The organism is uncultured Aquimarina sp., from assembly GCF_947495315.1.
GTDB lineage: Bacteria > Bacteroidota > Bacteroidia > Flavobacteriales > Flavobacteriaceae > Aquimarina.
Window position 1 is genome coordinate 1 of the sequence record NZ_CANLYD010000004.1, and the last position, 417,393, is coordinate 417,393.

At 33.0% G+C, this 417,393-nt stretch carries 410 protein-coding genes, 1 tRNA gene, 3 pseudogenes and 2 riboswitches; of the genes and pseudogenes, 208 read left to right on the forward strand and 206 right to left on the reverse strand.

Features of this window, described 5'->3' with window-relative positions:
• The 4 genes from Q0910_RS08035 to Q0910_RS08050 all read right to left on the reverse strand — a co-directional run.
• Nucleotides 1-844 (reverse strand): hypothetical protein (locus Q0910_RS08035; protein ID WP_299214618.1); only part of this gene is annotated, 844 nt, incomplete at its 3' end.
• Between the two features lie 7 nt (nucleotides 845-851).
• Nucleotides 852-4,538 (reverse strand): hypothetical protein, encoded by a 3,687-nt coding sequence (locus Q0910_RS08040; RefSeq protein WP_299214621.1) that lies wholly within the window; start codon nucleotides 4,536-4,538, stop codon nucleotides 852-854.
• A gap of 371 nt (nucleotides 4,539-4,909) precedes the next feature.
• Nucleotides 4,910-6,004 carry an AraC family transcriptional regulator gene (locus Q0910_RS08045; RefSeq protein ID WP_299214623.1) on the reverse strand — a complete coding sequence of 365 codons (1,095 nt, stop codon included), beginning with the start codon at nucleotides 6,002-6,004 and terminating at the stop codon, nucleotides 4,910-4,912.
• Nucleotides 6,005-6,389: 385 nt separating this feature from the next.
• On the reverse strand, nucleotides 6,390-7,619 hold the full coding sequence (locus Q0910_RS08050; protein WP_299214625.1) for a site-specific integrase: 1,230 nt from the start codon (nucleotides 7,617-7,619) through the stop codon (nucleotides 6,390-6,392).
• 661 nt (nucleotides 7,620-8,280) lie between these two features.
• Here Q0910_RS08050 and Q0910_RS08055 point away from each other — a divergent pair.
• Nucleotides 8,281-10,044 (forward strand): M12 family metallopeptidase, encoded by a 1,764-nt coding sequence (locus tag Q0910_RS08055; protein WP_299214628.1) that lies wholly within the window; start codon nucleotides 8,281-8,283, stop codon nucleotides 10,042-10,044.
• A 276-nt stretch (nucleotides 10,045-10,320) separates the two neighbouring features.
• Here the strand turns inward: Q0910_RS08055 and Q0910_RS08060 are convergent, their stop codons facing one another.
• Complete coding sequence (locus Q0910_RS08060; protein WP_299214630.1) at nucleotides 10,321-10,503, reverse strand: helix-turn-helix domain-containing protein; 183 nt, start codon at nucleotides 10,501-10,503, stop codon at nucleotides 10,321-10,323.
• Between the two features lie 198 nt (nucleotides 10,504-10,701).
• Here Q0910_RS08060 and Q0910_RS08065 point away from each other — a divergent pair, with 198 nt between their 5' ends.
• Complete coding sequence (locus tag Q0910_RS08065) at nucleotides 10,702-11,163, forward strand: hypothetical protein (RefSeq protein ID WP_299214633.1); 462 nt, start codon at nucleotides 10,702-10,704, stop codon at nucleotides 11,161-11,163.
• Between the two features lie 50 nt (nucleotides 11,164-11,213).
• On the forward strand, nucleotides 11,214-11,402 hold the full coding sequence (locus Q0910_RS08070; RefSeq protein WP_299214636.1) for a hypothetical protein: 189 nt from the start codon (nucleotides 11,214-11,216) through the stop codon (nucleotides 11,400-11,402).
• 452 nt (nucleotides 11,403-11,854) lie between these two features.
• Here the strand turns inward: Q0910_RS08070 and Q0910_RS08075 are convergent, their stop codons facing one another.
• The 16 genes from Q0910_RS08075 to Q0910_RS08150 form a co-directional block, all read right to left on the reverse strand.
• Entirely contained in the window at nucleotides 11,855-12,550 is a 696-nt protein-coding gene (locus Q0910_RS08075) for a hypothetical protein (RefSeq protein ID WP_299214638.1), read from the reverse strand.
• A 23-nt stretch (nucleotides 12,551-12,573) separates the two neighbouring features.
• Nucleotides 12,574-12,969 (reverse strand): hypothetical protein, encoded by a 396-nt coding sequence (locus Q0910_RS08080; RefSeq protein ID WP_299214640.1) that lies wholly within the window; start codon nucleotides 12,967-12,969, stop codon nucleotides 12,574-12,576.
• A 33-nt stretch (nucleotides 12,970-13,002) separates the two neighbouring features.
• Nucleotides 13,003-13,383, reverse strand: coding sequence for a hypothetical protein (locus Q0910_RS08085; protein ID WP_299214643.1), 381 nt, complete (start codon nucleotides 13,381-13,383; stop codon nucleotides 13,003-13,005).
• A 300-nt stretch (nucleotides 13,384-13,683) separates the two neighbouring features.
• Nucleotides 13,684-14,208: a hypothetical protein gene (locus Q0910_RS08090; RefSeq protein WP_299214646.1), complete on the reverse strand. Its 525-nt coding sequence runs from the start codon at nucleotides 14,206-14,208 to the stop codon at nucleotides 13,684-13,686.
• A gap of 291 nt (nucleotides 14,209-14,499) precedes the next feature.
• Nucleotides 14,500-15,297, reverse strand: coding sequence for a hypothetical protein (locus tag Q0910_RS08095; protein ID WP_299214649.1), 798 nt, complete (start codon nucleotides 15,295-15,297; stop codon nucleotides 14,500-14,502).
• Between the two features lie 190 nt (nucleotides 15,298-15,487).
• Entirely contained in the window at nucleotides 15,488-15,745 is a 258-nt protein-coding gene (locus Q0910_RS08100; RefSeq protein WP_299214651.1) for a hypothetical protein, read from the reverse strand.
• A 35-nt stretch (nucleotides 15,746-15,780) separates the two neighbouring features.
• A complete protein-coding gene (locus Q0910_RS08105) occupies nucleotides 15,781-15,969 on the reverse strand; it encodes a hypothetical protein (RefSeq protein ID WP_299214654.1) in 189 nt (62 codons plus the stop codon).
• A gap of 17 nt (nucleotides 15,970-15,986) precedes the next feature.
• Nucleotides 15,987-16,634: a hypothetical protein gene (locus tag Q0910_RS08110; RefSeq protein WP_299214657.1), complete on the reverse strand. Its 648-nt coding sequence runs from the start codon at nucleotides 16,632-16,634 to the stop codon at nucleotides 15,987-15,989.
• A gap of 15 nt (nucleotides 16,635-16,649) precedes the next feature.
• Nucleotides 16,650-17,543, reverse strand: coding sequence for a retropepsin-like aspartic protease (locus Q0910_RS08115; RefSeq protein WP_299214660.1), 894 nt, complete (start codon nucleotides 17,541-17,543; stop codon nucleotides 16,650-16,652).
• A gap of 143 nt (nucleotides 17,544-17,686) precedes the next feature.
• Entirely contained in the window at nucleotides 17,687-18,154 is a 468-nt protein-coding gene (locus tag Q0910_RS08120; protein ID WP_299214663.1) for a hypothetical protein, read from the reverse strand.
• A gap of 19 nt (nucleotides 18,155-18,173) precedes the next feature.
• Entirely contained in the window at nucleotides 18,174-18,449 is a 276-nt protein-coding gene (locus Q0910_RS08125) for a hypothetical protein (protein WP_299214666.1), read from the reverse strand.
• A gap of 17 nt (nucleotides 18,450-18,466) precedes the next feature.
• Nucleotides 18,467-18,910: a hypothetical protein gene (locus Q0910_RS08130; protein WP_299214669.1), complete on the reverse strand. Its 444-nt coding sequence runs from the start codon at nucleotides 18,908-18,910 to the stop codon at nucleotides 18,467-18,469.
• Nucleotides 18,907-19,338 carry a hypothetical protein gene (locus Q0910_RS08135; protein ID WP_299214672.1) on the reverse strand — a complete coding sequence of 144 codons (432 nt, stop codon included), beginning with the start codon at nucleotides 19,336-19,338 and terminating at the stop codon, nucleotides 18,907-18,909. Before Q0910_RS08135 ends, Q0910_RS08130 begins: the two co-directional genes overlap by 4 nt.
• 649 nt (nucleotides 19,339-19,987) lie before the next feature.
• Nucleotides 19,988-20,821, reverse strand: coding sequence for a hypothetical protein (locus Q0910_RS08140; protein ID WP_299214675.1), 834 nt, complete (start codon nucleotides 20,819-20,821; stop codon nucleotides 19,988-19,990).
• Between the two features lie 544 nt (nucleotides 20,822-21,365).
• Nucleotides 21,366-22,055, reverse strand: coding sequence for a response regulator transcription factor (locus Q0910_RS08145; RefSeq protein ID WP_299214678.1), 690 nt, complete (start codon nucleotides 22,053-22,055; stop codon nucleotides 21,366-21,368).
• Nucleotides 22,055-23,068: a histidine kinase gene (locus tag Q0910_RS08150; protein ID WP_299214681.1), complete on the reverse strand. Its 1,014-nt coding sequence runs from the start codon at nucleotides 23,066-23,068 to the stop codon at nucleotides 22,055-22,057. Before Q0910_RS08150 ends, Q0910_RS08145 begins: the two co-directional genes overlap by 1 nt.
• A gap of 213 nt (nucleotides 23,069-23,281) precedes the next feature.
• On the opposite strand from Q0910_RS08150, the gene Q0910_RS08155 reads away from it, so the two are divergent.
• Nucleotides 23,282-25,645 (forward strand): TonB-dependent receptor, encoded by a 2,364-nt coding sequence (locus Q0910_RS08155; protein WP_299214684.1) that lies wholly within the window; start codon nucleotides 23,282-23,284, stop codon nucleotides 25,643-25,645.
• Nucleotides 25,646-26,645: 1,000 nt separating this feature from the next.
• Here the strand turns inward: Q0910_RS08155 and Q0910_RS08160 are convergent.
• From Q0910_RS08160 to Q0910_RS08170, 3 genes are all read right to left on the reverse strand, one after another.
• On the reverse strand, nucleotides 26,646-27,215 hold the full coding sequence (locus tag Q0910_RS08160; RefSeq protein WP_299214686.1) for a DUF427 domain-containing protein: 570 nt from the start codon (nucleotides 27,213-27,215) through the stop codon (nucleotides 26,646-26,648).
• A 47-nt stretch (nucleotides 27,216-27,262) separates the two neighbouring features.
• Complete coding sequence (locus Q0910_RS08165; protein WP_299214689.1) at nucleotides 27,263-27,451, reverse strand: hypothetical protein; 189 nt, start codon at nucleotides 27,449-27,451, stop codon at nucleotides 27,263-27,265.
• Between the two features lie 644 nt (nucleotides 27,452-28,095).
• A complete protein-coding gene (locus Q0910_RS08170; protein WP_299214692.1) occupies nucleotides 28,096-28,347 on the reverse strand; it encodes a hypothetical protein in 252 nt (83 codons plus the stop codon).
• Between the two features lie 400 nt (nucleotides 28,348-28,747).
• Here Q0910_RS08170 and Q0910_RS08175 point away from each other — a divergent pair, with 400 nt between their 5' ends.
• Complete coding sequence (locus Q0910_RS08175; RefSeq protein ID WP_299214695.1) at nucleotides 28,748-28,969, forward strand: hypothetical protein; 222 nt, start codon at nucleotides 28,748-28,750, stop codon at nucleotides 28,967-28,969.
• Nucleotides 28,970-29,109: 140 nt separating this feature from the next.
• On the forward strand, nucleotides 29,110-30,231 hold the full coding sequence (locus Q0910_RS08180; RefSeq protein WP_299214698.1) for a pentapeptide repeat-containing protein: 1,122 nt from the start codon (nucleotides 29,110-29,112) through the stop codon (nucleotides 30,229-30,231).
• Here Q0910_RS08180 and Q0910_RS08185 read toward each other — a convergent pair.
• On the reverse strand, nucleotides 30,212-30,676 hold the full coding sequence (locus tag Q0910_RS08185) for a hypothetical protein (RefSeq protein ID WP_299214701.1): 465 nt from the start codon (nucleotides 30,674-30,676) through the stop codon (nucleotides 30,212-30,214). The genes Q0910_RS08180 and Q0910_RS08185 overlap by 20 nt on opposite strands.
• Before the next feature lie 2 nt (nucleotides 30,677-30,678).
• Nucleotides 30,679-31,383 carry a methyltransferase domain-containing protein gene (locus Q0910_RS08190; RefSeq protein ID WP_299214704.1) on the reverse strand — a complete coding sequence of 235 codons (705 nt, stop codon included), beginning with the start codon at nucleotides 31,381-31,383 and terminating at the stop codon, nucleotides 30,679-30,681.
• Between the two features lie 70 nt (nucleotides 31,384-31,453).
• On the opposite strand from Q0910_RS08190, the gene Q0910_RS08195 reads away from it, so the two are divergent.
• Nucleotides 31,454-32,029 carry a nitroreductase gene (locus Q0910_RS08195; RefSeq protein ID WP_299214706.1) on the forward strand — a complete coding sequence of 192 codons (576 nt, stop codon included), beginning with the start codon at nucleotides 31,454-31,456 and terminating at the stop codon, nucleotides 32,027-32,029.
• A gap of 58 nt (nucleotides 32,030-32,087) precedes the next feature.
• Here Q0910_RS08195 and Q0910_RS08200 read toward each other — a convergent pair whose 3' ends face one another.
• From Q0910_RS08200 to Q0910_RS08215, 4 genes are read right to left on the reverse strand one after another with little or no spacing between them, the layout of a single operon-like run.
• Nucleotides 32,088-32,441 (reverse strand): hypothetical protein, encoded by a 354-nt coding sequence (locus tag Q0910_RS08200; protein WP_299214709.1) that lies wholly within the window; start codon nucleotides 32,439-32,441, stop codon nucleotides 32,088-32,090.
• Between the two features lie 53 nt (nucleotides 32,442-32,494).
• Nucleotides 32,495-33,268: a TIGR03915 family putative DNA repair protein gene (locus tag Q0910_RS08205; protein WP_299214711.1), complete on the reverse strand. Its 774-nt coding sequence runs from the start codon at nucleotides 33,266-33,268 to the stop codon at nucleotides 32,495-32,497.
• Nucleotides 33,269-33,279: 11 nt separating this feature from the next.
• A complete protein-coding gene (locus Q0910_RS08210) occupies nucleotides 33,280-34,539 on the reverse strand; it encodes a putative DNA modification/repair radical SAM protein (protein WP_299214715.1) in 1,260 nt (419 codons plus the stop codon).
• Entirely contained in the window at nucleotides 34,529-34,909 is a 381-nt protein-coding gene (locus Q0910_RS08215; RefSeq protein ID WP_299214718.1) for a DUF559 domain-containing protein, read from the reverse strand. The genes Q0910_RS08210 and Q0910_RS08215 overlap by 11 nt, the downstream gene beginning before the upstream one ends.
• A 167-nt stretch (nucleotides 34,910-35,076) precedes the next feature.
• On the opposite strand from Q0910_RS08215, the gene Q0910_RS08220 reads away from it, so the two are divergent.
• Nucleotides 35,077-35,844 (forward strand): XRE family transcriptional regulator, encoded by a 768-nt coding sequence (locus Q0910_RS08220; protein ID WP_299214721.1) that lies wholly within the window; start codon nucleotides 35,077-35,079, stop codon nucleotides 35,842-35,844.
• Here Q0910_RS08220 and Q0910_RS08225 read toward each other — a convergent pair.
• The 5 genes from Q0910_RS08225 to Q0910_RS08245 form a co-directional block, all read right to left on the reverse strand.
• Nucleotides 35,841-36,836 carry a phosphatase domain-containing protein gene (locus Q0910_RS08225; protein ID WP_299214724.1) on the reverse strand — a complete coding sequence of 332 codons (996 nt, stop codon included), beginning with the start codon at nucleotides 36,834-36,836 and terminating at the stop codon, nucleotides 35,841-35,843. The two genes, Q0910_RS08220 and Q0910_RS08225, sit on opposite strands and share 4 nt — an antisense overlap.
• A gap of 93 nt (nucleotides 36,837-36,929) precedes the next feature.
• Nucleotides 36,930-39,335, reverse strand: coding sequence for a sodium-translocating pyrophosphatase (locus Q0910_RS08230; RefSeq protein WP_299214727.1), 2,406 nt, complete (start codon nucleotides 39,333-39,335; stop codon nucleotides 36,930-36,932).
• A gap of 112 nt (nucleotides 39,336-39,447) precedes the next feature.
• Nucleotides 39,448-39,978, reverse strand: coding sequence for an inorganic diphosphatase (locus tag Q0910_RS08235; protein WP_299214730.1), 531 nt, complete (start codon nucleotides 39,976-39,978; stop codon nucleotides 39,448-39,450).
• Nucleotides 39,979-40,185: 207 nt separating this feature from the next.
• Nucleotides 40,186-42,684: a DUF5686 and carboxypeptidase-like regulatory domain-containing protein gene (locus Q0910_RS08240; protein ID WP_299214732.1), complete on the reverse strand. Its 2,499-nt coding sequence runs from the start codon at nucleotides 42,682-42,684 to the stop codon at nucleotides 40,186-40,188.
• A gap of 126 nt (nucleotides 42,685-42,810) precedes the next feature.
• Entirely contained in the window at nucleotides 42,811-43,788 is a 978-nt protein-coding gene (locus Q0910_RS08245; protein WP_299214735.1) for a pyruvate dehydrogenase complex E1 component subunit beta, read from the reverse strand.
• A gap of 164 nt (nucleotides 43,789-43,952) precedes the next feature.
• Between Q0910_RS08245 and Q0910_RS08250 the strand changes: the two genes are divergently transcribed.
• The 9 genes from Q0910_RS08250 (at nucleotide 43,953) to Q0910_RS08290 (ending at nucleotide 52,240) form a co-directional block, all read left to right on the forward strand.
• Nucleotides 43,953-44,699, forward strand: coding sequence for an electron transfer flavoprotein subunit beta/FixA family protein (locus Q0910_RS08250; protein ID WP_299214738.1), 747 nt, complete (start codon nucleotides 43,953-43,955; stop codon nucleotides 44,697-44,699).
• 53 nt (nucleotides 44,700-44,752) lie between these two features.
• Nucleotides 44,753-45,721 carry an electron transfer flavoprotein subunit alpha/FixB family protein gene (locus Q0910_RS08255; protein ID WP_299214741.1) on the forward strand — a complete coding sequence of 323 codons (969 nt, stop codon included), beginning with the start codon at nucleotides 44,753-44,755 and terminating at the stop codon, nucleotides 45,719-45,721.
• An 87-nt stretch (nucleotides 45,722-45,808) separates the two neighbouring features.
• Nucleotides 45,809-46,426, forward strand: a complete 618-nt coding sequence (locus Q0910_RS08260) for a bifunctional nuclease family protein (RefSeq protein ID WP_298541598.1) — start codon at nucleotides 45,809-45,811, stop codon at nucleotides 46,424-46,426.
• A 55-nt stretch (nucleotides 46,427-46,481) separates the two neighbouring features.
• Nucleotides 46,482-48,242, forward strand: a complete 1,761-nt coding sequence (locus Q0910_RS08265; RefSeq protein ID WP_299214745.1) for a nucleoside transporter C-terminal domain-containing protein — start codon at nucleotides 46,482-46,484, stop codon at nucleotides 48,240-48,242.
• Between the two features lie 158 nt (nucleotides 48,243-48,400).
• The gene (locus tag Q0910_RS08270; RefSeq protein WP_299214748.1) at nucleotides 48,401-49,225 is read left to right on the forward strand and encodes a thymidylate synthase; all 825 of its coding nucleotides are present in this window, start codon (nucleotides 48,401-48,403) and stop codon (nucleotides 49,223-49,225) included.
• Nucleotides 49,226-49,251: 26 nt separating this feature from the next.
• Complete coding sequence (locus tag Q0910_RS08275) at nucleotides 49,252-49,677, forward strand: energy transducer TonB (protein WP_299214751.1); 426 nt, start codon at nucleotides 49,252-49,254, stop codon at nucleotides 49,675-49,677.
• A 104-nt stretch (nucleotides 49,678-49,781) separates the two neighbouring features.
• Complete coding sequence (egtB, locus tag Q0910_RS08280; RefSeq protein ID WP_299215574.1) at nucleotides 49,782-50,948, forward strand: ergothioneine biosynthesis protein EgtB; 1,167 nt, start codon at nucleotides 49,782-49,784, stop codon at nucleotides 50,946-50,948.
• Between the two features lie 9 nt (nucleotides 50,949-50,957).
• Nucleotides 50,958-51,932, forward strand: coding sequence for an L-histidine N(alpha)-methyltransferase (locus tag Q0910_RS08285; RefSeq protein ID WP_299214754.1), 975 nt, complete (start codon nucleotides 50,958-50,960; stop codon nucleotides 51,930-51,932).
• Nucleotides 51,933-51,958: 26 nt separating this feature from the next.
• Complete coding sequence (locus Q0910_RS08290; protein WP_299214757.1) at nucleotides 51,959-52,240, forward strand: DUF427 domain-containing protein; 282 nt, start codon at nucleotides 51,959-51,961, stop codon at nucleotides 52,238-52,240.
• Between the two features lie 196 nt (nucleotides 52,241-52,436).
• Here the strand turns inward: Q0910_RS08290 and Q0910_RS08295 are convergent, their stop codons facing one another.
• From Q0910_RS08295 to Q0910_RS08305, 3 genes are all read right to left on the reverse strand, one after another.
• Nucleotides 52,437-52,733 carry an isoamylase early set domain-containing protein gene (locus Q0910_RS08295; protein WP_299214759.1) on the reverse strand — a complete coding sequence of 99 codons (297 nt, stop codon included), beginning with the start codon at nucleotides 52,731-52,733 and terminating at the stop codon, nucleotides 52,437-52,439.
• A gap of 220 nt (nucleotides 52,734-52,953) precedes the next feature.
• Nucleotides 52,954-55,848, reverse strand: coding sequence for a T9SS type A sorting domain-containing protein (locus Q0910_RS08300; protein WP_299214762.1), 2,895 nt, complete (start codon nucleotides 55,846-55,848; stop codon nucleotides 52,954-52,956).
• A 313-nt stretch (nucleotides 55,849-56,161) separates the two neighbouring features.
• Nucleotides 56,162-57,232, reverse strand: a complete 1,071-nt coding sequence (locus Q0910_RS08305; protein WP_299214765.1) for an aminotransferase class V-fold PLP-dependent enzyme — start codon at nucleotides 57,230-57,232, stop codon at nucleotides 56,162-56,164.
• 79 nt (nucleotides 57,233-57,311) lie between these two features.
• Between Q0910_RS08305 and Q0910_RS08310 the strand changes: the two genes are divergently transcribed.
• The 3 genes from Q0910_RS08310 to fabD all read left to right on the forward strand — a co-directional run bounded on the left by Q0910_RS08310 (nucleotide 57,312) and on the right by fabD (nucleotide 60,071).
• Nucleotides 57,312-58,256: a dihydrofolate reductase gene (locus tag Q0910_RS08310; protein ID WP_299214768.1), complete on the forward strand. Its 945-nt coding sequence runs from the start codon at nucleotides 57,312-57,314 to the stop codon at nucleotides 58,254-58,256.
• A gap of 8 nt (nucleotides 58,257-58,264) precedes the next feature.
• Nucleotides 58,265-59,116, forward strand: coding sequence for a fructosamine kinase family protein (locus Q0910_RS08315; RefSeq protein ID WP_299214771.1), 852 nt, complete (start codon nucleotides 58,265-58,267; stop codon nucleotides 59,114-59,116).
• Between the two features lie 73 nt (nucleotides 59,117-59,189).
• The gene (fabD, locus tag Q0910_RS08320; protein ID WP_299214774.1) at nucleotides 59,190-60,071 is read left to right on the forward strand and encodes an ACP S-malonyltransferase; all 882 of its coding nucleotides are present in this window, start codon (nucleotides 59,190-59,192) and stop codon (nucleotides 60,069-60,071) included.
• A gap of 131 nt (nucleotides 60,072-60,202) precedes the next feature.
• On the opposite strand, the gene Q0910_RS08325 is transcribed toward fabD, so the two are convergent.
• The 10 genes from Q0910_RS08325 to Q0910_RS08370 all read right to left on the reverse strand — a co-directional run bounded on the left by Q0910_RS08325 (nucleotide 60,203) and on the right by Q0910_RS08370 (nucleotide 73,357).
• Entirely contained in the window at nucleotides 60,203-60,718 is a 516-nt protein-coding gene (locus tag Q0910_RS08325; protein WP_299214778.1) for a hypothetical protein, read from the reverse strand.
• A 19-nt stretch (nucleotides 60,719-60,737) separates the two neighbouring features.
• The gene (locus Q0910_RS08330) at nucleotides 60,738-61,628 is read right to left on the reverse strand and encodes an alpha/beta hydrolase-fold protein (RefSeq protein ID WP_299214781.1); all 891 of its coding nucleotides are present in this window, start codon (nucleotides 61,626-61,628) and stop codon (nucleotides 60,738-60,740) included.
• A gap of 51 nt (nucleotides 61,629-61,679) precedes the next feature.
• The gene (locus Q0910_RS08335; RefSeq protein ID WP_299214784.1) at nucleotides 61,680-64,169 is read right to left on the reverse strand and encodes a TIM-barrel domain-containing protein; all 2,490 of its coding nucleotides are present in this window, start codon (nucleotides 64,167-64,169) and stop codon (nucleotides 61,680-61,682) included.
• A gap of 95 nt (nucleotides 64,170-64,264) precedes the next feature.
• A complete protein-coding gene (locus Q0910_RS08340) occupies nucleotides 64,265-64,774 on the reverse strand; it encodes a TlpA disulfide reductase family protein (RefSeq protein WP_299214787.1) in 510 nt (169 codons plus the stop codon).
• A gap of 45 nt (nucleotides 64,775-64,819) precedes the next feature.
• Complete coding sequence (locus Q0910_RS08345; protein WP_299214789.1) at nucleotides 64,820-66,094, reverse strand: amidohydrolase family protein; 1,275 nt, start codon at nucleotides 66,092-66,094, stop codon at nucleotides 64,820-64,822.
• Between the two features lie 133 nt (nucleotides 66,095-66,227).
• Complete coding sequence (locus Q0910_RS08350) at nucleotides 66,228-67,199, reverse strand: prolyl oligopeptidase family serine peptidase (RefSeq protein WP_299214791.1); 972 nt, start codon at nucleotides 67,197-67,199, stop codon at nucleotides 66,228-66,230.
• Nucleotides 67,200-67,264: 65 nt separating this feature from the next.
• Complete coding sequence (locus Q0910_RS08355; RefSeq protein ID WP_299214793.1) at nucleotides 67,265-68,908, reverse strand: DEAD/DEAH box helicase; 1,644 nt, start codon at nucleotides 68,906-68,908, stop codon at nucleotides 67,265-67,267.
• Nucleotides 68,909-68,982: 74 nt separating this feature from the next.
• The gene (locus Q0910_RS08360) at nucleotides 68,983-70,167 is read right to left on the reverse strand and encodes an SNF2 helicase associated domain-containing protein (RefSeq protein WP_299214795.1); all 1,185 of its coding nucleotides are present in this window, start codon (nucleotides 70,165-70,167) and stop codon (nucleotides 68,983-68,985) included.
• A 63-nt stretch (nucleotides 70,168-70,230) separates the two neighbouring features.
• Entirely contained in the window at nucleotides 70,231-71,400 is a 1,170-nt protein-coding gene (locus Q0910_RS08365) for a DegT/DnrJ/EryC1/StrS family aminotransferase (protein WP_299214797.1), read from the reverse strand.
• A gap of 145 nt (nucleotides 71,401-71,545) precedes the next feature.
• Complete coding sequence (locus Q0910_RS08370; protein ID WP_299214799.1) at nucleotides 71,546-73,357, reverse strand: hypothetical protein; 1,812 nt, start codon at nucleotides 73,355-73,357, stop codon at nucleotides 71,546-71,548.
• A gap of 207 nt (nucleotides 73,358-73,564) precedes the next feature.
• Between Q0910_RS08370 and Q0910_RS08375 the strand changes: the two genes are divergently transcribed.
• Nucleotides 73,565-74,812 (forward strand): glycosyltransferase N-terminal domain-containing protein, encoded by a 1,248-nt coding sequence (locus Q0910_RS08375; RefSeq protein ID WP_299214801.1) that lies wholly within the window; start codon nucleotides 73,565-73,567, stop codon nucleotides 74,810-74,812.
• Here the strand turns inward: Q0910_RS08375 and Q0910_RS08380 are convergent.
• A complete protein-coding gene (locus tag Q0910_RS08380) occupies nucleotides 74,809-75,465 on the reverse strand; it encodes a DUF2461 domain-containing protein (RefSeq protein WP_299214803.1) in 657 nt (218 codons plus the stop codon). The two genes, Q0910_RS08375 and Q0910_RS08380, sit on opposite strands and share 4 nt — an antisense overlap.
• A gap of 107 nt (nucleotides 75,466-75,572) precedes the next feature.
• On the opposite strand from Q0910_RS08380, the gene Q0910_RS08385 reads away from it, so the two are divergent.
• A complete protein-coding gene (locus Q0910_RS08385) occupies nucleotides 75,573-75,857 on the forward strand; it encodes a hypothetical protein (protein WP_299214805.1) in 285 nt (94 codons plus the stop codon).
• A gap of 85 nt (nucleotides 75,858-75,942) precedes the next feature.
• On the opposite strand, the gene Q0910_RS08390 is transcribed toward Q0910_RS08385, so the two are convergent.
• The 3 genes and pseudogenes from Q0910_RS08390 to Q0910_RS08400 all read right to left on the reverse strand — a co-directional run bounded on the left by Q0910_RS08390 (nucleotide 75,943) and on the right by Q0910_RS08400 (nucleotide 78,060).
• Nucleotides 75,943-76,557 (reverse strand): deoxynucleoside kinase, encoded by a 615-nt coding sequence (locus Q0910_RS08390; RefSeq protein ID WP_299214807.1) that lies wholly within the window; start codon nucleotides 76,555-76,557, stop codon nucleotides 75,943-75,945.
• A 6-nt stretch (nucleotides 76,558-76,563) separates the two neighbouring features.
• A complete protein-coding gene (locus Q0910_RS08395) occupies nucleotides 76,564-77,349 on the reverse strand; it encodes a hypothetical protein (RefSeq protein ID WP_299214809.1) in 786 nt (261 codons plus the stop codon).
• Between the two features lie 31 nt (nucleotides 77,350-77,380).
• Nucleotides 77,381-78,060, reverse strand: a pseudogene (locus Q0910_RS08400) (response regulator transcription factor).
• Nucleotides 78,061-78,108: 48 nt separating this feature from the next.
• Here Q0910_RS08400 and Q0910_RS08405 point away from each other — a divergent pair.
• From Q0910_RS08405 to Q0910_RS08430, 6 genes are all read left to right on the forward strand, one after another.
• Entirely contained in the window at nucleotides 78,109-78,252 is a 144-nt protein-coding gene (locus Q0910_RS08405) for a hypothetical protein (RefSeq protein ID WP_299214811.1), read from the forward strand.
• Between the two features lie 163 nt (nucleotides 78,253-78,415).
• Nucleotides 78,416-79,297, forward strand: coding sequence for a GLPGLI family protein (locus Q0910_RS08410; protein ID WP_299214813.1), 882 nt, complete (start codon nucleotides 78,416-78,418; stop codon nucleotides 79,295-79,297).
• 29 nt (nucleotides 79,298-79,326) lie between these two features.
• Nucleotides 79,327-82,065, forward strand: a complete 2,739-nt coding sequence (locus Q0910_RS08415) for a TonB-dependent receptor (RefSeq protein WP_299214815.1) — start codon at nucleotides 79,327-79,329, stop codon at nucleotides 82,063-82,065.
• Nucleotides 82,066-82,216: 151 nt separating this feature from the next.
• Nucleotides 82,217-82,756, forward strand: a complete 540-nt coding sequence (locus Q0910_RS08420; protein WP_299214817.1) for a hypothetical protein — start codon at nucleotides 82,217-82,219, stop codon at nucleotides 82,754-82,756.
• A 12-nt stretch (nucleotides 82,757-82,768) separates the two neighbouring features.
• Nucleotides 82,769-83,281: a DUF302 domain-containing protein gene (locus Q0910_RS08425; protein ID WP_299214820.1), complete on the forward strand. Its 513-nt coding sequence runs from the start codon at nucleotides 82,769-82,771 to the stop codon at nucleotides 83,279-83,281.
• Between the two features lie 77 nt (nucleotides 83,282-83,358).
• The gene (locus Q0910_RS08430; RefSeq protein WP_298541552.1) at nucleotides 83,359-83,781 is read left to right on the forward strand and encodes a DoxX family protein; all 423 of its coding nucleotides are present in this window, start codon (nucleotides 83,359-83,361) and stop codon (nucleotides 83,779-83,781) included.
• Nucleotides 83,782-83,799: 18 nt separating this feature from the next.
• Here the strand turns inward: Q0910_RS08430 and Q0910_RS08435 are convergent, their stop codons facing one another.
• Together Q0910_RS08435 and Q0910_RS08440 are read right to left on the reverse strand one after the other, a co-directional pair.
• Nucleotides 83,800-84,144, reverse strand: a complete 345-nt coding sequence (locus Q0910_RS08435) for a hypothetical protein (RefSeq protein ID WP_299214824.1) — start codon at nucleotides 84,142-84,144, stop codon at nucleotides 83,800-83,802.
• A gap of 143 nt (nucleotides 84,145-84,287) precedes the next feature.
• Nucleotides 84,288-84,626, reverse strand: a complete 339-nt coding sequence (locus Q0910_RS08440) for a hypothetical protein (RefSeq protein WP_299214827.1) — start codon at nucleotides 84,624-84,626, stop codon at nucleotides 84,288-84,290.
• Between the two features lie 345 nt (nucleotides 84,627-84,971).
• Between Q0910_RS08440 and Q0910_RS28640 the strand changes: the two genes are divergently transcribed.
• The gene (locus Q0910_RS28640; protein ID WP_366142649.1) at nucleotides 84,972-85,448 is read left to right on the forward strand and encodes a GtrA family protein; all 477 of its coding nucleotides are present in this window, start codon (nucleotides 84,972-84,974) and stop codon (nucleotides 85,446-85,448) included.
• A gap of 103 nt (nucleotides 85,449-85,551) precedes the next feature.
• Here the strand turns inward: Q0910_RS28640 and Q0910_RS08445 are convergent, their stop codons facing one another.
• The gene (locus Q0910_RS08445; protein WP_299214830.1) at nucleotides 85,552-85,914 is read right to left on the reverse strand and encodes a hypothetical protein; all 363 of its coding nucleotides are present in this window, start codon (nucleotides 85,912-85,914) and stop codon (nucleotides 85,552-85,554) included.
• A gap of 189 nt (nucleotides 85,915-86,103) precedes the next feature.
• On the reverse strand, nucleotides 86,104-87,360 hold the full coding sequence (gene metK / locus Q0910_RS08450) for a methionine adenosyltransferase (RefSeq protein ID WP_299214833.1): 1,257 nt from the start codon (nucleotides 87,358-87,360) through the stop codon (nucleotides 86,104-86,106).
• A 367-nt stretch (nucleotides 87,361-87,727) separates the two neighbouring features.
• Nucleotides 87,728-87,854: riboswitch (SAM riboswitch) on the forward strand.
• A 174-nt stretch (nucleotides 87,855-88,028) separates the two neighbouring features.
• Between metK and Q0910_RS08455 the strand changes: the two genes are divergently transcribed.
• The 5 genes from Q0910_RS08455 (at nucleotide 88,029) to Q0910_RS08470 (ending at nucleotide 94,616) form a co-directional block, all read left to right on the forward strand.
• The gene (locus tag Q0910_RS08455; protein ID WP_299214836.1) at nucleotides 88,029-89,318 is read left to right on the forward strand and encodes an O-acetylhomoserine aminocarboxypropyltransferase/cysteine synthase family protein; all 1,290 of its coding nucleotides are present in this window, start codon (nucleotides 88,029-88,031) and stop codon (nucleotides 89,316-89,318) included.
• A gap of 88 nt (nucleotides 89,319-89,406) precedes the next feature.
• Nucleotides 89,407-90,369 (forward strand): alpha/beta fold hydrolase, encoded by a 963-nt coding sequence (locus Q0910_RS28645; protein WP_366142650.1) that lies wholly within the window; start codon nucleotides 89,407-89,409, stop codon nucleotides 90,367-90,369.
• 12 nt (nucleotides 90,370-90,381) lie between these two features.
• Nucleotides 90,382-92,793, forward strand: a complete 2,412-nt coding sequence (thrA, locus tag Q0910_RS08460) for a bifunctional aspartate kinase/homoserine dehydrogenase I (protein WP_366142651.1) — start codon at nucleotides 90,382-90,384, stop codon at nucleotides 92,791-92,793.
• Between the two features lie 222 nt (nucleotides 92,794-93,015).
• Complete coding sequence (locus Q0910_RS08465; RefSeq protein ID WP_299214838.1) at nucleotides 93,016-93,441, forward strand: OsmC family protein; 426 nt, start codon at nucleotides 93,016-93,018, stop codon at nucleotides 93,439-93,441.
• Entirely contained in the window at nucleotides 93,438-94,616 is a 1,179-nt protein-coding gene (locus tag Q0910_RS08470) for an aminotransferase class I/II-fold pyridoxal phosphate-dependent enzyme (protein WP_299214841.1), read from the forward strand. Before Q0910_RS08465 ends, Q0910_RS08470 begins: the two co-directional genes overlap by 4 nt.
• A 54-nt stretch (nucleotides 94,617-94,670) precedes the next feature.
• Here the strand turns inward: Q0910_RS08470 and Q0910_RS08475 are convergent, their stop codons facing one another.
• Nucleotides 94,671-95,207: a hypothetical protein gene (locus Q0910_RS08475; RefSeq protein WP_299214844.1), complete on the reverse strand. Its 537-nt coding sequence runs from the start codon at nucleotides 95,205-95,207 to the stop codon at nucleotides 94,671-94,673.
• A gap of 247 nt (nucleotides 95,208-95,454) precedes the next feature.
• Between Q0910_RS08475 and porU the strand changes: the two genes are divergently transcribed.
• The 18 genes from porU (at nucleotide 95,455) to Q0910_RS08565 (ending at nucleotide 119,252) form a co-directional block, all read left to right on the forward strand.
• Nucleotides 95,455-98,649: a type IX secretion system sortase PorU gene (porU, locus tag Q0910_RS08480; protein WP_299214847.1), complete on the forward strand. Its 3,195-nt coding sequence runs from the start codon at nucleotides 95,455-95,457 to the stop codon at nucleotides 98,647-98,649.
• Between the two features lie 175 nt (nucleotides 98,650-98,824).
• Nucleotides 98,825-99,091, forward strand: a complete 267-nt coding sequence (locus Q0910_RS08485; RefSeq protein WP_118458690.1) for a DUF2061 domain-containing protein — start codon at nucleotides 98,825-98,827, stop codon at nucleotides 99,089-99,091.
• A gap of 54 nt (nucleotides 99,092-99,145) precedes the next feature.
• Nucleotides 99,146-99,772 (forward strand): phosphoadenosine phosphosulfate reductase family protein, encoded by a 627-nt coding sequence (locus Q0910_RS08490; protein ID WP_118458687.1) that lies wholly within the window; start codon nucleotides 99,146-99,148, stop codon nucleotides 99,770-99,772.
• A gap of 54 nt (nucleotides 99,773-99,826) precedes the next feature.
• Nucleotides 99,827-100,765 carry a sulfate adenylyltransferase subunit CysD gene (gene cysD / locus Q0910_RS08495; RefSeq protein WP_299214853.1) on the forward strand — a complete coding sequence of 313 codons (939 nt, stop codon included), beginning with the start codon at nucleotides 99,827-99,829 and terminating at the stop codon, nucleotides 100,763-100,765.
• 79 nt (nucleotides 100,766-100,844) lie between these two features.
• Entirely contained in the window at nucleotides 100,845-102,092 is a 1,248-nt protein-coding gene (locus Q0910_RS08500; RefSeq protein ID WP_299214856.1) for a GTP-binding protein, read from the forward strand.
• Nucleotides 102,093-102,201: 109 nt separating this feature from the next.
• A complete protein-coding gene (locus Q0910_RS08505) occupies nucleotides 102,202-104,292 on the forward strand; it encodes a HEPN domain-containing protein (RefSeq protein ID WP_299214859.1) in 2,091 nt (696 codons plus the stop codon).
• A gap of 53 nt (nucleotides 104,293-104,345) precedes the next feature.
• Nucleotides 104,346-105,113, forward strand: coding sequence for a uroporphyrinogen-III C-methyltransferase (gene cobA / locus Q0910_RS08510; protein ID WP_299214862.1), 768 nt, complete (start codon nucleotides 104,346-104,348; stop codon nucleotides 105,111-105,113).
• Nucleotides 105,114-105,134: 21 nt separating this feature from the next.
• Nucleotides 105,135-105,737, forward strand: coding sequence for a bifunctional precorrin-2 dehydrogenase/sirohydrochlorin ferrochelatase (locus Q0910_RS08515; RefSeq protein WP_299214866.1), 603 nt, complete (start codon nucleotides 105,135-105,137; stop codon nucleotides 105,735-105,737).
• On the forward strand, nucleotides 105,724-106,779 hold the full coding sequence (locus Q0910_RS08520; protein ID WP_299214869.1) for an NAD(P)/FAD-dependent oxidoreductase: 1,056 nt from the start codon (nucleotides 105,724-105,726) through the stop codon (nucleotides 106,777-106,779). Before Q0910_RS08515 ends, Q0910_RS08520 begins: the two co-directional genes overlap by 14 nt.
• 86 nt (nucleotides 106,780-106,865) lie before the next feature.
• Nucleotides 106,866-107,186 (forward strand): 2Fe-2S iron-sulfur cluster-binding protein, encoded by a 321-nt coding sequence (locus tag Q0910_RS08525; protein WP_298317764.1) that lies wholly within the window; start codon nucleotides 106,866-106,868, stop codon nucleotides 107,184-107,186.
• Between the two features lie 93 nt (nucleotides 107,187-107,279).
• Nucleotides 107,280-107,408: riboswitch (SAM riboswitch) on the forward strand.
• A gap of 189 nt (nucleotides 107,409-107,597) precedes the next feature.
• Nucleotides 107,598-108,599, forward strand: a complete 1,002-nt coding sequence (locus Q0910_RS08530) for a homocysteine S-methyltransferase family protein (RefSeq protein ID WP_299214872.1) — start codon at nucleotides 107,598-107,600, stop codon at nucleotides 108,597-108,599.
• A gap of 3 nt (nucleotides 108,600-108,602) precedes the next feature.
• Nucleotides 108,603-111,713, forward strand: coding sequence for a vitamin B12 dependent-methionine synthase activation domain-containing protein (locus Q0910_RS08535; protein ID WP_299214874.1), 3,111 nt, complete (start codon nucleotides 108,603-108,605; stop codon nucleotides 111,711-111,713).
• A 204-nt stretch (nucleotides 111,714-111,917) separates the two neighbouring features.
• The gene (gene metF, locus Q0910_RS08540; RefSeq protein WP_299214876.1) at nucleotides 111,918-112,871 is read left to right on the forward strand and encodes a methylenetetrahydrofolate reductase [NAD(P)H]; all 954 of its coding nucleotides are present in this window, start codon (nucleotides 111,918-111,920) and stop codon (nucleotides 112,869-112,871) included.
• Nucleotides 112,872-112,924: 53 nt separating this feature from the next.
• On the forward strand, nucleotides 112,925-114,649 hold the full coding sequence (locus tag Q0910_RS08545) for a RagB/SusD family nutrient uptake outer membrane protein (protein ID WP_299214878.1): 1,725 nt from the start codon (nucleotides 112,925-112,927) through the stop codon (nucleotides 114,647-114,649).
• Nucleotides 114,650-114,745: 96 nt separating this feature from the next.
• Nucleotides 114,746-115,864: an acyloxyacyl hydrolase gene (locus Q0910_RS08550; RefSeq protein ID WP_299214880.1), complete on the forward strand. Its 1,119-nt coding sequence runs from the start codon at nucleotides 114,746-114,748 to the stop codon at nucleotides 115,862-115,864.
• Nucleotides 115,861-116,610 carry a head GIN domain-containing protein gene (locus Q0910_RS08555; RefSeq protein ID WP_299214883.1) on the forward strand — a complete coding sequence of 250 codons (750 nt, stop codon included), beginning with the start codon at nucleotides 115,861-115,863 and terminating at the stop codon, nucleotides 116,608-116,610. Before Q0910_RS08550 ends, Q0910_RS08555 begins: the two co-directional genes overlap by 4 nt.
• Before the next feature lie 325 nt (nucleotides 116,611-116,935).
• On the forward strand, nucleotides 116,936-118,861 hold the full coding sequence (locus Q0910_RS08560) for a PAS domain-containing protein (protein ID WP_299214886.1): 1,926 nt from the start codon (nucleotides 116,936-116,938) through the stop codon (nucleotides 118,859-118,861).
• Entirely contained in the window at nucleotides 118,848-119,252 is a 405-nt protein-coding gene (locus tag Q0910_RS08565) for a response regulator (RefSeq protein WP_299214889.1), read from the forward strand. Before Q0910_RS08560 ends, Q0910_RS08565 begins: the two co-directional genes overlap by 14 nt.
• 19 nt (nucleotides 119,253-119,271) lie before the next feature.
• Here the strand turns inward: Q0910_RS08565 and gldA are convergent, their stop codons facing one another.
• A complete protein-coding gene (gene gldA, locus Q0910_RS08570) occupies nucleotides 119,272-120,165 on the reverse strand; it encodes a gliding motility-associated ABC transporter ATP-binding subunit GldA (RefSeq protein WP_299214892.1) in 894 nt (297 codons plus the stop codon).
• A gap of 72 nt (nucleotides 120,166-120,237) precedes the next feature.
• Nucleotides 120,238-120,699 (reverse strand): Lrp/AsnC family transcriptional regulator, encoded by a 462-nt coding sequence (locus Q0910_RS08575; protein ID WP_299214895.1) that lies wholly within the window; start codon nucleotides 120,697-120,699, stop codon nucleotides 120,238-120,240.
• Nucleotides 120,700-120,878: 179 nt separating this feature from the next.
• Here Q0910_RS08575 and Q0910_RS08580 point away from each other — a divergent pair, with 179 nt between their 5' ends.
• The 23 genes from Q0910_RS08580 (at nucleotide 120,879) to dnaG (ending at nucleotide 149,455) form a co-directional block, all read left to right on the forward strand.
• Entirely contained in the window at nucleotides 120,879-121,859 is a 981-nt protein-coding gene (locus Q0910_RS08580) for an NAD-dependent epimerase/dehydratase family protein (RefSeq protein WP_366142652.1), read from the forward strand.
• A gap of 50 nt (nucleotides 121,860-121,909) precedes the next feature.
• A complete protein-coding gene (gene kbl / locus Q0910_RS08585) occupies nucleotides 121,910-123,097 on the forward strand; it encodes a glycine C-acetyltransferase (protein WP_299214898.1) in 1,188 nt (395 codons plus the stop codon).
• Between the two features lie 348 nt (nucleotides 123,098-123,445).
• The gene (locus Q0910_RS08590; RefSeq protein ID WP_299214901.1) at nucleotides 123,446-124,276 is read left to right on the forward strand and encodes a prephenate dehydratase; all 831 of its coding nucleotides are present in this window, start codon (nucleotides 123,446-123,448) and stop codon (nucleotides 124,274-124,276) included.
• On the forward strand, nucleotides 124,273-125,469 hold the full coding sequence (locus tag Q0910_RS08595; RefSeq protein WP_299214904.1) for an aminotransferase class I/II-fold pyridoxal phosphate-dependent enzyme: 1,197 nt from the start codon (nucleotides 124,273-124,275) through the stop codon (nucleotides 125,467-125,469). The genes Q0910_RS08590 and Q0910_RS08595 overlap by 4 nt, the downstream gene beginning before the upstream one ends.
• A 12-nt stretch (nucleotides 125,470-125,481) precedes the next feature.
• Nucleotides 125,482-126,330 (forward strand): prephenate dehydrogenase, encoded by an 849-nt coding sequence (locus Q0910_RS08600; RefSeq protein ID WP_299214908.1) that lies wholly within the window; start codon nucleotides 125,482-125,484, stop codon nucleotides 126,328-126,330.
• Nucleotides 126,331-126,375: 45 nt separating this feature from the next.
• Nucleotides 126,376-127,458 carry a bifunctional 3-deoxy-7-phosphoheptulonate synthase/chorismate mutase type II gene (locus Q0910_RS08605; RefSeq protein ID WP_299214911.1) on the forward strand — a complete coding sequence of 361 codons (1,083 nt, stop codon included), beginning with the start codon at nucleotides 126,376-126,378 and terminating at the stop codon, nucleotides 127,456-127,458.
• A gap of 50 nt (nucleotides 127,459-127,508) precedes the next feature.
• Nucleotides 127,509-128,462, forward strand: a complete 954-nt coding sequence (gene rsgA, locus Q0910_RS08610) for a ribosome small subunit-dependent GTPase A (RefSeq protein ID WP_299214914.1) — start codon at nucleotides 127,509-127,511, stop codon at nucleotides 128,460-128,462.
• Between the two features lie 54 nt (nucleotides 128,463-128,516).
• Entirely contained in the window at nucleotides 128,517-128,969 is a 453-nt protein-coding gene (dtd, locus tag Q0910_RS08615; RefSeq protein WP_299214917.1) for a D-aminoacyl-tRNA deacylase, read from the forward strand.
• 25 nt (nucleotides 128,970-128,994) lie between these two features.
• Nucleotides 128,995-130,911, forward strand: coding sequence for a DUF3857 domain-containing protein (locus Q0910_RS08620; RefSeq protein ID WP_299214920.1), 1,917 nt, complete (start codon nucleotides 128,995-128,997; stop codon nucleotides 130,909-130,911).
• A gap of 17 nt (nucleotides 130,912-130,928) precedes the next feature.
• Entirely contained in the window at nucleotides 130,929-132,953 is a 2,025-nt protein-coding gene (locus Q0910_RS08625) for a transglutaminase domain-containing protein (RefSeq protein ID WP_299214922.1), read from the forward strand.
• A 1-nt stretch (nucleotide 132,954) separates the two neighbouring features.
• Nucleotides 132,955-133,281, forward strand: coding sequence for a nucleotide pyrophosphohydrolase (locus Q0910_RS08630; protein ID WP_299214925.1), 327 nt, complete (start codon nucleotides 132,955-132,957; stop codon nucleotides 133,279-133,281).
• Nucleotides 133,281-133,535: a hypothetical protein gene (locus tag Q0910_RS08635; protein WP_299214928.1), complete on the forward strand. Its 255-nt coding sequence runs from the start codon at nucleotides 133,281-133,283 to the stop codon at nucleotides 133,533-133,535. The genes Q0910_RS08630 and Q0910_RS08635 overlap by 1 nt, the downstream gene beginning before the upstream one ends.
• 1 nt (nucleotide 133,536) lies before the next feature.
• On the forward strand, nucleotides 133,537-134,757 hold the full coding sequence (locus Q0910_RS08640; protein ID WP_299214931.1) for a 3-phosphoshikimate 1-carboxyvinyltransferase: 1,221 nt from the start codon (nucleotides 133,537-133,539) through the stop codon (nucleotides 134,755-134,757).
• Nucleotides 134,758-134,836: 79 nt separating this feature from the next.
• On the forward strand, nucleotides 134,837-135,886 hold the full coding sequence (gene queA, locus Q0910_RS08645) for a tRNA preQ1(34) S-adenosylmethionine ribosyltransferase-isomerase QueA (protein WP_299214934.1): 1,050 nt from the start codon (nucleotides 134,837-134,839) through the stop codon (nucleotides 135,884-135,886).
• 367 nt (nucleotides 135,887-136,253) lie between these two features.
• A complete protein-coding gene (locus Q0910_RS08650) occupies nucleotides 136,254-137,225 on the forward strand; it encodes a chalcone isomerase family protein (protein WP_299214937.1) in 972 nt (323 codons plus the stop codon).
• A gap of 85 nt (nucleotides 137,226-137,310) precedes the next feature.
• On the forward strand, nucleotides 137,311-138,351 hold the full coding sequence (rlmN, locus tag Q0910_RS08655; protein ID WP_299214940.1) for a 23S rRNA (adenine(2503)-C(2))-methyltransferase RlmN: 1,041 nt from the start codon (nucleotides 137,311-137,313) through the stop codon (nucleotides 138,349-138,351).
• 99 nt (nucleotides 138,352-138,450) lie between these two features.
• Complete coding sequence (locus Q0910_RS08660) at nucleotides 138,451-139,428, forward strand: polyprenyl synthetase family protein (protein ID WP_299214943.1); 978 nt, start codon at nucleotides 138,451-138,453, stop codon at nucleotides 139,426-139,428.
• Between the two features lie 188 nt (nucleotides 139,429-139,616).
• Entirely contained in the window at nucleotides 139,617-141,200 is a 1,584-nt protein-coding gene (locus Q0910_RS08665; RefSeq protein WP_299214946.1) for a S41 family peptidase, read from the forward strand.
• 81 nt (nucleotides 141,201-141,281) lie between these two features.
• A complete protein-coding gene (locus tag Q0910_RS08670) occupies nucleotides 141,282-141,851 on the forward strand; it encodes an RNA polymerase sigma factor (protein WP_299214949.1) in 570 nt (189 codons plus the stop codon).
• The gene (locus Q0910_RS08675; RefSeq protein WP_299214952.1) at nucleotides 141,832-142,671 is read left to right on the forward strand and encodes a hypothetical protein; all 840 of its coding nucleotides are present in this window, start codon (nucleotides 141,832-141,834) and stop codon (nucleotides 142,669-142,671) included. The genes Q0910_RS08670 and Q0910_RS08675 overlap by 20 nt, the downstream gene beginning before the upstream one ends.
• A gap of 71 nt (nucleotides 142,672-142,742) precedes the next feature.
• Complete coding sequence (locus Q0910_RS08680) at nucleotides 142,743-143,813, forward strand: hypothetical protein (protein ID WP_299214955.1); 1,071 nt, start codon at nucleotides 142,743-142,745, stop codon at nucleotides 143,811-143,813.
• A gap of 525 nt (nucleotides 143,814-144,338) precedes the next feature.
• Complete coding sequence (locus Q0910_RS08685; RefSeq protein ID WP_299214958.1) at nucleotides 144,339-147,353, forward strand: T9SS type A sorting domain-containing protein; 3,015 nt, start codon at nucleotides 144,339-144,341, stop codon at nucleotides 147,351-147,353.
• A 140-nt stretch (nucleotides 147,354-147,493) separates the two neighbouring features.
• Entirely contained in the window at nucleotides 147,494-149,455 is a 1,962-nt protein-coding gene (gene dnaG, locus Q0910_RS08690) for a DNA primase (RefSeq protein WP_299214961.1), read from the forward strand.
• Here the strand turns inward: dnaG and Q0910_RS08695 are convergent.
• Together Q0910_RS08695 and nadE are read right to left on the reverse strand one after the other, a co-directional pair.
• Nucleotides 149,452-150,084 (reverse strand): response regulator transcription factor, encoded by a 633-nt coding sequence (locus tag Q0910_RS08695; protein WP_299214965.1) that lies wholly within the window; start codon nucleotides 150,082-150,084, stop codon nucleotides 149,452-149,454. The genes dnaG and Q0910_RS08695 overlap by 4 nt on opposite strands.
• A 152-nt stretch (nucleotides 150,085-150,236) precedes the next feature.
• Nucleotides 150,237-151,025 carry an NAD(+) synthase gene (nadE, locus tag Q0910_RS08700; protein ID WP_299214968.1) on the reverse strand — a complete coding sequence of 263 codons (789 nt, stop codon included), beginning with the start codon at nucleotides 151,023-151,025 and terminating at the stop codon, nucleotides 150,237-150,239.
• A gap of 115 nt (nucleotides 151,026-151,140) precedes the next feature.
• Here nadE and gldB point away from each other — a divergent pair, with 115 nt between their 5' ends.
• From gldB to Q0910_RS08715, 3 genes are read left to right on the forward strand one after another with little or no spacing between them, the layout of a single operon-like run.
• Nucleotides 151,141-152,160, forward strand: a complete 1,020-nt coding sequence (gene gldB, locus Q0910_RS08705) for a gliding motility lipoprotein GldB (protein ID WP_299214971.1) — start codon at nucleotides 151,141-151,143, stop codon at nucleotides 152,158-152,160.
• Complete coding sequence (gldC, locus tag Q0910_RS08710) at nucleotides 152,160-152,498, forward strand: gliding motility protein GldC (protein WP_298541490.1); 339 nt, start codon at nucleotides 152,160-152,162, stop codon at nucleotides 152,496-152,498. Before gldB ends, gldC begins: the two co-directional genes overlap by 1 nt.
• 60 nt (nucleotides 152,499-152,558) lie before the next feature.
• Nucleotides 152,559-152,924, forward strand: coding sequence for a GTPase (locus Q0910_RS08715; RefSeq protein WP_299214974.1), 366 nt, complete (start codon nucleotides 152,559-152,561; stop codon nucleotides 152,922-152,924).
• On the opposite strand, the gene yihA is transcribed toward Q0910_RS08715, so the two are convergent.
• Nucleotides 152,921-153,526 (reverse strand): ribosome biogenesis GTP-binding protein YihA/YsxC, encoded by a 606-nt coding sequence (gene yihA / locus Q0910_RS08720; RefSeq protein ID WP_299214977.1) that lies wholly within the window; start codon nucleotides 153,524-153,526, stop codon nucleotides 152,921-152,923. The two genes, Q0910_RS08715 and yihA, sit on opposite strands and share 4 nt — an antisense overlap.
• Before the next feature lie 13 nt (nucleotides 153,527-153,539).
• Nucleotides 153,540-154,304 carry an alpha/beta hydrolase gene (locus Q0910_RS08725; protein WP_299214980.1) on the reverse strand — a complete coding sequence of 255 codons (765 nt, stop codon included), beginning with the start codon at nucleotides 154,302-154,304 and terminating at the stop codon, nucleotides 153,540-153,542.
• 304 nt (nucleotides 154,305-154,608) lie between these two features.
• Between Q0910_RS08725 and mraZ the strand changes: the two genes are divergently transcribed.
• The 21 genes from mraZ to Q0910_RS08830 all read left to right on the forward strand — a co-directional run bounded on the left by mraZ (nucleotide 154,609) and on the right by Q0910_RS08830 (nucleotide 178,433).
• Nucleotides 154,609-155,079, forward strand: a complete 471-nt coding sequence (mraZ, locus tag Q0910_RS08730) for a division/cell wall cluster transcriptional repressor MraZ (RefSeq protein ID WP_299215578.1) — start codon at nucleotides 154,609-154,611, stop codon at nucleotides 155,077-155,079.
• Nucleotides 155,066-155,962 carry a 16S rRNA (cytosine(1402)-N(4))-methyltransferase RsmH gene (gene rsmH / locus Q0910_RS08735; protein ID WP_299214983.1) on the forward strand — a complete coding sequence of 299 codons (897 nt, stop codon included), beginning with the start codon at nucleotides 155,066-155,068 and terminating at the stop codon, nucleotides 155,960-155,962. The genes mraZ and rsmH overlap by 14 nt, the downstream gene beginning before the upstream one ends.
• On the forward strand, nucleotides 155,959-156,270 hold the full coding sequence (locus Q0910_RS08740) for an FtsL-like putative cell division protein (protein WP_298541483.1): 312 nt from the start codon (nucleotides 155,959-155,961) through the stop codon (nucleotides 156,268-156,270). The genes rsmH and Q0910_RS08740 overlap by 4 nt, the downstream gene beginning before the upstream one ends.
• A gap of 7 nt (nucleotides 156,271-156,277) precedes the next feature.
• Nucleotides 156,278-158,272: a penicillin-binding protein gene (locus Q0910_RS08745; RefSeq protein WP_299214988.1), complete on the forward strand. Its 1,995-nt coding sequence runs from the start codon at nucleotides 156,278-156,280 to the stop codon at nucleotides 158,270-158,272.
• Nucleotides 158,269-159,732, forward strand: a complete 1,464-nt coding sequence (locus tag Q0910_RS08750; RefSeq protein WP_299214991.1) for a UDP-N-acetylmuramoyl-L-alanyl-D-glutamate--2,6-diaminopimelate ligase — start codon at nucleotides 158,269-158,271, stop codon at nucleotides 159,730-159,732. The genes Q0910_RS08745 and Q0910_RS08750 overlap by 4 nt, the downstream gene beginning before the upstream one ends.
• Nucleotides 159,733-159,787: 55 nt before the next feature.
• Nucleotides 159,788-161,017, forward strand: a complete 1,230-nt coding sequence (gene mraY / locus Q0910_RS08755; protein ID WP_298317643.1) for a phospho-N-acetylmuramoyl-pentapeptide-transferase — start codon at nucleotides 159,788-159,790, stop codon at nucleotides 161,015-161,017.
• A 34-nt stretch (nucleotides 161,018-161,051) separates the two neighbouring features.
• Nucleotides 161,052-161,405, forward strand: coding sequence for a four helix bundle protein (locus Q0910_RS08760; RefSeq protein WP_299214994.1), 354 nt, complete (start codon nucleotides 161,052-161,054; stop codon nucleotides 161,403-161,405).
• Between the two features lie 14 nt (nucleotides 161,406-161,419).
• A complete protein-coding gene (gene murD, locus Q0910_RS08765; RefSeq protein ID WP_299215580.1) occupies nucleotides 161,420-162,757 on the forward strand; it encodes a UDP-N-acetylmuramoyl-L-alanine--D-glutamate ligase in 1,338 nt (445 codons plus the stop codon).
• 68 nt (nucleotides 162,758-162,825) lie between these two features.
• The gene (locus tag Q0910_RS08770; RefSeq protein WP_299214997.1) at nucleotides 162,826-164,058 is read left to right on the forward strand and encodes an FtsW/RodA/SpoVE family cell cycle protein; all 1,233 of its coding nucleotides are present in this window, start codon (nucleotides 162,826-162,828) and stop codon (nucleotides 164,056-164,058) included.
• Nucleotides 164,055-165,179, forward strand: coding sequence for an undecaprenyldiphospho-muramoylpentapeptide beta-N-acetylglucosaminyltransferase (gene murG, locus Q0910_RS08775; RefSeq protein ID WP_299215000.1), 1,125 nt, complete (start codon nucleotides 164,055-164,057; stop codon nucleotides 165,177-165,179). Before Q0910_RS08770 ends, murG begins: the two co-directional genes overlap by 4 nt.
• Nucleotides 165,172-166,521, forward strand: coding sequence for a UDP-N-acetylmuramate--L-alanine ligase (murC, locus tag Q0910_RS08780; protein ID WP_299215003.1), 1,350 nt, complete (start codon nucleotides 165,172-165,174; stop codon nucleotides 166,519-166,521). Before murG ends, murC begins: the two co-directional genes overlap by 8 nt.
• Entirely contained in the window at nucleotides 166,518-167,234 is a 717-nt protein-coding gene (locus tag Q0910_RS08785; protein WP_299215006.1) for a hypothetical protein, read from the forward strand. The genes murC and Q0910_RS08785 overlap by 4 nt, the downstream gene beginning before the upstream one ends.
• Before the next feature lie 7 nt (nucleotides 167,235-167,241).
• Nucleotides 167,242-168,591, forward strand: a complete 1,350-nt coding sequence (ftsA, locus tag Q0910_RS08790) for a cell division protein FtsA (protein ID WP_299215010.1) — start codon at nucleotides 167,242-167,244, stop codon at nucleotides 168,589-168,591.
• A gap of 79 nt (nucleotides 168,592-168,670) precedes the next feature.
• Nucleotides 168,671-170,668: a cell division protein FtsZ gene (ftsZ, locus tag Q0910_RS08795; protein ID WP_299215013.1), complete on the forward strand. Its 1,998-nt coding sequence runs from the start codon at nucleotides 168,671-168,673 to the stop codon at nucleotides 170,666-170,668.
• A gap of 128 nt (nucleotides 170,669-170,796) precedes the next feature.
• The gene (locus Q0910_RS08800; protein WP_299215015.1) at nucleotides 170,797-171,246 is read left to right on the forward strand and encodes a GatB/YqeY domain-containing protein; all 450 of its coding nucleotides are present in this window, start codon (nucleotides 170,797-170,799) and stop codon (nucleotides 171,244-171,246) included.
• A 58-nt stretch (nucleotides 171,247-171,304) separates the two neighbouring features.
• Nucleotides 171,305-171,378 (forward strand) — tRNA-Arg (locus Q0910_RS08805).
• 513 nt (nucleotides 171,379-171,891) lie between these two features.
• Complete coding sequence (locus tag Q0910_RS08810) at nucleotides 171,892-172,197, forward strand: hypothetical protein (protein WP_299215018.1); 306 nt, start codon at nucleotides 171,892-171,894, stop codon at nucleotides 172,195-172,197.
• Nucleotides 172,198-172,427: 230 nt separating this feature from the next.
• On the forward strand, nucleotides 172,428-173,123 hold the full coding sequence (locus Q0910_RS08815; protein WP_299215024.1) for an ATP-binding cassette domain-containing protein: 696 nt from the start codon (nucleotides 172,428-172,430) through the stop codon (nucleotides 173,121-173,123).
• A 24-nt stretch (nucleotides 173,124-173,147) separates the two neighbouring features.
• Entirely contained in the window at nucleotides 173,148-175,634 is a 2,487-nt protein-coding gene (locus Q0910_RS08820) for a TonB-dependent receptor (RefSeq protein WP_299215027.1), read from the forward strand.
• A gap of 4 nt (nucleotides 175,635-175,638) precedes the next feature.
• A complete protein-coding gene (locus tag Q0910_RS08825) occupies nucleotides 175,639-177,090 on the forward strand; it encodes a DUF3526 domain-containing protein (protein ID WP_299215031.1) in 1,452 nt (483 codons plus the stop codon).
• Nucleotides 177,087-178,433 (forward strand): DUF3526 domain-containing protein, encoded by a 1,347-nt coding sequence (locus Q0910_RS08830; RefSeq protein ID WP_299215034.1) that lies wholly within the window; start codon nucleotides 177,087-177,089, stop codon nucleotides 178,431-178,433. The genes Q0910_RS08825 and Q0910_RS08830 overlap by 4 nt, the downstream gene beginning before the upstream one ends.
• A gap of 399 nt (nucleotides 178,434-178,832) precedes the next feature.
• Here the strand turns inward: Q0910_RS08830 and Q0910_RS08835 are convergent, their stop codons facing one another.
• The 4 genes from Q0910_RS08835 to Q0910_RS08850 all read right to left on the reverse strand — a co-directional run bounded on the left by Q0910_RS08835 (nucleotide 178,833) and on the right by Q0910_RS08850 (nucleotide 182,020).
• Entirely contained in the window at nucleotides 178,833-179,612 is a 780-nt protein-coding gene (locus Q0910_RS08835; RefSeq protein ID WP_299215037.1) for a prohibitin family protein, read from the reverse strand.
• A 77-nt stretch (nucleotides 179,613-179,689) separates the two neighbouring features.
• On the reverse strand, nucleotides 179,690-180,133 hold the full coding sequence (locus Q0910_RS08840; protein WP_299215040.1) for a hypothetical protein: 444 nt from the start codon (nucleotides 180,131-180,133) through the stop codon (nucleotides 179,690-179,692).
• Nucleotides 180,134-180,644: 511 nt separating this feature from the next.
• On the reverse strand, nucleotides 180,645-180,956 hold the full coding sequence (locus Q0910_RS08845; protein WP_299215043.1) for a hypothetical protein: 312 nt from the start codon (nucleotides 180,954-180,956) through the stop codon (nucleotides 180,645-180,647).
• A gap of 98 nt (nucleotides 180,957-181,054) precedes the next feature.
• Entirely contained in the window at nucleotides 181,055-182,020 is a 966-nt protein-coding gene (locus Q0910_RS08850) for a sodium-dependent bicarbonate transport family permease (protein ID WP_299215046.1), read from the reverse strand.
• A 389-nt stretch (nucleotides 182,021-182,409) separates the two neighbouring features.
• Here Q0910_RS08850 and Q0910_RS28650 point away from each other — a divergent pair.
• The 6 genes and pseudogenes from Q0910_RS28650 to Q0910_RS08875 form a co-directional block, all read left to right on the forward strand.
• Nucleotides 182,410-182,529 (forward strand): annotated as a pseudogene (locus Q0910_RS28650) (LysR family transcriptional regulator); the annotation flags it as partial.
• Between the two features lie 536 nt (nucleotides 182,530-183,065).
• A complete protein-coding gene (locus tag Q0910_RS08855) occupies nucleotides 183,066-183,902 on the forward strand; it encodes an RsiV family protein (protein WP_299215049.1) in 837 nt (278 codons plus the stop codon).
• Nucleotides 183,903-183,913: 11 nt separating this feature from the next.
• Entirely contained in the window at nucleotides 183,914-184,231 is a 318-nt protein-coding gene (locus Q0910_RS08860; RefSeq protein ID WP_299215052.1) for a hypothetical protein, read from the forward strand.
• 42 nt (nucleotides 184,232-184,273) lie between these two features.
• Nucleotides 184,274-185,143 (forward strand): YitT family protein, encoded by an 870-nt coding sequence (locus Q0910_RS08865; RefSeq protein ID WP_299215055.1) that lies wholly within the window; start codon nucleotides 184,274-184,276, stop codon nucleotides 185,141-185,143.
• 31 nt (nucleotides 185,144-185,174) lie between these two features.
• Nucleotides 185,175-185,966, forward strand: a complete 792-nt coding sequence (locus Q0910_RS08870; protein WP_299215058.1) for a hypothetical protein — start codon at nucleotides 185,175-185,177, stop codon at nucleotides 185,964-185,966.
• Between the two features lie 171 nt (nucleotides 185,967-186,137).
• Nucleotides 186,138-186,896, forward strand: coding sequence for a carbonic anhydrase family protein (locus tag Q0910_RS08875; RefSeq protein ID WP_299215061.1), 759 nt, complete (start codon nucleotides 186,138-186,140; stop codon nucleotides 186,894-186,896).
• A 585-nt stretch (nucleotides 186,897-187,481) separates the two neighbouring features.
• On the opposite strand, the gene Q0910_RS08880 is transcribed toward Q0910_RS08875, so the two are convergent.
• Together Q0910_RS08880 and Q0910_RS08885 are read right to left on the reverse strand one after the other, a co-directional pair.
• The gene (locus Q0910_RS08880; protein ID WP_299215064.1) at nucleotides 187,482-187,913 is read right to left on the reverse strand and encodes a hypothetical protein; all 432 of its coding nucleotides are present in this window, start codon (nucleotides 187,911-187,913) and stop codon (nucleotides 187,482-187,484) included.
• A gap of 34 nt (nucleotides 187,914-187,947) precedes the next feature.
• Nucleotides 187,948-188,169, reverse strand: coding sequence for a hypothetical protein (locus Q0910_RS08885; RefSeq protein WP_299215067.1), 222 nt, complete (start codon nucleotides 188,167-188,169; stop codon nucleotides 187,948-187,950).
• A 301-nt stretch (nucleotides 188,170-188,470) separates the two neighbouring features.
• Here Q0910_RS08885 and Q0910_RS08890 point away from each other — a divergent pair, with 301 nt between their 5' ends.
• Both Q0910_RS08890 and Q0910_RS08895 read left to right on the forward strand, forming a co-directional pair.
• The gene (locus tag Q0910_RS08890) at nucleotides 188,471-188,815 is read left to right on the forward strand and encodes a hypothetical protein (protein WP_299215070.1); all 345 of its coding nucleotides are present in this window, start codon (nucleotides 188,471-188,473) and stop codon (nucleotides 188,813-188,815) included.
• Between the two features lie 232 nt (nucleotides 188,816-189,047).
• On the forward strand, nucleotides 189,048-189,743 hold the full coding sequence (locus tag Q0910_RS08895; RefSeq protein WP_299215073.1) for a hypothetical protein: 696 nt from the start codon (nucleotides 189,048-189,050) through the stop codon (nucleotides 189,741-189,743).
• A gap of 571 nt (nucleotides 189,744-190,314) precedes the next feature.
• Here Q0910_RS08895 and Q0910_RS08900 read toward each other — a convergent pair.
• The 11 genes from Q0910_RS08900 to Q0910_RS08950 all read right to left on the reverse strand — a co-directional run bounded on the left by Q0910_RS08900 (nucleotide 190,315) and on the right by Q0910_RS08950 (nucleotide 195,094).
• Nucleotides 190,315-190,506 (reverse strand): hypothetical protein, encoded by a 192-nt coding sequence (locus tag Q0910_RS08900; protein WP_299215076.1) that lies wholly within the window; start codon nucleotides 190,504-190,506, stop codon nucleotides 190,315-190,317.
• A gap of 75 nt (nucleotides 190,507-190,581) precedes the next feature.
• Nucleotides 190,582-190,995 carry an SMI1/KNR4 family protein gene (locus tag Q0910_RS08905; protein WP_299215078.1) on the reverse strand — a complete coding sequence of 138 codons (414 nt, stop codon included), beginning with the start codon at nucleotides 190,993-190,995 and terminating at the stop codon, nucleotides 190,582-190,584.
• A 31-nt stretch (nucleotides 190,996-191,026) separates the two neighbouring features.
• Nucleotides 191,027-191,335, reverse strand: a complete 309-nt coding sequence (locus Q0910_RS08910; protein ID WP_299215080.1) for a hypothetical protein — start codon at nucleotides 191,333-191,335, stop codon at nucleotides 191,027-191,029.
• 242 nt (nucleotides 191,336-191,577) lie between these two features.
• Nucleotides 191,578-191,712 (reverse strand): hypothetical protein, encoded by a 135-nt coding sequence (locus tag Q0910_RS08915; protein WP_299215082.1) that lies wholly within the window; start codon nucleotides 191,710-191,712, stop codon nucleotides 191,578-191,580.
• 9 nt (nucleotides 191,713-191,721) lie between these two features.
• Entirely contained in the window at nucleotides 191,722-192,279 is a 558-nt protein-coding gene (locus Q0910_RS08920) for a hypothetical protein (protein ID WP_299215084.1), read from the reverse strand.
• 481 nt (nucleotides 192,280-192,760) lie between these two features.
• Nucleotides 192,761-193,213, reverse strand: a complete 453-nt coding sequence (locus Q0910_RS08925; protein ID WP_299215087.1) for a hypothetical protein — start codon at nucleotides 193,211-193,213, stop codon at nucleotides 192,761-192,763.
• 132 nt (nucleotides 193,214-193,345) lie between these two features.
• Nucleotides 193,346-193,780, reverse strand: a complete 435-nt coding sequence (locus Q0910_RS08930; protein ID WP_299215090.1) for a hypothetical protein — start codon at nucleotides 193,778-193,780, stop codon at nucleotides 193,346-193,348.
• A 115-nt stretch (nucleotides 193,781-193,895) separates the two neighbouring features.
• Nucleotides 193,896-194,213, reverse strand: a complete 318-nt coding sequence (locus Q0910_RS08935; protein ID WP_299215092.1) for a hypothetical protein — start codon at nucleotides 194,211-194,213, stop codon at nucleotides 193,896-193,898.
• A complete protein-coding gene (locus tag Q0910_RS08940; protein WP_299215095.1) occupies nucleotides 194,206-194,430 on the reverse strand; it encodes a hypothetical protein in 225 nt (74 codons plus the stop codon). Before Q0910_RS08940 ends, Q0910_RS08935 begins: the two co-directional genes overlap by 8 nt.
• A gap of 50 nt (nucleotides 194,431-194,480) precedes the next feature.
• Complete coding sequence (locus tag Q0910_RS08945) at nucleotides 194,481-194,747, reverse strand: hypothetical protein (RefSeq protein WP_299215097.1); 267 nt, start codon at nucleotides 194,745-194,747, stop codon at nucleotides 194,481-194,483.
• A 122-nt stretch (nucleotides 194,748-194,869) separates the two neighbouring features.
• On the reverse strand, nucleotides 194,870-195,094 hold the full coding sequence (locus tag Q0910_RS08950; RefSeq protein WP_299215100.1) for a hypothetical protein: 225 nt from the start codon (nucleotides 195,092-195,094) through the stop codon (nucleotides 194,870-194,872).
• A gap of 349 nt (nucleotides 195,095-195,443) precedes the next feature.
• Between Q0910_RS08950 and Q0910_RS08955 the strand changes: the two genes are divergently transcribed.
• The 11 genes from Q0910_RS08955 (at nucleotide 195,444) to Q0910_RS09005 (ending at nucleotide 205,387) form a co-directional block, all read left to right on the forward strand.
• Nucleotides 195,444-196,460 carry a hypothetical protein gene (locus Q0910_RS08955; RefSeq protein ID WP_299215103.1) on the forward strand — a complete coding sequence of 339 codons (1,017 nt, stop codon included), beginning with the start codon at nucleotides 195,444-195,446 and terminating at the stop codon, nucleotides 196,458-196,460.
• A gap of 269 nt (nucleotides 196,461-196,729) precedes the next feature.
• Nucleotides 196,730-197,023 carry a type II toxin-antitoxin system HigB family toxin gene (locus Q0910_RS08960; RefSeq protein WP_299215105.1) on the forward strand — a complete coding sequence of 98 codons (294 nt, stop codon included), beginning with the start codon at nucleotides 196,730-196,732 and terminating at the stop codon, nucleotides 197,021-197,023.
• Nucleotides 197,024-197,089: 66 nt separating this feature from the next.
• Nucleotides 197,090-197,464, forward strand: a complete 375-nt coding sequence (locus Q0910_RS08965) for a transcriptional regulator (RefSeq protein ID WP_299215108.1) — start codon at nucleotides 197,090-197,092, stop codon at nucleotides 197,462-197,464.
• A gap of 388 nt (nucleotides 197,465-197,852) precedes the next feature.
• A complete protein-coding gene (locus Q0910_RS08970) occupies nucleotides 197,853-198,689 on the forward strand; it encodes a universal stress protein (RefSeq protein ID WP_299215111.1) in 837 nt (278 codons plus the stop codon).
• A 23-nt stretch (nucleotides 198,690-198,712) separates the two neighbouring features.
• Complete coding sequence (gene cls / locus Q0910_RS08975; protein ID WP_299215113.1) at nucleotides 198,713-200,134, forward strand: cardiolipin synthase; 1,422 nt, start codon at nucleotides 198,713-198,715, stop codon at nucleotides 200,132-200,134.
• A gap of 12 nt (nucleotides 200,135-200,146) precedes the next feature.
• Entirely contained in the window at nucleotides 200,147-200,926 is a 780-nt protein-coding gene (locus Q0910_RS08980) for a patatin-like phospholipase family protein (protein ID WP_299215118.1), read from the forward strand.
• A gap of 2 nt (nucleotides 200,927-200,928) precedes the next feature.
• Entirely contained in the window at nucleotides 200,929-201,561 is a 633-nt protein-coding gene (locus Q0910_RS08985; RefSeq protein WP_299215120.1) for a Crp/Fnr family transcriptional regulator, read from the forward strand.
• Nucleotides 201,562-201,906: 345 nt separating this feature from the next.
• A complete protein-coding gene (locus Q0910_RS08990) occupies nucleotides 201,907-202,704 on the forward strand; it encodes a sulfite exporter TauE/SafE family protein (RefSeq protein WP_299215123.1) in 798 nt (265 codons plus the stop codon).
• Between the two features lie 128 nt (nucleotides 202,705-202,832).
• On the forward strand, nucleotides 202,833-204,245 hold the full coding sequence (locus tag Q0910_RS08995) for a rhodanese-like domain-containing protein (RefSeq protein ID WP_299215125.1): 1,413 nt from the start codon (nucleotides 202,833-202,835) through the stop codon (nucleotides 204,243-204,245).
• A 6-nt stretch (nucleotides 204,246-204,251) separates the two neighbouring features.
• Nucleotides 204,252-204,692, forward strand: coding sequence for a rhodanese-like domain-containing protein (locus Q0910_RS09000; protein ID WP_299215128.1), 441 nt, complete (start codon nucleotides 204,252-204,254; stop codon nucleotides 204,690-204,692).
• A gap of 50 nt (nucleotides 204,693-204,742) precedes the next feature.
• Nucleotides 204,743-205,387 carry a Crp/Fnr family transcriptional regulator gene (locus Q0910_RS09005; RefSeq protein ID WP_299215131.1) on the forward strand — a complete coding sequence of 215 codons (645 nt, stop codon included), beginning with the start codon at nucleotides 204,743-204,745 and terminating at the stop codon, nucleotides 205,385-205,387.
• A gap of 542 nt (nucleotides 205,388-205,929) precedes the next feature.
• Here Q0910_RS09005 and Q0910_RS09010 read toward each other — a convergent pair.
• Entirely contained in the window at nucleotides 205,930-206,532 is a 603-nt protein-coding gene (locus Q0910_RS09010) for a class I SAM-dependent methyltransferase (RefSeq protein WP_299215134.1), read from the reverse strand.
• 309 nt (nucleotides 206,533-206,841) lie between these two features.
• Here Q0910_RS09010 and Q0910_RS09015 point away from each other — a divergent pair, with 309 nt between their 5' ends.
• Both Q0910_RS09015 and Q0910_RS09020 read left to right on the forward strand, forming a co-directional pair.
• A complete protein-coding gene (locus Q0910_RS09015; protein ID WP_299215136.1) occupies nucleotides 206,842-207,045 on the forward strand; it encodes a DUF2892 domain-containing protein in 204 nt (67 codons plus the stop codon).
• A gap of 331 nt (nucleotides 207,046-207,376) precedes the next feature.
• Nucleotides 207,377-208,447, forward strand: a complete 1,071-nt coding sequence (locus tag Q0910_RS09020; protein ID WP_299215139.1) for a hypothetical protein — start codon at nucleotides 207,377-207,379, stop codon at nucleotides 208,445-208,447.
• 139 nt (nucleotides 208,448-208,586) lie between these two features.
• Here Q0910_RS09020 and Q0910_RS09025 read toward each other — a convergent pair whose 3' ends face one another.
• Nucleotides 208,587-209,894: an IS110 family transposase gene (locus tag Q0910_RS09025; protein ID WP_299215142.1), complete on the reverse strand. Its 1,308-nt coding sequence runs from the start codon at nucleotides 209,892-209,894 to the stop codon at nucleotides 208,587-208,589.
• Nucleotides 209,895-210,321: 427 nt separating this feature from the next.
• Between Q0910_RS09025 and Q0910_RS09030 the strand changes: the two genes are divergently transcribed.
• Nucleotides 210,322-210,879: a YeeE/YedE thiosulfate transporter family protein gene (locus Q0910_RS09030; protein WP_299215144.1), complete on the forward strand. Its 558-nt coding sequence runs from the start codon at nucleotides 210,322-210,324 to the stop codon at nucleotides 210,877-210,879.
• Between the two features lie 3 nt (nucleotides 210,880-210,882).
• A complete protein-coding gene (locus tag Q0910_RS09035) occupies nucleotides 210,883-211,296 on the forward strand; it encodes a DUF6691 family protein (RefSeq protein WP_299215145.1) in 414 nt (137 codons plus the stop codon).
• Here Q0910_RS09035 and Q0910_RS09040 read toward each other — a convergent pair.
• The 14 genes from Q0910_RS09040 to Q0910_RS09105 form a co-directional block, all read right to left on the reverse strand.
• Nucleotides 211,285-212,289: a 2-hydroxyacid dehydrogenase gene (locus tag Q0910_RS09040; protein ID WP_299215147.1), complete on the reverse strand. Its 1,005-nt coding sequence runs from the start codon at nucleotides 212,287-212,289 to the stop codon at nucleotides 211,285-211,287. The two genes, Q0910_RS09035 and Q0910_RS09040, sit on opposite strands and share 12 nt — an antisense overlap.
• Nucleotides 212,270-212,941, reverse strand: a complete 672-nt coding sequence (locus tag Q0910_RS09045; RefSeq protein ID WP_299215150.1) for a hypothetical protein — start codon at nucleotides 212,939-212,941, stop codon at nucleotides 212,270-212,272. Before Q0910_RS09045 ends, Q0910_RS09040 begins: the two co-directional genes overlap by 20 nt.
• Nucleotides 212,934-213,362: a hypothetical protein gene (locus Q0910_RS09050; RefSeq protein ID WP_299215153.1), complete on the reverse strand. Its 429-nt coding sequence runs from the start codon at nucleotides 213,360-213,362 to the stop codon at nucleotides 212,934-212,936. The genes Q0910_RS09045 and Q0910_RS09050 overlap by 8 nt, the downstream gene beginning before the upstream one ends.
• Nucleotides 213,363-213,457: 95 nt before the next feature.
• Nucleotides 213,458-213,901, reverse strand: coding sequence for a hypothetical protein (locus Q0910_RS09055; protein WP_299215156.1), 444 nt, complete (start codon nucleotides 213,899-213,901; stop codon nucleotides 213,458-213,460).
• 163 nt (nucleotides 213,902-214,064) lie between these two features.
• On the reverse strand, nucleotides 214,065-214,508 hold the full coding sequence (locus Q0910_RS09060) for an Hsp20/alpha crystallin family protein (protein ID WP_299215159.1): 444 nt from the start codon (nucleotides 214,506-214,508) through the stop codon (nucleotides 214,065-214,067).
• A 94-nt stretch (nucleotides 214,509-214,602) separates the two neighbouring features.
• On the reverse strand, nucleotides 214,603-215,016 hold the full coding sequence (locus tag Q0910_RS09065; RefSeq protein ID WP_299215161.1) for a hypothetical protein: 414 nt from the start codon (nucleotides 215,014-215,016) through the stop codon (nucleotides 214,603-214,605).
• A gap of 111 nt (nucleotides 215,017-215,127) precedes the next feature.
• On the reverse strand, nucleotides 215,128-216,498 hold the full coding sequence (locus tag Q0910_RS09070; protein WP_299215164.1) for an MBL fold metallo-hydrolase: 1,371 nt from the start codon (nucleotides 216,496-216,498) through the stop codon (nucleotides 215,128-215,130).
• 12 nt (nucleotides 216,499-216,510) lie between these two features.
• Complete coding sequence (locus Q0910_RS09075; RefSeq protein ID WP_299215167.1) at nucleotides 216,511-217,353, reverse strand: restriction endonuclease; 843 nt, start codon at nucleotides 217,351-217,353, stop codon at nucleotides 216,511-216,513.
• A gap of 36 nt (nucleotides 217,354-217,389) precedes the next feature.
• Entirely contained in the window at nucleotides 217,390-217,812 is a 423-nt protein-coding gene (locus tag Q0910_RS09080) for a hypothetical protein (RefSeq protein WP_299215172.1), read from the reverse strand.
• 12 nt (nucleotides 217,813-217,824) lie between these two features.
• Nucleotides 217,825-218,676: a universal stress protein gene (locus Q0910_RS09085; RefSeq protein ID WP_299215174.1), complete on the reverse strand. Its 852-nt coding sequence runs from the start codon at nucleotides 218,674-218,676 to the stop codon at nucleotides 217,825-217,827.
• A 68-nt stretch (nucleotides 218,677-218,744) separates the two neighbouring features.
• Nucleotides 218,745-219,593, reverse strand: coding sequence for a universal stress protein (locus Q0910_RS09090; RefSeq protein WP_299215176.1), 849 nt, complete (start codon nucleotides 219,591-219,593; stop codon nucleotides 218,745-218,747).
• 128 nt (nucleotides 219,594-219,721) lie between these two features.
• Nucleotides 219,722-220,573, reverse strand: coding sequence for a universal stress protein (locus tag Q0910_RS09095; protein ID WP_299215178.1), 852 nt, complete (start codon nucleotides 220,571-220,573; stop codon nucleotides 219,722-219,724).
• Nucleotides 220,574-220,617: 44 nt separating this feature from the next.
• Nucleotides 220,618-221,535 carry a universal stress protein gene (locus Q0910_RS09100; RefSeq protein WP_299215180.1) on the reverse strand — a complete coding sequence of 306 codons (918 nt, stop codon included), beginning with the start codon at nucleotides 221,533-221,535 and terminating at the stop codon, nucleotides 220,618-220,620.
• Between the two features lie 12 nt (nucleotides 221,536-221,547).
• Nucleotides 221,548-222,393 (reverse strand): universal stress protein, encoded by an 846-nt coding sequence (locus Q0910_RS09105; protein WP_299215184.1) that lies wholly within the window; start codon nucleotides 222,391-222,393, stop codon nucleotides 221,548-221,550.
• Nucleotides 222,394-222,538: 145 nt separating this feature from the next.
• Here Q0910_RS09105 and Q0910_RS09110 point away from each other — a divergent pair, with 145 nt between their 5' ends.
• Nucleotides 222,539-222,766, forward strand: a complete 228-nt coding sequence (locus Q0910_RS09110) for a hypothetical protein (protein WP_299215187.1) — start codon at nucleotides 222,539-222,541, stop codon at nucleotides 222,764-222,766.
• A gap of 29 nt (nucleotides 222,767-222,795) precedes the next feature.
• Here the strand turns inward: Q0910_RS09110 and Q0910_RS09115 are convergent, their stop codons facing one another.
• On the reverse strand, nucleotides 222,796-223,707 hold the full coding sequence (locus tag Q0910_RS09115; protein WP_299215190.1) for a universal stress protein: 912 nt from the start codon (nucleotides 223,705-223,707) through the stop codon (nucleotides 222,796-222,798).
• Between the two features lie 116 nt (nucleotides 223,708-223,823).
• Between Q0910_RS09115 and Q0910_RS09120 the strand changes: the two genes are divergently transcribed.
• From Q0910_RS09120 to Q0910_RS09130, 3 genes are all read left to right on the forward strand, one after another.
• Nucleotides 223,824-226,226: a heavy metal translocating P-type ATPase metal-binding domain-containing protein gene (locus tag Q0910_RS09120; RefSeq protein WP_299215193.1), complete on the forward strand. Its 2,403-nt coding sequence runs from the start codon at nucleotides 223,824-223,826 to the stop codon at nucleotides 226,224-226,226.
• Nucleotides 226,223-226,828, forward strand: coding sequence for a pyridoxamine 5'-phosphate oxidase (gene pdxH / locus Q0910_RS09125; protein WP_299215196.1), 606 nt, complete (start codon nucleotides 226,223-226,225; stop codon nucleotides 226,826-226,828). Before Q0910_RS09120 ends, pdxH begins: the two co-directional genes overlap by 4 nt.
• Before the next feature lie 87 nt (nucleotides 226,829-226,915).
• Complete coding sequence (locus Q0910_RS09130; protein WP_299215198.1) at nucleotides 226,916-227,338, forward strand: doxx family protein; 423 nt, start codon at nucleotides 226,916-226,918, stop codon at nucleotides 227,336-227,338.
• A 69-nt stretch (nucleotides 227,339-227,407) separates the two neighbouring features.
• Here the strand turns inward: Q0910_RS09130 and Q0910_RS09135 are convergent, their stop codons facing one another.
• Nucleotides 227,408-227,632: a DUF2892 domain-containing protein gene (locus Q0910_RS09135; protein ID WP_299215202.1), complete on the reverse strand. Its 225-nt coding sequence runs from the start codon at nucleotides 227,630-227,632 to the stop codon at nucleotides 227,408-227,410.
• Nucleotides 227,633-227,801: 169 nt separating this feature from the next.
• Between Q0910_RS09135 and Q0910_RS09140 the strand changes: the two genes are divergently transcribed.
• The 4 genes from Q0910_RS09140 (at nucleotide 227,802) to Q0910_RS09155 (ending at nucleotide 233,896) form a co-directional block, all read left to right on the forward strand.
• The gene (locus Q0910_RS09140; RefSeq protein ID WP_299215205.1) at nucleotides 227,802-228,590 is read left to right on the forward strand and encodes a universal stress protein; all 789 of its coding nucleotides are present in this window, start codon (nucleotides 227,802-227,804) and stop codon (nucleotides 228,588-228,590) included.
• An 83-nt stretch (nucleotides 228,591-228,673) separates the two neighbouring features.
• Nucleotides 228,674-230,512 (forward strand): SLC13 family permease, encoded by a 1,839-nt coding sequence (locus Q0910_RS09145; RefSeq protein WP_299215208.1) that lies wholly within the window; start codon nucleotides 228,674-228,676, stop codon nucleotides 230,510-230,512.
• Between the two features lie 268 nt (nucleotides 230,513-230,780).
• A complete protein-coding gene (pckA, locus tag Q0910_RS09150) occupies nucleotides 230,781-232,406 on the forward strand; it encodes a phosphoenolpyruvate carboxykinase (ATP) (RefSeq protein ID WP_299215210.1) in 1,626 nt (541 codons plus the stop codon).
• Nucleotides 232,407-232,459: 53 nt separating this feature from the next.
• Entirely contained in the window at nucleotides 232,460-233,896 is a 1,437-nt protein-coding gene (locus Q0910_RS09155; protein WP_299215212.1) for a porin, read from the forward strand.
• Between the two features lie 41 nt (nucleotides 233,897-233,937).
• Here the strand turns inward: Q0910_RS09155 and nhaA are convergent, their stop codons facing one another.
• Entirely contained in the window at nucleotides 233,938-235,317 is a 1,380-nt protein-coding gene (nhaA, locus tag Q0910_RS09160; RefSeq protein ID WP_299215215.1) for a Na+/H+ antiporter NhaA, read from the reverse strand.
• A gap of 259 nt (nucleotides 235,318-235,576) precedes the next feature.
• On the opposite strand from nhaA, the gene Q0910_RS09165 reads away from it, so the two are divergent.
• The 7 genes from Q0910_RS09165 to dsrP all read left to right on the forward strand — a co-directional run bounded on the left by Q0910_RS09165 (nucleotide 235,577) and on the right by dsrP (nucleotide 243,502).
• Nucleotides 235,577-236,860 (forward strand): alginate export family protein, encoded by a 1,284-nt coding sequence (locus Q0910_RS09165; RefSeq protein ID WP_299215217.1) that lies wholly within the window; start codon nucleotides 235,577-235,579, stop codon nucleotides 236,858-236,860.
• A 112-nt stretch (nucleotides 236,861-236,972) separates the two neighbouring features.
• Nucleotides 236,973-237,218 (forward strand): hypothetical protein, encoded by a 246-nt coding sequence (locus Q0910_RS09170; protein WP_299215220.1) that lies wholly within the window; start codon nucleotides 236,973-236,975, stop codon nucleotides 237,216-237,218.
• 4 nt (nucleotides 237,219-237,222) lie between these two features.
• Nucleotides 237,223-239,550, forward strand: coding sequence for a molybdopterin-dependent oxidoreductase (locus tag Q0910_RS09175; RefSeq protein ID WP_299215222.1), 2,328 nt, complete (start codon nucleotides 237,223-237,225; stop codon nucleotides 239,548-239,550).
• Nucleotides 239,551-239,553: 3 nt separating this feature from the next.
• On the forward strand, nucleotides 239,554-240,255 hold the full coding sequence (locus tag Q0910_RS09180) for a cytochrome C (protein ID WP_299215224.1): 702 nt from the start codon (nucleotides 239,554-239,556) through the stop codon (nucleotides 240,253-240,255).
• On the forward strand, nucleotides 240,248-240,874 hold the full coding sequence (locus Q0910_RS09185; RefSeq protein ID WP_299215227.1) for a cytochrome c3 family protein: 627 nt from the start codon (nucleotides 240,248-240,250) through the stop codon (nucleotides 240,872-240,874). Before Q0910_RS09180 ends, Q0910_RS09185 begins: the two co-directional genes overlap by 8 nt.
• Nucleotides 240,875-240,914: 40 nt before the next feature.
• Nucleotides 240,915-242,108: a 4Fe-4S dicluster domain-containing protein gene (locus Q0910_RS09190; RefSeq protein WP_299215230.1), complete on the forward strand. Its 1,194-nt coding sequence runs from the start codon at nucleotides 240,915-240,917 to the stop codon at nucleotides 242,106-242,108.
• Between the two features lie 152 nt (nucleotides 242,109-242,260).
• Nucleotides 242,261-243,502: a sulfate reduction electron transfer complex DsrMKJOP subunit DsrP gene (gene dsrP, locus Q0910_RS09195; RefSeq protein WP_299215233.1), complete on the forward strand. Its 1,242-nt coding sequence runs from the start codon at nucleotides 242,261-242,263 to the stop codon at nucleotides 243,500-243,502.
• 1,331 nt (nucleotides 243,503-244,833) lie between these two features.
• Here the strand turns inward: dsrP and Q0910_RS09200 are convergent.
• The 17 genes from Q0910_RS09200 to Q0910_RS09280 all read right to left on the reverse strand — a co-directional run bounded on the left by Q0910_RS09200 (nucleotide 244,834) and on the right by Q0910_RS09280 (nucleotide 261,001).
• Complete coding sequence (locus tag Q0910_RS09200) at nucleotides 244,834-246,039, reverse strand: DoxX family protein (RefSeq protein WP_299215236.1); 1,206 nt, start codon at nucleotides 246,037-246,039, stop codon at nucleotides 244,834-244,836.
• A gap of 552 nt (nucleotides 246,040-246,591) precedes the next feature.
• Nucleotides 246,592-247,524 (reverse strand): hypothetical protein, encoded by a 933-nt coding sequence (locus Q0910_RS09205; protein WP_299215238.1) that lies wholly within the window; start codon nucleotides 247,522-247,524, stop codon nucleotides 246,592-246,594.
• Between the two features lie 1,131 nt (nucleotides 247,525-248,655).
• Entirely contained in the window at nucleotides 248,656-249,273 is a 618-nt protein-coding gene (locus tag Q0910_RS09210; protein WP_299215240.1) for a hypothetical protein, read from the reverse strand.
• Nucleotides 249,274-249,412: 139 nt separating this feature from the next.
• The gene (locus Q0910_RS09215; RefSeq protein WP_299215243.1) at nucleotides 249,413-249,760 is read right to left on the reverse strand and encodes a hypothetical protein; all 348 of its coding nucleotides are present in this window, start codon (nucleotides 249,758-249,760) and stop codon (nucleotides 249,413-249,415) included.
• 62 nt (nucleotides 249,761-249,822) lie between these two features.
• Nucleotides 249,823-250,485, reverse strand: coding sequence for a suppressor of fused domain protein (locus tag Q0910_RS09220; RefSeq protein WP_299215245.1), 663 nt, complete (start codon nucleotides 250,483-250,485; stop codon nucleotides 249,823-249,825).
• A gap of 4 nt (nucleotides 250,486-250,489) precedes the next feature.
• The gene (locus Q0910_RS09225; protein WP_299215247.1) at nucleotides 250,490-251,200 is read right to left on the reverse strand and encodes a hypothetical protein; all 711 of its coding nucleotides are present in this window, start codon (nucleotides 251,198-251,200) and stop codon (nucleotides 250,490-250,492) included.
• Nucleotides 251,201-251,419: 219 nt separating this feature from the next.
• Nucleotides 251,420-252,013 carry a hypothetical protein gene (locus Q0910_RS09230; protein WP_299215249.1) on the reverse strand — a complete coding sequence of 198 codons (594 nt, stop codon included), beginning with the start codon at nucleotides 252,011-252,013 and terminating at the stop codon, nucleotides 251,420-251,422.
• Between the two features lie 78 nt (nucleotides 252,014-252,091).
• Nucleotides 252,092-253,060: a hypothetical protein gene (locus Q0910_RS09235; RefSeq protein WP_299215251.1), complete on the reverse strand. Its 969-nt coding sequence runs from the start codon at nucleotides 253,058-253,060 to the stop codon at nucleotides 252,092-252,094.
• A 224-nt stretch (nucleotides 253,061-253,284) separates the two neighbouring features.
• Nucleotides 253,285-253,887, reverse strand: a complete 603-nt coding sequence (locus Q0910_RS09240; RefSeq protein WP_299215253.1) for a hypothetical protein — start codon at nucleotides 253,885-253,887, stop codon at nucleotides 253,285-253,287.
• Between the two features lie 60 nt (nucleotides 253,888-253,947).
• Nucleotides 253,948-254,709, reverse strand: coding sequence for a DUF1330 domain-containing protein (locus tag Q0910_RS09245; RefSeq protein ID WP_299215255.1), 762 nt, complete (start codon nucleotides 254,707-254,709; stop codon nucleotides 253,948-253,950).
• Between the two features lie 10 nt (nucleotides 254,710-254,719).
• Nucleotides 254,720-255,589 (reverse strand): SDR family oxidoreductase, encoded by an 870-nt coding sequence (locus tag Q0910_RS09250; RefSeq protein ID WP_299215256.1) that lies wholly within the window; start codon nucleotides 255,587-255,589, stop codon nucleotides 254,720-254,722.
• 63 nt (nucleotides 255,590-255,652) lie between these two features.
• Nucleotides 255,653-256,510 carry a helix-turn-helix domain-containing protein gene (locus Q0910_RS09255; protein WP_299215258.1) on the reverse strand — a complete coding sequence of 286 codons (858 nt, stop codon included), beginning with the start codon at nucleotides 256,508-256,510 and terminating at the stop codon, nucleotides 255,653-255,655.
• A gap of 266 nt (nucleotides 256,511-256,776) precedes the next feature.
• The gene (locus Q0910_RS09260; protein ID WP_299215260.1) at nucleotides 256,777-257,355 is read right to left on the reverse strand and encodes a hypothetical protein; all 579 of its coding nucleotides are present in this window, start codon (nucleotides 257,353-257,355) and stop codon (nucleotides 256,777-256,779) included.
• A 160-nt stretch (nucleotides 257,356-257,515) separates the two neighbouring features.
• Nucleotides 257,516-258,253: an SMI1/KNR4 family protein gene (locus tag Q0910_RS09265; RefSeq protein WP_299215262.1), complete on the reverse strand. Its 738-nt coding sequence runs from the start codon at nucleotides 258,251-258,253 to the stop codon at nucleotides 257,516-257,518.
• 383 nt (nucleotides 258,254-258,636) lie between these two features.
• Entirely contained in the window at nucleotides 258,637-259,245 is a 609-nt protein-coding gene (locus Q0910_RS09270) for a hypothetical protein (protein ID WP_299215264.1), read from the reverse strand.
• A gap of 220 nt (nucleotides 259,246-259,465) precedes the next feature.
• Entirely contained in the window at nucleotides 259,466-260,068 is a 603-nt protein-coding gene (locus tag Q0910_RS09275; RefSeq protein ID WP_299215266.1) for a hypothetical protein, read from the reverse strand.
• Between the two features lie 180 nt (nucleotides 260,069-260,248).
• Nucleotides 260,249-261,001 (reverse strand): DUF6794 domain-containing protein, encoded by a 753-nt coding sequence (locus tag Q0910_RS09280; protein ID WP_299215268.1) that lies wholly within the window; start codon nucleotides 260,999-261,001, stop codon nucleotides 260,249-260,251.
• A gap of 403 nt (nucleotides 261,002-261,404) precedes the next feature.
• On the opposite strand from Q0910_RS09280, the gene ccoS reads away from it, so the two are divergent.
• From ccoS to Q0910_RS09315, 7 genes are all read left to right on the forward strand, one after another.
• Nucleotides 261,405-261,599 (forward strand): cbb3-type cytochrome oxidase assembly protein CcoS, encoded by a 195-nt coding sequence (gene ccoS / locus Q0910_RS09285; protein ID WP_299215270.1) that lies wholly within the window; start codon nucleotides 261,405-261,407, stop codon nucleotides 261,597-261,599.
• 1 nt (nucleotide 261,600) lies between these two features.
• The gene (ccoN, locus tag Q0910_RS09290; RefSeq protein ID WP_299215272.1) at nucleotides 261,601-263,793 is read left to right on the forward strand and encodes a cytochrome-c oxidase, cbb3-type subunit I; all 2,193 of its coding nucleotides are present in this window, start codon (nucleotides 261,601-261,603) and stop codon (nucleotides 263,791-263,793) included.
• A 162-nt stretch (nucleotides 263,794-263,955) separates the two neighbouring features.
• Nucleotides 263,956-264,147, forward strand: a complete 192-nt coding sequence (locus Q0910_RS09295) for a CcoQ/FixQ family Cbb3-type cytochrome c oxidase assembly chaperone (RefSeq protein WP_299215274.1) — start codon at nucleotides 263,956-263,958, stop codon at nucleotides 264,145-264,147.
• A complete protein-coding gene (locus Q0910_RS09300) occupies nucleotides 264,144-265,100 on the forward strand; it encodes a cbb3-type cytochrome c oxidase N-terminal domain-containing protein (protein ID WP_299215276.1) in 957 nt (318 codons plus the stop codon). Before Q0910_RS09295 ends, Q0910_RS09300 begins: the two co-directional genes overlap by 4 nt.
• A gap of 158 nt (nucleotides 265,101-265,258) precedes the next feature.
• The gene (gene ccoG, locus Q0910_RS09305) at nucleotides 265,259-266,683 is read left to right on the forward strand and encodes a cytochrome c oxidase accessory protein CcoG (RefSeq protein WP_299215278.1); all 1,425 of its coding nucleotides are present in this window, start codon (nucleotides 265,259-265,261) and stop codon (nucleotides 266,681-266,683) included.
• Between the two features lie 218 nt (nucleotides 266,684-266,901).
• On the forward strand, nucleotides 266,902-267,348 hold the full coding sequence (locus Q0910_RS09310) for a FixH family protein (RefSeq protein ID WP_299215280.1): 447 nt from the start codon (nucleotides 266,902-266,904) through the stop codon (nucleotides 267,346-267,348).
• 6 nt (nucleotides 267,349-267,354) lie between these two features.
• Complete coding sequence (locus Q0910_RS09315; protein WP_299215282.1) at nucleotides 267,355-268,059, forward strand: sulfite exporter TauE/SafE family protein; 705 nt, start codon at nucleotides 267,355-267,357, stop codon at nucleotides 268,057-268,059.
• A 46-nt stretch (nucleotides 268,060-268,105) separates the two neighbouring features.
• Here the strand turns inward: Q0910_RS09315 and Q0910_RS09320 are convergent, their stop codons facing one another.
• Nucleotides 268,106-268,720 (reverse strand): DUF6799 domain-containing protein, encoded by a 615-nt coding sequence (locus Q0910_RS09320; protein ID WP_299215284.1) that lies wholly within the window; start codon nucleotides 268,718-268,720, stop codon nucleotides 268,106-268,108.
• A gap of 218 nt (nucleotides 268,721-268,938) precedes the next feature.
• Here Q0910_RS09320 and Q0910_RS09325 point away from each other — a divergent pair, with 218 nt between their 5' ends.
• The gene (locus Q0910_RS09325; RefSeq protein WP_299215286.1) at nucleotides 268,939-269,424 is read left to right on the forward strand and encodes a GyrI-like domain-containing protein; all 486 of its coding nucleotides are present in this window, start codon (nucleotides 268,939-268,941) and stop codon (nucleotides 269,422-269,424) included.
• Nucleotides 269,425-269,556: 132 nt separating this feature from the next.
• Here the strand turns inward: Q0910_RS09325 and Q0910_RS09330 are convergent, their stop codons facing one another.
• The 6 genes from Q0910_RS09330 to Q0910_RS09355 form a co-directional block, all read right to left on the reverse strand.
• Nucleotides 269,557-270,075 (reverse strand): DUF2202 domain-containing protein, encoded by a 519-nt coding sequence (locus Q0910_RS09330; protein ID WP_299215288.1) that lies wholly within the window; start codon nucleotides 270,073-270,075, stop codon nucleotides 269,557-269,559.
• A gap of 54 nt (nucleotides 270,076-270,129) precedes the next feature.
• Nucleotides 270,130-271,392: an FAD/NAD(P)-binding oxidoreductase gene (locus tag Q0910_RS09335; RefSeq protein WP_299215290.1), complete on the reverse strand. Its 1,263-nt coding sequence runs from the start codon at nucleotides 271,390-271,392 to the stop codon at nucleotides 270,130-270,132.
• A 95-nt stretch (nucleotides 271,393-271,487) separates the two neighbouring features.
• Entirely contained in the window at nucleotides 271,488-272,852 is a 1,365-nt protein-coding gene (gene hemN / locus Q0910_RS09340; protein ID WP_299215292.1) for an oxygen-independent coproporphyrinogen III oxidase, read from the reverse strand.
• A 21-nt stretch (nucleotides 272,853-272,873) separates the two neighbouring features.
• Nucleotides 272,874-273,713: a universal stress protein gene (locus Q0910_RS09345; protein WP_299215294.1), complete on the reverse strand. Its 840-nt coding sequence runs from the start codon at nucleotides 273,711-273,713 to the stop codon at nucleotides 272,874-272,876.
• A 77-nt stretch (nucleotides 273,714-273,790) separates the two neighbouring features.
• Nucleotides 273,791-274,846 (reverse strand): response regulator, encoded by a 1,056-nt coding sequence (locus tag Q0910_RS09350; protein ID WP_299215582.1) that lies wholly within the window; start codon nucleotides 274,844-274,846, stop codon nucleotides 273,791-273,793.
• Nucleotides 274,847-274,852: 6 nt separating this feature from the next.
• Nucleotides 274,853-276,358 carry a PAS domain-containing sensor histidine kinase gene (locus tag Q0910_RS09355; protein WP_299215296.1) on the reverse strand — a complete coding sequence of 502 codons (1,506 nt, stop codon included), beginning with the start codon at nucleotides 276,356-276,358 and terminating at the stop codon, nucleotides 274,853-274,855.
• A gap of 151 nt (nucleotides 276,359-276,509) precedes the next feature.
• Between Q0910_RS09355 and Q0910_RS09360 the strand changes: the two genes are divergently transcribed.
• The 10 genes from Q0910_RS09360 (at nucleotide 276,510) to deoD (ending at nucleotide 283,284) form a co-directional block, all read left to right on the forward strand.
• Nucleotides 276,510-277,601 (forward strand): site-2 protease family protein, encoded by a 1,092-nt coding sequence (locus Q0910_RS09360; RefSeq protein WP_299215298.1) that lies wholly within the window; start codon nucleotides 276,510-276,512, stop codon nucleotides 277,599-277,601.
• A 77-nt stretch (nucleotides 277,602-277,678) separates the two neighbouring features.
• Nucleotides 277,679-278,083, forward strand: a complete 405-nt coding sequence (locus Q0910_RS09365; RefSeq protein WP_299215300.1) for a hypothetical protein — start codon at nucleotides 277,679-277,681, stop codon at nucleotides 278,081-278,083.
• 21 nt (nucleotides 278,084-278,104) lie between these two features.
• Nucleotides 278,105-278,992 (forward strand): J domain-containing protein, encoded by an 888-nt coding sequence (locus tag Q0910_RS09370; protein ID WP_299215302.1) that lies wholly within the window; start codon nucleotides 278,105-278,107, stop codon nucleotides 278,990-278,992.
• 12 nt (nucleotides 278,993-279,004) lie between these two features.
• The gene (locus Q0910_RS09375) at nucleotides 279,005-279,301 is read left to right on the forward strand and encodes a chaperone modulator CbpM (protein ID WP_299215304.1); all 297 of its coding nucleotides are present in this window, start codon (nucleotides 279,005-279,007) and stop codon (nucleotides 279,299-279,301) included.
• Between the two features lie 277 nt (nucleotides 279,302-279,578).
• On the forward strand, nucleotides 279,579-279,863 hold the full coding sequence (locus Q0910_RS09380) for a hypothetical protein (protein ID WP_299215306.1): 285 nt from the start codon (nucleotides 279,579-279,581) through the stop codon (nucleotides 279,861-279,863).
• Nucleotides 279,864-280,000: 137 nt separating this feature from the next.
• The gene (locus Q0910_RS09385) at nucleotides 280,001-280,888 is read left to right on the forward strand and encodes an RsiV family protein (protein WP_299215308.1); all 888 of its coding nucleotides are present in this window, start codon (nucleotides 280,001-280,003) and stop codon (nucleotides 280,886-280,888) included.
• A gap of 2 nt (nucleotides 280,889-280,890) precedes the next feature.
• Complete coding sequence (locus tag Q0910_RS09390) at nucleotides 280,891-281,520, forward strand: DUF998 domain-containing protein (protein ID WP_299215310.1); 630 nt, start codon at nucleotides 280,891-280,893, stop codon at nucleotides 281,518-281,520.
• A 112-nt stretch (nucleotides 281,521-281,632) separates the two neighbouring features.
• Nucleotides 281,633-281,932, forward strand: coding sequence for a thioredoxin (gene trxA / locus Q0910_RS09395; RefSeq protein ID WP_299215312.1), 300 nt, complete (start codon nucleotides 281,633-281,635; stop codon nucleotides 281,930-281,932).
• A 2-nt stretch (nucleotides 281,933-281,934) separates the two neighbouring features.
• On the forward strand, nucleotides 281,935-282,579 hold the full coding sequence (gene deoC, locus Q0910_RS09400; RefSeq protein ID WP_299215314.1) for a deoxyribose-phosphate aldolase: 645 nt from the start codon (nucleotides 281,935-281,937) through the stop codon (nucleotides 282,577-282,579).
• A gap of 6 nt (nucleotides 282,580-282,585) precedes the next feature.
• Complete coding sequence (gene deoD, locus Q0910_RS09405; protein WP_299215316.1) at nucleotides 282,586-283,284, forward strand: purine-nucleoside phosphorylase; 699 nt, start codon at nucleotides 282,586-282,588, stop codon at nucleotides 283,282-283,284.
• A gap of 229 nt (nucleotides 283,285-283,513) precedes the next feature.
• Here the strand turns inward: deoD and Q0910_RS09410 are convergent, their stop codons facing one another.
• Nucleotides 283,514-284,350, reverse strand: a complete 837-nt coding sequence (locus Q0910_RS09410; protein ID WP_299215319.1) for a universal stress protein — start codon at nucleotides 284,348-284,350, stop codon at nucleotides 283,514-283,516.
• A gap of 139 nt (nucleotides 284,351-284,489) precedes the next feature.
• Between Q0910_RS09410 and Q0910_RS09415 the strand changes: the two genes are divergently transcribed.
• The gene (locus tag Q0910_RS09415) at nucleotides 284,490-284,939 is read left to right on the forward strand and encodes a DUF2267 domain-containing protein (protein ID WP_299215321.1); all 450 of its coding nucleotides are present in this window, start codon (nucleotides 284,490-284,492) and stop codon (nucleotides 284,937-284,939) included.
• A 26-nt stretch (nucleotides 284,940-284,965) separates the two neighbouring features.
• Nucleotides 284,966-285,958 carry a nitroreductase family protein gene (locus Q0910_RS09420; RefSeq protein ID WP_299215323.1) on the forward strand — a complete coding sequence of 331 codons (993 nt, stop codon included), beginning with the start codon at nucleotides 284,966-284,968 and terminating at the stop codon, nucleotides 285,956-285,958.
• Nucleotides 285,959-286,062: 104 nt separating this feature from the next.
• On the opposite strand, the gene Q0910_RS09425 is transcribed toward Q0910_RS09420, so the two are convergent.
• The 6 genes from Q0910_RS09425 to Q0910_RS09450 form a co-directional block, all read right to left on the reverse strand.
• Nucleotides 286,063-286,695 (reverse strand): hypothetical protein, encoded by a 633-nt coding sequence (locus tag Q0910_RS09425; protein ID WP_299215325.1) that lies wholly within the window; start codon nucleotides 286,693-286,695, stop codon nucleotides 286,063-286,065.
• Nucleotides 286,696-286,722: 27 nt separating this feature from the next.
• Nucleotides 286,723-287,238, reverse strand: a complete 516-nt coding sequence (locus tag Q0910_RS09430) for a hypothetical protein (RefSeq protein WP_299215327.1) — start codon at nucleotides 287,236-287,238, stop codon at nucleotides 286,723-286,725.
• A gap of 115 nt (nucleotides 287,239-287,353) precedes the next feature.
• Nucleotides 287,354-288,373 carry a hypothetical protein gene (locus tag Q0910_RS09435; RefSeq protein WP_299215329.1) on the reverse strand — a complete coding sequence of 340 codons (1,020 nt, stop codon included), beginning with the start codon at nucleotides 288,371-288,373 and terminating at the stop codon, nucleotides 287,354-287,356.
• Between the two features lie 3 nt (nucleotides 288,374-288,376).
• Nucleotides 288,377-289,546, reverse strand: a complete 1,170-nt coding sequence (locus Q0910_RS09440; RefSeq protein ID WP_299215331.1) for a M20 family metallopeptidase — start codon at nucleotides 289,544-289,546, stop codon at nucleotides 288,377-288,379.
• A complete protein-coding gene (locus Q0910_RS09445) occupies nucleotides 289,543-290,148 on the reverse strand; it encodes a flavin reductase (RefSeq protein ID WP_299215333.1) in 606 nt (201 codons plus the stop codon). Before Q0910_RS09445 ends, Q0910_RS09440 begins: the two co-directional genes overlap by 4 nt.
• A gap of 204 nt (nucleotides 290,149-290,352) precedes the next feature.
• On the reverse strand, nucleotides 290,353-290,991 hold the full coding sequence (locus Q0910_RS09450) for a response regulator transcription factor (protein ID WP_299215335.1): 639 nt from the start codon (nucleotides 290,989-290,991) through the stop codon (nucleotides 290,353-290,355).
• 320 nt (nucleotides 290,992-291,311) lie between these two features.
• Here Q0910_RS09450 and Q0910_RS09455 point away from each other — a divergent pair, with 320 nt between their 5' ends.
• Complete coding sequence (locus tag Q0910_RS09455; RefSeq protein WP_299215337.1) at nucleotides 291,312-291,581, forward strand: acylphosphatase; 270 nt, start codon at nucleotides 291,312-291,314, stop codon at nucleotides 291,579-291,581.
• 70 nt (nucleotides 291,582-291,651) lie between these two features.
• Here Q0910_RS09455 and Q0910_RS09460 read toward each other — a convergent pair whose 3' ends face one another.
• Nucleotides 291,652-292,152: a nicotinate-nucleotide adenylyltransferase gene (locus tag Q0910_RS09460; protein WP_299215339.1), complete on the reverse strand. Its 501-nt coding sequence runs from the start codon at nucleotides 292,150-292,152 to the stop codon at nucleotides 291,652-291,654.
• 209 nt (nucleotides 292,153-292,361) lie between these two features.
• Between Q0910_RS09460 and Q0910_RS09465 the strand changes: the two genes are divergently transcribed.
• A complete protein-coding gene (locus tag Q0910_RS09465; protein ID WP_299215341.1) occupies nucleotides 292,362-293,015 on the forward strand; it encodes a WG repeat-containing protein in 654 nt (217 codons plus the stop codon).
• A gap of 17 nt (nucleotides 293,016-293,032) precedes the next feature.
• Nucleotides 293,033-293,791: an SDR family NAD(P)-dependent oxidoreductase gene (locus Q0910_RS09470; protein ID WP_299215343.1), complete on the forward strand. Its 759-nt coding sequence runs from the start codon at nucleotides 293,033-293,035 to the stop codon at nucleotides 293,789-293,791.
• Nucleotides 293,792-293,927: 136 nt separating this feature from the next.
• Here the strand turns inward: Q0910_RS09470 and Q0910_RS09475 are convergent, their stop codons facing one another.
• From Q0910_RS09475 to Q0910_RS09510, 9 genes are all read right to left on the reverse strand, one after another.
• Nucleotides 293,928-294,296, reverse strand: a complete 369-nt coding sequence (locus Q0910_RS09475; RefSeq protein WP_299215345.1) for a spore germination protein GerW family protein — start codon at nucleotides 294,294-294,296, stop codon at nucleotides 293,928-293,930.
• An 11-nt stretch (nucleotides 294,297-294,307) separates the two neighbouring features.
• On the reverse strand, nucleotides 294,308-294,811 hold the full coding sequence (locus Q0910_RS09480; RefSeq protein ID WP_299215347.1) for a hypothetical protein: 504 nt from the start codon (nucleotides 294,809-294,811) through the stop codon (nucleotides 294,308-294,310).
• A 288-nt stretch (nucleotides 294,812-295,099) separates the two neighbouring features.
• Entirely contained in the window at nucleotides 295,100-297,745 is a 2,646-nt protein-coding gene (locus Q0910_RS09485; RefSeq protein WP_299215349.1) for a cation-transporting P-type ATPase, read from the reverse strand.
• A 97-nt stretch (nucleotides 297,746-297,842) separates the two neighbouring features.
• Entirely contained in the window at nucleotides 297,843-297,986 is a 144-nt protein-coding gene (locus Q0910_RS09490; RefSeq protein WP_299215351.1) for a hypothetical protein, read from the reverse strand.
• A 49-nt stretch (nucleotides 297,987-298,035) separates the two neighbouring features.
• Nucleotides 298,036-298,743 carry a transglutaminase family protein gene (locus Q0910_RS09495; RefSeq protein WP_299215353.1) on the reverse strand — a complete coding sequence of 236 codons (708 nt, stop codon included), beginning with the start codon at nucleotides 298,741-298,743 and terminating at the stop codon, nucleotides 298,036-298,038.
• The gene (locus Q0910_RS09500) at nucleotides 298,724-299,188 is read right to left on the reverse strand and encodes a DinB family protein (protein ID WP_299215355.1); all 465 of its coding nucleotides are present in this window, start codon (nucleotides 299,186-299,188) and stop codon (nucleotides 298,724-298,726) included. The genes Q0910_RS09495 and Q0910_RS09500 overlap by 20 nt, the downstream gene beginning before the upstream one ends.
• Nucleotides 299,189-299,202: 14 nt before the next feature.
• Nucleotides 299,203-300,138, reverse strand: a complete 936-nt coding sequence (locus Q0910_RS09505; protein ID WP_299215357.1) for a hypothetical protein — start codon at nucleotides 300,136-300,138, stop codon at nucleotides 299,203-299,205.
• A gap of 8 nt (nucleotides 300,139-300,146) precedes the next feature.
• Nucleotides 300,147-300,281, reverse strand: a complete 135-nt coding sequence (locus Q0910_RS28655) for a YoaP domain-containing protein (protein ID WP_366142655.1) — start codon at nucleotides 300,279-300,281, stop codon at nucleotides 300,147-300,149.
• A gap of 15 nt (nucleotides 300,282-300,296) precedes the next feature.
• The gene (locus Q0910_RS09510) at nucleotides 300,297-300,764 is read right to left on the reverse strand and encodes a hypothetical protein (protein ID WP_299215359.1); all 468 of its coding nucleotides are present in this window, start codon (nucleotides 300,762-300,764) and stop codon (nucleotides 300,297-300,299) included.
• A 397-nt stretch (nucleotides 300,765-301,161) separates the two neighbouring features.
• Here Q0910_RS09510 and Q0910_RS09515 point away from each other — a divergent pair, with 397 nt between their 5' ends.
• The 6 genes from Q0910_RS09515 (at nucleotide 301,162) to Q0910_RS09540 (ending at nucleotide 306,119) form a co-directional block, all read left to right on the forward strand.
• The gene (locus tag Q0910_RS09515) at nucleotides 301,162-301,827 is read left to right on the forward strand and encodes a peroxiredoxin (RefSeq protein WP_299215361.1); all 666 of its coding nucleotides are present in this window, start codon (nucleotides 301,162-301,164) and stop codon (nucleotides 301,825-301,827) included.
• A 137-nt stretch (nucleotides 301,828-301,964) separates the two neighbouring features.
• Nucleotides 301,965-303,185, forward strand: coding sequence for a sulfite oxidase (locus Q0910_RS09520; RefSeq protein ID WP_299215363.1), 1,221 nt, complete (start codon nucleotides 301,965-301,967; stop codon nucleotides 303,183-303,185).
• Entirely contained in the window at nucleotides 303,186-303,668 is a 483-nt protein-coding gene (locus Q0910_RS09525) for a monoheme cytochrome C (RefSeq protein WP_299215365.1), read from the forward strand.
• On the forward strand, nucleotides 303,652-304,623 hold the full coding sequence (locus Q0910_RS09530) for a sulfurtransferase (RefSeq protein ID WP_299215367.1): 972 nt from the start codon (nucleotides 303,652-303,654) through the stop codon (nucleotides 304,621-304,623). Before Q0910_RS09525 ends, Q0910_RS09530 begins: the two co-directional genes overlap by 17 nt.
• 2 nt (nucleotides 304,624-304,625) lie before the next feature.
• A complete protein-coding gene (locus Q0910_RS09535) occupies nucleotides 304,626-305,507 on the forward strand; it encodes a sterol desaturase family protein (protein WP_299215369.1) in 882 nt (293 codons plus the stop codon).
• Between the two features lie 114 nt (nucleotides 305,508-305,621).
• A complete protein-coding gene (locus Q0910_RS09540) occupies nucleotides 305,622-306,119 on the forward strand; it encodes a hypothetical protein (protein WP_299215371.1) in 498 nt (165 codons plus the stop codon).
• Nucleotides 306,120-306,130: 11 nt separating this feature from the next.
• Here the strand turns inward: Q0910_RS09540 and Q0910_RS09545 are convergent, their stop codons facing one another.
• The 5 genes from Q0910_RS09545 to Q0910_RS09565 form a co-directional block, all read right to left on the reverse strand.
• Entirely contained in the window at nucleotides 306,131-306,523 is a 393-nt protein-coding gene (locus Q0910_RS09545) for a DUF302 domain-containing protein (protein ID WP_299215373.1), read from the reverse strand.
• Nucleotides 306,524-307,133: 610 nt separating this feature from the next.
• A complete protein-coding gene (gene raiA / locus Q0910_RS09550) occupies nucleotides 307,134-307,436 on the reverse strand; it encodes a ribosome-associated translation inhibitor RaiA (RefSeq protein WP_299215375.1) in 303 nt (100 codons plus the stop codon).
• 12 nt (nucleotides 307,437-307,448) lie between these two features.
• Nucleotides 307,449-308,054: a hypothetical protein gene (locus Q0910_RS09555; protein WP_299215377.1), complete on the reverse strand. Its 606-nt coding sequence runs from the start codon at nucleotides 308,052-308,054 to the stop codon at nucleotides 307,449-307,451.
• Between the two features lie 19 nt (nucleotides 308,055-308,073).
• The gene (gene ppsA / locus Q0910_RS09560; protein WP_299215380.1) at nucleotides 308,074-310,455 is read right to left on the reverse strand and encodes a phosphoenolpyruvate synthase; all 2,382 of its coding nucleotides are present in this window, start codon (nucleotides 310,453-310,455) and stop codon (nucleotides 308,074-308,076) included.
• An 18-nt stretch (nucleotides 310,456-310,473) separates the two neighbouring features.
• Nucleotides 310,474-310,860 carry a hypothetical protein gene (locus Q0910_RS09565; protein WP_299215382.1) on the reverse strand — a complete coding sequence of 129 codons (387 nt, stop codon included), beginning with the start codon at nucleotides 310,858-310,860 and terminating at the stop codon, nucleotides 310,474-310,476.
• A gap of 115 nt (nucleotides 310,861-310,975) precedes the next feature.
• Between Q0910_RS09565 and Q0910_RS09570 the strand changes: the two genes are divergently transcribed.
• From Q0910_RS09570 to Q0910_RS09580, 3 genes are read left to right on the forward strand one after another with little or no spacing between them, the layout of a single operon-like run.
• Nucleotides 310,976-312,058 carry an HlyD family efflux transporter periplasmic adaptor subunit gene (locus Q0910_RS09570; RefSeq protein WP_299215384.1) on the forward strand — a complete coding sequence of 361 codons (1,083 nt, stop codon included), beginning with the start codon at nucleotides 310,976-310,978 and terminating at the stop codon, nucleotides 312,056-312,058.
• Nucleotides 312,058-313,320: an FtsX-like permease family protein gene (locus Q0910_RS09575; RefSeq protein WP_299215386.1), complete on the forward strand. Its 1,263-nt coding sequence runs from the start codon at nucleotides 312,058-312,060 to the stop codon at nucleotides 313,318-313,320. Before Q0910_RS09570 ends, Q0910_RS09575 begins: the two co-directional genes overlap by 1 nt.
• Before the next feature lie 10 nt (nucleotides 313,321-313,330).
• Nucleotides 313,331-314,005 (forward strand): ABC transporter ATP-binding protein, encoded by a 675-nt coding sequence (locus Q0910_RS09580; RefSeq protein WP_299215388.1) that lies wholly within the window; start codon nucleotides 313,331-313,333, stop codon nucleotides 314,003-314,005.
• A gap of 47 nt (nucleotides 314,006-314,052) precedes the next feature.
• Here the strand turns inward: Q0910_RS09580 and Q0910_RS09585 are convergent, their stop codons facing one another.
• On the reverse strand, nucleotides 314,053-314,889 hold the full coding sequence (locus Q0910_RS09585; RefSeq protein ID WP_299215390.1) for a universal stress protein: 837 nt from the start codon (nucleotides 314,887-314,889) through the stop codon (nucleotides 314,053-314,055).
• 151 nt (nucleotides 314,890-315,040) lie between these two features.
• Here Q0910_RS09585 and Q0910_RS09590 point away from each other — a divergent pair, with 151 nt between their 5' ends.
• The 4 genes from Q0910_RS09590 (at nucleotide 315,041) to Q0910_RS09605 (ending at nucleotide 317,544) form a co-directional block, all read left to right on the forward strand.
• On the forward strand, nucleotides 315,041-315,865 hold the full coding sequence (locus Q0910_RS09590; protein ID WP_299215392.1) for a DUF6544 family protein: 825 nt from the start codon (nucleotides 315,041-315,043) through the stop codon (nucleotides 315,863-315,865).
• A gap of 100 nt (nucleotides 315,866-315,965) precedes the next feature.
• On the forward strand, nucleotides 315,966-316,178 hold the full coding sequence (locus tag Q0910_RS09595) for a hypothetical protein (protein WP_299215394.1): 213 nt from the start codon (nucleotides 315,966-315,968) through the stop codon (nucleotides 316,176-316,178).
• Between the two features lie 8 nt (nucleotides 316,179-316,186).
• The gene (locus Q0910_RS09600; RefSeq protein WP_299215396.1) at nucleotides 316,187-316,552 is read left to right on the forward strand and encodes a hypothetical protein; all 366 of its coding nucleotides are present in this window, start codon (nucleotides 316,187-316,189) and stop codon (nucleotides 316,550-316,552) included.
• 209 nt (nucleotides 316,553-316,761) lie between these two features.
• Nucleotides 316,762-317,544, forward strand: a complete 783-nt coding sequence (locus Q0910_RS09605; protein ID WP_299215398.1) for a TIGR00730 family Rossman fold protein — start codon at nucleotides 316,762-316,764, stop codon at nucleotides 317,542-317,544.
• 64 nt (nucleotides 317,545-317,608) lie between these two features.
• Here Q0910_RS09605 and Q0910_RS09610 read toward each other — a convergent pair whose 3' ends face one another.
• From Q0910_RS09610 to Q0910_RS09635, 6 genes are all read right to left on the reverse strand, one after another.
• The gene (locus Q0910_RS09610) at nucleotides 317,609-317,782 is read right to left on the reverse strand and encodes a hypothetical protein (RefSeq protein WP_299215400.1); all 174 of its coding nucleotides are present in this window, start codon (nucleotides 317,780-317,782) and stop codon (nucleotides 317,609-317,611) included.
• An 85-nt stretch (nucleotides 317,783-317,867) separates the two neighbouring features.
• Complete coding sequence (locus Q0910_RS09615) at nucleotides 317,868-318,449, reverse strand: outer membrane beta-barrel protein (protein WP_299215402.1); 582 nt, start codon at nucleotides 318,447-318,449, stop codon at nucleotides 317,868-317,870.
• A 280-nt stretch (nucleotides 318,450-318,729) separates the two neighbouring features.
• Nucleotides 318,730-319,218, reverse strand: a complete 489-nt coding sequence (locus tag Q0910_RS09620; protein ID WP_299215404.1) for a hypothetical protein — start codon at nucleotides 319,216-319,218, stop codon at nucleotides 318,730-318,732.
• Nucleotides 319,219-319,234: 16 nt separating this feature from the next.
• Nucleotides 319,235-320,212, reverse strand: coding sequence for an MlaD family protein (locus Q0910_RS09625; protein ID WP_299215406.1), 978 nt, complete (start codon nucleotides 320,210-320,212; stop codon nucleotides 319,235-319,237).
• Nucleotides 320,213-320,234: 22 nt separating this feature from the next.
• Nucleotides 320,235-320,987: an ATP-binding cassette domain-containing protein gene (locus Q0910_RS09630; RefSeq protein ID WP_299215408.1), complete on the reverse strand. Its 753-nt coding sequence runs from the start codon at nucleotides 320,985-320,987 to the stop codon at nucleotides 320,235-320,237.
• A 4-nt stretch (nucleotides 320,988-320,991) separates the two neighbouring features.
• A complete protein-coding gene (locus Q0910_RS09635; RefSeq protein WP_299215410.1) occupies nucleotides 320,992-321,774 on the reverse strand; it encodes an ABC transporter permease in 783 nt (260 codons plus the stop codon).
• A gap of 251 nt (nucleotides 321,775-322,025) precedes the next feature.
• Here Q0910_RS09635 and Q0910_RS09640 point away from each other — a divergent pair, with 251 nt between their 5' ends.
• From Q0910_RS09640 to Q0910_RS09650, 3 genes are read left to right on the forward strand one after another with little or no spacing between them, the layout of a single operon-like run.
• Entirely contained in the window at nucleotides 322,026-322,298 is a 273-nt protein-coding gene (locus Q0910_RS09640) for a heavy metal-associated domain-containing protein (protein ID WP_299215412.1), read from the forward strand.
• A 22-nt stretch (nucleotides 322,299-322,320) separates the two neighbouring features.
• A complete protein-coding gene (locus Q0910_RS09645; protein ID WP_299215414.1) occupies nucleotides 322,321-322,506 on the forward strand; it encodes a hypothetical protein in 186 nt (61 codons plus the stop codon).
• 24 nt (nucleotides 322,507-322,530) lie between these two features.
• On the forward strand, nucleotides 322,531-323,286 hold the full coding sequence (locus tag Q0910_RS09650; RefSeq protein ID WP_299215416.1) for a Bro-N domain-containing protein: 756 nt from the start codon (nucleotides 322,531-322,533) through the stop codon (nucleotides 323,284-323,286).
• Here the strand turns inward: Q0910_RS09650 and Q0910_RS09655 are convergent.
• The gene (locus tag Q0910_RS09655) at nucleotides 323,281-324,009 is read right to left on the reverse strand and encodes a sulfite exporter TauE/SafE family protein (protein WP_299215418.1); all 729 of its coding nucleotides are present in this window, start codon (nucleotides 324,007-324,009) and stop codon (nucleotides 323,281-323,283) included. The genes Q0910_RS09650 and Q0910_RS09655 overlap by 6 nt on opposite strands.
• Before the next feature lie 434 nt (nucleotides 324,010-324,443).
• Between Q0910_RS09655 and Q0910_RS09660 the strand changes: the two genes are divergently transcribed.
• From Q0910_RS09660 to Q0910_RS09670, 3 genes are all read left to right on the forward strand, one after another.
• Nucleotides 324,444-327,224: a LuxR C-terminal-related transcriptional regulator gene (locus Q0910_RS09660; RefSeq protein ID WP_299215420.1), complete on the forward strand. Its 2,781-nt coding sequence runs from the start codon at nucleotides 324,444-324,446 to the stop codon at nucleotides 327,222-327,224.
• Nucleotides 327,225-327,385: 161 nt separating this feature from the next.
• A complete protein-coding gene (locus Q0910_RS09665; protein WP_299215422.1) occupies nucleotides 327,386-328,249 on the forward strand; it encodes a zinc-dependent peptidase in 864 nt (287 codons plus the stop codon).
• Between the two features lie 55 nt (nucleotides 328,250-328,304).
• Nucleotides 328,305-329,018, forward strand: a complete 714-nt coding sequence (locus Q0910_RS09670; RefSeq protein WP_299215424.1) for a Bax inhibitor-1 family protein — start codon at nucleotides 328,305-328,307, stop codon at nucleotides 329,016-329,018.
• 74 nt (nucleotides 329,019-329,092) lie between these two features.
• Here Q0910_RS09670 and Q0910_RS09675 read toward each other — a convergent pair whose 3' ends face one another.
• The 11 genes from Q0910_RS09675 to Q0910_RS09725 all read right to left on the reverse strand — a co-directional run bounded on the left by Q0910_RS09675 (nucleotide 329,093) and on the right by Q0910_RS09725 (nucleotide 338,421).
• Nucleotides 329,093-329,626: a hypothetical protein gene (locus Q0910_RS09675; protein WP_299215426.1), complete on the reverse strand. Its 534-nt coding sequence runs from the start codon at nucleotides 329,624-329,626 to the stop codon at nucleotides 329,093-329,095.
• Nucleotide 329,627: 1 nt separating this feature from the next.
• A complete protein-coding gene (locus Q0910_RS09680) occupies nucleotides 329,628-330,593 on the reverse strand; it encodes a YpdA family putative bacillithiol disulfide reductase (protein ID WP_299215428.1) in 966 nt (321 codons plus the stop codon).
• Nucleotides 330,593-331,252, reverse strand: a complete 660-nt coding sequence (gene rpe, locus Q0910_RS09685) for a ribulose-phosphate 3-epimerase (protein WP_299215430.1) — start codon at nucleotides 331,250-331,252, stop codon at nucleotides 330,593-330,595. The genes Q0910_RS09680 and rpe overlap by 1 nt, the downstream gene beginning before the upstream one ends.
• Nucleotides 331,253-331,303: 51 nt before the next feature.
• Nucleotides 331,304-331,708, reverse strand: a complete 405-nt coding sequence (locus Q0910_RS09690) for a BLUF domain-containing protein (RefSeq protein ID WP_299215431.1) — start codon at nucleotides 331,706-331,708, stop codon at nucleotides 331,304-331,306.
• An 86-nt stretch (nucleotides 331,709-331,794) separates the two neighbouring features.
• Complete coding sequence (locus Q0910_RS09695; RefSeq protein ID WP_299215432.1) at nucleotides 331,795-332,202, reverse strand: BLUF domain-containing protein; 408 nt, start codon at nucleotides 332,200-332,202, stop codon at nucleotides 331,795-331,797.
• A 150-nt stretch (nucleotides 332,203-332,352) separates the two neighbouring features.
• On the reverse strand, nucleotides 332,353-332,760 hold the full coding sequence (locus Q0910_RS09700; protein WP_299215434.1) for a BLUF domain-containing protein: 408 nt from the start codon (nucleotides 332,758-332,760) through the stop codon (nucleotides 332,353-332,355).
• A gap of 221 nt (nucleotides 332,761-332,981) precedes the next feature.
• Nucleotides 332,982-333,845: a sigma-70 family RNA polymerase sigma factor gene (locus Q0910_RS09705; protein WP_027395748.1), complete on the reverse strand. Its 864-nt coding sequence runs from the start codon at nucleotides 333,843-333,845 to the stop codon at nucleotides 332,982-332,984.
• Nucleotides 333,846-334,017: 172 nt separating this feature from the next.
• Complete coding sequence (locus Q0910_RS09710) at nucleotides 334,018-334,986, reverse strand: hypothetical protein (RefSeq protein ID WP_299215435.1); 969 nt, start codon at nucleotides 334,984-334,986, stop codon at nucleotides 334,018-334,020.
• Between the two features lie 201 nt (nucleotides 334,987-335,187).
• Nucleotides 335,188-336,597: a hypothetical protein gene (locus Q0910_RS09715; protein ID WP_299215437.1), complete on the reverse strand. Its 1,410-nt coding sequence runs from the start codon at nucleotides 336,595-336,597 to the stop codon at nucleotides 335,188-335,190.
• Nucleotides 336,590-337,150: an RNA polymerase sigma factor gene (locus Q0910_RS09720; RefSeq protein WP_299215439.1), complete on the reverse strand. Its 561-nt coding sequence runs from the start codon at nucleotides 337,148-337,150 to the stop codon at nucleotides 336,590-336,592. The genes Q0910_RS09715 and Q0910_RS09720 overlap by 8 nt, the downstream gene beginning before the upstream one ends.
• Before the next feature lie 233 nt (nucleotides 337,151-337,383).
• Nucleotides 337,384-338,421, reverse strand: coding sequence for a hypothetical protein (locus Q0910_RS09725; protein ID WP_299215441.1), 1,038 nt, complete (start codon nucleotides 338,419-338,421; stop codon nucleotides 337,384-337,386).
• 205 nt (nucleotides 338,422-338,626) lie between these two features.
• Between Q0910_RS09725 and Q0910_RS09730 the strand changes: the two genes are divergently transcribed.
• From Q0910_RS09730 to Q0910_RS09755, 6 genes are all read left to right on the forward strand, one after another.
• Entirely contained in the window at nucleotides 338,627-339,355 is a 729-nt protein-coding gene (locus tag Q0910_RS09730; RefSeq protein WP_299215443.1) for a hypothetical protein, read from the forward strand.
• Nucleotides 339,356-339,357: 2 nt separating this feature from the next.
• The gene (locus Q0910_RS09735; RefSeq protein WP_299215445.1) at nucleotides 339,358-339,744 is read left to right on the forward strand and encodes a hypothetical protein; all 387 of its coding nucleotides are present in this window, start codon (nucleotides 339,358-339,360) and stop codon (nucleotides 339,742-339,744) included.
• Between the two features lie 170 nt (nucleotides 339,745-339,914).
• Nucleotides 339,915-341,012: an acyl-CoA desaturase gene (locus Q0910_RS09740; RefSeq protein WP_299215447.1), complete on the forward strand. Its 1,098-nt coding sequence runs from the start codon at nucleotides 339,915-339,917 to the stop codon at nucleotides 341,010-341,012.
• Nucleotides 341,002-342,057 carry a fatty acid desaturase gene (locus Q0910_RS09745; protein WP_299215449.1) on the forward strand — a complete coding sequence of 352 codons (1,056 nt, stop codon included), beginning with the start codon at nucleotides 341,002-341,004 and terminating at the stop codon, nucleotides 342,055-342,057. Before Q0910_RS09740 ends, Q0910_RS09745 begins: the two co-directional genes overlap by 11 nt.
• 184 nt (nucleotides 342,058-342,241) lie before the next feature.
• Nucleotides 342,242-342,961, forward strand: a complete 720-nt coding sequence (locus Q0910_RS09750) for a hypothetical protein (RefSeq protein WP_299215451.1) — start codon at nucleotides 342,242-342,244, stop codon at nucleotides 342,959-342,961.
• A gap of 158 nt (nucleotides 342,962-343,119) precedes the next feature.
• Nucleotides 343,120-343,671: a hypothetical protein gene (locus Q0910_RS09755; RefSeq protein ID WP_299215453.1), complete on the forward strand. Its 552-nt coding sequence runs from the start codon at nucleotides 343,120-343,122 to the stop codon at nucleotides 343,669-343,671.
• Between the two features lie 79 nt (nucleotides 343,672-343,750).
• Here Q0910_RS09755 and Q0910_RS09760 read toward each other — a convergent pair whose 3' ends face one another.
• The 3 genes from Q0910_RS09760 to rpsO all read right to left on the reverse strand — a co-directional run bounded on the left by Q0910_RS09760 (nucleotide 343,751) and on the right by rpsO (nucleotide 349,147).
• Nucleotides 343,751-346,261 carry a chondroitinase-B domain-containing protein gene (locus Q0910_RS09760; protein WP_299215455.1) on the reverse strand — a complete coding sequence of 837 codons (2,511 nt, stop codon included), beginning with the start codon at nucleotides 346,259-346,261 and terminating at the stop codon, nucleotides 343,751-343,753.
• A gap of 158 nt (nucleotides 346,262-346,419) precedes the next feature.
• Nucleotides 346,420-348,624, reverse strand: coding sequence for a polyribonucleotide nucleotidyltransferase (locus Q0910_RS09765; protein ID WP_299215457.1), 2,205 nt, complete (start codon nucleotides 348,622-348,624; stop codon nucleotides 346,420-346,422).
• Between the two features lie 253 nt (nucleotides 348,625-348,877).
• Nucleotides 348,878-349,147 carry a 30S ribosomal protein S15 gene (rpsO, locus tag Q0910_RS09770; protein ID WP_299215459.1) on the reverse strand — a complete coding sequence of 90 codons (270 nt, stop codon included), beginning with the start codon at nucleotides 349,145-349,147 and terminating at the stop codon, nucleotides 348,878-348,880.
• Nucleotides 349,148-349,311: 164 nt separating this feature from the next.
• Here rpsO and Q0910_RS09775 point away from each other — a divergent pair, with 164 nt between their 5' ends.
• Nucleotides 349,312-350,142: a hypothetical protein gene (locus Q0910_RS09775; RefSeq protein WP_299215461.1), complete on the forward strand. Its 831-nt coding sequence runs from the start codon at nucleotides 349,312-349,314 to the stop codon at nucleotides 350,140-350,142.
• 143 nt (nucleotides 350,143-350,285) lie between these two features.
• Here Q0910_RS09775 and Q0910_RS09780 read toward each other — a convergent pair whose 3' ends face one another.
• The 4 genes from Q0910_RS09780 to Q0910_RS09795 all read right to left on the reverse strand — a co-directional run bounded on the left by Q0910_RS09780 (nucleotide 350,286) and on the right by Q0910_RS09795 (nucleotide 356,113).
• Entirely contained in the window at nucleotides 350,286-351,281 is a 996-nt protein-coding gene (locus tag Q0910_RS09780) for an endonuclease/exonuclease/phosphatase family protein (RefSeq protein ID WP_299215463.1), read from the reverse strand.
• A 184-nt stretch (nucleotides 351,282-351,465) separates the two neighbouring features.
• Nucleotides 351,466-352,326 carry an acetyl-CoA carboxylase, carboxyltransferase subunit beta gene (accD, locus tag Q0910_RS09785; RefSeq protein WP_299215465.1) on the reverse strand — a complete coding sequence of 287 codons (861 nt, stop codon included), beginning with the start codon at nucleotides 352,324-352,326 and terminating at the stop codon, nucleotides 351,466-351,468.
• Between the two features lie 67 nt (nucleotides 352,327-352,393).
• A complete protein-coding gene (fbaA, locus tag Q0910_RS09790; RefSeq protein ID WP_299215467.1) occupies nucleotides 352,394-353,461 on the reverse strand; it encodes a class II fructose-bisphosphate aldolase in 1,068 nt (355 codons plus the stop codon).
• An 87-nt stretch (nucleotides 353,462-353,548) separates the two neighbouring features.
• Complete coding sequence (locus tag Q0910_RS09795; protein ID WP_299215469.1) at nucleotides 353,549-356,113, reverse strand: BamA/TamA family outer membrane protein; 2,565 nt, start codon at nucleotides 356,111-356,113, stop codon at nucleotides 353,549-353,551.
• A gap of 37 nt (nucleotides 356,114-356,150) precedes the next feature.
• Here Q0910_RS09795 and Q0910_RS09800 point away from each other — a divergent pair, with 37 nt between their 5' ends.
• Nucleotides 356,151-356,882, forward strand: coding sequence for an RNA methyltransferase (locus Q0910_RS09800; protein ID WP_299215471.1), 732 nt, complete (start codon nucleotides 356,151-356,153; stop codon nucleotides 356,880-356,882).
• 3 nt (nucleotides 356,883-356,885) lie between these two features.
• On the opposite strand, the gene Q0910_RS09805 is transcribed toward Q0910_RS09800, so the two are convergent.
• The 3 genes from Q0910_RS09805 to Q0910_RS09815 all read right to left on the reverse strand — a co-directional run bounded on the left by Q0910_RS09805 (nucleotide 356,886) and on the right by Q0910_RS09815 (nucleotide 359,457).
• Nucleotides 356,886-357,608: a porin family protein gene (locus Q0910_RS09805; RefSeq protein WP_299215473.1), complete on the reverse strand. Its 723-nt coding sequence runs from the start codon at nucleotides 357,606-357,608 to the stop codon at nucleotides 356,886-356,888.
• Nucleotide 357,609: 1 nt separating this feature from the next.
• The gene (gene ubiE, locus Q0910_RS09810) at nucleotides 357,610-358,338 is read right to left on the reverse strand and encodes a bifunctional demethylmenaquinone methyltransferase/2-methoxy-6-polyprenyl-1,4-benzoquinol methylase UbiE (protein ID WP_299215475.1); all 729 of its coding nucleotides are present in this window, start codon (nucleotides 358,336-358,338) and stop codon (nucleotides 357,610-357,612) included.
• A gap of 321 nt (nucleotides 358,339-358,659) precedes the next feature.
• On the reverse strand, nucleotides 358,660-359,457 hold the full coding sequence (locus Q0910_RS09815) for an alpha/beta fold hydrolase (protein WP_299215477.1): 798 nt from the start codon (nucleotides 359,455-359,457) through the stop codon (nucleotides 358,660-358,662).
• A 287-nt stretch (nucleotides 359,458-359,744) separates the two neighbouring features.
• On the opposite strand from Q0910_RS09815, the gene trkA reads away from it, so the two are divergent.
• Both trkA and Q0910_RS09825 read left to right on the forward strand, forming a co-directional pair.
• A complete protein-coding gene (trkA, locus tag Q0910_RS09820) occupies nucleotides 359,745-361,094 on the forward strand; it encodes a Trk system potassium transporter TrkA (RefSeq protein WP_299215479.1) in 1,350 nt (449 codons plus the stop codon).
• A 1-nt stretch (nucleotide 361,095) separates the two neighbouring features.
• Nucleotides 361,096-362,592, forward strand: a complete 1,497-nt coding sequence (locus Q0910_RS09825) for a potassium transporter TrkG (RefSeq protein WP_118458296.1) — start codon at nucleotides 361,096-361,098, stop codon at nucleotides 362,590-362,592.
• 202 nt (nucleotides 362,593-362,794) lie between these two features.
• Here the strand turns inward: Q0910_RS09825 and Q0910_RS09830 are convergent, their stop codons facing one another.
• The 3 genes from Q0910_RS09830 to Q0910_RS09840 form a co-directional block, all read right to left on the reverse strand.
• Nucleotides 362,795-363,073 (reverse strand): hypothetical protein, encoded by a 279-nt coding sequence (locus Q0910_RS09830; protein ID WP_299215481.1) that lies wholly within the window; start codon nucleotides 363,071-363,073, stop codon nucleotides 362,795-362,797.
• A gap of 199 nt (nucleotides 363,074-363,272) precedes the next feature.
• Nucleotides 363,273-364,460: a pyridoxal phosphate-dependent aminotransferase gene (locus Q0910_RS09835; protein ID WP_299215584.1), complete on the reverse strand. Its 1,188-nt coding sequence runs from the start codon at nucleotides 364,458-364,460 to the stop codon at nucleotides 363,273-363,275.
• Nucleotides 364,461-364,503: 43 nt separating this feature from the next.
• Entirely contained in the window at nucleotides 364,504-365,604 is a 1,101-nt protein-coding gene (locus Q0910_RS09840) for an acyl-CoA desaturase (protein WP_299215483.1), read from the reverse strand.
• 137 nt (nucleotides 365,605-365,741) lie between these two features.
• Between Q0910_RS09840 and rsmG the strand changes: the two genes are divergently transcribed.
• Nucleotides 365,742-366,374 (forward strand): 16S rRNA (guanine(527)-N(7))-methyltransferase RsmG, encoded by a 633-nt coding sequence (gene rsmG, locus Q0910_RS09845; RefSeq protein ID WP_299215485.1) that lies wholly within the window; start codon nucleotides 365,742-365,744, stop codon nucleotides 366,372-366,374.
• Between the two features lie 44 nt (nucleotides 366,375-366,418).
• Here rsmG and Q0910_RS09850 read toward each other — a convergent pair whose 3' ends face one another.
• Nucleotides 366,419-367,243: an oxidoreductase gene (locus Q0910_RS09850; protein WP_299215487.1), complete on the reverse strand. Its 825-nt coding sequence runs from the start codon at nucleotides 367,241-367,243 to the stop codon at nucleotides 366,419-366,421.
• A 45-nt stretch (nucleotides 367,244-367,288) separates the two neighbouring features.
• Nucleotides 367,289-367,831 carry a TetR/AcrR family transcriptional regulator gene (locus Q0910_RS09855; RefSeq protein WP_299215489.1) on the reverse strand — a complete coding sequence of 181 codons (543 nt, stop codon included), beginning with the start codon at nucleotides 367,829-367,831 and terminating at the stop codon, nucleotides 367,289-367,291.
• 461 nt (nucleotides 367,832-368,292) lie between these two features.
• Here Q0910_RS09855 and Q0910_RS09860 point away from each other — a divergent pair, with 461 nt between their 5' ends.
• On the forward strand, nucleotides 368,293-368,748 hold the full coding sequence (locus tag Q0910_RS09860) for a hypothetical protein (RefSeq protein ID WP_299215491.1): 456 nt from the start codon (nucleotides 368,293-368,295) through the stop codon (nucleotides 368,746-368,748).
• A 125-nt stretch (nucleotides 368,749-368,873) separates the two neighbouring features.
• Here Q0910_RS09860 and Q0910_RS09865 read toward each other — a convergent pair whose 3' ends face one another.
• The 5 genes from Q0910_RS09865 to pruA form a co-directional block, all read right to left on the reverse strand.
• Nucleotides 368,874-369,773: a retroviral-like aspartic protease family protein gene (locus tag Q0910_RS09865; RefSeq protein WP_299215493.1), complete on the reverse strand. Its 900-nt coding sequence runs from the start codon at nucleotides 369,771-369,773 to the stop codon at nucleotides 368,874-368,876.
• 77 nt (nucleotides 369,774-369,850) lie between these two features.
• The gene (locus tag Q0910_RS09870) at nucleotides 369,851-371,116 is read right to left on the reverse strand and encodes an MFS transporter (protein WP_299215494.1); all 1,266 of its coding nucleotides are present in this window, start codon (nucleotides 371,114-371,116) and stop codon (nucleotides 369,851-369,853) included.
• A 738-nt stretch (nucleotides 371,117-371,854) separates the two neighbouring features.
• Nucleotides 371,855-372,322, reverse strand: coding sequence for a GNAT family N-acetyltransferase (locus Q0910_RS09875; RefSeq protein ID WP_299215496.1), 468 nt, complete (start codon nucleotides 372,320-372,322; stop codon nucleotides 371,855-371,857).
• A 62-nt stretch (nucleotides 372,323-372,384) separates the two neighbouring features.
• Nucleotides 372,385-372,816 (reverse strand): hypothetical protein, encoded by a 432-nt coding sequence (locus tag Q0910_RS09880; RefSeq protein ID WP_299215498.1) that lies wholly within the window; start codon nucleotides 372,814-372,816, stop codon nucleotides 372,385-372,387.
• Nucleotides 372,817-372,822: 6 nt separating this feature from the next.
• Complete coding sequence (gene pruA / locus Q0910_RS09885; RefSeq protein ID WP_299215500.1) at nucleotides 372,823-374,451, reverse strand: L-glutamate gamma-semialdehyde dehydrogenase; 1,629 nt, start codon at nucleotides 374,449-374,451, stop codon at nucleotides 372,823-372,825.
• 160 nt (nucleotides 374,452-374,611) lie between these two features.
• Between pruA and Q0910_RS09890 the strand changes: the two genes are divergently transcribed.
• The gene (locus Q0910_RS09890; protein WP_299215502.1) at nucleotides 374,612-375,328 is read left to right on the forward strand and encodes an NRDE family protein; all 717 of its coding nucleotides are present in this window, start codon (nucleotides 374,612-374,614) and stop codon (nucleotides 375,326-375,328) included.
• 59 nt (nucleotides 375,329-375,387) lie between these two features.
• Complete coding sequence (locus tag Q0910_RS09895) at nucleotides 375,388-376,398, forward strand: DUF6695 family protein (RefSeq protein WP_299215585.1); 1,011 nt, start codon at nucleotides 375,388-375,390, stop codon at nucleotides 376,396-376,398.
• Here the strand turns inward: Q0910_RS09895 and apaG are convergent.
• Nucleotides 376,373-376,759 carry a Co2+/Mg2+ efflux protein ApaG gene (gene apaG, locus Q0910_RS09900; protein WP_118458269.1) on the reverse strand — a complete coding sequence of 129 codons (387 nt, stop codon included), beginning with the start codon at nucleotides 376,757-376,759 and terminating at the stop codon, nucleotides 376,373-376,375. The two genes, Q0910_RS09895 and apaG, sit on opposite strands and share 26 nt — an antisense overlap.
• A gap of 1 nt (nucleotide 376,760) precedes the next feature.
• Nucleotides 376,761-377,819, reverse strand: coding sequence for a DUF3667 domain-containing protein (locus tag Q0910_RS09905; RefSeq protein ID WP_299215504.1), 1,059 nt, complete (start codon nucleotides 377,817-377,819; stop codon nucleotides 376,761-376,763).
• A 384-nt stretch (nucleotides 377,820-378,203) separates the two neighbouring features.
• On the opposite strand from Q0910_RS09905, the gene Q0910_RS09910 reads away from it, so the two are divergent.
• A complete protein-coding gene (locus Q0910_RS09910; RefSeq protein ID WP_299215506.1) occupies nucleotides 378,204-381,710 on the forward strand; it encodes a starch-binding protein in 3,507 nt (1,168 codons plus the stop codon).
• 49 nt (nucleotides 381,711-381,759) lie between these two features.
• On the opposite strand, the gene Q0910_RS09915 is transcribed toward Q0910_RS09910, so the two are convergent.
• A complete protein-coding gene (locus Q0910_RS09915; RefSeq protein ID WP_299215508.1) occupies nucleotides 381,760-383,028 on the reverse strand; it encodes a DUF5103 domain-containing protein in 1,269 nt (422 codons plus the stop codon).
• Between the two features lie 190 nt (nucleotides 383,029-383,218).
• Between Q0910_RS09915 and Q0910_RS09920 the strand changes: the two genes are divergently transcribed.
• The 11 genes from Q0910_RS09920 to Q0910_RS09970 all read left to right on the forward strand — a co-directional run bounded on the left by Q0910_RS09920 (nucleotide 383,219) and on the right by Q0910_RS09970 (nucleotide 393,306).
• Nucleotides 383,219-384,571 (forward strand): Na(+)-translocating NADH-quinone reductase subunit A, encoded by a 1,353-nt coding sequence (locus tag Q0910_RS09920; RefSeq protein WP_299215510.1) that lies wholly within the window; start codon nucleotides 383,219-383,221, stop codon nucleotides 384,569-384,571.
• A 4-nt stretch (nucleotides 384,572-384,575) separates the two neighbouring features.
• Entirely contained in the window at nucleotides 384,576-385,820 is a 1,245-nt protein-coding gene (locus Q0910_RS09925) for an NADH:ubiquinone reductase (Na(+)-transporting) subunit B (RefSeq protein WP_299215512.1), read from the forward strand.
• Between the two features lie 2 nt (nucleotides 385,821-385,822).
• Nucleotides 385,823-386,581, forward strand: a complete 759-nt coding sequence (locus Q0910_RS09930; RefSeq protein ID WP_299215514.1) for a Na(+)-translocating NADH-quinone reductase subunit C — start codon at nucleotides 385,823-385,825, stop codon at nucleotides 386,579-386,581.
• A 3-nt stretch (nucleotides 386,582-386,584) separates the two neighbouring features.
• Nucleotides 386,585-387,283: an NADH:ubiquinone reductase (Na(+)-transporting) subunit D gene (locus Q0910_RS09935; RefSeq protein WP_299215516.1), complete on the forward strand. Its 699-nt coding sequence runs from the start codon at nucleotides 386,585-386,587 to the stop codon at nucleotides 387,281-387,283.
• A gap of 62 nt (nucleotides 387,284-387,345) precedes the next feature.
• The gene (gene nqrE / locus Q0910_RS09940; protein ID WP_299215518.1) at nucleotides 387,346-388,059 is read left to right on the forward strand and encodes an NADH:ubiquinone reductase (Na(+)-transporting) subunit E; all 714 of its coding nucleotides are present in this window, start codon (nucleotides 387,346-387,348) and stop codon (nucleotides 388,057-388,059) included.
• A 1-nt stretch (nucleotide 388,060) separates the two neighbouring features.
• The gene (gene nqrF, locus Q0910_RS09945) at nucleotides 388,061-389,368 is read left to right on the forward strand and encodes an NADH:ubiquinone reductase (Na(+)-transporting) subunit F (RefSeq protein WP_299215521.1); all 1,308 of its coding nucleotides are present in this window, start codon (nucleotides 388,061-388,063) and stop codon (nucleotides 389,366-389,368) included.
• Between the two features lie 286 nt (nucleotides 389,369-389,654).
• Entirely contained in the window at nucleotides 389,655-390,170 is a 516-nt protein-coding gene (locus tag Q0910_RS09950; protein ID WP_299215523.1) for a hypothetical protein, read from the forward strand.
• 18 nt (nucleotides 390,171-390,188) lie between these two features.
• Nucleotides 390,189-391,067 (forward strand): DUF4846 domain-containing protein, encoded by an 879-nt coding sequence (locus Q0910_RS09955; protein WP_299215524.1) that lies wholly within the window; start codon nucleotides 390,189-390,191, stop codon nucleotides 391,065-391,067.
• A 115-nt stretch (nucleotides 391,068-391,182) separates the two neighbouring features.
• Nucleotides 391,183-391,863, forward strand: a complete 681-nt coding sequence (locus tag Q0910_RS09960) for a carboxypeptidase-like regulatory domain-containing protein (RefSeq protein WP_299215526.1) — start codon at nucleotides 391,183-391,185, stop codon at nucleotides 391,861-391,863.
• A gap of 64 nt (nucleotides 391,864-391,927) precedes the next feature.
• Entirely contained in the window at nucleotides 391,928-392,305 is a 378-nt protein-coding gene (locus Q0910_RS09965) for a Na(+)-translocating NADH-quinone reductase subunit F (protein WP_299215528.1), read from the forward strand.
• 5 nt (nucleotides 392,306-392,310) lie between these two features.
• Nucleotides 392,311-393,306 carry an FAD:protein FMN transferase gene (locus Q0910_RS09970; RefSeq protein ID WP_299215530.1) on the forward strand — a complete coding sequence of 332 codons (996 nt, stop codon included), beginning with the start codon at nucleotides 392,311-392,313 and terminating at the stop codon, nucleotides 393,304-393,306.
• 23 nt (nucleotides 393,307-393,329) lie between these two features.
• On the opposite strand, the gene Q0910_RS09975 is transcribed toward Q0910_RS09970, so the two are convergent.
• The 4 genes from Q0910_RS09975 to Q0910_RS09990 are packed head-to-tail and all read right to left on the reverse strand — an operon-like array spanning nucleotide 393,330 to nucleotide 396,379.
• Nucleotides 393,330-394,085, reverse strand: coding sequence for a LytTR family DNA-binding domain-containing protein (locus Q0910_RS09975; RefSeq protein ID WP_299215532.1), 756 nt, complete (start codon nucleotides 394,083-394,085; stop codon nucleotides 393,330-393,332).
• Nucleotides 394,066-395,148 carry a histidine kinase gene (locus tag Q0910_RS09980; protein WP_299215534.1) on the reverse strand — a complete coding sequence of 361 codons (1,083 nt, stop codon included), beginning with the start codon at nucleotides 395,146-395,148 and terminating at the stop codon, nucleotides 394,066-394,068. The genes Q0910_RS09975 and Q0910_RS09980 overlap by 20 nt, the downstream gene beginning before the upstream one ends.
• 11 nt (nucleotides 395,149-395,159) lie before the next feature.
• Nucleotides 395,160-395,960 carry a hypothetical protein gene (locus Q0910_RS09985; protein WP_299215536.1) on the reverse strand — a complete coding sequence of 267 codons (801 nt, stop codon included), beginning with the start codon at nucleotides 395,958-395,960 and terminating at the stop codon, nucleotides 395,160-395,162.
• Nucleotides 395,960-396,379 carry an ABA4-like family protein gene (locus Q0910_RS09990; RefSeq protein WP_299215538.1) on the reverse strand — a complete coding sequence of 140 codons (420 nt, stop codon included), beginning with the start codon at nucleotides 396,377-396,379 and terminating at the stop codon, nucleotides 395,960-395,962. Before Q0910_RS09990 ends, Q0910_RS09985 begins: the two co-directional genes overlap by 1 nt.
• A 511-nt stretch (nucleotides 396,380-396,890) precedes the next feature.
• Between Q0910_RS09990 and Q0910_RS09995 the strand changes: the two genes are divergently transcribed.
• A complete protein-coding gene (locus Q0910_RS09995; RefSeq protein ID WP_299215540.1) occupies nucleotides 396,891-397,496 on the forward strand; it encodes a sigma-70 family RNA polymerase sigma factor in 606 nt (201 codons plus the stop codon).
• Nucleotides 397,497-397,523: 27 nt separating this feature from the next.
• Here the strand turns inward: Q0910_RS09995 and Q0910_RS10000 are convergent, their stop codons facing one another.
• Genes Q0910_RS10000 through map form a run of 3 tightly spaced genes read right to left on the reverse strand, consistent with a single transcriptional unit; the run spans nucleotide 397,524 to nucleotide 399,585 of the window.
• Complete coding sequence (locus Q0910_RS10000) at nucleotides 397,524-398,291, reverse strand: class I SAM-dependent methyltransferase (RefSeq protein WP_299215542.1); 768 nt, start codon at nucleotides 398,289-398,291, stop codon at nucleotides 397,524-397,526.
• A gap of 50 nt (nucleotides 398,292-398,341) precedes the next feature.
• The gene (locus Q0910_RS10005; protein ID WP_299215544.1) at nucleotides 398,342-398,713 is read right to left on the reverse strand and encodes a GxxExxY protein; all 372 of its coding nucleotides are present in this window, start codon (nucleotides 398,711-398,713) and stop codon (nucleotides 398,342-398,344) included.
• 53 nt (nucleotides 398,714-398,766) lie between these two features.
• Entirely contained in the window at nucleotides 398,767-399,585 is an 819-nt protein-coding gene (gene map / locus Q0910_RS10010) for a type I methionyl aminopeptidase (RefSeq protein WP_299215546.1), read from the reverse strand.
• Nucleotides 399,586-399,892: 307 nt separating this feature from the next.
• Between map and Q0910_RS10015 the strand changes: the two genes are divergently transcribed.
• The gene (locus tag Q0910_RS10015; protein WP_299215548.1) at nucleotides 399,893-400,750 is read left to right on the forward strand and encodes a hypothetical protein; all 858 of its coding nucleotides are present in this window, start codon (nucleotides 399,893-399,895) and stop codon (nucleotides 400,748-400,750) included.
• Nucleotides 400,751-401,319: 569 nt separating this feature from the next.
• On the opposite strand, the gene Q0910_RS10020 is transcribed toward Q0910_RS10015, so the two are convergent.
• From Q0910_RS10020 to gpmI, 3 genes are all read right to left on the reverse strand, one after another.
• Nucleotides 401,320-402,417, reverse strand: a complete 1,098-nt coding sequence (locus Q0910_RS10020) for a FecR family protein (protein WP_299215550.1) — start codon at nucleotides 402,415-402,417, stop codon at nucleotides 401,320-401,322.
• A gap of 24 nt (nucleotides 402,418-402,441) precedes the next feature.
• Complete coding sequence (locus Q0910_RS10025) at nucleotides 402,442-403,008, reverse strand: RNA polymerase sigma factor (protein ID WP_299215552.1); 567 nt, start codon at nucleotides 403,006-403,008, stop codon at nucleotides 402,442-402,444.
• Nucleotides 403,009-403,184: 176 nt separating this feature from the next.
• Complete coding sequence (gene gpmI / locus Q0910_RS10030) at nucleotides 403,185-404,702, reverse strand: 2,3-bisphosphoglycerate-independent phosphoglycerate mutase (RefSeq protein ID WP_299215553.1); 1,518 nt, start codon at nucleotides 404,700-404,702, stop codon at nucleotides 403,185-403,187.
• A 501-nt stretch (nucleotides 404,703-405,203) separates the two neighbouring features.
• Between gpmI and Q0910_RS10035 the strand changes: the two genes are divergently transcribed.
• Entirely contained in the window at nucleotides 405,204-405,584 is a 381-nt protein-coding gene (locus tag Q0910_RS10035; RefSeq protein WP_299215555.1) for an ankyrin repeat domain-containing protein, read from the forward strand.
• 57 nt (nucleotides 405,585-405,641) lie between these two features.
• Here the strand turns inward: Q0910_RS10035 and Q0910_RS10040 are convergent, their stop codons facing one another.
• The 9 genes and pseudogenes from Q0910_RS10040 to Q0910_RS10080 form a co-directional block, all read right to left on the reverse strand.
• On the reverse strand, nucleotides 405,642-406,409 hold the full coding sequence (locus Q0910_RS10040; protein ID WP_299215558.1) for a M48 family metalloprotease: 768 nt from the start codon (nucleotides 406,407-406,409) through the stop codon (nucleotides 405,642-405,644).
• A 172-nt stretch (nucleotides 406,410-406,581) separates the two neighbouring features.
• Nucleotides 406,582-407,067, reverse strand: a complete 486-nt coding sequence (locus Q0910_RS10045; RefSeq protein ID WP_299215560.1) for a CAP domain-containing protein — start codon at nucleotides 407,065-407,067, stop codon at nucleotides 406,582-406,584.
• A gap of 51 nt (nucleotides 407,068-407,118) precedes the next feature.
• Entirely contained in the window at nucleotides 407,119-407,844 is a 726-nt protein-coding gene (locus tag Q0910_RS10050; RefSeq protein ID WP_299215562.1) for a M15 family metallopeptidase, read from the reverse strand.
• A gap of 171 nt (nucleotides 407,845-408,015) precedes the next feature.
• Nucleotides 408,016-408,564 carry a ClpP family protease gene (locus tag Q0910_RS10055; protein WP_299215564.1) on the reverse strand — a complete coding sequence of 183 codons (549 nt, stop codon included), beginning with the start codon at nucleotides 408,562-408,564 and terminating at the stop codon, nucleotides 408,016-408,018.
• Between the two features lie 214 nt (nucleotides 408,565-408,778).
• Nucleotides 408,779-410,314, reverse strand: coding sequence for a hypothetical protein (locus Q0910_RS10060; RefSeq protein ID WP_299215566.1), 1,536 nt, complete (start codon nucleotides 410,312-410,314; stop codon nucleotides 408,779-408,781).
• A gap of 158 nt (nucleotides 410,315-410,472) precedes the next feature.
• On the reverse strand, nucleotides 410,473-411,633 hold the full coding sequence (locus Q0910_RS10065) for a gliding motility-associated C-terminal domain-containing protein (RefSeq protein ID WP_299215568.1): 1,161 nt from the start codon (nucleotides 411,631-411,633) through the stop codon (nucleotides 410,473-410,475).
• A gap of 9 nt (nucleotides 411,634-411,642) precedes the next feature.
• Entirely contained in the window at nucleotides 411,643-415,446 is a 3,804-nt protein-coding gene (locus Q0910_RS10070; RefSeq protein WP_299215570.1) for a Calx-beta domain-containing protein, read from the reverse strand.
• Nucleotides 415,447-415,461: 15 nt separating this feature from the next.
• A complete protein-coding gene (locus tag Q0910_RS10075) occupies nucleotides 415,462-416,409 on the reverse strand; it encodes a hypothetical protein (RefSeq protein WP_299215572.1) in 948 nt (315 codons plus the stop codon).
• A gap of 66 nt (nucleotides 416,410-416,475) precedes the next feature.
• A pseudogene (locus tag Q0910_RS10080) lies at nucleotides 416,476-417,393 on the reverse strand (hypothetical protein); the annotation flags it as partial.

Here is a 417,393-nt window from a genome sequence, read left to right on the forward strand (position 1 = left end):
TGGATTGGCTAATCAATTGAGAAATCGGTTCTCCGTTCCCATCTATTTGTGTTAACACAGGATTCCAAAAGTATTGTTTGGTATTAGTATCTGTGCTATAATATAAATAGTTTCTAAATCGAGCTGTAGAGGTATTATTTCTCCATTTATAATCAGTTCCATTTAACACTTTGATACCATTGCTATCATAGACGCCACTGATGCCACTATTACCACCTGTATAGGTATGTGGATGCACTACGCCTACCAATAAGTACCATTGATTGATGTTAGGCATATCTCCTGACCAGAAATAAGGATTGTTATTAGCAGAACCACTAAGATTGTTTACATTTTGAGTACCGTGATAGGTTCTTCCATCCTGTGATCCGGTACGTTTTACCCAAACGGTATACCGATAGGTTACATTTTTATCTACCGGGATATAATCGGTATTCCAACCTCCATCAGCATTACTAGCTACATCATTTCCACATTTCCATAACAACGATTGTTCTCCAAATGGATTAGCTTCAAAAATTCTTTCATTTTCAGAAACTTCTCCATTTCTATTAAACAAAGCTGTTCCTCCAGCACCTACATTCCAATCATCGGTCCAATTCAGGATATTTGTACTTTGGCCTTGTCCACCTGCTCTCACTGCGATCGATTGCTTGGCTCTACCCAATCCATCAAAATAGTTCACAGATTCAACCTTATCGTTTTCCAATACCTGATCTTGCGCTCCTTCCTGAACTGCTTTCTGATAGGTAGTAGTTTTTACGTAGTTTTCTGTCTGTGTCTGTGCACTGATTGCTGTACTGATTAATACAGCAATGGCTAAAAATAAATTTTTAATTTTCATCACTGTATTAGTTGTCTTTATAATTATATTCATTCTCTGATAGAATATTTCCATCTTGATCTTTTACTTTTACGAATCGATTAAATCCATCATACTGATAATACATCGTATATCCTTTTGGGTCTGTGATACTGGTTACTCCAATCATGGGATCATAGGTGTAAGAAGTGATCAGTGCATTGGGCACTGCATCTCTAAGCTGATCTAGTTTTTCTCTCAGTGTACCTTCTGCACCAGCATAACCAATCGTATTATCATTATCCAGATTGGATTGAGATTTGATGGTTGCTACGTGCGATGCTATTTGACTATAACTTGCATTTTCTATTTTGGCTACAGGATACCTGTCATCATATCCCCAGATATAAATACTGGATGCTCCATTAGTTTGTGATATTTCTAGTGGATTTCCCTGGGTATCATACTGATGATATCGCATACGTGGTTCTAATGCTGCATTGCCTTTACTCGTGTGTATGTATTCCGGAGATACATGTTTTTCACTACCCCATAATTTATAATCTGTTCTTTGTTTAGCCAGTAGGATGTTTTCAGTACCTTGTTTGGTATACTGCTCTACTTGTAAAGGCATCCCAATACGATAGGTATCGATCATTACATCAATAGCTTTGTTGGCATTAAGAGGCAAGGTACCGAGCGCTGCTCTATCCTGAGGATAATACATTTTAGAGATCCCGATCTCCCCATTGTTTTTGGTGGTTTGCGTACGCGTCATTTGTTTATGGGTATCGTTATCATAGAAGTATTCTATTTTTTGCTCTATGATCTGATCCTCAAAAAACTGTTTTTCGGTTTTTGATTCTAATCGTGTCCATACGGGTGTTAAGCGGTACTTGTTAGCGAAATACTTGGTATATGGTCCTAATTCTCCTCCTCCAAAACAACCACCCACTACTGGGTCAGCAAGTGAGACGGAAATAGTATACGTACCATTTCCGTATATTTTTTTCTTACAGGCTTGATGGGCAACTGCCTCTGGGATCATAAAGACGCCATTGTGTGGCATGGTAGTGCTCAACGTTTGTTGTGAGTAGCTTTGTGAACTTTGCTGCACCATTTTTCTCTGATCGTTATAGTGGGTAGTGGTTCTCAGTCTTCCGTTTAGATGGTATCTGGGGAAATAAGGGCGGTTTGCCACTGCTACGCCATCATCTTGATTATAAAAACTATAGACAGTATGTCCTTGATATTGATCACCTTTGAATCGTATTTCGGAAACATTTGTATAAGCGATATTGTATTTTGCTTTTGGAGCTAAATTATTGCTATAAAACTTGTACAAATTCACATCAGGTACATTGACACCGTCACGCACAAGACCATTATGTATTTCTACATCGGAGAAAAACAGTTTTTGGTGCACCACCCCGGAAGAAGCATAGTTACCTTCTATAATACTAGGAGTAATTACTCCATTTTCAGGCAACGTATTATAATAATAATACTTAGTCAATACATCAGTAGCATTTTCTGAAGGTTTGTCTTCTGTTTTAACCAATCGTAAACCTCCTATCATATTGTTTCTGCTTATCTCCTGTTCTACTAGCAGGTCATACTGAACATTCAAAGCTGTATTAGCATTTCCATTGACTAGTAAAATGCGATAATCTCCTTCTTCTAATTGTAAAATAAAATCACTATCAGGAGTCGTACTGAAGTATACAATCTTTGGGTTGCTAGCAGGATTACTGCTCATAATATCACAATAGGTTAATGGGGCTTCTCCAGTATCACAAATAGTGTAGGTATCACCTGGCACAGAAAGGGAACATCCATTAGGTTGTAATCCAAGATCAGGGCAAGGACGTGTCTCACACTGCCCCGTTCCTATTCGAGATTTATATACACAAACAAATGTTACTCCATTATTAGCTAATGGATTGCCGGGATCATAATTGTTGAATGTGGCATCAAAAGCAATTGCTTTATTTGCATTTAAAGCATCAATGGTAAACTCCCCATTGGCAATATTCTGAAGATTGTTTAAATATGAAACATCATCAACATTAGGACAATCATCGAGATCATTGGTACTGGCTATGGGGTTGTCACTCCCTCCCTGAACCGCAGTGGTGTATCTTTGTAGATTCGTATTGGTTTGTTCTTCTAAAGGACCACTATGTCCGTTAAAAAAGAATTCAGTGCTTCCTCCGGTAGGATAGGTAATTTTTTGTAGCGTTCCGTTAATTGCAAATTCCGGTTTAGATGTGCGGTCAGACCCTGGGAAGTCATAATCTAATCGGCTCAATCCATATTGTTGATTAAAAAGAAACAAGTTCCCCACCACATTGGTGATATGTGCTCCTCCACCATTATAATATCCCCAAAGATCCATATAATGAGAACTTATGTGAGGAAGTTGTGTCGGGTTAAAATAGTCAAAACTATGCGTTTTCTCTTTAGGAGTTGTAGGTGATGTATTAACAGTTCCGTTATCACGAAACACCTCAATCTCACGAATTGCATCTAGTTTTAAACGTTTATCACCTGCTGGATATATCCCAGAACCGGATTCTGATACGAAATATGAATAATCAAATTCAAAGGATTTTATAGGCTGTCCTAAAATGTTATAGGAATTGACACTGGTAATCGCAGATTGCCCAAGCAAATCTTCTCGCTGTAGACTACTTCCAAAATCTACTGCCAACTTACCATTATGAAAAATAGCTGTTGGGTTAAATTGTTTGATCTTATAGATCGTTTGCTTATGTTGTTCTACAATTTCTTGTGTAAAAACTGAAGAATTCACGTTTTGATAAAATTGAACAATATGGTCTAAAGGCAACCGCTGATTCTCTGCATAGTAGGCTCCATTACCGTAGTAGTATACGATTGTATCTTCTTTATCAGCAGTTTCTATCTTGGTAACATACCAACTGGAGATGTATTCTGCGGTATATTCATTCTGTTGTGTGCTATAGGATGTATGGGTAAATTCTGCTTTGGCAAACTCATAGCGCGTTCCCTGGGTATCAGTAATGATCCAATTGGTGATCTGATCCCCTAACAGGGTATAATCAATTTTGACTTCTGGATTATCAATACAAAAAATTTGATATTTTCCATTTTCAGTTACATCATAGTTAATTCCAATGGTTCCCGATAGTCCGTTAATAGAAAAACTAAAGGTATCTGCCTGGATATCGATATTGTTCATACTATAATTAGTTAATAAAGCATCTGCAGCATTCATAGCCTCTACGGTAGAAAAAGTGCCCATATATGCATTATTGTAGGCAGCATCAAGACCTGCCCGAGTGCCAGGATCAGTAATTTTAGCATAAGTCCCATCTGCTTGATCAGGAAGTCCATGTACCTTACGAGAAACTACCCCGCCATAGTTCAGGTTCCATCCCAAACCAACCTTAGTAGCTAATTGATTTACCTTGATCCCAGAAGCATAGTAGGTCATGGATATGGGGAGTGAAATACTTTTTCCCGAAATCTCACAAATTGGAATCGAAATATTAGGAGTACCTGTATATTGATTCAATGGAACATTTCCATATTTAATAAAAGCTGCTGCTTCCGGAGAGTTAGGAATGGAGATATTCCTGGATAATTCTGCTGTATAGTCAAATGCAGTGTTCCCACCACTGTCATCACCAGATTGTGCATATCCCAAATTCGTGATTAAAAAGAGTGTGAGAAATAATGAAATATTTTTCATAAAATACGATTTAATAATTTTGCCTTACTTACTTTTTAGATTACAAACTAGCCCCTTTTTTGATGTGTTTCAAAATTGTTTACCAGTTGTAATTTGTCTTCTCTATGCATGTGTTTTGAGAAGTAGAATTGTTACCTCTGTTTTTTACTTTTTTTCTTATAATTTTATAAGATGCCTTAATATGAATTATTATTACTTGTTTATTGTAAAAGCATTTTTCACTAGAACAAACTTAAATCGAACAAATAGAATTAAAGTCCCAAATAGTGTTCTAAACAAGATTTAGGACAAACATCCATTACATTTAGGACTGTTTGGGTTCGAAATAAATCATTTATTTCGGGTTTTGAATTAAATCTAGAGTAGAATATTTAAAATTTTGAACGATATGCGGAAGGTGTGTTTTGGGTTTCTTTCTTAAAAGCAGTGTAAAAATTTGATTTGGAATTAAAACCAGATTCATATCCAATAGCTTCAATTGTATAGTTTTTGAATTCAGGATTACTAAGTATATTTTTTGCCCGCTCAACTCTAAGCCCATTTATAAAATCGGTGAAACTTTGATTAGCATTTTTATTAATAATTTTCGATAAATGACTTATACTTATATCAAACTTATTTGCTATTAACTCCAAACTTAAATTTGGATTAACATATAGTTTCTCACTAACAATGGTTTTTTCAATTTCAAGAAAAAGTTCATTTGAAACCTCTGATGTTATGCTAGAAGTAACATCATCAAAATTTTTACTTCTTATTTCAAAGCGCTGATTTATTATTCTTGTTTCGATTATGCCTTTGAAAACTATCCAATACACTAAAATTGAAATAATAATCCATAGTAGGTAGTATTTGGCTAGATCATTTTCCAACCTGGCTATATTCTCTTTGATAGCAAATAACCAAGAACAACAAGTAATAATTCCAATTACTAAAATATGCTTTAACCATTTTGTCCTAGCTTTTATTTTTCTAATATCAAAACTTTTTCTTTGCTTTTCATAATTAAATATTTGAAATAAAGCTATAGAAATCAATATAATAGAAAACACTAATGAAAAGTACTCTTCAATAGTAAAAAGTATATTTAAATAGTCTTTGAATATTGATATAAATTCAACTAATGACCTTAGGATTAAACTGATAATAAAAGGAACAAAAAGAAATGCTAAAACTTTAAATGATTGTTCAATTTTTAAGTATGTTACAACAAATACATAAAACATTGGCGTTATCAAAAACTCAAAGGGAATTTGAAAAAACAATTTCTCAACTAAATTAATATCTATGATTAAATATTGCAGATTATTAAAGGATAACGCTAAAGCAGTTCCGACAAGAAAATAATTAGATACTACTCTATAGTTTTTATTGAAAAAAACAATGAAACTAAATACAAAACCTTGAAAAATTCCCAGTAAAATAATAACATTAAAAATATTGAAGTTCAATTCTTGAGTTCCCACATATTTTATTTTAGTGCACAAAAGTATTAAAGTGCGATTAATAACTATAATATTTGCTATTTATTTATAGGGAATAAATAGCAATATATTGGTTTTAAAGGATAATAAAAACAATACTGTAATTGAAAATCTTTGAATTCTCTTACGTAATTTTTTTAAAAACGAAAGTAACAACATTAATAAGTGTCATTAATAGTCTAAATGTTACTACCAATTAGATAAATACTATATAACTAACTTAAAAAATGATAAATTTTTAGCTATTTAAAATATAGGACTATTGTGTAAAACTAATCCTAGATATTCGTTGAAACTGTTTAAAAGTCATGAAAATCTTACTGATCCCATTTTTGCAATTTAAGATCTGGGAATTAGAGTTGTATTGTTAAAAATTAATCACGCTATCTAATGCTTCATCCGTATCCTTATGAATAAAATTACCTTGATAACCAATGGTAGTTGTTAAGTGAGAATGTCTATATAGTTTTTGGAGCATCTGCGGGGATATTTTATCACCAGCAATATTACCAAATGAGTGCCTTGCAATGTGGGTAGTTACCTTTTTGTCAATTTCTGCAAGTCTGGCAATTTCTTTCAGATATTTATTAAACTTTTTGACAGCAGTTTTGACCTTGGCATTGATGTCTTTAGGGTCTTTTTGGTTTGCTTTTTTTAGTTCAGGAAAAATGTAATCGTGTTTGCTTTTTTTATCGTGACGATAATAATTGATTATTGACTTTACTTTATCCGATAATTTTAAAGAATCTACTTTATTGTTCTTGTTCATTCGATATATAATTCGATCATCCTGGATATCTGACCATCTAACATTCAGAACATCAGAAATTCTAATACCAGCCAAATAAAATGAAAAAAGGAATACATTTCGGGTATGCCAAATAGGGGAGTAGTGTTCCAATTCTAATGATTCAATATCAGAAATCTCCTTTTCATCTAATCCTACCTTTACAGTTTCAGGAAACTTGATCTGGATTTTGTTTTTTCCAAATGGGTAATCCTTTTGATCGGCTCTTCCTTCTGTAATGGCTCGATTAAATAGAGTTCTTATCACTACAAATGTATTCATTACTGATCGTTCTGCGGATATCTTTCCACGCTGATTAGTTTTGGTCAATATGTAGGTTTTAAAACGTTTTAAAAGCGCAGTATCGATTTCATGAAATTGGATGTCTGAACCTTTAAGAAATTCTCTAAATAGTTTTATTCTACTCCCATCTGGGTTTGCTCTATTGAATTTTCCTTGTGCATTAAGTTCGGTGATGTATTGTTCCGCTAGTTTAAAAAATGAGCTGTCTTTTCTTCCATCTTTAAGTCCATTAACAATATCTGCAGCAGTGAATGATTTTCGTTTGGTTTCAAATTCTAGGATAAGATCATTAGCTTCTGCAAGCTTTTGTATGATACGATGATTTAAACGTTGTGAATTAGGATGTGATTTTTTTACACGCATTTGATTGTCATCCCAATGTTTTTCTGCCAACCAATCAAAGAATAGATAACTAGCTTTTCTACTATGTGTAATTCTAAGAGATAGGAGGTGAGTTCCATCCTCTTTTTTCTTGCCTTTATATAACATTAATTTGGTAGTCGCCATACCGATATTTTGCTTTTAGAATGCAAATATAATCAATCTAGTTTCAACATAGTTTCAACATTTTGTGGTTTTTATTGGTTTTTTACGATTTTATAAATGTTTGGTAAGTATTTATTTTATTAGTGTTTATCGGATATTATAGTGTTTTTAGGTTTTTTTAAGCATGTAAAAACTTGGACTTAAAATCCAATGTCCATTAGGACGTACGGGTTCAAGTCCCGTCCCGAGTACTTAAAGCCTTCTTAATCTTTTGATTTTGAAGGCTTTTTTGTTTTTAGACGTTTCTTTACAATGCCAATATTTAGATTTTTTTTTGGTAAAACATACAAGCCGGGTGTTTGGGAAAAACTTCTCTGTTTGACAAAAAGAAAAAGACTAATATCCTTTCATAAAAGCCTTTTGAGACTTTAAAGTATAAAATTGCTAAAAAACTTGTGCAGAAGATTCGATAATGCTTTAGCATTACTAATCATACAACTTTAATAAATAAAGTATGCTTATAGCCTTTTTAAGGTGTTTAACAGCGTTTATTATTGGTGTGTATTAAAACTTTAAATAATGGGATTAAATTACTCTAAAAAGATAATTTTAACAAATATAAAGGGTAACATTTCGGTTAGTAAATACATTAATGTCTTAATGAAACAAAAATAAAGTAAAAATGAAACAAAAATTTTTAACGCTAATTATTATGTTAATTGTGCTATTTCTTAATTCCTGTAGCCCTAATGATATAGAAGATGAATTGCAAAATTTTCAGGAAAACAATACATCTGTGAGAATAAAAAAAGAAATTTTGATAAACGGACAGACAACTATTGTAGAAGAACGGAAAGATGGTTATTTATTTGAGGGAGATATAATTATTCCTAAAAATTCACAAGCTAAGAGTAGCGGTTTTAATCTTTCTTCTACTAGTTTGTGGCCAACAAATGTAATACCTTATGAAATAGAACCTGGTATTCAAAATCCTTCCAGAATTATAAAAGCCATTAATGAAATACAGAATAAAACTTTCTTAAGATTTGTAGAGCGTGATAACCAGGATGCATATTTGTATTTCAAATCAAACATTGAAAATTTTGCTGGAATTGGTTATATAGGACGACGCAATAATATTAATATTAACGATGGTGCTTCTTATGAAGTTGTAATACACGAAATAGGACACACATTAGGTTTGCTGCACGAACATACCAGATCAGATCGAGATGAATTTATAAATATAATTTATGAAAATATAGTTCCAGAATATTTTCCCATTTTCAAAAAAGTAAATGAAGATAGCCGAGTAACGAACTTTACTCCATTTGATTTCGAAAGCGTCATGATGTATAGTGCATATCAAGGTACCAAAAACTCTGAACCCACTATAACTAAAAAAGATGGTAGTCTGTTTAGTAAAAATATTAGAGGTTTATCTCCAAATGATGCTTTGGGATTAAACATCATGTATCCTAATGATGATAAATTAACTCTGGAGCATTGGGCTCATAGACAAGGAAGTATATTTTCAGATTCTCAAATATGGATGTCCGGAGATTTCAATGGTGATGGCAAAGACGACTTTGCAAAAATATTAGAAAGTAATCATATGGCCATTATCGATGTACACATATCCAACGGAACTGATTTTTCATTTAGTAGATGGGCCTTCCAGCAAGGAGGTTTATACGGAACTGAAAAATGGGTAGTAGGTGACTTTAATGGAGATGGTATGGATGATATTGCAAAAGCTTTCCCGGATAGAGGTAAAGCAAGTTTAGACGTTCATATTTCCAACGGAAATAAATTCTTTATACAACGCTGGGCAACACGTCAGGGAGGATTCTGGGATTCTCAAAAATGGTTTACTGGAGATTTCAATGGAGATGGGAAAGACGATATGGCAAAAGTTTTTAATAATAATGGACTAGCAGATATCGATGTGCATCTTTCAAATAATAATAGCTTTTCAATACAACGTTGGGCAACCGGACAAGGTGGATTCTGGGATTCTCAAAAATGGTTTACCGGAGATTTCAATGGAGATGGGAAAGACGATATGGCAAAAGCTTTTAATAATGATGGACTAGCAGATATCGATGTGCATCTTTCAAATAACAATAGCTTTTCAATACAACGTTGGGCAACTGAACAAGGGGGATTCTGGGATGCTCAAATATGGATGTCAGGCGATTTTAATGGTGATGGCAAAGATGATGCTGCCAAAGTTTTCAAAGATGATAATTATTTGGGATATATAGATGCACACTTTTCGAATGGAAGTAATTTTTCTATGGAACGCATGTCAACTAGACAAGGAGGTTTGTATGGCAAAGAAAAATGGGCTACAGGTGATTTTAATGGTGATGGAAAGGATGATTTTACTAAATCTTTTAATAATAATGGATTACCAAACATAGATGTACATCTAGTAAAATAAAGAAGTCTATAAAGGCGTAAGATACAGACCAATTATCTAAAGCTTTTGTATTCATATAAATATAAACTTCATCCATTCATACCTTTTTTTTAAATTCATTAAGCAGGTATTCTAGTTGGAATTTAAAGAAAAGGTATGAATGGAAAAAATATAAACATTTTATGCTAAGAAAATCTAAATCTTTACAAAGTTTATTGATATAAACTAATGGAACTTGTCCGTTGTTGATCGCAGGGCATTATTTTTGTTTGATTGGGCTTGTACAACTTGGGTAATTTAGTTGGAAACAGTTTCTATTATACCAAAAGCCCGATAAATCAATCGCACTTCCCAAGGATATAATAATTGTCGTCTCCCCGTATCCAATTCTTTGATTTCTTTCAATTTTCTGCGTAAAGTCTGTCGGCTGATGCCTAAAAATTCGCTTAATTCCTGTTTTGTAGTGAAGGTAAATCGCATATTTTATTGTCTATTAATGTCCTTTAATGTGTATTAGTGTTGTGAAGAGTTACATCGTGTAAAAAAGCACTCCATAACCTTCCGTATACTCTTAATTTACTGCTCTTTTTGTAAAAAACAACTTTTATTTTCCAAAGAATATTACGCCCTTTTTTCATCCGTTTTTTCCACTTTACTTTGACTGAAATTCAGTACAAAATGTTTAAATGGATCGCTGGCGGATTAGCCACTTTTTTTTCGATACGATATTTATCCCGTTTGCAAAAAGCGAGTACGAATATCACCTCTAGAATTCGGGTACGTATCCATAAGGTGAACCTAACGGGTATTGAATTAAAAGCTGTGGTACAATTGCAGAATCCCAATCCAGTAGCATTGCGGTTACAACATCCTTTTGTTAAGATTTTGCATAACAATAAATTACTCGGAAGTTCTACTGTGGAGAATACCGTGATTGAGATTCCTGAAAACAGCCAAAAGGATTTTGACTTGCATATTCAATCCGCAGGATGGCTAACACTCATTCAGATATTGGGAACCAGAGTTGCCAGTGATATCCGCAACGGAAATCCAATCGCCTTAGATATACAAACCCAGATCATCACCCGTGTTAACGGATTGCCATACGAACAAACCGAGAATATTATCCTACAACTCTGATGAAAGCACAACATAAAAGACATATAAGCAATTCCCGAAGCTTTGATCATTTGATCCCCAAAAGTGCTCAAAAGGATACAGTCATTATAGGTCCTGGAAAAGCCAAGTTGGAAGATACCCTACAACTGATGCAACTTGTAGTGCGGGAGACATTAAACGATAGCCAGAAGTTGGCAGTTAAATTAAGAGGCCATAATGTGACTAACACTTGTCATAACATCTGGATTATAGGTTTATAAATCCGAAATGACAAGGGAGAAGTCGATTTGTTTGTCTCGTAGTTTTAAAAGGGCTTAAAATTATTTTTTTAGGATTTTATAATTTTTGTGTTGCCACAACTTGAGCACCACCAATACTCTTTATTATTATCTTTTAGTTTAGAGTCCATTTTCTTTTTGCAGTTGGAACAAATACGTTGATCGATTTCATTTTCGAATGCCTGATAATAACATTTATAACAACCTCATTCAGTCAGTGATGTGTCTTCACTGTTAATACTCCAGGTGAAAGCATCTTCTTGGCATTTCGGGCAAATTTGTGTAGCCATTCTGTACTATTATTTAACTTTTTGTGTCAATCTATCCACTCAATTTCGTGACCTACTTCTCCTACTTCATTCCAAACCTCTTTAGGTAGATCGTATCTGATATTTAAAATTGCAATGATGTTCTTCCATCAGTTTATTGAACTTTTAAAAATTATCAAGCCATGATTCGATACCATACTCAAGAGAATCTATTGATTTTAGTTTGTTTAAGTTAATCTTTTGATCATATAATATTCCGGGACTTGGAATGTAACAGGTGGCATTTGTGCAATAACTCTTAAAAGCGTCTTGAGACATAGATGCTGTTAAAAAAACAAATTTTCCTTTTTCTAATTTATATAAGCCTTCTTTTTCTAATTCTTTTGTCTTCAAATACAACTCCTCATCTTCTGGATATTCATAGTGTTTTTCACTTCCGTCTTTCTTAGTTGATACAATTAAACCTCGTTCTAATGGCGATATGAAAAATTGAGTATTCACAAATAATAAAGTATCGTTCCTATAGTCCGATTCATATGGAACTAGTAAAACAGTTGAATCCCTTAAATTTCCTATAACTTTCATCGCTCTAGTACGATTCTCAGAACAATTAAATACCGCTCTATTTAGATATATATCATTATTGAGATACAGCGTATCGCTAGTGATTATTCTATTTAATGAATCATCATCTAACTTTATTAGTTTTTCTGTAGAATATAGTCCAAGATAACACCTATGAGTAATACAAGATGTAAAAACGAACAATATTAATAATGTCCCAAATTTAGTATTCATTGGTTTATCTAATTCCTTTTCTAATCCAGTTATCGACTGGCTATGTAATATTCTATAATTCATATTATCGTTTTATTGAACTTTGTTTATCCTTTGAGTATGGTGTTTTTGTAATCGATCCACTTTTTAATATCGTCCTTGGATTTTTCGATATTAAAAAAATTCGGTGTTGAACCATCCGCAGCTTTCAAGTCAAGTGTTTCCAAGATATTCCCAATGCAAGGTGTTGCTAATTCGCTTCCTCTGACATGCATTACAAAACCATTGATAACCTCAGAATCCCCCATATTAAACTCAATAGAAAAAAACTCGTTTTCCAAAATACCCCATGAAGGGTCAGAAAAATTCACCATTGGCTCTATCATCTTAATTTTCTTGATTACTTCGGATCGCTTTCCAATGAATTTTGATTTAAAATCATCAGGAATCTCATCTAATGTTTCATATTTCCCCCAATCTTGTGCAAACAAATCCCAACTCATTTTGTTATTTTTTTTATCGGTTCTTTGAACGTATTAATACTTAAAAAAATAAATTGTCTTTCTATATTCTTCATAATTTCTTAAATCGACTTGAGAGTATTTTGTTTTTTTTGATGAATAATATACGGTAATTTTATCTCCAACACTTTTCCAAAATACACCTCTACAATAGACATAAACTTCACCATAGTAAACTTTGTTGTTAACAATGTATTTGTATCTAAGGCGACAACTCACATTTCCTTTTTTCGGAATATATTCAATTATTTCTCCGGTAGTTTCTTTTCTATAATTGGCAACTAAATAGTCTTTATAAGCAAAAAACACACCAAATACCAAAAACAGTAGAATACCTATACGTAATAATATTTCTTTTGTTGTTAAATCAAGCAAACTTCGTTTTAATTTAAACATATATTAAAATTAACTTTTGATTAATCAAAATCAAAAAAAATAAGTAATCGTGTTATAGTTTATCGGTTTATTGAACTTTAGCGTAAATTAAATATCCCACAAATAAAAGTAGAATCAGAATTGCAAGTATTACTGATAATCTTTTATTGCTATTAATTATCCCAGCAATTAAATCAAGTAGCGTTTCAATCATCGTTTTATTGATCTTTAAGTATTTGGATACCTTTAAGCGCGAGTGATATCAGAAATGAGTATAGGGTTATCTATTTTTAGGCTCGAGTAAGGCTTGTTTACAAAACATCAATTATTACAAGCTGCTAGTATAAATTTGAGATTGCCATGTTCAAAAGATTCTAACATAGCTTTATGTTTTTTTCGTTTGCTCTTACCTAAAAATTGAAAATCTTTATTGGGAGTAGAATACAAGAGTTGTAAGTCTCTTTTAGATTTAGAAAAATTAAGATGCCATACCAATTTTTCTAATTTCACACGTACTTCAATAACCGAGTCCGAAGGAAAACCACTATACTTACCATAAATATAGGTTCCTTCATAATCGTTATTTATTTTTTCTATTGATTCTATAAAAAGCTCTTTGTAATCAATATCGATATTTCTAAAGGTATATCCTTCTTTATAATTCCCTCTTTTTTCACTCTGGAATACATTGCTTTCATCGTCCCAAATAAAATATATTGTTTTTTTGCATTCTACTTGCGATGCTAATTTTTTGATTTCTTTATGAGATTTGCAGCCTAGTAGACTAAGTAAAACTATTATTAACGCTGAACACAACTTAATACTTAATAAATTCTTTTTAAACATATTTTTACAACAGCTTAAATGTATGATCCCTTTTTTTAATGGCAACAAATATAGTCCTTCATTCGATAGATTGCTAAATTTTTAGAATAGATACTGATTTGCATTCATAGGATAATTATTTACAGTGCTTTTGTAGATAATGTTAAAATTAAGTAGCCTATTTTAGGCCTATTCAGGTTTGTTTACAACAATGGAATAGGTTTACTAGTACGCAATGTATAATTATTATGTTATTCTTAGACTATGACTTGGGACACTACTTTACATAAGATACATTGTTGGTAATAGTTTTTAAAACACATCGAATAGAATAGTTCCATTATCATCATAAATAAAATTCCAAGTTTTTTTCTCTTCACTTACTAAATCGTTATTAGAATTAAATACTTTCTTTTCATATTCAGAGTAATTGTTTTCTGTTAAAGAACGATAAAAAGTTTCTTCAAAAATATTAAGATTTTTCACTAGGTTTATACTATTGTCATAATTACTGAAAACCTCTAAGGTCTTTTTACTCAATTGATTTCTATTATATTCTAAACTTACAATACTATCTAAATTTCCATTTGAATTATAATAAAAAACAGATTCTCTAGGGTTGAATTGGTTTCGAGAGGTTGTTTTCATGATTTTTCCAATAGAATTATATTGATAATCAATTGTGTCTTGTGTTGTAGGGAAAGTTGTCTCAACAATTTTAGAAGTAATTTTCCCTTGTTGATTTAAAAATAGAGTTCTTTTAAATTTTGCAATTTGATAATTTAAAGAAGTTGTTTTTCTTTCTATTAAAATCCTATTACTATTTTGAGAAATTGAATCAAATATTTCTTTTGAAAATGTGTAGTCAAATCCACTTGTAGGACTTATGTAAAGTAGTCCACCAACCCTTTTTATTATTCTATTCTGTTCATCATAGATTATATTAACTAAATTATCCAATTGGGAGTTGTTTAAAACTCCTTGCGGATATTGCATATAGCGAAAATAATAATTATCAATAACGACTTCATTATTGATAGGGTTTAGGCTCTCATCATTAGAACAGTTTACAAGAGAAAATATGAATAAAACAAAAATTACTCTTTTCATTGATTCTGGGTTAAATTATTACTAAGGTTAAATGTAAAGTAGGCAAGGAAATTTTTACCCCCAAGCCTCTCACAGAACCAATACGTAATAGTCTCAAATCATATGGCTCTTCTTATAAAAATCTAAATTACATCATTAATTAGTATATACAATTTTCCAGTGGCAAAATCAATCGTTTTATTGAACTTTATTAGTTTTCATCGTCTTTAATAAGTTTAAAAAAATCTTCATTAAAAGGATTTCTTTCATTCTTAAATTGCGAATAATATTCATTTTCATATACCATTTTCGCACTAGTATCTGCATTTTTATTAAATACAGCAGAAAAAATAAAAATCGATAGAGTGTGATAGGTCTTTTTTTCTGCTAAGTAATCAATTAGCATATTACTACTATAACCGTTTTCTACTAATTTTTTAGCTTTTGATATTTCGTCCTTTATATCCATTCAAGAATCGTTTTATTGAACTTAATGTTTTCATATTACCCTAAATCACCTGGTATAAAATCTTGATCACTTTCATTAAGATAAGTAATCTTTGAAGAAAGACTTAAATCTACAGATAAACTATTACTTGGGCGAGCTTCAATCGGTCCTGATTTACCAAAGATTTTAATCATTAATTGGCGGTCTAATATTTTGACCCCTTTAACCTTTTTTAGTTGCTTCATAATGTTTAATCGTAAAATTAATGTTCTTCGTGTTCTGGATTAGGAAATCTCTTAAAGCCAATAGAGTCTAAATATTCTATTATACCTCTCTTTTCAGAAACTATATTCTCATCTATTACACTTTCATTCCTTTCAAAACTGAATAAACCCCAATTTATATTTTCATACCTTTTTGAAGTATCAATTTCAGCAACAGCTGCGCTCCAAGTTGTATGATTAGAAAATATCTTATTCCTTAATATCTCTTCTTTTGCTCCATACCAATAATTCAACTGTTTTAAAGCACTTAATCTAGGTTTATCAAGTTTCTCTCTTGACATACTATCGAATAGTTCTTTGCTTCTTCTTATCTGGAAAATTTTTCTTATTCCTTCTATCCATTTATCATTAGTAGGATAAGACTCTTCAATTATGTCAAGACCCAATAAAATATCTTCACTATCTTTTTTATTAATTAACTCTAAAACAAGTTTAGCTCTTTCTCGGTTTATAGTTTCAATAGAAGACTTTTTATTCAATATAGAATCTGGCTTTTGAATAATGAAAAAGAAAAAAATAGTCCCGCAGATAATTAAAGCACTTTTAATAAGATCATGATATAATCGTATTCTAGAGTTCTTTGTTTCGTTCTGTATATTTTCTATCTCCGCTTCTTCTTTATTCATCGTTTATTTAGATTTTTAATTTTCTTTGTACAAATACATAAGGTATTCTATTGATTTTATTATGTCTGGCATAGATTTTTCAACATCAATAGACTTATCAAATAGTAATATCAATTCTTTTCCTGCTCTTTTATCTTGAGGTTGGTCAATATCAAAAATAATAATTGCAGCTTCTTCATTTTCTGTTTCTATTTTAAGAGAACAACTAGATTCTTTCTGAATGAATTCAATATTCCTTATTTTTTTTAGGGGTAAAAAAAAACCTTTTTGAAAGGTCTTTTTTTTTGATGATTTTATAATCTGAACGCCTGATAAATAGTATGCACCTTTAATGCTTACTACTTCATTGAATTCTTGTAATACAAGCACATCTTCTTCATCAATACGATATTTTTCAAACCTATAATTAATCCAATCTATAGCCTTCTTTTCTTCAAATTTTCTTTGAGAAAGTGCTTTTCTTTTTTCTGTAGATTTATCAATAGTTAATATTCCATTTTCTATTGAGATTTTTCCTAACTTATTTATTGCAGACATACCTAGTAAAAGAGGAGCATTCTGTTCATGAACGACTGTTGCTATTACATTTTCAATCACTATATCTTCAAATTCTATTCTTCTTAATATTACTTTTGTTCCTTCATCTATTTGTCCGCTTGCTATTTGGTAGTTAACAGACTCTTTAATATCGTTTTCTGTGAGCAAGCCTTGTTTTAACAAAAAATTCGCCTCTGTTATTGAAATCGTTACGTTTGATGCCCCCGTATCAAAAATAAATTTCATAGGTATCCCATTAACCTCGCAAGGAACTTTAAATACTCCTTTTTCTTGATCAAGGTTTACTGTTATTTGGGAAAAACTTGTTGAGCAAGTAAGCAAAAATGATATGTATACTAAAATTTTTCTCATAAATCACCTTTCTATATTTTTCGTATAGTGTATTGCCCAAATCTTGATCCTTATCCCAAAATAGTTTTTTACATACCACACAGTTTCTTCTACCAACTTCATAATATCAGTTGTTGACAATTTGTTATCGTTTATTTGAACTTTTAGTTTTTAAGTTGTTTTATTTTCTTCCATTCTTTATCCATGAGTATTTTTCCATATATTACTACTTGAGGTGCATATTCGGCATATTTCTGATCACCATTTTTTGCTCTAGTTAATGTTTGTGCCATTAATTCTATAAGCTTACTAGAATCTTCATCTTCGGGATGAACAAGCATTGAAATTTCGTTCATAGAACGAAATAGAGTTTGTAGATTATTGTTGGAAACCTTGTTCAAAGGGTTATTTGATGTTTCAGAGATAATTTCAATTTCACCTAAGAATATTGCCACATTCTTTCTAAGATTATTTATCCACTCCTGCCTTTTATTAGCTATTTGTACCTTACGATCTAATTTAGAATTCCTGGTATTGACAAAGAGAACTATGAACCCAAGAAAAATTGTCCCAATTCCAATAAATAGATTCCCTAGATCTATCCAACTCTTATTAATTATTTCTTCACTCATCGTTTTGTTGAACTTCTTTTTATTTTTTGTCAGCTACTCTAATTTCAAGCTCTTCAATATCATTAGTTAATATTTTTTCAATGTTGCTTAAAGAAACTTGAAACCAATATTCTCTTTTATTTTGGTCATAATAACTAAAACAAAACTCACTTTCAGTAGCATCAAATCCTCCATTATAATTATCAGTCTGAAACATATCATAACTTTCTATCAATTCACATTGAAAAATCGTTAATTCTCTGTTGACTATTTCCTTACAGACTTCTTTGAATTCAGGATCTACCTTTAATTTCATTCTATAATTATGTTTTATCAATCGTTTTTTATCTTTTTAAGTTCTTTTTTTAAATCATTCAGTTCTTGATTTATTCGCTCAATATCTCTTTCTCTGAAAGTATCCTTAGTTTTTAGCTCAATAATTACTTTTTCTTGTTCATGTACTGTGTTTTTCAAATTATCAGGTTTCTCCTTTCCAAAAAATACACTTATACAAAATAGAACTACTCCTATTAATGCAGTAATTGCTTGCCAATTAAAGTATGGATTTGGTGATTTGTTTTTTCCTTTCCCACTAAGTCCTTGTCCACCCAAAAATATACTTAGCACAAAGCAGAGAAAAGCCGAACCAGCTGTCAAATAATACCAAGGTCCTATTTCTCTTTTCTCAATAATGAAAACCGCAAAAGCCCCAATTACTGTAATCATCGTCAAGGACGCAGAAATAATTTGAGTACTAATTGTTGAATTTTTGCTCATCCCCAAACTTTTAGTTTAGTACATTCTAATTCTTTCCATAATTCATCTATGGTTCCCATTATGACATGTCCACTTATTTCATTTTTTTTTGAATAATTCGACTGAATTTTTGATTTATTTATAATAGTTTTTATATCGGATTGAATATCATTTTCCAAATTGAAATATCCCTCTTTTCGTGATTTATCTATCAGCAAGTATCTGCTCTCTAAAATTGGTTTAATAATCATTTGATGAAAATTAGTTAGCAGAAAATATTTTGCATCAGGTCTAAGAATTTCGTCTCTATTTGCTAAATCAATATATCTTCTAATTGACCTTACTAAATAATATTCTTCACTGGTAAATCTTCTTCTTTCTCTTAAATCAAGTTCATACAGATAATCTGCATATAAAATCTCGTATATGTCGTAGTATTCTTTTCTCATTTTTGTTTTATTGTGCCTAACAATCGTTTTATTGAACTTTAAAATAATATAAAATCTAGAATAAGGTAAGAAGCAAATATTATTATCATAAACTGCTTATTCGATATTCCTAGTTTGAAATTTCTTATAATTTTATCAGATCGCATTGCAATCACGGAGATTACAATAATTGCTATTATCGTTTTAATCATCTTCAAGAATATTCATTGTTTTATTGAACTTTAATTATTAGAGAAGTACTCAAAAAGATCCTTGGAGTTTTTAATAACAACCAAGGCATCTTTTGTCAAACCTAAATACTTTTTAATTTTTCCTGGTAATTTCTCATTAATCGTAATCTTTTCTTCTTCTGTTAATTCTATGAAATCATAAATCCAATTTTCAAAATATCGCCTTCCATTAACTGTTAATGTCTGTGCACTATAATACTTAGTGTATCCTTCTGTATAAATCTAATTCAATGCAGTACGATAATCCTAATAATCAAATTCATCTCCAAACAATTCTTTAATTTCTGTTTGTAAGTAGCCATTATATGATTTGCTGGTTTGTCCCTTAGTATCAATGTAAACTTTAAACATTATGAGATGAACGTATAATTCTCTAGTATTAATTAATTTAAGGATTTGATTCATAGTTATTTTAAACTTTACATTGAATTCGTTTTAAGTTGTTTCTCCAATATATTATGACGAATTAATCGTATAATATCCCTTAAAGATTTAAAATATTTAGTTAATTCCTGATCGGTCAAAACGATTTTGTCATTTAGATGAAATTTGTTTCCAAATTGCGAAACTAGCTTCTCACTTACTCGATTACCGTTATGTATTATACAATTTCGTACAAGATACATTTCAACTAAATTTTCATCTAAGGTTATATCGAAACCTATCTTAGATAAATGTTTAAACCAATCTTGGATCGAACCATACATAATATCATTGACTTTTCTACCAATAATAGTTTGCAAAGTATTTCCTTCTAATAGACTTTCTATTAATTCATCGTCTTTGAATGTGCTTTTTTGCGATTTTAAAGCTTTAGGGAATCTTTCCAAATGATCTTGTATTGTAGAACCAATGAAATTCTCAAGAAGAAGTGAATAAGTTACTACCAATTGATTAAGAGCAATTTTATGAATCTCATTAAGCATTTCAGGTTTTTTAAATTTTAGGGCCTTTATTGAGATAATATTCGCTCCTCTAACTCCATTGATCGTAGGAAGTGTAGAAATTGTAGGAAATGTCTTATCTGTTGAATCTTCATAAAGACGACTTAATCTTTTTAATAAATCATTCAGTTTTTCATCATCTTTAAATACATCTAACCCAATTAAACTAGCATAATACAATTTTTGAGCTGATTCCAGATTTTCATTAAAATCGTTCCAATACTTATTATTATATTCCTCTATTAATAATTCGTATTTGTCTTTAGTTGTATTCCAATCTTTTATTTTTTTTTCAATATTTATCCTCATTTATTAATGTGTATCAACTTTCAATTTAAGGCTCTAGACCGAAGCTATCTTTTTATTTAATACTTTAAACAAATAACCCCATACCCGAAGAAATCTACAGACATGGGGTGGTTCATGATTTTTGTTGCTTCTAAATTAGGAAAATAAAATGAATAGACTATTTTTTCCCTCCATTTTTTATAATGTGCCTTTTGCAAATCAAATTTTGAGAAGAAGTGCTAAAGAGAGTATCTCTAGATAATATAATGGTTCATTTAAGTGTTATTTGGTAAACTTATACAATGAACCGCTTTAATAAACTCTTTGGACTTCGAGGTAGAATTTCTGAGATCCCGCCCCGAAGGCGGGATTAGTTCAACTATCTATTTTGATGCAACGCTACGCGATTTTTCAACATAGAAGTTTCACTAAAACCACCGTATTTTTGGAGTAAGTCAAAGAGATTTTTTTTGGTATAATAATCATCTTTTGATACATCATAGATTCCATTAAGCATATTGATACCAATTCATAAAACAATAGCCAATATCAATACAATCTCTTCTTACAAGAATTTTTTCATAAAATTACTCTTATAAGCCCTGCCTAAAGGAATTGTGTTCTGATGTATTAAATAAATTTGATTACCAGACACTCTCTCAATTTTTGTGGTGTTGATGATGTATGATTTATGTACTCTCATAAATTTTTTCGAAGGCAAAAGTTCCTCCCAGTAACGCAGTCTTTCGGATGATACGTGTTTTTTGTTTTGTAGGTGAAGTTCCGTGTAATCGGCATCAGATACTATGTGGGAAATATCATCAATAAGAATACGTACCAGGTCGTAACCTACTTTCACATACACTTCATTCATTTCTGTGGTCTCCGCACTCGGAATTAAATTTTGCTGTTTGGTCTCGACCTTCGAAATGGCTTTAATAAATCGCTGAAATGAAAATGGTTTCAATAAATAATCCACCACATCAAATTCATAACTTTCTAAAGCATACTCAGAGAAAGCTGTTGTAAGAATAACCTGAGGTGGATTGGATAGCGTTTTTAAGAAGTCAATACCGGATATCTTAGGTAAATGAATGTCTAAAAAAATGACATCTACTTTGGTCAATTTCATCATTTCCATAGCTTCCAGAGCATCAGTAAAAGTTCCTATGAGTGTTAGCGAACCTATATCTTCAATGTATTTTTTTAAAATACGTTGTGCAGGTAGTTGATCTTCTATGATGATGCATTTCATTATTCCTGAGACTTTTTTAGATCGATGGTTAATTCAACTTCATATGTTTCTTCATTAGCCTTAATCTGTAATGTATGTGCCTTTGGATATATAATAGCAAGCCGTTTTTTTACATTTTCCAAGCCAATTCCACTATCTAAATTATTTGTATTGGTTTGCGTTTTATAGGTGTTCGAACATTTAAAATAAAGCAATCCGTCCTCAGTAATCTTAATATCTACAAGAATAATTATACCACCCGTTTGACTAGAACTTCCGTGTTTCAAAGCGTTTTCAAGAAAAGCAATCAAAATAAGTGGAGCTATCCGAAAATTTGATTGGGCGATACTTTTCGAGAAAGTAACGGTGCCACGCCCTTCTATTTGCAAACGCCCAAGGTTGATAAAGTTTTCTAATTGTTCTACCTCTTTTGAGAGCGAAACGTATTTTGCCTTGCACTCATAAAGCATATATCGTAGCACACCCGATAACTCTAGGATAACCTCTGGTGTGCGTGGGGATTTTTCGATGGCATATGAATACAGGTTATTCATATTATTGAACAAGAAGTGAGGATTAATTTGCGACTTTAGGAATTGTAGTTCGCTTTCCTTTACATAGTCTTTTAATTCTTTGACCTCTTTTTGTTTGATAAGGGCATCCCAGCCAAATTTGAATCCTGCCAGGACCGATAAAGTTGGCAAAGTGCTCATAAGATTATACGCTACTCCCAGGAACCTGGTACCGCGCGTATCTGGGAAATAGATTTTTTCTAATATAACTTCTTCCACAAAAATTACCCATACCACCACCAATGCAACATATAATGTAAACTTCAAGTATGCTCCGGGATATAGAAATTTAGGAAGAAGTACGTAATTGACCACAAGGCCCGCAATTACAAAATTCAAAAAGAACACATATTGATAAGGTTTTATTTCAGGATTACGACGATCAAATGAATAAAAAGTAAATACCACGATATGCAATATCACCTGAAACCAAACCTCTTTATTTAAGAATATTTTTTTCACAATATCAAAAGCTGTATAACAAATATAGTTTTTGCTTTTCCAACTATAAGATTTAAAAGGTAATCCTCTTAATAATCACTATAAACGGCAGATCTATCGAGGTCAATGACAATAATGTCGTTTGTCGGATTAGAATAGTTGTTTACCCAAATGGATTTTTATAAATCTATTCTTCTTCTTTTCTTTGGATAATCAAATTATAATTAAAGTATAATGAACATACGGTTTCTTTTAATACTATTATTTTTTACAGTTGGAGTCTGGGCTCAAAATGAAGAAATACTAGTTTCTGGATCGTTGGTTGAAGCCGAAACTGGTCAACCTATCCCTTATGCTACCGTTGTTTTAATTGATACAAATTCTAAAGCTACAATTTCTGGAGCTATAACCGATGATAATGGTTTATTTGAGATAAAAACTACAAAAAAAGATTTTTATGTTGAAATAAGTTTTATAGGATTTAAAACCATTCAACTTCGAGATTTTAGCATAAACGACAATAAAGTTGACTTAGGTATAATTAAACTTTATCAAGACAGCCAAACATTGGATGAGGTTGTCGTTAGAGGAGAAGTTTCTAAAACAGAGTTCAAATTGGATAAACGTGTTTTTAACGTTGGAAAAGACCTAAGTACTGCAGGAGCTAGTGCATTAGAGGTACTTAACAATGTACCATCAGTTAATGTGAATATAGAAGGAGAGATAAGTTTGCGAGGAGCCGGAGGAGTCCAAATCTTGATTAATGGAAAACCCTCTGTATTAGCTGATGAATCAAGCAATGCCTTGGGAACCATTACAGCAGATATGATTCAAAGTATCGAGGTAATCACCAACCCTTCTGCCAAATATGAAGCCTCAGGTACTTCAGGGATTTTAAATATCATCTTAAAAAAAGAAGAGAAAAAAGGTTGGAACGGTTCTGTTTCACTCAATACTGGTATACCTGATAATCATAGTATAGGAGCTAGCCTTAACCGCAGAACTGAAAAATTTAATCTGTTTACTCAAATGGGAGCAGGCTATCGTTCACTGCCAAGAGATAATGAGGCGATCAACCGAAACCTAGAAAATGGTGAAGTAGTTTTTAGTGAGGGAGAGAACTTTAGAAATGAGACTTTTTTCAACATTACGTTGGGTACAGACTATCATTTAAATAAATACAACGTTTTTACGCTTTCAGGAAACTTCGCCTACGAAATTGAGGATCAGCCTTCTGAAACTAACTTTCGTTTTTTTGATGCAAGTAATACCTTGGTATCTCGATGGGTGCGAGACGAAACTACCGAAGCTACTAATCCCAAATGGCAGTATGAGTTTAATTGGAAAAAGGAATTTAAAAATAATAAAGACCATACGTTTCAACTAAGTGCTTTAGGGAGTTTCTTCGGAAAAGATCAGTCTTCCTTATTTACAGATACTACTTTAGAAGGAGAAAATGTAGATAATAATCAACGCACCGCTACTAATTTTCAGCAAGCAGATTTTACCTTCAAAGCAGATTATACCAATCCATTAACTAAAGAATATGCTATAGAGACCGGAGCGCAATATGTTATAAACGATGTAGGAAATGATTTTGAGGTTGAGGATCTTATTAATGGAGAATTTGTAATCAATGAAAACCTGACCAATGACTTTGAATGGAATCAAAAGGTATTGGGAGTTTATGGAACTATAGCTTATGAAAATGAGATCTGGGGAATTAAGGCAGGATTACGTGTAGAAAATACTGATTTAGAAACTTTATTAGCAAATACCAACGAAGGCAACTCTCGAAATTTCACCAATTTTTTCCCTAGTTTTCATACCTCTTATACGTTTAGCGAGAAGTTTTCATTGCAGGCTGGTTACTCAAAACGTATATTCAGGCCTAGGCTTTGGGATTTGAATCCTTTTTTCAACATTCGAAATAATTTCAATATCCGAACGGGAAATCCAGAATTACAACCGGAGTTTACTAATTCCTACGAATTAACGAGTATTTATAAAATTGGAAAGGCAAGTATGAGTTCCAGTTTGTACCATCGCTATACGACAGATGTGGTAGAACGAGTATCGACTTTTGTCGATAATGTGAATTTTACTACTCCTGAAAATATTGGTACGAATTCTTCTATAGGTTTTGAAACAAATGGAAAGTATAATCCTGTAAAATGGTTGACTTTTACCGGGGATTTCAATTTTAATTATTTTGACAGAAAGGGAACTTTCGAAGGCCAGGTTTTTGACTTTACAGGGAATCAATGGTCCACTCGCTTAGGTTCGAAAATTAGCTTGCCCGCAGATATCGACTTAGAATTGAATGGTAACTATCGCTCTGGATTTGAAACTGTCCAAGGGGAACAAAGTGGTTTTGCCTTTCTAGATATAGGGATGCGTAAAAAAATCTTAAAGGGTAAAATAGTAGCAAATCTAGGTGTCCGTGATGTTTTTGCTTCCAGAATTCAAGAACGTTTTGTGAATCAACCTACTTTTGAAACCTACAATTTTGGGCAACGTGGACGCTTTATTACTTTTGGACTAAGCTATGCTTTTGGCAAAGGAGAGGCAATGACGTATTCGGGGAGAAGAAGGTAAATGAAGTGATCTTAAAATTCGAAAGTCAATTAACAATTATCAATCTTATATGAACTTTATAATTTTACCAGTAGTTAATCCTGAGTTTAGTTTACTTTATATTGTTTAAAAAAATGATCAATAACAAAATTGATTACAAAACAATGAAATAGACTATCAAAAATCATGAAACCATGACAATATCCAAAGATTATAAAGGGGATAAATTGATAATGGATGGTGTATTCCTAATAAAGTAGATATTTAATCGAGCAGTAAAGAGCAGAACCTAAACTTATCATAAAAGATGGTGAAAATTTACGATTCAAAAGAAAACCTACATTTGTGATGGACTCTACAAGTAATAATTATACATTAAAATATCAATCAAAGGGAATGGACTCACTGATACTTTGGAGAAGCACCAGATCATAGCATACGAAAACCAGAAGAACTCCTAACTGAACATCAAGAAAAAATCACGCTGTAATTACTCGGACGGATACATTTTGAACCTCTCGAATTCGAGAGGTTCAAAAATGACAGTATCATATAAAAGTTAGTAGTCGGTATACAAATTTTTCTCACATCGAAAAAAAGAATAATAAAGAAACAATTAATATTGACTACAATTGCAAGTTGTTTCAAAATTTTCAGGTAAACTATCCCTGCAAAATGCTCGACATATATCGTGCATAGTATGCCCACCTATAATGAATTGTTGTTCTGGTTTGTTTAGTGTTTGAACACCTTTAATATTTAAAACTGATTTTAACATGATAATATATTTATATTTAGTTAATAAAACATAACTAATATAGATAAAAAGAGATGATTAACCTACAAAAACCACAAATATAAGAACCTGTCAAAGAATCATCATTTTTTCAAACTCTTTGCTTTTTTAGAACTAGATTCGAGAAATACGTTGAAGAATCCATATTGTCAAGCAAAAAACTGAAAGAAAACTCTTCATATTTAGGTTATCGTTTATTTGAGCTTTTATTTTTACCAATCTAACTTACCAATGTTCCGTTCCCATTTCCCCTTTAAAAGGGCCTACTAAGTCTGGAGTGATCCATCCTGCATAAAATTTACTAGCTTGTGCTTCGACCCGTTTTCCATCTATATAACATTCAAGATGCTGAGGATAGAATGCTATATGATCTTTTAATGCTGAAAATTCTGAAAAAGGATTCGGATAGGACCAAGCAATGGGTTGGTCGATCAAGGTTTTTAAAGTCCAATAAATTGCATTTCCTTTCCATTCACACATGGAGGTCTTACCAAGTATTTTTACCAATTTGTTTATTTCAATATCAGATTTTGGTATATAATATGTTGGTGGACTAGCAGTCTCTAAAACAGCTAAAGAATTGTGAGAATCTGCTATCTTTTTACCTTGATAATTCACTGTTATTTGTTTGTTGATTTTTTCGATAATTGGAGGGCATGGAAAATCCCAAACGGATCGCTGACCCTTTTTTGGTGTTATTGCAAATGGAGGTCTTTCTTTACCCGTATTGCTCCAGCTGTCACGAGCCTTCTCTAACCAATTTATCGTCGTTCTTGTTTTATCCTTTCGTTTCATAGATTTAGCCTAAATATTCATCAGTTTATTGAATTTTATTAGATGTTTTATAGTTTTTTAAAAACCCAATATTTGCCTAATGGGCCAGCAGGCTCTAACCCGCATCTTTCCGCCAATTCTAGGTCTTCTTCTGTCACTATTTCAATTATATCTGGACAATTGTTGTCATCATCTGATTTACAAGAACCAAGCAGGTAAACAAACGATACGGCAAGTAATATTTTATAATTTTTCATCAGTTTATTTAAACTTTTATATCTTTTCTTTTTATTGGAGTATGATTCTAATTAAGGTCTTCAGTTTATTAAATTTTCCTTGTTTTTTTAATAGAAATAACAAACATTATCCCAAAAACATGGTTGTTCAGCCACAAACTTTAAACTAAGGTCCTCATCATTCAATATTTTATTATCAAAATAAATAATTTAAAGTATTATTAATTATAATACTATATATTATGTTAGAAAAACTGTTAAATTTACAAAATGTTCAAGTTTTAAATAAACAAGAACAACGCTCCGTCAAAGCAGGCTCCAATGTTCTTTGTGTAAAATACCCAGGTACTTTTCTATGTGTTGCCGATGAGTAAAAGCTAGAACTTAAAAGGTTATCCAATAAGTATTTAAAACGATCCGTTTGAGTGCAGTCGAAATATTATTAATCATCAGAATGATAAAGTTCCAACAGCGCCCAAACGGGTCCGTTTATTGAACTTTTGTTAATTTGATTCCTCTTTTATTTAAACCTTCAATTAAAGAAGGTGTTTTTAGTATTGTAGCTTCAAAATCAATCTTTCCATTCTTATGTTTTATACATATATCATTCTCTACAATACAGGGAAATAATATCTCTCCAACTGTTTTCTGAACTATTCATCAGTTTATTTAACTCTATTTGTTGTAATCGGATTACTCATTAATCCAACAATTTTAATTACTTCGCATTCACCTGTTTTAGTCCCTTCCATGAAATAACCTTTTGTTCCAACTCTTATTCTCTCTTGATGATAAGATCTAAGTTCATTATTTACAATCCACATTCGGGCTATTGCTTCTCTTTTGGCAACTTCTAATCCTATTAAATTACTGGTCATATCTTCAAACTCCGACCATATCATAAAAATCCCTTTCATTTTATGGTCAGTATGTTCATACCAAAAATCAGAACGTATTCCTTGAAAAGGGAGTGATTTTCGTCCTCCTTCATCTTTAGAATAAAACCTATATTTTACTTTAAAGTCTTTAGGATAACCTAGCCTTTGTTCTGACTTGTCCTAAAATTGCCTGACATTAGTATCATAAATTTGACCTAGAGTAAATAACTATCTTCTGACCTCTATAAAAGTATTAAGTCAAAGCAACTTTGCAGTAGTAATACTTCATTTTACCATGAGGTAAAAAAGATTATCCTCTTAAAACGATAAAAATTGCCTTTTATCGGAAATCCACATTTTTATAAAGTTTTATATTCATTTTTAGGAAGTTAGAGTGTTAATTTCATTATGAATTTAGAAACAAATCTGAGATTAAAAAATGAAAGAGGAGTTAAGCATTTCGGATTTAAGACAGGTTATACGTAACCTAATTACTTTCATCGCGGTGGATGGAAAGGAATATGTAAATGATGATAAAAAGCGTGAATATGTGGCAAATTACGTACTTCTTTTGGCAAAAATTATTAATCAGATAGATCAAGAAGAGCAAACTTCTTTAATTCAAAATATTTCGGATGATATATCTAACTATATGGAGTAGGGGGATAGTTTTTGGACTATATTTTATTATGTTAGATTTGGAAAGCCTTTTTTTTCATTAAGAAAGGCTTTCTTTTTTATTTGGTATTAGTCACATAACTTTAATATATTGAACATCGAAATCCCGAAATCGAAGATAAAGTGACTGAGCAAGAACGAATTGAGCAGCTAGAGCAAGAAAAACAGCAACTCCAAGATCAATTAGATCAAATAAAAAAAAGAAAAGAAAAGAAAAAGAGTATTGGATTTTGGATACTTAAAAAATCTAGCGTACCCCTTCTTGGGATAAGACTGAAAGGTAGTATTAATAATGCTATTACAGAGTATAAAGAAACCAAATCTGTATCTGTGGATACGGTTTCTGACGTGTCCTCTAATATTATTTGGCGTATTACTAGAATTGGCCTTTTTGGGTTACTTGTAACACTCATTCCTTCTGTTATCCTAATATATCAGACAAAACTCGTTATCAATCAGAATAGACTAGTAGATAACCAAAATGAATTGATAGAAGCGGAAAGAAGATCTTCTTTGGTTTTTATTATGGATAACCTACTTTCTGATCTTAGCGAAGAACTTAAGTATAAAGGATCTAGCGAGCGTAATATTAGTCCGGTTTTAGAAGCTAGAATAGCAAGTTTATCCAGAGCGATGAAACCTTATAAGTATAAAGAAGACGGAGAGCTGATTGATAAAAAAATAAGCCCAGAAAAAGGACAGTTATTATTTAGTCTAATAAGAAGTAATCTGGCAGATCAGTCATATAGGGAGATCTTGGATGCTTCAGATTTTAGCTATACCTATTTTAAAGATATATTTTTGGGTAGAGGAGTGAATCTTAGATATGTTAATTTAAGTCATTCAAATTTGTCCGAAGTAAATTTACCCGCGGCTAATTTGGAAAGAAGTGAATTGACGGAAGCGAATATGGAAAAAATAAACCTTTCTGATGCTATCCTGAAAAGAGCTAATCTTACGAATGCTAACCTTAGTAATTCAGAGTTATTAAGTTCTGATCTAACTAATGCCAAGCTATACGGAGCGGATCTAACAGAAGCAGATTTAACTGAAGCTATTTTATGGGGTGCGAAGTTGGAGGATGCTAACCTAACGGATGCAGTATTGGATAATGCTATCGTACATCGACAAGATTGGATAACGTATGTAACAGATTCATTGGATCTAAAAGGAGCCAGATCGATTCAAGATAAGTATAGAGTTAAAAAGCAAGGAAAACAGCAGTTTATTCTTGTTGCAAGGTAGAAGATGAATCTATCTCCTGGTTTTTAAAGATGAGACTGTGAATTTTATCAACTAGCCAATTTCCAGCTGGAAAATACAAAGCAAAAAATAGAGCCATTCCTAAACTGAAATTTTGAGGACTAAATAGTTGATCAAGAATGTTATTTGGATAGACATAAGAAGTTTGTAGCCAGTATCCTAAAAATTCTAGTATCCCCATAGCTACTAAACCGTATGCATATTGATTAAAGAAGTTATATTCTTTTAGCATAATAGATATAGGAACCATATACAAAATATAACAAGTGATAACCTGCCACCAGTTGGCAAATTTTGCTATCTCCATTTCGGCTCCAAATTGATTCATTCCTAATCCCCATAAAAAATAGATAGTAATATAAGAGAAAAGCAAAGTTTTAGGAGTCTGTCCTAACTTTTTTAGATTTCGAAATAGGATGTCTTTCATAATTAAAGGTCAATTTTTGTTAAGGTTCTAAACCAGGGTTTTTTACTAATACTATAGTTTTTTACATTACTTTCATTTAGAATAAAATCCAATTCGCTACGCGTAAAAGCTCTTTGGATAGCTACTAATCCATCTTTTTTTGCGATACTGGAAATCGGCATGATATAACTAGAATATTTAAATAATCTATAGGCAATTTTACTTCTTCTTAATTCACTGAATATAACATGGCTAATTCCTTTTTGTTGTGCTTTTTTTAAAAAGATTGGTAAATCACCATCCTTAAAGTGATACATAAAATGACTACTGATAAGGATATCACATTTTGGGATAGAGAAATGTTTGTCTAAAATATCATCAGTTTTAAACTTTACAATACTATGATTTTTGCATTTAGAAGTTGCATAAGCAATACTTTGCGGGTTACCGTCTATTCCAAGAAACGAAGTTTTTACATTATTCCGGTTTAGTTTTTTGAATATGTAATGAATACTATCACCTCCACCACAGCCCAAGTCTATAATATGAAAAGTCTTTTTCTCTGGGTTTGCCAGGCAATACTCAAGTAAACTATTAGTTAATTGCCTGTGATTTCCAAAGATTGTATTGATGAACTTTAGACTAGATAGCGTCTGTAACAATACCTCACCAGATAAAGATAGGTTATCCAATTGTTCAGTTGAATGTGCGCGCGTATTAAAATTCAAAATCTATAGCAAGTATTTGTTTTCCTAAGTCTCAATATTAATAATAACTTTACATTTAAAAGAGAATTTTATGAATAAAGAGTTTTTAAATCAAATCATAAGAGAACGTCGAGCCATATTTCCTTCTCAATATAATGATAAACCTGTTTCAAAAGAGTTTATTAAGGTTTTATTAAAAAACGCGAATTGGGCACCAACGCATAGATTAACGGAACCATGGCGTTTTAAAATTGTGCAAGGAGAAGCAAAAGATCGTTTAGGAGTATTCTTATCCGATACGTACACTGATATTACTCCAGAGGAAAGCTTTTCGCCTTTTAAGCATAAAAAGATTATGAATAAGTGTGCGTCTGCTAGTGCGATTATAGTAATATGTATGCAACGTGACCCTAAAGAAAGGGTTCCTGAATGGGAAGAAGTTGCAGCTACAGCAATGGCAGTTCAGAACATGTGGCTTACTTGTGCAGCCAATGAGGTAGGTTGCTATTGGAGTAGTCCTGCATTGATAAAATATATGAATGAATTTTTCGAATTTGAAGAAGGAGAACGTTGTTTAGGCTTTTTGTATTTAGGAAATTATGATAAAAATGAAGTGGTAAATTCTAAACGAAATTCTATTGAAGAAAAGGTAGAATGGCATGATTAAAAACAAAAAAACCATCCGCGGCGGCGGATGGTTTTTACATATATACTTCTTCTGTATATTATTGCTTTTTTAATGCATCGGTAGCTTTGCTAGCTCCTTCTTTTACAGCATCAGCACCTTCTTTCACAGCGTCTGTTGCAGCTTCAACTGCATCACCAGCAGCTTCTTTTGCAGCATCAACAGCTCCGTCTACTGCTTCACCAGCGGCTGCTTTTACAGAATCAACTGCTTCACCAGCAGCTTCTTTTACTTCCTCAACAGCTTCTTTCGCTTCTTCTTTTACTTCTTCAGCTGCTTCTTTTACTTCTTCCACAGCGTCATTAGCAGCATCCTCAGCGTTCTTTGTATCTCTACAAGAGGTTACTGAAACTGCTAACGTTAGAGCAATTGCTCCTAAAAATAATCTTTTCATAATTGATAGATTTAGTTAATTGGGTTATTGAACGCCAAATTTAACATTTTATTTTATATTTCGTTTTTTTCTATCAAGTATTTCCAATAGCGCTTGGGAAGATGCTGTAGATGCAGTTTTGAGTTTTTTCTGGATTTAATATTAACGCTGTTAAAATAAGTTTGCCATAGCTTCTGAAAATCTAACTCGTTATCAGCGTAGTTTTCCTTTTGAACACTTGTGTTTAGTTTTGAAAAAAAATCTAAGGTTATTATGTCTACTTTATCAAGATCATAATATAATCCATAGGATCGCTTGATATCATAGATTAACCATTTTTGGTCTGCATATCGATCTTTGAAGTGATATATCAACAATGGTAAAACATTAAAGTCGGGCTCTATAGTTGAAACAAAAATATCATCTTTTGTTCGTTGGAATCGAACGAAAGCCTCCATCCTATGTTTTTCTCTTCCAACCATTTTAGCTACTTGACTGATTTTAAGGATATCTTTATTGCTGTAGTCAATAAGAGTAGCATTAGGTGTGTCGAAAATATTCTTAATATAGCATAGAAGCGTATTTTCTACTCCTTTAATTTCGCTTAGAAAAGCTTTGAAAAGAATTTTCTGTTGCGAGGATGGTATTTTAGTTTTTATACCCTTCCATACCCGATTAGATTTTGTTTCATCAGTAATAATTGTTTCAGAAATTGTAAATAGCTGATTATTGGATTCAGATTCTTTTCTAATAATGGGAGTACCTATTTTTTGCTCATATACAGTAAATACACAGGTTAAGAATCCATCAAAACTTCCGTCATATAATAAAATAGTTTGTGGATTCATGTCTGGATTTGCTAGAAAAGACTCAATTGATTAGTAAAATACTTAGTGTGTTTACTTTTGGAAGTTTTTAGAATGATATTCTTTAGCGTATATGGAGTTATATCTTTGTGGTAAAAGTCTTTAGAGTTACATATAATGAAATGTTGTGCTCTGTTTAATGCGATACCAATTGCTTTGAGATGTGTCCAATCTAATTTTCTGAATTTTCTTGCCTGTAGTATTTTTGAAACTGATTGCATCCCAATTCCAGGTATTCTAGCTAAAATGTTTTTGTCCGCTTTGTTAATGTCAACTGGGAAAAAATCCAAATTACGTAATGCCCAGCTTAACTTGGGGTCAATATCAAGTGCTAAGTTTTTATATTGGTCATTTAATAATTCGCTTACAGAAAATCCGTAAAATCTTAATAACCAATCAGTTTGATATAATCTGTTTTCTCGAAGAATAGGCACTTCGGTTTGTAAAGAAGGTAAACGATTATCAGTCGTAACCGGAACATAACCAGAGTAATATACCCTTCGCATATTAAATTTTTTGTAATAGTAGGTGGCAGAATACATAATGTCCTTATCGCTTTCTCCCGTAGCACCAATAATCATTTGAGTGCTTTGTCCTGCGGGAGCATACCTAGGTGTGCTTTTTATGATTTTTCGTTCTGCTTTATACTGAAGGATTTCGTTTTTTACCTTTTGCATTGGTTTTATAAAATCCTCGTGTTTTTTATCAGGTGCTAAAAGTTTAAGTCCCGATATAGTAGGTATTTCTATATTAACACTAAGACGATCCGCATACAATCCAGCTTCTCTCATGAGTTCATCACTGGTCCCTGGAATCGATTTTAAATGAATATATCCGTTAAAATTCTCTTCTAACCGAAGTTTTTTGGCAACTGCAACCAATCGTTCCATAGTATAATCAGAATTTTTAAAAATTCCTGAACTAAGAAACAATCCTTCTATGTAATTTCTACGATAAAAATTAATGGTGAGATCTACAACCTCTTGTATTTTAAAGGCTGCTCTTTTTATATCGTTACTTTTTCTTGTAACACAGTACGCACAGTCAAAAATACAATGATTGGTGAGCAAAATTTTTAATAGAGATACACAACGACCATCTTCGGTATAACTATGACATATGCCCATGCCTGTGTTATTACCTATGCCTTTATTGGTGTTTTCTCTTTTTCCTCCACTACTAGCACAGGATACATCATACTTGGCGGCATCCGCAAGAATCGAAAGCTTTTCACGCATTCTCTCAAACGACATACCTGCTTCTATTGGATAGCTTAATTTGATGTTTTAAAGCTCTGAAAATTTCTTCTATATCTACCAGAATTTGATAATCTGTAAAACGTAATACTGTTATCCCTAAGGAATGAATGTGTAGTTTTTTCGGAGTATCTTGACTATAAACTTCGGAGAATTCGTGTGCGTATCCATCAATCTCCAGAGCAATTTTTAATGAAGGACAGTAAAAATCAAAAGTGTAGTTGTGAATCTTATGGTTTCTTTTAAAGAGAAATCCTTTTTCGATTAACCGTTTGTAAAGTTCCTCTGTAGCAGGAATTGAATTGTTTAATGAATATCGAATAGTTTTTTCTGATTCTGGTCGGTGTAAAACAATTTGTGATGTCATATGGATTTAGTTAACTAGTAATTTTTCCAAATTTATGGAAATATTCCAACAAAATAAAAATGAAACTGTGTTAAAATTGGAAATATTCCAAAAAAGAGTATATTTGTTACATAATTATCCCAAATCAGAGTAACAGAAATGTATACTAATTTATAAATCAGAGTTGTATGGATAATTTAACTAACCAAACCATTCAACGCTTTAAATCGATCCGTGAGGAAAATCATTTTACACAATCTGATTTTGCCAGAGTTCTGAATATTAAGAATTCTACTGCGGATATAGAAAGAGGGAAAACGAAAATTTCGGGAAAAGTCGTTTCTAAATTACTTCAGGAATTTGGAGTAAATCCTCTTTGGTTGTTTGGCGAGAGTGAGCAAAAGAGAATCCAGTTGCATAATGGTGATGTAGCACCAAAAATAGTTACTGTAGATTCAGAAAATAATGAGAATATAGTTCTTGTTAATGTAAAAGCAGCAGCTGGTTATCCGCATAACGTTCAGGATGTGGATTGGTATCAGCAACTACCTGCTTTTGATATTCCTCTTCCGGAATATAGAAATGCTACGTATAGAGGTTTTCAGGTAGAAGGTGATAGCATGTTACCTGTTTTAGAGCCCAAAGAATGGGTTATAGGTAGAGCGGTAAATAATCTTTCTGAGTTAAGAAGTAATGCGCTTTATGTAGTTGTATTGCAGGATAGTGTAGTGGTGAAAAAAGTGAGGAAAAATGAGGATTCTTCTGTGTTGACATTAATTTCACTAAATACTGACTATTTGCCATATACCATTCAAACACATCAGGTTGTAGAGGTTTGGGAGGTGAATAGCAAGCTTAGTTTCAATATTGATGCGAATTCTGATGCAGCAAGTATTAAGCAGTTGCAAGATGCGATGTTAACGCTTACTTCGGAAGTTAGAAGTTTGAAAAATTAAGTAATAAACCCGTGTTTTCTAGCATGTTCTTCAGCTTCTTGTGATGAATGAACAAGAAGGATAGGAGTGGTGGTAAAAGAATTGATGATCTTTATGATTCTTTTTTCTTTTCTTTTATGATTCACACTTCTCAAGTAGATTGCTAAAATTCTATTTGGGTATTTTGTTGCTATTTCAGTATAGATATCCGCATCTTTTTCTCCACTATCTCCGATAAGAATAAATTTTAAATTGGGATATATTTTTATAAGATTTAAAATTTCAGATTGTTTATGAGGCGCTTTAGGTTTGGGTGTTTTATCAAAGGGTGTTCTAAAATCTCTTAGCAGAATAGGACCTTCAGGAAAATAGTGTTTTTTCAGAAAAGCTGTTAAGTAATCATATAAATTCCAAGGGCTATTACTAACATAAAATATAGGATTAACAGATATAGTGTTTTTACCTAGTTTTAACTTTTGATAGAATTGAACGGTTCCTTCCAAAGGCAATCTTCTGTCAAAATTTTTAAAAAAAGTATTCGCAATCACTCTCCATTTGAACAATGAAGCAACTCCAGTATGCAAAATAGTATCATCAATATCACTGATGACGCCATATGATGCATTTTTAGAAGGTGTTAACATTCTTCCTTCGAATATGTTATCCTGTATGATCCTTTTGTTATTGCTCTTGTAGGAAACAATATAGGGTATCCACCCATCTTTATCTATTAATTCAATAGAATCGGATAAAAGTTCATCAAAACTATAATATCCTTCGAGGTCTGTGGCTGTGGAGAATTTTTGACCGTTTGATAGTTTTAGCTCAACACGTGCTTTTCTTATTTCATCGCTTTCAAACTGTTTAAAGATATTATATAATGTTTTAAGAATCCCTGTATTACCATCAAAATTAATGTTCTCGTCTTCTAAAGCTCTGCCTGTAGCTCTTAATCTGGTTGTTGTACCATACCCTAGATAAGAATTAATTCGTAATGGTTTTTTTTTGAACATAGAATTTTCTTAAAGAAGTTTAAACGACTTCGAAGTATAAAGATAAAAAACCCCGCTAATTAGCGAGGTTCTTTAGTGGATAGCTTTTAAAAATTATTTTATAGAAGCTCTAATTTCTTCAATTTTAGTTTTCACTTCTTCTTCGGTGCCTTTTAGTTTTTTGGTTTCTACAAAAGTCTTACCATTTTCAGTTTTTGTGATAGTGACTTCGGCATTACCCATATCTCCATTCATATTCATTTTAACTTCAATTTGTTTTTCAACTGGGTCAGAAGATGATTTCGTCTCAATAACTTCAATTTCGTTAGTCGCTACTGCGGTTTCAGAAGTGTGACCACCAAGAATAGGAGCAATTACAAGCCCTATAAGACAAGTTAGTTTAATCAATATGTTCATAGATGGTCCTGAAGTATCTTTGAAAGGATCTCCAACTGTATCACCGGTCACGGCAGCTTTATGAGCATCAGAACCTTTGTAAGTCATCTCTCCATTAATTTCTACACCAGCTTCAAATGATTTTTTTGCGTTATCCCATGCACCACCAGCATTGTTTTGAAATATTGCCCATAAAACACCAGATACAGTAACTCCTGCCATATATCCTCCTAACATTTCGGCAATTGCTAAGGTGTCCATTCCGAATAATAATGGAACAAATGCTATTACTAAAGGAAATCCAATAGTTAGTAGTCCAGGTAACATCATTTCCTTTAAAGAAGCTTGTGTCGAAATTGCAACACACTTATCATATTCAGGTTTTCCTGTACCTTCCATAATTCCTGGGATGTCTCTAAACTGACGACGTACTTCCTGCACCATTTCCATTGCTGCTTTCCCAACGGCATTCATTGCTAAGGCAGAAAATACTACGGGTACCATTCCTCCAACAAATAACATTGCTAATACGGGAGCTTTAAAAATATTAATCCCATCTATTCCTGTAAAAGTTACATACGCGGCAAATAAAGCTAAAGATGTTAATGCAGCAGAAGCAATAGCAAAACCTTTTCCAGTTGCGGCGGTTGTGTTTCCAACTGAATCTAAGATATCAGTACGTTCTCGTACGATTGGTTCTTGTTCACTCATTTCTGCAATTCCTCCAGCATTATCGGATATAGGTCCGAATGCATCAATTGCTAATTGCATAGCTGTTGTGGCCATCATAGCAGAGGCTGATAAAGCCACTCCATAAAATCCTGCAAAGGCATAAGATGCCCAGATGGCTCCTGCAAATAATAATACAGAAGGGAATGTAGAAATCATACCAGTTGCCAAACCTGCTATAATATTGGTTCCCGCACCTGTGCTTGACTGTTGTACAATTTTAAGGATTGGAGATTTACCTAATCCCGTGTAGTACTCAGTTACTGATGAAATTACAGCTCCAACTATTAGTCCAACAAGTGTTGCATAAAATACACGCATTGCAGAAATCTCTATAAGTCCTTCTCCAAAGAACTCCATTTTCATTGTTTCAGGAAGCATCCACTTGCACAAACCGAAACAAGCTGCTGCTACCAATATAATTGATGTCCAGTTACCAACATTAAGTGCTCCCATTACTTGAGCTTCTTTAGCATCGTTACTTTTAATTTTTACCAACATAGTACCAATAACAGAAATAATAATTCCTGCACCGGCAATTGCCATTGGCAATAAGATTGGACCAATACCTCCAAAAAGATCAGAGATTGCACCTCCCATATCTTTGATCACATAGTTTCCTAGTACCATTGCAGCTAATACCGTGGCTACATAAGAACCAAATAAATCAGCACCCATACCTGCAACATCACCAACATTATCTCCAACGTTATCTGCAATTGTAGCAGGGTTACGTGGGTCGTCTTCAGGAATACCGGCTTCGACTTTACCTACTAAATCTGCTCCTACATCAGCTGCTTTAGTATAGATACCTCCACCTACACGAGCAAATAAAGCAATAGATTCAGCCCCCAAAGAAAACCCGGCTAAAGTCTCAAGAACAATAGTCATGTCCATTGTATTGGTCCATTCTCCACCCATAAAAAAGTGAAAAAAGAATATGAAGAAAGCGGTCAAGCCTAATACAGCTAAACCTGCAACACCAAGTCCCATTACAGTACCACCTCCAAAAGAAATTTTAAGTGCATTTGGTAAACTGGTACGAGCAGCTTGCGTTGTTCTTACATTAGTTTTTGTAGCTATTTTCATTCCTATGTTACCTGCAAAAGCAGAGAAAACTGCTCCGAATATAAAAGCAATTACAATTAACCAATGAGTAGTAGGTACTACAAAAGAAACAATTGTTAGTAATACACTAACTATCACCACAAATATCGCAAGTAATTTGTACTCTGCATTTAGAAAAGCTAAGGCTCCTTCGTAGATATGATCCGAAATTTCTTTCATTTTACCATCACCGGCATCTTGTTTCATTACCCAAGATTTTTTAACCAGCATATAAATAAGCCCTAATAGTGCCAAAACAATTGGCATATAAATCATATTTGATTCCATTAAATGTGTTTTTAGTTAATTAGTGGCTAAATGTAGTAAAATAAAGCTAAAAAGAAAAAGCGCAATATTTCTAAGAAAATATTGCGCTTTTATTTATTTTTTGTATAGACTTTTAGTGAATACTAAATAAACCTTCAGGTTTATTTGGTATATCCTCAAAACGTTTTACACAGTCATTGATGATTTTCTTAGCTTCATCTATATTACCCCATCCACCAACATCAACTTTCTTTTTCTCAAGATCTTTATAAACCTGGAAAAAATGTTCTATTTCTTTTATTAGATGTGGATTCATTTCTTTTAGATCTGCTAATCGACTAGCGATAGGATCAGCTACTGGTACACAGATAATTTTTTCGTCTGGACCTTTTTCATCCGCCATATGGAAAACACCTATTGGTTTTACTTCCATTACACATCCAGGAAAAGTAGGTTCTGTTACTAATACCAGAACATCTAGTGGGTCTCCATCCAATGCTAAAGTTTCTGGTATGAATCCATAATCTGCAGGATACATCATAGAAGAAAAAATCATGCGATCATATCGGATCTTTTTTATATCAAAATCGTATTCATACTTATTACGACTTCCTTTTGGTATTTCGATTAGTACATCGAAACTTTCACGGGTTGCTGCGCTCATATTCTTATTCTCATTTTTATGGGCGGCAAATATAAGTATTACAAGGGGTTGGTTAAAATTTATAACCAAAAATAATGGGTATATGTGCTAAATTTTAATGTTATGGTAACCTACAAGCTTTTCGTAAAATGTTTTTGATGATTTTCAGAACGAAATCACTAATAATTCGTACGGATAAATTAGTGCTGACGAATTTATTTCTGGTTTTTAGAAATAGAATCCAAAGGATCCTGTTACCCCAAAATCACGCGCATCAGGATTATCAAAGTAATTTCCTCTAAAGTGGAAGTCAATTCTGAAGATTTTAAAGATATTTCCAACCCCAACACTATATTCCCAATATATTTCATCATCAGGAGCTCCTACAGTTTGTAAAAAGCCAGAAGCATCCAGAGCAATGTTTTCATCAGATAGTTCTCCCCATACTCCACGAACACCAACAAGTTCACGTAGGTTTAATTTTCTAAGTAATGGTATTCTAGAAAAAATTCTACCATTGAAGTTATGTTCAATATGAACTGCAGCATAGGTGTCAGTCACAAATTCATAAAAGTTCAATAATGGGAATGTGTTCTGAATTGATAAATACGTTTGATTACCCGGTACTACGCTTAATAGTCCAAGCGGAACTTCTCCAAAAGTCTTTCCTACTTCTAAAGAGCTGTTTAGAACTCCAAATCCACCAATGTTCCAAGGTTGGCGATAGAAAAATTGAAGTTTTTGATATTCAAAATCACTTTCTAATATATGGTCTAAACCTAAAGAGTAATTAAGGAATAATTGAGCAAAGTCGCCATCATTAACGGTAACTCTATCTACACCATATCCAGTAGTTTTTCGTTTTGGGTAGTATGCTAGCGTAGTCGAAATTTCTGCCTGTTTTATTTCTGATCTTAGTTCACCTGTATCGGGATCAATAAAATCTAAACTAAACAAGTTACCATCTGCGGGTTTCAATGTTCTGAAAGAGCCTGTAACTCCAAGAGTAAAGTTCTTTCTAGGTTCTATTTGCATAGAAAAGGCAGATAGGTTAATAGAAGTCAATCTACTGTTATCTCCTGTTGCTACAATAGAGGAAGATGCTAAACTTCTACCTTCTACATCATTGGTATTGGTAAGACTGGCTCCAAGTTGTTCTACATCTCTTCGATTCCCTGCAGAAACGATTAATCTAGATTTTCGGTCTACAAGATACTTTCCAGAAATTCCATACTTAAATTTATTGTCCCTAAAGCCGTAGGCACCATATCCTTCTATTCTCCATCGATCATTTGCTGTGAAATATGTTCTACCTCCAGCTCTCAATCTAAAACCCTCTATAGTGTTATAACCAATAGTAGAAAATAATGGACCAAAATCCCAGCCATTAAATTCTACATAACCTGTAGCTAGTATGGTTCCAATATTATATAATCTTTTAAATGCTTTAACTGTTTTTAAGGTATCTAAAAGTTTATATACTTTTTGTTCGTCTTTGTTTAGGTCTTCCATTCTGGCATTTGTCCAAAATGAATCATCACGATTATAAATTTCTTGATTATAAGGGTCTACTTGGCTCTGATAGAATTTTCTGTCTTTCTTCTGATCAAATTTATAATTATCGTAAAGAGTTGTTCTTTTACCATATACTCCTCTGGATTTTTCTTTTTTATTGAAGGCGAAATCAGACTGAAAGTAATCTTTTGTAATTAAAAATATAGAATCGTTAAGAACATCAAATTCCTGTTCAATATATAGGTCTTTTACCCAGTTAATATTAGCACTCTTAGTAACTTCTAGATTAATTTCTTTGATTGCCCAGGTCGTATCGTTTACCCAAAAATCTCCTTTAAAGGTTAGTTCATTTTTTCTTCTTGGGTAATAGATAATGTTATAGCACCATTTATCACCAATGTAAGCACTATCAGAAAGGACATAGTTATACACGCTGATTCCGGTTCTGGATAATGGACTTGTAAAACTTTTGTCAAAGAACTTTAGATAATTATCATAGATATCGTAATCAGAGTATAGGTCTTTTACGAAAGCAATAAGCGTTTGGTTATCACTAAAACCTGCATTTTTGTTTCCATTCAGCACTTCTTTAAGTTCGTTAAGTTCATTATCACCATATACTTTGGATATAGCCTCATTCAGAAAAATGGGAAGGTATGTTTTTCCGGTTATTCTTGAAGTATCGATATCTTCAAAAATAAATTCCATACCATTAAAAATCCTACTATTTACCAATGCACTATCAATAGTATTAAGGTCAAATTCTAACTTTTCATACTTATCGTAGTTGTATTGCTTGAATTTCTTAACGCCATTTACTCTTCTATTATCCCAAATTTTACGAAGGATATCTATAGCAGGGTTATTTTTTTTAGAGGTTTTACCCTTGTATATAACAACTTCATCCAGAGAAGCTGCTTCTTCTTCCAGAGCAACCTCCATGTTGTAAGTAGTTCGTTTAGAAAGTTTTATTGTTTTTGTTTCAAAACCAATAAAAGAAACTTTAACACTATTATGATTTTGATCAGATTCCATATAGAACTTACCATTTTCATCTGTAATAGTTCCTATTGTAGAATTTACAAAAACAATGTTTGCGAAAGGGACAGCTTGTTTGTTACTGTCATATACATGACCACTTACTTTGGTCTGTCCGAAAATGAAAGAGCTGCTAAATGCAAAAAATAAAAACCCTAAAACCCAATATCTCATCTAATATTTTTATAAACTTATAATAATTGATGTAAAGCTCATTTGGTGTCACAATTTTCAGGCCACTTTTAAAAATGATAAGTTTTGGCGTTAAAAATAGTGAAACGCAAATTAACAGGGTTCATTTTATTTATACATTACTTTTTTGACAGCTTTAACAACATCTTTACTATTTGGTAACCATTCTTCAAATAAAACAGGAGAATATGGAGTAGGGGTATCTGCTGTGTTTATTTTTATAATAGGAGCATCCAAATAATCAAAAATATTAGATTGAACTTGGTATGTGATTTCCGAAGCAATATTAGCAAGAGGCCACGCTTCTTCAAGTATGACTAATCGATTTGTTTTTTTTACGGAAGCAAAAATTGCATCCAGATCAAGAGGACGAACTGTCCTTAGGTCAATAATTTCACAAGAAATATTTTCTTTAGCGAGCTCATCTGCTGCTTTATAGGCTTCTTTAATTATTTTTCCGAAGGAAACAATAGTTACATCATTACCTTCTCTTTTGGTCTCTGCTACACCAAGAGGAATCGTATATTCACCTTCTGGTACTTCACCTTTATCTCCATACATTTGCTCACTTTCCATAAAAATAACTGGATCGTTATCACGAATAGCAGATTTTAATAATCCTTTAGCATCTTTTGGATTAGATGGGATCACAACTTTCAAGCCTGGAGTATTAGCGAACCAATTCTCAAAAGCTTGGGAATGTGTAGCACCTAATTGACCAGCTGAAGCTGTAGGACCTCTAAAAACGATCGGAATGTTAAACTGACCTCCACTCATCTGACGCATTTTTGCAGCATTATTGATAATTTGATCAATACCAACTAATGAAAAGTTAAAAGTCATATATTCTACAATAGGACGATTGCCATTCATAGCACTTCCTATTGCGATTCCAGAAAAGCCTAATTCAGAAATAGGAGTATCAATAACCCTGTCTGATCCAAACTCATCGAGCATTCCTTTACTAGCCTTATAAGCTCCATTATACTCAGCCACTTCTTCACCCATTAAGTAAATAGACTCATCTCTGCGCATTTCTTCGCTCATTGCTTCGCAAATTGCTTCTCTGAATTGTATCGTTTTCATTTATAAAATAATTATTTTTGTGCTACACGAAAGGCAAAAGTAGCAATTAATACCCTTTACTGATCACTGAAAATTGAAAAATTTACTATGCATGCATAGTAAATTCGACATTTTATTCGTACTTTCGCTTTTATTATTAAATTCTCAAAAAATACCTATATAAAATGAAGATATTAGTTTGTATTAGCCATGTGCCAGACACTACTTCTAAAATTAATTTTACAGAAGGTGACACTAAGTTTGACACAAATGGAGTACAGTTTGTAATTAATCCTAATGATGAATTCGGATTGACCCGTGCTATGTGGTTTAAGGAAAAGCAAGGTGCATCTGTTGATGTAGTAAATGTTGGTGGAGCAGAAACAGAACCTACTCTAAGAAAAGCGCTAGCAATCGGAGCAGATAATGCGATTAGAGTAAATACAGAGGCTACTGATGGTTTTTATGTAGCCAAGCAATTAGCAAAAGTAGTGCAGGATGGAGGTTATGATCTTGTAATTGCAGGAAGAGAGTCAATTGATTATAACGGTGGTATGGTGCCTGGAATGTTAGCTGCCCTAACAGGAGCTAATTTTGTGAACACTTGTATTGGGTTAGAAGTAGAAGGAGACAAAGCTACTGCTATTCGCGAGATTGATGGCGGAAAAGAAACTTCTACAACAAAATTACCACTTGTTGTTGGTGGTCAAAAAGGTTTAGTAGAAGAAAGCGATCTTCGTATTCCTAATATGAGAGGGATTATGATGGCACGTAAAAAGCCACTTACTGTTGTAGATGCGGTTGAAACTGCTCAGGAAACAAAGGCTGTAAAGTTTGAAAAACCAGCTCCAAAAGGTGAGGTGACTTTAGTTTCTCCGGATAACGTAGGTCAGTTAGTAGAGTTATTACATAACGAAGCCAAAGCAATATAATAATATAAAGGAATACCTATTCGTTATAGGTTCAATATAAAAAAATAGTATATATGTCAGTTTTAGTATACACAGAGAGTGAAGGAGGAAAGTTTAAAAAAGCAGCCTTCGAAGTAGCATCTTATGCAAAAGAGGTTGCTAATATGCTTGGCACTACTGTTACCGCCGTTAGTGTTAATGCCGATGATAGTAGTGAGCTTGGGAATTATGGTGTGGATAAAGTATTAGAAATTAAGAATGATAAACTAGCTACTTTTAATGCAAAAGCATATGCCGATTCATTAAAACAAGCAGCAGATAAAGAAGGAGCTAAAGTAGTAGTAGTAAGTTCTAGTGCGGATAGTAAGTTTTTAACATCTATGTTAGCTGTAAATCTTAATGCAGGATATGCTTCTAATGTTGTTGCTTTGCCAGAAAGTGCTTCTCCTTTTACTGTAAAGAGAACAGCTTTTACTAATAAAGCATTTAACTTTACCGAAATCTCAACAGATGTTAAGATTATAGGATTGTCAAATAATGCTTTTGGACTTAAAGAAGCTTCAGGTGCTGCGGCTGCTGAAGGGTTTGATCCCTCATTATCTGATGAAGATTTTACAGTTAATGTAACTTCAGTAGATAAAGCTACGGATAAAGTCTCTATAGCAGATGCAGAAGTTGTGGTTTCTGGAGGAAGAGGTCTTAAAGGACCAGAAAACTGGGGAATGATAGAGGAACTTGCGGATGTTCTTGGAGCAGCTACAGCTTGCTCTAAACCAGTTAGTGATATGGGGTGGAGACCTCACGGAGAACATGTTGGTCAAACAGGAAAACCTGTGGCAACTAACTTGTATATCGCTGTAGGAATTTCAGGAGCTATTCAGCATCTCGCAGGGATTAATTCTAGTAAGGTGAAAGTAGTTATCAATAATGATCCGGAAGCGCCGTTCTTTAAGGCAGCAGATTATGGGATTGTTGGTGATGCCTTTGAGGTAGTACCTCAGTTAATCGAAAAATTAAAGGAATTTAAGGCGAATAACGCATAATTTTCATAAATTGTGCCCAATCAAGGGCTGTTTGAACTTAGGTAAAGTCCATTTGTTCAAACAGCCTTTTTTTTATTGAAAATTACTATGAGTTTAGTTCGTCTGAACATAAAAGGAATATCGTACAGTCAAACCCAAAATGGTGCTTATGCACTAATTTTAAGTGAGGTAGATGGAGAAAGAAAATTACCAATTGTTATTGGTGCATTCGAAGCGCAATCCATAGCAATTGCGTTAGAGAAGGAGATTAAACCTCCCCGTCCATTAACTCATGATTTATTTAAAAACTTCGCTGATCGATTTGATGTAGTTGTTAAGCAAGTAATTATACATAAACTGGTAGACGGCGTTTTTTATTCTAGTATCATTTGTGAGCGTGATAAGATCGAAGAGATTATTGATGCTAGAACCAGTGATGCTATTGCTTTAGCATTACGTTTTCAAGCGCCTATATTTACGTACAAGAATATTTTAGATCAAGCAGGAATTTATCTAAAAGTAAATCCTAAAAAGGATGATGAAGACGATCCCGAAAGCTTGTTGGTAGACGAATTAGTTTCTGACGATGTGGAAATGGTTGGTAAGGAAACCAGTTATCAGGATTTGTCTCTTGAGGAACTGAATCGTATGCTTGAGCAAGCAGTTGCTAATGAGGACTATGAATTAGCAGCAAGAATCAGAGATGAAATTTCAAAACGTGGTTAAATTTTGATCACTTTTACCACATATTCCGAAATATTATAATATTACTTCTATTTTTATGAAAAAAGGACTATTATTTTTCCTGTTATCATTATTTGCTTTTACTGTAATCTCGGCTCAATCTATTCAGGATTCAGTTAAAGTTGAAATTGATGAACCTCATTCAAGAACCTCTTTTTGGCAGGTTTCAGAGTATATATCCTATTTTAATTATCCAGATAGTATTTCAGGAAGTAAAGAGTTTATTAAAGGGAAAGATTTTTTTGAGTTAAAAAATGACGGGTCTTATAGCTCATTGGTAAGCAAAGCATTTACAAGTGGTTATTGGATTCAGAATAACAATTTGATTGTTTTAAAGCAAAAAGTTCCTAAAGTTGTTGATGTGTACTATGAAGTTATTGATGAATCTTCAAATACTATAGGGCTTAAAAAAGGAAATGAGGTAATTTCATTAATATCTAAATCACATCCTTCTTATGTTGAACTGGATAGCGTTCAAGATGAGATTATTCCAAGTCAGGGGTTTTCTTTTACCAGTCTATGGAGAGGGGTTTTAGGTATGATTGTATTGTTGCTAATAGCGTATCTTTTTAGTAGTAATAGAAAAGCTATTAATTGGAAAACCGCAGGAATAGGTCTTGGTGCTCAATTACTTTTAGCCTTTGGAGTTCTTAAAGTAGGTTTTGTACAAGCTGCTTTTGAGTTTGTTGGAAGCATTTTTGTTGCAATACTTAATTATACAGTTGCAGGAAGTGAGTTTTTGTTAGGAGGTATTATGGATATTAATTCGTATGGTTTCATATTTATTTTTCAAGTATTACCAACAATTATCTTCTTTTCGGCATTAACATCGTTGCTTTTTTATCTTGGAATAATCCAAAAAATCGTGAAACTACTTGCTTGGGTTCTTACTAAATTATTGAGAATTTCTGGAGCGGAAAGCTTAAGTGTCGCTGGAAATATTTTTTTAGGACAAACGGAAGCACCCTTAATGATAAAGGCATATTTAGAGCGAATGAATCGTTCTGAAATATTATTAGTTATGGTTGGAGGAATGGCTACAGTAGCCGGAGGTGTGTTAGCCGCTTATATAGGTTTTTTGGGAGGTGATGATGAGGCTTTAAAATTGGTTTTTGCTAAACATTTATTAGCGGCATCAGTTATGGCAGCGCCTGGTGCTGTAGTAATCTCCAAAATTTTGTATCCACAAACAGAGAAGTTTGATTCAAATATAGAAGTAACACAAGATAAAATTGGTTCTAATGTACTTGATGCCATTTCTAATGGAACTACTGAAGGACTAAAACTAGCTGCTAATGTAGGGGCTATGTTATTAGTTTTTGTAGCTTTAATCGCAATGCTTAATGGAATTTTAGGATGGGTTGGCGAAGTAACCACCTTAAGTTCTTTTATTGCTGAAAATACTCCCTATGATAAATTCTCTTTAGAATCCATTCTGGGAACTGTTTTTGCTCCTTTGATGTGGCTGATTGGTGTGGCTAAGGAAGATATGATGCTTATGGGGCAGTTATTAGGGATCAAATTAGCGGCAAGTGAGTTTGTAGGGTATATACAATTAGCGGATCTGAAAAATGCTGCAAATCCTCTACATCTTACCTACAATAAGTCCGTAATTATGGCGACATATATGTTGTGTGGTTTTGCAAATTTTGCATCTATAGGAATTCAAATTGGAGGGATTGGATCGCTTGCTCCAGGACAAAGAAAAACATTATCAGAGTTTGGAATGAAAGCACTAATCGGAGGAACCATCGCTTCATTATTGTCAGCTACGATCGCCGGAATGATTATTGGATAAAAATTATAGACTTTTTTTGTAGGAAACGCATTTATGAAATAGGTTTTACAACTATTTCATAATCTACATATTAATAGATATCTAGAAACCTATTTTTTGTATATTTGACGGGAATTAGTGTTTATTTAACAAACTCAAAAGAAAGTTATTAACGGAATATGAAGCAATATCTTGATCTGGTGCGTCACGTGCTGGAAAATGGCAATGAAAAAGGAGATCGAACTGGAACAGGCACTAAAAGTGTTTTTGGTTACCAAATGCGTTTTGATCTGAGTGAAGGCTTTCCAATGGTTACTACAAAGAAATTACATCTTAAATCAATTATTTATGAGTTGTTATGGTTTCTGAATGGGGATACCAATGTTAAGTACTTACAAGAGAATGGAGTTCGTATTTGGAATGAATGGGCAGATGAAAATGGAGATCTAGGACCTGTTTATGGGCACCAATGGCGTAATTGGAATGGTGATGAAATTGATCAGATTAAAGAAATCATAGATGCGTTAAAGAATAATCCTAACAGTAGAAGAATGTTGGTGTCAGCTTGGAATCCTAGCGTTTTACCAGATACCTCAAAATCTTTTTCTGAAAATGTAGCAAATGGTAAAGCAGCATTGCCTCCTTGTCACGCTTTTTTTCAGTTTTATGTTGCAGATGGAAAACTATCCTGTCAACTATATCAAAGAAGCGCTGATATATTTCTGGGAGTACCATTCAATATAGCATCTTATGCCTTGTTTACTATGATGATGGCACAAGTATGCGGATATGAAGCAGGAGAGTTTATACATACGTTTGGAGATGCTCATATATATAATAATCATATAGAACAATTAGAATTACAGTTATCCAGAACCCCAAGAAAATTACCAACGATAAGGATCAATCCTGAGGTGAAAAATATTTTTGGCTTCGTTTTTGATGACTTCATATTGGAAGACTATAATCCGCACCCTCATATAAAAGGTGCAGTTGCAGTTTAACCCCCAAAATTTAAACTGATTTTATGATGAAAAAACTACTACTTATTGTAACAATTTTATGCTCAACTTTTTTGTTTTCCCAGGATAATATTATTCTGTCTAAGGAGAATGCAAATGAAAAAGGAATAACACCAATGTGGCCTAAATGTGAAGATTCTAGACAAGGCCCACTTAAGTGTTTTGATAATAATTTGAGAAATCACATTATTAGAAATTTTAGATACCCCGAAATTGCCGAAAAGGATGGATTAGAGGGTACCGTTACTGTAGAGTTTATAATAAATAATAAAGGGAAGCCTGAGGTAATAGATGTAAAAGGTGCTCATAGATATCTTCAGAGAGAAGCCGTTAGAATTATACGAGCAATTCCTAAGATGAAACCTGGTAAATGGGGTAAAAAGCCTATCGCAGTTGCTTATGAAGTGCCAATTACTTTTATTAAACCAAAATAAATATTTGGGTATTTTTAACATTGGATTAACTCTGCTATAAAGTAGTGGCAAGATAAAAATGATTAAATTTGAGTGTATTCGTAAACCGAATGCACTCTTTTTTTATGGTAATAACTGATAATTTACTTTCTTCTTTGTTAGAGACTAGAGCTCATTCAGAAGAAATTTGTGCTTCACTTCAGACAGAAGATTACGTGGTTCAGCCCATAGTAGATGTTTCTCCTCCAAAATGGCACTTAGGTCATACTACTTGGTTTTTTGAAGAGTTTATCCTCTCTAAATATAAAGCTGGTTATACTCGGTTTCACGATAATTTTGCATATGTTTTCAATAGTTATTATGAAAGTATCGGTAAACGAGTGATAAGAACTAATAGAGGAAATCTTTCCAGGCCTACCGTTAGTGAAGTATACGAGTATAGAGATTACGTAACTAATAATTTACATTCTTTATTAGAAGAAGTGGATACTAAAGAAATTAGATCTCTTGTAGAGATAGGTATTCATCACGAGAAACAACATCAGGAATTATTACTCACAGATATTAAGTATATATTAGGAAACAATCCATTATTGCCAAAGTATAATGATACTTTTAACGAAAACCCTAAGGTGCAATCTTCTTCAGAGTATCACACTATGAGAGAAGGGGTATATGAGATTGGTTATAAAGGAAAGGACTTTTGTTATGATAATGAATTAGGAGTTCATAAAGTATTTCTAGAAGAATTTAGCATAGCCAACAGTCTTGTAACAAATAAAGAGTATTTAGAATTTATTGATGATGATGGGTATGAGAATAGTCTTTTATGGCACGCGGAAGCTTGGGATTGGATAAAGAATAATCATATAAAAACACCTTTGTACTGGCATGAAATTGATACAGGGTATCATCAATATACGTTAAGAGGATTGAAAACTCTAGATCTTAATGCTCCAGTAACACACATATCTTATTATGAAGCATTTGCTTTTTCTCAATGGAAAGGAGAACGTATTCCGACAGAATTTGAATGGGAAGCAGCGCAACAATTTTTTGATTGGGGATCAAGATGGGAGTGGACAGAAAGTGCTTATCTACCTTATCCTAATTATTCCAAAGCTCCTGGAGCTCTTGGCGAGTATAACGGCAAGTTCATGGTTAATCAAAAAGTACTTAGAGGAGGGTCTATAGCTACTCCCAAAAATCATACAAGACCAACATATCGTAACTTTTTTCACCCGCAGCTAAGATGGCAATTTAATGGATTGCGATTAGTAAAAAATAAATAACCCCAATACATGGATTCAAAAGATCAAAACGTATTAACTTGTACTTTCGGTAAAGAAGTACACGAAGGACTAACGACTTTTCCTAAATATTTATCTTCTAAATTCTTTTATGATGAAGTAGGGGATAAGCTTTTTCAAAAGATAATGGATTTACCGGAATATTATCTTACTAATGCCGAATATGATATTTTTCAATTACATAAAGCCGATATTTTACAAAGTTTCGATACCCATAAAGAAGGTTTTGATCTTGTAGAATTAGGTGCTGGTGATGGTAAAAAAACAAAGGTATTACTAAACGAATTACTTGATCAAAAATATTCTGTTACCTATCATCCAATAGATATTAGTGAAAATGCGATTGACGGATTAGTTAAAAATCTTTTTAAGGAATTACCTAGTCTTAGTGTGCAAGGTCAGATAGGAGAATATTTTGAAGTCTTAGATAGGTTAAAACATATTAGTGATCGTAAAAAAGTGATTATGGTTTTAGGATCTAATATAGGTAACCTATTACATCCAAGGGCTATTCAGTTTTTGAAAAAGTTGAATGCCGTAATGCATCCGGATGATCTTATATTTATGGGTTTTGATCAAAAGAAACATCCGCAGAAAGTTTTGGATGCTTATAACGACAAATCTGGTGTGACTGCAGCATTTAATAAAAATGTTTTGGCAAGAATCAATAAAGAACTCGATGGTAATTTTGATTTAGATTCTTTTATCCATTGGGAGGTATATGATCCGGAAACCGGTACGGCCAAAAGTTATCTTGTAAGCACAAAAAAGCAAACTGTAGATATTGATTGTTTGTCGTTACAAGTACATTTTGAAGCTTGGGAAAGTATTCATACGGAGATTTCTCAGAAGTATGATGATGATACAGTTAAATGGTTAGCAGAGGAGTCTGGGTTTAAGATTACTGGTACTTTTACTGATGAAAATAAGTATTATAAGAATTACGTGTTTAAAAAATCGAAATAGATTTTTTTGATTTAAAAAATAAAAATATGAAAGCAATTTGGAATAATGAGATTGTTGCGGAAAGTAATGATACAAAGGTGATTGAAAATAATCATTATTTTCCGCCAGAAGCGATTAAAAAAGAATTTTTTAAATCAAGCGAAACTCATACTAATTGCCCTTGGAAAGGAGTGGCATCGTACTATACTGTTACCGTAAACGGTAAAGAAAATATGGACGCAGCCTGGTATTATCCGGAAACTAGTGATCTAGCTAAACAAATAAAGGGATACGTGGCATTCTGGAAGGGTATTGAGGTTGTAGAATAATAGCCACAACCTCAATATCTTTTTTTATTAGTGAAACTCTGTTTTGAAAAGTTGCATAGCAATACATTCAAAATGGATAGTTGAACTAATTCCGCTTTTTCAGCGGGATCTCAGGTTTAATACCTCGAAGCTTGCTTCGGAATTTTAAAACTATTTTCAATTGAATACCTTGTATGCTTGCATCGAGGTAGTTTATTTAAAGTACAAGTAAACTGTTCTCGGTAGCAGCAAAATCGTTCCACTGATATCCATCAGCCTCAGATTCATTAGTCCATTGTCCGTCTACAACATATTTAAATTCGAATTTCTGATCTTTCGGTAGATTCAAAGTTCCCTTAAACGTGCCATTTTTTAACTTCTTTAATACTGTAGCTTCAGTATTCCATTCATTAAATTCTCCTGCTACACAAACATTAATTGCTTCTTTCGCTGGAACTGAAAAAGTTACTTTGCAGATTGGCTTTGATTTTAAGTATTGCTTGGTTATTGCCATAATTTTAGTTTATAATTAATTTTCTGTTAATAAAATCTAGGTGAAATTAGTATAAAACATCAAAACAGAAAAGAGTAAACTGTCAGATTTTCAATAATTTAATCAACATTTAACAATTAAATATTAACGATAACGATGTAGTTATTATTCTAAAATTTTAATGTTAGAATATTCTATTGCATTTTGATGTTTTGCGCTTTTAACTTGGCAAAATTTAGCATTAGTGCTTAACCATAAACTTTATATTTTGGGTTTCTTTTTTTAGATATTTAGCTGATAATATGTAAAGACCATTTGATAAACCGGATATTTCAATATTGTTTTTTTCGGTTGCCAATTTTTGAGGATCAATTGTCATCTGTTTTCTTCCTTGTAAATCATAGATGTTGATTACTACAATTTTATTAGTATTGCTATGAGGTGTTAGGATAGACATTTTATTACTAACAGGGTTAGGAAATAGTTTTATATCCTCTTCATTAGTAATTATAAAGTTTCTATTCGCTTGATTATCTACATCAATTAATTTCCATTTGGTACAATTACCTGTATATCCTTGAGATACTTGTGTAATTGGAATAGAATCATCAATAATTGAAGAGCACCCTTGCGACCTAATCCAGCTATTTGTTTGTCTATTTTGGATTCTAAAATATCCTTCTTCATCTGTTGCAACTAATTTCCACTGCTCACACCATCCAAAAGAAGCTGGACCTACCTGTACTATTTCAATAGAGTCATTAGAAGTGTTGCTACAATCTTTTGGTCGGTATCTTCCATTCGTGGCTTTATTTTGTAGGAAGTAATATCCATCATCGGTAGGAATAAATTCAAACATTGTACAGTTTCCTGTATTATTAGTAGAAGTGACAACTACCGGAATGGTTTCGCTATAGTCATTAGAACATCCTTTTGTTCTTATCCATTGTTTGTTAGCTTTATTTTCTAATCTCCATAGTGCTTCACTAATATCTATTTCTGTGTCATTATTTATAGCGCTAATATTAATTTCTTGAAGATCATCAAAACGACTATTCCAATTTTCATTTTCTGGAACTATATAAGATAACCATTTATAATCGTTATCCGCTATTGGTATATCTTGATTTATTACAACTTCAATTTCTAAACTATCTGTTCCTGCAGGAACTGTAGTGATCGCAACACCATAGTTGGTCCACGGAGCTCTATTAAGTTGTAGGGAAACAATGATATCTCTAGTTGCCGATGCTGAATACTCTAAATTTATTATTCCAGTATCACCGGGAGAAACTGTGTCAGGACCATCTATCGATACAATTTCATCGTTTATTTGATTTTGTGACCACCATAAATTGCCAAAATTTTCTATTTGAGAGAAATCACGAGGCTTAACCCATGTTGCATAAATTGAACCAATAACATTTTCTACACCTTGAGAAGCAGTTTGCCATTGGTCGAAATTTAGATTGACATCAGCATCATAAAATGCGCCTACAATTTGTTTAAAACCTAGATCGGAGAAAAATTTAAGAGATTTAGTGCCTTTATCAATAATTTTTTGGCCCTCCCACCAGGTTGCAAGTATAACTTTATTGGGATCCACGGTTACCCAAGATTGATCTAATGTGTTGTTAACTTGATAATAGTCGGCAATAGCATTATGTCCAGGATCGATCATATCACTCCAAAAATAATATGCTGCATTCGGTGCTACTTCAAAAAGATCATTAAAAGCTCGCTCAATACTATTGGCCAGAGCAGCACCAGAAGTTTCGAATTGCTCATTGTCAAGAGGCTCCCATCCTCCTGTTCTTATTTCTGAATAGTTGAGCATAAATCCATCCGGTTGAAAATCATTATAAAGTTTTTGGTGTATTGTACGCATTCTGATATATATCTCAGGATGATTCCAAGAAGCAGATATCTGTCCACTTGCAGTTGGAAGCCCATGATATCCGTTTATTTTTACGATATCACCTTCTTTTATGTTAGCAGAATTACTTATTATTATTTTAGGTGCTAAATGTTGAGTATCAAATGCTCCAGGAAATCCAGAGATACCTAATTGATCATCTTTTATTGAAGTAACATCAGATCCAAATGAAAGTGTTTGACCATTACTGTGTTTTAAAGATTTTGGTAAATCTTCTCGATTTAACCAGTTAAGCGTAGGAGAATCTATAACTTCTATATCATCCCACCAAATAGTCCCTTGTTGACCTCCAAAAACAGCTAATGCTAGATTAACTTGTGTCGCATTTAAGCTATTAAATGCAATACGAACTTCTTCCCAACCAACCGTGGTTAGATTGTTGGATCCGTTGTAGTATTTTCTACCTCCATTATCGTTAGGAAGAGATAAATGTAAATTTGTTAAGGTACGCTCTCTGTTATTCTCATCTCTTATAAGAGCTGCTAAGTTTCTAGCAGTTAAATTCTCAGTTTTGATCCAAAACTTCAATGTATATTGATGAAATGGTTTAACATCAAAAACTGTAAAAATTCTTGAATCTTCATTGTTAACCGCTTCTGCTCTAAAAGATGCACTACCACTTTTTTTAATAATTGTATCAATAAAAGTACGTTCTCCTATTGCGTCTTGGAAACCCCATTGAAGAACTTTGTTTCCGTCAAAATTTTCAAAATCTCCATTAACTAGATTAGAAGATTTAACGGGTTTAAGCTCACCATTTATGGCTTGCAATTCTTGTTCTTCAATTGGATAACCAGTAGTTAAATTGGGGTCAGAGGCTATTAATGAACCGGCAAAACCCATAGTAATGGTAATGAAATGTAATTTCATTCCTCTTTCTTTAATTCCATCGACTAATACTCGGATTCTTTCGTCCCATTTCGATCCTGCCGTTCCATTAAGACCATAAGAGTTTAATTTAGAATCTGAGTATAATACAGTATTGGCTCCTGCTGCTTTCGCTCTGTCTATGTAAACGAATAAATCCTCAGGAGTATCTACTACTAGATTAGCGGACATATGTAATACTTTATCTTCTTGACCAACTACTTTAGCAATTATATTATTTGAGTTGCTATTTGATATGGGTGTTTCTTGTGAAGTGCTTAAAAAAGTGACAAATAAAAATAGAGATGTGAGAAATAAGTTGAGTTTTTTCATGACATTTTTGTGTTTACGATTTAAGAAAATTGGGTAATTTATTTGGTTATATTGTTATAACAAGAAAGATACTTCTTTGCCTGTACATATGTGGATACCAAAACAATGTTTGGTGAATACCAATTTGTGGTTGTCTTTTATGATTTTGTGGCTGGTAATTGGTTTATAGCAACTGCTTAAATATTCTAAAAATTATGCCATTTTTGAGATCTTAGTAAAAATCACTTATTATGTATTTTGGCACGATATCTATTTGCGTTACCTTTCTACAGGTACTGTAGAAATAGCGTACTCTTTTGGTAAGAAAAACTTTTTAAATGTTGGCTAATAATTTATCAATATCATTGATAGTATTGTAAAAATGAAGACTTACTCTAATACCACCTCCTCTGAGAGATGTAATAATGTTTTTTTCTTTTAGAATATTATATAATTTTTGATCCCCTTTTAAATTAAAGATTGTACTATGATTTTCTCGGATGACAACATCCTTTTCTAATAGGTTTAAATTTGCCAATTCGGTTTTAGCGTACTCACCCAACCCACTTAGATGTTCTTCGATTACAGAAAGTCCTATTTTAGAAATAAACTGTAGGGAATATTGTAGACTTCCGAAGTTAAATGTATCTAAGTGTCCACATTCATATCGAGCTCTTAGATTTGTATATGAAGAATCGTAGTTGACATCAGAGGCTGCTTTTTTATATGCATTAGGTGTAATTTGATCAAGAACATCTTTTTTGAACAATATAAAACCGTTTCCATACCCTCCTAATAACCATTTATATCCACTACACCCCAGAATGTCAATTCCTGATGTATTAAAATTAAAAACCTTAGTTCCACAAAATTGTGTAGCATCCGCAATGATTAGTAGATCAGGGTTCTTTAGTTTTAGTTGTTTCAGGAAATTAAGATCAATAGCAATTCCGTTAATATATTGTACCAAACTAAAAGCAAAAACATCGGGTGTGTGTTTTGCTACTGCTTCTTCAATATTTTGTTCTAAAGATGCGTTTACTTTAGCATAACAAACTTTAAAACCTTTATTGATTACGGAAAAGTTTACGGAAGGATAATCCTCATCCAAGAGAAGCACTTTTTTGTTTTTTTCTAATCCGTTTAGGATAGTATTGAAGCCCAAAGAAAAGTTAGGGGTTAACACAGTGTTTTGTAATTCACATCCAAAAAAATCCCCTACTGACTTTCTTACACTATTTAAAAAGTCTTGTTGCTTATCTCTGAATATGCTTCCGCCAATAAGGAAATCAAGATCATGCTCTTGTCTATAATCTAATAAGGAATCATATAGTAATCCGGAGGATGCTGTATTAAGGTAAGTATTTTGTGAAAGTACGGGAAATTCTTTTCTTAAATTCTTCATAAGTTAGTTTAGGGCTTTTTGGCAAAACCTTTATATTTACTTGCACATATTAATCAAGCATTACTAAGGTACTATTAAAATGTTTTCAAAAAGAAAAGAAACTCCACAAATTGACCCTGTACAGCGAGAATTGTATGAACATGCTCGTAAACGAATTATTCAAAAGAAAAGACTATTTCAGCATTTTATTGTTTTTTTAGTTGGATCTATTTTTTTGGTTATTCTTAACTTATTAATAGGGGTTGGTAAAGAAATTACTTTTTTCGGTTTAGACTGGTATGCGGTAGCTATTGTTTGTTGGGCATTCCTTTTTGCTTTACATTTTTGTAACGTATGGTTGTTTCATAAGTTTATGGGAGCTGAGTGGACAAGTAATCAGATGGAACGATTGATAGCTAAACAAAAAGCAGAAATTGCACTAATCCAAAAGGATGTAGATCTTATGTATCCGAAAGATGAGCTAGTTAAAAAGAAGGAGGAATTTATTAAACAGCAACAACCAAAGGTTATTGAGAAGCCAGTAGAGTCAAAATCTAATCGAATAATTACGATGATTGCTGCAGCTGGAGAAAATAATGCATTGGGTAAAGACAATGATCTGGTTTGGCATTTGCCTGATGATTTTAAACGTTTTAAACAATTGACTACGGGTCATCATATTATTATGGGACGCAAAACTTTTGAATCCTTTCCAAAGCCATTGCCGAATCGTGTACATGTCGTAATTACACGAAATCAGGATTATAAACCAGAAGGTGCCGTAGTCGTACATTCTATGGATGCGGCCTTAGAAATAGCAAAAGATGATCCACAACCATTTATCATCGGTGGAGGAGAGATTTATAAAATTGGAATGGAATATTCTGATTGTATAGAGCTTACTAGAGTACACGGGACATTCGAAGCGGATACTTTTTTTCCTGAAATAAACCCTGAAATCTGGACAATTGAAAATAAAGAACTTCATGGAGCAGATGAGCGACATGAGTTTGCGTTTACGTATTTGACTTATAAGAAGAAGTAAATTTTACATTGCTATCGAAACAAATAATAGAACACTTTGAGAATCTACTTTGTGAAAAAGTAATAAAGACAAGAACGCTGTCCGGAGGCGATATTAATGAGGTTTATTTGTTAATTACTCAAGCTAAGAAATTAGTTGTAAAGCTTAATAGCGTTTCTAGGTTTCCGGGAATGTTTGAGGCAGAAGCAAAGGGACTGCAGGAATTAAGGAAAGCAAACATTTTTACCATTCCAGAAGTACTACATTATGGGAAATATAACGATAATGCTTTTTTGCTATTGGAGTATATTGAATCCGGAAATAAAGTAGAAGATTTTTGGTCCCTATTTGGAGAACAACTGGCTATTTTGCACCAAAATAATAAACCTTATTTTGGTTTTGAAAGTGATAATTACATTGGTAGTTTACCTCAATATAATATGAAGTCATATTCGGCAGCGGATTTTTATATTACGCAACGATTACATCCACAATTCGCCTTAGCTGCGAAAAATGGTTTTTCTTTTCAGAATCTGGATAGCTTTTATAAAAGTATTGAAACCAAAATTCCAAATGAAGCATCGAATTTGATTCATGGAGATCTATGGAATGGTAATTTTATGATTGGTCAGGATGGACTTCCTTGTCTAATAGATCCTGCGGTGGCTTTTGCTCCTAGAGAAATGGATATTGCTATGATAAAGCTTTTTGGAGGTTTTGATCAGGAATTGTTTAAGGTGTATAATGAGGCTTTTCCTCTAGTTGAAAATTGGGAAGAAAGAATTGCTATTTGGCAATTATACTATTTGCTAGTGCATCTTAATCTGTTTGGTAGCACATACTACAATAGCATTACACATATTTTAAATAAGTATACATGAAATTTCTGTAGGTTAACTAATCTCCACTTTCAACTTTATACTTACTTTTGTTAAAATTTTAAATACACAATACATGAAAGCATATGTTTTTCCAGGTCAAGGGGCTCAATTTTCAGGAATGGGTCTGGATTTATATGAAAATTCAGAAATTGCAAAAGACCTTTTTGATAAAGCCAATGATATTTTAGGTTTCGAGATTACCAAAATCATGTTTGAAGGAACTGCTGATGAGTTGAAACAAACTAAAGTGACTCAGCCGGCGATCTTTTTACATTCTGTAATTCTTAGTAAAGTATTGGGCGATAGTTTTCAACCTGATATGGTTGCTGGGCATTCATTAGGTGAGTTTTCAGCGTTAGTAGCTAATGGAACATTGAATTTTGAAGATGCACTGAGACTAGTTTCTAAAAGAGCATTGGCAATGCAGCATGCTTGTGAATTACAACCTTCTACAATGGCAGCAGTTCTAGGATTAGATGATGAGGTAGTAGAAAAAGGATGTGAAGAAATTGATGGAGTAGTAGTTGCAGCAAATTATAATTGCCCTGGTCAATTAGTGATCTCAGGAGAAGTAGAAGCTATAGAAAAAGCTTGTGAATTGATGAAGGAAAAAGGTGCTCGTAGAGCGTTAGTATTACCGGTTGGAGGTGCATTTCATTCACCATTAATGGAACCTGCAAGAGAAGAGTTAGCAGCAGCAATTGAAGCAACAACTTTTAATACACCAAATTGTCCGATTTATCAAAATGTGACTACCACGGCTGTTACTGATCCCGAAGAAATTAAAAAGAATCTGATTGCACAATTAACTGCTCCCGTAAAATGGACGCAAAGTGTGAAAAATATGATGAAGGATGGCGCAACATCTTTTACAGAAGTTGGTCCCGGAAAAGTATTATCGGGATTGGTTAAAAAAGTAGATCGATCTATGGAAACGATTTCTGCTTCGATCTAGTAGAATAGAAGAAAATACTAAAGATATTAGAACCTCGAAGTTAATTAAGCTTTGAGGTTTTTTTATGGTGTGCTAATCTGCGCTACTTACAAAAAGAATTTCACGACTTATGTTATGTGTTCGAGAAGTATTTAGTTCCTGATATTTTTAGACTTTCCCCCTTTAAATTTAGTTTCAAGATATATTTGTTTCCATTTTCCATCTACATAATCTCCAACCTTAAAATTATAAGTGGAATCATTTACGTATTCCCACATATCAGTTACTAGCGATTCTCCATATTGATATTGATAGATAAGGTTTTTTCCTTCCACTGTAACAGTTCCTTCAGTTACACCTCCAAAAATATCAAACTCCCAAAACTTAATAGTTTTCGTTTCTGTGTCAAATTTTCTGATACCGTGATTACGCCAACCGTATTTTGTTTGTTTTTGATCAGTAAACCCTTTGGATTTTGCAATGACTAAGGTGTTGTTTAAATCAAACCTGAAGATGGTTTCTTGCTTAAATATAGTGCCATCTCCCCATTTGCCTTCAGCTTTCCATTCTTTTCCTATTAAATTTTTAAATATAGAAAGATCGGTTTCCTGACTCTGGGTAGATATGGAAATAGTAACTATCAGAAAAAAAATTTTAATCGTTCTCATCATTATCTTTTAAATTTTGTTATTCATTAGTAAATAACCACTCAATTGCCGAAGTAAAATGCCCTTTCCAAAAGGCTTCGTTGTGTTCGCCTTCAGGATCGATGATTATATGGATGTTTTCTTTAGGATGATTCGATGACAGGATTTGAGTAAACATTTTTTCAGTGTTTTCTGCCATTCCTTGTCCTTCTTTTTTACCAACCAATAAGAATAATCGAGCTTCTTCAGGAATAGGATTATTTTGTGTAAATGTAAAAACATCTTCAGAATACCAATAAGACGGAGAAAAGATTCCTGCTTTGCTGAAAACTTCAGGGTATTCGTAGATTGCATAGTGAGAAATTAATCCGCCCATAGAACTTCCCATAATCGCTGTATTATCTTTATCAGCTAATGTTCTGTAGTTGTTGTCTATATATGGTTTAATTTGATTTACGATAAACTTCATATATGCTTCGCCTTCTGCTTCACCAAACTCTGAGTTTTTCCAAGGACTTAGCTCATTCATGCGTTTTTCGGCTCCATTATCTATTCCAACGACAATAAGTTCTAAACCAGATGTTTTTGCCAGTTGGTTAAGGCTTTCATCCACTCCCCATTCTCCGGAATATGCGGTGAGCTTGTCAAACAAATTTTGCGCGTCGTGCATATAAAGCACCGGATATTTTTTATCGGAGGTATTATAACCAGGTGGTACATAAATTCGAATCTGTCGGTTGCGATCTAAGCTGGCTATCTCGAATTGTTTTTCTAATACATTAACATTGGTTTGTGCAGTAGATGCTTTTTTGGTTTCAACTGCTTGAGAAGCTTCGGTTTCTGTAACAATTCCTTCTGTTTTTTCCTTATGTGTTTTACATTGTAATACCATTACGGACAAGATGATTAATAAAAGATATTTGGTTTTCATATTAATAAATAGATTTTTGATCGATGATTTTATTCTTTTATGTAGGATGATTTACTCTTTATTTGTGAAAATTAGGTCAGCGTTTACATTATGATTTTTAGAAACTACAACTAATATCTTACTAGTCTTATCCCAAAATTGACCAGATTCTTCTTTGTCAAGTTCATTTAAAGAATTAACTACTTTTATTTTTTTGTTGTTTAATACCAGATTTATAGGTTTATGAATTCCATGAAAGAATAGTTTATAGCTTCTCTTTGATATAGCTTCTTTGTAATTACCTATTACTTTATGTATAATCAGTTTATTGTTGTTTTCGATATATTCTATTTTGGTATTTCTATACTCACTTTTGGTTCTAAACTTTTCACTTGTATTATCATCTTCATACAGTGTAAATTGCGAATCTTTACCTGTATAGATATGAATATTTAATTCAGATGGATCTAGGGTAAAAGTGCTCTGCGCATAATTGTATTTTGGAATTATAGCCCCTTCTTTTACAAATAGTGGTATTTCTCCAAAATTAGCTTTGTGTTGAATAGTTTGACCTCCATCTAGAAGATTATCGGTCCAATAGTCATACCATTTATCACCTGGTGGCAGCCATATATCTAGAATAGAATCGTTTGGTGAATATGAGGGTGCTATTAATAGTTCGGCTCCCCACATATATTGTAAATCATATTTCCAAGCTTCTGGTGTATCTTGATAATCAATTACCATAGCTCTTGCCATAGGTATACCGGTTTTGTGAGCTTGATGAGCATAAGTATAGATATATGGCATCATTTCATATCTCATTTTTCCATATGTAAGCGCTACATCCTGACTGTTTTTTGATCTATCCAAAGGCCAACGTTTATTCTCTCCCATACCGTGAGGTCGCCAGATAGGTGTAAAGCTACCAAAAGCCATGGCCCATTGTGTATAAAAACTATCATCTGGACCTGGAGGTCTAAAACCTCCGGCATCATGATTGAAATAAGGAAAGCCTGACAACCCAGATGTTTGTAATGATCTTATAGTGGATTTCATCCAATCCCAATCACATTTGATATCCCCAATCCAATGTGTTGCATATCGCTGAGCTCCTGCTGACATGGATCTTACCCATACGTAGGGTCTTTTTGATTCTCCAATTCCTGGAATGGAGGTGTTGTTTTTATTGTCCCATCCTTCCTGCACTATGGCTTTTGAAATAAGAAAAGGATAATAGTTTTCATTTTCTGCCCAACTTCTTCCATTGGCACATATAATACTATCATTTAATTGCCATAGATCATCTGTTTCATCAATCCAAAGGGCATCTCCTGGATATTCCAATTTAGGGTCAAATGACTTTTTGTAGAAGAGTTCCCATATCCATTTACGAGTTAATGGATTGGAATAATCCGGAGCACTTTTGCCATAATGTTCGGTATACTTTTCAGCATCAGGTATGTTGTATTCTGACTTCCATCCTTCAGATAAAGCAGCATTATTTCTATTAAAATCCAATGTTATGGTGACATTGTTTTCTTTGCACCATACAGCGAATGCCTTAGGGTCGGGAGTACGAGTAGGATCCCATTCAAACCAAGAATCTGACCATGCGCCAGAACCAGCTCTCCATCTATTGTCATTGACCAGATGATCAAGTGGGAATCCGGCATTTCTATGTTCTTTAATTTTGTTTTTCCACCATTCAACTCCTTTGTGTTTAGGATCCCCTTTATCCGAAAGTTGAAGCCCAAATATTGACCGTTGAGGTAGTCTTGGCCTCCCGGTTAATTGTGTATATCTGTCTAGTATGCTTTTAAATTCAGGTCCAAAAATAAAGTAATAATCCATTTGTCCCTGAAACCCTTTGGTATCAATATTAAACTTGTATTGATTGTCTTTTCCAAAATTAAAATCATGTTGAAAAGTACTATTCAGAAAAACTCCATATCCTTTATTTGACAGATAGAAAGGGACTGTTAATACTCCTTGTGGAGCACCCCAATCTACAAGTCCATCTCCGTAGTTACAACTAACCCTTTTTCCCTTTAGGTCAATAGACTCTACTCTTCCAAATGATTGGTAACCCATACCGCAAAAATGTTCTAGGTTGTCGAACGCAAAATCATTTGAGATCTTGTTTTCTTTCCAGTAGATTCCATTTTTCTCGGATAGTAATTCTTGACCTTTTTTTGTATCACGAATTTTGAATTTCATTGGAGATTTTTGCAATTCGATCTGAAGTTTCTTTTTTGATCCAACCTTGATTATGAATAGCTTATCTTTTTCTTCTATTTCATATACACCGTTAAGATGATGATCCGTCACCATTTCATAATGGTTATTTGCAAAAAAAGATTCGTTTTTTCTTATCCAATGAATTCTAAAAATATCATCAGAATAAAACTGAAAATTTAATTTAACTCCTGTATCCGATTCAAATATAAGTTCATGGTTTTCTTTCTCATAGGTTTTAAAATTTCCACTTTGAGCTTTTGCTTCATTAACAATTAGCTGTGTTATGAGTAGAAAAAATATTGTTTTTAGGTTGGTTGCCATGTTTTAAGGTTTTAGACAATAGAAGTTTGTTTTCTTGTGGTTTATGGCTATAGGTTTCTGTTGAAAAAAGAATAATATTGATACATGTTTGATTTTTATTGATTAGCACTAGGAATAGATAATAAACTATCGATTTGCGTAAAGGAATATTTTCCTATTAGATTACCTTCAGGTGAAATCAAAAATTTAGCTGGAATTTCTGAAACACCATATTTTCTTGCGATTTCAGATAGCATAACAAATCGATTTTGATCTACTATTTGATTTTTCCAAGTATACCCATATTTAGAAACTACTTTTTTCCAGGATTTTGAATCTTTCTCAAGGGCTATACTAACCACAGTTAATTTGTCAGAATGTTTTTTATGAAGAGCTACTAATTCAGGACTTTCTTTAAGGCAAGGAGCACACCAGGAACCCCAGAAATCTAGTAATACATAAGCTCCCTTTAGGTTCGATAATCGAAAAGATGTTCCATCTATCAGAGTAGCTTCAAAATCGGGGGCAGTATCTCCTTCATCTGCAGCTGACCATTTTGTGTAGCTATAGAATAGTCCAAATAATATGATTGCTCCAAGAATACTATAATTCAATATTTTTTTCACACTTACGAGTTTTTTTGAAGCTAATCTAGTATTTGTTTAAATGTATTATTGTTTGTAAATCTTACCCTCTTTCATTACAAATACTACATTTTCCATAGTCTTTATTTCTTCGGTAGGATCTTCATTTACTGCTACAATGTCTGCTAGAAAATCAGGTGCAATTTGCCCTAATTCTTTACTCATATCCAGTACTTTTGCATTTACGATTGTAGCACATTGTATAGCTGTTATAGGGCGCATACCTGCTTCTACCATATATCCAAACTCTTTAGCATTCTGTCCGTGCTTAAAAACTCCGGCATCTGTACCAAAAGCAATGCGAACACCACGCTTATGAGCTTTCTTAAAAGTTTCTTGGATTTGAGGTCCTATTTCTAGAGCCTTAGGAACAATAATGGCAGGGTAGTATCCATCTATTTTGGCTTTTTCTGTAACTTCTTTTCCAGCGGTAATAGTAGGTACCAAATAGGCTCTGTTCTTTTTCATTAAGTCCATCGTTTTAGTACTCATTAGCGTTCCGTGTTCGATTGTTTTTACGCCTCCGATTATGGCACGCTGCATTCCTTCATCTCCATGTGCGTGAGCAGCTACATGAAATCCATAATCCTTAGCAGTTTTACAGATAGCTTTTATTTCTTCTACTGTAAATTGTGGATTAGAACTACTTTTGGCAACGCTTAATACACCTCCGGTTGCTGTGATTTTAATTAGATCAGCTCCATTTTTATAACGTTGTCTAACGGCTTTTTTAGCATCTTCTACACCGTTTACTACGCCATCCTTTGGTCCTGGATCTCCTATCAATGATTTGTTACCTCCATTGGTTGGATCCGCATGACCTCCAGTAGTGGCTAGTGATTTACCAGCTGTGAATATTCTTGGTCCATCAATTTTTCCTTGTGCTATGGCCTTTTTTAAGGCAATGTTTACGCCACTTCCTCCAAGATCTCGTACAGTTGTAAATCCAGCCATCAATGTTGTTTTGGCAAACCCAACGGAATTATAGGCTACATCTGCTTCATTATTTGTATAACGCTCTAAATATGCTTTTGGATTAGATTCGTTTTCCATGTGTACATGCATATCAATGAGTCCTGGCATCACCGTTTTATCTTTAAGATCGATAATGATATCATCATTTTCTCCGGTAGTGTATCCACTTTCTACTTTACTAATTTTATTACCAGAAACAACAATTGTTCTTTCGGTTAAAATTTTACCAGTTTTAGTATCGATTAATTTTCCGCAATGAAGATAAGTGTCCTGAGCAACAAGTGTGGTACTTATTACAGCAAAAAGTAAGGTGTAAAAGAATTTCATAAGCTTATAAATTGTGTGAAGTTGTTTGTGAATGAATTTGTGCTAAATTATCTGATCAACAATTTAAAATAAAATACTGTAATTGATAAATAGATTATGATTTCTTTTAGAAATATAGGCTGTAAGCATTGTTTTATCTTCCGTGAAATTCCATATTTGGTAATTTAGCAGAACCTTTTAAGTATTTATTGAACCAATCCAATACGTCTTGATCTCTTTCTTTTCTATACTGACTAATGCCGTGATCTGCCCCTTCATAGATCTTCAATCTATATGGAATTCGGTGTTTTTCAAATTCTAAAGCAAGTTTTAGTGAATTCGTGGATTTTACTCTCCAATCCGAATTACCATGTAATAATAGAATAGGAACCTTGGGAGAAAATTTGTCTGCCCATAATACTGCAGATCTCTTTTTAAGTTCGGCTTCTTTGTTTTGATAATAATCAGGAATCAACTCTGCATATACTCTTTTTTCCAATTCTGGTCTGTCAATTGTTGTTAAGTCGGATTCTGCACCACCTACAACCGCTGCTTTTATAGTGTTCGTTTTGGATAAAGCAAGATAGGTCATCATACCACCACGACTCCAACCATACATACCAATGCGAGTTGTATCTGCTTCTGGTAATTCATCAATTACCTTGTTTAGATTTAAAACATCATTTACATCATTTCCTCCAAACTCTTCCATTCCTTCGCTTTTGCCAGAGCCTCTATAATTACATCCGATCACAATATATCCTTCATTGGCAAGTTTCGAAAACATATATGCTATTGGTAATTTTTTATTACCACCAAATAATTGAATTGCTCCGAAATCACGATTACCTCCTCGATTATATATAATAACCGGGTACTTTTCTTCCTTTTTCGGAATTGCAGTAAATGATTGGATTTTTAATCCATCGCTTAGATAGGTGATTTCATACATATCTACATTTTCTAAGAAATGATATTTATCTATAAAAGTAGTTTGCTTATTGTCAGTAAATAAATCAGGATAGTCTTGCCAGTTAATTTTCTTTTTTTCTAAAATGATTGATTCTTGAGAAGTGCAGGAAAAAAGGTTTGTAACGATAAGGATGAATACTAAAATGTGTTTCATTTTTTTTCTTTAATGACTGTTAGTAAACTGATGTATTACGTGAATTTGATATATGAATTCTAATTTTATTTTAATAATTCCTCTAAATCACTTTCTATATAATCCGGAATTGCTTCAATATCGATAATCTCATCAGACAATTGCCGTTTCTGATCTTGTAATTGAATGATCTTTTCTTCTATTGTGTTTTTAGTTATAAAACGAGTGACCATAACATTGTTTTTTTGACCGATACGATGCGCACGTGCAATAGCTTGTTTCTCAATAAAAGGATTCCACCAAGGATCTAACAAAACAACATAGGATGCCTTGGTAAGATTAAGACCTACTCCTCCTGCTTTTAATGAAATGAAGAACAAAGAGATTGCATCGTTTTCCTGAAATTCATTGACAATCCTTTCTCTGTCCGAACCTTTAGTTCGTCCTGTAAGGCTAACAAAAGAAATGCCTTGAGCTGTACACCACTCCTGATATAAACTTAAGTGAGATACAAAAGAACTGAATATCAATACCTTTTTATTGGATCTCACCAAGGTGTCTAAATAGGAGGTAACATCTTTGAATTTACCAGAAGAATCTTCTGTTTTAGTATTCAGTAGTTTAGGATGGTTTGCTAACTGCCTAAGTTTAGTTAATGTATTTATGATATGAATCTTGTTAGTAGAAACTGTATCAATACCTAATAATAAATTTCTAGCGGCTGATTTTTGAGATTCATATTCTTTTTCTTGCTCTGTAAGCATCTCAGTATAGATAGTCTGTTCTGATAATTCAGGTAAATCCTTAGCTACTTGTTCTTTTGTCCTTCTTAGAATAAAAGGTTCTATGAGTGCTTTTAATTCCTTAATACGCTCTTCGTTTTGATGTTTTTCTATCGGAGTTTTAAAATGATCTTTAAAAAAAGGATAACTTCCTAGCATTCCTGGATTGATAAATTCCATCTGGGACCAAAGGTCAGATAATGAATTTTCGATAGGTGTCCCACTCAAAGAAATTTTATGTTTTGCATTGATGTCATTAATCGCTTTGAATATTTTAGATTCTTTATTCTTGATTTGCTGACTCTCATCAGTGATTAAATAGGTGAATTCTGTTTTTTGTAGTGTAGCAACATCTTTTGATAATGTAGTATACGTAGTTAGAATGATGTCGTATGTTTCTAAATAAGGCGCTATTTTTTTGCGATCACTTCCTATATATTTTGTAATGGTTAGGTGTGGTGCAAATTTCAATATTTCCTGAGCCCAATTAAATATTAACGAAGATGGTAATACAACTAGCGCTTTTAGATAAGTTCTGACCTCTAATGGATCACTAAACAGATCTAATCGAATAGTTTTGGTGTCTTCTGGAGCTGATGCAAGCTGTTCTTTTACAAACACCAATGTTGCTATGGTTTGTAATGTTTTTCCAAGTCCCATGTCATCTGCAAGGCAAGCTCCTAGTTGATTTTGATAATGTTTTACTAACCATTTTACGCCTTCTTCCTGGTATGGTCTTAAGGTGGCTTTTAATTTAGAAGATGGTTGGTAGTCAATATAAGTATTTTCTGAGATATCTAGTTCTTCTGGAGGTACAATATCTTTTAAGAGTGTGTAATTGCCTTTATTTACTAGAATACTGTCTTCTTTTACTTTTCCAAAATTTGCTAATTTTTTGTAACGTGTCATCCATTCCAACGGAATAATGAAAACAGATTCATCATTCATTGGAAAAAAGCGATTATTCTCTTTTATGTATTTAATAAATTTGGAAAACGGAATTTCTTGTGAACCAATAAGAACTACTCCTTTGACATCGAACCAGTCATTTTTTTTTTATTTTTAATTTCGATCTGATGTGGATCAAGATTTACTGATCTGTTCTCAAGATCGGGAAGCGTAATCTCAAATCCTTCTTTTTCTAGTTCTTTATGATGCGTTTGAACCCAATTAAAAATTGCTAATGGATCATCAGAAGTTTCAAGCTCTAATAAGAGATTGGCATTGGTTGTTAGCCCTTTAGATTCCAGTAAGGCTATAATTTCTTTTTCGGCATTAGGGTCTCTTTTAATTTGAGTGATTTGAATTTCTTCATTTTCTCCAAAAAGTACATCAGAGGAAGTTTTTTTAGCACTATTATAGTCAAAAGTAGCTTGACCATAATTAAAAACTACTTTAGCAACATAATTTTCCTTTATAAAATCTTGAATAATTTCTATCCCATAGGATGCTATGTTTTTGTGAATTATTATCTCAAAACCATTTGCAATTACATCTACATTTTTTATAACAGGAATGATTACCTTATCTAGATAGGTTTTAATGTGTTTTTTAGCAATAGTAATCTTTTCTTTGCTGAAAAATGGTTTTAATTTATTGGCATTTAGATTATCAATATGATAAATGGATTTGTCCAATACAATCCAGGAAGGTTCATTTAATAATATCTGAATGCTATGATTTTGAGGGATTATAACTTTTTCTCCATCTTTTAAAGAAAACGCATAATCGATACCTTCATCTGTTTTGGTAAATTCTAAAATTGGATTGAGAATACTATCACCAATTGATAATCTATGGACTTCAAAAGGGTCTTTTCTTTGTGCATTATGCACTACAGCATATTGGTTCTCAATTAAAAGGGCATAAAAAACAGAAAGCTTATTATTGATGTAATTGATAACTACATCTTTGATTTTGGGATCCTTTAGGATATCTGCGAAACCAAATGTTTTTCTTTTTTTAGCAGGTCTGAATTGCTGTTCTAACACCGGGATTTTTAGACTAGAGCATATTTCTAATAATTGCTCATGAGGTGTCTCTAAGTATGGTATTTTGAAACTAGCTAAAGTCTGAGGAGTAGCTTGCTTTTCTACGTAGCCAAGACGATCATTATTTACAGGTACAATATAGGTTTCTGGTAAAGGGGGAATTCCAGGAAAATTATTATGATCTACAAGATTATAACAAATACAAAATGAATCCATTATAGGTGTTTATGAGTTTTGTAATAATTAATTATACAAATATGAATAATTAACTTTTTTAGCTTATTTAGTAATAAAATCGATAATAGTTTTTGTGATAAAATCAATTTGTTCATCATCTAATTCTGTATGCATAGGTAACGAAATCACTTCTTTCACAAGTTGATTGGTAACGGGGAAATCGGACTCATTATAACGCTCATCTTGATACGCTTTTTGATTATGTAAAGGTATAGGGTAATATACACCACACGGAATTCCAGTGTCATTAAGATGTTTTGCTAATGCATCACGATCTGCATTGATGATACGAAGTGTATACTGATGAAATACATGACAGTTACACGAATCGCAAATTACATCCTCACTGGTTCCGCAACTATTTCCTTTTACTTTTGGTGTTATTATATTCTCTACACTTTCAAAAGCTTTGTTATATTTTCTTGCTGCCGCTCTTCTGGCATTATTATAAGAATCAAGATTAGGTAGTTTGGCTCTAAGCACTGTAGCTTGTATTGAATCTAATCTAGAATTTACGCCAACTACATCGTGATGATATCTTTTATACATTCCGTGATTGACGATTCCACGAATAGTATGAGCTAAATCATCATCGTTAGTGAACATAGCTCCACCATCACCGTAACATCCTAAATTTTTAGAAGGAAAAAAAGAAGTAGAAGATACATGACCTATAGTTCCTGTTTTAGCAACTTTTCCATCTGCAAATTTGTAACTAGAACCAATGCCTTGTGCATTGTCTTCTATTACATATAGGTTATGCTCCTTAGCTATTTCCATAATTTCATCCATATTGGCAGCTTGACCAAATAAATGAACAGGTACAATCGCTTTTGTGTTAGGAGTGATAGCTTTACGGATAGCATTCGGATCAATATTAAATGAATCCGGTTCTACATCTACTAAAACTGGTGTGAGCTGCAACAATGCTATTACTTCTACAGTAGCTGCAAAAGTAAAATCTGCAGTGATAACTTCATCTCCCGGTTTTAGGCCTAATCCCATCATCGCTATTTGCAAAGCATCTGTCCCATTTGCGCAAGGAATTACATGTTTTACATCCAGATATTCTTCTAATTCTTTTTGAAAACTATGTACTTCCGGACCATTTATAAATGTGGCAGAGGAGATAACATCGAGAATAGATGCATCCACACGCTCCTTTATTTGTTCATATTGACCCTTTAAGTCAACCATTTGAATCTTCTTCATAGGATGAATTTTGTAACCCGACGAAAGTACGAAATAATGACACGATTGCCAATGTGATAACTAAGTTTTGATATGTTTTTTATTAACGAATAGTATCAATATAGTATCACATTAGCAAACGCTTTTCTTTCAGATGTTTATAATCTTATTCTTTTACGAATTTTATCGTCTTGTTATTATTAACCTGTAAAAGATATATACCGCCGGATAATGGTTGTAGTTTTTCTGAGATATTATATTGCGAATTTTGATTTAGAGGAACGACAAAATCAGTAATTTTTTTGCCTGTAATATCATAAATGTTTATTAATAGCGTATCAGAAATATTATATCCTTTCAGCGATAACAAAGCGTAGTTTTTAACCGAATTTGGAGTAATCTTCATAGATTTTTCAGCTTCGTTAAAGATATCACCTGCTCCTTCATCAATATTCAAAGCTTTATTAATATCGCCAACTACGAAACCAGAGATAATACTCCTTTTAAAATTGCCGTTACTTTCTGAGTTTAGAAATAGGCTGTATACACCTTCATCAAGATTTTTAGTATCAAAATAGAAACTACCATTCTTTTTATGAAAAGTAATTACTTCTGGATCATTTTTTAATGGAGTTCCATCAATTTTAGAAGTTTTGGTAATTACACCATGTATTTCCGTATTGACCAGTAATTCACTATTTTTTTGCTTTGAAAAAACATCAACTTTTAGTGTAGGATAGTTATTTTTTATTTGATGTTCTAAAGACATGGTAATTCCATTATTTTGTTTGATAAAAGCAGCAAAGCGAGAATCACTTTTCAGCTGAATATTACTTTCAGAAAATGGAATCACTGTTTTATGATCCTGTTGATTATGACTTTTTAGTGTGCTTATTTGTTTTTGATTTAAGTCAAAACCCTGAAACTCTGCTATTGGATTTTCGTGGATAATTTCTGCAACTGCAAATGTTGAGTTTTTATCCAATGTAATTTGATCATATTCATTTTCAGAATGAATGATATAATAGTTACTGGTAGTAATATAATTATCCGGAATGTTGGTTTCTAAAGATTGATTGCTTTTTTGAGACCGATTTTGGAGATATGATTTTACATATGGCCAACTAAACTGTCCCAAACTTACATCGATATGGTCAAAAAAGGCGCGGAAATCATTTTTTCTGAATACATATTCAGCGCCCGGTCTTAGTGTACTTCGGTATGGTGCCACACCGTCATTAGCTCCCTGAACCGGAAGTAAAATTCCGCCTGTAGCAGTAAAAGCTGCTCTGGCAAGTAGGTTGGATCCATTAAAATATCCAGATGCTCCTAATACTACAAATTTTTCAGGTTCGTTATTAGGATTGTTGTCCAGATAAGGGCGCACTACATCTCTACAGTAATAGGTCGTTGATGTTCTTGCTCCTTCATTTAACCCTGTTAGTCGCCAGGCCCAATTTAACCAAGGCATTTGGGAAATATCGGCCAAATAAGTTCCCCAATAAGGAGTGCCTAACGCAAAAACTTGTTGCACTTTATCCTTTTTGCCGTATTGGATCATGGCCGCTTCTGCGGCTTTTCCTCCATTACTATGTGCAATAATGGATACATCTACCACATTATACTTTTCTGTGATAATGTCAATAGATTCGGCAAGTAATTCCCCATTAACCCATATGCCACCACCTCTAGTGGTAGCAACAAAAACAGCTTGATATCCTTCATCATATGTTTTCTGATAAAAATTGTTATCAAATAAAAATTGTGTTTGATTTAGATCGATGTATCCATGATTAAATAGAATCACTTTTCCATTATAATTAGGTGGAGTAACACCGTGGTGAATTGTAGATTTAAAAAGAGGTCCTATAAAAAAAGGACTAAGTTGATCTGGTTTTGGGAGTTGAACTTCTACAAAATTCTGGGAGCATAATATTGCACAAGAAAATAATGCAATTAAAGTAAATTTCAATTTCATAAGACTTGAGTTTGTGTGATAGTTGGTGTCAATTTAGTAATTTTATTGAATATTTTTTGTTAAAATCTAAAAAAAGAATGTGTATTTTTATTAAAATGTGAATTTCATTGAATTTTAATCAATTTGGTAAATATGCTTTTTGAGTAGAATGTTTATCAGTTTTTATAAGAAAGAGCCGTATTTTAGCGACACATAAAATCAGAACTCTTGAATTTTTTATATAATCTTCTTATCTCAGCATTCAATGCGTTGCTTCCGATTATTGGATTAATAAGTCCAAAACTTACATTGTTTGCAAAAGGAAGGAGAACAGTGTTCGAGGTATTAGCAAAAAGTATAAAGAAAGATGATCAAGTGATTTGGTTTCACTGTGCGTCACTAGGCGAATATGAGCAAGGAGTTCCTGTAATGGAAGAGGTTCAGAAAAAGTACCCTACTCATATCTTATTAGTTACTTTTTTTTCCCCGTCAGGGTATGAAGTGAAAAAAAATAGTACTCTTGCTGACGTTATCATATATCTACCAATAGACACTAAAGCGAATGCAAGAAAATTTGTAAAGCTTGTAAATCCCAAGCTTGCTATTTTTGTGAAGTATGAGTTTTGGCCTAATTATTTAAAGGAGCTAAAATCTAATGATATTCCTATTGCCATAATTTCTGCCGTATTTAGAAAAGATCAAGCATTTTTTAAATGGTATGGTGGTTTTATGCGATCGGCTTTAAAAACGGTCGATCACTTTTTTGTGCAGGATACTACTTCACAACGATTACTGAATCAAGTAGGGTTTGATAATGTTACTATAAGTGGTGATACACGTTTTGATAGAGTGTCACATCAAATCGAAATGGATAATCAGGTAGATTTTATTTCAGAATTTATTGGAGATAGACTTTGTATAGTGATAGGAAGTTCCTGGTCAGAAGATGAAGAAGTGTTTGTGGATTTTGTTAACCAAGCTTCGGATGATTTGTGTTTTATTATTGCACCACATGAAATAAAAGACAATGGCGTACAAGGACTAAAACATGAATTGATAGGCAAAACAGTGCTGTTTTCTGAGAAAGAAGGAAAGAATATGAATGACTATCAAGTATTTATCATGAATACAATTGGGTATTTATCGCGTGTCTATAGTTATGGAGATATAGCCTATGTTGGTGGAGCGATGGGAACATCTGGATTACATAATATTCTGGAACCTGCAACTTTTGGAATCCCTATTATAATTGGTAAGAATTTTGAAAAATTCAGAGAAGCGAAGCAACTTCAGAAATTAGCAGGGTTATTTTCAGTAGCTAACAAAACTGAATTTTCTAATATTCTGAACAAGTTGATTGATAATAAAAAATTCAGACAACAGACAGGTATGATTTCCGGTCATTTTATAAATAGTAATACAGGAGCAACTGATATGATTGTTAAATATTTGGTTGAGAAAATGGATAAAACCTAAACCGTTACTGCCTCATTCAAGTATCTTCTAAAAGGAAGCATTTCTCTATAAACTTCTATTACTCTTTCGTTAAAATTGTCTTGTAGAATTTCTTCTTTTGTCAAAGGATGAATAACAGCGATGGTTTTACGACGTAATAGATCTATCCGTTCATGATCCATTGTATATCCTTTGGGAGCTTTTTTCAAAGAATCTCCATCATCGTATAATTCACCAAATGTTTTCTGAAAAGTTTTTTTATTTATGATCTTTAGCAACTCTTCGCCATTATAATCAATTGCTTCACGAATACTATTCAGAATTTTGTTATCTGGTTTCCAATAACCTCCTGCCAATTCACAATCGTTAATTCCAATCTGGATATAAAAATCTCCTTGTTTGGATCGTTGGTCTAATCCTGCAGCAAAATGATCTTTGTAAACCGGTTTGTTAGGGTGGAAAAGGAGATTGTTATTAATTCTATTAATTCCCTTTTTGCCTGGAGTTGGGTAATAATGGGGATCAATTTTGGCAAGCTCTGTGTCAAGATGATCTAACCAATCTATAAAAGAATTTCGGATTTGCTGGTACCATTTTCGATTAGCATCCATCCATTCTTTGTTATTATTTTGCTGTAATTCTGAAAGGAATTGAAATAAATCATTGAAATTCATTATGTTAAAAAAATTAAGATTTTTTGTGAAAACATTACCAAGGTAATAGAAATAGTGAGATTAGAATGGCGTTATAGCCATATAATAACAACTAAAATTTTTATATTATGAAAAAAGTAATTTTAGCCTTAGTGTTTTTATTTACTTTAAATGTAGCGTTTGTTTCTTGTAGAGATACAAATAAGGAAACAGAAAATGCCACTGAAGAAACCAGCGAAGTACAAAAAGAAGTTGAAAATACTGCTGAAGAAGCTGTAAAAGAATCTGCTGAGATTAAAGAAGAAGCGGAAAAGGCTGTGAAAGAAGCTGGAGAAGAGCTTGATAAATCTTTAGAAAAAGCAGTAAAAGAAGACAATAAGGAGGCTGAAACTGAAGGTGAGCAACAATCTTAAGCGGTCTAAATAGAAAAGAAACTTGCTAAAGGTAAGTTTAATGAAAAAAGAAGGCCTTTCTTAATTGAAAGGCCTTTTGTTATTTTTAGAATAATCCGTTTAATTCTGCATCAATACGGTTTATAATATTACCAAGATCTTCTGGGTTATCCACGAAGTTAAGATGATCTACATCAACAATAAGCAGATTACCTTTATCATAACCATGAGCCCAAGCCTCGTATCTTTCGTTTAGTCGGCTGAGATAATCAATACTAATTGTGTTTTCATATTCGCGACCACGTTTATGAATTTGAGCCACAAGATTAGGAATACTACTACGCAAATAAATAAGTAATTCAGGACCTTCTACCACACTTTCCATCAAATCAAATAGTGATTTATAGTTTTCGAAATCACGATTGGTCATTAATCCCATTGCATGAAGGTTAGGAGCAAATATATATGCATCTTCATAGATCGTTCTGTCCTGAATGATATCTTTTCCACTTTCACGAATCTCTAGAATTTGTCTAAAACGACTATTAAGGAAATAGATTTGTAGATTAAAAGACCAACGCTCCATTTTATTATAAAAATCCTCTAGATAGGGATTTTCCAGTACATCTTCGAATTGAGGTTCCCATCGATAATGTTTGGCCAATAGTTTGGTTAATGTTGTTTTTCCGGCACCAATATTTCCAGCAATGGCTACATGCATAGTTGATTAATTTTTTTGGGGTGTTAGATCAAAACTGTATATCTTACTTTGGTGGTAAATATAAAGGATTTCATTAGTAACATAAAACTGTTTTATAGGAATTTCTGGAAGATTTATCTTTTCTATTTCTTTTGTCTTTGTGGAACGATAATATAATCCGTCTTCCTTTAGTAATAACAAATCATCATTAATAATCTTCATATCGGTATATCCTTCATTACCACTTCTGTTTAATAAACTTCCATAAATATTGAATTGTGATAGCGTTTCTGAAGTAAGTATCCAGCAATAATTAAAGTTACTATGTAGTTTAGTCGGAAGTTCGGTAATAGGTTGTGTGGTGACTAGCGTTTTGCTAGAGTTCGTGTTAAATAATTCTAATTGTTGGGTATTGTTATCAAAAATCCAGACGCCGTTATCATTTGCAGGAGAAACCAATGAAACACTCTTAAACTCTGCAATAGTATTAAAATTTATGCGGTCAATTTCGGATAAATACTTGTCCACTAATACAATAGTATTAGAGGATTCGTAGAACAATACAATTTTTAAAGGATTCAAAATAGATACTTGTGTGAGTTGGCCTAGAATAAAATCACCAAATTGCCACTCTTGATCATTCCATTTTTTATAAAAAATATTTCCTTTGGTGTAATAAACAGCGCCAAAAGAGTCAAACCCCAAAAAATGATCAGCTTCTAATGAGATAGAGTTTCTCGCAATTGCGTTCCTCTGAGTGTAACCGCTATAGATAAACCCGAATAAGATTAAAAAGAATAGTACCTTCTTCATGAATTAGCAAAGTACAAAAATAAGGCCATTTCTAACAAACTAATTTATACCCAAACCCTCTAACATTAATAATCTGAATAGAATCGTCTTGTTTTAATTTTTTCTGAGTTTGGTAATAAATACATCCATACTTCTGCCATTAAAGAAATCATCATCTCCCCAAAGTTTTTTGAGAATCATAGAACGATCTAATACTTGGTTTTTGTTTTTTACTAAATGAAATAACAAATGTGCTTCTCTATGGGTGAGTTGATGACATTCATCTTGATAATTAAGGATTTGTTTTGGGAAATCAAAGGTGTATTTACCAATTACAAGTGTTTCAGAATTTTGTTGCGTTTTAGTTCTATGTAGTAGATTGTTGATCCTAACGATAAGCTCTTCCATACTAAAAGGCTTTTTGAGATAATCATTACCTCCAATGGTAAAACCTTCCACAACATCCTGTGTCTGTGATTTAGCAGTGAGAAATATAATAGGAATCGTATCGTCTTCTAATCGGATTTCTTTAGCCAATGTAAATCCATCTTTTTTAGGCATCATCACATCCAGTACCAATAGTTTTGGACTAACGGATTTGTATAGAGCAAGAGCTTCTTCGCCGTTTTGTGCAAGATGTACTTTAAAGTTTCTTGTTTCTAAACTTTCTTTGATAATTTGCCCTAATGTAGGTTCATCCTCAGCCAATACTATTTCAATGATTTTATCCATTGGGTAAAGTGATTTTGAAATAAAATAGTACTGAATCTCAAGAAAAAGGTGGAGATTATAGAGCCTACTAAAGGTGAAGTCATAAATGAAACTAAATTCGAAGAAATTATGCGTAAAAAAATGCAAGAAATACAGGATAGAAGACCAAACCGCGATGATGGAAATAGTATGCAGATAAGAATAGGAGGATAATTATCAAAAATCAATCAAAAAACGTTATAGGAAACATATATAGGGCAGTCTTATATTGAGATAACCAGCATACAATCAGAAGCTATTTTTTAGGATATAATTAACTTATTTCCATTAAACCGTATGCTAATGCTAGAGTCTAAATATGGTAAAACTGCCTAATATGAAGACTATATTTACCTTGGTTACTATTCTTGTAACCTCATTAGCGAACGCACAAGATTTTCAGGGGAAAGCTTATTATTTCAGTAAAACTGGAATGGATATGGATTTTGGTAGACGACAAATGTCTGAAGAACAGAAAAAAGCCATAGCTGATCGGATGAAATCTGCTTTGGAGAGAACATTCATACTCACTTTTGATAAAAGCGCTGCGACCTATAAAGAGGAAGCAAAACTAGAGATAACTGAAGAAGGAGGTAGAAGAGGAGCAATGCTTTCTGGAATAACATCCAATAACTCTTATAAAAATATTAAAACGGCTGAGTACTATGATCAACGAGAGTTTTATGGAAAAAACTTTTTGATTAAAGACTCATTGGTGTCATACAACTGGACTTTGGTCAATGAAACTAAGAAAATTGGAAATTATACGTGTTTCAAGGCAACGACCACTAAAAAAGTAAGTGAGATAATGGATTGGCGAGCGATGAGAAGAAAGGCAAGACAACAGAGAGATCAAAGAGAAAAAAGCAATGTTGATCAGGCAAGTACCGAAAACACTCCGGACGAGTCAGAAATGCCAAATGAAATTGAGGTAATTGCTTGGTATACAACAGAAATTCCGGTTAATCAAGGCCCAGGATCCTATTGGGGATTACCTGGTTTAATTTTAGAAGTTCAGGAAGGTAAAACTACATTACTGTGTAATAAAATAGTTTTGAATGCTGAAGAAAAAGAAGAAATCAAACCACCAACAAAAGGGAAAAAAGTCTCACAAGCTGAATTTGATGAAATCACCAAAAAGAAAGTAAAAGAAATGATTGAACAATTTAGTACACAACGAAGAGGAAGAGGGAGCATAGGTGGGGGACGCAGAAACTAAGAATTCTTTTAAATAAGTTAATCAAAAAAATGAAGCAAAAAATACTGTATACCATATTATTGGTGGGGATCACTATGTCTGCACAAAAGGTTCAGATCACTGGATTTGTAAAAGACTCATTAGGCAATCCATTAGAAATGGCGAATGTTATCGCTTATAAAAAAGCGGACAATGCTATGACGGCATATGGTATTACTAATGATATGGGGAAATATAAATTATCAGTACCGGTAAATGAGACATATATACTTAAGGTTAGTTTTATTGGACTCTCTACCAATGATGAAACTATAGCGGTAACTACTCAAGATGTTACAGCTAATTTCGAAATGATGTCTAAGGCAGATAGCCTTGATGAAGTAGAAATAGTATATGAGATGCCAGTGGTAGTTAAAGGGGATACACTAGTCTATAATACGGATTCATTTACCAATGGTAATGAAAAAAAGTTAGGTGATGTATTAGAAAAACTGCCTGGAATAGAAGTAAACGATGATGGAGAGATTGAAGTAGAAGGCAAAACGGTTTCTAAAGTTATGGTAGAGGGGAAAGACTTTTTTGATGGTGATTCTAAGCTTGCTACTAAAAATATTCCGGCAGATGCATTAGATAAAGTAGAAGTGCTAAGGAATTACGAAGATGTTGGGCAGATGCGTGGTTTACGAAATACTCAAGATCAAGTTGCAATTAATATTAAACTAAAAGAAGGAAAAAAGAACTTTTGGTTTGGAGAGATCACAGCTGGTGCAGGAGTTGGCGAGACTGAACGGTATTTAGTAAAACCTAAATTATTTTATTACAGCCCTAAATACAGTCTCAATATTTTAACAGATTTTAATGATATAGGAGAGGTGCCTTTTACCAGAAGAGATTATTTCAACTTTACTGGTGGTTTTAGAAATTTAGAAAGAGGAGGAACATCCTTTAATATCACGACCGATGATCTGGCTTTTGCGGTATTACAGAACAATCGTGCTAATGAAATTAATACAAAGTTTGGAGCAGCTAATTTTAGTTTGTCTGCTAGCGAAAAACTAGATATTAGCGGATATGGAATTGTTAGTGATACCAAAACAGATTTGATCACTACTACCCGAAGAACCTATATTGATGATACACCAGATCCTACAGATAATACAATAGAGGAAACTTTTGATAATACAGAGCAGCGAAGCAAATTAGGATTATTAAAATTAAGTGCAAGTTATAGACCAAATAATAATTTTAGGTTAGATTATGATGTTTTCGGAAAGCTCTCAAAACAAGAGGAAGAAGATGTTTTTATTTCTGAAAGAGATGATATTTCTGAAGACATCAATGAAAGACTTGAAAATAATCCCTTTTCTGTACAACAGAATTTAAATGCTTATTATACTCTTAATTCAAAAAACATTTTTGCTTTTGAAGCCCAACATCTATTTCAGGAAGAAGATCCGTTTTATAATGCTATTAGGTCCGAAATTCCTTTTAGGGGAGTTTTTACTCAAATTACGGATCCAGATGATCCCGGTTTAGATACTTATGATCCATTAGAGGAGTCAGATAGATACAATATCAACCAACAAAAAAATGTAAAAACTAGTAAATTGGATGCAACACTTGATTATTACTATGTTTTAAGTAAAAAAAGCAATCTAAATTTCACAGTTGGGTCTACATTAAGTACTCAGAAATTTGATTCTGATATTTTTCAGATTTTAGATAATGGAAGTCAAAACGATTTTGAAGCAGATGAGTTTAATAATGATGTGACTTACAATTTTAATGATATTTATGCAGGAGTACACTATAAGTTTATCACAGGAATTTTTACATTTAATCCTGGAGTTAGCGTTCATAATTATAGTCTTAAGGATGAACAACTAGGAACTACAGTTAGTCAAAATGAGTGGCAAGTATTACCGGATTTTTTTGCTTTGGTTCAGTTTAAAAAAAGCGAGAGTTTACGTTTTAATTATTCAATCACAGCTAATTATACGGATGTAAATAGTTTGGCAGAAGGATATGTATTTAGTAATTACAACTCATTATCTGAAGGGAATAGAAGCTTGGAGAATGCTTTGTATGATAATTATTCATTAAACTATTTTAGTTTTAATATGTTTAATTATACTAATATTTTTGCTAGATTGAATTATACGAATAGACGGAATCCTATTAAGAATACAAGTGTTGTATCTGGTATAAATAGAGTAAATACTCCAATTAATTCTAATCTTGCAGATCAAGTACTTACAGCTAGCGGAAATTTTACAAGAACTTTTGGTAAGATTAAAGGAAATCTAAACGCCAATGTTAGTTGGTCTAGTTTTAATAACATTGTAAATACGTTGCCAAGTGAGAGTATAAGTCTTACACAAACGTACCAAACAGAATGGTCCATGAATTTTAAAAAGGGTCCAAATTTCGACTTAGGATATAGCATTTCGGTTAATGATTACGATAATAATGGTGCGGAAAGCACTTTTTATACTAGCCGGCCTTTTGCAAGATTAGACTGGGCATTTGCGAAAGGTTTTTTATTAAAATCTTCTTATAGCTATTATAACTATAGTGATACTAATACCACATTGAATGAGTATAGTTTTTGGGATGCAGAAGTATTCTATCAAAAACCGGACAGTAAATGGGAATATAATTTTTCGGTCACGAATCTTTTGGATACCGAAAGTATAAACAGGGATAGTTTTAATGAACTATTCAATAGTACTTCTAGTTATGTGGTACAACCACGATTCTGGATATTAACTATAAAGTATAATCTATAATAGTAAGATGTTGAAAATTGATTGTAATCTTTTAAAATCTTTAGGAAACACTCATTTAACATATTTTAGTAAGGTTTGACGACACGTTAATGTTATTTGAAATTAGAATTTGTTTTGGTTTTCGACTATCTTTATTATAAAAAGTAACTGAATGGTTAGAAATTTAGCAATATTTCTATTAGTAGTTTTATGGAGTTCTTGTAGTAAAGAAAAACAAAGTAAAAACTCCACAAATGATTCAAAAGGATGGCAGATTATTTATAGTAATGACGATGAAGGAAATGCACTATCAGGTGATATTGATAATCTTAAAAAAGCTGTTCGTCAGGGATGTGAAATACGAGTTGGATGGGGACAATATAGTGAATACAAGAAAGACGGTTTAACAGGTGTTTTTGCTGTTGAACACACAGCTGATGCACAATTTTTAACAATTAATAAAGGACATGTATATGCTCAATTGTCAAGAATTATGGGGCAAGCTCCATCTAGAGAAAGAAATCATATAAACCTTGTTAAAACACATTATTGGCATTCGGTTTTAGGAACAACAGGAGAAATGACCCAAGTTTATCTAGATCATTCTGATGTAAATAAAAGCGATGATTATAGTGATGATGTAAAAGTAATCTGGTATGTCAATAGGAATGATTGTAGCTATGAAAAAAATGATAGTCAAGTGTTGTACTAAAATTTATTTCAAATGAAAAGATTGATTTTTAGTTTCTTATTTACTTTAAATTTAATTTCCTGTAATCAATTTGTTAATGACACGTCTAAAGCAGAACAAAATATATTAGAACGTATGGAAATTGCAACAAAACAAGGAATCATAACTAAAGAAAGTACTAAAAGCTTTGACGAAACATATAGCACGCTTGTTAAAGTAATTAAAAGCAATCCTAATTTGAAAATAATAGCCCAATTAGATCATCAAGCAAATGCAGCTTCTGTTGGGTTAAAGCTAAATCCAACAAAGATTGTTATGTTTGGCAATCCTAATTTAGGAACTCCTTTAATGCAAAATGCACAAACTACAGGGTTAGATCTTCCTCAGAAAATATTAGTGTGGCAAGATGATCAGAATACCGTTAGGATTTCATATAATGATCCAAAATATTTGCAACAACGTCATGAAATAAAGAATGTACAAGAGATATTACTTAAGATAAGTGCCGCTTTAGACAAAATTACTTCTGTTGCATCAGGATTATAACTGATGATACTATAATTTTTTTTTATTACATTAAAAATCAGTATCTTATAGTTGTCTAATCAATATCTTTTTACATTATGCCAACTATAAAATCATTAAATAAATGGGCTAATGCTCATACGTATTACCCATTAGACCTTCTTAGAATTGCTTTAGGTGTGTTTTTATTTTTAAAAGGAATAAATTTCATTAGTAATAGCCAAATATTAGTAGATTTACTAAAACCGGTTCAAAACCTCGCAGGAGGAATGATCGTAATTCATTATGTTGCTCCCGCCCATTTAATGGGAGGTATTCTAATTGCTTTCGGTTTATTGACTCGATGGTCTGTTGCTGCCCAATTACCTCTTTTGATCGGAGCGATCATTATCAATTTTGTAGGCGAGATGCACATAGCTAATTTGATTGTTGCCAGTGTTGTATTTCTGCTATGCGTATTCTTTATGTTTTACGGTTCTGGAAAACATTCTGTTGACTATTATCTAAAAATGCAACAATAAAAAGAATAGCTTAGAAAATTAATTCTGTATTTTAACTTTGATCGGGCCTCCGCTTGATACATAGCTACCGCCTATTTCGTCAATGTTTATATTCAGTTCATCACTGGTACTTACTTTATTGATATCTACCTTGAGTAAATCGTAGGTATTGATGCCTTTTATATTCACATCAATTTCGTCAGAGGTATCAAGTTTAACCGTTATTGTCCCATCATCGTTAATAGGCACTATTCCGTAATTGGATGAGGTTGTAGTATTATTTGCATATGCTTTTGGTATAATGTTTATGTCTTTTAAAACAATAATACTTAAACAAACGGCAATAATGGTTAAGATAGCCTTAGTGTAACTGTCAGTTTTCATAATGAAGTATTTTATATTTTTTAATAGATATCAAAAATTACGCCGATATAGTGTGTAATTATCAATCTTTTCTGATTTTTTTCAAAATCTTAAACTAGATATCACTCTAATATAAAAAACTTAGACAAGCCTTTCTAATGCTTTTACCAATCGGTAATTTGTGAATTGGTTTTAGGAATTTTTATCTCTAAGTAAATAGTGTCAATGACCTTTGAGCTATGAATCCCATCCTTATTACTTGTAATTCTTTTTTTACTTCTTCGAATTTGCCTTTTAACTTTTTTCCACTCCCTTTCGCTATAAAATGCCTCATTAGTATTGTTATAAGATATGTCTTGTTCGGAAACCGGTTTAATAAGAGTGTCTTTAATATTTTCCTCCTTTAGGTTTTCAGAATTACTGTTTTTAGTTTCACTAACTTGTCCGAATGTGCTTTGACCAATCCATATCAAAGCTATCATCATTATCATTTTTAATTTCATAGTTCTTTTTTTTTTTATATATAACTGTTTGATCTTCAGGTGCTAATTTAATGTGTTTATAATGGTATTGCTAGAGGGAAAACAACCCTTTTTTTTAAGAATTATCCCCTTAACGTTATATTTATGTCCCGTAGCAGAGCAAAATTTCAATAAGCCATCGACGTTTTTACGTTATTTTATAGCTTTTTTATCATAAAATCTTTGGACCATAGTAATATATAAGAACCTTTGAGTTATCACTTAACTGTTACGATGTCATACTTGGTATTGAAGGTAGTTTCTCGAAGTAATTATCATTTTTCTTTCGGTTGTGTATGACTTAACTAATTTTGCATCTTTGATTTTATGAATAAGATTATTATCCGGATTATTGACAGTTTTTATTTTTTATTTCAAAGGTTCGTTCCATTGAAAACATATAGATATGGGGTTTGTGGAGGGAGTAATTTAGTTTTTGATACTATTTTATATTTCATTTTTTACAATTTTATTTTCTCAAAACAGGATGTAGATATGAGTTTTTTCGTTCTGAGTCCGCATATAGCATCTTTATTTTTTGTCTTTCCGATTACATTTTTAACAGGTTTTATGTTAAGTAGATATATTACTTTTCAAAATTCAAACTTATCAGGAAGAGTTCAGTTGTTCAGATATTCTATTATTGGAATAGGCGCAATTTTATTAAGCTATTGTGCAATGAAGTTTTTAGTTGATTTTTTGAAATTTTACCCGACCCCATCTAGGCTTATAACTATAATTATAACGGTTATTTATAGTTATATTCTACAAAATAAATTTAGCTTTAGAACTGAAAAAAAATAGCAGATATTACCTAAAACTAAGAAATACGATTTATTAGCTATAAAAAAAGACTGCCAGTAAAGACAGTCTTGGTTTTATTTATATAAAAAAATCAGTGTTTATTTTACCAACCAGATAATTGTGACTTTTTATCGAAGCTAGGAGTAGTAACAAAAATTGTATCTATGATTTTAGAAACAAAAATTTCATTACTTTCTACAACTCTTTTTTTATTGTTTAGGATTTGTTTTTTAATGTCTGCCCATTCTTCATCAGTACAAGAAGTATAGTCCTGATTTAAATCAGCATTTTCAGGACTTTCAATTATTAATCTGTCTGCGGATACAGAATCATCTGCACTGTATTGCCCTTCCTCTATTTTGATATCAACTTCTTTGAGGGATTTAGTATTGTTCTTGTAATCTTGTCCAAAGGATACACTACAGATACAAAACAATATGAAGGCGATTCCAATTTTTAATCTCATTTCAATACTTTTTTTTGATAATTTAATCATTTGTGCTAAAGATATTCGTTTAGAATAATAGTCACTTTAACAATTTAGTATTCGTAGGTCTTCATATAGTATCTGATTTAGCAATAAAATTAGTTTTATTATCAAATAAATACTATAAAGTATTGGAGTCTACAAATTTACATCAAATTAATGATAAAATTAGATTTTAAAAGCCTTTTTTACCTGATCTACATAATCCAGTTTTTCCCAGGTAAATAATTCTACTTCTTTTTCTACTCTACCAGAGTATGGGCTTTCAAAAACTTTTGTTACTATTTTTGATTCTTTTCCCATATGTCCATAAGCTGCAGTTTCTTTATAAATAGGATTACGTAACTTAAGACGTTCTTCAATTGCAGCTGGTCGCATATCAAAGATTTTCGCTACTTCTTCTGCAATTTCTCCATCAGTAATCTCTAAGTTACTTGTACCATAGGTATCAACAAAAATTGAAGTTGGTTCTACTACTCCGATGGCATAAGATACCTGTACCAACGCCTCACTTGCTACACCTGCAGCAACTAGGTTTTTGGCTATATGTCTAGACGCATAAGCGGCAGAACGGTCTACTTTACTAGGATCTTTTCCTGAGAATGCTCCACCACCGTGAGCTCCTTTACCACCATAGGTGTCCACAATAATTTTACGTCCAGTAAGACCGGTATCTCCGTGTGGTCCGCCAATTACAAATTTACCGGTAGGATTAATGTGATACGTTATTTGATCATTAAATAAATCTCGTACATATTTAGGTAATTGAGAAACTACTCTAGGTATTAATATGGAAACGATATCATTTTTGATTTTTGCTAGCATAACATCATCATCAATATCAAAATCATCATGTTGTGTAGATACTACAATAGCTACAATACGCTGCGGTACATTATCATCACTATATTCTATAGTTACCTGACTTTTAGAATCCGGACGTAAATAAGGGATTTCAGTTCCTTCTCTTCTTAGTTTAGCCAATTCAATAAGAATCTTATGAGAAATATCTAATGCTAGAGGCATATAGTTTTCGGTCTCCTTGGTAGCGTAGCCAAACATCATTCCTTGATCACCGGCACCTTGCTCTTCTTTAGTTTCTCTATCTACACCTTGGTTGATGTCTTGAGATTGTTCGTGAATAAGAGAAATTACTCCACAAGAATCTCCACTAAACTGGTAAGCTCCTTTCGTGTAGCCAATTTCGTTAATTACTTCTCTTGCAATTTGCTGTACATCAAGATACGTTTTGGATTTAACCTCTCCAGCAAGTACTACTTGACCAGTGGTTACCAAAGTTTCACAAGCTACTTTTGAATCTTTATCAAAAGCTAAAAAGTTATCTAATAAAGCATCACTAATTTGATCTGCTACTTTATCCGGATGTCCTTCAGATACACTTTCCGAAGTAAATAAATATGCCATTCTTTTTTGTTTTTATAGAATAAACTATATAAATATGACGAGATTGCAATAAAGAAGCTTTCGATTAGAATAGTATTGTATCGAACTGCTTTAGCATTTATTTACTGAATCGATCCAGTATTCACTTATGAATACTACCATTTTCAGCTCTTTAGGGTTGCAATCAGTCAAATCTATCCCTTTTAATAATTCGGCAAAGGTAAAAAAAATGATAATACTCGAAAGGATTTAACGTATCATTAATTTTCTTCCAATGAAAATTTCTTTTTGAGGGTGTTTTTTTCGATACGTATAATTTTTAAAACAAATTGTTTCAAGTTTAAAAATAATTACTAGCTTTGCTTCGAAGTTTCTTATACATATTAGTAAGTTATTAAGAAAGGTGGAGGGAATAGACCCTATGAAACCTTAGCAACCCTTTATATGTTCTGATGCATATCAGGATTTTAAAGAAGGTGCTAAATTCTATTCGTCATTGACGAAGAAGATAACTCGATACAATTACAATTCTTGTAACTGTCGTTTCCTTTCTTTTTAATTTTCTATAACCACACACTAAACGGTGTTTGATGTATTTGATTATGAAATAATTTTCTGAGAATTTTTCTCAGAATTTCAATCAATTGTCATTCCAGCGTAGGCTGGAATCTAAAAAAAAATAGAAAATTATGAGTGCACAAAAATTTGCAACAGAAGCTTTACACGCAGGTCATGACGTGAAAACTAATGGAGGAACAAGAGCTGTTCCTATTTATCAAACCACATCCTATGTTTTTAATGATGCTGATCACGCTGCTAATTTGTTTAATTTATCAGAATCTGGGTTTATCTATACGAGATTAAACAATCCTACTAATGATATTCTGGAACAACGTTTGGCGGCCTTGGAAGGTGGAATTGCGGCGGTGGTAACTGCATCAGGTACGGCAGCAATTAATACCACATTATTAACATTGCTAAAAGCTGGTGATCATATTGTTGCTTCTAGTAGTTTGTATGGTGGAACATATAACCTTTTAAATGTTACACTCCCAAGATTTGGAATCACGACAACTTTTGTGGATCCATCGGATGCCGAGAATTTTAAAAGTGCCGTACAGGAGAATACCAGAGTGTTTTTTGTAGAGTCACTTGGTAATCCAAAGCTAGATGTATTAGATCTAAAAGCTATTTCTACTCAAGCTAAAGCTTATAAAGTTCCTCTTATAGTTGATAATACTGTAGCGACACCTGCTTTATTAAATCCAATAGAACACGGAGCTAATATTGTAATTCACTCGCTAACAAAATATATTAGTGGAAATGGAACTTCTCTTGGAGGTGTGATCATTGATGCAGGAACTTTTGATTGGTCAAGCGGTAAATTTCCTGAATTTACGGAACCGTCAGCTGGTTATCACGGGTTAGTATATCATGATGCTTTAGGTGCCGCAGCATTTATTGCTAAGGCGCGAATAGAAGGATTACGCGATCACGGAGCAGCCTTAAGTCCTTTTAATGCATTTCAGATTATACAAGGATTGGAAACCTTAGAAATTAGAATTAAAAAGCATAGTGAAAATGCACTAGCGTTAGCGAAATGGTTACAGGAACAGGATGATGTTACTTGGGTAAAATATCCCGGATTAGAAAGCGATCCTTATAATAAATTGGCAAAAGAATATCTTCCTAAAGGCCAAAGTGGTATCATAACTTTTGGAATAAAAGGAGGTTTCGATTCTGCTAAAACGGTAGCAAATGAAACCAAAATATTTTCTTTACTAGCAAATATCGGAGATTCTAAATCTTTGATTATCCATCCTGCTAGTACTACGCATCAACAGTTAAATCCTGAACAACAAGAATCAACTGGGGTAACTCAGGATTTGATAAGGCTTTCAGTTGGATTAGAAGATGTAGAAGATTTAAAAACAGATCTGAAAAGCGCATTTACTAAAGTAGCCGAAAAAGTAAAATAGAAATAATTTATCAGAATTGAGTTTCTGGCCCTTTAACTGCAAGTTAGTAAAAGGGTTGGTTGTACTCTTTTTGAAGTTAACGTAAAATATGCTCCAACAAGTTCAAATATCTGATTTCATTACCTCTAAAGGAAAAAGGATTGATCAAATCCCTTTGTTTTATGAAGTGTTTGGGAAACCTTTACATAAGGCTCCAGTAGTTTTGGTGAATCACGCATTGACAGGTAATTCTAAAGTTTGTGGAGATCAAGGATGGTGGAACGGTTTGATAGGAAGTGGAAAATGTATAGATACAGATAAGTATACGGTATTGTCATTTAATATTCCAGGTAATGGTTATGATGGTGAAGAAGAGAATTTAATTTCTAATTATAAACTTTTTAACGCCAGAGATGTCGCTATGATTTTTGCGAAGGGATTGGAACAATTGGATATTGATAATCTCCATGCTGTTATTGGAGGATCTGTTGGTGGCGGAATTGCCTGGGAACTCGCTGCTATAAGGCCCGGTTTGATTGATCATTTAATTCCTGTAGCTACAGATTGGAAATCTACTGATTGGTTAAAAGCAAATTGCTTGGTACAAGAACAGATTTTATTAAATTCTGATAACCCTGTCCACGATGCTAGATTACATGCGATGCTTATCTATAGATCTCCAGAGTCATTTAGACAAAAATTTGATAGAAGTTATAATAATGAAAGAAATATGTACAATGTAGAAAGTTGGTTATTCCATCACGGAAATAAACTAGATGAACGATTTACGCTTTCTGCATATAAAGAATTGAATTACATATTAGCAAACATTGATATAACAGAAGGAAGAGATAGTTTTAAAGATATTGCAGCTACAATCAAATCCAATATTCATATCATTAGCGTGAATTCTGATGGCTTTTTTACTGCAGCAGAAGATGAAATCACTTTTAAAGAGTTAAGAGAGGTAAAACAAAATGTGACGCATCAAATTATAGATTCCGTTCACGGACATGACGCATTTTTAATAGAATTTGACCAACTCAGTAGGTTATTGGCAGATGTATTTTAAAATAATATAAAGATGAAGGTTTTAAAATTTGGAGGAAAATCACTGTCTAATGGTGAAGGAATTCATAAAGTGGTTGATATAATAGAAGATAAAGTTAATAATGGTGAATTGATTACAGTGGTGCTGTCTGCAAGAGGGAAATCAACAGATGAATTAGAAGCCATTTTAAATAAAGCCGTTAAAAGCGAAAGTTATCAGAAACAATTAGAAGTATTTAAACAATATCAAGTAGCGGGTTATTCGAATTTTAATGTAGACGATGAGTTCAAAACGTTAGATAAACTTTTTGAAGGAGTGTCCCTGTTAGGAGATTATAGCAAGAGAATAAAAGATCAGGTATTGTCGCATGGAGAAGTGATTTCTGCGAAACTACTTACGCATATTCTTAAAGAAAAAGGAGTGAATGCTAATTTTACAGATAGTAGAGAATTAATCAAAACTGATGGCAAGTTTGGTGAGGCCGAACCTTTGGATAAATTATCTAAAAAAAATGTAGTTGATCACTTTAAAAAGTATAATGGAACAACAGTAAATGTGGTGACAGGATTCATAGCTTCTAATATGAATAATGAAACAACAACACTTGGTAGAAATGGTAGCAATTATACAGCCGCCTTATTGGCAAATTATTTGGACGCAGAAGAATTACAAAATTTCACCCATGTAAGTGGTATTTATACTGCAAATCCTGATTTGGTGCCTGATGCGAAAAAGATAGAAAAGCTATCTTTCGTAGAAGCTAATGAACTGGCTTATTTTGGAGCTAATATTCTTCATGCTAAGACCATTATTCCGCTGATAGAAAAGAATATTCCTTTACGTATTTTAAATACTTTTGATCATAAAAACAAAGGAACTTTAATTACTGTAGAAAACAATGAGAAAGGAATTAAATCCCTTTCGGTTTTAGAAAACGTTTCTTTAATCAACTTAGAAGGAAGAGGTTTGTTAGGAAAAGTAGGAGTAGATGCAAGGATTTTTAAAGCATTAGCCTATAAAAATATAAGCGTAAGTATAATTTCTCAAGGCTCTTCGGAGAGAGGCATAGGATTAGTTGTAGAAGCGGATAAAGCAATAGAAGCTAAAAAAGTTTTGGAACAAGAGTTCGAGACGGATTTTTATAAACGAGATGTAAATACAATCACAGTAGAAAACGACGTCTCTGTAATTTCAATTATCGGACAAGATCTAAGTACTTTTCATCGCCCATATAATGCATTGATTAAGAATCAGGTAATTCCTTTGCTTTTTAATAATACTATTTCTGGTAAGAATGTAAGTCTAGTCGTTTACAAAAATCAACTTCATAAAGCACTGAATGTTATTCATGGTGAAATTTTTGGTGTCGCAAAAAAAATCAATATCGCAGTATTTGGACATGGATTGGTAGGTGGAACGTTGATTGATCAGATTTTGAAATCTGCAAAAAAGATCGAAAAAAGGAAAAAGATTGACTTAAATATTTTTGCTGTAGCAAATTCCAAAAAAATACTTTTGAGTAAAAATGGAATCGATGCTAACTGGCAATCGGATATAAAAGAAGGAAGTCCCTATAAAATAGGAGATCTCGTTAAGTTTGCAGATGAGCATCATTTAGAAAATTTAATTGCGATTGATAACACAGCTAGTGAAGTATTTGTAGGTAATTATATCACTTTGGTGGAAAATGGATTTGATCTGGTTTCATCAAATAAGGTGGCAAATACATTAAGTTTTGATTTCTACAAAGAACTTCGAGCAAAGTTAGAGGAACATCAAAAACAATATTTTTATGAAACAAATGTAGGTGCTGGATTGCCGCTAATAGATACGATCAAGCTTTTGCATTTATCCGGTGAAAATATTACAAGAATTAAAGGTGTTTTTTCCGGATCATTAAGCTATTTGTTTAACACTTTTTCAGAAGAAGAAAGACAATTTAGTGAAGTTCTGCAAGAAGCTATCGATAAAGGTTTTACCGAGCCTGACCCTCGAGAGGATTTATGTGGAAATGATGTTGGGAGGAAATTGCTGATTTTAGCTCGGGAACTAGATCTTAGTAATGAATTTGCAGATATTAATATCCATAATTTGATTCCTGAGAATTTGAGGGAAGGAGATGCTAATGAGTTTTTACAAAAATTAAAAAAATTAGATGCTGTATACCAAAAAATAAAAGATGAACAAGAACCTAAGCATGTACTGCGATATATTGGAGATTTACATGGAGATTTATTCAAAGAAAAAGGTATTTTGGATGTCAAACTCGTATCTGTTCCAGAAAGTAGTGCGTTAGGACAGGTAAAAGGATCCGACTCAATATTTGAAATTTATACGGAATCATACGGAGATCAACCGATAGTAATTCAGGGAGCTGGAGCTGGAGCAGCGGTAACTGCTAGAGGAGTCTTTGGAGATATATTAAGATTAACTGAAAAAGGATAGAAAATTAATTGCGTTAGGGATTACTCATTGTTTTTTTATTGATTTAAGAAATCGTGAATGTAAAACATTTGACGCGGTATCCTTTTTATTTGGCAGACTGAGGTTCTCGAAGTATTCCAAATAAAAAGATATAGCAGAAAGCCCAATCCTGAGATGTTACACTGAGCTTGTCGAAGTGTTGTCGAAGGGTAACGCCCAAATAACATAAATAAAACAGATACAATGAAAATAGAGTTAAAAAGAATAGATAGCGATTATCATTTCGAACTAAAAAACGAAAGAGGACACATAACCCATATAGATAGTAAGGCCGAAGTTGGAGGTCACGATTTAGCACCAAGTCCTATGGAATATGTATTGATGGGGGTTGCGGGTTGTAGTGCTATCGATGTGATTTCTATATTAAAAAAACAAAGACAGGAAATTACAGATTATAGAGCCGAAGTAGATGGGTCAAGAATAGAAATTGATGGAGCGAAACCATTTAAAGAGATTTCTGTAACTGTGTACTTAGAAGGAGAGATAGCTCCAGAAAAGGCAAAAAGAGCAGCGCAATTATCATTCGAAAAATATTGCTCTGTATCAAAAACATTAGAGCCAACTGCAACGATCAAATATAAAGTAGTAGTTAATAACGAAGAAGTATGAGCTTAAAAAGCCACAATTTTGAAACACAAGCTGTAAGAACTCAGACAGAGAAAACTCAATTTTTAGAGCATTCTACGCCAATGTATCTAACGTCAGGATTTGTTTTTGAAGATTCTGAAGAAATGAGAGCAGCCTTTGCCGAAGAGAAAGATCGCAACTTGTATAGTCGTTTTAGTAACCCCAATACCACCGAGTTTGTGGGTAAAATCTGCAAATTAGAAGGAGCAGAAGACGGCTATGCCTTTGCAACAGGAATGGCTGCGGTATTTTCTACATTTGCAGCATTACTAGATGCAGGAGATCATATAGTTTCTGCAAGATCCGTATTCGGTTCTACACATTCGTTATTTACCAAATACTTTCCTAAATGGAATATAGAAACAAGTTATTTTCCAGTTAATGAGGTTGATAAAGTAGAAAACCTAATCCAGGCTAATACCAAAATCATTTATGCAGAATCTCCTACAAACCCAGGAGTAGATGTATTAGATCTGGAGTTGCTAGGTAAGATTGCGAAAAAACATAAGCTGTTATTGATTATTGATAATTGTTTTGCAACACCATATTTACAAAACCCTATAAAATTTGGTGCAGATTTAGTAATTCATTCAGCTACGAAATTGATTGATGGACAAGGGCGTGTATTAGGGGGAGTAACTGTAGGGAAAAAGGAATTGATTAGAGAGATTTATTTGTTTTCTCGAAATACCGGACCTGCTTTATCACCGTTCAATGCTTGGGTATTGTCAAAAAGTTTGGAGACATTGGCAGTAAGAGTGGATAGACATTGCGAAAATGCCTTAAAATTAGCCGAGTTTTTAGAAGAACATTCTAAAGTGAATTGGGTGAAATATCCTTTTCTTAAATCACACCCACAATATGAAGTAGCTAACAAACAAATGAAACTAGGGGGTAATATTGTGGCTTTCGAAGTTAAAAACGGAGTAAAAGGAGGAAAGACATTTTTTGATAGTATCAAAATGTGCTCACTTTCTGCGAATCTAGGAGATACCAGAACTATCGTTACTCATCCGGCATCTACCACGCACAGTAAATTAGCTACTGAAGATAAATTGGCTGTTGGTATTACAGATGGAATGGTAAGATGTTCTGTCGGGTTGGAACATATTGACGATATTATTGCAGATATAGCGCAGGCGTTGGAAGTTATATAGTAAAAAAGGGGAGAAAAATTTTTCTCCCCTTTTTATTAAAAACCTTTAGAAAGTCTATTGTTTTGTAAATGTAAAAAAAGTCATACCTGTTGAAACCTGTGTAAATCCTGAAAAAGGAATGGATTCATTTAGCGCTTTCTCAAGTAAAAGAGTTTGAGAATTCAAACCAGAAATTTTAAAAGATTCTTCAGTTCCTTGAGCATTTAGAATTAGATTCCCGTTTTCAATTTTCCATTCTCCAGAAGCTGCGAAACCAGGAGTAGGAATTTCTTGAGTAGTGGTTTCCTGACCAAGAACTGTATCTGTAAGAACGGTAGTGTATCCTCCATCACTTGTAAAAGTTCGAGGGTTTTCAGAAAAAGTAACAATCGTATTAAAATCTTTTCCAAATGAAGAGAATTCAGAAAATAGAACACGAGTTCCTTCAGATTCAACAAAAGTCTGACCATTATCCAATCTGAATGCCTCTAATTTCCAGTCTCCTGTAATTTGAGTTTCATCAATCCCTATAGAAGGATCGTTGTCATCACTTCCGCAGGAAAGGAATAGGGTAGTAGAGGTTAGAAATAAAAGCAGAGTAAGTTTTTTCATAACAAAATAATTAATCGATTTATAAATTTATCTGAATGGTAAAATTCAAATATAGAAAGTATATGAATTAAATTTTAGCCAGACGCAAAAGTAAAATTATCTATCATTAATTTTCCCACCCGAAAAGGATGGTTTTTGAAAATTGAAAAATAATGATCGCATTTATAAATCATATCTTTTCTTAGGAAATAAGAATGGTACGATTCATGAAATATAAAATGTATATTTATTTTATCATTTTGTTTTTATGAAAAGAAGTGTTTTATTATGTTTTGTTGCTTTGTTGAGTGCTTCTTTTTATGGAAATCAACAACAGTTTATTCCTGAAAAAGGAAAGGACACAACTAGGCAAATTGTAAAAAAGATTCCTTTATCTCACTCTGTATTGGCAACTGGCAACTGGTACAAATTTTATATAGAGAAAACAGGAATATATAAGCTTACTCCAGAATTTTTATCCGATTTAGGGATTGATGTCGCTACAACAGATCCTGCAACAATTAAAATTTACGGAAATGGAGGACACATGCTACCTCTTAAGAATAGTAAAAATACCGAGTTTGATCTAAGGGAAAATGCTATAAAAGTAGTGAGAGGAGAAAACGGTACGTTATCAGAAGGCGGCTATATCCTTTTTTACGGTCAAAGTACGAAGGGATACAATTCAGATAGTAAAACCCATATTAATCTATACGATGATAAATCATATTATTTTATCACCACATCTGGAAAGAGAGGAAGAAGAATAATCAATTCAGAATCCTTTGACAAAAAAGCGGATACAATTATTACCACATTTAAAGAGGATCAGTTTTACGAAATGGATCAATACAATCTCGGGATGATGGGGAGAAGATGGTTAGGAGATCAAATTAAAAATAATGAAGAAAAACAATTTTCATTTCATTTTCCTAATAAAGTAGATGCAACAGCTATTACATATAAAATTATGGCAGTAGCTAAATCCAATAAACCATCAAAACTTAAAATTAGTTTGAACCAAAAAGAAGCTGGAGAGATTAAATTTAGACCTGCATCAGATCGATTAATAGCAATAGAAGGGAGTTTAGAAAAAAATAACAAAATCTATGATGATGCTATTCAGATAGGTTTGCAATACGAAGTAGAGGGTAAAGCACTGGGGGAAAGTTACCTGGATTATATACGGGTTTCTGCAGAAAGATCCTTGGTAGGATCAGATAAACAATTAAAATTTACGATTCCGAACACTAATTCTAAACACGAAATTGGAGAAATACAATTGAAAAAAGCTAAGAAAATCTCTGAAGTGTGGGATGTAACAAATCCAGAAGTAGTGAAGGTTTTCGAAAACACATCTTTTTCCAGTAAGTTTTCTTTCAAAACGCAATTAGATACTAAAAGAAAGTTTGTTACGGTCACTACTTCGGATTATTATGAACCCTTAAAACCGTTAGAGAGTATTGTAGAGAATCAAAATCTGAAAGGGACTATTTTTCTTGATGAAGAAAATAATTTTAAAAACATTGATTATCTTATTATTACTGAAAATGATATGTTAACTGCTGCTGAACGATTGGCAGATTTTCATAGAACACGAAACAAGATGAATGTTAAAGTAGTTCCTGTGCAGAAAATCTACAACGAGTTTAGCAGTGCGAAACAGGATATAGGTGCAATTCGTAATTTTATTAGGTATGTGTATGAAAACGCTTCACATGATAACAAAAAGCTTTCTTATGTATGTTTTATGGGAAATGCTACAGTCGATTACAAGGATATACTCAAAGATAAATCTTTATTAAATACCTACAAGAAAAGTATAATTCCAAGTTTTATGAGTTATGAGAGTTTTTCTAATACGAGATCCTATGTGTGTGATGACTTTTTTGGAATGATGGATCCAGAAGAAGGTGAAATGAAATCAACGGATGATCTTGATATTGTATTTGGACGAATATTGGTTGATACGGATGTAATGGCAAATGATGTAGTTGATAAAACTATTAGATACTATAAGAAAAATTCTTTTGGAGATTGGAGAAATAATGTTCTCCTATTATCAGATGATGTAGATAAAGTTTGGGAACAAGGTATTCAAAGAAATTTGAATAGTGTAGGAGACTCTTTAGTTAAAAAATATCCTTTTTTAAATATTTCTAAAGTATATAGTGATGCATATATTCAAAAATCAACATCCAACGGCGAGCAATACCCAAACGTAACCAAAACGCTAATAAAGAAAATAGAAAAAGGTGTTGCTGTGTTAGATTATTTTGGACACGCAGAAGAAGAAGGTTTCGGTACTGAGTTTTTCTTTACCAAAAAGGATGCTATCAATCTTAAAAATAAAGATAAACTACCATTGTTGATTACGGTTACCTGTCTGGCAACTCGATTTGATAACCCTTTTGATATTTCTATTGGAGAACATGTTTTTAGAAACCCAAATGGAGGTGCTATAGCGATTATTGCAACAACTAGAGAAATATTTATGAATGCAGGAGTTAACATAAATAATGAAATAATGAAAACTCTTTTTTCAGAAAATGGGCCTTACTTGAAACCGGCAGAAACCGTCTTAAAGCTTAAAAACAAATTAAGGTATCAAGATAAAAGAAGCGTTTTTTTTATTGGAGATCCTGCAATGTCGCTTCAGATGCCTCGACCTGGTGTTCATATTACTAAAATTAATGGTATTCCACTCCAAAAGTTTAGAGATACGATAAAAGCCTTAGATAAGATTAGAATATCTGGACATCTAGTAGATGCTTTTGGAAAGATTAAAAAGGATTATAATGGAGAAGTTTTTATCAAGATTTTTGATAAAAAAAACAGTAAAAAAACATTAGGGAATAATAAAATTAAAAATAGGAAAGGAAATCTTATACAACTAGAATATAAAGATCAAGACGTAATAATATATAATGGAGATTTTGATATAAAAAAAGGAGTGTTTGATGCTGAATTCATGATTCCAAAAGATATAAATATGTCAATAGGTAATTGTAAGATAAGTTTATATGCTAAAAAGAATAATATTTTGGAAGATGCGGTTGGTGCGTATGAAAATGTATTATTGGGTGGAATATCAAATGTAACATCACTTGATACTAAAGGACCAGAGGTTAAAGTATTTATAAATGGTAAAAAATCGAAAGCGATTAACATTATTAAAGCTAATCCGGAATTGAAAATTGAGCTTGCTGATGAGAATGGAATGAATGTTTCCACCATGGGAATTGGACATCAAATGAAAATGATTATTGATGGAAAAGGAAAGCGAGAGGTAATACTAAATGATTTCTATACGAATAAAGAGAATGGTTTTAAAGAGGGATCAATTTCTTATACATCAGATACATTATCGCTAGGACATCATACTTTAGAAATTAAAGTATGGGATACTTTTAATAATAGCAGTACCAAAAAAATAGAGGTTGTGGTATTAGATTCTTTATAAGATTGCTTACTTCGATAATAATCTACTAAATCACTAGGCTTTTTATTAATAATATCATAATTCTTTCATTTCTAGTAATTTTTTCAAAGATTTGGGACTAATGAATAGATTTTTATATATACATTTGTTTAATAACCTAGTATTCCGATAGGGTAATAGGTTTTTTTGAAAAAAAATGATTGTAGATCAAATGATATTAGATAAGGTAGCTACGAAGAAAACATCGTACGAGACTGATAGAACTTCAGAGAAGCCATTGCGTAGTATAGCAAAGGCAGTTAGTTGGAGGATTGTTGGTACATTGGATACATTGATAGTTTCTTACGTTTTAACTGGCGAGATAGCACTAGCTACTTCGATAGCATCAATTGATTTTGTTACAAAAATGATTCTTTATTTCTTTCACGAAAGAATTTGGAATCGTATTAAATGGGGAAGATAATTGCGGTTTGACTTCTCGACTGTGCTATAAGGGACAGAAAAAGAAATATTAAAAATGAAATTTACAGGAAAGGAAATAGAGAACTTAAATAATACGCTAAAGGATAAAACTCCTTTAGAGATTACTCAATGGGCCATTTTAAATGCGAAAAGCCCTGTCGTAACGACAAACTTTAGACCTTACGAAGCTGCAATTCTTAGTGTCTGTGCTAGTTCTCTATCCGATATTCCTGTGATCTGGTGTGATTCGGGTTATAATACTCCTAACACGTATAAACATGCGGAGGAAGTTATTGATTTATTAGAACTTAATGTACAATTGTATGTGCCTAAGCAAACTTCTGCTCATAGAGATGTGGTAATGGGAATTCCTGATATTGAAGATCCCAAACATAAAGAATTTACAGAGCAGGTAAAACTAGAGCCGTTTAAAAGAGCAATGTCGGATTTTAAACCAGATGTGTGGTTTACAAATCTTAGAAAAGGACAAACTGCATTAAGAGATTCTTTGGATATTTTGAGTTTAGGAAGTGATGGAGTGCTTAAGGTAAGCCCTTTTTATTATTACAGTGATGCAGAATTAGATGTGTATTTAGAGAAACATAATTTACCAAATGAGTTTAAGTATTTTGATCCAACAAAGGTATTAGGAAACAGAGAATGTGGATTGCATACGAATTAAACTAATTTGTTATTTATTTAGATCAAAAGATTATTAAAAAAAAGACTAAATTACATGGAAGTAATTGAACAAATAAAAGAACAAGTTGTGAATGCAAAAGTGCTAAAAGTAAATCCTTTAGAAAGTGAAGCGATTTACATTTTTAGAGAAGTTGTTGCTCAATTTGAGAAACCTGTTTTACTTTTTTCAGGAGGTAAAGATTCTATAACATTAGTAAGATTAGCCCAAAAAGCATTTTATCCAGGTAAAATTCCTTTTCCATTACTACATATAGATACAGGACATAATTTTCCAGAAACTATTGAATTTAGAGATCGATTGGTTAAAGAACTTGGTGTAGAATTAATTGTTCGTAATGTACAGGATTCTATCGATCAAGGGAAAGTGATTGAAGAAAAAGGTAAGTACGCCAGTCGCAATAGTTTACAGACTACTACACTTCTTGATGCATTAGAAGAATTTAAGTTTGACGCAGCTATTGGAGGAGCTCGTAGAGATGAAGAAAAAGCAAGAGCAAAAGAACGTATATTTTCGGTAAGAGATGATTTTGGTCAATGGGATGAAAAAAATCAGCGTCCAGAGTTATTTGATCATTTAAATGGAAAGATCGATTTAGGTCAGAATGTTCGTGTATTTCCGATCAGTAATTGGACAGAACTGGATGTTTGGAGTTATATTCAAAAAGAAGAAATCGAAATTCCTTCTATATATTTTGCACATAAACGCAAAACATTTATTAGAGATGGTATGATCTGGTCCGCAGAAGATGAGGTAGTGCATAGAGAAGATGATGAATTGGTAGAAGAAAGATTGGTTAGATTCCGTACAGTAGGAGATATGTCATGTACCGCAGCCGTACTTTCTGATGCAATTACAATCGATAAGGTTGTGGCAGAAATTAGAGAATCTACAATTTCGGAAAGAGGAGCTCGAATTGATGATAAAAGATCTGAAGCCGCAATGGAAAAAAGAAAACAACAAGGATATTTTTAAAATAAGTTGGTAGTTGTCAGTTGTTGGTTAATAGATTTTTTCCATCAACGATCAACCATTAACAATCAACTATAAAGAAATGGACGTATTAAAAATAGCAACAGCAGGAAGTGTAGATGATGGTAAAAGTACCTTGATTGGACGTATTTTATATGATACAAAATCATTAACCACTGATAAATTAGAAGCAATCGAAACTAGAAGTAAAGCGAATGGGTTTGACTATTTAGATTTTTCATTAGCGACAGATGGATTAGTGGCAGAACGTGAACAAGGTATTACTATTGATGTAGCTCATATTTACTTTTCTACAAAGACAAAAAGTTACATTATTGCAGATACTCCTGGGCATATAGAATATACCAGAAATATGGTTACCGGAGCGTCTACATCTCAGGCTTCGATCATTCTGGTAGACGCGAGAAAAGGTGTGATAGAACAAACCTATCGACACTTTTTTATTAATAATTTATTAAGAGTAAAGGATGTAATCGTAGCTATTAACAAAATGGATTTGGTTGATTTTTCACAATCAACATATGAAGCAATTAAGTCTGATTTTGAAAAATTAATAGCAAAAAGCGATTACAAAGAGCAGAACATAACTTTTATTCCGGTAAGTGCGTTACAAGGTGATAACGTAGTGGACGCATCCGAAAATACTCCTTGGTATAAAGGTCAAACGTTGTTAGAACATTTAGAAGAATTAGATGCTCAGGATGTATATGAAAAGGCAGAAGTACGTTTCCCTGTTCAAACTGTAATCCGTCCTAAAAAAGATGAATTCCATGATTTTAGAGGATATGCAGGTAAGCTATATGGCGGTGATCTTTCTGTAGGCGATGAGGTGACAGTTTTACCATCATTAACAACATCGAAAGTTAAAGAGATATTCTTTTTTGACGAGAAATTCGATACAGCTGGTAGAGGTAGTTCTTGCACGATTACATTAGAAGATGATGTAAATGTAAGTCGAGGTGATATGATTGTAAAATCATCAGAAAAACCTAGGGTTGAAAAACAGCTAACAGCTACTGTTTGTTGGATGGATGGTAAAGATCTTAATCCTGGAACTAATTATTTTATTCAGAGTGGAAGCAGTAGGATTTTGGCCAAAGTTAAAAATGTTAATGGAACAATTACTACTGATTTTTCAGGAGAAGATACTGCAAAGAATTCATTGGGTCTTAATGAGATTGGTAAGGTTCAGATACAATTAAGCAAACCTTTGGCTATTGATTCTTATAGTAAGAATAAAGCGTCAGGGTCATTTATATTAATAGATTCTCAAACCAATAATACTTCAGGAGTAGGTTTTATAGAGTAGATAAAAACCTTTAACCAAGAAGAAGAAAAACAGGAATTTTAGAATAAAAAAAACCTTTATACAAAAGTCATAAGTATGTTCTTTTTTAAAGGTTGAAATACGAAAGAAAATGCAAAGTTTTAGAACAGAAATAGAAAACCCAATTGTCGAAAAAGACATTATTGAATTAGCTAATAAAATAGAGCAATTCCATAAAGGGACGATCGATGAAGAAAAATTTCGTAGCCTTCGTTTAGCTCGTGGGGTATATGGTCAGCGACAAGAAGGAGTGCAGATGATTCGTATTAAATTACCATATGGTAAGGTATTGAGCAATCAATTGCGAAGAATTTGCGATGTTTCTGACGAATATTCTAGAGGGCGATTACATATTACAACCAGGCAAGATATTCAGATTCATTACGTAGATCTTAATAGAACACCTGAACTTTGGGCAGAATTAGAAAGGGATGATGTAACCTTACGAGAAGCTTGTGGTAATACAGTTCGTAATGTGACAGCATCAGAAACAGCAGGTATTGATCCAAAAGAACCTTTTGATGTGTCACCATATGCAGACGCATTGTTTCGTTTCTTTTTAAGAAACCCAATTTCTCAGGAAATGGGACGTAAGTTTAAAGTATCCTTTTCAGGTACTGAAGAAGATACTGGATTATCCTATATGCATGATCTTGGTTTTATTGCCAAAATTGAAAACGGAGTAAGAGGATTTAAAGTAATGCTTGCAGGTGGATTGGGCTCGCAACCAAGACATGCGGATGAATTATATAGTTTTTTACCAACAGATAAGATCATTCCTTTAATGGAAGGAGTGCTTAGAATTTTTGATCGCCATGGCGAAAGAAAAAGTAGAGCTAAAGCGAGAATGAAATTCTTGGTAAAAGATATTGGTTTAGAAGCTTTCAAAGAATTAGTAGAAGCAGAACAAAAAGCAATTGCTCAAAAAACTGTTATAATCGATGCTGAAGCTTATGTAGCATCAGTTCCGGTTTCCTTGGAAGTTCCGAAAGTAGAAGTTAAAGATCAAAAAGCTTTTGAATTGTGGAAATCTACAAATGTGATTGAGCAAAAACAAAATGGATATGTTGCTATAGGTATCAAGGTGCTTTTAGGTGATTTTTATACGGATAAAGCTAGATTGTTGGCTGATTTGGTGGAAAAATATGCTGCTGGAGAGATTAGATTATCTCTACGTCAGAATATTTTAATTCCTTTTGTAAAAGAAGATTTAGTATCATTTTTCTATCAGGAATTAGAGAAACTTGGTTTTGTAGAAGCAGGTTATAACAAAGCGGTTGATATTACAGCCTGCCCAGGAACTGATACGTGTAATTTAGGAATTGCAAGTAGTACGGGTATTGCCGAAGAATTAGAAAGAGTAATAAAAACTGAATATCCACAATATCTGGAGAAAGAAGATCTGGTAATCAAGATCAGCGGATGTATGAATGCTTGTGGACAGCACAATATGGCGAATATTGGTTTTCAGGGAATGTCAGTAAGAACAAAAGATAAATTAGTAGCTCCGGCTTTACAAGTGTTATTAGGAGGAGGAAATCTAGGTGATGGAAAAGGTCGTTTTGCAGATAAAGTAGTAAAAATACCAAGTAGAAGAGGACCAGAAGCATTACGTAGAATCCTGAATGATTTTGAACAAAATGCAAATGGTAAGACTTTTGTAGACTACTATGAGGATAAAGGAGAAAAATATTTCTATAATTTCCTTACGGATTTATCCAATGTAGATAATCTGACCCAAGAAGATTTTATTGATTGGGGAACTGAAGAGGAATATGTAAAAGCGATTGGAGTTGGAGAATGTGCAGGTGTAGTTATTGATTTGATCGCTACCTTGTTTTTAGAAAGTGAAGAAAAGATTGAAAATGCAAAAAAATCTTTTGAGAATGGGATATATTCTGATGCAGTATACCACGCTTATAGTTCTTTAGTGAATTCTGCTAAAGCATTATTGCTGGCAGAAAATAAAAAGACCAATACGCACGCAGGTATCATTAGTCAATTTGACGAAGAATTTGTTGCTAGTGGAAAGATAAAACTTGAAGGAACATTTGCAGATTTGATATACCAACTTCAGAAAAATGCACCGAACAGGGATTTTGCGGTCGATTATATTAAAAAATCAGGGCTATTTTTACAAAAAGTGCAAGCGTTTAGAGCGCTTGAAGTAGAAAATGTATAATATCTTTACAAAGTTTGTAAAACCTTTATTATAAAGATAATAAGTTATTAAAAATGAGTATTAAAACACCGAAATTAACAGTAGTTGGAGCAGGACCGGGAGATCCAGATTTGATTACGTTAAAAGCAATCAAAGCATTAGAATCAGCAGATGTGGTGTTGTATGATGCACTCATCAATGAATCGTTGTTGAAATATGCGCCTAATGCAGAAAAAATCTTTGTAGGCAAAAGAAAAGGATGTTACGCATATCAACAAGAACAAATTAATGAACTAATTGTTAGTAGAGCTAAAAGTCATGGACATGTAGTTCGATTAAAAGGAGGAGATCCCTTTATTTTTGGTCGTGGAGCAGAAGAAATTGGTTATGTTCAAGAATTTGGAGTAGAAACAAATATGGTTCCAGGAATATCTTCATCACTGGCAGTTCCAGCTTATCAAGGAATTCCGTTAACCAAAAGAGGTTCATCAGAGAGTTTCTGGGTGATTACAGGAACAACGAAATCCCATAAATTATCGCAGGATGTTCGCCTGGCGGCAAAATCTAATGCAACCGTGGTAATTTTAATGGGGATGAGCAAGTTAAACGAAATAGTTAGTATCTTTGCAGCCGAAAATAAACTCGACATTCCGGTAGCCATAATACAGAGCGGGACTACTGAAAATGAGCGGTTTGGGTTCGGTTCAATAAAAACCATAGAGCAGGTTGTGTCAGATAAAAAATTATCATCACCAGCCATTATTGTGATAGGTGAGGTAGTTGAGCAAAGAGTGAAATTAGCTTCGATTTATAAAGAAGTAAAAGAAGAAATCGTATCTTGATAGTTCAGGATAGCTATAAAGATGGAAGAAAGAAATAATTTATATCCGGTTTTTCTGAAAGTTAAAAATCTCGAAATCTTAATTGTTGGAGGAGGAAATGTAGCTGAAGAAAAACTTACGTTCTTATTGAAATCTAGCCCAGATGCTAAAGTAACAATGGTGTCTCCAATGTATCGAGATGATACGGTTACGTTAGCAAATAAGTTTGGGGTAGAAATGATTAAAAAGAAATATCACAGACGCTTTCTAAAAAGGAAACATATTGTGATTGCTACTACAGATGTTCCTGAAGTGAATATACAAGTGTATAAAGACTGCAGAAAAAGAAGTAAATTGGTAAATGTAGCAGACAACCCTCCATATTGTGATTTTTATATGGGTGGTATTGTAACCAAAGGTAATGTAAAAGTGGCAATTTCGACTAACGGAAAGTCACCCACAACAGCCAAACGACTACGTCAATTTTTCGAAGAAGTAATTCCAGAGAACATTGATGATTTAGTCAAAAATTTAAATGAATACAGAAAAACAATAAAAGGTGATTTCGAAGAAAAAGTGGAAACACTTAATGAATTTACCAAAGGATTAATAGGAAAAAAAGAAGTTGAACATGATCAAGACTGATATTCTAATCATCGGAGCAGGACCAACAGGATTATTTACTGTTTTTGAAGCTGGATTACTAAAATTAAAAACACATCTTATTGATGCATTACCACAACCAGGTGGTCAATGCTCTGAGATATATCCAAAAAAACCAATATATGATATTCCTGGATTTCCTGAGATTCTTGCAGGAGATTTGGTGAATAACTTAATGGAACAAATAAAACCTTTTGAACCTGGATTTACCTTAGGAGAAAGAGCCGAAACTATTGAGAAATTAGAAGATGATACTTTTTTGGTTACAACCAATAAAGGAACAAAACATAATGCTCCCGTAGTAGCTATAGCTGGGGGATTAGGTTCTTTTGAACCTCGTAAACCACCTATTCCGAATATTACTGATTTTGAAGATAAAGGAGTTGCTTATATTATTCGCGATCCAGAAGTATATAGAGATAAAAGAGTGGTGATTGCAGGAGGTGGAGATTCTGCCTTAGACTGGACTATTTTCTTAGCTGATGTTGCAAGCGAAGTAACTTTAGTGCATAGAAGAAATGAGTTTCGTGGAGCGTTGGATTCTGTAGAAAGAGTAGCTGAGTTAACGAAGTTAGGAAAAGTAAACCTAATTACTGAAGCAGAAGTTAAAGAACTAAAAGGAGATGATCACGTTACTGGTGTTGGTATCAAACATAAAACAGAAGGTGATATTCATTTAGATACTGATTATTTTATTCCATTATTTGGATTGTCACCAAAATTAGGACCAATAGGAGGTTGGGGATTAGAGATCGAAAAGAATGCTATCAAAGTAGATAATTCTTACGATTATCAAACTAACATTCCTGGGATATATGCAATAGGAGACGTAAATACATATAAAGGAAAATTAAAACTGATTCTTTCTGGTTTCCATGAGGCAGCTATTATGTGTCAGAGTGCTTATCAAAGAATATTTCCAAACAAGAAGTATGTAATGAAGTATACTACTGTTGGAGGTGTAGAAGGATTTGATGGTTCTAAAAAAGAGGCCAAAAAAGAAGTTGTAAAAGCTATAGTTTAAAAAACTTAGAATAACATAGTCCTCGCAGGATATACTGAATGATTTGGTATATTTGCGAGGATTTTTATACAATAAAGACAAGAAATATGTCAGATGTTACCATAAAGATAAAAGACAGAGAAGGAGAAATTCACGAAGTACAAGCTCCTACAGATATGGCTATGAACCTGATGGAAGTGTGTAAGGCGTATGAGCTTCCGGTAGAGGGAACTTGTGGTGGTATGGCAATGTGTGCTTCTTGTCAGTGTTATGTTTTATCTGATCATGAGCTTCCTGAAATGAGTCAGGATGAGGATTTGATGCTAGCAGAAGCTTTTTACGTTGAAGATAATAGTCGATTAGGTTGTCAGATTCCTATTACTCCAGAGTTAGATGGATTAGAGATTGAATTAGCTCCTGAATCCTAAAAAAACAGAATAAACTTGCAAAACAAAAGACTATACCTTTAATTTGTAAGCAGAATCGCAGTGAAAACTGTTTAGTTCATATATTTATTTAATATGTTATCAAGAAAGGTGGAGGGAATAGACCCTATGATGCCTTAGCAACCCTTTATATATCCTGATGCTTATCAGAATCTTAAAGAAGGTGCTACGTTCTATTCGTTTTAAAGACGAAATAGATAACAATGACACATAGCATTAGCTATTTCCATTTATTTTCTTGATACATACTGATTATATTCCTTTTGTAAGGGAAACTTAATACTATTTAATAATGTTACACCAAGCTTCCTCCATAGGCGGACAGGTGTCTAAGTGTTTTCATTATTAGTTTTAAAAAAAAGGCTTTGATAAGTTCAGCCTAACAATGGGTAAATGAAAGACATAAAAAAAATACTTGAAGAAAGAATTCTTGTGCTTGATGGGGCAATGGGAACAATGCTACAACGTCACAAATTTACAGAAGAAGATTTTAGAGGAGAACGATTTAAAGATTGGTCGGTTTCTGTCCAAGGTAATAATGACTTATTGAGTATTACTCAGCCTGAAGCGATTAAAGAAGTACATCGATTATACTACGAAGCTGGAGCAGATATTGTAGAAACTAATACGTTTTCGGGAACTACAATTGCTATGGCTGACTATGAAATGGAAGAGTTGGTCTATGAACTGAATTTTCAATCAGCAAAAATAGCAAAAGAAGTTGCAGATGAATTTACAGCCAAAGAGCCTCATAAACCACGTTTTGTAGCTGGATCAATTGGTCCAACAAATAGAACAGCTAGTATGTCTCCAGATGTAAATGATCCAGGATTTAGAGCGGTCACTTTTGATGAACTTAGGATTGCTTATAAACAACAGGTAGAAGCGTTATTAGACGGAGGATCGGATATTCTCCTTGTTGAAACTATTTTTGACACATTAAACGCAAAAGCTGCACTTTTCGCTATAGAAGAGGTAAAAGATGAAAGAAATATAGAAGTGCCAATTATGATTAGTGGAACTATCACAGATGCGAGTGGTCGTACATTATCTGGACAAACGGCGGAAGCTTTTTTGATTTCCGTATCACATATTCCGATGTTGTCGGTTGGCTTTAATTGTGCTTTAGGAGCTAGTCAATTAACTCCACATCTTGAGGTATTGGCTCAAAAAGCAAATTTCGGAGTTTCTGCACACCCTAATGCAGGATTACCAAATGCATTTGGGGAGTACGATGAAACTCCAGAACAAATGGCTGATCAGATTAAAGAATATATGGATAAAAGTCTGGTCAATATTATTGGAGGATGCTGCGGAACCACACCAGAACACATAAAAGCAATTGCCGAATTGGCTAAAAACTATAAACCAAGAGCTGTAGAAGTTTTAGCATAGAATATGAGCATAGAGGAAAAAAGAAAATATTTAAAACTGTCTGGACTGGAACCGATGATTGTTTCAGCGGAAACAAACTTTATCAATGTCGGAGAGCGGACCAATGTCGCAGGATCCCGAAAATTTCTTCGTTTGGTAAAAGATGAGAAATTTGATGAAGCTTTAGATATAGCAAGGCATCAGGTAGAAGGAGGTGCACAAGTTATCGATATCAATATGGATGACGGCTTGATTGATGGAAAAGAAGCTATGGTACGTTTTCTGAATCTCATTATGGCGGAACCTGATATTGCTAGAGTTCCTATCATGATCGATAGCTCTAAATGGGATATTATTGAAGCAGGTTTACAAGTTGTTCAAGGTAAATGTGTGGTGAATTCAATTAGTCTTAAAGAAGGCGAAGCAGAATTTATAGCACATGCTAAAAAAATAAAGCGATATGGAGCCGCTGTAATTATTATGGCTTTTGACGAGGTTGGCCAAGCTGATAATTATGATCGTCGTATAGAAATTTCTAAAAGATCCTATGATATTCTTGTGAATCGGGTAAATTTTCCTCCAGAAGATATCATATTTGATTTGAATATATTTCCTGTTGCAACAGGGATGGATGAACATCGAAGGAATGCGATCGATTTTATCGAAGCAACAAGGTGGGTTCGTGAAAATCTTCCGCACTGTAGCGTGAGTGGAGGTGTTAGTAATGTTTCTTTCTCCTTTAGAGGAAATGATAGAGTTCGGGAAGCTATGCATTCAGTATTCTTATATCATGCGATCAAAGCGGGTATGAATATGGGAATTGTAAATCCTGCTATGCTGGAGATATATGATGATATTCCTAAAGAACTATTAGACCATGTAGAAGATGTTATTCTAGATCGTAGAGAGGACGCTACAGAACGATTATTAGATTTAGCAGAATCTGTAAAAGGAACAAGTAAAGAGCGAATAATAGACCTTTCCTGGAGAGAAGAATCACTACAAGATCGCATTACCAGAGCTTTAGTAAAAGGTATTGATCAATATATTGTAGAAGATGTAGAAGAAGCAAGACAAAAAGCAGATAAGCCTATCGAGGTGATAGAAGGTAATCTGATGGCTGGAATGAATGTCGTTGGAGATTTATTTGGATCAGGTAAAATGTTCTTACCACAAGTAGTAAAATCTGCCAGAGTTATGAAAAAGGCTGTGGCTCATTTATTGCCCTATATTGAAGAAGAAAAGAAAAAGAATGCCCCCCAACCCCCAAAGGGGGAGCAATATTGGAAAACAGCTGATCCAATATTGTATGGATTAATGAAAGAACACGCTAATAAAATGCGAAATCAACCCACTGAAGCGGAAGCAATGTTATGGAATGCTTTAAGTGGTAAAAATCTAAATGGATATAAGTTTAGGAGACAACATATAATTGGATCATATATAGCTGATTTTATTTGTTTAAAAGAAAACTTAATAATTGAAGTAGATGGTTCAATTCATCAACTTCCTGAAAACAAATCAAGTGATGAAGAACGAACCCAATGGTTGGAGAAAGAAGGGTATAAAGTTATTCGTTTTACAAATGAAAAAGTAATAAATGAAATTGATTTTGTATTAGATGAAATTTTAGAAACTATTGAAAAAGCTTCCCCTTTGGGGACGGGAGGGGCTGGTAAAGTACTTATGGCAACAGTAAAGGGAGACGTGCATGATATAGGTAAAAATATTGTTTCTGTTGTGTTGGGCTGTAATAACTACGAAATTGTGGATATGGGGGTAATGGTTCCTCCAGAAAAGATTATTCAGACAGCGATTGACGAACAAGTAGATATCATTGGATTGAGTGGCCTGATTACACCATCACTTGATGAAATGGTTTTTTTAGCAAAAGAAATGGAACGTAGAAATTTTAAAGTTCCGTTATTGATTGGTGGTGCTACTACGTCAAAAGCACATACAGCTGTAAAAATTGATCCACAATACAAAAATGCTGTAGTTCACGTAAATGATGCTTCCAGAGCAGTTACAGTGGTTGGGGATTTACTTAATAAAAGAAGTAACCAAAAATATGTAGGCGATCTTAAAGAAGATTATGAGAAGTTTAGAGTAGGTTTCCTTAAAAGAACGAAACAAAAAGAATATTTAACGATTGAAGAAGCTCGTAAAAATAAATATTCGATTGATTGGGGTTCTTCCGAAATAATAGAACCAAACAAATTAGGAATTCAGGTTATTGAAGATCTTGATTTGAAAAAATTAGAACCTTTTATTGATTGGACGCCATTCTTTAGATCTTGGGATTTACACGGTAAATATCCTGCAATATTGACTGATGAGGTGGTTGGCGAACAGGCTACTTCATTATATAAAGATGCACAAGAATTATTACAAAAAGTATTTGATGAAAATTTATTAGGAGCTAAAGCAGTTTATGGTTTGTTCGAAGCTAACACTGTAGATCATGATGATATTGAAGTGGAATATAGTCACGCTGAGCAGGGTCGAAATGCAGATAATGAAAACTTCAAGTTTAGAACACTTAGACAACAATTGAAGAAGCATGCAGGTAAACCCAATTTTGCTTTATCCGATTTTATTGCGCCAAAAGAATCAGGTAAACAAGATTATATGGGATGTTTTTGTGTTACCACTGGGTTTGGAACTAAAGAATTGGCAGAAGCTTTTGAAGCAGATCTTGATGATTATAATTCAATTATGATTAAGGCATTAGCAGATCGTTTAGCAGAAGCATTTGCGGAGTATTTACATAAGAAAGTTCGTAAAGAAGATTGGGGATATGCCAGTGAAGAGCTGCTCTCTAATGATGAGTTGATTAAAGAATCTTATAAAGGAATAAGACCAGCGCCAGGATATCCAGCTTGTCCAGATCATCTGGAAAAACTTACGATTTGGGAGTTACTACAAGTAAAAGACAAGATAGGAGTAGAACTTACAGAAGGGTTAGCGATGTGGCCAGCAGCCTCCGTATCCGGTTATTATTTCGCAAATCCTGAAGCAAGATATTTTGGGTTAGGTAAAATAAAAGAGGATCAAGTTAAAGATTTTGCGCAGCGAAAGCATATAGATTTGGAATATGCAAAGAAGTGGTTAAACCCGAACTTACAAGATTAAATTAAACACTAATGATTATTATCAGGGTTTAAAAAATTTATAAGGAATTGCGTGAGGGATAGAGCGGCATGTCTGAGCTCTTTTATGATCCTACTGAGCTTGCCGAAGTGTGATCATAAAAAGCGAGTAGTGAAAGCCCGACCAGAGTGTAACGGAGGTCACGCCAAAATAAATAAAAATATCAACTAAGAATTATAAAGAAGAATGAAAGTTACTGATCATATAAAAAAAGCAAAAGGAAAGACCTTGTTTTCTTTTGAATTAATACCACCACAAAAAGGAAGAAGTATACAGGAACTCTATGATAATATTGATCCTTTGATGGAATTTAATCCTCCTTTTATTGATGTGACTACTTCAAGAGAAGAATTCATTTATATCGATCGAGAAGGCTTATTAGATAAAAAGTTGACTCGTATGCGTCCAGGAACTGTTGGGATCTGTGCGTCAATAACTCATAAGTATAATGTAGATACTATTCCGCATGTACTTTGCGGTGGTTTTACAAAAGAAGAAACTGAGTATTTGCTTGTAGATTGTCATTATTTAGGGATAGATAATGTGATGGCTTTACGTGGTGATGCCATGAAAGAAGAAAAGTATTTTAACCCAACAAAAGGAGGGCATTGTTATGCTAATGAATTGGTGGAACAAATCGTAAATATGAATAACGGGAGATTTCTTCACGAAGTAATAGAGAGCGATAATCAATCTGATTTTTGTATAGGAGTAGCAGGATATCCAGAAAAACATATGGAAGCTCCATCCATGGATTCTGATATCAGAAGATTAAAAGATAAAGTGGATGCTGGCGCGGATTATGTAGTAACGCAAATGTTTTTTGATAATAAAAGATATTTTGCCTTTGTAGAAAAAGCTAGAGAAGCCGGTATTAATGTACCTATTATTCCTGGAATCAAACCAGTAGCAGTAGCAAGGCATTTGCAGCTATTGCCACAAGTTTTTAAATTGGATATGCCAGATGAACTGGTAAGAGCAGTAGAAAATTGTAAAACAAATAAAGAAATTAGAGAAGTAGGAATTGAATTCGCGATACAACAATCCAAGGAGTTGATGGAATATGGAGTGCCTGTTTTGCACTATTATTCAATGGGTAAATCGGATAATATAAAAAAAATAGCTTCAGAAGTGTTTTAATTACTCATAAATAAACTTTTATTTTGTACATATATAGTGTAATAAGTAATTCAATGAAAAATAAAATATTTTTTCTTATCGTTTTTGTTTTTGCTGTTTTTGGATGTAAAAATGATGATGATGTTCAGGTGCGTACTGGAGATATAAAAATAACGGTACTAACAGAAAGCAATGCTATATTTTCAGGTGCTATTGTTAAAATATTACCTAATGATATTGAAAAAATCACAAATGAAAGTGGAGAGGTGTTTTTCGAGGATTTATCCGAAGGAACCTATACTATTATTGTTAGCGTTCCTGGTGATACAATAAATGAAGAGTTTGTCATAGAGCCTGACCAACTTAACTTACTGACCATTATAGTAGATGATATAACGGTTATTGAACCAGATCCTTTAGATATTAATTTTCTTATTAATACTATTTATGCTAGATTAAAAGATGACACGCTTTTTGATTCTGGTGGTTACTCAATGTATTGGGGGGACATAGGTGTAGATGTAGTTTCGACCAATACTACAGTTTCTTCTAATTATAGAGATTTAGATAAATTTGAACTCTCGCCAACTAATACGATTATAAATGATGTTTGGGTTAGCCACTATGAAACTATAATAGAGGCTAATACAGGAATAGAATTTCTTGAGTCAATTGATCCGATTTCCAATCCAGAGATAGACAAAGAATTACTTACTGGTGAATTGAGATTTTTAAGAGCATTATTATATTTTAATTTAGTAAAATTGTATGGTAATCCGGTTTTGACTACTTCTGGAAATAATATTGATATTAATAATCCTCCTGTTTTTATTCAGGATACGGAGCAAGTCTATGATTTGATCATTGCGGATTTAGAATATGCTCAAGAGAATCTGGTAGTTTCCGGTCCAAATAATAGAGCATCAGTTGCAGCTGCTGAAGCGTTACTGGGTAAGGTATATATCCAAATGGCAGGTTTTCCGCTTTTTCAAACCGATAAGTATCAGAAAGCATTAGAGCAATTTGAAAAACTTCGAGGTAGGTTTAATTTAGAACCGAATTATGAAGATGTATTTGATGTGTTAAATGAAGTGAATAATAGTGAGATTATTTTTTCAATAGATTTTAGTGCGGATAACCCTAACGAAGGGAGTAATTATGGTGTGCTTTGGGGGCCTTTGGGATTAGCTATAGAAGACAATCTAATATTAGTTCCTAGTTTTGTAGAAAATTATTTTGAAGGTCCCATAAATTTCCCAATAAATACGAATGATCAGAGATTTAATCAAAATATAGCAACTTTTACAGTACAAAATGGTATTGCAACAAACACTGAAGATATAGCTAATTGGAGACCTTATAAATTTAAAAAAGATGTATCATCACCAGTTATTAGAAATGGTGAATCTTTTGATTTTCCTTATTTACGTTATGCAGATATTCTTTTGTTGCTTGCTGAAGCAGAAAATGCAATTAATGGACCTACTCCAGCTGCTTATGATGCAATTAATACAGTTAGAAGACGTGCCTTTGGTTCTGTAGACTATGAATTAGCAGAGGGTTTAAATCAAGAAGAGTTTTTAGATGCAATTCTGAACGAACGCCAGTTGGAGTTGTGTTTCGAAGGGCATCGTAAAGATGATCTTATAAGAACGCAAAAATTAGAATCAACAATTAATTCATTTAATATTGACAATCCAGAGAATATAAAAGATTTTCAATCTCATGAGTTTATTTGGCCAATACCACAGATCGAGATTGATCTAAATCCCAACACAATCCAAAATCCTGGGTATTGATTGCTTCAGAAGAATATTTGTTTTTTCTAGTTTTATTTCAAATAGTAATCTAGAAGTATCGAGAGTGTTTGAAAAGGTATTATTACATTTGCCGGAATGATTTTACGGATTACTATACTTTTTTTTATTGTTTACCTTCAGGGTTTTGCACAATACAAAGACCAGACAGGTGCCGATTACAGTAAAGCGCATTACAGCTTCGATGTAAATAACTTCTACGGGACTATTCTGAAGCATAATCCTGATATATCACATTTGATTACAGGACATCCGTCAGGAGTTATTCTTTCTGTAAATCGAAAAACTTTTGGGAATAAGAAATGGCAGCGATTGTATAATTCTCCGGATTATGGAGTATCGTTTATCTATCAAAATATGGATAACGAATTTTTGGGGGAAAACTATGGGCTTTATGCACATTATAATTTTTATTTCCTTAAGCGTATTTTGATGTTACGATTAGGTCAAGGGATAGCGTATACAACAAATCCTTATGACGAAGATAATAACTTTAGAAATGTAGCCTATGGCTCTCATTTTATGAGCTCTACTTTTGCAATGTTAAACCTAAAAAGGGAAAATATAATTGGCGGACTTGGTTTGCAAACAGGACTAGGAGTGATTCATTATTCTAATGCAAATTTTAAAGCACCTAATAAAAGTACGAATACCTTTGTTTTTAATGTTGGGCTTAATTATGTGTTGGATACTGAATATGCTGAATACGTTGAAAAGGGGAAAGGCGCTGTTAGAGGCTCAGAACCTATTGGTTATGGAGTTATTTTTCGAGGAGGAGTCAATGAGAGTGATGTTGTAGGATCTGGTCAATATCCGTTTTATACTATAGCTGCTTTTGTTGATAAACGCTTAAATAAAAAGAGTAGCATTCAGTTAGGAGCAGAATTATTTTTTTCAGAAGCTTTAGAAAGATTTATAGATTTTAGATCTACAGGTGATTTTGAAGATGGAACCACAGGTGATGAAGATTCAAAAAGAATAGGTGTGTTTTTAGGACACGAATTAAGAATTAATAAAATATCAATACTTACTCAATTAGGCTATTATGCTTATTATCCCTATGATTTTGAGGGACAGGTATATAATCGTTTCGGAGCACGATATTATTTCAATAAAAATATGTTTGGATCAATTACAGTAAGGTCGCACGCAGCTAAGGCCGAAGCTGTAGAGTTTTCAATTGGATACAGATTATGAAAAGAATAACCCTCATAGTATCAATGTTTTTAGTAATCGCTTGCGATACGGAAAACGCTTTAGACTGTTTTCAAAGAACAGGAGACATTATAAGACAAGAAGTTGAGGTCTCTGATTTTACAAGAATTTTAGTTAATCCAGGTGTTGAACTAATCTTAAAAGAAGGGGAAATAACTTCAGTGATTATAGAAACTGGTGACAACTTACTGGATGAAGTATCTGCTGTTGTAGAAGGAGATCGTTTAATTTTAAGCAATACAAACGATTGTAATTTTGTTAGAGATTTTAATCAAACCAAAATTTTTGTTACCGCTCCTAACATTACAGAAATTAGGAGTGAAACACAGTTTGATATTTCTTCCGATGGAGTTTTAAGATTTCCTTCGTTGCGATTGTTGTCCGAGGATTTTAATGAAGATAATGGAGGTAATACTACTGGTACTTTTACTATGGAAATTGATACTGAAATATTGTCTGTTGTAGGGAATAATATTGCTTCTTTCTTTGTAAAAGGGAATGTTGCAAATCTATATGTTGGTTTCTTCTCGGGAACCGGAAGGTTCGAAGGAGCTGATCTAATAGCTCAAAATATAGAAATCTTTCATCGAGGGACTAATAAGATAATTGTAAATCCTCGGCAATCGATTAAAGGGGAGATACTAAGTACGGGAGACGTTATTTCCATAAATAGACCTTCAACAATAGAGGTTGAAGAATTTTTTACCGGTAGATTGATATTTCAATAAGTTATATTTTTGTTTCTATAAAGGAGTATTCTCCATTGTGCTAAAAACCTTGAGTTTTCTTTGTTCGGGTTGTTGTTTTATTTGCGAGATTTTTATAGATATCTTCCGCGCTGTTAGATTTCTCTTAACTCTACATTTTCAAGTGTTTTTATATTATTTTTTTGTTTCGATTGCTATAGTTTTTTGGTTTTTTTACAGAGAAACACTTACACTAATACCGTAAAAGTATTGCGTCTTTGTTGTTGCGTAATGTGGTTAATAATTCATAAATTGAAGTAATCCTTCCATTAGAATACCCCCATTATAAAACCTAAGGAATTGCGCTATGAAAGAACAAGAAAATATAGAGGTAAACCCTATTTCAAATGATAGAGAAAATTATTTAAAGAAGGAGTTGTATGATCTTATCAAAAAGGATGATTCAATTTTTGAATTCTTACAAGATGCAGCAATTGATGGACTTTGGTTTTGGGACTTAGACGAACCGGAAAATGAATGGATGAATCCTAAGTTCTGGATTACGTTAGGATATGATCCGAATAAAATGCCTCATAAATCATCCGCTTGGCAAGATATTATTAATAAAGATGACCTAAAACGAGTATACGCCAATTTTTCTAAACATTCACAGGATCCATCCTATCCATTTGATCAAATTGTAAGATATCGTCATAAATTTGGTCATACAGTTTGGATTAAATGTAGAGGCATAATTTTACGGGATGATAATGGAACGCCCAGAAAAATGCTTGGTGCACATACCGATATTACTAAATTAAAAAAAGCAGAACAAGATCTTAGAAAACAATTAAATTACTTTGAGCATATCATCGATGGTACTGATTTAGGTACTTGGCGCTGGAATGTGCAAACAGGAGAAACTATTTTTAATGAGCGTTGGGCAGAAATTATCGGTTACTCGCTTTATGAGTTAGAACCAACTACTATTAATACTTGGATGAAATACTCTCATCCTGAAGATCTTGAGAAATCTAATGAACTTTTACAAGAACATTTTGACGGAAAAACTTCAATTTATGAATGTGAAGCTAGAATGAAACATAAAAATGGAGAGTATGTATGGGTACTGGATAAAGGCAGAGTAGTAAGTTGGGATGATCAAGGAAACCCTGAATGGATGATAGGATCACATCAGGAAATTACCAAAAAGAAAAAGGATTTTGAGCGTAATAGACTTTTTATTGAACAGACTCCAAGTGCAATTGCTATGTTTGATACTAAAATGAATTATTTAGCTGCATCAAAAAAGTGGTTTGAGGTATATGATATAAAAGACCGAAATGTAATTGGGAAATCGCATTTTGCTGTGTTACCTGAAATTGCTGAAAAATGGAAGTCTAATTATCAGAAATGTCTTGAAGGAGAAGCTATTAAGAATGATGAAGAATGTGTGGAAAGAAAAGATGGAACTATACAATGGTTATCTTGGGAACTTCGTCCCTGGTATTCTGATGAAAACAAAGTAGGTGGATTAATATTTCACACCTCGGATATTACAAAAATAAAAAGAGAACAAGAGCTGAAATCTTTACTGAAAGTAGCAGAAGGCCAAAATAAAAGATTGAAAAATTTTGCCCATATTGTTTCGCATAATCTTAAATCTCATTCAGGGAATTTTGAGATGCTTTTGGATTTGTTTTTTCAGGAGAACCCAGACATGCAGCATAATGAAATTGCTCAACTTTTTAAGACTGCATCACAAAACCTTTCAGAAACCATTTCACATTTAAATGAAGTAGTATTAATAAATACTTCTATAAACGAAAGTTTAGTGTCCATAGATTTAAAAAAGTCTATTGATGAGGCCACAAGAAGTGTGCAGGCAATTGCAATTGAGTCTAATGTGATTATAAATAATAATGTCGAGGAAGGGATTAAAGTATTAGCTATTCCTGCATATTTGGATAGTATATTACTTAATTTTATTACCAATGGAATTAAATATAGCTCCAAAAAAAGAGATAGTTATGTCACCTTGAGTACGATTAAGAAAAATGGAAAAGTAGTTTTGTCTATCGAGGATAATGGACTTGGTATTGATCTTGAGAAACATAGATCCAAGTTATTTGGCATGTATAAAACATTTCATCCTAGCATAGAAAAATCCAGAGGTATAGGTTTATTTATAACCAAAAATCAGGTGGAAGCTATTGGAGGTCGAATTGAAGTTGAGAGCAAAGTGAATTCGGGTACAACTTTTAAAATTTTTATGAAATATGAGAAAGATTGATGTTGCCTGTGTAATTGATGATGATCCAATTTTTGTTTTCGGTATTAAACGAATAATAAAGATTATTGGATTTTGTAATAATCTTTTGGTTTTTAAAAATGGAAAAGAAGCGTTGGATAACTTAAAGTCTATTATTTCTGAAAACCAAAATGTCCCGGATGTTATTTTGTTAGATTTAAATATGCCGATATTAGATGGTTGGCAGTTTTTAGATGAGTTTGTTAAAATCCCTTGTAAAAAGAAAATAACAATTTATATAGTTTCTTCATCTGTTGATCCCGAAGATGTGCTTAGAGCAAAGTCTTATGAAAGTGTTTGTGATTATATTGTAAAACCTGTTACTGTGGAAACGCTAAAAGAAGTATTACAAGATTTTGAAAATGCTAGATAGATATACTTATTCTCAAAATCTAATTTGTCAACTCCCTAAATAAACTCTCTAAATCTTTATTTTTTCTTGAAAGTTGAAGAATTTTCAACTCATTATCATGTGCAAAATCAAAAACAACAGAGCGCATATCTGTTGTTGTATCAAATATGAGTTGATAGACAAATCCATGAATGTTCTTAACATTTTTTATGTGGTCAAGTTTTAGTAAGAAAGCTTCCTCAACTCGATAGTCAAACTCGACTTCAATAATCTGATCCGTTTGATCCATCATTTCGTTTAAGTTCTTGTCAGCTACTATTGTGCCTTGATCAATTATAATAACGCGATCACACATGGCTTCGACTTCTTGCATGATATGTGTAGAAAGGAAAACGGTTTTTTCCTTGCCAACGGATTTAATTAGTTCTCTAATCTCTACCAGTTGATTTGGATCAAGACCTGTGGTAGGTTCGTCCAGGATTAAAACTTTTGGATCGTGTAATAATGCACAAGCTAACCCTACCCTTTGACGATACCCTTTAGACAATTGACTTATTTTTTTATTTGATTCTGGTGTAAGACTGGTTAATTTGATTACTTCTTCTATTCTGGATTTTGAAATTTTGTAAACCTGAGCATTAAACGATAAATATTCTCTTACGTACATTTCCAAATACAAAGGATTATGTTCTGGAAGATAACCTACACTCGTTTGTACATCAATTGGTTGTGTGTTTATATCAAAACCATTTACCAATGCTTTTCCTTCTGAAGGATCCAAATATGTGGTTAGGATTTTCATCATTGTAGACTTGCCAGCACCATTAGGGCCTAAAAAACCAACAATTTCTCCTTCATTTACTTCAAAAGAAACTTCTTTTAAAGCATTTTGGTCATCATATATCTTAGAAATATTCGAAACTGAAATCGACATGAAATAAATTTTATCAAAAATAGACAATTAAGTTTCCTATGCTAACGGGTTTTAGTGATATTTATGTTTTGATCAAATATAAAACTCAGAAGAATGTTTGATTTCTTTTAAAACAAACGTACTGTTCAAAACACCAATATTCTCAATTTTGGAAAGCTTCGTCTTAACAAAATCATGGTATTCTTCCAGACTTTTGGTATGGATTTTTAAGATAAAATCAACTTGCCCAGCCATATGATAGCATTCCTGAACTTCATCTAAATTCTGAATCTGTTCTTCGAATTTCTCAATAAAAGCTTCATTATGATATCGCATAGAAACCTGACAGATAGTAGTTATTGATCTGTCTATTAGTTTTTTATCAAGAATTGCGACATACTTTTTAATAAAACCTTGTTTCTCTAATCGTCTAACTCTTTCATAAACAGGAGATGGTGTTAGATTGAGAATCGTGGCAATTTCTTTGGCCGTTTTTTTAGAATCTCTCTGAAGAATTCTAAGAATTGTTATATCTGTTTGGTCTAATTGTTCCATTGATAGCGGTTAAAAATTACTTCAAAATATAGTAGTATACTTATTAATAAAGTAAATATAACTACATAATATTAAATATAAAGGAATAATTACTTAGTTATTTGATTTATTCGGATATAAAAGTTGCTATTAGTACTTTAGTGAGTGAATAATACTTAAAGAGTGTTAAAATTTTAAGAATGAAGATGGATACAAAAATTTTAGTAATTGGAGCAAATGGTCAACTTGGTTCTGTATTGACAAAAGAACTTAGAAAAAAATATACGATAGAAAATGTAATAGCTTCAGATCTTAAAGAAGATAATAATCATAAAGGCATATTTGAAGTTATAGACGCCACGGACAGGAATAGAATTCAAGAAGTTGTAGAGAGATATAGTATAACCCAAATATATCATTTAGCCGCAATTTTATCAGCGAAAGGTGAAGAAACTCCATTAGCCACTTGGGATATCAATATGAAGACTTTGTTTAATGTTCTGGAAGTTTCTAGAAAGAATAACATTGATAAAGTGTTTTTTCCAAGTTCGATTGCAGTTTTTGGCGAGGGTGCGCCTTTAGAGAATACACCGGATGATGCGTATCTTAATCCAGCTACAGTATATGGTATAAGTAAAGCTGCTGGAGAAAATTGGGCACAATACTATTTTATGAGATATGGTTTGGATGTTAGATCTATTCGATATCCTGGAGTTATTGGGTATCAATCACTACCTGGAGGTGGAACGACAGATTATGCAGTAGATATTTACCATAAAGCAGTATTAAAAGAAGAATTTAATTGTTTTTTGAAAGAGGATGCAATGCTTCCTATGATTTTTATGGATGATGCAATAAGAGCTACAATAGAACTAATGGAAGCTCCAAAGGAAAGTATTACCATAAGGACTTCCTATAATATTGCAGGAATTAGCTTTTCTCCTGAAGAAGTTGTTGCTGAAATTCGTAAATTATATCCTGATTTTAAAGTAAATTATAAACCGGATTTCAGACAGGAAATTGCTTCGAGATGGCCAAGATCAATTGATGATGCTTCTGCAACCAAAGATTGGGGATGGCAACCAGAGTTTAATCTGAAAGATATTACAGAGATAATGACCCAAAAATTACAAGAGAAATATAAAAAAGGTTCAAGAAATAAGGAGATTTTAATGTTTTAATTTTTCTTTTCTTGCTAACTTATAAATACTAAAAATAAAGAATACCAATCATGTTTTCAAATATAAAAGACGACTTACAAAAAGAAATAGAAGGGATTAAATCAGCTGGATTATATAAATCCGAAAGAATAATTACAACTCCACAAGGAGCGGAAATAGATACTACAAATACAAAACACGTATTGAATTTTTGTGCAAACAACTATCTAGGCCTTTCATCTCATCCTGATGTTATTAAAGCAGGTAAAGATGCAATTGATTCTCATGGATATGGATTGTCTTCTGTACGTTTTATTTGTGGAACACAAGATATTCATAAAGAATTAGAGCATAAGACTGCAGAGTTTTTAGGGATGGAAGATTGTATTTTATATGCAGCAGCTTTTGATGCGAATGGAGGTCTTTTTGAACCAATTCTTACTGCAGAAGATGCTATTATTTCAGATTCTCTGAATCACGCATCTATTATTGACGGAATTCGCTTGTGTAAAGCAAAGCGCTTTAGATATGAGCACAATAATATGGTAGATCTTGAAAAACAACTTCAATCTGCTAAAGGGTCAAGAAGAATATTGATCGTAACCGATGGTTCCTTTTCTATGGATGGTACGATTGCGCAATTAGATAAAATTTGTGATTTAGCGGATACTTACGAAGCAATGGTAATGATAGATGAGTGTCATTCTACAGGTTTTCTAGGTAAAACCGGTCGTGGAACTCACGAATATCGCAATGTAATGGGAAGAATAGATATTATCACCGGAACATATGGTAAAGCACTTGGAGGCGCTTCAGGCGGATTTACAGCAGCCAGAAAGGAAATTGTAGAAATGCTAAGACAACGCTCCAGACCTTATTTGTTTTCTAACACAGTGGCTCCATCAATAGTGGGAGCATCCATTAAGGTGCTAGATTTGCTTAGCTCGTCAACAGCACTTAGAGATAAACTAGAAGAAAATACTAAGTATTTCAGATCAAAAATGACTGCTGCAGGATTTGATATTGTGCCGGGAGATCATCCAATCGTTCCGGTTATGTTATATGAAGCAACACTAGCACAAGAATTTGCTGCCAAATTACTAGATGAAGGTATTTATGTTATTGGATTCTTTTATCCAGTAGTACCACAAGGAAAAGCTCGAATTAGAGTGCAATTATCAGCTGGACATGATCGTGAGCATCTTGAAAAAGCAGTAAAAGCATTTACTAAAGTAGGTAAAGAACTGGGAGTAATATAATTACTAACGTTTGTTAGTAGTTTAAAACATAGAAGATTCTTATTATATTGGATTATTTATTTAAAATATTTCATTGATTCTAATTAAAAATTTGATATTTAATGATAATAGGTAGGAATCGATGAAAAAAACGAAAATTTATTTTCTATAGTTATAGTTTTAGCTACTTTAGCAGCGTAATAAAGAAACAACAATGAGCAATTTGTTTACTTGGAACCGATTTTATTTTTTCTTCTTTTATTTTAAAAGTAGGAACGGGATCGCTATGTAAATAAATCAGCAAAATTTATAAAACTAGAATCCCGATGAAAAGTCGGGATTTTTTTTTGAAATAAAAATATATAACGTTTGAGAAAGAAGGTTGCCATACAAGGAATAAAAGGATCGTATCATCACGGAGTTGCGCAAGCATATTTTGGTAATGAAGTGGATGTAAATGAATGTATGTCGTTTCAAGAACTTGTTCATAGTTTAGAGAATCAGAAAAGTACGGATGCAGTAATGGCAATAGAGAATTCTATCGCAGGATCTATTATTCCTAATTATGCGTATATCGATGAGCATGATTTAACTATTTGTGGAGAGTATTTTCAACCTATTCATCATTGTTTGATGGCATTAGATGGACAAGAAATTTCAGATATAAAAGAAGTGTATTCTCATCCTATGGCGTTGCTTCAGTGCAAAGAGTTTTTTAGAGGGCTACCACATATCAAGTTGGTAGAAGATGCAGATACTGCGGATGTAGCAAAAAGAATTAAAGAACAACAACTGAAAGGTGTAGCAGCAGTTGCAGGAGAAACGGCAGCCAATATTTATAAGCTCAATGTTTTGGCAAAAGAGATTCAAACAATTAAATCCAATAGTACAAGATTCTTTATACTGAATACAAAAGAGGATTCAGGTGTTGATAGCAATGAAATTAATAAGGCATCCTTAAAATTTCTAACAGATCATAAAAGAGGAAGTTTAGCCACTGTGCTTAATGTAATGAGTGATTGTAGATTAAATCTTACTAAAATTCAATCATTACCTGTTATTGACATGCCTTGGAAATATTCCTTCTTTGTAGATGTTACTTTTAATAATTACGAAGATTATCAAAAAGCTATTTCAATATTAAAAATCATGGCTTTGGAGCTTAAAATTTTAGGAGAATATAAAAATCAAAACGGATGAGCATTCAGACGGCAAAACGCTTAGAAACAGTGGAGGAGTATTATTTCTCTAAAAAATTACGTGAGGTAAGAGCACTAGCGGCTTCAGGAAAGCCTATTTTGAATATGGCTATTGGAAGTCCCGATTTAGATCCGCCTAAAGAAGTAGTACAAGCCATACAAAGCGCTGTAGTTTTAGATGGAGCTCATAAATATCAGAGCTATCAAGGGTTGCCTGAGTTAAGACAAGCTATTGCAGGTTTTTATAATAATAAATATAAAGTAGTTCTAAATCCCGAAAATGAGATTCTACCTTTAATGGGATCCAAAGAAGGGATTATGCATATATCATTGGCGTATCTTAATGAAGGAGATGAGGTGCTAGTTCCTAATCCAGGGTATCCAACATATACATCTGTTACTAATTTGGTTGGGGCAAAGCCTGTATTTTATGATTTAGTTGCTTCTAATGGATGGGAGCCGGATTTTGAAGCTTTGTCAAAAAAAGATTTAAGCAAAGTAAAAATTATGTGGATTAACTATCCTCATATGCCTACAGGCGCTAATGGAAATATTAATTTGTTTAAGAAATTAATTGCATTCGCCAAAGAACATAACATCTTGTTGGTTAAGGATAATCCATATAGTTTTATCTTAAACGATAGTCCAATCAGTATCTTATCGATTGATGGAGCTAAAGAGGTGGCGCTAGAATTAAACTCTTTGAGTAAGACTTTTAATATGGCTGGATGGCGAGTAGGAATGGTAAGCGGAAGCCAGGATAAAATAGAAGCTATCCTAAAAGTAAAAAGCAATATGGATAGCGGAATGTTTCAGGGTATTCAAAAAGGTGCGGTTGCTGCACTAAATATTTCAGATAATTGGTATTCAGAAATGAATGCTATTTATGCCCAAAGAAGAGAACTTATTTGGGAATTAGCTTCCGTTTTAGGCTGTACGTATGATAAAACAGCAACGGGAATGTTTGTTTGGGCAAAATTACCTAATGGAATAAATGCAATGGAGTTTATTGATGATATACTATATAAAAAAGACATATTCATAACTCCTGGCGATATCTTTGGAAGCAATGGAGAAGGATATATTCGTTTCTCATTATGTGTAACTAAAGAGAATATAAGAGAAGCAATTGGGAGATTCAATAAAGAAGAATTGCAGTTTGCGAATAATAGTATCGTAAATCAAAAATCGTAACTCGTAAATAGAATGAAAGTATTCGTAATAGGAATAGGATTAATTGGAGGGTCTTTTGCAATTGATATCAAAGCAGCTTTTAATGAAGCAGAAATTTATGGTATTGATAAAAATGAAGAACATCTTGATAAAGCTATTTCATTAGGCCTGATAGATAAAAAATCTAATTTCGAGGAATTAGATACAGCTGATGTGGTAATTACATCAATTCCTGTAGATGTTACAGTAAAAATATTGCCAGAGATTTTGGATAAGATAAATGATGAATGTCTGGTATTTGATGTAGGGTCAACCAAAAAGAAATTATGTAGTTCCGTAAGTGATCACCCAAAACGAAGGAATTATCTAGCAGCACACCCTATCGCTGGTACCGAGTTTTCTGGACCACAGGCCGCAATTGCTAATTTATATCGAGGTAAGACTAATATCATTTGCGAAGTAGAAAAGACCGCGTTTAAATTGCAGGAACGAGGAATGGAGATTTTTACCAGATTGGGAATGAGAATTCGATATATGGATCCTGCCTCGCACGATAAACATATCGCATACGTTTCTCATTTGTCGCATATCAGTTCGTTTATGTTAGGAAAAACCGTAATCGAAAAAGAAAAGAACGAAAGAGATATTTTTGATATGGCAGGAAGTGGATTTGCTTCAACTGTTCGATTAGCAAAGAGTTCTCCAGAAATGTGGGCGCCAATTTTTAAGCATAATAAGGAGAATGTAATTGAGACTTTAAATGAATATATAGCAAACCTTACCCAATTTAAGGAGCTCATGGAAGAAGATAATTTCGTTGAAATCTATAAGGAAATGGAAGATACGAACCATATAAAAACAATCTTAAAAGGAATATCATAAAATAACCACATAAAATAAAATACTAATAGAGAATAAAAAATAGAGATGGAGAATAAGAAAGAACTTAGAAACTGGTTAGACGAATATAATTTGGATCATCCTTTAGTAATAGGAGGTCCTTGCAGTGCAGAGACAGAAGAGCAAGTAGTTAAAATTGCGCATCAGCTTAAGGAATCAGATGCTACCGTTTTGCGTGCAGGAATCTGGAAGCCAAGAACAAGACCCGGTAATTTTGAAGGAGTTGGAGCTTTAGGATTAAAATGGTTGCAACGTGCCAAAGAAGAAACCGGGATGAAAATTGCGACAGAAGTTGCAAATCCTCATCACGTAGAATTGGCTTTGGAGCATGGTGTAGATGTATTATGGATTGGAGCAAGAAGTACAGTTTCTCCTTTTATCGTGCAGGATATTGCAGAAGCTTGTAGAGGAATCGATAATCCAGTTTTGATAAAGAATCCGATAAACCCAGATTTATCCCTTTGGCTAGGAGCTGTAGAGCGCTTTTATACGTGTGACGTTAAAAACCTAGGAGTGATTCATAGAGGGTTTTCTACTTATGAAAAAACAAAATATCGTAACATTCCAGAATGGCAGATACCTATCGATTTGCAAAACCGTTTTCCGGATCTACCTTTGATTTTGGATCCATCACACATCGCGGGAAGAAGAGATTTGATCTTTGATCTATCGCAAACAGCATTGGATCTTAATTTTGATGGATTAATTGTAGAAACACACTATGATCCGGATAATGCTTGGAGTGATGCTGCACAGCAAATTACACCAGATACTTTAATTCAACATATGAAAGACTTAAAAATCCGTAAAGAAGTTGGTGTAGATGAGGCATATCAAAGAACCTTAAATGAATTACGTGCAAAAATTGATGTAGCTGACAATCAACTACTAGATATTTTATCTAAAAGAATGAAAATTTCAGACGAGATTGGTAAAGCTAAGGCAAAACAAAATGTAGCTATATTACAATCCAAACGTTGGAATGAAATTCTAGGGAAGATGATTTTGGAAGGAGAAGAAAAAGGATTAAGTGAAGAGTTTATGTTAAGAATATATAAGGCGATTCACCAGGAATCAATCAATCATCAGAAAAAAGTTGCCAAATCTTAAATATGTATAATACCTATTTGATATAGAGATTTATTCGCATCTTTGCGTCTATGACAGGTACTGTATATAAATCTACCGGAAGTTGGTATACCGTTAAAGCAGATAATGGTAAGGTATATGAATGCCGAATTAAAGGTAAATTTAGAATTAAAGGTATTAAAAGTACCAATCCCGTATCGGTAGGTGATAGAGTGGATTTTAAGCTGGAAACTGATAATGATACAGAAACCGGTGTAATCGAAAATATCAGAGAACGCCAGAATTATATCATCCGAAAATCGGTTAATCTTTCAAAACAAACCCACATCATTGCTGCAAACATTGATGTGGTTTTTTTATTAATTACGCTTAATAACCCTCCTACGTTTACTGCATTTATAGATCGTTTTTTAGTAACTGCAGAAGCCTATGATATTAAAGCGGTATTACTATTTAATAAAATAGATACGTATGATGAGGATGAACTTCTTGAAATAAAATATTTAGCAGCTTTATACAGGGAAATAGGCTATGAATGTATTGGTATCTCAGCAAAAACAGGTAAGAATATTGATAAGGTAAAAACATTAATGGAAGGAAAAGTAAGTATGTTTTCCGGACATAGTGGCGTAGGTAAATCTACATTGGTTAATTTAATCGAACCTGATCTATCCTTAAAAACAGCTGAGATTAGTGATCAGCATCAGCAAGGCCAGCATACCACTACTTTTGCAGAAATGTATGACCTTAGTTTTGATGCTAAAATTATTGATACTCCTGGTATTAAAGGTTTCGGAATCGTGGATATGGATAAGGAAGAGGTTGGAGATTACTTTCCAGAGTTTTTTGAACTTAAACAACAATGTAAGTTTAATAACTGTCTACATATAAATGAACCTAAATGTGCTGTAAAAGAGGCATTAGATAACGAAGAAATTGCCTGGTCACGTTATAAAAGTTACTTGCAGATTTTAGAAGGAGAAGAAGAGAATTATAGGAAAAATCACTACGATAATGAAAATTAATTATTTTTTTTGCATTTAGATGGTAACATTTCCTTTCCATAAGACACATACATAATGAGAGCTGTTGTTCAAAGAGTTTCTGAAGCTTCTGTTGAGGTTGAAGGAGAAAAGATTTCACAAATAGATCGTGGACTTTTAATCTTGATAGGTATCGAAGAAGAAGATACTAAAGAAGATATTGTATGGTTGTCTGGAAAAGTAAGTCGATTAAGAATATTTGAAGATAATAATGGTGTAATGAATAAAAGTGTTCTTGATATAAATGGTGAAGCTATAGTCGTAAGTCAATTTACATTACATGCCAGTACACGTAAAGGAAATCGACCAAGTTATATCAAGGCAGCAAGACCAGAAACTGCAATTCCTTTGTATGAAGAATTTGTAAAACAACTAGAGTTAGAATTAGGTAAAAACATTGGAACTGGTGTATTTGGAGCAGATATGAAAGTATCACTTCTCAATGATGGACCCGTAACCATAATTATAGATACTAAAAACAAAGAATAATAACCACCCCAAAATAAAATTTTATATGCAAAAAAAAGTACAACTAATCCTGGTTGCCGTTTTCTTATGTGTTTCTGCGAAATTTAATGCTCAAGATGACCTTAGTCTGCAAGCCATACTGATTGATTCGGTACTTACCAAAAATGCCAATGCTATCGTAAGATCAGAAGATGTTGTGATTAGTATTAATTCAATAAATTCTGTAACTGTAAAAACGAAAAGAGTAGTTACTGTATTAAATAAATATGGAGATCGTCACGCTGATTCTTACGAACCTTATGATCCCGAAACTAAAATAAAAAAAGCAGAAGCAATTGTTTATGATGCTTTAGGTCAGGAGATTAAAAAATTTAAAAGGAAAGATTTTAGTGACAGAAGTATGTATGATGGATTTTCTCTTATTGGAGATAATCGGTTTATATACTTTGAACATACACCTATTAATTACCCTTATACAATGGTTTACGAAAGTGAAGTTGAAACTAAAAGCTCTGCTTTTATAGAGCCTTGGTTTCCAATAGCTAATTACAACCTAAGTGTTGAAAAAGCTTCGTATACTGTAGTTAATCCAAAGAAAATTCCTTTAAGAACGAAAGAGAAAACCTTTAAAGGGTATCCAATAGAAATTAAAAGGGGAGATCAGGAAATATCGTATGTGTTATCTAAAGTTCCAGCGCTTAGGAAAGAATATAAAAGTCCATCTTTTACAGAGTTAGTACCTAACGGAAAAGTTACCCTAGGAAACTTTTCTTTGGTAAATGTTGAGGGTACTGCTAATGACTGGAAAACAATGGGTAAGTGGCAATATAATAATTTAGTTTCAGGAAGAGATAAGTTACCAGAATCCGTGATTAGTAAAGTGTCTGAATTAGTTGCAGATGCAGATTCTAATAAAGAAAAGGCAAAACGGATTTATGAATATGTGCAAAATAAAACGAGATATATCAGTGTACAATTAGGTATTGGTGGATGGATGCCAATGCAGGCTGAAGATGTGGATAGATTAGGGTACGGAGATTGCAAAGCTTTAACGAATTACACCAAAGCACTATTAGAAAGCCAAAATATACCTTCATATTATACCATAGTGTATGGAGATTCTGATAAAAGAGACATAGATGCTGATTTTGCTTCGATGCAAGGTAATCATGTGATATTGAATATACCCGATGAAGAAGAGGATATTTGGTTAGAGTGTACCAGTCAGACAGCACCGTTTAATTTTATAGGCGATTTTACGGATGATAGAAATGTGCTGGTAGTTAAACCTCAAGGAGGGGAAATTAGAAGAACCAAGAAGTATACACCAGAAGAAAATACATTGTACACGACTGCAACAATTTCCTTACAGTCAGATGCATCTATCGAAGCAGAAGTAGTGTCCTTGTCTAAGGGTTTACAATACGATTGGAGATATTTAACAAAGTTAAAGCCAATTAAGGATCAAAAGCTACACTATAAAGAATACTGGGATTATATTAATAATCTTAACATTTTATCATTGGAATTAGAGGATGATAAAAACAACATTAAGTATCAGGAGAAAGTTAAAGTGAACGCTACTAATTATGCAACAAAAGCAGGTAGTAGATTGTTGGTAATACCCAATTTTTTTAATCGTGTAAGTAGTAAAATGACAAAGTATGAAGACAGAAAAACCCCATTGGTAATTTCCAGAGGGTATGTAGATACTGATGAATATATAATTAATATACCTGCAGGATATTTGATTAATAAGCTTCCAGAAGAAAAGGTTTTTGAAACAGCTTTTGGTATATATAACAACAGTCTTGAAAAAATAGATGAATCTACACTGAAGTATACCAGAAAGCTTAGAATCAACGACGGTACCTATCCAAAAGAAAAATATGAAGAATATAGACAGTTCATGTCTAAAATTCGTAATGCAGATAAATCAAAAATAGTACTTAAACAACAATAATAAAACAATAAATATCGATGAAAAAAATACATAAAATAATTGGGGTCATATGTATGGTGCTGACTATTCATATGTCAGCTCAAGAATATAAATTTGGAAAGGTTTCTAAGGAAGAATTATTAGAAAAAGCATATCCCTTAGATAGCGCTGCGAATGCTGCCGTATTGTATGAATGCAAGAAAGTAAGTGTAAAGTATGATACCAATAAAGGTTTCCAGTTGGTAACGGATGTTTTTAAAAGAGTCAAACTATACAATAAAGATGGGTTCGATTATGCTTCAGAAGAATTGTTTTTGTATAAAAATAAGAATAATAAAGAAACCGTAATGGGTTTAAAAGGCGCTACATTTACATTGGTTGATGGTAAAATAAAGGAGACTAAACTTAAGAAGGATGGTGTTTTTAAAAGTGAGTTTTCCGAATATTATAATCAACAAAAATTCACGATGCCGTCTATAGAAGAAGGATCCGTAATTGAGTATAAATATAGAGTTATTTCACCTTTTTTATCTTCTATTGATAGAATTTACTTGCAGTATAAGATTCCTATTAAAAAAATAGAAGTAAAAGTAGAATCACCGGAATATTATAGTTATAAGAAGTTTTCTACAGGGTATTTACCGGTTAATTTAAAAGAATCTAGTTTTAATGATAAGATTACTTTTAATAATAAAGTTAGAACCAGACCTCATCAAGGTGTTGGTAATGGAACAAAATATTATCAAAATACTGTTGATTTTAGAGTAAAGCAGGATAATATAGAGTCTATTAATGTTCCAGCATTCAAAGAAGAACCTTATTCTGGCAATGTACAGAATTATATTTCATCTTTAAGTTATGAACTGTCATTTGTTAAATTTCCAAATGAGGCTATAGATTATCGATCTACTACTTGGGAAGATGTAACTAAAAAAATCTATAAGAGTCCTAGTTTTGGAGATGAATTAAAGAAAATAACGTATTATAAAGAAGATGTAAATAACCTTATTCAAGGAGCAACAAATCAAGTGGAAAAGGTAAGTTTGATTTATAATTTTGTAAAAAGCAAAATGAATTGGAATAAGAAACGAGGTGTATATACTAGAAAAGGAGTTAAGAAAGCATATAAAGAGGGTACGGGTAATGCTTCAGAAATTAATTTAATGCTTACTTCGATGCTTACTTATGCCAAGATAGATGCAAATCCTGTAATAGCAAGTACTAGTGATAGATTGATGTCACTTTTTCCGACATTAAACGGATTTAATTATGTACTCACCAGAGTTAAACTTGCTGATGGTAGTATTTTTTATTTAGATGCTACAGATAAGTATGGAGTGCCAAATGTTTTGCCTAATAGAATTATAAAAGGAATGGGTAGAGTAATTGCTAAAAACGGAACATCCCAGATGGTGAATTTCAGACCCACAAAACCTTCTGCGAATATATATCAGATGCAATGCCAAATTGATGACCAAGGAATAGCAAAAGGGAAGGTTAGTATTAATCATAGGGACTACTTGGCTCATAACTTTAGAGCGGCATATGCAGGAAAGGATGATGAGAGTAAAGCAAAGCGTTTTGAAAAAAGATATGGAATTACTGAGCTTGAGGAATACACTATAAAAGGTGTTAAAGAATATGGTAAAGGTGTCAATGAAAGATTCAATTTTACAATTGAAGATCAAATTGAAGCAATAGATGATGAGATATTCTTTTCTCCTTTATTATTTTTGAGGGATAAAGAAAATGTTTTTAAATCAGACGACAGAAAATATCCAATAGATTTTGGATATGGTTTTTCAAATAAATATATGGTGAACCTTAAAATACCAGAAGGGTACGAAGTTGTGGAGTATCCCAAAGCATCGGCATTTAAACTGCCGGATAATATGGGTAAATTTTCCTTTAGATCTACAGTGTCTAATGGGGTAATTCAGGTTGTTGTCGATGAGACCATTACTACTCCAATAATTCCAGCAAATTATTATCCTGCTATTAAGGAATTTTATAATCAGGTTATAAAGAAAGAAAACGAACAGGTAGTTCTTAAAAAAATATAAGATGAACATTCAAAATGCTCAGAAAGCGGTAGACGACTGGATTAAAAATCATGGTGTTAGATATTTTAACGAGCTGACAAATATGGCTCAGCTAACAGAAGAAGTTGGGGAAGTAGCCAGGATAATAGCGCGTAGGTATGGTGAACAAAGTGAAAAGGAAAGTGATAAGAATAAAGATTTAGGAGAAGAGTTAGCTGATGTGATGTTTGTAGTCTTGTGTCTTGCTAATCAGACTGGAGTAGATCTTCAGGATGCATTCGATAAAAAGCTAGATATTAAAACAAAAAGAGACCACGATCGCCATCATAATAACGATAAATTAAAATAATGTTTAAATCAATTGTTTCTTCGAAAAGATATTGGGTTTCTGTACTCTTACTAGGGCTTGTTTTTATAGTACTATTTAGTGTTATTGAACACCTCATGCAATATGGAGGTTTAGCATTGGATACTTTTATAGATGAAAAAATAAATAATGGCCTTTGGATACGATATCTATTGTCCCGAATCGTTGGAGGATTATTGTATGGGATGATTTTAGGGTATTATTTTGAATTAAGAAAACGCAAATCGAACCAATAAAATGAATTTGAAATTAAAACACATTTCGAATATTAAAAGCAATACATTGCAGATCACCGGATCTAAGAGTGAAACAAATAGGTTACTGATCTTACAGTCACTATATCCAGAGATAGAAATTGAGAATGTATCGAACAGTGATGATTCACAATTAATGCAGGCTGCATTAGCAAGCAAAGAAGAGCTTGTAGACATTTACCACGCCGGAACAGCAATGCGTTTTCTTACTGCGTATTTTGCAGTGCAAAAAGGAAGACAAACTGTTTTAACAGGTAGTAAACGAATGCAGGAGCGTCCTATTAAAATTCTTGTAGAAGGACTTAGACAATTAGGATGTGATATCAGCTACAAAAAAGAAGAAGGATTTCCACCAATAAAAATTATTGGAAAAGAACCAGTATCGAATACTGTTTCATTAGCAGCTAATGTGAGTAGTCAATATATATCGGCATTAATGTTAATTGCCTCATCACTGTCGAACGGTTTGGAGATCATATTAGAAGGAAAAGTCACTTCTGTGCCTTATATAGAAATGACGTTAAGTTTGCTCAAAGATGTTGGGGTTTCCGGAAGTTTTGAAAACAATGTAATAAGTATTAAGCCCGTAAAAGTAGTTTCTCCAAAATTAACGGTGGTAGAATCAGATTGGAGTTCTGCTTCATACTTCTACAGTATTGTGGCGTTGTCTATGGGTAGCACTGTAACATTAGGAAGCTACAAAGAAAACAGTTATCAAGGTGATTCAGCTTTAGCCGATATTTATAAAAAACTTGGTGTAGAAACTATTTTTGATGACAACAAGATTACTTTAAAACAGGTTCCTTTACCAAATGATTCAAAAGTGTTAGAATTAGATTTGGCCAACTCACCTGATATTGCCCAAACAATCGTTGTCACTTGTTTTGGTTTAGGAAAAGCTTGTTATCTAAAAGGATTACATACACTAAAGATAAAAGAGACAGATAGGTTAGAAGCACTAAAAATAGAAATTGAAAAATTAGGAGGCGAAGTCACTATAACAGAGGATTCACTAAGGTTAGCTACTGCTACATCAATTAGATCAGAGATTTCTATAGATACTTATCATGATCATCGTATGGCTATGGCTTTCGCTCCATTAGCGTTAAGAACAACATTGTTTATAAATGAAGCCGATGTAGTATCAAAATCGTACCCGGATTTTTGGGATGATTTAAAGAAATTAGATTTCAAAGTTCTGTAAATAAAAATATATATGGTCATTTACTTGACAACCCCTATGTCGAGATTGTATATTTGCACCTCCAAAAAAACAAACACTAATGAAGTTATCACATTTTAGTTTTGATCTTCCACAAGATTTATTAGCAGAATATCCTTCAGAAAATAGGGATGAAGCTCGTTTAATGGTTCTTAATAGAAAAGATCAAACAATAGAGCACAAGCAATTTAAAGATCTTATTGATTATTTTGAGCCTAACGATGTTATGGTTCTTAATAATACCAAAGTTTTTCCAGCTAGATTATATGGTAATAAGGAGAAAACAGGTGCTAGAATTGAAGTGTTTTTATTACGTGAATTAAATTCAGAAACTCGTCTTTGGGATGTGCTTGTGGATCCAGCTCGTAAAATTAGAATTGGTAATAAATTATATTTTGGTGATGACGAAAGTTTAGTGGCAGAAGTGATAGACAATACCACTTCTAGAGGACGTACACTTCGCTTTTTGTATGATGGGTCTTATGATGAATTCAGACAAAAGCTCACAGATTTAGGAGAAACTCCTTTGCCAAAATATATCAAGAGAGATGCAGAGCCTGAAGATGAGGAAAGATACCAGACTATTTATGCGAAAAATGAAGGAGCTGTTGCTGCACCTACTGCAGGCTTACACTTTTCTAAACACCTAATGAAACGTTTAGAGATTAAGGGAGTGGATTTTGCAGAAATTACACTTCACGTTGGTTTAGGTACTTTTAATCCAGTAGAGGTAGAAGATTTGTCTAAACACAAGATGGATAGCGAAGAAGCATACATAACAGCACGTGCTACTGAAACTATTAATAATGGTATTACTAATAAGCAAAGAATCTGTGCAGTCGGTACTACTGTAATGAGAGCACTAGAAAGTTCTGTTTCTTCAGACAATACGTTAAATGAGTTTAGAGGATGGACAAATAAGTTTATATTTCCTCCATATGATTTTAGTATAGCCAATAGTATGATAACAAATTTTCATACACCAAAATCTACTTTATTAATGATGGTTTCTGCTTTTGCAGGACATGATTTTATTAAAGAAGCATATGAGGAAGCTGTAAAAGAAAAATATCAGTTTTATTCTTATGGAGATGCTATGTTAATTATATAGGAAAAAAATCTTTTAATAAATATCTTACAAAACTCTACTTTACTATATAAAGTAGAGTTTTGCATTATTAAACTTTCGTAAGAATTGGTAATTTTTAACTTATAATTATGAAGTGAAATATAAAAGTATTTGTTGTATAAATCTTAAAATTAACAAGTTATAATGTTTGTTTCATGAAAAATAAGTATTTTCGCGAAGCTTTTTGAAAAAAACTACGGTAAAACCGTAGTTCAAACAAACTGTATATCGGCTAATTTGGTTTTTTGTCGAAAAAGATGAATTGAGAGAATTGTTGGTTCTTCTTTTTTAAGAAATTAGTCGTTTATTGCGCATACCCTAAATAAATAAATGAACTAAATAGTAACCTATGAACAGAATATTATACATCGTTTTGTTTTTTGTAACCTTCATTTCATTCTCACAAACCAAGGTCGGTAATCTTCATTTTAATGATATTGATGTTTTTGAAAATACCGAGCTAATGCTTAATGGAGCTGGAGAAAGAGAAAAATTATATACTATCGGCTTGTATCTGGATTTTGAAGTAGATGGAGTTGAAGATGGGCTTATGGTAGCAGACAAAAATGCTACTATGGCATTGACTATAAAAACAATTTCTGATATTTCTAATGAGGAATTAAAAGGAATTATAAGAAATGGATTAGAACGTGCCACTGATGGTAATAGTTATTTAATGGAGGATCATATTAGAGATTTTCTTAAACTTCTTCCAAAAGCATTTAATAAGTATGAGATTTTTAAAATAGTTTATACCAAAGATGAAAAGCTTACCCTCTATAAAAATAAACAAAGACTTGGAGCTGTAAATAACAGCTTAGAGTTCAAACAGGCGCTTTTTAAAATTTGGTTAGGAGATAATCCTGTTGACTCTGAACTAAAAGAGGATCTATTAGGAACATTTGATACCAATCCGATATTAGGTCAGTGGAAGGCTTATGATAAGAAAACAGGAGTGGCAATTAATGTTGTTCAGTTGTATATGATAAAAAATAAGGTTTTTGGATCTATACAGCAAATGCTGCGTCAATCAGAAAGAGACGCTGTATGTTATCAATGTGAAGGAGATGATAAAAATCAACCAGTAGAAGGATTGGTTATTATAAAGAACTTAAAAAATAAGAGTGAGTTTAAGTACGTAGATGGTAGATTTACAGATATCAGAAGCGGAAAAGTATCAATCTGTCAAATGTGGATAGATGAAGATGATATGAATGTACTTAATGTAAGATATAAAGGAAGTGGAGGGGTACATCAATGGAAGAGAGTGGAAAACTCGCGGAAGGATAATCGAGAGGACTTTCGTACTGTAAAATTCTAAAAATAAATTCTACTATTTACAATTCTTAAATAGTTTACACTTTCAGTTAGAGAGCCATTTATCTTTTGCATACTTTTGCAAAGAAATGAAGTCAAAAAAGAAAGACATACGGGCTCTGACAAAAGAGCAACTTCGAGAATTCTTCGTGTCAAATGGAGATAAAGCTTTTCGTGGCAATCAAGTATATGAATGGCTATGGAGTAAAGGTGCTCACAGTTTTGAGAGTATGACTAATATCTCCAAAGCTACAAGAGAAATACTAGAAGATAATTTTGTAATTAATCATATAAAGGTTGATCAAATGCAGCGTAGTACGGATGGTACTATTAAAAATGCTGTTCGACTTCATGATGGCTTAGTAGTAGAATCTGTTTTAATTCCTACTCCAAGTAGAACAACCGCCTGTGTTTCATCTCAGGTCGGATGTAGTTTAGATTGTAGGTTTTGTGCTACTTCCCGTTTGAAAAGAATGAGAAATCTTAATCCAGATGAAATTTATGATCAGGTAGTTGCGATTGATAATGAAAGTAGGTTATACCATAATCGTCCATTGTCTAATATTGTTTTTATGGGAATGGGTGAGCCACTAATGAACTATAATAATGTTCTAAAGGCAATTGATAAAATTACCTCTCCTGAAGGTTTAGGTATGTCTCCTAAAAGAATTACCGTATCTACATCTGGAGTGCCAAAAATGATTAAGAAGATGGCTGATGATGAAGTACGGTTTAAGCTAGCAGTGTCTCTACATTCTGCAATTGATGAGGTAAGAACTAATATAATGCCATTTAATGAAAACTTTCCGCTCGCAGATCTAAAAGAAGCATTAGAATACTGGTACGAGAAAACTAAAAGTAGAATAACCTATGAATATGTAGTTTGGGAAGGGATTAATGATAGAAAAGAGGATATAGATGCGTTATTAAGGTTTTGTTCATATGTTCCTTGTAAAGTGAACTTAATAGAGTATAATCCAATTGATGATGGAGAGTTTCAACAAGCATCGAATGCTGCAATAGAAAATTACATAAGCGCATTAGAGTCAAGAGGTTTTGTGGTAAATGTACGTAGAAGTAGAGGAAAAGATATTGATGCAGCTTGCGGACAATTAGCGAATAAGACGTAATTCAGCTTCCAGTGTTAATTATTTATTATCTGTTTTGACCCTCAATTAGGATTGTACTATCTTCGCAACTAGTTATAAAACAAAATCATCTACCTGGGATTGAAAGTCGTTGAGCAAATAAAACTACCTATAATCGATGAGATGGAACTTTTTGAACAAAAGTTTTCTCAATCAATGTATTCTAAAGTAGCTTTACTCAATAGGATCACACATTATATTGTAAATAGAAAAGGAAAACAGATGCGTCCGATGTTTGTTTTTCTTGTAGCTAAAATGGTATCTGGAGGTGAGATAGAAGAACGCACCTATCGTGGAGCTTCAGTTATAGAACTGATACATACCGCGAGTCTCGTTCACGATGATGTAGTGGATGATTCTAATCGCCGTAGAGGTTTTTTTTCTGTCAACGCACTTTGGAAAAATAAAATTGCTGTACTTATTGGTGACTACCTGCTTTCAAAAGGCATGTTGGTTTGTATTGATAACGATGATTTTGATCTACTAAAAATCATCTCCGTCGCAGTTAGAGAAATTGTAGAAGGTGAGTTGTTGCAAATTGAAAAAGCAAGAAATCTCGATATTACAGAAGAAATTTACTACGAGATCATCCGTCAGAAAACAGCGACCTTAATAGCTGCGTGTTGCAGTTTAGGAGCTTGTTCTGTAGAGCCAAATTCGGATTCGGTAGAAAAGATGAGAAAATTCGGAGAACTTATTGGAATGGCATTTCAGATCAAAGATGATTTGTTTGATTATGGAGATACTGCAATAGGTAAACCTACTGGTATTGATATTAAGGAACAAAAGATGACATTGCCATTAATTTATACATTAAATCATTGTACAATAGAAAAAAAGAAATGGCTTATTAACTCTGTTAAAAATCATAATAAGAATAAACAACGAGTTAAAGAAGTTATTGATTTTGTAAAAATGAGTGGTGGATTGGAGTATGCTACCAATATAATGCATCAATTTAAAGAAGATGCATTGGCTATATTATCTGAATATCCGGAATCAGAATACAAATCTTCATTAAAACTAATGGTTAATTACGTTATTGATCGAAAGAAATAATCCTTATTCATTTCAATTAATAAAACATAGTATATCTATTTCATTCAAAAGGCAGATATTGGTATTAGTTTTGATACCTATTAATTGATCAAAGATTGATTTTTTTCATACGCAGGCAACCTTTTTATATTTTTTAGCGTCTATCTCTAAGAAATAAGGTTCATTATATTTTAAAGGAAATAGTATTTATGACTAGAAAATTGTTTTTATATATTACAATTATATTGTTGTCAAGTTGTGCATCCGTAGAAAAGTACAATCAACAAATAAGTAAAACCCATAGTCCTGAAGAATTACATCGAGATGTTGATCACGCTTATAAAAAACTTAAAAAATTACATCCAGATGTAAATTGGTATATCTCTAAAGGTGAATTAGACAAAAAGATAGATGATCTAAAGAATGAATTAACAGAGCCATTAACTACTAAAGAATTCTATAAGTTATTTGCTCCTGTTATTACTAGTATAAAACAAGGTCATTTGTCAATTCATACACCTGTTAAAAAACAAACCAAGAAAGAAATAAAAGGAAAAGGGAAAAGAGGCTCACCTTTTAATTCTTTATCATTTTATACTTCGGCCAATAAACTATTTGTAAAAAAAGTTTTTAAAGGTGATACTACATTAATACCCGGATCAGAAGTAATATCTGTTGATGGCGAAAAAGTTAATGATTTATTAGAGTCTTTTAAAATACTACACGCTAGTGATGGGTATAACGAGACCTTTATACCGGAATTTATAGGAAGTCGTTTTGGTTTTTTTTACTCAAATACTCATAAGCAAAAAGACAGTATTTTATTACACCTAAAATTAGAAGACAGTTTGTATGACAAATATTTATATGCGAACTATGATAAAATAAAAACTTCCTCGCAAAAAGACACTGTACGTTCAGAAAAGAGAAAACTTAGTCGATCCGATAAGAAAATAGCAAAAGAAACTCGAAAGAAAATACGCAAGAAGAACTACAAATATGGGTACAACAAAAAAACAAACGAGTATAACAGAAATTTTATTTTTTTAGAATCTGATGCAGACTCGCCTATTGGTTACTTGAAGATTAGAAGTTTTACTAATGGGGGATATAAAGAATTTTATAAGGAAAGTTTTGCAAAAATTGATTCTGCGCAGTGCAAAAGTTTAGTACTGGATTTAAGAGGTAATTTAGGTGGTAGGTTAGTGGAGATTGATGATTTATATTCTTATTTAACTGATAAAGAGTATGTCTTTATAGAAAAGTCTAAAATGACTGGAAGATTAAGTTTTTTATACCCATTTTTTCATACAAAATCTTGGCCTACGAAAACGGCTGCTACGATTCTATCACCAGTATTAGGAGTGTATCAAATTTTTAAGGTTAAGAAAGAAAACAAAGAAGCTTATTTTAAATTTAAGTATAGTAAATTACGAAAGCCCAAATCGAATACTTTTACAGGTAAAATATACGTATTGATTAATGGCGAAAGTTTTTCTGCAAGTAGTGTTCTTTCGACACATTTAAAAGCAACAAAGCGAGCCACTTTTGTAGGAGAAGAAACGGGCGGTGCATATAATGGAACAGTGGCAGGAGTTTATGCAAAAGTCGAGTTGCCTAATTCTAAGATTAATATGCGCATAGGTCTTATGAAAATAAATGCTCCTTATACAATAGAACCTGATGGTTATGGTATTAAGCCAGATATTCCAATAAAAAGTACAATGAACAATGAAGATGAGGAATTACAATGGGTCATAGAAGATATCGAGATGTCTAACAAAAAGAAATGATTTTTTTATTAGTGTCAGGCAACCTTTTTGATTTTTATCACGTCTATGTAAATAGAGGGTCTTAAATAATTGATTTTTACTTTGAAAGTTATTCAGTTTTATAAAAACGAAACACAGCTAATCAAGAAAGCTACCAAAGAGCATCGTGATGCACAGCGTCTGCTGTATGACAAATATTCTCCAAAAATGCTAAGTGTATGCAGGCGTTATGTTAGAGATGTTCATTTTGCAGAAGAAGTGATGCTAAGTGGTTTTCTGAAGGTGTTTACAAATTTGAAACAATTTAATTTTGAAGGAAGTTTTGAAGGATGGGTACGAAGGATAATGGTTAATGAATCTATATCATTCTTAAGAAAACAAAAGCAAGTATTATTTACAGAGGATATCTCAGTGTATCATGAAGAATCTTGGAATAACATCAATATAGAATTAGAAGTTGAGCAGATACAGGAATTGATAGATAGTTTGCCAGAAGGCTATAAAATGGTGTTTGTATTATATGCTGTAGAAGGATATAAACATAATGAGATTGCTAAAATGCTAGAAGTAACCGAGAGTACTTCAAAATCTCAACTTTTTAAGGCAAGAAAAATGCTACAGCAAAAGTTAAACCAACAAAATAAAATTAGTAATGGCGCCATTAAAATTTGAAGATAGTATTAAGGAGAAGTTGGAGCAGCGCACAATACAGCCGTCTAATGGATCTTGGGATAAGTTAGAAGAACAATTGGGTCAAAAAAAAGTTAAAAAATATCAATGGTTTGGTATAGCGGCCAGTATTGTAGGGTTTTTAGTTATTACAACGGTTTTTATTACGTATAATAAAGATGCTAAATCTTCAGATGTGGAGCTTGTAGATATTGATAAAGAAATTATTAAAAAAGATCAGTCAACAGATTTTGTAGAAATAACGACTCAGGAATCTAAATCCAAAATAAAGAAAAATCAAGATACAGAAGAAGGTTTAACTTCATCCGTTGTTATTGTAAAAAATGACAAAAAAGAAAGCGACAAAACGGAAAATGATAAATTAAGAAATAGCATAGCTAAGGAAGATATACAAGTTGATAATAGTAAAACGAGTATTCAAGAAGATGTTTTTAAAGAGAATACTTCAGAAGCTGTCGTAGTGCAGACTGAAACCATTAACAATGAAATTGTAAAAGAAGATAAACTCTTGCAGGTTACGACAGAGGTAATAGATAGTAAAATTGCAAGTGTTATAGAAAAAGTAAAAGAACTCGAAAAGAATAAAGGAATAGTTACTGATGCAGAAGTTGAAGCGTTACTGAGAAATGCTCAAATCGAAATCACTACGCAACAAATTTTAAAATCTAATACAGTAAGTGCATCAGCTTTGCTTCTAGACGTAGAATCCGAGCTTGATGAATCATTTAAAGACCGTGTTTTTGAAGCACTAAAGACTGGTTTCGAGAAATTAAAAACTACCGTAGCAGAAAGAGATAATTAAACATTCATCAATCAATTCTTACCGATTCCCTCTCTTAATTGAGAGGGAAGAGTAAGTAAAATCTAATATTTATGAGAACAATAATAATGTATGTCGTATTAACGACAATGACGCTTAGTGCCTATTTTTTAAATGCGCAAGACAACGATAATTCAGATAAAATTGAAAAATTAAAACTGGAAAAGGAAGAAATAGTAATTTCAGAAAAAGAGGGACTTAAAAAAGAAGTAGAAACGATTAATGAACGATTAGTAAAGGGAGAAATAAATACAGAAAAGGCACAATCACTAAAGGAAGTTGCTGCCGAAAAACATGCACTAAATATAGAAAATAGATTGGCAATTATTGATAATCAGATTGCTTTAATGGAAAGGAATAATAGTGATTATTTGAATACTAATAAAAGTAAAATTTCGATAGGTCTTGGAGCTAAGGATAAGGATGATGGAGATATTTTATTTGGTATTAACTTTAATACCGGAGAAAAATCAAAGATAATATACGACAGACGTACATATTCTGATTTGGTAGTAGCTTTTGGATTGAATAATGCAATAGTAGACGGGCAATCATTAGATGATTCCGACTATAAGATCGCAGGAAGTCGATTTTTTGAGATTGGCTGGGCGTGGAAAACAAGAGTGTTCAAGAATTCCAATTTCATGAGAATTAAGTACGGTATCTCATATCAATCTAATGGATTAAAACCAACAGATAACAGGTATTTTGTAGAAAACGGAGATCAAACAGAATTACAAGAGTTTAGAGTAGAGTTAGATAAGTCTAAATTTAGAATGGATAATATCGTGGTTCCGGTACATCTGGAATTTGGAGCTTCAAAAAAGATAGAGACAGAGGAAAAAATTAGATTCTCAACTTTAGGAAAGTTTAGGATTGGATTAGGTGGTTATGTTGGTGCAAATATTAGTACACGTCAGAAATTGAAGTATAAAGAAGACGGTGATAGAGTTAAAGACAAAATAAAAAGAGACTATAATACAAGTGATCTGATATATGGATTAAGTACCTATATAGGTTTTGGTGACATGTCATTATATGCAAAGTATGATCTATCTCCAATTTTCAAAAATGCATTGGTTGATCAGAACAATGTGTCTTTGGGGTTGCGTTTTGACCTTTAAGAATTACCATAATCGGTAAGGTTCTCTATAGAATTTAAATTTGAAACATAATACAAGTATAAAATTGGGTATAATTTAATTTTTTAGTGTTAGCCTATTTTTTAGGGGAAAGAGTTGTGAGTCATCGCAACTCTTTTTTTGTTTCATGAAAAAATACATTTAATTTTACCTAGATTCTGTAAGGGATAGAGGATACTCTACTAATATACTATGAATAGTAGAGTTATTTTATTTTTGTTAAATATTGCACAATAATATATAAATTGTTAAATAAGTAAATAAATACGAATACCTTAACTTCATTACGGTTTTAAAGTAAGTCATTGGTTGTAAGTATTTTATGACACTTATTTTTTTTTATTCTCTATATAAATAGCATATATTTAGATCCCTTGAAATTTTGATTTTTTTAAGGTTTATTAAAACTGTGGCTTGTGTATTCCCCCTTTTTCCGCAAGTTAGAGATAAACTACTTATGCTAAAATTGGTACATAACTATGTAACTGTTAACCAAATTTTAGATATATGAAAACAAAATTCTATTACGTAGCATTTTTAATGCTTTGCAGTTTTGGTATGCTTGCCCAAGTAGGACCAAAAAAAGCCAATACTTTTGGCGAATCTGTTTATATGAGAGTAATACCGGCATTTTCCAAAATGGATAATATCATCTCAGCAAAAGATCAAGGGCATGTTGCTCCTCCTAAAAGAAGAGGTTCTAATACCGTAGTTCCTGGTAAAGGATTTCCAAAAGGAGAAGATCCTTTTTATACTGGTGTAGAAAAAAGTGGATCAGGAGTGCAGATGAGAGCGCCATTAGCTTCATTTGATGCACATATCGGTACGGTTCTAAATGATGCCACGGGAGCAATTGGACCTAATCACTATGTATATGCATTTAACTCTGGTTTTGGTATTTTAGATAGAGCAGGAAATGTTCTGTTACCAGAAGCATCACTTGCAACGCTATTCCCAGGTGAGTCATTAGGAGATCCGGTAGTGGTTTATGATAATTTTGCAGATAGATTTATTATTATGCAATTTAGTAATACTCCAAATGGATTTTTAATTGCTGTAAGTCAGGGACCAGATCCGGTAAACTCAGGATGGTTTACGTATCGTTTTAATACGGGAACATTTCCTGATTATGAAAAATTATCAATTTGGAGTGATGGATATTACATCACAGCTAATAAAGATCAAAATGCTCCAGATTCTAATGATGTTGTATTTGCGGTAAATAGAGACCAAATGCTTGCAGGAGAAGCTTCTGCTCAGTTAATTGGATTTCCACTACCAGGAGCGGAGACTAATGGGTTTTATAGTCCAGGAGGCTCTAATGCTACTGGAACAACATTGCCTCCAGTTGGAGTTGGACATTCTATAATTTATTTACAAGATGATAGTTGGGCAGGTGTTTCTAATGATCACCTGAAAGTTTGGACAACTGATGTTGACTGGGCTACTCCTAGTAATTCTTCAATTTCGCAACCACAGGAGATTACTACTTCTCCGTTTGATAGTGTGTTTGATGGAGGTTCATTTCAGAATTTAGACGAGCCAGGTAATGGTCCTGATATTGATGCGTTACAGGCTACTATGATGTATATGACCCAATATAGACGATTCGGAACTCATAATTCAGTGGTCTTAAATTTTGTTGTTGATTTAGATGGTACTGATAGCCTAGCAGGTATTCGTTGGTATGAATTAAGGCAAACTGCAGATGGACAGCCATGGACAATTTTTCAAGAAGGTACTTATGTACAACCAGATGGTTTAAGTGCATTCTGTGGTAGTATTGCACAGGATTCTCAAGGTAACATAGGATTGGCATATACAGTAGTTAGTAGTTCAGTATTTACTTCTCTAAGATATACAGGTCGTCAGGCTAATGATCCGCTTGGCACTATGACAATGGCAGAAGAAGTTTCTGCAGACGGAGATGCTCAAAATAATAGATCTGACGGTCGTTATGGAGATTATGGGCAAATGACTGTTGATCCATTAGATGATATGACCTTCTGGCATATTGCAGAATATATGAAAGGTCCTGCTCCTAATGTTAGAAGAAGTCATGTAGTTGCTTTCAAGATAGAACCAGCTATAATTGATGAAGAAGCACCTTCTACACCTGCAAACTTAGCAGCATCAAATACAACAGCTAGAGAGACAACATTAAACTGGGATGCATCTACAGATAATGTAGGAGTAACAGGATACGATGTTTATCAAGATGGAGTAGTAGCAACAACAGTTGCTGGAACAACTACTACAATTACAGGTCTAACACCAGAAACAACATACTCTTTCTTTGTAATTGCTAAGGATGCTTCTGGAAATGAATCAGGATCAAGTAATACGGTGAGTATAACTACATTAGAAAGTACAACAGGTCCAGGATGTCTTAATGGAATAGTAGCACCTTATGCGGAGAGTTTTGAAGCTGGTCTTGGTGCTTGGACTCAAGCTGCAGGAGATGATCTTGATTGGACAGTAGACGCTGGTGGTACTCCATCTAATAATACAGGACCTTCTAGTGCTGTAGATGGATCAAACTATATTTATGTAGAGGCTTCTGGTAACGGAACTGGATTTCCTAATAAGCAGGCGATTTTAAATTCACCTTGTTTTGATCTTAACGATTCAACTTCTGCTACTTTCTCATTCCAATATCACGCGTTCGGAGCTAATAATTTTGGATCTCTAGATGTAGAGGCAAGTAATGACGAAGGTGCTACTTGGACTAGTATTTGGAGTATAAGTGGTAATCAGGGTAATTCTTGGCAAACTGCTAGTATCGATTTATCAGCTTATTTAGGTTCTGGGTTACAGTTAAGATTCAATAGAGTGACAGGTAGCACTTGGAGAGCTGATGCAGCTATTGACGACGTAAGATTAACTGCTGGCGGAGGACCAGGAGGCGGAGATTGTGTTTCTGGAGATGTAACATTAAGCATTACATTTGATAATTATCCTCAGGAAACTTCATGGACATTAACAAATTCTGGAGGAACTGTAGTAGCTTCAGATAGTTATACCACAGCAAACCCTGATGGATCAACTGTAAGTGAAACTTTTGCAGGTTTAGCAAATGATACATATACATTCACTATTTCTGATTCATTTGGAGATGGTATCTGTTGTGGATTTGGTAATGGTTCTTATACATTATCTAGTGCAGGAGGAACAATTGTAACAGGAGGAGATTTTGGTAGTTCTGAAGCGACAGATTTCTGTATAGAAGGTGGTGCTAGGTTAGACACATATCCTCTTAGTGGACTTCGTTCCGTAGATAATGATGCATTTAACATATACCCGAATCCTGCTTCAAGTACATTAAATGTAACTGTTGGTAATAGGTCTATTGATAATGTGAAGATTTTCTCTATGTATGGGCAACTGGTAAAAGAAATTACTAACCAGGGAACTCAACAACAAATAGATATAAGCAATTTAGCTACTGGTACTTATTTTATCCGTTTTATTTCTGATAAAGAAGAACTTATGGTGACAAGAAAATTTGTGATCGCGAAATAGTAATTCGCTAAAGCTATATTTAGCCACAAGGAGGCTGTCTTTTTTAAGGCAGCCTCTTTGTTTATATAAATAATTGAGAAATGGAGTCTCAATGAATTGTCTTATTTTTGCTAGTTGTATAATATTACATTTATTACTTAATGATTCATAAGTCAACCATAGATACTGTATTCGAAACTGCCAGATTAGAAGAGGTGATAGGGGATTTTGTACAGCTTAAAAAATCAGGAAGTAATTTTAAAGGGTTAAGTCCTTTTAGTGAAGAACGAACACCATCTTTTATGGTTTCTCCGGTTAAACAAATCTGGAAAGATTTTTCTAGTGGCAAAGGAGGTAACGTAGTGGCGTTCCTTATGGAACATGAACATTTCACCTATCCTGAAGCAATAAAATATCTTGCGAAGAAGTATAACATAGAAATTGAAGAAACAGAACAAACTGACGAACAAAAAGAGCAAGCTAACGAACGAGAAAGCATGTATTTGGTCAGTGAGTTTGCAAATACTTTTTTTCAAAATACGCTTCATAAGACTGAACAAGGTAAGGCGATAGGTTTGTCTTATTTTAAAGAACGAGGTTTTACTATAGAGACAATACAGAAGTTTGGATTAGGGTATTCTCCTGATACTTGGGATGCATTTACGTCAGAGGCAATAAAAAAGGCATATAAACTGGAGTTTTTAGAGAAAACTGGGCTTACCATTGTAAAAGAAGAAAAGCAATTTGATCGATTTAAGGGAAGAGTAATGTTTCCTATTCAATCGATGTCTGGTCGTGTGTTAGGTTTTGGTGGAAGGATTTTGACCAATGAAAAGAAGGCTGCAAAATATCTGAACTCTCCAGAAAGTGATATTTATCATAAGAGTAAAGTGCTTTATGGTATATATCATGCGAAGCAATCAATAGCAAAAGAAGATAATTGTTATTTGGTAGAAGGGTATACAGATGTGATTCAGTTTCATCAAACAGGAGTGAAAAATGTGGTGTCTTCTTCTGGTACTGCACTTACATCAGATCAAATCAGATTGATAAATCGACTTACTAAAAATATTACTGTTTTGTTTGATGGAGATGCCGCAGGTATGCGTGCATCAATTAGGGGGATCGATTTGATTCTGGAGCAAGGAATGAATGTAAAAGTATGTAGTTTTCCTGACGGAGAAGACCCTGATAGTTTTGCTAAGCAAAATACATTAGAGGAGCTGACAGCTTATTTAGAGGAAAATGCTCAGGATTTTATAAGATTTAAAGCTTCGCTTTTACAAGAAGAATCTAAAACAGATCCTATTAAAAAAGCTGAGTTAGTAAGGGATATGGTAGCGAGTATAGCTAAAATTCCTGATGTTATTAAACGAGAAATCTATGTGCAGGAGTGTTCACGCATCATGGATATCTCAGAAGATGTGCTTTTTGATACGCTGGCTCAAATGCGTAATGTTGATATCAAAGATCAACGAAAACAGCAAAAAGAAGGTAAAAAGCCTTTAGAAGTTGTAAAACAGCAAGTTCAACAACAACCCAAGATAAATGAGCAAAACGGTCTAGAAAAAAAGATTATTGAAATCTTATTATTATATGGAACTCATGAAGAAGAGTTTGAGGATCTTATTATGAAAGAAAATGATGAAGGAGAATTAATTCTGGAGCCAGAACTATATACAACAAAGGTTTTTGAGAAAATATACCTGGATCTTCAGGAGGATGAAATTGAATTTACGCAAAGCACATTTAAGGAAGTGTATAAAATTTTGATGGATCAGTTAAATCAGCAAGAGGATTTTAAAATTGAGCATTTCATAAATCAAATCCCACCAGAGGTTGCTTATGAAATTACAGAAATTATGATGGATGAAGAGCGACATTCTCTTCACAGATGGGTAGACATGGAAATTCATGTGAAGAAGAAAGAACATTCTGTATCACAGTATGTTTCTGATACAATTCTTAATTTGAGAAGATTTTTAATTAACGAAAAAATAAATGAGCTTTCACGAGAGGTGAAAGCTCAAAATTTTGATGATAATAGAAGCATACTAGAGGATATTAATAATTATTATACCCTTAGGAGACTGCTCTATAGGAAATTAAATCGTGTGATTTAATTAATATGTAATAATCTGGATTGATGAATTAGATCAGCTAGATTATCTACTTTTAATTTCTTAAGTAATCTGGTTTTGTATGTGCTAACGGTTTTTTCGTTTATAGATAAAGTGCTGGCGATATCTTTATTACGCTTTCCTGAAGACAATAAATTTAATACTTCTATTTCTCGAGAAGATAGTTTCTTGTACTTCACAACCATGTTATTTTCGTTGGTATTACCATTAGCTAACTGTTGAGTTAGGTTATCATTAAGGTAAATACCTCCACGAGCAACACGCTCTATTGCTTTCTTAAGAGTTTTAGTGGCGACTGTTTTTGATAAATAAGCAGAAGCACCAGCTTTAATAGCACTTAGTGCATACATTTCTTCAGGATGAGAGCTGAAAATAATTACCTTAATTCCTGTGAATTCTTTTTTTATGGTTCGCAATGCCATAATGCCATTAATCTGAGGCAAGTCTAATTCCATGATCAATATGTCAGGAGTATTAGTTTTCAGAATATCATACATTTCGTTTCCATTACTTACTTTTCCGATGATTTCAAAATCTTCAGAGTTCCTAAGTAAAGAAACAATCCCTTTTCTAGTAATAGGATGATGATCTGCGATTAGTACGTTTGTCATTCTTGTTTACAATTGATAAATGTTAATTTTTAATAATTAATTTAAAGGGGTTAACATCTCTAGGGGTAATTCTGATATTTAGTTTCATTGCAAAATTACTAAGAACTACTAGTCGTAAACTTTTTTTTATGAAGTTATCGATAAAATGTTGTTTAAATCAGATTAACGGGTATCTCACAGACAGGAATCGGTATCATTTTGTGTTGATTTACCGTATTTAAACGGGAATAAATCTTAAAGACCTCTTGTTCTCGACCAGAAAAATCTTCATTTTTCTTACCTAAGTCCTTCATTTTCATAGCCCATTCCAATTCGTCATAACTCGCTCCAATCTGATCCTCATCACTCCTACTATCTCCAAATAAACCATCAGTTGGAGTAGCAACTTGTATCGAATCAGGTACTTCCAGTATTCTTGCTAATTCATAAACTTCACTCTTTAATAAATCTGCAATTGGACTTATATCAACGCCGCCATCACCATATTTAGTATAAAAGCCTACTCCAAAATCTTCAACTTTATTTCCAGTACCAGCTACTAAGTACCCATGTAGTCCAGCTAAATAATATAAGGTAGTCATTCTCAATCGCGCTCTGGTATTGGCTAGAGACAGGTTTAAGCGTGTGTCAGAATCACTTTTTGGAACAGAATTTTTAAATTCTTCAAATACCGGTGTTAGATCTACTTGAGTGTCAGATACTTTATTGAATCTTTCTTTTAGTTGAGAAATATGTTCTTGTGCTCTGGTTACTTGGCTTTGAGCTTGATGTATTGGCATTTCTACACATAAAACGTTTAAGCCTGTCTTAGCGCATAAAGTAGAGGTAACCGCACTGTCAATTCCGCCGCTAATTCCAACAACAAATCCATCAATGTTTGCTTTAGTTGCATAATCTTTCAGCCAATTTACAATGTGGTCAATTACTTTTTCAGTTTGCATATTTATTTCTTTTAGTAATGATTGTATTAAAGTTAGTATTGCTTTTGTAAACAATTATCTTGCAAAACGTAATTTGATAATATTAAATTTGTGGTTATAAAATTAATAAAAAAAGATGGCGTTAAAGGATAAGGGTAATTATTTATGTAGATATGATAATATTATAATGAAGTATATTAAGTTTTTAAAAATAGTTATAGTTTTTTGCGTTTTATGGTCATGTGCAAAAGAAAATAAAATCGAAAAAGAAATAGCGGCAATACCTGTAGAAATTGGTATTGAACGTTTTGATAGAATTTTTGCGGATGTAACAGAAGAAAATTTGGCAGATGTAAAGATGAGATACCCTTTTTTGTTTCCAGAAAAAACTCCTGATAGTGTCTGGATTCAAAAAACCAAAGATACCATACAGTTGGAGATTAATAACGAGGTGGAAAAGGCTTTTAGTAATTTCTCAACAGAAAAAGAACAGATCCAATCTCTCTTGCAACATATAAAATATTATTTCCCGGAAGTTATAGTACCAAGAGTAATTACTGTAACATCTAATGTCGATTATCAACGTAAAGTTATCTTATCAGATAATTTGTTGATTATTTCTCTTGATACTTATTTGGGAACTGACCATCACTTTTATAGCGGCATACAGTCGTATCTTAAAGGTCGTTTTGTAAGAGATCAAATTTTACCAGATGTAGCTACTATGTATGCTAAACAGTTGGTTGAATTACCAAGAAATAGAACTTTTTTAGCAAATATGATATATTATGGAAAAGAAATGTATCTAAAAGATTTGTTTCTTCCTGGTTTTTTAGGCAGTCAAAAAATGGCATATACAGAAGACCAATTTGCTTGGGCACAAGCAAATGAAGAAGAAATATGGAGGTACTTTATTGATCGTCAATTATTATATAGTACAGAAGCTGATTTGTTACCTAGATTCCTATATCCAGCGCCTTTTTCTAAGTTTTATTTAGAAGAAATCGATCAGGAGGCACCGGATAGAGTTGGGCAGTATATCGGTTGGAAAATAGTAAGTTCATACATGAAAAATAACAATGTATCTTTGCGGCAATTATTATTAACAGATGCTGAAACGATTTTTAACGCTTCAAAATATAAACCCGTAAGATAATGGCAAATACTCATAAATCTGAAATCAAAATTGAAATAGAACTTGATGAAAATAAAGTTCCAGAAAAGTTGCACTGGACCGCTAAAGATGGTGGAATTGAAAACGAAGAAACCAAGGCAATGTTATTATCGGTTTGGGATAATAAGAGTAAAGAAAGTCTTCGAATTGATCTATGGACAAAAGATATGCCTGTTGATGAGATGAAGGTGTTTTTTCATCAGACTTTAGTGTCCATGAGCGAAACATTTAACAGAGCTACGCAGGATGAAAAGATGTCTGCAACAATGAAAGATTTTTGTGATTATTTTGCAGAAAAACTGGAGTTAAAGGAAAAATAATCTCATTTTGATATTAAGATGTTACTCTTTTTGTCGACTGAAGTATCAAAAACCGAAAGGTTGAAAAGAACAATTATATTCATATATAACGCTGATGCTAATATTTGGAATAAGTATTTGGATTTTGCACATAAAATTATAAGTCCATCTACATATTCTTGCGATCTTTGTAGTTTAACACACGGAAATTTTTCTGAGAATAAAATTTGGAAAGAGTTTAGAGAGATTGTTTCCTATGAATTCGTTTTTAAGTATAAAGATGAATTTATAGAAGAATTTAATGAGGTTGAATATCAAAAGTTTCAGTATCCTATAATTCTAGAGGAAAAAGATAGTAGATTAGATGTTCTGATGAATGCTAACGAACTAAATTTGATGAATTCTGTAGAAGATTTAATAGGAGCTTTAAGAAAGAAATTGACTTAAGAATTAGCCATTTTCTGGTTTATTTCTTGTATGTAGTTCAATACTTCGTCTTTACCTAATCCAGAAGAAGATGAGCTAATAAAATAGTTAGGCATCTCTTCCCAGTACTTAAGCATTTCATTCGTATAAGCTTCAATATTTAAGGGTAATTTGGTTTTTGTGAGTTTATCCGCTTTTGTGAAAATTATGGAAAATGGAATTTGATTTTCGCCTAACCATTGCATGAATTCCAAATCAATTTTCTGCGGTTCATGTCTAGAATCGATTAAGACAAATGCAGAAACTAGCTGTGTTCTTTTAGAAAAATATGCAGTAATAAATTTCTGAAATACTTTTTTAGATGATTTAGAAACTCTTGCATAACCATAGCCTGGTAAATCTACCAAAAACCAATTTTTATTAATTAAAAAATGATTGATTAGTTGTGTTTTTCCAGGTCTTCCAGATGTCTTTGCTAAACTTTTACGGCTAGTTAACATGTTAATTAAGGAAGATTTACCCACATTGGATCTCCCAATAAATGCATATTCGGGCAAATCGTTCTTTGGACATTTTGCTACATCGCTGTTGCTCATTACAAATTCAGCGCTACTAATCTTCATAAATTGTGGTTGATTAGAAATTACGCTCCTGTAACCAAGAATGTAATAATTTATTAAACTCTTCTGGATGTTCCATCATGGCAGCGTGTCCACATTTACTTATCCAGTATAAATCAGAATCGGGCAACAATCTATTAAAATCATCTGCAACTTCAGGAGGAGTAACATTATCATTTCTACCCCAAATAATACAAGTTGGAGTTTTCATGTTAGGTAGGTCTTTAGCCATATTATGTCGTATGGCACTTTTGGCAATTGCTAATGTTCTTATAAGCTTATTTCGGTCATTAACTGTGGCATATACTTCGTCAACAATTTCTTTAGTAGCAATTGCGGGATCATAAAATACATTTTCTGCTTTAGCCTTAATGTATTCATAATCACCTCTTTTAGGGTAACTTTCACCCATGGCGCTTTCGTAAAGTCCTGAACTACCTGTAATTACCAGAGCTTTTACTTTTTCGGGAAACATTTTAGTGCATAATAAACCAATGTGTCCTCCCAGAGAATTACCCAGTAAGATTACTTCTTTGTATCCAAGCTGATCAATAAAGTCTTTAAGATATTTAGCAAAAGTACCAACGCTAGTTTTTATCAACGGCATTTCGTATAGCGGAAGCTCGGGTATCAACACCTTGTATCCGTTTTCCGGAAAATAAGTGCTTACACCGTCAAAGTTACTTAAGCCACCCATCAGTCCGTGTAAAATCACGATTGGTGTGCCTTCCCCTAATTCAAGATAACTGAATTTTCCGTCTTTTTTTAATTCGTGCTTCATTAATACTTCTTACAAGAATTAAAAGCAAATATAGCATTTTCATAATTAGTTTGAAGATTTTTTATCAATACTGCGATATGATTTTTTTAGATTTTTTTAATCGATCATTTTTTTTAATCATGAATACGTCAAAACCAAGATTTTATGCCTCCAAGGATACCTTATTGATGGACAAAATATTAAAGTTTATGAATGTAGCTGGCCTCACTTTTCAATGACAACTTATTAACAATGTGGTAGATTGTGGTAAAAAGTGGTAAATTTTTCAATATATTTGACTAATTATAGCAGCAAGAAAGCAAAAGTGGTAAATCTTATAGGTACATACGAGTGTAAAGCAGATGCTAAGGGACGTCTGATGATACCTGTTGCTTTTAAAAAACAACTTTCGCCTGTATTGCAAGATGGATTTGTATTAAAAAGAGCTGTATTTCAGCCTTGTTTGGAGTTGTATCCTATGGAGGAATGGAATCTTTTGATGCAAAAAATGAATAAGCTAAATCGGTTTAAAAAGAAAAACAACGATTTCATCCGAAGGTTTACTGCCGGAGTAAAAGTAGTAGAAATTGATGCTAGTGGCCGTCTTTTGATACCAAAGGATTTAGTGAGTTTCGCAGGAATCACAAAAGAACTGGTGTTGTCTTCTGCGGTTAATATTATAGAAATTTGGGATAAAGAGCAGTATGAAAAAGCAATTGATGATGCCGCAGTGGATTTTGCTGACCTTGCCGAAGAAGTAATGGGATTTGACGATGAAACAGATGGAATATCATAACCCGGTTTTGCTAAAAGAAACTGTCGATGGTCTAGCGATCAAACTTGATGGTGTATACGTAGATGTGACTTTTGGCGGAGGAGGGCATTCTAGAGAGATTCTAAAAAGGCTTGGACCAAAGGGTAAATTATATGCTTTTGATCAGGATAAAGATGCTTTACTTAATGCCATTGATGATGAGAGATTTGTTTTGATTAATGAGAATTTTAGGTTTATCAAGCGTTTTCTTCGTTTTCACGGAGTGCGAAAAGTAGATGGAATCTTAGGTGATTTTGGAGTTTCATCTCATCAATTTGATGTAGCAGAACGAGGTTTTTCTACTCGGTTTGAAGCGGATTTGGATATGAGAATGAATCAGGGTGATGAGCTGTCAGCTTATCATGTGGTTAATGAATATGACGAGTCGGATTTGAGAACAATGTTTTTTCAGTATGGAGAGTTGAGAAACGCACCTAAACTGGCAAGAGCAATCGTTAGCTCAAGAAAAGATAAGCCCATCAAAACGAGTGCAGAATTAAAGGAAGTGCTAAAACCTTTTATGCCAAATTATAAAGAACATAAAATATTAGCACAGATATACCAGGCTATCAGAATAGAAGTGAATCAGGAAATCGAGGTTCTCAAAGAGTTTCTATTACAAACACAAGATGTATTAGATGAAGGAGGAAGAATCAGTCTGATATCATACCACTCTTTAGAAGATAGGTTGGTAAAAAGGTTTATCAGAAGCGGGTTGTTTGAAGGAGAACCTGAGAAAGATGTGTATGGCAATATTTCTGTGCCTTTTAAAAAAGTAGGTGGTTTGATAATTCCTACAGATGAAGAAATTAAAGTAAATAACAGAGCACGAAGTGCGAAACTAAGAATAGCGAAAAGGATTTGAAGCAAACAGTATATGATATATTAAAAGGTAAGTTTCTAATTGCAGATGATGCAATGAAGAACTGGCGTATGCTGCTCTTTTTGTCATTTTTGGCAATCATCATGATTGCGAGTTCTCATAATGCAGAAAGCAAAGTTCATGAAATTGCAAAATTAAATAATGAAGTGCGAGAATTAAGAACTCAATTTGTAGATGGTAGAACAGAATTGATGCAATTAAAAATGGAATCATCTGTCATCGAAAAGATGACAAAAAAAGGAATAAAAAGACCAACAAGACCACCACAAAAAATAATAGTAAAAGAATAAAGTTGTTTTGGCAGTAAAAGATAAAAACATATTAAACAGGTTATACTTCATTGCGGGATGTATGTTCATCTTCGCAATTTTAGTTGTGGTAAAGCTGGCGAAAACACAATTCGTAGAGGGTGATATGTATCGTGCTAAGGGAGAACAACGTGTTTTTAAAACATTTGATATACCAGCAAACCGTGGCAATTTATATGATAGTAAAGGTAATTTGTTGGCTACATCGGTGCCTAAATATGACATTCGTTTTGATGCGGTTACGGTAACAGACAAAGATTTCAGAGAAAATATCACAGAATTATCTAAAGCATTGTCAAAAGAGTTTGGGAAATCTGCAGAACATTACGATGATGTATTAAGGAGAGCTAGAGACAATAAAAACAGGTACTTTTTGATTCAAAGAAATTTAGGGTATTCTCAATACATGCGTGTTAAAAATTTTCCTTTGTTGAAATACGGTGCAAACCGTGGAGGATTGATCGTAGAACAGCGAACAATTCGCGAACATCCGATTGGAAAAATAGCAGAAAGAACTGTTGGGTACGAACGCCGCGATGATCAAGGGTATTATACCAGAGTTGGATTAGAAGGTGCTTATGGTCCCTTTTTAAGAGGAAAAGACGGGATACGTAGAAAACAAAAAATTGCAAAAAATCAATGGAAACCTATTGGAGATGCTAATGAAGTAGAACCTCAGGATGGATATGATGTGATTTCTACAATAGATGTGAATGTTCAGGATATCACACATCATGCTTTATTGGCTCAGTTAGAAAGGTTCGAAGCAGAACACGGAACTGTGGTGGTGATGGAAACCAGAACTGGAGAGATAAAGGCAATTTCTAATCTTGGTCGTACTAAATCAGGTAAATACTACGAAAAATTGAATTATGCAGTAGGAGAATCTCACGAACCAGGATCAACATTTAAACTAATGGCTATGGTGGCAGCTTTAGAAGATAAAGTTATTGACTCTAGTTATGTGGTAGATACAGAAAATGGTCGTGTAAAATTTTATGATAGAGTTGTAAAGGATTCCAAATGGGGTGGATACGGAAAAATATCTGCCGCAAAAGCATTTGAATTATCATCAAATACTGCTTTTGCAAAGATAATTGACGAAAATTATAAGAATGACCCAAAGAAGTTTGTGAACCGATTAATGAATATGGGGTTACATAAAACCTTAGGATTATCTATTAAAGGTGAGGGCAAACCAAAAATCCCTTATCCAGGTGATAAAGATTGGTATGGCACAACACTGCCATGGATGGCGCACGGATACGGTGTTGCAATAACTCCGTTGCAAACATTAGCTTTCTACAATGCTATTGCTAATAATGGGGAGATGGTAAAGCCACGTTTCATAAAAGAAGTAAAGGCTTGGGATAAAACCAAAGAAAGGTTTGATAAAGAGGTGCTTAATCCTGCAATATGTTCTAAGGAAACTGCGAAAATTGTGCAGGAAATGATGAAAAATGTAGTAATCAGAGGAACAGCCGATAATATACAGACCGAGAATTTTCAGATAGCTGGAAAGACAGGTACATGTTGGGGTAATTATGGGAAAGCTAAAGAAAGAGAGTATATATCCTCTTTTGCGGGGTATTTTCCTGCAGAAGATCCTAGATATTCTTGTATAGTGGTTATTCATAAGCCTAATAAAGAAAAAGGATACTACGGAAATATCGTTGCAGCTCCGGTTTTTAAAACAATAGCTCTAAAAGTTTATAACGATATACCAGTTGTGGATGAGGTGTCTCCCAACATTGTTGAAAGCAAAGAAATAGCAAAAAGCTATGAGGAATACTTTCAGAAAGCGCGAAAATATAAAACTATAATGCCAAACTTAAAAGGGATGCCGGCTATGGATGTTATTTCTCTTTTAGAAAATATGGGATTAAAAGTAGAAGTAAAAGGCTCGGGTAAAGTAAAGAGTCAATCGATAGAACCAGGAACCAAAGTACAAACCAATCAAACTATTAGAATAGAGTTATCGTGATCGAGTTAAAAGATATTTTATATAAAGTCCCTATGAATGCTGTTGTTGGAAACACAACCACAAGTATTAAAAAGGTTGAATTCGATTCAAGAAAAGTCGAACAGAATGATGTGTTTGTTGCGATTAAGGGAACTGTGGTAGATGGTCATGATTATATAGAAAAGGCCATTAATCAAGGAGCAATCGCTATCATATGCGAAACAATGCCAGAATTCTTGATTGATGGTTTAGTATATGTCCAGGTAGAAGATGCACAGAGAGCACTGGCAATTATCGCGGCCAATTATTATGGGTCTCCATCAGAGAATTTAAAACTTGTGGGAGTAACAGGTACTAACGGAAAAACAACCATAGCTACTTTGTTGTATCAACTCTTTAAAAAGGCTGGTTATAAAGTTGGTTTGCTATCTACGGTAAAAATTCTTGTTGATGATTTAGAATATAAGGCAACCCATACAACGCCAGATTCTTTAACAATAAACTACTACCTAAAGGAAATGAATGATACCGGTGTAGAATATTGTTTTATGGAAGTAAGCTCTCACGGAATTGATCAGAAGCGTACAGCTGGATTGGTGTTTGAAGGAGGTGTTTTTACGAATCTGTCACATGATCATCTTGATTATCACAATACTTTTAAAGAGTATAGGGATGTAAAAAAAGTATTTTTTGATGAATTAGGTAATAAGGCATTTGCATTAACTAATAAAGATGATAAAAACGGAAGCTTCATGCTTCAAAATACGAAGGCTAAACAATATACGTATGCATTAAAATCTTATGCAGATTTTAGGGGGCAAATTTTAGAGAATAGCCTTGGTGGGCTGCTGTTGAAGATAAACGATAATGATGTTTGGACAAGACTTATAGGAAGTTTTAATGCCTATAATCTATTAGCAATTTTTGGAACTGCAGAATTATTAGGACTTGAAACTTTGGAGATTTTACAGCTACTAAGTGATCTGGAAAGTGTTAGTGGAAGATTTCAATATCTAATTTCAGATAAAAAGATTACTGCTATAGTTGATTATGCACACACACCGGATGCTCTGAAGAATGTGTTAGAAACAATTAATGATATACGAACCAATAATGAAACTTTAATTACCGTGGTAGGTTGTGGAGGTGATAGAGATAAAGGAAAAAGGCCTGTGATGGGTAATATCGCTACTACATTAAGTAATAAAGTGGTTTTTACTAGTGATAACCCAAGAACAGAGAGTGCCGAACAAATTATTGAAGATATAGAGAAAGGTGTAGAACCTCAGAATTATAAGAAAATAATGTCAATTACAGATAGAAAGCAGGCTATAAGAACTGCTTGTCAATTCGCAGAAGAGAACGATATTATTTTGATAGCAGGCAAAGGTCATGAAACCTATCAGGAAATAAATGGAGAGCGAATAGATTTTAATGATTTTGAAATAGTAAAAGAAGAACTAAAAAAAATAGGAAAATAAATAAATCCTTTCAATGCTGTTCTGTTTAGAATGGAGATAAAAGGTGAAGATATATATGTTATATTATTTGTTTCAATATTTAGAAAGTGAATACCAATTTCCTGGAGCATCCTTGTTTCAGTTTATCACATTTAGGGCGGCAATGGCAATTATTCTATCGCTATTGATTTCTACTATTTATGGTAAACGAATCATAATTTTTCTGCAAAAAAAACAGATGGGGGAGAGTATTAGGGAGCTTGGTTTAGATGGACAGGCTGAAAAAGCAGGTACTCCAACTATGGGTGGAATTATAATAATTTTAGCTACACTAGTTCCAGCACTACTTTTTGCTAAACTTGACAATATTTATATCATCCTCTTGATCATAACCACTTTGTGGATGGGTGTTATTGGTTTTACAGATGATTACTTAAAAATTAAAAAGAAAGATAAAGAAGGATTAGCCGGGAGATTTAAGGTAATAGGCCAAGTGGGACTTGGACTTATTGTGGGGTGTACTATGTATTTTCATGATGATATTACAGTTAAAGAAGAAAAGGTTAATTCTGATATAGAACAAGTTGTAACGGTAGAAGGTGAATCGGATTTTAACCCTGCAATCAAATCTACAAAAACAACCTTGCCGTTTATTAAAAATAATGAGTTTGATTATGCTAGCTTGATTACATGGATCAATCCAAGTTTAGCTAATTACGCTTGGTTAGTTTTTATTCCTATTGTGATTTTTATTGTAACAGCTGTTTCTAATGGAGCTAATCTTACAGATGGAATCGATGGATTGGCCGCTGGTTCCTCAGCGATTATTGTGCTCACACTGGCATTATTTGCTTGGGTATCAGGTAATATTGTTTTCTCTGATTATCTCAATGTAATGTATATCCCTAATTCTGGTGAGATGACGATTTACATAGCCGCATTTGCAGGAGCATTGGTCGGTTTTTTATGGTATAACACCTATCCGGCACAAGTTTTTATGGGAGATACTGGTAGTTTGACAATTGGAGGGATAATAGCAGTAATAGCCATTGCAATACGTAAAGAATTTTTGATTCCGATTGTATGCGGAATCTTTTTCATAGAAATCGTATCAGTGATGATGCAAGTGAGTTGGTTTAAATATACCAAGAAAAAATATGGGGATGGAAGAAGAATATTTTTAATGTCGCCATTACATCATCATTATCAGAAAAAAGGAATACACGAAAGTAAGATTGTAGCTAGATTTTGGATTATCGGAATTTTTCTGGCAATCATTGCTGTGATTACTTTAAAAGTGAGATAAGAATTTAAGATATAAGATTTTAGATTAACGATTTGTGAAAGAAGTATTAAAGAATAGAACAAAGAGATTTGCAATTGATTGTTGGCAGTTATGCGGAAAGTTTCCAGTAACAAGAGAATATGATGCTTTTTGTAGACAATTGATTAGATGTTCAAGCTCCGTTGGAGCCAATTATAGAGCGGCTTGTAGAGCTAAATCTGATGCTGATTTCATACATAAATTAAAAATTGTTGAGGAAGAAGCAGATGAGTGTATGTACTTTTTGGAGATCTTTTTTGAAATATCACAAAAAGAACATCAAGAAATAAAAAGGTTGTTGGCTGAAGCAAATGAATTATTATCAATAGTTGTTGCTTCAATAAAAACAATGAGAAATCGTAAATCGTGAATCGTGATTCAAAAATTAAAAAACGACTTGTCGTTTTAGGAGCAGGAGAAAGTGGGGTGGGAACTGCTATTCTGGGTAAAAAAGAAGGATTTGATGTATTTGTTTCTGATAAGGGAACAATTACAGATAAATATAAAGAAGTTCTTGGAAATTTTGAAATCGAATGGGAGGAGCAAACACATACAGAAGATAAAATTCTGAATGCAGACGTAGTCATGAAAAGCCCAGGAATCCCTGATAAAGTAGCTTTGGTTCAGAAGCTACTTAACAAAGGAATGTCTGTGGTATCAGAAATTGAGTTTGCTTCAGAGTTTACATTAGCTAAAATTGTTGGAGTAACAGGAAGCAATGGTAAAACTACTACCACAATGCTTACGAATCATGTATTGAAGAATGGAGGCTTGGACATAAGTATGGCCGGTAATATTGGAGATAGTTTTGCAAAGCAAGTTGCAGAAAATGATACACCATATTATGTGTTAGAGTTGAGTAGTTTTCAGCTGGATGGAATTAAAAAGTTTGCACCGCATATTGCAGTGCTAACGAATATTACACCGGATCACTTGGATCGATATGAATATAAATTTGAAAATTATATCGCTTCAAAATTCAGGATTACAATGAATCAAACAGAAGGTGACTACTTCATCTATGATGGAGATGATGAGGTAATTACAAAGTATATAGAAGAGCATCCTATTCGTTCAAAATTATTACCATTTTCATTAAAGAAGAAGGTAGAAAATGGAGCGTATTTGGAAGGAAAAAACATAAAAATAACAATAGACAACAACGAATTTATCATGCCAACAAAAAATTTAGCATTAAAAGGAAATCACAACGTGAAAAACGCAATGGCAGCGGCCACGGTATCACAATTATTGAAAATTAGAAAGACTACGATACGAGAATGTCTTGAAAATTTTCATGGAGTGGAGCATCGTCTAGAGAATGTGCTTAAAATAAACAATGTTCAGTATGTGAATGATTCTAAAGCAACAAACGTTAATGCTACTTTTTATGCACTAGATGCTATGAAATCAGCAACAGTATGGATTGTTGGTGGTGTTGATAAAGGAAATGATTATACAGAGCTATATCCTTTAGTTAACGAAAAAGTAAAAGCAATTATTTGTTTAGGGGTAGATAATAGTAAAATAATTAATGCTTTTGGTAATTGCGTGGATAATATAGTAGAGACGCAGTCTATGAAAGAAGCTGTTAATATAGCTTATAAAATTGCAGAGCGTAATGAAAATGTGTTGTTGTCACCAGCTTGTGCAAGTTTTGATCTTTTTAAAAATTACGAAGAGCGTGGGAGGCAATTTAAAGAAGCTGTACGTGAGTTGTAATGAAACAAAAGCGAATATAGAAAACGTGAAATAAATAATTACAATAAAAAAATAAAGAATAATATACATTGACAAAGGTTTTAAAAAATATAAAAGGAGATAAGGTAATATGGGCGATCGTTGCTCTATTAGCGTTGTTTTCATTTCTTCCGGTATATAGTGCTAGTAGTAATTTAGCATATTTATACGGGGATGGAAATACTTTTGTGTTTTTAGTAAAGCATTTTGCACACTTGCTTTTGGGGTTTGGTATCATGTACTGGGTTCATAAAATCCCGTATCATTATTTTAAAGGGCTTTCTATTATTATGTTGCCTGTTGTTGTAGTCTTGTTGTTGTTTACAATGGCTCAGAATAATACAATTGGAGGAGCAAACGCTAGTAGATGGATTCGTTTGCCATTTGTAGGGGTTACCTTTCAGACTTCTACCTTAGCAGCTGTTGTTTTAATGGCCTATGTAGCCAGGTATCTTTCTAAAATTAAGGATAAGAAAACAACTTTTAAAGAATCATTGATTCCACTTTGGTTACCCGTTTTTATAATTCTTATGTTGATATTACCAGCTAACTTTTCTACCGCAGCGATTATTTTTTCTATGGTAATTATGTTAGTGTTTTTAGGAGGGTACCCTCTAAGGCATATTACGGTAGTACTAGGAACAGGTTTATTAGCACTCACATTTTTTATTTTAACAGCGAAGGCTTTTCCCGATGCTTTTCCTAACAGAGTTGATACATGGGTGAGTAGAGCGGAGAATTTTTTTAATGATAAAGATACACCAGAAGATTATCAGATAGAACGTGCAAAAATTGCAATAGCCAGAGGAGGAGTTATGGGAAAAGGGCCTGGTAAGAGTGTGCAAAGAAACTTTTTGCCGCAATCTTCTTCAGATTTTATTTATGCTATAATTATTGAAGAATGGGGGTTAGTTGGAGGCGTTTTTCTAATGTTTCTCTATTTAATGCTCTTATTTAGGTTGGTTATCGTTGCCCATAAAAGCTCTGATGTATTTGGTAAACTGTTAGTAATCGGTGTAGGATTACCTATTGTTTTTCAGGCGTTGATTAATATGGCTGTTGCTGTAGAATTATTTCCAGTGACTGGTCAGACACTTCCATTAGTTAGTAGTGGAGGAACATCAATTTGGATGACATGTATGGCGATAGGTATGGTGTTGAGTATTAGTAGTAGTAGAGAAGAGATGTTAGAAACAGATCAGTCTGGTTCGAATAGTGAAAATGAAGAAGATTCAAATATAAAAGAAGAAAATCCATTAGAGGTTTTGAGTGAAGCAATATGAAGCAACAACCGAGAATCATATTATCAGGCGGAGGGACAGGAGGACATATTTATCCTGCGATTTCTATTGCTAATGAATTAAAGAGTAGATATCCTGAAGCTTCTATATTGTTTGTAGGTGCTAAAGATCGTATGGAAATGCAAAAAGTTCCGCAAGCCGGTTATGAGATAGAAGGTCTATGGATTAGTGGTATTCAACGTAAGTTATCGTTGAGTAATTTGTTGTTCCCTTTCAAGTTGTTAACTAGTCTTTGGAAGTCCAAAAAGATTATCAAAAAGTTTAATCCAGATATAGTAATCGGTACAGGAGGTTTTGCTAGTGGTCCATTATTAAAAATGGCAAATTCTGCAAAAATCCCTACAGTGCTTCAAGAACAGAATTCTTTTCCTGGTATTACCAATAAATGGTTGGCAAAGGCTGCAGATAAAATATGCGTTGCCTATGATGATATGGAACGCTTTTTTCCAAAAGATAAAATTATCAAGACAGGAAATCCGGTTCGTCAGGATTTACTGGAGATAAATAGCAAGAGAAAAGATGCCATTTCTAAGTATAATCTTGATCCCGAAAAGAAAACAGTTTTGATTATTGGTGGGAGTCTTGGTGCAAGAAGAATCAATCAATTAATTGAGAAAGAACTTAAGTTTTTTGCAAAGAAAGAAGTTCAAATACTTTGGCAATGCGGTAAGTTATATTATGATGAATACAAAAAGTTTGATGCAAATAGAGATGTGCAAGTACATCAGTTTTTAGACACAATGGATATGGCATATGCTGCTTCTGATGCAATCGTTTCAAGAGCTGGAGCTAGTTCTGTTTCAGAATTATGTATTGTAGCAAAACCAACATTATTTATTCCATCACCAAATGTAGCAGAAGATCATCAAACTAAGAATGCGAATGCGATTGTAAGTCAAAAAGGAGCTAAAATGTTAAAAGAAAGTGAGTTGGATGAAAAGTTTCAGAAAACGATCACACAACTATTAGAATCTGAGGCTATGCAGATAAAACTGACGCATGCAATAAAAAAATTAGCATTACCCAATGCAACCAAAGATATCGTAAATGAAATCGAACAAATAATAAATAAAAGAAAAGGTAGAGTGTTGAAGAATGAATAAGGGCTTAAAAGACATAAAGAATATATATTTTATTGGTATCGGCGGTATCGGTATGAGTGCTCTTGCACGATATTTTAAGTTTTTGGGTAAAAATGTAGCTGGATATGATAAGACACCAACTCAGATTACTTCAGATTTGGAAGAATTAGGAATTGAGATTCATTTTAGGGATGACGTCAATGCAATTCCAGAATTGTTTTTAAACCCTGATGAGACACTTATTATTTACACTCCTGCAATTCCAGTGAACCATACAGAATTAAACTATGTAAAAAACAATGGATTTTCGATTAAGAAAAGAGCCGAAGTTTTAGGGATTATTACCGAAAATACGTACACCTTGGCTGTAGCTGGAACTCACGGAAAAACAACCACGACTGCAATTTTGGCTCATTTATTAAAAGAAAGTGGAGCAAAAGTAACAGCTTTTTTGGGAGGGATAAGTGAAAACTATAATTCAAATCTTATACTAGAGGGAAATGAAGTAGTAGTTGTAGAAGCAGATGAATTTGATAGATCATTTTTGCAGCTCTATCCAGATATCGCTGCGGTTACCTCAATGGATGCAGATCATCTGGATATTTATAAAAAAGCCAATGCTCTAGAAGAATCATTCGTAGAATTTTCATCCAGAGCAAAAGACCATCTTTTGGTTTGTAATGGATTACCTCTTTCTGGTAATACCTACGGAATAGAAGATGGTTCTGATTATTGTGCTCAAAATGTACGGATTAATAACGGTACATATATTTTTGATTTAAAAACACCAACTCAACTCATTAAGGATTTGCATTTAAACCTGCCAGGTAAACACAACTTGTTAAATGCTACAATAGCCTTTGCTATGGCATTGCTATACGGCTCCCCGACCGCTGCCTTAGCAAAGGCTTTATTTTCTTTTAAAGGAGTCCAGAGACGTTTTAGTTATCAGATTAAATCTGATGATTTAGTCTATGTAGATGATTATGCACATCACCCAACGGAGATTAATGCATTGCATCAGGCAATAAGAGAGATGCATCCTGGAAAAGAGGTATTAGCAATTTTTCAACCTCATTTATATAGTAGAACGCAGGATTTTGCAGCTGACTTTGCAGAAAGTCTTAGTCAATTCGATCAGTTACTGTTGTTGGATATATACCCTGCTAGAGAATTACCTATTGAAGGAATAACTTCAGAATGGTTATTAGAAATGATAAACTTAGAAAATAAGAAAATAGTTAAGAAGAATAATTTAATAGATGAAATTTTAAAAAGTAATGCTCGCGTTATTACAACCATTGGAGCAGGTGATATAGGAGAAGAGGTAACTAGTATAAAAGAAGCATTGTTGACGGTATGAAGAAGATTTTGACATATGCGAAGTTTGTAGGTCTTGTGGCTTTGATAGCATTTCTTTTTGCATTTACAGGCAATCGAAATGATAGCAGAAAGATCAAAGAAGTAGAGATAGAATTTGTCGAAGAACAGAATCCTTACGTAAATGAATTAACGGTTAATAAATTGTTAATACAAAATCAGGTAGGGGTGACGGACGTAGGTAAAGAAATTTTAGTTTTGAATATTGTAGAGAAGGGACTGGATGCACACAAAATGATTGAAGATTCAGATGTGTATCTTACTGTAAACGGACAACTTAAGGCAAGAATCAAACAGCGTACACCAATCGCTAGGGTGAATGCCGTTGTTCCTTTTTATGTAGATATTACGGGTAATACGATGCCATTATCGGATAATTATTCAGCTCATGTTCCTCTGGTAAGCAATGTTTCAGAACGAGAAGTTTTGGAAATTTTTCCATTGTTAAGAAAAATTCAACAAGATGAGTTTTTAAAAAAACATGTGGTAAGTGTTTATAGAAATCAGAGTGGAGATTATGAGCTAGGATTAAGAGTGTATGCTTTTAAAGTAATTTTTGGTAAAGTAGAACAATTGGATAGTAAGGTTAAAAACTTTAAGGCTTTTTATCAAAAAGCACAAAAAGATCAGAGCCTGGATAAATATAAAAAAGTCAGTTTGCAGTTTAGAAACCAAGTTGTGTGTACAATAAAATAATACCAATATGGGAAGAGAAGAGAATGAAATAGCGGTAGGATTAGACATAGGAACAACAAAGATTGTTGCTATGGTAGGGAGATATAATGAGTATGGGAAGATGGAAGTATTGGGTGTTGGTAAATCCAAAAGCCTCGGGGTACACCGAGGTGTAGTAAATAATATTACTCAGACCATACAATCAATTCAACAAGCTGTTCAGGAAGCAGAGAGTGTTTCTGGAGTGAAAATAAGTGAAGTAACAGTTGGTATAGCAGGTCAGCATATAAGAAGTTTGCAACACAGTGATTATATCACACGCCCTAATGCAGATGCGGTTATTGATGAAGATGACATTGATGCTTTATGTAATCAAGTGCATAAATTGGTGATGTTGCCTGGAGAAGAAATTTTACATGTTTTACCGCAAGAATATAAAGTAGATGGTCAAGCCGAAATAAAAGAACCTGTAGGAATGTACGGAGGACGACTTGAAGCTAATTTTCACGTAGTAGTAGGTCAGGTAACTTCAATCCGTAATATTGGGAGATGCGTAAAAAGTTCTGGATTAGAACTGTCTGATGTAACCCTAGAACCTTTAGCTTCTGCGAATGCCGTATTAAGTCAGGAAGAAAAAGAAGCAGGTGTAGCATTAATTGATATAGGAGGTGGAACTACAGATCTAGCTATTTTTAAAGATGGAATTATCCGTCATACAGCTGTGATTCCTTTTGGAGGAAATGTAATTACCGAAGATATTAAAGAAGGTTGCTCCATTATTGAGAAACAAGCAGAGTTGCTTAAGATCAAATTTGGATCAGCATGGCCAGGAGAAAACAAAGATAATGAGATCGTTTCTATTCCAGGATTAAGAGGAAGAGAGCCAAAAGAGATTACACTAAAGAACTTATCTAAGATTATTCATGCACGAGTAGTAGAGATCATAGAGCAAGTTTTTTTAGAAATAAAAAACTATGGGCACGAGTCGCCTAAGAAAAAATTAATTGCTGGGATCGTTTTGACCGGTGGAGGTTCTCAACTAAAACATCTAAAGCAATTGGTAGAATATATTACAGGAATGGATACACGTATCGGATATCCTAATGAGCATCTGGCAGGCAATAGCGATCCGGAAACTACAAGCCCTATGTATGCAACAGCTGTAGGATTAGTGATGGATAGCCTAGTACATATCGGCAAACAGAAAAAAGCGGCTATAAAAGAAGCTATAGTAGAAGAGGATGTAAAAGAAGAAACCACAAAGATTGCAGGAGAAGGTATCGAAGAGGAAAAACCAGTAGTGGATAATAGACCCAGAAAAAACATCCTGGAGAAATGGACAGAAAAATTCAAGGAGTTTTTGGATAACGCAGAGTAGTCGGAAAATTATATAGTTCAGTTTTGAACGTAAGAAGATATTAAAAAATAAAAGTAAGAGAACAAGAAAATTAGCAATTATGAGTAACAATGAGGAGTTCGAGAACATTTCTTTTGATTTGCCCAAGAATCAATCAAATGTAATTAAAGTTATTGGAGTTGGAGGAGGTGGTAGCAATGCCATTAATCATATGTTCCAGCAGGGAATCAAAGGAGTTGATTTCGTTATTTGTAATACCGATGCACAAGCATTAGAAAATAGTCCTATTCCGAATAAGATACAGTTGGGAGTGTCTCTTACAGAAGGATTAGGAGCTGGTGCTAACCCAGAAGTGGGTGAGCAATCTGCAGTAGAAAGCTACGAAGAGATCAAAAGAATGCTGGATACCAATACCAAGATGATATTTATCACTGCTGGTATGGGTGGAGGAACTGGTACTGGAGCAGCACCGATCATTGCTAAAATGGCAAGAGAATTAGATATTCTTACGGTAGGTATTGTTACAATTCCGTTTCAGTTTGAAGGAAAAATGCGTAACGAACAAGCACAGTTAGGTGTAGAAAAACTGCGTGCTCATGTAGATTCTTTAGTAGTTATCAATAACAATAAGCTACGAGAAGTATATGGTAATTTAGGTTTTAAAGCTGGTTTCTCTAAAGCAGATGAAGTACTTGCTACCGCATCTAGAGGGATCGCGGAAGTAATAACACATCATTATACTCAGAATATTGATTTACGTGATGCTAAAACGGTACTTAGTAATAGTGGTACAGCAATAATGGGGTCTGCTAATGCCTCTGGTGCTAAACGTGCTCACGATGCTATCGTAAAAGCATTAGACTCACCATTACTTAATGACAATAAAATTTCGGGTGCTAAAAATGTACTGTTATTAATAGTTTCCGGAAAAGAAGAAATTACCATTGATGAGATTGGAGAAATTAATGACCATATTCAGCAAGAAGCTGGTCATGGAGCTAATATCATTATGGGAGTTGGAGAAGATGAATCATTAGAAGATGCAATCTCTGTAACTGTAATAGCAACAGGTTTTGACGTAGAACAACAAGATGAAATTGTAAATACAGAAACAAAAAGGATCATTCATACCTTAGAAGAGGAGCAACGTGCGACAACTCAGGATTTGACTCCTAAGTCAACTTCCAGAGAGACTCCGGTAATTGCTCCTGCACCTCAGAAAGAAGAAGTGAAAGAAGAACCGATTATCAAACACGAATTAGTTGAGGAAGAAGAGGAAGAAAATATTAAGGAATCTTTGTTATTACCTACTACCGAGTTTCTTAAGAATTTGGATGTGGTAGATCACGAAGTGGTAAGCCCTTTCTCTACAGATAATGATTTTGTTATCATCAATGCTCAGGAAATCATCAACCAGATAGAGGTTAATGATGCTAATGAAATAGCTGCAGAAGCAGAAAAAGAAAAAGAAGATCAGTTTACCTTAGCATTTGATATGCCTGTAAGTGGGGATGAGGATAGAAATAACGAAAACCTGATTGAAGACACTACACCTGCTATTGTAAATCAAGAAGAAGAGGAAAAACCAATAGTTTTTGATCTTACAGATGATATTTTAGAAGTAGAAGTTAATGAACCTATAGAAGTGGTTCCTGTTAGCGAAAATGCACCTGGAGGAGTACGCAAGTATAGCCTTGAGGAGTATATGGAGGAAGAAAAAAGGTTAACAGAGGCTAAACCTGAAGCAGAGGTGATGGAAGAAGATAAAGAAGTAGTTTTTGAAAAGAAAACCATTGCTCCTGCTCCAGAATCAGAACCTTCTGAAAGTGCAGATCCAGTAGATCAGCCAATATCCGAAACTCTAAAAGCCAGAGCTGCAGAACGCAGAGCTAAAATGAAGGAGTTTAATTACAAGTTTAGAAATAATGCATCTAATATTGATGATATCGAAAAAGAACCTGCTTATAAACGTGCAGGATTGGATGTGGATTCTAAGCCAGGATCGTCTGAGTTATCCAGAACTTCTTTAGGGACAGATAGTAATGATGATATTCAATTACGGAAAAATAATTCTTTTCTACACGACAATGTAGATTAGTTATTTGTCATTCCAGTGAAGGCTGGAATCCAAAATTTAGTAAAATTAGATAAACTAAACCGATAATCTAAAATGGATTATCGGTTTATTTTTTATCTTCGCAATCCAAAAGATTAAAACCACTAGTTATGAGTTTACAGGCGAAAGTAATGACCGCTATGAAAGAAGCAATGAAAGCTAAGGATACTAATGCTTTGACATCATTGCGAGCTATCAAATCTGCTATTTTATTGGCTCAAACAGAAAGTGGAGCTAAAGAAGAGTTGACAGAAGATCAAGAGCTAAAATTATTACAGAAGCAAGTGAAACAACGTAAGGATAGTGCGGCTATTTTTGCGGAGCAAGGTAGAGATGATTTAGCACAACCAGAATTGGATCAAGCTAAAGTAATTGAGAAATTTTTACCGGAGCAGATGAGCGAGGAAGAAATAGAAAAAGTAATTGCTGATATTATTTCTAAAACTGGTGCGTCAGGAATGAAAGATATGGGTAAAGTAATGGGAATGGCTTCAGGGCAATTAGCCGGTAAAGCAGATGGAAAAACGATTTCTACCATTGTAAAAAGTAAATTAGGATAAAATATTACACCTGTCAGATTTTAGAAACCTGACAGGTCATAATAATAAGTAACAAACCGGCCGTGTGGCGCAACTGAATAGCGCATCAGATTTCGGCTCTGAGGGTTGGGGGTTTGAATCCCTCCACGGTCACTACAAGCAGAAAACCACGCCATTGACGTGGTTTTTTCTTTTTTGGAGAAACCTGAAGCTTTTAGCTTCGAGGCTTCATAGAAAAATAAAGAACTAGAGCTATAGCTCGTGGTTTTCTATTTGCAAAGGTGATGTTGTAGGGATCAGTGTTAGTTAATCCCTCCACGGTTACTAATTTTTGTAAAATATTTTATATCAAGTTTTTATTTTTTTTTGTTTATACCAATGAGGATGATTTTTGTTCATTTTTAGTTATTTGTTAATTTGAACTACTCAAAAAAAAATCTAATAAGTGCAGACTGTACTTCTGCCATTTTTTCTTGATCTTTTTTCATCATTTTTTTGATAAAATATTCTTTCTAATACTAATAAATATCTGGTAATTCATAAACTTCAAATTCCTCTAATAAAGTTGAGATAAACTTCACGGAATTGTTTAGGTAAAACCTAATGAACGATTTAAAGTTTTGTTAAAACAAGATATCCTATTTTATTATTTCTGAAATTGCGTAGATGCACCAACGTGTACTCATACATATCATTACTCTGTTGTTTACAGCGGCATTCCTTGTTCCAAGAGTGGCAAACTTGCATGCTTTGAGCCATTTATCAGATGATGATACTTCTATTTCTTGTGAACTTTGCGACATTATAGTTGATGCTCATCAGTTTGATCTAATAACTGATAATAATTCTTATTTAGAAAGTGAACAACAAAGTATACCAAGTTCATTTGTTGTAGTACCCCAATACAATATTCCACAAGAAAAGATTGTTTCTCCAACTTGTATTTATAATAAGCCTCCACCTTTTGTGTAGAGGATATACTAATTGTTTATAAAGTTTTAAGAATGATGTAAGTTTATTTTTGCATCATAAATTTTGTGTATTTTCATTTGTTATTCGCGCTATAGCATAACAAATTATATAGTATTCACAATAACGTATTACACGTTCGACTTCGGTATTCCTCTCTTTATACCCAAATTATTATCGGTTCTAACCGAAATTACAAACACGAATCGTCAAACTTTTTTTACATATTGCATATGCTAAAAGCAATCAATCTTACCAAAACATATGGTAAGCACTCAGCACTTAGTCAATTGAATTTATCCGTTGATAAAGGAGAAATTTTTTGTTTACTAGGTCAAAATGGTGCTGGTAAAACAACAACAATCAATCTATTTTTAGGACTAATTGAACCTTCTAGTGGCGAAGCTTTAGTCAATGGAGTTACCGTCAGATCTAACAGTAACAAAACCACTAAAATGATAGCATACATCCCTGAGGTTGTCCAACTATATGGCAATCTTTCGGGTGTCGAGAACCTTAACTTCTTTAGTAGATTAGCTGGGTTCAAATACACAAACGCTGAATTATCTAACTTCTTATCAAAAGCTGGTCTTCAAGAAACTGCCTATCAAAACAAACTATCTTCTTATTCCAAAGGAATGAGACAAAAAGTGGGTATTGCCATCGCACTCAGTAAAAATGCGGATTACATTTTTATGGATGAACCTATTTCTGGTCTCGATCCCAAAGCAACATTAGAATTTACTAAAATCTGCAAAGAACTTAGTAATGAAGGTAAAGCTATTTTCATGGCTACTCACGACATCTTTAATGCGGTAAATGTAGGTACCAAAATTGGTATTATGAAAGAAGGTCAATTAGTTCACACATCAAACACAGATGCTATCAATGCAACTCAATTACAAGATTTATACTTAAAAACTATCTAAAAGTAAAACAAATCAATTAACACAATGAAACTTTTTAAATTAGTACCCAAACTTTTATTTCTATTATTTAGTTACGCAACTTTTGCGCAAGTACAGGTAACAGGAACCATCGTCGACACTCAAAATATTCCTATTGTGGGAGCTTCAATTTCTTTAAAAAACAAAGCCAACACTTTTGGGGAACTTACAGATAACTCAGGACAATTTGAAATAAATGCTCCTTCGGGATCTTATACTATAGAAGTACGCTATTTAGGTTTTCAGGCTTATAAAAACACTATAGAAACTGGAAATGGTTCTATATACGATATAGGAACTATTCAGTTAGAAGAAGGTACAGAGCAGCTTCAAACCGTCGAAATCGTTGGTCGCCCTAGAACGGATTACAATAGTGATTACTCTTTTTCATCTACCAAAATAGCTATTAAGAATAAAGAGCTACCTCAAGCAGTTTCTACAATCACCAAAGAATTAATTAATGATCGCCAAGCATTTCAGATAGCGGATGCTATAAAAACTGCTAGTAGTGTTACACATACAGGCTTCTATAATCATTTTAACATTCGGGGTATCATTCAGGCAGAAGATGGTCAGCTTATTAATGGTATGAGAACTCGTCAATATTATTTTCTACAACCCATTACATCTCATATAGAAAGAGCAGAAGTTATTAAAGGTCCGTCTTCAGTAACTTTTTCAAGTGTGGATCCGGGTGGATCTGTTAATTTAGTAACTAAAAAACCTTTAAAAGAAAAAAGAAATGAAGTAAGTGCCACAGTTGGAAGTTTTGGAACATTAAGAGCAACTGCAGATTTTACAGGACCATTAAATGATTCAGGAACTTTACTATACCGTTTTAATACTGCTGTCCAAGAAGCTAGATCTTTCCGAGACTTGGTAGAAAACAATCAATTTTTAATAGCACCTTCCATCACTTTCTTACCTAATAATACTACCGCTCTTAATGTAGAAATGATATATAGTAATGGAGTAGGAAATCTTGATCGTGGTCAACCCCTTTTTGGAGCTATCAATGGTCAGTTTGATCTAAATAGTACGGATATTACTACCAATGTGGCTGCTGCGAATGACTTTTATGCTTCAAAAGAGTTTATGGTGATCAGTAATTTTAGTAAGCAGATTACTAATGATATAGGATTTAATGCTTCCTATATGAAACAAACTTGGGATGAAGATCTTGCGGAGCACCGCGTGGCAGGTTCTGCTGCTGTGGACATAGATGGCAATGCCATTCCGACACTTGCTGAACTGCGTTATACGGAAAGACAGCAGTTTTGGATAACGGATAACTATACCGCATATATTAATTTTGATCTTGAAAATAACACTTTTACCAATACCCTTTTGGTTGGATATGATGGTAGCAGATGGGAAAGAACTGTCGGAGGAGCTTCTAACGGTGCTCGTCGCTACCGAAGATTAAATGGTACAGCGACTTCGTTTGATCCTGCAGAAGCAGATCAATTTGAAACTATAGAAATTGATGGCGTAACTGCTCCAAGACCTAATGTTGCTCATTTCGATCTTGCCAATCCTAATAATACCGCAAGAGAAACTTCTGGTTATATCACCTCAGAATTTGCAATTCCGGCAAATCTTACTACTTCAAATGGTATTTATATTCAAAACCAATTTAAAATAGGAAAATTTTCTGCTCTTTTGAATCTTCGTTATGACTGGTATGAAGATATATTCAATTACGAATCAAATAATGAGCAATCATATAAAAACGAAGCTTTTATACCTAGAATTGGGTTAACGTATGAAGCTACAGATGCAATTAGTGTTTATGCTTCTTATGTAGAAGGGTTTCAACCACAATCTAACACTGTGACACTTTCACCTGCTACGGAAACTTTTTTCTGGGCAGATTCTCCTGCTAGTTTTGACCCTTTAGAAAGTAATAACATAGAATTTGGTGGTAAAGGAGAGTTTTTAGGTGGAAAATTAACCGTGAATGCTGCCGTATATCAAATAACTCAAAAAAATCTATTGCAGCAGGATCCGAATGATGAATCCGTATTAACAGAACGAGGTGAACAACGTAGTAGAGGTTTTGAATGGGATCTTAATGGATATGTATTACCTAACCTTCAACTAAGTGCTTCGTATGCTTTTATTGATGCAGAAATTATAGAAGATGATGATCCGACATTAATTGGTGAACGTATTGGAGGAGCGCCTGAGCATAGTGTTAATTTTTGGGGGAGATATGATTTTATGAGCGGAGTTCTAAAAAATATAGGAGTAGGTTTGGGCATGGTATATCGTGGAGATCGTTTGTCTTGGTATGGAGATCGTATAGTATTGCCATCGTATACGGTATTTGATGCAGCTTTGTATTATCGTCCAACAGGCATCGATATGCAGATTGCGCTAAAGCTTAATAATTTGTTTGACGAAACGTATTGGAATGGTGCTCTAAATGCAACCAGGGTATTTCCGGGAGCTCCCAGAAATGTATTGCTAACTACAACTTATAAATTCTAAAAAGATGCAATGGGCAAATATTCGATTATTCGCAATTCACTTTTGGCGTAATGCAACAGCACCCAAAAGTTTTTATCTATTATTTTTAATTTTTATACTGTTAACGGCCTATTCGGCTGTTAGCGGTATAAAAAACCATAGTGCTCAAAATAATATTCGACAAGAACATCAGGTTAAAGCAAGACAAAGTTGGGAAGCAAATCCTGATAAGCATCCGCACAGAATGGCTCATTTTGGGACATTTGCATTTCGAATACACCCAACCTTGGGAATATTTGATTACGGATTAGAAAGTTTTACAGGAAGTACCGTTTTTTTAGAAGCGCATAGACAAAATAGCGTAAACTTTTCTGAAGCTACATTTTCTACAGGTATGCTACGATTTGGTGAATTGAGTTTGGCATTATTACTACAATTGGTATTGCCTTTAATTCTATTTTTCACAGGTTTTTCTAGCGTTGCAGGAGATAAACAGAATGGAACTTTAAAAATACTTTTATCCCAAGGTGCTACATGGAAAGAGATGTTATTTGGAAAATCTATTGGACTTTTTGCAATTTCTTTACTGTTTTTTATACCCATTCTTTTAGTGGTAATTATTACACTTATGCTATTTGAAAATTCGGGGATAAATGACTTTAGATGGTTACGCCTATTTATAATTGGTACAAGTTATTTGGTATTCCTTTTTATTGTATCCTCTATTACTGTTGTTGTATCGGCGAGTAGTAATGCACCAAAAAATGCTTTATTACGATTATTAGGAATTTGGCTTTTGTTAGTAATACTATTACCAAAATCTGCACAAGCGATGGGTAACTACTGGTTTCCTACTCCTAGTAAATTGGCCTTTCAATCTGCTATAGAAAAAGATGTGGTCCAAAAAGGTGACAGTCATGATCCTAATGATCCACATTATAACCACTTAAGAGATTCTGTATTAACAGTTCATAATGTAAGTAAGGTAAGTGATCTACCTTTTAACTATTCGGGTTTTGTAATGCGCGAAGGTGAGAAAATAACGGCTGCTTTGTACAGAAAACATCACGCTAAGTTGGTAGCTATTTATAAAAACCAAAACGATGTAACTCGATTTTCATCATTTGTCAACCCTTTTACCGCAATAAAATTAATATCAATGGCGATGTCTGGTACCGATTTTTCATCTTACATCGATTTTCAGGATAAAACAGACGATTATCGATATCAATTAGCGCAAACCATGAATGAATTACAAATGGAATATATCAGTCCGAAAAAAGAAAGTGGTTCTGAAGGGAAAACCCATGTAGTTGGGCATGAACATTGGTCAGCATTTCAGGATTTTGAACACGAACCCATGGCATTTGCCAATTCTATGAAACAAGCTTTTCCTGCATTACTGTCTATCTTGTTTTGGGTAATAGCTATTATAGGTCTATTACTATTCACATCAAAAAAAGCAAAAGCAATATGATGTTATATAAATTATTTTTACAACAATGTATTCGGTCCAAAGAAGTATGGATAAGCTTGGTATTAATAACGCTACTAGGTGTAGTAGGAATTGTCATTGGCAATAAACATCTAGAAAGACAACAAGATTCAATTGCTGAAGTAAAAACATATCAAGAGCAACATTTTGACCGACAAGTATCACTACATAATGATGACTTAGGGCTATTGTTATATTATGCGAAATTTGCGTATATAAATAACTTAAATCCATTAGCTGGATTATCAATTGGTCAGTCAGATGTACATCCAACGGTAAAAAGAATCACGATTAAAACCTTTGAAGCTCAAAAGTATGATACCGATTTGGTAAACCCAATGAACTTACAGTCTGGTAATCTCGACCTTTCTTTTGTGATCATTTACCTCTTTCCTTTATTGGTAATTGTGTTGACTTTTAATGCAGTTTCCGAAGAAACAGAAACAGGTACCTGGAGACTGGTAGCTATTCAATCGAAATCCAAACTTGGATTTATCATCTCCAAACTTTTGGTACGATTGATACTATTATATGCAATATTGATTTTTCTTTTTTTCATTGCAAAACTAATCCTGAACGTATCTCTGGATATTCACCTTTTTTGGATGTTCGGATTATCTATGCTCTATATACTTTTCTGGTTTACGGTTAGTTTTTTTATCATAAGTTTTAAAAAATCTTCTGGTTTTAATGCTTTACTACTTTTATCTGTTTGGTTGGTGTTAATCATTCTTTTGCCGGCGGGAATCAATGCGTATGTTACCTCAAAATATCCTGTACCAGAGGCTTTGAGTACTGCAATAGCACAAAGAGATGGCTATCATGTTAAATGGGATACCGACAAGCGAGCTACGATTGAGAAGTTTTATCAACATTATCCACAATTTAAGAAGTATGAATATCCTACTGATGGATTTAACTGGTTATGGTATTATGCTATGCAACAGATGGGAGATGACGATTCCAAAAAAGAACGGGATGCCTTTAATAAGAAGATTAAATTACGTGAAAACAAGAGTAGCCAAATTGCATCTGTAATTCCCAATATGCATCTGCAATTAGCTTTTAATCAATTGGCAGGAACTAGTATGAGTCAACAATTAGAATATCTGAATGCCACTGATGCATTTCATGAAAAATTAAGGTTGTTTTTTTATCCAAAAATATTTGAAGGTCAGCTTGCTGATACCGTAAATTGGAGTCAATTCGTACCTGAATATTATAAGGCAAAAACAACTTTAAAACCAGTAAAAGCTATTGCACCGCTTATTATAGCATCAATTGTTATGATAATAATTTCGATACCAATGACGAAGCGATTATAATATTAACTTAAGGTAAAACACTTGTATTCATAATAGTTTCATCCTTATAAATAAGGAGAGTACTGATCATATATAAGATCATTCCACTTTATCGAATAATACATAAATTATAAACCAAAAAGAGGCTGTCGTTTAAGACAGCCTCTCTTAGGAAACAACATTATGAAAAGCATTACATACAGAAACTATAATGGCAATTATAATTTTCTAGCATGATATTTTAAAAAAATCTTATATAATTGATAAGTCTTTTAGTCTCTTATCTATTTTATGTTTTTTATTGTGATTCGCTTCTCTGGAATTAGAAACTCGCTCACTAGTACTCATATTTCTTTTTCAAACTCAAAATGTTCTTTTTGTTAATTCTATATTTTTTATCTCTATAGATTATTTTTTAGTTTAGTTATCTGAATTAATCAATAGTGGTGTTTTTCCATCGGTGATAATTATTTTACTATTTGGAGACGCAGATAATTTATTAAAAGCTTCAATGCTTCGTATTTTGATGATTTCTTCTGTTAACCCTTCAGACAGTATTTTTTGAGCATCTCTTTCACCTTCTGCATTTATTACTTTTCTTTCTGCCTCTAGCTTTGCCTGTTGTAACACAAATTTCATTCGCATTGCATCCTGTTCGGCTTGTAATTTTCGCTCTATAGAACTGGCTAAACCTCTAGGTAATTGTATACTTTTCATCAAAACAGCGATAAGTTCAATTCCATCGGCTTGCTTCGCGAGATTCACTTCCATCTTAGCTTTAATTTCTTCTTCTATCTCTGCTCGCATTCCAGAATGCATGTCTTTGGCAAAAAACTGTGCACATACATCAGAAGAAGCAGACCGGAATACGCTAGTAATTATTGATTCATATCCCTGACCTAAATTCTCTAATACCGAAGGTATTTTGTTTTGTTCCAATCGGTATAAAATAGAAATTTCAGAATTTACACTAAGACCTTCTTTACTGGGCAAGCTCAGAATGAGTTTTATATTATTGGTTTGAGTTGATTCCTTAATTACTTTACTTACTAGAGGATTATAAGCTATTGTACCCTGAGTTAATACTTTGTCAGAAAATTCACCTAATGTCTGTTTCACACCGGCTTCACCGGGTCGTATTACTGCGCAATTAGAGCATAATAGTAATACTCCAATCAAAAGAAGAAAATTAGTTTTCATAAGTCCTATTTTTTTATTGATTTAAATTATTTGCTTTTACATTAGTCATAATTTTAATAAAATTTGGTTGACTTTTTTTAAAAGCGGAATCTTAGGCCAAAGCCTTCCATTCTTGGAGGTAGTGACTTATGATAGTTTGTCGCCATATTTACGGGGTTCGTTAATTGACCTAATATGTTTACTTTATATAATTGATATTGTGAGCGTTTTCTAGCTAGTAATAAGTTTATGTGATCTTTTCGTTCGTTTATCTTTTCTAATTCTTTTTTAACTTTATGTTGAAGAGTCTCTAAGGGAATGGGTACAGGATATTCTAACTCCGTACTAACAAAATAAGAATCATTTTTATCACTAAAATAATTTGTAAACTCAAAGTTTAAATCGTGGTTATATCCATTTAAACAAAATAATATTTCTTTGCATGTATTAGAGTTTGTGGTAAACTTATTATCCGATATACCACCATAAATAAGTGTTGTTCCGAGTACAGAAAGTATCCATATATTATATATCTTTTTCATACTATATTATTTTTAAGTTTCCTGAAAATCATTTTTCATTACCTCTAAATTAAAGAATAAAATTCATATATTTTTATTTATATTTATAATTGATTACATAAAATATATTTATGAATAGAATTATAGAAATCTGCTACTTTCTATACAAAATTCTAAGGTTAGAGTTTTATGATGCCTTTTTAAGAATTATGCTGCATACAGGTTAGATGTTTTAATAAAATCAAAGAAGATCAAGAGTATTTTCTTACACTGTGAATTGAAGTAATTTGAAGAAAACCTTGTATCGTTCATTTTTAAATATATTATTGATAGAGAATAGATCTTAATAGATATTATGCTGCAGCAAATTTGTTCTCTTACAATTTAGTATCGGCCCTAAGATTTCAATAAATTCCATACATACTAAAAAGAGAGTCCCTTACTATAAGAGACTCTCTTTTTATCAATCAATTTTATGAACAAGATTGAACAAAAAATGTTGAATGATCAACTATCGGACTAATTCTATTACCTAGTCTTCTACAGAAATATTGATTATACTACTCATTTTTAGTTTTTTTCCGTTTAATCTTGCCTGAGCAAAAAACTCTTTCGCTATAACTTGCTCTCTTAATAATTCATCTATTCTTCCACTATCATATTCGCACTCATCACCAGCATTTCCTTCGGTAATTGATAATCGGTGCAATTTATGAAAGTTAATTTTTACATTAAGTACAGCGTTAATAATGTCTGCTGCTTCTGATGCTGTAAAGTGACCATCGATTAAGTTTATTTTTTGATCTGTTTTTACTTCCATTGTTGCTGTTTCTATCGCTTCCATAATTTCTTATTAAAATTTATTCTAATTTAGATTACAAAGGTCGAATTAATATGTTATATATTTTTATTTATATATTTTATTACAATCATAAATAATTATTATGCATATTGTATAATGCACAGATATAGAGGCATTCCTAATGTTATATTAAAGGGAAAAGTGATTGCGAGAGCCATCGGAATATAAAGACTAGGATTCGCTTTTGGAAGTGCTAATTTCATTGCTGCAGGAACTGCTATATAAGATGCACTAGCAGCGAGTATGGCAAATAACAATCTATTTCCCTCTCCAGAACTAAAAAGACCACTTACTACCGCAACAATACAACCGTTTATAACAGGTATGATGATGGCGAATAGAAATGCAAACCATCCCTTTTTAATAAAATCAGAAAGTTTACGACCACTGGTGATTCCCATATCCAAAAGAAATACGGCCAGGAATCCTTTAAATATATCTGTGGTAAAAGGTTTGATTCCTTCGGCTTGGGCCTCACTTGCAAATAAACCTACAATCAAACTACCTATTATAAGTAGCACACTACCATTGGTTAGTGCGTGATGCACTACAGTTTTTATAGGAATTTTATCTTCGTTCTTATTTTTTTTGAAAATTGTGACCAGGAGTAATCCCACCATTATAGAAGGTGCCTCCATTAATGCCATTACTGCTACCATATGACCGCTAAAAGCAATGTTTTCTATTTCTAAAAAAGATATAGTGGTTACAAAGGTTACGGCACTTACGGAACCATAAGATGCAGCAATAGCTCCTGCGTTTTCGAGACTAAATTTTCTTCGTAATATAAAGTAGGTATACACAGGAATGAAAATGGCCAGAAATATCCCAAAAAGTAATGACCATAGTATTTCTGCATTGAATGTACTATGCGAAAGCTCTTGACCACCCTTAAAACCAATTGAAAGTAAAAGATAAAGTGAAATGAACTTTGAAGAGTTTTCGGGAATATTAAGATCGCTTTTAAGCTGAACCGCAATAATTCCTAAGAAGAAAAAAAGTAAGGCAGGGTTGGTCAGGTTGTCTATAAGTAAATGTAAATCCATATAGTTGTTAATATGATTTTTATTTAAAAAAATATAAGGTGTTTACTTCCTAGTTTTAGGTGTGAAGTTTTGTAGACATAGTAAACATATTATGCTTCCAGAAATTAGCATTTCTGTTAAGAAAAGATTGTTGTTTCTTATAGAAAGTGTAATAAAAGTAAAAAAGAGGGTGATAATTATAATTAGGCCAAAGATCGTTGGTGATGCTACGTTTTCGTTATTGTTTAATGGAATAACTTTTACTTTTTCTGATTGGTTTTTCTTTGAATGCAAATCTCTCATTTGTTTTGTTTTTGCAAAGGTGTATGTATTATTCCATATGTTTTTATTTATATTTATAATGTTTTACATAAATAAAAATTATGTAATATAGATTTCAGAAATTACAGGTTTTTTCTAAAATAGTTGATAAAAAGACCGTTACGATGGCTTCTGAGTATTTGCATTTAAGACAACCAGCCGTTTCTATACAGCTAAATTTTTTGAGAATTAATTTTCTATCCGTTTAACTGGAGTAATTAAAAGAAAGTTATATGTTATTGATTTTAGAAAAGAAATGGCAAATATTATTGAGAAGATATTAGGAGAAGTAAAAGAAATAAATTATAAAATCTTAGCCCATCAAAGATAGTTATCTGGTGTGCTGAAAATATCAATCGTGTCACTGGTAAATATATCGCACCTTATTTCTTATCTGATTTTATGAAACAGCATAAAAGCGCAATCATCTAAAAAAGATTCGAGCGTTTATAAAATGTTATTGCTACTTTTAATGACTTTTTTCCCACATATAATACCACCGTTAAACCTCTATTCTTTGTGTAGTGAATTATTTTTGTAGGCCAATTACTAACTGATACAGTACTTTTTAGTTTGTCATATTCTCGAAATTACTCAATTCCGGTATTTGTTTATTTACACAGTTTTATTATAATCATTTGTATAAAATTATTTTATGCAAATGATTATAAATATAAATAAAAATATATGAAAGTATTTATAGAGATTTGTATCAAATATTAACGATACTAAATCACCTTAAAAGATGAAAAATCTAATTTGTATTTCTCTGGTAACAATACTGATCTCTTGTAATACGATATCAAATGACTCGAATCATAAATTGATGAAACAAGATGCTAAAGCAGTCTTAGGATCTCATAATTTCTCTAAAGAGAAATCAGGTTATTGGTTAGAAAAAAAGGAAAAAGCTCCGCTTACTGATTTTGTTAGTACTAAAAAGTTTTATAAAAAAGAAAACTCTTTAATTCTTGATTATACATATCCTCATCTAGATGAACAATTCAATCCTTTGTTCCATAATTTTAATTCCTTTATGGAGAAAAATTATTTAAAAACAGAGACATCAATCCTGCAAGTACTTCATAATGATGATTTATCGTGTGACCCTTTATTCAAAGATGTAGAAAGGAAGAGAAGAAATCTGGATTATAAGGTGTATACTAAAAATGAACAATTCTTAAGTGTCCTATTATACAAGACAAATTATTATGACGACGATCTTCATAATTCTTTTATGTTCAAGGGCATAAATTATAATGTAAAAACAGGAACTTTTATTACGTATGATGATTTGTTTGAAAATAATAGCGAGAAATTCTTATTATTTAAACTAAATCAAGAGTTACAAGCACGTATTGTAGGGCAAGACTCTTTTAATGATTGCTGGGAGTTTACTAAAGATACCTTTGAAGTTTTCAAGAATAATTTTGTTGTCGATTCCAATCATATAAAATTCTATTTTGATGATTGTACTGTATGTCCTACGTATTCAGGAAACTATTTTCTGGAAATACCAATAGAAGAACTATCCTCAATTTTAAGGATAGAAAATTCTGAGATGCCCTATTATAAATCTTAAATCAAAGAATTATGGTCAAGATATTCATCATTCCAAAAAGTAAATCACAAACGGATGAAATTATAGAGTTTTTACTTAGGGGTAAGTATCTTTTGACAGTCATAATCACAGAACACTGCGTGCAGGCTAAAATAGATGCGAAAAGCAGAACAAATAGGCTAAATAGAACATTAATTTCGGGTATTATTAAATCCTTACAGTTTAATAATTTAAATAATCGTCTTAGGGAAATGTTCGGTTCTAATATGCCTGTTTTATATTCAATTCCAATCGTACATATGGATCCGCAACAATCAGAAGCTATTGCAGATTACATCACTGTATTCTAAATAAGAATCTATATGACCAAATATACTTCAATACATAATTCAATGAATAAAAGCCAAATCATAAGAGGTGCTTATGAGTACATACAAATTGCTTTAGGAGTATTATTAGCGAGTATTGGTTTGAAAGCTTTTCTTCTACCTAATGGATTTTTAGATGGAGGTGTCACCGGAATTGCTATTTTATTAAATAGCCTGTTTGATATCAATATATCAATAGTATTAATAGTTCTTAGTATTCCGTTTCTGATTTTGGCGTATTTCACGATCTCCAGATATATGGTTTTTAAGTCTTTGGTTAGTATTATCAGTTTTGCAGTTTTTATTCATTTTGAAAATTTTGGAGTGTTCACCAGTGATAAACTATTGACTTCAATTTTCGGAGGACTTTTACTAGGCTTAGGTATAGGTATTACTATAAAAAATGGTGCTGTTTTAGATGGATCTGAGATTTTGGGAATATATCTCAACAGGCATTTTGGAGTAAGTATTGGAAAGGTGACCTTACTTTTCAACTTTATACTCTTTGCGATTACTGCAATCATTATTTCCAAGGAAACTGCTATGTACTCTATTCTAGCGTTTTTAGTAACTGCAAAAATAACAGACCTCACTATAGAAGGATTTGAGAATTTTATTGGATTGATGATTGTATCAAAAAAATATGATCAGATTAGAGAAGCAATTACAACCAAATTAGGAGCTGGGATGACCGTGTTTAATGGGGCTCATGGATATGGAAATCAAGGAAAGACTGAAAATTTTGAAGTAATTCATACTATTATAAATCGAATTGAAATAGGCAAAGTCAATAAAATTATTGATCAGATCGATCCTAATGCTTTTGTAATCGAATATGATGTGAATCATATCAAAGGAGGTATTTTAAGAAGATACCTTTCTAAAAAGAAATAAACATATTTTAAAATTTTAAAATGTCAATATTATGAAAAAGTCTTATATCCTACTATGTTGTATACTCTCTTTGTTATGTACAACTGCATCTGCAAATAAAATAGAAAATGTTGATCCTGTTATCGAAATCTTAGAATCTTATATAAAGCTTATGAATTCTATAGAGAAAGATAACTCGGTTGCCAAGGTATTAGAACTATATAGCGAACAGTATTCTGGGAACACAACCTATGTAAAACTGTCTGGAGCGATCGTCAAGAAAAACTATACAAAAGAGAACATTAGATTTCAACTGAATGATATCGTTCAGGATGGTAATTATAGTCTTAAGATAGAGCTGAACAAAATTTTATATAGTACCCAAAAGGAAACTGCAGGAACGGTTTCTGCATTACTGGATTTCGAATCTATTATAGATGATAAAATAGCAGAAAAAGGTACTATTCTTATGAATATTGTTGCTGTACAACAAAAAGGACAGTGGAAAATTATTCAGAATAATATGGTTCGGGTCTCTGAATTAAAAGACATTGGAGATTGTGTTTGCCATATTTTTGAGAAAGGGAGCACTCAATTTGTAACAGAGTTATATTACCCTGCAGGTGTTAAATATGATCATAAATTTGAAGCCTTTCGAATAACATCCAATGAGGAAAACAGGATTGTAAAATCCGGTGGGAAAGTCTTTGTTTGGGAAAATAATACTAATAAATTGATTTTGGATCAAGAAGAATTGGGGGTTGTAAAAACTCCAAAACAAATGGTTCAATTACTTATTCGAAAAATGAATACCGAAACCTGTGCCTCGATCATTTTTAGATAGTAATACAATTAACTGCCTAATTCTTAATACCCATTTTATGTTATGAAAATTTTGATCTAGATCTCCTGCAATTTGCATTATCACTTAGAAGTCAAGATCAAGAAAATATAAGTCATGTTTAGTAAACAATTTAGGTACTATAGTCAAAGTGTAATTTATAAAATAAAATATATGAAAACGAAAACAGTTATAGCATCACTAATAGTAGGTTTATCAATTTTAGCTTCTTGTAAAGAGAAAGTATCTGTAGAAATATCTAATCCAGAAAAAGAGGTTAAACCTCCTGAAACTATCATAAAAAGTGTATTGACAGCAGAAGAACAAGCTTTGATGTCCCCAGAAGAGATTATCAATAGGCTTCAAAAAGGGAACGAGAACTTTGTGAATAACGACCTTACGCAACGGGATCATTCAGAGCAAAGACGTATATCAGCTATTGGACAATACCCAAAAGCTATTGTTTTATCCTGTGTGGATAGTCGAGTTCCAGTAGAAGATGTTTTTGATCTGGGTATTGGCGATGTTTTTGTAGCACGAGTGGCTGGTAACATAGAAAATGAAGAAATTATAGGATCTATGGAATTTGCCACAGTAGTTGCGGGATCTAAAGTAGTTATCATATTAGGACATACGGCTTGTGGAGCTGTAAAACATGCTATTGATAATACCGATGCCTTTTCATTAGGGCTGAATTCATTGCAAGGTCTATTAAATGAAATCAGACCAGTAGTAGAGATGAAAGAAGGAGAGGTTCCTAGTTCTAAGGATGAAGATTTTACCAATCACGTGATTCATCAGAATGTGCAAAAGACGATCGCAGATATTCGTGAGAAATCTCCAAAGATGAAAGAAATGGAACAAAATAATACGCTAAAAATAATTGGTGCTGTTTATAATATGAAAACAGGAGAAGTAGAGTTTTTAGAATAATTTCGAACTCTATTAAAATATCAGATTTTCAAATTTAATAGATAATAAAATAATTCGATTTCAGAATTGATTTTATGTCTAATACTTATTAGTAGTTTTTTTTCGAAAGGGTACGATATGTATCCACTCTGAGTACATCAAACACAAAACCTACAACTTCATTGTGAGTTTTTGTTATTTAAAAAAGGGAATTTCACAGAGGTCAATACCTGTTAATTCTAGGGGGAATAAAACAAAAAAATCCTCAAAGGCACAGTTGTAAATTCCGGACTATACAGACTGACTTGCCATAATAATTTTTGTTTATCTATTGATTACAGTCATTCTCTGAGGATTATAATATAAAATAACTAATAAAGCCCATAAAATATGTGCTCAAAAGTTTTTAATTGTTTCCAATAAAATTTTATACAAGGTATGAAATTTATGAATCCATGAGACTATTTTGAGGGATTAGCTCTGTTTTTTGTGAAACGTTTGAAGCCTTCGTTTTAAAACTAAACAAAAATTAGCAAAACACTACCATTAGCAATGCAGGACCCCGTTGTATATTTGAGATTAGATGGTAAGCTAAATGACCTTATATTAAATAGAATCCACATGCGGAAATCGTTGGTCATACTCAGTTTTTAATCGTATCAATTTCTTAAAAAAAGGAGCATTTTCTTGGTGCATACGATTATTTCTAAAATGAACAAACCGACCTTGTGCATGGATACTAATACCGTTTGTTTTGTAAAGATAAAACTGATAGTAGGGAACAACCCAGGTGAAGTTTTGCAACCCTTTATTGATAGCTATTAAAATTCCGCCAGGTCTTAATTCAATACTACCATAATTTACATCTGAAATAGTATTTAAAATTTTTTTCAGATTAGGACTTACATTTTCTATGATCATACGTTTAGAACCGATACCATGTAGCCTAATTGAACTGATCAGTGAAAAAGGTTTTCCAACCAGATCATTGATCAGTTCTTTGTTTTTTTTGTTTGAATATGTGGTATCTAATATCATAATTAAGAATTCTCGATGTATAAGTAGTAGTAAACTATACTATTGGTGCTCCTTTAAGACGTTTTTCTATTTTTCTTTTCTTAGCAGTAAGCCGTTTCATCATATCCATAAGTTTAGACTCTTTTTTCTTTTTATAGATTTCATTTATAGCTAGAACAAGTGATTTCGCTTCTCTAGAAGCAGCTACACGATCACTGGTAGTCATATTACTCATCTTTCTATTTTCAAACTCTAAAGCTTTTTCAATAAGTTCCATATCTTCTAATTTTATATAAAGATATGGAATGTTTAATATTATTTTTAAATGTTTAAACAAAATTAACTATTGTAGCATGTCGTGATATCAGAGTGGAAGTGATATTTACTAGAATAAGATACTAATAAACCGATGAGTTGAGCTATCTCATTTTCCTTAGACTCCCAATTACTATAAAAAGGGGTATTCACCTCTTTTATCATATTGCTGTTTTTTAGATATTTATAATACCAATCCAATAACAAATTTGACTATTGCAGAGGACAACTATTAAGTGATGTATTGATAAATCTCTTATGTTATGATGAATGAAAAAGAACTATTTGTATTCGGAAATCTGGAAAAGAAATCAAATGCTATTACTACATTTGTTATTATTCAGAGTTTATTACTCGCGGATAGATTCTCCGAAAGAGCATTTAGATTAGCTGTAAAAGAATATGAATCTCTCTGGAATATTATTTTGTATGGCCACGGAATTCTTATCCTATTTTCAGTACTATTTTTAATTCTGATTAATAAAAAGAACAGTAAAAATATAGGAGATCTAAAAAAAGAAATTTTCTTAACTCAATCTACTGTTGTAAAGATTTATTTGACCATTTTTTTCGGGATTATTCCTATTTGTGTTCTCTTAAGTCCATAGTATGGTTACTTATATAGACTATATGATCATGTTTTTTAAGCTCGTATCTAGTAAATTATCATTCTATTATTACAAAAAAACTAAGGGTCATTCTTTAATAAAATACTATTACTAATAACGTAACGTTTTGAAGTTGCAAACTTCGAAGAGCAGGAAGAATAAAATTTCCCTTAATTTTTTACGTTCTGTAAAATTGATAGTATCTTTTAACCATTGAACTCAAATACAATATATGGGCTTAGAAAATGCTGCCATTACATTAGGGCAAAACAGAACAATTATGAAAAGTTATTGGAATTTTCATAAAAGGCAACAAAATTGGTTTTTCTCACCAAACCCTAAGTTGGCAGGAGCTACAAGAAGACCTAATTCTTTCAATAGCTGGAGTCATTGGAATTCTTTATCTAGTTCTCAAAAAAGTACAATTGCTTCCTTGGCAGGATTTCATTATACTGCAAGCAATGTTAAAAAAAATAAAGATCATCTAGATAGGTTAAAAAAGGCATATCATAATTGGGAGCATACACTATTTAGTGTTTTCTGGAGTAATGCAGGTTCTCATAAAATTTGGCTATGTAATGTTTTTGTTGGGGATTCCATATACTTATACAATAAAAAAAGCTTTACTTCAGCTAACAGACATTATTATGATCCACGACAAATATTAAGTGGTCAAACATCTTTAAAAAAGAGAGAAAGCTATAAAGAAGTCTCTCCTGGAGATATTGTAGTAATCGGTACAGGTCATGTAGAAATTATAACAAGCATTGCTACTCATATGTTTGCGGATGATGGTTTTTGTTCCATTGGTGCTGGAAGAGGGAGCGATAGCGAAGGCTCTGGTAATGGACAAGTAAAATGTGATGGTGTATTTTCAAGTTCGGTTAGAGAGTTAGATAATGATAATAACACTTATTACTATTTATAATGAATAATAAAGTCAAGTTCCATTTGATCGCAGGTATTATTAATTTCTTAGTATTTTTTTTAGCTAATTATGTGAACTATATCATTGGCGATTTATGGGATGAAAAATTCGGAATTAGGGCCAGTTATCCGTTAACATTGATTCAAAGTTTATACGGATACATATTTTTTTGGCTGTTTACATTTACCATATATTTTTTTAAAACCCCCAAAAGACATTTTTTCGTTTTCTTATTACTAAGTGTATTTATTGTATTGCTTTACGAGAATTATTTGATTTTTATAGATTTTGAACTCTACGATAGAGGAACAACATTTGTTTTAGACAGCCTAAAATTGGCTTTCTACGATACCTTCCTTTTTATAGTAATTGCTTCCTTTGGAATACATTTCATCCAATTGGTTATAGGAAAGAAGTTCTTGCCAAACCTTTATAAAAAGTAAATAAAAATATCCGCCAACACATAATAACAACAGTTTTATTGCACCTAATATTTATTTCTTTAATTAAAATAGTATTATTAATCGCTTGGCAATTCGAAGTTACAAACTCAGAGGAGTAGGTTATATATTTACTCTACAATTTCCATTGTCCAATTAGAACTTGATATGTTGAATCCTGTAGACTGGATTCCATATTTTCTATTAACCGCTTGGCTAATATCATTCGAAGAAGGTTCTGGTCTTTCTGTAACTATTTCAACAGTCATTCCTTTTAATGCCTTTCCTGAACTTCTAACACAGGTTAATTTCCATAATCTCATAGCATCGGTTTATTGAACTTTAATATTTAATGTAAAATGAGTTTTAATTCATTCTTGTATAGCTTAAGTTTGGTTTTAAATCCAGAATTGCCACCATTTCTTATTCTCTTTTCTTTCCAATTCTCTATTTTCCTCTTGATGTAACACATCGTGTGTGTTTTTAATTTGAATTAAATATTCAGACCATGAATCAGCTTCTATATTCATATGCTTATCAGAACCTTCCAAATCAAAAATGTAAACTTTTTCTTCTCCGTTAAGTTTAATGAAATAGTAATACTCACCTCCATCTGAACCAATAGAAAAGCTTTTGTCCTCTGGAGTAAATACACCATTTAAATCGATTATACGTTTTGCATTGTTACACAATGAGAATTCTGCTCCCCAGGAATCTTTCGAAAAAGGGTAACTAAGCATCGTTGAAATGTAAAACTCCGGTAGTTTTATTCCAAGTTGCTCCTCTATGAGTTTAATATCTTTAGATTCCATTGTAATCGCTTTATTGAACTTTTATTTAATCTTATTTTGAAACAAGAATAGACAAAATTGCTATTGCCGTTGCTATAATAGCTAAAATGAAATTTAAGGTATTTTGCGCAATGATCCATCTCCCATCATTATATAACACACGATTTATACCCCAACCCATTAAAATTAAACCACTAAATATTAGATAGGCATTTAATAATTCTTCTGGTTTTAAATCAGAAACTTTAAAATCAGCTATTGATATATATACTGTTGCAATAATAAATAAAAAGCCTATCACCAAGGCAAAAACTCCAGAGCCAAGAGGCCTACCTCCCTTTTTATTTGGTTGATTTGTCATTGATTTTTTTTTTAATATTCTATCGGTTTATTAAACTTTTATTTTATGATATTTTCTTGCGATTTCTACAATATAAGCTAGAATGATATAAATTATAAAGCTCTTAATATTTGGTTCATTCCAAGCTATAAGTTTTGAAATAATATAGTCTATTAGAATACATGAAAATGCAGCAATTATCGTATTTAAAATAATACTTTTATTTATGAACCACTTCACGTTTTTCATCGTTTTATTGAACTTTAATTCTTATTATAATCAACAATATTTACGTGTCCGCAATTGTTGCATTCAATAGTAGGACCTTCTTCTATAGTATAAAAAACAATTTCCCCACAGTTTTTACATTTCATATCTCTCATAATCTTAACTTTCATTTGGTATTTTTAATTCAAATGACCATCTAAAATTTCTATTTTTTCGGCTAACTTTATATATTTTTCCCTAGCGTTATCTAATGGAAAATCTAAACCGTGGTGATCAATTTCATGCAACATGCTGTTTAATAGGAAGTTACATGAGTCAACACGCTTTTCTAAATTCTTATCTCTTTCTATTTTCTTTCTTTTTACTATTCTCAGAGCAGATAATAAATAAAGTACAAGAGCAATTAAAACACAACTTGGAATAATAATTAATGTAGCCGCAATCGCTATAAAAAAATTAGTAGCGCGATTGTCGAATATCTCGCCAGGATCATTATGATAGGCTTCATGACAATGATTTGGCCCATCTACAGGATAAAATGTTATATCAATGATTTGCATAAACCAATACCAATACCAAGGTACTGTTTCACGGTTGTATATATAATAGTTATAATATCCAACTCTTGCTGATATAGTATTATCAGGATTTCCACCCGCTATAGCATTTCCCAACTGGTCAATAGCAACAAACAGATTAGATATGTATTTCCATATTTTCGAATTCTTAGTAATCATAAAATTTAGTTTTCCCGTTACCCATTAAGTTTTTATAAAGTGGGATAATTTTCATTTTCTAACTCGTATAAATAAAATTCCTAGTCGCTTTTTAAAAATTTCATCTGTATAGTAGAATCCCATTTGAAAATAAAAACCCCATATCCAAACTCTCTGGATACGGGGTTCTATAATTTTTTACGTTACTTTAAAAATACGAAAAAATATTCTATGTTTTGATTATTAGTTATTTATTTCTTATCGTTTATTTGAACTTTAGTTTATGTTGGAGGTGGTTTGGTTATATTTTTTGAGTAGAATAACACCAAATACTATGAGCGTCAGACAAATGATAACAGTTATAAAATTGTGAACAATAGGTAGAATATTAAAGTCAATACATTCTGCGTGACCTTGTTCCTTTCCGCTAAAAAAAGCAAAGCATACGGATCCTAGAATAGATATATAAGCTAAATATTTTTTCAAATATGCCATCGGTTTATTAAACTTTAGTTTTATAATTCTTTTCTTTTAAAATAGACAAAATAATATTTATTATAAAAATAATTTGTCCCGTAATTATTGCTAAAATAGACAACCATATAGATGTATCAGGAATATTAGTGATTATATAATATCTTTTGCCGAAAAAGTAATCCAATAAAAATTCTTGGATACTATTTGTCAAAACAATCCCAACAGTAAAAATTAGATGTAACGCATTTAATAAAATTAAAGTTTTAAAATTAAAATTTTCCAAGATCCAATATATAAAACCAGTAAGTCCAAAAAACAAGCTTATTAAAACTAGTAATTGCTGCTGCGAAAAAACAAAATAAGTATCATGAATATTTATATCTAATGTTTGATTATCCTGATAAAAAGATTGAAACAATAATAGAGGAATAATGCCCCAGAAAATTAAATGTGGCTTTTTAAGTAGTTTTAGAAGCATCGATTTATTGAACTTTATTTTATACAACCAAATCAAAAGATTTAGGGGACTTAGTTTGAAGCTCTAAACTTTGGGTTGAGAACCAAAACTCCAACTAACTCATAGTTTAGTTATTGGGCACAGTTTTTATTTTTAGAATATCGTCCATGGATCAAATCCTGCAGCTTCAATCGCTGGTGCTAATTCTTCTGCGATAAATTCTTTTTCTTCAGTATCCAATTCGTCCCATGGAAGTTCATCCACAATATTTGAAACTTGTTTAAGCTTAGTTTCTGAAGATTCATTTGAATTATAAATCTTTTCAAGTTTTTTAAGAAAGTCATTCGTAGCTTTTCTGAGAATCAAAATTACTGATTGTTCAGACGGATTTAGTCCACGAGCTTCCCAATTCTTTGGGTTTTCGTATATGTCTGAAGTTCTTATTTTTTTTATAATACTTTCAAAATTGCTGTCAGTCATATTAGTCTTTAAAGTTTTATTGGTCAGTTTGTCTTTTTCTACATTTTGTCCATTACAAGAGGTCAAAAAAAGTGTTATTAGAATTATGTAAAAGATTGATTTTGTCATCGGTTTATTGAACTTTACTAACGTTTAAGGCGAACTTCACTTAAGTTTTTAAACTTTGGGTTAAGCACTAAAACCCGTATTAATTATAGTCATCGTTATTAGCCATAGACTTTTTCTAATTATCCTTTTTAAATTCATCATATATTTTAAAAAATTCATCTACAGCTTTTACTTCATCATTTCCACATTCTTCAAGAATTATATTTTTCCATCCAGCAGTTGATTCAGTCCAACCATAATAATTAGCAACCCAATCGTGTAAACCTTCAAATAAATTCTCCTCTTTTAAATCGTAAGCATCGAATGAGTAATAAATTCCATCTAAGAACCCTTTTAGTGTCGATATTTTTTTCTCTCCCAAGTACATTCCAATCCGAGAACGAAAATTGTCAGACTCTAACAATGCTTTTAGTTTAGGTATTTCATTATTCATATATAGAAGCTCCTTTTAAAATGTCAGCAAAAACTTTCCAACTAGCATTTTCTGAATTAACATTTTGATCTGTGTTATCGTAGTAATTTTGAATATCCTCTGTATATCTACCCAGAGCTTCAATAAAACTATGAGTGTCTTTATTTTCCCAATTCGCACTATCCCCTCTCAATTCTTGTACAAACTGAATGAAATCCTTTTTGGTATTAACTATCATTATCTAATCGTTTTATTGAACTTTCAATTTAGGAAGAAGTATTAATATATCTATTCAAACATTTCCAATTGTTTCATTTGAGTAATCACATTATCATTAGAACATAACTCTATCAATTTTACATTTAATTTTTCGGTATATTCAAATGATGTTAATCCTTTTTTGACAAGTTCCAAGTCTGCAACGATTTCTCCTATCTTCAAAATAATATCTTGGTTTTTAAGAGTTTTCTCTTCCTGAATTCCTATGCGTAGAAGGTGATCTACATCACCTCCAACTCGTTTGTATAACTCTATATGATATTCGGTAATTGTCATCGGTTTATTGAACTTTATTGATATAAGGTTTTTAATAAATAATATGTCAAAAAAGCTATAATTAAGAATCCAAAACCTTAGTAATTATCGTACGGATTACAAATCCTTGCTATCGGGTTTATTTACTCTACAATTTCGTAGTCAATACTTAATTTTCGCAAAGCTCTTAAACCAGAACCAGCGTTTTTATCTTCCATCTCAATATCTACAGCGTCTCCTTCTAAGAGTATATCCGTAATCTCACTCGCCAGGGATTCATTAATGTTAGATGAAATCTCTACAATACATTTGACTATTGCTCTTTTATCTGGTCTCTGAGCATCACAAGACAATAAGTTTAATTTCATAATAATAGTTTATGAATGCAATATACTAGAGTTGAGATAAGTCTGGGGTATACGTACAACATTATTCTTTTGTAAGTGAAAATGAATTATCGGTTTATTTAAACTTTCAATGCAATTTATTTATTATCTCACGGATTACAAATCCTTGCTATCGGGTTAAACGCAACCTTAATGATCTAACAACAATTTTTAATGGATTAATCAACAAATTACCAATACTTTGAATGTAATGATATACTGTATCACGTTAACTAGAATAGTGGTGAATGGATGTGGATCAACCTTGTTTGTTGACTGAAATATCCCCGTTTTTATTGTATTTTTATCATTCCAATTAATTCAATAATTTATGAATCTAAATGATACCGAACGGAAGACGATAAAATTAATAAAAGAGCAAGGTTTAAAATTAACTAAAAAATATAAGGAGGAAAATCTTTTTAAGATAAGTGAGAATTTCGATGTTCCTTCGTTTCAAAAAGAATTAGAAGGTGTTTTTGAGGTTTTGATAGAAATTCAAGATGTAAATTCTTCTTTAATTCCATATAGTTTTTGGGTTAAATTTGCAAATTCTTTTGAGCGCATATCGGATAACTTAGCTGACATTAGTAGTATTCCAAATAAGATTAACAGCATTGAACAAATTGGAAGTCTAAAAGTATTTATATCCAATGTCAAAACTCATGCCGTTGATTTAAAAGAAGCCGCATTTCCTTTGATTCAATCGAAGATAATAGATAAGATGAATTTTCCAAAAGAAGTCGAATCAAATAGAGAGGAACTAAATAAAATCATAGCAGATAGCAGGAATTATAAGAGTGAGTTTATCGATTTAAAAGAAGAATTGAATCTAATATTATCAACTTCTAAAGATATTAGCTCAAAAATAGGAGTATCAAAATATGCCACGGTTTTCGAAAATGAATCTCAAGAGCATTTAAAAATATCCATAATATGGATTATTTTTACAGTTTTGATACTAATTTCAATTCTCTTTTTAGGAATATTCTTTTTTAATATAACTGATATAATTGATAAAGAACCTAGTGTTTTTATTAAGCATGCAATAAGTAAACTAGTAATTCTATCGGTTCTATTTTATGGGCTTTCTTTATGTAATAAAAACTATAAGGCTCATAAGCACAATGCAATAGTGAATAAACATAGACAAAATGCACTTACAACCTTCCAAGCTTTTTCTGAAGCTGTAGAAAATGACCCTGGAACTAAGAATGCAATTCTATTGCAAGCCACGCAAACAATTTTTGGTAATCAACCAACTGGATATCTGAAAAATGAAGGGGATGGAGAATCTTCAAATAAAATCATTGAAATTATCAAAGGAGTAACTACAGGTGAGCCATAAACCGAATATCTATACTTGAATTATTATTAAGTGCGATAATTCGAATTGATATTCTTTCGTAATTATTTATTGATCTTTATTTTAAGAAATTGGTTAATTCTAATACAAATAGAAAAAGTAAGCTAAGGCTATAATTAAAGGATTGTTCAGGTGATTTAATAATCTTAAATATATTTAATAAGTAATAAATCGCTAAAAAGTTCCCGTTACGGGAACTTTTTAGTATATTTGTTATCGGAATATTTTAGTAGCACAAATAACAATTAATTATGAGAGTCTTAAAAAGAAAGACCCTATTAGATTACTGGAAAAAAAATCCAGAATCAAAAAAACATTTAGAAATATGGTTTAGTATCTTAAATAAGGAATCCTTTAATTCTCCAAATGAAATTAAACAAATATTTGGCAGTGCGGATTTCATAGGTGAAAATATTGCAATATTTAACATTGCAGGGAATAAATACAGACTTATAGCCCGAATTCGATATGACATCCAGATTACTTACATTAGATTCATAGGAACGCATGCTGAATATGATAAACTTGATTTAACTAAATTATAATTTATACGCCAATGAAAAAATAATTTTAAAAACAGAATAATAAAGACCATATACAAAACCATATACATGAGAAAAGTCTCAAACTATAAACCAATAAATAGTAAGATAGAATATGAAAATGCCTTAAATCGAATTGAAGACATTTTTATTTCAAGCTCTCCCGAAGAAATCGAAGAGCTTGAAATACTTTCTATCTTAGTTGAAAAATATGAGGAAGAAAATTTCCTTATAGAAGATCCTGATCCTATCGACGCAATATTATTTGTAATGGAACAAAACAATATGACCAAAAAAGATCTTGGTGATATAATTAACAGTAAATCAAGAGTTTCTGAGATATTATATCGAAAACGAGCTTTAAGTATTAATCATATTAGATCAATTAATAAACATCTTAAAATTCCAGCAGACATTTTAATTAAAGAATATAAATTATCTTAAAATTAATATTCCTTAATTTGAAAGCAAAAATAAAAATGTTTTATAAAAAAAACTTATATCGAAAATCATAATTAATCTAAACCCGATAGAAAATACTCCTATCGGGTTTAAATTGAATTTTATACTTGCCAATTCGTAAAATATTATCGGTGTAAATAATTTATTAAACACTTTTAACTTAAAATACTTGATGCGATCAATTTAACATAACCTGACTTATAACCACAAATCATAATTCACTAACCTGCTCCGCAAAGTCTCCTGACTTTGAGGGATTATTCACGAATCATCAACTATTATTTTCGACGGTATTTCCAAACCAAGCTGACAAATATCATAGTTACACCGCAGCGGCTACATTATTTTTATGATATTAAATCATCAGACAATGAAAAATATCCTCCTGCCTACCGACTTTTCGGAAAATGCAAGAAATGCGATTGATTATGCGCTGGAGTTCTTCAAGAATGAGCTCTGTACTTTTTATGTACTCAATGTGCAAAAAGCTTCTAACTATATGATGGATGACCTTATGGCTGCTCCAGCCAATACATCCATCCATCAATCCGTTGTGCAGGGATCTAAAGAAAAATTGAGCACGCTCATAGAAGCGTTACAAGAAGAAATTGAGCACGAAAATTATACGTTTCAGGCGATTACGGATTATGATATTTTTACCGATGCTATTAAACAAGCGGTAAAATCAAAAGATATTGATCTTATCGTCATGGGTACTAATGGAGCAACCGGAGCCAGAGAAGTGGTTTTTGGCAGTAATACGATCAATGTAATACGTAAGATAGATTGTCCGGTACTGGTAATCCCGCAAGGATATACTTTTAAAGATATAAAAACGGTACAATACACTATTGATTATAATGATCACTTTAATACAGAGAATATTGAGCCCTTAGTAGATACATTGATCAAGTATAAAGCTTCTTTAAGAATCCTGAAAATAAAAGAAGACGATACGGTCACCATTGCTGAGTTTGATGATAAAAAGCATTTAAAAGACTTTTTTAAAGACATCAATCATACATTTCATTCTATTACGAATGTGCCTACACCTTTAGCAATCGATAGTTTTGTGCAAATCATGGATGTAGATATGAATGCGATGTTTATTCACAGAGAAACCTTTTTGGATCGATTCTTTCACGGTTCAGAGACTTCCAAAATAAGTTACGGTACCAGAGTTCCGTTGCTTATTATGCATAATTGATGCTTTAAAAAATTGATCATAAGATGGTGTATGTTGCTTTTCTTATCCTATACTTTTTGGCAGGAATAGTAATTGTCATTAAACTGATATTATACGGTATGCGTCCAACCAAAACCTTGGCCTGGATGCTTGCTATTTTTACAATTCCGGTTGGCGGAATGTTATTCTATTTGCTGTTAGGCAGAAACCGAAGAAAGAATAAGCTGTTTCAATTAAAAAGAACAGATGAAATTATTTCTTATTTAGAAAAAGCAGAAAGTCATTATGAACCTGTAACCGAAGAAGAATATCAAGAACATCAAAAGTTAATCAGACTCATTACCATGAACTGCGGTTTTGCACCCAGTGCAGGAAATCAGCTGAAACTTCTTAAAAATGGAGATGCTACTTTTCAGGCAATATTCGAAAGCTTAAAAAAAGCAGAACACTTTATCCACTTACAGTACTATATTTTCGAAGATGGACATTTGGCTGAAGGGCTATTCGATCTTTTCCAACAAAAAGTAAAAGAAGGAGTTCAGATACGGATTCTCTATGATGGAATAGGAAGCAGATCTTTAAGCAAAAAATATATCCGGAAACTTCAGAAAGCAGGAGTGGAAATCTATAGTTTTTTACCCGTTAAATTTGGTAAGTTTTTATCGTCCTTAAATTATAGGAATCACCGAAAAATCATCGTGATAGATAATAAAATAGCTTTTACTGGTGGTATTAATGTTTCTGATAAATATGTAAAAGGAGATCCTAATTTAGGTATCTGGCATGATATGCATTTACAGCTAGAAGGTCCTGTTGTACATAGTTTACAGGCAATTTTTGTAATGGATTGGTACTTGATCAGTAATCAGGATGATATTTTAAGTCCGTCTTACTTTACGACTTATAAAAAAACAGGTAGTATGACCGCCCAAACGGTACATAGTGGTCCGGATGAAGATTTTTCGGCTACCAGGCAATTATATTTTTCGTTGATCAATGAAGCCAAAGACTATGTATATATCGCTAATCCATATATCATTCCCGGTGAAGCAATTCTGGAAGCATTAAAAGTAGCTGCTCTAAGTGGTATAGAGGTAAGACTCTTACTTTCTGATATATCGGATAGTAAGATTGTACGATGGTGTGTACGATCTTATTTCGAGAGATTGTTAGAAGCTGGTGTTAAAATTTATTTGTTTTCTAATGGTTTTGTGCATAGCAAAACCATTGTTGCTGATGATACAGTTTCTTCTGTAGGTACTGCCAATTTGGATATCAGAAGTTTTGAGCAGAATTATGAAGTAAATGTGGCGATATATGATGACGCTTTTGCAATCGAATTAAAAAATGATTTTTTAAGGGATTGTGAACAGAGTATTCAGTTAGACTATGCTACTTTTGTACATAGACCTTGGCATGAAAAAATAAAAGAAGGAGTGGCTAAAATTTTCAGTTCGGTTTTGTAGAAAACATATGTAATGAAAGCATCAAAAAATATAGGCTTGGTACTCTCCGGAGGAGGATTTAAAGGAGTTGCACACTTAGGAGCCATAAAAGCACTAGAGGAAGCAGAGATATATCCCAATTTCGTTTCCGGAACAAGTGCCGGAGCAATTGTAGGCGCTTTGTATGCTGGTGGCTATGCTATAGAAGAGATTAAAGAGTTTTTTAGTAAAACGCCTTTGTTTAAGTTGAATAGATTTACTAGAAAAAAAGCAGGATTTTTGGATTCTGAGAAGTTTTTTGATGATCTGATAACATACTTTCCTAAAAACACTTTTGAAAGTCTGGAGAAAAAACTTTTTGTAACTGCTACCAATCTGGTAGAAGGGACGGTTATGGTTTTTAGTACTGGAGAACTCATTAGACCCATATTGGCTTCTGCAGCTTTTCCAGGAATGTTTTCTCCGGTTAAAATAAACAGACAGCTATATTCTGATGGAGGGATTTTAGATAATTTTCCGATTGAACCTTTACAGAAACAATGTGATATGATCATCGGTATCGATGTTACCCCAATAAAAAAACCAAAAATTTCAGATTTTAAACATTCCTATAATGTGATGCAACGAGCATACTATTTACGTGCGATGCCTAATTCTGAAACAAAATTTAAGCACTGTGATCTTATAATTCAGCCAAGAGAACTGGCAAATCACGGAATTTTTAGCAGTGGAAATCTGGATAAAATATTCGATGTTGGATATCAGGAAGCAAAACAACAATTAGCAATATATTTTGAGAATCAAAAGCAATAACAATGATTCAGGAACTTAAGAATAATTATGGACATCTCTTTGAAGATGAGCTGTTAGAAGAAATTAATAGCGTGGCAACTTTTAAAGAAGTTTCAGAAGGTATTGAACTCATAAAACCAGGAAGCTATATCAAATCGATGCCATTAATTATTAGTGGTGCGATTAAAATATTAAGAGAAGATCAGGATGGAGATGAACTATTGCTCTATTTTCTGGAAAGAGGAGATACTTGTGCGATGACATTGTCTTGTTGTATAGGTCATCATAAAAGCGAGATCAAAGCAATTGCAGAAACAGATTCTAAATTGATAATGATTCCTGTCGGAAAAATGGAAGAATGGACTGCAAAGTATAAATCCTGGAGAAATTTTGTATTCGAAAGTTACCATAAACGACTTATGGAAGCTATTGAAACGATTGACAGTATTGCTTTTCTAAAAATGGATGAACGACTACTGAAATATCTGAAAGATAAAACAAAAGTCAATAATGATAACACAGTAAATAATACGCACCAAGAAATAGCTTATGATCTACACACTTCTCGCGTGGTCATATCCAGATTACTGAAAAAACTAGAAGTAGAGGGTAAGATAAAATTAAACCGGAATAGCATTAAAATTATAAGCCTTTGAATCTAAGTTTGGTTAATTTTGAACAATGATTCAAAAACCGTCAAATAGAGTGATTTCTTATAGTGAAGCGAAAAGAAATTGTATCGAAATTAGGCTTTTTAGGTCGAAAACAACTATTCTCGACCCGTACGCCTCTGGAGTATACAATCCTTCTTCGGTCGGATTACTCGAATGGACGTTGCTTTCTTAAACCGATTAACCAATTACCTGTCATTCCAGCGTAGGCTGGAATCCAAAATACGATGTAAATTTTTTTTAATACAATCGTTCTGATTTTTAAACCTATGTAACTAATGTTACTGTGATAGCCTTCACCTGACATTATTTTTGCCAAAAAAATAATTGATGGAAGTAATAGAAGTTCTGGGATATTTTGGCGCATTGACTATTGGAGTTGTATTAGGTCTAATAGGTGGAGGAGGTTCTATACTAACAGTACCAGTTTTTGTATACTTGATGCATATCAATCCTGTAACTGCTACTGCATATTCATTATTTGTTGTTGGGTCTTCGGCTCTAGTAGGAGCTGTTAAAAACCTAAGAAAAGGATTGGTTAGTTTCAGAACTGCCATTGTGTTTTCTATTCCTGCGTTTATCGCGGTGTATTTGACCAGAAAATTTTTGGTTCCGGCAATACCAGACAAACTTTTTTCCATAGTGGACTTCACTATTACCAAAGATATTGGGATCATGGCATTTTTTGCAATCATCATGTTAATGGCTTCTATTTCTATGATAAAAAATAGAAAAGAAACAACAGAAAAAGAAGAGACAGTATCCTACAATTATCCATTGATTGTAATAGAAGGTATTGTAGTAGGAACGTTAACCGGAATTGTTGGAGCAGGAGGCGGGTTTTTAATAATTCCGGCATTGGTTTTATTCGCAAGATTACCCATGAAAAAAGCAGTTGCGACATCATTATTAATTATTGCAATTAAGTCATTAATTGGATTTTTAGGAGATATAGGAAATTTAGCTATTGATTGGAGTTTTCTAATAGTATTTACAGGAATTTCTATTATCGGAATTTTTATAGGAATGTACCTGTCTAATTTTATAGAAGGTAAAAAACTAAAAAAAGGATTCGGTTGGTTTGTTTTAGGGATGGGGATTTATATACTTATCAAGGAATTGACATAACCTTAATTTTGATTTTGTATTTTGTAACAATTGTTACTGTAAAAAGATAATAGGAGTCGTATTTTTGGAGCTCAATAATAGAAACAGTGGACTTCCATTTATGAGAAGTACAATAGAAAATAAAACAGATGAAGATAGAACAAATATATACAGGATGTCTTGCACAAGGCGCTTATTATATAGAAAGTGCGGGAGAGGTGGCGATTATAGATCCTCTGAGAGAAGTAAAGCCATATATAGAAAGAACTAAGAATGATGGAGCGAAAATCAAATATATTTTCGAAACACATTTTCATGCTGATTTTGTAAGTGGTCATGTAACACTGGCTAAAGAAACTGGCGCAGAGATTATTTATGGACCAAATGCTAATCCATCTTTTGAAGCTACAATTGCAACAGATGGACAGGAGTTTATCGTAGGAGATCTTACAATAATAGCATTACATACGCCAGGTCATACGATGGAAAGTACCACCTATTTGCTAAGAGATAAAAATGGTAAAGATCACGCTATTTTTAGTGGAGATACATTGTTTTTAGGTGATGTAGGACGTCCTGATTTAGCGCAAAAAGCTGCTCATATGACACAGGAAGAACTGGCTGAAACATTGTTCGACAGTTTGAGGAATAAAATTATGCCTTTGGCCGATGAGGTAATCGTATATCCAGCGCACGGAGCAGGTTCTGCATGTGGTAAAAATATGATGAAAGAAACCGTAGACACTTTAGGAAACCAGAAGCGAATGAATTATGCGTTACGTGCTGATATGACTAAAGAAGAATTTGTAAAAGAAGTGACAGAAGGTTTATTACCACCTCCACAATATTTTCCTTTAAATGTGAAGATGAATAAAGAAGGATATGAAGATATAGATGAGGTTTTAGAAAGAGGAACCAAACCATTATCATCAGAAGAATTCGAAATGTTGGCTAATGAAACAGGCGCGATTGTATTGGATGTAAGACATCAAAACGAATATATAAAAGGTCATATTCCGAGATCTATATTTATCGGAATCGAAGGTAGTTTTGCTCCTTGGGTAGGTGCTTTGATTGCTGATGTAGCACAACCTATTTTATTAGTCGCTCCAGAAGGGAAGGAAGAAGAAACGATTACTCGATTATCTCGTGTAGGCTTTGATAAAACATTAGGATATCTAGAAGGAGGAATAGAAGCTTGGAAAAAAGCGGGGAAAGATTATGACACCATATCATCAATAACAGCAGAGGAACTTAAAAATAAATTGAACACAGAAAAGACAGCAATTTTTGATGTGAGAAAAGAAAGTGAATTTGTTGCTGAGCATTTGGATAAGGCTAATAATTCACCACTGGATTTTATCAATGATTATATGAATGACTTTCCAGAAGATAAAACATTTTATATACACTGTGCTGGCGGATATAGATCTGTAATTGCAGCATCTATATTAAAAAGTCGAGGTATTCATAATCTTATTGATGTTGCTGGAGGTTTTTCAGCAATGAAGGAAGCTGGGATAGAAACGACAGAATATGTATGTCCAAGTACACTAAAATAATGTATGATGTACCCAGTGAATTCCAAATTAATAAAACCTAATCTATATCTGATTTTGTTGATATTTAGCGTTTCAGCAGCTTTTTCACAACAAGTTTCCAGAAATGAAAAGTCTAATGCTACAAAAGAAAATGATAAAATCAGGATTGTAGATATCAATACAATAAAAGAAAAAGTAATACATAAAGATATTCAGTTTGTGGATATTCGCACTCCTAAAGAGTATAACGCAGGATATATTGATGATGCGATCAATATTAGTATTGCGGACAAAGAGAAATTTATTGTAGCGTTCCAAAAACTTGATAAAGAAAAGCCTGTTTATATTTATTGTTATTCTGGTTGGAGAAGTCACCGAGCTGCTAAGTTGTTAGTTACATTGGGTTTTGACAAAATATATGATTTTAAAGGAGGATACAAAGTATGGAGTGAGCATCAAAAGAGATAATCTCGCATAGAGAATAAATTATTGATTAAATTAGTAAAAAATAGTTCCTATTGATCTCGAAAGCACTAGATACGTATTTCCCAAAGTTGGCTACAATGCCAGAATTAAAAGCGGAACTTGTAGCAATTAGCAGTATTCATACTTTTGATGCCGGAACCGTGATTTTAAGACAAGGATCGTATATAAAGATAATTCCATTACTTATTTCTGGTTTAGCTAAAGTCTTTAAAGAAGAACAGGCTCACGGAAATGAAGTATTGTTGTATTATATAAAACCTGGAGAAAGTTGTGTGATGTCTGTAACTACTTTGGTAAAGAATGAAACAAGCCAGGTAAAGGCAGTTATCGAGGAGGATTCTGAAGTGGTAATTATTCCAGCAGATAAAGCACTTGCCATAGCAAAAAAGTATCCCAAGTGGAATGAGTTTATTTATGATCTTTTCAATCTTAAATTCGAAGAATTATTAAATGTCATAGAAATACTAACATTTTCTAACAAGGATACAAGGTTATTAGAATATCTAAAAAAAGAGGCAAAGTTAAAAGGTCGTAATACGCTAAATACTACACACCAGCATATCGCCTATGATTTAGGTTCTTCTAGAGAAGTGATATCACGATTACTCAAAAAAATTGAACAAGAAGGTTTTATACTTTTAAAACAAGGTGCGATAGAACTGATTGATAAAAGTTAATCTTGACTTATTGTTTTAACTCGAAGTTAGAAAATTTACGTCAGTCTGAGATATTCCATAAGTTTTTATCCAGTAAATAATATACTGATGTTCCAAAGCAGGGCTTTGAGAATTTTTTTTCACCAGTATAAGATTTGTTTTGCGTTAAAAAATCTTGAAGCCTTGGAAAGATTTTAACAAAATAAATCTGGTTTTTAGCTTAGCTAAAAAATACCTTGAAAAAAGTGCCTTTTCTTTTGGTTTCCAGCGCCTCATCTGGCGCACTCTTATCAGAGTACCCTTTGGACAAGCAAAGAAAATAGGATGAAACTTAAATACAATTAAAGCTATGAAAAACAAATTGTTACAGAATAGTCAATTGTAGTGATCCGCCTTATGCATACAGGCAATTTTTCTTCTGTCACCTCGAGCCTTTTGATACCTGTCCGCCTTTGAAGGAAGCTCAAGAGAAGCGTAGTCGAGTGGTCACTATGAAAAGTCACTCAATCTGGCGGTTTTTATGAATTTAAAAGTTATATCGAGTTATTCTATAATACAAGATATCAACCATTTTTCTGAAGTACTAAAGTAGACATAGACCTAAGGTCATGAACATTCGTAGATTTTAAAGGCTCTAAGAATGATAATTGATGTTCTTCCATTAGTAGATATAGTAAATCTTTAGTAAGTAAAAATCGATCAGACTCATCACCTAATCTATAAACACCTTCTCCTATATGAGTTACTTTATCTTCAATTCCAATATCAGAAGTCATTCTTATAAATAAGCTTCCTGTAGGTTTTAATACGCGTATAAGTTCTGAAAACATAGTTTTAAAGTGATCGGTGTTTGCAGCAAAATGTAGTACTGCACTACAAATGATATGATCAAAAAAATCATCATCATACTGTAATTGTTCTAAAGAAGAGCAACTAAATTGATCACTCCAATCAGGATAAAGAAGCTTCAAGTATTCGATCTGTTCAATTTCTTTATCTACTGCATATATAGTAAACCTATTTTTATAAAACCAATGTATATTTCTGCCACTTCCACAGCCCGCATCGAGGATCTTATCGTTTTGTGAATAACGCTCTTTTAATATTTGATCTAATAAATAGATATCTATATTGCCTAGTACTGTTCTTAGTTTTTCAGTATTCATAATAAAACAATCTTAGTTGTAACAATAGTCACATCTTTTACTGATTTTCTTAAATAAATTTGTTTCACACTAATTTGAGAAAGTCAAAAAATGATACTCAAATCTTTTATAAGAAACAATTGTTAATTTATTTCAAGATACTTATTTGCTAGCTGTTGTATATGTATTGATGAATAAAACCTAAAAACAAAATAGTGTATGCGAATATATAAAGGATTTAAATTACTGATTGTTTGTATTATATGTTCGAGTATTGTGGCAGGAGTAGTGCTAATTATTGAATTTTTTTAACGTAAAATATATAAGGATATGAAAAAGAATATGGGTGGCTTAGATCGCATTATAAGAATACTAGTAGCTATGGTGATTAGCGTATTGTACTTCACTGGAATTATACAAGGTACTTTGGGGTATGTGTTATTAGGACTTTCTGCAATATTTGTACTTACCAGTTTTATTAGTTTCTGTCCTTTGTATGCTATAGTAGGACTAAATACATGTAAGGCTAAATAGATTTTATAACTTTTAAAATCAGATATATACAAAATTATAGCGGTCCGTAGATAGTTACTTACTTTAGGTCAAATTTGTGATAATAATTTTAGAATGAACTGAGTAAGAGCCTGCTTTTGAGCAGTCAATTGTTCTCGACTTCGCTCGAAATGATATAAGTATTGAACTTAATTTATTGATTTTGAGTTTGATGTGTGAGCTAAGTTATATGTAATTAGCTAATAACCTCTATAAGAATAATTTACCATAGTAAGTCAATCGAAGAATACAGCCTAGTACTTTTATCTAAAACCTTAAGTAATGAATAATTCCAACTTAAATATGTACACAAATGAAAAAAATGTTTTTAAGAGTAGCTTTCATAGCTTTCGCAATTTTGGTATTCGGTTCATGTGAAACCGAAGTAAATCAAACAGAAAAAGATCTTTTAAATCAGGAAACTGAGGTGTCTGATGCTAAATTTGGTTATCGCGATGATGAATTTTTTCTTGTCGCCAATAGAGGATCTTCCACTTTTACTGTTTTTGATGCAAAAACCACAGAATTTATTCAAGAGGTTAAACTTCCTGATGAAGGTGCGCAACCCACATATCTTGCACACAGTAGAAGAAATAACAGTGTTTATATAGGGGATTTTGCAAGTAGCAAAGTCTTGTATTATGACGCAGATTCTTTTGAACTTAAAGGAGAAATTGAAATTGAAGAAGGGGCATTCCATATGTGGATTAATAATCGCGTTAATCAGTTATGGATTAATAATATCGTTTCAAAATCTACTTCAGTGATTGATTTAAAATCAAATACGGTAATCAAAAACATTCCGCTTCCTGTTGATGAAATACCGGAACTTACTGAGAATGCAGAGCAACACGATGTAACTATTTCTCCGAGTGGTTATGCTGCGTATGTAACCGTCTTAGATGGACCCGATAGAAGTTATGTAGTCATGTATAATACGCAAACATTAGAATACATTAAACACGAAGTAGTAGGAGGAGACGCGCATTTATTGCCTGTGGGATCTAAATTGTACGTTCCTGCTCAAAACGATAATAGTGTTACGGTATTTAGTCGCTTTAATCTGGATAAATTAGGAGTCATTCCATTTAATTCTGCACATGGAGTCGCTAATAGTAGAAGATTTGTTTTGACAACTGGAATTGCAGACAACAAAATCGGAGTGATAGGGCGCAATAATAATAGTGTAATTTCTGAAATTAATACCGATTTTAATACTCCACATAACCTTGCTGTCAATAAAAGAGGGAATATCGTATTCTTGTCGCATTCCGGAGGTACTGCTACTAAGGTTGTTTTTTATCAACTAAGAATAAATGGAACGTTAAGGAAAATATCCGATTTTGATTCTGGATTGAATCCTTTTGGGGTGCTTAGGTATTAATAATATTAGTGAAAAAGGAATTTATTAAGCAAATGAGGTCTGAAAAGCACAAAATTTACGATTCTGTCACATTGAGAGAAGTCTAAATGTACTGAGCTAAGGTGTTTGTTTCTAGACTCCGCTACCATTGACGAATTATCTAATCCACTGTTTTATAATTAATTGACATTCCTAGTTCTTTAGCCATTCTGATAACATTTCTTTGTTTATTCATTATTATTTTTTCTTGATATGCTTCAATTCCTTTTTCTACATATTCCAATCCCTTAACAAATAATTTCCAATACAATGCTGCAAGTTTTCTTGCAATTGCTTTATTGGCAACCATTGGACCTTTCTTAGCTCGGATTTTTCTTCCGAACGCACCTAAGGCTATTTTTTTACTAGCTATCAAGCTGGCAGCGGCTTGTTTAAATATTAACCCTGCTTTTGGACTTGCTTTGGATTTGTAATTTTTGCTTCTTTTTCCAGAGTTATGTTGCTTTGGTGCTAATCCTAACCAAGAAGTAAAATGCTTTTCTGTTTTCCATTTACTAAGGTCTGTACCTACTTCTGATAAAAGTTGCATCCAGTTATAATCAGTAATTCCTGGTAAAACCGTAGCGTCTTTGCCTTCAAAGATTTGTAAAAGGTACTTATCCATATCCTTAATATCTGGTTTATGGTGCCGGATTGGTTTTCTTTTGTTTATTGACTTCTTAAAACCATCGTTACTTGATCCCATCTTTTTTAAAACCTTTTCTATTTCCCTATCGCAATTGGAAATCTGGACTTGATAAAAATCATAACAATCCAAAGCTTGACCAAGTGCAAATAACCCTGAATTGTGATAATGCCCTTGTAAAGACTTGATCACAACTGTTTTTTTGTTTTTTAAAATACTTGTATGACATAAAGAAACCAAGACTTCTGCATTGCGTTCACCTTTAAGTATAGCCCGTATAATTTTAAGACCACTTGCTCCATGAATTTGACTTAATACTTCTTTTAAACGAATGTTCATCAATGTTAAAGCCTTTTGCATATGGTTGATATGCATTGCTGAGCTACGAATATGGTCTTCTCGTAAACGTTGATATCCCCTTAATTCCTGTATGAGTTCATCTGCAACAAAACAACGATTTAGCAACCCATAACTATGTAATTGTTGTATCCATTGACAATCCTTTACATCGGTTTTTCTACCTGGAACTTGCCTTGTGCTCCTACCATCCACTAACCAAACATCCAATCCCTTTGCTGCCAAAACATCATACAGAATAACCCAGTAAACCCCTGTAGCCTCCATAGCAACCGTATCTATATTATTTTCTAACAAATACAAGGCTGCCAGTTCTAGATCCAAGGTGAAAGTATCAAAATTTCGAACTTCCTTTCCTTCAATACCTATAAAAATCTTCTTAGCGCCGATATCAATACCAGCTGAATTCAATCTGATCTTTTTCATTACTTAAGTTTTTATAAATCACGCTCAGGAAATTCTATGACTTGAAAGACTACCATTCGGACATCAATATATATTGAGTACCATACTCGCCGACAATATCTCCTGAAAATCATACTCGAAAACAGGCATCTAAACACTATGTGATTGACGATCATATTGTGATTTATGGTTAACCTAATAAAATTACGTCAATTACTCCGCCGGATAAAATTTTATTTGGGGTCTCGAAATGACAGGAAAAAATTACTTTTCAGACCTTTAGTTTGTAAGTGTATTATATTGAAAAGAAAAACAAGAATGGTGCTTTAGTTTTACTTGCATACTTTTTTGATTTCTCACTTTTTATATAGAATAATACCCCGAGTGTAACATAAGTTACTTACTTTTCCTATAAAATATAGGTTATTTGTAAGAAATTGAAAAGTAAATGAATTGGATATATAAACCTTGGCCTTGGTACGTTTCAGGACCATTAATAACTTTAGTGATGCTTCTGTTGCTAATGATCGGCAAAAAATTCGGTATGTCGTCTAATCTAAGAACGATGTGTACCATTTGTGGAGCAGGAAAAACAGCGGATTTTTTTAAGTTTGACTGGCGAGCACAGCGTTGGAACCTTGTGGTAGTTTTAGGTGTAATTATCGGAGGTTTTATAGCAGAAAATTATTTATCTAACACTACAGATGTTGATTTAAATCCCAAAGTTGTTACTGACCTTCATGCTAAAGGATTTAATAGCGCAGGCAATGGATATATGCCGGATATGTTATTCTCTAATGATGTTTTTACAGATCCGAAAGGCTTAGCAATCCTTATAATTGGTGGATTACTTGTCGGTTTTGGAGCACGTTATGCAGGAGGTTGTACTTCTGGTCATGCAATCTCAGGTTTGAGTGATTTACAACTACCATCTCTGATTGCTGTTATTGGTTTTTTTATTGGTGGTTTGGCAATGATACATTTAATTTTTCCCTTAATATTTTAGATAATGCGTACAATTATATATTTAGCAATTGGTATTTTTTTCGGAATTGTTCTATTTAAATCTGAAGCAGCTTCGTGGTTTAGGATTTATGAAATGTTTCAATTTGCGTCCTTCCATATGTATGGGATTATTGGTTCTGCAGTTGGACTTGGTATTATTGTTATTCAACTGATTAAAAGGTTTAGAGTAAAATCCATTTATGGAGAAAAGATTAGTATAGCTCCAAAAGAAAAAAGCTACAGTCGCTATATACTTGGAGGAATCATTTTTGGATTAGGTTGGGCATTGGCAGGAGCGTGTCCCGGTCCGATGTTTGTTTTGGCAGGAGCTGGATACTTGCCAATACTTATTGTAATTGCAGCATCAATTGTAGGAACTTTTCTATATGGTTTATTAAAGGATAAATTACCGCACTAATTCCATCGTGAGTTCGTTTTCGGGAGTTTTATTTTGTTGCCAGCAGTTGATGTTATAAAAAGTTGTTTCTGCAATATTTGTCAAGGCTTTCTTAGTGGCAAAAGCCTGATGAGGTGTTATAAGAACATTAGGGAACTCAAGTAGTCGTTGTAGTAACTCATCATTAGGTTTGGCCTTGGAACGATCGTAGAAAAACACATTATCTTCATATTCATATACATCGGATCCATAGGCTGCAATTCTATTCCATTTTAAAGCTTCTACGATTTCTGAGGTATTGACTATTGCACCTCTGGCAATATTAATGATAAAGACTTCTCGTTTCATTAGCTGAATGAGATCCGCATCAATCATATAATGGGTTGCTGAATTAAGAGGGACACTTAACATAATGATATCCGATTGTCGACATAGATCAGGTAGTGCTACATATTCAATATCATATTGTTTTGCAAAACTACTATCCTCATTAATATCGTTAGCTATCACTTTGCATCCGAATCCGTTCATGATTTTGGCAATTACTTTTCCAATTCTTCCGGTTCCTATGACCCCAACAGTTTTATTATTAAGATCAAATCCTACAAGATTGCTTAGAGAAAAGTTATATGAATGTACTTGCTGGTCAGATACAATAAGTTTACGGTTTAAGGCTAACAATATGGCTACTGCGTGTTCTGCAATGGCATTAGGAGAATATTCCGGTGTGTGGGCAACTTTAATCCCTAGTTTTTGGGCAGTTTTTAGATGTATATTGTCATAACCGGCAGAACGTAATGTGATATACTTAACACCGAAGTCTTTTAATAACTCTAATACCTTTGATGAAGCATCATCTGCCGAAAAAATAGAGATTACATCAAACCCTACAGCGAGCATTGCTGTTTTAGAAGTAAGTCTTTCAGGAATATATTTGATCTGATAAATATCCTTATTTGCTTTTTCTAGAAAAGGTATTTCAAAATCTTTGGCACTATATATCAATATCTTCATTGTTCAGTTCTTCTTCAATGATTAAGAGTTTTTGCCCTTTTAATGCCCAAATCAATACTTTTACATAATCTCCTACGGCTTTTTTTACATTTTCAGGCTCTGTAATGTCAATAGATCCTTTCCATATTAATTCTCTTTCTTTATCAGGACATATGCAGTATAAAGATGTTTCTGCGTGATAGATTTCATATTCTTCATAATAACCATCTTCGTAATAAATATCTTGATTCTGATAATAGTCGTCCTTAAAACTCTTGAAATCTTTATCCAGATTTCGATACGCTTGTACCACAGTAACTTTATCTTCTATAGCCAGTACTTTGGATATTAAAATAGCATCAAAACCGGCCTCAAGAAGTTTACCTTCTATGGCAAGCAAATCTTCTTCTGTTTTTGGCGATTTTGTAAATGACTTTTCAAAAAAATCAAGACTTCTTTCTGACTTTACTCCGCTCTTTTTAAGTGCTTGGGTAAGTTTCTTCTCAAATACTTTTCTTCCATCGGTATCAGAAGTCATTCCTATCACTAATACCTTATTAGCTTCAAAACTATCAATGTCGGGGTTTTTCCATACCTCGACAAGCTCGCTAGATGAGCAACTCATTAAAAATCCTGCAGCTATTAAAAGGATATATGTGTTTAGTTTATTCATTGTTTCTTTTTATTATTTGATTAAGTCTATTTACCACTATATCTGTATATATAGATGTTTTTTCGATAATAGATTCTCCAGAAATTACATCAACATCTTTTAGAGCAATATTACTACTGCCAACAGTAGATAAAATGATGAGTTTATCTAATTGTTCAGGATGGTTTTTTATGAACTTTTTTACGTTTCTAGGTGGACTTCCATATTCCCAAGAGTTAATAAATATTAAAGCATCCCACTTTTTAAGATTTACAGTGAATAACGTATATACATCGATTACCTTAAAATAAATGGTATCTTTTTCATATCTTCTTAAGATTCCTTTGACTACAGAATCCTTAAACTTGCTGCCTTGAGAAGCTATTAAAACTTTTGTTTTAGCACTGGGATTATTTACTTCAAATGGAATTACTGTATCCATTGAATACGTGTATTCATACCAAGCCAAGAACCCTATAAGGAGAACTAGAAGAATTAACAGTGTTTTTTTTAGCATTCTTATCAAAAGAGTTACAGTTAGTTTAATAAACGTTTTTGTTTCCCTTTCTTGATAATATCTTTGATAAGATCAAAAATGCTTCTTTTAGTCTGCTTATAGCCATCAAAATATGCACTTACTGCTACCAATAATTTTCCGTGATCTTCTTTATACTTTTTTTCTTCTTCTGGTTGATCAATACCATCCACAAGTATTGTAAGCTGATTACAGTGTCCAATTACTTTTTTTAGCAAAGGATTAATGTCTTTTCTACTTTGACTTAGTTCATTGATTATTTCACTGCTTTTTTCAAAAGTCTTTTCTGAGATTAGTTGTACAGTGTAATTTTCTATCAGTTCATCTAAAAAATGTTGCTCATCTTTTATGAATTTTAACTCAGAGATCCAATTAAGAGAAGTTTCATGCAATTCTTCTGCACTTTTCCATTCTACATATTTGATATTTGGTTGTTTTGATTTCATCTGTTCACATTTTATAGTTTATTTAGAATCAGACTTAAGCCGATACAGATCACTATGATGGTTGTTAGAAGTATTACCGTATTTATCCGTTTTTAGAATTAATATTATACTAATAGGGCAGAAAATAATTCCCCCAAAATTATTTTCTGCCAATAAACTGAGATTATTCTATCTCAATTACTTTTTTAGGCTGTTCTTTTGCCTCTTCTCTTTTTAATAGATTAAGTGTAAGAACCCCATTTTTGTATTTTGCTTTCACAGCTTCTTTTTGATCTACGCTATTAGGTAATTGTAACTTTCTGTCAAAAGAGCTATAGTTAAATTCTCTACGAGTGTAATCATTGTCTTCTTCTACTTCTTCTTTACTTTTCTCTGCACAAATGTGTAATACATCATCTTCCATGGTTACTTCAATATCTTTTTTTGAAAACCCTGGAACTGCTAGTTCAATTTCAAAATCATCCTCATGTTCTTTTACATTCATTGCAGGTAAATTTCTGTCTTTGATAAAAAAGTCATCTGCAAAGAAATTATCAGTGTCCATCCAATTAGACATGGTGTCGTTGAACCAAGGAAACCTGTTTCTGTTAAATTTAATTATTGACATAATGTTTAGGTTTTAATTATTAGTGTTCCGTTTTAAGTGTCTTAAAAGTAAGTGGTTATGCTGCTTAAAAAAATGATAAATATCAGTTTGATGGCTATTTTTTATTGTGCTTCAGAATGCCGCCAGCATAATTAAATACTTCGGATTTTAGCTTTCTGAAATTTCTATAAAAATCATTGAACCGTTTCTTTAAAGATTTATGTTCTTCATAGTAATAATGATCACAAGAAATCGTATCACATTCTAGCATTCCGCCTAAATCACTTTCGTGTTTTCGTATTTCTTCATTTAGATTTTCTATTTCCTGTTCTACATTCTTGATCTCTTGTTTGAATTCTTGTAATCGTTCAAATAGATTAGGAGTAGTAGGTTCAAAAACATACGAGTGCAGTAACTGATTGATAAATAACACTTCACCTTCAATGAATTGTAGGCTAGATTTTGATTCTAGCGTATCAAAATGAATATCTCTAAGATTTTTGCTGGTTGTATTTATTTCGGTTGCCATGGTTTCAAGTTTTAAAAGATTACAAGTAGATGGATTAGCTATACGATACACAAGTAAGCTAGTTAAAAATTAAAACCTAAAAAATGATAATAGTCACGTTTTTAGTATATTTTAGATAATAATCTCCTGGACTTCATTGAGTTTTGGGATGTGAGTTTTCCAATTAAAAGTATCTCGTAATTTGATGTTAAATGCTTCTGAAGCAGATGGCTCTCCGTGAATAAGAAAGACTTTTTCCGGAATGTTTTTAATTTTGCTAACCCAATCAAGCAATTCATATTGATCGGCGTGAGCAGAGAGACTTTCTATATGATGTATTTGCGCTTTTACCGGATAATACTTCCCATACAATTTGATTTCATGGGCTCCATCCTGTAATTGTCTACCTCGAGTTCCTTCGGCTTGATATCCTACTAATAGAACCGATGTAGTGGTAATGTCTACCAACTGTTTTAGATAGGTTAACACTCTACCGCCAGTAACCATTCCGCTACCGGCAATGACAATTTTTGGCCTTGGATTATCAATTACTTCCCAGGTTTCTTTGTATGACGTAACGATGTTGATGTGATTACATAGCGCGTAATAGTCTTTCATTGGTAATTTGTGCCAGTCCGGAAATTGTTCAAAAACGGATAATACATTATTGCCCATTGGACTATCGATAAAGATCGGGATATCCGGAATTCGATTTTTTTGGTATAGTTTCCATAATAAATACATCAAGGTTTGTAAGCGCTCTACAGCAAAAGAGGGAATGATTAGTGTTCCTCTTTTATATAAAGTTTCATTGATTAATTCGATTAACTTTTCTTCAACATTTTGATTGGGATGGAGTTTATTACCATACGTACTTTCTATAAACAGAAAATCTGCCCAATCCGGTTGCTGTGGTGGTCTAAGTAATAAATCATCAGGTCGTCCTACATCTCCTGAGAATACTAGTGTTTTTCCAAAAAGGTTTAATTCGATGAAACAGGCTCCTATAATATGTCCATTATATCTAAATCTATATTCAATATCGTCTGATAAGGAAATCCAGTCGTCTTTTTCTTTAGCTTTAAAATACTGCAATGTTTTTTCTACATCTTTACCTGTGTAAAAAGGTAATGCAGGATCATGTTTGGAGTATCCTTCCTTATTTGCTTTATCTGCTTCTTCTTCATGAATTTTTGCACTGTCACGCAGAATAATTTCAGTAATTGCCAATGTAGGTGCAGTTCCTATAATATCGCCTTGGAACCCTTGTTTAACCAGTCTTGGTAGATAACCTGTATGATCCAGATGTCCGTGTGTAATAAGAATGGTGTCTATTGTAGAAGCGTCAACCGGAAACTCTTTCCAGTTTAATTCTCGTAGTTCTTTAATACCTTGAAACATACCACAGTCTATTAAAATATTCTGTTGTGATGTTTCTATATAAAATTTGGACCCTGTTACGGTTTTTGCTGCTCCAAGAAAGTGAATTTTAACCGATGACATAAGAAGATCTTTTTATTCGTTACATAAGATATTTACTTCATCTAGTATTTTTTGCTTTCTCTTTTCAGAAATGCCTAAATGATCGAGATAAAACATATCTCCTCTTAGCTGTTTATACAAAACAACATCTCTACTCAATAAAAACTGTTTCTCTCTATTAGTAAGAAGTGTAGATACTGTTATTGGATATAATCCTAAACGGTCAATTCTGTCCTTCAGTCCATTTGCTTTTGGATAATCCCAACTCAGTAAATACAAGCCCGCACACTTGCCATATTGGATAGCATCTTTTGTGAACCGGGTATTCGTTACTACCCATCCTTGATTGGGGATACTTTGGTTCTCTTTTTTATTCTCAAAATTATTGAGGATATCTTGATATCTGGAGTGAATGTAAAGAGGGATTTTAACATTACAATTACGCCCTTCTTCACTATGAAATTTACATTCTATAACAATATAATCTGTGTTTTTCTTAGCGACTACGTCAACTTCATGAGAAACACATTTGCCGGATATGATTTGTCCGATATTGACTTGATATCCAGAATATTTAAGAATAGCTGCCACAAAACTCTCGAACGGAAAGCCAGTAGGTCCTAATTCATAAATAGCCTTTTTGAGTTTATATTTTGAAGCAAAAACAGATTTTCGCTTTTTAAGTAGGGCAAAAGCTCTGTTGTAAATCTCCTTTGTAGAAATACCTTGGTATAATTCATCTCTAACTATGTCAATAATATGTTCAACAGTTTTATCGTCTGCGCCACTTCTTCTTAGCGAATTCTGTAATTTACTTAATGAGAACTTCACTTTTTTTCCAGAAGATTTTAGGATGTCAAAATCCTGATTTTTCATAGATTTAAAACTAAACAGGTTGCTATTAGAGAGTTTCTATACCATACGTGGCTTATAATTCTTGAAATAATCTCTGATCAAGGCTTTTGTTTGGTTTTCGGTCATACTATCTGCTTTGAGAACGGCTTTTACTTTTTTGCCGATTTCCTTATAATTTTCTTCTAATTCTTTATTGAATTTTTCACCGGCTTCTGCGGGTCCATAGATTACAATGCTATCAGCATTTTCGATATATGGAATTATCTTTTTGAAGTATGCCTTAAATTGATGTTTTTCGCGCTCCAGGTATTTACTATCCTGAACGACATCTTGCGGTCCACCTTTAAAACGTGTTCCTGAACCTCCGTGAATACGATAATCTTCTATTTCAGAAAAAATCGTGGTCATGTCTTCGTCATTTTCTTTTATGTCGATGATAAAGGCTTTTTCCTTATCCATCCATATTCCTATGTTTTTCATAACTAGTAGATTTTAATTTTTAATGTCATGTAATGCTAATACTGGCACTTTAGAATGGTATCCAAGATCCTTAACCATTGGTCGAGAAAATATACTCCCAAAGAAACTATGTTTCCTATTTATAAAAGTGATCATATCGCTATTTCTGCTTTCCACAAAAGCGCTGAGCCCTCCTTTTACATCCACATTGCGCAAGTTGTGAAATGTATGAGGTATTGTTTCAAAATATTCTTTTAATAACTTTTGATTATTTACTTGTTCGTCATCCAAGGTGTCGTCATTAGAAACGTGTAAAAAGCGTACAGCGGCATTACTGATTTTTGCAATTTCAATCAGATATTGTAACTCTCTACGCTTAATCTGTGTTTTGTAATCGGTTGGAAACACTATTTCTTTTGGTTCTGTGTAGGTTGCATCTTCAGGAATTGCCATAACAGGGCAGTTTCTTACTTTTTCCATAACCAAAATAGTATTACTACCGTAGATAATGTCACTTGCATTAGTAGTACCTTTAGTACCCATAACAACCATTTCTATGTCTTGTTTATCAACTAGGTCTTTTATTCCTTCTAATAAACTATTAAATTGAGAAACCATAAAAAACTTATGATTTGGTCTATCATCCCTAAAGGACAATCTTTCTAAAACTTTAGACAACCCTTTTTCTGATCTCTCTTTGGCTTCGTCATACTTTTTTTCTCCTGGTTCCGGAATCATCATACTTTCTAAAGCATAACCAGTAGCATTAAAAACGTTAAGTATGTAAAAATCACATTCTTCATTTTTATAAAGTTCAATAGCATAACTTATAGCGTTCCACGCGTTTTTAGAAAAATCAGTAGGTAATAAGATCTTCTTTTTCATTAGAATAAGGTTTTAAAGATTAATAGTTTAAATGTAGTGGCTTTGTTAACCGAAAACTATGATAATTGTCAGCTAGCATCGGGTATAACCAGAAATGGAACAGATGGATGAAATCCAATTTTTTTGATGATGGGTTCGCGCGTTATGTTTTCCATTAAGCTGTGTCGATAGTTTACCATTACTAATAAATCAATATCTAATTCATCAATAAAATCATTAATTAACCTTGCTTTTTGCCCTTCTTTTGATATCCAATGAATACTATGCGTAAAATCGGATAAATGATTTTTTAGAGAAGTGTAGTTATGTTCCTGTATTTCATCTAACTTTTCTTCTTCGTGGATATGGAAGATTCTTATACTAGAACCAAATAAAGAAGCAATATCGATTAATGGCTTTAATTCTTCGGCTATATAAAATCGTCTGAAATCTGTTGGGAAAGCAATTTCCATAGGTTTTTGGAAATCATACTCATCTGGTACTACTAAAACAGGACAATTATGGATTTTTTGAACGACTTTAACTGTATTACTACCCATAAAAAGCGTAGAAGCGCCAGTTGCTCCTTTTGTGCCCATAACTACCAGATCAATATTCTTCTTTTTGATGGTTTTGTTAATTGTTTCTGTCAAATCTTTAGAAACAGAGATCGTTTCAAAAGTATGGTTAAGATCATCGGTATCTCTAATAATTGAGTGAAATGTTTGTGTTAATCCATCTTTAGACTTGGCACTCAGTTTTTGATATAGCAAATCTCCTTTGCTTGTATCAATTCTGCCGGTTAATACAGGAGTATGAACTTCGAAAGTATTTAAAATGTAAAATTGGCATTCGTGATCTTGAAATAATCGTGTAGCATAAAAAAGAGCACCGTATGCATTATTTGAAAAATCTGTGGGAACAAGTATTCTTTTCATGGTTTTTAAGTTTTATAAATTATATCATAAAACTATTTCCAAAAATTCAGGAATACTATGACAATTCTCATATCCATAAGTAACTTGTAGGATAGTGTAAGCTTGTCTATTAAATAATATCCATTTTTTTAAATATGATCTGAAGGAATAACCAAGAAAGGAATTTTAGTATTGAATGTGATTTTCTTGATGACAGCCTCTCTTGTTAAACGCTCAATAAAACTATGTTCATATTTGATCATTGTTAACAAATCTATTTCCAATTCTTCTATGAATGCCTGTATTCCCTTTTCTATGGTTGAAAATTCGGGCATTACATGGAAATCGAATCTTACTTTTTTAAAAAAGTTTTCCAGCGTTGCGGAGTTATAATGTTGTTTGGGACTTAATTTTGGTCCATCATAGACATGGATCATTCTCACTGTAGCATCATTGTTTTTTGCCAGATCTATGATGGGGTTAATTTCGGATTTATGGTATATTCGTTCAAAATCTGTTGCGAAAGCGATATTTTTAATTCTTTCGAAATAAGCATCTTCAGGAATAATAAGAATTGGACAATGAAAATTATTTTCTAATACCTTCTTTACGCTACTTCCCAGAAAAATCTGTTTTGATCCTGTAGTTCCTTTAGAACTCATTACAATTAGATCAAATTGATTCTTTTCTGTCATTTGCTGCAAAATCTTTGTCAAAATACCAGGTTTTGAAACGGTTTTGATAGTATGATGTTCTGCAGGCTGAGAATTCTTGATATCCTCCAAAGTCATTTTTAATCCTTCTTCTGATTCTATCTTAATAGATTCGTAAAAATATCCCACTCTTTGTGAGCTTAATGTAGTAACTAATCGCACAGAATTAAGATCATATGTATTAAGTATATTAAATTCGCAGGGGATATCACGATATAAATCAATTGCATATACAATTGCATTCCAGGCTCTATCGGAAAAATCTGTTGTTACCAATATTTTTTTCATTTTTTAAATAGTATTTATAGAGGTTGGGACTATGCCGATTATTGTTAGACAGCTAAACCTTCGTCCTCTTTTTCTTTTCTTTTTTCATCAGCTCGATCTTCTTTAGAATCTGATCCTATTCGTTTTTCTGATGGAATTACTAAAAATGGAATGTTGGTATGATATGCTACTTGGTTTATTACCGGTTTGAATAACAAATTTTCAAAAAATGAGTGTTTATTATGAACCATAACCAGCAAGTTTATGATATTCATTTTTTGAAAATCTTCTACCGCTTCAATTACATCCATACCATCTGCAATGTGAAAAACATGAGCGTTTTTCTCAAAATAAGTATCCATAAAATCTTTTATCTCTTTTTGATTTTGATCTAGCGGAATGCCATAATACGCATTTAGCATATGAAGCCTCGATGTATGTTTGGTACAAATGTCTTTGATTAAGGGTAGATACTTATTAGTAGTACTAAGATTATAATCAGTTGGAAATAATATCTCTTTAGGTTCTTCATATTCAAAGTCAGAAGGAATCGCTAAAACCGGACATTTTACCTTTTTTATAGTATACATAGTATGTGTTCCGATAAAAATTTCTTTGGCTCCGGTAGCTCCTTTTGTACCCATTACTATGAGATCGATATCATAGCGATCCACTGTATCCTTGATCTCATTAATCAACATATTGAAAGCTGAAATCCTTTCAAAACTATGTTTTGGATTATTAAACTCTTTTTTTATTTTTTCTTCAGTTCTTTCGATATCTCTTTTTGAATTCATCATCGCGATATCTTCCATTCCATAAGGCATTGGATTCTCTATAAGATATCCTACATTATAGGACACAGGTGTAAACGTATGAAGGAGATAAAATGTACATTCTTCATTCTTAAAAAATTGCATTGCATACCGTATAGCATTAAATGCATTGTCAGAAAAATCGGTGGGTAATAAGATCCGTTTCATAATTACATTATTTTAATTTCGTTGTAAGTTTTGCATCGTTAGAAATGGTATTTTAATGTGTAATCCAATCTTATCAATTGTCGATTGATATAGTACACATTCCAGGTATGAATGCCTGGAATTTATCATCACTAACATGTTGATATCATTTTTTTCAATATATCGGTTGATAGCAGCGGTAATATCCGTTTCATCAATAGTATGAAAAGATAACTCTGCATCAGGTAAACACTCTTTTAAAAAGGCTTTGTTGTCTTCCTGCCGTAGCGACAGTTTTTTATATTTAGAAATATGTAAAAAATTAATAGAAGATCTAAAGCTTTTAGTCAATGTACTCAATAGCTTTAATTCTCGTCTTTTGTATGGCAACATATAATCAGTAGGAAAAAGAATGTTTTTTGGTTGGTGATATGTACAATCTTCAGGTATTGCTAATACAGGACTTTTTACGTATTTAAGCACTTGCAAGGTATTACTCCCAAAGGTAATTTTACGATCATCTGTTTCACCTCTGGTAGCCATAATTAGTATATCAATATTTTCCTGATCCACCAGATCATTCGCTTCATCTACGAGTGTTCCAAAAACCGATAAAGTTTTGTATTCGTGTCTCGGGTTTGGAGAAACCTTCTGCAGTACTGATAGTGTTTTGGTTAGCTCTTCATCAGACTTCTCACGAACCTCTTTTTTATATTCTTCCATCATTTTACGAGAGGCTGTATTATGGTCATATACTTCGTCAGCATAGGCGTGAAAGATCAAAAATTCACTCTTTTCATATTTAAATAGCTCTACCGCATAGCGAATTGCATTCATCGCATTTTCTGAAAAATCTGTGGGAATCAATATTTTTCTCATTATCCAGCTATTATTAAGTGTTTGCTCAAAACTAGATAACTACAAGCTTGGAAACTATGATTTTTGTCAGCTAACTAATTATGTTTTGGCTAACCATTAAGAGTGTTTCTTAAAGATTTTTTTTAAATTTTAAGAAAAATAAGACATGAGAATTTCAGGAATGATAATGATTGTTATTACCTCACTATTATTGTTATTAATTACCATCATGGTAACAATGAATATTGAGTTTGGTTGGGTGTTTTATCTTACTTGTTTTGGTCAGATAATGGTGGTACTCATGGTATATGCGGTTCTTACTGATACGTATACTACGGATAAAACTTTTGATGATTTTTATGAGGATCGACCAATAGCTAAAGATCGCGATTGATTCATGGCTATGTCTGTGAATATTATTTTTTATTGTATGTCTTCTAGTTTAGAACGTTTTTTAACCGTTTTAGAAAAAGCAGAGCTCATGCCTAATTCAGGTATTACCAATAGAGGTATTTGGGTATGGAAAGCAACGGTTTTTATTACAGGTTCTCTTGTAAGTTTATCTACAAAACTATGAGAGTAGTTTAGCATTGCCAGTAGGTAAATATCAAGTTCTTCTGTAAAAACCTTAAGTGATTTTGAAACGGAATCACTTTTAGTTAAGGTATGTTGATAATACTTTATGTCTTTAAAATATTTTTGTAACATTCCTAAGTTAAATTTCTGCTCTTCGGTTAAGGAGCCTTCTTCTTGTTGTACATAAACAATTCTGATAGCTGCGTTAAAGGATTTTGCGAGATCCAATAGTGGTCTCAACTCCTCTTTACTATAAAAATGTGTAAAATCGGTTGCAAATGTGATTTCAGAAGGCATGGAGGTAAAAGTAAAACCATCTGGGACTGCTAAAACAGGACATTTTTTTATAGTATTAATGATACGCACTGTATTACTACCCATAAATACTTCTTTTGTTCCCGTTGCGCCTTTGGTTCCCATAATGATGAGATCAATTTTTTTGGATTTTACGACTTCTTCTGTTACATCTGTTAGGGATCCTAAAGCTGCGATGATTTCGAATTTATGATTTTGATTAGGATTCGTATGGGTTATGGTCTTTTTTAGATGTTCCAGATTGGTTACTGCATTCGCTTTTACAGTGTTTTCAATACTACGCTCAGATGGTATATCAGAAAGATGTACAGATTCATAAATGATCTTACTATATACATTTAAAAGGTAAAAAGTACAGGCTTCTTCTTTAAAAAGCTCCGTAGCATAATCAATAGCATTCCAGGAGTTATCTGAAAAATCTGTAGGTAATAAAATCTTTTTCATCATCAGTAGTATTATGGTGATATGCCAAAACTAAATCGTCATTAGAGGTAAAACTATGATTTTTATCATATTATATGCTTGAGGTCTTTTTCATTTTTGTAGTAAATAAAATGAGTATGATAGAATCCACGTGTTATCACTGTGGGAATGATTGTGAAACTTTAGCAATCACTTTTGATCAAAAAACATTCTGTTGCAATGGGTGTAAAACTGTATATGATATTTTTTCGAGTAATGATTTATCCGGTTATTATGACTTACAATCTGCTCCTGGTGCCATTCCTAAAGAAATTGAAAGAAAATACGATTATCTCGATACTCCTGCTATTGCTGAAAAACTAATCGAATTTAGTGATGATACTACTGAGATTATTACATTATACATTCCTCATATACATTGTAGTTCATGTATTTGGATATTAGAAAATTTACATAAGCTCGAATCTTCAATTACAAATTCTCAAGTTGACTTCCCGAAGAAAACGATTCGAATTACTTTTAATAATGAAAAAATAGTACTCAAAGAAGTAGTGATGCTACTTAATTCAATTGGTTATGAACCTTATATAAGTCTAGATGATTATTCTGAAGGAGAAAAGTATATTAACAGGAGTTTGATTTACAAATTGGGGATTGCTGGATTTGCCTTTGGCAACGTAATGTTCTTGTCATTTCCTGAGTATTTTGAGGTGTCAGAATACTGGTTGGAACAATATAAGTACTTGTTTCGCTGGCTGATGTTTGTATTTTCATTGCCGGTTGTGTTATATGCTGCGCAGGATTATTTTATTTCCGCATTTAAAGGGGTAAGATCCAAAATATTAAACATAGATGTGCCTATTGCTCTTGGAATTACAGTGCTTTTTCTTAGAAGTACAGCCGAGATCATATTTGATTGGGGGACCGGTTTTTTTGATAGCCTTACGGGATTGGTGTTTTTCCTATTATTAGGTAAATTTTTTCAACAGAAAACCTATTCTTTTTTATCTTTTGAAAGAGATTATAAATCCTATTTCCCGATTGCGGTAACTCGATTAGTTTTTGACAAAAAAGATAAAAAAAATAAAGAAGAGAGCATTCAGGTGTATGATATTGAAGAAGGGAATACACTGCTGATACGCAATGGAGAATTAATACCTGTAGATGCCATATTAATTTCAGGAGAGGCAAGAATCGATTATAGTTTTGTAACTGGAGAAAGCGAGTCAGTTACTAAAATATCCGGTGACAAACTCTTTGCAGGAGGCAAGCAATTATATGGAGCTATAGAAATTGAAGCTATAAAAACCGTAGAACAAAGTTACCTTACTCGTTTATGGAGTAATGATGTGTTTAACAAAGATAAGTCTGCATCTTTTACTAATCTTACAGATACTATTAGTAAATATTTCACGATCATTATTTTAAGCATAGCAGTCATCGCCACTACTTTTTGGTTGTTTGTGGATGCGGGGAAAGCAATTAATGTTTTTACTGCTGTGTTAATTATAGCGTGTCCTTGTGCATTGGCATTGGCTAGACCTTTTGCTCTGGGAAATATGCTCCGAATTTTCGGAAAAAATAAATTCTATCTTAAAAATGCAGATGTTATCGAACAGTTAGCTCAGACGGATAGTATAATTTTTGATAAAACCGGAACCATAACGACCAATACTACAAGTAAAATAGAATACGAAGGGATGGAACTAACTCCGGAAGAGGAGTCCTTGCTCAAAAATACATTGAGAGCATCCAATCATCCATTGAGCAGAGGGTTGTATGACATTTTAGAAGATCAGGAGATATATACACTTGATGAATATCAGGAGCATGTGGGAAAAGGAATTGAAGCCAAGTTGGCAGAAAGTACTATAAAAATAGGTTCTTCAAATTTTGTAGGAAATAACGAACTTTCAGCAATACAAAACACGAATGTTCATATAAGTACAAACGATGAATACAAAGGGCGATATGTTTTTCATAATCAATATAGAAAGAATGTAAAGAACGTTTTTGATACTTTAACCAAAGCCTATAAATTATCAATTCTATCTGGTGATAATGAAGGAGAAAAACAGCATTTGGAACAATTACTTCCAGAAGGCACTTCTTTGCTATTTAACCAAAAACCAGATGACAAACTGAATTATATAAAATCATTGCAGGAGTCAACACAAAAAGTAATTATGGTTGGTGACGGACTGAATGATGCCGGTGCTTTGGCTCAAAGCAATGTAGGGATAGCTGTTTCCGAAAACGTAAATGTATTTTCTCCTGCTTGTGATGCAATTTTGGATGCTTCTCAATTTGACAGAATTCCTAAGTATCTTAAGATTTCCAAAAAGGCAATCAAGATTATCAAATCAAGTTTTGTCTTGTCATTCTTGTACAATACTATAGGTTTATATTATGCCGTTACAGGACAATTATCTCCAATTATTGCAGCTATATTGATGCCATTAAGTTCTATTTCTGTAGTTGTCTATGTTACAATATTAACCAATTGGAATGGAAGAAAAATAAAACTTCAAAAATCATGAATATAGCTAATGATCATAACCCGATAGAATATTTTCAGAAATGGTTTCATGAAGTGGATAAGGCACATCCAGAAGATGAAGCAAATGCCATGTTGTTGTCAAATAAGGGTTTAGATGGCTTTCCTAAAAGCAGGATCGTATTACTGAAACGTTTTACTTGGGAAGGTTTTATATTCTTTACGAATTATAACAGTGAGAAAGGAAAAGCAATTGCTAAAGATAACAACGTTTCCGTTTTGTTTAATTGGATAAAATCAAAACGAGAAGTCCTTATTTCTGGCAAGGCAGAAAAACTTCCAGAAAATTTATCAGAAGGATATTTCGAGTCTCGACCTGAAAGAAGTAAATTAAGTGCCTGGGTTTCTAATCAAAGTGAAGTGATTACTTCCCGAAAAATATTAGAGGATCGTTTGAAAGCATATGAAGTTCAATTTCAAAATAAAACAATTCCTAAACCAGCATATTGGGGAGGATATATTATCAAACCTTCTCAGATAGAATTTATTGAGCACGATCCATTAGTAGGATTTAAACGTATTACCAAGTATATGTTGAGACCGGATTATAGTTGGTCTAAAAATATCAAGTACTGCCAGGATTGATTATTTTCTATAAATATCCAACGGATGGATTTAAAAATTAATCATGTTAGATTGTTTTACAGTTTTGATAATTAATAGAAGTGAAGGATGTATATAATAAAACGAATAGTACAAAATAATATTTTGGCTATTTCTATTGGGATTGTCTATTTATGGTTTGGGGTTCTGAAATTTTTTCCTCACATCAGTCCAGCAGAGGATTTGGCAATAGATACAATACATCAGTTAACTTTTGGTCTAATTTCCTCTAAGATTTCCATTATTATGCTCGCCATTATGGAGGTGACAATAGGAATACTCTTACTCACAAATGCTTTTAGGCGGAATGTTATCATTCTCGCTTTGATCCATATGGCTTTTACCTTTACGCCTTTATTTTTATTTCTGGAAAAGTCATTTAGCAACACACCATTTGTTCCCACATTATTGGGACAATATATAGCTAAGAATATAATTATAGTAGGTGCATTAGTAACCTTACTCAATGAAAAAAAGAAAATAAAAATCTAAAGCTAGCCTCTCTTAAGTAAGTGATAATATTCTTTAAAATGCTTCTCAGAAAAGTTACATAGTTAAGTTTTAGCGATCTTCGGTAAGCCCATTTTTAACTTGGCATGTTCTTAGTCCAAACAATCTGTATAATGGACACCACCCTATGAATCCGGTAATTACCAGGACTCCTGATAGCGATAATAAAACGATGCCTAAAGTTCCTGCTATGTAATTATTGTAGAATAAGTATGCTAATACTACACCGATAATGATTCTGATTGCCGAATCGATTTTTCCTAAGTTTTTTTTCATGAGTACCTGTATTAAGTATTAATAATCTACTTCTAACAAAATTCTAAAAGAAATAGAAAGTAAAAGCTGATAAATGTCATTTTTTACAATCTGTAATAAGCTAACCTTTGTAGTGTAAAACCAACAGATAGGTATAACCACTAAAACCTAAAACTTAAAAATTCGCATTATGAAAGATATCACTAAAATTATTGTTCCTTTCGATACTTCCACCACTACAGAAAGAGCTTTGGACTATGCTATAAATTTTGCTGGAGATGATCAATCAATTGAGATATTGCTAACTCATATTAGTGATGTATCTGAAGATATTTCGATCTATAATATATTGGATGAAAGAATTGCTCAAATTAAAAAAGACAACCCATATTTTAGAGGTACGCTTAATTCAGTAATAAAATCTGGAGACTTAGTTGAAAACATTCTAGAAGCACAAAAAGAGTTTCAAGCTGATTTAGTGATTATGGGTACAAAAGGAGCTGAAGATGAATCAGCTGCGACCAATACTTCTAGACTAACATTAGAAGCAGATTTTCCTGTAATTGCTATTCCTGAAAACACAAAAGAATTCGGAGTTAAAAAAATAGCGTTAATATTAGGTCAGAAGGAGATAGAGGATGCAGCGGTTCTAGGAACTTTACTAGATGTAGCAAGACGTTTCCAAGCTCAAGTTCACGTGTTAACAATCTGTAATGAAGACGGTTGTTATGGATATACTCCAGCAGATGAAAAGAATGAAAATGCAATAGAATACTATCTGGAAAACTTCTACTCTCATCATACATTTCAGGAGAACACAGACATTGAGAAAGGAGTTTTTGAATATATCAAGGATAAAGAAATTGATCTATTAGCTATTTTACCAAGAAACCACGCTAAAAAGAATGGACCTTCAGAAGGAAGACTTACTAAATTATTGACACTTCATACAGAAATTCCTCTTTTGACAATTGATTAAAATTCAGAAAGAAGCATTTATTAAAGGCCTTTATGAAAAAGGTTTTTAGTCACTGAATAGTCAACTTCAAAAGAAGGCGCAAGATGTATATAATGTTAATCATTTTTGTGATAACAATTGGGTTATTTATTTGGGGTAAATATCCGCCAGATGTAGTAGCCTTGTTATCGATGTTAAGTTTATACTTAACAGGTATTTTAGATGTTACAGAAACCTTTAGTGGTTTTAGTAATACAACGGTAATTATGATCGCCGCACTATTCATAATAGGTGAAGGGTTATCACAAACTGGATGGACTGCGTTAGCGGGTAATAAGTTCATACAATGGGCGGGTAAAAGTGTTCCAAAATTATTAGTTATTGTGACTTTGGGATCAGGAGTGCTTTCAGGATTTGTAAGCAATACTGGTACGGTGGCAACACTACTTCCAGTAACAATTTCTGCCGCTTGGAATATAGGAACATTACCTTCAAAATTGTTAATGCCAGTGGCATTTGGATCCAATACGGGTGGTCTGCTCACATTGACCGGTACACCACCAAATATTATAGCAAGTAATGCTTTGATAGAACAAGGATTTACCGGTTTTTCGTTCTTTGAATTTGGTTTAATTGGGTTGCCACTATTGATCATAGCGATCATTTATTTTCGATACTTCGGATATAAATTATTACCTAGTTACAAAACCCGAAACAAACCTGTAAATATTGACTCAGAACTACACAAGTGGATTGAAGCGTATCGCGTAGATCAGAATTACTTCAGATTACGTGTGCGCTCTATTTCACCTTTGTTAGGAACTAAAATAAAGGATTGGGAGTTTGAAAAAAAGTACAATGTTTCTATGATTCGTTTAAAACGAAGACATCCAAATTTATTTCAAAAGAATCCACCATTTATCGAATTTCCTGATGAGGATACAGTGTTTAAGTATCACGATATCATTACTGTAAAAGGTGAAACCGAAGCGATTAATAAAATAATGATTGAATTCAGGTTAGGGTTGTGGAGATTAGATCCAATTGAAGAAGAATTAAAAAACAATTTGATCAATCAAGAAGTAGGTATGGCAGAGGTGATAGTAACTCCTAAGTCTCTGTTTGTAGGAAGAAACATCAAGATTGGAGACTATTTCGAGAGATTTAAGATTCAGTTATTAGGTGCTTCTAGAAATAATGAGCCTTTAGAAGATCAAGAAATTAAGGTGAAAGCAGGTGATGCATTTTTAATTAGAGGTTCTTGGGAAAATATAGGCGATTTAAAGGAAATGTACGAGAACTTGGTCATTTGTGGAAGCCCTGAAGGAATGGCAAAAAATGTAGAAAATCTTACGCCTAAATCATTCATTGCTTTGGGAACATTGATCCTAATGATTGTGCTACTGGTATTTAAGATTGTTCCTGGAGCAATAGCTGCCCTAATTTGTGCCGGGATTACATTGATCACTGGATGTGTTCCTATTAACAAAGCTTACAAAGGAATCAGCTGGACCAGTGTCATCATGATTGCGGCTATGATACCTATGGGTATTGCGCTACAGAAAACAGGAGCGGCTCAATTGGCAGCTGATGGTTTGGTGAAATATCTGGGAGCTATTCACCCTATAGCATTGTTAGGAGGTGTATTTCTACTGACAACAGCCTTTAGCCAAACAATTAATAATTCGGCAACCGCAGTATTAATGGCGCCTATAGCGATACTAGCTGCTACCAATTTGGGGATTTCCCCAAAGCCAATAATGATTACGGTAGCTATAAGTGCATCTACAGCATTTCTTACACCTGTGGGAACTACAACCAATGCGATGGTAATGTCGGCAGGAGGTTATAAGTTTCTTGATTATGTAAGAGTAGGAGCACCGCTGTTGTTATTGTTTTTTATAATAACCCTTTTATTAGTGCCAGTCATATGGCCTTTTTAACCCGGTTTATGCATTAGAACTTCGTTATGAAGGTTGAAAATGCAATAAAAACTGATATTTTCTAAGTTTTAGCATAGCAGTTTATCCTGAGCATGTCGAAGGACTCTGGTGAAACTTAAAAATATAGTGAAGAGATAGTTTTTGAAGCAGTTTCAAGCTGTAATACCTGCCCGCCTCTATATCAAAGGTAGGCAGGCGGGGATTTTCTAATGTATAAAACGGGTATAACCAACATAGTATTAGTATTAAAATTTAAATTATTTAGAAAATGGAAAATGTATTAAACGCAAAAATTAATCTAGAGAAATATGGATTAAAAGACACTACTGTCCATTACAACCTTTCTCCAGAAAAACTACAAGAAATTACCATCGAAAAAGGAATGGGAAAAGAAACTTCTAACGGTACACTGGCTATTAATACTGGCAAGTTTACAGGAAGATCTCCAAAAGATAGATTTTTAGTAAAAGATGACTACACTAAAGATAAGGTTTGGTGGGGCAAAACTAATAAACCTATTGATCCGGATAAGTTTGATTTGTTACAAGATGAGATTATTAACTACATGTCAGGGAAAGAGCTATACGTGAGAGATGCTTATGTATGCGCGGATCCGGAATATAAAATGAACGTACGTACGATCACAGAATATCCTTGGTCTAATATGTTTATTTATAATATGTTCTTGCGTTGTGAGGAATCTGAACTAGAAAACTTTCAGGAAGAATGGCTTGTACTATGCGCTCCGGGATATGAGGCAAAAGATCCCGTAGCTTATGGAATTAGACAAGGAAATTTCTCTATTCTTAACTTCACCAAAAAGATCGCCTTAGTAGGAGGTTCTGCATATACAGGAGAGATGAAAAAAGGAATTTTCTCTGCATTAAATATGATTCTTCCTACAGAAAAGAATGTATTACCAATGCACTGTTCTGCGAATGTAGGAGAAATGGGAGATACTGCTATTTTCTTTGGACTATCAGGAACAGGAAAAACAACTTTGTCTGCTGATCCGGATCGTAAACTCATCGGTGATGATGAACATGGATGGACTGCAGAAAATACGATCTTTAATTTTGAAGGAGGTTGTTATGCAAAAGCGATTGATCTTACAGAAGATAAAGAACCAGATATTTATAGAGCGATTAAACCTGGTGCGATATTAGAAAATGTTGTTTTCAAGGAAAACGGAGAAGTTGATTTTGAGGATAGTTCTATCACTCAGAATACTCGTGTAAGTTATCCGATCTATCATATTGATAATATACAAGAACCATCATATGCTAAGAATCCTAAGAATATTTTCTTCCTTACCTGTGATGCGTTTGGGGTATTACCTCCAGTATCAAAACTAACGCCCGGACAGGCAGCATATCATTTTATATCTGGTTATACTGCGAAGGTAGCAGGTACAGAAGCAGGAATTACAGAACCTGTACCATCATTCTCTGCTTGTTTTGGAGAACCTTTTATGCCATTGCATCCAACGGTTTATGCAGAAATGTTGAGTAAAAAAATGGAAGAAGCAAATGTAAATGTTTGGTTGATCAACACTGGATGGAGTGGAGGTCCTTACGGAGTTGGATCTCGTATACGATTAAGACATACAAGAGCTATGATCTCAGCGATTCTGGAAGGAAAATTAAACAAAGTGAATTTCGAACAACATCCAATTTTTGGACTATTTATGCCGGAATATTGCCCAGGTGTACCTACAGAAATTTTGGACCCAATGAATACTTGGTCTCAAAAAGGAGGTTATATCAGTAAAGCAATCCAATTAGCACATTCTTTCCATCTTAATTTTGAAAAGTTTGCAAGTCAAGCTTCTCAACAAATTATCGAAGGAGGACCACTAATTGATGAGCACCATCACTTAAGTGAGCACATTTAAAATAGAACATTCGTTAACAATTAGATACTAATTTTCTAAATACTGTCAGAAGAGTGTCCCGCAAAATTTGGGACACTTCTGATGGCGGTATAATTGCTATTCAGCAAATTTATTATTTTCCAACAAACCACCACTGCCCTAACCAGGCACTTCATCACATGATCTATAAAAAAACCATTCCTGTTTTAATTGGGATAGTTATCTTTTTTTCTCAATATTCCATTTCACAGGAACAGCTAACAAATCCTTTTGGTAATAAACCTCTAAAATGGTATCTAAATGAAAATGATACCCAGTGGTTAGGGTTACATACCTATCTTCAGTTATGGACTAGAGTAAACGACAATAATCCTGGAAGTACGGTTTCTGAAGAAATACAGAATACAACAACAGATGTTTCAATACGCCGGTTTCGATTAGCTATTAAAGGACAGCTTACAGAAAAACTGTTTGTCTATACGCAATTTGGAACTAATAATCTGAATTATTTATCTGGGAGAGAAACTTCTATTAAACTCCTGGATGCATATGCTGAATATAATTTTTCAGAGAAATTTACTATCGGTGGAGGAAAATCTTTATGGAATGGTTTATCCCGTTTTTCTGCTCCAAGCACTTCTAAACTGATGATAGCAGATGTTCCATTTCTAGCACTTCCCACTGTGAATACCACAGATGACTTATTGCGAAATCTAGGTCTTTATGCTAAAGGTAAATTTCATAAAATGGATTATCGCTTTATAATTTCAAAACCATTTCCTATACAAAATGAAATTGAACCGGCAGAAGGAGTAGCAGAATTTGCTAATACTCATGCCGATATGCAATACGCCGGATACGTAAAATATGAATTTTTGCAACCTGAAAGCAATAAATACGCCTCCCATCGTGGAACATATTTAGGAAGTAAAAGAGTGCTTAACGTTGGAGCCGGATTTAAGTATCAATCGGATGCTTTGTGTTCTCTAAATGAAGGAGAAGAGCAGTTTCATGATATGAATTTGCTGGCAGCAGATGTATTTCTGGACCTACCGATTAATAAGGAGAAAGGAACAGCATTAAGTGCTTATTTTGGATTCTTTGAGTATGATTTTGGACCTAGTTATATTCGATCTATTGGGGCTAATAATCCAACGAATGGGTTGAACCCTGAAAGTGCCTCATTTAATGGGAAAGGAAATTCTTATCCCGTTATTGGAACCGGAACTTCAGTACTTTACCAAATGGGATACTTGTTAGGTGGAATAGGAAAAAACCGAGATAAAGGAAAGTTACAACCCTATGCCAGAATTCAGTATTCTGATTTTGATCGTTTAGACGAACCAATGATTTCTTATGATGTAGGGGTCAACTATTTTCTAAATGGACATTTATCAAAATTTACCTTGAACGCACAAAACCGACCTGTTTTTTTTGATATGGGAAATACTATTGAATCTAAGGATCGAAAGTGGATGGTTGTATTACAATACCAGTTTAGAATACAGTAAAAAATTCTATTTCCAATATCCGTGTGAAAAAGAGTTTATAACTATTTATTTGGTAATGCTTCTAATGAGTTTTCCAATAATTCTATAGATTCATCCGCATAGTATTGATCAACTTTTTTAGTGTTTAGGCTTAACCAAAGTATACCCGCAATTGCAGAAAGGAATGACCCTAATAAAACTCCAATTTTCGCATGTTGTAATAGTACCTCATTTGTGAATGCTAATTCTGCGATAAATAAGGACATCGTAAAACCGATTCCTCCAAACAGACCGATTCCTCCCATCTTTTTCCAATTCGTAAGACTAGGTAAACGTGCTAGACCAAAAGTGGTTCCGATATACGAAAATCCAACAATTCCCAGTAATTTTCCAATAAATAAGGCAATAATAATACCATAACAAACAGGATGAAATATTAGATCTAAAATGTTTCCTTCTATTTTTACACCTGCGTTTGCTAATGCAAATAATGGAAGGACCGTAAAATTAATGAATGGTGCAATTTTACGTTCTAAATGTTGTAATGGAGTTAACGCATCCTTACTGGATGCTATCACTTTTTCTATCACATTAAGATGCTGAATACTCAGCAAAGAACTGTCCTCTTTCCATATTAAATTAAATTTGGTAACGTATAACTTTAGTTTCTCTTTATACTTTCCTTCAGTTAGTTTAGTACGACCCGGAATCGTAAATGCAGCCAAAACACCGGCTAGTGTAGCGTGAACGCCAGAAAAAAGTAATGAAATCCAAAGACCGGGAATTCCAACAATAATATAAAACCAAATACTTCGTATTCCGATGATATTACCGATTCCCATAATTAGGAAACAAATACCACCGATCAGAAGATTATGAAATTCTATGTGCGGCGTAAGAAAAATAGCAATCACTAAGATGGCACCTATATCGTCTATAGTGGCTAATGCTGTAAGAAAGGTTTTAAGTTGGTTAGACACTCTACAAGAAACTAAAGAAATTAACCCCAAAGAAAAAGCTATATCTGTTGCCATAGCGATTCCCCAACCATCAGAGGCTTCACCTGTATTATTAATCAATAAGAATATAATAACAGGTATGATCATGCCTCCTAAAGCTCCGAAAATTGGAAGCGAGGCACTTCTTAATGAGGAAAGCTCTCCGTTAATGATTTCTTTTTTGATTTCTAATCCAACTAAGAAAAAGAAAAGCGCCATAAGACCATCGTTAATCCAGTGATGAAGTGAATTTTCTATAGGAGCATTTTCGAAACCAACAACGAATTTAGTCTCAAATAAATGAAAATAAGAATCACTCCACGGAGAGTTTGCCCAAACCATCGCAATAACAACCATAGTAACAAGCAAAAAACCTAAAGAGGAATCTTTAGAAAACCAATGAGTAACGGTTTCTTCAATTTTAGAAGCAATAGATTCTTTCATTTGGTATTCAATTTATAAATTTTTGCCAAGATGAGATTATAGTTTTTTGTAAAAACTGGTGGAAGATTCTTAAGAATAATCAACTCTTCTTTAATAGTTTATGAAAACTCAATAATTGTAAAGTGATTGTTAAGAATTCTTTAGATTTAGAATCCCTAAAAAGATTATTAATTAATAAATCTTTAACATATGATAAATATCATATTTCCTCAAAAATTATAAAACAACATTTGTATTATACCAATAAATAGGCTCTTTTATGAAAATAGTAAAATGCTTACCCGTTCTATTTTTAATCTTTTTTACGAACAATTTATTTTCTCAACTTGCCATCGATGCGGATCTCAGAACTCGGTTCGAATATCGTCATGGGTTTAATAATCTATTCCCTGATGATGCAGATCCAGCAGCTTTTGTAACCCAACGTACCAGATTGAATATTGGTTATGAACAGGAAAGATTGAAGTTATATGTTAGTGTTCAGGATGTGAGTACCTGGGGAGATACACGTCAGATATTAATAAGCGATGGGAATGACTCTTTTTCATTATTTCAGGCTTGGGGTGAAGTATTTCTTAATGAAAAATGGTCTCTAAAAGCTGGTAGACAAGTTATCTCTTATGACGATGAACGTATTTTTGGAGAGCTTGATTGGGCGATGCAAGGACGTTTTCATGATGCTGCTTTGATAAAATATGATACCAATACGTTCAAAGCAGATGTAGGCGCAGCGTTCAGTCAGCAAGGACAAGCTAATGAAGGAACCGGATTTACAATCCAGGGATTCTTTACTTATAAAGCAATGCAATATGCATACCTGAAAAAATCATGGGAAAAGGCTTCAGCTAGTTTCTTGTTCCTCAATACCGGATTTCAAAAATTTACAGGAGTTAATAATGATGAACCGGATGGAGTTTTCTATCGACAAACTTTAGGGTCCTATTTTAAGTTACCAATAAGCAAAGTAAATCTTACAGGGAGTGCTTATTATCAATTTGGAAAAGCAGATGCAGATACGGATCTGAGTGCCTATCAGATATCTGTAGAAGCGACTTATAAACCAGGTAATATTCTATACGGATTAGGAGTGGAGATATTGAGCGGAACAGATCAGGATGGTGATAGTAAGAATAAGTCGTTCTTCCCATTATATGGAACCAATCATAAATTCAACGGATTTATGGATTACTTCTATGTAGGGAATCATGCGAATAATGTTGGTTTAAATGATATCTATGCGAAGTTCATTTTTAAAACTGGCTCAGCTTCTAGTCTATTATTGAAGGGACATTACTTTATGGCCAATGCGGATTTAACAGCTGATGAAGACAAGTATTTGGGAACAGAAGTGGATGTTGTTTTTACACAGAAGATTATTAAAAATGTAAAACTGAACCTTGGATATTCTCATATGTTCGCTTCAGAAAGTATGAGTCTTATTAAAGAAGGAAGACCAAATGACAATATTAATAATTGGGCTTGGGCCCAACTTATTATTAATCCCAATCTTTTTACAACAGATTTTAAGAAGAAATCAGAATAAATAGCTACCTTAATAAAGAAAATAAGGCGTTTGTTTAGGGTTTCTTAATACTTTTTAAACAAAAATAATAAGTGCAACATTCTATTAAGTAGGACAATCACAAATCAAAAATATGCCAATCAAGAGTTATTTAGCCCATCCGCATATAGGTAAAAAAAATGAGCTTGCCGAAACATTATCTAAAATAGATCAATGCGAAGTAATGCCTGCAGAAAATAAAAACGTAATCGTTTTGGTTACCGAAACGGATACAGATCAAGAAGATGAGCAGCTCAAAGAAAAACTAGAAACGATTCCTAGTCTAAAATTACTAGCCTTGGTATCAGGATTTAACACACCATCTCCAAACAAAAATTAGAAATATGGATCAGGCTATCACCAATAGAAGAAGTTTTATTAAGAAAATGGCGATGTTGTCTGCAATGACTGCAGCTGCATCTATGTTTCCAGGAATATTGTTCGCAGATCAACAAGAGGCTGGTATTCCAAGTGGAGCTAACCTCGATTGGAAAAAAGGCCCCTGTCGTTTTTGTGGAGTAGGTTGTGGCATACTTGTCGGTACCGAAAATGGAAAGGCTGTGGCAGTTAAGGGAGATCCAAATTGCCAAGTTAATAAAGGACTACTTTGTGTAAAAGGATATCACCAAACTATGTGTATTCAATCGAAAGACAGACTTACACATGCACTGGTAAAGAAAAATGGTCAATATGTAAAGACCCCATTAAATGAAGCTTTAGATATTGTAGCCAATAAAATGAAGGAGACCATCGAAAAGCATGGTAAGGATTCTGTTGCGATGTATACTTCAGGACAATCTACTATTCCTGAAGGATATGTTGCCTCAAAACTTATGAAAGGAGCTATTGGAACCAATAATCTTGATTGTAATGCTCGTTTATGTATGGCCAGTGCAGTAGCCGGTTTTTTAACCACATTTGGAGCAGATGAACCCATGGGATGTTATGAGGATATAGATCATGCAGATTATTTCATCACCTGGGGGAACAATATGGCAGAAATGCATCCAGTACTATTTTCTCGAATGTTGGAACAAAAAACTAGAAGAGATGCCAAAATTATTGATTTTGCTACTCGTACATCTCGATCAAGTACAGCATCTGATAAATCTATATTGTTCGAACCTCAAACCGATTTGGCAGTAGGAAATGCCATTTGTTATGAGATTATTAATAACGGATGGGTAAATACATCGTTTGTAGAAAAACATTGTAATTTCAGCAAAGGACTTACCAACATGGGCTATGGTATAGAAGACAATTATAAATTTAGTGATAAACCCTCAAAAATAGATTTTGAAGCCTATAAAAAATTCTTAGAAGATTATACTCCAGAAAAAGTGTCAAAATACTCCAAAGTATCTGTAAAAGATATCAAATACTTGGCTGCCATATACGGAGACCCAAATAAAAAAGTAGTCTCTTATTGGTGCATGGGTATGAACCAACATACAAGGGGAACCTGGATGAATAATCTAGTATATAATATTCACTTACTAACAGGTAAAATTTCGCAACCAGGTAACGGACCATTTTCATTAACAGGACAACCTTCTGCTTGTGGTACTGCCAGAGAGGTGGGTACATTTACTCACAAGTTGCCAAAAGGTGTAGTGATGAATGAAAAGCACCGTCGTTTGGCCGCCAAAATATGGAAAGTTCCTTATGAGCGCATTCCGGCTAAACCTACCTATCACGCTACAGAGATGTTTAGAGCGGTGGATCGCGGAGATATTAAATTTATCTGGACACAGGTAACAAATCCATTGGTGTCCTTGCCAAAAACGAGTCGATATCGTCCGGGAATGGAAAAGGATTCTTGTTTTGTAGTGGTTTCTGATGTTTTTCCCACACCAACTTCTGATGTTGCTGATGTTATTTTGCCCGCTTCCTGGCATATCGAAAAAAGTGGGTTATACGGAAATTCTGAACGAAGAACACAGCACTGGAATAAAATGGTAGAAGGTCCTGGAGAAACGACACCCGATGCTTGGATGACTATCGAAGTAGCAAAACGAATGGGCTTTGGTGATTTGTTTCCGTATAGTGAAGAAAACCATGTGGAAGAAATTTATAATGAATACCGACAGTTTCATGAAGGAGCGAAACACGGAATGGCTCCTCTTGAAGTTCTAAAAAAAGAATCAGGTGTTATATGGCCATATGTAGATGGAAAATCTACGCAATGGCGTTTTAATGCAAAATATGATCCTGCTTGTTCTAATGGCGAAGATTTTCATTTCTACGGAAAACCGGATGGAAAAGCTGTTATCTGGCAACGACCTTATGAACCTGCGGCAGAATCTCCGGATTCAGAATATCCATTCTGGTTAAATACCGGACGCGTTATTGAACATTGGCATACAGGATCAATGACCCGTAGAATTCCAGTTTTACACAAAGCGATGCCACATGCATATGTTGAGTTTCATCCTGACGATGCCAAAGTATTGGGGATTGGAAATGGCGAAAATGTGAAAGTAATCTCTCGTAGAGGTTCGTGTATATTACCTGCATCTATTAATGAAAGAGGGTTACCTACAAAGGGTCAGGTTTTTGTTCCCTTCTTTGACGAGAATATGATGATTAATGATGTTACTCTCGATGCTTTTTGTCCGATTTCAAAAGAACCTGACTATAAAAAATGTGCAGTTAAAGTCGAAAAAGTGTAGGTTATGAAAAAGAGACTTGGGATCATATCATTATTTACGCTTTTATTCATTGTCTTTATAGTAATTTGGAATTATAGTTATGAAAAGGGACTGGAAGAAGCGTATATTCCTATAACAAATGAAGCTCCTACATTTGAAATTCCATCAGAAAAAGGGGTGTTTACACGATCTGGATTTGCTTTAGAATATCTTGATATGCCTATTGATGAAGCGCATCAACGAAGTTTAGAAACCTATTATGATAATAGAGCATATCCCGGAGCGCCACCCAGTATTCCGCATCCATTAATAAAAGGAGAGCGCGGTATGGGAGGAAAAGCCTGTTTACAATGCCATCAGAATGGTGGGTTTACTGAGAAATTTAATGCGTATGCTCCAGTGACACCACATCCCGAAATGATTAATTGCAGGCAATGCCATGTGGCAAAGTTGACGGAGACCTTATTTACTCAAACGTTATTTACAAAAGATCAGGCACCTAAGGTTGGTATAAATAATGCCTTGATAGGGAGCCCACCGATAATTCCGCATCCAATGCAAATGAGAGAGAATTGCTTAGCTTGTCATGCTGGACCTGCTGCTCCAAAAGAGATCAGAGTGACACATCCTGAGCGAATCAATTGCAGACAATGTCACGTGCCAAGTGATAGAGTGATTACGGATATAGAAGTTTTTACAAGAGATAACAATACTTATGATGAATAGATATAGAAGCGCACACATTCTGGGAGTTACTTTTCTACTTACGTTTATGATATTTTCTTGTAAGCATAGCGAAGGAGAATATCACAGTCTAACAGATAAAATAGAAGCAGAAAGTAAGAATTATCATGGGACTACTATTTCTTCAGAATCATATATAGGAGATATCGAAACCATTGAGATTACAGAAGGAGAACATACGTTCTCAATTCCCGAACGTAAGAGTCAGATTACATCATATGCTTGTATCGAATGTCATACAAAACCATTAAAAGAGCTTAAAGGTGTTGATTTAAAGAAAGCGCACTGGGATATTAATCTGGTACACGCCAATGAGAAGATTATGAATTGTGCTACCTGTCATAACGGTGATGATATGAACAACCTAAAAAGTTTAACAGATACCGCTATTGATTTTAATCGAAGTTATCAACTGTGTGCGCAATGTCATAGTCCACAATTTGAAGATTGGAAAGGAGGTGCACACGGAAAAAATATAGGAGGATGGTCCTCACCAAGAGCGGCGATGACCTGTGTGAATTGCCACAATCCGCATAAACCTGAAATTGAATCCAGATGGCCTTCAAGGTTTAATACACAGAAAGTAAAAGAAAGAGAATGATCCAATAACATTTTATTGTGATTTTAATACAACATAAGTTATGAGTGGAATTGGAAAATATTTTAAGCTGAATCTAAATAGTGCAACCAAACAAACTTCAGGTGGATCCTGTGGTTGTGGAAATACTTCTGGCGGATGTGGTTCCCATATAAATGAATCAGCTCCTGTTAAAACATCATGTGGATGTGGGAACACTTCAGGAAGTTGTGGTTCTCATAGTACACCCGAGATTAGTGAACAGGAATTTTTTGATGCTGCGGTAGATGCTGCTATTGGAGATGAGCGGAAAAAAGATGGTTTTGATCAAGTGTTTGAAGTGAAAATGGACCGACGTACAGCTTTCAGAAAATTAACTGCAAGCCTTATGATCGGAGCAGGGGCAGTAAGTACTTCTTGTAGTGTAACTACAGGAGATGAGAGTAAAGAAAAAGCACAGATTGATTGGGAAGAGCAGTTTAAAGGAAACTATAAATTGATGACAGATGAGGAGCGAAATGCTACGGTAAATCGATTGGTACGATCCTATGAATTACGTAAAAAGGAAAATATAACCATGAAATCCACAGATGCAGTAAAAGATGTATTGTTTGGATATGCATTTAATATATCTAAATGCCAAGGTTATATGGATTGTGTAAATGCTTGTGTAAAAGAAAACAATCAGGATAGAAATTCTGAAATGCAATATATCAGGATTCATGAGATGAAGGATGGAGAAGGATTTAAGTTTAACGAAGCTGATGATAACTATTATCACGAAGTACCTGCAGAAGGTCATTTCTATATGGGAACCCAATGTTTTCATTGTGACAACCCTCCTTGTGTAGAAGTATGTCCTGTAGAAGCTACCTGGCGAGAAGATGATGGGTTAGTGGTAATTGATTATGATTGGTGTGTAGGATGTCGCTATTGTATGGCAGCATGTCCTTATGATGGTCGACGATTTAATTGGAGTAAACCAGAAGTTCCAGAAGAAGAGGTAAATAAAGACCAGCATTATCTAGGAAATCGCATGCGTAAGAAAGGTGTGATGGAAAAATGCACTTTTTGTGTGCAACGTTCCAGATCAGGAAAAGATCCTGCTTGTGTAGAAGCATGTCCAACTGGAGCTCGGATTTTCGGGAATTTATTAGATCCTAATAGTACAATCCGTTGGGTTCTAGAAAACAAAAAAGTATTTCGATTAAAAGAAGATCTAGGTACCGAACCTAAGTTCTGGTATTTTATGGATTGATCGTATAATAAAAAGATGGTTTTGCGTGAGGGATAGCAGCGGCATCCTTTTTTAATGTCATCCTGAGCTTGTCGAAGGATAAGACTTTAAAAAAGATATAGCGGATAACCCGACCGAAGTGCAACAAAGGGCACGCCCAAAAAATAATATACATGAAAACACTCAAAGTTTTTGGAAGTTTAGTTAAGGATAGTTTCGATACGATTACAAAAGGTTCTATGAAATATCTTATTTGGATGGGATTTTTGACTTTTGTAATGTTAGCAGGGATGTATTGCTATTCGATACAACTAGAGCATGGCCTGAGTGTAACAGGAATGAGCGATAGAGTAAGCTGGGGATTATATATCTCTAATTTTACCTTTTTGGTAGGTGTTGCAGCAGCAGCTGTGATGTTGGTAATGCCAACCTATGTATTAAAAGATATTGATTTTAAACAAGCAGTACTTATTGGAGAAGGACTCGCAGTAGCAGCATTAATTATGTGTCTAGCTTTTGTGGTAGCTGATATGGGTGGTCCTTCAGTATTATGGCATATGATCCCTGGTATTGGAGTATTTAATTTTCCAAATTCTATGCTTACTTGGGATGTATTGGTACTTAACGGATATTTGTTTTTAAATATTTCGATTCCATTTTATATATTATTTACACGATATCAGGGAAAAGTTCCAAACCCCAAAATATATGTTCCCGGAGCCATTTTATCTGTTTTCTGGGCTGTGGCGATCCACTTAGTAACGGCTTTCTTATATCAGGGATTACAGGCAAGACCTTTCTGGAATAATGCGTTGTTAGGACCTCGTTTTTTGGCATCTGCTTTTGCTGCTGGGCCTGCATTGATTATTCTGGTTTTGGCAATCATCCGTTCCTTTACAGAGTTTAAGATAGAGGACAAAACCATTAAAAAAATCGGAATGATTGTAACCGTGGCAGCGCAGATCAATCTCATTATGTTGGTGTCAGAACTGTTTAAAGAGTTTTATGCACCTACACATCATAGTGAGAGTGCCTATTATTTATTCTTTGGGTTGCACGGTAAAACTGCATTGCTGCCTTGGATATGGACGGCAATTCCACTGAATGTGCTTGCAACAGTGTTACTTACATTTGGTAAACTACGGAACAATTTAAAGGTATTGTATTTTTGTTGCTTTATACTATTTGTGGCGATTTGGATTGAAAAAGGATTCGGTTTAATCGTTCCAGGGTTTATTCCAGGGCCTTATGGTAAAATAGCAGAATATACTCCTACTGGTATTGAGATTGGAGTAACGCTAGGTATTTGGGCATTAGGAGCTTTTGTTTTTACTATTTTGGCCAAAACAGCAATTCAAATAGAGACAGGGAAATTACGGTTTGGATCAAAGAAAAAAGTGTTGGAAGCGGAGTAGTAGGCAAGAATTTTTGTAATCAAAGAATGTAAAGATAAAAGCTGAATTTTGGAGCACATCCTAAAATTCAGCTTTTTGTCGTTTTATCGTTCAACTTGGTAAGTGTATCTTTTATTTCCGGTAATAATGTTTCCTTCATAATCGTAGAATTGAGTGATGTAATTTACGAACCTATTATATTGTGGAGTAGCACTGTTTCGCGATATATTCCGTATGTTTTGTAATGTTCTCATGATGATTAGTTTTTTTTGATCCACCAGAGGTGGACAGGTTGATTGATGAATATTTTTTTGTTGGACTATCTAAAACGTCTTTTTGCGTTCCAGATACTTCCGTTTGTATTGTTTGATTTTTTAGTGATTTGATTGCTGCTTAAAGTTCTCATAATTTTGTTTTTTTTTGATTGATAAATATTTTTTTGTTGGACTATCTAAAACGTCTTTTAGCGTTCCAGATACTTCCATTGGTGTTGTTTAATTTTTTTGTGATTTGATTGTTGTCTAAAGTTCTCATGATTTTTATTTTTTTTTGATTGATGAATATTTTTTTGTTGGACTATCTAAAACGTCTTTTTGCGTTCCAGATACTTCCATTGGTGTTGTTTAGTTTTTTAGTGATTTGATTGTTGTCTAAAGTTCTCATGATTTTTGTTTTTTTGATCCACCAGAGGCGGATAGGTTGATTGATGATTTTTTTTGTTTGACTATCTAAAACGTCTTTTTGCGTTCCAGATACTTCCGTTTGTATTGTTTAGTTTTTTAGTGATTTGATTGTTGTCTAAAGTTCTCATGATTTTTGTTTTTTTGATCCACCAGAGGCGGATAGGTTGATTGATGATTTTTTTTGTTTGACTATCTAAAACGTCTTTTTGCGTTCCAGATACTTCCGTTTGTATTGTTTGATTTTTTTGTGATTTGATTGCTGTCTAATGTTCTCATAATTTCTATTGTTTTAGATTGTTATATACTTACTAGACGCAGAGGTTTGAGTTTTGTTACAGTACTATGTATAAAAAGGTACTATTTTAACACTTTTTAACGAAAATACAGCTGTTTTAAGATGTTTTTTGGGAAAATTAAAAGAATTGGAGAGATGTTTTTTTTGAAAGTAGGGTATTGTGAAGACTATAATAGTTGACTTATATAAATATAAAAGAGAAGTATTTCGTATATTGATTTACAAATAAACTTTTCTAATATTGATTTTATTTTGGCTTTAATGGGTATACTGGCCATAATTTATAACCAACTTATTATGTATTGGTTTTATTTTATTTGTGATTTATATGTGTGTTTTATAAAGAACATAAAACTATTAGACCAATAGATACATTATTTTAGATCCGTAATCCATCTCATTCCATTTTTTGTTAATCGATAGTCTTTAAGTGTTTTAGCTTTGGTTTTAATCCAAAAAGAATCATCTTTATAAATACCTTGAAAAATGTATATGTTATCCTCTAGTATATCATAAGTAAATTTGTAAACCTTATTTTCAGAATCATTAAATGGGCGAAAATCTATTGTTTTCTTTATCGTATCCGCTTCAAATAAATAATAACTTTGTTGTTTATCCATGTGAGTGATTTTTAAAGATTCAGATCTATAAGAACTTCCATTAATTGAGATGTTTTTCCATCTGTTAGTAGTAGATTTAGGTATAGTGTCCCCATTTATTATTTGAATTTCTACTTCATGAAATCCGGTCAAAGAAGGATATCTGTTTGTAGTCTGAGACTGAATCCTTTCAGAGAAGTTTATGATACTAGAGACAGTGAAATATAATAATATGCTACTTTTAAGAATATAGCCTACCTTTTTACTCTTCCTATTAGAAAATAATGCTTGTTCAATAATAGGTTTTGTAGGTTTATTGAGAATGAAAAAATTTACTATTCTTTTGAGATCATTGTTTATTAATAGGATTGTCATTAATAATAGATGAATGGCAAACATTTTTACTCTTACATCATAACCGATATCTATTATAACCACATTTATCATGGCTATGAATAAAATAAAGGACCCAATGAAAGTAGATCTTCTGAATAACAAAAGAACACCTCCTATCACTTCTACCCAACCTGTACTCATTGTATAGAACTTAGAATAACTCATAAATGCCCATAAATAACTCATTCCGTTATGGTTACCTATTGTGTTCTCTAGTCTATCTAAATCCATCTCACCAAATTGGAGCATAAAAACCTTTGATAATCCATAGATTATTAAAGTTAATCCTATGTGATACCTTAGAATTGTTCTGGTTAGAGTTTTTAACTTTGAATTATAATGAAGCTTAAATTTTGAATCTATAATGATCCAGATGATGCTACCAATTAAAGAAAGGACGGTAATTAATAAAAATCTGCTATAATCATATTTAGAATCAAAACCATTGAGAAGATTCTTTTCATCAAACTCCCAACCAAGAAAAGACTCTCCAAACCAAATAGTAATCCCTTTCCAGAAAGAAATATCTGACGTATCAAGTTCTCTAATGTATTCAAATCCATAAGGATATATGTAGAATAACAAATAAAGAAATATAAATCTAAGAAAAATGTTACTTGATAAGCTCCAATGGTGTTTTTCTATAAGAGTCATTTTGTATCTCCGATTGATTGTGATTAGAAAAATACAATCTTACTACATCTTTTTCTTTCTAACTAAAAAATATAGAATATAAATAGAGCGTTTTCGGTAATTACATAGGTTAAGGTATTGTTTTAGTGACGGGATCTACCCTTTTAGTTGTTGTAATCTATTAATCGCATTTTATATTTAAGTATTCAATTCTAAAGATTTAATAATTTAATAGTTGGTACAGTTTTTCATCTCGTCACTAACGCTAAACATGAATTGTAGTATGGCGAGTAAGCCCGCACCAATCGATTTACCTGCACATTTTTATTTCTTATACTACTTTATATTATATGAGCAATGGTTGCGATTGGATTGGTAACTAAAAAAACTACCATAAAAAAATCGTAATTTTTATATACAGAAATTACGATTTTTTTATGTTTTAGTCCTTTTAAGCTTGTTCTAAATGTTTTGCAAGGCCGCTTTTATAATGCCTTTACTTCTTTATTGTTTTGATAAAACTGCATTCTTTTTATAACTCTTATAAATCGTTCCAAATTCAATAGAGTAAATATTGGTATCAGTACTTTTTAGACTATCACTACTAGTATAATAAAGTAATTTATCATCCTCAATTAATTCAGCATAAAGATCACTACCGGTAGTGTTTATTTCTTTAATAGCTTGTGGTATTGACCATTGGTTATTGAGTTTGAAACTTATATACAAATCTCCATATGAAGAAAGGTTTTGCTCTCTCCCGGAAGATTCAAAAATAATTACATTACCATCATTGTTTATTTCTAAGTTCCATTCCCCTTTATCTGAATTAATTACATTTCCCAAGTTAATTGGTAGAGAAAAAGTGTCTTTTCCCTTTTTCGCAAAATATAAATCTCCTTGACCATATCCACCTAAACGATTCGATGCAAAATACAAATTACCAAATTTATCTGTACGAGGGCTGTACTCATTTTTTTCGGAATTAATAGACTTATTCAACCTTACCGGAATTTCCCAAGTGCCATTTTCGTTTTTTTCTACTTTCCAGACATCTTTTGAAATTTGTTTAGTTTCTTTTGATGGCCTCTTAGAAATAAAATACAAAGTTTTCCCATTATTGCTTATATGTGGGGCACTATCATCATATTGACCTGAAAAAGAAGTCAATTTAGGGGCAGACCATTCTCCGTCTTCCTTAACCGAATAATATATTGAACTTTTCATACCACTAGTTCCCCATTTATCATTGCTTTTTGCAAAATAAACTTCAAAACCAGTATTTGAAAAGGAGGGTGAATATTCTACTAATTTAGTTGATATATTTTCTGGTTCAAAAATCTGTGGTTTTAATTCATCTTTGCAACCAATCATAACTAAGAGCATACTATGAACAATTAATATAAATAATCCAATTATGAATTTTGTCCTGTTCATTTGTTCTTTTACATTTGCTAAAACGTCTCATATAACAAGCGTGTCCTGCCAATGGACAGCTATGATTGGTTATGCATTGTTGTATATAGTTTATTTTTTATTCCAGTTTATATCAAATTTTGAGATTATCTTGTCATCTTTATTTAACGAATTAAGCGGAAGTGCTGGACTTAAAGAATGAAATGGTGGATAGCCTTCTTGTATGTAATATAGATGTTTTTTAAGTTTTGAATATCTTCCAGAGCATTCTAAAGAAAAATAAGTATAATTTTCATCATAATCTTCAACTTGAATATATTTTTACAATATGCTTAAAGTCATTTGGAAGTTTATTAAGAACCATTTCACTAGTAAAAGGATATACAGTATTCATGGCGTTAATTAGATTATTGTAAAATTCCTCTTTATTCATTTCATAAGGTATGCTAACGTTTAAATCATTTGTGTCCATGCAAGATACAAGGTTAAGAAAATTCCAAGAGAAGAAGCTTTTATATTGGTAATCAAAACTTCGTTCTTTTTAAGACTGTAAACTTTCTCAAAGATTTTTTTTCGATTCATTATCCAAATAAATAGTAATATTAGCGTCAATGCAACGGCGAAAAACATTATTTCTTCATTATAATTTAGGCCATTAGATATAGTAGAAAAAACTAGCCTAGTCAGTAGAAAATAAAAGTATGATGTGATAAAAATCCAACCAATTTTTTTATTTACAAAAATGCCAATAAGTGGAAATAATAGAAGGAGTGAAGGTCGGAAATAAGTTCGTCTTGTCATTAATCGGATGAAATCAGATACCTTATATTGATTACTATAATTCGTATTCAATTCAAAAATAGTTTCTTGATAACCTCTAACAGAAACAAAAACAAAGAATAATAGAATTAATAATTTAATTACTAAAATCAGATAATTTACTTTCTTTTTATTTAGAGTTTGTTCCATTATATATCATAACGTTTAATATATGTGTCGTAGCGGGTTAAAATGTTACCTTGCTTTTCGATTATTCCTGCGCATTGGTTGCTAACTTTTACTTTTTGCGGGCATTGCGCCTTCATAAAAATAGAGCAGCCATTCGATTAGATAATTAGCTGTTATGATCAGATAGGTATTGTGATTAGTTTTTTAATCAATTCTTTTGGCTATAGTTTCAAACGGTTCTATAGGAAGTCCATATAAAATAGCTTTAGTTTCGTCAATTTCTTTGATCAATAATACCAATCCTTTGTGGTTATTGTAAAATGAAGAAATCAATAAAGTATTATCTATTTTTTCTAACAATATTTTTCGTCCTGCATATCCACTTTTCTTAAGTGTTTCGATTATTTCAGGTTTGTCTAAAATTTTATTGAACTCTATCATTACCTTTTCGTTATTCCATTCAAAATTGTATTTCAAAAGTTGAATGCGACTTTCGGATATTTTTGATACTGTTGGAGCCAACCTAACATAATCTTGTTCTAGTATTTGGCCTTCGGTTTTAGATTCCGTTTCGTTAAATAAGGTGATTTTTTCTCCTTTTAGATAAAATCGTATTCGGTCGGAATTTATGAATTCAAAGTTTAGATCAGCTGTTCTTTTAGAGGAATTTTCAACTTTTTTTTCTTTTAAGTTTACTTCATTTTCAACGTTCTCTAAGACGGAATATATAATCTCATCATTTTCGAAAGTGATAATATCTAAATCACGAAAAAACCTTATTTCGCTCACATTAATCCATTTGCCATCAGTTTTAGTATTCAATCTTCTCAAATATTTTTATATGTTGTGTTCGCAACTGTTCTACTTTTTTTCAAATATTACTTTTGAGTTATTTGGTTCAAAAATTTTTGATGGTATTTTCTTCTCATCAATAGATATAGCTTTTGTTGTAGTTAGTTTTTTAATAATAATTGATTTTAAAATAAATCACAGTATTCATGAGCGTCCAAAAACAACTAAACAATGTCCCGCCAACAAAAAGTAAGTATCTAAGTCCTTGGGTGATTTTTATTTTATTATTGAAATAATACCAGTCAAAAAGCTCCATTAATGACCCCAGTGAATAGAAAACATTGGCACCGATACCCCAAAATATAACTCCAATCGTATCTTCGGTAGTCCATTGGTAATCAATTGTTCCTAGGAAATCATAAATTCCAAATATTCCGAAAAGTCCAACAGCAATGTTAAAAATCCAACGTTTGGATTCCCACCACTTTATATTTGTTTTTAAATCTTCTAGCGTCATTCCATAATGAATTATAGCTTCTCTTGCGTATTAGGTATGTATCACGAAGGATCCATATACCTTTATACAACGGGTTCTCTATCCAAATCACTATATGGATAAATTTCTTTTTCTTTTAATATTTTAAATAATTCATCACTCCCATTTTGTCGAGCATAATTCATTTCACTTCTGAAAACTTGTAGACAAAGCAATAAGTGATGTTCACGATCTCCTACTTTAAATTTTCTCCCATTTGGTTCGTATAAGTCAAAAATCAAACAGGTATTTTCTTCATTTTCTCCATTTGGAGTTTCTATTGTCTCATTAGGATTGAGTATAGCTTGAGAAGAATACATTCCTATAGAGGTTAAAAATCCACAGGTTTTTCTCTCGATTAAATTAAATGGAGTTTGAGTTTCTTCACTTGGGTTATAATCATATTTGGTAAATGCAACTAATTCATATGTCCCCAATCTATTTTTTAAAGGTCCGTTACCATCTGGATCCAATAATTCCATTGTCGCAAATCCAGTTCCCTTTATATGGTTTGGGAAATAATACATATCGACCGCTCCTCCAATTGAAAAAGGAATGATTGCGTGTCCAACCATATTGTACATTTTTCCGAGAACATTTTCAAGTCCTTTAGACTTTAATTCATAATCCTTTTCGTGTTCTTCTTCTGTAAATTCTTTCTCGATTGCTTTTTCTTTTTTACCAAAAAACTTTTTCAAAAAACTCATATTTTTACTCTTCTAAATTATTTGAAATTTTAATTTTGAAAACCCCGTTTTCTAATTCTTTATAATCAGTTTCATCATTAAATTTATATAATTTACAACTAAAGTTTCCTTCTATTATAAAAAAATCATTTTCTTCTTTTGTTGATGTTATTTCAAAGGAAGCATCTGCATTGTCTCCAAATCGTGATGAATAATAAGTTTGTTGGCCTTCTAATTCTGAAGGGAAAAAATCTAAAGCAACATTGTTACTAACTTCAATTCCTTGGAACCTTCTATATTCGTAATTTTCGAGAGCCAAAAATTCTCTTATCGAGTAGAGTTCATCTTCAAGAAAACAATCGCCTACAGGGATCCCAGAGAAATACATTTTTGCTGCATCTAATTCGTTTATATTTTCTTGAAAATCATAAAATATTAACCCAAAAGCATATGTTCCGTAACAGAATCCTGTTCCTGGTTCTCCAAAGACTGCAATATCATTCGTTTGGCTTCCTCCGTAGTCTATAGAGACACCATTTGGATCATTAAATAAAGAAGAGTCGTATATTTTTGTTTCTATAACAAGATCCTCTCCGTCTAATTTCCCTTTAAAATAATAGTTTTCTAAAAGTATTGGTTCGCTATCAGAAGGTTCACTTTCATTATTTGATTCACAAGAAGTTAATATTATTAGCGTAAGGAGAAAAAATATAATTGTTTTTTTTAGATTTTGCATTTTCATAATTATTATTATTCCAGAAATATGTTATGAGGTTATTAGTATGTATCATTACAGAGCAAAATGTTACCCCGTTTTGTGATTTTTCTTCGCATTGGTTGCTGATTTTAACTTTTTGTAAGTATTGTGCCTTATTATAAATACGACAGCCATTCGATTGATCCTCTAGTTGCTATGAATACATATATCGTGTTTTACAACGTTAGCCATATTTTTCTATTGCTTTTTAATAGATTCCAAAACTAATGTTTGAGTTTCTGGATCTTCCGTTTCCGCTTTGTCCAGTTTTTCGGAAATCTTATTTAGTTCAATTCCGTCGTGGATTGGATTTTGTAGTTGAGAAAGTACAAATTCCAACATTTCCTTTTTCTTAGAGACTCTACTTAAAAATGCTATAAATTTTTTCGGATTTGATTGCAGTGTTTTATAAATGAGTTCGTTGTTCAACTCAATATACTCAACATTAGTAGAACATTTAGGGTTCATGTTTGCAAAGAAAACAGCAAAATTCTGGTCATTTAAATCAGTATTTTGTTTAATAAGAGAATCAATCTTAACAAGAGTTATTATTTCACAATTTGGTTTTGTGCTGACTTTCTTCTCTACAATGCTATCCGCTGTTTTTTCGATAGTCATTTGAATTTCAGAAATAATACTATCACTGTATTTTATTTTTTCTTCCATTTCTTTTCCTTTTTCCTCAATTCCCTCTAATTCTTTTTTAAGAGACTCCATTGCTTTTGATTTTTTTTGGTCAGCTTGACAGGAGCATAGAAAAATGAGTAAGGTATAGATCAAAATTTGTTTCATAATGGATTATAACGTTTAATATAACAAACGTTGCTAATCTAAGTGGCAGCCATGTTTTGTTATATAGTGTTAGGGCTTTTAACCTGTATCTATTTGATGACTGAAAAATTCATCGGATATGTGCTTTTTAATCCTGCAAAATATGAAAATATCTATATCGCTTGCTCCTCTGGAGACTATTTTCATATTCTCACTATTCTGGTATTGAGATTGTAAAGCAATTTTTTGATTTTCGTCAATTATTAACGAGTAATTAGTGATTAATCCCAAGTTACTTTTAGAAAAGGATAAATCAACAAACTCATTACTTTCCGAATAGGTCTTTAGAATATTAATAATAAATTCCTTTTCTGGTAAATTAACTTTTTCCTTCCCTATAATATTGTTTACTAAAAGCGTCAAAATATTAGCAAAATCATAGTTTGACTTCTCATTGACATCAATTGTTTCTAAAACACTAATAACAAAGTCAGATAAAATATCACCTGTTTTACTAGTCTTAATTAACTTAATTGAAAGAAATTCTCTATAAAATTGAATAAATCCAAAATAAGAGAACTTATCTTGAAATGCCGTAATTGATATGATACCTAAACTTTGCAAATTGTAAATAGTTACAATAAGCATTTCGCTGGCTATTTCTGGCCATTCACCATCATTTGTAACCGATTTTAAGCCCTTAGGAAGTTCTTTTTTACTTAATAAACATAAAGCTGGGAATTCAGAAAATGGTTTAGAAATTATTGGTTTAGTAGTTACACTGTGAATTCTTGTTCTTACAAAAAAATCAAGCCCCAAAAACTTGCTTATATCTATAATTTCATTTTTCACGGAAACACAGTCCCAATTCAACTTTGGCACTATTGATAGATCATCTTTGAACTTTTGGAGTTCAAGTTCTTTAATCCATTTTTCTATTTCATTATTATTCTTAATTTTCAAGTTTCGCTTTCTTACTTCAATTAAATAAGCATTTAATGCATCCAAAGTATATTCTTTATAACGCTCTTGTATAGCCCTTAATTCAAAATCAGACTTACTTTTCATTATATTTAGGAATACGGAACTCACGTTAATTATCTATAGATTATTTTTTTTATAAAAGTATAGGTTTTTTCAAGGAGCAACACTACCTGTAATTCTTCCTAACGTCTCGGCTATGGTTAATATGGGAATTAAAAGCACTAAATTTTCGATTGAGGACAAAGTTTGACTCGAGTCTAAAGCCTTAATTTTATAACTATTCCGCCTATTTTTTATATGCTGTGTTTTTATTCCATTATTTTCTTACTAACAATATCAACAACAACTATTTGGGAATTAACCCCTAAATATTTCCACATTAATTTAATAGGGTTTTTATAAGTATATATGCCTGAATTTTTACCTAAAATAAAACCAGTTTCAAAAACGTCAGACTCGCCTTTTCCAATATATTGGATTTTATTTGACCCAATTCCATTTTGAATATTCATATCATAAGAATCTTTACCATTAATAAACAACTTCAAAAATTCAGACCTACCCATTACATTTTCAAAATTGGGGATAGGTTGATTGCCTATATTTGTAATCTTTATTTTAAACCTGACGGCATCAATAGAATCTGTATGCTTATCAGAGTATTTGTAAAACTCTACATTATTCTCAATTTGTATTGAGTCCTTTTTGTAACTATCACTAAGTTCAAATTTCATTTTTTCATTCGGTTGGGCGAATAATTTCCCCATACTTAAAAGTAAAAATAATGTCAATAAACTTTTCATAATTGCAGCCAACGTGTTCATGTATGGGTAGTAGCTAATTAAAAATGCTACTTTTTCAGAAAGTAATTTACAAAATAAAAAGTAATAGCGATTTGAGTCACGACTCAAATCGCTATTACTTATGCAGGTTGTTGTACGCTGGCTTATTTCAGTTTTTGACTTTGTTTATTATAAACTAGCTTCTCCAATAAAAAAATACAGATTTTTTAATGAAGCATCTCTTTTTGGAAACAATGCTTGCATTCGTTCATCTGTTCCCATTTGCTGTAATCCTTCCATAGAATCAAAATAGAAACGATGAATTTCATCAGGTTGTTCTACATTTCCTTTTGATTGAAAAGGAGCTATAAATCGTTCGAAGTGAGTTCCAAATTCTGGCATTATTGCACAAACTTCGTTATGGTAATCCTCAAATTGCTTTTCATATTTTTCACCTTCATTAAAGTAAATTAATGCTACACCATAAGTTTTGCTTTTATCACCAACTTCTTTTTTAAATTCAAAATTGGTATTCTTACTCGTAAAAATTGAAATATCTTTAAGTGCAGGAATTGCATATTCATTTCTAATTTTTATAAACTCAGGATCTTCATTGAATTTGTTAAATACTTCAATACTTGGATAGCTAGCGAAGTGAATTTCATCTGGCAATTCCATTTCTCCTTCGGCTAACATTTTTGGCTGGATAATGCGTTCAATTTTCCCTCCATACTTCTCCAAAATGGCACCTCCTTTCTTTTTGTATTCTTCAAAACGTGATTCCTCGCCATCTTTTATATACATTAAAGCAACGTTTACTATTTCTTGATTTTTTGTATTCATTTTAAGTGTTTTTTTTGTATTATTATTCGAGTTTTGTGCTTTTGTTGTAAACGATAATAGTAATGAGACTAGTAAAGCAAAACTTATTAGTGTTTTTAAATTTTTCATTATTAATGATTTAAATTAAATGTTCCATTTGTAAGGCCTCTATTATCAAATTTTCTTGAATTGAACTAGTTTTATTATTCAATTCATTTGTGTTGTAATCTATTCCTATAGCTTGCCTTATAGGTCTATCTCCTTTTTGCAATTCGATTACTTTTAAAATCGCATCTGGAATTTCTTGTGGATTTGGTGATGCATCGCTTTTGTAGAATGAATCAAAGTTTTGAAGCATTGCTTTTGGAACATCGGCCATTTCACCATAACTTTCTAAAGTAGTTGCATCATCTTCTTTCGGTCCACTATATAATAGACCTGATGGATAAGGTCCTGGTTCTATAACAGAAACATCTACACCAAGGGGCTTTAATTCGTATTTCAATGCTTGAGAATAAGCTTCTAAAGCAAATTTACTAGCGCAATAAATTCCAAAATAAGGAAACACTAATCGTCCAGCTAATGACGAAATATTGATAATTAGTCCATCTGATGATTTTTTTATGAGAGTAAGAAATGCTTTAGATGTTCGAATCACACCAAAGAAGTTCGTGTCGAATTGCTCCTGTGTCTGTTCTAAACTATATGCCTCTGTAATACCAACATACATAACACCAGCATTGTTTATTAAAACATCTAGCCCATTTTCTTCAATAAGAATTCGATCTACCAAATCATTGGTCGACTTATCACTAGTCACATCTAATTCAGCAACTGTAATTGAGATGTTTTCTTTTGAAGCAATGTTTTCAAGTTCTTCTTTTTTCACTTTGTTTTTCCCATTGATATCACGCATTGTTGCCCAAACGTTATATCCTTTTCTGGCTAATGTTAATGCAGTTAAATAACCAAATCCGTTACTTGATCCTGTAATAAGTACTGTTTTCATATTTACATGTTTTATTGTTACTGATGCAAAGATGAGAACAGAGAAGAAGGAAATGTTTTAAGATTAGTTCAAAGATTTGTCTAAATGGGTCAACTTGAATGTTGTTGGAGAAATTCCGTATTTATTTTTAAATGTTTTTGAAAAATGAGAAACGTTTGAAAACCCACATTCATAGGCTATATCTGTAGTTCTTAAGTCTGTAGAAATAAGTAGTTTTTCAGATTTTTCTAGCTTTTTTTTACGTAAGTAAGTGGCTGGAGATGAGTTGTATACTTTTTTAAATTCTCTTTTAAAAGTAGATAAACTTTGATTATTTAAGATCGCTAGTTCTTCTAAGGTAATATTTTCATAGTAATGAGCTTTTATAATTTCTCTAAAGGAATGTGAGCTTGGTTTAAACAGATTAGAGAGTATGGATCTAATTGCTGGACCGTTTTTGGTCTGATTTAACAACAGGATGATTTCCTTAAGTTTTAAGATTAGTATTTCTTCCGAAACCAACTCTGGGCTCTGAAAATAAAACAAAATACCTTCAATATATTTCCGAATTAAAATATCACTGTTCAGTTTACACATTCCAATATCTAAAGGGAGATTTTGTGTTAGAAAATAGGGAAGCTTGTTTTCATAAATTTTCATCAAAATATCAGGATAAAAATGCACAGCTAATGCCTGATAGGTCTGTGAATTTTTTGAAGGATACATGTTACAAGTGTAGTTCCCACATTTCATTAATAGTGATTCTTCTGCTTCAATTCGAAGCCGTTCAGTTTCAGAAATAGAATCGTACTCACCTTTAAGTATATACAAAAAACAGGCCTCGTTAGGCATTAAGTTGGGCTTTTTGTATGGTGGCTTTAAAATAATTGTTTCAAATAGTAACTTGCCAAATAAGTCTATGGTTTTATAGTCTTGTACCATTTTATTTTCTTGTAAAGATAGCTTTTACAAATTGTTTAGGGTTTTCCAGTTGGCTCATTTTGTTGTCAATTTGGGTCATTTTTCAGCTTGCATACAATGTTATAAATATGTGTCGTAACAGAGTAAAATATTACCTTGCTGTCGATCTATTCTGCGCTGATTTTTAACTTTTCAGATAAAATCTTTGGGCTATAAGAAATATACGAGAACCTCTAGATCTATCCTTTTGCTGTTATGGGATCATACTTGGTGTTGTAATACGTTATTTAATTTAACAGGTTTTTTAGGATTTTTCTTTTCCAGCTGTTATTAGTCTTCTTATAAAACAATATCTGAGATCCACCAGCCATAAATGCATCACTGTTATTATAACTTTTAAGGATAATTACGGATTTACGATTTTTGCTGAAATATGGAAGAGATAAGTGAACCTGCATTGAATTCTTATTCTTTACCTGACCTAATTTTCTATGATCCCATTTAAATCCGCCTAAAATTCGTTTATTCTGATTTAAAATAAATGTTGTGTCGATCGGTTTTAAGACGGTTAACGGACTACTTTTAACTTCAATTATTACTTCATCAGAGTTTTTTTGGTTTTCGTATTCCAGTTTTATTTGAGTAAAATCAGAAATTTTGTAACCATTTCTATCTGGTTTATTAAGAAATAAAATTAATGGATCTTTTTGAATGTTTACGCTATCTGCTATTTTTAAATCAGATATGATATACTTCATGAACTCATAGATCTCTTCATCACTAACTTGAGTATCATAATCATTTTCCACTGATTGACAACTTGAAAAGGCTATTGTCAAAATCAGAATTGATGTTATATTTTTCATTTTTATTTATTTGAAGTCTAAACTAGTTTTAATTTAATAAACCAAGTATATCGAACTAGGGAACCGCGTTTCTCAGTTAGTGAATTCATGAAAAAGTGTTACAACGTCTATTGTATAGCACGTTTGCTTCTCGAAGGGAGCATATGCAAGATGCAAATTGTTAGGCACTGGTTTTTTTATTTTTTCCGCCAAATAGTCTAGATAAAAAACTTTGTTTTACTTGTTTTTCAACAATCCAAATAGGCTTGTCAGTTGGTCTTATAATTTTTGCATTCGGACCTGATTTACCCCAAGGAAAACCAGTTTTTATTGGTTCGTCTGTCAAGTCAGCGATTAAGAACATTTCTGGAAAATTAATTTTATGATTCTTAAAATCATATTCCTTTTCATTTTTTTCCATGATTCCTAATTTTTCATTCCAAATTTCTATTACAGTTTGTTTGCGAATTATGTCAAGAAAAGATTCGTTACCTAGTTTTATAAATTCTTCAATTTGTTCTATAAATTCGCATAAATCCTCAGAATGTTTTACAATAACTGCAGGATCGTGACAAACATAATAGACAGAATTCCAATTTCCTTTTTGATCTATGTCTAGAATCCAAAAATTACCAAACTCATCTCCTGTAAGTGGAATCGAATTTGGAAACATCTCTTCAAAACCAAAATGACCATACGTGTCAAATCGGACCGATTCTAGCCCATAAAAATCAAATCCTATGCAAAATTTCAAGAGCTCTTCTATTTCTGACGGAAGATTATTGTCAGGCAGCTGTTTTTTGTATTCAGCAATTTCCTCGTTTGACATTCCATTTAATAACTCTATTTTGTATAAATCTCCATTCTCAGATTCATACTCATTATTTAAAAGAGATTCTAGTTTTTGTTTTGGAGTCATTTTCGTTTCAGTGATTTCTTCTTGTGCCTAACGTTTAATGTATGTTGCGTTTGCTTACCGAAGGGAGCATATGCATTATACATAGTGTTAAATCTGCAATCTTCGCTTCGCTCGCTTGCAGATTTAACGTTGTGGGCAAGAGCTGTGATCGGCTCTTCTCGCATATTTACACCTTCTAGGCTACTGCGAAGAGGTTCTGGATACCGATGTTATCGTTGAAATGTTAGGCTTACTTATGGTGGCTCAGCAAAGACCGCAGATAACACTAGGCAAGAAGCAACGGCCAACAACGCCTTGTCCCTTGCCAACTAACTAGTTAGTTGAGGGCCAAGACGCTGCTGACCGCAGCTCTTGCCCACAACGTTATCTGTTTTTTTATTTTTTTATTTTTTTAATATCCACAATAAAACTAGAATTATCAAACAAATAGGTAAAACAATTTTCATCATCCAATTCCGATATTCGTCTTCATCTTTCCAAAATTTTCGTTCAGTTTTTCGGTATTCGTTTTTCATTTTGGTTTTTAGACTGCTATCCAGTCTTTTTTTCAATTCAAGAATAAGCTTTTCAGGTTCTTTTATTGCAAAAGTTGTAATTCTATAATTTTTACCATTTGAAAATAACCTGATCTCTTTTCCTGTTCTAAAAGAATAATCACTACCACTACTTTTAGTTGTAACGAATTTCATACCTGCATCGGAAATTGATTTCCATTCGATACTTTTCTTTCGTCCGATAAATGGATAATTTAGAATTAGATAATCCTTTGTAATAGCTGCTGAACATAGTACTAACGCATTTGATGCGATCAAACCTCCGAGAAAGATGAATCCTAATGGAAAAACAATAACCCAATTAATTCCAGATTCTTGAGTGTATAATAAAAATTTAATTCCAATACCAATCAAAAATAAGCTTCCAAGTATCATCAAAATCAAGTTAAAAGTTGATAATTGACTTTTATAAATAATCTTAGAACTTTGATTATGCATTGTTCACTTTGAGATTTTATTATTCAATTTGGGAATTACAGATAACGTTTAATATATGTGTCGTAGTAGAGCAAAATGTTACCCTAATTTCGACAAAAATTGCGCATTGGTTGCTAACTTTTCCATTTTGCAAGCATTGCGCCTTCATAAATATACACAAACTAATCGATTGATCACTTTGCTGCTATGATCACATATATCGTGTTACCCACTGTTTGTTTTAGGAAAAATTCTTTAATAAGAATTGAAAATCGGTATCATTTTTATTAATAACTACCATTGTAAAGGTTTTAAGCTTGTATGTTATTAAGTATTGAGTTACAAACCTCTTATTTTGCTCGTTAATTTGTTCATATTTGACTTTTATTATTTCCGCATTTTTATATTTTAAGAACTTACTTTCTGTTCTTTTGTATTTTAATCCAAACTCCTTGGATTGAGGTAATATTTGTCCCTCTACCATATTCACATAAGTACTAACAACACTGTTATCCAAAGGAACATAAGGACCAAGCATGAAGGATATTGAATTCATTACATTATCCTTCTCAACAAATATTTCGAATTCCGCTCCTGCATTTTTTAAAATATTTAATCTGTTATATTGAAGTTCAACAAATCCATCTGGATTTTCAAGACTCTCCATTTTTGCAAAAATTTCCTCAATAGTTGTTTTTTCATAATTAATGGGAAGTCTGATTTTCTTTTCAAGAAATGTGATTAATTGCCATTCTGTATTTTTAAACTCTTCTGAGACTTCTTTTTTCTCAGATTTACAACTCAGAATTAATATTAATGTTAGAATAGGTAAAATTTTTTTCATAATTGTGGGTAACGTTTAATATATGTGTCGTAGCAGAGCAAAATGTTACCCTGCTTTTCGATTTTTCTGTGCAGTGGTTGCTAACTTTTCCATTCAGCAAGCATTGCGCCTTTATAAATATACAACAACCATTGTATTGATCACTTAGCTGCTATGACATATATATAGTGTTACCCACTTTTATTTTTCTACAACCTCCCACAATTCATATGAACTCCATTTAGTTTCTCCTTTTTTCATGATCTCAATTTTATCTTCTTCTATTTTTTGATACTCACCATTTATTTGATCCCAAACATCATATTCCAAAATTATGATTCCTTGTTTGTCGCAACTCTCTTTAAGTTTAACTTTAATCTCAAACTTTTCTTTGTTTAGTTCCGTAACAATTCCGTGCGCAATACATTTATCTTCCTCGTATTTTTTTTCTTGTTTTTTTGATATGAAATCATAATCATATAAGAATTCCACGATATCCCCAATTTCGAATTCACTAAACTCCTCAATTTTACTTTCGGTTTCTTTTCTCTCGGATTCTGCCCAATAGTTTTGGTAATATTTTATTTGCTTGTCTAACTCAATTGACTTTCCATTTAGTTTTCTATGAAGTGAAGTTAGAATTACGCCAGACATATCATCTGGATGATGAATTCCTAATTCTCTAAAGTGTTTAGATATTTCTGAAGTTCCAGACCAAAGATTCCAATTGTTTCTTATGGACATACCGGTTGAGAAGTGTAAACTCGAAGTTGCTTCCGCTTCTTCTTTATTTTCAAACTCTTTCAGTATCTTTTCAGGAGTTTTGCACTCAAAATATGCTATAGCATCAGATAAGTCAGTAGGAATGTAATTTTTAATGTATTTGTTACAATTATTTTGTCCGATTAATAAAGTCGGTAGAAGAAGTAAAAAGAGAAGAATTTTATTTTTCATATTCGATTAGTTTTCTCAAATCTAATTAGCCCTCTAGATTTAGAAAACTCAAATTGAGTAAACTATTCATTTCATTTAGTTAACTACTTTTCACAATTGTGGGTAACATGTTTATATAAGTAATATTACGCATATTTCTCTTATATTTCCAATTGTAATCATTTACAAACGTATAATAAACGTTTAATTCTACGGCTAGATTTCAAAAATACCTAAACAACTAAAAATTCTCCAAATATAAAAACCCTCTTCTTTTACTTCTTTAGTACACCTTTTTCATCTCAAATTAACTGAGATAACTAGCAGCACCAATTCCTACTTCAAACAAGCATATTAAAACCTGATAAATGTCATTTTTTAAGAAAATGTTCACACATACTTTTGGGGCATAATTAAATTCTATATGGGTGTTATTTATGTTTTGCTGACCATTAGTATTGTTGTAGCCATTGTGTTTTTTGTGGCTTTTATTCTTTCCGTAAAGAATGGACAATATGATGATACCTATACGCCATCTATCAGAATGCTTTTTGATGATGAACTGGTCAAAGAATCCAAAGAAAAATCTTCAGTACCCACTAAAAACAATCAAGTATAATATGAAAATGGAACAATTCTATTACGATAACAAAATCGTAAAAAAATTCTTGTACGCCACACTCCTTTGGGGTATTGTAGGGATGTCAGTCGGATTGCTGCTGGCATTTATGTTTTTATTTCCTAATCTTACCGATGGTATCTCGTGGTTGAGTTTCGGGCGCTTGCGTCCTTTACATACCAATGCGGTAATTTTTGCTTTTGTAGGGAATGCCATATTTGCAGGAGTATATTATTCTACGCAGCGATTGCTAAAAACACGAATGTTTAATGATACGCTTAGTAACATTAATTTTTGGTGTTGGCAGTTGATCATTGTAGGAGCAGCCATTACATTACCCTTAGGATACACAAGTTCTAAAGAATATGCAGAGCTAGAATGGCCTTTTGATATCGCCATCGCAGTTATTTGGGTAGTTTTTGGTTGGAACTTGATTGGTACCATTCTAAAACGTAGACAACGTCACCTATATGTAGCGATTTGGTTTTATCTGGCGACAGTAGTAACGGTTGCCGTGCTACATATTTTTAATAGTTTGGCGTTGCCTGTTAGTGCGCTAAAAAGTTATTCGGTATACGCAGGTGTTCAGGATGCTTTAGTACAATGGTGGTACGGACATAATGCAGTTGCATTCTTCTTGACTACTCCGTTCTTAGGACTGATGTATTATTTTGTTCCAAAAGCAGCAAACAGACCGGTATATTCTTATCGATTATCTATTGTTCACTTTTGGTCTTTGATATTTATTTATATCTGGGCAGGGCCACACCATTTATTATATTCTTCCTTACCAGATTGGGCACAAAATCTGGGAGTAGCTTTCTCGATTATGTTAATCGCACCGTCTTGGGGTGGTATGATCAATGGATTATTAACATTGCGTGGCGCCTGGGATAAAGTGCGTACAGATCCTGTGCTTAAATTTATGGTAGTTGCGATCACAGGATATGGTATGGCTACGTTTGAAGGGCCTATGCTTTCTTTAAAAAATGTAAACGCGATTGCACATTTTAGTGACTGGGTTATTGCTCACGTACACGTTGGTGCTTTAGCCTGGAATGGTTTCTTCACCTTTGGAATGGCGTATTGGTTAATTCCTAAATTATTTAAAACCAAATTATGGTCTACAGGATTAGCAAACGCACATTTCTGGATAGGCACCTTGGGTATCATAATGTATGCATTGCCAATGTATGTAGCAGGATTTGTTCAAGCTTCTATGTGGAAACAATTTAATCCTGATGGGAGTTTAGTATATGGTAACTTCTTAGAAACTGTAAACGAAATTATCCCAATGTACTGGATGCGTGCCATTGGTGGTAGTATGTTCATCTTCGGGATGTTTATCATGGTGTACAACGTAATTAAAACGATTAGAGCTGGAGCTACAGTAACAGATGAGTTAGCAGAAGCTGCTCCGTTGACTAAAGTTACCAAACATAGAACGGCAAAAGAAGGATATCACACTTGGTTAGAAAGAAGACCAGTAAAGCTAACGATATTTGCTACTATCGCAATTCTTATTGGTGGTGCGGTGCAGATTGTTCCTACACTGATGGTTGATTCTAATATACCAACTATCACCAGTGTAAAACCATATACACCTTTAGAGCTAGAAGGTAGGGACCTCTACATAAGAGAAAGTTGTGTGTCTTGTCACTCACAGATGATCAGGCCTTTCCGTAGTGAGGTAGAGCGCTATGGAGAATATTCTAAAGCCGGTGAATATGTGTACGACCATCCTTTCCTTTGGGGAAGTAAACGTACCGGTCCTGATTTGATGAGGATCGGAGGAAAATACTCCGATAATTGGCATTTAAATCATTTTTATGATCCACAGAGTACTTCATCAGGATCTATTATGCCGAGTTACAAATGGTTACTTAAAAATGAATTAGATCGATCCGATACAGAAGCTAAGATGGAAGTAATGGTTACTCTTGGAGTTCCTTATACTCCAGAAGAAATAGCAAGAGCTCAGAAATGGATGGACGAACAGGCTACGCAAATAGAGAAAAATCTGTATGATGATCCGGATTTTGCAAAAACCTATGAAGCTGATAAAAAACATGCAAAGGAAAACGGATTGGATTTTATAGAGATGAGAGATAGAGAAGTCATAGCCTTAATTGCATATATACAAAGATTAGGAACGGACATCAAAGTTAAAAACGAAACCGTAAGTTCAGAATGAAAATGTTATTAGGTTCTGTCACATCGAGCGGAGTCGAGATGTTCTTAATCGTCAAAACATTAAATAGTTCTCGACTCCGCTCGAACTGACAGAAAAGGGTGATTTTATAGCTTTTGCTAATCAATTAGAAAGAATTTTTATAATTAGAAAATACAATATACCATGCTAAAATTTATAAAAGGACATATGGAAAGTATCGAAGGTATAGAGATATATCCTATGATATCGCTACTCATATTTTTCATCTTTTTTGCTGCATTATTCTGGTGGGTAATTTCAGCAAAAAAAGAACATATCAAAGAAGTAAGTGAGATTCCATTTGAAACAGAAAACGAAAACGAGCTAATACTATGAGAAGTACAGTATCTTATATAAGAGTCATTATCTTTCTATTTATAGCATATCTTTTAATAGAATGGGCAGTAGCATCCGGAGAAGAATCTGCATTTATTACGGAACCGCTTACTTGGGTAGCTATGGGAATAATTTTATTATTTGCGATAGCTATTGAGATTTGTGTTGAAGCATTGCGAAGTGTATTATTTAAATCACTAAAACCCGAAGCTCAGGAACGCTATTTAGTAGTTCGAAATGCTAAAAAAGAAAAGCAATTCCGACGGGTTAAGGACACCTATCTAAAATTATTGGATAGTAAACCTGTAGAAGAGGAAGGTGAGATTATTTTGGACCATAATTATGATGGTATCAAAGAGCTGGATAACAACCTTCCACCTTGGTGGGTATATGGTTTTTATGCAACCATTTTATTTGGAGTGATTTATTTAGCACGTTTTCACGTCTTCAATGATTATACGCAGGCAGAAGAATATGAAACCGAAGTAGCTGAAGCATTAGTAGCAATAGAAGCGTATAAGAAAACGGCTAAAGATTTAGTGGATGTAAATACGGTAGTATTACTAACAGAAGCCTCTGATATTAGTGCCGGTAAAGCGATTTTCACCACTAATTGTGTGGCTTGTCATAAGGCAGATGGAGGAGGAGGTATAGGGCCTAATCTAACAGATCCGAATTGGATTTTAGGTGGTGGAATCAAAAATGTATTCCAAACCATTTCTGAAGGAGGTCGAGATGGAAAAGGAATGGTAGCCTGGAAACAAACCTTGAAGCCAGCAGAAATGGCACAAGTAGCGAGTTACGTAATTACCCTGGGAGGAACCACCCCTGCAGAACCCAAAGAAGCGCAAGGTGAGATTTGGATTGATCCAGATGTATCAAAAGAAGAGGTTCCGAAAGAAGAAATTCCTGAAACGGTTACAGATTCGACTGCGGTGGTGGTTAACGAATGATTAATGTAATGGAAATAATTTTATAACACCTTTAAATAAACAAACCAGCTGTCACATCGAGCGAAGTCGAGATGTTTTTATCCTTAGTAGGCTAAGTAGTTCTCTACTACGCTCGAACTGACAGAATAATAAAATTAAACAGTAGAAAATAATCCCAATTGGAAACACCAAAAAACGAAACATTCAGAGATTCTATCGGTACTATTAACGAAGAAGGAAAACGTGCTTGGGTATATCCTAAAAAACCTAGTGGTAAGTTTTATGAGTATCGCAAATGGGTAAGCTATGGATTGTTGATCTTTTTATTTTCTGCTCCATTTATTAAAATAGATGGAAACCAATTTTTGTTATTCAATGTTTTAGAACGTCGTTTCAATATTTTTGCAGCACCGTTCTGGCCACAAGACTTTCATCTGTTTGTAATTTCGATGCTCATAGGAGTGGTTTTTATAACCTTGTTTACAGTTGCTTTTGGGAGGTTGTTTTGTGGTTGGATATGTCCGCAGACAATTTTTATGGAAATGGTTTTCCGGAGAATAGAATACTGGATCGAAGGAGACCGAGGAAAACAAATACGGCTGGACAAACAACCTTGGAATGCCGATAAAATTAAAAAACGTACGCTTAAATGGTTCGTCTTTTTCATTATCTCTTTCTTGATCGCTAATGTGTTTTTAGCGTATCTGATCGGTAGTGATAAACTTATTCAATATGTTTTTGTTGATGGTCCTTTTAAGCATGTGAGTACACTAATCTCATTACTCATATTTACAGCAGTCTTTTATTTTGTATTTGCCTGGTTTAGAGAACAGGTTTGCATCATTGCTTGTCCATATGGTCGATTACAAGGTGTATTACTAGATTCTAAATCGATTGTAGTTGCCTATGATTATAAGCGTGGAGAAAAAGAAGCTGGTCGCGCAAAGTTTAAGAAAAATGAAGATAGACCTACCACAGGAAAAGGAGATTGTATTGACTGTTTCCAATGTGTACATGTGTGTCCAACAGGAATTGATATTCGTAATGGTACACAATTGGAGTGTGTGAACTGTACAGCCTGTATCGATGCCTGTGATCATATGATGGAAAGTGTAAATCTACCCAAAGGATTGATTCGCTATGCCAGTGAAGATAATATAGCAAAAAAGGAGAAATTTAAGTTTACACCACGCCTAAAAGGATATACCGCAGTGCTGGTTATATTGACTGGTGTATTTTTAGGGATGTCTTTTTTAAGAAACGATGTAGAAGCCAATATTCTAAGGTTACCGGGACAGCTCTATGAGAGAAAAGATAATAATATCATCAGTAATGTGTATACCTATAAATTGGTTAATAAAACCATAGATGAGATAAAAAATGTTCATTTTGAATTATTATCTCATAAAGGAACTATCGAATTGGTAACGCATAAAAACTTTACGGTACCTAAACAGGGGTTGGCAGAAGGGACATTATTTATAGAAATCAATGCATCTGCCTTAAGTGGAGATAAGGATAAAATAAAAATAGGAGTATATTCTAATGACGAACTGGTAGAAACGACAACAACAGCTTTTCTAGGACCAAGAAGCTATAGGTAAAGAATGTGAGTTTCTGAGTCAGTGAGTACTGGAGAAAAAAATCTAAGACAATGAGTTATAGATTACTCACCTCTCAAAAACTCACTTGCTCAATTACTAAAAAATAAAACTGAGAATAAACTTATGAAACAGGACAAACTATAAGGGGTTAACGGGAAAAGAGATTTGTTTTCAATCTTGATTCCTAAGTCCTGTTTTAAAATCAAAATATAAAAAAGATGAAAATAAACTGGGGTACGGCTATCGTACTGGTATTTATAGGATTTATAAGTTTTATACTATACTTCGTGGTACGAATGAATACGGACAAAAAGTTTGAACACGATTTAGTAACGGAAGATTACTACAAACAAGAACTGGCTTTTCAACAAGAAATCAATGCTGAAGAAAATGGAAACGCATTACAAAATAATGTAGCAATTAAAAAGATAGCTGAAGGATTAGTAGTAGTGTTTCCTAAAGACAAAAATTACACAAAACTATCAGGAACTATTTCTTTGTATCGTCCATCCAATAAAAGGCTCGATTTCGAAATTCCAATAATGCTTCAGAGCTCTGAAATATTGGTGCCGCAAAATAGGTTGATTGAAGGACGATGGAATATTACGGTGAATTGGGAGTATGAGAATACTTCTTACTTATTTAAAGAATCATTCACGTATTAAATGTAAATGTTATTATCAGCATTCATATTAGGCCTTTTAGGAAGTTTTCACTGCGTTGGAATGTGCGGTCCTATTGCGTTTATGCTGCCTTTGGATCATAAAAATCATCTCAAGAAATTTTTTCAGATCTCTTTATATCATTTGGGCCGTTTGCTGGCGTATAGTATTATTGGATTGTTTTTCGGACTGATAGGAAAGAGCCTGAACATTTTTGGAATGCAACAGGGACTATCCATCGGTATAGGAGTTTTAATGATTTTATTGGTTTTGATTCCATCATCATTACTTACGAAATATAATTTCTCTAAACCGTTATATAGGATTATATCTAAAATAAAGAATGCTTTAGGAAAAGAACTTAAAAAGAAAACACCTGATACCTTTCTAACCATCGGATTTTTGAATGGTTTTCTTCCTTGTGGTTTAGTATATATGGCCATTTTTGCGGCTATTGCCTTGGGCAGTATTATAGAAAGTAGTATGTATGTATTACTTTTTGGATTAGGAACTATTCCTCTAATGACAGTAGTTGTGTATGCAGGGAATTTGTTCAAAGGAAAGTGGATCCGAAAACATATTCAAAAAGCAATTCCGGTGTTTGTAGTAATGATTGGTTTATTATTTATCTTAAGAGGAATGGGTTTAGGGATTCCATATGTTTCTCCAAAACAATCAACAGAAATCGTTTCTACAAATTTTGAATGTCATTAATAAAAAAGCCTTTCAGAACGAAAGGCTTCCTAACTTTACAATTACTTTATTGAACTTCTGCTATTGTTTTCTTAATGTTCTTTACTAAGATTTTTCTTTGATCAGAACTATTCTCAAATTTAACTCCGCTTAGGTTAATACACTCTCCATCTTTTAGTCTTACTTGTTCTTTTCCTGATTCCTGATATATACCATATGGATCTACAACAATTCCATTACCAAGATCCAGATTAGTACGTAACGGTTTTTGAGAACCATTGGTAACTTGATATACTTTACCTGATATTTTTATATAATGTAGTTTCTTTTGATATCGTCTATCGAGTTGTGTTTCATTAAGTCCTTTGTTCTCTTTTTTTGTTTTATACCTGTATTGATATTCATTACGGTATTCAATACCATACATATCCAGGATTTCTCCTTCTTTTAAACGAGATTGATATCCATCCATCGTCTGAAAACTGCCATCAGGATTTAGTACTGTACAATCATCTAAAATTATGGTTTCCTGTAATGGTGAGATAGCCTTATCAACTACTTTCAACATGTCACCGTCTACATACATAAGAATGGTTTGTTCAAAATCTTGGTTTTGGTTTTGAGCCATTAATGTTATGGTTCCCAAGGTTAATAATCCAAAAAATAATATTAATTTTCTCATGATCTTAAGGTTTAAATTTACTACAATTTACTTCCTAAATAGATTATAAGGTATGACCTAAATCATTTTTCAAAAAAGGTTGAAATACTAAATAATGATGATTAAATTCTTTGTAAAAAAGGAAATTTTGGTTTTTTAATAAAGATGATCAAAGTCATAGGTTGTTATCTTTTGGTATTTTATATTATGGCTACTTTTAACCTAAAACACATAGTATTATGTCTGTTACCATATCAAATATTAGTATTGAAAAACTTCCTAAAAAGAAGTTAGCATATATAGAGCATATCGGTCCATATAAAGGAGATACAGAACTTTTTGGAAAATTGTTTACTTCTGTGATGGAATGGGCGCAACCTAAAGGTTTAATGAATAACCCTAAAATGGAAGCAATTACTGTTTATTATGATGATCCGAAGACTGTACCAGAAAGCCAACAAAGAATACGCGTAGGGTTTACTGTGTCGGAAAATACTAAAGCTGAAAATGATATTCGAATATTGGAAATCCCAGAAGGTTCCTATGTAGTAGGTTCGTTTGAGATATTACCTAGTGAATATGGAATTGCCTGGAACGAGGTTTTTGAGTATATCAAAAAGAAAAATCTAATGCCTTCCGGTATGATGTACGAGTCGTATAAAAATGAACCTAACACACATCCTGAAGGCAAACATATAGTGGATATAAATGTAATGATCCAATAATGATCATTTCAGCTGCATAAAACCTGAAAACTTATAATTTTTTGATATTCTAAACTGTTATGGGAAATAACCAGTTTCAGGTTTATTGTGTTGTAGTCTTACATCATTAAGGTGCTTAGTATACTGATGTAACTAGTACTTGGATAGTTGTCGATTAAATGCTCTTAAATGATTTTTTGAAGCTCTGAGTAAATTAGAATACACCTGTTTTGTGTATGGATCATTTGTGTTTTTAATTACTTTTTCCAGATCTCGTATATCTGTTTCTTCAATGAGAACCCCAACGTTTATTACATCCTTTATCGAATTGGAACCAAGCTGAATCAAATAGTCATATAGTTTTTGCAATTCAGGATTATAAAACGTACCATTTTCTTTATGTATCTCAAAGGATATTTCATTAGTAGTCAACAAATTTTTCATCACATCAAAGTGCCTTTCTTCACCTTGTTTTATGTTTTCGAATATCTTCAAACCCAAGGTATTGCCTAGGAAAGTATATACATCCTTCGCTAACTTTTCTTCTTCGAGCATGTACTTCATATCTTCAATAACCTTTTTTTCAAGAGTGTTTTTTTGACTATAGGCAACAATGCTAAGCAAGAATAATAAAGTATAGAAGCTATTTTTAATAATAACTGTTGCCTTCATTTTTGTTATTTTTTAAATTGATATTTGTTTCATCAACTAAACAATTACAAAGGATTAAACATTTTTTCCTTTCATCATTTTATTCCAATATAAATAAGGGAGCATATATTTTTTAAGAATCCATAACCTCCAATGTTCCTTTGAGCTATCAAAAATCAATAACTGTTTTAGTTTAGGATCAGGTGTAAAATTACTATCGTAATCAAATTCTCCCAATACCATTTTACCATATCCGGTTACTAAAGGACAGGAAGAATAACCATTATAGGATGTATTGGTTGCCTCTTTTTGTTTCATTAATAATAAAATGTTATCTATTACAACAGGAACTTGTTTTCTGATGGCTGCACCAGTTTTAGCAGTAGGCAAAGAGGTTACATCCCCTATTCCAAATATATTCTTGTATTTAACATGCTGCAAAGAATATTGATCAACATCCAGCCATCCTTGTTCATTTACTAAGATGGATTCTTTTATAAATTTTGGAGCAGTCTGTGGAGGTGCCAAATGAAGCATGTCGAATGGCATTTCGATAATGGTATCTCCACTCATACGTTCTCCAAGTGAATTATCTTCAGTAATTATACACTGATTTTCTTCTGGAGTGGTATTCCTAAAATAAACGATCTTTTTATCCGGATCAATTTTAAAGGGAGCATAAAAAGGTTTAAAGTGTATTCCGTATTTATGAACCACTTTCATTAAGGTTTCCCTTATTGGTTTTACCCCAAAAATGACGGATCCCGGTGAAGCAAAGACTACGTTTGTTTTGTTTGATAAACCTTGTTTTCTAAAATAATCAGCGGCTAAATATGCTGTTTTTTGTGGTGCTCCTCCACATTTTATTGGTGTAGTTGGCTGTGTGAATACAGCGTTACCACCTTTAAAATTTTTGATCACTTCCCAGGTATATTTTGGATCCATATAATTACTACAAACCACTCCTTTGTCCAATGCTTCTTGTAATCCTTCAATAAGTGAAGTGTCCATGATCAATCCGGGAGAAACTACTAAATAGTCATAAGTGATATTTCCACTGGACTTTGTTGAAACCGAATTGTTTTCGGGATCAAATCCAGTTGTGTAATCCTTGATCCAAGCTACGCCTTTTGGCATAACTTTACTCATAGGTCTCGCCGTTTTATCAAAATCATAGGTTCCAGCTCCAACCAATGTCCAAGCGGGTTGATAGTAATGAGTGTTAGAAGGTTCTATAATCCCAATATCCAAGTTTTTGTCCTTTTTGAGGAACTGAGCAGCAGTCATAATGCCACCGGTTCCGCCACCGATAATTAGTATTTGATAATGTGTTTTCATGTTACCGTAGTTTTGATACATAAAAATAGTATCACTTATTGTGGATTACAGTAACATTAGTTACATTACAATACTTTTATAGGTATGTTAACATGCTAAACGGTCATAGAAAACAATTGAGTATCAGGTTTATTTTGTTGTAATCGTAAGTCAAAAGCCATACAGATATTGCGGACAAAGGGCCGTCCTTTTTTTGTGACTTTAATATCGTGATTGGTAATCTCTACTAAACCATCATTTTCCATTTCTCTTAAGCGTAAAGATACATCCGCTAATTCATCAAAATGAAGCAGATTTGTACTCCAATCCGTTTCAAAATGACACATAAGGTTTAAGATATGTTGTCTGATGATTTCATCTTCCTTAGTTAGTATATGGCCTCTGTATACGGGAATGATACCTTCATTAACTAAATTCTGATATTCTTCTATGCCTTTTACATTTTGAGCAAAACCATACCAACTATCGCTAATAGAAGATACACCTAAACCGATCATCATTTTAGTTTTAGAAACCGTATACCCCATAAAATTACGATGTAGACTTTCATTTTTCATTGATTTATATAATGAGTCGCTTTTTAATGCAAAATGATCCATCCCAATTTCTACATATCCAACTTTGGATAATAGTTTTTTGCCTATTTCATACTGTTTTCGTTTTTGTTCTCCATTAGGAAGATCAGATTCATTAAATCCACGCTGACCGTTTCCTTTTTGCCAGGGAACATGTGCATAACTATAAAATGCGAGTCGATCAGGTAATAGTTCTTTGGTCTTTTGAATAGTATGAATAACCGCTTCTTCCGTCTGAAAAGGTAATCCGAAAATGATGTCGTGACCAATAGAAGTATAACCGATTTCTCTGGCAATCTCGGTAACGTATTTTACATTCTCGAATGGTTGAACCCGATGAATTGCTTTCTGAATGGTTTCATTATAATCTTGTACGCCAAAACTCACTCTTCTGAAACCTACATCATATAACGCTTGTAGATGTTCTCGAGTGGTATTGTTTGGATGCCCTTCAAAACTAAACTCACATGCTGAAGCTGATTTTGCAGACCAAAATAACCCTTTGATTAAGTACTCTAAATTTTCTGGAGAGAAGAACGTAGGGGTTCCACCTCCCAAATGCAATTCCTTGATTTTTGGTCTGGTTTCGAATAAATTAAGATACAATTGCCATTCTTTTAGCAGAGAATTGATATATGGTATTTCTACATCGTGTTGTTTAGTAATTCGCTTATTGCAGCCACAAAAAGTACACATGCTTTCGCAAAAAGGTAAGTGAATGTATAAACTGATTCCTTCTGAGTCATTACTTTGTATAAAAGATTCGTGAACGGATTGTGTCCAATTTCTTAATGAGAATGTATCATTATCCCAATACGGAACTGTTGGATAACTGGTGTACCTAGGTCCAGGTACATTATATTTGTCTACTAAATTAGTATTCATATAATTAATTTTATTGGATTTTTATTCGTGTAATACTAAAAAGGGAATACTGATATGATAACTTATTTTTTCTACAGTTGGATGAAATAATATTCTCTGAAAAAAGTTGAGGTTTTTGGCAACCATCGTAATCATGCTTATATTTCTGCTTTCTACAAAGCATTGCACTGCTTGTTCGATATTGGGATTAGATAAAAAATGAAAACTATGTTCTGCACCTTCTCCTAAGTAATCATTGAGAAAATCTTTATTCTTTTTTTGTAAGTCTGAGAGTTCCTTCTCTTTTTTGGAAATATGTAGTACTCTTAATGCTGCGTGATTTAAGTTAAGGACTTCAGTAATAGTATTCAATACTCTATTCCTATAAAATATGTTATAATCCGTTGGAAAAGCGATCTCATTAATATTACTGTATTTGGCTTTTTCCGGAATCACAAGAACAGGACATTTTACTTTGGTGATAACATCACCGGTATTACTTCCTATAGTTTTTTCTTTTAATCCGGAAGCACCTTTGGTACCCATTACTATGAAATCAATATTCTTCTCTTCAACTTGTTTTCTAATAGTATCTACAAAAAAGATATGTTCGTAAATCGTAAGGAATTGATGCTTCGTATTTAAAGGTAATTTTTGAATTTTTTTTAGTAGTAATTGCATTTGCTCTTTATCACTACGAGTAACTTTTTCGACAACTTGATCTTTGGATTCGAAAAAAGAATCACTTCCTATCACTTCCTGATAAGGAGAGACGTGCAACAAATGGAAATTACATTTTACTTTTTTAAAAAATGACAAAGCGTAAGTAATTGAATTCCAAGAGTTTTCCGAAAAATCTGTCGGAATAAGAATATTCTTCATCTTTAATACTTTCTAATAGAACAAATGTATTAGGATGTATTTATGAAAAGTATGACAAAAATCAGTTTGGATATTTTTTATTCTACTAACTGAAGCCCTGATAGATCCAAAATTTTAATATTCCGCCCTTCAATTTCTATGAGTCCGTCTTTTTTAAAGGTGGATAGTGTGCGTATTAAACTTTCTGTAGCAATACCGGCAACACTAGCCAGATCGTTTCTGGAAATTTTGATGCTTTCCTCTGGTTTTTTATTTAGTACCTGAGCAAATTGTAAAATAGTTTGTGCTGTTTTTTTACGCACAGAACTATATGCCATTTGTAATAACTGCTCTTTTATTTCAGAAAGATTATCACTCAGTAATTCCATGAGTTCTAAAGAAATATTTTTACTTTTTTCTAATATGTCTTTTAGATCTGTTTTTGATACACCGGCAAGTTCTGTATCTTCCACGGCGGTAGCTGACTCTTGGTATGGTGTGTTGTCTATGAATGAGGTAAATCCTAAAAAATCATCTTCTTTGAAGAGAGCAGTAATAAGTTCTTTACCATTTTCATCCATTTTATGTGTCTTTACCACACCTTTTAGGATTAAATAAATTTTATTAGAATGATCTCCTTCCTTAAAAATAGATTCACTTTTTTTACATCGAGCGATATCCCCGTGATCGTCAAAAAAATTTTTAAGCTCATGCAAATTTCTTAGACCATTTTCTGAATTCTCTTTTGGTACCTGAGCTTGTTCCTGTAATATTTTAGAAATTATCTGAGCTTTTGCTAAACGACTTTCGATAGCACTCAGCAGTTCATCTTCCTCAAAAGGTTTAGTCAGATAATCATCAGCGCCTAAATCCATTCCTTTTCTTATTTCCTTGTGTTCTGTTTTAGCAGATAAGAAAATGAAGGGTATTTGATTCGTATTAGTGTCATGAGATAACGCCTCTAAAACTCCATAACCATCAACTTCTGGCATCATAATATCACAAACAATGATATCGGGTTTCTCTTCTTTTGCTTTAGTAATACCTATTTTCCCATTAGGAGATGTAATCACATTATAATCCGACAGCTCTAGAAGTTCCGCAGTGTTTTCTCTAAGAGCTGTATCATCCTCTATTAGTAGAACAGTTTTCATCATTAGTTACGATTGTTTAGCTACAGGTATTTGTACTGTAAAGTTAGAACCTTGGTTTTCCTTACTTGTAAAATTAATACTACCACCCAAATTTTCCAAATGACTTTTTACGATATTCAACCCGATTCCGGTACCTTGATCTAATAAAGCGTTTTCTGCTCTAAAATATCTTTTAAAGATAAATTCCTGTTCTTTTTCCGGAATACCAATCCCTTGATCAATGATATGAAACGTAAGAAGATCATTCTCAAAAACTACCTGAAGATCAATTTCAGTATTCTCTCCAGAATATTTTATAGCATTTCGGATGAGATTGGTTAATACCAATTCTAATATTTTTTCATCAAAATCAATAATATGCTCATCAATATCCTGAGGATATTTTATTCTTTGCCCATCTTTAAGCAACATATTAGCATCATATATCACTTCGTTAATTACTTTACTCAAAGGAAACGTAGCGAACTTATATTTTACTTTACCGCTTTCCAGACGTTCTACAGATAAGAAATCATTGAGGATATTATCCAGATACTTTACCTTGTTTTTAATAGTAGTCAGATGTTTATCTCTTTTTTCTTGTTGATCAGCTTTGGTATATTTTCCAATCAATGTTGTAGAAGTGAGGATACCACTTAAAGGTGTTTTAAACTCGTGGGATACCAAAGAAAGAAACTTGGTTTTTAATTCATTTAGGTCCTTTTCTTTTGCTAAAGCTTCACTTAGTTGCTGTGTTCTTTTGGTAACTGTTTTTTCCAGTTTTTCGGTATAATGTTTTCTTTCAGTAATATCTACAATAATAGCAACAAAAACAGGTTGATCTCCTAATGTGGATAACTGTAAATGAACTTCTACTGGATAGGTGGTTCCATCTTTGCGTTGATGTACAGTTTCAAACTGAAGCTTTTCTTCTATCTTTTGAAGTAGCGGTTCTATTAATCCTAAAAACTGAGGTTTGTTATAGTTTGGTTTAATATCAACAGGTGTAAGTTCTTTAAGTTCTTCTAAAGAATATCCCATGTTTTTTTGTGCTCCACGATTTACATCCACAAATTTTAGAGATTCCGCGTCAAATATGAATATTTCATTCAGCGATTCATCAAATATGGTAGCCCAATGCTTTAATTCCTGTTCTGCTTTTTTGCGTATAGTAATATCCATAACCAATGCCATAACAAATGTCTTACCATAGATCTCAAAAGGACTTAACCCTGCTTCTACAGGGAAAGTACTTCCACATTTGCGGACTCCATAGATATCACGACCTCTTCCCATCTTTCGTTTTTCACTTTTATGTAAAAAACTTTTGAAATGACCTCCATGATTACCACGATATTCTTGTGGGATTAAAATATTAAGCGGTTGGTTTTTTAGCTCTCCTTTGTCATAGTTAAACATCTCCTCGGCTGCGGTATTGGTCGCTACGATTGTTTGATTTTCATCAACAATAATAACACCTTCAGAGATCGCTTCGGCAAGAATGTCAAAAGTGCTTTCGTTAGTTTGTAACATAGGTGTCTTGAGGGTTTTTATATTAGGTTGCAATAATGTGGTTGATGAACTCCTATATTTCCCATCAAAGATACAGTAAAAACGGTAAATAATGATATCTGTCATTTCTTATTAACCCTTGTTTAGATACTTTAACCAAAAATTAGGAATTATGAAAGGATCACTCAATCTAGGCAGCGTGTTTAATGTAGCAATAAAAGTACACTGGACCTTTTTATTAATTATTGCCTGGGTAACATTCTTAGAGCTTAAAAGTGGAGGGGATTTTCAAAATGTACTGATGAGCATTTTTTTTATTCTTCTTGTATTCGTTTGTGTAGTTCTACACGAATTCGGTCATATTCTTACTGCCAGAAAGTTTGGAGTTGATACCAAGAAAATCACCTTATTGCCCATTGGAGGTGTTGCTTCAATGGACACCATACCAGAAAACCCTAAAGAGGAATTATTAATTGCACTAGCTGGTCCTGCTGTAAATATTGTAATAGCAATGCTACTGGCTTTTTTCATTCCGTTTCAAATGCTTTTTGGTCAGGATCCTGGATCTTTAGAAACTACATTGGATCATGTTACTTTACAAAACCTTGTTTTGTATTTATTTTCTGTAAATATCATACTGGCACTATTTAATTTTATACCCGCATTTCCGATGGATGGAGGGCGAGTATTCAGAGCATTGCTAGCTATGAGAATGGATAGGGTCAGAGCTACAGCTATGGCTGCAGGATTAGGAGAGATTATTGCTTTTGTTTTCTTACTTATTGGTGTACTGTATAATCCATTCTTAATACTTATTGCATTGTTTATTTATTTTGGAGCTAATGCAGAGAATAAAATGGTACAGCAGCTTGCCCTTGTAAAAGGACACACAGTAGAAGAAGCGATGTTAACTCATATCACCGTATTACATCCAGATAATACAATAGAAGATGTTATCGAGGTATTACTTAAGAGTACTGAGAAAAATTTCATAGTTACTGAAAATGCTGAAATTGTTGGAATTCTTCATCACAAGAATATCCTTGCAAAATCCAAAAACAAAGACCTTAAAGTTAAAGAAGTTATGGACACATCTTTTGCATCAATCGATGCCAAAGCAGAGCTTAAAGAGGTTTTTACATTAATTAACACAAAGAAAAAAGACTTTTTTGCTGTTACCAGTAATGATAAGCTTATAGGAGCAATTGATCTTGCTAATATGAGCGAATTCATGCTGATTCAATCTAATCTGATTACCAGATAATACAACTGACTTTTATCATAAAAAAGGTGAAGACTACTTATTAAATTTATCCTATAAACTAATAAATTTTGTAGAAAATGGATACGACAGAAAATATAGGGATTACATTTTACCAAAGCCTGGGAAAATTATTCTATGCTATTGCAGCTGCGGATAAAGTAGTGCGGAAATCTGAATATATTTCGTTAAGAAACCTTGTGAAATCAGAGTGGTTAGCTGTGGATGATCTGGAAGATGAGTTTGGGGCAGATGCCGCTTTCCAGATCGAAATTGTTTTTGATTGGTTAGATTATTCAGAACTCCAGGCAGAATCTAGTTTTAATGAGTTTGCCTCTTTCTATAAAGAGAATAAATCACTTTTTACGGATAGAATTAAACAATTGATTTGGAATACCTCTAATAGTATTGCCAATGCTTTTTCTGGTAAAAATAAATCGGAATTAATGATGTTGGGAAGACTTAAATTGATTTTTGAAGAATAAGAACTAATTCTCACTTTGGATATGGAGTTTGTTGATTACTATAAAATATTGGGTATTTCAAAAAATGCTACTGAAAGTGATATCAAAAAGGCGTATAGAAAACTAGCTAGAAAGTATCATCCCGATTTAAATCCAGATGATAAGGAAGCAGAAAAGAAGTTCAAGGAAATTAATGAAGCTAATGAAGTATTGAGTAATGCAGAGAACAGAAAGAAGTATGACCAATATGGTAAAGATTGGAAACACGCAGAGGAGTTTGAGAAAGCCAGACAATCGCAAGGACAATATGCTAGATCTGGAGGTCAGCAATATCAAGGAGGTTTTTCTGAAGGAGACTTTTCTGATTTTTTTGAGTCTATGTTTGGAGGAGCTGGGAGAGGTTATCGGAAAAGTCAGGTAAAGTATAGAGGAGAAGATTATAATGCCCAATTGCATCTTGATTTGATGGATGTTTATAAAACGCATAAAAGAACGCTCACCGTAAATGAAAAGAACATTAGAATTACTATTCCGGCTGGTGTAGAAAATGGGCAGACTATAAAAATAAAAGGACACGGTGGTCCTGGTATTGGTGGTGGCCCTAATGGAGATTTATTGATAACGTTTGTTATAGAGAATACCACATCATTTAGACGAGATAAAGGAGATTTATACCTACATAAAGATATAGATCTTTATACAGCAGTTTTAGGTGGTGAAATAATGATAGATACCCTCGATGGAAGAGTAAAACTAAACGTAAAACAGGAAACAGAAAATGGAGCGAAAGTCAAACTAAAAGGGAAAGGCTTTCCGATATATAAGAAAGAAGGACAGTATGGAAATTTATACGTTACCTATAACGTCAAATTACCAAAAAACCTGACCACTAAACAAAAAGAATTATTTAGGGAATTGTCTAACCTATAAATGCGTGTTGCTATGGCGAAAGAACATCTTATACCAGTTATAGAATTTTGTAGAAGTCATGAAGTAGAATTCTCATTCATAAATACGCTACACGATTTTGGGTTGATAGAAATGGTTACTTATCAACAGACATTTTTTATAAATTCTGAAGAACTGCCAAGACTAGAACAAATTTTACTTTTTAATAAAGAGCTAGAAATCAATCTGGAAGGGGTAGAGGTAATTATAAGATTACTCGAAAAAGTTCATAAAATTCAAAACGAAATGAATATGCTTAAGAATAGATTAAACATCTATGAGAATTTTTAAACTTAAAGGCTCTGGTTTAATATAGCGTTGGTATTTTTACCAATAAATCTTTCATCCCATCCCCAACCCTTCCCAAAGGGAAGGTGGTAAAAAAGTCCTTTCCTTTGGAAAGGATTTAGGATAGGATACATTGATGGTTATCAAATAAATAAATGTCTTACGATTACCAACTCTATGCTAAACTAACGCCATTTTAAATAATCAGTAAACTGACTTTTGTCATATTTTAACAGTTATAGTGTCTCTAATTTTACCTCGAATTAAAAAACAATTTACTATGACTTTATACGCGAAAATAAATGCCGATTTTTCTGAAAATTATATAGGATATTCTGCTTTGGCAATCATTGCCTCAACTTGTTTGGGATCTATAGCTATAATGACTACCTTATTTGATGGTAATGGTTTCTTACAAATGTTTTTGGTTTTTCTTACTGTAGCAGTATGTAACGCACATAATGCAGCGATTTTAACCGTTCAGAAACCTAAATTGGTATTAGATCTTCTTATTGTAAGTTTAGCGGTAAATAGTTTGATCATTATTGGTAACGGCTTGTTTTAATATTTTACATACTGATTATTTACAAAGGTGAGTTTCTGTGAATGGAACTCGCCTTTTTTATTTACCTAGTAACTGATTGATATCATATTTTTTGAACATTCTCAAAACTACATTTATATAAAATAAAAATTCACCATATGAGAACCCTAATCATTAGTGTTGCCGTTGTAAGTTTGATGGCGTGTAGTAATAGAACTCAAATCAAAGAAAATCCTGAAATGGATACTACAGAGAGCGAACAGATTCTTGATCAAAATATAGATAGTACTCAGTATTTCTCAGAAGAAAGTCTAGAACTGAATCAGGAAAAAACAAAGTCTATAAAAGTAGAACGTCTAATCACGATAGAAGATGATAGGAATAAATTACAAGAACTAGTGATTGCCAAGAAGTTCTACAAGGAAGAAGATTTATATATTTTGGATTATAAATATCCTTATCTCAACGAAGAAATTGATACAAACAATACAAAATTTAATAATTTCCTAACCGAAAACTACTTAAATATAGAAGCTACAGAAAATGAGATTCTAGAAGATAAAGTAATATTCTGTGACTCCCTCGGTATTGGTAGATGTATGGATAAACGGATTATTGATTATAAAATATATGCTGTAAAAAGTAACCTTATCAGCGTACTCCTTTATAAAGAAAACTATTACTCAGGAATGAAACATTCTACATATATGTTTGAGTGTTTAAATTTTGATCTCAATAACCATACATTCATGTATTATAATGATTTTTTTGTTGATAATTCTGAAAAAGAATTACTTGCAACCATAAATAAAACAATATCCAGTGGTATAAATTCAGGAGAATTGTATTATGAATGTTGGGAGTTGTCGGAAGAAGATTTTAAGGTATATAAAAACAATTTTGTGGTTAATGATGATACTGTAGAATTTTATTTTGATGATTGTATTATTTGTCCTTCCTATACAGGAACCTATTCTATAGAAATTCCAATCAAAGAGATTATGCATCTGATTAAAAAATATAATGATCAACCATTAATAGGATAACTATGAATACTAAAAATTTAGAAAAGAGTTATGTTCTTTTTTTGGTAGTATATATCATCATGATATTAACAGGATTCATATTACCTTTTTTTTCAGATCCAGAATATGTAATGTCAAAAAACACCTTAAGTGAATTAGGAGCTCAAAATACACCAAATAACTGGATAATGAATTTTGTTTTTATCCTATTGGGTTTTGTAACTTTTATAAATGGTTTCAACGTTATAGGAAAGCATCGCGTTCAAATATTCGTGCTTTTGGTTTTTTGCCTTTCTTTCATATTGACCGGGATATTTATGCACGCGCCTATCGATCGTGGAGTGGTTTATGATTCGTTTCAGAATGAAATGCATTCTGTTTTTTCAACAATAACAGGAATTTCATTTTGTACCTACTGTTTAGTTGTTAGTTTTATTACTCGATGGAAAAATCAAAAATTAATAGCTATATCTGTTGGGGCCATTGCTTTGATATTATCTTATTTAATGGTTATACATTCTGATTATAGCGGATTGTATCAGCGAGGCATATTTATAATGGCTTTTGGGTGGATATTATATTCTTTTAAATTCTATGAATATGTTTTTACAAAAAAAGAGTATTTTCAACTTATAAATAGAAATCAAAAATGAAATAAGCCATAAAAATCTGGATTATACCCATTGATATGATTAAATGGCGATTCCATCCTTGCACTGAGCTGAGTCGAAGTGTGACTCTTAAAAAACAATAAATTATAAACAGATGAAAGATAATTTTAGCAATATTATTGACTCAGAAACACCAGTACTGGTAGATTTTTATGCAGATTGGTGCGGCCCTTGCAAAGTATTAGCACCAATCCTAAAAGAAGTTAAAGAAGAGTTAGGTGCTGCTGTAAAAATTGTAAAAATTGACGTTGATAAAAACCAACCTTTAGCATCTAAGTATCAGGTAAGAGGAGTGCCGACAATGTTATTGTTTAAAGAAGGAAAACAGCTCTGGAGGCAATCTGGCGTTTTGCAAAAAAATGATATCGTAGGAGTCATAAATTCTCATAAATAGTTATGGATCTTAATAGATATATTGATCACACCATTCTAAAAGCAACTGCCACGGTAGAGGATATAAAGAAGTTATGTACAGAAGCAAAGAAGTATAATTTCTATTCGGTATGCGTCAATGGCGCTTATGTTGGTCTGGCTTGCAGTGAGCTAATGAAAACTGATGTGAAAATAGCAGCTGTAGCGGGGTTTCCATTAGGAGCAATGACCATCAAGGCTAAGGTATTTGAAGCAAAACAGTGTATTGAAGATGGAGCTAATGAAATAGATATGGTTCTGAATATCGGATTGCTTAAGTCAGGTTATCATGAAATCGTTAGGGATGAAATTGCTGCGATCAAGAGGGCTATAGGAGATAATGTATTAAAAGTCATTTTTGAAAATTGTTATCTAACCAATGAAGAAAAGAAAATTGCTTGTCAACTGTCGATTGATGCAGGAGCAGACTTTATAAAAACATCCACTGGTTTTGGTACCGGCGGAGCTACAGTAGAAGATGTAAAGTTAATGAAAGCTATGGCTCAGGATAAGATTAAAATAAAAGCTTCTGGCGGGATTAGAGACATAGAAACTGCCGAAAGATATATTAATATGGGTGTTTCCCGACTTGGAACCTCTTCAGGGGTGGCCCTGGTAACTTCAAAATAAAATCATATGAGTACACATATCGCAGCAAAGAGAGGAGAGATAGCAGAAACTGTTTTATTGCCTGGAGATCCTTTAAGAGCAAAGTGGATTGCAGAAACATTTTTAGAGGATCCGGTATGCTATAATAAGGTTCGCGGAATGCTGGGATATACTGGTAGTTATCATGGGAAGAGAGTTTCTGTACAAGGAACAGGAATGGGTATTCCGTCTTCATTAATTTATTGTCATGAATTGATCAATGATTTTGGTGCACAAAACTTAATTAGGGTAGGTTCTTCTGGATCTTATCAGAAAGATGTTAAACTGAGAGATATTGTGATTGCTATGGCTGCCTCCTCAACTTCCGGAATTAATAACTCTAGATTTATCAACTCTGACTATTCTCCTACAGCGAATTTTGAACTATTTATGAAAGCTGCTTTATACGCTCGTGAACATAATATTCCTATCAAGGCTGGAAATGTTTTATCCGCAGATGAATTTTATGAAGATGATTTTGATTCCTATAAAAAATGGGCAGAATTTGGAGTGCTTTGTGTAGAAATGGAAGCTGCTGGTTTATATACAATTGCAGCAAAATTCAATGTAAAGGCATTGGCGATTTTAACAATTTCAGACTCTCTAGTAACTGGTGAAAGAACTACTTCTGAAGAACGAGAAACTACTTTTAGTAAAATGATAGAAATAGCGTTGGGAACATTATAAATGTTATTATAAACGTGAGTTCGGAATAAAATAAATTTAATCATATGCCTAAATGAACTCCTATGTGTTTCCTCTCCCTTTGGGAGAGGATTAAGGTGAGGGACTACTGCTATGAAAAACCCTCATCCTAACCTTCTGCCAAAGGGAGAAGGAACTTATGAAGTTTATGAAAAAACATGATTTTTTTTACACGACTTCATACAAACTCAACTTTGTAATATATTAAAAATTAGATCTTAAATGTAATCACTGGTTTATTTGCGTGATTAGCAATATCCTCTCCAATACTTCCATTAAAAAAGTGTGATAACCCTCTTCTGCCATGGGTTGGTATTGCAATAATATCTGCATTTATTTTTTGGCAATAGTTAAAAATACCATTCTCTACAGAATAATCATTTTGAACAACGACTTTATCAAAATTTTCCAAATTGCCTGAATCTGCTTTGAAAAGAAATTCTTTTACTCTCTCTTCAATTTGATTAGAATTCCTAAATCGATCACCTGGTAGATTTACATACACCAGGTGTACGGTGGCATTAAATAAATTGAATAATCGATTGGCGTTATGATACGCACGGATATTTTCCATTTTAAAATCACACGCAAACACTACTTCTTTTATATCGAATTCATCAATCTGATTTTTGATAACCAAAACGGGAATATCAGAAGTACGAACTACTTTTTCTGTATTAGAACCAACAAACACTTCACTCAATCCGCTACTACCATGAGAGCCCATCACAATAAGATCAACTTCATTTTCATTAGCTACTTCATTTATTTCACTAAATACTTTATAATTCTGTACAGTTTCTGTGACTTTAATACCCTTTAGATATCCTTTATCTAAGAAAGTCTTAAATCTTTTTTCTGCTAGTTTTAAATAATAAATAGCCTCTGCAGCTTCTTGAGCTTCATCTTTGGTAAGAATAGCTTCTGATAAGCCAAGCATATGTAATACAATGATTTCTGCATGTTGCTTTCTTGCAATATCAGCGGCAACTTGTAATGCATATTCTGAATGCTCAGAAAAGTCAATTGGGACAAGAATTTTTTTCATGGTTAATTGTTTTTACAAAATCAAAATTAGAAGATGTTAAGAGGAATTAATATGATAATTGTCATATTAATATTTGTGATAAGGCTATAAATTTAATAATCAATTATTTACAGATAATTAGAAACTAAAATGACATATTATGGCACTTAATTTTAATCAATTCGCAGTAGAAGCTAATACTTTTTTAAAGGATTATGCTAAGGAAATGGACTTGGTCGATGATCAAGATAGAGCAGGACGAATTTTATCTGCTGTTTTACATGGATTAAGAGAGATTATCTCTATAGAAGAATCCGTGCAGTTAATGGCACAATTGCCAATGTTTCTGAAAGCTGTTTATGTAAATGGATGGTCTATTAAGACAAAAAAGACTCGCGTGAAGCATATGGAAGAATTTATTGATTTAGTGAGGTCTTTTGATGGAGTAACATCTGTGTATGATTTTGAATCTAATGAAATTGCAGAACACTATATCAATACCACATTTTTTGTGTTGCGAAAATATATTTCGCCAGGAGAGATGCAAGACATTAGAGATGAGCTTCCTAAAAATCTTAAGGATATGATTTTTAATGCTGTTTTCTTCTAAAACAATTTTATAAAAAAAAGATACTCATGAAAACAATAAAAAATAATCGAATAGATGAGTTTAAGGAAATAATCCACGCTGCAACAAAAGCACCATCCGGTCATAATACACAGCCGTGGAACTTTAAAATTATAGAGACTGGAATAGAAATACATCCTGATCTAAGTCACGAATTATCGGTTGTAGATCCTAACAATAGAGAGTTATATATAAGCATAGGTTGTGCATTAGAAAATTTACTTGTTGCAGCTAATAGATTTCATTATGATTATAGTTATGAAGTTTTGGAGGAGAATACTAACTATTTTATAAAAGTAGATTTAGTGAAATCAAAAAGTGAGAAAACAGATCCTTTATTTAGTTATATTGATTTACGACAGACTAATAGAAGTGAATACAATAAGCAATATGTTCCAGAAAAGACCATAAAAGAATTATTGGATATTGATAAAGAAGAAAAGATCAATATCTATAGTTTTAAACGAGGAGATGCATATTTTAACACGATAAAAGATTATATTTTAGAAGGAAATAACATACAGATGAATGATCCTGGTTTTAAAAGTGAACTGTTAGAGTGGATTCGTTTTAATGCTAAAGATGTTTTACGAAATAAAGATGGGTTAACCTATAAAGTAATGGGAGCACCTTCTTTACCAAAATTTATAGGTAAGCCAATCGTAAGGTCTTTTTTAAACGCTAAAAATCAAAACAAAAATGATGTACGCAAAATTAATTCATCCTCGCATTTTATAGTGTTCACTACAAAAAGTAACACTGTTCCAAATTGGATTTCTTTGGGTATTACATTAGAACGATTTTTATTATCAGCCACCAAAAAAAGAATTGCAAATGCATATCTTAATCCTCCTTGTGAAATAGAAACATTAGCCAACCATCTAAAAGAATCATTACCAATTAACCAGGAGTATCCCAATATTATAATCCGAATTGGTTATGCAGTAGAAAGTGTTGCTTTTTCTCCAAGAAAAGATATAGAAACTTTGATTTATAATTGATGATTTTTAAGATACTACCCTAATAGTGTGTAAGTATTAAAAAATAGCGAGGACCATGTCCTCGCTATTTTTTGTTTAATTTTTAAAACTTGTGATGAACCAAACTATAATTTGGTTATTATCCGATCACGTTCTAGTCTTGCAATGATTGCAGATACATATTCGTTTACTGTAGTAGTAATAGATTGGGGATCTACTATATCTAAAGCCCCTACCCAAACTAAAGATTTATTGTCGTCTAGATTGATATTATATATAGAAGTTTCTACGTGATACACTTTATATTCATTATAATATCCTGGGTCGTAATAGATATCCTGAAATCTATAGTAATAGCGTCCAAATCTTGTCCAGCGATATCCCACAGTATAATATCCGGAACTATAGTTTCTTTTCTCATCCACACCTTTTACAACGCTAATGATTACTGCATCAAACCCTTCATCCGAAAGTCCTTTGACCATGGTGTCTATTTCGGCTTCGGTTTTTTGAGAATCTGTGAAAGAAGTATCAAAAGTTTCAGTACTCACGTATGCGTTGATATTACGTTTCATAAACTCTTTTTTTAGGTTCTCTTCAAAAATTTTACGTGCAGTAAGGTTTTGGGTTACTCCTAAAACCATTAGTTTTTGAGGTTTGAAAAACAATACTTCTTCATTTTTCCAACTATCTACTACGTGTACAGAAGAACAGGCAGATAGTAATAGGACTAGAACTATAAAAATTGATTTTCTCATGATTTCTTGATTTTAAGTTGATGATCATTAGTTTTTTAGTTGGAGTTTCATATCCAACTTATCAATGATCTTATTGATAAAAACAGGTGCTTCTTCGAGGTTAGATTCTCCTGTTATGGCGTCTACTTCTTTCATCTGATAGGCTCCTTCTCCTGATGTTGTTAACACTACAGTTTTATCCCGATAGTCAGCTGTTCTTTCTATAAATAATCGAACAACATAAGGCGGTTTCCAGTTTTCCCAAGTATGAATCAGTACCATAGCGGTATAATTCTCTGGATTAATTTGTTCTAAAGAAGAGATATCTATAACTTTTATAAAAATAGCATCTGATTTATAATGACGTACGAGACCACTTGTGATGGAATCTTTGAACTCACTTCCTTGAGTTGCGATAAGAAGTTTTTGATCCAGAGTAGGATCATTTAATTGAAAAGCCTTGGCTTCTTCCATCGAATATTCATATTTATACCAGGTTGCCAATAAGAAGAATATCACGACAACAGACAGTATAATCACTATAATTTTCCCTGAACGTCTCATTTTTATGTATTTATCATTAAAAATATTGAACTATTCTTCAGGAAAATATGATAAGAATCATTTGTCTATAATGCTGAGATGGGCAAGTTATTATCCATTTTTACAAGCAATAATTTTAAATTGAAAACCCTGTTGCTGATGATAAGATTTGTTTTAATTCTGTAGTTGTAGTGGAATCGATAAGGTTTAAAGCTTTCACATTACATAACTTTTCTACCATTTTTCTTCCTGCTAAAGTATTTGTAGATATTCCGGTAACAATATCAGGAATAATATCAAATGCTTTCATAATACCATAAACTGCATAGGGATCTGATGCGCTTAGAATTACACATTTTACCTGTTCTCTAATAGCATTTATTGCGATATCTCCGTTGTAAGATTCTAAAGGAGAAGCACCTATTTCGATAACTGCTAAGTCTGCTTTTTGCAAAGCAATCTTACTGAGCAGCAGACTTAATTTACTACGATATTCTTCTTTAGGATAAATAGATGAAGGCAATCCAACATCCACAAAATCTAATATAGAATCTGCGCCTGCATCTTTCATTGCCAAAATATCTTTAAAACGACCAGCACCTGTTAGTTTAGCTCCAACCACCTTATAACCGGCTTGTTTAAAAAGATTAGTAACAATTCTTGCAGAAGTGGTTTTGCCAGCAGACATAGATGTACCAACAAAGAGGATAACAGGAATATTTAGAGAAACTTCTTCTATCGGTTTTACGAAACTATCCATAGTCAGTTTTTTGTCACCTCTAAAAGCATGCGCAATGTAGATGATCTCCATCATATTGGGTATGAAAACTGATTTTGATGTCAATTTTCCTAAAAGTCCTGCAGCGGTTAAAACATTCATTTTAAGATCGTCTTTGACTTCTTTCCAGGTTCCGGTAGCTTCCAAGGTTGCAAAACGCTCTCCCAAAGCTCCAACAATAGATTCTTCGCCTATTACGCCACGCATTCTGCCATTAGGAAGTTCAAGTTTAAGCTCAGTGCTACCAGCGTCCAAAATTTTACAAATGACATAATCACCCGTTTTCCATTCATCTTTGGGTAACTTTTTTAAAGTAAACTCTCTTTCGGCAAGATCAGAAATTCGTGTGAGTGACGTATAGATATATTTGTGATTCATGACTTAATAATTTAAGGGTTTGTTTAAAAGTAATAGCGTTAGTAACGCTGTTCTTTCAATAAGCTTATTATGCAAAATATGCTCGTGGGTTGCATGAGCTCCATCACCTGGTGTACCTAATCCATCTAGTGTAGCTGTATATTGACTAGTAGTGTTGCCATCAGAGCCTCCACCAGCAGTAGCTTCTTGTAAGTCGATACCCAGTATTTTTCCTTTATGCCTTGCTTCTTTCCATAAGTGCTGATTACGATCAGTTTTTTCCATTGGAGGTCTCCGTATTCCACCTTCTATATCCAGAGTTACATCAGGAAGTTTTGGTTTTAACTCCTTAATCTTTTTAGTAATATATTCACCATCATTTTTATTTAACACGCGTACATCTATTACTGCTTTGCTTTCTGGCGCGACTACATTTGGAGAAATACCGCCTTCAATCATTCCTACATTAACGGTTATACCTTTTTCGAGATCATTCATTGCAAAGAGTTTTTGTACTTGATGAGATAATTCTACAATAGCGTTAATACCTTTTGTAGGATCTAAACCTGCGTGAGCTGCTTTTCCTGTTACAGTAATGGTAAATCTCCCAATACCTTTTCTGGCTGTTTTTAACTTACCATCCAGATCCAAAGGAGGTTCTAAAACATAAGCTCGCTCAGATATTTTAGCCAATCTCTTGATAATATTTGTAGATTCTCTGCTGCCTATTTCTTCATCAGAGTTAATTAAGACTATTGGAGTAACTGTTAAGGGCAGCGATAGTTTTTTAATGGTGCGTAATGCAAAAATCACTTGAGTTAATCCAACTTTCATATCATAGATTCCTGGTCCTTTGATCATACCGTCCTTAATCGATATAGGCATGTCTTTTAAGGTATCCAAAGGCCAAACTGTATCACAATGACCTATTAAAAGCTGTAAAGGAAGTTTTTTATCTCTTAGCTTTGGTCTGGCATAAAGATATCCACCAGTTTCTTTGCCTAAAATGTGTTGGGCTTGATATCCTATCAGTCGAAATTCTTTTTTTAGAAAATTAAGGATTTGATGTTGGGATTCAATAGAATGAGAAGGGGATTCTATATCAATTAGCTTTTTCAAAAAAATCAACATCTCTTCCTTTTGATTGGCAAGATGACGTTGAATTGTATTGGCTATTTCTTTCTCATTTTTCATCTTGTGAAGTTCTTTGGAAAAGGAAAATTGAATGTTTTAGAAATTCTAGCAAAACGTCCGTTAGCTACATAAGCAAGCAAGGGGTTTTTGTGAATTTGTTGATCTTCATCTTTTTCAGACATTCTAGCATAGTCTTTATGGACAGAGGCTTTACAAATTGTACCTGTAATAATGCTGTTGGTGTTAAATCCATCAATGATTTTAAATAGCTTACATTCCAGACGTATATAAGAATCAGCGATTAATAAAGTGTCAATTGTATCTGATTTTATGGTGGGCAAAACGGAAATAATCTGATCCGATTTTGATATCATCTCAGATCTGGGGGAAGCACTTAAAGAAGTAAGAAGTACCTGATCAGGTAAAGGAAAACTAACTGAAAATTCTTTGTTTTCCATTATATTATGATAAGTAGAATGCTTTGGAGTACATACAAATCCAAAGTAATTGTCAAAGCCAATTGGCATTGCCAAATGTTTAGGAGCCATATCATACCCAGAGCCTTCTTTCGTGCCTACAATAACTAATGGTGCAATGGTATAGAAATGATCCCATATTGGATTTGAAACATCCAATGTTATAAATTCCTTTTGATTGTCCATGATGTTATACATTAAATTATTAATGTACAAAAGGTGTATCGTTTAGGAACTGATTTTTGTCACTTAAGGAAAAAATTAAGTGTCATTTACTTTTGAAAGAAATCAAAATTATAGAGGGTTTATACATAAAGAGAAATTTAGATATGAATAAAAAAGGAATATTGAGCTAATTCTTATATCGTAAAAAGTGTAAAGTGGATTGTGTTATGGAGTAAATATATCATTCCTGATAGCATAAATTACCATTGCCGTTCTATTTTTTAGATTAAGTTTTTCAAATACAGCGTCTCGGTAACCTTCTATTGTTTTTGGGCTTAAGCACATATCACTGGCAATTTCTTTATAGGTTTTTTCTGTACAAGCATGCTTTACAAATTCAATTTCTCGTTCTTTGAGTATCTTATTATTTTCTTTTTTTGCATATAATGACTCTAGTAATAAGTTGCTGACATCTTTAGTATGGTAGAATCCTGTTTCCTGGACTTCGATAAGTGCTTTTTCCAAAATTCTCTTTTCTGTATCTTTCGGAAGGTATCCTTTTGCACCAGCCTGTAATACTTGTAGAATTTTTTTTGTGTTTCTTTCAGTAGAAAGTGCCAAAACTTTAACTTGTGGATATTCTTTTTTGAGTATTGAGGTCGTCTCAATTCCATTCATTTTAGGTAAATTAATATCCATCAGTATAATCTCTGGAATATTTTTTTTATTCTTACACCTCATTATAAGTTCTTCTCCATTTCTGCAAGAATACAATACATTAAATCTAGAAAATCCATTTATTAATTCTGCTAATGCCTGAGAAAGTAAGGTGTGGTTTTCTACAATAACAACAGAATATTTCATTTTGTTTTATTTATTAATGATATAGAGAATGTTAGTCATTAAAGAATTAACGTAAACAATTTACGTCAGTCAAACAGTGTCTTAAGACAGGTTAATTTAGAATTTAGGGATAAGAATGGAATTACTTCCTAAGTTAAAAAAAAAAATCAAATCATCTGAATATTTTTTGTAAAAAAACAATGTACGAAAGAGTTACTTTTTGAGAACTGATTTTTATCAATTATGGGAATTTTCAGTTATTTTTCTTAACTTTCAATGTGTATTTTTTATTCTCGTGGATTGGTAATTATTGGCTAAAGAATAATGACAAATAATTTTTTATGTTCAAACATTATAATATTTCAGTAAAAGGTAAAGTTCAAGGAGTATGGTATCGAAAAAGTACTTTGGAAAAAGCACTGGAATTAAATATCAAAGGAACTGTAAAGAATCAATCAGACGGTAGTGTTTATATTGAAGCAGAAGGAGATGAAAATCAACTCAAAACATTTTTAGAATGGTGTGCCATAGGTCCAAAGTTTGCTGAGGTTTTGGATGTCTCTGTAAAAGAAGATACTCCTTTGTTTTATGAGTATTTTGAAATTTTATAAAAAGGGTTTTAAATAAAAAAAGGAACTGTTGTAAAAACAATTCCTTTTTAACGATTCTTTTTAATTTGGTTTATAGAAAATTACCATCCTCGTCGGTTTTTACCTTAATCATTTTATCACCATTCTCTAACCTTAATTTATACTTTTTGGTGGTTCCTTTTTTGTTATGATAATTAACTAAATAAGCATCTTTGGTAATAGCCCATCCTGGAAATCTTGCTGTTACTGCTGCATAAACGGCAGGCGGAAGATTTGTACCTTTAAACTTTTCAATTGTCCTTAGTACGTTTCCATCCTTGTCATACGCAGCCAGAATTTTTCCTTCAGGAATATAAAATGAAACATAATATAGATCGTAGTCATCCTGATAAAAATCAGAACCTTTAAGGTCATAGGTGGCGACCTTTTTTTCGAGTAGTTTTACGGGAACATCAGCCGCTTCCTCATTTACTTCATTAAGGTATTTGTAATTGGTTGCAATTACTATAACCTCTTCTAGTCTTTCTACTTTTTGTGCAAAAGTAGGGATGGTCAGTCCGATAACAAATAAACCTAAAATTAGTTTTTTCATGACGTTAAATTTTTGTGTTACATATTTAATACTAACAACTGTTAGTTTGGTTAGGTAAGATACGGAGTTTGGATTCTTGTTAATATGATAATTGTCAGAAAAACAATGTTTTATGGGGGATTTTGGTGAGTCTCTTGTATATGACATTTCTCATTTTACAGCTCTATAATTGATGGTACATTTAGAGAATAAACCTAAAATAGTTAACAATGAAACATGTATTTATTTTATTTATAAGTCTTGTCGTCTTTGCTAATTTAAGTGCTGGACAGATAGTAGAAAATATTGACGAGATCACACCTTTTAATGAAGAACTTGCAGCCGTAAGAAAGGGTAATACCTGGGCTTTTATAAATTCCAATGGTGAAATCGTGATAGATTATAGAGATGACTTGGTTTGGTCTACAGATGTTGATCCAAAATCTAAAAAAAAGAATTTATATAAAGAACCTATAGCTTATCCTGCTTTTTACGAAGGAAGATGTTTGATCAAGCAAATGATCAAAGGTATTTATTATTATGGATATATAGATAAAAGTGGGAAGACAATAATTGAACCGGAATATGTAAATGCGACTTCTTTTGATAAAGGATATGCTATCGTACTAAAGATTTCTAAAGAAGAATTAGGAAAAAATGATCTATTGCATAAAAAAGTAGTTTCTTATAGTTATGACGAGGTGGTTATAGACCCTTCAGGGAATACAAAAATGTATTTACAAGGTCCTGAACATTTGGTATTAACAAAAGAAAAAATGAAATGGCGACCTGTTATTGAATCCTACTTAGTATCTTCTGGTCTTGTCGCTGTAAAGACCAAAAATGGTAGTTGGAAATTGAAACAAATGAATGCTTCGAATTAATACATAACCGCACTAAAATGAATAAGCTAAAAAACAAAGTAGTCATAATTACTGGTGGTGCTTGTGGAATAGGAAAAGCCACAGCTTCCCTTTTTTTGGAAAACGGAGCAAAAGTAATGTTGGTTGATATAAATGAAAATGAGTTGAAAAATGCGATGGATGAGTTTAACAACGCAAATATTGATTATTGCTTGGCTGATGTCTCTAAATCTGATGATACGAAATACTATGTATCAGAAACGTTGTTGAAGTTTGGTAGTATAGATATCTTTTTTAGTAATGCGGGAATCGAAGGTGTATTCAAATCCATTGTAGAATATCCAGAAGCTATTTTTGATCAGGTAATAGCAGTAAATCTAAAAGGTGTTTTTCTTGGATGTCAGTACGTAATTCCCAAAATGACCGAAGGAGGTAGTGTTATTATTACATCCTCTGTAGCTGGTTTAAAAGGCTTTGAAGGGTTAGGTCCATATGTTGCCAGTAAACACGCAATTATTGGGATTATGAAGGTTGCAGCATTAGAAAATGCTGATCGAAAAATCAGAGTTAATACAATACATCCGGGACCCGTTCATACTCATATGATGCGCTCTATAGAAGAAGATATAGCTCCGGATAATCCGAAAGAAGCACAAAAAGGTTTCGAAGCCATTATTCCTTTTGGCCGTTATGCAGAAGCTGACGAAATTGCCAATCTGGTTTTATTTATGGCTTCAGATGAAAGCAAATATATTACTGGTACAATGCAGGTTATTGATGGTGGAATGAATGCTTAGCTATGTTATTATCGTTCTAAGAATAACCATTTAATTTAAAAATAATACTGAGTAGATTTATCATCATAAATCTACTCAGTATTATTTTTCTTAGAAGTAATCGAAAATATGTTATCCTTCTATTTAATTTAAAACCTTACGCGGTTTCTTTTTTCTTATTTCTACTTTCTATTACCTTTTCGATGAGATCAGGTACTTTCTCAAATGCCGCGGCTAGTCCGTGGGTTTTTCCGGCTTCAAGGAAAGAAATTTCTTCTCCCTTACTCACTAAAAAACCAATAGGTTCTATTCCAATACCAGCGCCACCGCCGCCGCCTTGGCCTTTACTTCCTTTAGCTTGTCCACCTTCACCGGCACCAGAACCAAATCCCATACCTACTTTTATTACTGGCACACACTTGAACTCTCCCAGTTCAAATTGCTCTCCAACAACAGTTTCTGTTTTTGCTTCAGATTTAATAAAATCTGTAATCTTGCCTAATAATTCTTCAAAATGTAATTCCATAATATTATTTTTTAAGAGTTGATAAATGATTTAATTATATGAATAGGCCTGTTTTGAACGTACAAGGCCATTTCATTTCTACCATCAAAATTGATGTTAAAACTACCTTTAGTATAATACTTTAAGAATGCGAAAACCGGATATAATTTTGCATTAGAAATACAATCTCCAGTATCTATATCCAAAAGCATTTTTTTTACTTTAAATGATTTCAGTAGTCGTAATCCAGTTCTAATGTTAATTCTATTCTTACGTTTCTTTGTGCTTTTTTTCTTAACTTTTTTCTTTTTAACTAAACCTATTTTTTTAAGTGGAAAGAAATGAAAATTTAAGAAAAGCATCTTTAGTTTTATTCTTATAACTTCTTCTTTATCTTCTTCAATACTAGCTTTTGCTAAACCCTTTAATTGGATGTAATATTCATTGGCATTTGTGTCAACACATATCACAATTGGCAACAATAAAATGTAAATCGCTATAATAAAAAGTGATATCAAAACAACGGTTAAAACCATTACGTAAGTTTTATCCAAAAGAAGTTAAATTAAAGTAGTATAACAATGATTTTGATCATATTAGAGGAATTATTTGATCTATTTTTATGGATTGAAATTTTGTCATGTTTTACATCAATTTTGGTAGGGGATAGATTTCCATTTCATAAAAATGGTTTCTGTATTGATTTCATCGTTTCATACTCTAAAAGATCTAAAATTCAACACATAATTGTTGATTAATATTTGATGAGTATGCCTGGTAACCTGTCACCGAAAACCATTAGGCCTATGCCTATTCAATAATGATTAAACCGTTCCGCCCAAACGTTTTATGATTTGTGTTAAGATTAAAGCTCCAATTCCGAAAACACCAACCGTTAGAAATTGTTCTGGTGATAATTGCACCAGAGAAAGCACTTGCTGAAGTATCCTAACATGATATGCGATAATTACAATAAATATTGAAAGCCCTATTGCACCCCAAATCCATGGGTTTGTAGTGACTTCATTTTTAAAAAAAGAAGTGCTGCGATGTGGTATATTAAACACATTAAGTAATTGAGCCAACACCAATGTATAAAACGCCATGTTATTGATGATTTCTGAAGACAATTTTAAAACAGCGTTTGCATATATAGTTATTCCTATGACTGATATAGTTATAGATGTTCCATAAATGATTGTTGATGCCCAAAGTTTTTTGGTGATAATCGGTACATCAGGGTCACGCGGCGGCTGTTTCATAATACCCGGATCTCCTTTCCCCATGCCAAGTGCCAATGCAGGAAAAATATCAGTGACCAAATTGAGAAATAAAATTTGTAATGGAAGCAAAGGAAGAGGTAAATTGGTTATTGAAGCAATTGCGACCGAAATAATCTCTGCAAGGTTGCAGGATAAAAGATATATTACAAAATGACGGATGTTTTCAAAAATTGTCCGCCCTTGCCTTATGGCTAATTCGGTAGATGTAAACTGGTCATCCATCAAAATAACATCTGCTACCTCTTTTGCCGCTTCAGTTCCCCTAATCCCCATTGCGATTCCTATATCTGCTTTTTTTAGTGCTGGAGCATCATTAACACCATCTCCAATCATACCTACAATAGCATGATGCTTCTGATAAAAATCAACCAAATCTAATTTTTGTTTCGGGATCATTCTGGCAAAAACTTTTGCGTTCAAAATTTCATGTTCTTCTGTTGTAGTCAGGTTATCTAACATTACTAAGTTTTTACCATGAATTACACGTTGATCACTATCATTAACAGATAATAAACCTATTTCCTCTCCTATTTTTCTGGCAGTATTAGGATGGTCTCCTGTAATCATGATTACATTAATACCTGCATTTTTATAGGTATTAATAGCTTCTTTTATATCTGAACGAGGAGGGTCAATAAATCCGATCACTCCCAAAAACACAAGCTCTTGTAGCAGGGTATCCATATTTGGTTTGATATTCGTACTCTTATATGCAAAAGCCAAAACTCTTAAACCTTCGGCAGCTATTTTATTTGCCTTATCAAACCATTCTTTTCGATTATTAAGGGGTTCAGTTCCGTCTTTTGATAATATATAGTTGCAGGAATCAAGAACTCTTTCCAGAGCTCCCTTAACATTTATTTGATATTGATTCTCATTTTTATTTAGGGTTGCCATTACTTTTTGCTCAGCGTCAAAAGGGATTTCTGCCTCCTCTGGGAATTGATCTCTAATTCGCTGAGAATTATACCCTATTTTTTTAGCAAAGTCTAGGAGTGCTATTTCGATGGAGTCCCCATTCATACTTGTATCTTCAGTATCAGAGTTATTACACAAAACAGCTACCTCAATAATTTTATTAAATACTTTATTGTTTTTTAGATTGTATTGTGAAAGAGTATCTCCTAAATCGTTAGTATCGAATTCTTGATCATTAAATATGATCTTATGAACAGCCATTTTATTTTCTGTTAGAGTTCCCGTTTTATCTGTACAGATGATTGTGGTTTCTCCTAGGGTTTGTACTGCTTCTAACTTTTTTATAATTACCTTTTTTTTAGAAAGTTTTACCATTCCTTTGGCCAACGCTATAGTAGCTACGATTGGTAATCCTTCAGGAATAGCGGCGACTGCCAGAGCGATCCCTGTTTTGATCATTAATAATAAATCTTTTCCCTGTATATATCCACTTATAGCAATTAATACAGCCATAATTAGTGTTAATCCTATGAGCCAATGACTTAATCGATTTAACCTTCTTTCTAAAGGCGTTCTTTTTTGAATAGCTTCTTGTGTTAAGCTACTTATTTGTCCGATGGCTGTTTGATCTCCTGTGGCTGTAACAACAGCTTTTGCATTACCTCTGGTAACTATGGTTCCCTTATAAAGCATGTTAATGCGTTCTGCCAAAGGAGTCTGTAAAGGGGTCACTTTTGGCTGTTTTTCTACCTGATCACTCTCACCCGTAAGTATAGACTCTTTAACGGCCAGACTCTGATGCCAAATTAAGCGAGCATCAGCAGGCACTACATTTCCCTGAGTTAGTTGTATGATATCTCCCGGAACCAAATAACGGGATGCTAATCGAACTACGTTTCCATCTCGCAATACATTAGCTTCGGTTTGACTCATTCTTTGTAATGCTTCTACAGACCGCATTGCTTGTAGTTCCATAAAAAAGCCTATGAGTGTTGTAAGCATAATAACCACCATTACCGAAAAACCTTCTAACCATTCTCCAAAAACAAATGCCATTAACATGGCAGTACTCAAAATATAGATGATGGGATCCAGAAATTGTTCTAGTAAAATGATCCAACCATTTTTCTTCTTTTTATGTTTTAGTTTGTTTTCGCCATAAGTGGCAAGACGTTTCTTAGATTCAATGATAGTCAATCCTTTATCTGAATCGACTTGTAGTTGATTGATAATGTCATTTACTGGTATGGAATGAGGATCCTTAATCATTTATATTTATTGTACCTGACTTTACTTTATTTATAAACATGAATAAGAGGTGGTGTGTTTTGTTCTTTTACCATTTTAGAAATTATAACCAACACAATTACGCTAGAAATAGCAGCAAAAAAAACACAGGGATCATAGTAAAAACCTTTTGAGAAGTGGTTTTTTCCTTTTTTAGAGCTACTCCTCCAATACCTCCAATGATAATACTTGCACCAAAACTTACACTAGCTGAAAAACACATAATAGCTTTGTTTATAATTGAAATCAAAATTCTACAAGAAAATTTAGTATCAATTGTTTGCACATGAATATCTAAGCTTCTCCACTTTTTTATTAATTCTCCCCACCCATAATCTATAGAAAAAATTCTTTAACACATTGGGTCTATTCTTATATTTCGAGGATTTATAATAAACGATTGGTTCATCATAAACACCGTGATCTCCTATTACTGCATCCATTTGAACAAATTTTTCATTATCAAGATCTAAGTTAATACTAGATTCATTTTTTGAACAGGCCACAGAATATCCAATGTCCCAGTTTTTTTCTTTTAGCTTTTTCTTTCCTACTTCATAAAACTGTTTGTCATTGATATAGGAGTCGATTTTAACCCATTTTTCATCAATTTTGACCTCTGCCCAACTGTGAGATATATATTTTGGCATTAACCAAAAGGCTATTCCTGAGAATAATCCTTTTTGAATATCTTTTTTAATTAATGAAAAATGAATTCTTGCTTCTATATCGATTGCTTTACACAAAGCAATAAATAGTGTTCCTTTTGTATTACATTGGCCATAACCATATTCAATCGTTTTGGATGCTTTTACAAAATCTCCTTCTTTTGGAAATGCAAATTTGATATCGTCTCTCACATAATGAAAGATTGCTGCTACTTTTTCCCGAATTGATGTTTGATTATTTGTCAATTCTAGTGCTTTACTTCTTACGATCGGATGTTTATAATCCGCCAAATTATTTGGTGACGTTTCCATATTTATTTATAATAGCTATTTGTCCGGCGTGATATGTAGTATGCGATATGATTCTTCCGAAGGCTTCTGCTTTTGTTTTAGTGCCAAACTCTTTGGTTGTGATTGTTGTTTGCCAGTCCCCTTCATTTTGTTTTTTTATAATAGATTTTAGCACATCAAAAGCATGGCTTGTATACTCTTTTAATTCCGAAAGGTTAGTCCATTCGTCAGTGTCTTTCTGTGCAATTACAGTTTTTGCAATGACCTTTGTCTCTTTTGCTCCAAATACATTTTTAGCAAAAAGCAATTCTACATCTGCAATATGCCTTATTAGAAAACCAATGCTATTTGGAGAAGGTAATAGTTTTTTCTTTAGATCATCTTCTGAAAGATTCGATAGCTGATTTGAAAATCGAGTTCTGGCTTCTTGCCAAAGTTCTATAAGTACTTGTGTTTTAGTTTTCATTCTATTTTTTTTAATTATCGAGAGGGCATTACATGAATTTCAAAGTGTTTTAATACTCTTAGAGCCCTCAAAGTGTTCCAACGACCAGGTTTACCTGCTTTTTCCATGTCAAAATGAGTTTGTCCAGGGTGTTTGGCCTGTATATTCCAAGTACCATTTTTGTTCCTTTTCTTCAATAGTACATCAACAGCAGGTTGCATTCTTTCGTCCCATTCAGTTTTTGAATATTGAAAATAATCCAATGCACTGAGGATATCATATCGCCATCTTCTGGGATAAGACAATCTCAAAAAATCTTTATTAATGATTTCACCCGTCCTATCTGAAATATACAATTGGTGAAGCAGTATAAACTCCTTGGAGGATTGCATGGCTTTCTTCACTTCATCTAATCGATATGAGTATCCATTATATTCATATTCAGTAAAGCCTTCTAAAACCGAAAGTGTAGTATGTAGGGAACTGTGTCTTGCACCAGAACGATTTAACCTACAATTGAAACCCCCATCAAGCATTAGTTCTTGTAACTGGCAATCAATTACAGATTTCAAATGATATTCTTCTGTTTTAAAATAACTTGCGTAATTGAGAAACATACCATTGATACAACCATCACTTTTTTTGGCCTTTGGAAGTATGCCTCCATCATCTGCCTTACATTCTTTTGCTATTTTATCTATCGATTCTTTTATAAGTTGATTATCGGTCGAAACGCATAGATTCCTGAGATCAATTAGTGTATAATGCGAAGAGGTCCATTTTGGTTGATAAAAAGCCTTTCCCCAATGACCTTTTGGATTTCGTTTTGAAATAAATTGTGCTCCCCAACCTTCTTGTTCTATTTTATCTCTAAGGTCTTTCCGTTCTGTTGATAACAAATCACGATACGTTTGGTATTGTATAGATACATCTCCATCTAAAAGCCATTGTAGGATTTCTTCATTATTCATTTTGTATTTTATTGAGTAGTAATGAAACGGTCGAAATACTTTTCATTCAGAATATGTTGAGTTACAAATTTCCCATTGTAAAAAATTCTAAAAAGTAAGATAGTTAAAGAATAAGGCTGAATTCTTTTCTCTTTTACTAGAATTCAGCCTCTTTGTTTTTAATTGACTCCTCGTTTCGTCATTCCTTTTCTCCATCCACTCCAAACTGGATACCCGTTCTTATCTCTTAAATAAAGTATGTGCTCATCTTTAACAACCTCTATGGCTATAATCGCTGGTGCATCTTCAAAAATAATTCTTGAACCTGTTACGTTTACCTGATCTCCTTTGCTGAATTGAATTTCCTGATTGTCCAAAAACCAAGTTGGTCCCAGATGAACAGAAACAGTTTCTGTATTGGTTTTTACTTTTAAATGTAGCCCGTAAGACATATTTTTATTGGGTAGGATTCGTTCTACAGCTGTAACAGTCCCTGTTACTGTATTAATTTCGTTAGCGTTAAAATTCCTTCCGTAATTAGAATTCTGTCCCCAACCATTTCCTTTCTGGGCAAAAACACTTGTACTTGCACTAAAGAATATCATAATGATCGCTATTCCTAAAATTTTAAATTGTGAATTTTTCATATTATTGTGTTCTATGATTTGACTTTTTTATATTCTCATAAAAATAACTTTTGACTCCACAAATCCATATGATAATTATCATACAAAAACGTTTCTGTTGATTTTGAAAACTTTCTAAAAAGAGATACGCATTGAGAAATTCTTTAGATGAAATGATTTTATGCAAAGAAGCCTAATATTCAAACTTATGAAGACAGAAAGGAAGTCTTAAAGATGATAATTGTCATTGTGCCAGAGCAATCGAAAAGATAATTTTAAATGGTTCTATATAGGAATACTGAAAAATTCATTATGTAACAAGAGTTACTGTAATTGACATAACCATAAAGTAATTTAGGGGTTTACAAGGAATATCAATTTCTAATTAGTAAAACTTTTTTAAAAAAATAAAAGAATCATGGAAACAACAGACATAGAAATGAATATCATGCCAAGGATAGGAGATGATGCACCGGATTTTGAAGCAGTAACTACACATGGTAAACTAAGGTTTTCTGAATTTGCAGAAGGTAAGTGGGTTATATTGTTTTCCCATCCTGCAGATTTTACTCCTGTATGTACTACAGAATTAAGTGGTTTTGCGGAACGTAGTAAAGAATTTGAGAATTTGAATACGAAACTCATTGGATTAAGTATTGACAGTATTCATTCTCATTTGGCTTGGGTGAATAATGTATTGGAGAAAACAAAAGTGTATTTAGATTTTCCAATCATAGCCGATATTGATATGAAGGTAGCCAAATTATACGGTATGCTACAACCCAATGAAAGTGAAACAGCAGCGGTAAGGGCCGTATTTTTTATAGATCCGTATCAAAAAATCAGGCTTATCATGTATTATCCATTAAATGTGGGGCGTAATATGGATGAAATCCTTAGAGCACTGGAAGCGCTACAGATTTCGGATAAACATAAAGTTGCTTTGCCTTTAAATTGGAGAAGAGGAGATAAAGTAATTGTTCCACCACCAAAAACCTTAACAGAAATGGAAGACAGGATTCAGGACGAATCTTGCGAAAAAGTGGACTTTTACCTGGCCAGAAAAGATTTAAAGTTGGATTGATATTGTTTTTTCGTTTTCACCTTACATAATCTATCTGTTATTTCTTAAAATCTATTATTGTAACTTTTGTTACTGAAACAGGCTTTAAAAAAGTCTAAATTTAAAGATTTTAAGCACTAATTTGTATTTTATTCAAAATGGAAAGACGAGATTTTGTTAAGAAAGCAACCCTAGGTGTAACGGCTGCAATTGCTGGAGTACATATAGTTTTTGCTGATGTGATGCCTAAAGGATATGAACCTTTGCTACATCAGGATCCAGATCCATTTAAGCTTTTCGACAAAGATAAAGAGATGGTCGTTCTTAATGATAAACCATGGAACATAGAAGCTAAAGCTCATTTATTGGATGATAGAATTACACCTAATAAATATATGTTTGTTAGAAATAACGGTCTCATTCCCGAAAATATTGATATAAATAGTTGGACGCTTACCATTGACGGAGAGTCAGTAAAACAGAAGAAAACATATACAATTTCTGATTTAAAATCAAAATTCAAACAATATACATATCAACTTACCTTAGAATGTGGCGGTAACGGGCGTAGTGAATTTGATCCTCCAGCAAAAGGAAATCAATGGACCGTTGGCGCAGTGTCTTGTGCAGAATGGACAGGAGTTAGGTTAAGAGATGTTTTGGAGGATGCAGGTATAAAAGATACTGCTGTTTATATTGGATATCATGCTGCTGACAAACATTTGAGCGGAGACCCTGATAAGGAACCAATATCCCGTGGTGCACCTATGAGAAAAGCACTACAGGACGAAACATTATTAGCCTTTAAGATGAATGGAGAGGTTATTCCGTTGGCACATGGATACCCATTACGATTGGTAGCAGGTGGTTGGCCTGCTTCCGTTTCAGGTAAATGGGTAAACCGAATCAGCATTCGAAATAAAATACATGACGGGACTAAAATGACAGGCACTGCATATCGAGTTCCTTGTAATCCTGTTGCGCCAGGTGAAAAGGTAAAAGATGAGGATATGTGCATTATAGAATCTATGCCAGTGAAATCATTAATTACCTATCCTAAATCAGGAGCAATAATTAATAAAGGGAAAAAATTGAAGATTAGGGGGCATGCGTGGGCAGGAGAATTAGAAGTTGCTAAAATGGAATACTCCATTGATTTTGGGAGTACCTGGATAGAATGTTCTGTAGAAAAACCAGCCAATCGATTGGCGTGGCAGCATTTTTCGGCTACTATTGATTTTCCAGAGAAAGGATATTATGAAGTATGGGCTAGAGCAACGGATACAAAAGGTGCAAGTCAACCAATGATTTTACCCGGTTGGAATCCAAAAGGATATTTAAACAATGCTTGTCATCGTATTGCTGTAAAAGTTAAATAAATGGAGAAAGAAGAGCAATTTAGATATCAAGTCAAAACCATTTATCGGATTATGGTGATGGTTTTTTCTATGGTTGGATTGGTTACTATTGCAGGAATTTATTTAATTACAGATCCCACATTATCAGTATTTAAGGAAACTACAGAAACTACACCAGAATCATTATATGTACTAAATGAAGAAGATGAAGACAAAATAGAAAATGGTATACATCTAAGAACGGGATTAATTGAAGCAGAAGGGCTGATGGAAGTAGTAAATAATTGTACTAATTGTCATTCATCTAAATTAGTGATACAAAATCGAATGAATAAAGAAAGATGGATTGCTACCATACGGTGGATGCAGGAAACCCAAAACCTGTGGGATCTTGGAGGCAATGAAGAGATTATAGTGAACTATCTTGTTACCAATTATCCTCCTGGTAAAAAAGGAAGAAGAGAAGTATTAACCAATATAGAATGGTATGATTTACAGGAATAGTATACTTATTATTTTAGGAATATTCATACTTTCTTGTAATAAATCTAAAGAAAAAACTCAGAAAAAATTCACTCCTAAAATTGAAATCAATGCAAAAAGGTATTATAGTTCAGAATATCTTATTGAAGCAGAAGAGTTGTTTTCACTCTTGGAAAATGAAAATATAAAAGTAATAGATTTCAGGAAAGAACAAAACTATAATAAAGAACATATTAGCGGTGCTATAAACATTTGGCGAACTGATATTGAAGATACATCGTACCCTTATAAAGGGATGATGGCCAAAAGGCAACAAATTGAAGCATTATTTAATAGATTAGGAATTACTAATAAAGACACATTGATACTATATGATGATCGAGGAGCCTGCGATGCAGCGCGTTTGTGGTGGATACTAAAGAATTATGATTTTGAATCTGTAAAATTGTTAAATGGCGGTTTGAAAGCATGGAAAATAGCAGGAGGAGCTACTAATGATGAAAAAGTATCAGTGATGCCTTCAAATTTTAAACTTTCGGAAGATGGTTCCTTTAAATTATGGATTGGTAAAGATGAAATTAACAATATACTTGTTTCGGGTAAAAAAGACATTATACTAGATACTCGAAATATCGAAGAGTTTAGTGGAAAAAGACAAAAAAGTGGAGCAACTAAAGCAGGCAGGATTCCGAATAGTATACTAATTGATTGGGCTGAGGCGATCGATTATAATGAAACACAAAAGTTTAAATCTTTTGATCAATTAGAACAGATATACGGTAGCACGGGAGGTTCAAAAAACGATGTTGTAATTACGTATTGTCACAGTGGCGTTCGATCCGCACATACTACCTTTGTGCTAACTGAGTTGCTAGGTTATAAAAATGTAAAAAACTATGATGGTTCATGGGTAGAATGGAGTTATTTTGATGAGCTGCCTTTTGAACAAGATAGTATAACAACAATAAAAAGATAGTTATGGAAAAGTATATGAATGCGTTTATTGACGCTTTTTGGAATAATATTGAATGGACCTGGAACTCGATACTATTTGATGTGCCCTGGTATACCAATTATTTTTGGGGTCTGATAGTAATTTCCTTGTTTGTTTGGGGATTAGAAATAGCATTTCCCTGGAGAAAAGAGCAATCCATTTTTAGGAAAGATTTTTGGTTAGATGGATTTTATATGTTTTTCAATTTTTTCGTTTTCGCCATAGTTATAGGCGGTTTTTATGAGTTATTGGGCGTGTTTTTTGGTGATATAGGAGTTTCTGCAAAAAGTTTAACCGTTATCGATATATCAGCCTTACCAAAGTGGGGTCAATTGATTGTCTTTTTTATCATATTAGATTTCGTACAGTGGTTTACACATGTGCTGCTTCATAAATATCCATTTCTTTGGAGATTTCATAAAATCCATCATTCAGTGAAAGAAATGGGGTTTGCGGCGCATTTACGTTACCATTGGATGGAAAATATATTCTATAAACCTCTAAAGACAATTGGTGTAATGATTTTGGGTGGTTTTGAGCCGGAACAAGCATATATAGTTCATTTTATGGCCATAGCTATCGGTCATTTTAACCATGCGAATATTAAAATTACCTGGGGTCCATTAAAGTATATTCTAAACAATCCGGTGATGCATTTATACCATCATTCTTATGTCTTGCCCAAAGGTTCGTATGGTGTAAATTTTGGGATTAGTTTAAGTCTTTGGGATTATATTTTCAAAACTAATTACATACCAGAAGATAGCGGTACCATTGAAATTGGTTTTCCTGGAGATGAAAAAATACCTAAAGGCTTTTTTGGACAACTCATTTATGGTTTTGGGAAATCGAAACAACAAAAATAATATAACTGTATACCAACTGTAATAATATCCTTTCTTGCTTATACATCGGTGACGAATGTCATTTCTTTTTGCGCTATTCTGACTTAACTTGAAGAGAAAACAAATACAGAAGAGATGAAAAAAAGTAGGTTTTATATCGTATTACTTATAGTAGCAAGTTTATTTCCATTAGAAAGTTGTGGGCCGGTTATTATCTCATCAAGACCAGATACTCCACCACCACCTTGGTTTTATCCCAATAGGGTAGAAACGGTACGTTATGTGTATTTTCCTGATTATATGATTTATTATGATTTATCTTTAAGAAATTACATATACCTGGATAATGGCGTGTGGATTACGGTTAGTGTGCTTCCTCCTCGATATAATAGCATTAACTTAAGAAGATCGCGTTATGTAAGAATACGGGATTATTATGGCGATAATATCCGAAGTTATCATAGGGATAATAGAAGTAGATACAACAGAAGCAGAAGCACAAGAAGTAGAACCACAAGAAGTAGAAGTACGACTACGAGAAATAGAGGAACTACCACAAATAGAGGGACAAGAACAGATAATACCACAAGGAGTAGAAGTACTAGAAGTCGTGATACAACAAGAGTGTATTAATAAGAAGCGTTTTAGTCTAAATTTTTTAGGACTCTTTTTAGCTTATCTCTTACTTCTTTAGCTATTCCCGCTAAATTTTTATTCTCTACAGAAATCATAGAAGCTGCAGGATCTACTGCTGAGATTTCTATTGTTCCCTTTTCTTTTTCTTGCACAATCACATTACAAGGAAGCATAGTGCCGATTTTATCCTCAACTTGTAACGCTTCATAAGCAAACGGAGGATTACAGGCTCCCAAAATTGTATAATTATAAAAATCTACATTCAGTTTTTTCTTTAATGTAGCTTTCATATTTATTTCTGTCAAAACTCCAAATCCTTCGTTTTTAAGTTCGTGTGTAACTCGTGCAATAGCTTTTTCGAAAGTTGTGTTTTTAAGGGATTTATTAAGATAATATTTCATTTCTAGATTATTTAATGATTTGATAAGCTAGATCAATGTAATTGTTTTTGAAGTAAAATGAAATGATAAATATCATGGATGAGAATTGTAAATGAGCCAATTAGGCTTCTAGATATTCTTTGTAAAAACAGAAACAGGTAAGCGTAAACCTACCTGTCTCCTACAAAGAAATTAATTTTATTTTCCGATACGATTACCTTCAATGTTCCATTTATTGCTAAATATCGAAATCAGGTTATTTTCCTGAAAAAATATAGTCAATTTCTCCGTTTCGATTGCTACCGTCTTGCAACAATAGCAACCTATGTCTTTGTTATGAAAGATAGAAACAGAGATGCCGAAGCATCCCTGTTTCATAAAAGATATTAAGAATATGATCAAACTAAAATTGAATCCTAAAACGGCACCTTATTACTAAAGTGATTCTAGAGCCTACCATAAAGTTTAAAAAATATCTCTAATATCTTCTAAGGGTTTCTATCATATCGCTACAATAAAAACCTGTTTTTTAACTAATCATTATACTAAAGAACTATTATTTAACTACCATACGAAAGTAGCTTGTTTAAGGCTCATAAAATATGATAAATATCAGTTTTTTGATTTTTACTTAAATATATGGTTTCATTTCTTGTTTTCTTTTTTTGAGTTGTCTCTCAAGGTCTTTTAGAGTTTCTTTCACTGCGAGTTCATAATTTTTCTCGTTAGAAGTTGCATATATTTTCGGGCCAGGAAGACTTAATTCCATATCACAGATTTTTCCGTTTCCCTTTGGGTCGTTTTCTTTCTTAAAAAACACATCAGATTTGATGATCCAATCATATTTTTTATATAATTTTTCTAATTTTTCCTGCACATAACCCTCCATATATTCACTTGTCGGCATTTGTACAAATTGAATGTTTGTTTTCATAAGTAAGTAATTTTAGTTTTTAATTTTTTTAGCAATTTCTTTTCCGAAAGTATTTGCCATTTCCAAAGCAATCTTAATATTTGATCTTTTCGTTTTTGATTCGTCGTTAGATTTCATTAACCAAAATTCCCTGGATCCAATTAACGTTGCTTCTTTTTCTTTTATTAAATCTTCCAGTAAGCGCTGCGACCTTTTTGTAGCACCACTTCCTAAAGTAATGGCTACCACGTTTTTTCCTTTTAGATGTTCATCCTCATTAATATGATCTCGTATTGCTTTATCAGGAGTCCAGTTATAGGTATTTGCGCAAAATACATACAGATCAAATTCTTCTTCTTTTTCCAACTTTTTGGCGGCGGCCACAGTTGATAGTTTTGACAACCATCCGTTTTCGGCTAGCCCTGCTGCAAAGGATCTGCTAACTTTTTCGTCAAGATTGTATATTGGATCAGGATCATATATAATTAGTGCTTTATAATCATTTGTCGACGAACCTATGATTGCTATTCTTTCAGGCCCTTCCTGTCTTACTACAATGGTAAGAGTTATCCAAATTACTACAGTTGATACTATGACGAATAGTAAGGTACTCATTATTCTTTTGCTTCTTTTTTTCATTATTAATAAATAGCATCCTTTAGTTTGCAATCGCAGTGGTATAAGACTCTGCTTTGTTCATATTTTCTATTCCTTTTAATAATGCATCCGGGTTGAACGAAATACTATCTATTCCTGCTTTTACTAAAAAAGAAGCGTATTCGGGGAAATCACTTGGTGCTTGGCCGCATAATCCAATCTTTTTTCCTGAATAATTAGCTTTTTCGATTGCCATAGCGATCAATTTTTTTGTTGCAGGGTCATTTTCATCGAAAATGGATGACATAAGATCTGAGTCTCTATCTATCCCCAGAGTTAGTTGTGTGAGGTCATTGGAACCAATAGAAAATCCGTCAAAGATTTTGGCAAATTCATTTGCTAAAATCACATTACTTGGTATCTCGGTCATGACATAAATCTCCAGATTATTTTCTCCCTGTTTTAATCCAAAATCAGACATAATATCGATCACCTTTTTACCTTCATTAACAGTTCTGCAAAACGGAATCATTACTTTGATATTAGTTAATCCCATGGTGGATCGTACTCTTTTTATTGCTTCGCACTCTAGTCGAAAACCATCTTTATATAAATCACTATAATATCTGGCAGCTCCTCTAAAACCTAGCATAGGATTCTCTTCTCTGGGCTCGAATTGAGCTCCACCAATTAAGTGAGCATATTCATTGGTTTTAAAATCACTCATTCGGACAATGACTTCTTTAGGATAGAAAGCTGCTGCAATTGTGGCGATTCCCTGAGAAAGTTGATCTACAAAATAATCTTCTTTACTAGGGTAGTTTTTGGTTATACTTTTGATTTTATCTTTGACCAGAGCATTATTTATTTTATCAAATTTCACCAAAGCCATTGGATGTATTTTTATCCAGTGTGTGATGATGAATTCCATTCGCAATAGGCCGACTCCATCATTTGGGTAAAAAGAAAATTGGAAAGCTTTTTCGGGATCCGAAAGAATCAATTTAGCTTCAGTATTTGGAAGTTTAATTTTATCAAAATCAATCTTTTTTTCGATAAAAGAAAGTGCTCCTTTATATACGTATCCAGTTTTACCTTCTGCACATGATATTGTAATGGTCTCACCATCTTTTATCCCTTGTGTAGCACTATTGCTTCCTACTACAGCTGGAACACCGAGTTCTCTTGCTACGATTGCAGCGTGACTTGTTCTTCCTCCGCGATTGGTAACAATTCCACCAGCTTTTTTTAATAGAGGGTCCCAATCCGGACTGGTTACATCTGTAATTATGATATCTCCTTCCTGTAGTCTATGAGAATCCCTCGGAGAAGTAAGTATTCTTGCTGTACCAATAGCTATTTTAGTACCTACTGCGTTACCGACCGTTAATATCTCTCCTTTTTCTTGTAATTTATATTCAACATGAGTGGTTAATTTTTTAGCATGATGAACAGTTTCAGGACGTGCTTGTGTAATGAATAATTGATTAGTAATACCGTCTTTTGCCCATTCGATATCCATGGGTTTTTGATAGTGCTGTTCAATTTCTAAAGCCCATTTAGCCAACGTAGTCACTTCAGAGTCAGAAAGTATAAATTGGTTTCGTTTAGATATTTCCGTATCTATATTTATAGTTGATGAATCCTCTTCAGATGCTGCATAGATCATTGTTTTTTCTTTATCTCCTAACTTTTTTTGTACAATAGCATTTTTACCTTGTAATAAAGTTGGCTTAAAAACGTAAAATTCATCTGGATTGATAGTGCCCTGTACTAAGTTTTCGCCTAATCCCCATACTCCCGATAGATGGATTATGTTTTTAAAACCTGACTCAGGTTCTATGGTGAATCCTACTCCAGAACATCCTTTATCAGATCTAACCATTTTCTGTACCCCAACGGATACCGCAATCTCATGATGTAGAAATCCTTTGTCTTCACGATATTTAATGGCTCTATTAGTATATAAAGATGCAAAACACTGTTTGATTGCTTTTAATAAGGCTTTTTCTCCTCGTATATTTAAAAAAGTATCGTGTTGCCCGGCAAAACTAGCATCTGGTAAATCCTCTGCCGTTGCACTACTTCTTACAGCAACTTCGACCTCTTCTTTAGTATTTAGGCAAGAGTATTCTTCAAGGATAGCTTTTGAAAAACTTTCAGAAAATTTACCTCCTAAAATAAGCTCACGAGCTATCGCACCAATTTCATGAAGGTTAGAAAAATTCTTTCGATCCAAACTTTTTAAAAGATTTTGTAATGGTTCTTCAATACAATTCTCTTTTAGAAATAACCAAAAAGCATCTGCTGTAGTTGCAAAACCATCCGGAATACGAACACCTTTAGATGATAATTGATTATACATTTCACCTAATGACGCATTTTTACCTCCTACAGAAGGTATGTTTTGAATACTAATTTCTCTAAACTTTTTGGTGAACATATTTATATTTTTATACTATTAATAGGGTACTAATTCATAGGATGCATTTAGCAAGAATATCCCTGTTAAGAACAATAAAACATATAGTACTTGTACTAGTTTTATATTAATAAATTCTAGCCACTTTGTGGTAGCTAAAGGAAAAATAAACAACGCTAATCCTATACCTAATGAAATCCAACCTATAGCCGTAATTATGAATTTCCAACTAGGCTCCCATATATTATGAAAAAGTATATTTAACAATCCAATAATGATGGCTACAAAAGATGTAGTGATCAAGAACTTCTGGTCTTTTAGATCTTCAAAAATCTGTTTTATACGAGTGGGATTAAAACTTAGTATAAAGAAGAATATAATAAGATACCAACCCCAGAATTTTGCTAAAAAAATAGATACTTCCATAATCGCTATGATCTTTTAAATCTATCTCAAAAATAGTAGCTCTCTTTGTTTTTAAATATGATAAATATCATTCCGAAATATTGTGTTTTCAATGAAATTTGAATAAAAATTAATCATGCATAGATCTGTAATAGCGTTCTTGTTTTGTTATATTCTGATTTCCTGTGAGGATAAGGATCAAAAGATTCAACCATCAATTACTGATATTACAGAATCTGTATATTCTTCGGTTACAATTCAGCCGGATAGTTTGTATCAGGTGTATGCAGTGGTGCATGGTATTTTGGATAAAAATCTGGTAGAAGAAGGCGATATCGTAGCAAAAGAAACTCCACTACTACAGATTATCAATAGCAATCCAAAATTGAATACCGAAAATGCGAAACTATCGTTAGAACTTGCTCAGAAAAACTATAATGGAAATGCTGCAATTCTTAATGGAATCAAAGATGAAATTAAATCTGCAGAACTTAAAATGACCAATGATTCAATAAATTATTGTCGCCAGAAAAATCTATGGGATCAACAGATCGGTTCTAAAGTCGAATATGACACCAGAAAACTGGCATATGAGCTTTCTACAAAATCTTTAGATCTTTTAAAGAATAAATATGATAGAACAAAGGACGAGCTAAGAACACAACTTAAACAAGCAGAAAATAATTATAAAACCTCATTGACTACTACCAAAGACTTCACAGTTAATAGTAAGATTAATGGAAAAGTATATGCATTATACAAAAATCAAGGAGAAATTGTCAATACACAAGAACCAATTGCTTCTGTAGGTAGTGCAACGGTTTTTGTAATCGAAATGTTGGTGGATGAGGTGGATATTGTACAATTAAAGAAAGGTCAGAAAGTCATTATAACACTCGATGCATATAATGGAAAAGTTTTTACAGCAAAAGTCAGTAAAATATACCCCAAAAAAGATGAAAGAAACCAAACGTTTATGGTGGAAGCTCTTTTTGACAAAAGCCCTGAAGTATTGTATCCAGGTTTATCCGGTGAGGCAAATATCATAGTCGCTAATAAAAAACAAGTCCTAACGATTCCAAAGCAATATGTAATAGATAATTCTAAAGTGAAAACTGAAAATGGAATTGTAGATATAGTTGTTGGATTACAAAGCATGGATAGCGTAGAAATTATATCCGGAATCACTGAAAAAACCTGGATTTATAAATCTAATTGATGGTCAACTGGAAAGTCATATTGAATATTGCCAAAACACATTTGATTACCAAAATCAAACAAACAGCTACTGCGGCACTTGGAGTAACATTTGGTATCGGCGCATATATTACGCTGGTTTGTTTTATGACAGGACTTAACGGAATGTTAGATGATTTGATTCTTAATCAAACACCACACATTCATATTTATAACGAAATAGAACCTTCAGAAAAACAACCTGTCGATCTGTATTATGAATTTCAGAATACAATTAATGTAGTACATTCTATCAAACCGAAACAAAGTCAGAAGCGTATCCATAATGTGCTTCCAATAATCAATTATTTGAATAAAGATCCTGAAGTGCGAGGTGCGATTCCACAAATTAAAACACAAGTTTTTTACATCGCAGGATCTATTGAAATAGGAGGCAATATTACCGGAATCGATATCATGAAAGAGGTAGAACTTTTCAATTTTAAAGACTATATAGTAAAAGGAGAACCACAAGATTTAAAAAATAATGAAAACGGTATTTTATTAGGTTCGGGAATTGCAGATAAAATGTCACTTGATGTAGGTGATAGGGTTCAGATAAGTCCCATAAAAGGAGATGTTTTTCCGCTTAAAATTGTTGGGATATTCCAAAGTGGTATTGCAGACATTGACAATATTCAGAGTTTTACGAATATAAAAACGGTGCAGCGAATTTTGGGGGAAGCTGAAAATTATATTACCGATATTAATGTGAAATTATATGATATTAATAAAGCGATTCCTTTAGCAAAGAAAATCGAGCAGCAGTTTAAACTCAAAGCAATTGATATTAATACCGCTAATGCACAGTTTGAGACGGGAACAACTATCAGAAATTTAATTACATATGCAGTATCGATTACGCTGTTGATTGTAGCAGGATTTGGAATTTATAATATCCTTAATATGCTTATTTATGAGAAGATGAATGATATTGCTATTCTAAAAGCGACTGGATTTTCTGGTAAGGATGTGCAGCTAATCTTTATGAGCCAAGCGATGATTATTGGTGTTGTTGGTGGGACTTTAGGTTTGTTAATTGGATTTATACTATCCAATGCGATTGATCAGGTTCCTTTTCAGACAGAAGCATTACCAACGATAGAGACATATCCCATTAATCATAATCCATGGTTCTACGTGATTGGAATCACATTTGCTATGATCTCGACATTTTTAGCGGGGTATTTACCTTCTAGAAAAGCAAAAAAAATAGATCCTGTTAAAATTATAAGAGGGCAATAATCGAAGTATGATGGAAACAGTTCTCGAAGCAAAAATGATTAATAAGTATTTTAAAAAGCCGGTGCTTTTTCATGTACTTAAAGATATTAGTTTCAAGGTTCGTGAAGGAGAGTTTGCTTCGATCATGGGAAAATCCGGATGTGGTAAATCTACTTTGCTTTATATATTGTCTACCATGGATACAGATTATGAAGGCGAATTATACCTTAATAATGAACTGATTACGGGACAGGAAAGAGAGCATCTTTCTTATATTAGAAACAAGCATATAGGTTTTGTATTTCAGTTTCATTACTTGTTATCCGAATTCTCAGTATTAGAAAATGTAATGCTACCCGCGAAAAAATTAGGAGAAAAAACACTACAGGAAATCGAACACGATGCTATAGAAAAACTAAGAGTTTTAGAGATAGATCATTTGGCAAAAAAAAGAGCTTCCAGAGTATCAGGTGGAGAAAAACAGCGAGTAGCTATTGCCAGAGCTTTGATTAATAACCCATCAATCATTATGGGAGATGAACCTACGGGAAATCTGGATAGTTATAATTCTGACAATGTTTTTAATATTTTCAAACAATTAAGTGACGAACAAGGCTTATCTCTTTTAGTGGTTACACATGATCTGGATTTTGCGAACAAAACAGATCGGATCATAGAAATGGGTGATGGCCGTATCCTTGAATAGGATATACAAATGCTAAAAAAGTAATATCTAATTACAGAGGTAATTCTCTAAGAATTAAAACTTAATAATGGAATTGGCGTATGCGATTCTACCTGTTTTACTAGGTCTCTATGAAATAATTTTTTGAAAAAACTTTTATCCTCACGTTCTAATAGTGACACAAGATCAGCTTTTTTATCTTTTAGATAGGTATTCAATTTTTCATAAACAGTATCGGATATCAAATTATCAAAATCCAGATTAGGATAATCGACATTTTGTTTTACCATTTCTTTGAACCAAGCCATTTTATTTTCCTCTTCCTCCGTGTCTTTAGTCGAAATATGAACCACATGAATTTCAGCATCAAAAGGTGAGGCCAGATATGCCAATTTTTCAATTGCAAAGATGTCTCTTTCTTCAAAATCAGTTGCATATACCAGATTTTTTATTTGCTTAGCACTACTATTATCTGGAATAACCAGAAGTGGGCAAGGAGCTTTTGTAATTAATGTTTTTGCGATATCCCCTTCTAATAGTCCACGTTTACTGTTTTCATCTTTTATTCCGATGATAAGCATATCCGCAGATAAACTCTTTCCTTTTTCTAGAATTCCATCTACGACCGACATATGTTTGATGACTGAGGTTTTTACATTATTTTTTTCAAAATCATCTCCCAGATGCTTTGCGCAGTAGATTTTTATAATAGACTGCTGCTCTGCATAAGCTCTTTTTACAGTTTTGCTTAATGGACTTATGATCGTAGTACCCGGAAAAGACGGGATATCAAATACGTGTAGTATTATCAATTGTGCTTGTAATTTAGCACTAAGATCATAGGCATAGTTCAATGCTGATAAAGAATGATCTGTATAATCTGTGGCGTATAAAATAGTTTTCATGACTTGTGATATTTTGTGATGAAACTATAACATTAGACTCAAAATAAAAATGACATAAATCAGTAAATGGTTCTCTACGTTTATATGAATTTATGATTTTCCTCATTTCGATTAAGTGTATCTAATCTTATTTTTAACTCAAAGAGTAGTAATGAAAAAAGTAATTAAAATGGTGTTGGCGATAGTTATTGGAATCATAATATTATTAGTGTTAGTAAGTATAGTTGGGGTTTCGTCATTTAACAGTAATGTGGAAAAAGAAAAAGAAGCTCTTTTTGATGCTAACATAAAATCCGACGATAAGATTTTATTAGAAGATTTGGATACGCTTCCTGATTTAGTGAAAAACTATTTGATTAAAGTTGGAGTAGTGGGGAAACTAAAACACTGTAATGTTGTATTCAACCAAAAGGGAAAAATTAGAGATAATCCTGATAAAAGTTGGTTACAGTTTACAGCAACTCAGTATATGTCTTCTACTAATCCTGGATTTATTTGGAAAGCAAAAAGCTTACCTATGCTGATTAGAGATAAGAGTATGAACGCTAAAGGCGAGATAAAAGTTAGTTTTTTGGGTATAAAAAATGTAGCTCAATTTTCGGGATTAGAGGTGGATCAAAGCTCATTAGGGAGGTATTTGGGAGAGTTAATATGGTTTCCTATCGGGTTTTTGGATTCTGATATTTCTTGGAAAACAATAGATGTTAAAAGTGTAAAGGCTATTATGATAAAAGGAAAACTTACGCTAGAAGGTATTTTCTTTTTTAATCAAAACGGATTGATAGATCGTTTTGAAACGAAAAGGTATAGAGATCTTAGGTTAGAAGATTTTATAGGAGAAGTCGGAGCCTATAAAAATTATGATGGATTGTTACTTCCAGAATCCATGACTGCGATTTGGAATCTCAAAGGGCGAAAGTTTGAATATTTTAAATCAACTATTGTAGATTATAAAATCACAAACACTATTCATTGATAACCTGTTTGTTGTGTGTTTTTAGTGTGATAAATATCATATTTATTAAAGCTTCTTTGTGATAAATTAGCATCTATAGGAATTATAAATATTCAATGTAATGAGCACTCCAGAATATCTAATTATCCAGATTAATGAATTAACAACGCTTATAGAGACTAGGTATCCTGAACTATATAAATTCTTGGAAGAACAGCCTCTTACGCTTCCTACAAACGACACTAAAGAAATGGACGAAAAACTATTGTCCGATTATTTAGAAAGTTTAAATCAATTGTTAAAACATCATGTAATTACTCATAATAAAAATTAATAAAGGTTATGGGAGAAATAGCAACATCTGATCGACAAATCACTTTGTTCTATAGCTCTAAATCGGTAAGAGCAAAGCAGACATTGGCATATGCAAAGGCAGAAGGTTTACCTATTCGGGAGGTTGATATCTTAAAAACACCTTTAACTGGAACACAAATTGCTGAAATTGCTGGTAGGTTAGGTCTTGAAATTAAAGATTTGGTAAACCAAGAGCATCCTTCGTATAAAAAATATTTTGAATATCACGATTTTTCTTCTGATGATTGGATAAAGATGATAAGGCATAACCCTAGAATTCTTAAGCAACCTATTGCTATAAGAGGAGATATCACGATTCTGGTAGAAACTCCAACGGATATTATTAAGATATAAAATATAATAGTGCTTATAAATGATAATCTATATAGTAGTTATTAATGATGTTTTATGAATCTAAAAAATGTTTATGGAAGCCAAAATTCTTTCACCCTTGTTTTCCTGTAAATATTTAGTACCAGTAAAATAATCCAAATACAAAGTGAAAATTTATCTTGACCAATGTCATAGTTGAAAAAAAATATAGAATCTATTTTTGATTTGTTATGGCCAACTTTGAAAGTATATCAAATAGTAAAAACAACAATTTACCAAAGCTATCGGAAGAATATTCTTTTTTATCCGGCCCTAGATCTAGATTAAGAGAACTATATTTTACCTTAAAAGTGCTTAGGAATTTTGTTAGAGGTTTTAGAAGAATGCATTTTATTGGACCTTGTGTAACTGTGTTTGGTTCTGCAAGAGCAGAGTCTTCTGATACGTACTATCAAAAGGCAGAACAGATAGGAGAAGCTTTGGCAAGAATGGGATTTACTGTAATGACCGGTGGAGGTCCTGGAATTATGGAAGCGGCAAATAAAGGTGCGTATCAGGAAGGTGGGTATTCGGTTGGGTGCAAAATTTTACTCCCAAAAGAACAAAAACCTAATCCATACCTGCATAAGTGGATCAATATCCCTTATTTTTTTATTCGAAAAGTACTTCTGGTAAAATATTCTTATGCCTTTATAGTACTACCAGGAGGGTTTGGCACAATGGATGAGTTTTTTGAATCTCTTTTATTGGTTCAGACTAAAATGATTAATGAATTTCCTGTCATTTTATTTGGAAAACAATATCATAAAGAACTATTAGAGCATATCGAATTAATGAAAACTCATGAAATGATTTCTGAAAACGAATTGAGTTTTTTATTCGTAACCGATTCAGTAGAAGAAATGGTAAATCATTTACAAACCTATTCTGTGAAAAAGTATGGATTAAAGAAAACTCCTTTCAAAAGAAAATGGTGGTTATGGGAAGGGAATCATGTTGGAATTTCTAATTAATAAAGCTCCTTAAAAGTATTAAAATTAGCACATATACGGACTTTGATGTTTATTATATAATTTATTAAGACTTGAACCTTTTACCGGTATAGTTTTTATCGAATCTCCATTGTACTTTCCATAAGAGTAGCATTCCTAGAATAGTCAAAACCAGCATTTGACAGTTTTGCCCAAAAACACCAAGTCCAACGGTGCTTTCTAGAGTATCCCTGACTTCATCAAATGAAATATGGTACATTGTAGATACAGCTAAATTTTACTCAGTAAGTCAAATAAAGGATATGAATAATTTTAATCATATCCTTTATTTGATTCCTAACAAACTAAAAACGTTTTGAAATCCCCATATCAAATGAAATATAGTTAAGCTTGGCATCAATGGTTGTATTCGTAATTTCAAGATCCCTTGAAAGTGAACGATACCCTATTTGAGGGCGTAAACTCCAGTTTTTACCTAAATCGATGTCTAGACCGGCACCTATTTCCCATCCTAATCCGTGACCAGAGTCTATGTTAATGTCTCCTGATTCGCTTTCCACTTCTATATGATTGTAAATTCCACCAGCACGTGCCAGAAGAGAAAGAGAAGAATCTCCTATTGGATGAATGAACCGTAATCCAAAAGTATATCCTGTTTCATCAAAATCGGCATCTTCACCAGCAAAAGAATTGACGGCCCTGAATGTGTTATAACCCCAACCGGCATACCCCGCTAAGTGTTCCATAAAATTATAAGCAATAGTAGCTTCAAATCCGAAACCTACTTTTAGGTCTGCATCTCCAATATCTTTGGTTGGTAATTTGAGTCCTGGTCTAATCTCTACAGACCATTTTTCTTGTGCAAAGAGTGTCTCATTTATTGATACTATTAGAAATGCAATAATTATTATTTTTAAAGTTCTCATAAGGCTAAATTGATTAACGTTAATATGACGCAAATGTAGAATCAGAAGTCTATTTTGACTATGATAATTATCATTTAAGGCCGACGCAGTCAGTAAAGATTAATCATTTAAGGAGAGAAATATTTTACTCAATAAAAAGTGAATTACGATTCTGATGTTCAGAAAAATAAACTAAACAATTTTAGCGTTTAATGCCTTTGTAAACAGGATAATTTATATTTGATTGAATTAGGAATACATAAGATAACAGAAACTTTTTAGACTTTAAATCTTGTGATTATCAATACCCAACCTTTTTTTTAACAGAAGGTACTTCCCATTGGATCATTTCTTTCAGAAATTCATCTACTTTTTCCGTAATTACTTTTTCTGTTACCATTTCTGGAGCGTATATACCCAATTCTATCACATTGCTTTCTTGGGGTGTGTTTTCAATCTCAGGAAATAGCATAAAAATATAGATATCACCATTATAGGATTGGGAGAAGATTAATGCACCACCTGGTAAAAACTGAAATGCAGGTATCTGATTGGTACAATCCATCAATTCTTCCGGAAACGAATCAAAAGTGATATTGACCGCTTCATTATTATGGATCCAACTCAATTCTTGTACTTTCCAACCAATATCATACAGCTTTACAATGGTTTTTAAGGTTTTAAGAAGCAACGTTTTAGTTTTTGTTTTCCAAAGTAATCTTTTGTCCACAACGGTTTTAATTGAAGTTCTATAATCATTTACACGTTCTTCGAGATGTTCAATTTTCATATCATCGGTTTTACGATTAATTCTTCTTTTTCTTTTCTTCTTTTTCTTGTTTTTTGAAATATCCTCTGAAGAAGAAATTGTGTTTCAGCGCTTCCATATTTTGATTAAATCGATCTGTTCCCTCTTTTATATTATTCATTGTAGAGTCTATATTCTTAACTAAGGATTGATCTTCTGTTAAATAATGTAAAGCACCTTTTCCAGAAACAACTCCTTTTAAAACAGAATCAAGATTTTTAGTAACTGCACCTATATCTACACTGGATTGCTCTAAATTATCGATGATCGTCTTCATTTTTTGACCAGATATACTATCCGTTAGCAGAACACCAGCAACACTTTCATTTTTATTAATAGACGAAACAATATCATTTAGTTCATTAATTGCTTTTGATGCTCCAGTACTGGTTTTTTTTAGTTGAAAGATCGTCTGTTTTAAGTCTTGCGCCATAGTTGAATCATTGATCAATAATCCCAGTGTTCCTTTGCCTTCAATGATTTCGGTAGTTATTTTTAATAAATCAGCGGTCAGGAGAGCTGCATTTTCATTGGTAACGTTTAATGTAGTAAGCATGTCATCAGAACCAATTCTGCTATAGGACTGTATAGTATCTCCAGAAATCACTGATGGTAATTTACTCTCCCTAGGAATAATATTTACAATCATATTACCGACCAATCCATCAGAACCGATAGTAGCTATAGCATCTTTTTTAATATGCTTTCTGATACTTTCTTCTACCATCATTTCGACCATAATCTGAGAATCACCTATCATCTCAATCTTACTCACAGTACCTACATTTATACCGGAGTAGCGAACATTATTACCCAACTCCAAACCATTAACATTGGCAAATTGAGATTTGATCTTAATGCTTTTACTAAAAAGATGTTGTTGGTTTCCAACAAAATAAAGTGCTGTTACTAGTAGTAAGGTTCCCAGAACTGTAAAAACACCTAGTTTTAGTTTTTGTGAAGCTGATTTTTGCATAATAACTAATTTTCTTTGTTCTCTAATGTTTAAAAAAAGCTTTTACCTGAGGATCATCTGATTGTGATAATTCCTTGTATGTTCCTTGTGCGTAATTTATTCCATCTACCAACAAAATGATTCTATTAGAAATCACACGGGCGCAATCAACATCGTGAGTGATGATCAAGGATGAGGTCCCGTATTTTTTCTGAATGCTACGCATCAATTGTATGATTTCTTTTGCAGTAATAGGATCTAATCCTGTAGTTGGTTCATCGTATAAAATAATTTTAGGTTTTAATATCAATGCTCTTGCTAAAGCCACACGTCTTTGCATACCACCGGAAAGCTCTGCTGGCATTAAATCAATAGCATCCGCTAAACCAACATTTTCCAAAGCTTCAATAATGAGAGCTTGTGTGGTCTCTTTCATTTTTAGTTTTTCCTTATGTCGGCGTAATGGGAACTCCAGGTTTTCTCGAACGGTCATCGAATCATATAAAGCACTCCCTTGAAATAAAAACCCAATTTCCGTTCGTAATAAATCTAATTCAGTTTGCCCTAAAACAGTAATATCCTGACCTTTAATTCTTATACTTCCACTATCAGCTTGCATCAAACCCACCAGGCATTTAATCATTACTGATTTTCCAGAACCTGATTTACCCATAACTACCAGGTTTTCTCCTTCAAATAATTGTAGACTAAACCCATTTAATACATGATTATCACCAAAACTTTTTCGTAATTCTTTGAGTTCTAAAATGGGCGATATTTCTGTAGCGTTTTTCATTATATCAGATTTCAAAAAATATATCAGACACAAATACTGCGATAAAGTCAATAACAAATAACAGCATAGAGGTATAAACAACTGCGGAATTAGATGCCTCTCCAACTCCTGCGGTTCCTTTTTTACAATGATAGCCCTTATAACATCCCACGAGTCCTATAGCAAAACCAAAAAAGAATGATTTTATAGTTGCGGGAATGATATCACTGAATTTTATAGCATCAAAAACTTGATTAAAATATAGTTGATAGGATACAGCACCTTTTATATTTTCTATGATAGCTGATCCAAATAACGCAATAGCATCTCCAAAAATAATGAGCAACGGAAGCATTAGTGTCGTAGCTGTTATACGGGTGACAACGAGATATTTAAAAGGGTTTGTGCCAGATACTTCCATAGCATCAATTTGTTCAGTGACCTTCATAGAGCCTAATTCTGCACCTATCCCAGAACCAATTCGTCCTGCACAAATTAATGCAGTAATTACAGGGCCAATTTCTCTTACAATAGAAATACCAACCATAGAAGGCATCCAGGACTCAGCCCCAAATTCCATTAATGTAGGTCTGGATTGAAGGGTAAAAACTAATCCCAAAATAAAACCGGTAACACCAACTAATAATAAAGATCGATTACCTATGTGATAGCATTGACGTAATAGTTCCTGAAACTCAAAAGGCCTAGTAAATACTTCTTTAAAAAATCGGAATGAAAAATATGACAAGTCGCCAATTTCTGTAAAAAAAGCTTTTGTTCTTTCTACTATTCTAAGTGATTGTGTCATAGATGTAGTACTTAATATCTCTATAAAGATAGATTTGATGTTTTCTAATAAAAATGATATTCATCAGATTTATGTGTCTTAAAGACTGATAATTGTCATAGTTAAAGGGTCTGTATACTCCTATTTTTAGGCTGTTAAAATCTGATTATGAAATGAGTGATAAGAACGAAGTCGATAATAAGCGAAATGTTCTATGACGAATTCTGCCTGACGGCAAGGCAGGTCTGATAACTAAAAAATAAAAGGAACAGATGAAAACAACTGTAGAAATTCAAAATTTAAAATGTAGCGGCTGTGAAAGTACAATAGCCAAAAAATTACACGCCCTAAAAGGAGTTAGAGATATATCCGTCAATACTAATGATTGTACGGTTTCCTTTAGTTATGATACGGATGATGGGATAGAAACTGTCCAAAAAGAACTAACCAGACTCGGATACCCTTTGGTTAATGATGAAAATAATCTGGGTAGAAAAGCAAGATCGTATGTCAGTTGCGCTATCGGAAGAATGCAGAAGAGTTAGTATCATAAAAAGCACCTTCAAAATGAAAGAAAAAGTACAAAGAAAAGCCACATCGAACACTGTTTATGGTTTAGGTATTATTGGAGCATTAATTTATTATATAAGCTATGCCACAACTTTTTGGATGGGAGTGATAGGAATTCTTAAGGCTATTGTTTGGCCGGCCTTTCTGGTGTATGAACTTCTTAAATATGTGGGAGCCTCTTGATATTATTAGTCAAAAAAGTAAACAATGGATACACAAATCACCAAAAAAGAAAGAGCTAATTATTTTCAGCAATTAACATCCATAGAAATTGATAATCAAATATGGTTTGTTGCGGAAGATGTTACCGCTGTTTTAGAACTTGAAAATGAAAAAGAAGTATGGAGTTCTCTGGATCCGGAAGAGCGTTTTGCTACAGAGATATATAGAGATGGTAAAAAGCGGAATGTGAATTTAATTTCAGAAAGTGGTTTATACGCTTTGATCTTCCGAAGTGATACCAGAAAGGCGAAAAAATTCAGGAAATGGGTTACTAATCAAGTGTTGCCTTTGATTAGAGTTAGAGGATATTATAATACTAAGCGTTTAGAAATCCCCAATTTTGTAATTAGATTTAATGACAATTGGGATCGTGTAGAACCAGGTTATTTTTCGGTGTTAAGTGAACTTTTTATACGATTATACGGACGTTTCGAACAGGAAGGATATATTTTACCTAGTTATGCATTGGATGGCAAAGAGATGAGACCCGATATAAGTGTAGCAATTCACTTTGATAAATATCTGAAAGAAAAGTTTCCTCAGTATAATCGTGAGTATAAAACGTATCAGCACAGACTTCCTAACGGAAAAGAAGTAGAGGTAAAACAATATAGTAATCATCTATTACCTATTTTTATAGCCTATATAGATAAATATTGGCTACCGGAATACGCAAGTGCATATTTCGAAAAACGAGATAAGAAAGCTTTAGAATATCTTCCAAAACTTTTAAAATCATAGATTAGTAATGATACTTGCTATTCCTATTCCGAGAATAAGGAATAATACAAATCTCCTGAATTGCTCTTGGGATATTTTATTTAAGATTTTCTTTCCAATCCAAGTACCAAGAATGCCTACCACAATTAAAATCGGGATTAAATATAAAATTTCCTGTTTCATATAACCATTAAAATAGTATACAATAGTTCTACTAAAATCTACACCTAAATCAATCATCGCAGAAGTGGCGATAAATTTATCTTTATTCATTTTGAAAGCTGTCATTGTGATTCCTCTGATCGCTCCGCCTGTACCCAAAAGTCCTGCACTTAAACCAGACAAGGTACCTCCCAGAATGGCATTTTTTGTAGTAGGTTTCACTTTAAGTTGAGTGAAAACTAAGAATAAAAGACTCAGGGAAATAAGGAAAAATCCAAGAAACCAAGTCAAGATTTTCGGATCAAAATATTTACTTAGATAAGCTCCTATAGAAACAAATAAAACTGCCGGAATACCTAATGAAAGAACTAATTTTTTATCTAGTCCTTTTTTAAATAAGGCAATTTTGGTAACATTACTGGATAGGTGAAATAATGCCGTGAGTCCCAGTACAGATTGAAAATCTAAAAAGAAATTTGCTACAGGAACAAAGAATACTGAAGACCCAAACCCTCCAACAGTTCCTAATATTTCTGAAAGAATCGCAAGGATGATGAATATCGGTAAGTATCTATCAAGCATATCCCTAATTATATGTATACTTAAAAGTATGACGTATTACAATCATAATTTATGATAAATATCACATCGGTTTAGATGCAAAAAGATGTTACCGTTCATTAGTGTTTCTATTTTTTAATTTATCTATCTATTGATAGTTATTTTAAAAGAATTATTATCAATAAGTCATAATCTGAAAAAAAATATAGAAAAAGCGCAATGAAAGACTGTAGTAAATGATGTTTTTGTTTTATTCTTAGAAATAAAGATTGTATTCAAAAAATAGATTTTTATAGTACGAGATATCATTAGTTGTATAGAAATTTTTGTTTTTAATTAGGATTTAAAAAATTAAGAAAATCTATTGAATTTTTTTCAGAGGTAGTTTGATTAATACTGTTAAGATTTTTTTTTGGTATATTTGAGAGACTACCTTAGCTTAAATAAAGCACTAAATGAATCGTATTTGTTTTTTATTTTTCCTATTTCAATTCTTTTCTTTTTCACAATCAATTGAAAATAAGATTTTGCCAGAGATTATCCATTATGATACTAAAGATATGGGATTTGGAGCGCAATCTTGGGATATTGGACAAGACGAAAATGGAATTGTATATGTAGCAAATGAAAATAAGGTTTTAATCTTTGATGGAAGTGAATGGAATTCTGTGGCAACTAATAAAGCGATGGTTAATAGAAGCTTATTTGTTAAGAATAAGGATTCAATCTATTTTGGTGCAGATGGACATTTTGGATTGATAATTAATAACGATAAAGATGCTTATAAAGTTTCGTTATTGAACAACGTTAATAAAAGTATTTCTGATAGTGCAGAAGAGTATTGGAGAATACACGAAATAGATGATGAGGTCGTTTTTCAGACCTTCAGTAATTTATATATTAATCAAGGTAATATTATTACTAAAATACCTGCTCCTTGTTGCTTTAGATGGAGTTATAAAATAGATGGGGATCTATATGTAAATGATTATGAGTATGGTATTTTTAAATTATCTGGAACAAGCTTGTTGCCAATATATAATAGTGATGAATTAAATGCTAGTATTATAGGGGTTACTAAAGTAGGTGAGGATTTAATTCTTATCAGTGATATAAAAGGACTATTTTCACTTAATAATAATAAAGTTGTTCCATTGGATTTTTCTTTATCTGAAGAAGTGAAAAAAGCGCAGATTTTCTCTTTTTTAAAACTTGAAGATGGTAGGATTGCATTAGGAACGGTATCTAATGGATTGTATATACTTGATTTGGATAATGGGAAAACCGAGAATATTAACAAGTTAAAAGGATTACAGAATAATACGGTTTTATCAATATTTCAGGATGATGAACATAATCTTTGGTTAGCATTAGATTATGGAGTCGATTATTTAAAATTAAACTCTTCTTTAAAGTACTTTTATGATTACTATGGCAAACTGGGAACAACATATGCTGCAATAAAAGATAAAGGCTTTTATTATATAGGTACTAATCAAGGATTGTATCTGTTGGATGGTGAATCTGCAGTTCAGGAAGAAGATTTTGAGCAATTATTAAAAGGACAAGTTTGGAACATCGTTTCTATAAATGATGAGATATTGGTCGGACATGATACAGGCGCATACACTTTAAGTGAAAAAACAATAAGTAAAATGGGCTTTAGTAAAGGAGCCTGGGATTTTAGAAGTTTTAAGTATAAGAATAAAGACCTTATTCTTTCACCACATTATAATGGAGTGTCGTTATATGAGAAAATTGATAATGATTGGAAAGAGTATCAACTTAAAGGGTTTAATAAATCGGTAAGGTATCTAGAAATAGATCAAGATAATTATATATGGCTGGCACTAAGATCAGAAGGTGTATTTAAGTTTGGTTTAGATGATAGTAATAATACACTCATAAAGGAAGCTTTTTTCCCTCTAAGTGATTTCGAAGGAGCTGTTTTGTCAATGTCTAAGGTTAGAAAGCAAATTGTTATTACATCAGATTTTTATTCATACACATATGAACCTGAAAATAATTCATTCGTTAAAAAAGAGCTAGGAAAGAAAAAGGGATATGCACCTCGTATTATTGAGAAAGGAGACGAAATCTGGTATGTAGATAATAAAAGTATTGTAATAGAAAATGAAAAAGGTTTAATGAATCTTGAAGAACTTCAGGATCAATTGGTTCCCGATGTTTTAAATTCTTTTACACTAGATGATACACATGAACTTATTCCGGTGTACGGTGGTTTCTCAGTGTATGTCAGAGATAATTTGACACCTATAGATAGTGCAAGAGAAGAGGTGCTAATTCGAGATTTTGTATCAGTTAATAGTAATGTGTCATATTTAGAGAAGTCAGAAATACCTTTTCGGGATAATGACCTTAAAATAAGATATGCTTTGCCCATATATGGTAAGAAAGTAAGTTATCAATCAAAAATAAATGATGAGGACTGGAATGATTGGACAACTTCAACAGAACATACATTGTATAACCTGACTGAAGGAGATTATACATTCTATATCAGAGCTAAGTATGATGAAACTGTAAGAGAGTCTTCTTTTTTCTTTATAGTAAAACCGCCTCTATATAGAACTCCTTGGGCATATGGACTTTATTTATTACTGATTAGCGGGATAGTGTTTGTAGCATTTTCTATTAATCGCTATAAAATGAAGAAACAAAAAATTAAATTGCTTAAACAGAAAGAAGAAAAACTAAGTAAGCAGGAAGAAGAGTATAAAGCCCAGCAATTAGAACAAGAACGCAAAATTATAGAACTCAAAAACTCTAAACTAGAAGATGAAATAAAAGCAAAAAGTAGAGAGCTTACTCAAATCGCTTATGTAAATCTTAATAAAAATAAGATTTTGAAAAAGATTAGAGATAAAATTGTAAAAATCCAAGAGTCTCCTAATATTCGATCAAAAGATAGTAATTACATGGATTTAAAGAGACTTGTGGAATATTATATTACTGATAAAGAGAGTAAACTGTTCAAGATAAACTTTGATAAGTCTCATCAGGAGTTTTATGAAAGATTGTCCAAACAACATCCTGGTTTAACCTCGAAGGATTTAAGATTGTGCGCATACCTTAAAATGAATTTGTCTTCAAAGGAAATAGCTCCTTTACTTGGGATAAGCCCTCAAAGCGTAGATGTAAACCGACATAAGCTTAGAAAAAAATTGAATCTAAGTTCGGATAATAATTTGACTCAATTTTTGGTAAGTTTTTAGATATTTTTTTGAAAATTCCACACTTATGGTGTTTTTATTGTCTAAACCTTTGTGTTCTTTTTTAATACTTTTATTTAAGGATTAGCGTTTTAGTAGTTGATTTAACAGAGTTTTTATCTCAAAAGCATTATTTTGTGACTTTGTAAACCTACTTAGCCCTTTTGATTTTTAATTTTTTATACACATTATCCTTTCAGGAAAAACCTGAACCCGGGATTCCGAAATTCCTTGGAATCATACTAACTGTTGGTATTGTTTCGATCTGTTTGTATTATGTTTCTCGATACCTGGAAACAGTATATGCGAAATTTTATAAGAAACCTTTTTTTGTACACTTTTATTTGGTTCCTAAAAAATTACCAACTCACTTGTTGCCTTTTTTAAATACAAATGCATTATATAATCAATTGGACAAACGGAGAAAACGATATTTTGAACATCGAGTTGTACAATTTTTAGAAAGCACTAAGTTTGTTGGTAGGGAAGGACTCATCATTGATGATGATAAACGAATGCAAATTACGATGATGGTAATTCAGTTAACCTTTGGGATGCGTAATTATTTGTTAGAATATGTAGAGACTATTATTTTATACCCGTCTTCTTATTACTCCATTCTTAATAAAACAGAAAATAATGGAGAGTTTAACCCAAGATCTAAGGCTTTGGTGTTATCCTGGGAACATTTTAATATGGGAAATTTACATCAGGAAGATGGAGTGAATCTGGGAATACATGAGATTACCCATGCCATCCATTACTGTTCACTGAAAAGTAACAATATTAGCTCAGAAATATTTCACAATACTTTTTTAGAACTAGAAAAGCACCTCTCTTCTGTGGAGTTACGAAATAAGATTATTGAATCTAAAATATTAAGGGAATATGCCTTTACAGATAAATTTGAATTTATAGCGGTATTAGTAGAAGTTTTTATGGAATCTCCTGATAAACTTAAAGAACAATTCCCTGATATTTATGCATATGTTGGACGTATGTTAAATTTTAAATATTTTGAACGATAAGATTGATATAAAAACTATATTTATCCACTAAACAATTTTAATAAAAAAGAATAACATGGAAGAATTTCAGCAAGTAGCACCTGTAGTAAGTTCACTTACTGATGAAAAAAGAGTAGCTTTTTATAAAAAGACCTATACGCATCTAGCGATGGCAGTATTGTTATTTGTGATTGTAGAATGGGTGTTTTTTCAGATTGAACCTTTGGTAAACTTTGCGTTTTCGATGGCGCAAGGATGGAGATGGTTAATTATGTTAGGAGGTTTTATGTTAGTTACTAATTATGCTGAGAAAATGGCATATAAGAATCATAATATAAATCAACAATATTTAGGACTTCTTCTATATGTTGTAGCACAGGCATTTATTTTTATTCCAATGATTGGCTATGCGATTATTGCTTCTCAAAGCACTATAACGGGAGAGACTAGTATTCTGTCGCAGGCTGTAGTTTTAACTTTGTCCTTGTTTACGGGACTTTCTGCTGTTGTATTATTTACTAAGAAAGACTTTTCTTTTCTTAGATCAATGTTAACCATAGGTTTTTTTATTGCAATGGGACTAATTGTTGCAGGAATCATATTTGGGTTTGATTTAGGTCTTTGGTTTAGTGCTGGAATGGTAATTTTGGCGTCTGGATCTATATTATACCAGACTTCTAATATGGTCCATAAATATTCCGAGGATCAGTATGTGGGAGCATCTTTAGGGTTGTTCGCTTCACTAATGTTACTTTTCTGGTATATCCTAAGTATTTTATCTAATGATTAAGAAACTTATCTTAATAGGTCAGGAATACTACTTATAAATAATGAAAGGCTGTCTTATATCAAGACAGCCTTTCATTATTTATTTATAGATTCCAGTCGTTTCTTTTGACGCTCGTGATGCCTCATATGTATTTCGATTAGAGAAAACCATTCTACCGCATTAATCATCCCAAAGAATGGATGACTGTGCTTTATTTTTGTATCACATTTCTTTACTAGTGATTCTTTGGATACAGTTTCTATTATAAATTCTTTGAAGTTGTTTTCTAACATATCTCTATCCATTATTTCGGGAGTAAAGTCAGCTACAATTTTAGAAGGGAAAGATTCCATTTTGATGTTACGAGAAGGAATGATATTTAGATTAAATATTAAATATGCTGCCCCGTTCTTAGGTTTTCCATTTCTAGTATCATTATCTATACATTTATGAAAATTTGGGAGTTGGTACGTCTTTGCTACGCGCATAATATGATCATATAATTCAGCAAGAGACCATTGGTCAGAAGAGGGTTTGTGATACAAGCTTTCCTGACTGTACTTTTGAAGATCCAGATACCATTTTTCAGATCTTTTTTTAAAGGCAGCAACAGGATTTTTACTGAACATTTTATTTTCCTGAAATTATATGTTTTATTATTGTTTTTGCGTGTATTCTAGAATTTTCTATAAACCATATATGAGTATCCATGCCACCACATATCACTCCAGCTAGGTATAGATTATCAATGTTAGATTCCATGGTTTCCTCATTATAGTTGGGATACATTTTTTCATCATCAGAAAGTTGAATTCCAATTTTTTTGAGAAAATCAAAATTAGGAGTATAACCCGTCAAAGCTAATACATAATCATTTTCTACGCTAACTTCTCCATTAGAAGTGTTTAGGGTGATTTGCTGAGGTTTTATTTCTTTAACTGTAGCGTTGTAATATACTTTGATGCTGCCTTCTGCAATTCTGTTTTCGATATCTGGTTTTACCCAATATTTTACACGTCTACCAATTTCTGGACCTCTAACAATCATACTTACATCAGCTCCTTTTCGGTAACATTCTAAAGCAGCATCCACTGCAGAATTACTGGCACCAATAACAGCTAGTTTTTGTTTAGCAAAGAAATGGGGATCTTTATAATAATGTGAAACTTTTGGAAGCTCTTCTCCCGGAACATCGATAGTATTCGGGATATCATAAAATCCAGTTGCCAGAATAATATATGAAGCGGTATATTCTTGTTTTTCTGTTTTTATATGGAAGATATTTTCTTCTTTCTTTACAGAATTTACTTTTTCAAAAAGATGAATATTTAAATTGTTAGAAGTAACAATCCTTCGATAATACTCTAATGCCTCATTTCTTTTCGGTTTTGATTCATTACTAATAAAAGGTATTTCATCGATCTCCAGTTTTTCAGAAGAAGAGAAGAACTGCATGTTTACAGGATAATTAAAAAGAGAATTTACGATAGGACCTTTTTCAATTATCAGATAATTTAGTCCTTTTTTCTTCGCTTCCAGACCGCATGCAATGCCGATTGGACCTCCACCAATTATTATGAGATCAATGTGCTTCATTAAGAAATTATCTCTTTCAATCCTTTTATGGTTTGGATTGGATCTTCACTTTTAAAAACATAACTCCCGGCAACTAATACATCTGCTCCTGCATCGACTAATTGCTTGGCATTTTTGTTAGTGACTCCTCCATCAATTTCAATCATTGTACTGGCATTATTGCGATCAATGATTTCTTTAAGTTGTTTTACTTTTTTATAGGTGTTTTCTATAAAAGATTGCCCACCAAAACCTGGATTGACACTCATAATACATACTAAGTCAATATCTTTGATAGTATCCTCAAGTAAACTTACATTAGTATGAGGGTTTATAGCCACACCAGCTTTCATGCCTTCAGCTTTTATTGCTTGCAGAGTCCTGTGAAGATGGGTGCAGGCTTCATAATGAACGGTAAGAATATTACTTCCTAAATCAGCAAAAGTCTTTATGTATCGATCAGGATCCACAATCATCAAGTGTACATCGATGGTTTTTGAAGCATGTTTTACAATATCTCTTAAGACGGGCATTCCAAAGGAGATGTTAGGAACAAAAACACCATCCATAATATCTATATGAAACCAATCTGCATCACTGCTATTGATCATTTCTACATCTCGTTGTAAATTAGCAAAGTCTGCTGCTAATACAGAAGGGGCAATTAATTTTGAAGCCATAAAAATTGTGTTGTTTCTCGCAAAAGTACTATTTAAGTTTTAAATGGTATACTAGGAGAGCTTCATAAATTTATGAGCTAGGTAGGAAATGTTTTTAAAGTTTTTTGGATTATAAGACTTTTCTGCTTCTAAGAATTGCTGTAGTTCTGTATAATCTTTTTCTCTATGAACTGTGGCGTAAGAATTGTGAAAACTTTTAAAAGAAGGTACTCTAATTTCTCTATCAAATATTTTAATTAAATTAGAGTGTCTTGAATCTCTATCTATTTTTGAATAAAGTTCTTGAATGATTTTTTTTTCTCCTTCGATTATTTGGAAAAAATTTTGACCAAAATGCATTAGAATACCAGTAATACCTAAGTCCTCATTTTTTAGTTTAGAACAGTGCATTAAATCATTGATCTGAAAGTCAGATAGCTTAGAAGAAGTGCTTACATAAGATATTGTATGCCACATAGCTTTTTAGCTTCAATTTAATTTATTTAAGGGGAATATTTATGTTAAAATTATTGTTTAACATTTGTTTAGCCAGGCTATAAATCTTAAGAAAGCTTCATGAATTTATTAGTGAGATAGGAAATGTTATTATAGTTATCTGGGTTATATGATTTTTCTTCTCTTAAAAAATGTTGTAGTTCTTTGTGGTTGTATTTTTCACCAAGAACTTTAAAAGAAGAATGATATTTTGAGAATGAACAATTGGGTGTTTTACGATCAAAAATTTTTATCACATCATAGTGCCTGGAGTCTAATAGTATTTTTGCAAATAGAGCTTGTATTAGATCTTTTTCGCCTTCCAGAACTTGGAAAAAATTGCCATCAGAATACATTAATATTCCAGTTATATTTTGGCTATCGTTATGTAGCTTAACAAATTCGAATAGCTTATTTACTTCAGAATTTGTTAAGGATGGATCGGCTGTACTTACATAACTTATGGTTTGCCACATAACATCTACATCTTATTTAAAGATAAGATTTTTTAGTATCAAAAATTTGTTTTTAGGGGAAAATTTATGTTAAATATTGTTAATTAAATTGCTTGTTGAATTTATAGGCCCTTGTAGAGTGGGTAAAACACGAAATATATTATATTGTTTTTAAGAAAGTTTCATAAACTTATTAGCGAGGTAGGAAATATTCTTATAATTATCTGGATTATGAGATTTTTCTTCTTTTAAAAAGTGTTCTAGCTCTTTATGATCATATTTTTCGCCAAGAACTTTAAACGAAGAATGGTATTCTGAGAATGAACAATTCGTTATTGCACGATCAAAAATTTTAATAATATTATAGTGTCTTGGGTCTAGAAGTATTTTTTTGTAAAGATTTTGTATTAGGTCATGTTCCCCTTCCAGAACTTGGAAAAAATTGCCATCAGAATACATTAATATTCCAGTTATATTTTGGCTATCGTTATGTAGCTTAACAAATTCGAATAGTTTATTTACCTCGGCATTTGTTAAGGTTTGATTAGCAGTACTTACATAACTTATGGTTCGCCACATGTCGTCTGGTTCTTACTTAAAGGTACAGTTTTTTGGTGTAAAAAAGATCTTTTTTGTGAATCTAATAAATGATAATGAAATTATTGCTTATTTCGCATAATTAGAAGGAAAAAATACCCATATGAAAAAACCTCCGGTAATCAGCCGGAGGTCATTCATCAATCAAAAAACGAACAGTTATGTTATAAACTGTTTGTAATCGCAATTTAGGAAATTAAAAGTTATCCTAAATAAGTTTTTAATATTTTACTACGAGATGTATGTTTTAATCTACGAATAGCTTTTTCTTTAATCTGACGTACACGTTCTCGTGTTAAGTCAAAAGTTTCTCCTATTTCTTCTAATGTCATTGGATGTTGATCTCCAAGACCGAAATATAAACGAATCACATCCGCTTCTCTTGGTGTAAGTGTCTCTAGAGCACGTTCTATCTCTGTACGAAGAGATTCGTGTAATAAAGATCTATCTGGATTAGGAGATTCACCAGAATTTAATACATCATAAAGGTTAGAGTCTTCTCCTTCTACTAAAGGAGCATCCATACTTACGTGACGTCCAGAGTTTTTCATAGACTCTTTAACGTCATTTATAGTCATATCCAGTTCTTTTGCAATTTCTTCCGCACTTGGTGGACGTTCGTGAGATTGCTCTAAGAATGCATATGTTTTATTGATCTTATTAATAGATCCAATTTTGTTTAATGGTAAACGAACAATACGAGACTGTTCTGCCAAAGCTTGTAAGATAGATTGACGAATCCACCATACGGCATATGAAATAAATTTAAAACCTCTGGTCTCATCAAAACGTTTTGCCGCTTTAATCAATCCTAAGTTACCTTCATTAATTAAATCTGGTAACGTAAGTCCTTGGTTTTGATATTGTTTTGCAACAGATACTACAAATCGTAAATTCGCTTTTGTTAATTTTTCAAGGGCTCTTTCATCACCAGCCTTTATTCGCTGAGCTAATTCTACCTCTTCATCCGCAGTAATAAGATCTACTTTACCTATTTCCTGCAAATACTTATCCAGCGATGCAGTTTCACGATTCGTTACCTGCTTCGTAATCTTAAGTTGTCTCATCTATGTTATCCTTGAAGTTTTATTTGTGAATATTTAGGGCTTTGCTTTTATTTATTATACGTATGTTGTTACTAAAATGTTACAAAAAAGTAAAATTATTTTTTCAATTATGTGTCTTTGAACATTAAAAACTATAATTATTAGTCGTAAGCCTAGCTATTTGATTACAAATTTATTCAAACTCTAAAACGTTTTTTGCTATAATAAGAGATCGCAGTGCATCAATTTTTTTATGCATTTTATTAAAAAATAAGTTTCTTTCTTTTTCTCCTGCAGTACTCAATAGTTTAGATCCTTCCATTTGGATCTTTAGGAATTGTTCTGCCTGATCACAGGTGGTTACATCATTAGTTCTGTAATACGAAAGAATAGTAAAAGGTACATATAGTGATCTTTCGGTAGGTGTTTTGACCAGAACTCGATTATTCATTAACAGGAGTTCGTTATAATAGAATTTGAAATTATCTTTTTGTTCAATTATTTTTTTAGAAATCTTATTAATTAGTTCTCCAAGATCATCACATATTTCCAGAGCATCCTTAGAAGTAAGTGAATTCGACTCAAAATAAAAGTGTATTTGTTTTAGGGTACTATTTATGGTTGTGATATCCCAAATTTCTATACAATTTAGGTCATTATACATACTACCTAAACGTTTTGCAGCTTCTAGTAGGGACAATGATGGGTTAAATCCTGTAAATCTTATATCACTGAGATCAGAATCCATAATTTTTAACCAGACATACATTTTAAATTTTGAAAGCAAGTTGTCATCTGATGTGTAGAAAATGGGTAAATCTTTTGCAGAATAAATCATTTCTACATCTTTATTATTAATGAGAGGTGATAATGATTTGTATGAGTTTTCATAATAAGCAAGTAGACTGTCCATATCTCTAACTGGAGCTGTCTTTTTTACAGCTACAATATGCTCATCTTCACTAGAGAATAGTTGATCTATCGATAAGCTGAAATATTTGGCTAATGTTACGCCTTCTTCTAAAGATAATTTACTTTTTTTACTGATCCTTCTATGTGCTGCGTCATAACTAATGTCTAGTGCGGTAGCGACTTCATCAATAAGAGATGTTTTAGAAGTAATCTGTTTCTTAATGAGTTCTAAGAAATTTTCTTGTATCATTTCAAATCTTTTTAAGGGTAGATGATGTTTTATAGAATGTAAATTAAAAAAGAAAAATAAGTTAATTTTTGCGATTTTCACAAAAAAATAATTTCCTGTTCGCAATAATTGCGTTTTATGCTAAAGGTGAGGTTTTGGCGTTTTGTTTTTAATACCAATTAATGACTTATGAAAAGGTTAGGTTTTCCTATAGATAGATACTTAAAAATCTATTGAAAGACCAGTTTGAATAGTAAAGTATAACGGTTTATAACTTCCGGAGTTTTTACTTGCATTGCTCAATTGATATTTAACTAGTGGTTCTACATTAAAATATATATTCTTAAGCAGACGATACCTAAGATTAGAACCGAAATTTATACTTGTATTTGTTGATTCTATAGCATCACTCATTCCTAGACCAAAATCATTAGAACCTGAATGTATGGTAATATTATTTTTTTGTGCAATTAAAAAGCCCATACCACCGAGGACAGACCAACTAAATCTTTTATCTATAATCCTATAACCTAGTTCTAAGGATAACTCGTGATAATGAAGTTTTTGTGTAAGGTCGACAGTTTCTTGATTTGTGATACTCTGAATAATTGTATTAGGTACAAGTATATCTGCATCCGAAAGAACACTTGAGAGCTCGTCACTAACTATATCATTTACTTTAGAACTTATTTTTATATTATTGTAACCAGCTCTTATACTAACTTTGTCATTGACGTAACCAGTTAATACAGCTCCGTAATTCAATGTGAAACTTCCTTTTTCTTTAATGTTCGATAATCTATCGCTAATCAATGAACCATTCATAGGGAATGTATAGGTTGGGGTTATATGAACTCCAAAATTTAACTTGTCAAATATTTTATTTTTTATTGGATTCAAAAATATTAATGTGTCTTTAGAAGGTTTTTTAAGGTTTTTTTCTTTTTGGTCAATGGTTGTAATAAGTAGTGTATCGTTTTTTATTTTTTCTATACTGTCAGAAATAACAATGTGTTTTAGTTTACCTGAGATTGTGGTATCATTTGATGTTTTGTGTTTAAAGATCTCTGTTGTTTTATTTTTGATTTCCAGATCTTTAGTTTTAGAAACTTTATTTTTTGCCGAAGTAGGATTGTCATCAATTGTAGCTATTTTTTTATCATTTTTAGAATCTACGTTATTTGCTAACTTGTAGTTTGTAGATCTATTTTCCTGAGATGTATTTAACTTCTTTTCTTGAGTTTTATATGAGTCAGATTTTACAGTATTGAGTTTAGTAGTATCTTTTATTTCTTTTTCAGAATCTGCTATTTTATCAATATTAGTGAAAGTTTCTTTTTGGTTGTTAGTAATGATCTCATCGCATTTTTCACTCTGTTCTTGATGAGTAATGGAATCTATGTTTTGCGGTTTATTAATATTTGTTGAATCCTTAAATGTATATACTCCTATAATCGTTAATGTTATCAATAGAGCAGTAATACTGGTTAATTGTAACCAATAAAAACCTTTAGAATCTTCTTCTTTATCCAATGCTGTTTCGATATCATTCCAAATGAGGTTATTAGGAGATTTTTTAAAGTCTCTTAATTGCTCCTTGAACGCTTTTCCTATGTCTTTTTTATTATCCATTACTTACCGCCATTTTTTTTTGATGATCATTCTGCTGCTTCATCATAATTCTGGTTTTTAATAATGTTTTTGCTCTATGTAAATTGGATTTTGATGTTCCTTCAGAAATTTTTAACATGTTGGATATCTCTTTATGAGAATAATCATCTAGTTCATACAAGCTAAAAACTAGTTTATATTGAGTTGGTAATTCTTGTATGAATGATAATAACTCGTCAATAGAAAAATTAAAAATATCTGTTTCAACGTTGGTGTCAGAGATTAATTCTTCTTTTAAGGGTGTGTTGATGAATAGGTCATTCTTGTATCGATCTATTGCTTTATTAATAGTTATTCTTTTCATCCATCCTTCAAAAGAGCCCTTAAAATTGTATTGATTAATTTTTTTAAATATTGTCAGAAATGAATCTTGTAAAATATCTTCTGCTTCATCAAAGTTTTTACAATATTTTAAACACAAAGGGAATAGTATATCCTTATAGGCATAAAACAATTCGCTTTGCGCCTCTCTGTTATTCTTCTTACATTTTTTAATTAGCTCTCTATTATCCAATAGATTGTAATTTTATTTTTTTTATATTATTAGTTACTCATCTAGACTGAAACTTATGAAAAGGTTGCGTCAAATTATGATTTTTTTAAAATAAGTTGCCGGAAGCATTTTTTCGACAATTGATTTTTCAAAATATACACAGAATAAGTAGACAATTGAGTCTAATTACTCTTTGATATTATTGATTATTATAGAAACTATTAGGTTAATTCTATACGATCAGGTATGTAATACTATTTATTATCACTACATGTTTCCTCTAACAATACAATCCTTGAGATTTGCGAAACTTCGGTTATAGTATTGTTTATAAGAACAAAAATGATTTGTGGGTTCGCTACATTGTTATATCCATTTGTTGGTAACTGGTTTATTTGTTGAGTCGCATCATCCATAGTGGAATAGAATGTTAATTCTAGGTTTGGAATTTCGGTTTCTTCTCTGAATGAAGTTATGCAATCTATATAATTATCAAACACGAACTGTGTTTCCTCTTCATTATCGGATTCACATTCTCTGAATTCTACATAGTCGCAATTATTTTCAATATTGCAGTTTTTTTCTATTATAAAACTATCCTCTTGATTTGTTATTTTTATAGTATTTTCATTAATTATCTCAGCTTCCCAATCAAAATTCCAATCTTCAGCAACAGAAGAATCTCCTTCTACGCGGATATTAACGTGTAATTGTTCTTCAATGAATAAGGAAATCCAAGATACTCTATACGCGTTTCCGTTGTGGTAAAAAACACCAGTTCCATCATCATAGAAATCCAGTAGTGAGTTGTCATATTGATCGTTTTCGGTTTGAGATTCTATCTCCCAAACACAGTTTGGTTCTTCTAATAAATTATTACAGTATAAAATAATTTGATCATCTATACATGCTCCTATTGCTTCTTTTAGTCCAAAATTACTATTAATACTAATCGAGTTTCCATCTGCGGTAGTCCCAGAAATAGGATAGCTTAAGCTAATCGAATTTTCTTCTGGTATTTGCCCTAAAAGTTGGGTGAATTCGATATTGTTATTTATTATTTGACTATCCGAGATAGCTTCGTTTTCATCGTATAAATAAACATTAAAAGGATAGATAAAAGTTAGACATACCACTTCAGCATTCTCTGGTGCAGTTTCCGAAAGTGTCTTTAGGTTACTAAATAGTTCTGAATTGACATCTATTTTTTCATTTAGTATGTCAAAAGATTCATTTTCACAGGATGCTAAAATGATGGATAGTACCAATATTATTTTTTGTATTGTTTTCATAAGTTTAGTTTTGTATTACTTCACCCTTTTAGACCTGCAATTCATAAAAGGTTGCGTAAGGCATAAGAAAAATGTTTATTATAAGAACTAAACCGTACGTTATTTGCGATTTTCGCAAAAAAATAATTTTCTATTCGCGATTATCACTTTCTGTCTTGTAATTATCACAATAGTTTTGACCTGTAGAATTTTTAAAACAAGAAAAATGAAAAACAAAATTGTAATATTAGTGATGCTGTTCTTTACAATAATAACTTTTGGACAGGAACGTAAATTAGATGCTATTTCAGGAAAAGTGAAGTCATTTAGTTTTTCTCCTATTCATTCTAATGTATCACAAGTCAATGGATTGGTATTAGGGGTTGGACATTATGAGAACAGAAATATAGAACACCAAAGAATCAATGGGGTTAATATAGATGTAATTCATCCTGCTCCATTATTATTAATGACTTTTGGCTTAGAGATACCTTTTAAGTTATTACCTGTAGGTTTAACGTATAAGAATAGTACTGGGATCCATGCTCTAGACAGCAATAATGAATCTAAAAAAGTTAAATTATCAATGAATGGATTAAACTTAAGCGTTGGTGGGTTTTATGAAGGAACGGATTTTAGTGGCTTAAATGTATCTTTAATATCCGTAGTTAATAATTTAAGCGGAGTATCCATAGCTCCTATTGTAAATGGTTCAGAGGTTTTTAATGGAGCTCAAGTTTCAGCCCTAGCTAATATTTCTGCAAGTGGTAATGGTTTACAGGTTGCAATCTCAAACGTTGCAGGAAAATTTAATGGCATTCAGGTGGGGTTGTTTAATAAAAGTATGGATCAAAGAGGTTTTCAATTTGGTCTTTGGAATAGAAATGCCAGAAGATCTTTGCCATTTATCAACTGGCAATTTTCTAAAAAGAAAGTAAAATCTAAAACATCTTAATTATGCAAATCACTAGCAACTTAAGCATCGAAGGGGACTATGGATTCGAAGCTTTTTACGTACTTACTGGAGACTTGGTTGGTCTTATTCCAATAAAAGAAAAATTATATACGCGTATTAAACTAATGGATAAGGAAACCTTAAAAATTAGTTTAATGAAATCAGAAACCCAAAGGATTACTAAATATGTAAAAGGATCACTTAAGGATGGGATTTTTAGTATTTCATCAAGTAATAGAGTAATCTCAATATTGTCATTTATCAAACATTGGCGAACTCAAAAAATAAATGTACGCTCGGGTAAAGAACAATTATTAGTTTTTTTATCAAAAACTGGAAAAGTACAACTTGGAGTTTTTAGGGATATTACTTCGCGTAAGAAAAAATAATATTCAAGGAATGATACTAACTCGAAGAAGCATCATCTTAATCTTCGAGTAGTATTTTTTGTTTATCAAACTAACCATACTAATAAATAAGTGTTACGATCGAGATGCCAAAGCAAATGTCTTTGGTTATCACGCTACTATTGATATGTCAAATTTTAAAAGAAATAATTATGAAAAAAATAAAGTTTTCTAAAGATGAAGGCTCAGAATTTTATAAGGAACTTAATGAACGAATCAGGAATTATTTTGAAAGTAATCGTATAGGTAGAACCGGAAATAGAAAGATGATTTTTAAAATAGTCTTGTATTTTACATTGGTGGTTTTATTTTATTTTTTGATGCTCACTTCATCAAATATAGTAACATTCTTCGTTTTCTATATTGGTTTAGGTATATCTGTATTATTAAATGCATTTAATGTTTCTCACGATGCAGCGCATGGAGTCGCTGTAAAAAGTAAATTTTGGAATAAGCTTTTATTCCAATTGAGTTTTAACCTGCAGGGGAATAATGCATATGTATGGGGTAAAAATCATAATGAATCTCATCATTTGTATACTAATATAGAAGGAAGTGATATAGATGTTCTTAATAATCCTCTTGTAAGAATGACAATTGGCCAAGATTTGCAATGGTATCATAGATTCCAGTATTTATATGTTCCTTTTTTATATTTGTTCTATTCTCTTAATTGGTTTTTATTTAGAGAGTTTTTAATGATTTTTAATCGCTCTAGCAGAACGATTAAAGTTACTATTCCTGCTTGGGAGGTTATCAAACTTATCTTTTTCAAGATAGCTTACATTACTTACATGATTGTGGTTCCGAGCATCCTATTGCCGTTTGGTTGGGAATATATTTTGGCTGCATTTCTATTAAATCATTTCTTGGTGTCCATAATATTCACAGCAGTGTTAGGAGTATCGCATCTATCTGACTATGTGGCCCATCCTGAGCCCGATTCAAATGGGAAACTTGCTATGAGTTGGCCTAAATTACAGATGTGTACTTCTGTTGATTATAATGTGGATAGTACTTTTTTAAATTGGGTGTTAGGTGGTTTTAATGCGCATGCATTACATCATTTATTGCCTAATATCTGTCATATACATTATATAAAACTACTACCGATATTCAGAGAAGTGGCAAAAAAGCATCAAGTAGAATATATGGAGATGTCTTATGCCGAGGCTTTAAGATCGCATTTTAGGTTTTTAAAAAAAATGGGGACACAATTAGCATTTAAACCGGTTAGTTATGAAATCTAAACATATTTATAATCAATCTCATACAGAGTTATTCCTTTCGATTCAGAAGGAGATTAACCAGAAATTGAATTTTTGTACGAATCGATTTAAAAGCAGAATTATATTAAAAGGTGTAATTTACTTTGTCTTAACTCTTATTGCTTGTATAAGTATTTATAGTGTAAACCATCCGTTTCTGTTAGTTATAGCTTATGTAGCATTCGGTCTGATTTCATTGCTATTTGCTTTTAATTTTGCCCACGACTTTTCGCATAATACTATTTTTAGTAGTAAAAAACTGAATCATAATTGTTTTGTGTTGCTCTATACTATAGTAGGTGCACATGCAGAGGCTTGGAAAGATAGGCATGTAAACTCACATCACCACGCACCAAATGTAGAAGGATATGATACAGATCTAGAGATTACAAACCTCATTAGAGTAGTTCCCGGTTCACGGATCAAATGGTTTCATAAGTTTCAGCATTATTATGCGCCGCTTTTATACACTACATATTCTTTGTTTTGGGTATTTATCAAAGATTTTAAAATTTTCTTTAGTAAAACAATTACCGGAAAAACTAAAACTACACGATATAAGATTTCTTTTTGGTGTCAGAAAATATTTTATATATCATATTTATTAGTAGTACCATTGATGTTTATTGATCAAGAGTGGTATTGGATTTTTACAGGATTCATAATGATGCATTTAGTGCAATCCTTGTTTTTATTGTTTACCTTTTTTATGACACATCATATTGAGGGTGTTTTTTATCCTGAAACTGATGATTTCGGTTTTATAAGAACTTCATGGCTTATGAATCAAATACAAAGTTCTAACGATTTTTATCCATTTAGTAGTTTGGCGAATTTCATTTTTGGAGGATTCAATAATCATATTGCACATCATTTATTCCCTCATATTCATCATGTCTATTATCCGAAACTTAATAAGATTCTGTATGAGATTTTAAATGATAATCACATAGTTCCTAACCAAACATCATATTTGGGAGGAGTGATTTCGCATTTATCTCACTTAAGAGTATTAGGAAGAGGATAGAAGAAGAGATGATGAGAATAATAATTGAGATAGGCACCTTCGAAAAAGCGGAGGTGTTTTTTTTGTCTCAATGTTTTACTTGTGATTATTGCAATGTTAAAATTTTACAGTTGCAATTTTAGCAATTGCAATTGGTGTTTAGCCAGTATGTTTGGGTCACTAAACAATTTTAAAATTTTTAAAAATGAGAAAATTAATTAAAACATTTATCTTGTTATTGTGTATTTCTAAATGTGGATATGGCCAGGATGTAAAAAATATTACAAAACAAAAGAAGGGTAAAAAACCAATAGCCTTTACTAATGGATTTAGTATGGTAGTAAGTGATAAAAGTGATGAATTAGATGTTTATGCTGGTATAATGATGGAACGAAAAAATGGATGGGGTTATGGATTTGATTTTACCAAATCGGCGTATACGCCAGAAAGTGTTCAGCGGATCCCACCAATCAACGAGATAGAAAACTTTGATGGTGCTGAATTGCCTGAAGGAACTGATATTAGGTTTCCGTACTCAGAAAAAAGAGACAATAGATTATATTCTTTATCACCTAATGTGTTTAAATCCTTTACGCTCAATAAAAGTAAGTCTTTGAAATTCATTATAATGGGTGGGCCTTCTATAATATACAGTGAAGATTATGAGTATAAAGCTAAGTTTTCTCCTGCTTCTTCCTGTGGATTTGGAGGATTTTGTTTTCCTGGAGGATCTTCTGATCCATCATTAGATTATAAAAGAAGTAAGGAAAGTAAGAAGTTAATTTTTGGCGGATTTTCAAAAGTATCTTTAAGATATACATTTAATAGGGTAGTAGGCTTAGAATTTTCTGGATATGGTAATCTAAATGGAGTGAAAAGCGTGTATGGATTGCAATTTGGAGTTGTGTTGGGAAGACTCTTTTAAAACACTTTAAGTATATCTAATAATATTTACTAGTGCTTTTTTATACTATGATTTTTAATTGCGATTATCACAACGATTAGTTTTTATGTACTCATTTTTGACAACTGAAGTTTAAGGATTGCATTTATGTTTGGGGTACTAAACAAACTTAAATTTTTATGAAGAAGTTAATTCAAGTGATAATAGTAGTAATTGTTCCCACAATAATATTGGCACAAGAAAAATTATCGAGAGACAATTTGAAATTTAGATCAATAGAGACAGGGTTTGGAGTATATCATTCAAAACTTAGAGATGATAATTTATATGATCATAGCGGTCCAACCTTTAATGTTTTTTTTGCTATGTCTTATAAGAAAAATATTTTTTCTTTTCAGCTAGAGTCGGGCACCGAGTTGGTAATTGTAAACTTTGGAGGGGATCCGGAATTACAAGGTTTTTATGGAGTTAATTTATTGTATGGAAGGGAACTAGAATTAGCGAGATGGTTCAAAATAGAGGGTAATGTTGGGATGGGTCTGTATCATCATAAAGCTGTAACAAAAGGAGGCGCTACAGACCGGAAGAATGTTCTAGGAATTCCCATAAATACTAAATTATTGTTTTATCCGGCTGAACGATTTGCTTTTGGTTTAAGTCCTGCTGTAAACTTTAATTCTATCAACACAACATATAGCGGAAATCTTGTTTTTAAATATAAATTTAATTGAATCAATCTTTTTTTATCTAAAACAAATACGCCTTTAACATATCAAGCTAAAGGCGTTTATCATTTGTGAAGTTTGTAGATTATTGAATTACGAAACGACCATAAGCTCCTTGTATTTTAGCGATATATGTTCCAGGGCTTAGAGTATTAGTGTCTATCTGACCATTATTGCTATTTATTTTTTTCATCAATATGGTTCTTCCTCTTAGATCATATACTTCTACAGATCCGATTATATCATTTGCTTGGATTGTTATAGGTTCATTTTTTGCAGGAATAGGATATAATAAAATTCCTCTAGAAGAAAGAAGATTGTCCTCTACTCCTAGTGTTGCATCACATTCGGGATCTCCATAAATATTTACTTCTACTATGCTTGCAAAACCTGATCCGGTGCTATTTCCGTTAGAGATAAATTTCAGATATCTTCCAGTTACGCTGTTAAGATCGAAAAATTGTTCTGTGTTTTCTGCACCAGTTTCAATTGCACTATCTTGATTGGTTAATACACCAGTAAATGGACCTGCTTGATCATCTGCTATGGCAATATCAAAGTTAATAGTTCTTTCATCGGCCTTTAATACATGGATTCCTATTTGACTTACAGTTCGGATACAAGATAGATCAAAGGTTATAGAAACTTCTGGTTCTGTATTTGCATCTCCTGTCCAATATTCTGCATCAGTTATATTGTCATCCCAAGTAAACTGAGGTCCTACATTTGGTTTTCCTTGTTCAGTTCCTATGGCAGTTGCTCCAACGATAGTAATTTCTTCAAAAAATATATTAGACTGTGTAATTGTTAACGTGGCGGTTAAATTACTTCCGCCTGTAATTTCATTAATAGTTATCGTAGCTGTTCGCTCTGCAGATGTAGTATTTTCTGTAAAATTAGCGGTAATTATTGCAGAGTTACTTCCTGAAGAGATGTCAAGAGTTAACCAATCTGCATCATCTGTAATTGTCCAATCGACATTAGCATCAATATCAAATAATGTGCTTCCTGCACTTCTGGTTAGATTTATGGATGTAGGATTTGTAGTTAATCTAGGGGTGTCAATACCTGTACCACCAAAACCAATAGAAACACCGACATCTTCCGTAGTATATGGAATACGAGAACCACCAGAGTTGAATTCTTCAGCGCCAGCATCAAGAATACCAGAACGATTTCCATTTAAAATATCAGTAGTTACAAAAGAATAGTTTCCAACTGCCGCATCAATTGCTGGACTATCAGTACCTAATTCATAATATAAAGTACCATTTTCTAGAAGCCCATTAGTGACTTCTTGATTATTGTTTGTCCCTGTTGTAAGATCCCAAATACCATTTTGAGTAATATTTCCTTCATATATTGAATTACCAATAGGAGCTGTTTGCTCATCAACTGCATTCTCCTCTGTGTTGATCATAATGTTATTAGCAATTACCAGGTTTTCTGGAGGTAGTGTTAGAACTGGATCACTACTAACACTAGTTCCTATTCTAAACCCATAATCACAGTTTACAAAAGTATTATTAACAATAATAGCATCTTTAACCTGAAAATAACGATTTAAAGGAGAGTTCTCTTGTCCATTACTAACGTTAATGGCTCCTGCAGTTTTAGTATTTCCTCCATCTGGCTTTTCAGAGTTTACCCCTTCAATATAGTTATTGTATACTTTATGTCCTTCTCCAATTACTCGAATACCACCTGAGAAAAGATTATTCTCAGCAAAAAAGAAGTTATTATACACTTCACAATCATCTCCATGTCTTAGTGTAAGTGTTCCTTGGTAATCTCTAAAAGTGTTGTTGTAATATTTATTTTCACCACTCTTGTTAGAAATGATTTCTACTTCTCCCGACCAATTATAGAATAGGTTATCGTATACTTCTGTATTAGATGGATGTAATGAAGTACTACTATTCCCAATTCTAATGGCGTCCTGATCATTCTTATCATTTACAACACCAACAGGAGTACGGTCAGCGAAATAATTATGGTGTATTTTTGTAAAATCTGGTTCTGCAAACTCAGTAGAAGTAGCATTTCTGTTGTCATTTATAATACTTCCTATACCATATTTTCCTATAAATGAACTAAAACTTATTTCATTGTATTGTCCATAAACAATAATCCATTTAAATGTTAACAACTCTTGAGCAGCTGTACCATTGTAACTATCTATTTTAATATTCGTAATTGTACAATGATCACATTCATTGTTGCTGGAGTCTCTAAGTTCAATTACTGGCTCGATGATGCTTCCACTAACGTCTAAATTGGATGGGTTTTGAAAAACTACACCTTCAAAAATGATATAAGAGCCACCCATACTTACTCTGGAGTTTCCTTCAAAAAATACTGATCCAGGAGTTTGTGCTTTGATGGTAACAGGATTTGCCTGGGTACCATTTTTATTAATATTAATCAATGCATCCGTCCAGGTTCCATTTGCTAGTGTGATAGTTGTTCCGGCGGTAGCATTGGTAATAGCTGTTTGTAATTCTGATTCGTTATTTACAATCTGAGAGTAGGTGTGATTGCAAAAAGCTATCAATACAAGTAAGAAGGTGAATACCTTTACGTATCTATTTTCCATAATTTAGGGCTTTACTTTTTGTTTGTAAATTGGTTGACCAAATTGGTTAACCAATACAAATATACTACTCATTTTTATAAAATCAATGTTTTTTGTAAAAAAACAAAAACGCCCTCAAAATATGAGGGCGTTTTTATATTCGTCATTAAGAGAGTCTGTTAATCCTCTTTTTTATCATTGTTTCTTGGTTTTCTGTCACCTCTTGGTTTATCATCTCTAGACTTACTACCTTCAGGTCTTGGAGGTCTTGGCAATAATGCTTTTCTAGAAACTTTTTCTTTACGAGTTCTTGGGTCAATACCGAAATATTTTACATCCATAACGTCTCCCATATTCACAACGTCACTAACATTTTCAGTACGCTCCCAAGCTAATTCAGAAACATGAAGTAAAACTTCGTTACCAGGGGCGTCCATATATTCTACTACAGCACCAAAATCTAACATTTTGACTACCTTCACTTCATATACACTACCTACCGTAGGTTTGAATAGTATAGCATCTATTTTTGCTGTTACAGCATCAATACCTTCACTACCAACACCTAAAATTTCTACGATACCTTCTTCTGTCACTGGATCTTCATTAATTACGATAGTAGTTCCAGTTTCTTTTTGCATTTCTTGTATTACTTTTCCACCAGGTCCAATTAAGGCACCAATAAACTCATTAGGAATACGTCTTGTAATCATTTTTGGAGAATGCGGCTTCACATCTGCAGCAGGAGCAGCGATAGTGTCTGTTAATTTCTCTAAAATATGTAAACGACCATCACGAGCTTGTTTGAGTGCATTCACTAAAATTTCATATGATAACCCTTTTACTTTAATGTCCATTTGGCAAGCCGTAATACCATCTGCAGTACCAGTAACTTTGAAATCCATATCTCCTAGGTGATCTTCATCGCCTAAAATATCAGATAATACAGCATACTTTCCAGATTCTGCGTCAGAAATTAATCCCATTGCAATACCAGAAACAGGTTTTATCATTTGCACACCAGCATCCATTAATGCCATAGTACCAGAACAAACTGTTGCCATAGAAGATGAACCATTAGATTCTAATACTTCAGATACAACTCTTACGGTATAAGGACAATCCTCAGGAATCATTCCTTTTAATGCACGTTGTGCTAAGTTACCATGTCCAACTTCTCTACGCGATGTTCCTCTAATTGGGCGTGCTTCACCTGTACAAAAAGGAGGGAAGTTATAGTGTAAATAGAAACGCTCTTCACCTTCGTGAGATGGCATGTCTATTTGGTTTGAATCTCTAGATGTTCCTAAAGTTACCGTAGCTAACGCTTGAGTTTCTCCACGTGTAAAGATAGAAGAACCATGAGTTGATGGTAAGTAATCTACTTCACACCAAATTGGTCTAATCTCATCTGTTTTACGACCATCTAAACGTAATCCTTCATTTAAGGTTAAATCACGAATCGCAGCTTTTTCAGCTTTGCGGTAATATTTAGAAACTAAATCACCAAAGTCTTCTAATTCTTCTTCAGTAAACGTAGCTTTTATTTCTTCTTTTATTTCTTCAAATGCAGCACTTCTTTCATGCTTGGAAGATCCAGCTTTTGCAATTGCATACACTTTATCATAAGCCATGTCATGAATTTTTTTGGCTAAGTCTTCTTCTTCTCTTTCACCTTCATATTCACGAACTTCTTTCTTTCCGAATGCTTCCGCTAGTTTTACCTGAGCGGCACATTGTACTTTAATGGCTTCATGAGCAAATTTAATTGCATCTGCCATTTCTTCTTCAGAAATCTCATCCATTTCACCTTCTACCATCATTACTGAATCGGCAGAAGCTCCAATCATCATATCAAGATCAGATTCTAATAATTGAGCACGTGTTGGGTTGATAACAAATTCACCATTTACACGACCAACTCTTGCTTCAGAAATTGGGCATTCAAAAGGGAAATCCGATAGTTGGATAGCTGCTGAGGCTGCTAATCCAGCCATGGCGTCTGGCATTACGTCTTCATCATGAGACATTAACTGAATCATCACCTGAGTTTCAGAATGATAATCTTTTGGGAAAAGTGGGCGTAAAACACGGTCTACTAATCTCATAGTTAATACTTCTCCATCACTAGGTCTTGCTTCTCTTTTAAAGAAACCACCAGGATAACGTCCTGCTGCAGCAAATTTTTCTCTGTAATCTACCGTTAATGGTAAAAAATCTACTGGACTTTGTTTGTAATTAGACACTACCGTACATAGTAGCATACATTTACCTGATTGTACAACAACAGATCCGTGTGCCTGTTTTGCTAATTTTCCGGTTTCGATAGAAATTTCTCTACCATCACCAAGGTCTATAACCTCTCTATAAACTTTTGGAATCATATTTTTTTGATTCTAACCTACATAGCGTTATCAATGAGTAATATTAATAACTGCCAATAGATTTTATTAAACATTGGTTTCCGTCTTACTCGGACGGACAAGGTTGTGTTGTTGTTGTAGTAGTTGTGCGACCAATGAAAAACTAAGGCATTCATTCTAACTCTCCGTGAATTAAAATGTTTTTTTATCTAAATTCTAATTAAAAGAAAATGAGTATAATTAAAAAGAGAGGCATACAGCCTCTCTTTTTTGATTATTTTCTTAATCCTAATTCTTTTACAATTGCACGATATCTCATAATATCTTTCTTAATAAGATAATCTAAAAGATCTCTACGCTTACCTACAAGCTTTACTAATGAACGCTCTGTATTATAATCTTTACGATTCTTTTTTAAGTGTTCAGTTAAATGTGTAATTCTGTGTGTAAACAGTGCAATTTGTCCTTCAGCAGAACCAGAATCGTTTTTATCTTTTCCGTGTTTTGCGAAGATTTCTTCTTTAACTTCTTTCGTTAAATACATTCCAATATTATTTAAATGATTTTTATGTATAAATAGCATTCTGCTATCAGCGTGCAAATATAATACTTTTTAGATTATAAATACTTTTAGTAAAAAAAAACATTTTTGATTAAACCTTTTCTAAGTGATTAAGTCATAGAAGGGTAACATTAAAAATTAAGATAATGAAGAACAACATTTTGAAATTTGGTTTTATTGCATTCCTTTCAACAGTTTTAGTAGGATGTAATAATGAAGAGACGATAGATCAATTACCACTTGATAGTATTGATAGTGAGGAAGCGGCACTTACTGCAAAGATTGATGATGGTACAGAAGTGCTAAGTGACCTTACATTGCAGGGGTTTGAAGATGAAGAAGGCTTAGCTAAAAGTGGTAATAATCGTTTTTTGCCTGATTGTGCTACGGTAACGATAGAATTAACAAGTGCTTCGAAAAATGTTATTATCGATTTCGGTACGGACGGATGCGAGGTAAGAAGTGGGCATATTGTTAAAGGAAAGATTCTTATGTCTTATGAGTTAAGTGTAGAAGCGATGTCTTTGGTTATTAATTATAGTCTGGAAGATTTTTTTATTGATGATATAGGATTTTCTGGTTCCAGAACAATTACCAGGCTTAAGGCTAATGATAATGGTAATCCACAGTATTCAATGAATCTTGATTTTACAGTAACATTTGCGGATGGTACTCAAGCTTCAAGAACAGGTGCTAAAACTCGTGAATGGGTAGAAGGTGCTTTTAATGATAATTGGGGAGATAATGTTTTCTTAATTACAGGTTCATGGCAAACTAATTTTGCAAATGGTACTATGCATAGTACTACCATTACTAATTCCTTACGACGTGAAGCCAGCTGCAGATTTTTGGTCAGTGGAGTGGTAGAGTTGGTAAGAACTAACTTCAGCGGATCATTAGATTATGGAGATGGGTCTTGTGATAATAAGGCTGTGTTTACAAATACAGAAGGTGAAGAAAGAGAGATATTGTTGTAAAGTTTAGTTAGTATAATAATAAGGCCTTAAATTATAATTTTCCTGTCATTTTGAGCGGAGTCGAGAAATAATATGTCTTGATTTTCAATACATTTCGACTACGCTCAATGTAGCAGGTTAAAAGGGTGTCGTTTTTCGGATTTTTATATATTTTCAATTTCTGCAACTACGGGAAAATGATCAGAAGCTGCTTTTAAATCTTTACTGATTGATTGAATGATATTGTCTTCTTTTTCAGCATAGGGGTTCCACACTTTGGCTTTTCTAGGCTTAAGGTTTTTACTAATTAAAATATGATCTATTAAGACGTTAATATAATCCTCGGTGATTCTATCTCTATACCTACTAGATGAAGGTTTCCATCCATTACTTGTCCATTTTGGTTTAGGTAGTACAGATGTAAGAATCATTTCTGGCTCCCATACATCTCCTAATAATATCTCTACTGCACTCTTATTGAACCTGTTTTCGTAAAAGTCCATTCCGATTCCATCATTGATATCTCCCATAACGATTACATTATGTCCTTCTTCGATATAATCATTGCACTTTTTTCTGATAGACATACATTCTGCATATAATCTCATTCGATCTCTTTCTGATATTTGTTCAAATTTTGCATAGTCTACCGGAGCAAAAATTCCTTTGGATTTTGTGTGGGCGATAATAATTTTAGCAAAATGATCATCTGATATCGTACTGATAGTAATTTCTAATGGAGGTCTGTAATGTTTATACTGTTCTTTAATAAGCTTATTAGTGGTATCCACTAAAAAAGGTTCGTTAAATTGATTTTTTGGGTCTTTAGAGGGAGAGAAAACAACTTGTATTTTTGAACTGTCATATAAAGCACATAATTCCTGTTGTCCACTAGATGGATATCCATGGATTCCTTTGAAGTTATTGTTAAGTCCATAGTGCGATGCCCAGTTTTCTAGCTGTATGGATGCTGTTTTACTACCATTTACTAAGGTGTCTGGTCCTTCGGTAATTCCAATAAAATCAGGATTAATAGTATTGATTATAGTAGCTAATTGCTGACTTCTTTTGCCTGCATCTCCAGTAGTAATTGGTGTGCCGTCCGTATGGAATAGTTTGCGCATCCAATTTACATTATATACTGCCATTCTAAGTTTCATACTAAAATACTTATAGTGTTAACTATTATTTGAAAGGGGAGTAGGGTATTTTGTAAAATTATGACTTAGCTTTAAAAAGCTGTTATATGAAATACCCCTTTTGGCAAGGGTTGTATAACCTGTTTTTAAAAAACAAAACCCGGTAAAAACCGGGTTGTAAATTTTAAACTAAAATATTTTTGATCTAATTGGCAGATAAAGGTCTGTTCAGAATTAGATCCAGATATAAATTTATTTTTTCTTTCAGATTTTGTCTTGGAGTAATGAAATCCAAGAAACCGTGTTCTTTAAGGAATTCTGCTGTTTGGAAACCTTCAGGAAGTTCTTTTCCGGTAGTATCTCTAACAACACGAGGACCTGCAAATCCAATTAGTGCTCCTGGTTCTCCGATATTAATATCTCCAAGCATAGCAAAAGATGCTGTAGTACCTCCTGTGGTAGGATCTGTACATAGAGATATATAAGGAATTCCTGCGTCTGCCAATTGAGCAAGCTTGGCAGAAGTCTTTGCTAGCTGCATTAATGATAATGCTGCTTCCATCATACGAGCCCCTCCAGATTTTGAGATGATCATAAAAGGAATTTTGTTTTTAAGAGCGTGATCAGCTGCTCTTGCGATTTTTTCACCAACAACACTACCCATAGAACCTCCGATAAATGAAAAATCCATACACGCGATAACTAAATCGTTACCGTTTGATTTTCCAACTGCAGTTCGCACGGCATCCTTTAGGTTTGTTTTTTCCTGAGCATCTTTAAGACGGTCAGTGTATTTCTTTTTGTCTTCGAATTTAAGAGGGTCCTTAGAAGTTAGATTTTTATCTAATTCTTTAAACTTATTATCGTCAAAAAGAATTTCGAAATATTCCTTACTACCAATTCTTACATGATATCCATCTTCCGGACTTACATAAAAATTTTTCTCCAGTTGTTCTGCGTCAACTATTTTACCTGTTGGGGACTTATACCAAAGTCCCTTTGGAACATCTTTTTTGTCCTCAGTAGCAGTCTGTATACCTTTTTGAGTTCTCTTAAACCAAGCCATAAATTATTTGTATTAAAAAAGCTGAAACTCATTACTATTTTGAGTTTCAGCTTGGTTTCCTATCTTATTATAATGTGTTTACATTATTTAAATCTTCAAAAGCCTTTTTAAGTCGGTTTTTAAAAGTGATTTCTCCTTCTCTTAACCATTTTCTAGGATCGTAATGTTTTTTATTAGGTTCCTCAGCTCCATCAGGATTTCCAATTTGTGTTTTTAAGTACTCGATTTTACCGGTCATGTAATCTCTAATACCTTCACAAAATGCAAATTGAAGATCCGTATCAATATTCATTTTAATTACTCCATATCCAATAGCTTCTCTGATTTCTTCTAAGGTAGAACCGCTTCCTCCGTGAAATACAAAGTCAATGTGGTTATGTTCTACATTATATTTTTCAGAAATAAATTCTTGAGAATTTTTAAGGATTTTTGGAGTTAATTTAACATTACCAGGTTTGTAAACACCGTGAACGTTACCAAAAGCAGCTGCAACGGTGAATTTATCACTAACTTTACTTAATTCTTCATAAGCATAAGCAACTTCTTCTGGTTGAGTGTATAGTTTAGAATCATCTACATCACTGTTGTCTACGCCATCTTCTTCACCTCCGGTAATTCCAAGTTCAATTTCTAAAGTCATACCCATTTTACTCATTCGAGCAAGGTATTCTTTACAAATCTCTATATTTTCCTCAATTGGTTCTTCTGATAGATCGATCATATGAGAACTATAAAGAGGTTTTCCTGTTTCTTTATAAAAAGCTTCTCCGGCGTCTAATAATCCGTCTATCCATGGTAGTAATTTTTTTGCGCAGTGGTCAGTATGCAAAATTACTGGTACTCCATATGCTTCGGCCATTAAGTGAACGTGTCTTGCTCCTGCAGTAGCTCCGGCAATTGCCGCTTTTTGGTCTTCATTAGAAAGACCTTTTCCTGCGTTAAATTGTGCACCTCCATTAGAGAACTGAACAATTACAGGCGAGTTTAATTCTGCAGCAGTTTCCAATACAGCATTAATTGAATTAGATCCAATTACATTTACTGCTGGTAAAGCAAAAGCTTTTTCTTTGGCGTAATTAAAGATAGCCTGCACTTCGTCTCCTGTAGCAACTCCTGGTTTGATGTTGTGACTCATAATTTACTTTTAGTTAATAAGCCTACAAAAATAGTAAAATAATACGGAATGAATTTTATATTTAAGAATGAAAAATAGGGATTGTTTTTAGAAAGGATAATTGATTCCAACATTATAAACACCTTCAGAAAAATTATACCCTTTAAACCATCTTTGGTCTTCGATTCTGGCTGGATTAAATGTTTTGAAACCTAAATCTAGTCTTACAACAAAGAAATCGAAATCATATCGAAGACCTAAACCACTTCCTACAGCGATTTCCTGGAGATCATCCCACCTAGAAAAAACAGCATCTTCTTCTTCTACATTATCTAATACATTCCAGATATTACCGGCATCAATAAAAAATGCACCATTGAGAGCTCCTAAGATCTTATATCTATATTCTGCATTTATTGCTAGTTTCATATTGGCCTCATTAAACTCATTTCTACCACCACTACTTCCAGGACCTAAATCGTAAGGTAACCAGGCGCGATTGTCGTTTGGCCCTCCACCAAAAAAACTTCGAGCAAATGGAATGCTATTGGCATTTCCGTAGGGTAGGGCGATGCCGCCAAATGCTCTAATAGCTAAAACACTCTTTCTGCCCAAATCCCAATGTTTTATGTAGTCTAATTCTGTTTTGATGTATTGCGAAAACTCCACACCAAATACTTCAAAGCGGTTATTCGAGTTTTCTTTTAATCCCACAAGATTGGAAACGGTACTGAGTACATTTCCTGCAAATTCAATTTTTGCTCTAAATCTAGAGAAGTTTTCGTCATAAAGATTTTCTCGATTGTTTTTTAGATAGGTATAGTTAGATGCAAAAATCAAGTTGTCTTCCGTTAGCCTTTCTTTTCTTTCGTTGATATTTCTGATTTCCTGTAATTGATCTGCCGTTAAATCTGTATCAGGAATCTCTCCAAGAGACTGCGCTATGAAACTATTGGCACCTGATGGAATAGATAAAATATTTTGATTTGTGTTTTCTTGATCAAAGAAAGGTGAATTAGAATCGAGTACTTCTGTTGCGATATTATTAAGTCTAGTAAATGAGTTAGAGTATACGTTAAAATAGTTACCAGTATTCAAATTTCGAACATATTGCACGTTTACTAAATCAATCTGATTTGTCAGCTTTGTACTTGGTTTCCATTGGTAATTAAATATTCCAGAAGCATTTTGCTTATCAAGTCCTATATTTTGTTGTGAATTAATACCGAAAATAAGATTGGTCGTCGGTGACATATATTTTGGGATAATTCTTCTTGTTTGTAATGGGAATATTATTTTAGGGAATGATAATTTAAGATCTACACCAATTTCTGAAATATCAAAAAACTGTCCATCCGTATCTACTGGATCCTTTGATGAACCTACACTTCCTCTTGCTGAGATTTCAAAAATTTCTGCACCACCAAAAACATTTCTTATCAAAAAAGAGCCACTAAAACCAATTCCGAATACCTGAATATTAGATGTAGATACATCAAACTCTACATTGGTACTGTATTTTTTTCTTGGTGTTAATAAAACATTTGCTATTAGATCAGTTCCATTAGGATCATCTGGATCTACGCTATAACGTATATTAGGGTATTTAAAAGTTTTTAGGTTGCTAATTTGATTATAAGTAAGTGTTCGATCATTATCTCTAAAAATTTCTCCTGGTGTTATTAGAATAGAATTAGTGATAGCCTTACGAGTGTATCTGAGTTTATCATAACTATATATGTTATATCCATTATACGATACGCTGTCTTTGGGCTTTTCGTCCTTGTTTTGATAAGAATAATCCGTAAAGACATTTACTTTACTAATTTTATGAACCTGAAAAGGAATTCTTTTAGTATCTTCTCCTTCTGTTATTTGTCGATTGTTAATTAGTAAGTTAAGTTGTATTTTTTGATTTGTGTTTATAGTATCAGCATCAAATTTTATAAATTCTTTTTCGAAATGATACAGTCCAGAATTTCTATATAATCGTGTTAACCTTTCCCTTTCAGTCTCTATGTCTAATGTTCTATACTGTTTTCCCGAGATTATAGATGATTCACTTTGATTCAATTTATAAATAGAGTCTGCTACCTTTGATTCTATTTTGGTATGAAGAGAATCAATAAAATATGGTTTATTAGGTTTAACATAATATGCTACAGATGCTCTTTGGTTTTCTTCCAGATTAATTTTGTAATCTGTTTCTACATTAAACCACCCATTATTCCAGTAATATGATTGTAATCTTTTAACAGAACGTTTCGCTTTTGATTCATCAACTATAACGGGAGCTTCTCCAGTTTTTTTTAGCCAATTATTAACACCGGTGTACCCTGTACCTAATCGATTTACTTGTTTCTTAGACAAGAAATTATTTAATCTTCGTTCTCTGTTAGGCTTTTTGTGAAGCCAATTTTGATAAGAAGAGTCAGGATGTACTTTGGCAAGATTATAAATATGTAGTCTAAATGGTGTCCAGGCAAGCTTAGCATTAGGTTTTTGATACAGTTGATTAAATAGTTTAGTGTCATTAGTTTTAGTGCTATCAACAAAAATCTCATTTTTAGTTAATAGGTATTCCTCTTCTGAAACTCTTTTAATTGCATTACATGAAATTAAAAAAATTGTAGTTAATACAACAAATACTATTTTTGTGAGCAGGTGTTTCAATCGAGATTCATTATTGTGTCAAAAATACATTATTTGTATGGTTAGCAAAAACCAAAAGAAATTAATAAATAGTTTACATCAAAAAAAATACCGAAAACAACATGGATTGTTTGTAGCAGAAGGAAAAAAGGTGATTAATGAGCTTTTAGAAGCGGATTTAGAACTTCATTCTCTTTTTGCGTTAGAGGCTTCTTATTTTGAAACATCATCAGACAAAACCTTTGTGGTAACTGAAACAGAGTTGAAAAGTATTAGTTTCTTAACAACGCCTCAGTTTGCAGTGGCAATATTTTATATTCCAAAAGTTAAACCTGTAAATTATGAGGGGTTAGTTTTAACATTAGATGATATTCGGGATCCAGGTAATCTGGGAACAATTATTCGATTATGTGATTGGTTTGGTATTACTGATTTAGTTTGTTCTGAGCAAACGGTAGATTGTTTTAATCCAAAAGTAATTCAGGCAACTATGGGTTCTGTTACAAGAGTGAATATTATCTACACTAATCTACAGGATTTTTTAACTTCTCGAAAAAATGAAATACCAATATATGGTACTTTTATGAATGGAGAAATAATTTATCAAGAACAATTACCCCAAAAAGGGATTATTGTAATGGGTAATGAAGCTAATGGTATTTCTAAAGAAGTAGAAAAATTAGTGTCCAAAAGAATTGCAATACCAAGATTTGGAACAACTCAAATAACCGAAAGTCTGAATGTGGCAACGGCTGCTGCTATTATTCTAAATGAATTTAGACGAATTTAGATTCTATTGAAAAGTAAAATTGATAAAAAGTCCTCTCGACGACATTTTATCGATAGTAGAAGTGTAAGGACTATTGGGATCACTATCAGCTACTAACTCATCAGACATAGCAAATACTCCGCGTATTGAAGGTGTGAATTTAAAGTAGTACATATAAAAATCTATTCCAAAACCTAGCTCAAAATAATTAGTCCTGGTTTTAGTTCTAAATTGCCCAACGCTATTATCATCAGGATTATCTTCGTTACTAGATAAATTAAGAGAAGTAGAAACTCCTCCAACAATGAAAGGTTTAAAATTGTTAAGTCTTTTCGTAGAAATTTTTAACAATAAAGGAATATGTACATAAGTTGATGTAACTTCTCTTTGAGTTTGATTATCATCAAGATCCGGTGAGTTAAAAGTAAGATCTCTTCTTACAAAAGATACCTGAGGCTCTAGTCTTAGGTCTAGGTAATCATTGATTCTAAGGTTACCTAATAATCCAACATTAAATCCTATTGATTTAGCAACTTGTATGTCCCCATCCAGCACGGGATCTTCTCCTTCTGGTGTTGCTTTGTAATCAAAATTAAAATCATAGCTGTTAAAACCAAGGATATACCCCCAACTTAATCGCGGTTTATCATAGTTCTGAAGATTTCTAACACGTTCTTTAGAAAACAATTGCGCACTCACATTCTGAGTACAAACGATAACAGCTATTACTATAAAAACTTTTTTCATATTATTTTGTGGCTGTATAAATTGTGGCTACACCAAAAGTTTGCGGATTATCCTCGACTTCTATAAACCCAATTTTTCTCAAAATATTGTTGAAAGCATCTCCATAAGGAAAAGCTGCAGCACTTTCGCTAAGGTATGAGTATGCAGATCTATCTTTAGAAAAGATCTTTCCAATTAAAGGTAAAATTGAAGAAGTATACAGTTTGTATCCCTGTTTATATGGGGTTTTAGTGGGGACAGAGGTTTCTAAAACAACAAATATCCCACCTGGTTTAAGTACTCTATGTATTTCTGAAAGTCCTTGTTCTAAGTCTTCAAAATTTCTTACACCAAAAGCTACTGTGATTGCATCAAAATAATTTTCTTCATACGGTAAGCTTTCTCCATCTCCTTTTACCATAGAGATTATCTGATCCAGTTTTTTTGCCTTTATCTTGTCTTTTCCTACGGCTAACATTCCAGCCGAGATATCTAAGCCAATAATTTCTGAAGCCCCAGTTTTAGACAGATTGATAGCCAGATCTCCAGTTCCGGTTGCTACATCAAGAACTTTATTCGGTTTAGAATTTGTAACAATTTTTACAACTTTCTTGCGCCATTTTACATCAACCCCAAAAGAAATTACTCTATTAAGACCATCATAGTTGCCTGAAATAGTATCAAACATTTCAGTAACCTGTTCTTTTTTGGTTTTGTTTTTATCGTTGTATGGAGTTATTTTTTCTGACATTCAAAAAAATTTAGGCAAATATACATTTTTGATATGGATCGTAGGAAAAGATTGTCATTTTGTTGTTAATGACTAAATTATTTGTCCCTACTTTAGTATGTAGCGTAGGTTTTTGTCAATTTCGGACTAACTTTCAGCTTATTGTTGATTTTCTTTGAAAAATTATAAGCAATTATAAGACTTAGCAGGTTTTTAAGTTTGTTAGGTTGAGTGTTATGCGTCAGGGATAGTAGCGGAAATCCCGCAGCTCGATCCGCCGCGGCGGAGAGATGCGAGGAATTGAAACGGATAGCCCGCCCGGACGCCCAAAACAACTGTCTTTTATTTAGTCATTTCCTCAATCTTTTCGAGTATTTGCTCTTTCTCATATTTTAGTCCGTACAAATGTGCTCCCGTAAACTCTATAAAATCTTTAGGATCTGATGCATTATCAAAAATAACTTTTCCTTGTGCATACGGAACATCTTTATCTTCTTTGCTATGTATGAAAAGTTTGTAGATGTTATCAATACTTTTTATATCCTCTTTTGCTGCATAGGGTGAGACATAATTTTTTTCTAAAAACTCTCTGTACTGAGGTGTCGCATGCATAGCAATATCTGTAAATGAAGCCATGGCTCCTTCTAAAACCAATCCATCGATTTTTTCTTGATTGTTTTTGGCTAAAAGTGTAGCGATTTGAGTTCCAATAGAAATTCCATAAATTATTTTTGGCGTTCCTTTAATTTCTTCTTGTTCAAGAAGCATTTCGAAAAATTGCTGACCGTCTTTGGCTATATTTTTATGAGTTGGAGTCCCTGTTGATTTGCCATAACCTCGGAAATCTACCATAACCACCTGAAAGTCGTTTTCTGCCAATATTCGGGTAAGCGGAAGATAGTATGTGATGTTTCCGCCTGCTCCGTGAAAGTAAAATATGGTTGCTTTGGGTTTCGCAACAGGTTTTAGGATTAATGCGGAAATCGTATCTGTTTCTACATTAAATTTTAATTCTTCATGATTTTTCCATTCGATGGGTCTCAAATCCTTTTTAGGGTAATAGAATTTGTCATCCATTTGGGCACTAACAAAAATAATGTTCGTTAGTAATAAAGCCAGTACTAAAAGTTTTGTTCTCATTGATTAAAAAGTTAGTGTTTATACTACTAAGATGCTGCTATTACTGATTTTTTTTAAAAACAAGTTTCCCAATTGTTGTTTTTAACTTCTGAAATGTATTTGAGTTTATCAAGTTATAGATCAAACAACAGCTTATTGAGCTGCTATTGCCTAATTATTTCACCAGTTTCTGAAATTCCACTATCTTTGTAGGCTTTTATTTTTCAGCGCTAAATTTTCACCCTGTTTATGGTGCATTTTGCTGAAGTTTAATTTTATCTTTTGATGATAAATAATAAAATATACAGATGAAAATTATTATTGCCGGTGCTGGTGAAGTTGGATTTCATTTGGCAAAATTACTTTCATTTGAATCTCAGGACATTACACTTATTGATCCTGATAAAGAATGCTTGAATTACGCCGATAGCCATCTGGATATTAGAGTAATTAAGGGAGACGCTACTTCTATTAGTATTTTAAAGGATGCTAGGGTTCAGAGCGTAGATATGGTGATTAGTGTTACTTCTAGTGAGACAACTAATATTACTGTGTGTGTATTAGCAAAACAACTTGGGGCTAAACGCACAATTGCTAGAATTTCTAATACAGAATTTATAGAGAATAAGGAAGAAGTTGGTTTTATCAAGTTTGGCATAGACGAATTAATTTCCCCTGAAGCGTTGGCTGCTAGCGAAATAGAATTATTGCTCAATCAATCTGCCTTTAGTGATAGTTATGAGTTTGAAGATGGAGCACTAACAATGGTAGGAACAACATTATCTAGCACAGCACTGTTTGTAGATAAAACTGTTAGAGAAGCTGCTGAGATATTCCCGGAACTTCATTTTATGCCAATCGCGATTCAGCGATCGGGAACGCAGTATACGATTATTCCCAGAGGTGATACGAAGTTTAAGGAAGGGGATCAGGTATATTTTGTTACTTCGAAGGGTGGAGTAGAAGAACTGTATAAATTAACAGGCAAGGTAAAAGAACAGATTAAAAAAGTAATGATTCTGGGAGGTAGTAAAATTGGTTACAAAACTACCTGTGATCTATGTGATCATAAATTTAGAGTAAAACTTATTGAAACTGATAGGGAGAAGGCTTTTGATCTTGCAGATGATCTGCCTAATGCCTTGATTATAAATGGTGATGGACGTAATGTAGAGTTGTTAGAAGAAGAGAATATAGATGATATGGACGCTTTTATTGCGGTAACAGGTAACTCTGAGACCAATATCATGTCTTGTCTGGTAGCAAAGTCAAAAGGAGTTCGTAAAACAATCGCCTTGGTAGAAAATATGGATTATTTTCAGCTATCCCATTCTATAGGGATTGATACGTTGATTAATAAAAAACTGTTAGCAGCGAATAACATATTTAGATTTATTAGAAAAGGTGAGGTAGTAGCGATGACCAAGCTTAATAACATGAATGCTGAGCTGTTAGAGTTTATCGTTAAGCCAACTTCTGAAGTAAGTGATAATTTAATCAGAGATTTGGATTTTCCTCGTTCTGCCATTATCGCTGGAGTAATCAGAGATGGAGTAGGAATGATTCCGTTAGGAGGTTTTTACATCAAAGCCGGTGATCGAGTCGTAGTTTGTTGTTTACCGAAGTCTATTAAGAAAATAGAAAACCTTTTCTTATAACATGTCCAAACTAAACTTTAAAATTATTACTCACATTATGGGGCTTTTATTGCTCTGTAATGGAGGTTTTATGCTCATAGCAACTATTGTAAGTTTTATTTACAAAGATGGTGTTACTATGCAAATTATGCTAGCTGCATTATCTACGATGTTTTTGGGGATAATTTTAATGTTTCTTACCAAAGAACATCAAAAATCGATAAATAAAAGAGAAGGGTATATCGTAGTTACGTTTGGTTGGATATTTATGTCCCTAAGTGGAACGCTACCTTATCTGTTTTCTGAAGCAATTCCGTCGTTTACAAATGCTTTTTTCGAGACGATGTCTGGATACACCACTACAGGCGCATCTATTCTTAATGAAATAGAAATTGTTCCAAAAGGAATTTTGTTTTGGCGTAGTCTTACCCATTGGATTGGTGGAATGGGAATTATCGTACTGGCAGTGGCTATTTTACCATTACTGGGAATAGGAGGAATGCAGTTGTTTGCAGCAGAAGCACCTGGACCCAGTGCTGATAAATTACATCCGAGAATTACGGATACGGCAAAAAGATTATGGTTGATCTACTTTGGATACACTGCTGCAGAAACTATTTTACTGAAACTTGCAGGAATGGATTTCTTTGATGCGATAAACCATGCATTGAGCACATTGTCTACAGGAGGATTCTCTACTAAAAATGCTAGTGTTGCGTATTGGAATGACCAGCCACTTATTCAATATATTATTATGCTATTTATGTTTCTGGCGGGGATGAATTTTATATTGAGTTATTTTGGTTTTAAAGGAAAGTTCGGAAAGTTTCTAAAGGATGAAGAGTTTAAATGGTATATGATCTTTTTGGTTGCTTTTACTGCTGTATCGGCTTTAATTATTTATTTGAAAGCAGATCCAGCGAACTCTGTTATAGATCATCCAATGGTTTATGGTGAGGCAGAGAGTGCTTTTAGGCATGCGCTATTTCAGGTGTTAGCTGTGATAACCACTACAGGATTTGTTTCTGCGGATTTTACGGTGTGGACTCCTTTTTTAAAGATCGTCTTTTTTGGGTTATTCTTTTTAGGAGGTTCTGCAGGATCGACAGCTGGAGGAATGAAGATCGTAAGGCATCTTATTACTATAAAAAATGGTATTCTAGAGTTTAAACGAACCTTACATCCTCGCGCCATCGTGCCAGTGAGGTATAATACAAGGGCCGTTTCCAAAGAAATTGTATTTAATATATTAGCCTTTTTCATACTGTATATGCTATCATTTATCATAGGATCTTTGGTGTTGGGAATGTTAGGATTAGATTTCGAAACCGCTATTGGTGGAGCAGCATCATCTCTCGGAAACGTTGGTCCGGCATTAGGTAAACTAAGTCCTGTAAATAATTTTGATGTATTACCGGCATTCGGTAAATGGTGGTGTTCTTTCTTAATGCTTATCGGGAGGTTAGAATTGTTTACAGTACTGATTCTATTAACTCCTTTCTTCTGGAGAAATAGGTAATACGATGTGAATTAGATACAATTAAAATTTTAATTAAAACATCCTTACCAAACCTCTCCTTCGAAGGAGAAGAGCTAAAAGTCCCTCTTAGGTTGCTGACTTTGGGAAATTAGATGGGGTTTATAGAGATGTTTTATGCTTAATAAGTGTACGTATTATTTTCTTTATGCTGAGCTTACATTAATATAATTGACAGAGACAATCAGAAAGATTCTTCCCAAGGTCCAAAAGCGTAGGGATTTATATGCCAAAGTTCTGCGACTTTTTTTATAGTATCTTTTACACAGCCTTTTACGCTTTGTAAGTATTCTTGTTCGATAAAAAAGATATCAAGAATAGATTCGTAATAAGATATAGTGTTTTCTATATCAGAAGGTGTGTAGTTTAAGATCTCATCTTCTGAGTATGGTGCTTTGAAATTTTCTTTGAAAATTTGAAGCACATTTTTTCGAACGATACGTTCTTTTTCAAGAATGTCCATAAATACAAAAAGTAGGTTTTAAGAATGTTATGTATGCTCAAACCACAATTTGTCTCTTTCTTATAAGTGTTTTCCCCAAAACAGTTAAAAGTATTATGACCATAACTCCAAAAACATCAATTTATTTTTAGAAAAATAGAAAACCGATGATTTTTATGAAATCATCGGTTTTTTAATAGAAGTTATATGGTTTTGTTAGCTACAGTAGCGCTTTTTTGATTCTACTTACTGCTTCTGTAATTTGTTCAGTGCTTGCTGCATAAGAAATTCTAATACAATTTCCGTTTCCAAAAGCATCACCGGTAACAGTTGCTACATTTGCATGCTCTAATAAAAACATAGAGAAGTCAGAAGCATTTTCTATAGTGTTTCCGTTAATCGTTTTTCCGAAGTAATAAGAAACATCTGGGAAAACGTAGAAAGCGCCCTCAGGTTCGTTGCATTCGAATCCTGGAATATCAGCTAGTAGACCTAAAATCAGTTTCCTACGATTTTTAAATTCATCTACCATATATTGGATGCTGCTAACCGGCGCTTCTAACGCAGTAATTACTGCTCTCTGAGCAATACAATTAGCTCCACTAGTTACCTGACCTTGCATTTTGTTACAAGCTCTAGCAATGGCTTGCGGTGCTCCGATATAGCCGATTCTCCATCCCGTCATAGCAAAAGCCTTTGCTACTCCATTAACAGTAACCGTTCTATCATACATATCATCAAATTGGGCCATAGAAGCGTGATCACCAACATAATTAATATGCTCATAGATTTCATCGCTTACTACAATGATATCTGGATATTTTTGTAATACATCTGCCAATGCTCTTAGTTCTTCCTTGCTATAAATAGAACCACTTGGATTACAAGGTGAACTATACCAAATCATTTTGGTTTTTGGCGTTATTGCCTTTTCTAACTGCGCTGCAGTCATTTTGAAATCAGTATCTATAGAGGTTTTTACTTCTACAGGAACTCCTTCTGCTAATTTTATGATGTCACTGTAACTAACCCAGTACGGACAAGGAAGTATAACTTCATCTCCTGGATTAAGATACACTTGCGCTACATTATATAATGATTGTTTTGCACCAGTAGAAACTACAATCTGAGAGTGATCGTAGGTTAGATTGTTATCTCTTTTAAATTTAGTAATAATCGCATCTTTCAATTCTACATATCCATCAACTGGGGTATAAGAATTATAATTGTCATTAACTGCTTGAATGGCTGCATCTTTAATAAAATCCGGTGTATTAAAATCCGGTTCTCCTAGGCTTAGGCCGATAATGTCTTTTCCTTCTGCTCTTAGTTCTCTAGCTTTTGCAGCCATCGCTAATGTCGCAGAAGCTTTAAGCTTGTTGATTTTGTCTGATAATTGAATGCTCATTTCCGATACTTGTGTGCTCATTTTGGTAATTGGTAAATAAAAGTTATGGTTGCATTGCGGGTTTCATTCCCATTTCTTTTAAATGTCTGAAATGAGCGATAATCGCTTTGCGGGTGGTTTTATATTCGTTATAAGGTAGATTAAATTCCTGAGCAGTCTGTTTCACTATTTTAGAAATTTTAGTGTAATGAACATGACTGATATTAGGGAAAATGTGGTGTTCTACTTGATGATTTAGTCCTCCTGTAAACCAGTTAACTAATCTATTTTTAGTTGAGAAATTCACTGTTGTAAATAACTGATGAATCGCCCAGGTATTTTTCATTGTACCTGTTGTGTCTGGTAATGGCATCTGTGCTTCTTCTACCATATGTGCCAATTGAAATACGATACTCAAAATGAGACCTGCTACGTAATGCATCACGAAAAACCCAATTAAAATTTTCCACCAAGCTATAGACATGATGAGCATAGGAATTACAATCCAGATCATTACATAAATAATCTTAGTGACTACAATCGTACTCCACTGTTTTAATGGACTTGGTAGTTTTCCATAAGCAAGTTTTCGCGCCAGATATCTTTTAGTTTGTGTAAAATCAGTAGTTAATGCCCAATTAAAAGTTAACAAACCATAAAGAAATACAGAATAATAATGTTGAAATTTGTGAAACCGTTCCCATTTAGCGTGTTTTGTGAAACGAATAACTCTACCAGCATCCATGTCCTCATCATGACCATGAATATTGGTATAGGTGTGGTGTAAAACATTATGTTGTACCTGCCAGTTATATACATTACCGGCTAGTACATACATGCTACTACCCATTAACTTATTGATCCATTTTTTAGAAGAATAGGAACCATGATTTCCATCATGCATCACATTCATTCCTACACCGGCCATACCAACTCCCATAATGATGGTCAGTAATAACATCCACCATTGAGATATGTCTAGGGTAAGAATTAAAAAATATGGTGTTAGAAATAAAGAAAACATTACGATAGTCTTCAAGTGTAATTTCCAGTTACCTGTACGCTTGATATTATTTTCTTTGAAATAATCATTCACACGTTTATTCAGCGTTCTGAAAAATTTTGCGGAATCCGCTCGGCTAAATCTTACATTAGGTGTAGTCATGGGTTTTTGGGTTTATGACTAAACGTTATTAGTCATAAATTATTCGGTAAAGTTAGGTATTTATATTTTTCTAACTTCTTAAAAAGTAGTAAAATATATCAAGTTTACATGTATTTTTGCGCTTTAAAAAATACATAATGAATATTCTACTTAAATATTTCCCCGAATTAACAGAGGACCAAATACATAAGTTTGGTCAACTGGGTGATTTGTATAAAGATTGGAATGCTAAAATCAATGTAATCTCTAGAAAGGATATTGATCTGCTATATGAGAGACATGTGCTACATTCATTGGGAATTGCTAAGGTTCAGGAGTTTAAAGAAGGATCCTCTGTGCTGGACGTTGGTACAGGTGGTGGTTTTCCCGGAATACCATTAGCGATTATGTTTCCTGAAACTAAGTTTTATTTGGTAGATGTGATTGCAAAAAAAATACGTGTTGTTAATGAAGTTGCAAGTGCATTAGGACTAACAAATGTTAAAGCAGAACAAAAACGCGCAGGGACCTTTGATGATCGTTTTGATTTTATAGTCAGTAGAGCAGTAACCAATATGCCTGATTTTGTGAAGTGGGTGCGTAAAAATATTACCAAAAAATCAGTGCATGCACTACCCAATGGTATCTTGTATCTAAAAGGAGGTGATCTAACGGAGGAGTTGGCTTTGTTTCCAAAAGCGACGCAATACAATTTACCAGATTATTTTGAAGAAGATTTTTTTGAAACCAAAAAAGTGGTACATCTACCGGTAAAATATAGATTAAAATAAATCAACCTGTTAGTATCTTGTATACCAACAGGTCTTTAGTATTATTATTTCACCTGACTCATGATAAGTTTGTCAAAAATCCTATCACCAAAGTATTTACGTATAAATAGCATAGGTTTAGCATACTTACCGGCAACATAGCGGGTTTTTGGTTTTCTTGCTTTAATAGCTTTTGAGATAAGGTTTGATATCACTGAGCTAGGAGACCCTCCTCCGGTTTTATTGTAGGTGTCTATAGTGGATTTCTCTATGGCTTTGGCTAGTTTACTATAAGCAGTGTTGCCTGACCTTTCCATTAAAGGTTTTGTCATAACGTCACCAAATTCAGTCTGAATCGCACCAGGTTGTATGATCACTACATCAATCCCAAATTGTGCTACTTCTAGTCTAAGGCAATCAGACCAGCCTTCTAATGCGTGTTTCGTGGCATGATACCAGGAGCCAAGAGGTGTGTACATTTTTCCACCCATAGAGGAGATGTTAATTATTTTTCCGGTTTGTTGCTTTCGCATATATGGTAATACTAATTGCGTTAATCTGCCTAATCCAAAAATATTCACTTCAAACTGTCTTCTTGCATCTTCAATCGTAGTATCTTCTATAGCTCCATAAATTGCATAACCGGCATTATTGACCAATACGTCAATTTTTTGATGTTTCAGGATAATCATGTTCACGACATTTTGGATGTCCTCATTTTTGGTGATATCCATTTCTAAAGGAAATCCTCCTAAAGAAGCCAGATCTTCCATGTTTTTTACACGCCTTGCTGCAGTATATACTATATGGCCTTCATTAATAAGTTGTATAGCTGTTTCTTTTCCGATTCCTGAAGAGGCGCCTGTTATTAAAATTACTTTTTCTTTCATAATACTTTAATTAGTGAGTACTTACTTATTTTTTTGATAAATTTTTTAGAGCTTATATTTTTGAACTAAAAATTCTTTAAATTTTAGTTTGTTGGACATATTATCTTTTATAATGGCTGTCGAAATTCCTTCTAAAAAAACAATGATGAATTCTGCTTCCAGTTCTGGTGTTTCGTAGCCCAATTTCTGAAAAGCTACAGCCAACGCTTCCTGTAGCGGTTGCATTTTTTCCGGATTATTATATTCCAGCTCCCATTTTAGTTTAAACTGAAGCTTCCAGAATTCGAATTCACTTTCTGTCACTGAAAAAGGGATTTCTAAAGTCAATCTGATTACTTCTTTTGGATCTTCTGACGTCAGAATAGGAATAAACATTTCTTTGATTCGCGCTTCGCCTTGCTGTAAAATGGCTTGTAGCAATCCTTCTTTGTTTTTAAAATGACGAAAAATCAATCCTTCAGAAACTCCTGCTTGCTTAGCTACTTTATTGGTAGATGTTGCTGTATACCCTTCTTTGGCAAAAAGGGTGAGTGCAGCAGTAAGGATCTTTTCTTGTTTTTCTGTCATTATTAGTGAGTAATCACTCATAAAAGTATGAATTATTTTGAAACTGGCAATTTTTTAGATAAAAAAAACAACGTTTTAGGGTTGGGAAGAGATGCTTTAGTATGTGATTTTTGATATAGCAGGGTGAGTGATTATAAACCTGTATGCTGCTAAGTAGGTTTGCGTTGTTGTGAAAAGAGAGATCAACTACGTTGAGGTATTAGTTACGAATTAGCACCAGCAAGGGGAACTATTGGATTAATCACTTAGCTGCTATGATTTCATCCCTATTAATGAATGAGATATACGATTAATAATGTACGTTTTTTTTAGAATAAACGGAGAGAAGCTTAAATATTTCGATTTTTAACCAAATAAAATTATTGGTAAGTCGTAAAATAAGATTTAATGCCCAAGGTTGAACAGTATGATTTGAAAAAAAAAGAAAGAGTGGAGAATTGAACTAGAATATATCTTAAATTCAAATTTCCTACCTTAGTATTATGAAGGTATTGTTTGTCATTATTATGCTATTAGTTTGCGCACGAAGTGTGGCACAGAATAAAGTACTAACTGCAAAAGATAGTCTTTCTGTGCAACTTTTTGACAAAGGCACTCGAAATGTAAATAAATGCACCCCGTGGCATCATATGCAATGTGTCTATATTACCGCAACAGAGGTGTATAAGGACGGGAGTGAAGGAAAGTCAACACGTCACTGGTGGCGTATGTCCTATATTGGCAGGGCGTGTACTGCCCAACATGGTACTACCTTTGGGCAAATATTTGAGGGCTTTTTTGCCATTCCCCATTATATAGGTATTAGTATAGGAAATAGTATTGGTTATATAAAATATCTAGTGCGAGGCTCCCCAGAGAAAATACAAGCACGAAAACAAGCGAGAAGGCAAAAAAGATTGTTGAGAGAAGCAAGACGAAAAAAAATAAGAAGTGATTAGAGTTAGTGCTTATAGGTATAATAAGGGTTAACGGTAAATATATGGCAAGTAGGGTTTTTTTAAAACTAATGTAAGAATGGTAAACCAACACCAGAGAAAAGAGAGGTCAACTAAGTTTAGATAGTTCATTTCTCAATGTGTTGTAAATACAGTTTATTAGCGTTCCAATCAATTGTTACTATGTAGTCATCAAAAAAGTCATTCCCAATCAATAAATCAATATCTTTTTCGACAAGTAGTTCCTGATTTTCTAATTCAAGAGAATCAACTTTTAATTGATCAATTATATATTTTGGTTTTTCTGAATTATCATTATTGATTTTTGCTTTCAAAGGTTTTTGCTCCTTTTTCAAACGTTCCATATAGTCATAGTTTACTGAAAAACTACCGAAAGAACCTGTGTCGAAAACAAAGTTGTCTGTCAAACCATGTACAGTTACTTTTATCCTGTTTAAACCCCAGTTTGAAGAGGTTTTTGGTTTCATATTAATTTGAAAAGCATCCGAAGTAAATTGAAAATTTTCTATTATATTCGAAAATCGAACAATCTGAATTTGATAGTCAATTTGCCAAAAAGCCTTTCTTAAAATATTGGTTCCAATAATTCCATAAATTTTTCTACCATCAGAAAAAGGTGATTTTACATTAGATAAATCTTGCAGTCCAATACCAAAATTTTTAAACTCTACTCCGCCAATGTCTAAAGAAGATAAAAAACCGTATTGAAGTTTTACGTCTTCAAAAGAACTCCCTGTGGTAGTTTGTTTTCTTAATGGTGTAAAAGTAATTTCTTCAATAAGACTTTTGTCAATAGTTGAGATATCATAACCTGTATCAAACAAAAAGGTGTAAACTTTACGATTTATTTTAACTTCGATAAATATATGTTTGCCTAAATAATATATTGGTATTTCTTCATTAAAGACTTTTTGAGAAAGTTCTCCTTGGGTGGCTAAAGTGATAATTTTTGAACTTGAACAACTCGCTAATATTAGTGTGAAAAATAAAAATATAATCTTATTCATTCTATTTGTTTTTAATGCCAATGTTTGGTCCTATTATTAGTGTGGGAATTAAAATTAGTTAGCTTTCGATTAAATACTTAGTCGAAATTTGTCTTTCGGTATAATCGATAATAGTATACGGCAGCAATACCACCAATACAAGAAAACAAAGCCAGCATCCAGAACACATGTTGGTGTCCTTGTATTCCTGGTGCGTTGTCTAAAAGGTATCCCATTGCAGGACCGGCAAAGATATCAGGTGTATAACCTATTAAAGAAATAAGTCCCACCGCAGTTCCGGTAAGAACCAATGGGATTTGACCTCTTTGCATCACCGCAAAATATAACGAACGTGCGGCATACACTCCTGTCGCTACTACTAATATGGATATAAAGAACAAGGAAGTTGCTGATGCGGTGATTATACCCAGCGCAAATAATAATGCTCCAAAGAAAGATATCACAAAACTAACCACCAACCAGAAGGTGGTTTGTGTGCGATCTGCCAATACCCCTATCAATACACCGATTACAGGACGTATGAATAGTAAAAAAGTACCTACCTGTGCTGATTTTACTTGGTCGTATAGCATTACATCCTGAGCATATAATGAAAATACATCGGTAATTTTATACCCTACATATGCACATAAAATAATGATCATCAGTAACCATACAGAAGGCAATCGTAACACGGCTGCAATTTGTGAGATTGTTATTTTTTCTAAGATGATCTCTTGTTCGGTTTTTGGATCTAGTTTCATAAAGAACCATACAAGAATACCAACCAGACTTACAATACCAGAAGATACCAGTATCACTTGTTTAAAAGCTTCTCTGCTTTCTAAAATCGTAGCTTCTGTAATTTCAGAAGTAATAAATAATGAAAAAATAAAGACACCCATAGCGCCAAATAGCGCTCCGACTAATCCACGACCACCGTCAAGAAATCCAAAAGCCTTTCCTTGCGATGAAGTTCCACCCCAAACACGGGTAGCTTTAATCATAGGCGCCCAGAATAAAAAAATGGTCGTGAAACCCCAATACCCATATAATAGTTGCAGCGTGGTATATCCGGGAAATGTGGCATAGACTAATCCTCCCAGAGCGGTCATCCACAGTGCCACTGCAATCAATTTTCTTGGAGGAAATTTATCGGCTAATGGACCTCCAAAAAGATACGATAGTAAAGCGACTATGCCATATACAGAAAAGCAAAGCCCTAACTGTAAATTATCAAGCCCAAAAGCTTCGAGCACTGTAGGTCTAAAGACTCGTGCGAGTACAAAAGGAAGAATAAACACAGATTCTCCAGCCAAAATAAGTAGTAAAAGAAAATACCAGGGAGCTTTTTTTTGATTCATGGAGTTTTATAGGATTATATTTTTACACCTGAGCATACACATGCTTGCCTAAAGATAGTGTTTGTAATTGTTTTTATTAGTGAAACTCTATTTTGAAAAGTTGCGCAGCAATGCATTCAAAATAGGTAGTTGAACTAATCCCGCTTTTTCAGCGGGATCTTAGGTCTGTCACCTCGAAGCTTGCTTCAGAACTTTAAAACATAGTTTTCTTTAAAGGAAGGTAGCTTAAAAGTCTCCTCGCCGCGGCGAGGAGATTTAGAGGGATGTTTTTAAAGTTAAATGTTTCAAAACATACAATTTCTTGAAACGATTTTAATATAAAATGAGTTTTTCCATGTATCCTGAAATGAATTCCGACCTACGTCGGAATGACAAGTTTTGCCTGTTTTTTAGTTTTTTTTGTCATTCCATCGTAGGCTGGAATCAAAAGTAATGGTAACAAGTTTAAAAGGGTTTCAACTGTAGCGAATTTGTAATAGTAAGTGAGGAAATAAGATAAAGAAAGATGACTATGTGATCAAGATGTTATTTACCTGAGTTCGATATAAGAAAGGTATAGATATAAAGTCTAATTGTTTGTAATTATCGCTCTTATGTTTGCTCTCCCAAAGGGAGAGGATTAAGGTGAAGGTTTTTAATATGAAAAACCCTTCATCCTAACCTTCTTCTTAGGGAGAAGGAACTCCTTTAGATTGTAAAACATTGAATAACAATATATTTTATATTCAACTCAGCTAATTAAGATTTATTCTTTACATTCATTCGCATGCGAACCAGGTATTTTTCAAAACCTGCTTTTTCATAAGCTCTTATGGCTCTTGGATTTTGATCATAAACATCAAGCTGCATTTCGTTAATGCCTTTTGCTGCGAACCAATCTGATAAATATTTAATTATTTGCTGACTGATGCCTTGTCCTCTAAACGTTTCTTTCACATACATAAAACCGATATATCCCAACTTTTCTTGCTTGAAATATTTTTTTCGATCTCTAATCTGGCCATAACCGCTACCGACAACTTCTCCATCGGCCTCTACAACTACAACTTCTGTGTGATCGGCTTTTATATATTCACTAAGATCATAATAGTTTATTTTTTCATTAGTTTTAAGGGTGATATCTATAGGACGTTCTGCTTCAATTATGCCTTGTTCAAAATGGAGTAGGACAGGGAGGTCTTCTAATGTTGCGGTTCGTGTGATCATTGTTTTGAGTTTTTGAGAGATTAGTGTAAAATTACCAATTAGGAATCTTAAAAAAAAGAAGTTTAGTTTTTGACTGTTTTCCTGAAAATACTAATCATCAGATGTAATAAAAGTATAGGTTGTACAGTGAGTATAATTAGGAAAAGTATTAGCTGAGTAATGAATAGCGTTTCTTTAGTTTCCCAATCAGATTCAGAAGTAAAGAGAAGAGGAAGTAAAGCAAGAATAAGAATTCCTCCAAGGGTTCCAATCAGATGGATGTAGGTAAGTAGTGGTTGTCTTTTTTTATTCAGTTTATGAATAGCATAATAAGTCAATCCGATTCCAAAGAATAAAAGGGAGAGAAAATTAAACAAGTGAGCTATGGAGATAACGAAATACGTATCGTGAATATTGATATCTAGTGTTTCTTCGTCAAAAGAAAAACCGTATATCAACATGATTGGAATCAAACTCCAAAAAATGATATACGGTTTGTAGATTATATAGTTCACCTGAGATTATTCTCCTAAGAAAGGATATCTATAATCTGCAGGAGTAACAAAAGTTTCTTTGATGGTTCTTGGCGATACCCAACGTAATAAATTCAGGTATGATCCAGCTTTGTCATTTGTTCCTGATGCTCTGGCTCCACCAAATGGTTGTTGTCCTACAACTGCACCTGTGGGTTTGTCATTGATGTAGAAATTACCAGCGGCATTTTCTAATGCTTTGGTAGCTTCGGCAGCTGCATATCTGTCTGTAGAGAAAATAGCTCCTGTTAATGCATATTCACTAGTACTATCAACTAACGCTAATGTTTCTTCCCATTTGTCATCATCATATACATAGATGGTGATAACGGGGCCAAAAAGCTCTGTACACATCGTAGTGTATTTAGGGTCTTCTGCAAGAATAACCGTTGGTTCGATGAAATATCCTTTGGATTTATCATATCCACCACCAGCGATGATTGTTGCGTCTTTATCTTCTTTTGCCTGATCAATATATTTTGCAAGTTTATCAAAAGAACCTTCGTGGATCACTGCAGTAATAAAATTACCCATATCTTCCGGTGATCCCATTTTAAAGGATTTGATATCTGCTTTTAAGAATTTTTCTACATCAGCCCATAAGCTTTTAGGAATATATGCCCTGGAGGCAGCACTACATTTTTGTCCTTGGAATTCAAATGCTCCACGAGAAATTCCTGTAGCTACTTGCTTAGCATTTGCACTAGGATGTGCAACGATAAAATCTTTTCCTCCTGTTTCACCAACAATTCTTGGATAGGTTTTGTAATTATGGATGTTTGTACCAATTTTAGCCCAAATGTCTTTAAATACGTGCGTACTTCCTGTAAAGTGAATACCAGCGAAATCTGGACTTGCTAATACTGTATCGGTGATCATAACAGGATCTCCGTATACTACATTAATAACTCCATCAGGTACACCAGCTTCTTTAAAAATGTCTACAATTACTTTTGCAGAATAGATTTGGCTATCACTAGGCTTCCAAATCACTGTATTTCCCATTAAAGCAGCACTCGCAGGTAAATTTCCAGCAATTGCAGTAAAATTAAATGGAGTGATCGCATAAATAAAACCTTCTAGCGGTCTATATTCTAATCTGTTCCAAGCTCCAGAAGTAGAATCTGGTTGATCTTCATAAATCTGAGTCATAAACTCTACATTAAAACGTAGGAAATCTATAAACTCACAAGCAGCATCAATTTCTGCCTGGTATATATTTTTGGATTGTGCTAGCATCGTAGCAGCATTAATTTTTGCTCTATAAGGTCCGGCAATTAATTCTGCAGCTCTTAAGAAAATAGCAGCACGTTGTTCCCAAGCTAGATCTGCCCATTTTTTACGAGCCTCTATAGCTGTATCGATAGCTGCTTGAACATGTTGCTTTTCAGCTTTATGGTAGGTCCCTAATTGATGTTTATGGTCGTGTGGAGGTGACATTGTTCCAGTATCTCCAGTTCTGATTTCTTCTCCGTTAATATATAAAGGAACATCAACAGGCGAATTATACATAGATTTGTATGTTGCCAGAACTTCCTCTCTTTCCGGAGTTCCTGAAGCATATGATTTTACAGGCTCATTTATCGCTGTTGGAACTTGAAAAAAACCTTTTCCCATGATCTTGTGTATTTAGTTTGATTTGTAAGATGTGTTAGTATACTTTAAGCGGCAAAGATAGGAAATTATGTAGGGTAATATCGATTTTAACCTTTTATAAACATGTATGGTATGTATTTTTTTTTGTAAGTTGTACGAAATTTATCCGACCCAAAAATCTATGTGTACAGTAACTTTGATCCCCACCCAAGAAAATGGTTTTATATTAACCTCTAATCGTGATGAGGCGATAAATCGGAAAACATTAGTGCCTGAATTCTATCAAGTTGATAAAACCAGAATGCTGTTTCCGAAAGATGCTGTAGCTGGAGGAACCTGGATAGGGCTTAGTGATAAAAATACGATGATTTGCCTTCTTAACGGAGGTTTCGAAATTCACGAAAGATTGGTGTCGTATAGACAAAGTAGAGGAGTGGTGGTAAAAGACCTTTTAGGTGCAGACAATTTGCAAAAAGCCATTTCGGAATATGATTATAAAGGAATTGAACCTTTTACAATAGTTGCGGCAAACTGGCAATCAGATCTTGAGTTTTTTGAGCTAGTCTGGGATGGAAGACAAAAGCATTTCAGAGTTTTAGAAAAAGAAACTCATATTTGGTCTTCTTCTACCTTATATACTAATGAAATGAAGAACACAAGAGAAGGTTGGTTTGATGTATTCGAGGAGGAAAACATACTAAGTACTGATACACTATTAGATTTTCATAAGAATGCCGGAATTGGAGATAAGGATGTGGATTTGCAAATTGATAGAGGTTTTTTAAAAACCAGAAGTATTACTCAGATTGTTAAAAATGATGAGGAGCTTGTAATGCGTTATGAAGATCTTCAGAATAAGGAAGTAAATGTCGTTACTTTTGAGGCGATAACTGCATAATCGAAACTGATACTAACTTACATTTTGAAAATAAGTATAATTAAAATTTTAAACGTGTGATGAATTACACGGGCAAAATAATATCCCTAGCTTTTCCAGATACTTTTGTTCGTTTTTCTGACGAAGAAAAAAAATCTACTGGTTTGCTGCAGTTTTTTGGTTTAGGAAAAAACGGAATTATTAAAGCTGGTCATGCTGCTTTTGTCCTCATAGAGAATAAAACGGGTCTTGCAGAATATTACGATTTTGGAAGGTATATAACTCCTTCTGGCAAAGGAAGAGTTAGAAGTGCGGTAACCGATGTAGAATTAGAGATACCTTTTAAAGCTACTTTTACGAATGATGGGAAATTGGCTAATGTTGAAGAATTTCTTTTATGGTTAGAAGCAAATCCTGAGAAGACTCATGGTAGTGGTCGTTTAGTTGCATCAGTTTGTGATTATATAGACTACGACAAAGCAAAGGAGTATGTTTTGGAGACTCAAAACAAAGGAAGTATTCCATATTCAACTTTTAGAAAAGAGGGGAGTAATTGTTCAAGAATAGTTACGGATACAATCCTGAATAGTACGGATAAATCCAGAATAAGAACACCGTTATTACGTAATAAATTATTTACTCCAAGCCCTTTAGGCAATGTAGAAAAAGGATCTATGGAGAACAAGATATACCAAGTGGAAAATGGAGTTTTGATAGAGTATCCAAACTCTGTTTTTAAAGAAAACCTTACTAATTATTTCGATAAAAAAGTACCAAAGTTAGAAGAGAAAAAGAACATTAAGTTGCCTGATTTCTTAAAAGAAGCTCATTTTCTGTCAGGAATAGGAAGTGGCGCATATTTTATTTTAAAAGAATCTTCGTCAGTATCTTTATTTGAAATCAGGAGATATACAGAGTATGGATATGAGGATTTTAGAGGTCTTTTTGAAGCAAAATCAACCTTTGTTTATACTAAAAAATATAAGTTTGTGTATGATTCGCACTGTAAATACTGTCATATAGAACAAGAAGATAAAATAATACGGTTTGATCTTGTAAAGAAACTTAATTCAGAGCAAAAGGAGAACTAAGCTTAAAACTAGGGATAATTACTTTAAACTTTCGTGTGGATGTGAAGTTCACCATGTTATAATGTCCTTTCATAGCACCGAACGGAGAACTTAAGAGGCATCCGCTATTGTAGGTGTGAGATTCTCCTGGTTTTAATACCGGTTTTTTACCAATCACACCTTCACCTTCTACAATTTCTGTACTGCTTAATGCATCTTTGATTTCCCAAAATCGAGAGGTAAGTTGTACTGAGTCTTTACTTTGGTTTTCAATGGTAATTTGGTATCCAAAGGCAAAATGAATCTTATAGTTCTTAAAGAACGTGCCCTCAAAGGTGGTATCCACCGAAATTTTTATGCCTCTGGTTATTTGCTCAACCATATTAAAAAATAAACATAGACCCTATAATTGTTATAATAGATCCGATTCCTGCTAAGATAAAAAATAATACGTTCACTAACAGAAATTTAACAATAGTTTTACCCCTTCCTTGCTGATAAAATTTACGCATGGCTTTATATAAATAGAAGAGGAAAACTAGCATTGCAATGCTAGATGCAGCTTCACTTTTGGTGATTTGATCAATCAAGATTGCTATTCCGATTAATATAAAAAACATGGTTTGCGTATGAAAGATAAAAACCAAATGTTCCATGTAATTAAAAGGTTTTCTTATATATAATAACCACATCATTAAGGCAAAGAATGGTAAAAAGAAAAATATGATAAAGGGTAATTTGTTAAAAACGAACTTAAGGAGCTCCATGGGGTTCTCATTAAGGTTTTTTGTTTTGATACTTCTTGTGTATAAATATTTCGTATACGTGTTTTGTTTGTGTTTTAGGCTGCCTAATGCTATTGTAGCCATTGGTTCTCCAGTTTTTTTGTAATGAGACTTATAGGTTTTCCAACGTTTGTTTACTGCGGTAAACATACCCATAGTGTCTAATTGCGTTTCAGTGAAGTATACATATTCATTTTCTTTGTCAATGCCTGGTTCCGCTGTAGAATCGTTAATAATGTCGTTCTCTTTATGCTCATTATTGGATAGGTTTACTTCTAATACCCCATTGTTTTGCTCCCTTTCTTGAGGAATAATACTATCGAAATCTATGAATAAACCACTGATGATAAAAAACAGTATGGAAACACTTAAGAAAAACCTGAAAGGATTGGCATACTTTATTCTTTTACCTTCTATATAATCTTTAGAGATCATTCCAGGTTTAAATAACAAACCAACTATTGTATGTCTTAATCGTGAATCGTAAGAGAATATACTTGCAAAAAACTCATTAAAAAAGTCTTTAAAAGAAAGCTTTTTTGTGGTGTTAATCTGACCACAATTGTGACAATAACGATCAATCACATCAAGTGGAACGCTACAATTTAAGCATTCGTTTCCTCTATACTTTTTAAGAAATCTCCCCTTTTCTTTCATTTTTAGTTGATGGTTTGCGTAATAGGACTAAAGTAAAGGTATTTCGTTACAAAACATAAGAATTTCGAATGCATTAAGATTATAGGTTGGTGCTACATGTAGGGATTAAGAAAACTCAAACGATAGAAACGTAATGTAGGAAAAAAACTTTATAACGTTTTAGGTGGTTGTCAGTTGTGTTTTTAGACAATTTTATTGGTTTTTTATCGAAAAAAACAATTTAACCTTTATCGATATAGGTGAGTTTAAGTATTTGGTTTTTAGTTTATTGCGTGGTATTGTTAGCAATGTGGTTAGTGGTTTTTAGGATGTTTGGTATGTATTTTTACGTAGTTGTATTACGGTATAACAATAAGATTTTTATTAATACTCAAAACCGGATAGATGAAAAAAACAATACCCTTCTTAAAAGTAACTTTTGTGCTTTTATTCATTTTTTTGAATGTTACTTCTGCGAATTCTCAATACAATGTGGATGCACCGTGGATGTCTGAAATTACGCTAAAAGAAAAATCGAATAATGCTGGTGCTCCTAAATTTGATGAGGTAGTAAATGCTTTTAATGATTACTGGAAAGAAAAGGATGATGCTATTAAGGGAAGTGGACATAAGCCTTTTATGAGATGGCAAGAATTTTATAAGAATGCAGTTATGCATGATGGTACTTTGCCAACTCCAGATTTCTATTGGAATATTTGGGAGCAGAAACGATCTAAGAAAACTTTTGGACAGAAAATTGCAAATACCTGGTTGCCTATGGGGCCTTTTGATCACGATCCTTCTAATTCTTGGTCACCTGGTCAAGGTAGAGTTAATATAGTAATTATAGATCCGAACCAATCTAATGTGATGTATGTAGGTGCACCTGCTGGAGGAATCTGGAAATCTATAGATAGTGGTGAACATTGGGAGCCATTGTCGGATTATTTACCTCAGATTGGAGTTTCAGGAATTGCTATAGATTATAACAACTCGAATATTATTTATATTTCTACAGGTGATGATGACTCTAGTGATGCACTGGGTATAGGTGTTTTAAAATCTACAGATGGTGGTTATACTTGGAGTAAAACCGGTCTCGATGCGGCTGATAGATATGAAATCGGAAATGATATTTATATAGATCCTAATAATTCTAATAAATTATGGGTTGCGACAAGCAGAGGGGTTTATAAGACGGAAGATGCGGGAGTGACTTGGATAAAAACGTTGTCGGGTAATATCAAAGATATTAAGATAAAACCTGGCGATACGAATGTTGTATATGCGGCAACTTCGAATACTTTTTATAAATCGACTAATGGAGGTAATAGTTTTTTTGCTATCCGTAATGGATTACCAGTTAGTTCTTCCAGATTGGTTATCGATGTAACTCCTGCTAATCCAGAATATGTGTATTTGTTAAGTGCAGGTTCTGGCAGTTCTTTTCAAGGGTTGTATAAGTCTACGGATAGTGGTTCTAACTTTATTAAAACTCAGGAAACAACCAATATTTTCGAAAGTACTCAAGCTTGGTATGATTTGGCCCTAGCGGTTTCTGATCAAGATCCTAATGTGGTATTTGTTGGGTGTTTAAATGTTTGGAGATCGACCAATGGCGGAGATGACTTTACTAGAATTAATAGATGGAGTAGTCCTAATCAGGTAACTTACACTCATGCAGATATTCATTTTTTACGCTATTATGATGGGAGATTGATGTGTGGAAGTGATGGAGGTGTTTATGAATCTCAAAATAATGGAGCCTCCTTTACTGATCTAACCGAAGGACTTCAGATTGGTCAGTTTTATAAAATTTCGGTAGCAGAAAATAATAGTTCAGATCACTTAGTTGGAGGTTTGCAAGACAACGGTGGATATGCTTTGGATGGTTCTCAATGGAATGTGTATCACGGAGCAGATGGAATGGATTGCGCTGTTAAAGGAAATAATCCGGAGACATATTTTGGTTTTATACAGTACGGTAGAAACCTATATAAGACAGAGGATAGAGGTAAAACAAGAACATTTGCGGCATCAGGCCCAGATCGTGGTAATTGGGTTACTCCATTAGTTTCTGATCGTAATGGTAATTTGTATGCAGGATTTAAGAGTTTTTATAAACTTGAAAATAGTTCTTTTGAAAATCAAACAGAATTTGATTTTGGAAGTAATAATATAGAGCATATTGAGTTAGATCCGTCAGACGTTAATATTATATATCTCGCTAATGATTTAAGTTTATACAGAAGTATAGATAGGGGAGTTAATTGGTCTAAAGTCTATTCTTTTCCTACGTCAATTACTTCTATTGAAGTTCATAATGATGATAATCAAATTATTTATGTTTCTACTGCCGGATCTATAAGCGGAAAGGTTTTTCGCTCAAGGGATCAAGGAAACAATTTTATAGATATCTCCGGTAATCTTCCTGGAGAGGGAAAATTTGTCGTTAGACACCATAAAGGAACCGAATCGATATATTTAGGTACTTATTTAGGGGTGTATTTTAAGGATGGGGATCAGGATTGGCAAGATTACTCAGTTAATCTTCCTAATGTGGCTGTAAGAGATTTAGAAATTAATTTAAAAGATAATTTTTTAATAGCTGCTACCTACGGTAGAGGTGTATGGAAAGTGCCATTAGAAATTGAATTAACTCCAGATGATACCGCGCCTTCAGTTCCTACCAATCTTATAGCTTCAGAAATCGGTCAGACTTCTGTGACGTTAAGTTGGAATCCATCATCAGATAACATAGCCGTAACAAGTTATGAAATATATGAAGGTGAAGATTTTGTAAAGTCTGTGAGTGACATAAGTACTATAATTACTGGCTTGTCTCCTAATGCTAATTACGATTTTAAAGTAGTGGCTAAAGACCGAAAAGGAAATCAATCGATTGCTAGTGAGATAGTTTCGGTAACTACAGACGTGGTATCAGAAATTGAAATTAATTTTTATAAACCATCTGGGTGGAGTGAACAGGTGGATGTTTATTTTTTTAGTGCTGCAACTAATTCAACACTTTTAGGAACAATTGATTGGCCTGGGCAACAAATGAGTAATTACCCTTCGACAAATTGGTATACGTATACATTGCAGTTATCTCCAGAGGTTAATGCCGATGATGTGCGGATAGTTTTTAATGCACAAAGTAATCAGACCGATGACCTGGCAAGAAGTACAACAGGATGGTATTATGACGGAATATGGAGTGATGAATGTCCAGCGGATTGTGATGGGTTAGACCTGACCGCAATAGATATTTACTTTAAAACACCTACCTATAGTTGGAATGGATCTTCTAATATTTATGTGTTCGATAATAAGCGAAATATTAGATTAGAAAATACAGAAGCTTGGCCTGGTCAAACTATGGCTACTACATCAGGATCTCCTTGGAAAAAATGGTCTTTTGTAGTTCCTAATGGAGTCTCTCCAGATGATGTAGGGATTGTTTTTAATGATGGTAATGGGATGCAAACTATAGATTTAGAAAGGAATAGAACAGGGTGGTTTACTGCTGGATATATAGATAATGGGAAGTATGTAGGATTCTGGAGTGATTCTTGTCCTTCATCTTGTGATCAAATACCGTCTAATGAAGAATTGGAAACTACACAACCTACTTTTGAATCTTCGTTTACTCAAGTAAAAAAAGCATTTATATTTCCTAATCCGATTAGTGGGCAGTCCGTGTTAAAGTTTCAGGCAAATAATAATGGAATGTTAGAGATTACTGCTGTAAATGTTTTAGGTCAGAAAAAAATAATTCACAATCAAAAAATCGAATCTGGTGCGCAAACTATCATGCTGAACAGAAATGATGTGGATAGTAAAGGAATTTATTTTTATGTAATTTCTATTAACGGAATAAAACTGGAAACTTTAAAAGTAGTTGTCCAGTAATACTCTAAACTATTATTCTAAAAAGGTGAAGTCTTTGGCTTCGCCTTTTTTAGTTGGTTATATTTCTAGAATTCCCAATTCCTTTGCCAATAGCTCTATCATACCTAGCTCCCGGAGCTCTGTAGTAAGGAATTACCATATATTCATTTTCGGTCTCATCAAAATTACCGCTGATAAAACCTGGGTCTATAGTTCCATCCGATTTTACTAAAACATATTTGTAATTATTAAAACCTTGTTTGAATAATCTTTTTGTCGTATAAATCGCATTCTCTTTGTCATATGTTAGTCGTGTAGATGCGTCCGTTACGTAATTATTGAAATTACCATAAATGTGGATTTCGCCTCCATCCAATGGCTCATAGCACTCCAGCGAAAAGTGTATCCAAGCATAATCGGCTCCTGTGTTGCTGTTTTCGGATCTTAAATTTCTTACTACAAAACTACCGTTGATATCGGGGTAGTACGTGTATATTCTGTTGCCTCTAACGATATCGGTATATAGATAATTATGATAAATATCTTGAAGATCAATTCCTCTAATATTTGCAGTAGATGATCTTATTTCTTTGTTGTCAAAGAAAAGATATTCATTACCACCCCAAAAACTAGATTCTGTATCGTATTTATATACTAAACTATTTGCGATAGTGAATTGTGGAACAAGGTTGGTAATGGCATTTTTTAAGTCATTGTTTTGTATCACTAATGTCTTTACATTACGCTTTGGATTTTTTAAAATTTCATTAGGCGAGCTGATTTCAAACTGAACAGTTTGTCTTGTATCTATGTATTTCAGATTTCTGGATCTTTTAGTGTATACTTTTACATTGGTCAAACTTTCATAAACAATAAATTTCCTGGAAAAAACAATTTCGTCATCATCATTATAAATTTCAATCATGTAATTCCCACTTACTTTTAGGCCTCTGGTGTCTTCATTAGGGATTCTTAAAATATAATGACTGTATAATTGTAAAGTGTTAAATGAGTTTTCATAATTGACAATTCTGATATCATCAAAACCGTTTAGGTACTCGTTTTTATATAGAACAGAAGGAGTCCAATCAAAATTGTAATGCGTTATTTTGTAATAATAATCTACTTCATCGCCGTTTATATCATCAAACCGAATATTGAGTGGTTCTCCGAGTTTTATAATAGGTGTTCCCGAAAATTCTTCAGTACCAATTAATTGAATTGTTTTGATATAATCAGGAGGGTTGACTTCTTCTTTGCTTTCTTGAGCTGTAATAAATGATTGAAAGCCAATATATAATCCTAAAATTAATAGGATTTGTTTAAGTTTATGTGACATTAATTCAGTAGTTAACAATGTAAAGATAAACAAAATGTATGCCTGAATAGATTCATGTTGTTTTAGCGCTTAAAAATTCATTATTTAGAATTGTTATAAATAAAATCTTATAGCAGAAGCAGCTTTCACTTACGTGTTTTAATTAGTAAATTTGCACGATTTTTTTAGTTAATTAACATAGACTACAAATATGTCAAAAGACATTCGTATCAGAAAAGGTTTAGACATTAAGCTGGTTGGCGAAGCAGAAAAAATTACTGCAGAAGCTACCAAAAGTAATGTTTACGCAATTAAGCCTGACGATTTTCATGGTATCGTACCGAAAGTTATTGCCAAACAGGGTACAGAAGTTAAAGCCGGCGAACCACTATTCCATTCTAAGACTAATGAAAAAATGCTTTTTCCTTCCCCAGTAAGTGGAGAGGTTGTGGAAATTATTCGCGGTGCTAAACGAAAAATACTATCATTTAAAATTTTAGCAGATAAAGAACAACAATTTGCAGACTTTGGAACAAAGGATGTAAAAGCAATGGGTGGAGAGGATATTAAATCTCACTTGTTGTCTTCTGGCTGTTGGCCTTTTATCAAACAACGTCCTTATGATGTTATTGCTAATCCTGAGGTTGCTCCAAAAGCAATTTTTGTATCAGCCTATATCACTGCGCCTTTAGCAGCTGATTTAGAACACGTACTAGCAGGTAAAGAAAAAGAACTTCAAGCTGCTGTTACTGCGTTAAGCAAATTAACAGAAGGAGATGTTCACGTATCTGTAGGTAAAAAAGGAAATTCGCCTTTTTCTGGATTAGATAATATAACCTTACATAACGTAAGTGGGCCTCATCCTGCAGGAAATGTAGGAGTACAAATCGCCAAACTAGATCCTATTAATAAAGGAGAAGTTGTTTGGATTGTAAACCCACAAGATCTGGTTATTATAGGAGAGTTACTGCTAACAGGTAAGTTTAATTCTGAACGAATCATAGCTTTGGCTGGATCTTCTGTTAAAAACCCAAAATATTTTAAAACTAGAATAGGTGCTGAGGTTTCTTCGGTTATATATGATTCTGGTGTGAAAGACAATAATATTAGGGTTATAAGCGGAAATGTGCTAACTGGAGATAATGTAAAACCTGATGGAAATTTAGGATTTTATCACGATATGATCACCGTAATTCCTGAAGGGAATGATTACGAATTATTTGGTTGGAATAAACCAATCTTCAATAAGATATCACCATCTAGAGCATTGACTTTTTCTTGGTTATTTCCAAATAAAAAATATGACTTGAATACCAATACAAATGGTGAACATAGAGCATTTGTGGTTACTGGTAATTATGAAACTGTTTTTCCTTTAGATATTTATCCATTGCAGATCTTAAAAGCTTGCGCGGTTAATGATCTTGATGCTATGGAACAATTAGGGATGTATGAAGTAGCTCCTGAAGATTTTGCACTGACCGAGTTTATATGTGTTTCTAAGCAACCACATCAGCAGATCATTAGAGAAGGACTAGATTTAATGTTAAAAGAAATAGGATAAGGTCATGAGTTTAAAAAGTAAATTACATAACTTAAAACTTAAGTATAAAGATAAAAAGATGGCGCCTGCATTTAATGCACTCCATACTTTTTTATATCTACCGAATGAAATTACGCATTCTGGTTCGCACGTTCGTGCAGCAGATGATCTAAAGCGTACTATGAATACGGTAATAATGGCATTAGTACCGTGTTTAATCTTTGGTATGTTTAATGCTGGATATCAACATTATTTAGCGCTTGGCGAAATAGACGAAGCTGCTAATGGTTTTTTTAGTGCCGCATTTTGGTCATTAGATAACTTGGTTATCGGATTATGGAAAGTTTTACCGTTGGTTGTTGTCTCTTATGGAGTTGGATTAGCTGTAGAATTTCTATTTGCAGTAATTAAAGGACACGAAGTAGAAGAAGGATATTTAGTTACCGGAATGTTAGTTCCATTGATTGTTCCTGTAGATACTCCTTTATGGATGTTAGCAGTAGCAGTTATTTTTGGAGTGGTGATTGGTAAAGAAGTTTTTGGAGGAACAGGAATGAATATTCTGAATCCAGCACTTACGATCAGAGCATTCTTATTTTTTGCATATCCTACCTGGATGTCTGGAGATAAAGTATGGGTGCATGGAGCAGTAGAAAGAGCCAATGAGATTGCCGGAGGAGCACAATTAGATGCTATATCTGGAGAGACAATACTTGGTGGATTAGCACAAGGTAAAAATATACTAGGGTCAGGAGATGCTACGTATTCTATTATGGATGCATTTTATGGGTTTATACCTGGTTCTGTTGGAGAAACATCAGCATTGTTAATACTATTAGGTGCATCTTTCTTAATTTTTACGAAAATTGGAAGCTGGAGAATTATGGTAAGTGCTGTATTAGGAACATTATTAATGGGATTGATATTCAATGGAGTTACCAGTGCAGGATGGATTGCAGAATCTAGTAAGTTCTATGCATTGATGAATTTAGAGTTTTGGAAGCATTTGATAGTTGGAGGAATAGCGTTTGGTATTGTATTTATGGCAACCGATCCTGTAACTGCATCTCAAACTAATAAAGGAAAGTGGATCTATGGATTCTTGATAGGATTTATTTCTATATTAATTAGAGTATTTAATCCAGCATATCCTGAAGGTGTATTCTTAGCAATTTTGTTAATGAATGTATTTGCTCCTACGATTGATCATTACGTTGTTCAAGGGAATGTTAAGAAGAGAATGAAACGTCTAAAATTAAAAACTGCTTAGTTATGGCGATTAATACAGATAAAAATTCATATACAATTATCTTTGCCATTGTAATGGTGTTGGTAGTTGGAACGGTATTAGCTGGTACTGCAATGGCTTTACAAGAAAGAATTTCAGCAAATAAGCGAACAGAAAAGCAGCAAAATATTTTGTTTGCGATGGGAGTCTCAGATTCGGAAGATCCTAACGAGTTTGTATCTGCTGAGAAAGCGCAAGAATTGTTCGATAAATATGTTGGAGAAGAAGGACAATATATAATCACAGGAAATGTTGCTAAGCAAACTACAGATGCTTTTGCTGTTGAAGTTAAGAAGGAGAATGATAAGGTAAAACAAGACTCTGATTATCAAAGAAAACTTCCCTTGTTTATAGGTAAGAAAGATGGAGAAGAGTTCTATGTGGTGCCTATGAGAGGTAATGGCCTTTGGGATGCGATCTGGGGATATGTTTCTTTGGATAAAGAGTTTAAGACTGTTAAAGGAGCATTTTTTGACCATAAAGGAGAAACTCCAGGATTAGGAGCTAATATCAAAGAAGCTTATTTTAGAGATGATTTTATAGGGGAAAGCATATTAGATGCTTCAGGAAACTATAAAGGGATTACTGTAAAGAAAGGTAATGGAGATCCTAAGAATGTAAGAAAAGATGATAATGCTGTTGATGCTATGGCTGGTGCTACAATTACTGGTGACGGTGTAACTGCAATGGTGAAGAAAGGAATTAGAATGTATCAACCTTATTTCGAAACTTTAAAAAAATAACAAATGGCTGAAGTAACAGAAGAAAAAGTTGTAACTAAAGTAAAAGAGCCTAAAGAGCCTTTATTTTCGAAGAAAAACAAGAAACTACTATCAGATCCTCTTACAGATAACAATCCAATTACGATACAGGTATTAGGTATTTGTTCTGCATTGGCAATTACGGCACAATTGAAGCCATCGATTGTAATGGCAATCTCGGTAATTTTTGTATTAGGTATTGGTAATGTGGTAATCTCACTAATGAGAAATATCATACCATCTAAAATTAGAATTATTGTTCAATTAGTTGTGGTAGCAGCTTTAGTAATTGTTGTAGATCAAGTACTGAAAGCATTTGCATATACATTAAGTAAAGAACTTTCGGTATTTATTGGTTTGATTATCACCAACTGTATCATTATGGGACGTTTTGAAGCTTTTGCTTTAGGTAATGGTCCTTGGAAATCTTTCCTTGATGGTATTGGTAATGCTGCTGGATATGGTGTTTTATTGATTATTGTAGCTTTCTTTAGAGAATTATTAGGTTCAGGGACATTATTTGGATATAAGGTATTAGGTGATCCGATCGAAAAGACATATTTGTATTCAATTGGATATGAAAATAATGGTTTTATGGTATTAGCGCCAATGGCATTGATTACTGTAGGAATTATTATCTGGATTCAGAGAAGTAAAAATAAAGCACTAATCGAAGATCACTAGAAAAGTTCACAGTTATGAGTTGAAACTATATGCTTTCAACCACAACTAAAAACGTATAAAAAATGGAATATTTAGAATTATTTTTAAAATCAATCTTTATAGATAATATGGTATTCGCATTCTTCTTAGGGATGTGTTCATACTTAGCTGTATCTAAAAAGGTGTCGACAGCTGTTGGCCTTGGAGCGGCAGTTATATTCGTTTTGGCAATTACAGTACCATTAAACTTTTTATTGGATAAGTATATTCTTAGAGAAGGCGCTCTGGTTTGGTTAGGTCCAGAATATGCAGATTATGATTTAAGCTTCTTAACGTTTATTTTATTTATTGCTACTATCGCTACGATGGTACAGTTAGTAGAAATTGTTGTAGAGAAATTCTCACCCTCATTATATAACTCTTTGGGTATTTTCTTACCATTGATCGCAGTAAACTGTGCAATCCTTGGTGGATCGTTGTTTATGCAACAAAAAGAATTTGCTACTATTACTCACGCTGGTGTATATGGTATTGGATCAGGAATCGGGTGGTTCTTGGCAATTCTTGCAATTGCTGCTATTAGAGAAAAGATCAGATACTCTAATGTTCCTGCTCCATTAAGAGGGCTTGGAATTACTTTTATTCTAACCGGACTTATGGCAATTGGCTTTATGAGTTTTGGAGGAATGCTAACTGGAGGAGATGAAGAGGAGGCAAAGAAAGAGAAGACTGTTCAGGTAGAAGAAAAAACTACCAAAGAAGTGGCAGAAAATACTAACGTTTCAATACTTAAATAACATGATATTTTTAGCATCGACAATTGGAACAATCGTTATTACCATTATTTCATTTTTGGTTCTAACTTTAGTTTTAGTAGGAATTTTATTATTTGCAAAAGATAAATTATTACCATCAGGACCCGTTAAGATTACTATTAACGGAGAAAAGGAGATAGAAGTAGCTTCGGGAGGTACTTTATTATCTACATTAGGTAGTGAAAAAATATTTTTACCATCAGCTTGTGGTGGAGGTGGAACCTGTATTCAGTGTGAATGCCACGTATTAGAAGGTGGAGGAGAAGCCTTGCCTACAGAAACACCGCATTTTTCTCGTAAAGAGTTACAACATGGTGCACGATTGGCTTGTCAGGTAAAGGTAAAACAAGATATGAATATTGAGATTCCGGAAGAAGTATTCGGAATCAAGAAATGGGAAGCTACAGTTGTTCGTAATTATAATGTAGCATCTTTTATCAAGGAATTTGTAGTAGAAATCCCTGAAGATATGGGGTATAAAGCTGGAGGATATATCCAGATTGAGATTCCTCAATGTGAGATCAAATACTCTGATATTGATATTACAGCGCATCCAGAAGAACACGATACGCCAGACAAGTTTCAGGCGGAATGGGATAAGTTTGGTTTATGGCCATTAGTGATGAAAAATAACGAAACTGTAGAGCGTGCATATTCTATGGCTTCTTATCCTGCAGAAGGTAGAGAGATTATGCTTAATGTGCGTATTGCTACTCCACCATGGGATAGAAGTAAAAATGGATGGATGGATGTAAATCCTGGTGTTGCCTCTTCTTATATTTTTGCACAGAAACCTGGAGATAAAGTAACGATCTCAGGACCTTATGGAGAGTTCTTTATCAATGAATCTGAATCAGAAATGTTATATGTAGGTGGTGGAGCAGGAATGGCTCCAATGCGTTCTCATTTGTATCACTTATTCAGAACATTAGAGACTGGTCGTAAAGTTACATACTGGTATGGAGGAAGATCAAAAAGAGAATTGTTCTATTTAGATCATTTCCAGCAACTAGAAAAGAGTTTCCCTAATTTTAAATTCTATCTAGCGCTTTCTGAACCATTAGAAGAAGATAACTGGAAAGTTAAAAGTGATATTGATGCAGAAGGAGATGGGTTCGTTGGATTTATCCATAACTGTGTGATTGATAATTATCTTAATCATCATGAATCTCCAGAAGATATAGAATTATATTTCTGTGGACCACCATTAATGAATAAGGCTGTTCAGAAAATGGGAGAAGATTTTGGTATTCCTGATGAGCATATCAGATTTGATGACTTCGGAGGATAATATATAATTTATAATATTTCACTGTAAACCGGTACAAGCAATTGTGTCGGTTTTTTTATTTTCGAATATTCGTATTAATGTAATACTTGTTATGTATATAATAAAACACTCATTTTTAATCTTATTAGTTTCTTTTTTAATCTTAATGATCAGCCAATCTTTGTTTTCCCAAAACATAAAAATATCTCAGGACTCTTTGGTTTATGTAGTTGAATACGATGGTGCCTTTTACAATAAATATACTTTAAAACCTTTGTCAGTTGATAGATGTTCAGCCTCCAGTTTTTTGCAAAGTAAAGTTCAGAATTATTCTGAAAGAAATCTGATAGATAATAATGATGGAACAGCTTGGGTAGAAGGTCGTTCTCATGCCGGTCTTGGAGAAACAATAAGAGTTACTTTTAAGGATAAAAGTGCTTTGCCTTATGTAATCAGAATAGTTCCAGGATATTTGAAATCAGAAGAAATCTGGTATCAGAATAATAGAGTTGCTAAGATTAATATTAGGGCTATCGGAACAGACGGTGATTCTGAATATGTAATAGACGAATGGAAGGACGTAAACTTTAGAAAAGATTCTTTGTCTAAAGTATCTGTTTCACCTCAATATATAGATATTAGTAATAACTATATTCAGCATATGGGATATACGGAATTTATAGCGATTGAATTGGAGATTATGGAAGTGGATACTATTGGGGCTTTGTATAATGACACATGTATTTCGGAAATAAGTTTTTTTGAAATTGATAAATTGATCAAGACGTATTCTTCTAAGGAATATCAAAAAATAAAGAATTAATACTGAATCTAATTATTTATGAAAAAATATGCTCTGGTATTAATAAGTGCTATTCTTTTAGTACTACTTTTTAGAACAACCTCTAAAGGAAAGCACCTTACAAATCATGTAAAAGGAGTTGTGAAAAACATAGTTTCAACTCCTAATTATATTGATGAAGATGGTGATTCTATTTCGACCAGAGTGAAGGTTCCAAAAAGTTATAAAAGGAGAGCGTATCCAAAAGGTTCTTTTCAGGAATATCTTCGTCATTATCGATTAAAAAATCATGGATCACCGATTATTAATTATGATAATAGCAGATACTTTGCGCAACATTGGCATGATGCTATTTTAGAAATCCCTGTTCCTGCTAATGGATTGCAACAATGTGCTGATGCTTTAATGAGAATGAGAGCAGAATATTTATGGGATTCGAATAGAAAAGATGAAATAGGATTTAACTTTACCTCAGGTCATTATTGTTCCTGGAAAAAATATGCTAAAGGATATCGACCTAAGATTCGAGGAAATAAAGTAACTTTTCATAAAACAGCATCACCTAATTCTTCTAAAGCTAATTTCTATAAATATCTCAATCTGATTTATACGTACGCCGGGACTTTATCCTTGTACACAGAACTACCTAAAATTGAAGTTAAAGATTTGACGATCGGTGATATGTTAGTAAATCCTGGAACTTCTGGGCATATAGAAATCATAGTGGACGAAATAGTAAATGATAAAGGAGTGAAACTATTTTTGTTAGCACAAGGAAATACGCCAGCTCAGAATGTCTGTCTGCTTAAAAATTTTGAAGATACCAGTATTTCGCCTTGGTATAGATTTAGCGAAAATGTAGCTGTGTATACGCCTAGCTATCATTTTGAAGAGGCATTGTTTATTCGGTTTAAATAATTCAAGGTACTATTTGTGATTTTTACAAAATTTAAAATACACTTGCGTGTTTATTGCGAATTCTCAAAAGAAGTATCTATTACATTTGTTTCGAACTTTTAATGAAATATATAAAATGAAAAAACTTCTTTTTAAGTCAGTACTGATTTTAATAATCCAATTTTTATCTTCCTGTGATAGTGATGATGATCAATCCTTAGTATTAACCACTGTAAAAGGACGGGTATACGATGTTGAAAGAAATATTAATATAGAAGGGTTGGAAGTGTCAGTGTTGAAAACAGATTGTTTTATAGGTTGCGATTCTGAATTTATTGATTCTGCAATAACCGATGAAAATGGTAATTATTCTATTACGTACCATCATATTCCAGGTGAGCGATATGTTTTGTCAAAACCTTATTTTGAATCAGAATATTATACAGAGTTTATAGAAGTTGAAAAAGAGATAGAGGAAGGCGTGGAAAATATAAAAGATATTGACGCTTGGCTCCCTGTCATTATAAAACTAAATGCTCGCATAACAAATAACGAAAATGGGCCTTTACGAATATTCAGTAACATCATTAACCATAATGATCTAAGCTTTGTTTTTTCTCCAAATCACGTTATAGATGAACAAGAAAAGGATACTATAGTATATATGGAAGGGAGACCAAATTCACAAATTGAATTGGATTTTGTATATGCAACAGGATATTCTAATGAAGATTATCATCATTATCGTGAGATTGTTCAAACGAGTTTGGCTGATACACTTAGCGTATCTTATATAGTAGATTGTTCAAGTTTTTAATTTCTATCTTCAAGTTTAAAATAGTTTATTATTAGTGTTCAAAATAATACCTTTGTCGTTACTTATGACAAGGATATTAACTAAACAAGAACTTCATAATCTGGCAATGAATATTGTTGGAGAAGAGCTAGAAGAAAGGGGTTACGAATTTATTGCGATTAATAGTAAAATAGGAAAGCATCCACAGTTTGTATGTATTGATGCTTCTAATCAAAGATACTTTGTAATTGTAAAAGCAGTAGCATATCCAGATAATCCACATAATTATGATATGGTATGGATGGAAGCATTTAAAAAGCATGCCAGAGAACAAGAGGCAAAAGTATTTTATGCAGGTGTTGGATTACAGAATTCAGAAAATCCCAATAAGCCTATTTTATTAAATGAAGAATATGTTTTAGAATATGCTGGATTACAAGTAATAGAAACACATCTTAATTAAAGCCTATGATTCGTAATCTTCTTATTTATTGCTTGCTAGTATGTCTGTTATCCTGCAAGAAAACACCGGAACAGTATCTTAATTATACAAGTGGAGATGCATTTGGCACTACATTTTCGGTTCAGTTTATTGATAAAAATGAAATTGATCTTTCTGCATCTTATGATAGTATAATAAATGTGATTAATACCTCAATGTCGACGTATCAAAATGACTCTGATATTTCTAAAATAAACTTTGGGGATACAACCGTTTCTGTAGATAATCATTTTAAAAATGTATTTAATACTTCAAAAAGAATTTATAAAGAAACAGAAGGAGTTTTTGATCCTACTGTTGGCGTTTTGGTGAATGCTTGGGATTTTGGGCCAAAAGGTAAAATAGTAGCGTTAGATAGTCTTAAAATAGATAGTTTGTTAATCTCTGTTGGGTTAGACAAGGTGATATTACAGGATAATAAGATTGTGAAACAATATCCTAACACTTTTATTGATTTTAATGCTTTGGCAAAAGGGTACGCGGTTGATGTATTTGCTGAGTTTTTGGAAGCTAAAAACTTTGAAAATTATTTAGTGGAAATAGGAGGCGAGATTAGAGGTAAAGGCAGTAACTTGATCAAAGTGAAGCCTTGGAAAATTGGAGTAGAAGATCCAAATTTTGATCAAACACAATCTTATAGCAAAGTACTTTCTTTAAAAAATGAAGCAATGGCCACTTCAGGAAGCTATCGCAAATTTAAGTTAGATGAAAATGGGAATAGGTATGCACATATTATTGATACAAAAACGGGGTATCCTCATAAGTCCAATCTCTTAAGTGTTTCGATTTTAGCTAAAACCTGTATGGAAGCCGATGCATACGCTACTGCTTTGATGTCTATGGGACTAGAGAGATCCAAACAGTTTCTAAATGAACATCCAGAACTGAAAGTTTATTTTATTTATGAAGATGATAAAAAGGAACTAAAAACACTTACGCTAAATGGTTTTCCTGATAACTAATCAAAAAAAAAGTAGTTAACCGATCAGCTGTTTAACCATTCTTTAAAGTCATTTGTCTTTTGTCTACTTACTATAAATTCTTGATCTCTTGAGTTTGAAATAGAAAGTTTAACTCGATGATTAAAATATGAATCTATTTTCTGAATTGAATTTTTAGAAATAATTTGCCCGCGATTTATTCTATAGAATTGATTAGAATCCAGTGAATTAAATAATTGATCCATGGTTTCGTCAATAATATATCTTTTATTAGAAGTTACTCCGAAAGTTATACTGTCTTGAGAATAAATATATAGAAGATCAGAAATCTTAATTTGTACAAATCCATTCCCTTCTTTGACCAAAATCCCTGTTCGACTATTGGTAACAATCTGCATGCTGTCAAGTAGCTTTTTTAGGATACTTGGGTCAACTGTAGGTTGTCTATTGGATTTGGTGAATTTATTTAACGCATTATCTAACTCATCTTGCTGGATAGGTTTTAATAAATAATCTATGCTGTTTACTTTAAATGCTTGAATAGCATATTGATCGAAAGCTGTGGTAAAAATGATAGGGACATCAACATCTGTTTTCTGAAAAATTTCAAAACTTAATCCATCGGCCAATTGGATATCCATAAAAACTAAATCAGGAGCAGTGTTTTTCTGAAACCATTCCACAGCATCTTCGACGGTATCGATGATATCCAATAATTGATATTCAAAATTACAAGAAGCAAGCTTACTTTGTAATTGATTTGCTGCTCGTGGTTCGTCTTCAATGATTAATACCTGCATACTTATTTTTTTGATCAGAAAGTTTTAACAATGGAAGGGAAACAATGAATTGAGTTGAATCATTTTTTATTTCAATTGGTTTGCTAGAAATTAAGGCATAGCGTTTTTCAATATTTTTTAGCCCAACTTTTGTAGAAGGTATTTGAGTTGATTTAGGTTGAATCTTGTTAGTTACTATTAAGGAATTATCTTTAATTTCTACTGATATGACTAATGGTTTTGATCTTGAAATTACATTGTGTTTTATGGCGTTTTCTAATAAAAGCTGAAGACTCATAGGTACAATCATAACATCTAATGAAGCTTTTGGAATATCCCAATTCACTTTCAGGTTATTCCCGAATCTTTCTGATTGTATATGAATATAGGACTTTGCGAATTTTAATTCATCTCTAAGTGAAATCAGATTTGCGTTTCCGGACTCCAATATAAAACGATATACATCCGATAGTTTGTCTACAAATTCTTTTGCATCCTCTTTAGAATTTTGATCAATAATATCGCGTAGCGTATTAAGGGTATTGAATAAAAAATGTGGCTGTGCTTGATTTCTTAGGGTGTCTAATTGTGCTTGCACAATCATCTGCTTTGTCTGTTCTTCTTCTCTTATTGATTTCTTGAGTCTTATGTAGAAATAAATTGCTTCATATATCGCCATAGTCATAGTACTTATCAAAATAATCGGCAGTAATACTTTAGCTCTAGAAACAGGATTATAGTTAATGCTCCAGATCAATGATAATAAAATACCACCAACAATATCTACTATGATTACGGTACTAACAATAGCGATAAAGAATAGGACAATACGCTTTCTGTTATCTTTAAAGTCAGGGAATCTCTTTCGTAAAAAAATCATAATACCACGTATGATAAACCAATCACAGGTGGAAAAGAATAGCGAAATATTCCAACGAATAATTGCTTCGGTTAGAGAATATCTTTCAAAAGAACTATTAAACAGGAAGTATGTAACAAAACTAAGAATTAAGATGCCAATGATGATGAACCAAAAGTCATCAAACCCCAAATATTTTATACGCTTTTTCTTGTTGACCAACATTTTTAGCTTGATTATAGTTTAAGTAATGGCATACCTTGTTTAGCTTGATAAAATGTGAATCCAATCCACGTTGCATAGAGTAATCCAAAAAATAGCACTGTAACGATCTGGTTTCTGTTAGAAGCCTTCCATTTTTTAGATACCCATAATGCGAATAACGGAATTATTTGTATCCCATGCAATCCGAAAAAATGAGCTACCCTCAAATCTCCACTTATAGTACTCCAATTAACCAGCGGGAGACCTGTTCCTTCATCTGCGGGGCCAACATTATGAGTCATTTGAGTTATCATCTGACCACCTACCCAGCTACCGAAAAATATAATTAACCAACCCATTAAGATAGCATATTGAATAGATTTTGTGGTGTCTAATTTCAATCGTATTGTATCAAAAATAAATAATAGCATGATCAATACATTGATTCCAATGAAAAATCCCATTCCTAAAAATAGTATAGCATCAAAGGGAGTAGACTCATTATAATGCGATGGAACACCTCTTGAAGCTTGATAAAAAATAATACCTAATTCTAATAATAATGTATAGGAAACGATATTATTTATAATGTTCTTCTTTCTTTTAGAGTATGGATATATAGTCATTAAATATCCTACGGTCAAAGTGTAAATAGCTATTGAGATTGAGAATTTTAGAGGTTTGATCCAAACACTAATTCCTTCTAAGGTTCTGTCGTCTATAAAAAGTCCTACTATACATACAATCGCAATGATAAAATTGATTAGTACAGCCCAATAAAGAATAGGACTTTCTTTTTTTACGATACGGAATACTTCATTTAGATACTTCATTATTTTTTTAGTTTAATTGTTCTGATGATCGTAAAAAGTAAAAAGCCTATAGGGCCTAGCATAAATGTGGCAAAAAGGCAAGGAGCGATTAATAGTTGATGAATTCCTAATTTTTTATTTTGATCTAGTATCCACATTCCAATAAGGAGGTCAAAAGCTAGATAATGCACCCAGCCAGCCAGTACAGCATTTTCTTCGGTAAATAATTCCATAACCGAATTTAAACTGCCAAAATCCATTCCTCCGCCTATTTGCATAGCTAGAAAAATATAAATAGCATATACAACAGATAATAGTAAGGGGACTATTTTAAATTCAATTAGAAATCGAGTCACTTTCCATTTTGGTAGTAGCATCATTAAGATCCACATAGGCATAGCGGTCATATTGGCAAAAGAAAAGACATCAGTCGGAGTCATATTTGTTCAGTTTTTAAATGGTGAATTGATTATTTGATGAGCTCAATTTCCTGCTATTGGAAAGAAAATAAAATGACTTTATCCCTGAACCGTCGTTAATTCATATTGAAATGTAATATTACAGGGTCAATAAAAGATACGGTTCAGAAAATCTGGTATGTGTGTAGAAGAAAATTAATAACTCAATACACATATTGATTTGAAAGCCTATTTTATTTATGAAATGAAAAAAAGGAGTTAAAACACTTACCGTAAAAGGTTTTCCTGATAATGAATACTATTTTATTGTCTTCCTGTAAAATCATTTTTACTCGTTAAAAGTAGGGGTTCCCTAATTTATACTTTTAGGTTTTTTAATTCATAGTTAACTTCATTATCAAATACTTGATATCAGGAATTTTATTGAATTATGATGTTTTTAAAATGTTATAATTTCTCGTGTAACAATGGAACAAAATTTGCTACAGATATTATGTAGGGCAAACAACTAACTAACACTCAAATCATCAATATGGGGTACAATGATGAGATCAAAATTTTTAACGGAATTGTAAAAGGGAATGAAAAGGTATTAAAGGATTTTTATGAAAGGAATTTTACTGTAATTAATAGTTTTATAATTAAGAATTCTGGTACTGAAAGAGATTCGGAAGATATATTTCAGGACGCACTCATTATATTATATCAAAAATTAAAATCCAATTCTTTGGTTATAAATTGTTCAATACACACATATTTTTATGGGGTTTGTAAAAATATGTGGAGAACCAGACTAAGAAAAAAGAGTAGGATATCGTATTGTAATGATATTGTTGATGATCTGAAGTTGGAGGATAATACGGATATTATAAAAGAGATAGAACAAAGCGAAAGGGAAAAATTATTTAGAAAGCACTTTGTAAACCTTAATTGTAAATGCAAACAAATACTTAGCTTGTTTTTAGAAGGGAAAAGTATGAGGGAAATAGGTTTAATAACTGGTCATTCTGAGGGATATGTTAGGAAAAAGAAGTTTGAGAGCAAAAAGCAATTACTGGAAATGATAGAAAAGGATTCATTGTTCTCTGAATTGATGTTTATATCAAAACCTGTGGCTATAAGTAAAGAAGTTTCTTGAGAATTAAATAGATTATAAGAAGTCACATTATGGCTTATAACATACTGGAAGTATTTCTCCTGGAGCAAGACAATATTTAATTACTTCTTCTTTAGAAAGGTCATTGGTGTAATCTACTTCGCTTACTTGGAAACCTATAGATCGTAGTTTGTCGAAGTAATCTCTTCCATATACTCTTACATGATCATATTGACCAAAAATTTTAGCACGTTCTTTTGAATCTGTAATACTATTATCTTCAAAAGTAGTCGCTTTGCTAAGATCTTGTGGAATTTGTAAAATTGCCATTCCACCAGGTTTAAGAACTCTTAATAGCTCTTTCATAGCTTTCGTGTCATCCGGAATGTGTTCTAAAACATGATTACAAAATATGATGTCATATTCGTTCGTTGCAAATGGAAGATTACAAATGTCAGCTTTCACATCTGCTAATGGAGAGATAAGATCTGTAGTGGTATAATCTAAGTTTTTTAAGCTTCTAAACCTTTTATAAAAAGCCTGTTCTGGTGCAAAATGTAAAACTTTAGCTTTCGCTGTGAAAAAATTAGTTTCATTCTGGAGATATAACCAAAGTAATCGGTGTCTTTCTAAAGAAAGGGTAGAGGGAGAAAGTACATTGTCTCTTTGGGTACCATAGCCATATGGTAAAAACTTAGAAAAACTTTTACCATCAATTGGGTCAGTAAATTTATTTCCTCTTAAGAAAAATGAAATTAACGGTCTTACCACGTAACTCAAACGAATTAGTAGTGGTCTAGGTATTGTATTTAGTATAAGTTTAAAGAGTTTTTTCATGGATACAGATTACACAAAGGACAAAAAGAAGTCTCAAAGTTTCACGAAGTTTACATAATAAAACGTTTGATTCCATTTTTAAGCAAACTTACATGGAAATTAATAAGAAGACCAAGTTTATATTCTCCAAGTTTTAAATATGTAAGAACCTGCGCAGAATGGACATCCGTAAAATGTTCAACTGTTTTCAATTCTATTACTACTTTATTTTCTACCAAAATATCTATTCGGTATCCTTGGTCAAGTTTAATGTCTTTATATATTACCGGTAAGGGTTTCTCTTTATAAATTTTTAAACCTTTCTTTTTCAGTTCATAGCATAAACATTCCTGATAAGCAGACTCAAGCAGACCGGGTCCCAAATTTCTATGTACTTCTATTGCACAGCCGATAATAATTTTAGATATTTCATCTTCTGTCATTTTTCTTTGTGAATTCTTTGAGAAACTTAGTGAAATATAAAAAAGTACCGTAACTAAACAGCTAATAATTCTTGCCTAAAAGTATCTTCTTCATCGGATTCGATACCTAATGCCTGATAGATGTATTTAAACGTAGAAAGAATCTCTGGTTTACCATCTATAATAGCAACATCATGTTCGAAATGAGCACTGGGTTTTCCATCTGCAGTAAGAATGGTCCATCCATCTCTTAATTGTTTGATACGATGTGTACCCATATTTGTCATAGGTTCTATGGCTACTACCATTCCTTCAATAAATTTTTTGCCTCTTCCACGTCGTCCATAATTAGGCATTTCCGGATCTTCATGCATTTTACGACCTAATCCGTGTCCTACAAGCTCTCTAACCACTCCGTATCCAGCTTCTTCAGTAAATTTCTGGATAGCATATCCCACATCACCTACTCGTTTTCCAACCCTTAATTCTGCAATACCTACATAAAGGGATTCTTTAGTAATCTTTAATAATCGCTCAACTTCTGGAGACACTTCTCCCACAGGAAAAGTATAAGCGTGGTCTCCATAGAATTCATTTTTGATTGCTCCGCAATCTATAGAAATGATATCCCCTTCTTTTAATGGAGTGTTATTGGGAATACCGTGTACTACCTGTTCATTTGGACTCATACATAAAGTATTAGGAAAATCATATAACCCTAAAAAACCGGGAACAGCACCATGATCTCTTATAAACTCCTCGGCTAACTTATCTAGTTGTAAGGTAGTTACTCCTGGTTTTACCTCCGTAGCAAGCATACCTAATGTCTTAGAGACAATGAGTGCACTCTCGCGCATTAATTCTATTTCTTCACGTGTTTTAACGATAATCATAGTATTCCTAATTATGGGAAGGCAAATTTACAAAGAATATTATTAGTGAAACTGTATTTTAGGAATTCGATATTGATGAAGTATTTAAAATATTTGGTTGAATTATTCTATTGAAAACAAGAATCGTTTCTTTAAAATATCAATAAATAATTTTTATTATAACGGTTTAAAGCTACAGTATATCTATAGTAACGAAGGATTTTTTTAATTTTTTTAAAAAAATTGAAAAAATTACGCAGCGTTTTTATTTTTTCAGGTTTAATAGATAGAAAACCCAATATAATATTCATTTTAAAAAAAGTAAACCATGAGAAAATTTTTGATTTGTACAGTAACTTTAGGATTAATGGCAAGTTGTGCTGTAGAGGATATGGATGACAATGTATCTATTCAGAATAGTGATAAGGAAAATTTTGAGACGTATAATAGCCTGGATGGTGCTATGGATAGTTTTGATATAATTTCGGAGAAGGCTTTTGAAGACGTTCAAAGTTCATCAAAAAGTTTTCAGGAAAGTTGTGTTTCTGTTGAGTTATTAGTTTCTAACCAGGAAAACCCATTACTAGGTTTTGAGGAATATGACTATTACAGTAAGATGATTCTGAATTATACAGAAGAACAATGTCAGTTTGATGACTGGACTGGTAGGCTGGAGTATTACGTTGCAGGAGTATTTAATCAGAAGTGGAAAGATTCAACAATATTCAAAAATGTAATAGGAAATGATGGCTATATGTTTGATGGTTATAGAATAGCTGAACAAAATGAAGCTTTAAGTACAGAAACGACAAAGGTGTTTGATGTTGTAATAGATGGAGTTATTACTGAACCTAACGGAGATTCTTATCGTTATGCAGCCAATAGAAACTTTGAGTTTGAGAACCGATTTACTGCAGAAGAAATTATCACACTAAAGGAGTCATCTTCAGTAGAAGGTATTACCGAGACATTCTTTATGAGATCAGAGTCTGTCGATGGTGCACCATTGGTTTATAAAGTAGCTTGTTTTAATAGATATAATTTTTTAAAATACCCTGTTCAAGGATCGTTAGATTTTTCTAGCAGTTTTGGTGTCAACTTCAATATTGATTTTGGAGATGGAGTTTGTGATAAAGAAGTTATATTAACAGGTGATAATGGAGAATCTATTGTTTTTGATTTATAATAGGTAATTTAGTTAAATGTAAAAACCGTTTGTAAATCTACTTACAGACGGTTTTTTTATGCAATTTTTTTCAGGTTTCAAATCATTTTCTTCAAGGAAGTTCTATACTATCATTTGTGTAGGATAAAGCCTTAATATTACTATGAAAAACCTTTCTTGTTAAGATTAAACCGTAATAGTTGATAATGTTGATTCCGGTCTACACTTCGACTTCGCTCAGTGTGACACGCTAGAATGACAAAAAAATGAAAAGATAAAAGCTCATTATTATGGTTTAGGCTGGAATCTATAATAATGTTAATGGTTTTACATGTTAGAACCTATTCATTACTCGTGATTAAATAGATAGGTCCTATTCTTCTTTACGGAAAGTAAAAATATAAATTACATTTTCAATAAACTCTAATATAAAATTATAGTTCTTCTATTTGTATTGAGGCTGATTCAGGTATCCAATTGCCTTAATTAATTAGGAGTTTTACATTTACGCACAGGATTTAGAAAAAAAATCCTTATTGGAATCTTAATCAATTTGATGTGTTTTATGAAGAATAAAATTTAGGTCAATATTATTTATTACAACCTTTTCCAGTAATAACATGTATACTATCCTTTTTTGATATCTTTAATTTTAGGGATTTGGCTAATCTGGTTAATACTTTTATAGTCGTAGCTTTTTCAAAAGACCCTGAGTATCTGCAGTTAAGGATATCAGCGTTTTTTAGTAGGATTTTAGCATCATAATTTTCTCCGAGATCATTAATAATTTTGTCAACACTTGTATTTTGATAATGTAAGATACCTGTTTTCCAGGCGAATCGATTTGAAGGTTTTTTTAATGAAGAAATACCATTTTGATCTATAAGAAGGCTTTCTCCCGGAATTAAACCCCTAACTTCTTTAGTACTATTGTGAACCACTTTTGCGGTTCCATTAATAAGAGTCAAGAGATCTCCTTTAGTATCAGAATGGATGGCAAAAGAATTACCTGTAATTTGTATTTTGGAATATTTCCCGAACAGGATAAACGGTTTAGATACATCGCTCTTAATATTTAAAAATACGGTACCGGTTATATCCGCTCTTCGAAATCCTTGTTTTGTAGCAGTAAAATTTACTTTACTGTTTTTTCTAACTACAATAGTACTAGAGTCAGGAAGCTTATTGTATTTGGTGTGTTCGGTAGAGGCATATTTGTCCGAAGCTGTATAGGTAACCGTAATGACTCCTTTTTCAATAATTTCATCTTCTGGTTCTAACGTAGTTACATCTATCGGTTTAGCGATTATATCTTTTTTGGATTCATTTATATCTTCTGTTATAGCATTTTCAGTTATAAGGATATTAGTATCTTCTTTTTCGTGGGATATTGTATCGTTAGTATTCGTTACAAGGTTGAGATTTTCTTTTTGAACAGGAATTTCTGTACTCGTTTCTTCTAAGTTTGTTTCTGACGTTTGGTTACTCTTGATATAATATAAAGTAAAGACACTAATAAACATTAGGATAATTACACCAATTGTATACCATAAAAAAGAACTTTTATCATCTGATTTTTCTTGTACAGCATCAAAAATATTGTCAAAGCTATGCCTAGACGATTCCATGACATCATCTTTAAATTTTGTATTCAAAAGCTCTTTTAAAAGGTCCTTATCCTCTTTCATTTGGTTCTCGTTTAGAGATAGCAATTAGTATTTTTCAATTCCGATAGCTCTCATGTTTTCTAAAAGTTTTTTCCTTGCTCTTGTATAATTTGATCTAGAAGTACTTTCTTTAATCTTCAATATTTTTCCTATTTCTTTATGCGAATAGCCTTCAATGGCATATAAGTTTAATACGTATCTATATTGCTCAGGCAAATCACTTATTAATGTTCTTAACTTTTCTGCCGAAAGTTGCTTTGAAAATTGATCTTTTTCAATTTCGCCTAATTCCTGGGCATCATTCTCTTCGATTAATTCTGAATTATCTATTAAAACAGTCTTTTTCATTTTATGCCAGTGATCAATTGCACTATTCACAACGATTCTTTCTATCCAACTTCCTAATGTTCCATTATGCTTATATTTTTTAATGTTTTTAAAAACTTTGATAAATGCATCCTGCACTATATCCTCTGCATCAGATTGATTTTTGCAATAGCGAAAACTTACCGCAAGCATTCTGGGCATAAAGGCGTTATATATTTTTTCCATGGCATCCCGGTTATTCTTCTTACAAGCTTTAACCAGTCTGTCTTGCTCTTCTTTATTCATGAATAAGGGTTAGTGCTTACTCTCATAAATTATAACTGAGAATGTAGGATTTCGCTGCGTGTATTATTTATAAATTATTATAATAAAATGTTAAATATACTAAAATGAAATTTTGATATAAAAAAAGCAGCCACACTAAATGTGTGACTGCTATATAACTTTAGATACTTTTATATTTATTTAATTAGTGACTTTTGAGTCATTGCTATAGGTTGATCTATTCCTATAAGCTCTAGAATTGTAGGTGCAATGTCGCCCAGTACTCCATCTTTTATTTGTATTTGATCATTATCAATGAAGATAATCGGAACGGGATTCGTTGTATGAGCTGTGTTAGGGGATCCATCGGGATTAATCATTGTTTCGCAATTCCCATGATCTGCAATTAATATGGTGCTGTATCCGTTTTCTAATCCGGTTGTTACCACATCCTTCACGCATTGATCTACTGCTTCACAAGCTTTGATAGCTGCTTCCATAACTCCGGTATGACCTACCATATCACCATTGGCAAAGTTTAAGCAGACAAAATCGGTTTCTCCTTTTTGTAATTCAGGTATAAGAGCGTTTTTTAATTCATAGGCACTCATTTCTGGTTTAAGGTCATAGGTGGCTACTTTTGGAGAATTTCTAAGAATTCTGGACTCACCTTCAAAAGGTTCTTCTTGTCCACCAGAAAAGAAAAAGGTAACGTGCGGATATTTTTCGGTTTCTGCAATACGAATTTGTTTTTTACCGGCTTTGGATAATACCTCACCTAAGGTTTCGGTAATATTATCTTTATCATAGATTATATGAATTCCATCAAAATTCTCATCATAATTTGTCATGGTCACGTAATACAATGGTAATTTATGAGTATTGTATTCGTGCATATCTGACTGAGATAACATTTCTGTAAGTTCTCGACCTCGATCTGTTCTGAAATTAAAGAATATCACTACATCATCATCTTTAATTGTAGCGACAGGAGATCCGTTTTCTTCTATCACGATTGGTTTTATGAACTCATCAGTGATGTTATTATTATAGTTTTCCTGGATACTCTCGATGGCATTGGTGCTGGATTCTCCGATTCCGTTAACGATAAGATCATACGCCAGTTTTACACGTTCCCATCTTTTGTCACGATCCATTGCATAGTATCGTCCTACTATAGAGGCTAGTTTACCTGTAGATTCAGCCATATGTTTCTGAATCGCCGTAATATGGTTTATTCCTGATTTAGGATCTACGTCACGACCATCGGTAAAAGCATGTAAAAAAACATTTTCTAATCCTTGAGAATTCGCTACGTCTAATAATCCTTTTATGTGATTAATATGAGAATGTACTCCACCATCACTTACTAATCCTAATAGATGAACATTCTTATTGTTTTCCTTAGCATAACTTAGTGCATCAGTTAGTGTTTGTTCATTTTTTAATGTATCATTTTTAATAGCCAGGTTAATTTTGGCTAAATCCTGATAGACTATTCTTCCTGCTCCCAGATTCATGTGACCTACTTCGCTATTTCCCATTTGTCCATCAGGAAGCCCAACATGAAGACCATCAGTTCTTAAAGCTGCGTTAGGATATTTTGTGTATAGACTATCAATAAATGGGGTTTCAGCATGATCTATAGCAGAAACTTTAGGGTCTGGAGATGTTCCCCATCCATCCAGAATCATTAAGATTACTTTTTTGTTCATTTTCTTTATGTGATTTGATGTTTTTCAATCATCTATGTTAGTGATTGTTGAAAAGCATAACAAGAAGCTAAATTACGATATAGAATAGAAGCACCCAAAAATCAGTAAGTATCCATCCCTAATTTTCGTGGGTTCTGATTATTTATTTATATGTTTTTTTTGAAGAACTATTAATGGATTCTTATGGTTCAGGTTTAAAATGAGTTTTTCTTAGTATATGCTTCGGTTTTATGATGATAATTTAATTCTTTTTAAAAATGAAAAACTTGGTCATAAACTATTCGAATATTCACTCAATAACCTGATCTATATGTTTATTGTTAAACTGGAGATATCTATTAAGATTTTTAGATGTTAATTTTTGTAAAACATTATCAGAATATTTTGTTATGACCAGGTTAAAGTTCTGTTATTTATATTTTCAAGTGTAACAAATATGAGGTTTCATAAGTCTTGTATTTATAGAAAGCTATTAATCATAACTTAATAAATTACAACATCATGAAAAAAACAATTGTAACTGCATTGACTATAATGTTCATCACATCTGCTAGCTTTGCAACCGAAAAACATATGATGACGAATAGTCATAATTATGAACTTATTACTAATCAAGTAAGTACCTTTTGCATGGCAATAGTGAAAGGTGAAACTGACACAGTAAAGAAAATGATAGAACTAGGAAGCGATGTAAATAAAAAATCAGAAGGCATGACTCCATTAATGTATGCTGCTCGGTATAACAGAGTGGATATAATTAAAATTTTAGTGGAAAAAGGAGCAAAGATTAAAACAAGAGATAGTAAAGGTAATACTGCAATGAAATTTGCGAAATTATCCAATGCTAAAGAAGCTATTGCTCTTTTGGAAGAACTATCATAATATTTTAAAAATTCAAATCGTGAAAACTTCGCTTATTGGCTTTCTAAGCGAAGTTTTTTATTCCCCACTGTATTCTTTTATAGCTTCTTGAATTTTTTCGATACGATTATCAGGATCTGGATGCGTACTCTGAAATTCTGGAGTACGGTTAGGGCCAGCCGCATTTTTTAGAATTTGCATAACGCCAATCATTTCCTGTGGATTATAACCAGAATTGATCATAAACAAAACACCTAATTTGTCACTTTCTAATTCATCATCTCTACCATTACCCAAAAGTACATTTTGTCCTATTCCACTTACAAGCCCTCCGGCGTCAGCGCCAACAGAAGCTCCTGTAGAAATAGTTTTCCAAAACTCATGTTCCGCAATTCGTTCTGCAGAATGTCTACCTAATACATGCCCAATTTCATGACCCAATACACCGGCTAATTGATCTTCATTCTGTAATTTAGAATAGAGAGCAAAGGTTATAAATATTTGACCTCCTGGCAGTGCAAACGCATTAATCGTATTAGGATCTGCTAAAAGGTGAAATTCGTATTGGTAAGGTGATTGTCTTGCCATCGTATTCGCGATAAGCTTGTTTCCTACATTATCTACATAATTCTGAAGTTTTTGATCTGGATAAAGACCACCGTGTTGTCTAGTTATCTCCGGTTCACTCTGAAGTCCGATTGCTATTTCCTGATCTGTGGTCATGTTAATATTTTGAACTCTATCAGTATACTCATTAAGAGTTTTGTTATTACACTTCTTAAAGAAGGCAAAAGCCACAATAGCAAGTCCTATTAATATTCTTATTTTTAATCCACCACGTCTCATGGAGTTATATTTTTAGTTAATGTACATATGTTTTTTTCGGATTCATAAAGTTACTAAATATAAAAGTTGCTTACCAATAAATGAAAATAACATTTTTGGTAAGCAACTACTAGAGGTGTTGTGTTCGGGCTATTGAACACGAATAGTGCTAATTAGCATAGTTGATGCATGGTTAGCGATAAAAAAGTTGGGTATAATAGTACCTGCCATCTTGATCTTTTATTGCAGAAATACCAGTATACGTATAATTACCTTCTATATTTTCTTTATGTCCAGAACTGTTAAGCCATCCATTTACAACACTTTGTGCATCCGTATAAAATCTTGCTACATTTTCTGCTGTGCCTGTTGCATTCTCTTGATCACTTAAAACGTTTCCTCTTTGATTAAAATTATCATGATTAATCTGATTCACAGAAATCATATATTTAGTATGATCAATAGCTAATTGCTCTGCTGTTCCGTTTTTAGATAAGGTAGATAATCCCATACCTTGACGGTGTTGATTGACAAGTGCTAATATGGCATCAGAAATATTATTTTCATTAGTAAGTTCACTTGTTTCTACATCTGTAATTTCAGCATCATCGTCAGAAGAACATGATACTATTGTTATGATCATCAGTGTTATATATAAAAATCTTAAAATGCTTTTCATAAGATATTTAGCTTTCATATTATAACTGAAAGAAATTAGTTTTAGTATATGTTACAATAATTTAGGGTTAATGTCTAATACGTTTTGATCCATATATTGTTGTATGAATTCTGAAGTGAAATTAGAGCTCCCCATTAATACTGTCTTTTGCAATTCAGATTTAATATCAAGTTTTTTAAATTCTTTAAGCATTGGTACCGATGATGGAGCGTAGGAGTAATGCCAAGGCTCATATTTAAATCCTTTTCTGCCTTTTTTATTTGTATAAACAAGATAGAAACCAAAATCATTGGCGTTATGATCCATCCATGTTTTAAATCTGGTAAAAGGCCCTTCATTATGAAAATGTTTTTCTAAAAGTACATTTTTAGGTTGTTTAACACTTCCATCAACAATATCCAGATCTGTACCCCAATGATGACGAGAGGTTCCCGGAATGGTAGAGTACTCAATTATTTTACGGATCGCTTTTATAGGTGATAATCCACTGGCAGTATATCTTTCATATTTGCGTTCCCAAATACGATTTTGATGCTCATAGTCTCTATAACTGGAAACAACTTTAAGTTTAATATCTTGCTTTAAAGCTGCACTTCTCATTTTTAAAAAAGCTTGATGCGCTTTTTTACGTAGTTTATGTCCTTCGCCAACAAGTGTAGGATTTCCTTTTCCCATAAGATCACCTTTGGTATATTGCGACTGAAAATCTGCAAATGATATAGAAGACAATCCTACCAGTCCCATAGCACTTACTTGAATAAATTTTTTTCTTTGCATTATTAACAAAATTATCCTTTTGAATCAGAAAGAGTGATCCTTAAAACTTATAAATGTATCTGTAATTTAAGAAATTAAAATGAGACACCGCAGTTAATCATCTTATTATGATGCACTGCGGTGTTTTTTTGATCTTAAAAATCGAATATTTAATAATAAAATATTTTGTGATTATGAGAGTATACCATCCACTATACCATATTCCATAGATTCATCTGCATCCATCCAGTAATCACGGTTAAAATCCTTTAATACTTTATCGATATCTTGGCCACAATTATCTGCTAGAATTTGAGCACTTAATTCTTTAGTTTTTAAAATTTCCGTAGCTTGAATTTCTATATTAGAAGCTTGACCTCTAGCTCCACCACTAGGTTGGTGTATCATTACTTTAGCATGAGGTTGGATAAATCTACGTCCTTTTTTGCCAACACTTAAAAGAATAGATCCCATAGAAGCAGCTAAACCTGTACAGATAGTAGAAACAGGGCTCTTTAAAGCTTTAATAGTGTCATACATAGCGAATCCTGATGTTACATAACCACCCGGACTATTGATGTATAATTTTATTTCTTCATTACTAATCATATCCAGATACATCAATCTGTCAATTACATGCTTAGCTGATTTATCATCGACTTGACCCCACAGAAAAACACTACGGTCTTCTAGAAATTTTTTGTCTATTATATCTTGGATTTTTCCTGATTTCTCTTTCATATGATTTATGATTATTTTTTCTAAATGTAGTTAAAAGTATAATTATTTTTGATAAATAATGGTATACATTTTTATGATTTCACAAAATTTTATAATTGAAATTTTAAATGTCAAGAATCATATTCTTTGAATTTAGAATTTAGATACTGTTAAAAGCTCCATAAACTAGAATGGTTGTAATCTAAATAATTAAACTTAAGATATTTTTTGTTGATTATAACTTCTTAATAGTCATTCCTGTAGCTTGACCAATTATAGTAATATCAATAGTATTACTAGAGTTTACACCTCTTATTTTGATTCCATAACTCTGAAATGCACTTAAACTTAAAATCATTTTTCTGCTTGCGGTTGCATATCTGTTAGCATTGTTTCCTCCTGGTAGAGAAAAAATAGCACCAGTATTAGCTATAGGATTTGTGTTTTCACTTACAACCACTTCAAAAGATGGTCTGTTTGCATTTTCATCTTTTATAACAGAAACAGTATAAGAAACTTCATAAAGACCAGCCTCCGTTATTTGGACTTGGTCATTGTTTACATTATTGATAGATCCAGCAGATACTCTTGCGGTGTTTAATGGGATTTGAAAACCGTTTGGATTAAAACCATTAACAGATATGTCTGAATCAGTAGTATTATATTTATCTACATATGTAAGACTTGACGAAGTCCCTCCTCCCGAAAGATTATTAATCAAGTGCCAGTTGGTGCCATCACTTTGAATTTTTAAAACTGTGTTTGCTGCGATAGAGGTCTGGGTAGCGTTAGAGAGGTCTTGGTAAGCCGAAACAGTAACAGCAGATCCAGTTTGGTTTTTAAGGATGTGCTCACGACCATTACATGTATTCGCGTTAGGTAACGTGATAGTATGATTCCCTGTAATAATGATGGTGTAGTAGTCTTCGGTTAGTGTTAGAGCCCCCGTTGTATTAAGTATAGATTTTGAAAAAGAACCTTCAAGTTGTAAAGTTGAATTTGCTTTGTTAAAACCAGATGAGGGATCATCATAATCGCTATCAATAGGTACTTCTTGTGTATTGATATTGATCCCGAATCGTGTTTTGGAATCCGGACTATTATCGCTACCCTCAACTCTAAAAAACTCTCTATGAAATTGGCCTCTTCGGTAATCAAAACGTTTAAAAACTATTTGTTCATCACCATCATCACCAATGATAAATTCTAATCTACCATCATTAGCTGGGCCGGATGAACCGATTTCAAATAAATCCGTAGCGCCTGTACTTCCTTTCAGTCTAAAACTTCCATTTGCTGTGGTAAAAAATAATGGTTTATAAAAAGAAGCGCCAGCAGCGGCAAATTGAAGTGCAGATGTAGTCCCGTCACCATTTATATACACCAAAGGTTGATCATCATCTGTATAGTCTGTAATAGTCTGTGTTAATCCTAGAGTTTCTCTTCGACCAAATTGCAATAATGGGAGATTAGCGGACCTGATTTCCATTCTTACATCATTAATATGACCCAAAAAGGAGGTAGCCGGAAGCCCGGTATTACCATCCACCAACCAATTATCATTGGCTGTAGAAACCCAATTTGTACCATCAAAGACAAAAATTTTGCCTTCTTCAAGATTGTATAAAATAGCACCTGTTGCAGCTCCTGTTACTCCGTTCATTTCTGCAGTTGTGGCGGCGGTTGGTAACCCCATAACTGAGCCTGCATCTATTTGGGCATATACTTGAGTTAAACATAGAAGAAGTACAGTGAATAATAGTCTTTTCATTAAAATATTATCGGGACATAAAATTAAATCTAAAAAATATAAGCGACTTTTTAGAAAGTAACCAAGTTAATATTTTTTTTTCTATTTTTTCCCTGAAAATCTTAAAAGTATTTTAATCGACAGTTAGGTGTTTTGCAACTTATAATGCAGAAGGATTATTATCTCGTAATATATAAATATCCTGCTCTATCTTTTATTCCATTAGCGAATAAGACATAATAATATGTTCCTACTGGTAATTCTTCTCCTTTTGCAATAGTTGCTCGACCTTGGGAAATACCATTAAAAGCTTCCGAAGTTTGTTGAACTTCGTGATACGCTTTTCGGTTATAGACCAATACACCCCAACGATTATATATAAACAATTCATTATCTGGGAATTGTGCTAGTCCTTGTATGACAAAGGTATCATTAAATCCATCTCCGTTTGGAGAAACAGCAGTAAATACTTCTAGGTCGTCATCTAATATTCTGTTAGAAGTACCAAAGGTAAGTACCACATAATCATTAGGGATGATTAAGTCAGAGGTAATTTCACCGGTATCAAGATCTCCGGTTATTGCAGTATTTCCAAGATTAACCCACTCTTCTAAGTTTGGATCCCATCCTACAACTCTTAAGTCGGCTAAATCATTGACCAAGGTTGGAATATTACTATTGGTATCCCAAGTTAGCGTTACCCTGGTTTCTCGATCTCCATCTACGTCCCAAAACTCAAAAATGCTAATTCCAAATAACAAATCACCAAAATTATTTGTATCAAAATTATCTGAGAAAAAATTAGGGAAATTTGGATTTTCGAAGAAATAAGCTGCTCGAGCAGTGTTATTGGCTGCTTGACTCTCTATGCGAGCTGGTCTATGACGAAAATCATCACCAATAGGAAATGAAAAATCAAGCTGACCAGTGATAGTCGAATAACCATCAACATAACGATCGTTGTTTTCTCCTAAGTAAGGAGAGTCATTAAGGTAATCCAGAGAAACATTTATTTGATCTCTTGGTGTAAAAACTCTTCCGTTAGTAAATTCCTGAAAATTATTAATCCCAACGGCAACTTCCAGAAATAAGTCATCTAATACATCAATTTCCATATCGTAGAAAATAGGACGATTAGTTCCGGAAATTGTTAAGCTATTTTGATTGTAGAAACCAGTAAATCCCACATTTTGATCAAAATCTCCATCGTTTATTAAATCCAAATGAAACCCCACTTGACCTTGATCATGAATTTGTACATTTCCAAAGTTATGAAATGCAGTTTGAGCACTTAATACAAGCGAAAACAAAAACAGATATGTAGATATTATTTTTTTCATTTTATTCACCTAGTTTGGTCTGACTCTATAGGTGATTCTTCTATTTGTAATGATAGTCGCTGCTCCAACAGCAAAACCGTTTCCAAACTCTGAAGTTGAGTTAGATACTATAGCTGTTGAAGTAATAATACTTCCCGGAGGAATTATTGATCCCAGCGTAATACTGATGTTAAACCTATTTGTATTATCTGTATTGCCATCACTACCAGTGTATAGCGATGTAGTATTATCTGTATCAGCACCACTTCCTTCTACACCAGAACCTAAATATATTTGACCTTCACCATAATCTTGTGTTAGCCCTAATTGATTATCTCCAGGGGTTGCTGTTCCTTGATTAATATCTGTGAGAAAAACTTCTATAGTCGCACCAGGACGAGACCAACCAACAATTTTCAAAGTGGTACCTGAAATTGTTACTGATTCAAAAATAGGAAAATTAAGACTACCGTTTGGTCCAGTATCAGCATCACCTGTGTCATTTATTGTTACTCCATCATTTGCGATATCAATTCCTAAGGCGTCAGCAACTGTTCCATTAGCATATATAGAATTTTGAGATATTAGATTTCCAGATGTTGTTCCACCTGTTAATATGATACCTGACCCACCATTAGCATTAATGACATTATTAGTTACAGAGGAGTTGTTTTCTGCTAAATTGATACCACTTAACTCAGTACAACCATTATCACTTCCAGCGGTAGTTATTGTATTTTCTGTTATTGTTACATTACCCTGGTTGTCGAAAATTCCAGTTGAAGCGGAACTATCTATAAGATTGTTTTGTATCGTAACTCCGCTACCATTATTTATTCTGATATTGTATTCACAAGCTCGAAAACCATTATTGGTAATATGGTTGTTTTGAATAAGTGTTGAAGTTCCTCCATTAACAGAAATACCAAAATCAGTGTTTGAAGCAACATAGTTGCCATCAATAGTAACCGTTCCATCGGTAATTTCAAATCCATCATCAACATAACTACCTACACCAACAGGACCAAGTACTCCTAATGCATTAACTCCTAGTAGATTTTCAGTAATTAGATTTCCTGTACCAGAATCTTGGCGTATAGCTCTTCTATTTCCTCCATAAACGGCTAGATTTCTAATGACAAGGTTAGAAGCTTGTAATTGTATAACATCACCATTATCACTACGTACTTGTATTTCAGGTAAATCGTAATTTGGTAACGTGGTTGCAGAAGTTCCAACAGTGGTTCCTCCAGATCCAACCGTTCCCGTATTTGTATCTCCAGAATATGCTGTCTGTGTTCGACCATCAATATGTGTAGCATCATCAGTAATGACATCAAGAGGATCGCTATTTGGTAAATCGATATCAAAAAAACCACTCGCAAAGTTAGCATCTGGGGTTCTACCAAATAAATCTCCAGTAGGAGGGATCATAAAGATGGATGTATCTTCTCCTGCTGCTGGATCAAAAATACTATTTGTATCTATATCTAATCCTGTTTCATCCAGATTATTAGAGTTTATAATGAACTGACCTAGTGATCCCTGTCCATCATCATTAGTGTTAACTATAGTATTAAAATTAAAACCAAAATCTACATCAACAGCTCCTTCACTTAATATTGTGATTGTAGATACTGTTTGGGCGCCAACAAGTGTACCTGCAGCGACATCTTCGTTAGCAGGATTCGCACCACCAATTTCAGTAGTTACTGTCCCAAGTGTACTAGCTGCAAAAGTAGATCTAAATGTTTGAATGGGTAAACAAGTAGTACATGCTGTTCCACCTCCTCTTGTGGAGTTTACAGTGCCATTTACCACTCGTAGGCTATAGGTTCCATTAGCCATTCCACCGATATTATATTCACCATTTACATCAGTGATGTCAGAATCTACCAAAGTACCAGTGTTATCATAAAGTTCTACCGTAACTCCTTCAATACCAATACCAAAAGATGAAGCAAGATCTCTTCCGACTCCTCCAGGATAATTAACATCTTCAAAAACAGTACCTGTTATCAAATTACTGGGTACTTTTAATAAAACTGAATTTAGTAATACAAAATCACCACCAGTTTGAATATTAGTAGTGGCTGTAGTTTCTCCTAAAGTAATTAGAGAAGAAATGTCATATGTATCCAAATCAAAACCAAATAAAGAAGAATCGTTTATTGGTGGATCGGGAAGAATTGGAGTATCATCATATATTGTAGAATTGAATACACTTTCAAGAGGTGGTATATTATTTCCATCTCCCGTAAGGTTAGTTGTCCCGGCCGTAGTTGTAATAGAAATCACCTCATTTCCTGTTCGTTGTGGGTCTCCTTCCCAAGATAAAACAGAAGTTTTAGAACCTGTGGAGCCAATAGCAAAAAAACCACTTAATGTGTAATCTGTGGTGGTGTTCACTTGGCCATCAAAACCATTGTACATATTAATACTTACAGCTGGCAATGTGGGATTCGTATAAAAGATATATAAGGCCCATCCACCAAATACTGCAGTACCCGTGCAATATCCAAAAATGTCATCAGTAGTGTCAATACTAAGTCCAGAAAAATCATAGGTGTTGGAGGAAGGATCCGGAACACCTTGAACGATAGAGGTTACATCACTTACCATCCCATGATAAAGACCAAAAGCTGTATTAACTACATCTGCTGTAACAGGTTGTCCTTCAAAGAGAATGACGTCATCTGCAGCAGTACTGGAATGTGCCCAGGTTAAATATGCTTTTTCTATGGTCGAACCTGCTGGTATAGTTGTGGTTAAGGTATTTGCGGAAGAAGTTGTAATAGCACAGGGATCACCGGTTTCATCTTCTGTTCTCAAAGTACCTGCAGTTAGCGCATAATCATAATATCCGTTAAATTCATCGAATAAAGTCAGGGTAACATCATCATTTAAGGCAGGGTCGCCATCATCATTAATTGTTATTGTCCCATTTTGTGTACCAACTGAAGTATTACTGATATTACTCAAGTTTACAAAAAAGGTTTCTGCGTTTTCACCAAAAACATTGTTAATAATAGGAATTGTAAATGTTTGGGGTTCATTAAGACTTCCAATAAAATTTAGAGTACCTGAGGATGTAGTATAATCAGAATCGGCAAAAGCAGTATTATCTACTGTATTATAATCTACAGAAAAACCTCCAGTCACTGTGCCACCTGTAAGTCGCGCAGTAATGGTCGCTAATCCTATGTTTTCATTAACAGTCAGATCCTCAACTGCTACGGTAGGACCTAATACAGCTGAGATAACTAAATTATCTATAAAAGCAAATTCGGTTCCTTCAAAGGATTCATTACCGCCAATAACCTGTAGACGAAAAACCGTATTCGCAGATATAAAAGCAGAAATATCTTGTGTAAAGGTTCCTGTATTAGTTTCTACAATAGTTCCAGAGCCTATTTGGGTAAAATTAGCTCCGTTGTCATTGGACATAAAAATACCTAATTCTTCATTAAAAAAAGCATCTAAACCATTAGATGCCCAATCAAAACTAATAGTTGCAGAAGAGGCACCAGTAAGATCAAGAGTTCTATTTATCCCATGCCCACCATTATTATCAGCACCATTTCCAACAAAAGCTAAAACATTGGTATTACCGTTTGAGGTACCAAGAAAAATAAAAGTATCACCAAAGATAGGTGAACCATCGTCATTTGTTTCTACCCAATTAGTTGACCATGTTCCAGTACCATCATTTCTATTATAGGCTTGAGTGGTAAAATTATCAGCAAAAGTGGTTTGCCCAAACAAATTACTATTTGGTAAAGTAATTACCAATGTTAAAAGAAAATAGGATATGTTTTTTTTTAGTTTTTTCACTGGGCTATTTTCGATTTATCTTACTACAAAAACTACATTAATTAAAGAATTAAAATCGGCTGGAGTACCTATGATATCATAGGTCATTTCTCCGTTTGCATCTATTGCAACATTAGCAAAAACCGCTGGGTCAAAAAATGTTACATAATAGTATAATTCATTGGCTAAATATGTTGGTATAGTACCAGGCGATCCTGTACTTGATGCAGACGTAGCTGCATTAGCTAATGTGAATTGCTCTATATACTGATCATATAAATTGATACTTTCGTCTCCGGGAGCTGCCGTATTTGCCGAAATAGTACTAGCATCAATAGCAATAGAAGGAGGGTAGAATATTCTGGATGACTTAGCAGTATTCAACTCAACTACGGATCCATCAGTATTAACACCTAAGGCTTTGGTAGCTGTTGCAGTGCCTTCGAAATTAGGTGTTGTTTCTCCATACACTGGTAACTCTAATTCACCATCATCTTGAATTTTCATAGCAAGCCCTAATGTAGAAGCAGAAGAAACATTTCCAATAGTATTAAAAGAAAGACCATTGTTAGTTCCGGAATCTAATATAATGGCAGCATCAAAAGCATTGCCAGAATTCCTAAAAGCCAAACCTATTTGATTCGAATTATCTGTTCTTCTTAAAGTGATGTTTTCACCAGAAGATAGGTCTGTATTAAATTGTAATGTATTGGTGACCATGTTTACAGCGCGATTTGCTGTTAATGTTCCATCTGTATTATAAATGTTTTCTCCGTTTATAATTTGCCATCCTGTACTTGTAAATCGATATAGATTATCATCACCTAAGTTATAAACTATAGCTCCAATTTGTGGGCCAACGATCCCGGTTATTTCTGCGAAATCAGTTGCTGTTGGAAGCCCTAGGAGGTTGCCAGCATCTATTTGTGCACCTAAATTGGACACAAAAAAAATAAGCAATAAATAAAAAAATATCTTTTTCATGTTTTAGATCTTGAAAAATTTAATCTTTAGCTTACTAAATTTTAAAAATATTGAAACATTAATAAATTAAGGTAATCTAATTACTGTAAACATAAACCCTAGATCTGCTAAATCCAAGTTTGTAGTACCATTATCATTATCCCCTGCTCTTATTCTAAATCCAGTTGAGGAAATAGTAGAAGCTATATATCCAACCGTAGGATCATCATAACCAGCTCCTCCATTATCGGGGCAATTACCACCACAATCTTCAGGTGTTATCTGTATTATATAATTAGTGCTTCCAATATCAGGGAACGTAATATCAAACAATCCTTGACTTACACGAGTGATGGTTGCATTATAAACAGGTTTTGAAGCGGTTCCACTTAATTCATCAGCATTATGCCTACCTGCTGCCCATATCTGAGGTAATGCGGCTAAATCAGTTAGTGCTTGTTGAACATTTACTTCATTTGCTCCATCATTATCTACATCTAAGTTCGGACTTAATGGAACTTCAGAAGCATTTTGATCATCTGTAGATGGATCTCCAGGTGCTCCCGCTGGTGTAAAGTTGATATATCTAGTATCTCCACTACCTGGTAATGGTAAGCCAGTAGTTACATCTTGGAAAGTAACATCAATCTCCCAATTAGTTCCATTAAATGTAGGTAATGAATCTACAGTATATGTAACAAAGTTTGATAGATCCGCTGGGTCTCTAACCAATATAGCAGAATTTGTTTCCAGGTTTTGTATAAAAGCATCAGTTGTTATACCATTTAAATCATTAGGATGAATAACTATTTGGGTTGTAGTATTATAATTAGCAGAGTCAAATCGATATTCACCTGCAATTACATTTCCTGCTGTTGCAGTATTGAAATCATATTCAAAAGTATTAGGTCCTTGGTTACCTGTTGCTCCTGTAAATCCTGTTCTTCCAGTAGCACCTGTGAAACCAGTTCTACCCGTAAATCCTGTACGTCCGGTAGCACCTGT

What these genes read in the sequence shown, in the direction of transcription:
- Q0910_RS08040 (WP_299214621.1), bottom strand. Translation starts at nt 4,538, where the DNA reads ATGAAAAATATTTCATTATTTCTCACACTCTTTTTAATCACGAATTTG.
- Q0910_RS08050 (WP_299214625.1), bottom strand. Translation starts at nt 7,619, where the DNA reads ATGGCGACTACCAAATTAATGTTATATAAAGGCAAGAAAAAAGAGGAT.
- Q0910_RS08055 (WP_299214628.1), top strand. Translation starts at nt 8,281, where the DNA reads ATGAAACAAAAATTTTTAACGCTAATTATTATGTTAATTGTGCTATTT.
- Q0910_RS08060 (WP_299214630.1), bottom strand. Translation starts at nt 10,503, where the DNA reads ATGCGATTTACCTTCACTACAAAACAGGAATTAAGCGAATTTTTAGGC.
- Q0910_RS08065 (WP_299214633.1), top strand. Translation starts at nt 10,702, where the DNA reads ATGTTTAAATGGATCGCTGGCGGATTAGCCACTTTTTTTTCGATACGA.
- Q0910_RS08075 (WP_299214638.1), bottom strand. Translation starts at nt 12,550, where the DNA reads ATGAATTATAGAATATTACATAGCCAGTCGATAACTGGATTAGAAAAG.
- Q0910_RS08080 (WP_299214640.1), bottom strand. Translation starts at nt 12,969, where the DNA reads ATGAGTTGGGATTTGTTTGCACAAGATTGGGGGAAATATGAAACATTA.
- Q0910_RS08085 (WP_299214643.1), bottom strand. Translation starts at nt 13,383, where the DNA reads ATGTTTAAATTAAAACGAAGTTTGCTTGATTTAACAACAAAAGAAATA.
- Q0910_RS08090 (WP_299214646.1), bottom strand. Translation starts at nt 14,208, where the DNA reads ATGTTTAAAAAGAATTTATTAAGTATTAAGTTGTGTTCAGCGTTAATA.
- Q0910_RS08095 (WP_299214649.1), bottom strand. Translation starts at nt 15,297, where the DNA reads ATGAAAAGAGTAATTTTTGTTTTATTCATATTTTCTCTTGTAAACTGT.
- Q0910_RS08100 (WP_299214651.1), bottom strand. Translation starts at nt 15,745, where the DNA reads ATGGATATAAAGGACGAAATATCAAAAGCTAAAAAATTAGTAGAAAAC.
- Q0910_RS08105 (WP_299214654.1), bottom strand. Translation starts at nt 15,969, where the DNA reads ATGAAGCAACTAAAAAAGGTTAAAGGGGTCAAAATATTAGACCGCCAA.
- Q0910_RS08110 (WP_299214657.1), bottom strand. Translation starts at nt 16,634, where the DNA reads ATGAATAAAGAAGAAGCGGAGATAGAAAATATACAGAACGAAACAAAG.
- Q0910_RS08115 (WP_299214660.1), bottom strand. Translation starts at nt 17,543, where the DNA reads ATGAGAAAAATTTTAGTATACATATCATTTTTGCTTACTTGCTCAACA.
- Q0910_RS08120 (WP_299214663.1), bottom strand. Translation starts at nt 18,154, where the DNA reads ATGAGTGAAGAAATAATTAATAAGAGTTGGATAGATCTAGGGAATCTA.
- Q0910_RS08125 (WP_299214666.1), bottom strand. Translation starts at nt 18,449, where the DNA reads ATGAAATTAAAGGTAGATCCTGAATTCAAAGAAGTCTGTAAGGAAATA.
- Q0910_RS08130 (WP_299214669.1), bottom strand. Translation starts at nt 18,910, where the DNA reads ATGAGCAAAAATTCAACAATTAGTACTCAAATTATTTCTGCGTCCTTG.
- Q0910_RS08135 (WP_299214672.1), bottom strand. Translation starts at nt 19,338, where the DNA reads ATGAGAAAAGAATACTACGACATATACGAGATTTTATATGCAGATTAT.
- Q0910_RS08140 (WP_299214675.1), bottom strand. Translation starts at nt 20,821, where the DNA reads ATGAGGATAAATATTGAAAAAAAAATAAAAGATTGGAATACAACTAAA.
- Q0910_RS08145 (WP_299214678.1), bottom strand. Translation starts at nt 22,055, where the DNA reads ATGAAATGCATCATCATAGAAGATCAACTACCTGCACAACGTATTTTA.
- Q0910_RS08155 (WP_299214684.1), top strand. Translation starts at nt 23,282, where the DNA reads ATGAACATACGGTTTCTTTTAATACTATTATTTTTTACAGTTGGAGTC.
- Q0910_RS08160 (WP_299214686.1), bottom strand. Translation starts at nt 27,215, where the DNA reads ATGAAACGAAAGGATAAAACAAGAACGACGATAAATTGGTTAGAGAAG.
- Q0910_RS08165 (WP_299214689.1), bottom strand. Translation starts at nt 27,451, where the DNA reads ATGAAAAATTATAAAATATTACTTGCCGTATCGTTTGTTTACCTGCTT.
- Q0910_RS08170 (WP_299214692.1), bottom strand. Translation starts at nt 28,347, where the DNA reads ATGAAAGGGATTTTTATGATATGGTCGGAGTTTGAAGATATGACCAGT.
- Q0910_RS08175 (WP_299214695.1), top strand. Translation starts at nt 28,748, where the DNA reads ATGAAAGAGGAGTTAAGCATTTCGGATTTAAGACAGGTTATACGTAAC.
- Q0910_RS08185 (WP_299214701.1), bottom strand. Translation starts at nt 30,676, where the DNA reads ATGAAAGACATCCTATTTCGAAATCTAAAAAAGTTAGGACAGACTCCT.
- Q0910_RS08195 (WP_299214706.1), top strand. Translation starts at nt 31,454, where the DNA reads ATGAATAAAGAGTTTTTAAATCAAATCATAAGAGAACGTCGAGCCATA.
- Q0910_RS08200 (WP_299214709.1), bottom strand. Translation starts at nt 32,441, where the DNA reads ATGAAAAGATTATTTTTAGGAGCAATTGCTCTAACGTTAGCAGTTTCA.
- Q0910_RS08205 (WP_299214711.1), bottom strand. Translation starts at nt 33,268, where the DNA reads ATGAATCCACAAACTATTTTATTATATGACGGAAGTTTTGATGGATTC.
- Q0910_RS08210 (WP_299214715.1), bottom strand. Translation starts at nt 34,539, where the DNA reads ATGTCGTTTGAGAGAATGCGTGAAAAGCTTTCGATTCTTGCGGATGCC.
- Q0910_RS08215 (WP_299214718.1), bottom strand. Translation starts at nt 34,909, where the DNA reads ATGACATCACAAATTGTTTTACACCGACCAGAATCAGAAAAAACTATT.
- Q0910_RS08220 (WP_299214721.1), top strand. Translation starts at nt 35,077, where the DNA reads ATGGATAATTTAACTAACCAAACCATTCAACGCTTTAAATCGATCCGT.
- Q0910_RS08225 (WP_299214724.1), bottom strand. Translation starts at nt 36,836, where the DNA reads ATGTTCAAAAAAAAACCATTACGAATTAATTCTTATCTAGGGTATGGT.
- Q0910_RS08230 (WP_299214727.1), bottom strand. Translation starts at nt 39,335, where the DNA reads ATGGAATCAAATATGATTTATATGCCAATTGTTTTGGCACTATTAGGG.
- Q0910_RS08235 (WP_299214730.1), bottom strand. Translation starts at nt 39,978, where the DNA reads ATGAGCGCAGCAACCCGTGAAAGTTTCGATGTACTAATCGAAATACCA.
- Q0910_RS08240 (WP_299214732.1), bottom strand. Translation starts at nt 42,684, where the DNA reads ATGAGATATTGGGTTTTAGGGTTTTTATTTTTTGCATTTAGCAGCTCT.
- Q0910_RS08245 (WP_299214735.1), bottom strand. Translation starts at nt 43,788, where the DNA reads ATGAAAACGATACAATTCAGAGAAGCAATTTGCGAAGCAATGAGCGAA.
- Q0910_RS08250 (WP_299214738.1), top strand. Translation starts at nt 43,953, where the DNA reads ATGAAGATATTAGTTTGTATTAGCCATGTGCCAGACACTACTTCTAAA.
- Q0910_RS08255 (WP_299214741.1), top strand. Translation starts at nt 44,753, where the DNA reads ATGTCAGTTTTAGTATACACAGAGAGTGAAGGAGGAAAGTTTAAAAAA.
- Q0910_RS08260 (WP_298541598.1), top strand. Translation starts at nt 45,809, where the DNA reads ATGAGTTTAGTTCGTCTGAACATAAAAGGAATATCGTACAGTCAAACC.
- Q0910_RS08265 (WP_299214745.1), top strand. Translation starts at nt 46,482, where the DNA reads ATGAAAAAAGGACTATTATTTTTCCTGTTATCATTATTTGCTTTTACT.
- Q0910_RS08270 (WP_299214748.1), top strand. Translation starts at nt 48,401, where the DNA reads ATGAAGCAATATCTTGATCTGGTGCGTCACGTGCTGGAAAATGGCAAT.
- Q0910_RS08275 (WP_299214751.1), top strand. Translation starts at nt 49,252, where the DNA reads ATGAAAAAACTACTACTTATTGTAACAATTTTATGCTCAACTTTTTTG.
- egtB (WP_299215574.1), top strand. Translation starts at nt 49,782, where the DNA reads ATGGTAATAACTGATAATTTACTTTCTTCTTTGTTAGAGACTAGAGCT.
- Q0910_RS08285 (WP_299214754.1), top strand. Translation starts at nt 50,958, where the DNA reads ATGGATTCAAAAGATCAAAACGTATTAACTTGTACTTTCGGTAAAGAA.
- Q0910_RS08290 (WP_299214757.1), top strand. Translation starts at nt 51,959, where the DNA reads ATGAAAGCAATTTGGAATAATGAGATTGTTGCGGAAAGTAATGATACA.
- Q0910_RS08295 (WP_299214759.1), bottom strand. Translation starts at nt 52,733, where the DNA reads ATGGCAATAACCAAGCAATACTTAAAATCAAAGCCAATCTGCAAAGTA.
- Q0910_RS08300 (WP_299214762.1), bottom strand. Translation starts at nt 55,848, where the DNA reads ATGAAAAAACTCAACTTATTTCTCACATCTCTATTTTTATTTGTCACT.
- Q0910_RS08305 (WP_299214765.1), bottom strand. Translation starts at nt 57,232, where the DNA reads ATGAAGAATTTAAGAAAAGAATTTCCCGTACTTTCACAAAATACTTAC.
- Q0910_RS08310 (WP_299214768.1), top strand. Translation starts at nt 57,312, where the DNA reads ATGTTTTCAAAAAGAAAAGAAACTCCACAAATTGACCCTGTACAGCGA.
- fabD (WP_299214774.1), top strand. Translation starts at nt 59,190, where the DNA reads ATGAAAGCATATGTTTTTCCAGGTCAAGGGGCTCAATTTTCAGGAATG.
- Q0910_RS08325 (WP_299214778.1), bottom strand. Translation starts at nt 60,718, where the DNA reads ATGAGAACGATTAAAATTTTTTTTCTGATAGTTACTATTTCCATATCT.
- Q0910_RS08330 (WP_299214781.1), bottom strand. Translation starts at nt 61,628, where the DNA reads ATGAAAACCAAATATCTTTTATTAATCATCTTGTCCGTAATGGTATTA.
- Q0910_RS08335 (WP_299214784.1), bottom strand. Translation starts at nt 64,169, where the DNA reads ATGGCAACCAACCTAAAAACAATATTTTTTCTACTCATAACACAGCTA.
- Q0910_RS08345 (WP_299214789.1), bottom strand. Translation starts at nt 66,094, where the DNA reads ATGAAATTCTTTTACACCTTACTTTTTGCTGTAATAAGTACCACACTT.
- Q0910_RS08350 (WP_299214791.1), bottom strand. Translation starts at nt 67,199, where the DNA reads ATGAAACACATTTTAGTATTCATCCTTATCGTTACAAACCTTTTTTCC.
- Q0910_RS08355 (WP_299214793.1), bottom strand. Translation starts at nt 68,908, where the DNA reads ATGAATGATGAATCTGTTTTCATTATTCCGTTGGAATGGATGACACGT.
- Q0910_RS08360 (WP_299214795.1), bottom strand. Translation starts at nt 70,167, where the DNA reads ATGGATTCATTTTGTATTTGTTATAATCTTGTAGATCATAATAATTTT.
- Q0910_RS08365 (WP_299214797.1), bottom strand. Translation starts at nt 71,400, where the DNA reads ATGAAGAAGATTCAAATGGTTGACTTAAAGGGTCAATATGAACAAATA.
- Q0910_RS08370 (WP_299214799.1), bottom strand. Translation starts at nt 73,357, where the DNA reads ATGAAATTGAAATTTACTTTAATTGCATTATTTTCTTGTGCAATATTA.
- Q0910_RS08380 (WP_299214803.1), bottom strand. Translation starts at nt 75,465, where the DNA reads ATGAATTTCAATGATTTATTTCAATTCCTTTCAGAATTACAGCAAAAT.
- Q0910_RS08385 (WP_299214805.1), top strand. Translation starts at nt 75,573, where the DNA reads ATGAAAAAAGTAATTTTAGCCTTAGTGTTTTTATTTACTTTAAATGTA.
- Q0910_RS08390 (WP_299214807.1), bottom strand. Translation starts at nt 76,557, where the DNA reads ATGCATGTAGCCATTGCTGGAAATATTGGTGCCGGAAAAACAACATTA.
- Q0910_RS08395 (WP_299214809.1), bottom strand. Translation starts at nt 77,349, where the DNA reads ATGAAGAAGGTACTATTCTTTTTAATCTTATTCGGGTTTATCTATAGC.
- Q0910_RS08410 (WP_299214813.1), top strand. Translation starts at nt 78,416, where the DNA reads ATGAAGACTATATTTACCTTGGTTACTATTCTTGTAACCTCATTAGCG.
- Q0910_RS08415 (WP_299214815.1), top strand. Translation starts at nt 79,327, where the DNA reads ATGAAGCAAAAAATACTGTATACCATATTATTGGTGGGGATCACTATG.
- Q0910_RS08420 (WP_299214817.1), top strand. Translation starts at nt 82,217, where the DNA reads ATGGTTAGAAATTTAGCAATATTTCTATTAGTAGTTTTATGGAGTTCT.
- Q0910_RS08425 (WP_299214820.1), top strand. Translation starts at nt 82,769, where the DNA reads ATGAAAAGATTGATTTTTAGTTTCTTATTTACTTTAAATTTAATTTCC.
- Q0910_RS08430 (WP_298541552.1), top strand. Translation starts at nt 83,359, where the DNA reads ATGCCAACTATAAAATCATTAAATAAATGGGCTAATGCTCATACGTAT.
- Q0910_RS08435 (WP_299214824.1), bottom strand. Translation starts at nt 84,144, where the DNA reads ATGAAAACTGACAGTTACACTAAGGCTATCTTAACCATTATTGCCGTT.
- Q0910_RS08440 (WP_299214827.1), bottom strand. Translation starts at nt 84,626, where the DNA reads ATGAAATTAAAAATGATAATGATGATAGCTTTGATATGGATTGGTCAA.
- Q0910_RS28640 (WP_366142649.1), top strand. Translation starts at nt 84,972, where the DNA reads ATGAATAAGATTATTATCCGGATTATTGACAGTTTTTATTTTTTATTT.
- Q0910_RS08445 (WP_299214830.1), bottom strand. Translation starts at nt 85,914, where the DNA reads ATGAGATTAAAAATTGGAATCGCCTTCATATTGTTTTGTATCTGTAGT.
- metK (WP_299214833.1), bottom strand. Translation starts at nt 87,360, where the DNA reads ATGGCATATTTATTTACTTCGGAAAGTGTATCTGAAGGACATCCGGAT.
- Q0910_RS08455 (WP_299214836.1), top strand. Translation starts at nt 88,029, where the DNA reads ATGAGTGCACAAAAATTTGCAACAGAAGCTTTACACGCAGGTCATGAC.
- Q0910_RS28645 (WP_366142650.1), top strand. Translation starts at nt 89,407, where the DNA reads ATGCTCCAACAAGTTCAAATATCTGATTTCATTACCTCTAAAGGAAAA.
- thrA (WP_366142651.1), top strand. Translation starts at nt 90,382, where the DNA reads ATGAAGGTTTTAAAATTTGGAGGAAAATCACTGTCTAATGGTGAAGGA.
- Q0910_RS08465 (WP_299214838.1), top strand. Translation starts at nt 93,016, where the DNA reads ATGAAAATAGAGTTAAAAAGAATAGATAGCGATTATCATTTCGAACTA.
- Q0910_RS08470 (WP_299214841.1), top strand. Translation starts at nt 93,438, where the DNA reads ATGAGCTTAAAAAGCCACAATTTTGAAACACAAGCTGTAAGAACTCAG.
- Q0910_RS08475 (WP_299214844.1), bottom strand. Translation starts at nt 95,207, where the DNA reads ATGAAAAAACTTACTCTGCTTTTATTTCTAACCTCTACTACCCTATTC.
- porU (WP_299214847.1), top strand. Translation starts at nt 95,455, where the DNA reads ATGAAAAGAAGTGTTTTATTATGTTTTGTTGCTTTGTTGAGTGCTTCT.
- Q0910_RS08485 (WP_118458690.1), top strand. Translation starts at nt 98,825, where the DNA reads ATGATTGTAGATCAAATGATATTAGATAAGGTAGCTACGAAGAAAACA.
- Q0910_RS08490 (WP_118458687.1), top strand. Translation starts at nt 99,146, where the DNA reads ATGAAATTTACAGGAAAGGAAATAGAGAACTTAAATAATACGCTAAAG.
- cysD (WP_299214853.1), top strand. Translation starts at nt 99,827, where the DNA reads ATGGAAGTAATTGAACAAATAAAAGAACAAGTTGTGAATGCAAAAGTG.
- Q0910_RS08500 (WP_299214856.1), top strand. Translation starts at nt 100,845, where the DNA reads ATGGACGTATTAAAAATAGCAACAGCAGGAAGTGTAGATGATGGTAAA.
- Q0910_RS08505 (WP_299214859.1), top strand. Translation starts at nt 102,202, where the DNA reads ATGCAAAGTTTTAGAACAGAAATAGAAAACCCAATTGTCGAAAAAGAC.
- cobA (WP_299214862.1), top strand. Translation starts at nt 104,346, where the DNA reads ATGAGTATTAAAACACCGAAATTAACAGTAGTTGGAGCAGGACCGGGA.
- Q0910_RS08515 (WP_299214866.1), top strand. Translation starts at nt 105,135, where the DNA reads ATGGAAGAAAGAAATAATTTATATCCGGTTTTTCTGAAAGTTAAAAAT.
- Q0910_RS08520 (WP_299214869.1), top strand. Translation starts at nt 105,724, where the DNA reads ATGATCAAGACTGATATTCTAATCATCGGAGCAGGACCAACAGGATTA.
- Q0910_RS08525 (WP_298317764.1), top strand. Translation starts at nt 106,866, where the DNA reads ATGTCAGATGTTACCATAAAGATAAAAGACAGAGAAGGAGAAATTCAC.
- Q0910_RS08530 (WP_299214872.1), top strand. Translation starts at nt 107,598, where the DNA reads ATGAAAGACATAAAAAAAATACTTGAAGAAAGAATTCTTGTGCTTGAT.
- Q0910_RS08535 (WP_299214874.1), top strand. Translation starts at nt 108,603, where the DNA reads ATGAGCATAGAGGAAAAAAGAAAATATTTAAAACTGTCTGGACTGGAA.
- metF (WP_299214876.1), top strand. Translation starts at nt 111,918, where the DNA reads ATGAAAGTTACTGATCATATAAAAAAAGCAAAAGGAAAGACCTTGTTT.
- Q0910_RS08545 (WP_299214878.1), top strand. Translation starts at nt 112,925, where the DNA reads ATGAAAAATAAAATATTTTTTCTTATCGTTTTTGTTTTTGCTGTTTTT.
- Q0910_RS08550 (WP_299214880.1), top strand. Translation starts at nt 114,746, where the DNA reads ATGATTTTACGGATTACTATACTTTTTTTTATTGTTTACCTTCAGGGT.
- Q0910_RS08555 (WP_299214883.1), top strand. Translation starts at nt 115,861, where the DNA reads ATGAAAAGAATAACCCTCATAGTATCAATGTTTTTAGTAATCGCTTGC.
- Q0910_RS08560 (WP_299214886.1), top strand. Translation starts at nt 116,936, where the DNA reads ATGAAAGAACAAGAAAATATAGAGGTAAACCCTATTTCAAATGATAGA.
- Q0910_RS08565 (WP_299214889.1), top strand. Translation starts at nt 118,848, where the DNA reads ATGAGAAAGATTGATGTTGCCTGTGTAATTGATGATGATCCAATTTTT.
- gldA (WP_299214892.1), bottom strand. Translation starts at nt 120,165, where the DNA reads ATGTCGATTTCAGTTTCGAATATTTCTAAGATATATGATGACCAAAAT.
- Q0910_RS08575 (WP_299214895.1), bottom strand. Translation starts at nt 120,699, where the DNA reads ATGGAACAATTAGACCAAACAGATATAACAATTCTTAGAATTCTTCAG.
- Q0910_RS08580 (WP_366142652.1), top strand. Translation starts at nt 120,879, where the DNA reads ATGAAGATGGATACAAAAATTTTAGTAATTGGAGCAAATGGTCAACTT.
- kbl (WP_299214898.1), top strand. Translation starts at nt 121,910, where the DNA reads ATGTTTTCAAATATAAAAGACGACTTACAAAAAGAAATAGAAGGGATT.
- Q0910_RS08595 (WP_299214904.1), top strand. Translation starts at nt 124,273, where the DNA reads ATGAGCATTCAGACGGCAAAACGCTTAGAAACAGTGGAGGAGTATTAT.
- Q0910_RS08600 (WP_299214908.1), top strand. Translation starts at nt 125,482, where the DNA reads ATGAAAGTATTCGTAATAGGAATAGGATTAATTGGAGGGTCTTTTGCA.
- Q0910_RS08605 (WP_299214911.1), top strand. Translation starts at nt 126,376, where the DNA reads ATGGAGAATAAGAAAGAACTTAGAAACTGGTTAGACGAATATAATTTG.
- rsgA (WP_299214914.1), top strand. Translation starts at nt 127,509, where the DNA reads ATGACAGGTACTGTATATAAATCTACCGGAAGTTGGTATACCGTTAAA.
- dtd (WP_299214917.1), top strand. Translation starts at nt 128,517, where the DNA reads ATGAGAGCTGTTGTTCAAAGAGTTTCTGAAGCTTCTGTTGAGGTTGAA.
- Q0910_RS08620 (WP_299214920.1), top strand. Translation starts at nt 128,995, where the DNA reads ATGCAAAAAAAAGTACAACTAATCCTGGTTGCCGTTTTCTTATGTGTT.
- Q0910_RS08625 (WP_299214922.1), top strand. Translation starts at nt 130,929, where the DNA reads ATGAAAAAAATACATAAAATAATTGGGGTCATATGTATGGTGCTGACT.
- Q0910_RS08630 (WP_299214925.1), top strand. Translation starts at nt 132,955, where the DNA reads ATGAACATTCAAAATGCTCAGAAAGCGGTAGACGACTGGATTAAAAAT.
- Q0910_RS08635 (WP_299214928.1), top strand. Translation starts at nt 133,281, where the DNA reads ATGTTTAAATCAATTGTTTCTTCGAAAAGATATTGGGTTTCTGTACTC.
- Q0910_RS08640 (WP_299214931.1), top strand. Translation starts at nt 133,537, where the DNA reads ATGAATTTGAAATTAAAACACATTTCGAATATTAAAAGCAATACATTG.
- queA (WP_299214934.1), top strand. Translation starts at nt 134,837, where the DNA reads ATGAAGTTATCACATTTTAGTTTTGATCTTCCACAAGATTTATTAGCA.
- Q0910_RS08650 (WP_299214937.1), top strand. Translation starts at nt 136,254, where the DNA reads ATGAACAGAATATTATACATCGTTTTGTTTTTTGTAACCTTCATTTCA.
- rlmN (WP_299214940.1), top strand. Translation starts at nt 137,311, where the DNA reads ATGAAGTCAAAAAAGAAAGACATACGGGCTCTGACAAAAGAGCAACTT.
- Q0910_RS08665 (WP_299214946.1), top strand. Translation starts at nt 139,617, where the DNA reads ATGACTAGAAAATTGTTTTTATATATTACAATTATATTGTTGTCAAGT.
- Q0910_RS08675 (WP_299214952.1), top strand. Translation starts at nt 141,832, where the DNA reads ATGGCGCCATTAAAATTTGAAGATAGTATTAAGGAGAAGTTGGAGCAG.
- Q0910_RS08680 (WP_299214955.1), top strand. Translation starts at nt 142,743, where the DNA reads ATGAGAACAATAATAATGTATGTCGTATTAACGACAATGACGCTTAGT.
- Q0910_RS08685 (WP_299214958.1), top strand. Translation starts at nt 144,339, where the DNA reads ATGAAAACAAAATTCTATTACGTAGCATTTTTAATGCTTTGCAGTTTT.
- dnaG (WP_299214961.1), top strand. Translation starts at nt 147,494, where the DNA reads ATGATTCATAAGTCAACCATAGATACTGTATTCGAAACTGCCAGATTA.
- Q0910_RS08695 (WP_299214965.1), bottom strand. Translation starts at nt 150,084, where the DNA reads ATGACAAACGTACTAATCGCAGATCATCATCCTATTACTAGAAAAGGG.
- nadE (WP_299214968.1), bottom strand. Translation starts at nt 151,025, where the DNA reads ATGCAAACTGAAAAAGTAATTGACCACATTGTAAATTGGCTGAAAGAT.
- gldB (WP_299214971.1), top strand. Translation starts at nt 151,141, where the DNA reads ATGGCGTTAAAGGATAAGGGTAATTATTTATGTAGATATGATAATATT.
- gldC (WP_298541490.1), top strand. Translation starts at nt 152,160, where the DNA reads ATGGCAAATACTCATAAATCTGAAATCAAAATTGAAATAGAACTTGAT.
- yihA (WP_299214977.1), bottom strand. Translation starts at nt 153,526, where the DNA reads ATGAAGATTAGTAGCGCTGAATTTGTAATGAGCAACAGCGATGTAGCA.
- Q0910_RS08725 (WP_299214980.1), bottom strand. Translation starts at nt 154,304, where the DNA reads ATGAAGCACGAATTAAAAAAAGACGGAAAATTCAGTTATCTTGAATTA.
- rsmH (WP_299214983.1), top strand. Translation starts at nt 155,066, where the DNA reads ATGGAATATCATAACCCGGTTTTGCTAAAAGAAACTGTCGATGGTCTA.
- mraY (WP_298317643.1), top strand. Translation starts at nt 159,788, where the DNA reads ATGTTATATTATTTGTTTCAATATTTAGAAAGTGAATACCAATTTCCT.
- murG (WP_299215000.1), top strand. Translation starts at nt 164,055, where the DNA reads ATGAAGCAACAACCGAGAATCATATTATCAGGCGGAGGGACAGGAGGA.
- murC (WP_299215003.1), top strand. Translation starts at nt 165,172, where the DNA reads ATGAATAAGGGCTTAAAAGACATAAAGAATATATATTTTATTGGTATC.
- Q0910_RS08785 (WP_299215006.1), top strand. Translation starts at nt 166,518, where the DNA reads ATGAAGAAGATTTTGACATATGCGAAGTTTGTAGGTCTTGTGGCTTTG.
- ftsA (WP_299215010.1), top strand. Translation starts at nt 167,242, where the DNA reads ATGGGAAGAGAAGAGAATGAAATAGCGGTAGGATTAGACATAGGAACA.
- ftsZ (WP_299215013.1), top strand. Translation starts at nt 168,671, where the DNA reads ATGAGTAACAATGAGGAGTTCGAGAACATTTCTTTTGATTTGCCCAAG.
- Q0910_RS08800 (WP_299215015.1), top strand. Translation starts at nt 170,797, where the DNA reads ATGAGTTTACAGGCGAAAGTAATGACCGCTATGAAAGAAGCAATGAAA.
- Q0910_RS08810 (WP_299215018.1), top strand. Translation starts at nt 171,892, where the DNA reads ATGCACCAACGTGTACTCATACATATCATTACTCTGTTGTTTACAGCG.
- Q0910_RS08815 (WP_299215024.1), top strand. Translation starts at nt 172,428, where the DNA reads ATGCTAAAAGCAATCAATCTTACCAAAACATATGGTAAGCACTCAGCA.
- Q0910_RS08820 (WP_299215027.1), top strand. Translation starts at nt 173,148, where the DNA reads ATGAAACTTTTTAAATTAGTACCCAAACTTTTATTTCTATTATTTAGT.
- Q0910_RS08825 (WP_299215031.1), top strand. Translation starts at nt 175,639, where the DNA reads ATGCAATGGGCAAATATTCGATTATTCGCAATTCACTTTTGGCGTAAT.
- Q0910_RS08830 (WP_299215034.1), top strand. Translation starts at nt 177,087, where the DNA reads ATGATGTTATATAAATTATTTTTACAACAATGTATTCGGTCCAAAGAA.
- Q0910_RS08835 (WP_299215037.1), bottom strand. Translation starts at nt 179,612, where the DNA reads ATGAAAACTAATTTTCTTCTTTTGATTGGAGTATTACTATTATGCTCT.
- Q0910_RS08840 (WP_299215040.1), bottom strand. Translation starts at nt 180,133, where the DNA reads ATGAAAAAGATATATAATATATGGATACTTTCTGTACTCGGAACAACA.
- Q0910_RS08845 (WP_299215043.1), bottom strand. Translation starts at nt 180,956, where the DNA reads ATGGAAGCGATAGAAACAGCAACAATGGAAGTAAAAACAGATCAAAAA.
- Q0910_RS08850 (WP_299215046.1), bottom strand. Translation starts at nt 182,020, where the DNA reads ATGGATTTACATTTACTTATAGACAACCTGACCAACCCTGCCTTACTT.
- Q0910_RS08855 (WP_299215049.1), top strand. Translation starts at nt 183,066, where the DNA reads ATGAAAAATCTAATTTGTATTTCTCTGGTAACAATACTGATCTCTTGT.
- Q0910_RS08860 (WP_299215052.1), top strand. Translation starts at nt 183,914, where the DNA reads ATGGTCAAGATATTCATCATTCCAAAAAGTAAATCACAAACGGATGAA.
- Q0910_RS08865 (WP_299215055.1), top strand. Translation starts at nt 184,274, where the DNA reads ATGAATAAAAGCCAAATCATAAGAGGTGCTTATGAGTACATACAAATT.
- Q0910_RS08870 (WP_299215058.1), top strand. Translation starts at nt 185,175, where the DNA reads ATGAAAAAGTCTTATATCCTACTATGTTGTATACTCTCTTTGTTATGT.
- Q0910_RS08875 (WP_299215061.1), top strand. Translation starts at nt 186,138, where the DNA reads ATGAAAACGAAAACAGTTATAGCATCACTAATAGTAGGTTTATCAATT.
- Q0910_RS08880 (WP_299215064.1), bottom strand. Translation starts at nt 187,913, where the DNA reads ATGATATTAGATACCACATATTCAAACAAAAAAAACAAAGAACTGATC.
- Q0910_RS08885 (WP_299215067.1), bottom strand. Translation starts at nt 188,169, where the DNA reads ATGGAACTTATTGAAAAAGCTTTAGAGTTTGAAAATAGAAAGATGAGT.
- Q0910_RS08890 (WP_299215070.1), top strand. Translation starts at nt 188,471, where the DNA reads ATGATGAATGAAAAAGAACTATTTGTATTCGGAAATCTGGAAAAGAAA.
- Q0910_RS08895 (WP_299215073.1), top strand. Translation starts at nt 189,048, where the DNA reads ATGGGCTTAGAAAATGCTGCCATTACATTAGGGCAAAACAGAACAATT.
- Q0910_RS08900 (WP_299215076.1), bottom strand. Translation starts at nt 190,506, where the DNA reads ATGAGATTATGGAAATTAACCTGTGTTAGAAGTTCAGGAAAGGCATTA.
- Q0910_RS08905 (WP_299215078.1), bottom strand. Translation starts at nt 190,995, where the DNA reads ATGGAATCTAAAGATATTAAACTCATAGAGGAGCAACTTGGAATAAAA.
- Q0910_RS08910 (WP_299215080.1), bottom strand. Translation starts at nt 191,335, where the DNA reads ATGACAAATCAACCAAATAAAAAGGGAGGTAGGCCTCTTGGCTCTGGA.
- Q0910_RS08915 (WP_299215082.1), bottom strand. Translation starts at nt 191,712, where the DNA reads ATGAAAGTTAAGATTATGAGAGATATGAAATGTAAAAACTGTGGGGAA.
- Q0910_RS08920 (WP_299215084.1), bottom strand. Translation starts at nt 192,279, where the DNA reads ATGATTACTAAGAATTCGAAAATATGGAAATACATATCTAATCTGTTT.
- Q0910_RS08925 (WP_299215087.1), bottom strand. Translation starts at nt 193,213, where the DNA reads ATGCTTCTAAAACTACTTAAAAAGCCACATTTAATTTTCTGGGGCATT.
- Q0910_RS08930 (WP_299215090.1), bottom strand. Translation starts at nt 193,780, where the DNA reads ATGACAAAATCAATCTTTTACATAATTCTAATAACACTTTTTTTGACC.
- Q0910_RS08935 (WP_299215092.1), bottom strand. Translation starts at nt 194,213, where the DNA reads ATGAATAATGAAATACCTAAACTAAAAGCATTGTTAGAGTCTGACAAT.
- Q0910_RS08940 (WP_299215095.1), bottom strand. Translation starts at nt 194,430, where the DNA reads ATGATAGTTAATACCAAAAAGGATTTCATTCAGTTTGTACAAGAATTG.
- Q0910_RS08945 (WP_299215097.1), bottom strand. Translation starts at nt 194,747, where the DNA reads ATGACAATTACCGAATATCATATAGAGTTATACAAACGAGTTGGAGGT.
- Q0910_RS08950 (WP_299215100.1), bottom strand. Translation starts at nt 195,094, where the DNA reads ATGAAATTAAACTTATTGTCTTGTGATGCTCAGAGACCAGATAAAAGA.
- Q0910_RS08955 (WP_299215103.1), top strand. Translation starts at nt 195,444, where the DNA reads ATGAATCTAAATGATACCGAACGGAAGACGATAAAATTAATAAAAGAG.
- Q0910_RS08960 (WP_299215105.1), top strand. Translation starts at nt 196,730, where the DNA reads ATGAGAGTCTTAAAAAGAAAGACCCTATTAGATTACTGGAAAAAAAAT.
- Q0910_RS08965 (WP_299215108.1), top strand. Translation starts at nt 197,090, where the DNA reads ATGAGAAAAGTCTCAAACTATAAACCAATAAATAGTAAGATAGAATAT.
- Q0910_RS08970 (WP_299215111.1), top strand. Translation starts at nt 197,853, where the DNA reads ATGAAAAATATCCTCCTGCCTACCGACTTTTCGGAAAATGCAAGAAAT.
- cls (WP_299215113.1), top strand. Translation starts at nt 198,713, where the DNA reads ATGGTGTATGTTGCTTTTCTTATCCTATACTTTTTGGCAGGAATAGTA.
- Q0910_RS08980 (WP_299215118.1), top strand. Translation starts at nt 200,147, where the DNA reads ATGAAAGCATCAAAAAATATAGGCTTGGTACTCTCCGGAGGAGGATTT.
- Q0910_RS08985 (WP_299215120.1), top strand. Translation starts at nt 200,929, where the DNA reads ATGATTCAGGAACTTAAGAATAATTATGGACATCTCTTTGAAGATGAG.
- Q0910_RS08990 (WP_299215123.1), top strand. Translation starts at nt 201,907, where the DNA reads ATGGAAGTAATAGAAGTTCTGGGATATTTTGGCGCATTGACTATTGGA.
- Q0910_RS08995 (WP_299215125.1), top strand. Translation starts at nt 202,833, where the DNA reads ATGAAGATAGAACAAATATATACAGGATGTCTTGCACAAGGCGCTTAT.
- Q0910_RS09000 (WP_299215128.1), top strand. Translation starts at nt 204,252, where the DNA reads ATGTACCCAGTGAATTCCAAATTAATAAAACCTAATCTATATCTGATT.
- Q0910_RS09010 (WP_299215134.1), bottom strand. Translation starts at nt 206,532, where the DNA reads ATGAATACTGAAAAACTAAGAACAGTACTAGGCAATATAGATATCTAT.
- Q0910_RS09015 (WP_299215136.1), top strand. Translation starts at nt 206,842, where the DNA reads ATGAAAAAGAATATGGGTGGCTTAGATCGCATTATAAGAATACTAGTA.
- Q0910_RS09020 (WP_299215139.1), top strand. Translation starts at nt 207,377, where the DNA reads ATGAAAAAAATGTTTTTAAGAGTAGCTTTCATAGCTTTCGCAATTTTG.
- Q0910_RS09025 (WP_299215142.1), bottom strand. Translation starts at nt 209,894, where the DNA reads ATGAAAAAGATCAGATTGAATTCAGCTGGTATTGATATCGGCGCTAAG.
- Q0910_RS09030 (WP_299215144.1), top strand. Translation starts at nt 210,322, where the DNA reads ATGAATTGGATATATAAACCTTGGCCTTGGTACGTTTCAGGACCATTA.
- Q0910_RS09035 (WP_299215145.1), top strand. Translation starts at nt 210,883, where the DNA reads ATGCGTACAATTATATATTTAGCAATTGGTATTTTTTTCGGAATTGTT.
- Q0910_RS09040 (WP_299215147.1), bottom strand. Translation starts at nt 212,289, where the DNA reads ATGAAGATATTGATATATAGTGCCAAAGATTTTGAAATACCTTTTCTA.
- Q0910_RS09045 (WP_299215150.1), bottom strand. Translation starts at nt 212,941, where the DNA reads ATGAATAAACTAAACACATATATCCTTTTAATAGCTGCAGGATTTTTA.
- Q0910_RS09050 (WP_299215153.1), bottom strand. Translation starts at nt 213,362, where the DNA reads ATGGATACAGTAATTCCATTTGAAGTAAATAATCCCAGTGCTAAAACA.
- Q0910_RS09055 (WP_299215156.1), bottom strand. Translation starts at nt 213,901, where the DNA reads ATGAAATCAAAACAACCAAATATCAAATATGTAGAATGGAAAAGTGCA.
- Q0910_RS09060 (WP_299215159.1), bottom strand. Translation starts at nt 214,508, where the DNA reads ATGTCAATAATTAAATTTAACAGAAACAGGTTTCCTTGGTTCAACGAC.
- Q0910_RS09065 (WP_299215161.1), bottom strand. Translation starts at nt 215,016, where the DNA reads ATGGCAACCGAAATAAATACAACCAGCAAAAATCTTAGAGATATTCAT.
- Q0910_RS09070 (WP_299215164.1), bottom strand. Translation starts at nt 216,498, where the DNA reads ATGTCATCGGTTAAAATTCACTTTCTTGGAGCAGCAAAAACCGTAACA.
- Q0910_RS09075 (WP_299215167.1), bottom strand. Translation starts at nt 217,353, where the DNA reads ATGAAAAATCAGGATTTTGACATCCTAAAATCTTCTGGAAAAAAAGTG.
- Q0910_RS09080 (WP_299215172.1), bottom strand. Translation starts at nt 217,812, where the DNA reads ATGAAAAACATAGGAATATGGATGGATAAGGAAAAAGCCTTTATCATC.
- Q0910_RS09085 (WP_299215174.1), bottom strand. Translation starts at nt 218,676, where the DNA reads ATGAAAAAGAAGATCTTATTACCTACTGATTTTTCTAAAAACGCGTGG.
- Q0910_RS09090 (WP_299215176.1), bottom strand. Translation starts at nt 219,593, where the DNA reads ATGAAAAGAATACTTGTTCCCACAGATTTTTCAAATAATGCATACGGT.
- Q0910_RS09095 (WP_299215178.1), bottom strand. Translation starts at nt 220,573, where the DNA reads ATGAAAAAAATATTGGTAACAACAGATTTTTCCGATAGAGCCTGGAAT.
- Q0910_RS09100 (WP_299215180.1), bottom strand. Translation starts at nt 221,535, where the DNA reads ATGAAACGGATCTTATTACCCACCGATTTTTCTGACAATGCATTTAAT.
- Q0910_RS09105 (WP_299215184.1), bottom strand. Translation starts at nt 222,393, where the DNA reads ATGAGAAAAATATTGATTCCCACAGATTTTTCAGAAAATGCGATGAAT.
- Q0910_RS09110 (WP_299215187.1), top strand. Translation starts at nt 222,539, where the DNA reads ATGAGAATTTCAGGAATGATAATGATTGTTATTACCTCACTATTATTG.
- Q0910_RS09115 (WP_299215190.1), bottom strand. Translation starts at nt 223,707, where the DNA reads ATGAAAAAGATTTTATTACCTACAGATTTTTCAGATAACTCCTGGAAT.
- Q0910_RS09120 (WP_299215193.1), top strand. Translation starts at nt 223,824, where the DNA reads ATGATAGAATCCACGTGTTATCACTGTGGGAATGATTGTGAAACTTTA.
- pdxH (WP_299215196.1), top strand. Translation starts at nt 226,223, where the DNA reads ATGAATATAGCTAATGATCATAACCCGATAGAATATTTTCAGAAATGG.
- Q0910_RS09130 (WP_299215198.1), top strand. Translation starts at nt 226,916, where the DNA reads ATGTATATAATAAAACGAATAGTACAAAATAATATTTTGGCTATTTCT.
- Q0910_RS09135 (WP_299215202.1), bottom strand. Translation starts at nt 227,632, where the DNA reads ATGAAAAAAAACTTAGGAAAAATCGATTCGGCAATCAGAATCATTATC.
- Q0910_RS09140 (WP_299215205.1), top strand. Translation starts at nt 227,802, where the DNA reads ATGAAAGATATCACTAAAATTATTGTTCCTTTCGATACTTCCACCACT.
- Q0910_RS09145 (WP_299215208.1), top strand. Translation starts at nt 228,674, where the DNA reads ATGTATATAATGTTAATCATTTTTGTGATAACAATTGGGTTATTTATT.
- pckA (WP_299215210.1), top strand. Translation starts at nt 230,781, where the DNA reads ATGGAAAATGTATTAAACGCAAAAATTAATCTAGAGAAATATGGATTA.
- nhaA (WP_299215215.1), bottom strand. Translation starts at nt 235,317, where the DNA reads ATGAAAGAATCTATTGCTTCTAAAATTGAAGAAACCGTTACTCATTGG.
- Q0910_RS09165 (WP_299215217.1), top strand. Translation starts at nt 235,577, where the DNA reads ATGAAAATAGTAAAATGCTTACCCGTTCTATTTTTAATCTTTTTTACG.
- Q0910_RS09170 (WP_299215220.1), top strand. Translation starts at nt 236,973, where the DNA reads ATGCCAATCAAGAGTTATTTAGCCCATCCGCATATAGGTAAAAAAAAT.
- Q0910_RS09175 (WP_299215222.1), top strand. Translation starts at nt 237,223, where the DNA reads ATGGATCAGGCTATCACCAATAGAAGAAGTTTTATTAAGAAAATGGCG.
- Q0910_RS09180 (WP_299215224.1), top strand. Translation starts at nt 239,554, where the DNA reads ATGAAAAAGAGACTTGGGATCATATCATTATTTACGCTTTTATTCATT.
- Q0910_RS09185 (WP_299215227.1), top strand. Translation starts at nt 240,248, where the DNA reads ATGAATAGATATAGAAGCGCACACATTCTGGGAGTTACTTTTCTACTT.
- Q0910_RS09190 (WP_299215230.1), top strand. Translation starts at nt 240,915, where the DNA reads ATGAGTGGAATTGGAAAATATTTTAAGCTGAATCTAAATAGTGCAACC.
- dsrP (WP_299215233.1), top strand. Translation starts at nt 242,261, where the DNA reads ATGAAAACACTCAAAGTTTTTGGAAGTTTAGTTAAGGATAGTTTCGAT.
- Q0910_RS09205 (WP_299215238.1), bottom strand. Translation starts at nt 247,524, where the DNA reads ATGAACAGGACAAAATTCATAATTGGATTATTTATATTAATTGTTCAT.
- Q0910_RS09215 (WP_299215243.1), bottom strand. Translation starts at nt 249,760, where the DNA reads ATGACGCTAGAAGATTTAAAAACAAATATAAAGTGGTGGGAATCCAAA.
- Q0910_RS09220 (WP_299215245.1), bottom strand. Translation starts at nt 250,485, where the DNA reads ATGAGTTTTTTGAAAAAGTTTTTTGGTAAAAAAGAAAAAGCAATCGAG.
- Q0910_RS09225 (WP_299215247.1), bottom strand. Translation starts at nt 251,200, where the DNA reads ATGCAAAATCTAAAAAAAACAATTATATTTTTTCTCCTTACGCTAATA.
- Q0910_RS09230 (WP_299215249.1), bottom strand. Translation starts at nt 252,013, where the DNA reads ATGAAACAAATTTTGATCTATACCTTACTCATTTTTCTATGCTCCTGT.
- Q0910_RS09235 (WP_299215251.1), bottom strand. Translation starts at nt 253,060, where the DNA reads ATGAAAAGTAAGTCTGATTTTGAATTAAGGGCTATACAAGAGCGTTAT.
- Q0910_RS09245 (WP_299215255.1), bottom strand. Translation starts at nt 254,709, where the DNA reads ATGAAAAATTTAAAAACACTAATAAGTTTTGCTTTACTAGTCTCATTA.
- Q0910_RS09250 (WP_299215256.1), bottom strand. Translation starts at nt 255,589, where the DNA reads ATGAAAACAGTACTTATTACAGGATCAAGTAACGGATTTGGTTATTTA.
- Q0910_RS09255 (WP_299215258.1), bottom strand. Translation starts at nt 256,510, where the DNA reads ATGGTACAAGACTATAAAACCATAGACTTATTTGGCAAGTTACTATTT.
- Q0910_RS09260 (WP_299215260.1), bottom strand. Translation starts at nt 257,355, where the DNA reads ATGAAAAATATAACATCAATTCTGATTTTGACAATAGCCTTTTCAAGT.
- Q0910_RS09265 (WP_299215262.1), bottom strand. Translation starts at nt 258,253, where the DNA reads ATGACTCCAAAACAAAAACTAGAATCTCTTTTAAATAATGAGTATGAA.
- Q0910_RS09270 (WP_299215264.1), bottom strand. Translation starts at nt 259,245, where the DNA reads ATGCATAATCAAAGTTCTAAGATTATTTATAAAAGTCAATTATCAACT.
- Q0910_RS09275 (WP_299215266.1), bottom strand. Translation starts at nt 260,068, where the DNA reads ATGAAAAAAATTTTACCTATTCTAACATTAATATTAATTCTGAGTTGT.
- Q0910_RS09280 (WP_299215268.1), bottom strand. Translation starts at nt 261,001, where the DNA reads ATGAAAAATAAAATTCTTCTCTTTTTACTTCTTCTACCGACTTTATTA.
- ccoS (WP_299215270.1), top strand. Translation starts at nt 261,405, where the DNA reads ATGGGTGTTATTTATGTTTTGCTGACCATTAGTATTGTTGTAGCCATT.
- ccoN (WP_299215272.1), top strand. Translation starts at nt 261,601, where the DNA reads ATGAAAATGGAACAATTCTATTACGATAACAAAATCGTAAAAAAATTC.
- Q0910_RS09295 (WP_299215274.1), top strand. Translation starts at nt 263,956, where the DNA reads ATGCTAAAATTTATAAAAGGACATATGGAAAGTATCGAAGGTATAGAG.
- Q0910_RS09300 (WP_299215276.1), top strand. Translation starts at nt 264,144, where the DNA reads ATGAGAAGTACAGTATCTTATATAAGAGTCATTATCTTTCTATTTATA.
- Q0910_RS09310 (WP_299215280.1), top strand. Translation starts at nt 266,902, where the DNA reads ATGAAAATAAACTGGGGTACGGCTATCGTACTGGTATTTATAGGATTT.
- Q0910_RS09315 (WP_299215282.1), top strand. Translation starts at nt 267,355, where the DNA reads ATGTTATTATCAGCATTCATATTAGGCCTTTTAGGAAGTTTTCACTGC.
- Q0910_RS09320 (WP_299215284.1), bottom strand. Translation starts at nt 268,720, where the DNA reads ATGAGAAAATTAATATTATTTTTTGGATTATTAACCTTGGGAACCATA.
- Q0910_RS09325 (WP_299215286.1), top strand. Translation starts at nt 268,939, where the DNA reads ATGTCTGTTACCATATCAAATATTAGTATTGAAAAACTTCCTAAAAAG.
- Q0910_RS09330 (WP_299215288.1), bottom strand. Translation starts at nt 270,075, where the DNA reads ATGAAGGCAACAGTTATTATTAAAAATAGCTTCTATACTTTATTATTC.
- Q0910_RS09335 (WP_299215290.1), bottom strand. Translation starts at nt 271,392, where the DNA reads ATGAAAACACATTATCAAATACTAATTATCGGTGGCGGAACCGGTGGC.
- hemN (WP_299215292.1), bottom strand. Translation starts at nt 272,852, where the DNA reads ATGAATACTAATTTAGTAGACAAATATAATGTACCTGGACCTAGGTAC.
- Q0910_RS09345 (WP_299215294.1), bottom strand. Translation starts at nt 273,713, where the DNA reads ATGAAGAATATTCTTATTCCGACAGATTTTTCGGAAAACTCTTGGAAT.
- Q0910_RS09350 (WP_299215582.1), bottom strand. Translation starts at nt 274,846, where the DNA reads ATGAAAACTGTTCTACTAATAGAGGATGATACAGCTCTTAGAGAAAAC.
- Q0910_RS09355 (WP_299215296.1), bottom strand. Translation starts at nt 276,358, where the DNA reads ATGTTACAAACTAACGAAAGCACTTTTGACATTCTTGCCGAAGCGATC.
- Q0910_RS09360 (WP_299215298.1), top strand. Translation starts at nt 276,510, where the DNA reads ATGAAAGGATCACTCAATCTAGGCAGCGTGTTTAATGTAGCAATAAAA.
- Q0910_RS09365 (WP_299215300.1), top strand. Translation starts at nt 277,679, where the DNA reads ATGGATACGACAGAAAATATAGGGATTACATTTTACCAAAGCCTGGGA.
- Q0910_RS09370 (WP_299215302.1), top strand. Translation starts at nt 278,105, where the DNA reads ATGGAGTTTGTTGATTACTATAAAATATTGGGTATTTCAAAAAATGCT.
- Q0910_RS09375 (WP_299215304.1), top strand. Translation starts at nt 279,005, where the DNA reads ATGGCGAAAGAACATCTTATACCAGTTATAGAATTTTGTAGAAGTCAT.
- Q0910_RS09380 (WP_299215306.1), top strand. Translation starts at nt 279,579, where the DNA reads ATGACTTTATACGCGAAAATAAATGCCGATTTTTCTGAAAATTATATA.
- Q0910_RS09385 (WP_299215308.1), top strand. Translation starts at nt 280,001, where the DNA reads ATGAGAACCCTAATCATTAGTGTTGCCGTTGTAAGTTTGATGGCGTGT.
- Q0910_RS09390 (WP_299215310.1), top strand. Translation starts at nt 280,891, where the DNA reads ATGAATACTAAAAATTTAGAAAAGAGTTATGTTCTTTTTTTGGTAGTA.
- trxA (WP_299215312.1), top strand. Translation starts at nt 281,633, where the DNA reads ATGAAAGATAATTTTAGCAATATTATTGACTCAGAAACACCAGTACTG.
- deoC (WP_299215314.1), top strand. Translation starts at nt 281,935, where the DNA reads ATGGATCTTAATAGATATATTGATCACACCATTCTAAAAGCAACTGCC.
- deoD (WP_299215316.1), top strand. Translation starts at nt 282,586, where the DNA reads ATGAGTACACATATCGCAGCAAAGAGAGGAGAGATAGCAGAAACTGTT.
- Q0910_RS09410 (WP_299215319.1), bottom strand. Translation starts at nt 284,350, where the DNA reads ATGAAAAAAATTCTTGTCCCAATTGACTTTTCTGAGCATTCAGAATAT.
- Q0910_RS09415 (WP_299215321.1), top strand. Translation starts at nt 284,490, where the DNA reads ATGGCACTTAATTTTAATCAATTCGCAGTAGAAGCTAATACTTTTTTA.
- Q0910_RS09420 (WP_299215323.1), top strand. Translation starts at nt 284,966, where the DNA reads ATGAAAACAATAAAAAATAATCGAATAGATGAGTTTAAGGAAATAATC.
- Q0910_RS09425 (WP_299215325.1), bottom strand. Translation starts at nt 286,695, where the DNA reads ATGAGAAAATCAATTTTTATAGTTCTAGTCCTATTACTATCTGCCTGT.
- Q0910_RS09430 (WP_299215327.1), bottom strand. Translation starts at nt 287,238, where the DNA reads ATGAGACGTTCAGGGAAAATTATAGTGATTATACTGTCTGTTGTCGTG.
- Q0910_RS09435 (WP_299215329.1), bottom strand. Translation starts at nt 288,373, where the DNA reads ATGAATCACAAATATATCTATACGTCACTCACACGAATTTCTGATCTT.
- Q0910_RS09440 (WP_299215331.1), bottom strand. Translation starts at nt 289,546, where the DNA reads ATGAAAAATGAGAAAGAAATAGCCAATACAATTCAACGTCATCTTGCC.
- Q0910_RS09445 (WP_299215333.1), bottom strand. Translation starts at nt 290,148, where the DNA reads ATGGACAATCAAAAGGAATTTATAACATTGGATGTTTCAAATCCAATA.
- Q0910_RS09450 (WP_299215335.1), bottom strand. Translation starts at nt 290,991, where the DNA reads ATGAAATATTCTGTTGTTATTGTAGAAAACCACACCTTACTTTCTCAG.
- Q0910_RS09455 (WP_299215337.1), top strand. Translation starts at nt 291,312, where the DNA reads ATGTTCAAACATTATAATATTTCAGTAAAAGGTAAAGTTCAAGGAGTA.
- Q0910_RS09460 (WP_299215339.1), bottom strand. Translation starts at nt 292,152, where the DNA reads ATGAAAAAACTAATTTTAGGTTTATTTGTTATCGGACTGACCATCCCT.
- Q0910_RS09465 (WP_299215341.1), top strand. Translation starts at nt 292,362, where the DNA reads ATGAAACATGTATTTATTTTATTTATAAGTCTTGTCGTCTTTGCTAAT.
- Q0910_RS09470 (WP_299215343.1), top strand. Translation starts at nt 293,033, where the DNA reads ATGAATAAGCTAAAAAACAAAGTAGTCATAATTACTGGTGGTGCTTGT.
- Q0910_RS09475 (WP_299215345.1), bottom strand. Translation starts at nt 294,296, where the DNA reads ATGGAATTACATTTTGAAGAATTATTAGGCAAGATTACAGATTTTATT.
- Q0910_RS09480 (WP_299215347.1), bottom strand. Translation starts at nt 294,811, where the DNA reads ATGGTTTTAACCGTTGTTTTGATATCACTTTTTATTATAGCGATTTAC.
- Q0910_RS09485 (WP_299215349.1), bottom strand. Translation starts at nt 297,745, where the DNA reads ATGATTAAGGATCCTCATTCCATACCAGTAAATGACATTATCAATCAA.
- Q0910_RS09490 (WP_299215351.1), bottom strand. Translation starts at nt 297,986, where the DNA reads ATGTGTTTTTCAGCTAGTGTAAGTTTTGGTGCAAGTATTATCATTGGA.
- Q0910_RS09495 (WP_299215353.1), bottom strand. Translation starts at nt 298,743, where the DNA reads ATGGAAACGTCACCAAATAATTTGGCGGATTATAAACATCCGATCGTA.
- Q0910_RS09500 (WP_299215355.1), bottom strand. Translation starts at nt 299,188, where the DNA reads ATGAAAACTAAAACACAAGTACTTATAGAACTTTGGCAAGAAGCCAGA.
- Q0910_RS09505 (WP_299215357.1), bottom strand. Translation starts at nt 300,138, where the DNA reads ATGAATAATGAAGAAATCCTACAATGGCTTTTAGATGGAGATGTATCT.
- Q0910_RS09510 (WP_299215359.1), bottom strand. Translation starts at nt 300,764, where the DNA reads ATGAAAAATTCACAATTTAAAATTTTAGGAATAGCGATCATTATGATA.
- Q0910_RS09515 (WP_299215361.1), top strand. Translation starts at nt 301,162, where the DNA reads ATGGAAACAACAGACATAGAAATGAATATCATGCCAAGGATAGGAGAT.
- Q0910_RS09520 (WP_299215363.1), top strand. Translation starts at nt 301,965, where the DNA reads ATGGAAAGACGAGATTTTGTTAAGAAAGCAACCCTAGGTGTAACGGCT.
- Q0910_RS09525 (WP_299215365.1), top strand. Translation starts at nt 303,186, where the DNA reads ATGGAGAAAGAAGAGCAATTTAGATATCAAGTCAAAACCATTTATCGG.
- Q0910_RS09530 (WP_299215367.1), top strand. Translation starts at nt 303,652, where the DNA reads ATGATTTACAGGAATAGTATACTTATTATTTTAGGAATATTCATACTT.
- Q0910_RS09535 (WP_299215369.1), top strand. Translation starts at nt 304,626, where the DNA reads ATGGAAAAGTATATGAATGCGTTTATTGACGCTTTTTGGAATAATATT.
- Q0910_RS09540 (WP_299215371.1), top strand. Translation starts at nt 305,622, where the DNA reads ATGAAAAAAAGTAGGTTTTATATCGTATTACTTATAGTAGCAAGTTTA.
- Q0910_RS09545 (WP_299215373.1), bottom strand. Translation starts at nt 306,523, where the DNA reads ATGAAATATTATCTTAATAAATCCCTTAAAAACACAACTTTCGAAAAA.
- raiA (WP_299215375.1), bottom strand. Translation starts at nt 307,436, where the DNA reads ATGAAAACAAACATTCAATTTGTACAAATGCCGACAAGTGAATATATG.
- Q0910_RS09555 (WP_299215377.1), bottom strand. Translation starts at nt 308,054, where the DNA reads ATGAAAAAAAGAAGCAAAAGAATAATGAGTACCTTACTATTCGTCATA.
- ppsA (WP_299215380.1), bottom strand. Translation starts at nt 310,455, where the DNA reads ATGTTCACCAAAAAGTTTAGAGAAATTAGTATTCAAAACATACCTTCT.
- Q0910_RS09565 (WP_299215382.1), bottom strand. Translation starts at nt 310,860, where the DNA reads ATGGAAGTATCTATTTTTTTAGCAAAATTCTGGGGTTGGTATCTTATT.
- Q0910_RS09570 (WP_299215384.1), top strand. Translation starts at nt 310,976, where the DNA reads ATGCATAGATCTGTAATAGCGTTCTTGTTTTGTTATATTCTGATTTCC.
- Q0910_RS09575 (WP_299215386.1), top strand. Translation starts at nt 312,058, where the DNA reads ATGGTCAACTGGAAAGTCATATTGAATATTGCCAAAACACATTTGATT.
- Q0910_RS09580 (WP_299215388.1), top strand. Translation starts at nt 313,331, where the DNA reads ATGGAAACAGTTCTCGAAGCAAAAATGATTAATAAGTATTTTAAAAAG.
- Q0910_RS09585 (WP_299215390.1), bottom strand. Translation starts at nt 314,889, where the DNA reads ATGAAAACTATTTTATACGCCACAGATTATACAGATCATTCTTTATCA.
- Q0910_RS09590 (WP_299215392.1), top strand. Translation starts at nt 315,041, where the DNA reads ATGAAAAAAGTAATTAAAATGGTGTTGGCGATAGTTATTGGAATCATA.
- Q0910_RS09595 (WP_299215394.1), top strand. Translation starts at nt 315,966, where the DNA reads ATGAGCACTCCAGAATATCTAATTATCCAGATTAATGAATTAACAACG.
- Q0910_RS09600 (WP_299215396.1), top strand. Translation starts at nt 316,187, where the DNA reads ATGGGAGAAATAGCAACATCTGATCGACAAATCACTTTGTTCTATAGC.
- Q0910_RS09605 (WP_299215398.1), top strand. Translation starts at nt 316,762, where the DNA reads ATGGCCAACTTTGAAAGTATATCAAATAGTAAAAACAACAATTTACCA.
- Q0910_RS09610 (WP_299215400.1), bottom strand. Translation starts at nt 317,782, where the DNA reads ATGTACCATATTTCATTTGATGAAGTCAGGGATACTCTAGAAAGCACC.
- Q0910_RS09615 (WP_299215402.1), bottom strand. Translation starts at nt 318,449, where the DNA reads ATGAGAACTTTAAAAATAATAATTATTGCATTTCTAATAGTATCAATA.
- Q0910_RS09620 (WP_299215404.1), bottom strand. Translation starts at nt 319,218, where the DNA reads ATGAAAATTGAACATCTCGAAGAACGTGTAAATGATTATAGAACTTCA.
- Q0910_RS09625 (WP_299215406.1), bottom strand. Translation starts at nt 320,212, where the DNA reads ATGCAAAAATCAGCTTCACAAAAACTAAAACTAGGTGTTTTTACAGTT.
- Q0910_RS09630 (WP_299215408.1), bottom strand. Translation starts at nt 320,987, where the DNA reads ATGAAAAACGCTACAGAAATATCGCCCATTTTAGAACTCAAAGAATTA.
- Q0910_RS09635 (WP_299215410.1), bottom strand. Translation starts at nt 321,774, where the DNA reads ATGACACAATCACTTAGAATAGTAGAAAGAACAAAAGCTTTTTTTACA.
- Q0910_RS09640 (WP_299215412.1), top strand. Translation starts at nt 322,026, where the DNA reads ATGAAAACAACTGTAGAAATTCAAAATTTAAAATGTAGCGGCTGTGAA.
- Q0910_RS09645 (WP_299215414.1), top strand. Translation starts at nt 322,321, where the DNA reads ATGAAAGAAAAAGTACAAAGAAAAGCCACATCGAACACTGTTTATGGT.
- Q0910_RS09650 (WP_299215416.1), top strand. Translation starts at nt 322,531, where the DNA reads ATGGATACACAAATCACCAAAAAAGAAAGAGCTAATTATTTTCAGCAA.
- Q0910_RS09655 (WP_299215418.1), bottom strand. Translation starts at nt 324,009, where the DNA reads ATGCTTGATAGATACTTACCGATATTCATCATCCTTGCGATTCTTTCA.
- Q0910_RS09660 (WP_299215420.1), top strand. Translation starts at nt 324,444, where the DNA reads ATGAATCGTATTTGTTTTTTATTTTTCCTATTTCAATTCTTTTCTTTT.
- Q0910_RS09670 (WP_299215424.1), top strand. Translation starts at nt 328,305, where the DNA reads ATGGAAGAATTTCAGCAAGTAGCACCTGTAGTAAGTTCACTTACTGAT.
- Q0910_RS09675 (WP_299215426.1), bottom strand. Translation starts at nt 329,626, where the DNA reads ATGTTCAGTAAAAATCCTGTTGCTGCCTTTAAAAAAAGATCTGAAAAA.
- Q0910_RS09680 (WP_299215428.1), bottom strand. Translation starts at nt 330,593, where the DNA reads ATGAAGCACATTGATCTCATAATAATTGGTGGAGGTCCAATCGGCATT.
- rpe (WP_299215430.1), bottom strand. Translation starts at nt 331,252, where the DNA reads ATGGCTTCAAAATTAATTGCCCCTTCTGTATTAGCAGCAGACTTTGCT.
- Q0910_RS09690 (WP_299215431.1), bottom strand. Translation starts at nt 331,708, where the DNA reads ATGTGGCATACAATATCTTATGTAAGCACTTCTTCTAAGCTATCTGAC.
- Q0910_RS09695 (WP_299215432.1), bottom strand. Translation starts at nt 332,202, where the DNA reads ATGTGGCAAACCATAAGTTATGTAAGTACAGCCGATCCATCCTTAACA.
- Q0910_RS09700 (WP_299215434.1), bottom strand. Translation starts at nt 332,760, where the DNA reads ATGTGGCGAACCATAAGTTATGTAAGTACTGCTAATCAAACCTTAACA.
- Q0910_RS09705 (WP_027395748.1), bottom strand. Translation starts at nt 333,845, where the DNA reads ATGAGACAACTTAAGATTACGAAGCAGGTAACGAATCGTGAAACTGCA.
- Q0910_RS09710 (WP_299215435.1), bottom strand. Translation starts at nt 334,986, where the DNA reads ATGATACAAGAAAATTTCTTAGAACTCATTAAGAAACAGATTACTTCT.
- Q0910_RS09715 (WP_299215437.1), bottom strand. Translation starts at nt 336,597, where the DNA reads ATGGATAATAAAAAAGACATAGGAAAAGCGTTCAAGGAGCAATTAAGA.
- Q0910_RS09725 (WP_299215441.1), bottom strand. Translation starts at nt 338,421, where the DNA reads ATGAAAACAATACAAAAAATAATATTGGTACTATCCATCATTTTAGCA.
- Q0910_RS09730 (WP_299215443.1), top strand. Translation starts at nt 338,627, where the DNA reads ATGAAAAACAAAATTGTAATATTAGTGATGCTGTTCTTTACAATAATA.
- Q0910_RS09735 (WP_299215445.1), top strand. Translation starts at nt 339,358, where the DNA reads ATGCAAATCACTAGCAACTTAAGCATCGAAGGGGACTATGGATTCGAA.
- Q0910_RS09740 (WP_299215447.1), top strand. Translation starts at nt 339,915, where the DNA reads ATGAAAAAAATAAAGTTTTCTAAAGATGAAGGCTCAGAATTTTATAAG.
- Q0910_RS09745 (WP_299215449.1), top strand. Translation starts at nt 341,002, where the DNA reads ATGAAATCTAAACATATTTATAATCAATCTCATACAGAGTTATTCCTT.
- Q0910_RS09750 (WP_299215451.1), top strand. Translation starts at nt 342,242, where the DNA reads ATGAGAAAATTAATTAAAACATTTATCTTGTTATTGTGTATTTCTAAA.
- Q0910_RS09755 (WP_299215453.1), top strand. Translation starts at nt 343,120, where the DNA reads ATGAAGAAGTTAATTCAAGTGATAATAGTAGTAATTGTTCCCACAATA.
- Q0910_RS09760 (WP_299215455.1), bottom strand. Translation starts at nt 346,261, where the DNA reads ATGGAAAATAGATACGTAAAGGTATTCACCTTCTTACTTGTATTGATA.
- Q0910_RS09765 (WP_299215457.1), bottom strand. Translation starts at nt 348,624, where the DNA reads ATGATTCCAAAAGTTTATAGAGAGGTTATAGACCTTGGTGATGGTAGA.
- rpsO (WP_299215459.1), bottom strand. Translation starts at nt 349,147, where the DNA reads ATGTATTTAACGAAAGAAGTTAAAGAAGAAATCTTCGCAAAACACGGA.
- Q0910_RS09775 (WP_299215461.1), top strand. Translation starts at nt 349,312, where the DNA reads ATGAAGAACAACATTTTGAAATTTGGTTTTATTGCATTCCTTTCAACA.
- Q0910_RS09780 (WP_299215463.1), bottom strand. Translation starts at nt 351,281, where the DNA reads ATGAAACTTAGAATGGCAGTATATAATGTAAATTGGATGCGCAAACTA.
- accD (WP_299215465.1), bottom strand. Translation starts at nt 352,326, where the DNA reads ATGGCTTGGTTTAAGAGAACTCAAAAAGGTATACAGACTGCTACTGAG.
- fbaA (WP_299215467.1), bottom strand. Translation starts at nt 353,461, where the DNA reads ATGAGTCACAACATCAAACCAGGAGTTGCTACAGGAGACGAAGTGCAG.
- Q0910_RS09800 (WP_299215471.1), top strand. Translation starts at nt 356,151, where the DNA reads ATGGTTAGCAAAAACCAAAAGAAATTAATAAATAGTTTACATCAAAAA.
- Q0910_RS09805 (WP_299215473.1), bottom strand. Translation starts at nt 357,608, where the DNA reads ATGAAAAAAGTTTTTATAGTAATAGCTGTTATCGTTTGTACTCAGAAT.
- ubiE (WP_299215475.1), bottom strand. Translation starts at nt 358,338, where the DNA reads ATGTCAGAAAAAATAACTCCATACAACGATAAAAACAAAACCAAAAAA.
- Q0910_RS09815 (WP_299215477.1), bottom strand. Translation starts at nt 359,457, where the DNA reads ATGAGAACAAAACTTTTAGTACTGGCTTTATTACTAACGAACATTATT.
- trkA (WP_299215479.1), top strand. Translation starts at nt 359,745, where the DNA reads ATGAAAATTATTATTGCCGGTGCTGGTGAAGTTGGATTTCATTTGGCA.
- Q0910_RS09825 (WP_118458296.1), top strand. Translation starts at nt 361,096, where the DNA reads ATGTCCAAACTAAACTTTAAAATTATTACTCACATTATGGGGCTTTTA.
- Q0910_RS09830 (WP_299215481.1), bottom strand. Translation starts at nt 363,073, where the DNA reads ATGGACATTCTTGAAAAAGAACGTATCGTTCGAAAAAATGTGCTTCAA.
- Q0910_RS09835 (WP_299215584.1), bottom strand. Translation starts at nt 364,460, where the DNA reads ATGAGCATTCAATTATCAGACAAAATCAACAAGCTTAAAGCTTCTGCG.
- Q0910_RS09840 (WP_299215483.1), bottom strand. Translation starts at nt 365,604, where the DNA reads ATGACTACACCTAATGTAAGATTTAGCCGAGCGGATTCCGCAAAATTT.
- rsmG (WP_299215485.1), top strand. Translation starts at nt 365,742, where the DNA reads ATGAATATTCTACTTAAATATTTCCCCGAATTAACAGAGGACCAAATA.
- Q0910_RS09850 (WP_299215487.1), bottom strand. Translation starts at nt 367,243, where the DNA reads ATGAAAGAAAAAGTAATTTTAATAACAGGCGCCTCTTCAGGAATCGGA.
- Q0910_RS09855 (WP_299215489.1), bottom strand. Translation starts at nt 367,831, where the DNA reads ATGAGTGATTACTCACTAATAATGACAGAAAAACAAGAAAAGATCCTT.
- Q0910_RS09860 (WP_299215491.1), top strand. Translation starts at nt 368,293, where the DNA reads ATGAAGGTATTGTTTGTCATTATTATGCTATTAGTTTGCGCACGAAGT.
- Q0910_RS09865 (WP_299215493.1), bottom strand. Translation starts at nt 369,773, where the DNA reads ATGAATAAGATTATATTTTTATTTTTCACACTAATATTAGCGAGTTGT.
- Q0910_RS09870 (WP_299215494.1), bottom strand. Translation starts at nt 371,116, where the DNA reads ATGAATCAAAAAAAAGCTCCCTGGTATTTTCTTTTACTACTTATTTTG.
- Q0910_RS09875 (WP_299215496.1), bottom strand. Translation starts at nt 372,322, where the DNA reads ATGATCACACGAACCGCAACATTAGAAGACCTCCCTGTCCTACTCCAT.
- pruA (WP_299215500.1), bottom strand. Translation starts at nt 374,451, where the DNA reads ATGGGAAAAGGTTTTTTTCAAGTTCCAACAGCGATAAATGAGCCTGTA.
- Q0910_RS09890 (WP_299215502.1), top strand. Translation starts at nt 374,612, where the DNA reads ATGTGTACAGTAACTTTGATCCCCACCCAAGAAAATGGTTTTATATTA.
- Q0910_RS09895 (WP_299215585.1), top strand. Translation starts at nt 375,388, where the DNA reads ATGAATTACACGGGCAAAATAATATCCCTAGCTTTTCCAGATACTTTT.
- apaG (WP_118458269.1), bottom strand. Translation starts at nt 376,759, where the DNA reads ATGGTTGAGCAAATAACCAGAGGCATAAAAATTTCGGTGGATACCACC.
- Q0910_RS09905 (WP_299215504.1), bottom strand. Translation starts at nt 377,819, where the DNA reads ATGAAAGAAAAGGGGAGATTTCTTAAAAAGTATAGAGGAAACGAATGC.
- Q0910_RS09910 (WP_299215506.1), top strand. Translation starts at nt 378,204, where the DNA reads ATGAAAAAAACAATACCCTTCTTAAAAGTAACTTTTGTGCTTTTATTC.
- Q0910_RS09915 (WP_299215508.1), bottom strand. Translation starts at nt 383,028, where the DNA reads ATGTCACATAAACTTAAACAAATCCTATTAATTTTAGGATTATATATT.
- Q0910_RS09920 (WP_299215510.1), top strand. Translation starts at nt 383,219, where the DNA reads ATGTCAAAAGACATTCGTATCAGAAAAGGTTTAGACATTAAGCTGGTT.
- Q0910_RS09925 (WP_299215512.1), top strand. Translation starts at nt 384,576, where the DNA reads ATGAGTTTAAAAAGTAAATTACATAACTTAAAACTTAAGTATAAAGAT.
- Q0910_RS09930 (WP_299215514.1), top strand. Translation starts at nt 385,823, where the DNA reads ATGGCGATTAATACAGATAAAAATTCATATACAATTATCTTTGCCATT.
- Q0910_RS09935 (WP_299215516.1), top strand. Translation starts at nt 386,585, where the DNA reads ATGGCTGAAGTAACAGAAGAAAAAGTTGTAACTAAAGTAAAAGAGCCT.
- nqrE (WP_299215518.1), top strand. Translation starts at nt 387,346, where the DNA reads ATGGAATATTTAGAATTATTTTTAAAATCAATCTTTATAGATAATATG.
- nqrF (WP_299215521.1), top strand. Translation starts at nt 388,061, where the DNA reads ATGATATTTTTAGCATCGACAATTGGAACAATCGTTATTACCATTATT.
- Q0910_RS09955 (WP_299215524.1), top strand. Translation starts at nt 390,189, where the DNA reads ATGAAAAAATATGCTCTGGTATTAATAAGTGCTATTCTTTTAGTACTA.
- Q0910_RS09960 (WP_299215526.1), top strand. Translation starts at nt 391,183, where the DNA reads ATGAAAAAACTTCTTTTTAAGTCAGTACTGATTTTAATAATCCAATTT.
- Q0910_RS09965 (WP_299215528.1), top strand. Translation starts at nt 391,928, where the DNA reads ATGACAAGGATATTAACTAAACAAGAACTTCATAATCTGGCAATGAAT.
- Q0910_RS09970 (WP_299215530.1), top strand. Translation starts at nt 392,311, where the DNA reads ATGATTCGTAATCTTCTTATTTATTGCTTGCTAGTATGTCTGTTATCC.
- Q0910_RS09975 (WP_299215532.1), bottom strand. Translation starts at nt 394,085, where the DNA reads ATGCAGGTATTAATCATTGAAGACGAACCACGAGCAGCAAATCAATTA.
- Q0910_RS09980 (WP_299215534.1), bottom strand. Translation starts at nt 395,148, where the DNA reads ATGTTGGTCAACAAGAAAAAGCGTATAAAATATTTGGGGTTTGATGAC.
- Q0910_RS09985 (WP_299215536.1), bottom strand. Translation starts at nt 395,960, where the DNA reads ATGAAGTATCTAAATGAAGTATTCCGTATCGTAAAAAAAGAAAGTCCT.
- Q0910_RS09990 (WP_299215538.1), bottom strand. Translation starts at nt 396,379, where the DNA reads ATGACTCCGACTGATGTCTTTTCTTTTGCCAATATGACCGCTATGCCT.
- Q0910_RS09995 (WP_299215540.1), top strand. Translation starts at nt 396,891, where the DNA reads ATGGGGTACAATGATGAGATCAAAATTTTTAACGGAATTGTAAAAGGG.
- Q0910_RS10000 (WP_299215542.1), bottom strand. Translation starts at nt 398,291, where the DNA reads ATGAAAAAACTCTTTAAACTTATACTAAATACAATACCTAGACCACTA.
- Q0910_RS10005 (WP_299215544.1), bottom strand. Translation starts at nt 398,713, where the DNA reads ATGACAGAAGATGAAATATCTAAAATTATTATCGGCTGTGCAATAGAA.
- map (WP_299215546.1), bottom strand. Translation starts at nt 399,585, where the DNA reads ATGATTATCGTTAAAACACGTGAAGAAATAGAATTAATGCGCGAGAGT.
- Q0910_RS10015 (WP_299215548.1), top strand. Translation starts at nt 399,893, where the DNA reads ATGAGAAAATTTTTGATTTGTACAGTAACTTTAGGATTAATGGCAAGT.
- Q0910_RS10020 (WP_299215550.1), bottom strand. Translation starts at nt 402,417, where the DNA reads ATGAAAGAGGATAAGGACCTTTTAAAAGAGCTTTTGAATACAAAATTT.
- Q0910_RS10025 (WP_299215552.1), bottom strand. Translation starts at nt 403,008, where the DNA reads ATGAATAAAGAAGAGCAAGACAGACTGGTTAAAGCTTGTAAGAAGAAT.
- gpmI (WP_299215553.1), bottom strand. Translation starts at nt 404,702, where the DNA reads ATGAACAAAAAAGTAATCTTAATGATTCTGGATGGATGGGGAACATCT.
- Q0910_RS10035 (WP_299215555.1), top strand. Translation starts at nt 405,204, where the DNA reads ATGAAAAAAACAATTGTAACTGCATTGACTATAATGTTCATCACATCT.
- Q0910_RS10040 (WP_299215558.1), bottom strand. Translation starts at nt 406,409, where the DNA reads ATGAGACGTGGTGGATTAAAAATAAGAATATTAATAGGACTTGCTATT.
- Q0910_RS10045 (WP_299215560.1), bottom strand. Translation starts at nt 407,067, where the DNA reads ATGAAAAGCATTTTAAGATTTTTATATATAACACTGATGATCATAACA.
- Q0910_RS10050 (WP_299215562.1), bottom strand. Translation starts at nt 407,844, where the DNA reads ATGCAAAGAAAAAAATTTATTCAAGTAAGTGCTATGGGACTGGTAGGA.
- Q0910_RS10055 (WP_299215564.1), bottom strand. Translation starts at nt 408,564, where the DNA reads ATGAAAGAGAAATCAGGAAAAATCCAAGATATAATAGACAAAAAATTT.
- Q0910_RS10060 (WP_299215566.1), bottom strand. Translation starts at nt 410,314, where the DNA reads ATGAAAAGACTATTATTCACTGTACTTCTTCTATGTTTAACTCAAGTA.
- Q0910_RS10065 (WP_299215568.1), bottom strand. Translation starts at nt 411,633, where the DNA reads ATGAAAAAAATAATATCTACATATCTGTTTTTGTTTTCGCTTGTATTA.
- Q0910_RS10075 (WP_299215572.1), bottom strand. Translation starts at nt 416,409, where the DNA reads ATGAAAAAGATATTTTTTTATTTATTGCTTATTTTTTTTGTGTCCAAT.